The organism is Sphingobacterium humi (assembly GCF_009768885.1).
Classification (GTDB): domain Bacteria; phylum Bacteroidota; class Bacteroidia; order Sphingobacteriales; family Sphingobacteriaceae; genus Sphingobacterium; species Sphingobacterium humi.
This window is the reverse complement of sequence record NZ_WSQA01000004.1, coordinates 57672-408028: the sequence shown is the minus strand read 5'-3', so window position 1 is coordinate 408028 and position 350357 is coordinate 57672. Positions and strand designations below refer to the sequence as shown.

295 protein-coding genes, 6 tRNA genes and 1 other RNA gene (1 of these 302 only partly in view) are annotated in these 350357 nt (G+C 43.8%); 173 read left to right on the top strand and 129 right to left on the bottom strand.

The genetic code is table 11. The annotated features are described in order from the left end of the window. Positions 1-351 precede the first annotated feature (351 nt). Entirely contained in the window at positions 352-1365 is a 1014-nt protein-coding gene (locus tag GQF63_RS07785; protein WP_160368640.1) for a nucleoside hydrolase, read from the top strand. A 75-nt stretch (positions 1366-1440) separates the two neighbouring features. Here the strand turns inward: GQF63_RS07785 and GQF63_RS07780 are convergent, their stop codons facing one another. The 9 genes from GQF63_RS07780 to GQF63_RS07740 form a co-directional block, all read right to left on the bottom strand. Beyond that, positions 1441-2763 carry a DUF4302 domain-containing protein gene (locus tag GQF63_RS07780; RefSeq protein ID WP_160368639.1) on the bottom strand — a complete coding sequence of 441 codons (1323 nt, stop codon included), beginning with the start codon at positions 2761-2763 and terminating at the stop codon, positions 1441-1443. 20 nt (positions 2764-2783) lie between these two features. Further along, the gene (locus GQF63_RS07775) at positions 2784-4178 is read right to left on the bottom strand and encodes a substrate import-associated zinc metallohydrolase lipoprotein (RefSeq protein ID WP_160368638.1); all 1395 of its coding nucleotides are present in this window, start codon (positions 4176-4178) and stop codon (positions 2784-2786) included. A gap of 11 nt (positions 4179-4189) precedes the next feature. Continuing rightward, positions 4190-5674: a RagB/SusD family nutrient uptake outer membrane protein gene (locus GQF63_RS07770; protein ID WP_212592496.1), complete on the bottom strand. Its 1485-nt coding sequence runs from the start codon at positions 5672-5674 to the stop codon at positions 4190-4192. Positions 5675-5684: 10 nt separating this feature from the next. Next, positions 5685-9305: a SusC/RagA family TonB-linked outer membrane protein gene (locus GQF63_RS07765; RefSeq protein WP_212592495.1), complete on the bottom strand. Its 3621-nt coding sequence runs from the start codon at positions 9303-9305 to the stop codon at positions 5685-5687. 195 nt (positions 9306-9500) lie between these two features. Further along, entirely contained in the window at positions 9501-10637 is a 1137-nt protein-coding gene (locus GQF63_RS07760) for a FecR family protein (RefSeq protein WP_160368637.1), read from the bottom strand. Between the two features lie 61 nt (positions 10638-10698). Further along, a complete protein-coding gene (locus GQF63_RS07755; RefSeq protein ID WP_160368636.1) occupies positions 10699-11226 on the bottom strand; it encodes an RNA polymerase sigma factor in 528 nt (175 codons plus the stop codon). Between the two features lie 251 nt (positions 11227-11477). Further along, entirely contained in the window at positions 11478-12032 is a 555-nt protein-coding gene (locus GQF63_RS07750; RefSeq protein ID WP_160368635.1) for a hypothetical protein, read from the bottom strand. A gap of 10 nt (positions 12033-12042) precedes the next feature. Then, positions 12043-12471, bottom strand: a complete 429-nt coding sequence (locus GQF63_RS07745; RefSeq protein ID WP_160368634.1) for a DUF3592 domain-containing protein — start codon at positions 12469-12471, stop codon at positions 12043-12045. A gap of 45 nt (positions 12472-12516) precedes the next feature. Then, a complete protein-coding gene (locus GQF63_RS07740) occupies positions 12517-12843 on the bottom strand; it encodes a DUF4870 domain-containing protein (RefSeq protein WP_160368633.1) in 327 nt (108 codons plus the stop codon). A gap of 387 nt (positions 12844-13230) precedes the next feature. Here GQF63_RS07740 and GQF63_RS07735 point away from each other — a divergent pair, with 387 nt between their 5' ends. From GQF63_RS07735 to GQF63_RS07725, 3 genes are all read left to right on the top strand, one after another. Then, the gene (locus GQF63_RS07735; protein WP_160368632.1) at positions 13231-13494 is read left to right on the top strand and encodes a hypothetical protein; all 264 of its coding nucleotides are present in this window, start codon (positions 13231-13233) and stop codon (positions 13492-13494) included. 278 nt (positions 13495-13772) lie between these two features. After that, positions 13773-15593 carry a hypothetical protein gene (locus tag GQF63_RS07730; protein WP_160368631.1) on the top strand — a complete coding sequence of 607 codons (1821 nt, stop codon included), beginning with the start codon at positions 13773-13775 and terminating at the stop codon, positions 15591-15593. Next, positions 15590-16756: a YCF48-related protein gene (locus GQF63_RS07725; protein ID WP_160368630.1), complete on the top strand. Its 1167-nt coding sequence runs from the start codon at positions 15590-15592 to the stop codon at positions 16754-16756. The genes GQF63_RS07730 and GQF63_RS07725 overlap by 4 nt, the downstream gene beginning before the upstream one ends. Before the next feature lie 37 nt (positions 16757-16793). Here GQF63_RS07725 and GQF63_RS07720 read toward each other — a convergent pair whose 3' ends face one another. The 3 genes from GQF63_RS07720 to GQF63_RS07710 all read right to left on the bottom strand — a co-directional run bounded on the left by GQF63_RS07720 (position 16794) and on the right by GQF63_RS07710 (position 22896). Further along, positions 16794-18167, bottom strand: a complete 1374-nt coding sequence (locus GQF63_RS07720; protein ID WP_246163382.1) for a RagB/SusD family nutrient uptake outer membrane protein — start codon at positions 18165-18167, stop codon at positions 16794-16796. Between the two features lie 19 nt (positions 18168-18186). Next, a complete protein-coding gene (locus tag GQF63_RS07715; protein WP_160368629.1) occupies positions 18187-21618 on the bottom strand; it encodes a SusC/RagA family TonB-linked outer membrane protein in 3432 nt (1143 codons plus the stop codon). Between the two features lie 225 nt (positions 21619-21843). Next, the gene (locus GQF63_RS07710) at positions 21844-22896 is read right to left on the bottom strand and encodes a sugar phosphate isomerase/epimerase family protein (protein WP_160368628.1); all 1053 of its coding nucleotides are present in this window, start codon (positions 22894-22896) and stop codon (positions 21844-21846) included. Positions 22897-23046: 150 nt separating this feature from the next. On the opposite strand from GQF63_RS07710, the gene GQF63_RS07705 reads away from it, so the two are divergent. After that, positions 23047-23454, top strand: a complete 408-nt coding sequence (locus tag GQF63_RS07705) for a putative periplasmic lipoprotein (protein WP_160368627.1) — start codon at positions 23047-23049, stop codon at positions 23452-23454. A 72-nt stretch (positions 23455-23526) separates the two neighbouring features. On the opposite strand, the gene GQF63_RS07700 is transcribed toward GQF63_RS07705, so the two are convergent. Then, positions 23527-24744, bottom strand: a complete 1218-nt coding sequence (locus GQF63_RS07700; RefSeq protein ID WP_160368626.1) for a glycosyltransferase — start codon at positions 24742-24744, stop codon at positions 23527-23529. 78 nt (positions 24745-24822) lie between these two features. Between GQF63_RS07700 and GQF63_RS07695 the strand changes: the two genes are divergently transcribed. From GQF63_RS07695 to GQF63_RS07670, 6 genes are all read left to right on the top strand, one after another. Beyond that, positions 24823-25404, top strand: a complete 582-nt coding sequence (locus GQF63_RS07695; protein WP_160368625.1) for a MiaE family protein — start codon at positions 24823-24825, stop codon at positions 25402-25404. A 77-nt stretch (positions 25405-25481) separates the two neighbouring features. Then, positions 25482-26516: an LLM class flavin-dependent oxidoreductase gene (locus GQF63_RS07690; protein WP_160368624.1), complete on the top strand. Its 1035-nt coding sequence runs from the start codon at positions 25482-25484 to the stop codon at positions 26514-26516. 522 nt (positions 26517-27038) lie between these two features. Beyond that, the gene (locus tag GQF63_RS07685) at positions 27039-27893 is read left to right on the top strand and encodes a DUF4349 domain-containing protein (RefSeq protein ID WP_160368623.1); all 855 of its coding nucleotides are present in this window, start codon (positions 27039-27041) and stop codon (positions 27891-27893) included. 100 nt (positions 27894-27993) lie between these two features. After that, positions 27994-28512, top strand: a complete 519-nt coding sequence (locus tag GQF63_RS07680; RefSeq protein ID WP_160368622.1) for a hypothetical protein — start codon at positions 27994-27996, stop codon at positions 28510-28512. 260 nt (positions 28513-28772) lie between these two features. Further along, positions 28773-29840 (top strand): dual-specificity RNA methyltransferase RlmN, encoded by a 1068-nt coding sequence (gene rlmN, locus GQF63_RS07675; RefSeq protein ID WP_160368621.1) that lies wholly within the window; start codon positions 28773-28775, stop codon positions 29838-29840. Between the two features lie 53 nt (positions 29841-29893). Next, on the top strand, positions 29894-30592 hold the full coding sequence (locus GQF63_RS07670) for a ComF family protein (RefSeq protein ID WP_160368620.1): 699 nt from the start codon (positions 29894-29896) through the stop codon (positions 30590-30592). 115 nt (positions 30593-30707) lie between these two features. Here the strand turns inward: GQF63_RS07670 and GQF63_RS07665 are convergent, their stop codons facing one another. Then, the gene (locus GQF63_RS07665) at positions 30708-31094 is read right to left on the bottom strand and encodes a VanZ family protein (RefSeq protein ID WP_160368619.1); all 387 of its coding nucleotides are present in this window, start codon (positions 31092-31094) and stop codon (positions 30708-30710) included. A gap of 189 nt (positions 31095-31283) precedes the next feature. On the opposite strand from GQF63_RS07665, the gene GQF63_RS07660 reads away from it, so the two are divergent. The 4 genes from GQF63_RS07660 to GQF63_RS07645 all read left to right on the top strand — a co-directional run bounded on the left by GQF63_RS07660 (position 31284) and on the right by GQF63_RS07645 (position 36614). After that, positions 31284-31619 (top strand): PadR family transcriptional regulator, encoded by a 336-nt coding sequence (locus GQF63_RS07660; RefSeq protein ID WP_160368618.1) that lies wholly within the window; start codon positions 31284-31286, stop codon positions 31617-31619. Between the two features lie 24 nt (positions 31620-31643). Then, complete coding sequence (locus GQF63_RS07655) at positions 31644-33425, top strand: PspC domain-containing protein (protein ID WP_160368617.1); 1782 nt, start codon at positions 31644-31646, stop codon at positions 33423-33425. Between the two features lie 92 nt (positions 33426-33517). Continuing rightward, on the top strand, positions 33518-35935 hold the full coding sequence (locus GQF63_RS07650) for an outer membrane beta-barrel family protein (protein WP_160368616.1): 2418 nt from the start codon (positions 33518-33520) through the stop codon (positions 35933-35935). A 91-nt stretch (positions 35936-36026) separates the two neighbouring features. Then, positions 36027-36614, top strand: a complete 588-nt coding sequence (locus GQF63_RS07645; RefSeq protein WP_160368615.1) for an LOG family protein — start codon at positions 36027-36029, stop codon at positions 36612-36614. Positions 36615-36625: 11 nt separating this feature from the next. Here GQF63_RS07645 and uxaC read toward each other — a convergent pair whose 3' ends face one another. After that, the gene (gene uxaC / locus GQF63_RS07640) at positions 36626-38029 is read right to left on the bottom strand and encodes a glucuronate isomerase (RefSeq protein WP_160368614.1); all 1404 of its coding nucleotides are present in this window, start codon (positions 38027-38029) and stop codon (positions 36626-36628) included. A 132-nt stretch (positions 38030-38161) separates the two neighbouring features. Between uxaC and GQF63_RS07635 the strand changes: the two genes are divergently transcribed. After that, on the top strand, positions 38162-38983 hold the full coding sequence (locus tag GQF63_RS07635) for an SMP-30/gluconolactonase/LRE family protein (protein WP_160368613.1): 822 nt from the start codon (positions 38162-38164) through the stop codon (positions 38981-38983). 70 nt (positions 38984-39053) lie between these two features. Here GQF63_RS07635 and GQF63_RS07630 read toward each other — a convergent pair whose 3' ends face one another. Next, the gene (locus GQF63_RS07630; RefSeq protein WP_160368612.1) at positions 39054-39719 is read right to left on the bottom strand and encodes a peroxiredoxin family protein; all 666 of its coding nucleotides are present in this window, start codon (positions 39717-39719) and stop codon (positions 39054-39056) included. 253 nt (positions 39720-39972) lie between these two features. On the opposite strand from GQF63_RS07630, the gene nagB reads away from it, so the two are divergent. After that, complete coding sequence (gene nagB / locus GQF63_RS07625; RefSeq protein ID WP_160368611.1) at positions 39973-41898, top strand: glucosamine-6-phosphate deaminase; 1926 nt, start codon at positions 39973-39975, stop codon at positions 41896-41898. A 166-nt stretch (positions 41899-42064) separates the two neighbouring features. Next, on the top strand, positions 42065-44482 hold the full coding sequence (locus GQF63_RS07620; RefSeq protein WP_160368610.1) for a TonB-dependent receptor: 2418 nt from the start codon (positions 42065-42067) through the stop codon (positions 44480-44482). 52 nt (positions 44483-44534) lie between these two features. On the opposite strand, the gene GQF63_RS07615 is transcribed toward GQF63_RS07620, so the two are convergent. Next, positions 44535-45479 (bottom strand): helix-turn-helix transcriptional regulator, encoded by a 945-nt coding sequence (locus tag GQF63_RS07615; protein WP_160368609.1) that lies wholly within the window; start codon positions 45477-45479, stop codon positions 44535-44537. An 89-nt stretch (positions 45480-45568) separates the two neighbouring features. On the opposite strand from GQF63_RS07615, the gene GQF63_RS07610 reads away from it, so the two are divergent. The 3 genes from GQF63_RS07610 (at position 45569) to GQF63_RS07600 (ending at position 50703) form a co-directional block, all read left to right on the top strand. Then, positions 45569-47974, top strand: a complete 2406-nt coding sequence (locus GQF63_RS07610) for a TonB-dependent receptor (protein ID WP_160368608.1) — start codon at positions 45569-45571, stop codon at positions 47972-47974. Between the two features lie 6 nt (positions 47975-47980). Further along, a complete protein-coding gene (locus tag GQF63_RS07605; protein ID WP_160368607.1) occupies positions 47981-49258 on the top strand; it encodes a hypothetical protein in 1278 nt (425 codons plus the stop codon). 74 nt (positions 49259-49332) lie between these two features. Next, a complete protein-coding gene (locus tag GQF63_RS07600; protein WP_160368606.1) occupies positions 49333-50703 on the top strand; it encodes a PepSY-associated TM helix domain-containing protein in 1371 nt (456 codons plus the stop codon). Positions 50704-50799: 96 nt separating this feature from the next. Here the strand turns inward: GQF63_RS07600 and GQF63_RS07595 are convergent, their stop codons facing one another. Continuing rightward, positions 50800-51147 carry a phage holin family protein gene (locus GQF63_RS07595; protein ID WP_160368605.1) on the bottom strand — a complete coding sequence of 116 codons (348 nt, stop codon included), beginning with the start codon at positions 51145-51147 and terminating at the stop codon, positions 50800-50802. 149 nt (positions 51148-51296) lie between these two features. On the opposite strand from GQF63_RS07595, the gene GQF63_RS07590 reads away from it, so the two are divergent. From GQF63_RS07590 to GQF63_RS07575, 4 genes are all read left to right on the top strand, one after another. Then, positions 51297-51710 (top strand): DUF2147 domain-containing protein, encoded by a 414-nt coding sequence (locus tag GQF63_RS07590; RefSeq protein WP_160368604.1) that lies wholly within the window; start codon positions 51297-51299, stop codon positions 51708-51710. A gap of 132 nt (positions 51711-51842) precedes the next feature. Continuing rightward, positions 51843-53033, top strand: coding sequence for a glycine C-acetyltransferase (gene kbl, locus GQF63_RS07585; protein WP_160368603.1), 1191 nt, complete (start codon positions 51843-51845; stop codon positions 53031-53033). Between the two features lie 156 nt (positions 53034-53189). Next, entirely contained in the window at positions 53190-54995 is a 1806-nt protein-coding gene (typA, locus tag GQF63_RS07580) for a translational GTPase TypA (RefSeq protein ID WP_160368602.1), read from the top strand. A gap of 80 nt (positions 54996-55075) precedes the next feature. Next, positions 55076-55432, top strand: a complete 357-nt coding sequence (locus GQF63_RS07575) for a Rieske (2Fe-2S) protein (protein ID WP_160368601.1) — start codon at positions 55076-55078, stop codon at positions 55430-55432. Here GQF63_RS07575 and GQF63_RS07570 read toward each other — a convergent pair. The 3 genes from GQF63_RS07570 to GQF63_RS07560 form a co-directional block, all read right to left on the bottom strand. Next, positions 55429-56838 carry an aldehyde dehydrogenase family protein gene (locus GQF63_RS07570; RefSeq protein ID WP_160368600.1) on the bottom strand — a complete coding sequence of 470 codons (1410 nt, stop codon included), beginning with the start codon at positions 56836-56838 and terminating at the stop codon, positions 55429-55431. The two genes, GQF63_RS07575 and GQF63_RS07570, sit on opposite strands and share 4 nt — an antisense overlap. 344 nt (positions 56839-57182) lie before the next feature. Beyond that, positions 57183-57935 (bottom strand): aspartate/glutamate racemase family protein, encoded by a 753-nt coding sequence (locus GQF63_RS07565; RefSeq protein WP_160368599.1) that lies wholly within the window; start codon positions 57933-57935, stop codon positions 57183-57185. Positions 57936-58100: 165 nt separating this feature from the next. Beyond that, a complete protein-coding gene (locus GQF63_RS07560; RefSeq protein ID WP_160368598.1) occupies positions 58101-59189 on the bottom strand; it encodes a DUF4407 domain-containing protein in 1089 nt (362 codons plus the stop codon). Positions 59190-59443: 254 nt separating this feature from the next. Between GQF63_RS07560 and GQF63_RS07555 the strand changes: the two genes are divergently transcribed. Further along, positions 59444-61477, top strand: coding sequence for a M3 family metallopeptidase (locus GQF63_RS07555; protein WP_246163378.1), 2034 nt, complete (start codon positions 59444-59446; stop codon positions 61475-61477). Positions 61478-61554: 77 nt separating this feature from the next. On the opposite strand, the gene GQF63_RS07550 is transcribed toward GQF63_RS07555, so the two are convergent. From GQF63_RS07550 to truA, 3 genes are read right to left on the bottom strand one after another with little or no spacing between them, the layout of a single operon-like run. Then, on the bottom strand, positions 61555-62613 hold the full coding sequence (locus GQF63_RS07550; protein WP_212592493.1) for an endonuclease/exonuclease/phosphatase family protein: 1059 nt from the start codon (positions 62611-62613) through the stop codon (positions 61555-61557). A 15-nt stretch (positions 62614-62628) separates the two neighbouring features. Beyond that, positions 62629-64392 carry an ABC transporter ATP-binding protein gene (locus tag GQF63_RS07545; RefSeq protein WP_160368596.1) on the bottom strand — a complete coding sequence of 588 codons (1764 nt, stop codon included), beginning with the start codon at positions 64390-64392 and terminating at the stop codon, positions 62629-62631. Between the two features lie 10 nt (positions 64393-64402). Then, positions 64403-65161 carry a tRNA pseudouridine(38-40) synthase TruA gene (gene truA / locus GQF63_RS07540; protein ID WP_160368595.1) on the bottom strand — a complete coding sequence of 253 codons (759 nt, stop codon included), beginning with the start codon at positions 65159-65161 and terminating at the stop codon, positions 64403-64405. Positions 65162-65304: 143 nt separating this feature from the next. On the opposite strand from truA, the gene GQF63_RS07535 reads away from it, so the two are divergent. The 4 genes from GQF63_RS07535 to GQF63_RS07520 all read left to right on the top strand — a co-directional run bounded on the left by GQF63_RS07535 (position 65305) and on the right by GQF63_RS07520 (position 68843). Continuing rightward, positions 65305-65748: a hypothetical protein gene (locus GQF63_RS07535; RefSeq protein WP_160368594.1), complete on the top strand. Its 444-nt coding sequence runs from the start codon at positions 65305-65307 to the stop codon at positions 65746-65748. 76 nt (positions 65749-65824) lie between these two features. Further along, positions 65825-67816 (top strand): tetratricopeptide repeat-containing sensor histidine kinase, encoded by a 1992-nt coding sequence (locus GQF63_RS07530; RefSeq protein ID WP_160368593.1) that lies wholly within the window; start codon positions 65825-65827, stop codon positions 67814-67816. Between the two features lie 77 nt (positions 67817-67893). After that, the gene (locus tag GQF63_RS07525; RefSeq protein WP_160368592.1) at positions 67894-68367 is read left to right on the top strand and encodes a DUF4293 domain-containing protein; all 474 of its coding nucleotides are present in this window, start codon (positions 67894-67896) and stop codon (positions 68365-68367) included. An 11-nt stretch (positions 68368-68378) separates the two neighbouring features. After that, on the top strand, positions 68379-68843 hold the full coding sequence (locus GQF63_RS07520; protein WP_160368591.1) for a hypothetical protein: 465 nt from the start codon (positions 68379-68381) through the stop codon (positions 68841-68843). A gap of 610 nt (positions 68844-69453) precedes the next feature. On the opposite strand, the gene GQF63_RS07515 is transcribed toward GQF63_RS07520, so the two are convergent. Further along, a complete protein-coding gene (locus tag GQF63_RS07515; RefSeq protein WP_160368590.1) occupies positions 69454-69993 on the bottom strand; it encodes a tetratricopeptide repeat protein in 540 nt (179 codons plus the stop codon). 96 nt (positions 69994-70089) lie between these two features. On the opposite strand from GQF63_RS07515, the gene ung reads away from it, so the two are divergent. Next, positions 70090-70761: a uracil-DNA glycosylase gene (ung, locus tag GQF63_RS07510; RefSeq protein ID WP_160368589.1), complete on the top strand. Its 672-nt coding sequence runs from the start codon at positions 70090-70092 to the stop codon at positions 70759-70761. Here ung and GQF63_RS07505 read toward each other — a convergent pair. After that, positions 70758-71822, bottom strand: coding sequence for a DUF6695 family protein (locus GQF63_RS07505; protein ID WP_160368588.1), 1065 nt, complete (start codon positions 71820-71822; stop codon positions 70758-70760). The two genes, ung and GQF63_RS07505, sit on opposite strands and share 4 nt — an antisense overlap. Positions 71823-71829: 7 nt before the next feature. After that, positions 71830-72300 (bottom strand): Lrp/AsnC family transcriptional regulator, encoded by a 471-nt coding sequence (locus GQF63_RS07500; RefSeq protein ID WP_093101265.1) that lies wholly within the window; start codon positions 72298-72300, stop codon positions 71830-71832. A 331-nt stretch (positions 72301-72631) separates the two neighbouring features. Between GQF63_RS07500 and sufB the strand changes: the two genes are divergently transcribed. The 6 genes from sufB to GQF63_RS07470 all read left to right on the top strand — a co-directional run bounded on the left by sufB (position 72632) and on the right by GQF63_RS07470 (position 82563). Next, positions 72632-74083, top strand: coding sequence for a Fe-S cluster assembly protein SufB (gene sufB, locus GQF63_RS07495; RefSeq protein WP_160368587.1), 1452 nt, complete (start codon positions 72632-72634; stop codon positions 74081-74083). 56 nt (positions 74084-74139) lie between these two features. Continuing rightward, positions 74140-74898 carry a Fe-S cluster assembly ATPase SufC gene (gene sufC / locus GQF63_RS07490; RefSeq protein WP_160368586.1) on the top strand — a complete coding sequence of 253 codons (759 nt, stop codon included), beginning with the start codon at positions 74140-74142 and terminating at the stop codon, positions 74896-74898. 48 nt (positions 74899-74946) lie between these two features. Continuing rightward, positions 74947-76254, top strand: a complete 1308-nt coding sequence (sufD, locus tag GQF63_RS07485; RefSeq protein ID WP_160368585.1) for a Fe-S cluster assembly protein SufD — start codon at positions 74947-74949, stop codon at positions 76252-76254. A gap of 215 nt (positions 76255-76469) precedes the next feature. Further along, positions 76470-77708 carry an MFS transporter gene (locus GQF63_RS07480; protein ID WP_160368584.1) on the top strand — a complete coding sequence of 413 codons (1239 nt, stop codon included), beginning with the start codon at positions 76470-76472 and terminating at the stop codon, positions 77706-77708. A gap of 186 nt (positions 77709-77894) precedes the next feature. Next, a complete protein-coding gene (locus tag GQF63_RS07475) occupies positions 77895-80996 on the top strand; it encodes a SusC/RagA family TonB-linked outer membrane protein (protein ID WP_160368583.1) in 3102 nt (1033 codons plus the stop codon). Between the two features lie 4 nt (positions 80997-81000). Further along, positions 81001-82563, top strand: coding sequence for a SusD/RagB family nutrient-binding outer membrane lipoprotein (locus tag GQF63_RS07470; RefSeq protein ID WP_160368582.1), 1563 nt, complete (start codon positions 81001-81003; stop codon positions 82561-82563). A 28-nt stretch (positions 82564-82591) separates the two neighbouring features. On the opposite strand, the gene GQF63_RS07465 is transcribed toward GQF63_RS07470, so the two are convergent. The 3 genes from GQF63_RS07465 to GQF63_RS07455 form a co-directional block, all read right to left on the bottom strand. Beyond that, positions 82592-83059 carry a PH domain-containing protein gene (locus GQF63_RS07465; protein ID WP_212592492.1) on the bottom strand — a complete coding sequence of 156 codons (468 nt, stop codon included), beginning with the start codon at positions 83057-83059 and terminating at the stop codon, positions 82592-82594. 42 nt (positions 83060-83101) lie between these two features. Further along, positions 83102-83174: transfer RNA gene (locus tag GQF63_RS07460), tRNA-Gly, on the bottom strand. A gap of 86 nt (positions 83175-83260) precedes the next feature. After that, a complete protein-coding gene (locus tag GQF63_RS07455) occupies positions 83261-84802 on the bottom strand; it encodes an NAD(P)/FAD-dependent oxidoreductase (protein ID WP_160368581.1) in 1542 nt (513 codons plus the stop codon). Between the two features lie 152 nt (positions 84803-84954). Between GQF63_RS07455 and GQF63_RS07450 the strand changes: the two genes are divergently transcribed. The 4 genes from GQF63_RS07450 (at position 84955) to GQF63_RS07435 (ending at position 88062) form a co-directional block, all read left to right on the top strand. Next, entirely contained in the window at positions 84955-85533 is a 579-nt protein-coding gene (locus GQF63_RS07450) for a LemA family protein (RefSeq protein ID WP_160368580.1), read from the top strand. A gap of 84 nt (positions 85534-85617) precedes the next feature. Beyond that, positions 85618-86052 carry a TPM domain-containing protein gene (locus tag GQF63_RS07445; protein ID WP_160368579.1) on the top strand — a complete coding sequence of 145 codons (435 nt, stop codon included), beginning with the start codon at positions 85618-85620 and terminating at the stop codon, positions 86050-86052. A 5-nt stretch (positions 86053-86057) separates the two neighbouring features. Continuing rightward, entirely contained in the window at positions 86058-86888 is an 831-nt protein-coding gene (locus tag GQF63_RS07440; protein ID WP_160368578.1) for a TPM domain-containing protein, read from the top strand. Positions 86889-86934: 46 nt separating this feature from the next. Further along, positions 86935-88062, top strand: a complete 1128-nt coding sequence (locus GQF63_RS07435) for a TlpA disulfide reductase family protein (protein WP_160368577.1) — start codon at positions 86935-86937, stop codon at positions 88060-88062. 83 nt (positions 88063-88145) lie between these two features. Here GQF63_RS07435 and radA read toward each other — a convergent pair whose 3' ends face one another. Continuing rightward, a complete protein-coding gene (gene radA / locus GQF63_RS07430) occupies positions 88146-89534 on the bottom strand; it encodes a DNA repair protein RadA (RefSeq protein WP_160368576.1) in 1389 nt (462 codons plus the stop codon). Positions 89535-89603: 69 nt separating this feature from the next. Between radA and GQF63_RS07425 the strand changes: the two genes are divergently transcribed. Further along, positions 89604-90110: an RNA polymerase sigma factor gene (locus GQF63_RS07425; RefSeq protein WP_160368575.1), complete on the top strand. Its 507-nt coding sequence runs from the start codon at positions 89604-89606 to the stop codon at positions 90108-90110. Next, the gene (locus GQF63_RS07420; protein WP_160368574.1) at positions 90110-90742 is read left to right on the top strand and encodes a hypothetical protein; all 633 of its coding nucleotides are present in this window, start codon (positions 90110-90112) and stop codon (positions 90740-90742) included. Before GQF63_RS07425 ends, GQF63_RS07420 begins: the two co-directional genes overlap by 1 nt. On the opposite strand, the gene GQF63_RS07415 is transcribed toward GQF63_RS07420, so the two are convergent. Together GQF63_RS07415 and GQF63_RS07410 are read right to left on the bottom strand one after the other, a co-directional pair. Next, positions 90743-91900, bottom strand: a complete 1158-nt coding sequence (locus GQF63_RS07415; protein WP_160368573.1) for a dipeptidase — start codon at positions 91898-91900, stop codon at positions 90743-90745. 1 nt (position 91901) lies between these two features. Continuing rightward, the gene (locus GQF63_RS07410; protein ID WP_160368572.1) at positions 91902-93632 is read right to left on the bottom strand and encodes a serine hydrolase domain-containing protein; all 1731 of its coding nucleotides are present in this window, start codon (positions 93630-93632) and stop codon (positions 91902-91904) included. Between the two features lie 90 nt (positions 93633-93722). Here GQF63_RS07410 and xseA point away from each other — a divergent pair, with 90 nt between their 5' ends. From xseA to GQF63_RS07355, 11 genes are all read left to right on the top strand, one after another. Beyond that, positions 93723-94994 carry an exodeoxyribonuclease VII large subunit gene (gene xseA / locus GQF63_RS07405; protein ID WP_160368571.1) on the top strand — a complete coding sequence of 424 codons (1272 nt, stop codon included), beginning with the start codon at positions 93723-93725 and terminating at the stop codon, positions 94992-94994. After that, positions 94984-95196 (top strand): exodeoxyribonuclease VII small subunit, encoded by a 213-nt coding sequence (gene xseB / locus GQF63_RS07400; RefSeq protein ID WP_160368570.1) that lies wholly within the window; start codon positions 94984-94986, stop codon positions 95194-95196. The genes xseA and xseB overlap by 11 nt, the downstream gene beginning before the upstream one ends. A 62-nt stretch (positions 95197-95258) precedes the next feature. Beyond that, positions 95259-95810, top strand: a complete 552-nt coding sequence (locus tag GQF63_RS07395; RefSeq protein ID WP_160368569.1) for an RNA polymerase sigma factor — start codon at positions 95259-95261, stop codon at positions 95808-95810. 93 nt (positions 95811-95903) lie between these two features. Next, complete coding sequence (locus tag GQF63_RS07390; protein WP_160368568.1) at positions 95904-96932, top strand: FecR family protein; 1029 nt, start codon at positions 95904-95906, stop codon at positions 96930-96932. Positions 96933-97032: 100 nt separating this feature from the next. Continuing rightward, positions 97033-100587 carry a SusC/RagA family TonB-linked outer membrane protein gene (locus GQF63_RS07385; RefSeq protein WP_160368567.1) on the top strand — a complete coding sequence of 1185 codons (3555 nt, stop codon included), beginning with the start codon at positions 97033-97035 and terminating at the stop codon, positions 100585-100587. Between the two features lie 16 nt (positions 100588-100603). Continuing rightward, positions 100604-102073, top strand: a complete 1470-nt coding sequence (locus GQF63_RS07380; RefSeq protein WP_160368566.1) for a RagB/SusD family nutrient uptake outer membrane protein — start codon at positions 100604-100606, stop codon at positions 102071-102073. Positions 102074-102094: 21 nt separating this feature from the next. Further along, positions 102095-103255: a TlpA family protein disulfide reductase gene (locus GQF63_RS07375; RefSeq protein WP_160368565.1), complete on the top strand. Its 1161-nt coding sequence runs from the start codon at positions 102095-102097 to the stop codon at positions 103253-103255. Positions 103256-103260: 5 nt separating this feature from the next. After that, positions 103261-104784, top strand: coding sequence for a redoxin domain-containing protein (locus tag GQF63_RS07370; protein WP_160368564.1), 1524 nt, complete (start codon positions 103261-103263; stop codon positions 104782-104784). Positions 104785-104914: 130 nt separating this feature from the next. Then, positions 104915-107719 (top strand): excinuclease ABC subunit UvrA, encoded by a 2805-nt coding sequence (uvrA, locus tag GQF63_RS07365; protein ID WP_160368563.1) that lies wholly within the window; start codon positions 104915-104917, stop codon positions 107717-107719. Positions 107720-107730: 11 nt separating this feature from the next. Then, a complete protein-coding gene (pafA, locus tag GQF63_RS07360) occupies positions 107731-109374 on the top strand; it encodes an alkaline phosphatase PafA (RefSeq protein WP_160368562.1) in 1644 nt (547 codons plus the stop codon). 54 nt (positions 109375-109428) lie between these two features. Continuing rightward, positions 109429-109875: an RrF2 family transcriptional regulator gene (locus GQF63_RS07355; protein WP_160368561.1), complete on the top strand. Its 447-nt coding sequence runs from the start codon at positions 109429-109431 to the stop codon at positions 109873-109875. A gap of 3 nt (positions 109876-109878) precedes the next feature. Here GQF63_RS07355 and gloA2 read toward each other — a convergent pair whose 3' ends face one another. From gloA2 to GQF63_RS07325, 6 genes are all read right to left on the bottom strand, one after another. After that, entirely contained in the window at positions 109879-110268 is a 390-nt protein-coding gene (gene gloA2, locus GQF63_RS07350; protein ID WP_160368560.1) for an SMU1112c/YaeR family gloxylase I-like metalloprotein, read from the bottom strand. Continuing rightward, entirely contained in the window at positions 110268-111572 is a 1305-nt protein-coding gene (locus tag GQF63_RS07345) for a UDP-N-acetylmuramoyl-tripeptide--D-alanyl-D-alanine ligase (RefSeq protein WP_160368559.1), read from the bottom strand. The genes gloA2 and GQF63_RS07345 overlap by 1 nt, the downstream gene beginning before the upstream one ends. A 577-nt stretch (positions 111573-112149) precedes the next feature. Beyond that, positions 112150-113124: a 6-phosphofructokinase gene (pfkA, locus tag GQF63_RS07340; protein WP_160368558.1), complete on the bottom strand. Its 975-nt coding sequence runs from the start codon at positions 113122-113124 to the stop codon at positions 112150-112152. 36 nt (positions 113125-113160) lie between these two features. Then, positions 113161-114864: a protein-disulfide reductase DsbD family protein gene (locus GQF63_RS07335; RefSeq protein ID WP_160368557.1), complete on the bottom strand. Its 1704-nt coding sequence runs from the start codon at positions 114862-114864 to the stop codon at positions 113161-113163. A gap of 74 nt (positions 114865-114938) precedes the next feature. Continuing rightward, positions 114939-115391, bottom strand: a complete 453-nt coding sequence (locus tag GQF63_RS07330; protein WP_212592491.1) for a protein-disulfide reductase DsbD domain-containing protein — start codon at positions 115389-115391, stop codon at positions 114939-114941. Positions 115392-115482: 91 nt separating this feature from the next. Beyond that, on the bottom strand, positions 115483-116262 hold the full coding sequence (locus tag GQF63_RS07325; RefSeq protein ID WP_160368556.1) for a biotin--[acetyl-CoA-carboxylase] ligase: 780 nt from the start codon (positions 116260-116262) through the stop codon (positions 115483-115485). A gap of 50 nt (positions 116263-116312) precedes the next feature. On the opposite strand from GQF63_RS07325, the gene rsfS reads away from it, so the two are divergent. From rsfS to GQF63_RS07305, 4 genes are read left to right on the top strand one after another with little or no spacing between them, the layout of a single operon-like run. Continuing rightward, on the top strand, positions 116313-116687 hold the full coding sequence (gene rsfS, locus GQF63_RS07320; RefSeq protein ID WP_160368555.1) for a ribosome silencing factor: 375 nt from the start codon (positions 116313-116315) through the stop codon (positions 116685-116687). Positions 116688-116718: 31 nt separating this feature from the next. Continuing rightward, the gene (gene ftsH / locus GQF63_RS07315; protein WP_160368554.1) at positions 116719-118791 is read left to right on the top strand and encodes an ATP-dependent zinc metalloprotease FtsH; all 2073 of its coding nucleotides are present in this window, start codon (positions 116719-116721) and stop codon (positions 118789-118791) included. Positions 118792-118838: 47 nt separating this feature from the next. Continuing rightward, positions 118839-119486 carry a LutC/YkgG family protein gene (locus tag GQF63_RS07310; protein ID WP_160368553.1) on the top strand — a complete coding sequence of 216 codons (648 nt, stop codon included), beginning with the start codon at positions 118839-118841 and terminating at the stop codon, positions 119484-119486. Next, positions 119487-120116, top strand: a complete 630-nt coding sequence (locus GQF63_RS07305; protein ID WP_160368552.1) for a rhomboid family intramembrane serine protease — start codon at positions 119487-119489, stop codon at positions 120114-120116. Between the two features lie 10 nt (positions 120117-120126). Here GQF63_RS07305 and GQF63_RS07300 read toward each other — a convergent pair whose 3' ends face one another. After that, positions 120127-121665: a YifB family Mg chelatase-like AAA ATPase gene (locus GQF63_RS07300; protein WP_160368551.1), complete on the bottom strand. Its 1539-nt coding sequence runs from the start codon at positions 121663-121665 to the stop codon at positions 120127-120129. A 359-nt stretch (positions 121666-122024) separates the two neighbouring features. Here GQF63_RS07300 and GQF63_RS07295 point away from each other — a divergent pair, with 359 nt between their 5' ends. The 3 genes from GQF63_RS07295 (at position 122025) to GQF63_RS07285 (ending at position 123437) form a co-directional block, all read left to right on the top strand. Further along, on the top strand, positions 122025-122327 hold the full coding sequence (locus tag GQF63_RS07295; protein ID WP_425500384.1) for a YtxH domain-containing protein: 303 nt from the start codon (positions 122025-122027) through the stop codon (positions 122325-122327). An 87-nt stretch (positions 122328-122414) separates the two neighbouring features. Next, positions 122415-122879: a hypothetical protein gene (locus GQF63_RS07290; RefSeq protein ID WP_212592490.1), complete on the top strand. Its 465-nt coding sequence runs from the start codon at positions 122415-122417 to the stop codon at positions 122877-122879. 6 nt (positions 122880-122885) lie between these two features. Beyond that, on the top strand, positions 122886-123437 hold the full coding sequence (locus GQF63_RS07285) for a hypothetical protein (RefSeq protein ID WP_160368550.1): 552 nt from the start codon (positions 122886-122888) through the stop codon (positions 123435-123437). Positions 123438-123546: 109 nt separating this feature from the next. Here the strand turns inward: GQF63_RS07285 and fcl are convergent, their stop codons facing one another. Beyond that, positions 123547-124479, bottom strand: a complete 933-nt coding sequence (fcl, locus tag GQF63_RS07280) for a GDP-L-fucose synthase (protein WP_160368549.1) — start codon at positions 124477-124479, stop codon at positions 123547-123549. Positions 124480-124535: 56 nt separating this feature from the next. Between fcl and trmB the strand changes: the two genes are divergently transcribed. The 7 genes from trmB to GQF63_RS07245 all read left to right on the top strand — a co-directional run bounded on the left by trmB (position 124536) and on the right by GQF63_RS07245 (position 134698). After that, positions 124536-125195: a tRNA (guanosine(46)-N7)-methyltransferase TrmB gene (trmB, locus tag GQF63_RS07275; protein WP_160368548.1), complete on the top strand. Its 660-nt coding sequence runs from the start codon at positions 124536-124538 to the stop codon at positions 125193-125195. 309 nt (positions 125196-125504) lie between these two features. Next, the gene (locus tag GQF63_RS07270; RefSeq protein ID WP_160368547.1) at positions 125505-126104 is read left to right on the top strand and encodes an RNA polymerase sigma-70 factor; all 600 of its coding nucleotides are present in this window, start codon (positions 125505-125507) and stop codon (positions 126102-126104) included. Positions 126105-126176: 72 nt separating this feature from the next. Next, positions 126177-127529, top strand: coding sequence for a FecR family protein (locus tag GQF63_RS07265; RefSeq protein ID WP_160368546.1), 1353 nt, complete (start codon positions 126177-126179; stop codon positions 127527-127529). A 101-nt stretch (positions 127530-127630) separates the two neighbouring features. After that, positions 127631-130906 (top strand): SusC/RagA family TonB-linked outer membrane protein, encoded by a 3276-nt coding sequence (locus tag GQF63_RS07260; protein ID WP_212592489.1) that lies wholly within the window; start codon positions 127631-127633, stop codon positions 130904-130906. 10 nt (positions 130907-130916) lie between these two features. Continuing rightward, positions 130917-132431: a RagB/SusD family nutrient uptake outer membrane protein gene (locus GQF63_RS07255; protein ID WP_160368544.1), complete on the top strand. Its 1515-nt coding sequence runs from the start codon at positions 130917-130919 to the stop codon at positions 132429-132431. A gap of 23 nt (positions 132432-132454) precedes the next feature. Next, positions 132455-133777, top strand: coding sequence for a Gfo/Idh/MocA family protein (locus tag GQF63_RS07250; protein WP_160368543.1), 1323 nt, complete (start codon positions 132455-132457; stop codon positions 133775-133777). Between the two features lie 3 nt (positions 133778-133780). Next, positions 133781-134698, top strand: a complete 918-nt coding sequence (locus tag GQF63_RS07245; RefSeq protein ID WP_160368542.1) for a sugar phosphate isomerase/epimerase family protein — start codon at positions 133781-133783, stop codon at positions 134696-134698. Between the two features lie 459 nt (positions 134699-135157). On the opposite strand, the gene GQF63_RS07240 is transcribed toward GQF63_RS07245, so the two are convergent. The 7 genes from GQF63_RS07240 to GQF63_RS07210 form a co-directional block, all read right to left on the bottom strand. Further along, the gene (locus GQF63_RS07240; RefSeq protein WP_160368541.1) at positions 135158-135952 is read right to left on the bottom strand and encodes a M48 family metallopeptidase; all 795 of its coding nucleotides are present in this window, start codon (positions 135950-135952) and stop codon (positions 135158-135160) included. Continuing rightward, entirely contained in the window at positions 135936-136406 is a 471-nt protein-coding gene (locus GQF63_RS07235; protein WP_160368540.1) for a magnetosome magnetite crystal formation protein family, read from the bottom strand. The genes GQF63_RS07240 and GQF63_RS07235 overlap by 17 nt, the downstream gene beginning before the upstream one ends. Beyond that, entirely contained in the window at positions 136382-136789 is a 408-nt protein-coding gene (locus GQF63_RS07230) for a DUF2752 domain-containing protein (protein ID WP_160368539.1), read from the bottom strand. Before GQF63_RS07230 ends, GQF63_RS07235 begins: the two co-directional genes overlap by 25 nt. A 3-nt stretch (positions 136790-136792) precedes the next feature. Further along, positions 136793-137134: a TM2 domain-containing protein gene (locus GQF63_RS07225; protein ID WP_160368538.1), complete on the bottom strand. Its 342-nt coding sequence runs from the start codon at positions 137132-137134 to the stop codon at positions 136793-136795. A gap of 85 nt (positions 137135-137219) precedes the next feature. Beyond that, positions 137220-138191 carry an oxygen-dependent tRNA uridine(34) hydroxylase TrhO gene (trhO, locus tag GQF63_RS07220; RefSeq protein WP_160368537.1) on the bottom strand — a complete coding sequence of 324 codons (972 nt, stop codon included), beginning with the start codon at positions 138189-138191 and terminating at the stop codon, positions 137220-137222. A gap of 88 nt (positions 138192-138279) precedes the next feature. Then, a complete protein-coding gene (locus tag GQF63_RS07215) occupies positions 138280-138516 on the bottom strand; it encodes a DUF3820 family protein (RefSeq protein WP_160368536.1) in 237 nt (78 codons plus the stop codon). Then, the gene (locus GQF63_RS07210; RefSeq protein WP_160368535.1) at positions 138497-139261 is read right to left on the bottom strand and encodes a glycosyltransferase family 2 protein; all 765 of its coding nucleotides are present in this window, start codon (positions 139259-139261) and stop codon (positions 138497-138499) included. The genes GQF63_RS07215 and GQF63_RS07210 overlap by 20 nt, the downstream gene beginning before the upstream one ends. Positions 139262-139375: 114 nt before the next feature. Between GQF63_RS07210 and GQF63_RS07205 the strand changes: the two genes are divergently transcribed. Continuing rightward, on the top strand, positions 139376-140068 hold the full coding sequence (locus GQF63_RS07205; protein ID WP_170292228.1) for an FkbM family methyltransferase: 693 nt from the start codon (positions 139376-139378) through the stop codon (positions 140066-140068). On the opposite strand, the gene GQF63_RS07200 is transcribed toward GQF63_RS07205, so the two are convergent. Beyond that, positions 140065-140988 (bottom strand): glycosyltransferase family protein, encoded by a 924-nt coding sequence (locus GQF63_RS07200; protein ID WP_160368534.1) that lies wholly within the window; start codon positions 140986-140988, stop codon positions 140065-140067. The two genes, GQF63_RS07205 and GQF63_RS07200, sit on opposite strands and share 4 nt — an antisense overlap. A 121-nt stretch (positions 140989-141109) precedes the next feature. Here GQF63_RS07200 and GQF63_RS07195 point away from each other — a divergent pair, with 121 nt between their 5' ends. From GQF63_RS07195 to GQF63_RS07185, 3 genes are read left to right on the top strand one after another with little or no spacing between them, the layout of a single operon-like run. Then, positions 141110-142558, top strand: a complete 1449-nt coding sequence (locus GQF63_RS07195; RefSeq protein ID WP_160368533.1) for a lipopolysaccharide biosynthesis protein — start codon at positions 141110-141112, stop codon at positions 142556-142558. 5 nt (positions 142559-142563) lie between these two features. Further along, on the top strand, positions 142564-143940 hold the full coding sequence (locus GQF63_RS07190; protein WP_160368532.1) for an asparagine synthetase B family protein: 1377 nt from the start codon (positions 142564-142566) through the stop codon (positions 143938-143940). Further along, positions 143918-145042, top strand: coding sequence for a CapA family protein (locus GQF63_RS07185; protein WP_160368531.1), 1125 nt, complete (start codon positions 143918-143920; stop codon positions 145040-145042). The genes GQF63_RS07190 and GQF63_RS07185 overlap by 23 nt, the downstream gene beginning before the upstream one ends. Here the strand turns inward: GQF63_RS07185 and GQF63_RS07180 are convergent. The 4 genes from GQF63_RS07180 to GQF63_RS07165 form a co-directional block, all read right to left on the bottom strand. Next, positions 145039-145782 (bottom strand): DeoR/GlpR family DNA-binding transcription regulator, encoded by a 744-nt coding sequence (locus GQF63_RS07180; RefSeq protein ID WP_160368530.1) that lies wholly within the window; start codon positions 145780-145782, stop codon positions 145039-145041. The two genes, GQF63_RS07185 and GQF63_RS07180, sit on opposite strands and share 4 nt — an antisense overlap. Positions 145783-145833: 51 nt before the next feature. Continuing rightward, positions 145834-146730, bottom strand: a complete 897-nt coding sequence (locus GQF63_RS07175; RefSeq protein ID WP_160368529.1) for a hypothetical protein — start codon at positions 146728-146730, stop codon at positions 145834-145836. A 133-nt stretch (positions 146731-146863) separates the two neighbouring features. Then, positions 146864-147589: a YebC/PmpR family DNA-binding transcriptional regulator gene (locus tag GQF63_RS07170; protein WP_160368528.1), complete on the bottom strand. Its 726-nt coding sequence runs from the start codon at positions 147587-147589 to the stop codon at positions 146864-146866. 1 nt (position 147590) lies between these two features. Continuing rightward, a complete protein-coding gene (locus tag GQF63_RS07165; protein ID WP_160368527.1) occupies positions 147591-148541 on the bottom strand; it encodes an NAD-dependent epimerase/dehydratase family protein in 951 nt (316 codons plus the stop codon). Positions 148542-148975: 434 nt separating this feature from the next. On the opposite strand from GQF63_RS07165, the gene GQF63_RS07160 reads away from it, so the two are divergent. Next, on the top strand, positions 148976-149965 hold the full coding sequence (locus GQF63_RS07160) for an aspartate-semialdehyde dehydrogenase (RefSeq protein ID WP_160368526.1): 990 nt from the start codon (positions 148976-148978) through the stop codon (positions 149963-149965). 254 nt (positions 149966-150219) lie between these two features. Here GQF63_RS07160 and GQF63_RS07155 read toward each other — a convergent pair whose 3' ends face one another. Both GQF63_RS07155 and GQF63_RS07150 read right to left on the bottom strand, forming a co-directional pair. Then, entirely contained in the window at positions 150220-151212 is a 993-nt protein-coding gene (locus tag GQF63_RS07155) for a Kelch repeat-containing protein (RefSeq protein ID WP_160368525.1), read from the bottom strand. Positions 151213-151215: 3 nt separating this feature from the next. Continuing rightward, on the bottom strand, positions 151216-152493 hold the full coding sequence (locus tag GQF63_RS07150; RefSeq protein WP_160368524.1) for a DUF4270 family protein: 1278 nt from the start codon (positions 152491-152493) through the stop codon (positions 151216-151218). Positions 152494-152690: 197 nt separating this feature from the next. Between GQF63_RS07150 and GQF63_RS07145 the strand changes: the two genes are divergently transcribed. From GQF63_RS07145 to pncA, 3 genes are read left to right on the top strand one after another with little or no spacing between them, the layout of a single operon-like run. Next, positions 152691-154130 carry a sensor histidine kinase gene (locus GQF63_RS07145; protein ID WP_160368523.1) on the top strand — a complete coding sequence of 480 codons (1440 nt, stop codon included), beginning with the start codon at positions 152691-152693 and terminating at the stop codon, positions 154128-154130. Beyond that, positions 154127-154801 carry a response regulator transcription factor gene (locus GQF63_RS07140; RefSeq protein ID WP_160368522.1) on the top strand — a complete coding sequence of 225 codons (675 nt, stop codon included), beginning with the start codon at positions 154127-154129 and terminating at the stop codon, positions 154799-154801. The genes GQF63_RS07145 and GQF63_RS07140 overlap by 4 nt, the downstream gene beginning before the upstream one ends. A gap of 20 nt (positions 154802-154821) precedes the next feature. Further along, positions 154822-155412: a bifunctional nicotinamidase/pyrazinamidase gene (gene pncA, locus GQF63_RS07135; RefSeq protein WP_160368521.1), complete on the top strand. Its 591-nt coding sequence runs from the start codon at positions 154822-154824 to the stop codon at positions 155410-155412. Positions 155413-155427: 15 nt separating this feature from the next. On the opposite strand, the gene GQF63_RS07130 is transcribed toward pncA, so the two are convergent. Continuing rightward, positions 155428-158232 (bottom strand): TonB-dependent receptor, encoded by a 2805-nt coding sequence (locus tag GQF63_RS07130; RefSeq protein WP_160368520.1) that lies wholly within the window; start codon positions 158230-158232, stop codon positions 155428-155430. A 125-nt stretch (positions 158233-158357) separates the two neighbouring features. On the opposite strand from GQF63_RS07130, the gene GQF63_RS07125 reads away from it, so the two are divergent. The 11 genes from GQF63_RS07125 (at position 158358) to GQF63_RS07075 (ending at position 173983) form a co-directional block, all read left to right on the top strand. Continuing rightward, positions 158358-158900, top strand: a complete 543-nt coding sequence (locus tag GQF63_RS07125; RefSeq protein ID WP_160368519.1) for a TetR/AcrR family transcriptional regulator — start codon at positions 158358-158360, stop codon at positions 158898-158900. A 91-nt stretch (positions 158901-158991) separates the two neighbouring features. Beyond that, positions 158992-160698 (top strand): glycoside hydrolase family 3 protein, encoded by a 1707-nt coding sequence (locus GQF63_RS07120; RefSeq protein ID WP_160368658.1) that lies wholly within the window; start codon positions 158992-158994, stop codon positions 160696-160698. Positions 160699-161338: 640 nt separating this feature from the next. Continuing rightward, complete coding sequence (locus tag GQF63_RS07115; RefSeq protein WP_160368518.1) at positions 161339-162766, top strand: L-serine ammonia-lyase; 1428 nt, start codon at positions 161339-161341, stop codon at positions 162764-162766. A 53-nt stretch (positions 162767-162819) separates the two neighbouring features. Further along, positions 162820-163659, top strand: a complete 840-nt coding sequence (locus GQF63_RS07110; RefSeq protein WP_212592488.1) for an MBL fold metallo-hydrolase — start codon at positions 162820-162822, stop codon at positions 163657-163659. A gap of 91 nt (positions 163660-163750) precedes the next feature. Continuing rightward, the gene (locus GQF63_RS07105; protein ID WP_160368517.1) at positions 163751-164311 is read left to right on the top strand and encodes a sigma-70 family RNA polymerase sigma factor; all 561 of its coding nucleotides are present in this window, start codon (positions 163751-163753) and stop codon (positions 164309-164311) included. A 63-nt stretch (positions 164312-164374) separates the two neighbouring features. After that, a complete protein-coding gene (locus GQF63_RS07100; RefSeq protein ID WP_160368516.1) occupies positions 164375-165496 on the top strand; it encodes a FecR family protein in 1122 nt (373 codons plus the stop codon). A 211-nt stretch (positions 165497-165707) separates the two neighbouring features. Then, positions 165708-169100 carry a SusC/RagA family TonB-linked outer membrane protein gene (locus GQF63_RS07095; protein ID WP_160368515.1) on the top strand — a complete coding sequence of 1131 codons (3393 nt, stop codon included), beginning with the start codon at positions 165708-165710 and terminating at the stop codon, positions 169098-169100. Between the two features lie 3 nt (positions 169101-169103). Beyond that, a complete protein-coding gene (locus GQF63_RS07090) occupies positions 169104-170597 on the top strand; it encodes a RagB/SusD family nutrient uptake outer membrane protein (RefSeq protein ID WP_160368514.1) in 1494 nt (497 codons plus the stop codon). Positions 170598-170601: 4 nt separating this feature from the next. After that, positions 170602-171369 carry a DUF4843 domain-containing protein gene (locus GQF63_RS07085; RefSeq protein WP_160368513.1) on the top strand — a complete coding sequence of 256 codons (768 nt, stop codon included), beginning with the start codon at positions 170602-170604 and terminating at the stop codon, positions 171367-171369. A 10-nt stretch (positions 171370-171379) separates the two neighbouring features. Next, positions 171380-172849 carry a PKD-like family lipoprotein gene (locus GQF63_RS07080; protein ID WP_160368512.1) on the top strand — a complete coding sequence of 490 codons (1470 nt, stop codon included), beginning with the start codon at positions 171380-171382 and terminating at the stop codon, positions 172847-172849. Between the two features lie 15 nt (positions 172850-172864). After that, complete coding sequence (locus GQF63_RS07075) at positions 172865-173983, top strand: TlpA disulfide reductase family protein (protein WP_160368511.1); 1119 nt, start codon at positions 172865-172867, stop codon at positions 173981-173983. Positions 173984-174054: 71 nt separating this feature from the next. On the opposite strand, the gene lipB is transcribed toward GQF63_RS07075, so the two are convergent. The 5 genes from lipB to GQF63_RS07050 form a co-directional block, all read right to left on the bottom strand. Beyond that, complete coding sequence (gene lipB / locus GQF63_RS07070; RefSeq protein WP_160368510.1) at positions 174055-174756, bottom strand: lipoyl(octanoyl) transferase LipB; 702 nt, start codon at positions 174754-174756, stop codon at positions 174055-174057. A 27-nt stretch (positions 174757-174783) separates the two neighbouring features. Further along, the gene (gene hflX, locus GQF63_RS07065; RefSeq protein WP_160368509.1) at positions 174784-175974 is read right to left on the bottom strand and encodes a GTPase HflX; all 1191 of its coding nucleotides are present in this window, start codon (positions 175972-175974) and stop codon (positions 174784-174786) included. Between the two features lie 86 nt (positions 175975-176060). Then, entirely contained in the window at positions 176061-178166 is a 2106-nt protein-coding gene (recG, locus tag GQF63_RS07060) for an ATP-dependent DNA helicase RecG (RefSeq protein ID WP_160368508.1), read from the bottom strand. A gap of 160 nt (positions 178167-178326) precedes the next feature. After that, entirely contained in the window at positions 178327-179076 is a 750-nt protein-coding gene (locus tag GQF63_RS07055; protein WP_160368507.1) for an SDR family NAD(P)-dependent oxidoreductase, read from the bottom strand. A 232-nt stretch (positions 179077-179308) separates the two neighbouring features. After that, positions 179309-179695: a RidA family protein gene (locus GQF63_RS07050; RefSeq protein ID WP_160368506.1), complete on the bottom strand. Its 387-nt coding sequence runs from the start codon at positions 179693-179695 to the stop codon at positions 179309-179311. A gap of 111 nt (positions 179696-179806) precedes the next feature. Here GQF63_RS07050 and nagA point away from each other — a divergent pair, with 111 nt between their 5' ends. The 12 genes from nagA (at position 179807) to GQF63_RS06990 (ending at position 200443) form a co-directional block, all read left to right on the top strand. Then, the gene (gene nagA / locus GQF63_RS07045) at positions 179807-180916 is read left to right on the top strand and encodes an N-acetylglucosamine-6-phosphate deacetylase (RefSeq protein WP_160368505.1); all 1110 of its coding nucleotides are present in this window, start codon (positions 179807-179809) and stop codon (positions 180914-180916) included. A gap of 72 nt (positions 180917-180988) precedes the next feature. Further along, positions 180989-182641: a glycoside hydrolase family 10-like protein gene (locus GQF63_RS07040; RefSeq protein WP_160368504.1), complete on the top strand. Its 1653-nt coding sequence runs from the start codon at positions 180989-180991 to the stop codon at positions 182639-182641. Positions 182642-183235: 594 nt separating this feature from the next. Then, positions 183236-184468, top strand: a complete 1233-nt coding sequence (locus tag GQF63_RS07035; protein ID WP_160368503.1) for an exo-beta-N-acetylmuramidase NamZ family protein — start codon at positions 183236-183238, stop codon at positions 184466-184468. A 189-nt stretch (positions 184469-184657) separates the two neighbouring features. Beyond that, a complete protein-coding gene (locus GQF63_RS07030; RefSeq protein ID WP_160368502.1) occupies positions 184658-188116 on the top strand; it encodes a SusC/RagA family TonB-linked outer membrane protein in 3459 nt (1152 codons plus the stop codon). A gap of 20 nt (positions 188117-188136) precedes the next feature. Continuing rightward, positions 188137-189939 (top strand): RagB/SusD family nutrient uptake outer membrane protein, encoded by a 1803-nt coding sequence (locus tag GQF63_RS07025; protein WP_160368501.1) that lies wholly within the window; start codon positions 188137-188139, stop codon positions 189937-189939. A gap of 25 nt (positions 189940-189964) precedes the next feature. Then, complete coding sequence (locus GQF63_RS07020) at positions 189965-191392, top strand: DUF4623 domain-containing protein (RefSeq protein ID WP_160368500.1); 1428 nt, start codon at positions 189965-189967, stop codon at positions 191390-191392. Positions 191393-191485: 93 nt separating this feature from the next. Beyond that, complete coding sequence (locus tag GQF63_RS07015; RefSeq protein ID WP_160368499.1) at positions 191486-192925, top strand: glycoside hydrolase family 10-like protein; 1440 nt, start codon at positions 191486-191488, stop codon at positions 192923-192925. A gap of 58 nt (positions 192926-192983) precedes the next feature. After that, on the top strand, positions 192984-194831 hold the full coding sequence (locus GQF63_RS07010) for an outer membrane protein assembly factor BamB family protein (RefSeq protein WP_246163375.1): 1848 nt from the start codon (positions 192984-192986) through the stop codon (positions 194829-194831). 334 nt (positions 194832-195165) lie between these two features. Continuing rightward, the gene (murQ, locus tag GQF63_RS07005) at positions 195166-196002 is read left to right on the top strand and encodes an N-acetylmuramic acid 6-phosphate etherase (protein ID WP_281346838.1); all 837 of its coding nucleotides are present in this window, start codon (positions 195166-195168) and stop codon (positions 196000-196002) included. Positions 196003-196010: 8 nt separating this feature from the next. Further along, a complete protein-coding gene (locus tag GQF63_RS07000; RefSeq protein WP_160368497.1) occupies positions 196011-197522 on the top strand; it encodes a sodium:solute symporter in 1512 nt (503 codons plus the stop codon). 73 nt (positions 197523-197595) lie between these two features. After that, the gene (locus GQF63_RS06995) at positions 197596-198411 is read left to right on the top strand and encodes a purine-nucleoside phosphorylase (protein ID WP_160368496.1); all 816 of its coding nucleotides are present in this window, start codon (positions 197596-197598) and stop codon (positions 198409-198411) included. 49 nt (positions 198412-198460) lie between these two features. Then, the gene (locus GQF63_RS06990) at positions 198461-200443 is read left to right on the top strand and encodes a putative porin (protein ID WP_160368495.1); all 1983 of its coding nucleotides are present in this window, start codon (positions 198461-198463) and stop codon (positions 200441-200443) included. Between the two features lie 423 nt (positions 200444-200866). Here the strand turns inward: GQF63_RS06990 and GQF63_RS06985 are convergent. The 5 genes from GQF63_RS06985 to GQF63_RS06965 all read right to left on the bottom strand — a co-directional run bounded on the left by GQF63_RS06985 (position 200867) and on the right by GQF63_RS06965 (position 203137). Continuing rightward, positions 200867-200944, bottom strand: a tRNA-Val gene (locus GQF63_RS06985). A gap of 8 nt (positions 200945-200952) precedes the next feature. Beyond that, a tRNA-Val gene (locus tag GQF63_RS06980) sits at positions 200953-201030 on the bottom strand. A gap of 178 nt (positions 201031-201208) precedes the next feature. Continuing rightward, entirely contained in the window at positions 201209-201535 is a 327-nt protein-coding gene (locus GQF63_RS06975; protein ID WP_160368494.1) for a DUF6686 family protein, read from the bottom strand. A gap of 318 nt (positions 201536-201853) precedes the next feature. Then, positions 201854-202540 carry a 3-keto-disaccharide hydrolase gene (locus GQF63_RS06970; RefSeq protein ID WP_160368493.1) on the bottom strand — a complete coding sequence of 229 codons (687 nt, stop codon included), beginning with the start codon at positions 202538-202540 and terminating at the stop codon, positions 201854-201856. Between the two features lie 75 nt (positions 202541-202615). After that, complete coding sequence (locus GQF63_RS06965) at positions 202616-203137, bottom strand: NADPH-dependent FMN reductase (protein ID WP_160368492.1); 522 nt, start codon at positions 203135-203137, stop codon at positions 202616-202618. A 216-nt stretch (positions 203138-203353) separates the two neighbouring features. Here GQF63_RS06965 and GQF63_RS06960 point away from each other — a divergent pair, with 216 nt between their 5' ends. Genes GQF63_RS06960 through lepB form a run of 5 tightly spaced genes read left to right on the top strand, consistent with a single transcriptional unit; the run spans position 203354 to position 208045 of the window. Continuing rightward, positions 203354-204151, top strand: coding sequence for a ParA family protein (locus tag GQF63_RS06960; RefSeq protein ID WP_160368491.1), 798 nt, complete (start codon positions 203354-203356; stop codon positions 204149-204151). A 1-nt stretch (position 204152) separates the two neighbouring features. Continuing rightward, the gene (locus tag GQF63_RS06955) at positions 204153-205076 is read left to right on the top strand and encodes a ParB/RepB/Spo0J family partition protein (RefSeq protein WP_160368490.1); all 924 of its coding nucleotides are present in this window, start codon (positions 204153-204155) and stop codon (positions 205074-205076) included. Beyond that, positions 205076-205846, top strand: coding sequence for a DUF5683 domain-containing protein (locus GQF63_RS06950; RefSeq protein ID WP_160368489.1), 771 nt, complete (start codon positions 205076-205078; stop codon positions 205844-205846). The genes GQF63_RS06955 and GQF63_RS06950 overlap by 1 nt, the downstream gene beginning before the upstream one ends. 21 nt (positions 205847-205867) lie before the next feature. Then, the gene (gene dapB / locus GQF63_RS06945) at positions 205868-206611 is read left to right on the top strand and encodes a 4-hydroxy-tetrahydrodipicolinate reductase (RefSeq protein WP_160368488.1); all 744 of its coding nucleotides are present in this window, start codon (positions 205868-205870) and stop codon (positions 206609-206611) included. A gap of 3 nt (positions 206612-206614) precedes the next feature. Beyond that, positions 206615-208045 (top strand): signal peptidase I, encoded by a 1431-nt coding sequence (lepB, locus tag GQF63_RS06940; protein WP_160368487.1) that lies wholly within the window; start codon positions 206615-206617, stop codon positions 208043-208045. A gap of 59 nt (positions 208046-208104) precedes the next feature. Here lepB and GQF63_RS06935 read toward each other — a convergent pair whose 3' ends face one another. Beyond that, the gene (locus tag GQF63_RS06935) at positions 208105-208821 is read right to left on the bottom strand and encodes a pyridoxine 5'-phosphate synthase (protein ID WP_160368486.1); all 717 of its coding nucleotides are present in this window, start codon (positions 208819-208821) and stop codon (positions 208105-208107) included. 105 nt (positions 208822-208926) lie between these two features. Between GQF63_RS06935 and cdaA the strand changes: the two genes are divergently transcribed. The 3 genes from cdaA (at position 208927) to GQF63_RS06920 (ending at position 213656) form a co-directional block, all read left to right on the top strand. Further along, a complete protein-coding gene (gene cdaA, locus GQF63_RS06930) occupies positions 208927-209721 on the top strand; it encodes a diadenylate cyclase CdaA (protein ID WP_212592487.1) in 795 nt (264 codons plus the stop codon). A 104-nt stretch (positions 209722-209825) separates the two neighbouring features. Then, a complete protein-coding gene (locus tag GQF63_RS06925; protein ID WP_160368485.1) occupies positions 209826-210731 on the top strand; it encodes a DUF1338 domain-containing protein in 906 nt (301 codons plus the stop codon). Positions 210732-210734: 3 nt separating this feature from the next. After that, positions 210735-213656 (top strand): FAD-binding and (Fe-S)-binding domain-containing protein, encoded by a 2922-nt coding sequence (locus GQF63_RS06920; RefSeq protein ID WP_160368484.1) that lies wholly within the window; start codon positions 210735-210737, stop codon positions 213654-213656. Positions 213657-213714: 58 nt separating this feature from the next. Here GQF63_RS06920 and GQF63_RS06915 read toward each other — a convergent pair whose 3' ends face one another. From GQF63_RS06915 to GQF63_RS06895, 5 genes are all read right to left on the bottom strand, one after another. After that, positions 213715-214560 carry a DUF2911 domain-containing protein gene (locus GQF63_RS06915; RefSeq protein WP_160368483.1) on the bottom strand — a complete coding sequence of 282 codons (846 nt, stop codon included), beginning with the start codon at positions 214558-214560 and terminating at the stop codon, positions 213715-213717. A 92-nt stretch (positions 214561-214652) separates the two neighbouring features. Continuing rightward, positions 214653-215915, bottom strand: a complete 1263-nt coding sequence (locus GQF63_RS06910) for a sugar MFS transporter (protein ID WP_160368482.1) — start codon at positions 215913-215915, stop codon at positions 214653-214655. Positions 215916-216147: 232 nt separating this feature from the next. Next, positions 216148-216567, bottom strand: a complete 420-nt coding sequence (locus tag GQF63_RS06905; protein ID WP_160368481.1) for a hotdog fold thioesterase — start codon at positions 216565-216567, stop codon at positions 216148-216150. Beyond that, entirely contained in the window at positions 216557-217093 is a 537-nt protein-coding gene (locus tag GQF63_RS06900; protein ID WP_160368480.1) for a DinB family protein, read from the bottom strand. Before GQF63_RS06900 ends, GQF63_RS06905 begins: the two co-directional genes overlap by 11 nt. After that, the gene (locus GQF63_RS06895) at positions 217074-218306 is read right to left on the bottom strand and encodes a sensor histidine kinase (protein WP_160368479.1); all 1233 of its coding nucleotides are present in this window, start codon (positions 218304-218306) and stop codon (positions 217074-217076) included. Before GQF63_RS06895 ends, GQF63_RS06900 begins: the two co-directional genes overlap by 20 nt. An 80-nt stretch (positions 218307-218386) precedes the next feature. On the opposite strand from GQF63_RS06895, the gene gltX reads away from it, so the two are divergent. Both gltX and GQF63_RS06885 read left to right on the top strand, forming a co-directional pair. Beyond that, complete coding sequence (gene gltX / locus GQF63_RS06890) at positions 218387-219916, top strand: glutamate--tRNA ligase (RefSeq protein WP_160368478.1); 1530 nt, start codon at positions 218387-218389, stop codon at positions 219914-219916. Positions 219917-219938: 22 nt separating this feature from the next. Then, positions 219939-220808, top strand: a complete 870-nt coding sequence (locus tag GQF63_RS06885; protein ID WP_246163369.1) for a sugar phosphate isomerase/epimerase family protein — start codon at positions 219939-219941, stop codon at positions 220806-220808. 289 nt (positions 220809-221097) lie between these two features. On the opposite strand, the gene GQF63_RS06880 is transcribed toward GQF63_RS06885, so the two are convergent. Beyond that, complete coding sequence (locus GQF63_RS06880; RefSeq protein ID WP_160368477.1) at positions 221098-223977, bottom strand: DEAD/DEAH box helicase; 2880 nt, start codon at positions 223975-223977, stop codon at positions 221098-221100. 78 nt (positions 223978-224055) lie between these two features. Next, complete coding sequence (dapF, locus tag GQF63_RS06875) at positions 224056-224844, bottom strand: diaminopimelate epimerase (protein WP_160368476.1); 789 nt, start codon at positions 224842-224844, stop codon at positions 224056-224058. A 199-nt stretch (positions 224845-225043) separates the two neighbouring features. Between dapF and GQF63_RS06870 the strand changes: the two genes are divergently transcribed. The 8 genes from GQF63_RS06870 to GQF63_RS06835 all read left to right on the top strand — a co-directional run bounded on the left by GQF63_RS06870 (position 225044) and on the right by GQF63_RS06835 (position 231917). Continuing rightward, on the top strand, positions 225044-226594 hold the full coding sequence (locus GQF63_RS06870) for a Do family serine endopeptidase (protein ID WP_160368475.1): 1551 nt from the start codon (positions 225044-225046) through the stop codon (positions 226592-226594). A 122-nt stretch (positions 226595-226716) separates the two neighbouring features. Continuing rightward, positions 226717-227154 carry a low molecular weight protein-tyrosine-phosphatase gene (locus tag GQF63_RS06865; RefSeq protein ID WP_160368474.1) on the top strand — a complete coding sequence of 146 codons (438 nt, stop codon included), beginning with the start codon at positions 226717-226719 and terminating at the stop codon, positions 227152-227154. A gap of 15 nt (positions 227155-227169) precedes the next feature. Beyond that, a complete protein-coding gene (locus GQF63_RS06860) occupies positions 227170-227517 on the top strand; it encodes a hypothetical protein (protein ID WP_160368473.1) in 348 nt (115 codons plus the stop codon). A 5-nt stretch (positions 227518-227522) separates the two neighbouring features. Beyond that, a complete protein-coding gene (locus GQF63_RS06855; protein WP_160368472.1) occupies positions 227523-228284 on the top strand; it encodes a peptidylprolyl isomerase in 762 nt (253 codons plus the stop codon). A 2-nt stretch (positions 228285-228286) separates the two neighbouring features. Next, positions 228287-229051, top strand: coding sequence for an exodeoxyribonuclease III (locus GQF63_RS06850; RefSeq protein WP_160368471.1), 765 nt, complete (start codon positions 228287-228289; stop codon positions 229049-229051). A 184-nt stretch (positions 229052-229235) separates the two neighbouring features. Then, complete coding sequence (gene proB, locus GQF63_RS06845) at positions 229236-230267, top strand: glutamate 5-kinase (RefSeq protein ID WP_160368470.1); 1032 nt, start codon at positions 229236-229238, stop codon at positions 230265-230267. Between the two features lie 8 nt (positions 230268-230275). Further along, on the top strand, positions 230276-231526 hold the full coding sequence (locus GQF63_RS06840; RefSeq protein WP_160368469.1) for a glutamate-5-semialdehyde dehydrogenase: 1251 nt from the start codon (positions 230276-230278) through the stop codon (positions 231524-231526). A gap of 1 nt (position 231527) precedes the next feature. Next, positions 231528-231917: a hypothetical protein gene (locus GQF63_RS06835; protein WP_160368468.1), complete on the top strand. Its 390-nt coding sequence runs from the start codon at positions 231528-231530 to the stop codon at positions 231915-231917. Positions 231918-231994: 77 nt separating this feature from the next. On the opposite strand, the gene GQF63_RS06830 is transcribed toward GQF63_RS06835, so the two are convergent. After that, complete coding sequence (locus GQF63_RS06830) at positions 231995-233134, bottom strand: acyl-CoA dehydrogenase (RefSeq protein ID WP_160368467.1); 1140 nt, start codon at positions 233132-233134, stop codon at positions 231995-231997. A 260-nt stretch (positions 233135-233394) separates the two neighbouring features. Between GQF63_RS06830 and GQF63_RS06825 the strand changes: the two genes are divergently transcribed. Further along, the gene (locus tag GQF63_RS06825; RefSeq protein ID WP_160368466.1) at positions 233395-234030 is read left to right on the top strand and encodes a peroxiredoxin; all 636 of its coding nucleotides are present in this window, start codon (positions 233395-233397) and stop codon (positions 234028-234030) included. A 36-nt stretch (positions 234031-234066) separates the two neighbouring features. Here the strand turns inward: GQF63_RS06825 and GQF63_RS06820 are convergent, their stop codons facing one another. From GQF63_RS06820 to GQF63_RS06805, 4 genes are all read right to left on the bottom strand, one after another. Next, a complete protein-coding gene (locus tag GQF63_RS06820) occupies positions 234067-234276 on the bottom strand; it encodes a hypothetical protein (RefSeq protein ID WP_160368465.1) in 210 nt (69 codons plus the stop codon). A 158-nt stretch (positions 234277-234434) separates the two neighbouring features. Then, the gene (locus tag GQF63_RS06815; RefSeq protein WP_160368464.1) at positions 234435-235502 is read right to left on the bottom strand and encodes a S1C family serine protease; all 1068 of its coding nucleotides are present in this window, start codon (positions 235500-235502) and stop codon (positions 234435-234437) included. Between the two features lie 21 nt (positions 235503-235523). Further along, entirely contained in the window at positions 235524-236099 is a 576-nt protein-coding gene (locus tag GQF63_RS06810; RefSeq protein WP_343031034.1) for an RNA polymerase sigma factor, read from the bottom strand. Positions 236100-236284: 185 nt separating this feature from the next. Next, a complete protein-coding gene (locus tag GQF63_RS06805) occupies positions 236285-236665 on the bottom strand; it encodes a DUF4870 domain-containing protein (RefSeq protein WP_212592486.1) in 381 nt (126 codons plus the stop codon). 171 nt (positions 236666-236836) lie between these two features. On the opposite strand from GQF63_RS06805, the gene GQF63_RS19945 reads away from it, so the two are divergent. Then, positions 236837-237064, top strand: coding sequence for a (4Fe-4S)-binding protein (locus GQF63_RS19945; RefSeq protein ID WP_160368463.1), 228 nt, complete (start codon positions 236837-236839; stop codon positions 237062-237064). 421 nt (positions 237065-237485) lie between these two features. Here GQF63_RS19945 and GQF63_RS06795 read toward each other — a convergent pair. From GQF63_RS06795 to GQF63_RS06770, 6 genes are all read right to left on the bottom strand, one after another. Continuing rightward, positions 237486-237559 (bottom strand) — tRNA-Asp (locus tag GQF63_RS06795). 44 nt (positions 237560-237603) lie between these two features. Then, positions 237604-237680, bottom strand: a tRNA-Asp gene (locus GQF63_RS06790). Positions 237681-237767: 87 nt separating this feature from the next. Continuing rightward, a tRNA-Asp gene (locus GQF63_RS06785) sits at positions 237768-237841 on the bottom strand. Positions 237842-237914: 73 nt separating this feature from the next. Further along, positions 237915-238988, bottom strand: coding sequence for a peptide chain release factor 1 (gene prfA / locus GQF63_RS06780; RefSeq protein WP_160368462.1), 1074 nt, complete (start codon positions 238986-238988; stop codon positions 237915-237917). A 95-nt stretch (positions 238989-239083) separates the two neighbouring features. Further along, on the bottom strand, positions 239084-239413 hold the full coding sequence (locus GQF63_RS06775) for a DMT family transporter (RefSeq protein WP_160368461.1): 330 nt from the start codon (positions 239411-239413) through the stop codon (positions 239084-239086). A 17-nt stretch (positions 239414-239430) separates the two neighbouring features. Continuing rightward, a complete protein-coding gene (locus GQF63_RS06770; protein ID WP_246163366.1) occupies positions 239431-240204 on the bottom strand; it encodes a UDP-2,3-diacylglucosamine diphosphatase in 774 nt (257 codons plus the stop codon). A gap of 82 nt (positions 240205-240286) precedes the next feature. Here GQF63_RS06770 and GQF63_RS06765 point away from each other — a divergent pair, with 82 nt between their 5' ends. Further along, positions 240287-242437, top strand: coding sequence for a prolyl oligopeptidase family serine peptidase (locus tag GQF63_RS06765; RefSeq protein WP_160368460.1), 2151 nt, complete (start codon positions 240287-240289; stop codon positions 242435-242437). Between the two features lie 51 nt (positions 242438-242488). On the opposite strand, the gene GQF63_RS06760 is transcribed toward GQF63_RS06765, so the two are convergent. The 17 genes from GQF63_RS06760 to GQF63_RS06680 all read right to left on the bottom strand — a co-directional run bounded on the left by GQF63_RS06760 (position 242489) and on the right by GQF63_RS06680 (position 259131). After that, positions 242489-243733, bottom strand: a complete 1245-nt coding sequence (locus GQF63_RS06760; RefSeq protein ID WP_246163365.1) for a thioredoxin family protein — start codon at positions 243731-243733, stop codon at positions 242489-242491. 106 nt (positions 243734-243839) lie between these two features. Continuing rightward, positions 243840-245021: a C1 family peptidase gene (locus GQF63_RS06755; RefSeq protein WP_160368458.1), complete on the bottom strand. Its 1182-nt coding sequence runs from the start codon at positions 245019-245021 to the stop codon at positions 243840-243842. Between the two features lie 140 nt (positions 245022-245161). Next, positions 245162-246217: a TerC family protein gene (locus GQF63_RS06750; protein WP_160368457.1), complete on the bottom strand. Its 1056-nt coding sequence runs from the start codon at positions 246215-246217 to the stop codon at positions 245162-245164. 3 nt (positions 246218-246220) lie between these two features. Then, entirely contained in the window at positions 246221-247195 is a 975-nt protein-coding gene (locus GQF63_RS06745; RefSeq protein ID WP_160368456.1) for a polyprenyl synthetase family protein, read from the bottom strand. 54 nt (positions 247196-247249) lie between these two features. Continuing rightward, positions 247250-247816 carry a DUF3109 family protein gene (locus GQF63_RS06740; protein ID WP_160368455.1) on the bottom strand — a complete coding sequence of 189 codons (567 nt, stop codon included), beginning with the start codon at positions 247814-247816 and terminating at the stop codon, positions 247250-247252. 3 nt (positions 247817-247819) lie between these two features. Then, a complete protein-coding gene (locus GQF63_RS06735; protein WP_160368454.1) occupies positions 247820-248611 on the bottom strand; it encodes a DUF3108 domain-containing protein in 792 nt (263 codons plus the stop codon). 30 nt (positions 248612-248641) lie between these two features. Beyond that, positions 248642-249157, bottom strand: coding sequence for a DUF2480 family protein (locus tag GQF63_RS06730; RefSeq protein WP_160368453.1), 516 nt, complete (start codon positions 249155-249157; stop codon positions 248642-248644). 64 nt (positions 249158-249221) lie between these two features. Continuing rightward, positions 249222-251324 (bottom strand): peptidylprolyl isomerase, encoded by a 2103-nt coding sequence (locus GQF63_RS06725; protein ID WP_160368452.1) that lies wholly within the window; start codon positions 251322-251324, stop codon positions 249222-249224. Between the two features lie 153 nt (positions 251325-251477). Continuing rightward, positions 251478-252095, bottom strand: coding sequence for an LPS export ABC transporter periplasmic protein LptC (lptC, locus tag GQF63_RS06720; protein WP_160368451.1), 618 nt, complete (start codon positions 252093-252095; stop codon positions 251478-251480). Positions 252096-252100: 5 nt separating this feature from the next. Next, a complete protein-coding gene (gene bamG, locus GQF63_RS06715; protein WP_246163361.1) occupies positions 252101-253486 on the bottom strand; it encodes a BamG family beta-barrel-assembly machinery protein in 1386 nt (461 codons plus the stop codon). Between the two features lie 126 nt (positions 253487-253612). Beyond that, the gene (locus GQF63_RS06710) at positions 253613-254596 is read right to left on the bottom strand and encodes a DUF6427 family protein (RefSeq protein WP_160368450.1); all 984 of its coding nucleotides are present in this window, start codon (positions 254594-254596) and stop codon (positions 253613-253615) included. A gap of 11 nt (positions 254597-254607) precedes the next feature. Further along, complete coding sequence (locus GQF63_RS06705) at positions 254608-254814, bottom strand: CcmD family protein (protein ID WP_160368449.1); 207 nt, start codon at positions 254812-254814, stop codon at positions 254608-254610. 2 nt (positions 254815-254816) lie between these two features. Then, the gene (gene ccsA / locus GQF63_RS06700) at positions 254817-255479 is read right to left on the bottom strand and encodes a cytochrome c biogenesis protein (RefSeq protein ID WP_160368448.1); all 663 of its coding nucleotides are present in this window, start codon (positions 255477-255479) and stop codon (positions 254817-254819) included. Positions 255480-255492: 13 nt separating this feature from the next. Beyond that, positions 255493-256152, bottom strand: coding sequence for a heme exporter protein CcmB (locus GQF63_RS06695; protein WP_160368447.1), 660 nt, complete (start codon positions 256150-256152; stop codon positions 255493-255495). A gap of 52 nt (positions 256153-256204) precedes the next feature. Then, positions 256205-256579, bottom strand: coding sequence for a YtxH domain-containing protein (locus GQF63_RS06690; protein WP_160368446.1), 375 nt, complete (start codon positions 256577-256579; stop codon positions 256205-256207). Between the two features lie 100 nt (positions 256580-256679). Beyond that, positions 256680-258515 (bottom strand): ABC transporter ATP-binding protein, encoded by a 1836-nt coding sequence (locus GQF63_RS06685; protein WP_160368445.1) that lies wholly within the window; start codon positions 258513-258515, stop codon positions 256680-256682. Positions 258516-258570: 55 nt separating this feature from the next. Continuing rightward, positions 258571-259131, bottom strand: coding sequence for a hypothetical protein (locus tag GQF63_RS06680; protein ID WP_160368444.1), 561 nt, complete (start codon positions 259129-259131; stop codon positions 258571-258573). 362 nt (positions 259132-259493) lie between these two features. Here GQF63_RS06680 and GQF63_RS06675 point away from each other — a divergent pair, with 362 nt between their 5' ends. Together GQF63_RS06675 and GQF63_RS06670 are read left to right on the top strand one after the other, a co-directional pair. Beyond that, a complete protein-coding gene (locus GQF63_RS06675) occupies positions 259494-260732 on the top strand; it encodes an LVIVD repeat-containing protein (RefSeq protein ID WP_160368443.1) in 1239 nt (412 codons plus the stop codon). A 3-nt stretch (positions 260733-260735) separates the two neighbouring features. Then, on the top strand, positions 260736-261323 hold the full coding sequence (locus GQF63_RS06670; protein WP_160368442.1) for a hypothetical protein: 588 nt from the start codon (positions 260736-260738) through the stop codon (positions 261321-261323). Here GQF63_RS06670 and GQF63_RS06665 read toward each other — a convergent pair whose 3' ends face one another. Continuing rightward, the gene (locus GQF63_RS06665) at positions 261324-262112 is read right to left on the bottom strand and encodes an SAM hydrolase/SAM-dependent halogenase family protein (RefSeq protein WP_160368441.1); all 789 of its coding nucleotides are present in this window, start codon (positions 262110-262112) and stop codon (positions 261324-261326) included. It abuts the gene before it with no gap. Between the two features lie 256 nt (positions 262113-262368). On the opposite strand from GQF63_RS06665, the gene GQF63_RS06660 reads away from it, so the two are divergent. From GQF63_RS06660 to GQF63_RS06610, 11 genes are all read left to right on the top strand, one after another. Continuing rightward, positions 262369-263352, top strand: a complete 984-nt coding sequence (locus GQF63_RS06660) for a PhoH family protein (RefSeq protein WP_160368440.1) — start codon at positions 262369-262371, stop codon at positions 263350-263352. 33 nt (positions 263353-263385) lie between these two features. Continuing rightward, entirely contained in the window at positions 263386-264336 is a 951-nt protein-coding gene (locus GQF63_RS06655; protein WP_160368439.1) for a phosphoribosylaminoimidazolesuccinocarboxamide synthase, read from the top strand. Between the two features lie 14 nt (positions 264337-264350). Further along, positions 264351-264728, top strand: coding sequence for an STAS domain-containing protein (locus GQF63_RS06650; protein WP_160368438.1), 378 nt, complete (start codon positions 264351-264353; stop codon positions 264726-264728). A 4-nt stretch (positions 264729-264732) separates the two neighbouring features. Continuing rightward, positions 264733-265644, top strand: a complete 912-nt coding sequence (locus GQF63_RS06645) for a ribonuclease Z (RefSeq protein ID WP_160368649.1) — start codon at positions 264733-264735, stop codon at positions 265642-265644. A gap of 54 nt (positions 265645-265698) precedes the next feature. Continuing rightward, positions 265699-266757, top strand: coding sequence for a histidinol-phosphate transaminase (gene hisC / locus GQF63_RS06640; protein ID WP_160368437.1), 1059 nt, complete (start codon positions 265699-265701; stop codon positions 266755-266757). Then, on the top strand, positions 266757-267896 hold the full coding sequence (gene hisB, locus GQF63_RS06635) for a bifunctional histidinol-phosphatase/imidazoleglycerol-phosphate dehydratase HisB (RefSeq protein WP_160368436.1): 1140 nt from the start codon (positions 266757-266759) through the stop codon (positions 267894-267896). The genes hisC and hisB overlap by 1 nt, the downstream gene beginning before the upstream one ends. 33 nt (positions 267897-267929) lie before the next feature. Further along, positions 267930-268520, top strand: a complete 591-nt coding sequence (gene hisH, locus GQF63_RS06630; protein WP_160368435.1) for an imidazole glycerol phosphate synthase subunit HisH — start codon at positions 267930-267932, stop codon at positions 268518-268520. 15 nt (positions 268521-268535) lie between these two features. After that, positions 268536-269288: a 1-(5-phosphoribosyl)-5-[(5-phosphoribosylamino)methylideneamino]imidazole-4-carboxamide isomerase gene (locus tag GQF63_RS06625; protein WP_160368434.1), complete on the top strand. Its 753-nt coding sequence runs from the start codon at positions 268536-268538 to the stop codon at positions 269286-269288. Between the two features lies 1 nt (position 269289). Continuing rightward, the gene (gene hisF, locus GQF63_RS06620) at positions 269290-270045 is read left to right on the top strand and encodes an imidazole glycerol phosphate synthase subunit HisF (RefSeq protein WP_160368433.1); all 756 of its coding nucleotides are present in this window, start codon (positions 269290-269292) and stop codon (positions 270043-270045) included. A 12-nt stretch (positions 270046-270057) separates the two neighbouring features. Then, on the top strand, positions 270058-270645 hold the full coding sequence (gene hisIE, locus GQF63_RS06615) for a bifunctional phosphoribosyl-AMP cyclohydrolase/phosphoribosyl-ATP diphosphatase HisIE (RefSeq protein ID WP_160368432.1): 588 nt from the start codon (positions 270058-270060) through the stop codon (positions 270643-270645). 114 nt (positions 270646-270759) lie between these two features. After that, on the top strand, positions 270760-271680 hold the full coding sequence (locus GQF63_RS06610; RefSeq protein WP_160368431.1) for a WD40 repeat domain-containing protein: 921 nt from the start codon (positions 270760-270762) through the stop codon (positions 271678-271680). On the opposite strand, the gene GQF63_RS06605 is transcribed toward GQF63_RS06610, so the two are convergent. The 5 genes from GQF63_RS06605 to dacB all read right to left on the bottom strand — a co-directional run bounded on the left by GQF63_RS06605 (position 271646) and on the right by dacB (position 277441). Further along, on the bottom strand, positions 271646-272371 hold the full coding sequence (locus tag GQF63_RS06605) for a hypothetical protein (RefSeq protein WP_212592484.1): 726 nt from the start codon (positions 272369-272371) through the stop codon (positions 271646-271648). The genes GQF63_RS06610 and GQF63_RS06605 overlap by 35 nt on opposite strands. A 162-nt stretch (positions 272372-272533) precedes the next feature. After that, the gene (locus GQF63_RS06600) at positions 272534-273016 is read right to left on the bottom strand and encodes a GAF domain-containing protein (protein WP_160368429.1); all 483 of its coding nucleotides are present in this window, start codon (positions 273014-273016) and stop codon (positions 272534-272536) included. Positions 273017-273100: 84 nt separating this feature from the next. After that, a complete protein-coding gene (gene ruvA, locus GQF63_RS06595; RefSeq protein WP_160368428.1) occupies positions 273101-273685 on the bottom strand; it encodes a Holliday junction branch migration protein RuvA in 585 nt (194 codons plus the stop codon). A 10-nt stretch (positions 273686-273695) separates the two neighbouring features. Beyond that, entirely contained in the window at positions 273696-275975 is a 2280-nt protein-coding gene (locus tag GQF63_RS06590; RefSeq protein WP_160368427.1) for an NADP-dependent malic enzyme, read from the bottom strand. A gap of 32 nt (positions 275976-276007) precedes the next feature. Continuing rightward, entirely contained in the window at positions 276008-277441 is a 1434-nt protein-coding gene (gene dacB / locus GQF63_RS06585; protein WP_160368426.1) for a D-alanyl-D-alanine carboxypeptidase/D-alanyl-D-alanine endopeptidase, read from the bottom strand. 128 nt (positions 277442-277569) lie between these two features. On the opposite strand from dacB, the gene GQF63_RS06580 reads away from it, so the two are divergent. Then, positions 277570-279345 (top strand): aminopeptidase P family protein, encoded by a 1776-nt coding sequence (locus tag GQF63_RS06580; RefSeq protein ID WP_160368425.1) that lies wholly within the window; start codon positions 277570-277572, stop codon positions 279343-279345. 142 nt (positions 279346-279487) lie between these two features. Here GQF63_RS06580 and rpsO read toward each other — a convergent pair whose 3' ends face one another. Together rpsO and GQF63_RS06570 are read right to left on the bottom strand one after the other, a co-directional pair. Next, the gene (gene rpsO, locus GQF63_RS06575) at positions 279488-279766 is read right to left on the bottom strand and encodes a 30S ribosomal protein S15 (RefSeq protein WP_149527210.1); all 279 of its coding nucleotides are present in this window, start codon (positions 279764-279766) and stop codon (positions 279488-279490) included. A gap of 119 nt (positions 279767-279885) precedes the next feature. Beyond that, positions 279886-281097 (bottom strand): acyltransferase family protein, encoded by a 1212-nt coding sequence (locus GQF63_RS06570; protein WP_160368424.1) that lies wholly within the window; start codon positions 281095-281097, stop codon positions 279886-279888. Between the two features lie 210 nt (positions 281098-281307). Between GQF63_RS06570 and GQF63_RS06565 the strand changes: the two genes are divergently transcribed. The 6 genes from GQF63_RS06565 to GQF63_RS06540 all read left to right on the top strand — a co-directional run bounded on the left by GQF63_RS06565 (position 281308) and on the right by GQF63_RS06540 (position 293526). Continuing rightward, positions 281308-282492: an ROK family protein gene (locus tag GQF63_RS06565; RefSeq protein ID WP_160368423.1), complete on the top strand. Its 1185-nt coding sequence runs from the start codon at positions 281308-281310 to the stop codon at positions 282490-282492. A gap of 18 nt (positions 282493-282510) precedes the next feature. After that, entirely contained in the window at positions 282511-285597 is a 3087-nt protein-coding gene (locus GQF63_RS06560) for a SusC/RagA family TonB-linked outer membrane protein (RefSeq protein ID WP_160368422.1), read from the top strand. A gap of 19 nt (positions 285598-285616) precedes the next feature. Then, complete coding sequence (locus GQF63_RS06555) at positions 285617-287533, top strand: SusD/RagB family nutrient-binding outer membrane lipoprotein (protein ID WP_160368421.1); 1917 nt, start codon at positions 285617-285619, stop codon at positions 287531-287533. A gap of 149 nt (positions 287534-287682) precedes the next feature. Then, positions 287683-289521 (top strand): alpha-L-fucosidase, encoded by a 1839-nt coding sequence (locus GQF63_RS06550; RefSeq protein WP_160368420.1) that lies wholly within the window; start codon positions 287683-287685, stop codon positions 289519-289521. A 155-nt stretch (positions 289522-289676) separates the two neighbouring features. After that, on the top strand, positions 289677-291869 hold the full coding sequence (gene pnp / locus GQF63_RS06545) for a polyribonucleotide nucleotidyltransferase (protein WP_160368419.1): 2193 nt from the start codon (positions 289677-289679) through the stop codon (positions 291867-291869). Between the two features lie 775 nt (positions 291870-292644). Continuing rightward, complete coding sequence (locus GQF63_RS06540) at positions 292645-293526, top strand: hypothetical protein (RefSeq protein ID WP_160368418.1); 882 nt, start codon at positions 292645-292647, stop codon at positions 293524-293526. Between the two features lie 42 nt (positions 293527-293568). Here the strand turns inward: GQF63_RS06540 and GQF63_RS06535 are convergent, their stop codons facing one another. Further along, positions 293569-293898 carry a DUF493 domain-containing protein gene (locus GQF63_RS06535; protein WP_160368417.1) on the bottom strand — a complete coding sequence of 110 codons (330 nt, stop codon included), beginning with the start codon at positions 293896-293898 and terminating at the stop codon, positions 293569-293571. Positions 293899-293974: 76 nt separating this feature from the next. After that, positions 293975-296242 (bottom strand): GH92 family glycosyl hydrolase, encoded by a 2268-nt coding sequence (locus GQF63_RS06530; RefSeq protein WP_160368416.1) that lies wholly within the window; start codon positions 296240-296242, stop codon positions 293975-293977. Between the two features lie 156 nt (positions 296243-296398). On the opposite strand from GQF63_RS06530, the gene GQF63_RS06525 reads away from it, so the two are divergent. Then, positions 296399-297427 carry a LacI family DNA-binding transcriptional regulator gene (locus GQF63_RS06525; RefSeq protein ID WP_160368415.1) on the top strand — a complete coding sequence of 343 codons (1029 nt, stop codon included), beginning with the start codon at positions 296399-296401 and terminating at the stop codon, positions 297425-297427. Here GQF63_RS06525 and GQF63_RS06520 read toward each other — a convergent pair. Beyond that, positions 297393-297860, bottom strand: coding sequence for a methionine-R-sulfoxide reductase (locus GQF63_RS06520; protein ID WP_160368414.1), 468 nt, complete (start codon positions 297858-297860; stop codon positions 297393-297395). The genes GQF63_RS06525 and GQF63_RS06520 overlap by 35 nt on opposite strands. 238 nt (positions 297861-298098) lie before the next feature. Between GQF63_RS06520 and GQF63_RS06515 the strand changes: the two genes are divergently transcribed. The 16 genes from GQF63_RS06515 to GQF63_RS06440 all read left to right on the top strand — a co-directional run bounded on the left by GQF63_RS06515 (position 298099) and on the right by GQF63_RS06440 (position 315197). Further along, positions 298099-299379, top strand: a complete 1281-nt coding sequence (locus GQF63_RS06515; protein ID WP_160368413.1) for a cytochrome c3 family protein — start codon at positions 298099-298101, stop codon at positions 299377-299379. Between the two features lie 43 nt (positions 299380-299422). Next, a complete protein-coding gene (locus GQF63_RS06510) occupies positions 299423-302434 on the top strand; it encodes a TAT-variant-translocated molybdopterin oxidoreductase (RefSeq protein WP_160368412.1) in 3012 nt (1003 codons plus the stop codon). A 27-nt stretch (positions 302435-302461) separates the two neighbouring features. Further along, positions 302462-303943 carry an NrfD/PsrC family molybdoenzyme membrane anchor subunit gene (nrfD, locus tag GQF63_RS06505; protein WP_160368411.1) on the top strand — a complete coding sequence of 494 codons (1482 nt, stop codon included), beginning with the start codon at positions 302462-302464 and terminating at the stop codon, positions 303941-303943. 5 nt (positions 303944-303948) lie between these two features. Next, the gene (locus GQF63_RS06500; RefSeq protein WP_160368410.1) at positions 303949-304485 is read left to right on the top strand and encodes a DUF3341 domain-containing protein; all 537 of its coding nucleotides are present in this window, start codon (positions 303949-303951) and stop codon (positions 304483-304485) included. Beyond that, positions 304457-305107: a c-type cytochrome gene (locus tag GQF63_RS06495; RefSeq protein ID WP_160368409.1), complete on the top strand. Its 651-nt coding sequence runs from the start codon at positions 304457-304459 to the stop codon at positions 305105-305107. Before GQF63_RS06500 ends, GQF63_RS06495 begins: the two co-directional genes overlap by 29 nt. Before the next feature lie 19 nt (positions 305108-305126). After that, a complete protein-coding gene (locus GQF63_RS06490; RefSeq protein WP_160368408.1) occupies positions 305127-306362 on the top strand; it encodes a polysulfide reductase NrfD family protein in 1236 nt (411 codons plus the stop codon). Between the two features lie 41 nt (positions 306363-306403). Further along, the gene (locus GQF63_RS06485) at positions 306404-307741 is read left to right on the top strand and encodes a cytochrome c oxidase subunit II (protein WP_160368407.1); all 1338 of its coding nucleotides are present in this window, start codon (positions 306404-306406) and stop codon (positions 307739-307741) included. Positions 307742-307765: 24 nt separating this feature from the next. Then, positions 307766-309637, top strand: coding sequence for a cytochrome c oxidase subunit I (locus tag GQF63_RS06480; protein WP_160368406.1), 1872 nt, complete (start codon positions 307766-307768; stop codon positions 309635-309637). Between the two features lie 53 nt (positions 309638-309690). Further along, complete coding sequence (locus GQF63_RS06475; protein WP_160368405.1) at positions 309691-310755, top strand: COX15/CtaA family protein; 1065 nt, start codon at positions 309691-309693, stop codon at positions 310753-310755. A gap of 15 nt (positions 310756-310770) precedes the next feature. Beyond that, positions 310771-311676: a heme o synthase gene (cyoE, locus tag GQF63_RS06470; protein WP_160368404.1), complete on the top strand. Its 906-nt coding sequence runs from the start codon at positions 310771-310773 to the stop codon at positions 311674-311676. 6 nt (positions 311677-311682) lie between these two features. Then, complete coding sequence (locus tag GQF63_RS06465) at positions 311683-312285, top strand: cytochrome c oxidase subunit 3 (RefSeq protein WP_160368403.1); 603 nt, start codon at positions 311683-311685, stop codon at positions 312283-312285. Between the two features lie 9 nt (positions 312286-312294). Then, entirely contained in the window at positions 312295-313032 is a 738-nt protein-coding gene (locus GQF63_RS06460; RefSeq protein ID WP_160368402.1) for a cytochrome c oxidase subunit 3, read from the top strand. Between the two features lie 34 nt (positions 313033-313066). Next, positions 313067-313444 carry a cytochrome C oxidase subunit IV family protein gene (locus tag GQF63_RS06455; protein ID WP_160368401.1) on the top strand — a complete coding sequence of 126 codons (378 nt, stop codon included), beginning with the start codon at positions 313067-313069 and terminating at the stop codon, positions 313442-313444. 105 nt (positions 313445-313549) lie between these two features. Next, positions 313550-314176, top strand: coding sequence for an SCO family protein (locus GQF63_RS06450; RefSeq protein WP_246163359.1), 627 nt, complete (start codon positions 313550-313552; stop codon positions 314174-314176). A 1-nt stretch (position 314177) separates the two neighbouring features. Beyond that, positions 314178-314720, top strand: a complete 543-nt coding sequence (locus GQF63_RS06445) for a DUF420 domain-containing protein (protein WP_160368399.1) — start codon at positions 314178-314180, stop codon at positions 314718-314720. Positions 314721-314735: 15 nt separating this feature from the next. Continuing rightward, a complete protein-coding gene (locus GQF63_RS06440; protein WP_160368398.1) occupies positions 314736-315197 on the top strand; it encodes an ABC transporter ATPase in 462 nt (153 codons plus the stop codon). 56 nt (positions 315198-315253) lie between these two features. Here GQF63_RS06440 and GQF63_RS06435 read toward each other — a convergent pair whose 3' ends face one another. Then, the gene (locus GQF63_RS06435) at positions 315254-315649 is read right to left on the bottom strand and encodes a DoxX family protein (RefSeq protein ID WP_160368397.1); all 396 of its coding nucleotides are present in this window, start codon (positions 315647-315649) and stop codon (positions 315254-315256) included. 147 nt (positions 315650-315796) lie between these two features. Here GQF63_RS06435 and metG point away from each other — a divergent pair, with 147 nt between their 5' ends. Next, positions 315797-317863 carry a methionine--tRNA ligase gene (metG, locus tag GQF63_RS06430; RefSeq protein WP_160368396.1) on the top strand — a complete coding sequence of 689 codons (2067 nt, stop codon included), beginning with the start codon at positions 315797-315799 and terminating at the stop codon, positions 317861-317863. Positions 317864-318104: 241 nt separating this feature from the next. Here metG and brnQ read toward each other — a convergent pair whose 3' ends face one another. The 5 genes from brnQ to GQF63_RS06405 all read right to left on the bottom strand — a co-directional run bounded on the left by brnQ (position 318105) and on the right by GQF63_RS06405 (position 322217). Beyond that, entirely contained in the window at positions 318105-319397 is a 1293-nt protein-coding gene (gene brnQ, locus GQF63_RS06425; protein ID WP_212592483.1) for a branched-chain amino acid transport system II carrier protein, read from the bottom strand. Positions 319398-319410: 13 nt separating this feature from the next. Beyond that, positions 319411-320250 carry a dihydropteroate synthase gene (folP, locus tag GQF63_RS06420; protein ID WP_160368395.1) on the bottom strand — a complete coding sequence of 280 codons (840 nt, stop codon included), beginning with the start codon at positions 320248-320250 and terminating at the stop codon, positions 319411-319413. A gap of 67 nt (positions 320251-320317) precedes the next feature. Continuing rightward, a complete protein-coding gene (locus GQF63_RS06415; protein WP_160368394.1) occupies positions 320318-320797 on the bottom strand; it encodes a DUF4920 domain-containing protein in 480 nt (159 codons plus the stop codon). A gap of 1 nt (position 320798) precedes the next feature. Next, entirely contained in the window at positions 320799-321377 is a 579-nt protein-coding gene (locus GQF63_RS06410) for an L-threonylcarbamoyladenylate synthase (RefSeq protein ID WP_160368393.1), read from the bottom strand. Between the two features lie 15 nt (positions 321378-321392). Then, positions 321393-322217 (bottom strand): 2,3,4,5-tetrahydropyridine-2,6-dicarboxylate N-succinyltransferase, encoded by an 825-nt coding sequence (locus GQF63_RS06405; RefSeq protein WP_212592482.1) that lies wholly within the window; start codon positions 322215-322217, stop codon positions 321393-321395. Between the two features lie 102 nt (positions 322218-322319). On the opposite strand from GQF63_RS06405, the gene GQF63_RS06400 reads away from it, so the two are divergent. From GQF63_RS06400 to GQF63_RS06370, 7 genes are all read left to right on the top strand, one after another. After that, positions 322320-322727 carry an RNA-binding S4 domain-containing protein gene (locus tag GQF63_RS06400; protein ID WP_160368392.1) on the top strand — a complete coding sequence of 136 codons (408 nt, stop codon included), beginning with the start codon at positions 322320-322322 and terminating at the stop codon, positions 322725-322727. A 55-nt stretch (positions 322728-322782) separates the two neighbouring features. Next, positions 322783-324381, top strand: coding sequence for a DUF6377 domain-containing protein (locus GQF63_RS06395; RefSeq protein ID WP_160368391.1), 1599 nt, complete (start codon positions 322783-322785; stop codon positions 324379-324381). A gap of 198 nt (positions 324382-324579) precedes the next feature. After that, positions 324580-327552: a SusC/RagA family TonB-linked outer membrane protein gene (locus GQF63_RS06390; protein WP_160368390.1), complete on the top strand. Its 2973-nt coding sequence runs from the start codon at positions 324580-324582 to the stop codon at positions 327550-327552. Positions 327553-327570: 18 nt separating this feature from the next. Next, a complete protein-coding gene (locus GQF63_RS06385) occupies positions 327571-329091 on the top strand; it encodes a RagB/SusD family nutrient uptake outer membrane protein (protein WP_160368389.1) in 1521 nt (506 codons plus the stop codon). A gap of 11 nt (positions 329092-329102) precedes the next feature. After that, on the top strand, positions 329103-330593 hold the full coding sequence (locus GQF63_RS06380; protein ID WP_246163357.1) for an endo-1,6-beta-glucanase: 1491 nt from the start codon (positions 329103-329105) through the stop codon (positions 330591-330593). After that, positions 330590-331924, top strand: a complete 1335-nt coding sequence (locus tag GQF63_RS06375; RefSeq protein ID WP_160368388.1) for a DUF5125 domain-containing protein — start codon at positions 330590-330592, stop codon at positions 331922-331924. Before GQF63_RS06380 ends, GQF63_RS06375 begins: the two co-directional genes overlap by 4 nt. 429 nt (positions 331925-332353) lie before the next feature. Continuing rightward, positions 332354-333394 (top strand): isoaspartyl peptidase/L-asparaginase family protein, encoded by a 1041-nt coding sequence (locus GQF63_RS06370; protein ID WP_160368387.1) that lies wholly within the window; start codon positions 332354-332356, stop codon positions 333392-333394. A 20-nt stretch (positions 333395-333414) separates the two neighbouring features. On the opposite strand, the gene mtgA is transcribed toward GQF63_RS06370, so the two are convergent. Beyond that, the gene (mtgA, locus tag GQF63_RS06365; protein ID WP_160368645.1) at positions 333415-334158 is read right to left on the bottom strand and encodes a monofunctional biosynthetic peptidoglycan transglycosylase; all 744 of its coding nucleotides are present in this window, start codon (positions 334156-334158) and stop codon (positions 333415-333417) included. 198 nt (positions 334159-334356) lie between these two features. On the opposite strand from mtgA, the gene mutS reads away from it, so the two are divergent. The 3 genes from mutS to GQF63_RS06350 are packed head-to-tail and all read left to right on the top strand — an operon-like array spanning position 334357 to position 338172. Then, the gene (gene mutS, locus GQF63_RS06360) at positions 334357-336963 is read left to right on the top strand and encodes a DNA mismatch repair protein MutS (protein WP_160368386.1); all 2607 of its coding nucleotides are present in this window, start codon (positions 334357-334359) and stop codon (positions 336961-336963) included. Between the two features lie 8 nt (positions 336964-336971). Continuing rightward, the gene (locus tag GQF63_RS06355; RefSeq protein ID WP_160368385.1) at positions 336972-337679 is read left to right on the top strand and encodes a tRNA1(Val) (adenine(37)-N6)-methyltransferase; all 708 of its coding nucleotides are present in this window, start codon (positions 336972-336974) and stop codon (positions 337677-337679) included. A 1-nt stretch (position 337680) separates the two neighbouring features. Then, complete coding sequence (locus tag GQF63_RS06350) at positions 337681-338172, top strand: metallophosphoesterase family protein (protein ID WP_160368384.1); 492 nt, start codon at positions 337681-337683, stop codon at positions 338170-338172. Positions 338173-338175: 3 nt separating this feature from the next. Here GQF63_RS06350 and GQF63_RS06345 read toward each other — a convergent pair whose 3' ends face one another. After that, positions 338176-338511: a MerR family transcriptional regulator gene (locus tag GQF63_RS06345; protein ID WP_160368383.1), complete on the bottom strand. Its 336-nt coding sequence runs from the start codon at positions 338509-338511 to the stop codon at positions 338176-338178. Positions 338512-338615: 104 nt separating this feature from the next. Between GQF63_RS06345 and GQF63_RS06340 the strand changes: the two genes are divergently transcribed. Beyond that, complete coding sequence (locus GQF63_RS06340) at positions 338616-338969, top strand: hypothetical protein (protein WP_160368382.1); 354 nt, start codon at positions 338616-338618, stop codon at positions 338967-338969. A gap of 32 nt (positions 338970-339001) precedes the next feature. Here the strand turns inward: GQF63_RS06340 and GQF63_RS06335 are convergent, their stop codons facing one another. From GQF63_RS06335 to dprA, 6 genes are all read right to left on the bottom strand, one after another. Further along, the gene (locus GQF63_RS06335; RefSeq protein ID WP_246163356.1) at positions 339002-340402 is read right to left on the bottom strand and encodes a sialate O-acetylesterase; all 1401 of its coding nucleotides are present in this window, start codon (positions 340400-340402) and stop codon (positions 339002-339004) included. 542 nt (positions 340403-340944) lie between these two features. Further along, positions 340945-341787 (bottom strand): acetyl-CoA carboxylase, carboxyltransferase subunit beta, encoded by an 843-nt coding sequence (gene accD / locus GQF63_RS06330; protein WP_160368381.1) that lies wholly within the window; start codon positions 341785-341787, stop codon positions 340945-340947. Positions 341788-341885: 98 nt separating this feature from the next. Next, an RNA gene (gene ffs / locus GQF63_RS06325) (signal recognition particle sRNA small type) lies at positions 341886-341983 on the bottom strand. Positions 341984-342064: 81 nt separating this feature from the next. Further along, a complete protein-coding gene (locus GQF63_RS06320) occupies positions 342065-342292 on the bottom strand; it encodes a DUF6814 family protein (RefSeq protein WP_160368380.1) in 228 nt (75 codons plus the stop codon). 1 nt (position 342293) lies between these two features. After that, entirely contained in the window at positions 342294-343835 is a 1542-nt protein-coding gene (locus tag GQF63_RS06315) for an MFS transporter (protein WP_160368379.1), read from the bottom strand. 35 nt (positions 343836-343870) lie between these two features. Next, positions 343871-344968 (bottom strand): DNA-processing protein DprA, encoded by a 1098-nt coding sequence (dprA, locus tag GQF63_RS06310; RefSeq protein ID WP_160368378.1) that lies wholly within the window; start codon positions 344966-344968, stop codon positions 343871-343873. Positions 344969-345062: 94 nt separating this feature from the next. On the opposite strand from dprA, the gene GQF63_RS06305 reads away from it, so the two are divergent. Continuing rightward, a complete protein-coding gene (locus GQF63_RS06305) occupies positions 345063-345296 on the top strand; it encodes a hypothetical protein (protein WP_160368377.1) in 234 nt (77 codons plus the stop codon). A gap of 157 nt (positions 345297-345453) precedes the next feature. On the opposite strand, the gene rsmG is transcribed toward GQF63_RS06305, so the two are convergent. Continuing rightward, positions 345454-346089, bottom strand: coding sequence for a 16S rRNA (guanine(527)-N(7))-methyltransferase RsmG (rsmG, locus tag GQF63_RS06300; protein WP_160368376.1), 636 nt, complete (start codon positions 346087-346089; stop codon positions 345454-345456). A gap of 18 nt (positions 346090-346107) precedes the next feature. Further along, positions 346108-347250: a glycosyltransferase gene (locus GQF63_RS06295; RefSeq protein WP_160368375.1), complete on the bottom strand. Its 1143-nt coding sequence runs from the start codon at positions 347248-347250 to the stop codon at positions 346108-346110. 129 nt (positions 347251-347379) lie between these two features. Here GQF63_RS06295 and tgt point away from each other — a divergent pair, with 129 nt between their 5' ends. The 3 genes in view from tgt to GQF63_RS06280 are tightly spaced (at most 10 nt apart) and all read left to right on the top strand, a layout consistent with a single transcriptional unit that may run on beyond the window. Then, a complete protein-coding gene (tgt, locus tag GQF63_RS06290; RefSeq protein ID WP_160368643.1) occupies positions 347380-348510 on the top strand; it encodes a tRNA guanosine(34) transglycosylase Tgt in 1131 nt (376 codons plus the stop codon). Positions 348511-348517: 7 nt separating this feature from the next. Then, on the top strand, positions 348518-349600 hold the full coding sequence (locus GQF63_RS06285) for an LptF/LptG family permease (RefSeq protein ID WP_160368374.1): 1083 nt from the start codon (positions 348518-348520) through the stop codon (positions 349598-349600). A gap of 10 nt (positions 349601-349610) precedes the next feature. Next, positions 349611-350357, top strand: the 5' portion of a protein-coding gene (locus GQF63_RS06280) for a DMT family transporter (RefSeq protein WP_160368373.1). Its footprint extends 132 nt past the window's final position; the window shows 747 of its 879 coding nt (coding positions 1-747); the start codon lies at positions 349611-349613; the stop codon falls past the right edge of the window.

Below are 350357 nucleotides of genomic sequence, written 5' to 3'. Positions count from 1 at the left end.
ACCATCAGAAAAAAACAATGAAATCCAAAAACAAAAACAAAGACAACCCTATTTAGTATAAAAAATAAGGCGTAAACCTAATTTAGTAATCAGTTCGCTTTTTGTAAACCTATTTCAGTATAAGACAACGCCATACTAACTACTGCGACAAGCCCTTCTACTTCCCTTTCTCACCCCTTTCTCACCCGTATCAATCCCCTTTGCAAAGGCAGGAGCAAGGGAAGAGAAAGGAGATAGATAGGCTATGGTATAAACTTGCTTTTGTGTGTTTCTTGGCGCGATGCCTAAGGGCTTGTTATTTTCTTCTTATCTTTAAGTATTATCCAATCAAACTAAACACGCAAAATGCTTATGAATAGCTATTCGAAAATGCTAGCCCATGCCCTTCTTTTTTTTTCCTGCTTTGCTGCTCCGCAGTGCTTACTGGCCCAGCAGGCTACCAAACAACCCGTAAAGGTTATTTTTGATACCGATATGGGCCCCGATTATGATGATATTGGTGCCATTGCAATGTTGCATGCCCTGGCCGATCAAGGGGAGTTGGAAATTTTAGCCAGCCTAGCTAGTGATGCGCATGTGGATATTGCGCCTACCATCGATCTTTTTAACCGCTATTTTGGTCGCCCTGCTATTCCCATTGGCGAGGCCGATCGTGCTTTAGCGCCGAATTTTACCGCTAAAACCGACTGGGGCGATAAGCTGATCCGACAGTTTGAACCTAGCCTTAAAAACAAACGCTATACGCCGGCGCTGGATGTGTATCGTAAGGTGCTGGCGGCGCAACCCGATCAATCGGTTACTTTAATTACGGTAGGCTTTATGACGAATATTGCCCAGCTTATGGCTTCCGGTGCAGATGCCTATTCTGATCTTTCGGGGATGGAGCTGATCAATAAGAAGGTGAAGTTATGGGTATGTATGGCGGGAGGTTTCCCGCAAGGCAGGGAATTTAATGTGTTTAAGGACGAGAAATCTTCCTATGCTGTTTTTCCGCATTTCCCACGGCCTATTTTGTTTACGGGCGTTGAGTTGGGTAGGCATATTAAAACAGGAGGTAAGGTGGCCGCTACGAAAGATAGCAGTAACCCGGTTTCGGTAGGCTATCAAATCAATCTGCCGGTTTATTTGGATAAACCGGATACCGACCGTAGCTCTTGGGATCAAACCGCAGTGCTCATTGCGGCAAGAAATCCGGAGCAGTATTTTTATGTGAGTGGCCCGGGGAAATTTAAGGTGGAGAAAGATGGCTCGAATACCTGGGAGCCTACAGAAGAAGGTCAACATCGCTTTATTATGCATAAGTATCCGTATCAGGTGATCGCTGATGTGCTGGACGAGCTGATGCTGCATAGGCCTAAAAAATAAGAAAGAGGCCTATGGGAGGCCTCTTTCAAACTATGAATGTTAGGGAATAAATTTGCTTGTTTGTCTGGTTTCAGTTTATTGTAACTGAAGGGTCATCTCTACTTCAGGTTTGCTCACGCCTTTGATTTTTCCGTAGGCATTTCCAGATTCAAAATAATAATCTAAGCTAATCGGGCCGGATAATAAAAAGGCATCCATTTGATCCATAATAACCGCAGTATAGCCGCCCGTAGCTGCTGTTCTTTTCTTCAGCGTGTATTGCTTGGTTGCCGCATCAAAAGTATAGTCGTATACAATGGTAGTCGCCCAGCCTGAGGTTCCGCCATTCTGACTAGCAAAACCAGTTAAGGTTATGCGTTTATTGACCAAATCCCACTTCAAGTCTAAATAACCGTGGTTAAAGGTGTAGCCTGTCGCGCGGTTTGCTAAATTTTCATGGTATCTTTTTAAGATTGTTAAACCCGCGGCAGATGTACCAGGGAAGTAGGTTAAGTAAGGGCTACGGATACTTGGGAATTTTAAGCCGATTAAATCGGTTAATGGTACAATAGCACTCGTACTACTTTTAATTTCGAATTTTTCACCTTCTTTGGTTTGCGCGAATATTTTTTCGCCTTCAAAGGAGAAATTACGAAGGTTGGCAGGCCCTACCTTTAGGGTATCAGGCATTTCCATCCCTTTCAAGGTGAAGAAAAAAGGCGATACTTTACTAAACACAGGTTTTCCATCTTGCAAGCTTGCGGCGTCCAACACTTTACCGTTCATATTGATAAAGAATTGGTATTTCACATTGTTTATTTCAGCATAGGCCACCGGATTGCTTTTAAAGAACGCTTTTGTTTTTTCGATTTGAACGAGGTAGTCTCCTTTTTCGTAGCTTGCTTTTTCGGCAGCTGTTGCTGGTGTTAATACCAAGTCTGTGGCATATCTACGTCCTTTAAATACGATGGAATCGGCCGTTTTTTTCACCAGGTCAAATTCGATATCACTTTTCAATCCGTCGCCACGTACGCCACCCATGGTTCCCGGGTTGGGGTCATTTAGCAAGTGGATGTAATTATGGGTTTCGAAGCCCAGCATTGGCCCATTAACCATGCGAATGCGGTAGGCCGATTCTTTCATGTTAGCGGCACTATTTGTATTGATATCGGCTATCATTTTAACGCGGTTATTCGCATCGAACTGCATAAAGTAGCCGTAATTTCCGCGGGATAAGGTTTGGTTATACACCTTCCAACCGTTAGGTGCTTCGGTTAACTGTGCTAATACTTCTGCTTGTAATTTGCCCATGCGCTCGGCAGGCGTTTCATTGAATAGTAAATCCACCTCTTGTTTGGCACAACCGGTAAAAAGCAACAGTAGGCCCAAGATATATGTAAAGATATTTTTTAAAATCATGATGTTTCTTCTTTTAGGCACTATTTTACAACTCGGTTGAAATCAAAATTGATATAGCTATTGCGATCATCCAATTTATGGAAACCTCCAGATTCAAAGAAGCCTTCGTCTAAACGTGTTTTGGATGGGCTGGATAGCGACCAATCTAATTTAAAGGTGCCGGAGGTTAAATATTTACCGATGCTGTTCATAAATTCGTTCATAAATAAATCAGCATTCGCGTATGTTGTGGTTGTTCCTTGCGCTGTTTTCGTGAAACTGATGGTTTGCTTGGCCACATCATAGGTATAGCTGAAGTTATAATCGGCATTATAGAGGGTGGTGGTATTTGAACCAGCACTTCCTCTAAATGGCATTCGGATTACAATATTATTGTTCTTAGCCGTCATCATAAATATTAATCCTGAAGGCAAGGTGTACTTTGAGGTATATTTATCACTTACCCCTTTTTCCAACGCTTCATAAATGGTTTTAACGTCTGCCGATAGATTTTCTTTCAGCAAAATTGGGTTTGTAAATAAACCTTCTGTTAGCCACCAAGGGCCTAAGGCTTGGTATGCTTTATCGTTATACTGGGTATACATAATATTAGCCATTTCGCGTTGTAGCCTTCTAAAGTCTATATTATGCGAATCGCGGAAATAGGCTACCACAGATGCTTCCTTTTTCTTCAGTCGTTGATAGGTTAGGGCATTGTATTTTTTTGCTTGGTTATCATACCATAATTGCCCTTGCAATAAAAGGTGCGCCGATGTTTCCGCGAAATCCTCAAAGTATTGGGAGCGCGCGTAGCGAGATATAAAGCCCAAGCTATCGGATAAAGCTTGTGGATTGAGGGTGTTATTGGCCCAATCGTCGAAATAATCACCTTCGGAAATGCCTTCAAAATCTTTAGGCATGGCTTTGGTCTGTTGCAAGGTGTGGGTGAACTCGTGGTGAATGGTCCGCAAGCGTCTTCTTACCTGTTCAGCATTGGTGATATCTAAGTAGTTCACCTGGTATAGGGTAATATTGCGGCCACCTGCTGCTGTTCCCAATACCTCAGTGCCATCATTGTTATAGGATGTCGATCCGTATAATACCCACTCTTTCGGGGTGTAGGTTTTAATAAACTCCTTACCAGCAACCGTTTCATAGGGTTTTAGAAAGGCATTTAATACCACTTCCATTTGCGGCTGTACGCGGGATTCTTCTACCGGCGCCAGGTTTCTTTCAATATTCCCTTTGTAGCGGTCATATCGGTAAATTACCTCGATGTTGTAGGGCTCCAATAAGGTTTTTGTTAACCAGTTATCTAACTCGTTCGGAACGAAGGATTGACTATTATCGAATTGATAATCAATTTTATCTTCTTTCTTACAGCCAAATACGGCAATAAGTAGGAAGCTTGCTATATATAAATAAGATCTTTTCATGGGTTTCCTTTTTATCTAGGATTTGGTTCAAGGCCTGAATTTTTCACACTCTCCGGCAATTGGAAGACACGTCTGAGGTCGTCCTTTTTCAGCACCTCAAAAGTTTCTAAGCCAGTTTCATCAATATGGTTATGTTGAATTTCCAACTGATGTCTGTTGATGTCAAACCAACGCATCCCTTCGTGGAAGAATGCCCTTTGCTTAAAGTCTAACACGGTTTTAATTAAGCCTTCTTTCGGGTCGCTTGTTTCAAAAAACGCGGCTATTTTGTCCAGGGTTACCTGATGTGCATTGGCATCGTAGTTTTGGATACGTGGGTAGACAAAGTCGTTCAAATCTTTTAGCGCCAGGCTATTTTGACCGAGTTGTACATAGGCTTCAGCGCGGTTAATTAAGGCCTCATCTAAGGAAAATAAACATTGCAGGGTATAGTTGTACCCAATGTTTGAAAGCGGGTTGGTTACGAAGAAAAGACCTGGGTATTTAGTTACGGTCAACTTATCATCTCCATAGGATCCATAACGTTGGTAGAATTCCTTGCCAGCCGCTGTTTTACTGTTCAAGAAATCGCGACGGTTATTTCCTAAACCATAACGTCCATTCCCGGCAATACTGGCAAAAGAAGAATACACATTGGCCAATAAGAGGTTGTAAGGGCCTTCAGAACTCATGAATTCTAAAGGTACTACGGAAAACTCTGCTGTTCTAAGCCTATTGGCTACCGGGCGTAAATTATCACGGAAATTGTTATCCGGCATAATGGCTGTTGCAAATTGCACTACTTTTTGGTATTCCCCTTTATGCAAGTAAAAACGAGCAGCAAACGCATTAGCAGCTTGTGGGTTAAAGTGGTATTTGGTGACTTTAAAAGTGGCCCCATTGATCAGTTTCAATCCTTCGACTAAGTCTTTCTCAATGTTTTCATAAACGGAAGCCACGGTTCCACGTTCGTAGTCTTTAAATACCACGGTTTCAGGTTCCAATACGTAAGGAATACCTGGGGAGCTGTTGTCTCCACCGATTACATAAGCTTTGGCAAAAATGCTGACCAACATATGGTGCACATAAGCACGGGCTAATAGGGCTTCGCCACGTAATTGTTTTCCTCTTTCGCCGAAATCATTTTGTTCCAAAGCTTCTAGGGCTTGGTTGGAAGCCGCAATAGCAGAATAGGCCGCATTCCAATAGGTGTTTGGCGCATTGTTTCCGCTGGTTTGCATCACCTCTTTCCAGAAGTAGCTATCGAAAGCGATATCATTCTGATTTCCTACACCTGGGCCTTTATCTGTGGAGTTATCAGAGGCAAGTTCGGTAAATAATAAGTAATCATATTGCGGATAAGCGGTTACCAAAAGTTGGGCTACTTTCTCCGGGGTATTGATGTCAGTTCGCATATCGGGATTGACATCCAAGTATTTCGAGCAACTACTGGCAAACACCGTCATTGCAGCGATAGCCAAGGCTTTATAGATTGATTTTGTGTTTCTGATTTTCATGATGTCCATTTTAGAATCCCATTTTTAATGAAAATGTATACTGACGTGGAATTGGTAATGCCACCCCGCCGTTTCCGAAGAATTCCGGGTCGGCACCGTTTAATTTCTTATCGGAATATAATAGGGCCACATTGTTTCCAACTAAGGCTACCTCCATGTTTCTCATTTTTAGACGATCTGTAATGGATTGCGGAAGTCTGTAAGACAGGGAGATGTTCTTGAAGCGGATGAAGTCACCTTTCGCTACGCGTTGATCGGAATAGTTATAAGCGAAATACGAATAACGTGGATCATCGGCCATGAAGAATTCGGACACCAATGGGTCTAAGATGGTTGGGATGGTTGTTTTAGCTTCGTCACCAGGCATCATCCAACGGTTTACCATGTCTCTTGACATCACGACATCATCCGTTAAATACGGCGAGAAGGATGGTTGTAAGCGCACGTAGTTTCCGAATCCGAAAGTAAATAATACCGATAGGGTTAAGTTTTTATACGCAAATTGGTTATAGAAACCACCGGTGGTTACCGGATCTACCGGGCCATGGTATTTCAAGTAATCGATACTTGTACTTTGAAAATCGACACGGGTTGCGGTTTCATTTCCTGCTTGGTTTACAAAGCGTGGGAAACCATATTCAGGGTCTAATCCATTGAATTTAATCGAGAATAAACCACGTTGGTCATAATTTAATAAAGGACCACCTTCGGCACGAATTAATGTCCAAATGTTTGGATTTACTTCGAGTTCGGTAATTTTATTTTTGTTGATGGCGAAGTTGAAGGAAGTTCTCCAACGGAAATCATCGTTTTTGATTGGTGAGCCGCCGATGGTCGCTTCGATACCTTTTCCTGACATTTTACCGGCATTGGCTACCTTACGGAATTGCCCACCGATACCTGAGGTCGTTACGGTACTGATCAAATCGAAAATATCACGTTTGTATAAGTCTACCGTCAAGTCGATTTTATTATGGAATAAGGATAAATCGGCCCCTAGGTTTGTTTCATATAATTTCTCCCAGGTTAGTCCGGAGTTTGCTAAACTGGAGATTCCAATTAAGGTTTCTTTATCCAATTCTGTCGGACGGTAAGTTAAGCGGTTGTAGAATAAGGCATCAGAGTTACGTGCATTTCCTAAACTGGCCACTAAACCGTAGGTACCGCGGATACGGGCTCCGGAAATAATCGGATTATCAGCGTTAAAGAACGACTCCTGATCTAGATCCCAGGCACCGGAGATGTTCCAGGTTGGTAACCAACGTGCTGTTTTCGAGCTTCCCATTAAGTTTGATCCGTCGTAACGGGTGGTGAAGTTCATGCTATATTTGCCCGCATAGGCATAGGCAGCACGTAAGGCATAAGCCACGAAACGATCTTTGGTATAGCCCATCGAGAAATACGGGTTTACTAAGTATTGTGCTCTTTCGAAGTATTTGTAATCTGGGTTAACAATTCCGGAGTTCTCGTATTGGTATCCCACTCCGTCAAAGCTATCGTATTGTCTGTCGGTATAACGCAATTCCATAGATCCGAACACATTAACACGGTGATCGGTGTTGATGGTTGCATCATACTCCAAGTTATGTCTGAAGTAGTAGTTCACTAGGTCATTGCTGTTGGTGTTATAGAAACCACCTTCAGGAAGCACAACATAAGGCAGCTCGGTTGGAGCAAACGGACGCTCGAACAGAAAGCGGTTGTTATCCATGATATAAGGATCCATGCCATGGGCCTGGTATGCTTTTACCATGTTTGAGTTTTCTTTGATATAGTGTTTGCGGGTTGTTTTCGCGTAACGATAAGAACCATCGGCCGAATAGGTGAAATTCTTGATAAACTTGTACTTGAAACCTGCCTGCACTTTTAATTCGTTCATGCCCAATTCCAGGTAGTTATTCTCCAATTCGTTGATAATGTTGAAAGGGGCGAAGTTACGTTGGAAGTATTCCAGGTTGCCATTTTCATCATATGCAGTCATTAAACGGCTGGTGTTTAAGGAATACGAGAAGGGGTTAATATCGAAGTCGCGGGAATATTGACCGAATACCGGATCGGAGTTACGGGTCAATGTTCCTGGCGTGCGTTGATCACGGATGGAACCGTTTACTAAGATTTCCCCGGAGAACTTATCGCTCATTTTAAAGTTTGTGCGTAAGTTGGCGGTATATCTTTTTACTTTATCGCCCAGGGTTTGTCCACTGTCGTTGGTAAAACTGGTAGAGGCATACGTTTGTGCTTTGCTCGTACCCGAGTTAAAACTTAAGGAGTGTTCCTGCAATAAAGAGTTCTTAAACAAAAGATCGAACCAATCGGTATTGGCATCTGCATAGCGTTTTAAGAATGCGTTTTTCGAAGCTTCGTCGTTTTTAAGGCTGTAGGTATCTGTTTCCGCATTATAATCGTAAATCTGATTATACATTTTGTAAAAGATTCCTCCGTTCGGCATGTTTTTAGAAGCACCGTGCGAGAAAGCACCTTTGCGTTCCATCTCCATTAATACCGACATTTGTTCCCCAGAATTCATGATGTCGAATTGGTTATAATTCGGCTTCAGGTAGGTCGTAAGCGTCGAGTTTAAATTAATTTGTGGAGCACCGTCGGTTTGAACCCCTCTTTTTGTCGTTACGACAATTACCCCGTTCATGGCACGCGCACCATACATGGCGGTTGCGGCGGCATCTTTTAAGATGGTCATCGACTCAATGTCGTTCGGGTTTAATCCGGCAACAGAAGATCCGATTAGGGTATTGGCGTCACCCGTAGAAAGGGCTTCGTTGGAGATGTTTACAATATCTTCCAAGATAATTCCATCGACTACCCATAATGGCTTGTTATCACCTGATAGGGAAGTGGCACCACGAACACGAATTTTAGGGGCAGCACCGAAAGTACCCGATACGTTTTGTACCGATACACCGGCGGCCTGGCCTTCTAGCATACGTGAAATATCAGGTACACCCGCACGCTCGGCATCCTTCGCATTCACCTTGGTGGTAGCTCCGGTGAATAACTTGCGATCCAAGGTTTGGTAACCTGTTGCAACAACTTCAACAGCATCTAAGGCCTGATCTTGGCTATCTAAGATGATGTGAATACTGGTGCGACCATCAACAGCAACTTCTTTGCTTTTATACCCCACATAACGAACCACAAGGGTAGCGTTGGCTGGCGCATTTAAACTATAGGCACCAGTTTCGTTAGAGGTGGTTCCTGCCGTGCCGCCTTTGACCTCAATAGATGCATTGGCTAAAGCTTTGCCATCGCTGCCTTTCACGGTACCCGTAACCCGGTGTTGTTGTGCTCTGTAGCCAGTAACTACCACAGGTTTTGAATCTGTTTTGTAGTTGACCGTAATGGTGTTTGCAATAATTTTAAACGAGTAGTTCTTGTCATTTAATAGTTGGTCTAATACCTCCCGCAGCGGACTGTTACTCACATTTAAACTAACAGATGGTGCATATTTCAATACATCATCGCTATACAAAAACTTGTACTTTGTCTGCTTGCTGATTAACTGAAAAGCATGTTCGAGCTTGGCGTTTTTCAAGGCCAGCGACACGTTTTGTGCAGTTCCCTCAGCATACACACAGGACATAAAAACCAACAATAAGAATGTTGTAATTTTCATAATTCGGACAATTATGCCAAAAGGAGGGCCAAATAGCTTTTTGCTCCTTTTGCCAAATGAGATGTTATTCATACATTTGATGATTGAGTTAATTAATTAAGGTTTCTACTGATTTTTAACTTGAAAGCTGACAGGGGTGCTGCAACACTCCTGTTTTTTTTCGTTTTTTGGTTTGTGTAATCTTTATTTCATCGTTTATTTTTTGGTTATTTTCAATTTATTCTCCTCCAGACTAAAGTGTAAATCGCTGACAAATTCCAGCATGGTGATGACTTCAGACAGCTTCGCATCTCGACGGATTTCCCCTGAATAGGTTTCCGTAAGCGATACATTGCTGGCAAATGATATATCTAAATTGTACCACAGCTTAAGCTGGTTGGCAATGTCGACGATATTATCTCCCTTAAAGTAAAATTCATTGTTTTTCCACGCTAAGTCCTTCTGCAAGTTGGCCTTGCGAACGACAATAGCGTTGGCTCTAACCTCGGCACTTTGACCCGGGCTGATGAGTTGCTGTTGGGAATCGCTGGAAACTTCCACCGAACCCTCAGCAAGGGTTGTTTTGGCATTCCTGCCATAGGCCGACACATTGAAGTGAGTACCTAATACGCGGGTGCTGCTGTTTTCTGTAATGACGTAGAAAGGCTTATTGGTATTTTTGGCAACCTCAAAATAGGCTTCCCCTTTGAGGAATACCTTGCGCGAATCGCCCTCAAATTTGGTTGGGAACTTGAGTTCGCTCCCTGCATTTACCCATACAGAGGTTCCATCAGACAGGGTCAATTGGAAATGGTTCGCCGTTGGTACAACCAGGGTATTCAGCAAGGCTACCGTTGGGGTTGCGTCCTGCTGCGCGTTGGATGCTCTTGTGCTGTTTTGGAAAATGCTATCGTTGATGCTTAATTTCTCGTCCACCTGCTTTTCTTCACCATTGGCCATGATAATGCGCGCTCCTAATAAAGCTGGCGCAACATCCTGCTGTATAGCGATGCTGCTTAGGTTTGTTTCTGGGCTGGTTTCATGTTGCTGGCTCCATAGGTAATAGCCTATTCCACAAGTTAGTACAAGGCTGGCTGCCATACCCCAATAGCGTAGACCCCTTGATTTAGGTCGTTTTTTTTGAACTTTCTCCCAAGCGTCCTGTGTATCCAGGTTGGTTAACCAAGCTATTTCTTCTTGATCGGGCTTGCTGGACAATAGGTTCTCTTCGAAGGTACTGTGTCGAGGATTGGACTTACGCCAATGTTCCAGTTCCATTCGTTCTTGATCGGTAAGCTCATTGCGATAATTTTTGATCAATAATTGGGCTATTCGGATTGCGGTTATAATCATGGTTCATAAATAGAGAACCGCAAAGCCCGGAATGGGGTGACAAGAAAAATAAAAAAAATGATTATTGATTCAACATCAACAGAAATAGGGAGAAATATTCAGGCTTTAACACATTGCGCAAGGCCTTTAACCCTCTCTTTTTGTGGGTTTTAATAGTGTTTATGCTGATTTCCATTTCCTTTGCTATTTCTTCCGTGGTTAATCCATCGAAATAGCTAAGTTGGAATATTTTTTGGCAAGTTTCCGGTAATTGTTCCAAGGCAACATGAATTGCGAAGGTGAATTCGGATTGGATAATCTGTTGTTCGAAGTCGATGGAGTCAAATTCGGTATAGGGCGTTCTTTCCCAATATTTCTTTTCGGAAAGACCTTTTCGACTTTGGTTGAAGACTGCAAAACGAATGGATGAATATAAAAAGGCTTTGACAGCAGCCTCGTCAGGGGACACCTTCTCCTTGTTTAAGTAATAGGCAGCAAAGGCATCCTGGGCCAAATCTTCGGCCAGGTTTTTATCCTTCACCATCTTCCAGGCGAAATAACAGAGGAGCTTATAGTATTTATCAAATAATACCTTATCCGTGTTAATCATTGATATCCCTAACGTGTTTAATAGAAAGTGTGTGCATTGGAGCGAAACGTCCTTTCATAATTTATTCGGGATAAAAGTATAAAAAACAATAGAATATTAAAATAATATTAACAGAAGTTGTAATGACTTGATGTCAAATTTTAAAAAGTAGGCAAAAAAGGCTGTTTGGGTGCTTTTCTTTTGTAACGGAATGGAGTCGCAATTCCTAAACTCTTGCTGTTCTGGAATCTCCTTTTTCACTGGAGGAATCCCTAATCCGGGGTGTTGTAAGGATCCTGACCTTCGGCTAGTAAACTGTCTATTCTTGTTTTTATAATTTCGGCATCAGCATTGACTAATTCTGTCATGTGGTTGGTTAATTCGTAATAAGCTTCATGTGGGCGAAGGCGCAATTCCACCATAACGTCGGTGGATCCCCAAAAATAGTCGTAAACCAATGCTATTCCGTTTTCATCGCCTTGGAGATAGTCGGCAAGGCTGGCGCAGCAATTCAGCATGGGCAATATTTCTCGGTAGTTTTCACTAAACATGAGGCATAGGAAAGTCCATTCTTGCGATGCTTCATCATATTCTTCCATAGCTACGGCTCGCCTATCGGCTAAGAGTTCATCAAAAACCGCTCTGTTTGTCGCGGCTTGGATGAAAAGTCCTTGGGGTAAGTCCATCGGACTATACATTTTCCGGCTTTGCCACCAGGCTTCTTGGTTCTTGCTAGCGGTAGCTGTAGCAGGTCTTGCGGCAAAGAAGCTGTTTAAGTGAGACTGCTCAATCTTGACTTTTATGTATAAGCTACTTGGTTCTGACATGATTTAAGGGCTAAAGGAGTTGAAATTTAAATAGAAAATATCCGCCAGCGATCACCAACATCGGCAGGGCAAAGGCCATCAGGATGATGCTGGCTAAGTACAAACCCCAATAGGTTAATAGCCGTACATCCTGCGGATTCGTCGGGTTATAGGCAATGGCCACCTGCTCATCAATCTGATAGGCTGCCGGATTTGACTTGTAATTAGGACTAAACGTAAGGGTTTTATCGGATACTTGATATTTCATTACCGGTTGGTACATCATGCTGCTCTCTTTGGCATTGCCTGATTGTACCAATCGGTTCTCAATAACAGTTGCCTGACTTCTTACACTGGCGCCCAAAAACTGCTTGGTTTGTAGGAATTGCCATATCGATGCTACGAATAAGCCTATCCCGATAACTACGATGAGTCCTAATATAAAGTCGATCATTTTCATGTTGATTATTATGCTGTTAGCTGCATACCACTTGATACCTGGAGCTTATTGATTGAGAAAAGGGAATTGCTTTTCAAACATAGGGCCAACCAAGGGTAGTAGTTTCTTAACTTCATTTACAGCATGAATGATGCCTATTATCATGAAGATTAAAAATACAATGCCAAAGTAACTTAATAACATCGCGATGCTAGGCGAAATAAAGGTGATGATCGTAACGATGATATTATAGATAATTCCCAATATCAAGAGGCCTAATCCTTGTTTTAAATGGAATTTGCTTAAGTCATCACGTGTATCCTTACCCGCAAAGAATGCTACTAACCATAGGATTCCTAAATAGCTTAAAATAGATTGTGTTTTTCCGTTCATGATCTTTCGTTTTTTGTTTCCCTAAAGTTCCAGATTAAGAATTTAGGAATGAATATCAACAGCTTGACAAAGCATCTACAGGAATTTTAGAACTATATACAAACTATACACAAGAAGTTCCGGAAGGCTTATAGCGTGGATTTAGCACTGTTTTTTGTTACAATAGGCTTTACATGGAAAGATGGCTTTAGTATACAAAGGTTAGCGTTGTAGCTGATTTACTACATTTTAGGCTTTTTATTAAAATTCTCTAAGCTTGAAATGGGAAATATTCAGAGGGAGTTTTCTAATTAAATACTATGTTTATTGCGCTACGACGCACTGTTGTAAGCCTTGGCTTTGCATCGGAATAGCACATTGAACACAGTAAAGAAAGATATGAAGCACATGAAATTAACTGACTTAAGTTTTGAGGCGCTATTGAAGCTCCGCAGAAATACGTTTGTTTTTGTCATGATCTCCAGCATGGTCAGTCTATTCATGCTGTTAATAGTGGCTTTCTTATTGAACGATGTTCAATACATCCTGTTGCTGGTACTTGGTTTAGCCGCGATAACTAGTATCCTACCGGGTTTTATAAAGTTTATACAAATTAACCAAGAGTTGCGCCAGCGCGTGCGACAAGCAGTGAAAACTAATACTATTCACTAAGCCTTTCCGGCGATAGGCTTTTTATAAAACAGATCCGTTTTCAGGCTGTCCGGCTTGATTCCTTATCCCTTCTTCCTCGTTACTAGCTCTACCATACAGTAGATGGATTATATGATTCCGCTCAGCTGTTCTTCTCGGTTTTGTATATACATATCATCTACAGAACTGCTATTTCGCTTATTTTGAGCATGGTTTTTGGATGATACGATATGATTGTCCTTTATTGTATAGCGTGCAATACAAGGAATTTATAGATAGATTGCTGTATATAATCCACGATGATGCGAATAACCTTGACCTTCCTTTTCTTATGCATACAAGTCGTATATGCCCAAACACTCACCGATAGAACGGAGAAGTTTATCAAGCGTGTGGAGCAATTGTCCTTGGTAAATCAACAGTTTCTAGGAATAGATGAGGCTAATCAGCTGCTTGAAAACCCTAAAAATGGATCGGATGACTATACGTATCTGTATGCTTATCTGGGCGGTATCTACATCAGTATGGATAGCATTCAAAAGGCTAGGCAGGTGATAGGTCAAAGTATGGAATATGCCCAGCAGTCGGATAGCCCGGTTACCAAAGCCTTCGCCCTCCGCTTTAAAGCATTATTGAATAGCTATTTTAATTTACCCGATGAGGTTGTTAAAGATGCTATTCAAGGATTGAAGCTTGTGGAAGGCTTAAAAGATCAGGCTTATATCAAATATCATCTTAATTACTTGCTGTATGCTACTTATAGCGGATGGAAGGAAGAGCAAAAGATGATGGACTATATCTTGATTGCCAAGAAGTATGCAGAGGAACTAAACAAACCTAATTACCTAGCGAATGTAGCCAATGGCCTTTCCAGCATCTACCTTTTTAGGTATCGGGAAAGCCAGAAGAAGCAGGATCTGGATAGCAATCTGTATTATATGCATCAGGCCTATCAATTGTATCAGCAGCATCCAAAGGAGGTATCTGGAAATACCTTGGTGGTTATTGCGGTCAATTATGCGAATTACTTTTTAGAGCATGATAAGTCCGCTTTCGCCGAGCGGAAGAAGCAAGCCTATGCCTACTTAAGCATTGCGGAAGATGTATTGAATAAAAAGCAAGCGCAGTTTAAGCGCTGGGTGAATATCTATGGTATTAAAAGCGAATTTGCCCAACAAGAGGGTGATCTGGAATTGGCGGCTTCTTATCTTCAGGAAGCCCTAAGTAGAATCCGAGCCCAGCGCGATAATAGCCTATTGCGCTTGGAATACACGCTTTATAAAAGCTTAGCTTCCCTGAGTAAGAAGAAAAACGATATCCCGGCTGCATTGGCCTATCAGGAAAAGGCGGAAGAAGTGCTGAATAAGAACTTTGATCAAATTCAGCTGTTCAATGCGCAGAAACTGGAGATGCAATATGAGTCGGAGAAAAAGGATAGCCAGTTGAAGCTGCTTAGTGAATCGGCAGCCCTACGCCAGAAGATGAACTACCTCTACGGTGGAGTTGCCCTTCTAGCGATATTAGGACTGGCTTTTATGTTCAGGGCGTATCATTATAAGCTGCGCTATTCCATCCAACGGGAAAAGCAATTGGCCAAAGAGAAGGAGGATGCCGAACAGACAGCCGCTATGCAGATGCTTTTCGAAAAGGAAGAACAGGCCCGATTGAAAGCAGAGCAAGATCTTTTGGAGCTGAAGCATCAGCAGTTGCAGAAGGAGGCCTTGGCCAATTCCCTGCTCATCGATCATAAAAACGATATGCTCAAGCAAATCAAGCATAAAATCCAGGCCGGCGATGCTCAAGATATCAATAAGTTATTGAAGGATGAGGCCCTGTTGACCGCTGATTTTGAAGACATCAAATGGCAAATCCAGCAATTGCATCCTACCTTTTTTCAGCAATTAATGGAACGCGCCACACAAAAGCTAACAGCGCTCGATTTACGCTATTGTGCTTACCTGTATCTGCAAATGAGTACCAAACAAATTGCGCAGGTGCTGCATGTGGAGGCGCAGAGTGTCCGTATGTTTAAATACCGCCTCAAGCAGAAGTTCGGTTTGCCGAAGGAAAGTGATTTGGAGGAATTCCTGCAATCTGTTGATCCAAAGTCTAATGTATGAAACGACTTATCTTCCTCTGCCTCCACCTGACCCAGCTAGCCTATGGCCAAGCCCAGCAATCTAGCTGGATATCCATTGCGAATCTCCCAGACTTGTTCCTCGATGGGAAAATAGCGCGGGAAAAACTAGCTTTTCAATCCTGTGATATTCCTAACGCCGCTATGGGAAATACGGCCAAGGTACTGTTCAAGAGCCCGGAGGAGAATCCAGTTCGATTCACCGATGTGCTATTTCTAACGCCGCGGGAAGGTTATATCCTTGGTACGGGATTAAGTATATTCCATCGTCCTGATGCCGGTGCAAGCTGGAATCAGCTACAGTTTAGAAATCAGGGGGAAGCTTTTTTAAGCCTGGCTGAATCAAAGCAGCATGTGCTATTTGCTGGGGAGAGTCCCTATCTTTTCCGAACAAAAAAGCAGCGTCACAGCTGGGAAGCCTACGATTTGCGACAGCTCTTGCATCAAGATGAAAAGCAGCTGGAGTCGCCCGCCATTCGGATTGACAACATAAGAAACTATCAAGATAAGCTACTTATCGCCGTAGGAGCTATAAATGAAGACGCCTTCTTCATCTATTCTACCAACCAAGGGGATAGTTGGCAAAGGCTAGCCCTGCCCCCTCTGCTGCATCAAGGCCTTGCACTTCGTGATATCGCGCTTCTTTCGGAACAGCGTTGGGTATTGCTGTCGCATGGCATCGGACGCATCCTGATCACCGACGATGGCGGAAAACACTGGCAGGAGAAAACCCTGAAAATACAGACCGATAGCGATATGTCTTTTCATTGTTTGGCCCTTGCCGATGCAGGGGAAGTCTACATGGCCGGTACAGCTGCACTATATAAAAGCCAGGATGCCGGAAATACCTGGCAACGAATAGACCTCGCTAACCTGCTCGCTACCACCGGGGATATGGAAGACTGCTTGTTTACCGCCATGCAATGGCAGGATGGGAGATTGTACCTGAGTTCTCAAAACGACTATAGCGAAGATCGCAAGACCTTTGCCTATGTATATACGCCCGCCAGCGGGCAGTTCAGCGCCTTGCTAAGCCATCAGCAGGAACGGTTCCCGGGGCAAAGCCATGGAATATCGGCCATCGATAGCCAGCATATCTATTTACTCGATAGTTATACACTCTACCAAATAGAGCTGCAAAAATAAAGGCCAGACTGTTGTCTGACCTTTCTTATTGTTTAGCTTAATATCCAGGATTCTGTTTCAGCTTCTTACTTTGATTGATTTGCTCAATTGGAATAGGATACAAGAAGAAGTTCTCACTGGTTAAGCTGGGGTGCTTCTTCAGTGCATACTTGGTTCGGCATTGGTCAAACCAGGTTTCCCCCTCAAACATCAATTCTCTTTCTTTTTCATCCTGAATAGCCGTAATGTAGGCAGCCAGATTCGGATAGCTACTGATCGGCTTGGTTACACCGGCGCGATCCTGAACCATTTTCAAGGAAGCATAGGATGCCTGGCTCACACTATTATCCACGCGTGCTTTTGCTTCGGCATGAATCAAGTAAACCTCGGCTAAGCGAATCGCAGGAAAGTTCTGGCTAGCCGGGGAGAAGTTCGGGAATTTGCCCATGAATGCCCGACCGCTGGTCGCGTTCTTCTTCATGGTAAACTCCTTCCGCTTATCGTTGTCAGCATATACTTTCGCCACATTGGCTTCCTTCGCGTAGAACAGCACACTGGCATTATCGTTTGCTACGGCAGCTAGGGGGTTGGTTGCCTGGCCATCGAATTGGATCTCATAAATCGACTCTGAACTATTCTCGGTTACCCAGATATTGCTGAAGTTTGAAACCAAACTGTATTGGCCTGATTTTATGACTTCCTCCGCCATAGCAGCAGCCTGCTTATAATCATTGGTTATGGAACCTTGATACAGGTAAGCCTTCGCCAGCAAGGCTTTGGCAGCCCAGTGGGAGGCTCTCCCGCGGAAGGCATCACCCGACAGCGGGCTATTTGCCGGTAATAAGCTGGTTGCATCCGTAAGGTCTTTAATAATTTGTGTATAGATATCTGCAGGTTTAGATTGATCCATATCGTGCAGACCACTTTCCTGTGTTGCCGTTAGTGGCATAGGCACATTTCCATAGGCACGCACCAGAAAGAAGTAATTCATGGCGCGCACAAACTTAGCCTCACCCACAAACTGATTCTTCTTTTCAGCTGTAATGGTTCCTTCCGCCATCTTTGGCACCTCGTCGATAATATTATTCGCGGCATTGATGCTGCCATAAACGGCCTGCCACATATTCTGCATCCAAGGGTTGTTGGTTGTGATTTTATGGATCGCCATGACTTCGTATTCCTGGAATTTTGCCGAGTGTTCCACGTGGTCGGCGGAGAACTCCGGAATAATCACCAAGGATTGGCCGAAGGAAAAGGAGTTCATCATGGTACGATACATCCCCATCACGGCCGAGTTGGCATTGGTTTCCGAGTTAAAATAACCTTGGGCACCGATCTGTCCCAGGGGCTCGCGGTCTAAGAATTTGCTGCAGGAGCTAAGGGACATTCCTAATCCACAACAAAGGAGTAATCTGATTATATTCTTTTTCATGTGTAATTTGCGTTAGAGATTAGAAATTGACATTAAATCCAGTAGTAAACATGCGTGGCTGCGGATAGGATCCATAGTCGTAGCCATAAATCAAACCGGCATTCGCGCCGCCATGACTCGAACTTACTTCCGGGTCGAAGCCGCGGTAACTCGTAAATACATACGCATTTTGAACCGTGAAGTACCAACGCAGTTTCTTCATTTTAATCTTATTCGCTACAGCTTCCGGCAAGGTATAACCGAAGGTGATATTCCGCAGTCGGAAGAAAGAACCGTCCTGCACAAAGCGATTCGACACCTTTCCATTGTCCGAGTTTCTCGGTGTAGGTCTAGGCATATCGGTCACATCTCCCGGTTTTCTCCAGCGTCTTTCCCAATCCACAAAGGCATTGGAGCTCACGTTATAACCTTCCAGACCATTGGCCAAGCCATAGTTCAAGATATCATTGCCGTAGGTAAACTGGCCGAGAATACTTAAGTCGAAGTTCTTATAGCTAAAGTTATTGCTGATACCCCCGAAGAATTGCGGATTCGGATCCCCGATTTTGTAGATGTTATTATCTTTCGGCGGCCCAACGGTACCATCATGCGCCTGGTAGTCCACCATCCCGGTTTCAGTATTTACGCCCACCATTTTAAAGCCATAGAATACACCCAGCGGCTCACCAATACGGGCTCTGTTCACCCCTTCAATACCACCTTGCATTTCTGTTACGCCATCCGCCAGCTTTAATACTTTATTGCGGTTAAAGGTCATGTTTAGGGAGGTTGTCCATTTAAAATCACCAACTAGGTTTTTGCTCGTAATCTCAAACTCAAACCCTTTGTTTTCGATATCCCCGGCATTGGTAAAATACGAACCAAAACCCGAGCTTAACAGAATCGGCATCCCCAACAGCAGGTCGGTTGTTTTCTTATGGTAGTAATCGGCCAAAATGTTGATGCGGTTATTCAGCAGGCCAATATCGGCACCCACGTTCCATTGGTTTGTTGTTTCCCATTTCAGGCCACGGTCTCCCAATACATTGGGCACGAAGCCCGGAACACCCATATAGTTGTTTCCGGCCGAGTATAAGGAGCGGCTGGCGTAGTTGCCGATATTTTGGTTACCGGTAATCCCCCAGCTGGCACGAAGCTTCAGGTCGCTGAAGGTCTTGCTGTCTTTCAGGAAGTCTTCCTGATTGATGCGCCAGGCGGCGGCCACAGAGGGGAAGTAAGCCCAACGATTATCCGGACCAAAGCGGGAAGAACCATCGGCTCTGAAGTTGAGGTTCAAGATATATTTCTCCAGGTAATTATAGTTTAAGCGGGCAAATCCCGAAGCAATGGCCCATTCTTCCGGAAAGCTATTTGCATTGTCCACAATACCACCGGCTATTAACTGGTTGATGTCGTTGTTGGGGAAGTTCGAACGCTGGCCATGCACAAACTCCAAGCGCGATTCCTGCACCGAGAAACCACCCAGGGCATTCACATAATGATTGCCTATGGTTTTGTCGTAAGTTAAGGTCGTCTCGTTAATCCACAGTTGGTCTCTGGTATTTCTACGCGCACCAATACCACCTCTACTGGCGTATGAGCGGAGTCCGATTGGCGGCATAAAGAAAGTTTCATCAATAAAGCTCACATCCGTACCGAAGCTGGTTTTTAACAGCAATTCCGGCATAAAGTTGTACTCTGCACTGGCATTGGCCAATACCCGAAAGGTCTGCGCTTCATTGGTCGGCAATTCCAACATCGCTACCGGGTTCTCCCGAGTAATGGTAACCATGTCGTAGGCATACTTCCCGGTCGCATCGTACACCGGTACGTTCGGCGGCGAGAAGATCCCGTTCTTGGTTGGCCCTTCTTTAGAGTTCTCCTCCTGCACCCGCTGATTGATGGCACGCGTCAGGTTAATTGCTGTAGCGAAACGTAATTTATCGTTATGCTGATGGTTCAGGTTTAAACGACCACTCAGGCGGTTGAAATCCGATGTTAATAATACCCCGCCTTGCTTCATATAGCCTACGGAGGTATAATATTGTGTTTTCTCGCTACCACCGCTGGATGATAATTCATAGCTACGGGTAGCTGCGGTTCTGAAAATAGCATCCTGCCAATCCGTGTTTACATCCGGATTCGCAAATATCTGATCGGGTATTTTTGCATTCGGATCGTTCTCCAACACATATTTATACATGTCTTTCATGTAATCCTGATATTGCGTGGTATTCATCATATCATGATAGCGCTCGCGGGGAACCTGCGAAAAACCCTCGTACATATTAACGTTAAACTCCGATTGGCCTGCTTTTCCTTTCTTAGTGGTAATCAATACCACCCCATTGGCTGCTCGTGAACCATAAATGGATGAAGAAGCGGCATCTTTTAAGATTTCGATGGACTGTACGTCGGCCGGATTGATGGAGGCCAGGATGTTGATCCCCTGAGTACCACCACCGAAGTCAAAGCTCGAACCACCCGTGAAGTTCGTGGTGCTGTTTACCGGAATTCCATCAACAACGTATAAGGGATCCGAGCTAGCGTTGATGGAGGTAGTACCCCGAACGCGGATATTAATTCCCGAACCCGGAGATCCGGATTTCTGCGTCACCTGCACCCCACCTGCTTTTCCTTGAATCGCCTGGGTAATACTTGGCAACACTTCGTTTTCAATGTCTTTTGCACCAATACTCGACACGGCTGTAGGCAAGGTGGCCCTTTTCATGGTGCCATAGCCCACGGCCACAACCTGCACCGATTCAATGGTATTGGTTTCGGTTTGCATGGTTATCGCCAAGGTTTTATTGGCGCCCACCTGCTGGGAGGTTTGTTGATAGCCTACCGAATTAAAAACCAAGGTTTGATTCGGCTGGGCGGCAATCTGAAATTTCCCTTGTTCGTCGGTACTGGTGGAGATGCTGGTTCCACGCACCTGTACGGTAACCCCCGCCAAGGGACCTGAGGGGCCAGATACGGTGCCCGAAACCCCACCTTGAGTTGGCGTGTTTGTCGCTGTTACAGGGGTCTGCCCGGTCGCAACACTGCTATCTTGCACAGGCTGTTTGCTGCTATCCGGTTTTGCTGGCGGCACCGAATCCTGTACGGGTTCATCGTTGCCCGGTTCCAAGCTCACCTGTAGTGTCGTTTGGTTATTAACTGCGGTTTCTTTGGTTTTGAATCCTGATTTTAAAAACACCAAGGTACTACTGGCACCGGCGGAAATGCTAAAGTTGCCTTGGGCATCGCTAATAGCGGAGTTTGTGGTGTTTTTTTCCGTCACTACTACCCCTTCAATGGCACTGCCTTGCGGGTCGGTAATTTTCCCATTGATCTTAATGGAATCCAATGTAGAGCTGTAGGTTAATCGATTTAGTTCTAAGAGCTTAAGAACTTTGGCCTCGCTGCTTTGCCCATATAGAACAAGCGCAAAGAGGAGAAACATTGAATAATAGAGTTTCTGCATCATAAAGATTTTATACGTTTAATTGTTATATAGTTTTTCACGCTACAATTAACTTCCGGTTTAGGTTGAGGGAGCCACTGGTTAGGTGGTTATTTCGTATATCGGGATTGTTACATTGCAGTACGGCTATATTTTTAACGCATTTTAACAGCATTTGTTTTATCTGCGGCCTTCTTTTTTGCAGATTTCACAAAAAAAGAGGGAAATCATTGATTCCCCTCTGCTTGGTTATAAACCTAATATCTGTCGGTTAAATTGCTCATCAGTGCCTGTGGCGGCGAAGTCATCGAACGCTTTCTCGGTGACTCGGATAATATGCTGGTCGATAAATGGAGCGCCTTCCTTCGCGCCATCGACGCTGTTTTTAATGGCGCATTCCCATTCCAGCACGGCCCAACCGGCAAAATCATAGCCTGCCAATTTGCTGAAAATACCTTTGAAATCTACCTGCCCATCGCCTAAAGAGCGGAACCTTCCGGCGCGCTCCAACCAACTGCTGTAGCCGCCATAGACGCCTTGCTTGCCTGTGGGGTTAAATTCAGCATCTTTCACATGAAACATTTTGATGCGCTCATGGTAATGGTCTATATAAGAGAGGTAGTCCATGCCTTGCAGCAGGAGGTGCGAGGGGTCGTATAATAAACAGGCCCGCTCATGCATCTGGCAGGCTTCCAGAAAACGCTCATAACTAATGCCATCGTGCAGGTCTTCCCCCGGATGGATTTCATAGCAGAGGTCGACACCATGTCGGTCAAATTCATCTAAAATGGGAAGCCAGCGTTTGGCAAGTTCCTGAAAACCTGTTTCCACCAAACCGGCGGGCCGCTGTGGCCAAGGGTAAACCATATGCCATAACAAGGCTCCCGAAAAGGTGGCATGGGCTTTTAAGCCTAGGTTTGCCGACGCCTTCGCCGCAAATTTCAATTGCTCGGTAGCCCAGGCTGTCCGTGCTTGTGGATTATTGCGGACTGCAGCGGGTGCAAAACCATCAAATAATTGATCATAGGCTGGGTGTACCGCAATCAGTTGCCCTTGCAGGTGGGTCGATAGTTCAGTAATCTCCAAGCCAATGTCTTGCAGTTTTCCTTTCACCTCATCGGCATAGGTCTTGCTCTCTGCGGCTTGTTGCAAATTAAAAAATGAAGGATCGTTAGTCGGGATCTGAACCCCTTTAAATCCTAAGGATTGAACCCATTGGGCTATATTTTCTAAGTTATTGTAAGGTGCTTCATCGCCAATAAATTGCGCTAAAAAAATACCTGGACCTTTTATTGTCTTCATGCGGATTTAAGTTTTTCTAAAGATAAAGAATTTTGAGAAAGGCCAAATTTGTATTGTAACAAACGTTAATATCTGCGCTTTTAACAGGAATTGGCATAATGATTGGAATAGTCCATAAAAATAACAGCGTAAGCTTAGCATTTAAGGACTATGAAAAATGTATTAATATTATTGTTTGTTGCAATTGGCTTGGCTTCTTGTAGCAAAGATACCCTGGACAGTATCGAACGCGATACAGCACAGAATATCATCCGTTTAAATAAATGGTTTGATGTGGTAAAAACGGAAACAGAGAACGGAGAAACCCATACGGAGATCTTGGTGGGAAATGAACAAAACAGTTACATTGAATTTAGAGCAAACGGCAATGCTTATATCATGAAGAATGATCAATCATTCGCTGATCCAATTCCATACAGCATGCCCGATAACAAGGTCATGATTTTTGATGGCGTACGTTATGAAATTCAAGAAAATATCATTTCTACCATCACGAAGTTTACCTTAAAAAATGTTGAAGGCGACAAAACAACAACCATTCAATTCAAGAGACGTTAATATAAACTTGATATGAGAAGTAGAGGCTGTCTGAAAGGATGGCCTTTTTTTATGGGCTAATAGCTCCGCAGATTAGGCTTTGTTTTTCTGCTCAATCCAAAGCGACATATACTTGCGGGCATTGTATTGGTTGTTCCATAGCAATTGCCCCATGATGTTGTGCCGGCGATGCATCTCCAGGTTCTCTTGCAGCTTTGGAAGCAGGGTTAAAAAAGCAGCATAATGCGCTCGGGAGTCCAATTTTTCCCATAAGTGCTTTCCTCGCTGCTGCGCTTCTTGCCAGGCGGTTTCCGATTCATATAAGGCGATGCTTTCCTGAATAAAGGTTTCCCGATCATCGGTAATTAGCCCTTGCCATAGCCCATCCTGGCTTAAACCTTCCGCCCCGATGCTGCTGCTGATGGAAACTGTACCAGCACGTAGGGCATCAATAAATTTTCCTTTTAAACCCGCACCGAAAGGTATAGGTGCCAATAATAAGCGGTATTGTTCCATGCAGCTGATGGCTTCCTCCACTCGTCCCTTAATCAGGAATCCCGAAGCCGGATGATGCAGCTGCAAGACTTTCTGACTCGCATAGGCACCATAAATATGAAGCTCGGCCTTCGGCAATTGCTTGCGGATGCTTGGCCATAGTTCCTTCAATACCTGCACGGTTTTCCAATTCGGTTCATGGATGAAATTGCCAATAAACATAAAGTGCTGCCGTTGCTTGAAGCTGGGCGTTTGTCGTTCTTCCGGTTCCAAGTAAAAGGGAAGGTGGAACAACAGGCTAGGGTTAATGCGGAATACCCGATCTAAAAGGGCCATTTCCGTAGGGGATATGATCAAGGATAGGTCGCAACGCAAGATCGACGCTATTTCACGTAGACTATCGCCCTGCAGGTAATCGGCATCTTGAACTTGCCTTCCTATTTTATAAGCCGCTTGTCGGGCGGCACGTATGCCGTGTAAATCTTCCGTATCTAAGAGTAGTAAAGCCTGGGGGCAGGCTTCTTTTACGCGCCAACTGTATTGCTCTTCTACCATAAAGCGGTCAAAGAGTACAATGTCTGGATGCAGGTCTTTTACCCAGGCGTCGAAACCGCTGTCATTCAGTTGAATTTCATGCTCCTGCACCTGCCAGTCGGTTAAGGGAAAGGAGTGCGGCGATTTCGCTGCCGCACAGGCGAAATGCAGCTCATAATCTTGTGTGCGAAAGCTGCGGATCAGCTCCAGCATATGCCAGCCAGCGGCCGATGAAGTCGGTTCTGGCCATACCAAACCAATGATGAGCAGGCGTTTTCCCATAGCGCAAATTAACATAATAAAAGGGATTCCATCAGATGATTTTTGTTTTCGTACCTTTGCCCCATAAATCAACGCAACATGTTAGGATTAAAATTATTGACAGATCCCCGCTGGGCAAATATTGCCTCCTCGAATTTGGAAGAAATATTGACCGATCATGCTTGGTGTGAGCAAAAAGCCGCTTCCAATGCCATTTCTTTAATTACCCAAAACTCAGAACATGAGGATTTAGTGCATGAACTTACCGCCATTGCCATCGAAGAGATGGACCATTTTAAAATGGTGATCGATATTATCAAAGAGCGCGGCTATACCCTGGGTCGCGAGCGTAAAGACGATTACGTAGGGCAGTTGATGAAGTTTATGAAAAAAGATGGCTCCCGCAACCAATCCTTTATCGATCGCTTGCTGTTTGCCGCCATGATTGAAGCGCGTAGCTGCGAACGCTTCCGCGTGCTGTCAAAAAACATTAAGGACGAGGCCTTGGCCAAATTCTACCATGAGCTGATGGTGTCAGAAGCCAATCATTACACGACCTTTTTAAACTTCGCACGTAAATATACAGTTGATGTCGATGTGGACAAACGCTGGAAAGAATGGTTAGATTTTGAAGGGGAGTTGATTCAATCGTACGGAAAAAAAGAACATATCCACGGATAAGGTTCTTTCTTAACATATATCAATGGATAGCCTGTGTGAACAGGCTATTTTTGTATCAACAAATTAGGAGAATGAACATGGAACTAGGAATAGGAATGTTTGGCGATCTGCAAATAGATGCCCAAACAGGAAAAATACAAGATACACAAGTACGTTTAAGCGAGATCATCGAGGAAGTAAAACTCATGGATGAGGTAGGGGTGGATTTCTTCGGAATGGGAGAACACCATAGAGCTGATTATGCCGTCGCATCTCCAGAAATTATTCTAGCGGCCGCAGCATCGGTAACGAAAAATATAAAATTAGGAAGTGCCGTTTCTGTATTAAGCTCAGCCGATCCGGTGAAGCTGTATCAAGACTTTGCAACCGTCGATTTACTGTCAAACGGGAGAGCGGAAATTATGGCCGGACGTGGTTCTTTTATTGAATCTTTCCCGCTCTTTGGCTTCGACCTGAAAGATTACAGCGCCCTGTTTGAAGAAAAATTAAACCTCTTGCAACGGCTCAATAACGCGGAAACAATTACCTGGACCGGGAAATTCCGCCCGAGTATCATCAATCAAACGATCTACCCGCGTCCTGTAAAAGGTAAAATGCCAATTTGGGTAGCCGTAGGTGGAACCACCGAATCCGTAATCCGTGCCGCTAAATTAGGCCTGCCCGTTATGTTTGCTATTATTGGTGGATCACCGGTTAATTTCAAACCTTTGTTTGAAATCTATGAACAAGCCTTTGTAGATTCCGGGCATAAATTGGAAGATATGCAGGTAGGGGTGCATATGCATGCTTTCTTCGGTGAAGATAGCCAGGATATTGCCAAATGGTACTACCCTTATTATGCCGGACAAATGGATCGCATTGGCGCCTCCCGTGGCTGGCCAGCTTACCAACGCACGCAGTATGATTATGGCCGCTCAAAACACGGACACCTTATCGTCGGCGATGTGAATGAATCGGTAGATAAAATCTTGCAGATGCAAGAACTCTTCGGATTAACCCGCTTCTCTGCCCATATGGACGTCGGTAGCCCCGACCATGCAAAAATGATGAAAGCGATTGAGCTTTATGGAACGCAGATTATGCCGCAAGTAAAAAAAGCATTAGAAAAATAAGGAGATAGGGGAGGAAAGTACGGGCCAAGTTTAAACGCTTGGCCTTTTTTGTTTAAACTGCGGCCCGCTTTGTACTGCGTTTTGGCCCGTGCTGTCATCGTGAGCGGAGTCGAACGACTGGTACGTCAATGCAATCAATAACACATAACCCACTCACCAACAACGCTTTTTAAAATAGCGATAATCAATGATGATCGCATCGCTGATTGTAATGACGTACCAGTCGTTCGTGGTTCGACTCCGCTCACCATGACAAATTGATGACAAAACGCTAAAACTCCCCTAACTTTCTCCCATTCTTCTCCCCTTTCTCACCCCTTTCACACCCGTATCAAACCCCTTTGCTATAGGCTTAACAAAAGGCCTGCAAGGCCTTTGCAAAGCTCTTACAAAAGCACTACCTAAAACCCTTCGGGTTACTTTGTCTTAGGTTTCTGTATTCATAATTACACGGCGTAAAAAAAATAAACCACCTCGCTATGGAATTGTTAAAAAATATGCATCAGACAATAAAACGATAAAATGAAAAGGATATTTATAATTTCAACATTGAGCCTCAGCTTGCTGGCAGGCTGTCAGCAGAAGCAAGAAGACCAAGGGATGCGTGAAGCGGCAAGTTCTGAATTAGCTTTAGAAGAAATTGATGCTGCACCTGCGATGAAGCAAAGCGATCAAGCTGCAGAGCAAGCCATAGCGAGTCCTCAGGTACCAGTGGTTTCGCCAAAGAAAATCGTGCGTTCCGGAAACTTGTCCATTGAATCAAAAGATATCCACGCCAGCAAGAAGCATCTTGATGCTGTTCTTCAGAAATTTCAAGGCTATTATGAGCAGGAATCTACCAATAACAGTCAGCATGCTACCCAATATTCCTTGATCGTTCGCATTCCTTCCAAATCCTTTGATTCTTTTATGCAAAGCTTGGAAACCGGCAAGGACAAAATCACGGAAAAGAATATTCAATCTACCGATGTTTCTATACAGTACTATGATGTAGAATCGCGCTTAAAAAGCAAACGCACTTATTTAGAGAAATATCAACAGATGGTATCAAGTGCTAAATCGGTGAAAGATTTATTAGAAATTCAAGAGCAGATTCGTCAATTGCAGGAAGATATCGATGCGAATGAAAGCCAGTTGCGCAACTTAAGTGGACAGGTAGATTTTAGCACCTTGCATATCAATCTTTTTGAAGAGCAAGCCAACCTGCCGATGGGATCCAATTCTTTTTGGATGCGCGTGAAAGATTCATTAACCTTCGGTTGGCAAATGCTGGAAGGACTAGCCTTAGTGCTGATCGGTATTTGGCCTATCTTTATTTTAGGAGCAATCCTATTTGTAGGGATTCGGAAATGGCAAAAGCGTAGGAAGGTGAAATAACGAATAGATAGGAGGGGTTAACTGCTATAAATTAGACGAGGAATTGCCTAAAGCCCTTAAAAACTTATTTTAAGAGTCAATTTGATGTCCCTAATTATTTATGAAACAAACAGTGTTATTATTAGTGGTTTTCTTGCTCTCGATAGTTGTAGTTAGCGCGCAAGAATTAAAGGAAGGAACATATACCATAAATGGTCTTTCTTTTCAGATTTCTTATTCTGATTTCGATACTGGGGGAATTTTGATATCACCAACTAAAAGTATTCTACTTCCTTCCGGACCAGATGATATAGAAGGTTATGGATCATCCAGCATAGCTGCATCAGTAAAGTTTGACAAGCGACTGCTCGATCTTACTACTTTAAACACGTTATTATCGCAAGGTAGGGTAGCTCAACTTAAGGCAAATAATGAAGATTACATAGTAAGTGTCATTACCGACATATCAGGAAAAGTTTTGAGTTCGTCGTTGGATGTACCAAAGAACTCGCTTCTTACTAAGGAGGAACTGGTGAAAATATTGACTTATTTAAATAGCAGAAGTTATCAAGTGACGAGTTTCAGAGGCTTACATAAGCAACTAGGATGTATATTTAAAGACGAAATTTTTAGATTCTAAAATCGAAGAGACTAATCACATCTCTTACCTCAGATATTTAAGGTAAAGATACATTCCTATAACTATTCTCAGCAATCCTATTTGTAGGGATTCGGAAATGGCAAAAAGTGTAGGAAGGTGTAATTTTTGAAGCGTAAGGGGGAGCACAGCTATCTATTTTATCATCATATTTGAATCTTTTAGGGGGATATTCGAGCTTAAAGGCGCCTATATCTCCCTAAAATTTCACCTACCTGATAAAAAATAAATATCTTTGCACCGTGGAAAAAGCGATAAAATTGGTAGATATCAGAAGTTTGAGCCTGGCTCAGCTAAAGGACGCCCTTGTAGAAATGGGTGAGCAGGGGTTTCGAGCCAAACAGATTTATGAGTGGCTGTGGGTGAAATCGTGCACCGATTTTGATGAGATGAGTAACCTGAGCAAGTCTTTGCGGGAGAACCTTAAATCCCGTTTTGCAATCAATGCGGTGAAAGTGCGTCAGTCGCAAATTTCCAACGATAAAACCATTAAAAGTTCGTTTACCCTGTATGACGGTAATGTTATTGAGGGGGTATTAATTCCGGCTGATGATCGGATGACGGCCTGTGTCAGTTCGCAAGTAGGTTGTAGTTTAACCTGTAAGTTTTGTGCAACGGGCTATATGGATCGTAAGCGGAACTTAAATGCCGATGAAATCTACGATCAGGTGGTATTGATTGCCAAACAAGCTGAAGAACAGTATGGGCATCCGCTCTCCAATATTGTATATATGGGTATGGGCGAGCCTTTATTGAACTATAGCAACATGATAAAATCGGTAGAGCGCATTACTGCTCCTGATGGTTTGAATATGGCGGCAAAGCGTATTACGGTTTCCACAGCCGGCATTGCCAAGATGATCAAGAAATTGGGGGATGATGAAGTTCGTTTTAATTTGGCGTTATCCTTGCACGCGGCAAACGATACCAAGCGGAACGAGATTATGCCCATTAACGAGCAGAACTCCTTGAAAGCCTTGGCCGAAGCCTTGAAATACTTCTACGCGAAAACAAAGAACCCAATCACCTTTGAATATATTGTTTTCCATCATTTCAATGATGAATTGGAAGATGCGAAGGAGCTGGCCAAGTTCTGTAAGCACGTACCTTGCAAGGTGAATATCATTGAATATAATCCTATCGCGTTGGCAGATTTTGTAAATGCCGAGGCGGATAAAATTGAGGAATTTGCCACGTATTTACGTAGTCAAGGTATCACCACGAATGTTCGACGCAGTCGTGGGAAGGATATTGATGCGGCATGTGGACAATTAGCGATCAAAGAAAAGGCCGGGCAAGTAACCGACTAAATCAATTAATCTCTTCATAATATTTTAGTTATACGGGATGCCTATGTTTCAGCATGAAACTTAGGAATACGTATGGGAAGGCCTTATTGCATTTGGTTTACCCCCCTCAATGTGCAGGATGTAAGGATATTCTTTATTTCCAAGAGCACTTTATTTGCAGCAGCTGTCTTTATCATCTTCCCTTTACGGAAGATCATTATTGTCTGGAAAACGAAAGTTATAAGCAACTTCGTGGTAAGCTAGACATCCAACGGGTGGTATCGATGTGGTACTTCCGCCCGGCCACGCGTGTATCACGCATCATTCATCATATCAAATATGCGAATAAGCCGCATTTGGCAACCTATGTAGGGCGGCTCTATGCCCAAGAACTACGTGCGAGTGGGGTGTTTGAGGATGTGGATTTGTTAATTCCCTTGCCCTTACATCCTTGGCGAAAGTTAAAAAGAGGCTACAATCAGAGTGATTATTTTGGGCGTGGTCTGTCGGAAGGGTTAGAAAAACCATTAATGCGGAAGATTTTAGCCCGGGTAAAGCATAATCCTAGCCAAACGAATCAGGATCGGATCGATCGTTTTGATAATGTGCAGGAAATCTTCAAATGCCGGAAGGATATCGATTTAAATCATAAACACATCCTGTTGTTGGATGATGTATTGACCACCGGTGCGACCATTACCTCCGCTGGGCAAGCTATTCTAGCCTGTTTCCCCCACTGTCGGATTTCCGTAGCCACCATTGCCAAGGCTTAACGCCTTACTTTTCCGTTATGCACGGAAGGACAGTCGCATGACCTGAAGATGGAGCAAGAACTGAGGGCTGAGCTCAGCAACAAGAAAGCGAGGAATAGCAGTGTAATTCTTTTCATTATTGATATTGTGCGCGTCTGTTGTATAAGAGGAAATAACTAAATAAGGCCATACAAATACCTACCATATCGGCGAATACGTCCCACCAATCGGCATGGCGTGTATTGGTGAAATACATTTGTCCTAATTCGGTTAACACGATAAACAGGATAGACACTAAGAACACCACAAAAATGGTTTTAAATTTTCCTGCACGGCGTTTGGTGTCAATAATGCGCCCAAATAGCATCAGGGTAGTCAATAAGAAGAAGCTACCACAGTGAACCATTTTATCAAATCCGGCGAAAAACTCTACGGAAGGAAGGTCGTTTGCAGGCATAAGCATCAGGATACACATTACGATTGCCCAAATGATTGCCCATGCATAGTTTAATATCCAGTTCATTACGCTAAAAGTCGCTCTTTAAATCCATATTTAAAAGGATTAGCCTGTTTTTTTTCGGGAGCGAAGCGGTTTGAATCTTGCGTTAATAAAATTTAATCACTGATAATCAATGTGTTGTGATAATTTTTTGAAAAAATATAGTACTATGTATTGCAAAGTACCATCCAAAGGATATATCTTTGTATTGTTATGATAGCAGAAAACACACAAACCCAAATGAGGAAAGGAATACTGGAGTACTGTATTCTATCGATAATTTCTCGGGGAGAAATATACGCCTCAGACATAATCAGCGAGCTGAAGCAAGCTGAACTGTTGGTGGTTGAAGGTACGCTATACCCTTTGCTAACGCGATTGAAGAATAATGGCTTGTTGAGTTATAGTTGGCAAGAATCGACCTCCGGACCCCCACGAAAGTATTATCAGATTACAGCCGATGGCCTGCAGGTGTTGCAGAAATTGGATGTCACCTGGAAGGAACTGGTATTTGCTGTGCAAACAGCTATTGGAAACCGTGAAATTTAAACTAACTACTTAACTAATATAGTCATGAATAGAACCATTATCATCAATATAAACAGTATCGTTTTCCACATCGAGGAAGACGCCTACGAGATCTTACGATCCTATATGATCGAGATCAAGAAGCACTTTGGCAAAACTCCGGATAGCAAGGAGATTCTGGAAGATATCGAGAATAGAATTGCCGAGATGTTTACCGAGCGTATCCAAACCGGCCGTAAGGAGGTTATCAATCAGCAAGATGTCAATGAAGTAATCGCCCTGATGGGACGGGTTAGCGATTTTGAAAACGACTTTGTTGATGAGCTACGCGAAGAAGAAGGCACCGTAGAACCGGAGCAGACCAGAGCCGGGCTAGATGCCGAGCAAGAGCCCGCAAAAGAAAGCGCCAGCACTAGCGAGCCTAATTTTACCTTTACCGCTTCGAAAAAGTTAATGCGCGATATGGACGACCGTATTTTTGGTGGAGTTTGTTCCGGATTGGGGCATTACTTTAACCTGGAAGCGAAATGGATTCGTATCATTTTTGTGTTGTTTTTCTTATTTGGCGGATCCGGCGTACTTTTATACGTTGTGTTATGGGCGGTGATGCCTCAAGCCTTAAGCCGTTCGGATAAAATGGCGATGCGTGGGGAAGCGGCCAACCTACAGAATTTTAAAAAATCCTTCGAAGAGGAAATGAAGGGGCTATCGGAAAATTTTTCCGGGGCCGGCGAGCACTTTAACCGGGGCGCACGTACGGTAGGCGATATCTTAGGTCGCATTTTTTCCATCTTCGGTAAAATATTGGCCATCTTCTTTTTGATAGGTTTTGGCTGTATGCTGATCGGTTTATTTATCACCTTCGTGTTCAGTACCCTAAACCTATTGGGCTTTAAAAACGATATTATGTTGCCGCCATTGGAGGTGATGCAACCTACGGAAGCCTTTTTCGCCTTGTTGGCCGGGTTTATGGCTGTCGGTATTCCAACATTCGCCGTATTCTACCTGCTCTTGCGGGTGGTATTTAAAGTGCAGCGCATGAACAATTATTTGAGCATGACCTTATTTGCCACCTGGATCGTATCGATCGTGATGATCCTTTACTTTGTGGTAACTACCCAGCAACAATTCCGTGAGGAAAGTACCATCAGTGTGGAAAAACCACTAGACAAGAGCGATAGCTATGTGTTTAATGAGAACGATGTGCGGGTGATTAAGGCCTCTGACGAAGAGTTTAACAGCAAGAAATTCAATGTGAATGTGAAAGGGGAAAAGCTGGCCGATTTTCTACGTCAGGATATTTCGATTCGTTTTGAAATGTTGGATTCGTTAAAAGCACCTTACATTCAATACAATTACAGTGCGCGTGGAAATACTTACCAAGAGGCTTCAGATCGTGCCTCACGCATCGCCTATCAGGTGAAACAAGATAAGAACCTGGTTTCTTTCGATAGTCATTTTGCCATGAACCAGAAAGATGTATACCGCGATCAAAATGTACGCATGGTTGTTTACTTGCCGGTTGGCACTCGGGTGTCCTTAAGCAATAGCTTGATCTGGAAAACCCGCGATATTCAGGCCGATGCCTGCAGACAGGACGATAAGAAAACAACCGAATGGATAATGACCAATAAAGGGTTAAAATGCATTTGGCGCATGGAAGAAGAGAAATTGAAAGCCGAAGAGGAGAAATTGAAAGCCGAAGCGGAAAAGAAACAAGCAGAACTGGAACAGCTGCAAGAAGAAAAGGAAAAGGCTGTAGAAAAGCTGAAAGAAAAAATAGAAAAAGAAGCAGAAAAACAAACTGCTACTGCAACCAAAGCTTAACAACAAGCGTCAACTAATTAATTATTAACCAATCTAAGCGTTTTCTTAGGTTGGGCTGGAAAACTACATCTCAAACTGAAACAAAAAAAACAATGGGAAGAATAATTGTACTTCTTTTAGCAACCGTCTTGTTGCACGTTCAAGAAGCCTGGGCCAAATCGCAGGACGCCGATATTCGGGGTCGCGTGCTGAACCAAGATAACCAACCAATTGCTGCTGCATCGGTATACCTGATGTCTAGTGAAGCAAAGGTGTTAATAAAAACTGCCGTAACTGATGAGGAAGGGAATTATGCCATTCTAAAAGCCCCCAAAGGTACCTATTATATTGAGGTTTCTTCCGTAGGGCTTGCGACGAGCAAATCTGCCGTTTTTGAATTAAAAGACGCTGCTTTTCAGGTGCCGGATATAAAAATGGCCGCCGCTAGCCAGCAAATAGAAGCCGTAACGGTGCAAGGGCAGGTACCTATGGTGCAAAACAGAGACGGCAAGCTGGTGCTGAATGTAGAAAACTCAACCTTGGCGGCTGGAAATAATGCCTTGGAAGTGTTGAAACGCGCACCGGGGGTGAGTGTAGATAAGGATGAAAACCTACAGTTGATGGGGCAAAGTGGGGTGGCTGTCACCATCGATGGTCGGCAAACCTACATGACCGGGGAGCAGCTAGCGACCTTCTTAAAATCTACCGATGCCGGGCAGATAAAAAGTGTGGAAGTGACCACTACGCGCCAGGCTAAAGATGATGCTGAAGGGTCTGTAGGGACCATTAATATTGTGCTGAAAAAGAATAATACCGAAGGGTTTAATGGTTCTTTTGTGGCCAGTGCGGCACATGGGCAGCACCCCAGAGGAAACACTTCCCTGAACTTAAATTACAAAAAGAATAATACCACCTTATTTGGCTCCTATGCCTATACCAACAATACCCGGAATACGGAGTTAAACTTGGAGCGTATTATAGCCAATAACGGGAAAAGTACCCTATTCGATCAGCGTGCTAATTTAAAAGAGCAAGAAATAAATCATAATTACCGGGTTGGAATAGAGCAAAAGACTTCCGCCAAGAATACCATGATGTTGCAATTTACGGGCAATAATAATATTGAGGATGGGGAAAACCTGAGCGACTCGCATATTGGCCCATCCAAATCGGTTGCCGATTCGGTTATCAATGCGACTTCCTATAACATGACCAAGTTTAACCGTTATTCCATTAACTTCAATAATGAGTATAAATTGGATACCCTAGGAAGTAAGCTTACCCTGGATGGGGATTGGAGTATGTTCCGGACAAGCAATGATGTGAATTATTTTTACAAAACACTGCATCCAGATGGTAGTCTGGTGCGACCAGAGGAACAGGAGCGCAGCAATATGCCGGTGGATATTGATATTTATGTGGCCAAGTTAGATTACCTGAAACCTTTTAAGCAAGGGAAACTGGAGGCCGGCTTGAAATATAGCAATGTAAAATCGGACAATGATTTAGGCTTCGAGCATTTGATCAATGGGCAGTGGCAAGATTATGAAGGCCGTCCAAACCACTTTATCTATACCGAGCAGATTTCCGCGGGCTACGTAGATTATAGCCGTGCTTTTGGAAAATGGTCTACCAAGATTGGATTAAGAGCAGAATATACCATCTCCGATGGGAATTCTATCACCAAAAATAACCGGGTGAAGCGCGACTACTTGGACTTTTTTCCTTCGGCAAGCCTAGGCTATAACATCAGTGAAAACCATGTGCTGTCTTTAAGTTATGCGCGAAAAGTAACTCGTCCGAACTATCGGTTTTTGAATCCTTTCCGCTATTACATCGATAAGCTGACCTTTCAGGAGGGAAATCCTTACGTCAATCCAGCCTATACGCATGGCATCACCTTAAACTATACCTTGATGCAGATGTTCAACTTTACCTTCGGAACTGATATTACGCGGGATGCCATTGTGGAGAGTATGGGGCAAGATAAAGAAACCAATGAAACCTGGATTACGCGGGAGAACTTGGCCAATAACAGCACCACCTATATCAACATGAACATTCCTTTTCGGGTAGGAAAATTCTGGACCATGAATAATAATATTACCGGAATTTATATGCACTTCAAAGGGCCAATTGCAGGCTATCAGGCCGATTTAGGATCCTATTTTATTCAGGCCAACAGCATGCATACCTTTAAATTGAACAATCAATTTTCAGCCGAAGCAAATATTAATGGAAATACGCCGTTTATATATAATGTATACAAGATTCAAGAACGTATAAACGTAGACCTAGGCCTGAACTACAACTTCAAGAATCAGAAAAGCACGCTTAAATTAGCGGTTACTGATGTGTTCCGGTCCAATAGAAATAATATCGACACAAATTTTGAGGAGTTCAACTCCAAGATTAGACAATATAACGACAGCCAGACTGTCCGTTTGACCTATACCTATAAGTTCGGGAATTTAAAACAGCAGATTCGCAAACGCGATTCCAGCAACGAAGAAAAGGATAGAGCAAATTAAGAACGATTTTTGTTTCAATGTTTAGTTAAGTTAAAGGTCGCAGGCTCCCAACCTGTGGCCTTTTTTTGTGAATATTTCCTATTATTGTGTCATGAAATTAAAGCAGATTGTTGTGTTTTGTGCTTCAAGCCCGGGTTTTGGAACCCGTTTTATGGAAGCTGCGGAGGAGGTTGGGCAAGCTTTTGTAGCACGCCAAATTCAACTGGTTTATGGCGGTGGGCGTGTAGGCTTAATGGGCGCCGTTGCGGATAGCGTGATGAAGCATGGTGGACAGGTGGTAGGGGTTATTCCACAATTTTTAAACAGTAAAGAAATTGGGCATTCCGGCATTACCCAATTAATTGAGGTGGATACGATGCATGAACGGAAGGCCAAGATGAATGCCCTATGCGATGGAATTATCGCGCTTCCGGGCGGGTTTGGCACCATGGAAGAACTGTTTGAGATGGTGACCTGGGCACAATTGGGTTTGCATAAGAAGCCCGTAGGCTTATTGAATGTGGATGGCTTTTACGATCATTTGATTCGTTTCATCCAAGAAATGGTTGATACAGGTTTATTGAAAGAAGAAAACCAACAGATGATGTTGTTTTCTGACGATATCCATACCTTGATCGATAAGATGGAGCAGTATGAGGCGCCACCAGTGCCAAAATGGTTAAATATTGAAAAGTCGTAGTATTTCCCTTTTTACTTAAAAGGGAAATACGCTTTTGCATTATAATAGCAGATATCTTGAATGATTTTTCCTATCCATGGAAGGTCGTTTGGTAATTCACCTTTCACCACATCCTCTGCAAAGATATCACATAGCAGGCGCCGGAAATACTCATGGCGCGGGAAGGATAGAAAACTTCTGGAGTCGGTTAGCATGCCCACAAATCGGGAGATCAAGCCAATGTTAGACAGGGCATTGATTTGTTTGGTCATGCCGTCTTTTTGGTCATGGAACCACCAGGCAGAGCCATATTGCATCTTACCAATGGTTTTACCGTCGTTGAAGTTTCCGCCCATGGCAGCAAAGAGCTCATTGTCCATGGGGTTTAAGTTGTAGAGGATGGTTTTGCCGAGTTTATCTCGGCGGTCTAAATTGTTCAGAAACTTAACCAGGGCTTCTCCTTGTCGGTAGTCGCCAATGCTGTCAAATCCTGTATCGGCTCCCAAGGTTTGGATGGCTTTGGTATTGGTGTTACGGAAAGCCCCCACATGGAACTGCTGTACCCAGCCTTTTTCGTAATCCCATTCTGCAAATTGTTGGAGTAGCGCCGATTTGAAGGCGTTGATTTCTGTGTTGCTCAAGGCTTCGCGACGTAGGATTTTATCAAAAATGCTTTTCACCTGCGCCTCGGTAAAATCATCCGCATAGAGATGGCTTAGGCCATGATCGGAGATGCAACAGCCTTGTGCCGCAAAGAAGTCGTGCCTCGCTTTTAAGGCGTCCAAGTACTGCTGATAGGATTGGATTTCCATCCCGGTTATGGCTTGTAGCTTGTCGATATAGCTGAGGAAGGCATCACCCTGTTCGGGGCTCATGGCTTTATCCGGCCGGAAAGCCGGGAACATACGGATGTTTTTGCCTTGGGCCGCGTAGGCTTGGTGATGGGCCAGGTCGTCTGTTGGATCATCGGTGGTGCAAATAACTTCTACCTTCATTTTCTCCAATAAGCCGTAGACTGCATAATCGGGTTGCGCCAGCTTTGCATTGGCTTCCGCGTATATCGCATCGGCTGTTTTTTCACTTAGCAAGTCGTGGATACCAAAATAGCGTTGCAACTCTAAATGGGTCCAATGGTATAAAGGGTTGCGTAAGGTGTAGGGGACAGTTTTAGCCCAATGTTGGAATTTTTCTTGGTCGCTGGCTCCGCCGGTGATATACTGTTCATCAACCCCATTGGCGCGCATCGCCCGCCATTTATAATGATCGCCCTGCAGCCAAATGCTGGTTAGGTTTTCAAATTGCTTGTTTTCGGCCAGCTCTTGAGGGGGTAAATGGTTATGGTAATCGATGATGGGTAGGTCTTTGGCATAGTCATGATACAGCTCTTCTGCGATGCGGCTATTTAACAGAAAATTGTCGTCCAGGAAATTTTTCATACGCGTGCTATCGGGTTTATCGTTTGGATGTGTAGGTATTGAAAATACAGATTTCTAGGGTAATATCATTAAAAAACGAAGATAATTGCGTATTTTTATTTTCTAACTTGATATAAACTAACGATTTAATACATGAAAAAATATTTTTTATCCATAGCGCTAGGCTTTAGTTTATTGACAGGGTATAGCCAAAGTAAATTGACAACCCTATGGGAGTCTAAGGAACAATTGCCTGTACCTGAGTCGGTTTTGTATGTTGCTGATCGGTCGGAACTTTTTGTTTCGTTGATTGATGGCGAGGGAACCAAAAAGGATGGTAAGGGTGGTGTAGCCGTTTTAAACCTCGATGGAAGCATGAAAAATGCGACCTGGGTTGAAGGCTTGAATGCGCCCAAAGGCATGGCCCTGTATCAGGATCAATTGTATATTGCCGATATCAATGAGGTGGTTATTGTCGATGTGATCACCGGTAATGTGATCAATCAGATAGAAATCCCGGATGCGGTTTTCTTAAATGATGTAACCGTAGACCGTGCTGGCAAGGTGTATGTTTCAGATACCCGTGCAGGCAAGATCTATGTACTACAGAACAATAAACCACGTTTATTTATGAGTGACGTGCCGAATGTGAATGGTCTGCGTGTAATAGACGGGGTTTTATATGCGATGGCAGGTCCGGAATTGTGGAAGATTGATGCCAATGCGAATAAAACCGTTATTGCGAAAGGCTTGAAACTAGGCGGAGATGGCCTGGAGCCTGTTGGTGATGGCAGCTTCTTGGTTACCTGCTGGGGTGGTTTAATCTACCATATTTCTGCAACCGGGGAAGTGAAAGAATTATTGGATGTACAAGGTAAAATGAATACGGCCGATTTGGGCTATAATCAGCAAGACAAGATTTTGTATGTGCCTACGTTCAATAGTAATTCGGTGGTTGCCTATCAACTTAATTAGTAAGTCATAATCCCAAAATAAAAGCCGATGCGTTTCAATACGCATCGGCTTTGCTATTTTAGTCTGTTGATTATTGCAGTACTTCCGCCAGCTTGGCATTTAAAGCATCGCCGTGTAAGTTTCTGGCGATGATGATGCCCTGTGGGTCGATGAGGATATTCTGCGGAATAGCCTTCACGCCGTAGGTCTGTCCTGCGGAATTGTTCCAGCCCTGCAAGTCGGATACATGTTTCCAGGTGAGTTTATCGTCTTTTATTGCCTTATCCCAAGCCGCAAACTCCCGATCAAAGGAGACCCCAAGGATTTCGAAGTTCTTGTCTTTAAACTGTGCGTAGGTTTTAACCAGGTTCGGGTTTTCCTCTCGACAAGGCGGGCACCAGGAAGCCCAAAAGTCTACCAGTACATATTTACCTTTCAAATCAGAGAGGGCATAGGGCTCGCCCGCTAAGTTCAATTGGGTAATGCTGGGTGCTTTTTTGCCTACCTGCGTATTCTTTAAGGCATCTAAATAACGCTCGAAGATTTTCCCTTGGGTGCTTTTGCGTACTTTCTTATCCAGCTTTTTAAATAAGCCTTGTAATTCCTTGTATTCCGGGTTGTACACACCGATGCGCTGCAAGGTTTGTAGGGTTTCTATATTCTTGGGATTAGCCTTGACCTGTGCGATCAGTTCTTCTTTTTGCTGCGCAAAAAGCAAGCTCGGAAGTAAGGCCAATAGGCAAAGCAGTTTCTTCATATCATGGAGTTAAGACTCAAATATACTTAATATCGACTATGTAGGTCGAGATAAAAATGTAATAATTCAATAATTTTTAGCGCAGTATCTCAAAGATAACCGCTTTAAAACCACCCTATAGGCAGTTTTTAGAATTATTGTAGAACAATAAAACGAAGAAATGATAATTTTCTTGTTAAGAAATTGCAAATTTTGCGCTTGCAACCTAATTTATTAGTAAATTTGTTACTCACTAAGGTATTTTTCAATTTAAATGGCAAGATTAAATTTATTAGAGGAAACCCGTTTTGAGAAAGTTCCGGTTTCGGTTTACCCCTCTCAAGATGAAGCTTCTATTCAAGTTGCTCAACGTATTGCCGCTATCATCTTAGATAAGCAGGCAAAAGGGGAAAAGGCAGTGCTCGGATTAGCTACCGGGGCCACTCCTATTAAAGTCTACAAAGAGCTTGTACGCTTGCACAAAGAGGAAGGATTGAGTTTTAACAACGTAGTGACATTCAACTTGGATGAATACTACCCAATGCTTCCTAATGCGGAACAAAGCTATGTAGCTTTTATGAAAAAACACTTGTTCGACCAGATCGACATTCCTCAAGAGAATATTAATATTCCTGATGGAACGCTTGCTCCGGAAGAAGTACAGGCCTTCTGTATTGCTTACGAACAAAAAATCTCTAGCTACGGCGGATTAGATGTCCAAATCCTTGGTATTGGTCGTACAGGTCACATTGGTTTCAATGAGCCTGGGTCGGCACCAAACTCTGGAACGCGCTTGGTAACCTTAGATGACCTTACTCGTAGAGATGCTTCACGCGACTTCGGGGGTAAGGAAAATGTACCAACGAAAGCGATTACGATGGGTGTTGGAACCATCTTTAAAGCCAAAGAGATTGTGTTAATGGCGTGGAATGAGAAGAAAGCTGAAATTGTGAAAAAAGCAGTGGAAGGCGAAATCTCTTCGGAAATTCCAGCAACCTATTTACAGATGTCTGATAAAGTCGAGTTTGTTTTGGATACAGATGCGGCATCAGCATTGACCCGTTTTAACCTTCCTTGGTTAGCACACGATGTGGTCTGGGAAGATAAGTTGGTGAAAAAAGCAGTGGTATGGTTATCCCTGCATTTGAAAAAAGCCATCTTAAAATTAACGGATGATGACTATAACAACAATGGTATGGCTCAGTTGATTACCGAGCAAGGTACTGCGTATAGCATCAATATTCGTATTTTCAACGAATTACAACGCACCATTACAGGTTGGCCGGGAGGTAAACCAAATGTTGACGACTCGAACCGTCCGGAAAGAGCAGAACCTGCACGTAAAAATGCCATCTTGTTCTCGCCACACCCGGATGATGACGTTATTTCTATGGGTGGTACCTTTATTCGCTTGGCTGACCAAGGGCATAATGTGCATGTAGCCTACCAAACTTCCGGTAATACGGCTGTTTGGGATGATGATGTATTACGTTATTTAGAGTTTGTTCAAGATTTTGCTGTTGCGGTAGATGATGATAACGGGGTGACCCGTAATATTTACGAAGAAGCACGTGAATTCTTCAAGGTTAAAAAACCGAATCAGGTAGATCCGGAGATTATCCGTACCATTAAAGGGTTAATCCGTAAGGGGGAAGCCATCGCGGGTGCTCGCTTTGTGGGGGTTCCGGATGAGAATATCCATTTCCAAAACTTACCGTTCTACGATCGTGGGAAATTCACGAAAGAGGTAGATTTTGAAGATGATATTTTGCAAACCATGGAGCTATTGCGCCAAGTGAAGCCGCATCAGATTTTTGCTGCCGGCGATTTCGCAGATCCGCATGGTACGCATAAGGTTTGTTTCGACATCATCTTGGAAGCCATCTCACGCCTACGTAAAACCGATGAGTGGACGAAAGACTGCTGGTTATGGTTATACCGTGGTGCTTGGCATGAATATCCGATTCATGAAATCGAAATGGCCGTGCCTTTATCGCCGCAAGAGGTGAAACGCAAGCGCTTAGCGATCTTTAAACACCAATCACAAAAAGACCTTCCTGTATTCCCTGGGGATGACCCTAGAGAGTTCTGGGTAAGAGCGGAGGATCGCACCAGCGAAACTGCCGGTCTTTACCATGAGTTAGGCTTAGCCAACTATGAAGCCATCGAAGCTTTCGTACGTTGGAAGTTTAAAGACTAAGCTTTTTTAGCATAGCATATTAACAGGAGTTCATTCGAACTCCTGTTTCTTTTTAACCCTTCTGCCTTAAGTATTTCGGATTATTAAGTTTTTTGTCGGATTCTTTATTTTTTCATGCTAATGCAGGTTATACTTTTGTCTATTATTTAGAATTAGTATAATTAAAATGAAGAACATTAAACTTTTTACCTTTCTAATAGCCCTTTGTTCCATTCATAGCTTATCTGCACAGACTACTGTAAAAGGAGTAGTGGTGAATCCGAAAGGACAGGGATTAGCTGATGTAAATATTTCCAGTGCTGGCGTTTCAACTAAAACGAATGCGACTGGTGCCTTTGAGTTATATGTAGACCAAGCCGGTGATGTGGTTTTGCTGCTAAGTGCCGTTGGCTACGAATCGCGAAATGTGCAAGTGAAACCTACAGGCTTGCAAACGCAGGTTTCTGCCTTAATCTTAAACGATCAACAAGGACAGATTGATTCAGTGGATGTGACAGGTTATCATACCATTAACGATAAGAAAGTGGCTGTTGGTAAAGGTGGGATTTTAATTCGCGATTTGCCGCAATCGGTGCAGATTATCAATGCCCAGGTAATCCGTGATCAGCAAGTCAATCGCCTCAGCGATGTATTGAAGAATGCCAATGGTGTTGCTTTAGGAGCTAACCGTGGCGGCGTAAATGAGAATTTCTTCGCTCGTGGTTATAGTTTAGGGACGAATAATATCTTTAAAAATGGTGCCCGCACGAATAATGGAGGTTCCATTGAAGCGAGTACCCTAGAATCTGTAGAGATATTGAAGGGTAGTGCTGCTTTATTGTATGGTGGTGTTTCTGGTGGTGCCGTGGTAAACTTGGTTACCAAGAAGCCTAAATTTGAGTATGGCGGCGAAGTTTCAATGCGGGTTGGAAGTTATAATCAGTATAAGCCCATGGTTGATGTGTATGGCCCGCTCAGCGATAAAGTCGCTTTCCGGATTGTAGGAACAGGGGAATATGCGGAAAGCTATCGGGATCATGTGGAAAGCAAACGCTTTTATGTGAACCCTTCCTTATTATATAAGATATCGGATAAATCGAGCTTGAATGCGATGTTCGATTACCTGAAAAGCGATTATACTCCCGATTTTGGAATTGGATCGGTTGATGCTAAAATCGATAAGCGCGTTGGTAGAAGCACCTACCTGAATACGGTTTGGGCCTATAATAAAACAAACTCTAGCAATGGTCAATTGGCTTTTAGCCATGAATTTTCATCGGATTGGAAACTTGATGTTAATGCCAGCTACCAACAATATGATCGTGATTATTATGGTGCTGAGCGTATTCAGGCGAAAGCCGATGGTTCTTTACCAAGGGTCATCAATCGGATTCAATCGAACGAATTGACGTTTAATCAACAGGCTAACTTAAACGGAAGCTTTTATACGGGTGGAGTTAAACACCAGGTATTGCTAGGTGCGGATGTGGATGAATCACGTGCAAAAAACCATACTTTTAATATTTATGCCACCCCAGGTTCTGATAAACCGAGTACGGCCTATGATGTGATCAATGTGTTTGATCCCAATTCATATAAGTCGCGTGAGGATGAGCCACGTAATGAATTAAAACTAAGAACGACAACCGATATTTACCGTTATGGTGTATTTGCGCAGGACTTAGTAAGCCTAACAGATCAGTTTAAGGTGATGGTAGGCCTTCGCTATACTCGGCAAATCATGAAAGAAGCAGAGGCGTATGATTATGCAAAAGACTCTACCTACACCGTTCAAAACCTTACAGCCGATAAAAAGCCTTTAGGTGATAAGAAAGAAGGGGCCTGGTCGCCGAAGTTTGCATTGATTTATCAACCGATTAAATCGTCGACAATCTATGTTAGTTACGCCAATAACTTTGTTTCTAACAGTGGCTATGACCGTGATTTTGTGCCTATGGGACCTTCCATCATCAACCATTACGAAGCTGGCTTAAAGAATGAGTTTTTCGATGGTCGCTTAACGGCAAATGTAACCTGGTACCGTATCGTGAATGATCGTTTTGCGCAAGTAATTGTGGAGGATGATGGTACCGTGAAGGACCAAAACATGAAGGAATTCTCAGGGAAAACAGCCAGCGATGGTTTGGAAGTTGATATTACAGGAACCATTGTCGATGGACTTGAAATTATGGGTGGTTATGCTTATAACTTCTTCCGCTATTTGGAAACCAATGATAATGGTCCGGTAGAAGGTGTTCGTTCTGTGGGTACAACGGCTCATACAGCGAATGCTTCCCTGTTCTATACCTTTCAGCACGGGGGAGTAAAAGGCTTGAAGCTAGGTTTCTCAACCTATTATACCGGGAAAAGAAACGCGGGATGGAACAATACCAAAGTGAATGTGGCTGATGGGTTGAACCGTTTAATTCCGGTAGATCCATTTACTACGTTTGATTTCTCTGCAGGCTATGGCTACAAGAATTGGAGCATCCTTGGGAAAATCAGCAATATCGGTAATGCCTTTAACTACTATGTGCACGAGAATTACAGTGTGAATCCGATTCCACCACGAAGTTTTACAACGACATTAAGTTATAGATTCTAATGAAATGTGTGAGGAGCCGCCTGAAAAGGTGGCTTTTTTTATGCAGGAATATTTATAGGGTTTTTATTCCTTCCAGGATTTCGGGGAGCACCCTTAAGCCTTCATGAGCCACCAAAAAGGTATAGCGAAGGGAATTCGGGATAATACCGAAGTATTTCTTAAAGGCTGTGGTAAAATGGGTAGAATGCTTATAGCCTGTCATGCGTGCAACATCAGATACCCGATATTTACCGGCAAGAATTAAGGCCTTGGCATGTTCCATTTTCTTTTCGGTAATATAGTTTTGTACCGTTTTTCCGAAGAACTTCTTAAAATGCTGTTTTAAGTATTGTTCATTCGTACCTACAGCTTTGGCTAAGCTGCTAATACTATGGTTCTGGGAAAGATCTTCGTCGATCAGTTGACGCGCTAGCTGAATCTTATCATACAGCCCCTTGTTTTCAATAAGTTCTTTATGCTCATTCTCGGCATATAAGCCTTCAATTTGATGGATGATGATTTCCAGCAGGAGCGATTGAATGCGCAAGTGATTGATAAAGGAGTCGGCAGCATAGAGCTCGATGAGTTGGTTTGCGGCCAAGCTGATGCGTTGATCGGACTTCGTTAATAAGCCATGCTCAAAGCGCTCGGGTTGATCGGAATAAATCGTATGGAACGACTCCAGTTTCTGACTCGGTGTAAGCAATAGCAATACTTTGTTGTCAGGTGAAATGCTTTTGATATCGATGCTGTCTGCCTTTGCCAAAAGCTTTAGGAGGTTTTCCCCCGCATGTAAGACGTATGATTTTTGTTGGATTTGTAAGCTCACATTTGCAGCATCTTCAGCCACGAGGATGTTCAAGTAGCCCTCTACCGGCGATTGAAAACAGAAGCGTTGTCGACCTTGTAAAACGGTAAAATACATCTCCGTTCCCAAAGTGAGCAGACTGCTAGTGAGCTCTTTTTCAGGCAGATTTATTATTTCTGAATGTTTAACTTTTTTTTCCGATTGCGTCATTTTGCTATTTAGAATAATTCTACATTTGCAGCAACATTTATTTAGACTTGTTCTAAATGGTTACCAAAATTAAGTATTTATCTGTGATAATGAAATTTTTTTACGTTTGCGCCTTGTTTTTTCTATGTAGCTTCTCTTGCCTTGGACAATCGGCAAATATAAAGGGGATTGTTCACCTCTTAGATGGTACCCCGGTGAAGCAAGCAACTGTTCGTATACAAGGAACAAGCATCGTATCTGTGTCGGATGCTAAAGGCAGCTATTTCTTGCCTGATGTGCCTTATGGTAAGCAGGTTATCAGCGTGAGCTCCTTGGAAATTAAAGACAAGAAATTAAACCTAGACGTAAATAAACCGGAATACGATTTACATATACATATCGATCCCCGCGGGGAGGTAAGTTTGGATGAAATCCGTGTAACAGCCAATTCGGCAAAGCGCACGATTGAAACCAAAGGCTTTGCCGTTAATGTGATTGAAACCAAAGAAGCAGCCTTGCGGAACATACAAACCAACGAGCTGCTGGATAGAACAGCAGGGGTAAGGTTGCGTCAGAATGCCGGACTCGGCTCGCATGTGCACTATAATTTAAATGGCTTAAGCGGACGATCTGTAAAGATTATGATCGATGGAGTTCCTGCCAGCAATTATGGGGAGTCCTTTTCCTTAAATAGTATTCCTTCCGCTTTAATTGAACGGGTGGAAGTGTATAAAGGCGTCGTTCCTAGTGAAATTGCCGATGATGCATTAGGTGGGGTCATCAACGTGGTGCTGAAAAAGCAAATGGACAACTCTTTAATGACCTCCTATTCCACGGGATCCTTCGGCACGCATCAGTGGAACGTGAATGGGGCTTACATTCATCCAAAATCTCAGTTTACCGTGCGTGGATCGGGCTATTACAACTTCTCCAAAAACAATTATCGGGTTTGGGGAGATAAGGTGTATGTGACGAATCCGGAAACCCTAGCGGTAGAAAAAGTAGCAGGAGGCGCAAAACGTTTTCACGATGATTACCGTTCGTATGGAACCAAGATTGATTTTGGATTCGTGAAAAAGAAATGGGCCGATCAATTCCTATTGGGCATTCTTTACGGTAATATGTTTTCAGAGAATCAGACCGGAGCCACCATGGAAGTGGTGTATGGAAATCGGTTTTCGAAGCAACATTCCTTAGTCTACTCCATGCAGTATGAGAAGAAAAATCTACTCCTTGAGGGCTTGGATTTGCAAGTGAATCTAAACTATTCCGATTTGACGCGACAGGTTATTGATACCAGTGCGAATATCTTTAATTGGTTAGGTCAGATTAGCCAGCGTGGTCAGCATTTAACGGGAGCTGAAGGCGGAGCTAAGACCTTATTGTTCAATTATGAGGATAAAATCTCCAACCGTTCCTTATTATCCTATACCAAAAACAATCATCGTTTCATCGGGACTTTCCTATTCGATAATTTCAAGCGTAAGCCGGAGGATGAGCTCTGGGCAGATTATGTACGTCAGTTAACCGATACACGGAAACTGAATAAATATGTTGCCGGCTTTACCTATGAGCTTTCCGCATTCAATAAGCGCTTAAAATCGAATGTTTTCTATAAGTATTACAACCAATCGGTAAGCTTGACCGATCCTGTTGCAGTGCGTAATCCGGAGACGGGAAGAACCGAATATGTGGCCAAAGAAACCAACAATCATGCGAATGATCATGGCTATGGTCTGGCGCTATCTTATGCCCTATGGGATAAGATTATGGTATTGGGATCGGCAGAGAAGGCCGTTCGCTTACCATCTGAATCGGAATTGTTGGGCAATGAATCGGAGAATGAACTGTCTAATTATGGCTTAGTACCAGAGAAGAGTAATAACTATAACTTGGGATTGCGTTTAGGGCCATTCCCTATTCAGGAATTGCATTACCTTTCCCTACATACCAATCTGTTTGTGCGTGATGTTAAAGATATGATTCGCCGCTCGGTGCAGAATAATATCGGGGAATACTATTCCTATGAGAACCTGGAAAATGTGATGAGCAAGGGTTTCGACGTGGAGCTCCTTTATCGCTATAAACAATTGATGGTTGATGGAAACTTCTCCTTATTCAATGCCCGTAAAAACAACAAATACGACTATAACGGAAATATCGATACCTATTACAAAGCACGCTTGCGCAATGAGCCTTATATGACGGCGAACCTGAGCATTGCCTACGAATTAGGGGATGTTGCCAAAGCATTAAGCGGCACTTCCATCCGCTATAACTACGCTTATGTACATGAATTTCCAAGAGACTGGCCAATGTTCGGACAAGTTTCTTTAAAAGACATGATTCCTGTACAACAGGCACATGATATTGGATTGCTGTACCGCCTTCCAAACAATAAAATTATCCTGGGATTTGATGCCAAGAACATCTTGAATGCCCAATTATTTGACAACTGGATGTTGCAAAAACCAGGTCGATCTTTCTATGGGAAAATTACTTACATTCTAAAATAACTATATATGAAAACGCTCAGCAAATCATTATTATTAGCTGTCTCTACTCTATTATTTCATGCTTGTTCTTCCTCCGATGCGCCGCAGCCGCAGGAAATAAATGGTCAGCCATTTCACATTGCGTTCGCAGAAGATCCTGAAGGAAGTTCCAAAACCTATGTGCAGGGATTTGATGATATCATGTCTATTCCTCAAATTTCATTTGAAGGTGCCGGTTTCCCGATCCCTTCCACTAGAACTGCACGATTCTATGCCGTAAATGATGGTAAGAATATCGTGAATCTAGATTACGGCGGCGGAACGGTGCAGCTATTTGAATATAAAGGTGGAGCTCAATATGCTGAATTAAAAAGAATCGATATCTCGGAAGTGATGGGGACTAAAAACCCACGTTTCTCCAAAGTCAATAAAGACTATGGAATGTTGCATGCAACAGGTACGGTAGAACATGTGACTGAAAATGGTAAATATGTGAAATCACGGATGAAGTCGACCTTCGGTATTGTAAAATTCGATGGATTGGTATTAGAGAAAAGTATCGTTCATAATATTGAATTAGATGAAGCCGACAAAGGTTTGTACATCAGCCGTTACGATGCGCCAGTGGTTGTTGGCAATAAAGTTTTCTACGGATTTGCGGTTTCTAAATACGATCCGAATACGGCAGCAAATACAACGTATACCTACGATAAAGTACGTACGTTAGTTATGGATTTTCCATCCTTAACCAATCCTAAGGTTATTTCTACCAATGTTAATGGAGCAAAAGGATCTACCAATGGATACAGAACGCCTACGCAACACGTGGATGAGAAAGGTGACATCTACCAAATTGTAACGGTAGGAACGAAAGATCACCATACGTTTATCCTTCGAATCAAAAATGGAGAATACGATAATTCTTACTCTTTTGATTTCACCCAAAAGATCGGTACAAACACCAAAGCGGATGGCTGGTTCTACATCGAGAATGGTATTGGCTATGTTCCATATTTAGATTCAGATAAAGGAACTCAAGCCGAGGCCGATGGTGCTTATAGCTTGGCACGTATTGATTTATACAATCAAAAAGTAACTAAATATACAGGTTTACCTGAGAAGCTATGGTTCCGTCAATACCAATGGAGTGTAGCTAGAAACGGTAAGTTCTACATGGCATTATCGCCGAACTCTGGTGAAGGTAATATTTATGCATTCGATTATAAATCAGAGTCGCCAACAGCTTACGAAAAAGGAGCGAAAATCGTTGGTAAAGCGAATACAGCTTGGATTGGTATCTTCTAAACAACAGCTAAAAATATTGGAATCAGGTGGTTTTTGGGGCCACCTGATTTTTGCATTTCATTAAACATAATTCAATGGCATCTAAACAACGGAAAACAACGACCTGGATGAAGGTTCGGAAATTTATGAACGACATCCATTTATGGGGAGGACTGATTTCAGGACTTGTCGTTTTTATCGTCTGTCTTACAGGCACAATTTATACCTATAATACGGAAATACGTGCTTGGGCGCAGCCTCGTTATCATCACGTAAAAGTGGAAGGAGAGAAGCAAAGTCCCGATCAGCTTTTAGCAAAGGTAAAAACGGAAGTGAAGGGGAAAATTGTAGGTATTAAGGTTCCGTTTGCGGCAGATGTACCAACGAATATCCTGTATACCAAAAAGGAAGAGGGCAAACCAGAAGGGAAACCTACTGCTGCACGAGGAGAAGGGAAGCCTTCAGAATCGAAAGGAGTGAAGGAATCTGATCAAGCAAAACCAAAAGGAGGCAGCCCTGAAGTGGCCAAAGGCCCTGCAGGGAAACCTGGTCCTGCTGCCGGAGGTCCTGGCGGTGGGCGTGGCCCTCGCGCTAATCAATTAGCGGTCAATCCGTATTCCGGACAAGTGATCGGAGATCCTAGCGATGAGAAAACAAAGATAGCAGACTTTATGCAGAAGATGTTTGGTTTACACCGTTGGTTATTATTGAATGAAATTGAGGAGCCGATTTTTGAAGGGATTGAGAATCGTAAATTGGGATCCCTGATTACCGGCACCGCGACCCTCTTGTTTCTATTGGGCGTAATTACCGGCTTTGTCATCTGGTTTCCGAATAAAATGCGCTCTTGGAAGAATGGCTTAAACATCCGTTGGACAGCGAATTGGAAGCGTCTAAATCACGATTTACATAATACCTTAGGCTTCTATAGTTGCATTATCTTGTTCTTTATGTCTGTAACAGGGCCCTTCTGGTCTTTCGAGTGGTACCGTGCGGGCTGGCAGAAAACCTGGGGAACTTATAAGGCCCCTGATGCGCCGAAAGAAGAGAAAGCAAAACTGGAATCTATCGTTCCTGCCGGAGATGCAAAGCCCTTAACGGTGGAAGAGACGATCTTGGCGGTGAACAAGTTACTTCCGTATGATGGCGATATTACAATTAACTTTGCCAAGGATAGTACCGGAACCATTAGCGTTAGTAAGAACCGTGTTGGTTTCTTTGCACCATCAGCAGGGGATAAACTAACCTTGGATCAATACAGTGGCGAGCCCTTGGAAAAGGAGATCTTCCGCGAGAAACCCTTTAATGAGCGTGCATCCGCATCGATCAAGGCCTTGCATATCGGTGATATTTATGGCCCATTCAGCAAATTGCTTTATTTCATCTCCTGTTTGATTGCCACTTCCTTACCGGTTACCGGTGTGATGATCTGGATCAATAAGATGAAAAAAACAAATAAGAAGTAAGAATTTCAGACCTATATAGTTGTAAAGAGTACATAAAAAAGGACGCCCATGGCGTCCTTTTAAATTTTTTAAGTGCTTGCGTTTGCTATATGCATGTTACTTTTTATCGCTCATCATTTTTCCTAAAATCATCTCAATCACTGCAACGGCAATGGCGAAGAAGAAGGCAGGCCAGAATCCATCAACCTCAAATTTAGTACCCATGATTTTGTCTGATAACATAATCATAAGCACGGTAATGATGAAGGATACTAATCCAAATGTTAGCCAATTTAAAGGGAATGTGAATAAGCGCAGGATACCTCCAACTATAGCATTGACAAAACCAATAACCAAACCAGTTAATATTGCCCATCCGAATTCCGCAACACTTACTCCAGGAATTACCCATGAAGCAATAGCAACTACTAAACCTGTTACTAAAAGACTGATGATAAATCGCATAATGTAAATCTTTGAATCTTTAAAAACCCACCAAATTTAATGCCAATAAGCATTGTTTAAGCGATATCTATGAGGAGGTAACAAAAATAATATTATGCTAACATAGGATATTTTTCCTATATTCACCTTACAATTTTAAACAAGTGGTTATGAAAAGATTATTAACAACATTTTGTGCGGCTTTAATCAGTATGCTGGTTTTTGCGCAAAGTAATGATCCTATTCTGGGCAAATGGCAGAATCCGAGTGGCGAGGGAAGAATAGAAATCTATAAAAAAGGAGAAAAATACTACGGGAAGCTGTACTGGATTAAGGATGCAGCAAAGAAGGATACGAAGAATCCTGACGAGTCATTGCGCAAGCGCAATATTCAGGGGCTCGAGATCTTAACCAACTTCACGAAGAAAGGGAATACCTACGAAGGGGGAGAGATCTATGATCCTAAATCTGGAAAAACCTACAGCTGTAAGATGACCTTAAAGAACAATGATGCCTTAGACATTCGTGGTTACATCGGTATCAGTCTCTTAGGGCGATCGGAAACCTGGAAAAGAATTCAATAAATAACGAAGATGGCGGAGATTACACTCCGCCATTTTTTATGCCTGATGCGGTCTAATTGAAAATCAGACAATCGTTTTCATGAATAGAACCGTTAAAAAAAGGTTATCTTTATCGCAAATAAATTTAACGTTATGTACAAAACCTTAAAGCCCGCTTTAGAGAAGGAATTGGCGGCCATTAAAGAGGCCGGTTTATTTAAAGAAGAACGCATCATTGTAACCCCACAGGGCGCTGATATCAAGATTAGCACTGGTCAGGAAGTCATTAATTTTTGTGCAAATAACTATTTAGGCCTTTCTTCCCATCCGAAGGTTGTTGCTGCGGCAAAAGCGAGTGTCGACAGCCACGGCTACGGCATGTCATCGGTACGTTTTATCTGTGGTACTCAGGATATCCATAAGGAGTTGGAAGCTAAGATTGCCAAATTCTTAGGAACCGAGGATACCATTTTATATGCGGCGGCCTTTGATGCCAATGGTGGTGTTTTCGAGCCCTTATTTGGCGCAGAAGATGCGATTATTTCCGACGAGTTGAACCATGCCTCCATTATTGATGGTGTTCGCTTATGTAAGGCGCAACGCTTCCGCTATAAAAACTGCGACATGCAAGATCTTGAAGCGCAGCTACAAGCCGCTTCAGGCGCTCGCCATAAAATCATCGTAACGGATGGCGCGTTCTCCATGGATGGCTCGGTAGCTCCTTTGGATAAAATCTGCGATCTTGCCGATAAGTACGAGGCTTTAGTGATGATTGATGAATCGCACTGTTCTGGTTTTATTGGTAAAACAGGCCGCGGAACACATGAGTTATTCAATGTAATCGACCGTGTTGATATTATTACAGGAACCTTAGGGAAAGCCTTAGGTGGTGCTTCCGGTGGATTTACTTCGGGTAAGAAGGAAATCATTGAGATGTTGCGCCAGCGCTCTCGTCCTTATTTATTCTCCAATACCCTGGCACCAGCCATTGCCGGTGCTTCCATTGCGGTATTAGATATGTTGAGTGAGACCACAGAGCTACGAGATAAGTTGGAGAACAATACCAAATACTTCCGTGATAAAATGACCGAGGCCGGATTTGATATCAAGCCAGGTTTCCACCCTATTGTGCCGGTGATGCTTTACGACGCTAAATTAGCGCAGGAGTTTGCTGCCAAAATGTTGGATGAAGGCATCTATGTTATTGGCTTCTATTATCCGGTTGTTCCACAAGGAAAAGCACGTATTCGTGTTCAAATTTCCGCCGGACATGAGCTTGCACACTTAGACAAAGCCATTGCGGCCTTTACAAAAGTGGGTAAAGAATTAGGGGTTATTAAGTAAAAATAACCTTATGCGCTGTGTTTCAGCACTCAATTTTTTCATATTTAATGGAAATTAAATGTGAGGCTAATAAAATATTAATAAAAAATAATGAATATTGAGGTGCAAAATAGTTATCTTTGCACCTCTTATTTTTATATAACACATTATTGCTCAATGCAGAATATCAGAAACATCGCGATTATTGCGCACGTTGACCACGGTAAAACAACCTTAGTTGACAAAATCCTTCACTTCACCAATCAATTCAGAGATAGCGAAACAGCAGGAGAATTAATCCTGGACAACAATGACTTGGAGCGTGAGCGTGGGATCACAATCGTTTCCAAAAACGTATCTGTAAAATATAAAGACACCAAAATCAACATTATCGATACCCCAGGCCACGCCGACTTTGGTGGTGAGGTAGAGCGTGTATTGAAGATGGCTGACGGTGTTGTTTTATTAGTAGATGCTTTCGAGGGCCCAATGCCACAAACGCGTTTCGTTACTGGTAAAGCATTGGCATTAGGTATTAAACCGATTGTTGTTGTTAATAAAGTAGATAAAGAAAACTGTCGCCCAGAAGAAGTATACGAAAATGTATTCGATTTATTCTTCAACTTAGGCGCTACAGAAGACCAGTTAGACTTCCCGGTATTATACGGTTCTTCCAAACAAGGATGGATGTCTACCGACTGGAAACAACCAGCACAAGATTTTACAGAGCTTTTAGAAGCTATCATCTCTCATATCCCTGCGCCTAAGATTGCCGAAGGAACTTTACAAATGCAGGTAACTTCTTTAGATTACTCCACTTTCGTAGGACGTATCGCTATTGGTCGTGTTGCGCGTGGAACAATCAAAGAAAACCAACCGGTATCTTTAGTAAAACGCGATGGCAAAATCGTGAAATCACGTGTTAAAGAACTTCAATTATTCGAAGGTCTTGGCCGTGTGAAGGTTTCGGAAGTAACAGCTGGTGATATCGTTGCGGTAGTAGGTATCGAAGGTTTTGAAATTGGAGACACCATTGCAGACTTCGAAAACCCAGAGCAATTAGAAGTAATGCACATTGATGAGCCAACGATGAACATGTTGTTTACCATCAATAACTCCCCATTCTTCGGTAAAGAAGGTAAATTTGTGACATCACGCCACATCTACGACCGTTTACAAAAAGAATTAGAGAAAAACTTAGCCCTACGCGTTGTTCCTACAGATTCTCCAGATGCATGGTTAGTATATGGTCGTGGTATTCTTCACTTATCCGTATTAATCGAAACGATGCGTCGTGAAGGTTATGAATTACAGGTAGGTCAGCCGCAGGTAATTGTAAAAGAAATCAACGGCGTTAAATCAGAACCTATTGAAGAATTGGTAGTAGATGTTCCTGCTGAGGTTTCTGGTAAAGTAATTGAATTAGTAACGCAACGTAAAGGTGAGTTATTAGTGATGGAAACCAAAGGTGAAATGCAACACTTAGAATTCTCTATCCCTTCACGTGGTATTATCGGATTACGTAATAACGTATTAACGGCTACAGCGGGTGAAGCTGTGATGGCGCACCGTTTAAAAGGATACGAGCCTTGGAAAGGTACAATCCCTGGACGTATGGCCGGCGTATTGATCTCTTTGGATACAGGTAGCACAACAGCCTATTCTATCGATAAATTACAAGACCGTGGTCGCTTCTTCGTTGATCCAGGTGTTGATATCTATGAAGGACAGGTTCTTGGTGAGCACATCCGTGATAACGACTTAACCATCAACGTAACGAAAGGTAAGCAATTGACCAATATGCGTGCTTCCGGATCAGATGATAACGTACGTATTGCTCCAGCCATTAAATTCTCCCTAGAAGAGTGTATGGAATATATCCAAGCTGATGAGTACATCGAAGTTACGCCTCAAAGTATCCGTCTTCGTAAGATCTACTTAACAGAGAACGAGCGTAAAGTAAACTCCAAGAAATTCCAATAAGATTGGAACTTAAGCATACCGAAAGGCCATTCGAACAGAATGGCCTTTTTATTTTAGATAAAAAGCCTGAAATTTATAGGATGGAAGAATTTGAAGACGATGAATTGGTATGGCACAAGGTGCCGGTAAAGATTGATGAAAGTAGGAACTATGTAAAAGCCCTGCATGTTGCCGGAAAGAAGCTCTGCCTCATCCGGGAGAACAATGTATTATCTGTCACCAGTAGCCGTTGTCCACATGCCGGAGCTGATCTTACCCATGGTTGGTGCGAGGATGGTAAGCTGATCTGTCCCTTCCATCGCCATCGTTTCAATATAGAAACCGGGCAAGGTGATGAAAAACAACATAATTATATCCGTATCTATCCTTTGAAGAAGGAGGATAATGAGTTTTATGTGGGGATTAAGAAAAGCCTATGGAATAAGATCTTCGGTTAGATGAGTTTTTTCATCCAACGGAGGATTTTGAATGTCTTCTCGGTATAAGGGAACCAGAATACTTTAGATACCGGGAGAAGCTTCACGTCGGCAACGGCACGTTCATGCGAAAAGGCCTTAAAACCATACCAACCTGTAGACTGTCCCAAGCCCGAATTATTTACCCCGCCAAATGGAAGATTCGGATGCATAATCTGAATCATGGCGTCGTTAATGCAGGTCGACCCGGCACTGGTATGGCGCAGCACATGGTTACTAAACTTATCGTCCTTACTGAAAATATAGAGTGCTAATGGTTTTTCTTTTCCATTTACGAATTTGATCGCCTCGTTTATTTGGTTATAATACACAATGGGAAGAATAGGGCCAAATATTTCCTCCTGCATCAGGCTATTGTTCATGGCCACATTGCTCACTACGGTTGGCGCGATGTAGCATTCCTTGGCATCCATATCGCCTCCGGTCAGCACTTGGGTACCCAATGGCTTGGCTTCCTCCAAGGCTTGGCTCAAGCGCTTAAAATGCTTCTCATTAATGATGCGTGCGAAGTCAGGTGAGTGCTGTGGATTCTTGCCAAAAGCCTCTTCTATTTCTGTTTTAAAAGCTTGTTCCAATTGAAGTTTCAGTTGGCGAGGGGCAAGCACATAATCTGGCGCCACGCAGGTCTGGCCAGCATTCACAAATTTTGCCCAAATAATGTTCTTTACAGCGGTTTCCAAGGCTACATTCTTATCCAGAATGGCTGGCGATTTACCACCCAGTTCCAGGGTAATGTCGGTGAGGTGCTTGCTGGCAGCGGCCATTACAATTTTTCCGACCGCCGGTGAACCGGTAAAATGGATATGGTCAAAACGCTTATTCAGCAGATAACTGGTTTCTGCAACTTCTCCCTCTATCACGGCAACATGCGCGATAGGGAATACTTCCTGAATAATTTCCTTCACGACCTGATTGGTATGCACCGCTAATTCCGATAGCTTGAGCATCGTTACGTTGCCTGCGGCCACGCTAGCTGCCAGGTGAAACATAGGCAGTTGAAAGGGATAGTTCCAAGGTGTAATGATTAGCGCCTGGCCTTTGGCTTCAAAGTGTAAATAAGCGCGTACGTTAGGAAGCATCAACGAGCGGCCGGCAGAACGATTCTTCATCCACTTGCGTAAATGTTTAATGATGTGCTTGAGTTCAAATTCAACCGCGAATTGCTCGGTAATGGCCGTTTCCATGGCCGACTTGTGGAAATCTTGATAGAGCGCTTTCTGGATGGCATCCTCCTTCGCTTTAAGTGCTGCCAATAGCTGTTTTAATAGTTTTAAGCGCTGTGCTGCGGTACTGTGTTTTGCGCTGTCTTGATATTGTTGCTGCTGCTGATATATGGAATCAATTTCCTGAAAGGTCGTGTAAGCCATGTGTGTTCCTATTCTTATAAATATACAAAAAATCAAAGTTTAGGGCATAAAAAAACCTGAGCAAGCATACTTGTCCAGGTTTCATATGTGATTCATAGGATTTAATCACTTTATTCAGCTATTATGTATAGCCCATGCCAAATCAGTTGAATGCTGGCATTTTGTTTTTCCTTGCCTCATGATTTCCTTTAGTTTAGGTCTTCGCAAGTCAACTTGCAAAGGATTAAAAGGGAAATTATTGCTGCAAATAAATGGAAAACTTTTCTGTTTGTCACAAACTTTTTTAAAAAAATCAACAAACAACGGAATGCCTGTTGTCTTAGAAAAATATTTTTCCAAGTAATTTAATGATCGTCTGTTTTTAGTTTTTCCGGGCTAGTCGCTTGAATAAGGGCGCGTGCTAAAATCCTATTTGGATCCAGGACGGGTAGTCCATTGTACGATTTTTCTTTTAAGGCCATGGGGATGTCGGTACAGCCAAATACCCCCAATTGTGCCCCCTGATGTTTTAACTCTTGAATAGCTGCTACTAAGGCATCGTGGGCACGATTTGTAACAGGCGAGGAGACGTATTTAATGCCGTATGTTTTATCATAAATGGCTTCATGCACTTTGGTCTGCATGCTTTCAGATGGTTGCAAACATGCCATACCTAGCTTTTCAAAGGTGTTTTTATAGAGTCCGTTATTGCGGGTGCCATTCGTTGCCAACACACCTACAGTTTTATCGGGATGTTCTTGCTGAATATAGTGTGCCATTTCTTCAATCATGTGCAGGAAGCGCACTTGCGAACCCTGTTTGGCCAGTTCCGCTTGTATCAGGTCAAAAATAGGCGGGGTATGAGCCGTGTTACTCGGCATCCCGATGACCGTGGCGCCGGTTTTTTCCAGTTCCATACTTATTTCAGCAATGGCATGGCCGGGGTTGCGTGGTTCCACACCCATCAAGTATTCCAATCGATTCGGAATACGGTTAGGCTGTGATGATAATAAAACGGGAAGATGTTCTTGATCTGTATGTGCAAGAGTTTCCTCCATAATCTTTCTGGCGATATCTATACCTGCTAAAGGTCCTACGCCTCCAATAATTCCAATCATAACACTCCAATTTAAATCCAACCGCTCGGGCTATTGCCCGTAAGCAAGCCTAAGGTATTGTTCAAAAATAACGCCAATACCGCTTTTATATTTTATAGCAGGTATTGGCGTATGTGGTAACTAGCTTACAAAAAGCGGGTTAGTGTCTTTTGGAAGTCTGGCTTGTTAAGATTCTTCAAACTCAGCTTGAAGCTTGTCCATTCGTTTTTTTATAGATGCGTCTACGCGATAATCTTCAATTTTATCGATTGCTGTTTTTTCAACACGTACGCCGCTATCCGATTCGTAATCGTGAATTTCCCGTTGGTTTCTTAAGGCATTATCGTAGGCATCTTTGCCACTCATCAGCTTCACAAACACCGGTAGGCATTCAAAGAAGATAAACAACAAGGCAATAAATATGACGGCATTTTCCGTGCTTTTATTTACGGTACCATCGGGCTTTTTATGCAAATTACTCAAGGCCGCATTGCGGTCAGCAAATCCGGCCACATTGATGGCGCTATCCAAAGATTTATCCGAGAGGATGCGTTGATCCAATAGGCCCTCAGCGCCCTTTCGCTGCAATAAGGTCGATTCCTTTTGTTGTATTCTTCCGCGTAGGGTGTCGAGGTAGTTTTGTTGTTGATTCAGGGCGGACTCCTTCATTTTCGCGTAAGGGCCATAGCCCATTACGCCCGAGGTTTCATCGGTTTTGGTCCCGAAAATCTCATGATTTAACTGTTGGCGCGAAGTTTTAATACTCGCTTCTAAAGAGTCAGCCTGTGTTTTCAAGGTATTCAGTTGCCCATATTCCACGAGGTACTTGTTCTCGAAGGTTTTATTTAAGGTGTCTATTTTCGCATTTTGCTGCACCAGGTATTCCGTGCGTAAATATTCCCGAATCTCTTTGTCAAAAATCTTGAGCTCCAAAGGCCTGGAGATAATCAAACCAATTAATATGGCGAGTAAAATCCGGGGCAAGGCTTGCAGTAACTGCTTGGCGGCATTCCTGTTTTTGTCAATACTCAATACAATGTAGCGGTCGAGGTTGAAGATCGCCAATCCCCAAATCAGCCCGAAAATAAGGGCGTAGAAAATCGCGAAGGGGGAGCCGCTAAACACAAAATAAAGCGCATAACCACCTGCCAGGGCGGCGAATAATCCAGTAAAGAATATGGTTGCGCCAATACTGATGTATTTATTATGTTCCTCCGGGTATCGCTCCAAGGTTTCGCGGTGTACACCGGCGCACCACCAGAAAAATGATTTCATGCTTTTTAAATCTTTGTCTATTAGACGCTTAATTAGCGTAATTGTTACAGCAAATTACCGAAAAAATCTGCATATTATCACAAATCCCAGCAGATCGCAAATAGTTATAATTAGTTAAATTATATTACCTTTGCACAAAATTTGAATTAAAAGAACGAATAATGAACAAAAGAAGTTTTTTACCCTGCCTAGCTGTTGTGGCAAGCTTAATCGTAGGGTGTAACAACCAAAACAGTACACAAAAAACTGAAGATTTGAAAAACCCATTATTAACGGCATACGAAACCCCCTTTGAAGTTCCTCCATTCGATCAGATTAAGGATGAGCACTTTAGACCTGCTTTTGAGGAGGCCCTAGCCAAACATAATACCGAAGTAGATTCCATTCTGAACAACGATCAGGAGCCTTCCTTCGAGAATACCATTCTTGCTCTTGAAAAGGCAGGACAATTATTAAGTCGTGTATCTACCGTGTTTTATAACTTGAATTCTGCCAATACCAATGATTCGATTCAAGCCATAGCGAAAGATTTAGCCCCGGTTTTATCTGCGCACTCTGATGAGATTTCCTTAAATGCGAAATTGTTCGACCGTGTAAAAGCTGTATATGCGAATAAAGAAGGTTTAGGCCTTGATGCAGAAGATCAAAAACTATTAGAAGAAACCTATAAAGGTTTTGTGCGCGCAGGAGCTAACCTGAAAGACGCTGATAAAGAAAAATTAAAGAAAATCAATGCGGACCTTTCCGTTTTGACCACCCAATTTGGTCAAAACCTATTGGCCGAGATGAATGCTTTTGAATTGGTTGTCGATAAAGCGGAAGACCTTGCCGGCCTGCCGGAAGAATTGAAAACGGCAGCTGCCAATGAAGCCAAAGCAAGAAATAAAGAAGGTAAATGGGTATTTACATTGCAAAACCCTTCCATTATGCCATTCTTACAATATGCGGATAACCGTGAATTGCGCAAGCAAATTTGGGAAGCCTATCAGTTGAAAGGTAATCATGGCAATACCTTAGATAACAATGAAACCCTGGTTAAAATTGCCAACCTTCGTTTAGAGAAAGCTAAATTATTGGGCTATGACTCTCATGCAGCTTATGTATTGGAAGAGTCTATGGCTGAAAATCCAAGCAACGTAAATGCCTTATTGAATAAATTGTGGACGCCAGCTTTAGCAAAAGCCAAGTTAGAAGCGGCCGATATTCAAAAGGAAATCAACGCTGCTAAAGACACTTTCCAAGTAGCTCCTTACGATTGGCGCTATTACCAGGAGAAAATCCGTAAAGCGAGATATGCCTTAAACGAAGAGGAAATTAAGCCGTATTTCAGCTTACCAGCTGTTCGTGAAGGTGCTTTCGAAACGGCAAACAAACTGTGGGGAATCAGCTTTGTCGCTTTAAATAATGTGCCTGTATACCATCCGGAAGTGGAAGTATACGAAGTACGCGATAAAGATGGTTCACACTTAGGCTTGTTATATGCTGATTTCTTCCCACGTGAGTCAAAACGCTCAGGCGCTTGGATGACTTCTTACCGTGCGCAAAGCCGTAAGGATGGCAAACGTGTAGCTCCTGTTATTTCTATCGTATGTAACTTTACGAAACCGGTAGGAGATAACCCGGCTTTATTAACTTTTGATGAGGCCACAACCTTGTTCCACGAGTTCGGACATGCCCTACACGGCTTGTTCTCGAACGTAAAACACAGAAGCCTTGCCGGAACATCTGTACCACGTGATTTCGTGGAGTTGCCATCTCAGATTATGGAAAACTGGGCCGGCGATCCGGAAGTGTTAAAATCTTACGCCAAGCATTACCAAACAAAAGAAGCTATTCCAGATGCGTTGATTGAGAAAATGCAAAAAGCAGGAACCTTCGATCAAGGATTCGCTACTGTGGAATACCTTGCCGCTTCGATCTTAGATATGAATTACCATGCTGCAACAAAACCAGTAAGCGGTAAAGCCAATGATTTCGAGAAGGCTGCTATGAGCAAAATCGGATTAATCGACGCGATTATCCCGCGTTATAGAAGTACTTATTTCCAACATATCTTCTCAGGAGGCTATTCTGCAGGTTATTACAGCTATATCTGGTCTGAAGTATTGGATTCCGATGCCTTTGCTGCTTTCAAAGAAAAAGGCCTGTACGATCAAGCTACTGCCGCTTCTTTCCGTAGCAATATCCTTGAAAAAGGGGGAACCGGAAACCCGGCAGAAATGTACCGCAAATTCCGTGGTGCCGATCCAAATCCGGTATACTTAATGGAAAAAAGAGGCTTAAACTAAGCTAGAAATATCCTTCTTTCAAAGAAGGTTATACATAAAAAAAGCGGTTGTCCATCATGGACAACCGCTTTTTTTTATCACCAGCTGAAGATGGCGAGTAATCCTTTATGGTCTGTTGGCCAAATGGATTTTGGCGTCAGGAAAATATCCTTGCTATCCTTTGGGGCTATCTTACCATAGCGAATGGTCTCTACTGGCCCAACAATTTTAATGTCTTTTAACTTAACCTGTTTGTCAGGCTTATAATAAATATAATCAATTCTATCCCGATCATCGGCTAGGGGAGCCCAAGTTAGCTTTTTAAATTCAGCATCCTTATTGTAAGCGGGAAAGGTAAAGCCCGGATGGCTCACCGGGTTCGGGTACTGCTTACGGAAGGCATCGATAAATTTAGCTTCCTGCAGCATCACCGAGCAATCCCAAGGAACAATGGCTCCGTTATGATCGAACATATTTTGGGTAGCCTTGGTCCAATCCAAATGCGACGGTTCGTTAAAGTCGCCCGCAATGATGATGGTTTGCTCCTTCGACTCCCTGTTGCTGTCTGCAATAATATCACGAATGGCTTCATCGCGCATGCTTTTACGGTTTGCGGTCATTATCTCGTCCACATCGCTAATGATATGGTCCATGCGTTCCCAAGTCGCCCCATTATAGCCACGAGGTAAGTAACAGGCGTAATCCTTATAATCTAAATGCACCGAATAAAACAGAAAAGGCTTACCATGAACAATAATTTTTGTTTTTAATACGGCACCAATTTGCTCCTCGGGCTTATACAAAGGCATCTGCTCTTCAATAGGGTATTTAGCTAATACCGCTACATCTAGGGATGCATGGCTCGATTCGGCATAGAAGGTTAAACCGCGGGCTTTCAGGGAAGCCAGCAGGCGCTGCACCAAATCTTTCCCCTGATAATTTCTGACCTCACTCAGCAAGACCACATCCGGATCTTTGTCTACAATCTCCTCGATGATGCCCTCATAGCCACCAGGCACAATCGTGCCCTCCTGCCAAATATTAAGTTGAAATACGCGTAATTGTTTCGGCGGATTATTGGCCAGACAGCATCCGCAGGACAGCATCATCGCAGCCAAGATAAGTTGGCGGAAGAGATTTTTCACCTGTTTTTTCATAATTAGGGTTATTATTTATATCCCCGCCGAATTAAACTGCAGGTCATATAAACGCTTGTAATGCCCGTCCATGTCCAGCAGCTCATGGTGGCTTCCCATCTCCATAATCTCGCCCTTATCCAGCACAATAATTTTATCGGCTTTCTGAATCGTGGATAGGCGGTGGGCAATTACAATAGAGGTGCGTCCATCCATTAAATTATCGATGGCATGTTGAATCAATAACTCCGTTTCGGTATCAATGGATGATGTTGCCTCATCCAAGATCAGTATTTTAGGGTCGTGCACCAAGGCGCGAATAAAAGAGATCAATTGGGCCTGCCCGGCTGATAAAGTCGAGCCGCGTTCCTGCACCTGATAATCAAAATTACCCGGCAAACGCATGATAAAATCGTAGGCACCCACCTTTTTCGATGCATCCACAATGCTGTCCATGCTGATCTTCGGGTTGTTTAAGCGGATATTATTCAGCACGCTATCCGAAAATAAGAAAACATCCTGCAATACGGTGGCGATGGTTTGCCGCAGAAAGCTCAGGTCATATTCCCGAATATCCACGCCATCCAGCAAGATTTCCCCTTTCTGGATTTCGTAAAAACGACTCAAAATATTAATAATAGAGGATTTCCCCGCGCCCGTAGCACCCACCAAGGCCAAGGTCTCCCCCGGCTGAACGGTGAAACTAATGTCTTTCAGCACCCATTTCTCTTCGTTATAGGCGAACCATACATTTTTAAAGCTTATCGAGCCCGCAACATGTGCCGGCTTATAATCGCCATGATAAGGGGTAAATTCATCGGTATCTAACACATCAAAAATACGCTCTGCAGACACCATACCCATCTGTAGGGTGTTGAATTTATCGATCAGCTCGCGAATCGGGCGGAAGATCATATTGATATACATGATAAAGGCCACGACTACACCCGGCGAAATGGCATCCGCCAGAATTTGCTTCGAGCCATACCAAACTAACAATCCCGTAGCTATCGCTACAATAACCTCCAGCACCGGGAAGAAGATCGAGAAATACCAGTTCGCCCGGATATGGGCATTTCGATGCTCCGCATTAATTTCTTTAAACTTGCGCATCTCCTGTTCTTCGCGCGCAAAATATTGGATAACGGCCATACCGGTGATATGCTCCTGCAGAAAGGTGTTCAGGTTAGATACCCACAGGCGAACACTCTGAAAGGCCGATTTCATCGCTTCCTTAAAAATATAGGTCGCCGCAATCATCAAAGGCATCGGAATCAGCACCACTAAGGTCAGGCGCCAATCCGTATAGAACATCACCCCTAAAATCACCACCAGCTGCAGAAGGTCGCCGATAATCTGAATCAACCCTTCCGAAAAAATATTGGCAATCGTTTCCAAGTCAGAAATGGTACGGGTAATTAATCGGCCAATTGGGGTATTATCGAAGAATTTTAAGCGCAGGTTGGTAATATGGTTGAACACTTGAATCCGGATGTCCCGGATAACGGATTGCCCCAGGGTATTGGTCATTAAGGTGTGGAAATACCGAATCAAGGTCTGGGCAACCAATAGGGCAAGCATCAGCAACAGCATTTCCGTTAGGCCGGCGCTGTTACCCGAGAGGATGTATTTATCCAGGGTATATTCTACCAATAAGGGCAGGGCCGGTGCTACGGCGGCCAATAATATCGTTAAGACCACCGATACCCAGAAAATCGTTCGATAGGGGCGAATATACTTCGCCAAACGACTTAATAGGGTACTGTCATATGCTTTTCCAGAGATAGATTCTTTTTCCAAGTTCGCGGGTTTAAGTAATATAAGGATACGAAACTTTTGTTAAATATAGGCCACAGGCGGGCACGGAAGTCCCGGCTTTTGCACGATCCTGACTGGCGATCACCGATTTTACGTGGTCTACAGGTTTTTTCCCCAAGCCCACTTCTAGGAGGGTACCCACGATGGCACGAACCATATTACGGAGAAAACGATCGGCTGAAATATGAAATATCAAACGATCTTCTTCTATCAGCCATGCTGCGTGCGTTATGTGGCAGATATTGGTAAACACCTGCGTGTGTGATTTGCTAAAACAACTGAAATCCTGTTTGCCCAATAAATCCTTGGCCGCTTCATTCATGCGTGCTACATCCGGTCTATCGCGTAATTGCCAGGATTGATGTTGCAAAAAAGGATCTTTTTGAAAGTGGATGTGGTACTCATAGCTTCGTGCACTGGCATCAAAACGGGCATGCGCATCGCTAGCGACAGGAAGAAGCCGATACACCACAATGTCGTGAGGCAATAGGGCATTTAAAGAATGCACAAAGCGCTCTCCTTGTGCTAGGCTTGCTGCAGCACTGTCGAAATGCACATACAGTTGGCGGGCATGTACGCCCGTGTCGGTCCTGCCGGCACCCACCGTTTCTACAGGTGCTCGCAATAAAACCGCCAGGGCTTCATTTAATTTTTGCTGTACACTGATGGCGTTGTCTTGTACTTGCCAACCATGGTAAGCGGTGCCATTATAGGCTATTTCCAAAAAATATCGTGCTGCCTGTTCTTCCACTGTGCAAAGGTAAGTAAAACTGTGCGATGCTGAAATTCTTCTGTGCTTGTACAGGTTTTCAAGTACAAAAAATGACTGAAATCTGGGTATAGCTTCTCTTGTTTAGCCTCCCTACCTTCGTAATGAACTAATATTAATAAACCATGAAGAACGTAATGATTTGGGTCATCTGCCTGCTGTGCAGTACCCATAGCGTGAAAGCCCAGGGCTTTTTAGATAAATTGGACCGCACCTTAAATAAAGTAGAACGAACGGGTAATAAGGTGGAAAACAGCACGGAAAAGGCCGGCCGTATTGGTGGAACCCTAAGCAATCTATTAGGGAAAAAGGGGGAGGCTGCCCAGGTCATTACCGTATCCATTGAGGGTATTAAACTAGCCGATTTGAAAGCCTTAAGTACCAGCTTGGAAACCGAAAAACAAGTTGGCGAAGTGAAATTGAAATTTCAAACGAAGGTTTCCAGTATAGAAGTGCAGTACAAAGGGGAAAGCGACGCCCTTTTTGAATTGCTGAAAAAGGCCAACCCCAAAATAACCGATGAATCGGTGCAAGCTATTGAGGAGGATAGCATTAGCATCAAGCTATAATTTTTTTATCTTTATACTATAAATGTCTTAGGCAGTGGGGGCACTGCCTATTTTATTCTTTCTACCAACAATAACCATGAGGACCAAGTGCTACCTGCTCCTGCTGATGATCGGCATCTTATTACCTGCTAGGCTCCGGGCGGTACCGCAAATTCCTTATCAAAAAGAAATAGACTCCTTGAAGCGAGAAATCGACCGCAAGGAAAATAACCTCGAAAAGGCAGCACCCTTATTCGAGCTTTCCCTGTACTATTCCTATTCCGATTCTACGCAGGCGCATATCTACTTGGAAAAAGCCCTGGCCTACAGTGCCGGCAATGCCCTATGGTCGGCCATCGGACTGACCTACCAAGGTTTGTTTTTTATGGATTATGATACCGAAAAGGCCTTAGGTCTGTTTCGCAAAGCCGATCAGGCGCTAAAAGGCTTCTCCAACCCCATTGCCATCAAGATGCGGGCCCGCTCATTGGCAAACCTCGCCACCATTTACCAATGGCGCGATAATATCGTCATGATGATGGAGGTGCTGATGAAGGAAGCCCTGCCCGTTGCCCTATTGACGAAAGATTCCGTCGTTATCGGCTCCTTAAACTATAAAATAGGCCTAGGCTTTTGGAATAACCTACAATATGTGGAAGCCAGTAAATACCTGAACCAAGCAAGCAACCAATTGGAACAGGGACCCTACGACCCCTGGATATTGAATGAATGCTACAAAATGCTGTTCGTGTCAGAAGGCTATTTAAAACGCCTGCCCCAATTAGACTTGTTGAACCGCAATTACGAACGCTTTTACCGAAAACATCAGCAGGAAATTCCCCTCGCTGATTATTACTACAACAAAGGCGTCTATTACCGCTATAAGAAGGATTTTCCAGCCTCCATTAAGGCCTATCAGCAAAATATAAATGCCCTAAAAACCCAAAACCCAGCCGACAGGAAGGCCTTAACGGCTACGCAGTACCAATTGGCCCTCTTATATTGCGATCAAGGCGATTATAAACAGGCCTTAAAAACCATGTTGACCCATGATTCCCTTTACAAAGGGAATGCTTACCGCTTTTTCCAAGATAGCCTGAATACCGCTTCACGCTATCAGATTATCTATGAGAAGCTAGGCGATTATAAACAAGCGAATGCCTGGGGGAATAAATACCGACAATTGCGAGATACCCTCTTCAATCGGAAGATTAAGGAGTCTATGCTGGATTATAATGCGCGCTACAAAGCCCTGGAACGGGAAAGTGAAATCAAGATCCTCAAAGCCGATAAGGAAAAATCCGAACTGGCGGTTCGCAATACCCGTTTGGTGGTGTTTTTGGTCGCCTTCATCTTGTTGTTGGTCATCATCATGATTTTTAAGAATCAACAAAAAAATAAGCGACTCCTAGAACAGCAGGAGATTAATAACAAACAGAAATTGCTGGAAGAGCAGCAGAAACAGCAGTTACGCTCCATGGATGCCATGCTGCAGGGGGAGGAGAAAGAACGCAACCGACTATCCAGGGATCTCCACGACGGACTCGGATCGGTATTGGCCTCCATCAAATATAAAATGCTCGATTTGGCGCACGATCAGCCCAATTCCAAGATCAAATCGGTGTTGGGGGATATGGATGGAGCCATCGCCGAGATGCGCCGCATCTCGCATAACCTGATGCCCGAGGCCTTACGCCGTTTTGGTTTTGAGGTGTCCCTAGCAGACCTTTGCAACAGCCTTCAAAACAGCCAAACCAATATTGAGCTGCAATGCTATGGCGAGTTCCAAAGCCTCAGCAAGGAACAACAGACTCACCTGTACCGCATTATTCAAGAGCTACTGTACAATGCGTTGAAACATGCCGGTGCCAGCCAGATTCTGGTGCAGTGCAGTTTGGAAGATCGCGTGGTGCTGATTACCGTGGAGGACAACGGGCAGGGCTTTCGGACGGCACTTTTCGATGCCGATACAGATGCCGGCGCGGGGTTGAAGAATGTGCAAATGCGGGTGGATTATTTCCGTGGCAAGATGGATATCCACTCCGAAATCGGCAAAGGCACAAATATCGATATCGAAGTTTACGTTTAATACGGAATATCAGCCCGTAAACTAAAACCATTTTGACTTGTTTGTATTATATTTGTAGATATACTTAATCTTATACTATGATACAGCGCATTCAAACCGTATGGTTGTTATTGTCAAGTCTTGTTTTGTTGGGTCTTTTCATGTTTCCTTATGTGAATTATATTGATTTAGTAGGCCTGGGGAAAAATATTTACGTGACAGGCGTATACACCTCGGTAAACAATGTCACCAGCAAAGAGTCTAGTTTTTTATTGATGACAATTGCCACCGTGGTTTTAGCCCTGGTTCCTTTGTTTATAATCTTCAAGTATAAAAACCGCAAAATGCAGTTATCCTTAATTATGCTACAAGTGGTATTAATCTGCTTATTTGCAATTTGGATGTTCGTGGCAGCCAATAATATTCTCGATCTGATTAATCAAAGTATTGGTGCCAGCAATATCGGCATTGGATTTTTCCTATTGCCGGTGTCCATCATCTTTTTAGGCCTAGCGATCCGTGGTATCCGCAACGACGAGAAGCTGATTAAATCGGCAGAAAGACTCCGTTAATTGTAGTAGGTATGAAAGCAACTTTAGTCCTTATACTGCTGTTGGGCTTCCTAGGGGTAAGCCCCAAGGCCATGGCCCAAGAAACATCCGACCCATCCCTAACGATGGTCGATGAAATACAATTCGACCTGAAAAGCGTAAAATCGGTAGGCGACACCCTACAGATTGATCTATTCGCCATTTCCTACGAAAAGAATCCCCGCGAATTCCGGTTAAATGTATTTGCAAGTAACCTCATTGACGGCGATAGCAAGCCCCATATGTTTAGTTCAGTGCAAGTAGGGCGCGTCATCGTGCAATTGGCACAGCGCCAAAACTACCTCAATTACCTGATGCATCAAGATGTACCGGTACCCATTCAAGTAAAAATATTCCCCACATCAGAAGCCATTAAGAAAGCGAAAGAAGTAAAGCTGGTATTCTCCTCCTTTGAAGAAGAAGGCCGCTTCCTAGAAGCGGTAATCCCTTTGAAGTAAGGGAAAGTTTTTAAAGGTGAACTTCGGCAGATGTGGCCATCGTGGTCTACCATCGTGTTGTCATCGTATTGTCATCGTGAGCGGAGTCGAACGACTGGTACGTCAATGCAATCCGCCATATAAATACGGTTTATTATCAACGTGTTACAAAAACATCTCATTAACATCAATCAACTTGTTTACAACACAGCCTTTCTAAGACACATCTTTTGTCTAGTCCCTTTTTACTCCCCTTTCACTCCCCTTTCTCACCCGTATTAAACCCCTTTGAAAAGGGCGTTGCAAGGGTAGAAAAAAAGGAAAGAAAAGAAGTTTAAAAAAGCTTGTTCGGTAGGAAAGTTATACGTGATAAAAAAGAAACGGGCAAGTGTTAACACTTACCCGTTTTTAAATTTCTTTTTATAATATTCTGGAGGTAAATACCTGCTGTTATAGATGCTGTTGTAACAATCTGTTAATTAGCGCTATATGTTTGATCGCATTGACGTACCAGTCGTTCGACTCCGCTCACGATGACAATTCGCGCCGTAGCGTTTAAGTAAGCGTGCCGCAGTTTAAGTACAGCAAGCAAAGTTCTCACATCTCAAATCTCACATCTCAAATCTATTACCTACCTCGAATACCTAAACTGTTGTTTATCCATCATGCCCATCTGCGATTTCATCATCTTGATTTGCTCTTCCAACAATTTATTTTTATCTGCTTTTTTGGCTTCGGCCAGTAGTTTTTCGGCTTCACGTTTGTTGCGTTTTGCCATAGCGATGCCGGCAAGGCTTAACTTGGCTAGGGCCACGTTATGATCCATATGCAGGCCCATAGAAAGGGCTTTTTTGAAGTATTTCTCTGATTGTAGCGGTGCGCGTTGCGATTCGATCATGCCCAGCAACATATGGTAGTAACCATGCTGCGCGGTGATCAATTCCTTTTCATAGTTGTTGATTTTTTTCAACCACACTTCGGCTTTATCCATGCGTTCTTTACGTAAGAACCACTGGGCAATAAGCATTTTCTCGTTGAAAAATACCGTCACCCAAGCAAGGATGGTTATCAAAATGGCTAGAATTCCCCAACCCCATTGGCCTATCCAGAACAAAGCTACCGTTCCCACGACCAATAAACTACAAATTATAATTCGAACAATATTTGACATAATTATACATTAACCTGTAAGTTTGCAAATATCCGTTAATTTGCTGTCTCTTACAAATGTGGACGGTAAAAATTACTAATAATACAGAGAAATAGCATGTCTGAACGTTATGATGCCAGCTGGGAAGCCATCCTGAATCCCTTATTTGCAACAAGCCAAATGCAAGGTCTTTCTGCCTTTGTGCAGGCCGAGCGGCAGCAGCACCTGGTTTTTCCACCTGCGGACCTGGTTTTTAACGCTTTTAAGCTGACACCCCTGTCGGATGTGAAAGTGGTTATTCTGGGGCAAGATCCTTATCATAACGATGGGCAGGCACATGGCTTGTCCTTTTCAGTTCCTGCCGGCATAGCTATTCCGCCATCCTTAAGGAATATATACAGTGAATTGAAGAGCGATATTGCCGGTTTCGATGTGCCGACGCATGGCGATTTAACCAAATGGGCCCAGCAGGGCGTGCTCTTGTTGAATGCTACGCTCACGGTGCGTGCACATACGGCGGCCTCTCATCAAAAAAAAGGCTGGGAAGGGTTTACCGATGCGGTTATTGCAGCGATATCCAAAGAAAAGGAGCATGTGGTGTTTTTACTGTGGGGGAGTTATGCCATCAAGAAATCGGCTTTGATTGATGCGAATAAGCATTTGGTTTTAACGGCCGTTCACCCTTCGCCTTTGTCGGTTTATCGGGGATTCTACGGCTGTAAGCATTTCTCGCAAACGAATAGCTATTTGCAAGCCCATGGCTTGAAGCCTATTGATTGGCAGGTTTAGGCGTATCTTTCCTGGAGATTCTTAAAGCGGAAGTCGTCCAATGGAAGCTGGTTAAGATGCTTGATGCGTATTTTCTTGCCGTTTTGGATCACGTGGGTAAAGAGCAGATGGCTGTCGTAAGCAATTTCCCAAGGCTCGTGGAAGTTGAAGGCCTCGTTGCCTGCGCCTAATACTACATATTCCAGCTCGCCCGTGCTGCTGTAGCGACTGATTTCAATATCCCCATCATTTCTTTTGTTCAAAAAGTACCAGGCACCATCGCCAACACCGCCTAAATATTTGGCGAGTTTAGGCACGCTGATGGGCTTGGAGCCAAATTTCATGGCACCGATTATCAGGTCGGGGGGTAATTGTTCGGCTTTATTGCGGAAGACATTATCGCCAAGCTGTTTCAGCAGGAAGGCAAAAGATTGCCAGCGGTTCATGCGGAAGGTTTGCAAGCCGGTTTCTGGCGCATAACTGTAGACGATACGGTCTTTATTCGCATTGACCACATTACTGATGGGGCTTGCTTTAATGGTTTCGGGCAAGTTGATGCCATGCCAATAATGGTATTTACTGGATGCCTTCATCAGCATGCGGGTAATAAAGCGGGAGCAGTTATTGTTGTTTTTGGCGACAGCACCGTAAGGATAGGTGCCCTGTTCCACGCAATAATCGCCATAGGCTTTCGCCTGGTGGAAGTCAATATCTCGCACGATATTGAAGAACAAGCGCCCTTCGCCATACATGGCCGGCTTTATGGTTTCAAAATAACTGACGATTTGTTCTATATTCTTGATGCTTGTGCCTTCAATCTGGGCTTTCAGCTGGATGCTGAGTCTAGGGTCGGAGTCCTTAGAGCGGGCGCGGCCATAGCCACGTGGCGCAATATAGCGCCCGAAGTCATAGAATAGCATTTCGCCCGTATGGTGGTCCACGATGACCACCCCGGTATGTCCCACTTTAAAGTTTAAGTTTTTGACAATACCGATCTTTTTGAAAAACATCATCCATTTTTCATCCCCTCGGATAGTGGCATCGGGCCAAGTTAATATAATAGCAAAATCTGGGTACAGCATTCAAACATTAATATTCCAACGGAACGATCGGTTCTTTTTTACTGGTCGACATGATCATCATGGTTTGAAAGGTTTTCACGAAAGGGATTTTCGAGATTTTCTCCATGATAACAGCTTCATAGGCTTTGATGTCTTTCACATATACTTTAAGCATAAAATCGCAGTTTCCTGTAACGTGGTGGCATTCGGTAACTTCTGGGATTGCGCGAACCGCTTCCACAAATTCAGGAATAGCATTATGGGTATGGAAGTCGAGGGAGATTTGGATAAAGGATTTAATGCCCAGCCCTAATTTCTCTTCATCGACGAAAGCATGGTAACTCTTGATAAAGCCTGAGTTCTCCAACTTGCGCACACGTTCTAGGGTTGGCGCAGGAGACAGGCCAATATTGGTGGCAAGTTGCAGGTTGGTGATCCTGCCGTTTTCCTGTAAAAGTTTTAAAATCTTTAGATCTGTTTTATCTGGTTGGTACGACATAGGCTACGCAAATTTGTAATCGAAAGTTAAATGTACAAAATTATATTTGGTTTAATTCGGAATTTGTTTTTTTATCGATTTCAGGTCGGTTTACAATAGATTATATTTATATGTTAAACCATTAAATATCGAATTTAATTATATTAATCACGCCATTGTCATAATATTTTTGGTAAAATAGGCTTAGGAGCTGAATAAATGATATTTGTCATTTTTTTTCTGCAAAACTGCCTTACAGCGGTATAAAGATGACTGTTTTATCCTTTTTAAGTCGTAACTTTGCCATTCAAAACATGTAGGCAGCAATGCCTTGCTACTAAGTGAAAGAGATATGAGCACCAAAGACGACGATTTACTAAAAGAGTTAGAGCTCGAGGAATATAAATACGGGTTTACGACGGATATTGAAATGGACATTGCGCCCAAAGGGCTAAATGAAGATACCGTTCGTTTAATCTCCGCGAAAAAGAACGAGCCGGAGTGGCTATTGGAATGGCGATTGAAAGCATTTCGTCATTTCTTGACCATGAAGATGCCGACTTGGCAGAATTTTGAAAACCCGGAAGTAGACTTCCAGGACCTGTCTTACTATGCTGCCCCAAAGCCTAAGAAGCAATTGGAAAGCATGGACGAGGTAGACCCGGAGTTACTAGCCACCTTCGAGAAACTAGGCATCCCATTGGATGAACAGAAAATATTGGCCGGCGTAGTGGCGGTTGATGCGGTATTCGATTCCGTATCGGTAAAAACTACCTTCCGTGAAAAACTAAAAGAAAAGGGCGTGATCTTCTGTTCTTTTGGTGAGGCCGTTCAGGAACATCCTGACTTGGTAAAAGAATACCTAGGAACGGTGGTTCCGCAAACCGATAATATTTATGCGGCTTTGAACTCGGCGGTATTTTCCGATGGGTCCTTCGTGTATATTCCGAAAGGCGTGCATTGCCCGATGGAATTATCGACCTACTTCCGTATCAATGCGCAAAATACAGGGCAATTTGAGCGTACGCTGATTATTGCTGACGAAGATTCTTACGTTTCCTACTTGGAAGGCTGTACGGCACCAACGCGTGATGAGAATCAATTACACGCCGCCGTGGTAGAATTAGTGGCGATGCGGAATGCAGAGATCAAGTATTCTACTGTGCAGAACTGGTATCCGGGCGATAAAGACGGTATTGGCGGTATTTACAACTTTGTAACTAAACGTGGTATCTGTAAGGGCGATTACGCTAAGATTTCTTGGACACAGGTAGAAACCGGATCGGCCATTACCTGGAAATATCCAGGGGTTATCTTGAAAGGCGATCATTCGGTGGGTGAGTTTTACTCGGTTGCCATGACGCGTAATATGCAGGTTGCTGATACGGGTACAAAAATGATTCACCTAGGTAAGAATACCCGTTCGAAGATTATCTCTAAAGGTATTTCTGCGGGCAAAAGCCATAACAGCTACCGTGGATTGGTGAAAATTGGTCCGAATGCGGATAACTCCCGGAACTTCACCCAATGTGATAGTTTACTGATTGGCGACCGTTGTGGCGCGCATACCTTCCCTTATATCGAGAGTAAGAACAAAACCGCGAAGCTGGAGCATGAGGCGACGACTTCGAAGATTGGGGAAGATCAAGTATTCTACTTAAACCAACGTGGCATCGATTCGGAGAAAGCTGTAGGGCTTATCGTGAATGGTTATGCGAAGGAAGTGTTGAATCAATTGCCGATGGAATTTGCTGTGGAAGCACAGAAATTATTGGCCATTTCCTTGGAAGGTTCAGTAGGTTAATAAATTAGAGTACAGCTGGGGGCCTGGCTCCCTTCATAATACGCAATAGAAAGAATATGTTAAGCATTAAAAATTTGCATGCGTCTGTTGAAGACAAACAAATATTAAAAGGATTAAACTTAGAAATTAAAGCAGGTGAGGTACATGCCATCATGGGGCCGAATGGCGCCGGAAAGAGTACCTTAGGCAATGTGCTTGCCGGTCGTGACACCTACGAAGTGAGCGAAGGGGAAGTGCTGTTGGAAGGTAAAGATTTATTAGACCTGTCGCCGGAAGATCGTGCGCGTGAAGGGTTGTTCTTAGCCTTTCAATATCCTGTAGAAATTCCGGGGGTATCTAATATCAACTTCTTGAAGACTGCAGTAAACGATATTCGCGAGTATAAAGGTCTTCCTCCTTTGGAAGCCAAAGAATTCTTAACCATGGTGAAGGATAAGCAAAAGTTAGTGGAGTTTTCTGCAAACTTGGCCAATCGTTCTTTGAACGAAGGTTTCTCCGGTGGTGAGAAGAAAAGAAATGAGATTTTCCAATTGGCGATGTTGAATCCGAAATTGGCCATCTTAGATGAAACCGATTCAGGCTTGGATATCGATGCCTTGCGCATTGTTTCTCACGGTGTGAATCAGTTGCGTTCCAAAGACAATGCATTTGTGGTGATTACCCACTACCAACGTTTGTTGGATTATATCGTGCCTGACTTTGTACACGTATTATACGATGGACGTATCGTCAAATCGGGTCCAAAAGAATTGGCATTAGAATTAGAAGAAAAAGGTTACGACTGGTTAAAAGAATTAGATACGCAAAACGCCTAACCGGAAGGACATAAAAAAGAGGTAATGAGCGGATTGATAACAAATAACATGAGTACACTAGTAGCAAACTCCTTATTCCAGCAGTTGACAAGCAGCTTTCAGGAATTGGAAACGAGCCATGATGTGCCTGCTGTAAAAGCAATTAGGCAAGAAGCATTCGCACGTTTTCAGGAATTGGGTTTCCCAACCGTAAAGAATGAGGATTGGAAATATACGAACATCCACGGTTTAATCAATAAACCCTATGTATTGAACGAAGATGTCGATGTTGCCCATTTGAATTTCGATGTAGCTGAAATCCCTGGATTGGATGCCCATCGTATCGTATTGGTTAATGGACAATATGTGTTGGCTTTCTCTTCCCTAGAAGACGAGATTGGCTTGACGATAAAGTCTATTGAAGATGCCCAAGAGGAGCCCAATTTTCAGGCTCATTTTGCGCAGCATGCCGATAAAACGGGCAGCGCCATGGTTGCTTTGAATACAGCCTTGCATACCTCCGGTATTTACTTATCGGTAGCCAAGAATAAAGTGGTATCAAAACCTATTCACCTGGTGCATATTGCTACCGGCGGTCAAGATTTCTTCGCACAAACGAGAAACTTAATCGTTTTGGAGCAAAATGCGGAATTGGAGCTTGTGGAAAGCTTTATTACAGCAGATGGATCGGCGGATAACCTGAACAATAAAGTGACGGAGATTGTAGTAAAAGAGAATGCGAAGGTGCAACATTATTACTTGCAACTGGCAGCAACAACCGGTCATTACATCAACCATACGGAAGTATATCAGGAAAAACACAGTTTGTATAACAATTACAACTGTAACTTCCCGGGTCCGGCATTTGTGCGCAACGATATCAACGTGCGCTTGGATGCGGAGCAGGTGGAGTCGCATTTATACGGTATCAACTTGTTGAATGCGAAACAATTTGTTGATAATCACACCATCGTAGATCACATGAAACCACATTGTGAATCCTACGAATGGTATAAAAATATCCCTCAAGAAGAGGCTACAGCCGTATTTAACGGGAAAATCTTTGTGCGCGAGGATGCACAAAAGACCAATGCCTTCCAGCAAAACAACAATATGTTGATTGGTGAGAAGTCTACCGTTTATACCAAACCACAATTGGAGATTTTTGCTGACGACGTGAAATGTTCGCATGGTTGTACCATGGGTCAGTTTGACGATGAGGCCTTGTTCTACCTGAGAGCAAGAGGAATCGGCGAAGAGTCGGCACGTATTCTTTTGGTGCATGCCTTTGCATTCGATGTGACGTCGAAGTTTTCCAATGAGGCCATTAAGGCGTATGTGGAAGAGCTGGTAGCACGAGGATTGGAAAGTAATTAGTAGTGTAGTTTTAGTATAGAAAGCGTTTAGGAGAAATCTTAAACGCTTTTTTATTTTGAAAGTAACTGGAATAGTTTACTTTTGTGTATGACCTTATGTAATTATACAGCCATCAATTTCAAACCTTGGACCCTTTAATTAGGTTCTAAAGGAGAAAATATTGCACGCCGCTCTCCGCGATGGGAGCTGTATAATTTGTATTACATGATTATTTTATGGAAAAGAAAAATTGGTTTAAAACCTACCTATTTATATGGATTGGGCAGTTTATATCGCTATTGACGAGCTCGGCGGTAAACTTTGCCGTGATTATGTGGCTGAGCTTATCGTATAAATCTGCGGAAATATTAGCGTATGCTGCCATTGCAGGCTTGCTGCCACAGGCATTGATTGGCCCATTTGCGGGGGTGTATATTGACCGCTGGGATCGTAAGAAAGTGATGATCTTTGCCGATGCCTTTATTGCCAGTTGTACATTTGTCATGACTTTTATTTTAAAAGAGGGCGACATCAATTTGTACTTGTTGTATAGCATAATGGCCTTGCGTTCTATAGGCTCTGCTTTCCACAGCCCGGCCATGCAGGCCATTGCTCCTTTATTGGTGCCGGAAGACAAGTTGTTGCGCGTATCTGGGGTGAATCAAATGTTACAATCGATCAGTAGTATTGCCGGGCCGGCTTTAGGTGCCTTGGCCATTGCTGCCTTTCCGATTAATAAAGTGCTGTACCTGGATATCATCGGTGCCTGTTTGGCGATTTGCAGCTTATTGTTTGTGCAGATTCCTAATCCGAAACGTGAGCGGGTTTCGGGGTCTATTAAACAAGTTTGGCGCGATTTAAAGCTTGGCTTTTATGCCATCCATCAAAATAAAGGACTCAACCGCATGTTCCTCTATGCCATGCTGGCCACCGTCGCTATTATGCCTGTGGCCATTATGTTTCCGATCTTAACGATTGAACATTTTAAAGGCGCAGAGCTGGAAATGAGCATCGTGGAAAGCATTTGGGGAGTGGGGATGCTGCTGGGCGGCACCGTACTATCGGCCTTCAAGCTATCGTTTCGAAAGATTGTCTTGGTGAATGCGATGCATATCCTGTTGGGGCTGACCTTTGTGCTGTCGGGCCTCTTAAGCGCCGATGCTTTTTATCTTTTTGTGCTGGTCACTGGTCTTGGCGGTATGGGCATGTCGATCTTTTCGGCAGCCTTTATGACGATTATTCAGGAAGAGGTGGCACCGGAAATGTTGGGCCGTGTATTTTCGCTCTACTTTAGTTTTGCTATCCTGCCGAGTTTGGTCGGGCTCCTGTTTGCGGGAAATATTGCCGACAGCCTAGGGGTTGCAACGGCTTTTATTATTGCCGGTATTTTTATGGTGGGCATTGGTCTGCTGTCTTTTTTAACCCCTTCTTTAATGACTTTAGGAAACGGAGTAACGCAGAATCAGGAAGTATAACCATATTAACCGCTATTTTTTACTTATTAGCGATAAATTGTTCTATTTATCAAGGAAATTTACGCCTGTTTTAAAATGAAGTTGCATAAAACCGCAGAGTATTGATTTTTTTTTCGTAGAATTGCTGTGACTAAATTAATGATATTCTTATCGGTTTAAATCAAACCATTTTTAAAACAATCAAACATGAAAAGAAGATTTTTACTTACTTTTTTCGGGGTTTGCCTGTACGCAACTTGTTTGATGGCACAGCAAAAAGCGATTACTGGAAAAGTGACATCGCCTTCAGGAGAGGGGATGAGCAATGTGACGGTGATTGTGAAAGGCTCGAATCGCTCGGTTCAAACAAATCCGGACGGTTCCTTTACGATCCAAGCTGCGCCAGGGGAAACCTTACTCTTCAGAGCCATCGGCTCTACAGGGGTAGAACAAGTTATTGGCACCGGAAGTTTTTACAACGTTCAATTGCAGAGCTCCGAAGAATCCATTGACGAAGTTGTGGTAACGGCGTTAGGGATTAAAAGGGAAAAGAAAGCCCTTGGTTATGCCGTGCAAGACATTAAAGCGGATGAGTTGATGAAGAACAAAAACCCAAACATGATTAACTCCTTAAATGGAAAAATCGCGGGTTTAAATATCACCAACTCTGGCGGGGCACCTGGTGCTTCGGCATCCATCATTATTCGTGGGGGTACTTCCTTAGAACGGGATAATCAGCCATTATTTGTAATCGACGGTATGCCGATGGACAACTCCACAGGGATGGGCGATTTATCGCAATTTGATGGAAATACGAATATCGCGACAACCAATGGTAACCGGGCGATGGACGTCAATCCGGAGGATATTGAATCTATTTCCGTGCTGAAAGGTCCTACAGCAGCGGCCTTATACGGTATTCGTGCGGCAGCAGGGGCTATTGTGATCACCACAAAAAGAGGAAAAGAAGGCGCAATAACCGTGGGGGTCAATTCTCGCGTAGGATCCAACTGGGTAAATAAATTGCCGGAACTACAAACCAAGTTCAAGCAAGGAACAAACCTGGATGGAAAAGGCGTAGATACCAAAACGTATTTATCCTGGGGGGATCAGTTTGCTAGTGGCGAGTCTATCTATAACAATATGGAAGACTTTTTCCAAACGGGCTATACCTACGATAATAACTTTAACGTAAGTGGTGCCAATGCTAAAAGTAATTTCTACCTATCTGGCGCGCATTTAAAACAAACGGGAATTGTTCCGACGACAGATTATGGTCGTTATAACTTTAGATTTAATGGCGAGCAAAAACTAGGGATTTTTACTTTTGGCGCTAATGCAGCCTATTCCCAAAGTAAGACCACCAAAACCTTAACCGGTACGGGTCTTTGGGGTTCGGGTGGTAACGGCTACATGGAATCTATCATTGCTTGGCCACAGAATGCCAACATGAAAGATTACTTGAATGTGGATGGGTCTCAAAAGCTGTTGGTATCGATTGGTAACGATCAAGAGGAGATATTGCTTGGTGCCATTGATAACCCCTATTGGACCATCAATAGAAATCCGCAAAACGATAAAACCAACCGTTTCTTGGGAACATTCTATACCAATGCAAAATTGACCAATTGGTTAGATTTTACTTACCGCTTAGGGGTAGATAATTATACCTCTACCTTTATGTCAAAAATCCATGCAGGATCTGCGGTAATCCGCGATTACCAAAAAGGGATGCTATCTCAGAACATCAGACAATACAATTTCGTAACCAATAATTTCTTATTGAATGCGCATAAAACGTTTGATGAGGTATGGGATGTAAACCTTTTATTAGGTGCTGCCACCGAAGACATCAATTCCAAAGCAACCGGTATTAAAGCGCAACGTTTCGTTGTTCCTGGTTTTTATTCCTTTGGAAACGCTGCCTTATCCGATCGATTCTTGTTAGATAACATGACAGAAATCCGTCGTGTTGGCGTATTTGGTGATTTAAAAGTAGGCTATAAGAATTTTGCCTTTGTGGGTATGACCTTACGTAATGACTGGTCTTCTACCTTGCCTAAAAAGAACCAATCTTTCCGCTATCCATCATTTTCGGGAAGTTTGATCTTCTCGGAATTATTTGAAGCGAACGATATATTCAGCTACGGTAAATTAAGAGCTTCTTGGGCCGAAGTGGGTAAAGATGCCCCAGCCTACCAAACCAACTCGTACTTAGACCCTGTGGAAGGTACAATTGGTGGTGGTTATAAAAACTCTTGGACCTTGGGTAATCCGAATTTAGTGCCTGAGAAAACCCAGTCTTTTGAAGTGGGTACGGATTTAAAATTCTTCCGCAATAAATTTGGTGTTGAATTTACCTACTACAGCAATAAATCGGTGGATCAGATTCTTTCTCCACGTGTAGACAATGCCACAGGGGGTATCTTCCAATATGTGAACTCCGGTACCCTGGAAAATAAAGGGATAGAGTTAACATTGACAGGTGCTGTGATGAAGAAGACTGATTTCTCTTGGGACATGATGTTGAACTTATCGCATAATAAAGGGGTGGTGAAACAATTGCCGGGCGGCATTGCAATCTTATATGTAACGGATGTGCAAGTGGCTGATGGTAAAGCAGCATCCTATAACGACGGAGACTTTATGGGTATCAGTGGTAAAGAATGGACCAAAAATGAAGAAGGTAAATATATTCTAAACTGGGCTACAGGCTTACCTACTACCAACTCGAATGCAACTGTGCATGTTGGAAATAGAGAGCCTAAGTTTATCGGTGGTTTGAATAATAATTTCACCTATAAAAACTGGGGTTTATCTTTCCTTATAGACTTCCGTAAAGGCGGTGATATTTTCAATGGAACGGAAGTGTTATTAACTCAATATGGGCTTAGCAAGCAAACGGAAGATAGAGGTAAGAAAATTACCTTATCTGGTGTGGCCTTGAACCCGAACACCAATGCCTATGAAGATGTGACGCGCGAGATTGTTGCCGATCAAAACTTCTATACCCGTTATTATGTAAACCAGACCAGTAATTTCATTGAGGAAGTAAATTGGTTACGCCTGCGTTCCGTGAATTTATCCTATGATTTACCAGCGACTTTATTGGCGAAGACCAATGTGTTGAGAGGGGTATCTTTCAATTTAAATGCCACCAATCTATTCTTGCTGACGAATTATTCAGGAATGGATCCAGAGACAAGTGCTGCTGGTGCGGGGGTAATTGGTTCAGGATCTGTCGGTATTGACTATGCCGGGGTGCCGAACACAAAGAGTGTGACGTTTGGTGTTAATTTAAAATTCTAAATCCATGAAAAAGATTTTTTCACTATTAGCGATAGCGGGAGCCTTGATGTGCACATCTTGTGATAAATGGCTCGATATCAATGATAATCCGAATAATCCGAATACGCAAGTGCCAACGGTAGAATTAAGGCTACCATCTATTCTTGCTCGTTTTGCCGAAGCTTACGAAAGTGGTGGTACGCGTGCGGCCTTAATTTCCCAGCAAATTTCGGGAACAACGGCCAATAACTGGAACTTATCCCGTTGGAACATCTCCACTGCGGCGGTAAACTGGCCTTACCAACCTTGGTATATCTATACGGCGGTGAATATTCCGGATATGATTAAAAAAGGAGAAGCAACAGGTGCTTTCCATTATGTAGGTGCGGGTAAAGTTATCTGGGCCTGGGGCTTTGCCGCTTTTGTAGATATGTATGGGATGCTTCCTTATGAAGAGGCTTTCGTGGGCGGAAATATGACGCCGAAATACGATGAGGGAAGCTTAATTTATGAGCGTTGTTTAGCAGAACTAGACCAAGGTATAGAATTCTTGCAACGTACGCAGGACGCTTCTGCGCCTACCTTAGCCAAAGGCGATTACCTGTTTCAAGGGGATGCGCAGAAATGGATTAAATTGGCAAACGGTATCAAAGCGCGGATGTTGAATCACCTGTCGAAAACCAGCCAGTTTAAAGCTGCGGATTTGTTGGCAGCCTTAGAAAAAGCACCTAAGACAGCCGCGGAAAGTGCTTTGTATCAGTATCAGGACCGTGCAGTATCCAATAACTCCTTGACGGAGTCGTTGCAATTCCAAAACAACGCCTCCAACAGATTAACCAAGTTATATATTGATTATATCTTGAACAATTATACCGGAGCTCCTTCTGGCGCAACCAATATGGAAGACCCACGGGCTGACCTCCTGATCCCGCGCTTTACAGCAACAGGCCTGCGTACGCCGGGTGTGGATATGGCTGTTATTCCGGAGGCAGGCTTTGGATCAACGATTGCCAATTACGCGGCATTACGTCCAACAGCGAATGTTTCTTCAGGTTCCATCTATGCTGCTGCGGGTGCAAAAGGGTTATTGTTGACCAGCTCGGAAATGCACTTTATTAAAGCGGAGGTTTTATTTAACCAAAATAATAAACCAGGTGCTTTACAAGCCTATAAAGACGGTATTAAAGATCATATGGAAATATTAGGCGTTCCGGCAGCGAAGATATCCAGCTTTTTAGCGAGCTCTTCGGTGGTGCAAAACGCCAATAGCTTAACCCTAAGCCAGATTATGATCCAGAAATACATCGCCCTTTCGTATTCACCAGAGGTGTTTAACGATGTGCGTCGTTTGGAATTCTGTACCGATGCTTCCGGTAAATACAATGAAGCAAGCGGTATTTACAAAGGTTTGAAACGTCCAGGTGCTGTATTTGATGTGGCTTTGCCATCGGATGATATGTGGCCAAGACGCTTTACCATAGCCTCGTATAGTATCAACTACAATTACGATCAAGTGATTAAAGCGGATCCGGATGCTGCTGATGCTACTTATACGGCGAAGCGTATTTGGTGGGATGTAAAGAAATAAATTTTTAATTGTACCGGAAAGCCTGCAGCTATTGCAGGCTTTCTTTGTTTATGCCTTTTGGCTTCGGGTGATAGTGTACTTCTATCGCCGGATTGATGGCAAGTAAAGCAGCCACGAACGCAGCATTATCTTCCGGGGAGATATAAACTTCCTCATAGCGGTTGTAATGAATGATAATGCCTTTTTTGGCGGTAGCAGGCTTCATGCCTACATATAGTGTTTTGCCGACATCCAGTTTGTGGATTTTTGCTATGGCGATTTTGCCAAAGAATACCAAACTGCGGTAATGGAAGTTCCCGTCTTTTATTTTGTACCGGGTACTGATTTGAATGATGTAGAGTACCAGGGTCACTAATCCGTAATTGATGGCGGTGACTTTCAAGAAGACATCCCATGGTTCTCTATTGATAAGCATGATAAGCGGAATGGCCAATAGAAGAAGATAAACGAAGAGGAGGTTGCTGATAAGGCCGTTCTTTGGTTTGAAAGTCTGCATAGCCTAAAATAGAAAAAAGCTTCCGGATTGGGAAGCTTTTTGAGCGAAAGACGAGATTCGAACTCGCGACCCCAACCTTGGCAAGGTTGTGCTCTACCAACTGAGCTACTTTCGCTTGTGATGAAACAAAAGTACAATTTTATGTGATGTTTGTCAATACATGCCGTGAAATAATTGTTAAATCGCCTGTAGGCAAATCAATTAAATTTTTATCGCATCCACGCAATTAATGCCATCTATGGCCGCGGAGACAATACCGCCGGCATATCCAGCTCCTTCTGCACAAGGGTATAAGCCGGCCACCTGTGGGTGTTGAAAGCTGTCGCGATCTCTAGGGATGCGGACGGGCGAGGAGGTTCTGGATTCTATACCAACCAAAATGGCCTCATTGCTATAATAGCCTTTCATCTTCTGTCCGAAGATGGGCAAGGCGCCTTGTAAGGATCGGTAGACAAATTCAGGAAGTACTTCCCGAAGATCGACAGAACGCGTGCCGGGTTTGTAGGAGTTGATGGGAAGATCGTTGGACACCCTGTTTTCTACAAAATCGACCATCCGTTGTGCCGGTGCAACTAATTGACCGCCGCCCAATTGAAAGGCTTGCTGCTCAATGCGCCGTTGAAAGTCGAGGAGTGCAAATGGATTTGTGGCCGCCTCAGGCACATCTTCCAGGTTAATCTGGATGACCGTACCGGAGTTGGCATGCGGGTTATTGCGTTTGGAAGGCGACCAGCCATTGACTACAATCTCTTCATGATCGGTGGCACAAGGGGCAATAATACCACCGGGGCACATGCAGAAGGAAAAGACACCGCGGTTATGAACCTGCTCGACCAAGCTGTAATATGCGGGAGGCAAGTTTTCTGGTCGGCTGGAACAATGGTATTGGGCTTGGTCGATAATGGATTGGGGATGCTCAATGCGTACGCCCAAGGCAAAAGGTTTGGCTTCCAATAGCCAGTTTTTCTGCTGAAACAGCTCGTAGATATCACGGGCGGAATGTCCGGTTGCAACAATGACATGCTCGGCCTGGATAAATTGGCCGTCTGCAGTTTTTACACCTGTTACTTTTCCAAATTGTTCGCAAATATCGATGACCTTGCAGTCGAAATGAACCTCGCCGCCATACTCGATAATACGCTGCCGCATACTTTCGATAATATGGGGCAGTTTGTTGGTGCCAATATGCGGGCGCGCATCGACCATAATATCTTCCGGCGCACCATGCTCTACAAAAATGGAGAGAACCAATTGTACATCGCCGCGCTTATTGGAACGGGTATATAACTTTCCGTCGGAATAGGTGCCTGCGCCCCCCTCGCCAAAGCAATAATTGGATTCGGGATTCACCAGACCCTCTCGATTTATTTTGGCTAAATCGCGACGACGCTCCTGTACGGGCTTTCCACGTTCAATAACAATAGGCTTCAGTCCGCGTTCCAAGCAACGGTATGCCGCAAATAAGCCTGCAGGCCCAGCGCCAATAATAATAACGGGTTTGCCATCCTGCACGCGTTTTAAGGCGGTGTGATAATCGGGTTGTTGCACAGGCTCATCGATAAAATAGACCACGCGCATGCGGTATAACACCTGCTTGCCACGGGCATCGATAGAGCGTTTGCGGATATGGAATCCTTGGATACGTTTGAGGGATAGCCCTAATTTCTTACTTCCTTCCTGAAGGATCAATTGCTGATCGGTAATATGTTCGGGGCTGAGGGCAATCTCAATTTCTTTCTGCATAGCGATGTGTTGGGGTTTTATCCCAAAAGTGCTACAAAGATATTAAATCTGTCATTATTTCAGGCTACGCTATTCTTGGTATATGCTTTGTTGTTATGGAATTATTAAAAACAATTTCTTAATTTTAGAGGTATACAAGAAAAACATTACACATGAAAAGATTATTGATCGTATTTGTAGGCTTATTAGCTACTTTATCGTTTAGTTCTTGCGGCTATAACACCATGGTTTCTCAAGACGAGAATGTAAAAGGTAAATGGGCGCAAGTTGAAAATGCTTACCAGCGTCGTGCCGACCTGATTCCTAACTTAGTAAACACCGTAAAAGGAGCAGCAGAACACGAGAAAGGAACTTTAGAAGCGGTAGTAGAAGCCCGTGCAAAAGCGACTTCAGTAACCGTAGACCCTTCAAACTTAAGTGAAGAGGCTATCGCAAACTACCAACAGACGCAAGATGCCTTATCGCAATCTATCGGTCGTTTATTGGTGAGCGTAGAAGCATATCCGGACTTAAAAGCGAATTCGAACTTTCAGGAACTACAAGCACAGTTAGAAGGAACCGAAAACCGGATTTCTGTGGAACGTCGTGCCTATAACGAAGCCGTACAGGAGTATAACACTACTGTTCGTAGCTTCCCGAACAATATTATGGCAGGTATTTTTGGCTTCAAGCAAAAAGGTACCTTCAAAGCTGCTGAAGGCGCTGATAAAGCACCTACAGTATCCTTTTAATGCTTTTTATTGTTACTAAATAAGACGTAAAGATGAATGGGGGTACTTGTTACTGCGCATTCATCTTTTTTATTTTAACACGGAATGGAAATATTTAATCAAGAAGAGCAAGAGAAAATTGTACAAGCAATCAGCTTGGCGGAGAACCAGACTTCCGGCGAAATCCGATTGGTGGTAGAGCGTACCTCCAAAGGATCGGACGCCTATAGCGAGGCAAAGCGCTATTTTGAAAAGCTTGGCATGCATAAAACAACCCTAAGAAACGGGGTGCTGATTTACCTGGCAACAGAAGACCATCAGTTTGCGATTATTGGCGATGCGGGAATTCATGCCAAGGTGGGTGATGATTTTTGGGAAAGCACCAAAGAAAAAATGGTGTCCTTCTTTCGGAATGGGGATTTTATGAATGGATTAATTGAAGGGATTCATGAAGCAGGAACACAATTGGCAACGTTCTTCCCGCGCCGCGGCGACGATGTCAATGAACTGCCGAATGATATATATTTTGGTAAATCGTAAAGGATATGTATAAAAATATGCAGGTGCTGAAGCTGTCGAAAAAGCTGGGTTTTACATTCTTTCTAGGTTTACTGTTGAGCTTTTCGGCTTGGGCACAGGATTTTCCGGCCGCACCGAATAGACTGGTTACCGACTATACCAATACGCTGAGTTCGGGGCAACAGGCCGAATTAGAACAAAAGTTATTGGCTTTTGAAGATTCAACCTCAATTCAGATTGCCGTGGTGGTGATGAATACCACCGGTAATTATGATATTGCCGATTATGGCGACCGCTTGGCGCAGAAATGGGCCATCGGAAATAAAAAATATGATAACGGAATTTTGTTTCTGGTAGCCTTAGGCGACAGGGCCATGACCATCCGTACCGGCTATGGTATTGAAGGCTCGGTGCCCGATGTGATTGCCTACCGGATTATTGAAAATGAAGTGAAACCATCCTTTCGCCAAGGGAATTATTTTGGCGGAATTACCAATGGGGTGGATGCACTAATTTCCTATACCAAAGGAGAATATAAAGCAGATCCGAAGGATAGCTATTCCACGGAAGGTGGTGGCGGTATCCCGATTATCTTTATCATCATAGTTATTTTTGTTGTGTTGTCCTTAATTTCAAAATCAGGGGGCGGCGGCAAGAATGGCGGTGGTCGAGTGATGGGAGGACGCGGATCTTCAGATTTATTCTGGTGGACATTGTTGAACTCCTTAGGTCGTGGTGGTGATAATGACGGCGATGGAGGTGGTTTTGGCGGCGGCTTCGGCGGTGGCGGAGGCGGCGGATTTGGAGGCTTCGGCGGTGGTGGATTTGGTGGCGGTGGTGCCAGCGGTAGATGGTAGTTCCCAAAAAAATCCGTAGCTTTATAGTTAATAATATATGAGAAGAATGAAAAAAGGAATTTTATGCGTGTTAGGAGTTATTCCTAGCTTATTATTTGCGCAAGAGCAATTCTCTGTAAAAGGGAATTTAAAGAACGTGGATGCCCCAGCAAAGGTGTTTTTCCAGTATGCTAACGCTGGAGAGCGGGTGTTAGATTCAGCAAACGTAGTGAAAGGTGTGTTTACTTATAATGGAACAGTGGCAGAGCCAACACAAGCTCAACTCTTCCTTTCTCCAGAAGGAAAAGGACCTCGTACGTTAAGAAATCCAGACCGTACGACTATTTATTTAAGTAAAGGAGTCGTTAAAGTGGACGGTGAAACGTTAAAAAATGCTAAAGTTTCAGGCAATGCCATCAATGATGATTACGCGAAATACAAAGCTTTAATTGCAGCTTCTAACGACGAGTTCGATGTATTGAACAAAGAGTACGAAAGCGCAAGCGATGAACAAAAGCAAAACGAAGAGTTTGTAAAAGGATTGCAATCTCGTGCTTCCGCGATCTTTGCAAAACAAAACAAAATCGGTGAGCAGTTTGCCCTTGATAATCCAAACAGCTATGTGGCTTTAGGTCTTTTATCGGAAATGGTAACTGCGGATAACGTAAATACCGTAGGAAGCCCAGCTTATGATAAAATGGCACCTGCATTAAAGAATACCGAAAAAGGAAAAGCTTTAGCGAAGAAAATTGAAACCTTGAAAAAGGTTGCTATTGGTTCAGTAGCTCCTGAAATCGCTTTACCGGATACAGCAGGTAATGTAATTGCCTTATCATCTTTACGTGGTAAATACGTATTGATCGACTTCTGGGCAAGCTGGTGTGGTCCTTGTCGTATGGAGAATCCTAACGTGGTTGCTGCATTCAACAAGTTCAAAGACAAAAACTTCACTGTATATGGTGTTTCTTTAGACCGTGAAAACGGTAAAGACGCATGGATTAAAGCTATTCATGACGATAAATTAGAGCAATGGCCACATGTATCAGACTTGAAGTTCTGGAAATCTGATGTAGTAGCATTATACGGCATCCAAGGTATTCCTCAAAACTTCTTGATCGATCCTTCTGGTAAAATCATTGCTTCGAACCTTCGTGGTGAAGCTTTGGAAGCTAAATTGGCAGAATTGATTAAATAAGATCTTTCTAACAGATACAAAAGGCCGGATAATTCAAATTATCCGGCCTTTTTATGTTCTGGTATTAAAGTTATTATCTGAAATTAACCAAATAGCGCGCGGAAGACATCTTCCAAGGTGGCCATAGGCCTGATGGCGATATCATACTTCTTAGCGTCTAAACCCTTGGTATTATATTTCGATATGAAAATCTGGACGAAACCTAGCTTTTCAGCTTCCTGAATACGTTGTTCGATGCGATTGACGGCTCTGATTTCTCCCGATAAGCCAACTTCCCCGGCAAAGGTAATGTGTGGGCTCAAGGCGATATCTTGTTGGGAGGATATCAAGGCTGCAATAACGGCTAAATCAATTGCTGGGTCTTCTACCCGCAGGCCACCGGCAATATTCAAGAACACATCTTGTGCACTTAAGCGGAAACCGAAGCGCTTCTCCAAAACAGCCAATAACATATTGAGGCGCTTGGTATCAAAGCCTGTGGAACTGCGCTGCGGGGTACCGTATGCGGAGTTAGAGACTAAAGCCTGTACTTCGATCATAATGGGTCGCATGCCTTCGAGCATGGCGGCTACTGCTGTTCCGCTGACCTGCTCCTCGCGTTGTGAGAGCATGATCTCCGAAGGATTGGATACCTCCCGAAGGCCCGAGCCCTGCATTTCGTAGATGCCCAGCTCCGAGGAAGAACCAAACCTGTTCTTCACCGCTCGTAATATGCGGTATACATGATTGCGGTCGCCCTCAAATTGTAATACGGTGTCCACCATATGCTCTAGTACCTTCGGGCCAGCAATAGAGCCGTCCTTGGTGATATGACCCACAATAAAAACAGGAGTGTTGGTTTCCTTGGCGAAGCGCAAGAGTTCTGCGGTGCATTCGCGAACCTGCGATACAGATCCCGGCGCTGATTCTATCTGGGAAGAATGCAGCGTTTGGATAGAGTCAATCACCAGTAAGGTGGGTTGCACCTGATCGATCTGCTTGAAGATATGTTGCATGGATGTCTCCGTGAGGATATAGCAATCGGCTTTCGCCGTTTGCAAGAGGCGTTCGGCACGCATCTTAATCTGCTGCTCACTTTCCTCGCCAGAGATATACAAGGTTTTCACGTTCGGAACGGTCAGCGCCACTTGGAGCATCAAGGTAGATTTACCAATGCCCGGCTCGCCACCAATGAGTACCAAGGAGCCCGGAACAATGCCGCCACCCAATACGCGATTAAGCTCTTTATCCGCCGTAAGGATCCGTTGCTCTTCCGAATAGACAATTTCATGGATAATTGCCGCCTTGTTGGCACGTTTGGATTCCCCTTTCGTTGCTGCCGTGCTGCGCCATTCCGGAACACGGGAGGAGGCTTTCTCCACCACTTCTTCCACAAAGGTATTCCAACCTTTACAGGATGGACACTGTCCTAACCATTTTGGGGATTCATATCCGCAGGATTGACAGAAATATGCCGATTTCGTTTTTGCCATTGCCCTAAATTAAAAAAAGATGACCACATGTTGTAACAATATGCTACTATTGTCTACAAATAGGTATTCATGGATACGAAGTTGGAACAAGAATTTATCGTTTTACTGGAGGGGAATCAGAACATCCTCCATAAAATCTGTAAGCTCTATACGGTAGATCTGGCTTCCCATCAGGATTTATTTCAAGAGATGGTCATTCAGCTCTGGAAGTCGTATCCGAAGTTTAAAGGAGACTCAAAGTTCTCCACATGGGCCTATAGGGTTTCATTAAATACCGCCATTTCCCTCTATAGGACTAAGAAATCAAAGATTACAACGGTCGATTGGGACAATTCCTTGGCGAATATCCGCTATGAAGAATATAATTCCGAAGAGGAAGAACGCCTGAAGTTCCTTTATGATGCGGTTCGACAATTGAACGATATCGATAAGGCCTTGGTGTATATGTACCTGGAAGATAAAGACTATACGGAGATTGCGGAAACCCTGGGGATCTCTGAAGTGAATGCTCGGGTAAAAATGAACCGAATAAAGAATAAAATAAAGGAAATGGTAGCAAAGCAAAGTGTGGCATAATGGAAGATTTAGATTTTTTAAAACAACATTGGAAGAAGGATGATGATTTCCCGAAGGTAGATCGGGAAGAGATCCGTAGGATGTTACATCGGAGTTCTTCCTCTATTGTAAAGTGGATTTTCTTCATCAGTGTGTTGGAACTGTTGGCCGGGCTGGCTTTGAATTTCTTTTTGCCAGGGTCGGGGCATGAACCAGGTGATCCGGCGATCATGATTGTCTTAGAGGATATATTCTCGGTGGTATTTTACGTCGTCGTGATTTATTTTATCTACATGTTCTTTACCTCCTATACCAGAATTAAGAATACGAACAGCACCCGCGAGTTATTGGGCGATATCCTGAAAACCCGAAAGTACGTCGATCAATACATTAAGTTCAATGTCCTTTATATTTTAGGAACGGGAGTCGTGGTCACTTCATTTATCCTGTATCAGGAAAGTATCGAACGCAGTAAATCCGGTGATATGGTGTTCTTCCTTATTGCCATGATTATTTTTATGGCCTTGTTCATGTGGCTTCTCATCTTTGTTGTACGGATGTATTACAAAGTGCTGTACCGCCGCTTAGTGAAAAAACTCAATAAGAACTACGATGAGTTAGTGAAACTTGAAGAAGAAGAAATAGATTCCTAATTACCTTTCATTTTCCTGAAGAATACGGAGGAAGTTTTTGCCCATAATCTTGGCGACATCTTCTTTGCTATAGCCTTTTTCCAGCAGCGCTTTGGTCAGCATGGGGAACTTACTCACGTCTTCCAATCCTTGCGGAGGGGAAGTAATGCCGTCGAAATCAGAACCTATCGCCACATGGTCTATCCCTACCTTCGAAACCAGGTAATCTATATGTTTCAATACGGTCTCAAAGGGCGCATCGGCCTGCTTTTTTAGCTTTGCAGGCAGCTGATGATACATTTTATCTACCGATGGTTTTTCGGCAGCTTCATCCTTGAAGTGTGCTTTGTATAGTCGTTTTACACGTGATTTGTAGTTAGCGTCCAGGAATTCAGAGTAGAAGTTTACCCCGATAACTCCGCCGTTTTCCTTTAGGGCAGCGAGCTGCTTATCGTCTAAGTTGCGGTAATGCGGAGTTAATGCTGCTGCATTACTGTGCGATACAAGCACGGGTTTGCTGCTGATGGCCAATACATCGTAGAAGGTTTGCTTCCCGGAATGTGATAAGTCCACCATCATCCCCAATTCATTCATGCGTTTAATAATCGCTTTTCCCTGCTCGTTTAAGCCCTTGCCTTTCCTACCTTTGGTTTTTACCTCTATGGCAGCAGCACTGGCCCAAGGCAGGTTGTAATTCCAGGTCAGGGTCAGATAGCGTGCGCCACGCTCGTATAGCTTTTCCAGGTTAGCAATGCTGCCCTCAATCATATTGCCACCTTCAATGCCTATTAATGCCGCTATTTTACCTTCTTTTTGAATCCGGTTGATATCAGCACTACTTTTTGCCAAAGCAATGGCGTTCGGGTTGTTTTTAATCAAGGCTTCCAGCGCATCAATTTGATCATTGGCATGCTTAAAGGCATTTTTCTGCCATTTCTTATCGTCAGACCACACCGCAAACACCTGCACATCAACTCCTCCTTCTTGGAGGCGAGGGATATCCGTATGCCCCGTTTTAAGGCGTTTGCTGATATCCTTTCCTGGCAGGATGCTTTCAATGATCACATCGTTATGGCCATCAATCAACAAGAGTTCCTGGTGAATCTTTTTATAATCCTGGGCATAGCTGCTCCAACAGAGACAGGCCAGCACAGCTGTAATGATCGTTTGCTTGCGCATGTTATTTCGCATTATTTATGGTTTCATACATGACATCCTGAATTCTACTGCGGATATTTAAGTCAAGCAGCTTGCTGCTTACCTGCGGATGCACGCGGTTCGAAAGGAAGATGTAGATAAATTGGTTTCTTGGGTCTATCCATATGCAGGTACCGGTATACCCCGTATGGCCATAAACCGACTCATTAGCCAGCTTAGAAGGATAGTTTACTTTCGGATTCGGATCGTAGCGGTCAAAGCCTAAGCCTCTACGGCTCGTCTTCGACTGCTTGGAAGTGAATAGATCCACCGTTTCAGGTTTATAATACCGCACGCCACCATATTCACCTCTGTTCAAGAGCATCTGCCCATAAATGGCCAAATCATTTGCCGTGGCAAATAAGCCCGCATGTCCGGCAACACCTCCTGCCATCGCTGCACCCTCATCATGGACAAATCCTTGCAATAAACTCTTACGGAAGGCTGTATCCAATTGCGTAGGCACTATCCGATCCTTCGGAAAGCGATTTCTAGGTAAATAACCTGCTGTTTGCATCCCGATTTTCTTATATAGAATTTGCTGCACATAGTCTCCCATCGGCGTAGCAGTCTCATGTTCTGACACTTCCTTCATCACATACATGCTGATATCCGAATACACATAATTTCCAATAGGTTTTACGGGCGAGTGGAGCATCTCCGGCCACATCACATCCATGTAGTAATTATTCTTGAGGAAAGCATTGTCAGCCACTTGTACCTGATGGCTTGGCGACTTCGTCTGCTGCAAATCTCCGGGCTTCAAAGCCTTATAAAAGGGTATAAAAGGTGTAAATCCTGCCTCGTGCAAGAGGACGGTACGTAAGGTAATATTCGCTTTGTTCGTTTCTTTGGCTTGCCATAGGTAATGCCCCATGGTGCTATCCAGATTGATAATACCTTTTTCTTGAAGGTGCATCACCACCGGGGTAGTTCCAGCAATTTTACTTACGGAGGCCAGGTCGAAGATATCTGAAAGCTGGGTGGCTTTCCCCGATTGATAGGTATGATTGCCATAGGCTTTCTCAAAAATAACCTGCCCGTCTTTTACAGCCATCACCACCATACCAGGCGCCGCATGTTCACTTATAGCCTCTTTGGCAATGGCATCGATGCGTTGACCCATGCGCTTTAAATCCATATCTGATTTCGCCCCTCGGTTGTATTGCAGGCGACTTTGCTCCGTTTTAATCGCCCCTTCCGTAACGCCTAATCCCCCGAAGATAGACATGGCTGCATAGGCTTGCGCCTGAGCTGTTGTTTCCGAGTTTTTTAAAACACTGGCATAATGACGCAGCTGCTGGGGGCTAACACTTAAGTTGCTGTAGTTCTGCTCCTGCCCAAATTGGCAGAATACCACGTTTTTATTATTCACAGCCGATTGCACCAGCATGGCAAGTTGAGCCGGGCGAAATTCTGCTGCCGTACCGGCGACAATGATGGTATTGAAGTATTTTGTCTTCTCATCGAATTGGTTGAAGTCAACAACCTGCAGCTCAGCATAGCGCTCTAGCTGTTGAATAAAAGGCGCATATTTGTTGTTATCTGCCGTAACAACCGCAATCTTATACTGATCTAAGCTTTTAAAGGGTAAGATATTACGTTGATTGCTTTCAATAACCGTGTTGTTTTTTACCGTTTGTTTGTATTGTGCCTGAACAAAGCTGGCTTGAATTAAAATAGCGATAAAGGCGAGGCCAATCTTGCGTATCATATGAATTGAACTGGTTTATGTATGTAAATGTACTAATAAAACGCACAAACACGCATGCTTGACGGGTAATAAATCAGTATATTTGACCTTATGCCCGAGCTTGTCGCAGATAAAACCGTTTTTTCCTTGCTGGAGGTTTCCCGAAGCATCCAGAAAACCATTGCCGAACGCTATCAGCGTTTGTATTGGATAAAGGCGGAGATGAACAAGCTGAATCATTATACCCACTCGGGGCATTGCTATCCAGAGCTGTTAGAGAAAAAGGAGGGAAAGGTAGTTGCCGAGATGCGCTCCATCTTATGGAAGATGGATTACCAGCGGATCAACAGGCAGTTTATGGAAGTGCTGGGCGAGCCTTTACGCGAAGGTATTACCATCTTGATGCAGGCAGGCATCTCCTATGACCCCCTCTATGGCTTTAGCTTAAAAATAGTAGATATCGATCCTACCTTTGTACTGGGCGAGTTGGAACGCGAGAAGAAAGAAAGCATCCGTAAGTTGAAGGAAGAAGGACTATACGACGCCAATAAGCGACTTCCATTTCCGGTGGTTCCCAAGCGACTAGCCTTAATTTCTGTGGAAACCAGTAAAGGATTATCCGACTTTTTCAAGATTATTAACGGCAATCTCTGGGGCTATAAAATCGAAACTACGCTATTCCCGGCTTTACTCCAAGGCGATAAATCCATTGCCTCCATTATCAATCAACTAGCAACCATTGCTGGCAAGCTGGAGCAGTTTGATGGGGTTGCCATTATCCGGGGAGGTGGCGGAGAGGTCGGCTTAAGTTCTTATAACAATTACCAATTGGCGAAAGCCATAGCCATATTCCCCTTACCCGTGCTCACCGGTATTGGCCACTCTACGAACGAGACGGTCAGCGAAATGGTAGCCTATAAAAATGCCATCACGCCCAGTGAGTTAGCAGATTTCCTATTGCAGCGCTTTCATAACTTCGCAGTTCCTGTAGATCAGGCTCAGGAAAGGCTTTTACGTGCTGTCAAAGAACGCTTTCAACAAGAAGAGCAAGTACTGAAACAATGGGCGCAAGTGCTAACATGGCATAGCAAAACAGCTTTTCTACGCGAAACAAATAAACTGAATCAATTTAAAATGCAGTTAGCCGTGCAAAGCAAGCAATTGCTGAAAGAAGAAAATGCCAAACTACTGCATGTCACGCAGGTGCTAGGTTTGCTTAGCCCTATTCACATTTTGAAACGCGGTTTTAGTATCGTACGAAAGAATGGAAAAGCCATCCATCAGCTCGATCAGGTAGCAGCTGCTGATATCGTGGAAATAGAGGTTGAAGATGGCCGCCTACAGGCGCAAATCACTAATAAAGTTCATACCCATGGAAAATAACTATACCTATTTAGCGGCTTACGAAGAGTTGCAGCAAATTGTATCTGATATTGAAGACGGCGAGGTATCTATCGATGAGCTGACGGTTAAAATCGCCCGTGCATCGGAGTTATTGGCTGTTTGCAAGGCGAAGCTAACCGCTTCGGAAGCCGAAGTGGATAAGCTGTTGCAAAAGCTTGCTCAGGAAGGTGCCCCAGAATAAAATATGCTTATTCTCGAAAAAGAAATTTATATTTATCCAATCTAAATTTTTTTCCATCGCACATGACTAAAAAAAGGCCTTCTTCGGATCATCTACCGGCGCTCTTGCAGGCTATTGCTTTGGAAAGAGATCAACAGGCCTATCAAAAAATATTCTATCATTTCTATGCAGACCTCGTCCGCTATAGCCATTCCATCCTCGAGGACTTGAAAAGTGCCGAAGATGTGGTGTCTGAGGTCTTGCTAAGGCTGTGGCTCTTGGAAAAGAAAGCCTTGGCCATCCAAAACCTGTCGTTTTACCTCTATCGATCGGTTAAAAACAGCTCGCTCAATGAGCTGAAGAATTTGAAAAGAACCCAATCCTTACCATTAGATTTTGAAGTGCTGGATAGCCAGAGTCCGGAACGGCTATTGATCAGCAAGGAGAAAATAGCTTCCATAGAGGAGGCCATTCAAATGTTACCTCCTAAATGTAAAACAGTATTTAGCCTCTTGCGCGAACAGCAACTTTCCTATGTGGAAGTCGCTGAATTATTAGATATTTCTGTCAATACCGTAAGTCGCCATTTGCAGCTTGCGCTACAGAAATTAACGGACTTTTTAGCCAAAGAATAATTTTATAGCACTGTTAATCAGTTTGTTGTAAAATAGTTTACTTTCTAATTGACGAGTTTTCACCCTTATGTTGTCTTCTTATTAAAACCAGCTATGATGCAATCGGAGAAAGATTATTTTTTACTACTGCTAGATAAGTATTTACAAAATACGCTATCTGTCGACGAGCAGAATAAGCTGGAATCGCTATTGGCAGCTCATCCGGAATACCAGGCTTTGTTTGCTATGCTAAACAGCAAAGAACCGGCCATGGTGGATGTGGATGCGGCCTATCAAAAGCAGCTGAGCAAGATCAACGAATCCGATCAACCGAAAACGATCAACCTGTGGAATCGTTATTTAAAAATTGCCGCGAGCATCGTTTTGGTGGGTCTGCTAAGCTATTTCGCCATATATCAGTTTGGACGTTCTTCCGAGCAGATCTATAAAGCGGCAAATGGCAGCAAAGAATTTGTGAAGCTAGCCGATGGCACAGAGGTTTGGTTGAATGGGGGAAGTAGTTTGGCCGTATCCACAGATTTTAATGCAGAGGATCGTCGGGTAACTTTAATTGGAGAAGGCTATTTCCATGTAGCAAAAGATGCTGCCCGTCCTTTTTATGTACAAACACAGCAGGCACAGATTAAGGTATTAGGTACCAGTTTCAATGTGCGCTCTTATCCGGAAGAAGAGCAAACAGAAACCATCTTGGTAGAGGGGAAAGTGGAATTAAGCGCCGCAGGAACGGAACAAGCTTATGTAATGGCACCGGGTGATAAAATAGCCGTGCTCTCACAGGCTCGGTTGAAGGCGCAAGCAGGAGCAGATCAAGGGCGTATTGAAAACCAAGGTAATTTAGCCATCGTCTTTAGCAATAAAGAGTTGGGTAAGATTGACCAAGCGAAAGAAATACAATGGCGGAGCAACAAGTTAGCATTCGATAATGAACCTATGCCACTGGTTTTTTCAAAACTAGAGAAGTGGTATAATATCACGATAAAATCAAACAATAAACTATTAAATCAGAGTCGATTCTCTGGCTATTTTGATGATGTTCCGATTGAGGATGTCTTGAAGATGTTGAAAGAAACCGGTAATATTCAACAGTATTCCAAGACGGGTCAAACCTATATCATCGAATAAACCTAGCAAATATTCTTTCCTAACACTATTTGAGCTGCCTGTTTTACAGGTGGATGGGGAAAGCTTTGCCTTAAAATTTGAGCACTTATATACTAACCAAATGAAAATCAAATTATTTACCCTGTTGTTGTTCTCGCTGGTGTTAACCGGCTTCGGATCGCCGCTGCTTGCGCAGCAACGCGAGTCCATACAGTTTCAGCAACGCACGCCCTTAAAAACAGCCCTAAAGGAACTGGAACGGAAGTTTAAAGTGCACTTTAATTTTAATGATCAGATCATTGAAAAGCATCAGATAGGGCCTGTTTCTCTGGAGAGGGCAAGCTTAGAAGATTGCTTGGCCTTACTTTTAAGATCCACCAACCTTGCCTTTCGTAAGGTCGATACCCATACGTATTTGATTTATGAAAATAAAGGAACTACAAAACGCTATGTCCTGCGGGGTATGGTATTGGATGCTGCGGGGAGCCCTTTACGGAATGCGAGCATTCAAGAAATTGGACGCTCCGTAGGCACCAAGTCTGATGATGATGGCAAGTTTGAACTGGAGGTAGAGAGCGAGGTCAGTAAAATCCGCGTTAGCCATGTCAGTTTTGAAGCCAATGAAATTAATGTAAGCCCCGAAATTGCAGCGCAAGCAGCAGGAAATACCCAAGGCATGATTATCACTTTGGTGAATCGTGATCATGTTATCGACTCGGTGAGCGTGATGGTGAACTCCGGTTACCAACGACTTCCGAAAGAACGCAGTACCGGATCATTTACGACAGTAAAAGGAAACCAGATTGCGCAGAAAAGTGGGAGCATGAATGTGCTCGATCGCTTGGAAGGCTTGACGCCCGGCCTTGCGGTAAATTATGGCGAAGGAAACGATAAGATGTTGATGCGAGGAGTATCTTCCATCAACCTCAGCCGCAAACCCTTAGTGGTATTAGATGGGGTGCCGATGGCCGAATACAACGATATTGAATCCTTGGTAAATCCGCAAGATGTGGAAGATATCACCATGTTAAAGGATGCAACAGCAGCCTCGATCTGGGGAGCGCAGGCTGCCAATGGGGTCATCGTCATTACCACAAAAACGGGAAGCTTTAATAGTGAAAAGGTAAAGATCAATTACGATGGGTTTGTATCGGTGAAAGGGACACCTCAGTTTGATTACATGAATAAGATGTCATCCTCCGAATTTATTGCCAATACCCGCGAACTGATGGCTGATCCGGCCTACCTGCAGGCTTTCCCTTATTCCCAAATTATCAACAGCGGCTTTCCGAAAGTATATCCACATGAAAAATATTTCTACGATCTTGAAGCCGGAACAATCTCCGCAGAAGCCGCAAACCGTGGTTGGGATTCCTTGGCCAATTTATCCAATCGTTCACAAATCGATCAGTATTTCTACCAACCTTCCCTGCTGACTGCTCATAATTTGAACTTCTCCGGTGGAGGCAAGGTAAATCGCTTTTATTCTTCGGTAAGTTATACCCGAAACAATCAATATGATAAATCCACGCGCGATCGCTTTACGGTTTCTTTAAAAGAGGAATGGAACCTATCTGAGCGTTTCAACGTAGATATGACAGCCAATATGGCTTACGAGAACTACAAACAGAATGAAATGGAGTTCCCGATGGGCTTAACCGATTACTTGCCTTACGCGCTGTTTGCCGATGGACAAGGTAATGCTCTCGACCAGTCATACCTCTATTTAACGGATGCTGCGCGTGAGCAAGCCATCGCAAAAAGCCGCTTGCCCTTAGCCTATGTGCCTTTAAACGAGCAGCATGACTTATTGAACAGCAATAAGAATTTCGTGGGGCGCTTTAATGCGGGCTTTCGCTTAAAGCTACTGGAAGGGTTAAACTGGTCGAGTAGAGGACAGTTTCAAAAAGGATTTGATAAAGGCTATTCCTTCGAAGGAGAGAACCTTTACCGCACGCAGGTAGAAAAGATCCAGTTTACACAAGCAAGCACAACGCCGGGGGGCATGCCTACCTACTATTTACCAACCAAAGGCGGGAACTATTATACCCGTGATAATAAAAATACATCTTGGACATTTAGAACCCAGTTAGACTTTTCCAAACGTATTGCCGCAGATCATGAACTGACCACATTGGCCGGTTTTGAAAGCCGCAATACCATTTACGATATTCAGCGTACCAGCACCAAAGGCTATGATTTTCAGACGCAAGGCTATGGTAGTTTTGACCAAAAATTCCTCTCCTCCACCGGCGTTGCCAACCCAGTGCTTTCAAACGCCTTGCAAGGGGTAGGAAACAGCAAACTGAGCTACTATCCTTTAATCAATGCCGAAAGTGAATTACGCTTCGTGTCCTTATATTCTAATGTGGCCTATAGCTACAAAAGTCGCTATCATTTTAATGGTAGTTTGCGCTATGACCAATCCAATTTATTTGGAAAATCAAGCAGTAGCCAGAATAAACCCATCTGGAGTGCCGGCTTAAGCTGGAATGTACATCAGGAAAGTTTCTTCCAATCTGATGATCAGAAGAAGCTGACCCTGCGCTTAACCTACGGTATTGCGGGCAATTCCCCAAAACCAGGACTAGGAGGCCCTCATGATATCTTGTATGCCATTACCGACCAACGCTTTGATGGCTTGGGTACCGGGTATATCGTTATTAGCCCGGCCAATAATGCATTGGTGTGGGAGCAAACCAACTCCTTGAATATAGGTGCTGATTTTTCCCTTTGGAATAATCGCTTGAGTGGCTCGGTTGACTATTACGATCGGCAGACCAGCAACCTATTGGGCGAAAAACCAATCGACCCAACAACCGGTTGGAATTCTTCCTTCGGTAACTTAGGCGATCTATACAATAGAGGGCTTGAAATTTCATTAAACAGCCGGAATATCGTGCGGGAGGATTTCCAATGGACTACCAATTTCAATATCGCCTATAACAAAAGCAAAATTACCCTACTCAAGAATTACAATAGCCCTACAGCCTTAAACACGGTTAGTAAGCCATTTGTAGAAGGCTATTCGGCCTTTAGTTTATTTGCTTTCCAATATGCAGGCTTAAACAATGAAGGAAATCCACAAGTCGTGAAAGACAATGGTGAAACCATTTCCTTTACACGAGATCTAGCGCTGGAAGATATCAAATACCAAGGATCCACCCAACCCCTGTACTATGGTGGGATGACCAATAACTTTAACTATAAAAACTGGGGCCTATCCTTCCTTGTAATCTATAACCTAGGAAATGTGATGCGCCAGGATTTGAATACCGTATTTTATGGACGCGTATTGCAGAACCTCAGCAAAGAATTTGCTCAGCGCTGGAAAAAACCAGGGGATGAAAACCATACCATTATCCCTAAATACATTCCAAATCAGGCAACAAGTGATAGCGAGCGCGCGACTTCTTTTTACCGATACGCCGATGCCAATGTAAAAAGTGCTTCTTACTTCAGATTAAGAGACATCACCTTATCTTATGAACTACCTAAGGATTTAACCAATAGACTAAGCCTAGCAAAAGTAGGCCTCTATGCACAGGTAAATAATATTTTATTGTGGGCCAACAACGATCAGGATATTGATCCCGAATACTTTAACCTGACTTCCGGCTATCGTGTTCCTAAAATGCCGGCCTTTTACACCTTTGGACTGAACCTAGGCTTTTAATTATTCGAACATGGCTATGAAAAAATTAACGATACTACTGATTGCTTGTTTAGGATTGACCAGCGGATGTAAGAAATTCCTCGATGTCGAACCGAAAGGAAAAGCAATTCCTACAGATTATGCGCATTTCAATGGGCTCCTAAATAACCCCTACCTGGGGGGCTTGCAGCATTTGAAGTTTACAGCAACCTCAAATGCCGAAACCGGGGAAATATCCTATTCCTTTAGTATTCTGGGGGATGTGGAAGCGCCTTTTTATATGGCCGATGATGTACAGGCTAACCCAGCAACCTTCAATAACTTCTCCCGTGTACAGCAGAATTTTTATAAATGGGCAGACGATGTTTATTTACCAGAAGATAATGCACCCGAATGGGGGGCATTCTATAGCCAGAATTATGTATATAATTTAGTAATTCAAGGCACGATGGAGAGCCGCGGCGGTACCGACAGGGAAAAGAATATGTTAGTGGCAGAGGCTCGTGCGGTACGCGCCTACCTTCACTTTTATGCGGCTCAACTGTTTGCCGCGCCTTATCAAGAAGCTACGGCAGCCACAGACCTGGGCATTCCTTTGGTGCTGGAGGCTAATACCGAAGCGAAAGGCTTTACCCGTTCCAGCAACCAAGAGCTTTATAGCTTTATCGTCAATGAACTGGAAGAATCTATTCCTTTACTGAATGAACAAACCATCAACCGTAGCCGGCTTTCTCAATTAGGCGGGTATTATATGTTGGGGCAGGTTTATTTTCAAATGCAGAAGTACGACCTGGCCTTAAAGGCTTTTCAACAAGCCAATGGCTTAGTCGCAAAAAGCCAGATTGCCATCCATCTTTATGATTATAATGTGATGGTGAATCAATGGTATTTCCCATTTATGGCAAACATGGGCCTCGTGAATTTTCCGGATGTATATACCAATGAAGAGAACATCTTTGTGAAACAAACAGCCGTTCCAATCACCAGTGCTTTTGCTACGAAAATGCTCTTACGTCCGGAGGTTTATGCCTTGTTTAAGTCGAATGATGAACGCAAGAAAATCTATAGCAATAAGGGTTTGTTTTCGTCAGCCAGCTTGCCGGGCTTCCAGCGTGCTGGTCCTGGAACTTTCAACCTGGCCGCTTCCATGTCCAATCTTTTATTAATGAAAGCCGAGTGCGAAGCCCGTGCGGGAAATCTTGCTGCCGCACAAGCCGATTTGCTGATGCTGCGTAAAAACAGAATGCCTCTAAGCGATGCACAACAAAGCTTCAGTACAAAAGAAGAGCTGGTAAAAGCCATTTTAGACGAAAGGCTACGCGAGTTTGCCGCAACAGGCATACGCTGGTTAGATATGCGCCGATTGGCAAACGATAGCCAATTCAACAACTTACATACAACACGAAGCATCGACGGCAGCACCTATACCTTGAAAAAAGAACGGTTAACCTTACGTATTCCGGCTGGTATTCTTGCCCATAACCCATCGATGCAGAACAATCCCTAAACAGGAGGAAAAATGATATTTATGAAGAATTTACGATCAATTTTAAGTGCAGTAAGCCTAATCTTATCCGCAAGCAGTATCTATGCACAACAAGATTCCATGCTCCTTACCCTAAATACACAGCCGGCAAGCAAAGATCCGGTCATGCTGATGTACACAGATGAAGGGGAGAGCAAAACGCTGAATTTAACCGCAGATGCTCAGGGGACTTACCGTGCTAAGCTCCCTAAAAAAGAATACCTCTTAGTAAGTGTCATGGTGCAGAACGATAAGAACCTCTTGATCTCTTCTTCGGGGTTCACACCGAAACCCATGCCTGTTTTTCTTTTACAAGCAGGGCATCAAAATCAAATTCAACTAGTGACAGAGGATCATTTAGCCTCCTTTTTAAAAGAAGGAGGGCCGGAGTCCCGTCTATATGAACAAATTGGCAAGAAAGAGCGTGCCAGCATGCAAAAAAGTTGGGCTTTAATTCTACGTCGAGATTCCTTAGAAAAAGCTAAACAACCGACCACAGGTTGGGATAGTCCGCAAAAAGCATTACGCGAAGACATTTCTAATCAGAAGAAGGCCTTTGTAAAGCAGCATAAAGATCATTTTGCAGGCTTAGAAGTCTTTGCTTCCTATTACATGGGATTGCCGATTGACAGCGCGCTGCAAGAGTTTAACAGTTTTAATAAGCAGGTGCAAAACACCTCCCTAGGCAAAACCCTGCAGCAGAAATTAAATGCTGGAGAAAGCACCAGTTTGGGGCAGGTTATTCCAGCGTTTAAGGTTCAAATGAAGGACGGTGCCTGGTTTGATTCCGAGGCATTGCAAGGGAAATACTGGCTTATCGACTTCTGGGGAAGCTGGTGTGTGCCCTGTCGCAAAAGTCATCCCGAATTGTTGGCACTTTATAAAACCTACCAAGATAAAGGTTTTGATATTCTTGGAATTGCCTTTGAATCGGGTAAACTCGAAAATCAGTTGAAACAATGGGATCTTGCTATTCAAGAAGATGGCATCACCTGGCCGCAGGTTTTAAATAGCCCGGAAAACCAGTTGGTCAAAAAATTTGGTGTCACCTCTTTTCCTACAAAAATCCTCGTAGACCCGCAGGGGAAGATTATCTACCGTAGCTCCGGCGGCAATGCCGAGCATTTAGCAACAAAATTAAACGAACTATTGGGCGAAAAATAAAATCGATGAAACAACTACAGGTAATTACCCGATGGATGCTCATGCTGATGCTAATGACAGGCTTCAACTTGTCGGCACAAACCATTCGCATGGCTCAGGACAAACCAACAGGAACAAGCTTACGCGATGAGCTTAATCTGTTAATCAATCAGAATACCGAGGCCGCCAAGGCCAAGTTAACAGCAAAAACTGATAGCCTCTCGGGCAGCAAAAAGGAAGCTGATTTGATGTTGGCACGTGCCGTATTCAAAACCATGGAAGATAGCGATAAGTTGCAGGCAATGGATAAACGTATCCTAAAACAGTTTCCCAAAGGCCAGTTAGCACGCGATAATGCGTATGAGGTACAAATAGGGAGGCATTTGGAAACCTTGTCGGCCAAGGAGATAGACGCCCGCTTTCGGACTTGGTTAAAGAAATACCCCAAAGCGCAATACCCCATCGAACAACAGGGACAATACGATTTTGTGCGCATGATTCTCATTAAGCAACTGGTTAAATTAAAAGCCATTGACCTTTTGGAGACCTACCTACAAGAAATGCAAGACCCCAACTGGCGCACCATGTCTTATTTCTATGCCGCAGAGGGTGCTGTTGATGCGAAAGATAATGCGCGTGCCGATACCTACCTGGCGGAAGCGTTGCGCCTCAGTACAGCAGCTAAAAACGCCGATGATGCGAAGTTAAGAAATGGCTTTGCAGCGATGTTATATCCACAAATTGCCGACCTTTATGCAAAGAATAACATGCAATTAGGAAAGCCGGAACTGGCAGTAGAGATGCTGAAGCCAATATTAGAGGATAGCCATTATAAGCAGTTTCAAGGGGCTGCCTTAAGTCAAAGTTTGGCCAAGGCCTATCAGCAACTAAATAAACCGTTCCAGGGCTTTTTAGTCATGGATCGCTACCTGAACCAAAACAACCTGGATTCTACTTCCCTGCAGCTCGTGGAGGACTTGTATAACGCCAGTAACCAAGAAAAAGCAGGCTTCGATAGTTATCTGCAATTCCTACAGCACAAGAAGCAACAGGAACTGATGGCTCATTTATCCTCCAAGATGATCGAAAAACCTATGCCTGATTTTTCATTAATGGATATGGATGGAAATAAAGTGAATTTGGCAGACTATAAAGGAAAAATACTGGTGATTGATTTTTGGGCAACCTGGTGTGTGCCTTGCATTAAATCTTTTCCCGGCATGCAAGCCAGCATAGAAAAATATAAAGCCCAATCGGATGTGGCCTTTTTATTTGTGAATGTTTGGGAAAAAGGTGCCGATTTTAAAAAACGGGCTCAGGATTTTATCAACCAAAATCAGTATGACTTTAAGCTTGTCTTTGATGAAGCGAGTGCCAATAATACCTTGCTGGTTGATAAGTTGAATGTAAAAAGTATCCCTACAAAATTATTTGTCGATGGGCAAGGCGTCATTCGCTACATGGCTTCAGGCTCCGAAACAGGCAAGGAAGCCGTGCTGAATGAAGTGTCAGGCATCATCGAACTGATACGTTCTTCCAACACTAACTAATTTTATAAGCCGAGCGTCGTGGGGAATCCTTTCCCCGCTTCTCGGTTTTTGTAACTTCATTGTTCCATTTACTATTTTTATTGTTACCAATAGCAGGTGTTTTGTTTAGTTTTCCATAACTTTGATGGTTATGCAAGAACATGCAACTCATACACCCAAGTCTCATATTCAAATCAAAGGCGCTCGTGTAAATAACCTCAAGAATATCGATGTCGATATTCCTAAAAACCAATTGATTGTTATTACGGGCATGTCAGGTTCCGGGAAGTCTTCCTTAGCCTTCGACACTTTATATGCTGAGGGGCAACGCAGGTATGTAGAAAGCCTTTCTTCCTATGCCCGCCAGTTTATGGGCCGGATGAATAAGCCCGATGTAGACTATATCAAAGGCATTGCTCCAGCTATCGCCATTGAGCAGAAAGTAATCTCCAGTAACCCGCGGTCTACCGTGGGTACTTCCACCGAAATATACGACTACCTCAAGTTATTGTATGCCCGTATAGGCCGTACCATTTCTCCGGTTTCCGGAAAAGAGGTGAAAAAAGACTCCGTTTCTTCCATTGTCGATAAATTGTTGGCCTTTGAAGATGATACCACCATTACGATTTATAGTGATTTAATCCCAACCAATAACCGGAAGCTTAAAGAAGAACTCTCCTTGCTTTTACAAAAGGGATTTACGCGTATTAAATTCCAGGGCGCCATTAAAAAAATTGAAGCCATCATCGAGGATAAGGAAGTCAGCAACGCCAGCTTTAAAGAAGGCGATATCCTGATTGTTATTGACCGGGTTGTTTTAGACCATTCCGATGATACCATCAACCGCCTGGCCGATTCCATCCAAACCGCCTATTTCGAAGGAAAGGGTACTTGTACGGTAGAAGTAGGGGAGGAATCCTTCCATTTCTCGGATAAGTTTGAATTGGATGGCATCGAGTTCGAAGAGCCTACACCAAACTTCTTCAGTTTTAATAACCCCTACGGAGCCTGTAAGCGCTGCGAAGGCTATGGTAAAGTAATCGGTATCGACCCGGACTTGGTAATTCCAGATAAAAGCCGCTCGGTATTCGATGGTGCCATCGCTCCTTGGCGTGGCGAGAAAATGGGCGCCTGGTTAGATAAGCTCGTACGCTCGGCATTAAAATTTGATTTCCCCATCCACCGCGACTATGGCGAATTGACCAAGGCGCAACAAGAATTGTTATGGACAGGAAACAAATACTTCCGTGGACTGAATGACTTCTTCGCGGAACTCGAAGAACAAACTTATAAAATTCAATACCGGGTGATGCTGTCCCGCTACCGCGGAAAAACAGATTGCCCCGATTGTAAAGGAACGCGACTGCGCAAAGACGCCTCCTATGTTAAAATCAATGGCTATTCCATTACCGATATTGTTTTATTGCCACTAGACAAGGCTTTTGAACTCTTCAACAACCTGGAACTGTCGGAAAATGAAGCCATCATTGCCAAGCGTCTATTGGCAGAGATTGTAAATAGGCTTCAATTCCTATGCGATGTAGGATTAAGCTATTTAACCCTCAATCGCCTTAGCAACAGTTTGTCGGGGGGTGAATCTCAACGCATCAACTTGGCAACCTCCTTGGGAAGCTCGCTTGTCGGCTCCATTTATGTGCTGGATGAACCGAGTATCGGTTTGCACCCGCGGGATACGCAACGCCTGATTTCTGTGTTGAAGTCCTTGCGCGATGCTGGTAATACCGTTATTGTGGTCGAGCATGAGCAGGAAATGATGGAAGCCGCAGATTACTTGATCGATATTGGCCCCGAGGCCGGTATTCATGGTGGCGAGCTTGTTTTCGCAGGAACCTATAAACAGATTATTAAAGATAAAAATAGCCTCACAGGACAATACCTGAGTGGGGAATTGCAAATACCCGTACCCAAAAGACGCCGCAAATGGACGGATAGCATCCGCATTAAAGGTGCCCGGGAGAACAACCTGCAAGGTATTACCGTTGATTTTCCATTGCATGTCTTTACGGTGGTATCTGGCGTATCCGGATCCGGTAAAACCTCCTTGGTCAAACGCATCCTTTACCCTTCTTTACAAAAAGCCTTAGGCAGCTATTCGGGCGAACAGACCGGTCTATTCGATGGCATCGAAGGGGCTATTGACTTGGTAGAACAGATTGAATTGGTCGATCAAAACCCGATTGGCCGCTCCACGCGTTCTAACCCGGTGACCTATGTTAAAGCCTGGGATGAAGTGCGCGCCTTATATGCCAGCCTGCCGGCAGCAAAAGCCAACGGTTTAAAACCTTCGGCCTTTTCCTTTAATGTGGAAGGTGGCCGCTGTGAAATGTGCCAAGGCGAAGGCGTGGTGAAGATTGAAATGCAGTTTATGGCCGATATCGTCTTGCCATGTGAAGCCTGCGAAGGGAAACGATTTAAACAACACGTACTGGATGTAACCTATAAGGAGAAGTCCGTATCCGATATCCTAGACTTAAGCGTAGATGAGGCGATAATCTTCTTCGCCGATCAACCGAAGATTTTAAATAAGCTGATGCCCCTACAAGAAGTAGGCTTAGGCTATGTGAAATTGGGCCAATCCTCCAGCACCCTTTCCGGTGGGGAAGCGCAGCGAATTAAATTGGCTTCCTTCCTTATCAAAGGAAACAACCAAAAGAAAACCTTATTTATTTTCGATGAGCCGACAACAGGCCTTCATTTCCATGATATCGAAAAATTATTGAAAGCCTTTAATGCCTTGATTGAATTAGGAAATTCCGTATTGGTTATTGAACATAACCTAGATATGATCAAATCGGCCGACTGGGTCATTGATATTGGTCCGGAAGGCGGAAATCAAGGCGGGCAAGTGGTCTTTGCGGGAACCCCGGAAAACCTGGTGACATGCCAGGAGTCCTATACCGGGCAGTATTTAAAACGACACCTAAATTCTAATTAAATTATATTAACATGTTTAAAAAAGTATATTCAACATTACTGTTTTTAAGCCTATGCACGGTTTTAAGTGCACAGGTGGAAAGACCTAAACTTGTCGTCGGTCTTATGGTCGACCAAATGCGTTGGGATTACCTGTACCGCTTTGCCGATCGTTATGGCAATGATGGCTTTAAAAGGCTCCTGAAAGAAGGCTTTTCTTGCGAAAATGCCATGATAGATTATGTGCCTACCTTCACCGCCATCGGGCACAGCTCGGTATATACAGGTAGTGTGCCTTCCATCCACGGTATTGCCGGAAATAATTGGATAGATCAGCAAACAGGAAACTCTGTGTATTGTACCGAAGATGATGCGGTAACCGGCGTAGGAACAACAGAAAAGGAAGGACAACAATCCCCTCGTAATTTGCTGGCCTCTACGGTAACCGATCAGTTGAAATTAGCAACCAACTTTCATTCAAAGGTTGTCGGTATTGCCATCAAAGACCGCGGTGGTATTCTGCCTGCCGGACACTTTGCTGATGCAGCCTATTGGTTTGAAGCCAAATCTGGCGATTGGATTTCCAGCTCCTATTATATGAAAAACCTACCAGGCTGGGTGAGTGATTTTAACAAGGAAAAATGGGCAGATAAGTATTTAAAACAAGATTGGAATACGCTATATCCGATCGATACTTATACCAACAACAGTATCGATGATGATAATGTGTATGAAGGTAAATGGGCCGGTGAAGAAGCGCCAACCTTTCCGCGTAAAACCTCTTTGTTGATGAAAGATGCAGGCTATGAGTTGATTAAAACCACCCCTTACGGCAATACATTAACCCTTAACTTTGCGAAAGAAGCCATCAAGAATGAAAAGTTAGGTGCCAACCCAAAGAAAGCAACCGACTTTTTATGTGTTAGCTTATCCGCAACTGATTACGTGGGTCACCGTTATTCCCTGTCTTCCATTGAAATTGAAGATATCTATCTTCGTTTAGATCAGGAATTAGCCGCTTTCTTTAAATATTTAGATCAAACCGTAGGCAAAGGGAATTATACCTTTTTCTTAACGGCCGATCATGCTGCCTCTTATAACTCGCGTTATTTTATGGATATGCGCGGAAATGGTGGTTATTTCTTCGCCAGACAAATTATGCGAAATGCGAACGAGGAACTCAAAAAAGAATTTGGCGTGGATAAACTGATCCGCAGCATGTTGAACTACCAAGTGCATTTAGATTATACCCTGATTGACCAACATAAATTGGATGAGGAGAAGATTAAAAAATCAATCATCAAACAGTTAAAACATGAAGATGGGGTAGCCTATGTGCTGGATGTGGAAGGTGGAGAAAATATGTTGGTGCCTGCTGTCTTACGCGAGAAGATTATCAACGGCTATAACCGCAAAAGAAGTGGTGCTATACAGATTATTACCGAACCACAATGGTATGAAGGCAATCCACGTTCCACCGGGACGACCCACGGAACCTGGACCCCTTATGATTCTCATATTCCTTTGGTATTTATGGGTTGGGGTATTAAACCCGGCAAAACCAATAAGGTGGTACACGTAACAGATATTGCACCAACCCTTTCCTCCTTATTGCATGTAATGGAACCAAATGGCTCCATTGGCCAGCCAATTGTGGATGTATTAGGCCAGCGGTAATGTGCTTTAATTTTATTACATTTGAGGAACTGGGAATAGTTTACCTATATAAATATGCTTTCTAAGAAAACAAAATATGCTATTAAGGCCCTAATGGTATTGGGCAGGAACTTCGGAAAGGAACCTATGCAAATCGGCAAGATTGCCGAGGAAGAGCGCATACCTAAAAAGTTCCTGGAACAAATTCTGTTGGAGATGAGGAATGCCGGGATTTTGTATTCTAAGAAGGGTGCTGGTGGCGGTTATAGCCTCAATAAAGCTCCGGAAGATATTTACCTGTCGCAGGTGATGCGATTGATTGATGGCCCTATTGCCCTGTTGCCTTGTGTAAGCTTAAACTTCTACCGTTCTTGTGAAGAATGTGTGGAAGAACATGCCTGTGGTATTCGGGATGTCTTTGTAGAAGTGCGTAATGCCATGCTACAGATTTTGAACGACACCAGTATCTCGCATTTAATCAATAAAGAAAAGGAGTTGAACCTCGAGGTCGATTCCAACTAAATATTACAGCTCGTATAGTTCGATGGGCAAGCCATCGGGATCACTGAAAAAAGTAAATCTTTTTCCAGTGATCTCATCTATGCGAACAGCCTCTACGGCAATATCCATTGCTTTAAGCTTCTCCACTTCCCCTTCCATATCTTGTACGGCAAATGCCAAATGGCGTAAACCGCGTGCCTCCGGATAGCTCGGTCTTTCTGCAGATGCAGGAAAAGAAAATAATTCAATCAGGTAGCGACCCTGCAGGCCAAGGTCCAGCTTGTAGGAGTCCCGGGCTTCCCGATAATGCTCGTGCAAGATTTCCAAGCCTAAAACTTCCGTGTAAAATTGCTTCGAACGTTGGTAATCGCTGCAAATAATCGCAATATGGTGGATATCGGCCAGCGCTAACATTATAATAAATCGATTAGTTTTTCAAAAGCCATCCCTCTGGAGGCCTTCAGTAAAATCATATAGTTACGTAATGGATTTTGGCTTAGCGCCTGCATGGCATCGGCGGTGGTTTCATAGTATTCGGCGGCATCATCACGCAAGGCATAAAAGGCCTTACCCACAAAGATCAACCGATCTACACCCAGCGATTTCGCTTTCTCTACCACTTTTTGATGCTCTACTTCACTTTCAGCACCCATTTCAAACATATCGCCTAAAATGATCGCTTTTCGATCAGCTTGAATCACTTCCATATTGCCTAAGGCGGCAGCCATACTGCTGGCGTTGGCATTGTAATAATCGGCAATTAACGTATTGTGCGCCGTTTTCATAATCTGCGAACGGTTGTTTTGCGGCACATAGCTACTCAAGCCGGCATTGATTTCTTCCGGGCTGAGGTCGAAGTGTAAACCCAAGGCTATTGCAGCCAGCATATTCTCTGTATTATAGGCTCCTGTTAATTGGGTATGAACTTCATATTGCACATCCTTTCCGGCCTCACGCCAGAATATAGTCAACAAAGGATCTGCTTTTACCAATCCCCCTTGCACACTGTTGTCTTCGGAGAACCCGTACCAGATAATGTGTTTCAAGCCCCGCTTTTCGGCCATGGCCTTTAACTCCGGATTATCGCCTTGGATAAAGGCTAAGCCATGATGCGCCAGTAGGAAATCGTATAATTCCCCTTTTGTTTTCTTTACTCCTTCGAAAGAGCCAAATCCTTCCAGGTGAGCCTTGCCAACATTGGTAATAAAGCCATGCGTAGGCTTAGCAATGCCACAGAGAAACTCGATCTCTCCTTGATGGTTGGCGCCCATTTCGATGATGGCAATATCCAAGTCCTGCGGTAGCGATAGAATGGTTAAGGGCACCCCGATATGGTTATTGAGGTTTCCTTTGGTGGCAAAGGTTTTGTATTTCTGCGAAAGCACGCTATTTACCAGCTCCTTGCTGGTTGTTTTACCATTGGTGCCCGTAATGCCGATGAACGGAATATTCAACTGCTGACGGTGGTAAACCGCCAATTCCTGCAAACTGCGCAATACATCTTCCACCAAGAGATAGTTAGGCTCCTCCACATAATATTCCGGATCGTCGATCACCACATATTTAGCGCCTGCTTGCAAGGCTTGCGCCGCAAATTGGTTGCCGTTAAAGGTTTCCCCTTTCAGCGCAAAGAAAATACAGTCCTTGCTAATTTGACGAGTATCGGTACAGATATGCGGGTAATCTAGAAAATATTGGTATAGAGCTGCCGTTTGCATGGTGTAATTTTTTAACAAAGGTAAGCATGCCATAAAGGAATGCCAATAGCTAGGGGGATATAATTTTTGTGTTATTTATGGAGAGGTGATGGTAAGTGTTGTCATCGCGCTCTCATCGCTTTGGCACGCGCTGTCATCGTGAGCGGAGTCGAACGACTGGTACGTCAGTGCAATCAACCATGCCTAACGCGCTAATTAACGACATCTTGTGTAAAAGCTTCATTGATAGTGTAATCGTACCACAAATACGTAAGTACTTACAATCAACACCTTATACACTTATTACCAGTAATTTTTTTTTAAACATTTGACAATCAAGTGGATTGCATTGACGTACCAGTCGTTCGACTCCGCTCACGATGACAATACGATGACAGCAAGATGTCAATCAATAATCTCCCCTTTCTCCTCCCTTTCTCACCCCTTTCTCACCCGTATCAATCCCCTTTGCAAAGGGCTTTACAAAGGGGAAGCTACGCTATTACAAAGCCCTTGAAAATAGTCTATTCTACCTCAGTGCAGTGCATTAAAAAAGCCAGCTCGATTCGAGCTGGCTTTGCTATGGGTTAAACTTGCCTTAGAGTGATAGGATCTCTACAATGCGGGTCAAGTTGGTATTTACTTTATCAATGTGCTTAATGGCTTTGCTGAATGGCGTGAATTGTACATTCCCACACAGTAGGCCTGCCATTTCACCTTTTTTGCCTTCCAGTAGGCCTTCTACAGAGGCTACCCCTAGGCGGCTGGCCAATACCCGATCCATACAGGTTGGTTTTCCACCACGCTGGATATGGCCGAGAATGGAGACCCGAACATCGTAAGCTGGGAAGTTTTGTTTGATCTTCTCTGCCACGACTAGACCACCTTCTTTATCGCCTTCTGCCACGATAATAATACGGGAAGACTTATTCTTACGGGTTTTGTCTAAACGCTTCATAATGGCGTCGTAGTCTACTTCCAGTTCCGGGATTAGTACGGCTTCTGCACCTGTACTGATGCCGGAGCGTAAGGCAATCAGCCCCGAGTCACGGCCCATCACTTCCACAACAAACAGACGGTCATGCGATTCCGCGGTATCACGGATTTTATCGACAGCGTCTACCACCGTGTTGATGGCTGTGTCATAGCCGATGGTGAAGTCGGTACCGGCTAAATCGTTGTCGATGGTGCCTGGAATGCCGACAATAGGGACATTAAACTCTTCAATAAATTTAGAGGCTCCTGTAAAGGTTCCATCCCCACCAATCACTACTAGGGCATCGATGTTTAGCTTTTTTATGTTTTCGTAGGCTTGTTTTCTACCTTCTATGGTCCGAAATTCATCGCTACGAGCAGTTTTCAAGATTGTTCCACCACGTTGGATAATGTTGGCAACTGATTTTGCATCCATTGCCATGATATCACCATGCACCAATCCGTCGTACCCTCTGCGGATACCGAACATATTGACACCATGGTAAATTCCTGTTCTAATTACAGCACGGATGGCTGCATTCATACCTGGGGCATCCCCTCCAGAAGTTAATACGGCTATGTTTTTAATGTTGCTCATACGTCAAATATACCAATTCCTTAGATTTTGTCTATTTTATTTTGCTTTATAGGCATCGATGGCACTTTGCAGGTAAGCTGCATAGCTATCGATATCGTAGTTGGCACCGCTTGCAGGTACTAAAAGCTGCTCGTTATTGTCAACCAAGGCATATAATGGCTGTGAGTTGCTCTGGAAACGGGTGATCTGGAAGTCGGTATTTTTCTTACCTACCGTGTTGATCTTCTTCCCGGTTTCCTTGGAAACATATTGCTCCGCTTCCGGTAGCTTCAAGTCATGCTCATCCACATAGAGCTCTACCAAGATAAAGTTCTCGTTGATGAGGTTTCTAACTTTTGGATCAGACCATACGCTGGCTTCCATCTTACGACAGTTTACACAGGTCCAGCCTGTAAAGTCGATCATTAAGGGTTTATTCTGTGCTTTGGCTGCTGCCAAGGCTTCATCGTAATCGTAGTAAGGATCGAATCCTTTGATGGTGGCACGGCTATGGAAATGCGTGTAATGCTTTCTGCTGCTGGCATCGGCGGAACCTGCTGCCGGTGCGGCATGGCCTGCGGAGGCAAGGTCGAAGTCCTGTGTACCGATTGGCGGCAAGAAGGCAGCAATAGATTTTAAAGGGGCACCCCACATGCCGGGGATCATGTATACCACAAAAGAGAATACAATAATGGTGATCACCGTACGAGGTACCGATAAGTAAGGCAGGTCGCTATCGTGTGCAAACTTGATCTTGCCCAAGAGGTATAAGCCCATTAATCCGAAGATCACAATCCATAGTGCCAGGAAGATCTCCCGGTCTAGCAATTGCCAGTTGTAGGCTAAATCTACATTGGAAAGGAATTTCATGGCCAAGGCCAATTCCAAGAAACCCAATACCACTTTCACACTGTTTAACCAACCGCCTGATTTAGGCATCGACTTCAATAAAGAAGGGAACATGGCAAACAACACAAAAGGAATAGCTAGGGCTAAGGAGAATCCGAACATCCCTACGGCAGGGCCTAAGCGTTCGCCTTTGGTCGCCGCTTCAACCAGTAGCGTTCCGATGATAGGACCGGTACAAGAGAAAGAAACAACCGCTAAGCTGGCCGACATAAAGAATAGACCAATCAAGCCGCTCTTATCCGAGTTCGCGTCGATTTTATTGACAAAAGAACTTGGCAGGGTAATTTCGAAAGCACCAAAGAAAGAGGCAGCAAAGAACACCAACAACAGGAAGAACAAGAAGTTGAAGATTCCGTTGGTGGATAGGGCGTTCAGGGCCTCAGCACCGAAGGCAATGGTTATCAACATACCTAGGGCCACGTAAATAACGATAATAAACAAGCCATACAGGAAGGCCTGTGAAACGGCTTTACTGCGGCTACCGGATTTCTTGGTGAAGAAACTCACGGTAAGTGGCACCATCGGGAAGATACAAGGCATCAGGAAGGCTGCAAAACCACCGATAAGACCGGCGATAAAGATTCCCCATAGGGATTGTGATTCCTCGGGGGCTGCCGTTACTGCAGCACTGTTAGTTGCAGTACTGTCTTGGCTCAGGGTATCCTGGCCATCAGAAAATACCACATCCTCGGTATTCACGAGTAAGGAATCTTGCGTTGTTGTTTCTTGCCCTGAGCCAAAGTCTACATCTTCGTAATTGATGAGGCTGTCTTGGGCAATACTAAGTTGGGGGAATGAAATCGATACAACTAGCCAGGATAGGGCTAGGTATAGTAATTTTAATTTGCTCATAGTCGTAAATTAAACTGCAAAAATACAAAAAGGCAGGGGTTACCTGCCTTTTAATGATGTAAATCTTTAATTTTTTACTTTATGGTTACAGCAAATTCGTATTCATCTGGTGGAAGACAACGTTCTTTATCACAAGCCATGAAAGAAGCTACGCCTTTTACGATGGTTGGTTTGTTGTTTGCCAATTTAACTTTTTGTTGGAATACGACTTCACCATTGTAATACGGAACATTCATCTTAAATACGTCTTCGTATTTTGATTTTGGTTCCTTTGCAACGGTTTTACCTAACACTTTTGCTCCGTTAGCAGGAGTGAAGGTAAAGGTAGTTGACTCTGGGCCACCTGCCGGTACTGTCATACCGTAAATGTGCCATCCCTCTTCTACATTTGCTTTAATCAAAACTACGGCCTCGTTGTTGGCTAGTTTTTTAAAGCCTACTGTCCATTTCACCGGGTTATGCACCTGGGCCATAACGCCTGAAACGGCAAATACTAAAAACGCAATTAATAAATTTATTCTTTTCATGTAAATTACTTTTATTCATTGACTCGTTTGCGTCAATAAAGTTTAAATCAAAGTTATGATTTTATCATTAATTTAATTCTATGTAATCAATTTATTGCATAAGAAATTCTACTTCCTTGAAATAATAACTGCTTAATTTTTGGCCCTCAAGCAGATAGAGGCGTCCATCGGCCTCGACATGACTCAGGGTTGCTTCAAATATTTTCCCCTCGCTTTTGTAAAGGGCGGGTTTATTTTTTTGGAACAAGCGCTGGTTATAGTCGGCTAGCAATTGCGTTGGGGAAAGGCTGCCGGTACGGACTTGCTCTAGATAAGCACGTACATGCTGCTGTATAGCTTGGCAAGCCTCGGCAATGTTCGGAATAAGGTAGCCTGTTTCGCGGAATATGGAGCTTGCCTTTTGGGCAATACTGTCTGGGAACTCGGTCTGGTTGGCATTGATGCCAATGCCCACAATGGATTGTCGGATCGCCGCGCCTTTCACGCTGTTTTCAATCAAGATGCCGCATACCTTTTTCCCCTGAATCAGCAGGTCGTTGGGCCATTTTATTTCGGCTTCAACGCCTATGCTGTCCAGCCACTGAACCAAGGCCAGGCTGATGGCCATGTTTAACTGGAAGTGCTCGCTTATGCGCAGGTAATCAGGGAGCAATAGCATACTCATGGTGATGTTGACATGGGGCTGCGCAAGCCATTCATTCTGCCTTTGGCCCCTTCCTTTCGTCTGGTTTTTTGCCATAATGGCAGTGTACTCAGGAAATGGCTTGAAATTTGACAGTTTAGTCTTTAAATAATCGTTTGTGGAATCTACCTCGTCTAAAACAATTAATCTTAGGGGTAGTGAATCTCCCGAAAATGTGTTATTTTGCAAAGGATAATATAATTTAAAAAATCTATCAGTCAAAAGTATAATAAATCTTGATGAGTAAAAACAAAAAAACTTCGTTGTCTGAGAAGCTAGCCGATGTCATCATTCACGGCATGCAAGAAAAAAAAGGCAATGAAATCGTGAGGCTGGATATGCGCGGAGTGAATGCAACCCTATCTGATTATTTTGTTATCTGCCATGCCGACTCCAATGTTCAAGTAAATGCAATCGCCAAAAATGTGGAAGATGAAGTGTATAAAACCTTAGGCCAAGACCCTTGGCACAAGGAAGGACACGGAAATGGAGAATGGGTTCTGCTGGATTTCGTAGATGTGGTGGTGCATATTTTTAAAACTGATAAGAGACAGCATTACCGAATCGAAGATTTGTGGGGAGATGCGCAGGTAAGTACCTATCAAAGTGCATAGGTTAGAAGTGAAACGTAGTTTAAGTGTATAAATGAAGAAAGTTCCTAGTAAAAAAATTACGCCAATGCCACCAAAATTTAACATGATCTGGCTTTGGATTGCAATGATTGTAGGCTTCATTGGGCTGCAGTATCTGTTTAGCAGTGAATCGGCCAAGAAGATTACCTACAAGGAGTTCGAAACAAAGATGCTTGTCCCCGGAGATGTGGATAAGTTGGTCGCTTATAAAAGCAATGACCTTATAGATGTCGAAGTATATATTAAGAAAGATAAATTAGCTGATGAGAAGTATAAAGAAGTGGCGCCGAATCCGAATGCCCTTTCTTTATCGCCAAATGTAGGCCCGCAATACACGTTTACGGAGCCTTCAGCAGAGATCTTGGAAAGCAAATTAAAGGCTTCTCAAGATAGCTTGGCCGCAAATCAACCCAAAGTGGGAGTATCCTATGAGGATAGAACCAACCCTTGGGCTGGCTGGTTTATTTCGTTTATGCTTCCGTTATTAATTATTGTCGCGATCTGGATTCTGTTGATGCGCCGTATGAACGGTGGGGCAGGTGCAGGTGGTGGTGCCATCTTTAATATTGGAAAATCTAAAGCGCAATTATTCGACAAAGAATCGCAGATTAATATCACCTTTAATGATGTTGCGGGCTTGGAAGAAGCCAAACAGGAGGTGATGGAGATTGTTGATTTCTTGAAAAATCCGAAGAAATATACCGATTTAGGGGGTAAGATTCCGAAAGGAGCCTTATTAGTAGGTCCTCCGGGAACCGGTAAAACCTTATTGGCCAAAGCCGTTGCCGGCGAAGCTCAGGTTCCATTCTTCTCCTTATCGGGTTCTGATTTCGTGGAGATGTTCGTGGGTGTTGGTGCCTCTCGTGTTCGCGATTTGTTTAAACAAGCCAAAGAAAAAGCACCATGTATCATCTTTATCGATGAGATTGATGCCATTGGCCGTGCCCGTGGGAAGAACTCCATTATGGGGGGTAACGATGAGCGTGAAAACACATTGAACCAGTTATTGGTGGAGATGGATGGTTTCGGCACGAACGTAGGGGTTATTATCTTGGCGGCCACCAACCGTTTGGATGTATTAGACTCTGCTTTATTGCGTCCGGGACGTTTTGACCGTCAGATTTCTATCGATAAACCTGATTTAATCGGTCGTGAGCAAATCTTTAATGTGCACTTAAAGCCATTGAAATTAGCGGAGGAAGTGGATGCGAAGAAATTATCGGCACAAACCCCGGGTTTTGCAGGTGCTGAAATTGCCAACGTTTGTAATGAGGCAGCCCTGATTGCTGCGCGTAAGAATAAACGTGCTATCGATATGCAAGACTTCCAAGATGCCATTGACCGCGTGATCGGTGGTCTGGAGAAAAAGAATAAAATTATATCACCGGAGGAGAAGAAAATTGTGGCCTACCACGAAGCTGGACACGCTATTGCGGGTTGGTTCCTGGAACATGCCGATCCATTGGTGAAAGTATCCATCGTTCCACGTGGTGTGGCAGCCTTGGGTTATGCCCAATACCTGCCAAAAGAACAGTTTTTATACACAACGGAGCAATTGATTGACAGTATGTGTATGACAATGGGTGGACGTGTGGCTGAAGATATTACGTTCGGCCGAATCAGTACCGGTGCACAGAACGACTTGGAGCGCATTACCAAATTGGCCTATGCCATGACGGCCGTGTATGGTATGAATGATAAGGTGGGGAATGTATCCTTCCGCGATAGTGCCGGAGATAGCCAGTTCCAAAAACCTTATTCAGATCAGACCGCAGAATTGATTGATGACGAAGTGCGTATCTTGATTTCTGCCGTGTATGAGCGAACCAAACAGTTGCTATTAGAGAAACAAGAAGGCCTGATTAAGATTGCTGAGAAACTGTTAGAGAAGGAAATCCTTTTCCAACAAGACTTGGAAGAGATCTTAGGCAAGCGCCCATTCCAACATAAGACTACCTACGACGAGTTTGTAAATGGTGGTGCCGACGGGGGAGGCGTTCCTCAAACCGACCTGACCCTACCGTCAGGCGATCACGGCGACTTGCAAGAGAGCAAGCCTGAAACGCAGTCTAGTCAAGAAAATTAGCATAAAACTTACAGACATGGTTCCTAAACCATGTCTGTTCTTTATCTATGAATATTCGAAATACCACCGCCAAAGAAAAGATGCTGAAAAAGATTCGGCAAGCCTTACTTCAAAAAAGGGAAAACCCGCATCCTGCTTTTGAGGATAGCCCCCTATATAAAGATGAAGAAGAATCTTTGGATGTTACCTTCGCACGCGAGTTTACCAATGGGGCGGGTAAGTTTGTGTACTGCGACGGAGAAATAAACCTTATTGAAAATCTGATTATCTTGCTGGAGAAGATTAACCTCACCAAGTTATATGTGTGGGATAAAAATATACAGCAGCTACTGGATCAATATGGTTTTCCATACCATAAGAACCGTCGCGACTTCGAAGATATGGAAGTAGGGATTACGGGTTGTGAAGCTTTAATTGCGCGTAATGGCAGCATTTTGGTGAGCAATGCGGATGCCTCTGGCCGCCGCATGAGTGTGTACCCCCCGGTTCATATTGTCATTGCTAAAGCCTCGCAATTGGTTATGGATATCAGACATGGCATGGCCCTGGTTCGCGAGAAGTATGGACAGGACTTGCCAAGCATGGTCAGTGTCATCACTGGCCCGAGCCGTACCGCCGATATTGAGAAAATGCTGGTACTTGGTGCCCACGGACCTAAAGAATTATACCTGTTTTTATTAGAAGATCGTTTTTAGATGTTATTGAATTATTTGCTAAACCTTCCTGTAGCCTCGGTTATTTTTGCATTGACCATCGGGCTCAGTATTTATGTGTTTTCAAACCCGCAATGGTATGGCCGCTTAATGCTACACCCCTATTCGGTGTATCGGGACAAAAGCAAATGGTATTTGGTATTGACCAGTGGCTTAATCCATAAAGATTGGATGCATCTGCTGTTCAATATGATTACCTTCTATTATTTTGGATTCGGTCTGGAAGCTACTTTCGTGCAGATATCCGGTCCTTTGGGACACCTTTGGTTTGCCCTGCTCTATATCGTGGCCTTGGTGTTAAGTGATATAGCGACTATTATTCAAAATAAGGATAACTATGGTTACCATAGTTTAGGCGCTTCTGGTGCCATATCAGCCGTGCTGTTTAGCTATATTCTCTTTGATCCGAAGATGTTGCTGGGGATCTTTATGATCATCCCGATGCCTGCTTATATCTTTGCTGTATTATACTTGGGGTACTGTATCTGGGCTTCCAAGAATGCTAGCGATGGCATTAATCATGATGCGCACTTATTTGGGGCTTTAACAGGGATTCTCTTTACCCTGATTCTCTACCCTTGGATTTTTAAGCATTTTGTGAGTCAGTTTTAGGGAGAGTAAATTACCCACTCCAGTTCACGCGATCTAAACTTCGGAATTGGATCGCTTCAGCTAAATGTTCATTCTTAATTTGGTCAGATTGCGCGAGGTCAGCAATGGTGCGAGCTACTTTTAAAATGCGGTCGTAAGCACGAGCCGATAAGTTTAAGCGCTCCATCGCTAGCGTTAATAATTGTTTTCCACTTTCTTCGATAACACATAATTCCCGGATGTGCTTGGTTCGCATTTCGGCATTGCTGTGGATATGTTTCATGTGCTGGAACCTATCCTCTTGAATCTTCCTTGCATCAATAACGCGCTTGCGGATGTCTTCGCTGCGTTCAGCTTTGCGGGTTTCTACCAGTTCATCAAAATCTACCGGCGTAACTTCAATATGGATATCTATACGATCTAATAAAGGGCCGGAGATCTTACGCAGGTATTTTTGGACAATAGGGGTGCCACAGATGCAGGGGCGGTTTGGATGATTATAGTAGCCACAGGGGCAGGGATTCATGGCCGCTACCAGCATGAAACTGGCTGGATAGTCTACCGTGAACTGGGTCCTGGAAATCGTAATAGTGCGCGACTCCAAGGGTTGCCGCATTACCTCTAAAGCCGAGCGCTTAAATTCGGGTAACTCATCGAGAAACAGGACGCCATGGTGCGCCAGGGAGATCTCTCCGGGTTTGGGATTCTTACCGCCGCCGACCAAAGCTACATCGGAAATGGTATGATGCGGCGATCGGAAGGGACGCGCGGTTAATAGGGAGGAGGTGCTGGCAAGCAGGCCTGATACGGAATGTATTTTGGTGGTTTCTAAAGACTCATTTATGCTGAGCGGTGGCAGAATACTCGGGAGTCGCTTGGCCAGCATGGTCTTACCCGCGCCAGGAGGGCCAATCAGGATGACATTATGTCCTCCTGCAGCTGCAATTTCCAACGCCCTTTTGATGTTTTCCTGACCTTTTACTTCCGAGAAATCAACATCGTAATTGTTGATCTTCTTTTGGAATAACTCCTGTATCGATATTTGCACGCGTGGCAGACGTTTGGCATTCACCAAATGCTCAATCACCTGTTTGAGGTCAGATGCCGCATATATAATCAGATCTTCTATAATAGCCGCCTCTTCGGCATTCTCCCGCGGAAGGATAATCCCTTTAAAGCCATCTTTTTTCGCTTGAACAGCAATAGGCAATGCCCCACGGATGGGCTTTATTTTCCCGTCGAGGGATAACTCACCTAGGATAACGTAATGAGCTAATTCGCTGCTGTGGATTTGTTGGGAGGCGGTAAGAATGGCAATGCTTATTGCTAGATCGAAGGCAGAGCCTTCCTTGCGAATGTCTGCGGGGCCAAGGTTGACTACAATCTTTTGGCGCGGCATAAAGTGTCCGATGGATAAGATGGCACTTTCAATTCTTAGAATACTTTCTTTAACGGCGTTATCGGGGAGTCCGACAATGAAATAATGGGTGCCTGAGCTAATGTGAGTTTCAACGGAGATGCTGGTTGCATCAATGCCTTGGACAGCACTACTGAAGGTTTTTGCTATCATATATGATCTGAATTTCAATAAAAATAAATAATTTAATTTATAGTAAAAACACTATTAAGACCAAATTGATGGATGGAGGGAGAAAAGTGCAAAACCTAGCTGCCTATAACAACAAAAGCTGGACGGCAATTACAAAAGCTGACAGTCTATCATTGATACTTAGCTATCTGTTAAAATAATATCGAAAAAATCAAAATCCTGTCAAATTCTAAATAAAGGGCGGTCTTGGTATTAAGTTTGCTACTCTTTTTACTGAGAAACAATAAAGGGTTTCGGAGAAGATTCCCTAAAATGCTAGAAAGTTTGAATTAAGCAAAACGAAACGGGCATTTTTTTGTTATATTGAAAAAGAGAATATCATGAATTGTAAAACTACTAAAACACATAATAAAATGAATGATAATGGCAAAATTGTAACAGCCCTTTTGGCAGGATTGGCTGCAGGAGCTGTATTAGGGATCTTATTTGCACCAGACAAAGGCAGTGACACCCGTGAAAAAATCAACGAATCTTTAGCTGATTTAGGCGATGCAATTAAAGAGCGTGCCGAAGAGCAGTTTGACCAACTAAATGATTTTAAAGAAAAGATCGTCGCTGGCTTGAAAACAAAGTTGGGGAAAGCTGAAGCGGTAATTGACGAAGAGATCGAAGAACACGCTTAGTTGTTTACAAGCTTTTTGTAAACTCATTATATAATTAATAGAGCTACCTGAACCGTTATCGGTAGCTCTATTTAAGGTACCTACTGCATGGAAGAACAAAAGTTTTCATTTTCGGAGTCATTCGATAAATCAAAAGAATATTTAGAAACGCAGGTAGAGCTGTTAAAACTAAAAGCCCTATCGCGTATGTCGAGGATTGTGGGATCCCTAATCGTGGATGGCAGCAAGCTGCTGTTGACCCTATTGGTGGTTTTCTTTTGGTCGTTGGCCCTAGGGTTTTACTTAGGGGAAGTGTTGGGAAGTTATTCCTTGGGCTTTTTAGCCACCGGTGGCCTCTTTTTAGTGATTATTTTACTTATCCGCGCCTTTGAACCTAAGTTAGAAGCGAAGTTTATGGATTTTACAATCCGTAGGGTAGTTTCTAAATGGAAAGAGGAGGATGATAAGGATGAAGAAGCCATGCATGCGGCAGACATGTCGGAAGGCGGATCGCCAGTTGCCGATCCGGAACCCGTAGTTGAAACAGAACAAGAGGATAAAGAGCGAGTTTAACCTATCATGAGAAACAGAATTTCAAATATCACCGATTTGCAAGCAGAGATTGCTCGATTAAAAGTTCAGAAAAAAGAACAAGAGCAATTCCTTATTAATCAGTATCAACTTTTAAAGCATAAAGTGGAAACACCAGCACGTATTTTCAATATGGTGGCTTCCAATGTGCCGGGGGTAGATATGGTTAAGGGTATTTTCTCTACCATTGGCTCAAAGAATACGTCTGGAAAATCAGATTGGTTGACTAAGACTTTACAGCTGGGTTTACCTTTGGTGTTGAATAAAACCTTACTACGCAATGCGGGATGGCTGAAAAAAGGCTTAGTGTTATTGGCCTCTGAAACGGCAGCACGCGAAGTAAATCAAGCCTCGGTGAGTTCGGTCATTGATAAGATTACCGCCTTTATTAAGCCGAAGAAGAAAAAGAAAAAGGAAAAAGCCGAAGCTTTAGCTAAAGAAGCAGCTGCGGCACCTCCCAATCATCCACCCATGATTACTGCGGAGGAAAGTGTACAGGATAATATGTATGGCATTCCTAAAGATTCGGAGACTTTTTAATCCTCCTTTTCTTTTGCATTATTTTTCCATGTCTTCTGTATTAGAATGACCTCACCTTTGCATAAAGAATAGCCCTCCTTTGCAGGTTGATTTCCCTACTATTTTATTATTATTTCCCTTCTTTCGTCAGAAAGTCCTGATAGGCCAATTGGATTCCTTCTTTGAGATTGGTTTTATGCTTCCAACCCAGCGCATGAAGCTTACTAACATCCATCAGCTTTCGAGGCGTGCCATCAGGTTTGCTGCTGTCGAATTCCAGCTTCCCTTCATAGCCAACAATTTCCTTAATCAATAGTGCCAGATCTTTAATACTGATATCCTCTCCGACTCCGATATTCACGAACTGGAGTTCATCGTAATTTTCCATAAGGAATACGCAGGCGTCTGCTAAGTCATCTGCGAACATAAACTCGCGTAATGGCGATCCTGTTCCCCAAATGCTCACACTCGGACTTTCATTCACCTTCGCTTCGTGAAAACGACGGATCAAAGCCGGCAAGACATGGGAGTTTTCCGGATGGTAATTATCGTTAATGCCGTATAAGTTAGTCGGCATCACTGAGATATACTGATCACCGTATTGTAAACGATAGGACTCACACATTTTAATCCCCGCAATCTTAGCAATGGCATACGGCTCATTGGTATATTCTAAGGTGCCCGTGAGTAGGGAGTTTTCATTTAAGGGCTGTGGTGCCAGCTTAGGGTAAATGCAGCTGGAACCCAGAAACATCAGTTTCTTAACCTTGTTCTCATGGGCGAAATGGATCACATTGTTTTGAATAGCCAGGTTTTCGTAGATGAAGTCGGCTCGAAAGGTATTATTGGCTAGGATACCACCTACCTTTGCGGCGGCAAGAAAAACATAATCCGGTTTCTCAGTTTCGAAGAAGGTCTTCACCGCTTGCTGATCCCGTAAATCTAACTCTTTGGAGGTTCTACTGATGATATTGCTATAGCCTAAGGCTTGAAGCTTCCGATAAATAGCCGATCCCACCATACCACGATGGCCTGCAACGTAAATTTTCGCTTGTTTTTCCACGAGAATGTATTGAATAGTACAAATATAAGGTTATTTTTGCGACTTAATTGAATGCTATGGGTAAGGACAAACTAAGAAAATTCGCAGAAATCGCTACATTTCCTAATGTACTCCAAATGGAAGCCGGCAAGCCCTTTAAGGGTCAATGGGCAGCTACATTTTTTAAAAATGATAAGCCGCTTATATTGGAATTGGCTTGCGGAAAAGGCGAATATACAGTTAACTTGGCCAAATTATTTCCTGATAAGAACTTTATTGGCATCGATTATAAAGGGAACCGCATTTGGAGAGGCGCCAAGACGGCCATCGAAGAAGGCATTAGCAATGTAGGGTTCCTACGCATCCAAATAGAAACCATTCTGGAGTACTTTGATGCAGCAGAGGTTTCCGAAATCTGGATTACCTTCCCAGACCCGCAACCACAGGATAGCAGAGAGAAGAAAAGACTGACGAATCCGGCCTTTTTAGCGCGTTACAAGCACATTCTTAAGCCCGATGGTATGATGCACCTGAAAACAGATAATGATGGTTTCTACGCCTATACCTTAGCGCAAATCGAACTGCAACAACTGCCAAAGGAGAAGGAAACTACCGATTTGTATCATTCTGATTTAGTAGATGAGGTGCTATCGATTAAAACTTACTACGAGAAAAAGTACCTGGCAACCGATAAGAATATAAATTATGTGCAATGGAGGTTTAAGAAAGACGCTTAGAAAGCTGTTTTTTTGATTTGCGGTTAATTTATTTGATTTTTGCATCCTATTTTCTATTCTTTTTATAGGGTATACGTTTAAACGTATGGTTTTAAACTATATTTTATGGAATTAATCACCTGTTTTTTCTTATTCGCATAGTGATTATCCCTGAAAGGAATAATATTTCTTTTAAATAGTTTATTTGGGTTTATTATGGTGAATTTAGTTACCCCTTTATCATAGTAAAACAGTTGTATGAATGCTGGTTTTTTAATTATATTTGAATAAATAGCCTTTAACCAGCTAAAAAACAACAGTAGATGCCCTGTGAAAAGAGATGATTTAGATCCTGAGGAGAAATCTTTGCTTCTGCAATTGAAGCAAGGCGATTATTATGCTTTTACGCAGCTATATCACCGTTATAGCCTGCGCCTTTTGGGGCGCATTGTCCGTTTGGTGAAATCCGAGGAAGTAGCTGAGGAGCTGTTGCAGAATCTATTTGTCAAGATTTGGGAAAAAAGAGAACAGATTGATCCCGATAAGCTGTTGAAACCCTTTTTATTCACCATCGCCCATAACTTGGTTTATGATCATTTCCGGAAGTTAGCGCAGAATGAGCGCTTTCGTAATGAGTTTATTCAAAGCTATGCCGAGGGTTATAAGCACATCGAAGAAGAATTGGTCTACAAGCAAAGTGAAGAGAAAATTATGGATGCCATAAAATCTTTACCGCCGCAATGCCAACGGGTATTCGTCTTATTCAAAATTGAAGGGAAGAGCTATGCCGAAATCTGCGAACTGCTCAACATCAGTAAATCCACCGTCAATAACCATCTAACGAAGGCTAATGCCCTGTTAAAGCAAAACCTATCCCTTTTTCAGTATTATATTTTAATTGCTTTTCTCTTCCTCGCTGAATATTTTTAATTTTTTTCACCCTCGCGTAGGTACTTTTTCCAAGTTGTACGTAGTAGCTTATAAAACCATTATAAACCTGCTATGCTTAAACCTGCTTTCAACCTTGCTTTTGAAAAGTATTTAGCTGGATCTGCCGATGCGGAGGACTTGAAAACTATTCTTGATTATTTTCAGCACGCAAACCAGGAAGAGGCCGGCAGCTACTTGGCGGAAAAACTGCGTGATGATTCCGCCTACGAGACTTCCAGCGCTGAAGAACTAATCGTGAAGCGGGTGTTTTTTAACCTGCTGAAGGCGCGATTTCTAGAATTGGAAGCCAAAGCCCGAGCCAGCGAGTTAACGGAGAAAGAGCAGGAAGAATGGAAAGGCTATCAGCTGCATAGCGAACAATTAAGGGCTGCACTGGAAACCCCGGAATCTACATCCAAGCGTCGAAAATCCGCTACTTTAGGCACCTTTCCTTCTTTGAATCCAAAGGATGGGCAGCCTGGCAGCAGGCGCTTATTCCAACGGAAAAACTGGCCCTATCTCATCGCATTACTCTTCCTGACCTGTTTGAGTATTTGCGTTTGGCAGCTGGCAAGACATGAAACCGTAACTGCCTTAGTGCAAGCCGAAAATGAAATCAACCTACCCATTGAAAACGATGCGAGTCTCCTGTTAGCTGATGGTCGTCTTATTTCCATTCGGAAAGCCAGCAAAGCCTTTTTATTAAGCAAAGGCATTGAATTGGTTCGGAGTGCCAATCAGGAGATCATCTTTAAAATTGGAACCAGTCCCATTCAGAGCAACGAAAAACTAACCTTTATTTCGCCCAAAGGCATGCTCTCGCACCTTATCCTAGCCGATAACAGCCATGTATATTTAAACTCATCCAGTAGCATCACGTATCCTTCCTCCTTTACCGAAAAAGAAAGAACCGTCAGTTTGGACGGGGAAGCCTATTTCCATGTCACGCAAAACCTGAATCGTCCTTTTATCGTTCGGGCCAACGAAACGCAGATTAAAGTATTGGGCACTTCTTTCAATGTGGCCACCAACCTCATCAAAGATCGGGTGTTAACCACGCTGCAGCATGGTTCTGTCGAGGTCATCACCAAAAACAAGCAGGTCCGCATATCCCCGGGCATGCAGACCATTTCGCATAATGTTGATGGCGAAATCGATACTTCCCATGTAGATATCGCGAAGGAAGTAGCCTGGAAAGCCGGGATGTTTAAGTTCTCGGATGAGGATATCTATGGCGTCATGGAAAAGCTAAAAGCCTGGTATGATATTGAGGATATTGAAATCCATGGCCTCACGAGCGATCGTTTTTCGGGTACCGTTAAGCGCACCAGGCAGCTCTCCGAACTGTTACAAAACCTAGAGAAAATATCGAATTATACATTCCACATTAAAGACAGGAGGATTATCATAGAAAAAGCACCCTAACCGAAAAGATCATGCTGACACTAACTATTCGCCTTCATACGAACCTCTCAGCGCAGACATTCAAACAAGTTAAACTTAAATTTTTCATACCTAACTAACCAATGAATAAGATCAAATTTAACCACTGCTTCCTAAAGCGGCGCTCGCTTTTACGGGGCCTCATGACTGTAAAACTCATTATTTTTACGGTATGCATTATGCTTAGCCAGGCCTATGCAGCCAGTTATGCACAAAATGTATCCTTAAACTTTAAAAATGCCCACTTGCAAACGGTGTTGGAAGAAATTCAACAGCAAATCGGCATGGAGCTCTTGTACAATAATACGGTGTTGAATAAGCGGAATAAGAAAGTAACCATCAAAGTAAATGATGTGTATTACCAGAAGGTGCTGCAGCAGATTCTCGCCGAAACAGACCTCACTTTCGAAATTGCCAATAATACCTTGGTCATTAAAGAAGTGAACGTAGGACGCATGGCCGCTTCCCAACAACGGACCATTACCGGACGTATCATGGACGATCAGGGGAATCCATTATCGGGGGTTTCTGTGCTGGCCAAAGGAACTTCCATCGGTACATCGAGTAATGCCGACGGTCAGTATAGCATTGAGGTGCCACAATCGACACAAACTCTGGTGTTTTCGGCCATGGGCTATAACAGCCAGGAAGTAAGCATCAGCGCACAGCGGGAAATCAACGTGACCCTTTTGGCGCAGGTAGATAACCTAGATGAAGTGGTTGTAGTGGGCTATTCTACCCAGAAAGTACGCTATTTGTCCAGCTCCGTAAGTACGATCTCGGCAGAAAAGCTGAAAGATGTAACGGCGAATGACCTGCCAAGCATGCTGCAAGGGAAAGCGCCGGGTGTCGTGGTGTCTACCGCTTCCGGCGATCCTTCCAGCGCCCCACGCGTGCTTATTCGTGGTGCAGGAACCATTTCCGCCAGTACCTCCCCTTTAATCGTGGTGGATGGTAATATCGGCGGAACTTATAACCCTGCCGATATTGAAACGGTTTCTATTTTGAAAGACGTGGCAGCAACCGGTTTATACGGTTCTCGCGCCGCAAACGGGGTTATTATCATCAATACCAAAACAGGAAAACCGGGGGACACGAAGGTTGAGTTTAATAATTCCTATGGTTTTGGAAATCCAACCACCGGAAACTTCCGCTTAATGAACTCGCAGGAACTCTATGATTTTCAAAATACCTTCTACAATCGGGATGCGAAACTATTAGAAAACAATACCAATTGGTGGGATCTGGCCTATCGCACAGGCTATGTCAATAACCATAACCTCTCCATTTCCGGCGGTTCTGAAAAGGTGCAATATTATACTTCCGGTGTATTCTACCGCGAAAAGGGAACCCTAATGGGTACCGGCCATACCGGCTATAACTTCCGTAACAACTTAAATGTTCAACTGTCAGATCGGTTAAAAGCGGCAGTTTATGTCAATGGTTTGGTGAATAAAAACACCTTAGAAAACAGCAGTACTATGTACGATGCCTATGTGGGTCTTCCGTTCGACCCGGCATTTGATGCCGATGGCAACCCGATTGACGGGCGTTTCTATCCGGGCTGGACAGGACGTGAAAAGGAAAATTTCCTACACTCCCTGCAATACAACTATAATAAAGCCAATAACTGGGCGGTAAGTGGCGATATCAATTTAGATTATTCCCTAACGCCTAAGCTCACCCTATCTACTTATAACAGAACCCAATTTAGCAATGGAAATACCGCTACTTATTACGATCGCCGCACAAAACAAGGCGGTGCCAACATCGGAGAGCTTTACAATGGTAGCGACCAAGCCCGCCGCTTTTTAACCTCCAACAGGGTTCGCTATGCCGAGCAATTCGGTGCCCATAACTTGGTGTTATTAGGGGTAGCCGAAGTGGAAACCACCACCTCAGAATGGGCAAATGCCGCAGGAAAAGGATTGCCGGCCGGAAAAGATGTGATGTCGGTAGCCACCGGCGTATTGCGGAACCCGCAAGGCGCACGTGATCAGGTCGGCTTCCGTAAATATTTGGCCCAGGCCGATTACAGCTTTAACGACAAGTATTTCTTAATCGGATCTTTCGTGAATGAGTTTTCTTCCAAATTCGGAAAGAATAACTCGACCGCCAACTTCTACCAATTAGGCGGATCCTGGATTTTAAGCAACGAAGACTTCTTGAAAGGCAATGAGGTATTCACCTTCGCGAAACTTCGTGGTAGCTACGGAACCGTGGGTAATGCCGATGGTATTTCGAGCTTCGGTGCCCGCGGACTATACAGCATCACGCAAGAGGCCAGCTATTCCGGCCTACCGGGGGCTGCGCCTTTCCAAAAAGGAAACCCGAACCTCAGCTGGGAGAAAATCGAATCGGCCAATATTGGTGCCGACTTCTCCCTGTGGAACCGCGTATCCGTAACGGTGGATGTGTATGAGAAAAAAGCCAGTGAGCTCTTATATCGCAAACCTTTGGCCGCCACCACAGGCTATAGCTATGTATGGGTGAACGCTGGGTCGGTAAGAAACCGCGGTATCGAGTTTAATATCCTGTCGCAAAACATCAATAAGGAAAACTTTACCTGGGAAACCAGCTTTAACATGGCCTTTAACAAAAATAAGGTAATCGAGCTAAGCGATGGCGCCAAAGTATTTAATGCCGGCGCACGTCAGCCCATTGCCGTAGGCTATGATATGGATGCCTACAACTTCCCGATCTGGGTAGGGGTAAATCCAGAAAACGGCGATCCGCAATGGGAGAAAATTACCGTTGATGCCAATGGCAACCAAACCAAAACAACCACCAATAAATACAGTGAGGCCGCCACTTCAGATTCCCGTCAATTTACAGGAACATCGGCCGCGCCTAAGTTTACCGGTGGTATGAATAACTCCTTAACCTACGGAAACTTCAGCTTATCGGCTTTCTTCAACTTTGTTTATGGAAACTATGTGTATAACGACACGCGTGCTTATTTTGATAACGACGGTTTATACGAAGCCTTTAACTCCATGGTATTGCCAAAAGGATGGACCCGTTGGGAAAAACCGGGCGATCAAGCCACACACCCTAAACCTATTGTAGGGGGTAATAAGGAGTCGAACCAGCCTTCTTCTCGTTATTTGGAAGACGGAAGTTACCTGCGCTTGCGGAACATTAAATTGGGCTATAACCTACCAGAGCCTTTAATTTCAAAAATGAAGCTCGCTAAAGTGCACCTGTTTGTGAGTGCGGATAACGTATGGACATGGACGAATTTCTCAGGCCCAGATCCGGAAGTATCCCTGAGCCAGGTGGACCTAAGCTCAGGAACGTCCAGCTTCAAATACCCGATTACCAAGCGTTTACTTTTTGGTCTAAACTTAACCTTTTAAACTTAGCGAAATGAAATTATCATCTATATATCCTTCTTTGGTACTATTGCTGAGCATATTGTTCCTATTTTCCTGTGAGAAGTATTATGATCCTACGGAATATATTGACGAGGAATCAGCCCTAACCAATGAAGCCGATGTGGCCACGGCCACCATAGGTACCTATGCCCTGCTAAAAGCCGAAGCCTACATCCGAAGTGGTCACTTTTTAATGGAATACCCGGGGGATGCGGTTGCCCAAGGGCAGTCTTCCGGAGATGACTTAACCCGTGCTTATCGGTATACCCATATCAACACTTCCGGGCATGCCACCAACTTTTGGTCGCAGTCTTATAAAATCGTGGCCGCCGCCAATAAAGTCATTGAATTTGTTCCTGACAATGCCTCTGCGGGTTTATTGCAGTTAAAAGGCGAGAACCTCTTCTTAAGAGCCATGGTGCATTTCCACCTGGTTCGGGTTTTTGGCCGGCCATATCCGCAAGGTAAGGGCGCCAATCTTGGGGTTCCCATGCTGAAGGAAGGCCTAACCGAAGAGGAAACATCTGCCTTAAAACGCAGCTCGGTGAAAGAGGTTTATGATTTTGTGATCGCCGACTTGTTGAAAGCCGCCGATTTGATGACCGAGAATAAAAGCAATTCTTTCGCCAGCAAAGAAGTAGCCTATGCCCTTTTGTCGCGCATCTATTTATACATGGAAGATAACGCCAATGCCATTAAATATGCCAACCTGGTGATTAATTCCAATCGCTATAACCTTTTGCAGGGTGCCGAATATACCGGATTCTTCAAAGCCTCACCAGATAATAACCGCGAGACCATCTTTTGCGTACGCCATACCAAGGTAGAAGACCGCGGCATGAGTGCCATCAGTTCCATGTATTTCAGTGGCGATGTTGCCGGAAATCCGCTAGGACAAGGGGTTAGTGGCTGGGCCGAGATCTATGCCTCGGTGAAGTACTTTAACCTGCTGCAAAAATACCCTAACGATTTGCGTAATGGCTTTATTACCCCTTATTTAATTGATGGAAAGCTCCAATATAACCAGAAGTTGACGCCGGTAACTCCGATGTATTATGTCAATAAATACTCTTTACAAGAGGGGCAGATTAACTTAAGTTCCCCGGTATTTTTACGCTTGGGCGAGCTGTACCTGATTCGTGCGGAAGCACAAGCCAAGCTGAACAATAGCACAGCAGCATTAGCCGATCTGAACTTATTAAGACAACGCGCCGGATTAACAGGGGCTGCCATTTTAACCCAAGCGGGTCTACAGGCGGCCGACAGAACCATTATGGATGCGGTGATGGAAGAGCGTTTTTTAGAGCTAGCCTTTGAGGGGCATCGTGCTTATGACCTTTTCCGCAATAACCTGCCGATGGAACGTAATTACCCGGGAACACATTCCCTAAACAATACGCCGACAACAAATATTACACAAAAGGTGTTGCCAACAGATAATCGAGTTATTTTTTATATTCCTCAGGCAGAGATAAATAGAAATAGTAACTTAGTACAAAATCCTTAAATCTAAACTTAAACCCAACAATTATGACATTCTCTAGAAGAAAGTTTTTACAGTATGCAGGGCTCACCTCCGTGTCCGGACTGTTATTAAGTCAAAAAGCATTCGCCACAGACCGTGTATGGTCGCTCAACAGCAACACCCTCAAGGTGGGCTTAATTGGCTGTGGTGGGCGCGGTTCTGCCGCCGCAATGGAAGCCCTGAATGCCGATCCTAATGTTATTCTATATGCCATGGCCGATGCCTTCCCCGATCATTTAGAAGCTTCATACAATACCTTGAAGGAAAAAATGGGCGATAAGGTGCAAGTTAGCCAAGCCAATAAATTTGTTGGCTTAGATGCTTACCAAAAGCTCTTGGCTACCGATGTGGATGTTGTTTTATTGGCAGCCCCGCCGGCATTCCGTCCGAGCCACCTTGAAGCTTCCGTCAATGCCAAGAAGCATATCTTCTGCGAGAAGCCCTTTGCGGTTGATGCACCAGGCTTACGCCGTGTGATGGAAACCACAAAAAAGGCTAAAGCAAGTAACCTGGCCTTGGTTGCAGGGTTCTGCTGGCGTTACCACTTACCGAAAAGGGAAACCTTTAACCGCGTGCTCGACGGCCAAATAGGCCCTATTTTAGCCGCAGAATGTACGTATAATACCGGCGAATTATGGTATAAAGAAAGACAGGCCGGCTGGTCCGATTTCGAGTATCAGCTTCGCAACTGGTTATACTATAATTGGCTATCCGGCGATCATATTATCGAACAGGCCATCCACAGTATCGACATGATGCAATGGGGCTTGGGCGACAAACTACCGGTGCAAGTAACCGGATCAGGAGGTCGACAAAAAAGAACAGACCCTAAGTTTGGCAATATCTACGATCACTTTGCTTTGGTGTATGATTATGCCGATGGTTCCAAATCCTATTTCTCCTCCAGACAGCAGAATGATACCGCCCCATCCTATATGGTGGAACTGGTGGGTAGAGATGGCAAATGTTTGGTTGACTGTAGAACAGGGGAACATATTATCTCGGGCAAAAAACCATGGAAATATGCCGATGAAACCAAGTTTACGGATGAAAATGCCTATAAGAAGTCCAATTCGCGTAGCATGTATCAGCAAGAGCACGATGAGCTGTTTGCTTCCATCCGTAAGAATAAACCGAAGTTTGATGGCGATTGGATGGTAAAAGCCAATTTGGTGGCGATGGCCGGCCGTATGGCTGCCTACACCGGGCAAACCGTTAAGATTGAGGATGCCTTGGCGTCCAACGAAAAACTATTCCCGGAAAACGTATCCTGGGACTTAAAGTATGACGTGCCAATCGCGATTCCAGGACTAAAAAAGACCATATAAGCCATGGATAGAAAGAACTTTTTAATATCAGCCGCTCTATTGGCCGGATCAGCCATGGTAGCACCACATCTACAAGCAAAACAAGCTGCAGAAACGGCAGCATTCAAACCCGCGACAACCTTAAAAAAGGGTCTAGGATTCGATATGATCAAGGAAGAACTTTCCTTAACCGATAAATTTAAATTGGTGAAGGACCTGGGGTTTGATGGTATTGAATTTAATAGTCCGGTTGCACATAGCATTCAGGAAATCTTAAAAGCAAAAGCCGCATCGGGCATTGAATTGCCTAGCGTGGTGAACAAAGACCATTGGGCCAAGCCTATTTCCGACCCTGATCCTGCCGTACGTAAGTTTACCATCGATTCTGTTGCCAAATCGCTGCAGGAGGTAAAGGAACTCGGCGGCGATACAGTCTTGTTGGTGCCGGGGGTAGTAAACGATAAGGTATCCTACCAAACCGCCTACGATAATGCCTTAGATTCAGTGCGTAAGCTTATTCCCTACGTTGAAAAAACAGGCATGAAGCTGGGGTTGGAAAACGTATGGAATAACTTTTTCCTCAGCCCATTAGAGGCCAAGCAGTTTATCGATAAAATTAACCATCCTTTGATTGGTTGGTATTTCGACATCGGGAATGTGCTACGCTATGGCTGGCCAGAACATTGGCTGGAGGTGCTGAACAAACGGATCGTAAAACTCCATATCAAAGAGTTTAGCCGCGAGAAAATGAATAACGAAGGCCTGTGGAAAGGCTTTGATGTCGACTTAATGAAAGGCGATATCAACTGGCCAGAGGTGATGAAGAAAGTGCGCGAGATTCAGTATAAAGGCCAATGGATTACCGTAGAAGTAGCTGGCGGTGATCGCAATCGCTTAAAAACGCTTTCCGAGCAGATGGATAATATTATTAAACTGTATTAATCCATTTAGTTTAAGCTCATAAAAGCAGTACCATGGTTTTGGTACTGCTTTTTTTTGTGGCTTTATTGAGGCTTTTCTATCCCCTTATGTAGCCCTTTGCAAAGGGGATTGATACGGGTGAGAAAGGGGAGAGAAAGGGGTGAGAAAGGGGAGAGCAAGGGTTGTCATCGTGCTGTCATCGTGAGCGGAGTCGAACGACTGGTACGTCAGTGCAATCCACTTGATTGTCAAAAGTTTAAAAAAGGTGTTAGAAATAATTGTAATTTGGAGCTACTCCACAACAAATGATGTGTTTCTGTAATAAATTGTTAATAAGCGTTTTAGGTGTGATTAATTGCATTGGCGTACCAGTCGTTCGTGGTTCGACTCCGCTCACCATGACAAATTGGTGACAATGCTGTGGCAATGCTGTGACAAACAGATGCCAGCACGACGACAGCACGTGCCACAACGCAATACCTAATCCACCTCCCCGTCTTGCTTTTCTACATGTTCCTGAAACTTTTCCCATTGCTCCTGCGATAAGGAAGGCTTGGCAATATCCTCAACGGCTGTGTTGTTGATTTTTTGCTGCAAGTAGGCTTTCCGGTCTTTAGGCGCTGGGTGGGTGGATGCCCAGGTAAGGTCTAAATCGCCTGTGAGGTATAGGTCAAACAGTTCCATCACATGGATGAGGTTCTTGGGGTCGATGTCGGCTTTGGTTAAGTAATCTACGGCTTGCTCATCGGCTTCTTGTTCCAGCTTTCGGCTAAAGGCTTGGCCGGTCAGGAAATTGGTCACTTCGGAAGCGCCCGATCCGGAGAGCAATACATCCAATCCAAAGTTGGTAATCAAGGATTTCATGACGTGTTTTTTCTCGCAATGGGCCAGTTCATGCGCCAAAACTGCGGAAAGGTAATCTGCACTGTCTAGAAAGTTGATGATGCCGGAAGTGAGTACAATTTGGTTGTTGGGCAAGGCAAAAGCATTGACCTCGCTATCCTTAATCAGCATCAGTTTGTATTTTTTACGGGCTATGCCATTGGCCTCCAAGAGGGGGCTAAAAATGGAATCAAGCACCTGCTTACTGCTGTCATCATCAATAAAGCCATAGCTGGCCTTCAGTTCATCGTTTATTAATTTACCGAGCTTCTCTTCCAAGCGTTCTTGCTTTTCTTCCAGCTTAAACAGTTTCTCCCAATTTACTTGAAAAAGAATGAAATATACCGCGGCGATGGCAGCGAGTACAAATAAGAATTTACCGAGTGTTTTCATGGCCAAGGATTTGATCTGTCAGTTCAGCAAATAGGAACCAACGCACATGGATGCCCTTTCTGGTTTGAACGGCTGTGTAGATGGTGGAAACGATTTCGATGCCATTGATAAACAGCACCAACAAGATATAAGAGAAATAGCTGTTGAAGCTATAGTCGCTGGCAAAACGTTCCGGGAAAAACAGGTAGGTGATGGTCCACCAGAAGGCAACCGTATTGAAGAAGAAAATAAAAAGCTGCGAAATTAAGGCCTGCATGCAATGCCATTTCACAAAGGGGGTAGACTTGCGTTTGCCCAAATAGAAAATAACCGTGGCCATTAGATTAAAAATAGGGAGCGGAAGCCCAACAAACAGGGCAAATAATGACATTAAATAGCTGTTGGAGGCATATTCACGCTCGTCTTCCGTGATTTCGCGCGGCGAAAATGCTATAATCCTTTCTTGATGTTCCATATCCAGTTGAGAAGCAATAAAATGATAAGGGAAATACTGAGCCAACGCTTGCTTTGCAAGGTCTGCTCAATCCAACGATAGGCCCGGTAGAAGTAGTCTTTGCGAAAAATAAGATCTATACTCATCAACAGCAAGATGCCCACGGCCATGGCGGCGGCTACTAAGCCCAAGGGATTTATCCAGATGGCCTCTAGGAAATGCCTATGCAAAAGACTATGAATAGACCGCGTGGTACCACAGGAGGGGCAGGGATAGCCCGTGACCCGCTTGATGGGACATAGTGTTGTTTCTGTCGGATGCTGGTATTCTAAAAAAAGCCAGAGCAAACCGAAAAAACAAACTACGCCTGTAATCAGATATAGTTTGTTCTTCGCTGTTAGCAAGGTTTAATAGCTTAAGGCTGTCACCAGTTTTTCAAAGTTCTTACTTTTGGTGGCACCCATAATCAAGAAGTAATCGATGATGGCCCAGATACCAAAGCCCCCACAGGTAAGCAACTTACCAATGCCCAAGCCTGTATCGCCTATCATAAAGCGGTCGATACCTAAAGGACCGGCCAATAGGGATACGATCAATACCGTCGTTGGATCTTTATATTGTTGCACCTGTACATTTGTGAATTTGCTGTCGTCAGCTTTTAACAATAAATCCTTGATTTCCATTAAATGGTAGGATTCAAAAAATTTGTTGTTGGCCATTAAGAACATGTCTACCTTTTGGCTTTCCATAGCGGTGCAGTTTAAGAGGTTATTAAAAAAAAATCCATTTATGTTATTAAGATAAATGGATTTTTTGAAGAAAATAAAATTTTATTTAATTTTTAATCGTCTTTTTATGCTTGCGTTTACTGATTTTTTCAATATTCACAGGTTGCGGTACTTTTACATAATAGCCCGTTCCATCGTATTCGCGTTTGCGAGGGTGGGTTTTGCAGGCATCAGAACAACAGCCGTCCATTTCCCAGCCGCATTCATCACATTGCGTGAAATGCTCATTACATACCGGATTGGCACAATTGATCATCTTGGAGGTTGTTTTTCCACAGTTCTTACAGGTAGAAATCACTTCCGGGTTAATGGAATTTACATCCACTGTAACGCGGTTGTCAAATACGTAACATTTACCTTCAAAGTCTTTCCCGCCAGCTTCTTTTCCGTATTTAATAATACCGCCGTGTAATTGATAGACATCTTCAAAACCCTCTTTAAGTAACAAGGCCGATGCTTTCTCGCATTTGATGCCCCCAGTACAATAGGTTAATATTTTCTTGCCTTTAAATTGTTCCAACTCTTTCACCTTCTCCGGGAACTCGCGGAAATTCTCGATATCCAGGGTAATGGCGTTTTTAAAACGACCCACGGAGTGCTCGTAGTTTGAACGCACGTCTAAAATCACCACATCGGCATCGTCTTTCATGGCCATGAAGTCTTTGGGCTCCAAATGCTTCCCGGTTTGTTTATTTGGGTCGATAATTTTAGGGTCGCGCAAGCCGGAGTGTACAATCTCTGGTTTGTAACGGCAGTGCATTTTTATAAAAGAAGGCTCGGGTACTTCATCGATTTTAAACTCGGTTTTTGCGAAGCGCGGATCGGCATGTATGGCCTCCATATAGGCTTTACAAGATTCGGCGCTGCCCGATACGGTGCCGTTTAAACCCTCATCAGCAACGATAATACGTCCGACAAGATTTAAGGATTTACAAAAGTTTAAATGATCATCTGCAAATTGCTCTGCATGTTCGATAGGACTGTAGCAGTAGTACAGTAATGTTTGATAGTTTGCCATATATTCATTGATACCGCTGCAAACGGCGTTTAATGTTTAAAATTTAAGGCAAAGATACAGAAATTGAAGAATTAAAAATTGATGTGCATCACTTTTTGATGAGCGGTCTCAATAAATATTCCAAGCCATTGGCTTTAATTTCATAGAGGCTGGCCAATTGTATGCCGAGTTTTCCGGGCGGGAATCCTTGCTTTTTAAACCATACGAGGTAGGGCTCGGGCAGGTTGCATAAGAGGTAGCCTTGGTATTTTCCAAAGGGCATTTTGGTGTTTGCCAGCTCGATGAGCATCTCGGGGCGGAAAAAATCAGTCTCTTGTTTTGCCATGTTTGATGCGATGTTTTAATAAACGCAAGGCAATAATGCCGTGGTTTACCAGGTTCGGGATAAAGCCATAATACTTCTTGAAAATTTCATAGCGTTCCTGCAGGCTTTGCTTATGGCGCTGTTGCGACATGCCGCCCACCAAGTACTTGGCCACATAGGCCTTTACATTGACGATTTTCTGAGCTTTCTTTGCCGCACGAATCACCCAGTCTATATCGGCACTTAATTTATACTGCATATCATAGGGCTCGGCAATGGATCGCTTGACATAGATGGCCTGGTGGCAGATATTCATGCCGTATTTAAAGGACTTCCAATTGAATTCCTCCGGACAAGCATGGCGGCGGTCGCCAAGAATCTCGCGGTCTTCGTTTACCAGTTTGGTTTCGCCGTAATAGATATCCGCATCGGCTCCGGCCGCAAATACCTTGCTCAGGGTGTCCTTAGCAAATAGCTCGTCTCCTGAATTGAGAAATAACACATAATCGCCCGTGGCAAGCTTAAGGCCTTTATTCATTGCATCGTAAATGCCCTTGTCTTTTTCTGAAACCAATGTGCTGATATGCGATCGGTATTCCTGAATTACATCCATGGTGCCATCATTGGAAAGGCCATCCACCACGATGTACTCGATATTCGGGTAGTCCTGATTGGCCACCGAGGCTAAGGTAAAGCGAATGTCGCGAACATTATTATACACAATGGTGATAATGGATACCTTGGGTTTCAGCTCTTTTTCCTGCATGGATATATTCATAGAAAGCACAAAAATAGGCATTTTTATTTTCCTAATTATTTTATTTCCGCCATACTATTTGTAACTTATTGCGGTTAATAGCATTGTAAACTCATCGCAAAGATGCCCTCATTTAAAAAGACTGTATTAAAATATTTTCCCATCGATAAATTCCTCTTCAACCGATCCTATTCTCAGGAAGGTGAGGATATGTTAATCCGAAGTTTTTATGAAACCCGCAAGCGCTATAAAGGCTATTATATTGATGTAGGCGCGCATCATCCCTATCGTTTTTCCAATACCATGTATTTCTATAAGCAGGGCTGGAAGGGTATAAACATCGAACCATCACCGGATGCCATGAAATGGTTCAACTGGTTTAGGCGACGCGATGTAAACCTCAATATCGGCATTTCGGAAAGCCCGCAGGAACTGTTGTATTATTGTTTTAACGAACCTGCCTTAAATGGGTTTTCCAAGGAGATTTCGGAACAACGGGATGGTTTGAATGCGAAATACCATTTACAGAAAACCATTGTGGTGCCTACGCTGCCTTTGTCGGATGTGCTGGATAAGCACCTGCCCGCAGGTCAGGAAATTGACTTCCTCTCGATCGATGCGGAAGGGTTTGATTATATCGTGCTGCTATCCAATAATTGGGAAAAGTACCGTCCGATCTTCGTGCTGGTGGAAGAAGAGCTGAGCATTAAGGACTTGGGGCAATCGAAAGTATACCGTTTTCTGCATGAAAAAGGCTATGAGCTTGCGGGGAAATCAAAGCGCACCTTGGTATTCAAGCGTGCCGATACGCTTTAACGCAATCCTTTTTTGGCCTTTCGCTGGTTTAGCTTTTTCTCGATAAAGCGAGCCAAGCGTTCGAAGAACGTCCCTTTTCTATGCTTGTAGAAATGCTTGATGGCTGCTAACGCGATAGGATCTTCCTCAATTACCGCCGGATATTTGCGTACCGGTAATTTAGCCAAGGCTACTTTATAAACCTGATCTACATCGGAATGGGTGCCGGAACCATCGGTTCCTGTATTTTGGATATAGGAATGCCGTGGGTATAGCACTAGTCCGCCCTGTTTATAGACCGAGAGGTACCAGCGGATGGCCCAGGAGTTTATTTTTCCGGCCTTAAACTGCTTCACCTGCTTCCAGAAGTTCTCGGTATGGTCTACACTGAAAGCTTTGATGTCTTTGCGCTTGAAGCCATGGGTTAAGGCGTTGATGTCGGGGTTAAAATGTTTCCAGGCACGGTCCCAGGTGGCCCAACCCCAGCTGCTGGCTACGCGGAAGAAAAAGGTCTCCGGCAGGGTTTTAGGCTGCTCAACCGGATACATATAGCCCGCAACCTGCATCACCTTCTCCTGGTCTTCAAAATGATTTAAGGCATTGTTGAAGTAAGTTAATGCGAATTTGGAAGTCTCTAGGTCATCTTCCAGAACTATGATCTTTCCATGCTTTTGCACGACTTGGGTTACCCCATCGATGACCGAATTGGCCAGGCCTTTATTCTGACCACGCTCAATGATATAGATATGCTTGAATTTCCAGGGCTCCCGAATAATGGAACGTACTTTATTGACTTCATCGATATCCTCGGAGGTCTTGGCGGCATCGGAAAAGATATAGATATCCGACTGCTCGGCCAGCTTATTGGCTTCTAGGGCCAAAAGCGTTTTACGGGTATGGACAGGTCTGTTGTAAACAAAAAGTGCGATTGGTGCTAACATGAATAGGTATTGCTATCTATATTGTTCAAATATAGGGTTTAATCTCGTAATGCTTCCGTATATTGGCTTTTTTTATAGGCTGTACAAATATCTTTCCTAAATTTGATGAGTTTTAATTTGCATGAGCGATAATACGAAAAACATCACCATCAAAGGGCTCTTCTGGAATGCCTTAGACCGTTTTGGGAACCAGGCCATCGTGACGGTTGTGGGCATCATTACGGCGAGGGTAATCAGCTCGGAAGATTTTGGTGTTATTGGGGTCTTGATGATCTTCTCGACCATTGCGACCGCTTTTGTGGATAGTGGCTTGGCCACCTCGCTCGTGCGCACCAAACAGGTGAATGAACTGGACTATTCCAGCATGTTTGTCTTTAACCTTTGGGTTGCAGGCTTCTTGTACCTGATTCTGTTCTTTTCCGCCCCCTATATCGAGGAATATTATGCCATCCCGAACCTTACCCTCTATGCGCGTGTGCTGTTCCTGCAATTGCTCGTCCATTCCCTGGGTATTGTGCAATATGTTAAGATATTAAAGAATTTTCAGTTTAAAATAACCGCACGCATCAATGTGATTGCGATTTTTCTATCCGGTATTGTGGTGGTGCTGGTTGCTGTGTTAGGATTCGGCATCTGGGCGCTCCTCTTGCAACAGCTCTTGTACTCGTTCTTTCGGACGATTATGCTGTGGTATTGGGGCGATTGGAAGGTGAGCCTGAAGCTGTCCTATGCTTCCTTAAAGCAACATGTGGCCTTCTCGCTGTCTTTTATGGTTGCCAATATGTTGGGTAAAGTATTGTCGCCTTTCTATTATTCTTTCCTAGGGAAGCATTTCAGTATTCAAGATACCGGCTATTATTACCAGGGAAACAAATGGGGCGAGACGCCGAACCTGCTGATCTCTTCCATTATTCAAGGCACCACGCTGTCTACCCTGACGCCTATTCAGGATGATTATCCTCGGTTTTTAAATGCCTGCCGAAAGACGATGTCGACCCTGGCCTTTGTCCTCTTTCCGGTCAGTATATTGGCTATTGCTGTGGCTAAGCCTGGGTTTATTTACTTTCTGACGGATAAATGGCTGACTTCGGTGCTCTATTTCCAGCTCTTATGCTTCGCGGGTTTGTTCATTTCGCTGGCCGATATGAATGTGAACTTCTTGAATATTAAAGGGAAATCGCAATATGCGCTAGGTTTGGAAATCGCCAAGGTTTCCTTAGCCATTATTGCGCTGTTATTGACCTATACACACGGTATTATTTATATTATTTACGGGCAAATTGCTGTCCGTATCCTGGTTTACCTGGCTACAGCCTTAATGAGTGGCAAAATCTATGGCTATCACCTTTGGGCACAGCTTAAAGACCTCTTGCCTTCCTTCGGGATCAGCTTGTTCGCCGGCGTATTGGCCTATTTGCCGTTGTATTTTGAACTCATTTCCCATAATTTGCTGTTGGTAATCTGTCAAAGCCTTATCTTCGTAGCGGTTTATATCAGTATCAACCAGTTGATCAAACAGGTGATATGGATGGAGATACTGGGAATGCTGAAAAAGAAATTTGCTAAATAGTTTTCATGGAATTAGTTGCACAAGGAAATTGGGTGGGGTATCAAACTGTTTTTTATCATGAAAAAACAGGTGCTTTCGGAGAAGATATTCATGCGGTCATCGATTATTCCAATTTGGAAATCGATACGGAAGGCTTAGCGGCCTATCTGGATTTCGGCTATGCGGTATTTGGGCATACGGCCGTAAAGCATGTGAAATTCCTATTGCCCAACCAAGCTTTATATAGTGATGGCAAGCAATTGAAGGTGCTGGATCAAACAGATACCATCAGTCAGAAGCTTGCCCAGCGCAGTCATGAAGATGATGTGATGCAGCTTATTCAGCAAAGGGTGAATACCTGGGCGAATAGTTTTCCTGAGAACATCCTGATTCCGACTAGCGGTGGTTTCGACTCCCGTTTAATGAATGTGCTGCTTGACGATAAGTCGCGTATCCATGCCTATACCTATGGCACTTCCTTTAATCAGGGGGCATCTCGCGAATCGGTGTATGCCGGTTTATTGGCCGAGCGCTTGGGTACCACCTGGCAACGCATCCCTTTGGGTAAGTTTAATGGCTATATGGACGATTGGTTTGATCAATTCGGCCCGGCTGTGGGGGCATCCGGAACTTACCATATCGAGTTTTATGCAAAAATTAGAAATCTAGAGAACCAGGCGAAGTTAGGCTTGCTCAGTGGTATCATTGGGGATGCCTGGGCTGGTGCTGTCCACGTCCCGGAGATTCGCTCTGCACGTGAGTACCGCACGCTTGGTTATACGCATGGCATGAGGGCGGATTCGCAACGAGCCATGAATATTGATTATACCGGATTGGCCGAGCAGCAGTTCGACCGGATGAAGACGGATCTTCAACATCCTGAATTCCGCATTATTACAGCCATGCGCACGAAGATGATGCTGTTGCAATACCTTATTGCTGTGCCATCTAGGATGGGGTTCCCGGGTTATTCGCCCTTTGTGGAGGAGGACGTGGCCTTGGCCATGCTGAACCTGCCGCAGGATAGAAAGCAGGATAGGGCCTGGCAGCGAGATTTCTTCCGCAAGCAAGGGCTGCTGTTTGAAGAGGAAAAACATAATTATACTTACCAGAATTCCTTAAACTACTATTCGCTGTTGCATGAAGAGTTGGCGCCTTTGGATGTTAACTTATTGCGTGAAGTGATGCAGGTGGATTATCTGGAATGGATTAATCAAAAGATTCAACATATTGGCCGTAAAGAAAGGCTGTTTCAAACGCTGATGCATACGCCGAAGGTGAAGGGTGTTCTGAAGCTATTTGGCGCGAAGAATGAGCTGTTGGCTGCATATTTTGCGTATATTACCATTAAACCTATTGAAGCTTTATTGTTAAAGAGAAATGCAAGCATCACAAAAGCATAGATTCTTATTCGTTGGCGACGCAGTGTTGCAGTCGGAGCCGGAGATTTCGGAAGAACTGCGCGCGCAATTGTACGCGGCGGAAATACGCTCTTGCAATGTAGAAGCGCCTTTAAGAGGTTTCGGAGCGCCTATTAAGAAAACAGGCCCTTTAGTGGCACAGGATCCGAAAGCCGCTGACTGGCTGATTGCTGCAGGCTTTAACCTATTCCCGATGGCCAATAATCATATTTACGACTTTGGACCCATCGGCATGCTGGAAACCATGGAGGCTTTCCCGCAGGATGCCGTATTAGGGGTAGGAGAAGAGGAGCAGGCTTATGAGATGCTGGTCAAAACGTTCGATGATGTGAACTATGGCTTTTTAGCCTATGGTGAAAATGGCTATGGCGCTATCAATGGCGATCGGGGGATCGGGCATGCCTGGATCAACCATGCACGGGTTCCAGCGGATATCCGTCGCTTTAAAAGCCTGGTGGATGTGTTGATTGTGCAGGTGCATGCAGGCGTGGAGCTTTTGGATGTGCCTATTCCGGAATGGCGCGCTAAATATAGACAATTGATTGATCTGGGTGCCGATGTGGTTATTGCCCACCATCCGCACGTAATGCAGGGTATCGAAGAGTATAAAGGCAAATTAATCTGTTATAGTTTAGGGAACTTTTATTTTGACTACCCAAGCAATCATCCTCAATGGAATACCGGGGCGATGCTGACCTTGGATTTCCAACATAAGCAACGCGTAGGCTACGACTTCCAGGTCATTAAAAAGGATGGTCAGCAACTCAGCTTGGAGGAGGAGTCGGTTTCTGCGCTTTGGCTAAAGAATCTCAATGAGAAGTTAACGGCGGAGTCTTATATTGATTATGTGACCCAAGCGGCTGTGAAAGATTGGGAACAACACCATGCGGGCTACTATGCTAAGGCGTTCAATGGGGTATCTAGCTACAGTTTAAAAGCCTTATTGAAACATGGAAAGCGCTTGTTCTTTAATCGGGGGATAGATTACAATATGCTTTGGCATAATCAGTTTATAGAAAGCAACAAATGGCTCGTAGATAGAGCCATTCGGTATAAGTTTAAGCAGGAAAATCCCGAAGATTAGATCACGGTAATCTGGCTGCTGAATTCTTTTAAGCTAGGGTGTTTGGGGTCTAAATCGGTCACCAAGTAATTGATGTCCCGTAATGGGGCAACCCGCATCTTCTGGTTGGAGTTCAATTTCTCTACAATACTCAATACGCCTAGTTTCTTAGAGCATTTGATCATCGCCTTCTTGATCTGTACAACTTCCCAGTCGGAATCCGTAATCCCTTCCTCTACGGAAAGACTATTCGTACCTAACAGACAAAGATCCACACGTATTTCTGATAGGGCATTGATGACCTGCGATCCGGATACAATATTCGTATTACGCGATAGGTGTCCGCCTAATAGAATTACTTCCAGATTCTCCTTCTCCGCTAATTCCAGGGCTACTAAGGGGCTGATGGTGAAGAAGGTGCATTGGATATCCTTAGGCATCAAGCGCGCTAATTCGATCATACTGGTACCTCCGCCAACTAATACCGTCATTCCACTTTGAATCAGGGATATCGCTTTGCTGGCGATCTCTTTCTTGGCTTCTTTGGCATATACTTGATTATCCTGGAAGGGATAATGAAAAGATTTGGACAACGCGCCTCCATATACCTTTAGCACCTGACCACTTTCTGCCAGCTCATTTAAGTCGCGGCGGATGGTATCCTCTGATACGTTAAGTTGTACACTTAAGTCGGAGGAAAGCACCTTATTGTGGATATTGATTTGGTGAATGATATAAGCCTGTCTTTCTTCTTTTAACATAATTTATTTTTGATTAGGCTGTAAAAATATAAAATTAATAGGAACTAAAGACTAAGTCGGTGAATCTGTAGGAGATTCGCCCGATGATTGATCTTTTTTAGCTTCCTGTTCTTCAACTTTCTTCGGTAAATTACTTGCTTTAAAGCGTGGGGTAAATCCTTTCGGCTTTGCTGCTACTGGTGTTTCTGCGGTTTCCTCGCTAGCTTTTTCTTCGGCTATAGGCGAGGTGCTAGGTGCAGGTTCTTCCACTTTCTTTGGTAAGCTTCCTGCTTTGAAGCGGGGGGTAAATCCTTTCGGTTTTACTGCTATTGGTGTTTCTGCGGTTTCCTCGCTCGCTTTTTCTTCGGCTATAGGCGAGGTGCTAGTTGCAGGTTCTTCCACTTTCTTTGGTAAGCTTGCTGCTTTGAAGCGTGGGGTAAATCCTTTCGGCTTTGCTGCTATTGGTGTTTCTGCGGTTTCCTCACTCGCTTTTTCTTCGGCTATAGGCGTGGGGCTAGTTGCCGGTTCTTCGGCTTTCTTAGGTAGATTACTTGCTTTAAAGCGGGGTTTAAAACCTGCAGGTTTGCTGGCTGCTGGTTCTGAAGCCTCGGTTGTCGGGCTAGCGGAAGGGACTTCCTCTACAGGGGTACTTGCTGCTTTAAACCTTGGCTTAAAGCCTGTAGGCTTAGGTGCTGTTGATGGACTGCTTTCTTCGGCCTTCGCAACTGAAGGACTTGCCTTAGTTATTGCAGGGCTTGCTTTCGCAGCTACAGGGCTTGGTAGCTCCACTTCTACCAAATGATAGCTTTTGCGTAATTTGTTGAACCAGAACTTCTTGCTGTGGTCAAAACTCTTCTCGCCCATTAATGCATAATGGGATGCAAATTCATCGTACAATTGGGGCTCTGCTTTTTGTAAAGCGCTTAGATCAATTTTTTTCTTCGCAAAGAAATCAGCAAATGTCTGCATATACAAATGTACGTAATAGGCATTAAATTATTGCCATCGGAAAAAGCCTTTTCCTATTCCCATGATAGGCCTAACATAAAAGGGCTGCATCCATGGATACAGCCCTTTTATGTGATACTTTAGCTTCCTCAGCTTAGTCCATATTATGGTAAACAGCTTGCACATCATCGTCCTCTTCGATCTTATCGATCATTTTAAGGACGTCTGCGGCTTGTTCTTCCGATAGGGAAGTATGCGATAGGGCAATGCGTTCTAACTTCGCAGAGCTCACCTCAATACCCTTCTCTTCCAGCAAACGTTGCATGTTTCCAAAGTCTTCGAATGAAGTTTGTACTACCACTACATCGTTTCCTTCTTCGTCAGCCTCTACATAGAGTTCTTCCAAACCACCATCGATTAATTCCAGTTCCAATTCTTCCACATCCAATTCCTCACTTGCCGGGAAACGGAAAATAGATTTACGGTTGAAGATAAAGTCTAGGGAGCCTGTTTTTCCTAAGGAACCACCAGATTTGGTGAAATAGCTACGGATATTCCCTACAGTTCTATTGGTATTGTCTGTTGCGGTTTCAATCAATACAGGAACACCATGAGGGCCATAACCTTCATAAACATATTCCTCATAGCCTTTGGAGTCTTTTTCTGAGGCGCGTTTAATAGCGGCTTCCACGCGGTCTTTAGGCATATTTACGGCCTTCGCGTTTTGGATGGCAGTACGTAAGCGGGAGTTGTTTTCCGGGTGAGGACCGCCTTCTTTTACGGCCATGGCAATCTCTTTACCTAGGCGTGTGAACTGAACGGCCATTTTGGCCCAGCGTTTAAATTTTCTTTCTTTTCTAAATTCGAAAGCTCTACCCATGTTAATTTAATTTTGATTTCAGATTTGCTATCATGTCTGCACACATTGCTTTGAGATCAAAGGTTGGTTGCCAACCCCAATCTTTTCTTGCTACTTCATCATTAATGCTTTTAGGCCATGAATCAGCAATCGCTTGGCGCGGGTCATGCTCGGCATACGAGATTTCAAAATTAGGAAGAATTTTTTTAATTTCTTCGGCTATTTCTTTCGGTGTGAAGCTTATTCCGGCTAAATTATAGCTCGAACGGATGCTTAGGGCTTCGGCCGGCGCGTCCATCAGTTCGATAGTACCGCGGACAGCATCGTCCATATAGAGCATCGGTAGCTCGGTGTTTTCTGATAAGAAGCTGGTATATTTTCCTTGGCGAAGGGCTTCAAAGAAGATATGTACGGCGTAGTCGGTCGTGCCTCCTCCCGGTTCTGTGCGCCAGGAGATAATCCCCGGATAGCGAATACTACGGATATCTAAGCCATAGCGGTTATGGTAGTATTCCACCAAACGCTCGCCGGCCAGTTTACTGATACCATAGATGCTGTTCGGATCCATGATGCAATATTGGTCAGTGTTTTCTTTTGGCGAGTGCGGTCCAAAAACCGCAATAGAACTAGGCCAGAAGATTTTCTTAATCCCCATTTCTACGGCGAGATCCAATACGTTCAACAGGCCATTCATGTTCAGGTCCCAGGCTTTCTGCGGATACTGTTCTCCCGTTGCCGAGAGCATGGCGGCCAATAAGTATAGTTGAGTAGGTTTGTATTTTTCGATTAAGTGGCGAATCCCATCTTTATCTAAGACATTTAGGATTTCAAATTGTTCATCTTCGGCAATTTCGTGGGGAGCGCGGATGTCGGAGGTGATCACATTTTCTTTACCAAATTTAAGGCGTAAAGCGGCTGCTAATTCAGAGCCAATTTGTCCGTTGGCTCCAATCATCAAAATGCATTCTTTCATTGCTGCAAAGCTATTATTTCTTTCGTTTAATATATCGTAAACAGTTCCTGTTTTTCTTGGGGCGAAATTAGTAAATAATTGCCTGCTAATTACTAGGAACCATGATTTTACGCAATCGAATGTGTTGCAAAAAAGGCCCTAAAGCCCTGTTTTTACCGTACATTTTCTCCGAAAAATCAATTTCTCAACGAAAGTACACATTCAGATCCTTTTCCATCTCTTGCTGATTTTGATATATTGTCAATGAACTCCTGCAAATACTGAATAAATTTCACCGATATTTTGATCCTGTTGAATAATATTTTGCAGACTGCCGGAATGCTTAGGAATTGCTAAAATTAATTGTAAACATTCCCTTTTATTTAGTATGTTTGCTTCCTTAGATAAATTAATTAGAATCTATATTAACTAAAATTTAAAGCAAAATTTAAACTATGAAAGTTGCAGTAGTAGGCGCAACAGGACTTGTTGGGTCAGAAATGTTGACAGTATTAGCGGAACGTAATTTCCCGGTTTCAGAGTTAATCCCCGTAGCTTCCGAAAGAAGTAAGGGTAAGGAAATTGACTTTAAGGGAAAGAAGTATAAGGTTGTGACGCCTACTGAAGCTATTGCACTGAAGCCAGATGTTGCTTTATTCTCTGCAGGCGGTAGCACTTCTACCGAATTTGCACCCTTATTTGCTGAAGCTGGTATTACGGTAATCGATAATTCATCGGCTTGGCGTATGGACCCGAGCAAGAAGTTAATCGTGCCTGAAGTCAATGGCGATGTATTGGAAGCCAGTGATAAGATCATTGCGAATCCAAACTGTTCTACCATTCAAATGGTGGTTGTAATGAAGCCTTTGCACGAAAAATATAAAATCAAACGCGTCGTAGTTTCTACCTATCAGTCGGTAACAGGTACAGGTGTAAAAGCCGTTGACCAGTTAATGGATGAGCGTGCGGGTAAGGATGGTGAAAAAGCCTATCCATACCAAATCGATTTAAACGTGATTCCACATATCGATGTGTTCCAAGATAATGGTTACACGAAAGAGGAAATGAAAATGATCCAGGAAACCAACAAGATCATGGGCGATGACTCGATTAAAGTAACGGCGACTACAGTACGTATCCCGGTTATGGGTGGACACTCGGAATCAGTAAACATTGAATTTGAAAATGAATTCGATCTTGCTGAATTGAGAGCAGCTTTGGAAGCGCAGGAAGGTGTAATTGTGGTAGATAACCCAGCAAAACTGGAATACCCGATGCCGAAAGATGCACACGGAAAGGATGAGGTTTTTGTAGGCCGTATCCGTCGTGATGAGTCTCAACCGAAAACTGTGAACCTTTGGGTTGTAGCAGATAACTTGCGTAAAGGTGCTGCTACGAATGCCGTACAGGTTGCTGAATTATTACAGAAAAAAGGATTAATCTAAGCAAGTATACTTGATAGGAAAAGGCTGCTCCATGAGCGGCCTTTTTTTGTGTACAAGCTTTAGGCGCCTTAAAATGGGAAGCCTTCCGACTGTCTATAAGTCAAACGGGTCTAAGCCAGCGGCCAAGCCATACTTGCAATACCAGCCATAAAGCCGGCCACTGTAACCCTCAAAAACCTGTTCCAATACCTAGTCAACAAAAAAGCGCGAAGATCATCTCTTCGCGCTTTTTTATATTGCTTATGCTTGCCTGCTTATCTTACAGGAACAAACTTCCAGTTGTCATATAAGTATCCACCGCTGCTGTTGCTACCTGTAGTGATATAGCCTGTTTTGTCTAAGGCAAATCCTACGCCTTGCTCGCGCGCCACTTCAAGAGATTGGTGTTTGTCAGTCCAAGTATCGTCAACAGGGTTATATTTCCATACACCCCCTACAACGCCTGAAGTTGAACGACCGCTTACTACATAACCAAAGTTATCGATAGCGAAAGCGCTAGCTCTAGAGCGTCTGATATCTTGAGTATCCGATTTGATGTCTTTTAATTGCTTCCATTCGGTACCGTCGAATGACCAGAATTCTTCAGGCACATTTCCTGTTCCACCACCTACGTATGCTTTACCATTGATTACGAAAGAGAAGGCATATGCTTTCTTATCTGTAAATTGAGGCGCACGTGAACCTGTAAGGGCAGTCCATTTTTTAGTCGTACCATCAAACTCGTAGAAATCACTTAATAAGGTTTCGTTACGTGTAGATCCTAAACCAACATAAGCTTTATTGCCGATGCTGAAGGCTACTGCACCGTAGCGAGCTTGACCTGGGAAATCGTCGATTTTAGTCCACTGATTTGTTGTAGCGTCGAATTCGTAGAAATCTTTTAACGCATCTGAACCGTTTGATCCTAAACCGTAATAACCTTTATTATTGATAGCGAAACCAACAGCACTGTGTCTTGCTTCACCTTCAAAATCCTTTTTCTTGGTCCAGCCTTTGCCATCAAAAGCGTAGATATCGCTGATTGTTTCACCTGGTTTTACCCATCCACCAACTACGTAGGCTACATTGTTTAGGGTAAAAGTCGATGCGCCAATGCGTGGAGCACCTGAAAATACCGTAGCTCTTGTCCATTCTGTAGGCCCATTATCTATTTTATTATCGGTATCCTCGTCTTTTTTACATGAATTGAAGGATGTAATTGCAATAACGCCGACTAAAAGTAATACAAGCCAGTTTCTCTTGTTCATAAATTATTTAAATTTTGTATATACGATGTTTAATTTCACTAAAGGTTGATTGTTCTCCGTAGCTAGAATACTGGTATTCCCGCTGCGAAGCAACTCTGATGGCGACAAAGATAAAAATAAAGATTTATCTTGGGCACCTTCGTCATTCGCACTGCGAATATATTGAATCATATTGAACACATAGCGTCCTCTACGACCCGTATTGTTTCCTGGGATATAACCACCCGTTTGGTAGCTGTTACCAAATGGAGTCATCACATAATTTACCGGGATATTGTTGTTCGCAATAAATAAGATCGGGGTTTGTGCTGGAATGTAATGCCCGAAATGGGACGATTCAAGCTCAATTATTAATTCGGCCTTATTGATGGCGAAGCCTGGCGTACGCATAAATTGCGCTAAACCCGGGAAAGAAATCTTCGTGGCAATACCTGCTCCACCTTGCACGAAGGAAACCCCTTGTGTTTGGGAAACCGGCTTCGGACGGTTAGCTTTTAGATCGGCGAACATAGTGCCCGAACGATCGGCGTCCATTTGGTTATATTGCACCGAGCGATCGCCCATCTGGAACGATTTTACGCCTGTCTTTTTCAAACCATCGGTACCCATGTACGAGTAATTTACATTCACTTGCAGGGTATCTGAGAAACCAACGATCGACTTGCTATTGGCATCTGGTACCAATACCATACCTTTAAAGTAGTCGTTGAAGTTGGCGGCTGAATTTAAAACGTAGTCTGCGGTTTTAATTTTCTGGAACAATTCAGCACCTAAGGCATCACTTAAGCGAATTTGAACCGAGTCGCGCTTGTGCATGTAAGGTAAAAACGATACAGAACCCAATGCATTCGCATCGTAGGCAAAATTCTGATGTCCAAAGATGGAAGCACCGGAAATATAAACTGGATTCGGAAAACCTGGCATGCTACTGTTAATTGTTGTAGTCTCTAACGCTTTTGTTAAGCGATGTGCTACAATGGTCATGCTTTTGGTGGTGTCACCAAAGCTATAGCGGCCGTATGAAGGGCGTAATATCAAGTTAATGGAGTCGAATTTCGCGGAGTTCGGAAGCTCACCCGAAAGGTTATAAGGAAGAATCCGGAAATAGGAGGATGCTGTTAAGCTGCCAATCGGACCTTGCTGCACTTTCCCTACCAATAGTCTTCCTGTTCCTGAAGTTGGAATGTTCGGCATCAAAACAGTCGCTACCTCGGCAGTTAATGTATCTGAGGAGGATAGGTTTAAGTTCTCGATGTTCTCATTATTTAATGAGATGGACATGTCTTTATCGCAGCTCGCGAAGAAAAAACATACGCTCAAACTTAGGGTAACAATGGAAGTTAATCGTAAATATTTAATCATAAAATCAGCAATCATGCAAAAGTAATGAAAGGGAACTGTTAATCAGTGTTATATTTTGTTAAAACTGCCCCTGAACCTATGCCGTGCAAATCTACTAATTTAAATTTGTTTTAATTATGTTAAAAAAGTATAAAATATTGATACTGGCCATTATCCTAACAGCCGGTGGAATTACCCTGGTATTAAGTATTTGGTTGTATGGAAGCTATCAAAACCGGAAAATGTATTTCCTGGGAACGGCCGATCATTTGCTTTTTGATGTGATTCAAGACTTCTATCAAGAAAACGAAGAAGCCTTGTTAAAGCGCGATCAGGTACAGCCTATGGACCGTATCGATTCCTTGGCCAGTGCCCTGCAAGCGCGCTATCCGCAATTGAACAAAGATAGCCTGAGCCAATTATTGGCACAGAATGGCGTGCAAAAGGATCCCCTGGCGGAAGCCTTGGCTGCCAGTAAGCGTGGCAAGTTCTCCGGCAGAAGACTTTCTAAACACCTGATCTCCACGATGGCCATCCGCAACATCAATTGGGATGCCCAAACCTTAGACACCTTAAGCAACCGCCTGCGCTTGGCCTTGCAGGCTCGGAAACTCTATAGTCCGTTTGCTTTAAAAATGGTAACCCTAACAGGCCTAGACTCCGCCGATCGTGATCAGCTGTATAAGGAACGGTATCGGGCTTTTAAAACCCGCCCCATTTCCATCGACCCGCAGGAAGATCGCTATTTGGAGATCGATTTTAAAGACCCTCGATTCTTCCTGATCTTTTCTATCGGCTGGCAATTGTCCATTTCCATTTGCCTAGTGTTTGCCCTCATCGGCACCTTCTTTTACCTCTTGGCCACCATTAAAAAGCAAAATCAATTGGCCATGTTGCGCAAGGCCTTCGTAAATAACATGACCCATGAGCTGAAAACACCGGTATCCACCGTGATGGCCGCTGTGGAATCTATTCAGCGCTATGGTGCGATGGAGGATAAGGAACGCATGAACCGCTACCTCAACATTTCCAAGCATGAGCTGGAGCATCTCTCCAACATGATCGAGCGCGTGTTACAAGTGGATATCGCAGAAACCAATGGCATAAAACTAAATAAAACAAATTTCAACCTCGTTATGCTCATCGAGGAGTGCATGGAAAATGCGCGTCTATTTTCCAAAAAACCGGTAGACTTCCATTTGCAGTTGCAAACCAAGGAAACGCAGCTCTTTGCCGATCAGGCCCACTTGAAGAATGTCTTGTCCAATTTATTCGACAATGCCGTAAAATATGCTGGGGAGACCGTTAAAATTGATGTAATTTTGAGTGAAGAAGCTGGTAACTATAAGCTCCAGATTCGTGATAATGGCCAAGGCATCCCGAAAGCATATGTAAAAGATATCTTTGATCTCTTCTTCCGGGTACCCTCTGGAGATATCCACGACGTGAAAGGCTTTGGCTTGGGATTAGCCTATGTAAAACAGGTAATCAACCAGCATCATGGCCATATTGCGGTGGAAAGTGAACTGGGGGTTGGCAGTAATTTTGTAATTAGCATAGCAAAAGAAGGGGCATGACGAATATCCTGTATGTTGAAGATGAAGAGAGTTTAGCCATGATTGTTTCCGATAGTTTGGAATCGCATGGTTTTATGGTTAGGCATGTGCCCAATGGGCAACAGGCCCTCTTGTTTCACAGCAAATACAGACCCGACATTATTGTGCTGGATGTGATGATGCCCTTAATGGATGGCTTTACCGTGGCCAAGGAAATCCGAAAAACAGACCTGCATACCCCCATTATTTTCTTAACCGCCCTGACGCAAACCGAGGATGTGGTGAAAGGCTTTAAAATTGGCGGCAATGATTATGTCCGCAAGCCGTTTAAAATTGAAGAACTCATTGTACGGATTGAGGCGGCTTTAAAGAAAACAGGGCAAGGCATGTCTAGCAGTAAATTCGTGATCGGTGATTACACCTTGGACGCAACGAAAAATATCTTATATTACGGGGAACAGACCGAAAAACTTTCCTATCGGGAAGCCGAGCTGTTGAAACGGCTTATTGAAAGCAAGGATAAGGTATTGCCTCGCGATGAAATTATTCGCACCTATTGGAGCAATGACACCTATTTTACCGGACGTAGCTTGGATGTTTTCATCAGCCGCATCCGAAAGTACCTGGCCGCCGATGAGCGCATCAAAATCACCAATATCAGAGGGGTAGGCTATATGCTTTCCCTCGAGTAATTGCAAAAAAGGAATAGGATATGAAAGCACTAATTATCGTTGATGTACAATATGATTTTCTACCAAACGGCACGCTCGCCGTGCCCAAGGGCGATGAAATTATCCCCATCATCAACAACCTCCAAAAAGAATATGATCTAGTGGTGGCCACCCAAGATTGGCATCCCGCCAACCATAAGAGCTTTGCCAGCCAGCATGCAGGGCAAATTCCCTTTGAAGTAATTGATTTGAATGGCTTGCCCCAGGTGCTATGGCCCGACCATTGTGTGCAGGGCTCCTTTGGTGCCGAGCTTGCCGAAGACTTAGAGGCCCATGCCATTGAAGCTATCTTCCGCAAAGGCATGGATCCGGAGATTGATAGCTATAGCGGTTTCTACGACAATGGTCGCCGAAAACAAACCGGACTCGCGGGTTACTTAAAAGATCGTGGAGTCAGCGAGGTGCATGTCTGCGGCTTGGCCGCCGATTATTGTGTGTTCTTCACGGCCATGGACGCCATAGACGAGGGTTTCAAAACCAGCATTATTTCCAAAGCCACCAAGGCCATTGATAAGGGCGCCTTTATGGAAAAGAAAAACGAATTTATACAAAAAGGAGGGGCTTTAATTTAGCCCCTCCCTTGTTTATTAACGTGGTCTGCGTCCGCCCCGTGGCCGATCGCCCCGTGGCCGATCGCCCCGCCGGCCTTCCGCCCCGCCGCCATCAAACATCATCTTACCCCCAAAATTCCGAAGGTTGTACGTGAAACTTAAGAGAAAATAACGATTCAGTGTGTTCGATGTCGTGCTGGAAACCGCCGTTTCCGATACGTTCCTATTCACGTTGGAGGCATTGTTTAAAATATCGAAAGCCTTAATGCCCAACTCTGCATTCTTCTGCTTAAAGAGCTTATAGCCCAAGGAGGCATTCCATACGCTGGCCGAAATCCCTTTACTATCGCCCACACCCGAATTATAGAGGTAGGCAAAGTTCGAATTGAAAACCATGCGTTTTAAAAATTCGATGTTCAGGCTATTGCTTAAACGATGGGTATACTGCATAAAATGTGTGGTGCGGGAGGTCGGGTTATCCGTGAAATTCACATTTGCCCCGTAGTTTAAACCGATGATGATTTCACGACTAAAGTTCGTGAAGATCCCGATATCCTGGTTAAAGCCGTAGCGATAATTCGGAATCAACTGGTCGTTCTGGTAAACATAATTCCGATTGTAGAATAAGCGGTTGTTCGCATTCAGGTTAATTCCCAATTTCTTAATCTGTAGGCCATAGCTATTGGATGCGCGTATGGAGAAAACTCCGTCCACATTCACGGGTACCGTATATTGCCCCCCGGCTCCCAAAATCACATCGTCAAAAAGCTGCACCGTGGTATCTGTAATGAATACCGAATTCACAATCTTATCGTTGGTGTAATTAAAGTCCAAGTTGCTATTAAAGCTTCGGCCGTTCTGTCTATTGATGTCCCGGTATTGCAGGCGGAAGGTATGGTTGTATTCCTGGTTCAAGTTCGGGTTACCATTGCGAATGTTCAACTCATTGGATACATCCACAAAATCTTGAAGCTGGTTAATGTCGGGGGTATTGGTTGCCGTATTATAGTTAAATTCAATACTGCGCTCGCGGGTGAAATAATAGGCGGCGGTTAGCTCGGGCAAGAAACTGCTGAAATCGGCCTTGGTTTTCTGGTTAATCGGAAAGGTACGGTCATTGATGCGTATGCCATGTTGGTAGTTCATGCCCAGCTGTATACGTAGGGTATCGCGCTTATTATAGCCAATGGAGGCCCCTACATTATGGAAGTTGAAATCGTTTTGAAACTCATTTGACAGGCGCTCATTCAGTTCATCATATTGGCCGGTTTCCGCTAAAAATTCCATGGTCTTGCGGTCTGAGTAATTACGTGTATTGCGGAAGTTATAGTTTGTTTGCAAGCGGGTATATTTAGCGAGCCTATGGGTATAGCTAAGGCGGGTATTAAAGCCTGAGCCGTAGCCATTGGTTAAGCTCTCGCGGTTGTTGGTGTCTCTGCGGGCTAAAACGGCATCTTCATAATACTCGTTAAAGGCCAAGGTTTTGCCAAAAGCATCGTTACTGCTCTTATTGCCGTTGAAATTGATGGAGATCGTTTGTCCCGGATGGCTTAGGCGACGCATGTACGTGAGGTTACCGCCAAAGCTTACACTGCTGTTGTCGCTGCTGTTATTCCGATCCGATTTATTCAAAGGGTCTGTTTGCCCAATCGTGCGGGAACTGAGGCTGCTGTTGATATTGCTGTTACTGGTATAGCTGATGTTCGGATTAATATCCAGTTGATTTAAACTGTCTATTTTCCACTTGATGCGCGAGGCAAAGCTATGGGAAATGAGTCCACGGTTCGATTCCTGTGTCTGGTTTTGGAATTGATTAGCTCGCTCGGTCAACAGGTATTCAATATCCGAGATGGAGTTGACCCGGGTATCCGACTTGCGGAAAGAGTAATCGCTGTTAAACTCCATTTTATCCCCCAGCCAGGTATTGCCATAATTGATAGCGCCGGCATAGGTGTCAGAAAGTCCACGGTCGGTATTGTTATTTCCGCGGCGCATGCCGCCCATGCCTTGTTCGGCGAAGTTGGTTTCATTGATGTTGTTGCCCATGAAATTGACGCCGAGCCGTTGATTGCCGTTAAAGGCATTCATGTTGGTGCTCAGGGCGAATTTATCCGAATCGCCTTTTCCTCCATTGGCTCGGCCAAAATAGCCTTTACGCTTGTCGGGCTTGGTCACGATATTGATGATTTTATTGCGTTTCCCATCGTCAAAACCCGAGAAGCGAGCCTGCTCGCTTTTTTCATCAATAATCTGTAATTTATCTATGATATCGGCGGGCAAGGTCTTTAGGGCCACCTTTGGGTCGGTGCTGAAGAATTCCTTGCCGTCTACCAGAATCCGTTTCACGGGTTCGCCATGGGCTTGCACATTGCCTTCTTCATCAATGATTACCCCCGGCACCTGGGCCACCATTTCATTGGCATCGGCATATTCGCGGGTGGCAAAGTTGCGGGCATTAAATTCCACGGTATCCCCTTTCACGGCTGCCAGTGGCGGCGCGGTCACTTCAATTTCTTCCAATTGAATTTCGCTGGGTTCTAATTCCACATCATAGCGAATAGGTTCATTTCCGATTTGGATGGATTTGGCCGTCGATTTAAAACCTAACAAGCTACTGCTGATGCGGAACTGCCCTTGCGGTGCTTTGTCTATACTGAATTTTCCCTCACTATTGGTCTTGGCCTGCATCAGCACGGAGTCTTTGCGGTTCAATAGCTGAATCGTTACGTTGCGCAAGGGGTTGTTGTTGGTTTTATCGACAATGCTGCCGGTAATTTTCTGCTGTGCTTGTGCTGAAAACGCAAGAATTAGGCTTAAGAATAAGACAAGAGGGAGTCTCATAAACTGGTCTTTATATTTTTCAAAGCGCCAATATCAAGAGATTTTTTGATATGTGTTTAGCCATAACGAAAAAGATACATTTAGGCACTGTGCATAGAAATGGGTATATTTGCCTTCAAGTCTAAATGAAAGAGTCAACCATCAGCAGAAAAGAACGTATTTTGCAAACCGCCATGCAGCTGTTTGCCGATAAAGGATACTTAGATACCTCCACCAAAGAAATTGCCGCCAGTGCCGGTGTTTCCGAGGCCTTGATATTTAAGCATTTCGGCAATAAAGATGCCCTGCTGTCGCATATCGTAAAATCAGGCTACCGCAAGGTGCTGATGCATCATAAGGGGATGATGACCTATAAAAATGCGAAGGACTTCTTACGCCATATGGTTATTCTGCCAAGTGAATTGGTGGCCGACGATCCACTCTTCTGGAAATTACAAGAACGCCTTTCGCATCATGCCTTTTCCAAAACCCAGCACGAGCTCTTTATTAAGCCGGTACAGCCTATTGTACTCAAGGCGTTTAAGGAGTTAGGCTATGCCCAACCGGAATTGGAAACCCAATTTTTATTGCTAATTATCGACATGCTGTGGAAGAAAGAAGCCTGCGGTGATATTGCCAATGCCCATGAATTGGCCATGCTGATTGAAGAAAAATACCAGCTTCGCTAACTGCGTGTTTATGCATGTTTCAATATAAATATGCATAACTATTTCGTTTTCTACCATAAAATCCCGTATTTCGTAAGAAATTACCTTGATGATGTTAAAACGTATAGTAGCTTGTGGACTATTGACTTGTCTTTTTTCGGCAGGTGCATTTGCACAAAAAAGACCTGATTTTGTTCCATTTATCAATCAGAAACACGCATGGGTAGACTCGGTATTTAATACCTTGAGTCCGAAAGAGAAAATTGGACAGTTGTTCCTCGTGCGGGCCCATACCAATTTGGGTGAGAAATATATTGACTCCGTTGCGAAAGTAATCCAAAAAGAACAGTTAGGTGGCTTGGTGGTGTTCCAAGGGGGACCCGTGCGCCATGTAAACATGTTCAATAATTACCAGAAAGTAAGCAAAGTGCCTTTGCTTATCACCTTTGATGGCGAATGGGGATTAGGCATGCGCATGGCCGATTCAACCATTTCCTATCCGTATCAAATGACCCTAGGCGCCATTCAAAATAACAGCCTGATCTATGATATGGGTCGCCAAATTGCGAAAGATTTTCTACGCCTGGGCATGCACTTCAACTTTGCACCCGTTGTAGACATTAATAACAACCCAAAGAACCCGGTAATCAACTTCCGCTCTTTCGGGGATGATAAACAAAATGTAACCAATAAGGCCAAAGCCTATATGGATGGCATGGTGGCAGGTGGCATTCTAGCCTCCCTAAAACACTTCCCGGGACATGGCGATACCGATGTGGATAGCCATTATGATTTACCCCAATTAAACTTTGATAAAAAACGCCTCGAAGAATTGGAAATGTTCCCTTTCCGCGAGCTGATAAAAGCTGGTGTACCATCGGTGATGGTTGCCCATATGAATATTCCGGCTTTGGATGCTACTCCGAATATCCCTTCGTCTATTTCTAAGAAAGTGGTGACCGATGTGTTGCGCAATGAATTAGGCTTCAAAGGATTGACCGTGACTGATGCGATGGACATGAAAGGCGTGAAGAAACACTTCCCGAACGGCGAAGCGGATGTGATGGCTATTGTTGCCGGGCATGACTTGCTGGAGGTTTCTGAAAATAGCGCTCGCGCCATCGATTTAATTGAGAAGGCCATAAAAAGCGGCCGAATTAGTCAGGCGGATCTGGATGCGCGGGTGAAAAAAGTATTGGCCTCCAAACTTTGGTTAGGCTTAAATAAATACCAAGCGACTTCTACCAAGCAATTGTATAACGATTTGAATTCAGCAAGTTCCAAATCTTTGGTGCAACGCTTGGCCGATGCTGCGGTGACGGTTGTAAAATCAGACCGTGCTTTACGTCGCTTCGATGCCAAACGCAAAACGGTAATCGTGAGTGTAGGTATCGATAAAGCACAGGCTTTTGAAACGGGTATGGCTAGCCAATTAAGCGATTTCGATCAGCTATTTATTCAAGGCAAAGAAACCGAAGAAGAATTGGATAGCTTATTGAAGATTGCGCGTGACCACCGTCAAATCATCTTAGCCATTCATGATAACCGTTCCAGACCACGCAGCGAGCTGGAAGTAACCGAGCCTGTGAAAAACTTTATCGATAAATTGGCGGGCCGTCGTACCATATCGGTGATGTTCACTAACCCTTATGCCATGAACAGTGTAGACGTCATGCGCAGCGGATCGGTTATTTTAACCTTTCAGAACGATGATTTTATGCAGCGCGCAGCCATTAAGTTGTTCACCAAACAGCTGAAAGCAAGCGGCAAATTGCCTGTTACCATCAGCAAGCAGCTGAAATTTGGTGCCGGGTTATAGGTAAGAATTTAATATGCAGTTTTAGTAAATAGTAGAGGCCTTTGTTCGGGTCTCGAAATGGAAAGCCTTCGTTGAATATAACGGAGGCTTTCGTTTTTTAAGGGAATACAGGTAGACCCTTTAGAAACAGGTAAGGAAAGGCTTTTGACCTCTTTATTTGTATTGCTTTTTTATTCCCTTTTTATCTCCCTTTCACTTCCCTTATCAAAGGGGATTGATACGGGTGAGAAAGGGATGTGAAAGGGGTGAGAAAGGGGTGGGTCTGAGCGGATAGCTATGAGATGTGAGATTTGAGATAGGAGAGCTTGGCGCTAAATCTTTCGTGCCATCTTGCTGCTTTGGCCTCCTTCGTATGTAGACGCTTTTATGAGGCAAAAAGGAAAGGATGATTTAGGGCTATGGGGATAAATAAAACGGGGAAGCTGCTGCTTTTTATTGATAAATAAGGGACAGCCTAGCGCATCTGGATTTTTAAATTCATTTGAAATCAGGATTGTAAAAGTAATCCTTTAAAGAAAAGACGGGTTAATTTACGAATGCAGCTCGAAAAGCGGTTTATTCTTTAAAAAGTCATATAAATGAAGCTTCATTTTTTATTGCTAAAAGAAAGATTAATTTTGCTTTCCATAGATCAATTATAATGGCACAGGAGCAGATTTCTATTTTTGACATGTTTAAAATCGGGATTGGACCATCCAGTTCCCATACCCTTGGCCCGTGGCGTGCGGCACAACGTTTTGTGCAGGTATTGAAAGACCAAGGGGTATTAGCGCAGGTGGAGCAAGTGAATATCTTGCTGTATGGCTCGTTGGCAAAAACCGGCGTTGGCCACGGTACAGATATCGCGGTTTTATTGGGGCTTTCGGGAGATGATCCGGTGACTTTTGATGTGCATGATGTGATGCCGAAGGTGGAGCGCATAAAAACACAGAAAAAGCTAAACCTCGGTGCGGAACAAAACATCGATTTCTGCTATACAGAAAACCTGTTGTTTTTATTTGATCAAAGTTTACCTTTTCACCCCAATGCGGTGACTTTCCAAGCCTTCCTAAACGATGGAAAGGCCATCAGCGAAACCTATTACTCCATTGGGGGTGGTTTTGTGGTGCAGGAGAATGATTCGGAAAGTGTGCTTTCCGAGGTGGATTTAACCTTCCCGATTGATACCGCCCAAGAGCTTATGGTGGCATGTATGCGTACCGGCTTGAAGATTTCCGAATTGGTGATGGAAAATGAAACCGCTTGGCGCCCTGAACAGGAAACCCGCCAAGGGGTATGGAAGATTTTTGAAACCATTCGCGATTGTATCTACAAAGGATGCCATACCGAAGGGGTATTGCCCGGCGGACTACATGTGGAAAGACGTGCCGCCAAGCTGAACAAGCGCATGCTGAAAGGCCGTAGCTATAGCGACTTCGATAGCTGGGTGGAAGCAACGCGTGCGGGTGGTCGAGACTTCGGTTATATCCTGGATTGTGTGAGTTGCTTTGCCCTGGCCGTGAATGAGGAAAACGCCTCCTTCGGTCGTGTGGTGACGGCGCCTACCAATGGTGCAGCGGGTGTTATTCCGGCCGTATTGCAATATTATATCGTGTTCCACGATTGTTATAACGAAGATAAAATTATTCAATTTATAGCCACCGCCTCCGAAATAGGCTCTATTTTTAAAAAAGGAGCCACCATTTCCGCAGCAATGGGCGGCTGCCAGGCCGAAATTGGCGTCTCCTCGGCGATGGCCGCCGGCGCCCTGACCGAATGCTTGGGCGGATCGCAAAGACAGGTGCTGATGGCGGCAGAAATTGCCATGGAACATCACTTGGGCTTAACCTGTGACCCTATTGGCGGCTTGGTGCAGATTCCTTGCATCGAACGCAATACCATGGGGGCTATTAAAGCCATTACGGCGGCACAGCTGGCCTTACAATCGAATCCGGACAAGGCGAAAGTAAGTTTAGACGCCGTGGTGAGCACCATGTGGGAAACCGCACAGGATATGAACGTGAAATACAAAGAAACCGCCGATGGTGGCTTAGCGATTAAAGTGTCGTTGAGTTTGCCGGAGTGTTAGTCTTTTCTGGAAAATAACCTTTTCCAAGACTTACTTTTTATATCTTTGTGCCTATGATTCAGTATTGTGCACTAGCTTCCGGGAGTAATGGGAATTGTTATTATGTAGCGAAAGAAGATACCGCCATTTTAGTGGATGCCGGTATCAATAACAAACATATTCACCTGCGCATGGCAAGCCTGGGCATTATGCCGAGCTTGATAAAAGCTATTTTCATTACCCACGAACATACCGATCATATTCAAGGGCTTTCTGTTTTTGCCAAGAAATACCAAATCCCCGTATTTATTACCGAAGGGAGCTTGAAAGGCTCGCGCTTAAATCTGCCCGATCATTTAGTTCGCCTTATCCTTCCGCATGAGGTGGTGCAAATCGGACCCCTAACCATCTATGGCATCCCAAAATACCACGACGCCAAAGAGCCCTGCAGCTTTATGGTATCTGATGGAGAGGTAAATATTGCGGTATTGACCGACCTTGGGCGGGTATGCGATAATGTAAAAGTAGCCATTCGTCATGCCGATGTGCTGATGCTGGAATCGAATTACGACGAGGAGATGCTTCAAAACGGGCGCTATTCCTATTACCTTAAAAATAGAATCCGCAGCGGTTGGGGCCATATTTCTAACGCCATGTCTTTGGCGGCTTTTTTAGAAAACCGCAGTCAACGCTTGAAGCATTTAATATTGGGACACCTTTCAGGCGAGAATAACCGCATTGAACTGGTGCATGAAACCTTTGCCCCGCATTGCGAGGGCATTAAACTATCCATTGCCAATCGTTATGAACATACGCCTATGTATACTTTGCAAAGCCAACAAGCAAGCGTAGCGCAGGTTTTTGTATACGAGGAGCTTACCTATGAAGCAAGTATTGTCTTGAAATCTTCGTAAGGTTTTCGATATATAAATCAAAAGTATAATCACTTTTACTTTCTTTTTGAAATATTTCTGAATAGTCTATATTTGCAGGTAATATTCCTAAATGGCTGACGCTGTACATATTACTGATGATGCACTTGTCGCCCTGATTCATCAGGATCAATTGCAGGCCTTTCATACCCTTTATGAGCGGTATAAAGCTGCTATGCTGGTTTTTGCGGCCCAACGGGTAGACAAAGTGATTGCGGAGGATTTGGTGCAGGATGTGTTTTTAGGGATATGGAAGAATAGAAACCAATTAACCATTGCCGAAGAAATATCGGGTTATTTATTTAAAGCCTTGCGTAGCCGTATTATCGACCACATGTCTAGAGATAGCCATGCGAAGAAATACCTGGATTCTCTGGATGCTTTTTCCTATCAGTTTACCTCGGCCGATGCCAAAATTCGGGAGGAGCATTTTATGCAAAAATTGGAGGAATTGCTGACCCGCTATGGGCCGCAGTATCAGAAGATCTTGAAAATGCGGATGGAGGGCTATTCTAACCAGGAAATTGCGGATGCTTTAGGCCTTTCTGAAAAGACCATACGAAACCAGACCTGGTCTTTAATGAAGTTTTTGCGCTCAAAACTATCCAACGCGCTTCTTATTTTATTTTTTTAGGGACAATTACGAAGGATAACCGTTTAATGGTTGAGCAGGTAAACTGCATAGAAATATAGATTTATGAACTTAGATAAAACGATTCTACAACGATATGCCCAAGGTAATTGTACGCCTGAAGAACAAGGTTTGGTGGAATCGTGGTTCGATGGATACAAACCCCATGAAGAGCTGAGTCCGCAGGAGCTGCTAAGCCTATTGGACTCCTTGGATAAGAAAGTGCGGCAAGAGCCGAAGGTACGTCGCTGGAACTGGAAGCCTATGCTTGCTGCGGCGAGTATATTGCTTTTGGGGGCATTTGCATTTTATTTCTTCAGCCAACAACAAAGCAGCGAGGAGGTGTTGAATCAATTGGCCAAATACGAGGCGCCCACTTCCAGCAACGCAATCTTGGTCCTGGAAAATCAGCAGGAATATAACCTAGACAGCTTGAAGCAGGGCGATACCTTGCAAACCACGCAATACTTGATTACGAAATTGCCAGGTGGTGAGCTGAAATATGTGCTGCGTGAGGGAGAAACGCAGGTGGTTTACAATACCGTGCGCACCAAGCAAGGCGGAACGGCAAGCCTAGTGCTATCTGACGGTACTAAAGTGTGGTTAAATGTAAACTCTGAAATTACCTATCCGGTTCAGTTTGCTGCGGATTCTAGAGAGATTGCCCTGAAGGGGGAAGGCTATTTTGAAGTGGAGCAACAGCGCAGGAATGGCGCGCGGGTACCTTTTTATGTGCGTGGCGAGCAGGAGACCATTAGCGTGTTAGGAACAAAATTCAACGCCAACTATGCCAAGCAAGGGGAAACCGCCTTGCTGGAAGGCAAGGTGGCTATAGCCCGAGGCAGCCGCGAGCAGGCCTTGGAAGCCCTTGATTTTAAGGTGCAACTGGCACCCAATCAGGTGTATGCCAGCGGCAAGCTGCAGGTGTCTGAAGATATTACGCAATACATCGATTGGAAAGAGGGCTATTTTTACTTGAATGAACAGCGCCTGGATCGTATTGCTGAAAAACTGTCGTCTTGGTATGGGGTGGATATTGAAGTGGATCCTGCTATTCAAGGGAGCCTGCTCTTTGGCCGCATCAGCCGACAAAAAAGTCTGAAGGAGGTGCTGGAAGTAATTTCCGCCGTTATACCTATGGAATTTGAATTTCAGGAGGAAAAACTAGCCCTCAAAAAAATAATTTAAAATTTTAAAGGACATTCCGATCCTTCAGCCGTTTACCCTGTAAAGCTTTTCCGCTGAAGGATATTTTTCTGACTCTTTGTGAGCAAACTGCCAATGGATAACCCTGATCACGTTATAATCCCATGGCGTAGATTAGGAGAGTTTGGAATCGATAGATTTCTAAGGAATAGCTATACCTAAGAACCATTAATTACTAACAAAAATTAAATTTATGAAAGGTAAAAAACGCCTGAATGGATCATTCAAGTTTCGTGGCTCCTGTGTCTCGAAACTACGGAGGTATTCCATGCTGTTTTTCAATTGCTTCGTACTTTCTTTTGTTTCTTTTTCTGCTTTTGCACAGGCTGTAAGCCTGTCGGAATCCAACGCTAAAATGAGCGTGGTATTGGAGAAATTAAGAAAACAAACGCAAAGTGATTTGGTCGGGGAACTCGCCTTGCTGCAGCGAACAACACCCGTTACGATTAAAGTGAATAATAAAGACATTAACGAGGTATTGCAGGAATTGTCGAGAAACCAACCTATTTATTTTATTTTTCGAAACAATACCATCATTGTGCAACCTAAGGCTCGTGAAAGAGCAGGGCAACGCACGATTCATGCAACGGCGAATCAATCGCAAGAGACCTACCCCCTGCGCGGTATAATTACCGATGAGCAAGGGAAGGGGATTGCTGGTGTAAATATTCAAAATGTGGAGAATGGCCGTTCGCTGGGATATTCGCAAGCAAACGGAACCTTCATGGTGGAAGTAACAGCACAGCAAGCACTGCGTATTTCCATGGTAGGCTATGAATCGCAAACGATCGATGTAGCAGGCCGCCGGGAAATCCGCGTCGCCTTAAAAGCAACCAAGACGGAAATTGAAGAAACGGTGGTAACTGGCTATACCAGCACCCGTCGGGAGAACTTTACCGGAGCGGCAACCACCGTAACCCGTAAGGAATTGGAGAAGTTCAACACTGGAAATATTTTCTCTTTACTGCAAGCATTAGATCCTTCTTTTAAAGTAGATGAACGCGTAAATGCGGGTTCCAATCCAAATGCGATGCCCGAAATTAATATTCGTGGGGTATCCAGCGTTGGAGCTTATGCCGTGAATGCGCCTTTGGTTATTTTAGATGGTTTTGAAGTAGGCCTGTCGACCTTATATGACCTAGATGTAAACCGCGTAGAGACTATTTCCATCTTAAAAGATGCCAGCTCAACCAGTTTGTATGGTTCTCGTGGCGGGAATGGGGTAATCGTTATTGAAACGCGCTTGCCTAAGGACGGGAAATTTACCGTGACCTACGATATAAGACCTTCCAGCTCTATTGTGGATTTGTCGGATTATAACCTCATGAATGCTGCTGAAAAGCTAGAATACGAGCAGTTGGCAGGGATTTACAAAGCGGATGCAAGTACCCCAGAATGGGAAAATATGGAGCAGGAATTTTATGATAACCTGTATAACCACCGCTTAAAGAATGTGCTTTCGGGCGTGGATACCTATTGGTTAAAGCAACCTGTGCGGAATACTTTCTCCGTTGGACATAGTATCCGGATGGAAGGGGGAGGAAACGATGTGCGGTATAGTTTAGAAGGGAATTACTCGGACTTCAAAGGGGTGATGAAAGAATCTGGTAGAACACGTGGTGGAGCTTCTTTTAATTTAATCTACCGCATTCCGAATGTGATTACTTTTCGTAATGTGGCCACATATCAATATACAAAAGCTTATAACAGCCCCTATGGCAATTTTTCTACCTATACGAACCTAAACCCTTATGAACGTATTTTCGATGATAACGGAAATTATGTGATTCGATTTTCTGAATTAGGTCCCTTTTATACCTTTGGCGATGTTCTTTTTAATCCCTTGTATAATGCGCAATTGGGACATAAGGATGAAAATAAAACCCATTATATCGCCAATAATATTTCCTTAGAGTGGTTTGTGAATCCGAATTTTACTGTTCGGGCAAAAGCAGCCATCTCGAGGACGATCGATAATTTCGATACCTATACATCGCCTTTTAATACCAAGTTTTATAATCAAACCGATCCTTTGAAACGGGGGTCTTATGCTTTGGGCGATTCAACCCGCTCGGCTTATGAAGGCCGTCTGGAATTACAGTATAGTAAGCAATTGGGAAAACACCAGTTCAATGCCAGCGGTATTGGAGAAATGCGTTCTTCTAATATTCTCGGTAATTCCCATATGCTGACCGGTTATATTGATGATCGGTTTATGACGCCGCAAATGGCGCTTTCCTATCAGCAAAACTCCTTGCCGGAGTCCAAATCTATTCCTGTTCGGGAACTGGGCTTAATCGGAAACTTTTACTATACCTACGATAACCGCTATAACCTTAGTGTGACAGGAAGAACAGATGGGGCTTCCATCTATGGACCGGAGAATCGATTTGCCTCCTTCTGGAGTACCGGTTTATCCTACAATATTCATAATGAAAAATGGTTTAATACCGAATATATCAATCGCTTACGCTTGTTTGCCAACGTGGGAACCAGCAGTACCGTAAGTAATTTTAATGCCGGCATGGTGAATTCGGCTTTCGAGTTTCTCAGTGGTATCTATTACAATAATCAATATGCGGCACTTATGGTAAGCCAGGGAAATCCGGCCGTGCGTTGGCCCGAGCAAAAGCAATGGAGTTATGGTGCCGACTTTTCCTTGTTTCAAAACCTGATTAATCTAAACTTATCTTATTACAATCGGGTAACCAATCGTATGATCTCCAGCATTACCGTAGCGCCTTCTTTTGGTTTTCCGAAGAACTCCTTCTTCGCCAACCTGGGGAAAGCAAGTAACAAGGGCTTCGAGGCCATGGCGAATATTCGGATGATGGAAAGAACGGAAGATCAGATGTCCTGGTACCTGACTTTGGGAGCCGTGCAAAACCGTAGTAAACTCTTATCTATATCGAATGAATTACGCGAGTTAAATGAGTCCTTGATTTCTACAGATGCCAATGGTAATGTCATTAAGCCTTCAACCTATTATGAGGAAGGGCAGTCGCTGAATATTATTCGTGCGGTTCCTTCGTTGGGGATCGATCCGGCAACGGGAAAAGAAATGTATAGAACCCTAAACGGCGATGTGACCTATTCTTGGAACGCCAATGATCAGGTTGTGGTGGGAAATAGGGAGGCCAGGCTATATGGTAATTTAGGAACCTCTTTTAACTATAAGGGCTTTTCGGTTCAAGTAATTGGTAACTATTCTTTAGGTGGCGATCAGTTCAATGAGACCCTTATGAATAAGATTGAGAATAATAACCCTTATTTCAATGCCGATAAGCGTATTCTGGAAGAGCGCTGGCGCCAACCGGGAGACATTGCCGAGTATAAATCGATTGCCGATAGAACGACAACCCAGATATCAAGTCGCTTTATTCAACGGGAGAACTACTTAAGGCTCTCGGCCATCAATTTAAACTACAACTTCGGCATGAAGACGCTGGAAAGACTGCGCTTGCAACGCTTAAAGCTGAACTTCTCTATGAATGATGCCCTGCGATTGAGTAATGTGGCCATGGAAAGAGGGATTTCGTATCCCTATGCCCGCGAATATAATTTAGGTGTAATGATTCAATTCTAAGTCATGAAAAAATTAGTATTAAGTATAATAACCGTGTTGTTGCTTTCGGGATGTGAGAAATTCCTGAATGTGAACCCCGTAAATAAAGCCTACGAATCTGAATTGTTTAACGATCGATCTGGATTCGAATCTGCCCTGGCAGGAATTTATGCAGGATTAAATACCGAACCAATGTATGGAAAGGATTTGAAATATGGGTTTTTAGAAACGATGGTCGGCTCTTACAATAGCTTGAGTTCCTCTCACTATTATTACCGGTCTTTTCGCCATGAATTTGGTTATCAAAACCCGATTTTAGCATCCAATAACATATGGTATGCCTCTTATCAGATTATCAATCAAGGGAATATTATGATGAGTCATGTGGATAATCTTCCTAAAAATCTCGACTATAAGCTGATAAAAGGGGAGATTCTAGGGATACGGGCCTTCGTTCACCTGCAACTTTTAAAGCTGTTCGGTCCTGTCATCTCCCAAGAAGGAGGAGGGGCTTTAGCTATTCCTTATCGCAATAAGATTGATTTTAAAGCAACGAAGTTCGGAACTGCCGATGAGGTCATTCAACTTATTCAGACTGATTTGGCAGAGGCTAGAGCATTATTGGAAGAAGATCCAATCCGCACGCAACCTCGTTCGATTAATCAAAACCAATATGCTTACGAGAAGTACAATAGCTTAATTGATAATCGGGGAGTGCGCATGAATTATTATACCATTCTTGCATTACAAGCATTAACAGCGCAATGGGGTGGAGATATGCCGAAAGCACGTGCTTTTGCTGAAGAGCTTATTCAAGAGTTAGAGGGGAGAACAAATTCAATCCATTTGGCTACACCGGCAGAATTGGCGTCCGATTTGAACAAACGCATGCCTATGGAATCGTTGTTTTCCTTACTGAATCAAAACTTATTGACTTACAATCAATCTGTGAATGCGCCGGTGGAAGATACACGATCTTCTTCTACATCGCCCTTATTGTTTGTAAACTATAATTACCTATTGAACAATCTTTATAATGTTGCTGGTCAAGGCTCCTTAAACGATTACAGGTTGGTCAACTGGTTCTCCCGCTCTGCCAACTCTCAAACCGTATGGAAGCTGGTTAAATATCACTTTAACTCGACCTACTTGTTCACTAATCCATCCTTCAAAGTTTATTTTGAGAACAAGATTCTTGGGCTCCATCAGATTTACATGGTTGCCGCTGAAGAGTATGCCGATAGTAATCCGCAAAAAGCAATCGATTATTTGAATAAGGTGCGGAACTCCAGAAATATATCGACCAATATTATCTATGATGCCAATAAAACTAGCCAGGTTATTAAGGACCTTGTCTTCGATGAAATCCGGAAGGAAAATATCGGGGAAGGGATGTTGATTTCAGAATATAAAAGGCTTTTTAAACCTATTCATCGCTCCACTGCGGTACAGCCTAAGGTAGAGATCTTTAAACTTCCGATACCTACAGATGAGCAATTGTACAACCCTCAAAATTAAGAAAATGAAAAGACTGTTATTACTTACCATCAGCTTTCTTATGCTAGCGGGCTGTAAACAAAATGACTTGATAGACTTTAATGTCGAGGATGCTTACATCAGCTTTGCATTACCCGACAAGTCCAATAGACCCAAAGAGCCCTTTTTAGACAGTACCTACTATAGTTTTGCTACCGATACGGCCATTGGTATTCAATCGAAGGTATTAGCCATTCCTATGCATGTAGGAGGGGTCGCCAGCAATCAGGCTAGAACGTATTCCGTGGAAATTGATCCGAGTTCCGATTACAATCCGGCCTTGGTATCCCTTTCGGAGCCTGTTATTCGTGCTGACCATTATGCTGATACCTTATTCCTGACCATTAAGCGTGGCGAGGAATTATTGACCAAAGAGATGACCTTGCTCCTTAAGTTGAAAGAAAATGAAAACTTTAAGGTGGGACATAGCTACAATAGGGAATTGAAAATTGTGTTTAGCGATGTGTTGGTGGAGCCGGTTTGGTGGGCCACGTGGCAACGGTATTTAGGCCCATATTATAAGGAAGTGCTGCAGCAATGGATGCAGGTATATTACTTCGGTGCCGATATGTCGCCAGATTTATATACCGGAGCCCCAGGGCCTATTTACTATTGGAATAATATGCCTGGCTCAGCAACAGCTTCTTGGTACCCGATTACCTTTATGTATATCGGTGTGTTGAAAAAATATTTTGAAGATCATGTAGTTTATCCGAACGGAGATGCCTCCGAGGAAAGAATCCTACTTCCTTAATGCCTAACAAATGAAAACATTAAAATATATTCTATTTATCCTCATCATCGGATTGCTAAGTGCCTGTTCCAAGGACCTCGGTAATTACGATTATAAAGATGTCAATGAGATCATCATCGGCGGATTAAAAGAAGGTGACCATAATACCGATCGGATTTATGACTTAGCCTTTAGAGATACGTTAATCTTGAACCCTACCTTTCATGCAACCATTGAAGGGGCAGATATAAGCGATTTGACCTATAGCTGGAAAGTAAAAGGTGAGGTGGTGTCTGAGAAAAAGGACTTCTTCTATATCGCGAACAAAGATTATGGAAGATTAAACGCAGAGTTTGTTGTAACGAATCAAAAAACAGGGTTAAAATCAAACTACAACTTCTTTGTGAATGTGATTAATCCTTATAAGCTGGGCTATTATGTACTGGCGAAAGATGCGAGTAATAATTCCTTGTTGTATTGTAAGTCGAGTATCCGTGTAAAGCCTCAATTTGAGGAAGTGAAATTGCCGAATATTGACTTAGGGAAGAATCCTGTGAATATTGGAGGCACCAGGCAATATGGAAGTTCGTCTACCGATTACTTTAATAACTTGGTTATTGGGGTGCAACATGCAGAGTATCCGGTCATCATGATTGATTCTCGGGAGTTTATTCCAAGTCTGCTTTACAATTCGAAAAGTTTTGTTGGCGATCAGACGAACTTTGCATTCGAACCTACTGATGTTATTATGGATAAGTATTCCACCGTTATTTATACGGTAAGTGGCGGCAAGATGTATGTGTTGCAAGATGGTGCAATTGGGCTACCTGCCTTATACAACGATGCGAAAGACTACCAAATCCCTAAAGGAGGCCTAGGAGGAAATAACAATAACTCCCGTTATTTCTTCAGCTTCTATGATGCAAAGAATAAGCAGATTAGGTTAATCGATATTGGCGCGCTTTCCAATGTGCCGTATAATTTTACGGTGTCTAATGATCAATTAACAGACCCTGCAAAGTATCCAAACCAGACGTTTGTAGCTTCGCAATTAGCTAGTATTTCTTCTGCTATCAAATTTGTATACCTCATGCGCGAAGGGAATAACTTATTTGCCTATATGTCGGGCTACAGTTCCGATTATAAGGCTAATTCTTTCGATCGTATTGCGACAGGAACTATCCCGGGTGATGGCACGATCGGGTTTGCTTACTTCGAAACCGGCGATAATTTCTGGTACCTAGCAAATGAGAAAACGGTATATCGGGCTTCTTACTTAGGATTGGAATTCCAGAAGTACTTCAGCCTGCCGAGTGATGCTCCAGGTCACATCACCAAGTACAAGAAAGCAAATGGAAAGCTGATGGTTGCTACCTATGACCCTTCCTTCGCTGGAGCGAAAAAAGGATCGGTATACATTTTTAATGAAGCAACCATGCAGTTAGAACAAGCTCTTCCCCACAGTGTAGAGGAGGTTGTGGATATCCATGTTGGAAACTAAGACAGTTATAAGGTTATGAATATTAGAAAAATAACATTTTTAGGGCTGATGGTCTTTCCTTTTGCCAGTATGGCGCAAAGCCAGCCCACCTTTGAATTACAAGGGAAAAATATAAAGAATACAAAAAAGGTATATGTTATGCACTATTCCTATGCGGATGGTTCGCAGGTAGTCGATTCTGCGAACGTAGTGAATGGCAGTTTTACCCTAAAGAAGGAATTTGGCGGCCCGGCTTATGCCGGTATATTACTGCGTGAGAATTTGCGCCAAGGCAGTCGAGGTGATTTCTGGTTTTTTCTGAATCCGGGTAAAACAGTTGTCGATTTTAAGGATAGTCCGAAAGTGGTGGATGGCGATGCTGCTACTAAGCAGTACATGGCCTATCAGGAAGAAATGGATAAAAGTAGGTCGGTATTCCGGTCTGAGGAATACAGGGCGAAGCGTAAAGAGATTGATAGCTTGAGTGCTAAGGTCAAAGCTTTACAGACCTCCTTGCTAGAAACCTATGGAAACCCGATGGAAGGTAGCCGGAAGGTAAAATTAGACTTCATCCAGAATCATCCAGATAATGGCTTAAGCCTAGTATTCTTAGAAGACATGGCCGGTTCCAAACCCGACGTAGACGTCATTGCCCCGCTATTGCATAGCCTTTCTCCAGCGATACAAGATTCTTATCGTGGCAAGCGCTTAGCCAATCTCCTCAAGGGGATGGGCCTTGTAGAGGGTGCTAAGGCGATAGATTTTACGCAGGCGGATACCCAAGGGAAGCCGATTAAGCTATCCGATTTCCGGGGGAAATATGTCTTGATTGATTTCTGGGCATCCTGGTGTGTGCCTTGTCGGCAAGAGAATCCTAATCTGGTAAAAGCCTATGCGGCATACAAGTCCAAGAACTTCGAAATCCTGGCTGTGTCCTTAGATAATAAGAAGGAAAACTGGTTGAAAGCTATTGAAGATGATAAGCTAAGCTGGGTACATGTCTCCGATTTAAAAGGTTGGGATAATACCGTGGCCGGGGCTTATGCTATCCGTGCGGTGCCCAATAACTACCTCATCGATCCAAACGGTATTATTATCGCCAGGAATCTACGTGGGGAGGCCTTGGAAGCTGCCTTGGCGAAGTATTTAAACTAACGAATTTCTTTGTTTGTTGTTTAGTTTTATAGCTAAGCAAAAGCCCGGCATTTTGCCGGGCTTTTTAATTTTTAATCTGCTATTTCCATGGCGAACAAGCTGGCCAAATGCGCTTTAAGCTTGTTTTTTACCTCTGTGATATCCACGGGATGGCCGAGTTCGCGCTCCATGGAGGTCACGTCTTTATCGTCGATGCCACAAGGCACAATATTCCCGAAGTAGTTTAAATCGGCATTCACGTTAAAGGCAAAACCATGCATGGTTACCCATCGGGATGCTCGTACGCCCATGGCGCAAATCTTACGTGCTTTATCATTATCCGCATCAAGCCATACCCCGGTAAATCCCGGATAGCGACCGGCCTCAATGCCATAGTCTGCTAGGGTTAAGATAATCGCTTCTTCCAACGTGCGCAGGTATAAATGGATGTCGGTAAAGAAGTTATCCAGATCTAAAATCGGATAGCCTACAATTTGTCCTGGCCCGTGGTAGGTGATATCTCCACCGCGGTTAATTTTATAGAACGTGGCATTTTTCTCCTTTAAGCCAGCTTCATCCAGCAGGAGGTATTCCATGTGTCCGCTTTTCCCCAGGGTATATACATGGGGGTGTTCGGTAAAAATAAGGTAGTTAGGGGTTTCCGTTGTTGTCTGGTTTACCCGATTATCATGCTTTATGGCGAGGGTTTTCGCAAAGATAGACTCCTGTCTGTCCCAGGCTTCCTGATAGTCTACCAGGCCCCAATCCATAAACTGCACTTTTTTATTCTGCATGTTATTCGCTTCGAACTCCTGATTCGATTAATATAAAAGATTGTTATACGGATAGCGTGCGTTATGCATCTTAACGACGATTTCGTATACCTTTTGTTTAAATTCTTCGACGTTTGTTTTGTTTGTCGCGGAGATAAAGATGGCCGGATCGGCATTTTTCGCCATCCATGAATTCCGGAAATCATTTAATGTCACTTTTACTTCCTCGCCATCCTCATCCACTTCCACCGGCGCTTTATATGCGTCAATTTTGTTGAATACGGTAATGGTCGGTTTATCGACGGCGCCAATATCCTTCAATGTTTCATTCACTGCGCGGATATGATCTTCAAAATAAGGGTGCGAAATATCCACCACATGAATCAGCACATCGGCTTCGCGAACCTCATCGAGTGTCGATTTAAAACACTCCACCAAGTGATGCGGTAGTTTTCGGATAAACCCTACCGTATCGGAAAGTAGAAAGGGTAGATTATCGATTACGACTTTGCGTACCGTGGTATCCAAGGTTGCGAAAAGCTTGTTTTCGATCAATACATCCGACTTGGAGATCATATTCATGATGGTCGATTTCCCCACGTTAGTATAGCCCACCAAGGCCACGCGGATCATCTCGCCGCGGTTCTTGCGTTGGGTTTCATTCTGTTTGTCGATGTTTTTCAAGCGATCTTTCAACAAGGAGATTTTATTTAAAATCATCCGTCTATCGCTCTCAATCTGGCTTTCCCCAGGACCACGCATCCCGATACCCCCACGCTGCCGTTCCAAGTGAGTCCACATGCGTGTCAGGCGCGGTAATAGGTATTGCAATTGCGCCAGTTCCACCTGTGTTTTAGCTTGCGCAGTTTTTGCGTGCTTTGCAAAGATGTCCAAAATCAAGTTGGAGCGGTCCAGTACTTTTATTTCGAAGTATTTCTCGATATTCCTTAATTGCGATGGGGAGAGTTCATCATCGAAGACCACCATATCGATCTCTTCGGCTTTGATATACTCTTTAATCTCATCGAGTTTACCGCTTCCCACGAAGGTTGCTCGATCTGGGAAGTGCAGTTTCTGTGTAAAAATTCCTTTGGTTATCCCACCTGCCGTGCTTACCAAAAACTCCAACTCTTCCAAGTATTCTTTTGCAGTTTGGTCGGACACGTCCGGGGTAATGACACTGACCAAAACGGCAGTCTCAGGTTTTAATGCTGTATCGTATATTTTTGTTCTCGCCATGTATGTTTTTCTTGTATGATGTGCGGCTTCATCTGCGCCGCAGCCATCCTTGTTATTTATAGAACAAGGATACAAAGGTAAGGTTTTTAAGATATTTTGTCCCAAGAAATCGCTGCGCCTCTTTGGTTTAGGAACTGAACCAACAGGTGGTTTTCCGGACTGGCCAAATTCGGGTCTTCCTGGAAGATCTGGATTACCCGTTGTCGGGCCTCACTGAGTAGCGCCTGATCCTTAGCCAAGTCGGCGATTTTCATCTCCAGAATCCCCGATTGCTGGGTTCCAGACAGGTCGCCCGGCCCGCGCAATTGCAGGTCTACCTCTGCAATTTCAAAGCCATCGTTCGTTTGCACCATGGTTTCTAATCGGGTTCGGCCTTCCTTGCTGAGTTTATTGCTCGACATCAGGATACAATAGGACTGCTCGGCACCCCGGCCCACACGGCCCCGCAGCTGGTGCAGTTGCGATAATCCGAAGCGTTCGGCATTCTCAATCACCATCACCGAAGCATTCGGCACATTCACGCCCACCTCAATTACCGTGGTGGCCACCATAATTTGCGTTTGCCCTTTCACGAAGCGTTGCATTTCGAAATCCTTGTCTTTTACGCTCATTTTGCCATGCACAATACTGATGTGGTATTGCGGCATAGGGAATTCGCGTAACAAGCCTTCCAGCCCGGCCTCCAGGTACAAGAGGTCCATTTTCTCCGACTCCTTAATTAAGGGATACACGATATAGATCTGGCGTCCTTTGGCAATCTCCTCGCGCATAAAGCCAAACACCCGCAGGCGTTTATTTTCGAAGAAGTGCACGGTTTTAATCGGTTTACGGCCGGCCGGCAACTCATCGATTACCGAAATATCCAGGTCGCCATACATGGTCATGGCTAGCGTCCTTGGAATAGGCGTGGCCGTCATCACCAGCATATGCGGAGGTATCAGGTTTTTACGCCAAAGCTTCGCGCGTTGTTCCACACCAAAGCGGTGCTGCTCATCAATCACCACAAAGCCAATGTTTTTAAACTTTACTTTATCCTCAATAAGCGCATGTGTGCCTATCAATATATCGAGGCTGCCGTCTTCCAATTCCTGATGAATGATGCGGCGCGCTTTTGCAGGCGTCGATCCTGTCAATAATTTTACGCTACAGATAGCATCGCCCAGTAATTCTTTTAGCCCATTATAATGTTGGGTCGCCAGAATTTCGGTCGGCGCCATCATGCAGGCTTGGTAGCCGTTGTCAATCGCCAAAAGCATGCTCATCAAGGCTACCACTGTTTTTCCAGAGCCTACATCGCCCTGCACCAAACGGTTCATTTGGGCACCGGTATTGGTGTCCAGCCTAATTTCTTTAATCACGCGTTTCTGCGCGTTGGTTAAGGGGAAGGGCAGGCGTTGCGTAAAGAATTTATTGAATTTCTCGCCCACCTCGCCAAAGCGATGGCCTTTATATTTCTTGGTATTGAGTTGTTTGTTCCGAAGGAGTCGCAGTTGGATAAAGAACAGCTCTTCAAATTTGAAGCGCCGGATAGCAGCCTGCATCAATTGTTCATTTTCCGGGAAATGAATCGATACCAATGCTTGGGCAAAGGGCATTAATTCATGTGCCTGCAAGATATAAGGCGGCAGCGGATCGTTTAACGTACGGTAAACGGTAGCAATGGCGACTTCCTGTAATTTTTGTAAGCCTTTGCTATCCAGATTAAACTTCTTCAGCTTCTCAGTGGATGAATAAACCGGCTGCATGCGCATATTTCCGATGCGTTTTTCTGCTTTTTGGTAAAGCTCCATTTCCGGATGGGTAATAGATAGGATGCCATTAAATTCGCTGGGCTTCCCGTAAATAATATAGGGGGCACCCACCGTCAGGCTTTTTTTTAGCCAGCTTAAGCTTTGAAACCACACCAGCTCCATGCTGCCTGTGTCATCTTTAAATTGACCGACCAGACGTTTTCCCTTTTTTTCGCCTACTTCTTTTAGGCTGATCAATCGGCCCAATACCTGTGCCCCATGCATATCGGGATGCAATTGACGAATCTTAAGAAATTGGGTTTTATCGATATACCGAAAGGGGTAATGCTGCAGCAGGTCGCCGATTGTAAAAATCTGCAACTCCTTCTGGAGCAGGTCGGCCTTTTGTGGGCCAACCCCTTTTAAATAAGCGATTGGGGTTACGAGGGATAATTCTACCATGCCTGAACGTTACTAAATTACTAAAAAACCCGCATGGCAACAAAAAAGAAAAAAAGCTATCCATACTCTGAAATGAATAGCTTTTTGAATGTAGTCTCAACAATTATGCTGCGCTATAGGGCTATAGGCAGACTTTTATAGTATAAAAATGGGGTCAAATTTATTGTATGGTGGTCCCGCCGTCTACGGCCAGGTTCACACCAGAGATGTAGCGCGCTTCATCGGAGGCCAAAAACAAGGCTGCCTGCGCAATATCCATCGCTGTTCCATAATCTTGCAGGGGAATAATACCCTTAAAGTGGGCTAGCACCTGCGGATTGTTTAAATGGGTTTCGCTCATGGGGGTCATAATATAGCCCGGATTAATGGCGTTTACCCGAATCTTCATCTTCCCGAATTCTACCGCGGCGGCCCGTGTAATGGCCGAAACGCCACCTTTAGAAGCCGTGTAGGCGCCAGGGCCGGCCATGCCGGTCAATGCTGCAATGGAAGAGATATTTACGATGCTACCGCCTTTTTCTTGCATCGCTTGCAGCACACTCTGCATGCCTAGCATCACGCTATTGATATTGATATCGAAGGCTTTTTTCCAATGTTGTTCGGTTTGCTCTTCAAAGGGTGTAGGCAAAGATATTCCCGCATTATTAATCAGGATATCAATCCCACCGAAAGCCGCTAAGGTTTGTGGAACAACCTCGTTAAACCAAGTTTCACGACTGGAAACATCGTGCTGTATTGCTATCGCTTCGCCACCCGTTTGTTTAATGCCGTCGATCAAGTGGTTCAGTTTCTCCACCTGAATGTCGGTTGCCACCACTTTTGCTCCTTCTTGGGCAAAAAGCTTGGCCATGGCTTCTCCCATTCCGGAAGCCGCTCCTGTGATAATAGCTACTTTGTTTTTTAATCTCATGGTTTTCAAGGTATAGATGCTTGTTCCTTTTAGCTAAAGCAAAGTTCCACGTAAAACCCCGCTTAAAAAATGATAGTGGTTACCTTAAGAAAGGATAGATTTCATTTTTCATGGGGCTTTCGGCTTTGCCTCTAACTAAACAACAGAATGGCCTTCAGGTTTTTAAAGGCCATAAAATTTCATAAAAAAAGCGGCGTAAATGCACGCCGCTTCCCTAGTTTTTTATCAATACTTAGGCTTTCCAAGCGATAACCGATATCTCTACATTCACCTCTTTCGGTAATGTTTTAACCGCAACACACTCACGTGCGGGTTGATTATCTTTGAAATAGCTGGCATAAACCTCATTTACGGTTGCGAAGTAATCCATGCTGCTTAAGAAGATGCTTGTTTTTACGACATCTTCAAAACCGTAACCTGCATTTTTTAAAATGGCCTCCACATTTTTCAAAACTTGATGGGCCTCATCAGCAACGCCTGTGGTAATCAATTCCATGGTTTCAGGAATCAATGGAATCTGTCCGGAAACATATAAGGTTTTATCGGCTTTAATGGCTTGATTATACGGTCCAATGGCTGCTGGCGCCTTATCGGTATTGAGGATTTCTTTTTGTGACATGATTTTTTATGTATTGGGTATATGAATAATAATATGTTGCATATAGCAAGACTAAGATACAATTCGACGTTTGTATTTTCAATAAAAATTGAACAATGCCTATATTGCAACATGAACGGAAACCTAGCCTTAACCAATGGCCGCATTTTCACCGAATATGATTCCTGGGACGATCGTGCGCTATTAATTGCAGATGGATTTATTGTGGATGTAGTACCCGCTGATGCGATACCCGAGGGGTATACGCAGGTAAACGCACAGGGGGGAACTATTTGTCCCGGCTTAATTGATTTGCAGATTTACGGGTCAGGTGATGATCTTTTTTCTGCCGAGTTGAGCAAAGAATCCCTGCATCGTATCGATCAACGGTTATTAAAACAGGGCTGTACGTCCTGGATGCCTACTTTAGCGACCAATACCCCTGCAGTATTTAAAGAAGCCATTGCGGTTTTTCAGGATGCACAATCGCCCGTCGCCTTGGGTTTGCACCTGGAAGGTCCCTTTTTGAACCCCGCAAAGCGAGGTGCCCATCCTGCCGAATTGATTATTCAAGCAGATGTAGAACTCTTGACTGATTTATTAGCCGAGCAAGATGTGGTTAAAATCATGACCATTGCACCAGAGCTTATGCAGGCAGATTGTATTGCCTATTTATTGGAAAAAGGGATAAAACTTACTGCAGGGCATAGTACGGCGACGTTTGCGGAGGCCAACCGAGCATTTGATCAGGGTGTAACTATGGTTACGCATCTTTGGAATGCGATGTCGGCTTTTCATCACCGTGAAGTGGGGCTTCCGGGTGCGGCTATGTTACACGATAAAGCCAGCGCCTCCATCATTGTTGATGGTATTCATGTCGATTATGAGGCGGTGAAAGTTTCTAAGGAAATGATGGCTGAGCGTTTGTTTCTGATTACGGATGCGGTGGCTTCTTGTCAAAAAGGAATCTACCAACATATCCTCAACCAAGATCATTATACCCTACCTGATGGAACCCTTTCCGGCTCGGCCCTCAGCTTATTGCAGGCGGTGAAAAACTGTGTGCAGCAGGTGGGCATAGACCTGGCTGAGGCCTTGCGCATGGCCACGCTGTATCCTGCACGTTTGATCGATCGCCAAGATATCGGGAACCTACGCCCGGGCAGTCGTGCCAATGTGTTGGTTTTTAATGAAGACTTTGAAGTGCAACAGGTTGTTTTTCAGGGCGAACTGCTGGATTAATGCATAACGAATAGGTTACAATTTGAATTAACGCATATAAAAACCTTAATTTTGTACGTTAAGATTGCGAATATGATGAGAAGATTTTTAAGTCTTTGTGTGGTTTCCATGCTTGTTTTTACGGTTTTATCCTGCGGTTCGAAGAATAAACGCAGTAAGGCGATGAAGCAAGCGCAGACGGAAATATCCGCAGAGTCGCAGGTGGCCAATCCTGCAACGGAGGCTGCGCCTGTAGAAACAGTGCCGGCCAAGAAGGTGGAACAAAAAGCCCAGAAGGTTGCGGAAAAAGAAAAACCAAAACCTGTTTTTAAAGCGAATTTGCCGCAAGTTCCACGTGAATTTCGTGCCGCTTGGGTAGCAACAGTTGCCAATATCAACTGGCCTTCCAAAAACAACCTGAGTACAGAACAACAGAAACAAGAAGCCATTAAGTTGTTGGATATGTTGAAGGATAACAATTTTAATGCTGTTATTTTTCAGGTACGTCCATCCGCCGATGCGCTTTATAATTCGCCTTACGAGCCCTGGTCGTATTTCCTGACCGGCGAAATCGGCAAGGCGCCTTCCCCCTATTACGATCCTTTGGAGTTTTGGGTAGCCGAAGCACATAAAAGAGGCTTAGAGCTGCACGTTTGGTTGAACCCTTACCGTGCACATCATTCCAATGGTGGTACCGTAACTTCGGCCTCCATGGTTAGAAAGGAAGCGGATAATGTGGTGCGCCTTCGCAACGGGATGTATTGGTTCGACCCTTCCAGTCAGCAAACCCAAGATCATGCTGCCAATGTGGTCCGCGATATTGTGAAACGCTATGACATTGATGGGGTACACTTCGATGATTATTTCTACCCTTATGCCACTTATAACGGTGGTGCCGATTTCCCGGACGATAAAACCTGGAATGCTTACCGGAAGGAAGGTGGAAACTTAAGCCGTGGCGACTGGCGTAGAGCTAATGTGAACAAATTTATTAAACGTGTTTACACTGAAATCAAAGCAGAAAAACCGTTTGTAAAATTTGGTTTAAGTCCATTTGGTATCTGGAAGCCGGGTTATCCGGCAGGAATTACCGGTTCTTCGCAGTATGATGAATTATATGCAGATGCGAAGCTCTGGTTGAACGAAGGTTGGATAGATTATTTTACGCCACAATTGTATTGGCCAATCGATCCGCCAAAACAAAGCTTCACCACTTTATTGAAATGGTGGCAATCGGAAAACAAGCATAACCGCCATTTATGGCCTGGCTTGAATACCGTTGAAGTGCGCTCGCCTAACAGAGTTGAAGAAATCAAACGTCAGATTGCGGTAACCCGTGAGGTAACCCCGAACAGTGTTGGTGCGGTACACTGGAGTATCGCCGGATTGACCAAGAACCCGGGTATGCTACGTTCCTTATTAGAAGGGCCGTATAGCCAACCGGCTTTGGTGCCTGCTTCTCCTTGGTTAGCCTCCAATCATTTGTTGAAACCTACCCTGTTGTTGACTAAACAGCCGAGCAGCATTTTTGCAAAATGGTTAACCAAACAGCCGGAACAAGTGTTTAAATGGGTGGCTTATGCACGTTATGGCGATCATTGGGATGTGAAAATCCTTGATGGCCCACAAACCGAAATCAGTTTCCCGAAAACAAAAGAAGGGCAAAAGTTAAATGCAATTGCCGTAAAACCAATTGACCGTCTTGGAAATGAAGGCGACTATATTGGTGAAAACATTGAAGAATAGGTAGCTCTGCTACGTTGCTATAACCTCGGCCATAAACGGCCGAGGTTTTTTTATGCCTCATGCTGAGCCGCTTCCGAACATCCATAGGTCTGTCCATTTTCCTTTCTCTTTCCTTGTCCTTGCTCTCCCCATGCATAGCTCTTTTGTATGGGGCTTGATACGGGTTTGATACGGGGTTGAAAGGGGAGTGAAAGGGATCTGAACGGTCGAAATACTGAATAGATTTGGTAGGAATAACCAATGATTATTCCGTTATGCTTCCATTTGCCCGAAGGAAGTTTGTTAAAGAATTTTACAAAGATGATTACGAATGTTACAAAGTAACGCCTTTGTTACAATAAGGTGTACAATATACACTAACCTGGACCGGGTTTTTCGGGTAAAATTCCCTCATTTCGATACTAAGGCTCGATTTTAAGGAATTATTCCCTTCGGTCTTTGACTTATTAATTTCTGCTTTATGCATGTTTCATTTTACATTTTGCTAAAAGTGACGCGTATTACGCTAACGTTTGCTTGAAAATGCATTATTTCTTTTATTTTTACAGGGTTAAACATCGAAACATCTACTTAATAGCGTCAAATCACTTATTAATGAAACAATTCTTGCTACATACGGCACTTCTTGGTGTTCTATTGACAAATAGCTGCGGTACTACGTCGAAAGCTCCTGCTAAACAGGAAGTGACGGAGGAGAAACCGCAGAACCCTGCAAATCTTATTGTGCCCGGTGCAGATCAATTAGCGAGCTACTTGCCCCTGCTAAAAGGGAAGAAAGTAGGCATTATGGGTAACCAAACTTCCGTAGTAGGCCCCGAGAACGAGCATTTATTGGATGTACTGTTGCGTGAAAAAGTGGATTTAAGATTTGGGTTTGCGCCCGAGCATGGCTTTCGCGGCAATATCGAGCGTGGCGAGAAGGTGAGCAACGATGTGGATGCGAAAACCGGATTGCCATTATTTACCTTATATGGCGGAAATGAAAAGCAGGATTCTATTGTTAAATCGGTAGATGTGATGCTTTTTGACCTGCAGGATGTGGGTGCCCGTTTCTATACTTACATTACTTCCTTGCACCGTGTGATGGAATTATGTGCCAAGCACAATAAAGAGCTGATCGTATTGGATCGTCCGAACCCATGTGGCGATCAGGTGGATGGGCCGGTCCGCAAGGATGATAAATTTAAATCGAACGTTTCTTACCATAAAATCGCTATGGTGCACGGGTTGACTGTGGGCGAATTGGCGAAAATGATTAACGGTGAAAAATGGTTGGAAGATGGTAAGCAATGCAAGCTAACCGTGGTGCCGGTTCAAAATTGGGATCATGGCAAGATGTATGAGTTGCCGGTAATTCCTTCACCAAGCTTGCCGAACCACCTTTCAGTGCGTCTATATGCGTCTTTATGTCTTTTTGAAGGCACGGAGATTTCCGTAGGTCGCGGAACCGATTGGCCTTTCCAAGTGGTAGGCTATAACAATCCTGTTTATGGCGATTTTACCTATACCCCGGGCGAGAAAGCCGGTATGGTAAAACATGTGGAAGGAAAAGGCGAGCAGCTGTATGGTTTAGACCTTCGGGAGCTGGATGCAGACAAACAACAATTTACCTTAAAATATATTCTTCATTTCTACAATAAAATGCCGGATAAATCGAAATTCTTCACCCGTGCGGAGTTTTTTGATAAGCTAGCTGGAACCGACCAATTGCGTAAACAAATTATCGCCGGAAAAAGCGAAGATGAAATTCGTAAGAGTTGGGCGCCAGAATTGAAAGCATACAAAGAAATGCGTAAAAAATATTTAATCTACCCTGATTTCAAGTGAAAAACAGGCAAATGGCTCAAATTCTAGTTTGAGCCTTATTGCTTTAATTATGCATCAAAAACAATTAAAAACGCATAATCAATTATTATATCAGGTAATTATAGTTAATTTAGCGTCGGTTTCTTCATGTTTATACTTGAGTATGCCGGATTATGATAAATCAAATTATTAATTTTTAATCGATAAGCAATGCGAAGACTTCTACTCTTTTCTCTCGCTCTAGGCTTAACCATGCCGTCATATGCCTCTTTCAATAAAGGCAATACTGCAGGTAACCTACGAAAACAGGCAAGCTGGACGAATGCTTCCTCAGTTCTTCAAAATACGGTACAGGGAACCGTTAGAGGAACAGATGGAACAATCGCTGGTGCCACTGTAACGGTAATCGGTACGACAACCACGACGGTTACAGATTCTAATGGTAAGTTTACCATCAATGCGCCCGTGGGTGCTAAATTACGGATCTCCTTTGTGGGCTACGATTCCAAAGAGGTTGCCGTAACGGGAAGTACCGTGAATGTGACCTTGGATGAAACAAGCGATCAGCTGGACGAAGTGGTAGTCGTAGGATATGGTACCCAGAAGAAAGAACACTTAACCGGTGCGGTTTCTTCGGTGAATGTTGAAAAAGTAATGGGTAGCCGCCCTATTCCTGACGCAGGTCGTGGATTGCAGGGTGCTGTTCCCGGATTATCCGTGGTTATTCCTTCCGGTGAGGTAGGTTCTGACCCGATTATGAAAATCCGTGGTCAGGTGGCCTCGATTCAAGGAAGCTCAACGCCGCTAATTTTGGTGGATAACGTGGAGATCCCCAGCATCAACATGGTGAACCCGAACGATATTGAAACCATTTCGGTATTAAAAGATGCGGCTTCATCCTCTATTTATGGTGCCAAAGCGGCATTCGGCGTGGTGTTGATTACCACTAAAAAAGGAGCGAAGACCGATTCACATACCATTACCTATTCCAATAACCTGTCTTTACAGTCGCCATTTAAACCGGTAGATGTTGCCGGTATCGATGGTTTGGAATATACCCTAGAAGCCCACGAAAACATGAAGGCTTCCGGTCCTGCCGGTGGTTTCTGGCGTGTTGACCGCGAAAGCTTTGAGAAAATTAAAGAGTGGCAACAGAAATGGGGTGGCGTTGTAGGTAACCAAGATCCTGTTTTATACGGTCGTGACTGGTATTACAAAGGGAACGAGAAATTTGGTTTACGTATTTACGACCCTGCCGACCTGATGGTGAAGGATAATGCCTTTTCGCACCTGCATAACTTAAGCTTAAACGGTAAGACAGGGAACACGACTTACAATATCGGAGCTGGTTATTTAGGACAACAAGGGATGATGAAACCCGCCAAGCATGACGATTTTACGCGTTATAATGCGACGGTTAGTGTGTCGACCAAATTAAATGATTTCTTAACGGTTCGTGGAGGGGCGATGTACTCCGATGGTACGAAGCGTTATGCCAACTCGGCAACCGGATTCGGGGCTGACCCTTGGTTATACCTATACCGCTGGTCGCGTTTATTCCCGATTGGAGTAACCGAGCAAGGTCAGGAATTCCGTGACCCGTATACCGATACGAAAAAAGCACATACCGGTTATAAAACCGAGCGCTATACCAACTTGAACTTAGGAACCACCATCGATATTATGGATGGTTGGGATATCAAGGCGGATTATGCGTATAGTACAGAAAATAATAGCCGTAAATCATCTTTACCAACCATGACCGGTAGAACACACTGGTACCAACCTGTTGTTTGGAACGATGAAAACGGAAATCGCGTGTATGTAGATGAAAATGGTATTCCTACCGATAACGGTGGAATGGAAGGTTGGGAATTTCCGGAAGAAAATTATATCAAAAAGGAAACTTCTAACGTATACCGTTACAACTTATTCTCTAAGCGCCATACCTTCAATGCTTTTACAACCTATAATACCAAATTAGAAGGTGGGCATGATTTGAAATTTATGGCCGGTACTAACGTTGTCGCATTTTTATGGGAAAACGAGTCCTTGCGTAGAACAAACTTAATCAACAACGATAACCCGCAGTTTAATTATGCAACGGGTGTTCAGGAGAACAGTGCAGATACCAACTGGGATTCACAAGCTGGTTTCTTCGGTAGAGCGAACTACGCCTATAAAGATAAATACTTATTTGAAGCTAACTTACGTTACGATGGAACCTCGAAATTCCCTTCTAACCTAAGATGGAGATGGTATCCTTCGGTTTCTGCAGGATGGGTAGTGAGCAATGAAAGCTTTATGCAAGACATTTCCAATGTCTTAAGTTTCGCCAAATTACGCGGTTCATGGGGTAGCATTGGTGACCAATCGGTGCCAAATAGCTTATACGTTCCAACGATGGATCTTGACCGTTATTCTTGGTTAGATGGTTCTGGCCTTCCTTTCTATGAATTAGGAACCCCAGGCAACGTTCGTCCGGATATTTCATGGCAAGATATTGAACACTTAAACGTAGGTGCCGACTTCCGTTTCTTTAATAAAGTAGGTTTAGTGGTGGAATGGTTTGAACGTAAAACCAACCACATGATTATTCCGGGTGAAGCCCTTCCAAATACGGCAGGCGCGAGTGCTGCTCAAGGAAACTTCGGTAACTTAAGAACCCGTGGATGGGAGATTAACTTGGATTATCAACACCGTTTCGACAATGGTTTAGGCCTTACGGTAAATGCGAACTTAGCGGATGCGGTAACCATGATTACCAAAGGTACCGATTGGAATACCGCTTGGGATGATCGTCGTTTATCTACTTCCTATTCTACAGGTAGAAGATACGGTGATATCTATGGCTATGTAACCGATCGTTTGTACCAGAAAGATGATTTCGTATATGATGCAAGTGGTAACCACGAAAAAGTAACCATCATTCACGAAGGAAATGCAAAAGTAACCAATAAGTTGGCGGGTGATAACCCTGTTTACCAAACCTTCTTTGAAGATGGTAATGGCATTATGATCATGAGCCCGGGTGATGTGAAGTTTGTGGATGTGAATGGCGATGGTTATATCACTTCTGGAAATAGCACCAACGGCGATCCGGGTGACCGTGTTGTAATCGGTAACTCAACGCCACGTTATGAATATGGTTTCCGTTTGGGTGCCGACTGGAAAGGCATCGATGTAGGCGTGTTCTTACAAGGTGTTGGTAAGCGTGAAATTTGGGGTGCTGGTCAGCTAGCGATTCCTGGTTTCCACGTAAAAGACGGTGCAATGCCACAAGCAATTGCGGGTGACTTCTGGAAAGAAGATCGTACTGATGCTTTCTACCCACGTGCTTGGAACTTAGGTGGAGCAAATGAGGGCTATGTGATGCGTCCGCAGACACGTTATCTCCTAGATATGTCGTACTTCAAAATCAAGAACATTACCGTGGGGTATAAACTTCCGGAAAATGCCTTGCGTTCGGTGTATTTGAAAAATGCGAGAATCTACGTTTCCTTAGAGAACTTCTTCACCTTCGACAACTTGAGAGGCTTGCCGATCGATCCGGAGACGATTTCTGGAAGTAATGCCACCCTTACTAGCGGTAACTATAACTTAGGCCGTACAGGTACTGGTGTTCCATCTTTCAAATCTGCATCCTTAGGTATCCAAATCGGGTTATAATTTAATACAGGAGAATTATTATGAAAATCATATATAGCATAGTCGCAGCAGCAGCTTTAACCTTAACCAGCTGTTCCGATTTTTTAGACAGACCTATTCTGACTAAACCAAATGATGAAAACGCATGGACGACAGAAGAGAATGTACGTTTATATGCAAATCATTTTTATAGCGATTTATTCCCGGGCTATGGCCAAGGGTTCAATACCGATGGTGCTTCCTTAGCGGGCTATACTTTTAGCGATGATGTGGTATGGCAAGGAAATCAATCGAATTTTACCAGAGCAGTACCGGTAAGTCAAATCTGGAGTTATTCAACCGTGCGTTCAATTAATATTATGATCGACCGTATCCAAAACCGCATGACGGGTATTATGGATGAGGCTGCAACGAACCATTGGTTGGGCGTTGGTCGCTTTTTCCGTGCCTACCGTTATTGGGAATTGGTATATGCCTATGGCGATGTTCCTTATTATGATCGCCCGGTGGCCGATACGGAGCTGGATGAATTGTATAAAAAGAGAACGCCACGCAATGAGGTGATGGATAAGGTGTTTGAAGACATGGAATTCGCGCTTGCGAACGTACGGGTGAATGATGGCCCACAGGTAGTAAACCAAGCGATTGTGGCTGGATTTATTTCCCGTATTGCCTTAGCAGAAGGGGGATGGCAGAAATACTACTACAAAAATAACGACCGCGCGAAGAAGTTTTTCGAATTGGCGGTGAAAGCAGGTGATGTGGTTCGTGCCAGTGGTCGTTATGATATTGTAACGGACTATCGTTCTCAATTTACTTCCGAGAATTTGGCGGGTGTAAAAGATGTGATGTTCTACAGACAATATGATGCTGCCATGGCAGTAAAACACTCCATCTTGTCTATTCATAACATGTCGGAAAACGTAACATATGGCCCAACGGCAGACTTAGTGAAATCTTACATCTGTAACGATGGTCAAGTATGGCAGAACTCTGATGTGGAAGCAGCAACTGATTTTACCACAGCAGAATTGGTAAAAACACGTGATTCCCGTTTTGAAGCTTCTTTCCACGATAAGCCGAACAGCCGCAACAGAGGTTCCTTCCTTTACATCACGAAGTTTTTACCACGTGATGTGGAAGCCCGCGTATCTGCTGGGGGAACTCCTGGAACGGATTTTATGGGAGCAAATAACACCACGGATGCACCTATTTTACGTTATGCTGAAGTATTGTTAAACTGGGTGGAAGCGAAAGCAGAATTGGCAACCCTAGGCGGTGCTGCTGTTTCGCAAACCGATATCGATAATTCCATTAACAAAATCAGAGCAAGACCGCTCGCGAAAGCCGCAGTGGATAAAGGTGTGGAGAAAACTGCCGCCTTGAATATTGGTGCATTGCCAGTAGATCCGGAGCGTGATATTACGGTAAGCCCATTGTTATGGGAAATCAGAAGAGAACGCCGCATGGAAATGATTTTCGAGTACTCACGTTTAGCCGATTTGAAACGTTGGTCTAAACTACAGTATATGGATACCGAGCGTAATCCTGATTTATTAGCTGGCGGTTGGGTTAATTTCCCGAAAGAATTGCCTGGCGATATTAAAACTGGGGTTTCCGTAATGAAATTGAACGGGCAGATCGAAGTGTACAACCCAACAGATCCGGATAGCCAAGCTAAAATGGTAGGATTCTATCGTTATGCAGAGAATAAAGATCGTTTACCTTTCTACAATCAGCCAAATATCAATCCATATTTGTCGCCGGTAGGAAGAACACAAATTAACGATTATGAGGCGATGGGTTATGTGTTGGATCAAACGCAAGGCTGGCCTCAAAATTAATGTTGAATTCATAATGATTAACCATATGAAAATGAAATTAAACCGTCCTTTTGCTGCTTTAGTAGTTGCATTAATAGGCTTCGTAGGGTTTACTTCCTGTTCAGACGATTTCCCGAGCAATGTGGAATCGGATAAATTTGCGGATCTGAAAGCGATTCGTATCGTCAATGCAGGTGCTAGTGGAACTGAGGTGGTAGAAGGTACCATCGACGAAAATAAAAAAACAATCTCTTTCCCTCGTTTGGATACGCTTACAAATTTTGCGGAGTTAAAATTTGAAGTAGAAACGTCCGATGGATCACACTTAGAAAAGGATGTATACAATGTACCTTACGCTAGTGGGGATGAAAAGAAGGAAATATTCTTGAAAATTTTAAACGAGCCTCGTTTTAAAGAATATATGGCCGTTATTCGCTTTAAAGTGCCAGTGTATGGTGCTGACTTTAGCAAACCTGCTGTTTTCGACTATTCGAGTAACCCTGCAGGAAACCCGGTATATGCTGGTTTCGGTGGACAAGCTACACGTGGTACCGGTTTTGACGGCAAGCACGTGTTAATCGTAAGCCGTGGAGCAACAAGTATTCACTTGTTAGCCGTGGAAGACTTGAAAGCCAATCGTATTGCGCCGATCAATCTGGATAAAACAGGTGTTACCGGTGGAACCTTTACCCATAATATGGGTGCACAAATCAACGGACATACCTATGTAGCCAACTTATCAACCTCGGCTGCTTCACCGTTGAAAATTTACCATTGGGCAACACCGACTTCACAACCTGAGGTTATTGCCAATATTAATGTAGGTTCGATTGCCGGTTCGGGAACACGTCATGGCGATAACTTCTCGATGAATTTGGATGCAGACGGAAATGGCTATGCTTTCTTTATTTCTATGGGTGTGCAGGTAATGCGCGTGAAAATTGAAAACTATAATAAGGTAACTGAAACTATTTCTTTTGATACCCGTACAACTTATGGACAATGGTCGGCCTATAACCGCATTGTGGGTACTGATAATTATTTAGTAACGGGCCACGATAAGCCTATTGCGGTGATGAATAATGCTGGTGGTGTTGCTTATACCATGGCTGCAGGTTCCATTCCGGTTCACTCCGGCGATCCGCGCGTCATCAACTTCAATGGCAAACGCTATTTATTAGTGGTAACCGTTCCGCGTGCCGCAGGTACTGCCCCTGATGGCGTATTGCGTTTGTATGATATTAGCAGCGGTGCGAATATCGTAGATGCATTAACGGCTTTTGAACAAGGCGATAAAAAGGAGGTTTATTCATTTACAATTTCTGCAGATCCAAATTCTGCACCTGGTACACAATCTGGTTACCATGTGGTAAAAGATGCCGATGGCAAAGATCAGAAATTAATGGTTTACGGTGCGACAACCGATGCCGGATTTACCATTGTTGAATTCCCTGTAAATGTTGCTGTAGATTAATAGCATATCACATAATTTGATGAAAGGACATCCTGCGCTTAGCTTTAGCAACAAGTGTTTTGGATGTCCTTTCTTACTAATAACCAATTATACATGAAAAGACTTTCGATTTATTTTTGCCTCTTTGTTGGTTTGGCAGTCCTGCTGAACAGTTGTAGTAAAAGCGATGGCCCGGGTGGAAGCGGTTCGGAACCTGACCCGCCGGCAACGGACTTAAAATTCCCGAAGAAAGAAATGCGGGCAGCCTGGTTTGCCACCGTATGGGAATTGGATTGGCCAGGTGTACGTGGTGAAGCTGCACAAAAACAAAAGTATCGCGAGATGCTAGATCGCTTAAAAGCCTTAAAATTCAATGCGGTATTTTTTCAGGTTAAAGGAATGGGCGATGCCTTTTATAATTCCCCTTACGAACCTTGGTCGGCAGCCATCTCTGGAACACGGGGGGTAGATCCTGGTTATGATGTGCTTCAGTTTTTAATCGATGAAACCCATGCCCGTGGCATGGAATTTCATGCATGGATGAATCCTTACCGGATTTCAACGCGTGCGTCATCGGCGACCGCTTTTCCGGCTTTGCATGCTTCCGTGGATCCTAGCTGGATTAAAGATTACGAAACCATCCGTATTTATAACCCTGCAATTCCAGAAGTACGTCAGCGACTGAATGATATCGTGAAAGATTTAATTAGCAAGTTTAATGTGGATGGTATTCATTTCGACGATTATTTCTACCCTTCCGGTCAGACGCATCAAGATGATGCTGATTTTGAAAAGTATGGAGCTGAATATAGTAAAAAGGAAGACTTTAGACGTGCTAATGTAGATAAAGCCATTGAAGGTGTTTTCAACACCATTAAAGCAACAAAACAAGAGGTTGTTTTCTCGGTGTCGCCTGCGCCGAACAAAACAGATAACTTCAATAACCTGTATGCCGATGTGGCCAAATGGACTTCCTCTGGCTGGGTGGATATCTTAATTCCGCAGTTGTACCAAGAGATTGGGAATTCTTACAATCCATTTGAAGGAAATCTTACCACTTGGACTCAATTTAGAGGTAAAGCCGGCTTGGTAATTGGCCATGGATTTTATAAATTTGGCGCCAGCGACGGTGGTGCTGCATTTCAAAATGTAGATCAGTTAGCTCGCCAGTTCGATTTGGTTCGTAAGAACAAGTATGCGGTAGGAAGTGCGATGTATAGTGCACGGGATGTAATCGCGAATCGAATTGGAATTACCAATAAATTAGCAGAATTATATGCGAATGATGTGCTGATGCCTTTCTTCGGTAGAGAGGTGGCAGCAAAACCAATTACGCCGACTAATGTAAAAATTACCGGCAATGAATTAACCTGGACTGTCAGTGGAAATGTAAAATCTGCAGTTTACTATTTTTCAACCTTAACGGCTGAAGGGGAACTGCTCGCCCTTACAGAAGCAACTAAATTAACTATTTCAAAGGCTGGTTATTATTGTGTGACTGCTGTTAATATCGATCATGTAGAAAGTAAAGAGTCTGCAGTGATTAAGAAATAATAAAACCGACACCCTAGCTTAACAGTAGGGTGTTAGTTTTAGTTTATCAGAATATCTAATGAGGAAAAGAATGTATTTGCCGAAACTATTAACACTTGTATTTTGCTTATTGGGCTCTGTTTTATGTGCCCAGAACTTCCGGTTTGCCCAAGTGACAGATACCCACGTGGGTGGTGCCACGGGAGCTGATGATTTGCGCCGAACGGTTAAAGACCTCAACACGATGAAGGATATCGATTTTGTAATCCTATCGGGGGATGTTACGGAGTTTGGCTCCGATCTAGAGCTTGCTTTGGCAAAACAGATTCTGGATTCCTTACAGCTGCCGCTTTATGTGGTGCCTGGAAATCACGATAGTAACTGGTCGGAAAGCGGTGCCAATAGTTTTAGAAAAGTATTTGGAGCAGAAACTTTCTTTTTTAGCCATAAAGGTTTTCAATTTATCGGGACAACTTCAGGTCCGAATATGCGGATGAGTCCGGGGCAGATTCCGCGTGAGAATCTGGTTTGGATGGATTCTGTCTTTCTGGCAAATCCCGATGCAAACACACCGTTGATTGCGATTAACCATTATCCCTTAGACGAATCCCTGAACAATTGGTATGCTTCCATCGATCGTTTGAAAGCGAGGAACGTGCAGCTTGCCCTTTGTGGGCATGGGCACCAAAACCATTTGTATAATTGGGAGGGCATCCCTGGGGTGATGAGCCGGTCGAACCTCCGCGCAAAAGAAGAAGTCGGTGGTTATAACATTATTCATATCAAAGGAGATTCGGCTATATTTCAGGTCAGACGTCCTTTGGTGCATACCGAGCAGCCTTGGTTAAAGCTGCCGCTTAAAAAGTTAACGGCTGATGGATCGACCTACCCTCGTCCTGACTTCGCTGTAAATAAAGATTCGAAAGCCAAGCTGGTTTGGGAGTATGAAGATCATGGTGATATTGGTGCGGGAATCAGCAGCGATGGAAAGGCATTATTTACAGCCAATACGGTAGGTGAAGTCTTTGCCTTGGATTTGAAGACCGGTAAAAAGCTTTGGGCCTACAAAACAGGTGGTAAAGTGTATGCAACACCTGCCTACCATAAAGGAACCATCGTAGTAGGGTCTTCGGATCATTTTATCTACGGATTGGACGCCAAGTCTGGGAAGTTAAAATGGAAATTGGAAGCTGACAAAGCAGTTTTGGGATCGGCAGCGGTATCCAAAGGGAAAGCATTCGTTGGGGCATCTGATGGCAAATTCCGTTGTATTCGGGTAGCTGATGGTAAGCTCTTATGGACGTTCGATCAGGTGAAGGGCTATGTTTCCACCTTGCCTAGTCTGGCGGATGGAAAAGTAATCTTCGGCTCTTGGTCCAATGGCTTCTATGCCTTAGATCAGGAATCCGGAGCATTAGTTTGGGAGTGGGATAACGGCCATAGCAATCGCATGTTCTCCGCAGCAGCTTGCTATCCGGTTATTGCTGCTAATAAGGTGTTTATTGTGGCCCCGGATCGTTATATGACGGCTATTGATTTGAAGACAGGGAAGACGTTATGGCGCGAGAAAAAGGACTCCGCCCGCGTACGTGAATCGATGGGCTTATCGTTTGATAAAAAGAGAGTCTATGCGAAAACCATGGATGGTGAATTAATAGGCGTGCCTGTTACAGCCGATGCCATGGATATTTCCTGGAAAGCACAATTGCAATTGCCGTATGAGCTGGCACCTACAGCCATTTATTCCGATAAAAAGCAGGTGTTTGTGCCAAGTGATAAAGGCTTGCTATCCGCAGTGGATCCAGTGTCGGGTGCTGTAAATTGGCAATATAAAATTTCCAATGGCATGATTAATCCGCCATTGCTGTTAAAAAATAAAATAGTAGTAAGTGCCATGGATGGCAAAATTGTAATGCTGAGTTATTAAAGATAGACCAGTGTACAGTTTTAATCTGAGCTTGCGCGCTCCTGCCGATTGATATGGTTAAGCAATTGCTGCACTAGATAGGGTTTTAGATGCTGATATCTAATATTTGATAACTTTTTAAGAAATCTTTTGATTGAATAATAATATCGTTTTAATTCATGTTGTAACCGGTACAATGAGGGAAGATAAATTATTTAATCGGTTAGGCAAGAAAGTTTATTTATTGAAAAAGAAAAATTATAAATTCGTCTCCCTAAAGGAGAAATAAAATAGTAATGCGTGTTTTTGCGTTTTTTAATAAAAAGTCGCATATTTACGGAAAGTTAAAGAAGTATTGCAAATGCAAATGGGTATGATCAACACAACGGAAAAGGATTCAAATTATCAGAACCTGGACAAAATGTCGGTTCATGAGATACTCTCAAATATCAATCAGGAGGATAAAACCGTTCCTTTGGCGGTAGAGCAGGAGATTCCTCGCATTGAGGCCTTGGTGAAAGTGATAGTAACGCGGATGAAAAAGGGTGGCCGCTTATTTTATATTGGTGCTGGTACCAGTGGTCGTTTAGGTATTCTAGACGCATCAGAGTGTCCTCCAACGTATGGTGTTCCTTTTGACTGGGTGATTGGTTTAATTGCAGGAGGTGATACTGCGATTCGTAAAGCTGTTGAGTTTGCTGAAGACGATGAAGAGCAAGCCTGGAAAGATCTAGAAGAGTACGCGATCAATGCCAATGATGTTGTTATTGGTATTGCTGCTTCTGGAACCACTCCTTATGTAATTGGCGGTTTAAATAAGGCCAACGAAATGGGAATTGCAACAGGCTGTATTGTTTGTAATGGGAACTCACCAATTGCTGCAATTGCTCAATATCCGGTAGAAGTTATTGTGGGTCCGGAGTTTGTTACAGGGTCTACCCGTATGAAAGCCGGTACTGCGCAGAAACTAGCATTAAATATGATCAGCACGGCTGTTATGATCCAATTGGGACGTGTAAAAGGAAATAAAATGGTCGATATGCAACTGTCTAACCATAAATTGGTAGGACGTGGCGTGCGTATGGTGATGGCAGAGACAGGAACCGATGAGGAAACTGCAACAGCTTTGATAGAGAAATTCGGGAATGTGCGTAAAGCGATCGACAATTATAACCTTCAAAAGAACAGCTAAATTCATATATGTCTCCAATAATATTATTATCCTTTCTGGTAGTTTATTTCGGAATCTTATTGGCCGTATCCTATTTTACGTCTAAAAATTCTTCAGATAATTCTACGTTCTTCGTTGCCAACCGGAATGCCAAGTGGTATATGGTTGCCTTCGGAATGATAGGTACTGCCTTATCGGGAGTTACCTTTATCTCCGTTCCGGGAGATGTGGGAAATACCCCTGCTGGGCTCACCGATGCCAATAACTTCAGTTATTTCCAGTTTGTATTAGGTAACGCCATTGGCTTTGTCATCATAGCCTACGTGTTGTTGCCGTTATACTATCGCATGCACCTCACTTCCATTTATACCTATTTGGAAGAGCGTTTAGGGCATAAGAGCTACAAATCGGGTGCTATGATCTTTTTGGTTTCCAGAACCATCGGGTCCGCATTCAGGTTATACCTGGTAGCCATTGTATTGCAACGTTATATATTTGATGCCTGGAATGTGCCGTTTATACTTACGGTGGCAGTCTGTTTACTCCTAATCTGGTTGTATACGAATAAGGGTGGGTTAAAAACCATCATTATTACTGATACCTTGCAGACTATGTTCTTGTTATTAGCGGTTATCTTGTCCATTTACTTTATGGCCGACGGACTTGGTATCAGCGTATTTGAAGCATTTGAGAAAGTAAAAGAGAGTTCCTACTCGAAGATTTTTGTTTGGGAGAACCTGTTAGGCGATACGCGTCATTTCTTGAAACATGTGATCGGTGGTATCTTTGTGACCATTGCGATGACCGGTTTAGATCAGGATTTAATGCAGAAGAACCTTAGTATGAAAACTATTGGTGAGGCCCAAAAAAACATGATGACCTTCACTGGTGTTTTCGTTGTCATCAACCTATTCTTCTTAGCTGTAGGTGCTTTGTTGTACTTCTACGCAGATGCGAACGGTATCAGTTTAGCAGATTTAGGAAAATCAGATTATTTATATCCAGAAATTGCCCTTCGTCATTTATCCTTGTTGCCGGGTATCATCTTTATGATGGGTTTAACCGCTGCAACTTTTGCAACAACAGACTCCGCTTTGACAGCCTTAACTACTTCCTATTGTGTAGATTTCTTAAACTTCAATAAGAAAGAAAATCCGAATGATCCGAAATTGGTTAAGCAGCGTAATTACGTCCATTTAGCCTTTTCTGTGGTGATGCTATTGGTGATCTTGTTGTTCCATTGGATTAACGATGAGTCGGTGGTATCGGCCATCTTTAAAATTGCAGGCTATACCTACGGGCCATTATTAGGTTTATTCTCTTTTGGTATCTTAACCAAGCGTCGTGTTAACGATAATTTGGTGCCTTATATTTGTGTGATTTCACCATTGATTATCTTTTTGTTAACGCAATACGTTCTACCGCACACCAATTATAAGATTGGTTTCGAGCTTATTGTGTACAATGGTTTAATTACTTACCTTCTTTTGTTATTGACCTCTCCGGGCAAGGTAGAAGGAAAATTAGTCGGCAGACAATAATTGCCGCTAAGGATGATTTGTGGGTGCGAAAAAAATGCAGTAAGTTTGACTTAAACGTATTTTTTTCGCACCTATGTATCGTCAAATAGAAGAATCTATTCAAGCTATACGTCGTAAAATCGGCGAGTTTTCCCCAGAATTTGGTATTATTTTAGGCACAGGTCTAGGCAAATTGGTTGATGAAATCGAGGTTGCCCATCAGATGATGTATGCCAACATCCCGAACTTCCCTATTTCTACGGTTGAATTTCATACCGGAAAATTGATTTTCGGCACCTTAAATGGCCGAAAGGTTGTGGCGATGCAAGGGCGCCTGCATTATTACGAGGGCTATTCGATGCAAGAAATTACCTTCCCCGTGCGGGTGATGAAAGCCTTGGGCATCCAAAAGCTATTCGTATCCAATGCCTCGGGATCTTTGAATCCGGAGATTAAGAAGGGCGATATCGGCATTATTGAAGATCATATCAACCTGTTGCCCGACAATCCATTGCGGGGCAGCAATAATGAGAATTTGGGGCCACGTTTCCCGGATATGAGCCAACCTTATGATAAGGGCATGATACAGCAAGGAATGGAAATAGCCGAACGATTAGGCGTAAAAGCGCATGAGGTAGTGTACGTGTCGACTCCGGGTCCGAATTTAGAAACCCGAGCAGAATATCGTTACATGCGTATTATCGGTGGCGATATTGTCGGCATGAGTACCGTTCCTGAAGTGATTGTTGCAAACCACATGAGTCTGCCTGTTTTTGCTATTTCCGTGATTACCGATGAAGGATTTCATCCGGATTTAAAGCCGGTTTCCTTACAAGAGATCGTTGAAGTAGCGGCAGCTGCCGAACCGAAGATGACAAGCATATTAAAAGAATTGATTGCATTGCAATAATCTTGGATTTTTGCCCTATTTTTGAGGGCGTTTATTTATAGATTCTTACATGAGTATACTGAACAGGTTGTTATTGATATTGGTTTTGTTTGTGCTGACTCCGAAGCTTTATGCCCAAGAGGAAGAAGAATTCAGTTCCGCACTCGATTCAGCAAGGGCAAAAGAAGATAACAAAAAGGATTCTGTTGTATTTACGGCCAAGTATGTGCGCTATACCAACCTAGCGACCATGAAGCGCCTGACCAAAACGTATCAGATTGATACCTCTCATGTCAATTTCCAATATTACAATAAGCAAAACCTGCCGTGGAACCCCAGCATCAACTTAGGTTCCTATGGCCTTGCAACGCGCGACCTCCTGTTTAACCCCTCCAAAAAGATCGGCTTTCAGTTAGGTTACCATGCCTTAGAGCGCTATATCCTGCATCCCGATTCCGTTGAGTATTTTCGTGCCCGAGCGCGGTTTTCCGAATTGTATGCCGTGGGCTTCTTTTTTGATGACCAAGTCTTTCGTGCGCGTCTAGCCCAGAATATTAATCCCAACTTAAATATCGGAGCAGAATACCATGCCAGCAATACCGACGGGTACTATAAAAACCAGCAATATAGCGATCGGAAAGGGGCTGTGTTTGCCTGGTACGAGTCGCCCAGCAAGCGTTATAACCTTTTAAGCAACTTCACCTTCAATACAGTAGATGCTACCGAAAACGGATCCGTGTTGAACGATACTCTTTTTCGGGATACCTCCAGCAATAACTCGCCAACCAGTTATTTGGTGCGCTTAAACGGCCAACAAGCCAATCGCCCATTCAATAAATGGAAAGACATTGGGTTGTTCCTACGCCAGTCCTATTACATGGGGCGCATAGATACAGTAAACAAGGGGATGCCCGATGCGGAAATCCACCCCACGAATGTCATCGCGCACAATTCGAGTATTCGACAGCAGAAGTATATCTTTTTCAAAAATGAGGGCGATTTAAACAATGCCTTTCCAGCAAGGAATTTTGTTCGGGTAGATGATACCACGAAAATTACTACCATTAGCAACGATTTTTCCTATAGTTTCTATCTGCGAGGGAAGAGTATGAAGAACGAGGCTAAGGTGGAACTGGGGTTTCAGAACGATTTAATCTGGTATGCCGATAGTACCATGAGCGAGCTCTATCAGAACAGCATGGTGAAAGGGGCTATTGGGTATAAATTCAGTGATAAGGTTGATGTTAACTTTACGGCCAATCAAATTGTTGTTGGTCGAAATTTTGGCGACTTCCTGTATGAAGCCTATGCCGATATCCACCTGAATGATGCCATTGGTGCCTTACGCGTGGGGGCTTATTCGCAGAATAGTTCGCCGGAAATGATTTATGAAACGGCCAATTTAACCTACCATTCCTGGAAGGATTTGAATTTAAACAAAATTAAAACTCAAAACCTGAACTTCGCTTACGGGAATAAGAAAATCGGGTTTCATGGTAAACTGGAGTACTTCCTGATCAATAATTATACGTATTTCAAAGAGAGTGCCGATCCGGAAACCGGGGAAGTGATTCCTAGGGAGATTACGCCTACCCAAGCTGGGAACTTAAACCTATTGAAACTTACCGTAGGGCAGAATTTTAAATTCCGCAAGATGCATTTGGACAACCTGGTGGTTTACCAAAAATCAGACGCCATGGATGTGTTGGCAACGCCGGAATTGTATACCTTCCACAGCCTTTATTACGCCGATATTTTATATAAGGTGATGGATTTCCGATTGGGTATGGATGTGCGTTTCAATACGCCGTTTAATACGCCATCTTACGCCATCAATGCCGGGCAGTTCTATAACAACCAGAAAGGCCTCGAATTCTCCACTTATCCAATCGTCGATTTTTGGTTAACAGCCAATATCGATCGTGTTAATCTATTTTTAAGTTATAATTTCGCAAACCAGCATGTGTCACCTCGCGGCTATTACACCGTACGTAGGTACCCCATGAACCCGGCCTTCTTGCGCTTCGGGGTTTCTTGGAAGTTTTACGATTAATCTTTTCATACCTTCGTTTTCTTTGCTATTAGCCTAATATCCGAGGCTAAGGAATCAGCTATGGCATGTACATTCCATTTTTCTACCGTTGAAAACCTTGGGTAACCTATCCAAGCGACCTTGCACCGATCATCTTTTTTGTAGTCCCCTTTCACTCCCCTTTCAAACTCTTCTCTCACCCCTTTCAAACCCCTTTCAAGCCCCTTTGGAATGGGCTTTATAAAAGCCTTAAAAAGGGATTGATTCGATTGGTATACGAAGCTGTTCTAAAGTTGTTTTAAGCGCTTCTAAGCGTTGTTTGGCGGGTTGTTGGGGATTGTTATTGCGGATGGGGCTAGCGTTGCTGCAGTGTTTGCTGCGCCGGCGGGAATTTTGCCCTGGCTAGAAACGAAAAAAGCATCAATTTCTTGATGCTTTTTCTGTTGGTGGAGGCTACTGGATTCGAACCAGTGACCCTCTGCTTGTAAGGCAGATGCTCTGAACCAGCTGAGCTAAGCCTCCGTTTTTGTTGGTGGAGAATACTGGATTCGAACCAGTGACCCTCTGCTTGTAAGGCAGATGCTCTGAACCAGCTGAGCTAATTCTCCTTTTCCCTGTTGCGGTGTGCAAATATAGGGCTAAAAATTGATTTGCAAAATTATTTTGAAATTATTTTCGGAAAAATAAGGCAATTAATTCAAAGCCAAATAGATAAAATAAGGTGCCCCAACGCTAGCTGGGGATGGAATTAAGGCCATGTTGCTGAAAGGCTGGAAAAAGCAGCGCCTACTCGTTCATGTAGGAATAAATGATGCGCATATAATAGGCTTCATCCAGTACCGTGACCAGCTGGTTCAGCTCAATTTTATTAAAAGAAAAGTTTAGGCCTTCGTAGGGCGTGTTCAGGAGTACCCGTAGGGTGCCATCGGGAAAGGGGATGCGGCAATCTTCGTAAACCAGGTCTTTCACAATGTTGCGAAAGGCAAGGAATTCGTTAATGCTAAAGTTGATATGTAGATTATTGAAGCACAAATGGATGAGTTTGTTGCCGTTCGGCATGCTAATAAAACCCAGTTCGTTTCGGCTAAGTATGGTTGGTCTGTTGCAGGCCATAGTATTTCCGTAATTTATCAAGAAGGTGAAAACTTGCGCCTGGTTTACCCGCTGGCCTATCCCTAGCGGGTAAACAGGACTTTGTATGAAAATGAAGTTGTTCTTTCTTCGTGCCGATAAATATACGGCTTATTTAGAATGATTATAAACAAAATGAAAAACGGGTAGTTTTTTGACATTTTTATTATAAATTTTCCTTAGCCTATCATGCTCCTTCGCTATAATAACGAGGGTAGATGGCAGATAGTATCTGTTTTATTTTTTTAACGAACCTTAACAATTGTAGGCTGTGCCCTGCCCGAGGTTTCCTGGGATAACTTAGAGTTTTTTGATGCGAATGTTTCGGAAGCCCACCGAATCGGTATGGTTTTGAAAGGCAATTTTACCCTTTTTGAAGCTGTTGAAAGCCGGGTAATTTTTCATATTGCTATGGGCAACCTTTTCCAGAAAGGCGGGGCTGTTGATATCGGCTTTAAAGGTAAGCTTATCGTTTAAGTAAAAGCTAACGATGCCTTTATCTTGAATGATGCGTGCGATGTTCCATTGGCCATGGGGTTCGGGTCTGGAATTGCTGGATAGGCAATCTACGGAGTAGAGGCAGCCTGCCCAATGGGTGGAATCAACCTGGTGGCGCTCTTCGGCATTTGCATTGTCTAGCAGCTGCATTTCCAGTCCGGTAGCGAAAGTTGCCGCATAGCTGCTGTCTTCTTTTACATTGATGAAAATGCCGCTATTGCCTCCTTTTTTCACCATCCAATCAAATTCAAGCTCGAAATTTTCATATTCCTGATCGGTAATCAGGTCGCCAAAAATGCCGTCTGAACTTGGGTCGCAAAGCAAGGTCATGTTTACTACCTTCCATTTTGAAGGCACCTTACCATGATTGTAAATGTGAAAACCATCGAGATTATTGCCATTGAACAAGGGGAACCATTTGCGTTCTTTCTGGTAGTTGCAGGCATTGCAGAGCAGAAGGGCAAGTAAACAAGCGAAAAATTTATACATGGGGCTAGCGTTGATGTGTTTATGAAGCTAAAATAAGCATTTCCATCAACAAGCCCTGCGCCAGCGTCTTAAAAATTAATAGCGTGCTATTTCGTCTATTTGTTCCATCACGAACTTTAAGGTTAGCGGGTCTGTCACATCACCTTCGCTGTTGAGTTCGTTTTGAATTAAAGGAATATGGATTTTTAAGGGCAACACATGCATGCGTAAATAGTTGCAAACCCCTGTAAAATGGTCTATGCCTCGAATATTGCCATACTTACCCGTAGAAAGCCCTACCAAAGCTGCTTTTTTATGGTAAAAAGAAGCCGGAAAGGAACAAGCATCAACAAAGAGTTTCAAAATACCGGGGTAGCTACCGTTGTATTCGGGGATAATAAAGATGAACTTTTTTGCGGCAGATACTTTCTCCTGAATGGGGGCGAAGGCCTCGCTGCGTTGGCCGTATAAGTCTGTTACAGAAAGGGTATCCGGCAAGTCTTCCAAGGATAATATGTCGAACGCTTCTCCTTTTTTTGCCAGTTCTTGCTGGTAGAACTTCGCAACCCGTAAGGAGTTGGAGCGGTTTCGGTTTGTGCCAGATATAATTAAATTCATTGTTTATATGTTACTTATAAAAAGCATGTTAGATGGGTGTCGATACCTAAATCAATTTTTCGTATCTTAGCATCCTGAATAGTCTGTTTGAGAATAGCTCCAAAATTAAGAAATTTAACATCATTTAAGTAGCGAATATCGTAAAGCTATGTTAATTTGCATTTTTATTAGAGCAGGACAGACAGAAGTAGTAGTTTCAAAATCTGAGGAATCATCATGGGAAAAATTATTGCCATAGCCAATCAAAAAGGAGGAGTAGGAAAAACCACTACTTCCATTAACCTTGCAGCTAGCTTATCCATATTAGAATATAAAACCTTGCTTGTCGATGCCGATCCGCAAGCAAACTCCACCTCAGGTATTGGTTTCGATCCACGTGCTATTAAAGCCAGTATTTATGAGTGTTTAGTAAACGATTTGGACCCACGGGAAGCCATTCAACATACCGATACACCCAATTTAGACCTGTTGCCAGCACATATTGACCTGGTAGGTGCCGAAATTGAAATGATTAACCTGGAAGAGCGGGAGTTTAAGATGAAGCGCATCTTGGATACCGTGAAAGACGATTATGACTTCGTGATTATCGACTGTTCGCCGTCTTTAGGCCTGATTACCATCAACGCCTTAACCGCTTCCAACTCGGTGATTATACCGGTTCAATGTGAATACTTCGCCTTAGAGGGGCTAGGAAAGCTTTTAAATACCATTAAAATTGTACAAAACCGCTTGAATACCGCGTTAGAGATTGAGGGTATTCTATTGACGATGTACGATGTGCGTTTGCGACTTTCAAACCAAGTGGTGGAAGAAGTGAGAACCCACTTCCACGATTTAGTGTTCGATACAATTATCCAGCGGAATACCCGCTTAAGCGAGGCACCAAGCTTCGGTATATCGGTTATCATGCACGATGCTTCTTGCAAAGGAGCCATCAACTACCTGAACCTTGCGCGCGAGATTCTGGAGAAAAATGGATTGTTAAAAGAAAATACCCAAACAGTAACAGTATAGTATGGCAGCACAACAGCGAAAAACGGGATTGGGTAAGGGATTAGGTGCTTTATTACAGCAAGAAAATATTGGCGTTTCCAATAGTCCTTCCAGCAGTACCCCTGCTCCAAAGACCCCGAGCTCTCCAGCAGGGAGCATAAACTTCATACAAGTAGCACAAATTGCAATAAATCCGTTTCAGCCACGTACGGACTTTGACGAGCAAGCCTTGCGCGAACTCGCCGAGTCTATTGAAGTACAAGGCTTGATTCAGCCAATAACCGTTCGCCAGATTGGCAAGAACGAATACCAGTTAATTTCAGGTGAGCGTCGTTTAAGAGCCTCAAAAATTGCCGGCATTACCGAAATTCCGGCTTATGTGCGCACGGCGAATGACCAACAGATGCTGGAAATGGCCTTGATCGAGAATATTCAACGTGAAAACTTGAATGCGATCGAAATTGCAGTCAGCTTTCAGCGCATGATTGAGGAATGTAATTTGAAACAAGAGGAATTGGGCGATCGAGTAAGTAAAAACAGATCGACAGTAACCAATTACCTGCGTTTATTAAAGCTTCCTCCTGTTATTCAGGCGGCCATTCGTGATGGCGACCTGACCATGGGGCATGCACGTGCCTTAATTAATGTTGGTGAGGTGGATAAACAGCTGTTTATTTTCCAGGAAATCTTGGAAAAAGGCTTATCCGTACGTAAAACAGAACAATTAGTGCGTGAGGTGCAGCAAGCCGATGAGAAAAGACGTCGTAAGCCGAAGCGCACCGATCAGTTAGATTTTCAATACCAGAAAATTGAGGATGATTTGGCATCCAAATTTGCTACCCGCGTAAAACTAGACTTAAAAGCCACTAAAGGAAAAGGATCTATCGTGATTCCTTTCACCTCGGAGGATGATTTAAGTCGCATCTTAGAACTCCTAGATTGGTAATGATAAAATTTGCTTGGCTTCTGGGCTTATTATTGTCCTTTACTGTGGTTTCTGCACAGGTGAAGGATACGATTCCTGAAAAGGGTAAAACCAGCAAGCTGCAGGATAGTACTGCTTTGAAAGCTGTCGCCGATTCCGCTAAGCTGAAAGTGGCACAAGACAGCAGTAAAAAGGAAACCCGTGCAGAACGTAAGGCCCGTGAGAAGGCCGAAAAGGAACGCGAGAAATTCTATTACAAAGATATTTTAAAAGACTCTGCCCGTTTAGAAATCGAGCGTCTTTCCCGGGTTGCTTGGAAACGCTCGCTCATTCTTCCAGGATGGGGTCAGTATACCAATAAAGGCCTGTGGTGGATCAAAGTTCCGGTTATTTACGGCGGCTTTGTTACCTCCTACTTGGTGTTCGATTATTGGCAATGGTATTATAATATGTTTCTGGACGAGCTGCAGTATAGACAGGAATTTGGCACCGGCTCTGACGGTGTTTTGGGACGTTGGGATGAAGCAGGCTTGATAAAACAGAAAGATTATGCACGTAGAAATCGTGATTTAACTATATTAGCAACTGTAGGCTGGTATGGATTGAATATCGTCGAGGCTTACGTGGATTCTATCTTGAAAAACCGATGGAATGTCAGCAATGACTTGAGTATGAAAGTTTCACCTACCTTTCTGCCTACCTACGCCAGCGCTGGGGGCATGCAAGCGGCGGGCTTTTCAACGAGAAACCTGCTTTCACCAGGCATCAAGATGACTTTTACTTTAAAATAGATATTAACCAATTAACTGAATATGAAAATTGTTTTATTGGGATACGGCAAAATGGGGCAGTTGATCGAACGCTTTGCGATGAAACGCGGGCATGAAGTCGTGCTGATTGTCGATGAAAATAATAGAAACAGCATAGAGCCGGAAGATCTAGAACATGCCGATATGGCGATTGATTTTAGCACACCGCATGCCGCATTAGATAACATCAGCCTCTGTTTTGAGGCTAATTTGCCTTTAGTGGTAGGCACTACAGGCTGGTATGAGCACCTTGATGAGGTGCGGGAAACCTGCCTGGAAGCCGATCAGGCGCTATTATACGGTTCCAACTTCAGCATCGGTGTCAATATCTTTTTCCACATCAACAAACTGTTGGCTGCGGCCATCAATCCGTATAAACAATACGATGTGCAGGTAGAAGAAATTCACCATATCCATAAATTGGATGCCCCTAGCGGCACGGCCATCACCATTGCGGAAGGGATTCTGGAAAATACAGATAGCAAGAAAAGCTGGGTAAACTCGGTGGAAGGTGCTGGGGAAGAGGTGATTCCGAAGCCGGATGAATTATTGATCGAAAGCCTGCGTATTGAAGAAGTGCCCGGTACACATACGGTACTTTACAGCTCGGAGGTCGATCAGATCGAGTTTAAGCATACGGCACATAGCCGTGAAGGCTTCGCTTTAGGCGCAGTTATTGCTGCGGAATGGCTCCTGGGTAAACAAGGGTTCTTCCAGGTTACAGAAATGTTTGATTTTAATAAATAATATATGTGGTATATCATTTTTGCCATACTAACGATTGCCTCGCTTTACGGCTTATATTTATTGTATAGAAAAGCCGGAAAACAAGGCTGGGAAGCTGTAGTTCCGTTTTATGGCCAATATGTCATGGCACAACTTGTCGGTCGGCCAACCTGGTGGATCGTGTGGTTGTTGGTGCCAATCGTGAATATCTTTATCTTTTACGACTTCTTTTTAAACTTCATCAAGTCCTTTGGGAAAACACGTTTCTGGGAAAATGCCGCAGCGGTATTGGTTCCATTTATTGTGTTACCGATGTGGGGAAGAGATCCGCAGGTGAAGTATCTGGGACAATCGACAACCGAAGAATTCAAAAAGAAATATCCGTATAAGAAGTCGGTAGGCCGAGAGTGGGCAGATGCCATCATCTTCGCTACTGTGGCGGCTTCTTTAATCCGTGGCTTCTTGATTGAGGCTTATATGATTCCAACCGGATCGATGGAGCGTAGCTTATTGGTTGGCGACTTTCTATTTGTGAGTAAGCTTAACTATGGGCCACGTATCCCGATGACGCCATTGGCATTTCCATTTGCGCATCATACCATGCCGGTTACGGGGGGTAAAGCCTATTCGGAACTGATTAAAGTGCCTTATAAACGTTTACCGGGCTTCCAAGACATCAAACGTTATGATGTAGTGGTGTTTAACTTCCCGGAAGAGACGGAAAGACCTATCGATAAACGCGAGAACTACATTAAGCGTTGTGTGGGCTTACCGGGAGATGTGGTGTCGATGGAGCGTGCTAAATTGTTTGTGAACAATGAGCCTGCTTTTACCGACCCTGATTTCCAAACGAATTACATCGTGTTGACTGATCCTTATGGATTGGATATGAAACGCCTTTTAGATATGCGTATCGAGGTAGATCACACCAATACGAACCCTTCACAAGGGGTGTATGTGATGCACATGACCAAGGAGGAAGCGGAAACTGTGAAGGCCTGGAGCAATATCAAACAGTTTACAGAGCAGATTTTTGAGCCTGGAGATGCGAATCCTGCAGCGGCGGCTTTCCCATTCTATGAAAGCGGACCGGTTTGGAATTACGACAACTTTGGCCCGATTACCGTGCCTGCAAAAGGATGGACCGTGAAATTGGATAGCTTAACCATGCCTTTATATCAGCGTGCTATACAGATTTATGAAGGCAATACCTTGGAAACAAAAGCCGATGGGTATTACATCAATGGCGCCAAGGCTGATTCCTATACTTTTAAAATGAACTACTACTGGATGATGGGTGATAACCGCCACAATTCCTTAGACTCGCGTGGTTGGGGTTTTGTGCCGGAAGATCATATTGTAGGGAAAGCCTTATTTACCTGGATGAGCTGGGATAAGGACGGTTCCTTCTTATCGAAAATCCGTTGGAATAGAATTTTCCGAGGTATTGAATAATACGCGGTGAAAGGATATTAAAAAGGGGGACTGCATGGCAATCCCCTTTTTCTAATGTTTTATTTTAAGGCGGCTAAATAGCGCTTGATGGTTTCCTCCAAGCCGAGGTAAAGGGCATCGGCAATTAAGGCGTGGCCGATACTAACCTCTAGCAATCCGGGGATATGCTGGTTGAAATAGGCCAGGTTGTTTAAGTCGAGGTCATGGCCGGCGTTTAAGCCTAATCCTACTTCTCTAGCTTTCAATGCGGCCTTGAAATAAGGGGCAATGGCTTCTTCCTTATTGAATCCGAACTCCGCCGCATAGGCTTCGGTATAGAGTTCAATGCGATCAGTTCCGGTTTCCGCAGCGGCTTCAACCATATCTTCCACAGGATCGACAAAGATGGAAACACGAATGCCTTCATTCTTAAACAGCTTCACCATTTCTTTGAGGTAATCTTTGTGCTTGATGGTATCCCAGCCATGGTTGGAGGTGATTTGTCCTAAGGCATCAGGTACCAAGGTCACTTGGGTAGGGGTGTTGGCCAATACCAAGTCGATAAATTTTTGCTCCTGGCAATTTCCTTCAATATTAAATTCAGTTTGGATGTTCGCTTTCAGGTTGTAGACATCCTGATAACGGATATGACGTTCGTCAGGACGTGGATGGACGGTAATGCCTTCTGCACCAAAGCGCTCGCAGGCTAAAGCCGCCGACAAAACATTAGGAACATTTCCACCACGTGAATTCCGTAGCGTCGCAATCTTATTAATATTTACGGATAGTTTAGTCATAATAGTTGTCTTTTTACAAATTTACAATTTAAGGCATCATCTTCGGTCATTTAATAAATTATTATGCCGGTTTCAATGGATAAAATTTTTTAAATTGCATGCTATATGGATGGACTGGATTTCAATCTTTTAAGTGGCTTTCGCCTGCTAGACTTTATCGATATCATTCTTGTTGCGATCATTATCTACTATGTGTATAGTTTGATCAAGGGAACTATTGCGGTAAATATCCTGATTGGGGTTGGTTTGTTCTATGGTATCTACCTGGTGGTGAAGCAGATGGAAATGCGCCTGCTAACCGAGATATTCGGTGGGTTTATATCCGTAGGGTCCATCGCGTTGATCGTGGTTTTCCAGCAGGAAATCCGTCGATTTTTGTTGCATATCGGGAAGAACATCTCCTTGCGACGCAAGAAATTCTTCTGGTCGGTGTTCGGGACGAAGAAGGCCAGCCATGCCGATAACTCCGAGTATATCCGCCCGATCGTGGAAGCCTGTAAAAGTATGTCGAGTTCCAAAACCGGCGCCTTACTGGTCTTTTCGCGGTACTTTGATGAGGAGTATTACCAAACAAGTGGCACCACGATAGATGCTCCGGTATCCAAACGCCTTTTAGAAACCATCTTCTTCAAGAACTCGCCTCTGCATGATGGGGCCGTAATTATTGTCGATAACCGCATTATGACCGCCAGTTCGGTATTACCTCTCTCCGATAGTGAAGACCTTCCTCCGCAATTCGGACTCCGCCATCGTGCCGCCATCGGCGTTACAGAGGTATCGGAAGCGGTGGCTGTCATTGTATCCGAAGAAACCGGCGAAATCTCCTTTGCCAAAGACGGGAACATCAATATGAACCTGAACGCGCAGGAATTGGAGAAGATTCTGATGGAAGAACTGTAGTTTGCTGAATTATATTTTTTGTTACGCAATAATTACTGAACAATTGTTTTTGTTTGCTGATTTTTCGATAACTTTATTCAAAATATAAATCTAAATAGAGTGCTATGTACTTCGAGGAAAACAACCCCATTGATGTGGTCTTAAACGACCTTTTCGAACATTATCGCGCTAATGTTGCTGATGTTGATAAAATTACCAAAGCCTTATTGGAACGTGCGGTGGTGAAACAGCAAACAGATATCGTAAATGACCATATTGCCTTCCGCACCTTGGGCGTACCTCATCTGGGTGTCCAATCGTTCGAGAAAATATTCCTTTCCTTCGGCTATAAAAAAATGGATTACTACTATTTCGAAGGGAAAAAATTGGATGCCTATTGGTATGCACCGCCAAGTCCTGAATACCCGCGAATCTTTGTTTCGGAACTGCGTGTAGCCGAATTGAGCCAAGATGCGCAGGATATTATCACCAAATATACCAAGCATATCACTGCCGATCCGGTAGATGCGCTGGATTTAAATAACGGGAAAGAACTCGCGGCATTTCTGCAAAAACCATTATGGGACTTACCTACTTCCAAGGAGTATGAAACCCTATTGGCTGAAAGTGAATATGCGGCTTGGGTGATTTACAACCGCTATTACCTGAACCATTACACCATAAGTATCCACGAGTTGAAGGATGGATACAATACTTTGGAAGAGTTCAATGCCTTCTTGGAAAGTATCGGGATTAAGTTGAATACTTCCGGAGGAAAGATCAAGACCAGTGCCGATGGCCTCTTGCGCCAGAGCAGTACGGTTTCTGCTTTATATGATGCTAGCTTTTCCGATGGTCAGGTATTGAAAATTGCCGGTAGTTATGTCGAGTTTGCAGAGCGTTCTGTATTGCCCGAATATAAAGAGCTACCAGCTGATCAAATAACATCCAAACACCGTCGTGATGGTTTCGAAACCAATAATGCCGACAAAATCTTTGAAAGTACATATACCACTCAAATAAAACAATAATCCATGGAAGAGGCGTTAGCAGGGCTTGCTCCTCAATTGCATGGGGAGTTGTTCTGGGATAAGCAGATGCGCCTGTTGTATGCAACAGATGCCTCTGCTTATCGGGAGCTCCCTTTGGCGGTAGCTTATCCCAAGGACAAACATGATCTCCTCCTGCTGATTCAATTTGCAAATGATCATCAGACTTCCCTGATTCCGCGCACGGCCGGTACTTCCCTTGCCGGACAGGTAGTGGGAGCAGGGATTGTAGTAGATGTTTCCAAGTACTTTACCGAGATTCTGGAGGTTAATCCTGAGAAATCCTGGGTGAGGGTACAGCCCGGCGTTATCCGCGATGAGTTGAATATGTTCCTGAAACCCTATCAGCTTTACTTCGGTCCGGAAACTTCCACAGCTAATCGTGCCATGATTGGCGGGATGGTCGGGAATAACTCCTGCGGATCGAACTCCTTGATATACGGGAGTGCCCGCGAGCATACCATGGCCGTAAAAGTCTTGCTAAGCGATGGAACGGAGGTCGAGTTTAAAGCCTTATCCTTTGATGCTTTCAGTGAGAAATGTGCTTTAGACACACTGGAAGGGCAGCTATATAGGCAAATCCGGAGCTTATTAGGGAATTACAATAACCAACAAGAGATCCGTCAGCATTTTCCGAAGGCTTCCATCCAGCGAAGGAATACCGGGTATGCTATTGATTTGTTATTAGCTAGCGATCCTTTTACGGCAGATACAGAGCCATTTAACTTCTGTAAGCTTATCTGCGGGTCGGAAGGAACCTTAGCTTTCATCACCGAGATTACCCTGCATGTAAACCTATTGAACAGCAATCCTACGGGCTTGTTGTGTGTGCACTTCGCGAGTTTGCAGGATGCTTTACACGGTAATTTAATCGCCTTGCAGCATCATCCCTTAGTGAGCGAGCTGATGGATAGTTACATTTTGGAATGTACGAAAAGCAATCTAGAGCAATCCAAAAACAGATTCTTCGTAGATGGGGATCCTGCGGCTATTCTGATTGTAGAATACGATGGGGTAGACGAGGTCGCTATTGCACAGAAAGTGGCCGCAGTAGAAGCCGATATGCGGGCCGCAGGATTAGGCTATCACTTCCCGGTTGTTTATGGATCGGATAAAAAGCGGGTTTGGGATCTGCGTAAAGCAGGCTTAGGACTCCTGAGTAATGTGCCGGGCGATGAGAAACCCGTGGCGGTTATTGAAGATACCGCTGTTGATGTAGCAGATTTACCCGCCTATATTGCCGACTTTAATACCATCCTTGAAAAATATAAGCTCTATGCGGTGCACTATGCGCATGCGGCAACGGGCGAATTGCACTTAAGGCCGATTATCAACCTTAAAACTACCAAAGGAAACCAGCTTTTCCGGGATATTGCGCTGGAAATAGCACATTTGGTGAAGAAATATCAAGGTTCTTTAAGTGGCGAGCATGGGGATGGTCGTTTGCGAGGGGAGTTTATCCCCTTGATGATCGGTGACCATAATTACCAGCTGCTGAAGGATATCAAACAGACTTGGGATCCTAAGGGTATCTTCAATCCGGGGAAAATTGTGGATACACCTTCCATGAATAGCTTTCTACGCTATGAACCAGGGCAGGAGAATAAAGCCATTAAAACGGTATTCCGGTATCCGAATCAAACTTACCTGCAGCATGTCGAGCAGTGTAATGGCTCGGGAGATTGCCGGAAATCACATCTTTCCGGAGGGACGATGTGTCCTTCCTATATGGCGAGTAAAAACGAAAAAGATACCACGCGTGCGCGAGCGAATATGCTTCGCGAGATGCTGACCCATAGTGATAAAGCCAATCCTTTCGATCAGCCCGAGGTGAAGGAAATCCTAGACCTTTGCTTAAGCTGTAAAGCCTGTAAGTCGGAATGTCCATCCAGTGTAGATATGGCCAAGTTGAAGGCCGAGTTTATGCAGGGCTATTACGATAGCCATGGGGTGCCACTGCGCTCCAGGATGATAGGCCATGTCGATAGTTTAACCCAACTCATGCAGCCTATTGCCGGCATCTACAATGTGTTGGTTCGCAATAAGTTCAGTGGCGGGCTGTTTAAACGCATGTTAGGCTTTGCGCCACAAAGGCAGCTGCCTACTATTGCTTCAAAAACCCTGCGCCAATGGTATAAGACAAAAGATAAGCTGTACAGTGGCGTAAAAGAGCCTATAAAGTCTGTTTACTTCTTTTTCGATGAGTTCACCAACTTTAACGAGGTGGAACTCGGCAAGCAAGCTATCCTATTCTTAGAAAAATTGGGCTATCAGGTATTGATGATACCGCATGCCTTTTCGGGCAGAGCCCTCTTATCGAAAGGCTTATTACGCGAGGCGCGCAAGCTGGCCAACAAGAATGTGCAGATCTTTGCAGACCGTTTAAACGCCGATTGTAAGCTTGTTGCGGTCGAGCCCTCCACGATCCTGACCTTCCGCGATGAATACGTCGATTTGGTCGATGAGCCGTATATCGAGGCTGCTGCTCGCATTGCGCCGCATGCCTTAACCATAGAAGAATTCATTTGGGCTGAATATCAAGCCGGCAATATTTCAGCGTCTCAGTTTACCACTGAGCCGAAGGAAGTGCTATTGCATGGGCATTGTCAGCAGAAAGCCTGGGGTTTATTGCCACAGGTGAGCCAAGTATTGGCTATTCCCAGCAATTATACCGTAAAGAATATCCCTTCCGGCTGTTGTGGAATGGCCGGATCGTTCGGTTATGAAAAAGAGCATTACGACTTATCCATGCAGATCGGGGAGCTGGTACTCTTCCCTGCGGTAAGGAACAAACAGCCAGATACCTTGTTAGCGGCTCCGGGCTCCAGCTGTCGCCATCAAATTCAGGATGGTACCCAACAAACCGCCCTACATCCCGTCGAAATACTGTATCAAGCCCTCAAATAAGGCCCTAAAAAAGCCTTTATGTTATGCATAAAGGCTTTTTTAGGATTTAGCAGGAAGCCTATTTCTTAGCCGCTTCCAATGCTTGCGTATTCAACTTGATATACTCGGTATTCTTTTGCGATTTCGCCATTTTTAAGCCTTCTTCTGCAGCTTTTATGGCACCCGCTTTATCGCCGGCTTTCGCAAGCACTAAAGATTTCCAATATTTAATATGCGGCGCTTTGTTGTTGCCTTTGTCGGCCTCAACCATCCAGGCAGCAGCTTTCTTGATGTCTAAGTTATGGTTGAAATAATACTGGGCAGCCTGGAAATAAGGTTTCTTCTCGCCTTGCATCGCTTCATCAATGCTGGCCATAATCTCAGCCTTTTGATCAACCGTGATATTGAACCCAACGCGGGTTTTTTCCCAAGCCAGGTAAATTTCCATCTCTTGGTCGTTCACCTTGTCAAAGCCAATGGTGAAGGATTCCACGTTATTTCTCAACTGTTCAGGTTTCACCTTGATGCGTAGCACATCATCCTTCTTATCGTAGGTATAGGCGCCCCATTGTTTTGCATTTTTGTTAAAAATAATCGTCCACTCGTTTTCAGTAGGCAAAGTAAACAAGGCGTAGGTACCCGCCTCTAAGGCCTGGCCATTAATGCTGACATCGCTCTGAAAGGTAATGTTAGTCGCATTATTCGCACCGGTACGCCAGATTTGATTATAAGGAACTAGATCACCAAAGATTTTCCGCCCCTTCATGTTCGGACGTTGGTAGATCACGCTTACCTGACTGATGCCCAAATCCTGAATGATAAACTGAGTACTACTCGCCGGTGGTAATTTTAGCTGTGCGTCAGCCTGTTGTGCGCTAAGCATTAAGCCGCTAGCTAAAAGAAAAGTTAATGCAATTTTTTTCATATTCTCAAAACTTGAATTCTCGAATATACGAAGCCTAGCTTAAAAAACAAACGGAGATAGTTGCCTATCTCCGTTTAAATATGTTGAAACGTTTATTTCCTTACTTTATGCCCTGCCATAGCATAGTATAAAATGAAGAGGTAACAAGGTAAAGCGATCCAATAAGCCTGGTGCGAGCCAATGGAATGTGCCAACTGACCGTAAAGCAATGGAATAACAGCACCACCGGCGATACCCATAACCAGAATGCCGGATGCTGCACTGGTAAATTTACCCACACCTTTTAAAGCCAAAGGCCAAATGGCTGGCCATACTAATGAGTTGGCTAAACCTAACAAACCTACCAAGGTTAAGGAAACCATACCATCTGTAAATACGATACCTACCGTTAAGATAATCCCTAAAATAGCACATAGCTTCAAGGCCGTTTCTTGCGAAAGGTATTTAGGAATGGTAGCAATACCGATGATATAACCCACCACCATAGAAACCATGGTGAAGGAAGTAAAGAATTTTGCTGTATCTAATGGAATGCCTAAGTAAGTTCCGTAAGCAATAATGGTGTCTCCGGCCAATACCTCCACCCCAACATAGGAGAATAGGGCAATAAAGCCTAAAATTACGTGTGGAAAATCAAAAATACTGTGCTTTGTTTCCGACGCATTGTGGTGTGATGCATCTTCTTCCTCATCACCTTTCACTTCAGGAAGGTTAGCTTTAGAAATCCAGAACGCTAAAATCAATAATACAACTACGATACCGATGTAAGGATTCACCACCTGTAGGGCAATTTTATCCAAAGCCGCTGCCGACTCTTCCGGACTCATCGTTGCCAATTGCTGTTTTACTTTATCGGCCTCGCTTAGGTTCAAGAAATAACCCAAGATGATTGGCGCCAAAGCTCCAGCAAATTTATTACAGATCCCCATGATACTGATCCGTTTGGCGGCAGTTTCTACAGGGCCTAAGATCGTGATGTAGGGGTTAGAAGCTGTTTGAAGAATCGCTAAACCACCACCCATGACGAATAAACCGGTTAAAAACAGTAAATACGTACGTGAGTAGGCAGCAGGAATAAACAATAGGGCACCTACGGCCATAATGCCTAAGGAAATGGCCATACCGTTTTTAAAGCCAAAGCGGTTTAATACCCAGGTTGAAACCGGTGCCATCACCAAGTAGGCAATATAGAAGGCAAAGGTTACAAAATATGACTGTACTTCGCTAAGCTCACAAGCAATACGCAAATACGGAATCAATAGGGAGTTTAACCAGGTTGCGAAGCCAAAGATGAAAAATAGGGAACCTATTATGATCATCGGCCCGACGGTAGATTGATTATTTTGATTGTTCATAAGATTGATTAAATCGATTGTTGAGTTTTAAGTTAGTCACAAGGCTAATAAAATTTATCGACATTTAAAAGCAGAATTTCTTATGCAACCGATTGCAGGGAAGTTAAAAATAAAGAGACATCGAATGGGCGATGTCTCTCTAAAAACCTAAACCGTATCATAAAACCAAAAAATGGTAGTATAAAGGCTGAACAAACAATTTTTTGCTTTGTTTGCGGTATGTGTAATTTTTTTATGGTTTTTTTATAATAGCCATGGTCAGGCGTGAAATACACACCAGTTTCTCTCGTTCATCGGTAATCCGAATATCCCATACATGCGTTGTTTTACCGATATGCAAGGGCTTGCAGGTCGCAAACACCTTCCCTTTGGTTACCGGGCGAATGTGGTTGGCATTAATGTCTAAACCTACGGCGGCATATTTGTCCATATCCACGATTAAGCCGGAGGCAATGCTGCCTACCGATTCGGCCAACACCACAGATGCGCCACCGTGTAAGATGCCGAAGGGCTGCTTTACCTTATCGGTAATGGGCATTTCGGCCACTAAGCTGTCGGCATGAATTTCGGTTGCCTTAATATCCAAAAAGCCGGTCATGTTCAAGGCGAAATAACCGTTGATTTCCTCAATTGTATAATCCCTAAACCACATCGTTTCCTAAGTTTTGATTTTTTAAGTAGCGTGCTTTTAAAATAATAACATGGTGGTTTAGGTGGCCGGCGATAACGTATAATAAGGCCCGAACGCTGATTAAGCGATCGGAGGCCATGCCTTTTCTTGTCAATTCGTTTTCGTCAAACGCACGGAACAAAAATAGATTGGCTTTGCGTAAATGGGTGAATTCCTCGGCAATATCGGCCAGCTTACGGTCGTTATGGCGGCCAAAGTGTACAAACTCATCCTGTTCAAAAGGCGAAAGGGCCGTCATATCGTTACGGCCGAAACGCAAGGCTCTATAGGCCATAATACGTTCACAATCGAGGATATGGCAAAGCACCTCTTTAATAGTCCATTTATCTTCCGCATAAGTATAGGTGCCCATCTCTTCCGGAATGCTGGCAATAAATTCAGGGAAACTGTTCACCTGCTGGGTAAGTTCTTCCATCACATCCCCGGTGACTGTTTCGATGTAATCATTGAAAATCGCTGGATATTCGTCAGATTTGAGTGGGTTCATAGCGTAAATTACTTTTTAAGATAATTCTAAATGTGGTACCTTTTCCTATTTCAGATTCTTTGACAAAAATTTGTCCTTGGTGGTAATACACCATGCGTTTGGTTAAACTTAGCCCTAAGCCCCAGCCTCGTTTTCGCGTGGTATATCCCGGTTGGAAAATCGTCTCCCAGTTTGCACGGGGTATCCCTTTTCCAGTATCGCTAATGTCTATAAAAATTTCTTCTTTTGCAATGTTTTCCGAAATGTTAATACTGATCTTTCCTTCGGCTTCAATCGCGTTAACTGCGTTTTTCAGTAAATTTTCAATGATCCAGTCGAATACCTGCACATTCAGCTTGGCCTCCACCTGCTGGTCGCCCTGCAGTTCAAATGTAATACGCTGGCTGGTTCTGATTTTGAAATAATTCACATAATCTTCCACAATCTTATACACCACATGGTTGGAGAGGGAAGGGGTCGATCCGATTTTAGAAAAACGATCGGCCACAATTTCCAGCCGATTCACATCGCGTTCCATCTCGTTGAAAACGCTATCATCCTCTGCATTGTAGGTTACCCTGGCCAGCTCCAGCCAGCCCATAAGCGAGGAAATGGGCGTGCCCAATTGGTGGGCCGCTTCTTTAGCCATACCTACCCACACTAAGTTTTGCTCCGAATCGCGGATTGAATTAAATACCGTGTAGGCTATAACTAAAAAGATGGCAATAAGCGATAGCTGCAAATAAGGAAAGATGCGTAGCTGCGATAAGGCCTCCGAGTCGCGGTAATACACGCGCCACTCCTCACCGGTATCTAGGGAAATATGAATGGGCGGGTGCGCCTTTTTCATCTTATTCAGCTGCTTTTGAAAATAATCCGGGTCGTATTGTAAGGTCGAGTTGGAGTCGAGAGCCGAGGGGTGGATGTTGGTTTTGGTACTATCCAAGTCGCGCCAGGTAATGATGTTTTCTTCCTTATCGGTAATAATGGCCGGTAAGCTTAAGCTATCGCGCACGGCATAGATAAAACTGATAAACTGATCGTCCACATCCGGCATGGTCACAATGCTTTTGGTGGTCATGGCCCATACTTCAGCTTTGGTACGCTCCGAAATCGAGAGGTTTTTCACCAGGTAGTTGCTATACAAAAGGGAAGCCGTAGCAATCATCGCGGCAAACAGGAAGAGGTAAAACTTCCATTGTTGCTTGTTATATCGATAGGGATGTTGCTTCATAACTACTTTTAATGTCAGCAAATTAATGATTTTCCCATAGCTTCAACAAACAAAAGTAAGAAATGCTTAATTTTGTCGCTATGAGTTCACAAAAGAAAGTAAGGGTTCGTTTTGCGCCAAGTCCTACCGGCGGATTACATTTAGGCGGTGTCCGTACCGCATTGTTCAATTACCTGTTCGCCAAACATCATCAAGGCGATTTTATCTTACGAATTGAAGATACCGACCAGACACGTTTTGTGCCGGGTGCGGAAGAATATATTAAAGAATGCCTCCAATGGTGTGGCTTAAACCCCGACGAGAGCCCTTGGAACGAAGGTGCCTTTGGCCCTTATCGACAAAGTGAGCGGAAGCCCTCTTACCGCCAATATGCGGAAGATTTGGTGAAAAAGGGGTACGCCTATTACGCATTCGATACCTCGGCCGAGTTGGAAGAGCAGCGTAAATTACAGCCGAATTTCCGCTATGCGCACGATAACCGAATGCAATTGCGTAACTCCTTGAGCTTAGGCGCCGAAGAAACCGCCAAGCTGTTGGAAAGTGGCGCGCCGCACACCATCCGCATCAAAATGCCGGAAGATGAAGTGATTTCTTTTGAAGATATGATCCGCGGCCGGGTAAGTTTTGAAACCAAATTGGTAGACGATAAAGTATTATTAAAAGCCGATGGCATGCCAACCTACCATTTAGCGGTGGTTGTTGACGATAAAGCCATGCAGATTTCCCATGTTTTCCGTGGTGAAGAATGGTTGCCTTCTGCTCCTGTGCACTTGTTGTTATGGGAATATTTAGGCTGGAAAGACGATATGCCGGAGTGGGCACATTTACCATTGATTTTAAAACCCGATGGAAACGGCAAGCTCAGCAAACGTGATGGCGACCGCTTAGGCTTCCCTGTTTACGCGATGAACTGGGCCGATCCGAAAACCGGCGACCTGACAACAGGCTTCCGTGAGCGTGGATTCCTGCCGGAGGCCTTCGTGAATATGCTAGGGGTATTGGGTTGGAACGACGGTACCGAGCAAGAATTGTTCAGCATGGACGAGTTGATTTCCAAATTCTCGGTGGAGCGTATTTCCAAAGCCGGAGCGAAATTCGATTTCGAAAAAGCCAAATGGTTCAACCAAGAATGGATAAAAAGAACCGAAAATGCCGATTTGATGCCACAGGTGAAGGCTATTCTCAGCAAGAACAACGTGGATCTCGGTATTTTTTCTGATACTTTCATTGCATCTATTCTTGATTTAGTGAAAGAAAGATTAACTTACATTGAAGATTTTTGGGAGCAAGCTTCCTTTTTCTTTCAAAAGCCAGCGCAGTATGATGTTGATGCCGTAAAACCGAAGTGGAATGCAGATAAAACAGCCTTCTTCCAAGCGGTTAGCAACGAATTTGCGGGGCAATCTACCTGGGATGCTAGCACCTTAGAACCTTTATTTAAGGGTAAAATCGCAGAATCGGGCATGAAAATAGGTGAACTTATGATGCCTTTCCGCATTATGTTGGTAGGTGGAAAGTTCGGTCCGGATGTATTCAAGATTGCAGAGCTGTTAGGAAAAGAAGAAGTGCTGGAACGCATCGCACTGGCATTGCCTCAATTTGACGCGTAAACAATCAACTAAACGTATACAGATGAATTTATTTAAGAAGCTTTTTCTAGGATGCGCTGCATCCGCCATGTTGCTGGGCACTGCCTGCTCTACCGCGAGCAAAGCGCCGCAAACCGTAAACCAAACCAATTATCCGGAGGAGAAATTGGGCTGGAAGTTGGGCGCACAGGCCTACACCTTCCGCTTGTTTACCTTTGCCGAGGCACTAGATAAGATTGATGCTGCCGGCCTTCGCTTTGTGGAAGCTTTCCCGGGTCAGAAAATTGGCGCAGGGAGCGAGGAGAAGATGACCTACGAACTTTCCAAAGAAGGACGTGAACTGGTGAAAAAGCTCTTAAAAGATAAAAAGATTACCCTGCATGCTTATGGTGTGGTAGGTGCAAAAAGCGCCGAAGAGTGGGATAAGGTTTTTGCCTTCGCTAAGGATATGGGCGTAAAGGTGATTAACTGCGAGCCCGAAGAAAACATGCTGGATGTGGTATCGACCTTGGCCGATAAGTATGATATGCTGGTAGGGATTCATAACCACCCTACACCATCGCGCTATTGGAACCCGGACGTGGTGCTTGAGGCCTTAAAAGGGCGCAGCAAACGCATGGGCGCAACGGCCGACGTGGGACATTGGATGCGCTCTGGATTAGACCCGATTACTTGCCTGAAAAAATTGGAAGGTAAAATTATCCACCTACACTTTAAAGACCTGAATGAATTTGGTAACAAAAAGGCGCACGATGTGCCTTGGGGTACCGGCAAATTGGGTTTGAAAGAAGTGCAGGCCGAATTGAAACGCCAGAAATTTAAAGGCATGTTCTCCGCAGAATATGAGTACAATTGGGAAAATAGCTTACCGGAAGTTACGCAAAGTGCCCAAAACTTCAGAAACGCCCTTTAAGCAAGGAAAATAAAAAATAGGAAGGCTCCCGAATTTGTTCGGGAGCCTTTTTTAATGGCTTTTACTCCCTTTGTTTTCAAGGGCTATTTTCACCTATTTCTTACCCTTTATATTTCCCTTTGCAAAGGGGCTTGATACGGGTTTGAAAGGGGAGTGAAAGGGGAGTAAAAAGGGTTTAGAAAAGCGGAGGTCGGAGGAAGCTATATACATGCTTGCCCCTTCTGCTTCAGCAGGGCCTGTAAAAAATGAAATAGCAGGTTTAGCCTTACGGCTGATGAATACGAGCCGCTTAGTTGAACAATTCGCTGATGTCTTCCTTACTCAAGGCTTTCACAAAGCTTTCTTCGGTGGTAATTAAAGAACTGGCCAAGGATTTTTTCATGCCTTGCAGCGCCAATATCTTCTCTTCGATACTGTCTTTGGAGATGAATTTATAGATAAATACGTTTTTCACCTGGCCAATACGGTGGCTGCGGTCAATAGCTTGTTGCTCTACGGCTGGGTTCCACCATGGGTCCAGAATAAACACATAATCGGCCTCGGTCAGGTTCAGACCTACTCCGCCGGCTTTAATAGAGATTAAAAAGACTTGAATATCCTGCCGTTCTTTAAAGGATTTCACGGCGAGGTCACGGTCTGTGGTCGATCCGTCTAAGTATGCGTAAGGGATTTTATGCTGGTCGAAATGACTGCGGAAGATTTCCAGGTGTTTCACAAATTGGGAAAAGATCAACAGCTTATTGCCTTCTTTGATAATCGATTCCATCAGCTCAATAGCCGCATCGAACTTGCCTGAGCCGCCATGGTAGTCTTTATCGACCATTTGGGGGTGGTTGGCCAATTGGCGAAGTTTGGTAAGGCCTTGCAATAGGGCAATCTGGGAGGCTTTGCCGCTAAAGGCTCCGTCGAGCAGGGCATTTCTGTATTCAGATTTGATGCGTTCGTAGTATTCCAACTGCTCTTCCGACATGCTGCAATAGAAAATCTGCTCGGATTTTGGCGGCAATTCCGTGGCTACCTGCGATTTTGTACGTCGCAATACGAAAGGTTTGATGATCGCTTGCAGGCGTCGTGCCTTCTCTTCATCTTTCTTTTTTTCAATGGTCTGCACAAATTCCTTTTGGAAATAGGTGTAAGAACCTAATAAGCCAGGATTGGCAAAGTGCATTTGCGACCAGATATCGGCCACGCTGTTCTCAATAGGCGTACCACTTAAGGCCAGTTTATGCTTGCTTTTCAGCTGTTTGATGGCGCTAAACGATTTGGAACGCGGGTTTTTGATGTTCTGGCTCTCGTCCAAAATAATGTAATTGAAGAAATAGGAAGATAGCAGCTCGTCATCAATCCGGGCGATACCATAGGTGGTAATCACCAGGTCGAAGTGGCTGAACGCAAAATTATCCTTGCTGCGGTTTCCGCCGGTATGCAGGTGTACACGCAGATTGGGAACGAACTTTTCGGCTTCCTTTTGCCAGTTGAAGATTAAGGAAGTCGGCACAATCAGAAGCGAGGTTTTCGCGTCCTGTGGTCCTAAAGATTCCTTTTGCTCTTGCAACAGGGCCAGAGTTTGCACCGTCTTTCCTAAACCCATATCATCGGCCAACAAGCCACCAAAGCGGTATTGTTGCAAAAAGTGAAACCAGTTGTAACCGGCCTGCTGATAAGGGCGCAAAGAGCCTTTAAACTTATCGGGAGGGGCAATCTCTTGAATTTCGTCAAACTCGCCCAGTTTATTCAGTTTGCGCTGAATGGTTAAGGAGGTATGTTCGCTTACATCGTTCAATAAGCCGATGTGCAACTTGCTCAGACGGATTTCATCCTTCTTGGAAGAGAATTGAAATAAATGCTCGTATTGCGAGAACCATTCCTGCGGAATAATGGCGATTTCGCCATTGGGCAGTTCAAATTCTTGTTGCTTATGGATGATGTGTTGGCGCAGTGCAGTGAATGGGAACTCGTAGGGGCCAAAGCGCACGATGGCTTTAACATCAAACCAGTCGTTCTGTTCGGCAATTTCCAGGGTAATGCTGGTTTTGCCGATCAGGAATTTTTTATCCTTATGGCTTTGGGTAATGTGAAAGCCTTGGGTTTCCAGTTCGGCCAGGTGCTCGTTTACCCATTCAATGGCCGAGGGGCGAAAGCCCATGGCGTTTTCTTTGGGCACAAAGGTGCTGAACAGGGCATCTGCCTTCTTCAAACCTAAGCTTTGCAGGTGCACTTCTTTTTTCTCCTCCCATTGGCTGGCGCGTTTTATGCGGTAGAATTGATGGACATCCCCATCCTCATTATATACATATTTTACGGTTACCGCCTGTTGTCCGCCAGCAGGGAAACTATAATCGCCATACTGAAAATAGAGTTGAAGTTGTGCCTCCCCATCGGGGCTGTATATTATGCGCAACTCCGGACTGGCCTGTTCCCGGTAATTGATGATATCAAGGCCCTCAGCATACACATGGTGCTTTTCTATTAAGCCGGTAACGAAGGTTTCAAAGTATTTTTTCTCGGTATTGCGCAGAATGGATATGTAGCGTTTATTTAAAAACGGGCTTAATTTCTTGCCTTCCAGCTCTTCATCGAAATGATAAAGCACATTATCCAGCAGGAGCCAAGCTTGTTGATTCACGATAACTTCAGCATCCTTATACATAAACTCCATACGGTGCCCTTCGTATTTCAGGGTAGGGAAATATCGCGTTTCGGTTTCGTTTCGGCGGAAGTGAAAGAGAATGGAGGTTTTGGAAGGGGCAATATGCAGTTCTTGTTCTGCGGGGTAGCCATCCTTACTCATCATGAACAGAGGCTTGTCGCCCACCTTATTCAGGAAGGTCAGCATGCGTTGTTCTATTTTTGGGCGTACATAATCGTAAATCTTCGCATCGAATACCTTACTGAAATAATCGGCCGGTCGGATAGGTTTCTTATGAAAGCGCTTAATGATATGCGTTTGCTCGATTTCATCCAGCAGCTTGATTAGTTCATAGTCCAAATCATCCAAAGCCGGGGCAAATTCATCAACGGTATTACTAAATACTCGCTTGTAGGATAGGGAATAAGAGCCGTTTTGATTTAAATGGACAATGTGAGGCTCAATAAGATAGCCTAGGTAAGGGTGACGTCCTAAAGAATAAACTAATCGGTATGGCAATGAAGTGATTCCCTGCTGCATTATAGATGTTGTACGCTAGAAAAAGCTACTAATATACGGTAAATAATGCCTTTTTGAGAACGCAGCAGGGTTAATTTATTATGAAATATCGATTGTTCCTTCAAATACACGTAGCGCCGGGCCTTTCAAATACACCTCCGTGAAGTTGTTGCCTTCTCGGTTAAAGGATACCTGCAACTGACCGCCCAAGACGCGGATAGGGATTTCAACGTTTCCAAATAGTTCTTCCTTGATGGCAACGCTCATGGCCGATGCCACAGCCCCGGTGCCGCAGGCATAGGTCTCGTCTTCTACGCCTCGCTCAAAAGTGCGCACAAAGTAACCCAGGCCTTCCTGCTCGATAAAGTTTACATTGATGCCCGCCTGTGCATAGCGCTCATTGTTGCGAATGGCATGGCCTGCCTGGTAAACATCCAGTTGTTGCAGGTCTTGCACAAATTGTACATAATGCGGCGAACCGGTGTTTAACACAAAGGCTTCCCCATCGCGTTGGATGCTGGAAACTGGAATCATCCCTAAATTCACCTCGTTGTCATGAATTTCAGCATCGTGTCGACCGTCTACTGCCAAAAAGGCAGTTTGCTGCTTAATGATGCCTAAATCGCGGGCAAAGGCTACCAAACAGCGGCCTCCGTTGCCACACATTGTGCCCTCACGCCCGTCGGCATTAAAATAAAGCATCTCGAAGTCGAAATTTTTCGTACCTTGAAGCAGCATCAAGCCATCGCCCCCAATGCCAAAGCGACGATCGCACAAGCGTTCGATTAAAACCTCATCCTTGGCGTCAAACGCTAAGTTTCGGTTATCAATTAAAACAAAATCATTCCCTGCTCCCTGGTATTTATAAAATGTGATGGTATGGCTCATGTGCGTTGTAATTATGGCGTAAAATTAATATTCTTGTTACAATTCGGCGGACTTTTGTTAAAAGCTGTTAAAAATGGCAATAAAGCCCCTTTTGTTAACATTTTTTAACTGACAAAACTCGAATGTTAAAATCGAATGGTATTACATTTGACTATAGCATTATGAAACATGAATTTTTTAGATTATTCAGAGTAAATATATGAAAAAGATAGGAGCAACATTATTAACGGCCATCATTGGAGGAGCAATCGCTGTAGGAGGGTACAAGCTCTTTGAAAATAAACAGATGGACAACATGACGTTTGAAGAACGTCAAAAAGTGTATTACGCAAACAACCCGGGTGAGGAAGTATTATTGTCTTCAACAGGCAATCCTGACTTTACCCAAGCTGCAGCGGCGGTGACCCCTGGTGTAGTGCATATTAACGTAACGATGAGCGGACGTGCTGCACGTGGCGGGCAAGGCGCACCTTTCGACCTGTTCGAAGAGTTCTTCGGCGTGCCTCAACAAAGACGTGGACAATCTCGTCCGGCTACCGCTTCCGGATCGGGAGTGATTATTTCCCCAGATGGTTATATTGTAACGAATAACCACGTGGTGGAAGATGCCGATAAAATTGAAGTGGTATTAACCGATAAAAAGACCTACGAAGCCAAAGTAATCGGTCGCGATGCCAACTTCGACTTGGCCTTGATTAAGGTGAATGCTACGAATTTGCCAATTGTGAAGTTAGGAAATTCTGACAATGTGCAAATTGGTGAATGGGTATTGGCGGTAGGTTACCCTTTAGGCTTACAATCAACTGTTACAGCGGGTATTATCTCCGCTAAAGGACGCCAGATCGGTATTCTTGGCGAATCGCAGCAACAACAGCAACGTGGCTATGGTTACGGCCCGGAAGAGCAAGTAATCAATACCGCGGTAGAGTCATTCTTGCAAACGGATGCGGTAATCAATAAAGGAAACAGTGGTGGTGCCTTGGTGAATGCACGTGGCGAGCTAATCGGTATTAACTCGGCTATTGCATCCCCAACAGGAACCTATGCAGGTTACGGTTTTGCCATCCCAATTAACTTGGCGAAGAAAATTGTAGACGACTTTAAAGAGTTCGGTAGTGTGAAACGTGGGTATGTAGGTGTAACCTTCGCTGAAATTAACGATGCCTTACGTAAAGAGGTGGGCATTACCGATGTGAATGGTTTATATGTGCGTGATGTGGTAAAAGGTGGTGCAGCGGAAGCCGCAGGCATTAAACCTGGTGATATTATAACCAAAATTGAAGGTCGTACCATTTACGGTTCCCCAGATTTACAGGAACACGTAGCAAGATTACGTCCGGGTGATAAGGTGAAATTGACCTACAAACGTGCAGGGAAAGAAAAAGACGTAAATATTACCTTGAAAGGCGAAGAGAGCAAATCGAAAGCCGATGAAGGTGGCGAATCTAGCGCATCTGCAACGGAGATATTCAATAAATTAGGTGCAAGCTTTGTGCCTGCAACCGATGCGAAGAAAAAAGAATTGGGCGTAAGCTCTGGTGTGGTCGTATCGCAAGTACACCGTGGTGGTGTTTTCGAATACTTCGGCGTAGAAAGAGGATTGGTGATTACCAAAATTAATGGTAAACCAGTGAATTCAGTAGACGATGTGGAATCTGCATTAGGCGGAACCCGTAGAAACATTGTACGCGTGACTGGTGTGCCGGAAAGAGGTAGTACCGTTGAGTTTAACGTACCTTTACAATATTAAGGCTAGCATACCTAGCGGAAAGAAAAGGGGATGGTTTTTGAAAGAACCATCCCCTTTTTTTGACGATTCTTTGATGGCTAGTGAACCTCGGTAATGCTGCAAATAATGTTATATTTGAAACCATGAAAATATTGATGGTGTGTTTAGGGAATATCTGCCGTTCGCCACTGGCGCATGGTATCATGGAGCACATGGCCAAAGATGCTGGCTTAGATTGGGAAATTGACTCGGCCGGAACTGGAGATTGGCACGTAGGACAAGCCCCCGATAAGCGGTCGATTGCCATTGCAAAAACAAATGGGATCGATATATCTAGCCAACGTGCGCAGCATTTCGTGCTGGACCTTTTCGATCGTTACGACCGTATTCTGGTAATGGATCGGAATAATTACCAAGATGTGCTGGCCTTAACGAAGGATGAGGCGCATAAAGCGAAAGTGAGCCTGTTTTTGGACGATGATATTGTGCCGGATCCTTACTACGATAACGCGCTTTTCGAGCCGGTATTCCGAATGATTCAAGAACGTTGCAAGCTGTTGATACAGGATTGGAACACGTAAAAAACTGAAAGAAAAATGCAAGCTGCAGAAATAAATAAGAAATGGGCGAATTTGCAACAAGTTATTGCCCAACAATTTGATACCGATATTCCGGATATCAAAGTGATGCTCTTCCTGATAGGTGTTCAGGAATTGGGGAAAGGCCCACAGGAATTCTCCAAACGCGAGAAAGAAGAACTGATGCACATTGCTACCTGTCGCCTTTTTAGTAGCCTCGGCTTTTACGAGCTGAATGGCTTGGACGAACAGGGCTGGCCGCATTGGGAATTGGTAAAACCTATCCCGAATTATACCCTAATGGAGCAGGAAATGATTATCAAATCCTTGATAATCGATTATTTTGAAGAAGTAAACATGATTTAATACCTATGAAGAAACTGAGTGTACTCTTTGCTTTTATGCTGGGCTTTATGCTGTTGCATGCGCAAACACCCAAGCATTATTACGTAAAGATAACGACCAATAAAGGGGAAAGTGTTTTAAAACTCTATAACGAAACGCGAAAACATCGGGATAATTTCGTGAAACTGGTGGCTGAAGGCTATTACGATTCCCTGCTGTTCCATCGGGTGATTCATAATTTTATGATTCAGGGTGGTGATCCGGATTCGCGCTATGCTGGAAGTCGACAAGAGCTTGGTAATGGTGGTCCTGACTACAAGGTTCCTGCAGAAATACAAGCGGATATTATCCATAAAAAGGGCGCTATCGGTGCTGCCAGAGATGATAATCCGGCGAAGGAATCTTCAGCATCGCAGTTTTATCTGGTGCAGGGTAGGGTGTTCACACCAGCAGCCTTGGATTCCCTAGAGCAATTCCGCTTGAAAGGCAAGAAATTAACGCCCTTACAGCGCGAAACCTATACGACTATTGGAGGAACACCTCACCTGGATGGAAACTATACCGTTTTCGGGGAGTTGCTAAAGGGAATAGAAGTAGTGGATGCCATTGCTGGCGTGAAAACCGATGAACGCGACAGACCTATGACCGACGAGCGTTTCAGCATGCACTTGCTAACTCGTGTGGAAGCCCGTGATTTTGAACGCGAGCTGCAAGGGCTAAAGCCTAAAAAAGGAATCTTCACCAAGTTGTTCGATTCGATGAAGTCTAGAACCTATAAATTGCCGTAATCATGAAAATTATAACTTATAATGTGAATGGAATTCGGGCAGCCTTAAAAAAAGGTTGGATAGATTGGCTGAAAGTGGCCAATCCGGATGTAATCTGTTTGCAGGAAATCAAAGCTAACCTGGAACAGGTTCCGGAAATCGTATTAATTGAAGATTTGGGCTATGAGCATTACTGGTATCCGGCACAGAAAAAAGGATACAGCGGCACGGCCATCTTTACCAAGAAAACGCCTAAACATGTGGAATATGGCTGTGGAATGGAAGATTATGATTTCGAAGGTCGCGCCATTCGCTTAGACTTCGATGAGGCTTCCGTCATGAGTGTGTATTTCCCTTCAGGAACAACTGGCGATGTGCGTCAGGACTTTAAATACAAATTCCTGGATGATTTTCAGCAATACAGTAATGAGCTGTTGAAAGAAAAGGATAAACTTGTGGTATGTGGCGACTTTAACATCTGCCATCGTGCCATCGATATTCATAATCCGAAATCCAATGCTAACAGCTCGGGATTCCTTCCTGCGGAGCGCGAATGGATGGAGAATTTCATCAATTCAGGCTACACGGATTCCTTCCGACACTTAAACGCCGATCCGCACCATTATACTTGGTGGAGTTATCGCGCGGGTGCCAGAGCCAGAAACTTAGGCTGGCGTATCGACTATAACATGGTTTCAAACGCCTTAAAGGATCATATTAAAAGTGCAAAGATTTGGACAGATGCGGTACACTCTGACCATTGCCCCGTGGAATTAATCTTGGATTAAGACCTGGCTATTTGCATCATCATATTGAAAAAAGCAGACTGGGTTCTGCTTTTTCTGTTTTTATAGCCTGTAGCTTTTTTGTGAATTAACGCTTAGAAAGCTATATTGTTTAAAATATTATAATTAGATTTGGGTTCCATTGAAAAAATCTAATCTAATTATAAGGATTGTTACTATTGTTTAAATGAAAAAGCCCGTACTTGTCATTAAGTTTGGTTCTGCTTCCATCACCACCAATGGGGAGATAGATGAGCAGATTGTATTGGAAATTGCCAGACAATGTGCGCAGCTTCAACCCCGGTATAATATCGTGTTGGTATCCTCTGGTGCTGTTGCAGCTGGGAAACGCTTTATACCAAAATATACGGGAACCCTGGCCCAACGGAAGGCTGCTGCGGCCATCGGGAATCCCATGTTGGTAAGAACCTATGGCACTTATTTCCGACCCTTTAAAATAGCCCTGGCCCAAAGTCTTTGCGAAAGGCAGCATTTCGCTAATAGAAGTCAGTTTCTGCAACTTAAGAGTACCTATGAAACGCTTTGGAAGAACAACGTTATCCCCATTGCGAATGAGAATGATGTGGTTAGTAATAAGGAGCTTAAGTTTTCTGATAACGATGAGCTGGCAACCTTGATTGCTGTTGGATTTGGCGCGGAGCAAATCCTGTTTAGTACGTCGGTTCCTGGAGTTTTAGACGCCAAGGGAAAAGTGATTCCGGAGATTCAGGTAATTGATAAAGAGGCTTTATCCCTAGCCCGTAAGGATAAATCCTCCGTAGGGCTTGGCGGGATGACTTCGAAGCTAAATTTTGCTCGCTTGGCCAATCAGATGGGTATAAAGGCCGTTATCTTTAGTATGCAAACCGATAATGCCATTTTAAAGGCTGTGGAAGGTAAAACCGGAACGGTATGCTTTGCGCAGAAGAAGAAAGTATCCTCGCGCAATAAATGGTTGGCTAGTGGAAGTTTGATTGCCGGTATGTTGCAGGTGGATAAAGGGGCGCTTCAGGCGTTGGCCAATCGCAAAAGTTTATTGGCCGTAGGGGTGCAGCAAGTGCTACAGGATTTTGAAGTAGGTGAAGTCTTTCAGATTGCAGACGAGGATGGAGTAATACATGCGGTCGCTAAATCTAAAATTGACTCTGTTAGTTTAAAGTCTGCAGATAAAAAGAAGAATTTGGAAATTGCACATGCCAATGATATTGTGCTGTTATAAGAATAACCATGAAAGGAACGATACAACCTCAATTAATTGCCGCTAGAAATGCTAAACTTGCCCTTGCAAAGGTAGATGCTGAAACGAAAAAGGATTTGTTGACAGGTATTGCAAATGCCTTGCGTAAGCATGTGGACGAAATAATCCAGGAGAATAGCAAAGATTTGAGTCGCATGGATCCGAAAGATTCAAAATACGATCGTCTTTTGCTTACTGCAGATCGCATTGAAGGCTTGGCCAAGAGTGTGTTGGAGGTTGCTGAATTGGAAGATCCAACCGGTAAGCTAATTAGTGCTAAAGCGCTCGAAAACGGCTTGTATATTGAGAAAAAGACAGTTGCATTAGGTGTTGTTGGAGTAATTTATGAAGCTCGACCAAATGTGACGATCGATGTGGCTAGTCTTTGTTTGCAATCTGGCAATGTATGTCTGTTGCGTGGAGGCTCAGATGCTTGGAATACTAATTCGTATTTAGTTAGCTTAATTCAAGAAGAGCTGAAGCAGAGAAAGTTGGATGAACACATGGTGCAGTTGTTGCCAACCGACCGCGAGTTGGTGGAAGAGCTTTTGCAAGCCACCGCTTTTGTCGATATTATTATCCCGAGAGGCTCTCAATCTTTAATTGATTTTGTTAGGGACAATGCTAAAGTGCCGGTGATTGAAACGGGAGCTGGCGTTTGCCATACTTACGTAGATAAATCTGCCGACCTCGATATGGCCGCTAAAATTGTGGCGAATGCCAAGATATCCAGACCTTCAGTATGCAATTCCTTAGATACGGTGGTGCTTGATAAAAATATCGTGCCTGCCTTCTTAAGAAAGTTAGTGCCTTATTTTATTGAGTATAAAGTGCAGGTATTCGCCGATAATGAAAGTTATAACGAGCTATACGATTTAGGCTATCCTTACCTAGAGCAAGCAAAAGATGCGGATTTCGGTCGGGAGTTTTTAGATCTTATCTGTTCGATAAAGGTAGTAGATTCTTTGGATGAAGCGCTTGCGCATATTGCTAATTACTCGTCCAAACATTCTGAGTGTATTGTTTCTCAAAATCAACAAAATATAACGAACTTTATGGAGTCGGTAGACGCTGCTGCAGTATATGCAAACGCTTCAACGCGATTTACCGATGGCGGAGAGTTCGGATTAGGTGCTGAAATTGGAATTTCAACCCAGAAATTGCACGCACGTGGACCCTTTGCCCTCGAAAAGTTAGTTACAGAGAAATGGTTCGTCACAGGATCAGGGCAAATTAGATAGTATGGGTATCAGATATGAAAAGGATACAATCCTGAATTGGATTAATGAAATGGGTAAATTTCTACGCCTCATCGTAGATAAATATGAAGCTTTTGAACCCTTAGACCAGCAAGTCCTTGATAAGGATGGTTATAAGCACTTCTTTGGCAAGTCTAGAGAAGACTTTCATAACCTGTCGGATACGGAGCTTAATTTATTTCTAAGTACGCTAGAACCTGAGCAAATAAGACCCCTTGCTCAATTGTATATGTACGATGGCCTGCAATCTCAAGACAAGGCCTTATTGACCACGGCTAAATTCCTGTTTAATTTTCATATGCAACAAAGCGGAAGTTTCGCTTTTGAGGATTTTACCTTGCTGGATAAAATTGATAAGGCTTTATCGGAATAATTTCCCCCTTTCCCTTCCCCCAAAACCTAAAAAAGCCGAAGTTTCCTCCGGCCATTCTTGTTTATTAATTATTAATACTAGTCTTTTAGCACCTCCCTGGCAATCACCAGGCGTTGAATTTCTGAGGTTCCCTCATAAATTTGCGTAATCTTGGCGTCGCGCATCATACGTTCTACGTGATACTCCTTCACATAGCCATAGCCGCCATGAATCTGAACGGCTTCTACAGTATGCTGCATGGCCACTTCCGAAGTCTTCAGCTTCGCCATGGCTGCGATTTTACCATAGGGAAGACCTTGATCTTTCGTCCAGGCCGCTTTGTAGGTCAGGAGGCGCGCTGCTTCAATATCCACTTCCATATCGGCCAGTTTAAATTGAATAGCCTGATGGGCAGAAATCGGTTTTCCGAAGGTTTTGCGCTCCTTGGAGTAGGCTAAAGCCAAGTCGTAGGCACCTGCAGCAATCCCCAACGCTTGGGCGGCGATACCAATACGGCCACCATCCAAGGTTTTCATCCCGAATTTAAAGCCAAAGCCATCCACACCGATTCTATTCTCTTTCGGCACCTTCACATCCGTGAACATGAGCGAATGCGTATCCGAGCTACGGATACCTAATTTATTTTCTTTCGGACCAATGATAAAGCCCGGCATACCCTTTTCCACAATCAGCACATTAATCCCTTTATGGCCTAATTCTGGGTGCGTCTGCGCAATAACCAAGTAAATATCAGCATTGCCGCCGTTGGTAATCCAGTTCTTCGTGCCGTTCAGCATGTAATGGTCGCCCATATCTTCGGCCAGGGTATGTTGAGAAGAGGCATCAGATCCTGCTTCGGGCTCCGAGAGGGCGAAGGCGCCCAATTTTTCGCCTTTAGCTAAAGGAACCAAATACTTTTGTTTCTGTTCTTCCGTGCCAAATTCGTTTAATCCATATAACACCAAGGAGTTATGCGCCGACATGATGACCGCGGCAGAGGCGTCAATCTTCGCGATTTCCTCCAAAGCCAACACATAGGCCAGCGTGTCCATTCCGGCACCCCCGTAGGCTTCCGGCACCATAATGCCCATAAAGCCCAAATCACCCATTTGCTTCACAAATTCCGTGGGGAACTTGGCCTGCTCATCGCGCTCGATGGCGCCAGCTTTTAGCTCCTGGGCAAATTCCCGAGCCGCCTGCTGAATCATTTGATGTTCTTCCGATAATCCGAATTGCATGTCTTTGTCTATATGGTTTATCCAAATATAAGTAAAATATACTATGCAAGCATAATAAAAATATAATTTTTATTTCTCTTTTTTTGCCTCTTTTTAAAAATCAAAACCATATCCCTTGCCAAGTGTTTTTATTAAAGATGTATAAATGTCGGTTGATTATCAGATTAATAACATATTTTACGGCTATACATTGTATTTTTGTTAAAAATCTACTATATTGGTAGAGTATTATTTAATTGTTCATTATAAACGGCAAACATATGAGTTTAAGACTAGGTGATGTAGCACCAAATTTTCAAGCAAAAACTACAGTAGGCGATATAGATTTTTACGAGTATATTGATGGCGCGTGGGCGGTATTGTATTCCCACCCATCCGATTATACCCCGGTTTGTACCACGGAACTAGGCCGCACGGCGAAATTAAAATCCGAATTCGATAAACGTAATGTGAAGGTATTGGCTTTAAGTGTGGATTCTGTAGACGAGCATTTAGGCTGGATAAACGATATCAACGATACCCAAAACACAGAAGTTAACTTCCCGATTATTGCCGATGAGGATAAGAAGGTTGCTGAATTATACGATATGATTCACCCGAATGCTTCCGCAACGGCTACTGTACGTTCTGTATTCGTTATCGGGCCAGATAAAAAGGTGAAATTAACCCTTACTTACCCGGCATCTACAGGACGTAACTTCAACGAGATTTTACGCGTAATCGATTCTTTGCAATTAACCGACGAATACCAAGTGGCTACGCCGGCAGATTGGAACGATGGGGAAGACGTTATTGTGGTTCCGGCAATCAAAACCGAAGATATTCCAGCCAAGTTCCCGAAAGGCTATACGGAAATCCGTCCGTATTTAAGAACGACGCCACAGCCAAATAAATAAAAATTGACATATAACCCAAGAAAAAAGCCAACTGCATTAGTTGGCTTTTTCTTTTTTAAACGTATGTTTTTTCTTTCCGCGGTCTAGGTAGGAGGTGATGACAGCAATAATAAATACCAAGCCCAATTGCTTCACAAAACTGGCGAACGTAAATTCCGCACTCGAGGTGGAGGTGAAGTAGCCGAAGGCTTGAATGGCAATTACCAAACTTAGGAAAATGCCAAAGAATGTCCAGAATGTCCGCATGGGTATATTGTTCTTACCTTAAAGCTAGTAATAAAACTTTAATAATCAATAAGATAGTTTATTGAGGATGAGTGCTATGCCTGAACAATGAACTTTATGCAAAGAAAAAGGTGTTACAAAATGTAACACCTCATCTCATACAAAAGTCCAATGTATTTTTAAAATACCTTAACCATATAGATGTAATCTTGCAGTTTCTTAATCTGCTCGGTTCTCGGTAAGTTTGATAGGCTGTTTTTGCTGCTCAGCACGATATTGCCGCGCAGTGATTCTTCAGGAATACGGTTTAGGGTTTCAATTAAAGCCTTCGTTTTAATGGCAAAGGCCGCCCCATCGATTCCTTTTTGCTTACCGGAAATAATCCCGATAATATTACCAAACTTGTCTAATACCGGTCCGCCACTGTTCCCCGGGTTCACCGGAACAGAAATCTGGTAGGCCGTGGTATCGCCGCTATAACCGGTAGACGAGCTTAAATAGCCCTCGCCGTATACGGCTTCATCGCGCGGATAACCAATGGTATAGATGCCTTCACCTAAGTCCAAATTCTGGCGCTTAAACGTATAAGGAATCACGTTTGGTTTCGTAAAGGTACTGTCTGAAATATGTAAGATGGCAATATCCTTTTCCGGGTCGGTATGGATAACCGCTGCACGGAAAGATTCACCCTTATAATTTTGCAAATGAATGGAGTCTGCACCGTTCACTACGTGATAGTTCGTCACCACGTAACCATCCTTCGTTAACATAAAGCCTGTAGCGCCGTATTGCAGGGTCGCTTGGTTAATGTTTTCCTTGTTGATGTTACGGATGGCATTATGATGCGCATTGACGTTACGCTTCACATTATTCACCTCTCTACGTAAGGCCGAATACTCGGAGGTGGTTTTGCGTAAGGTCGAGAAATAGCCGGTGAGGTATAAGGTCGCCAATGAGGATAATACGGCCACCACGGCTGCCGCAACGGCATTAATCTTCAGTTTCTTCCACATCCGATAGATTACAGCCTCTCTTGGTTGCTGTTTTACCGTTTCGGCAAGCTGATTCCTAAACGCCATACGCGCTGCCTGTTGCTTCATGGTATGCACAAAGGTCTTATGCGACTGGAATAAAGCCGTCAACGAGGCATCAGCTTTATACAGTGCTTCAAATTCCTGCTTTTCCAGGGCAGTCATTTCGCCACTTAAATAGCGGTCCGCTTGTTCTATAAATTCCTGTTCTTTCATTATTATTGCACGCTTTCGCGCTTATTGATCAAAGAATAGTTTCTTTAATCGCTGTAAACATTTATACTTTTGATTTTTTGCGTTATCAGCATTCGTATAGCCTAGTTTATTGCAGATTTCCTGCATCGATTTGTTGTGGATATAAAACTCCTTTAGAATCGTGCTACAGGGCTCGCCAAGAGCCTCCAGTGCCGTGTCCATTTTGTCAAACTGCTGCTCCAGCTCCATATGCTGCTGAATCTCATTATCCACATCCGGAATTTCCAACTCTTCGTTGTCGTTCATGCGTAGGTTTTGCCCCTTTTTATTCAGGCTTTTTAACCATAAGCGCTTACAAACGGCGTATAAGAACGTGCTTAACTTGCTGCTTAATGCAAAATCATCTTGAGTAATCTTGTCGTATAAGACCATGACACCTTCCTGAAAAATATCTTGGGCTTCCTCGCTGGTGCCGTTATTGTTGAGGATAAGATGGGCTACCGAGGGGTAGCACGACTGGTATATGTAAGATATAGCGTCGTGATCACCTTTTCGCATCCCTTCTAGCAAATCCCGATCATCCTGCGATTTTGGTATTATCTTTCTAATTTTACTCACTTATTAATACGCTAATTCTCAAATAGTAACCCAGTGTGATGAAAAATATTTTGATTATCATCCAAATTCAAACGTAATAGAATTTTTATGAAAAATCAATAATTTTTCAATCTAATGCTTGTGAAAATCAAAAAAAAGGGGGCCTCCCCGTGGGAAGCCCCTTTGGATGAATTACATAAACATTTTTAAATACCTGCAAATAGCTCGCTAAAGCGCTCGCCTACTACCGGAACTGGTTTTTTATTGCCGTTTACCGCATTCATAATGCCCATAATCCACAGGATGACCCCGAAGATAAAACCGGCAATGGCAATAATGCCACCAATGTAGGGGAGGTAAGAAACAATAGAAACCGCAAACATCATCAGCATAATCCCCAACGATTGCCGGATGTGAAAGCTGGCAAAGTCATTCTTCTTTTCATTGTTCAATACAAAGGCAATAATTAACCCGATAATGGTTAAGTATGCAATAATCGCAATGTTCTTCCCATCGTTAATGCTGTTCTGCGGTGGGTTTTCCATAGGTGGCTGTGGGCTCCCCATTGGGTTTTGAGGTGTTTCCATAGTTTTTTAGGTTTTCGTGTCTTTAAATTTACTATAAATATTTGAAAATGATACCCGTAGGGATTCTCCTTTTTCGGAAACCTGTTGTAGTTTCTTGGCAACAGAACAATTCCTATACCATTATGAACAATTGGGAGCGTTTTCTGTTTTATCCTTAAACATCAGCAGGCCATGAAAGAGAAGCTTATCAAGTATCCACATCCCAATGGGGAAGTCACCGTGCTGTGGCGACCCGAAAAATGCCAACACTCGGGCATATGTGTTCGTATGTTGCCTGAAGTGTACGACCCGAAGGCACGGCCCTGGCTGCGCCCGGAAAACGCAACAACAGCCCAACTTATTGAACAGATTAATAACTGCCCCTCCGGGGCCCTACAATACGAACTAAACAATTCGTAAAAAATAAAAGAGAAAATAGGAGCGAAGGATAGAGGGGGGAACTTATCCGGCCGCAGCTCACCGGCCTACCTCTCCAGCTCCTATCTTCTTCCGTCTAGATCCCTTTCACTCCCCTTTCAAACCCTTTTCACGCCCCTTTCAAGCCCCATGGCAAAGGGCAATGAAACGCTAGTGATTGGGCGGAAATTAGAGGTTGAGTTAAGGATTCATGAAAGCCTTTTCGGATGGTTGGAAGGTCGGGCCTCCGTTTGTTTGCTTTTTGTTGGATTCTTGTATGCTTTATGTTGGATTCTTGTATGCTTTATGTATGCTTCTTGTATGCATTATGTATGCTCTATGTATGCTCGGTTGGCAGAGGAAGGCTATGGAAAAATAGGGCAAAAAAAAAGGTGTCAAACTTGCGTTTAACACCTTTTTTTAGCGGTCTGGACGGGACTCGAACCCGCGACCCCATGCGTGACAGGCATGTATTCTAACCAGCTGAACTACCAGACCTAACGTTTAAAAAGATTTTGACAGATCCCTTGTGAAGGGAAATTTGGCGGTCTGGACGGGACTCGAACCCGCGACCCCATGCGTGACAGGCATGTATTCTAACCAGCTGAACTACCAGACCTAAAATCTTCTTAATTGTTGTTAAAGAACGTTGCGAAGGATTGCCCTTCATGGGAGGGAGTGAACTTGCTTCACTCGCTTGTTTTAGCGGTCTGGACGGGACTCGAACCCGCGACCCCATGCGTGACAGGCATGTATTCTAACCAGCTGAACTACCAGACCTTTTTCCTTCTTTTGAGAAGGTGTGCAAATATAGTGTTTATTTCTATATCTGCTAATAAAATTTTGAAAAATCTTACTCTACAGCGCCTTCTTTCATCTTTTCAGCATTCTCGGCAAACTGCAAGGCATCGATAATCTCCTGAATATCACCGTCCATAATGTTCGGTAAGTTGTACATCGTTAAGCCGATACGGTGCTCGGTCACACGACCTTGCGGGTAGTTATACGTTCTGATTTTTGCCGAACGGTCTCCGGTTGATACCATGGTCTTCCGTTTGGCTGCAATATCCCCGTGTTTTTTCTGCACTTCAAGCTCGTAAAGTTTATTACGTAACATCTCCATGGCTAACTCACGGTTGGCTAATTGAGAACGCTCTACTTGACATACCACAACAATGCCCGAAGGTTTGTGGGTTAACTGTACCTTGGTTTCTACCTTGTTCACGTTCTGACCACCAGCACCACCGGAACGCGAGGTTTGCATTTCAATATCGCCCGGGTTAATTTCTACGTCCACTTCTTCGGCTTCAGGCAATACCGCTACAGAGGCTGCGGAAGTGTGTACACGACCTTGGGTTTCTGTATCGGGCACACGCTGCACGCGGTGAACACCAGATTCATATTTTAATTGTCCGTAAACATCGTCGCCGATTACTTTCAGAATCACCTCTTTATAACCGCCAGACGTACCTTCTGTTACGTCCATTACTTCATTGCGCCAGCCTTTGGTTTCGAAGAAACGGGTATACATCCGGTAAAGGTCGCCGGCAAATAAGGCCGCCTCATCACCACCAGTACCGCCACGAATCTCAATAATTGCGTTTTTGGCATCCTCAGGGTCCTTCGGAATCAGCATCAAGCGGATCTCTTCTTCTTTTTCCTCCCGTTGGGTATATAGAATATCGAGTTCTTCTTTGGCCATTTCACGCAGTTCCTGGTCCTTTTCGTTGGCAAGGATGTCTTTATTGGTTTCCATGTTGCTCACCATATTCTTGTAAATATGGTATTGCTCCACAATTTTCGAAAGATCTTTGTATTCCTTGTTTAGTTTAGCGAAACGATTCATGTCGCTGATGGTATCTGGGTTGCTCAATTCGGCTTCCACCTCTTCCCAACGCTCTTTTATCGCTTGTAGTTTATCTAACATATGTGTGTAATTCTATGTATATAGTATGGCCTAATCGACTGATTAGGCTAACCAATCGACAAAAATAACTATTTTTTATGTTTTTTTAGGAATTTCTAATGCGAAGAAACGGCTTTTAATCCAACAATGGAGGCAATGAGGGTGAAAATAAAAAACAAGCGCCAGAAGTCGGTAGGCTCTTTGAAAAACAGAATGCCCATTATAACGGTTCCTACGGCACCTATGCCCGACCATACGGCGTAGGCCGTGCCCAAGGGGAGGGTGCTGGTGGCTTTAATTAATAAGCCCATACTAATTGTTACAGAAACTAAGAAGCCCAAATACCAGAGCCACTTCTCGGTGCCAACGGCATCATTAGCCTTACCGATGCAAAAGGTGAACATCACCTCGAATAATCCCCCAATAATGAGTAATATCCAGTTCATAAAAAGTTAATTATAATTTATTCTCCTGCTTCCCATTTCCGTAAGGTCAGCGCTTGGCCATCCCATACGGCATAGGTAAAGTAATTGATCCACTCGCCAAGGTTCACGATGTGGGCGCCATTCGCTAAGGGCAAATCGTAAGGCAGGTGCCGATGGCCAAAGATCAAATAATCGTAATGTTGTTGTTTTAGCAATTCTTTGGCATACACAATGAGCCATTCTTGGTCTTCGCCCAGGAATTTTTCCTCGGTAGCACTGGCAATGCGGCTATGTTTAGACCAACGTTGGGCTATACCGATGCCCAAATTGGGGTGTAGGCGTGCAAATAACCATTGGCAAGCCGGGCTGCGGAATATCTTTTTTAAGATTTTGTATTTCCCGTCGCCAGGGCCTAAACCATCGCCATGGTGAATGTAGAAGCGTTTTCCATCTAAGGTCACTTCCAATTCGTTGGAAATAATTTGAGCATTCAATTCCTGCTCGAAATAACCAAACATCCACATGTCGTGGTTGCCTTTAAAGAGCTTTATTTCTACGCCTAAATCAGCTAATTCGGCCAGTTTGCCCAAGAAACGGATGTAGCCGCGGGGCACCACCGTGCTGTATTCAAACCAGAAATCGAAGATATCGCCAACCAGGTATAAGGCCTTGGCATCGGCTTTAATGGCATCTAGCCAGGCGACAATTTTGCGTTCCCGCGAAATACTAGCTTCCTTGGGGTAGGATCCCAAGTGAAAATCTGAAGCGAAGTATGTTTTATCGCGCGTGCTCATGAACGCCAAAACTAGCATAATTAATACTTAATCGCAAGAATTACAGTTTTTGAAGAGTGAAATAATTGATTAGTTTTGTTAGGAACTAATTCAGATGATTATGAAAAAAATCTTAAGTTTTGGCTTATTGGTATTGACGGTCACGGCCTGTCAGCAGCAAAAAGCCATAGAATCTAAAACTGATATCACAGTGAAACCCTATCCCCAAAGCCAGAAAGGCAGCACACAAGACACGTATTTTGGAACCCTCGTTGACGACCCGTACCGCTGGTTGGAGGACGATTTATCAGCTGAAACCAAGAATTGGGTGAAGGCAGAAAATGAGGTGACCGAAGATTACCTGAGCCAGATTCCTTATCGCGAACAGATCCGGAAGCGCCTGGAAACCCTTTGGAACTATGAAAAAGTAACCGCGCCCTCTGTAGAAGGCAATTATGTTTACTTTTTCAAAAACGATGGGTTGCAAAATCAGCATGTATTATACCGCAAAAAAGGGGAAGACGGGAAAGAGGAGGTCTTCTTAGATCCGAATAAATTCTCAACGGATGGTACCACCTCCCTGGCGGATGTTGCTTTTAGTAAAGATGGCTCGCTGGTGGCCTACCAAATCTCTGAAGGAGGTTCCGATTGGACCAAGGTGATTGTGTTGAATGCGGAAGATAAAACCGTGGTAGGCGATACCTTGCAAGATGTGAAGTTTAGCGGATTGGCCTGGAAAGGCAACGAGGGCTTGTTTTACAGTTCTTACGATAAACCGAAAGAGGGCTCGGCCTTATCGGCCATGACCGATCAGCATAAATTATATTACCATGCCTTGAATACGCCGCAGGCGAACGATGAACTGATCTTTGGTGGCGCTAAAACGCCGCGTCGTTATGTTGGCGGTTATTTAACCGAAGATGAGCGTTATTTGGTGGTGACGGCTGCTAATGCAACTTCTGGAAATGAGTTGTATATTAAAGACCTGAGTGTGCCTAACGCCCCGTTTGTAACGGTGGTGGATAATATGGAGAAAAACCACAACATCATTAATAACGATGGTTCTAGGCTGCTTATCTATACCGAGCTAAACGCGCCAAATGGCCGCATCGTGCAAACCGAAGTGGCTAATCCGGTACCGGCAAACTGGCACGACCTTATTCCAGAGAATGAATACGTATTAAGTCCTTCTACAGCAGGAGGGAAGCTGTTTGCTACCTACCTCAAAGATGCCACCTCCTTGGTAAAGCAATTTGATTTGCAGGGAAAAATGGAGCGTGAAATTGAACTGCCGGGCGTTGGAACGGCATCAGGGTTCTCCGGTAAAAAAGAAGATAAGCACCTGTACTATTCTTTTACGAATTATGTAAATCCGGGAACTATCTATAAATACGATATCGGGGGGGGAAAATCGGAAGAATACCGTAAACCTGCGCTCAAATTTGATTTGGCAAACTATGAATCTAAACAGGTGTTTTACACTTCGAAAGACGGTACCAAGGTGCCGATGATTATTACCTATAAAAAAGGCCTGAAATTGGATGGTACCAACCCGACCTTATTGTATGGTTATGGTGGCTTTAACATCAGCTTGACACCTAGTTTTAGCACCAGCAACCTGATTCTTTTGGAACAAGGGGGCGTGTTTGCGGTGGCCAATTTACGTGGCGGTGGCGAGTATGGTGAAAACTGGCACCTGGCAGGTACGAAAATGAAGAAACAAAACGTGTTTGACGACTTTATGGCGGCTGCCGATTATCTGATCGCCGAGAAATATACTTCCTCCGAGCGCTTGGGTATTGCTGGTGGTTCGAATGGTGGACTATTAGTTGCAGCCTGCATGACGCAGCGTCCCGACTTGTTTAAAGTGGCTTTCCCGGCAGTAGGTGTATTGGATATGTTGCGCTATCATAAGTTTACGGCTGGCGCAGGATGGGCCTTTGATTACGGTACGGCAGACGATAGTGCGGAGATGTTTAAGTATTTATTTAACTATTCGCCATACCATGCCTTAAAACCAAATACAGCCTATCCGGCAACAATGGTAACCACGGCCGATCATGACGACCGCGTTGTGCCTGCACACTCCTTTAAGTTTGCAGCACGGTTGCAGGAGTATAATACTGGAACCAACCCGGTACTGATTCGTATCGATACCAAAGCAGGCCACGGCGCTGGGAAATCTACCGCCATGGTTATTGCCGAGCAAACCGATAAATGGGCCTTTATGTTCCAGAACATGGGGCTTCCCTATACCGAGTTTACGAAATAAAGAAAGGCAGCCAATGGCTGCCTTCTTTGTTATAATGAATTGATTCGCATGTTATCCTTCATTGATCCAGGTAGGTTCTCCCTTTTTCATTTTATCAAGGTTCTTCTGGAATTCAGCTTTGGCATCATCGTCAACCTTCGCTATGGCTTTTTCTTGCCATACGATGGCTTCTTTTGTTTTACCGGCTTTGTGCAATAGGTTAGCGTAGGTATCCATCATCATCGGATCTTCGTTCGATCCTTCTACCGATTGTTTACTCCATGCTAAAGCGGCTTCTACGCAAGCAGCATCGTCGCAGTTCTCGAAAATAGACCAGGCAAAGCTGTTTAATTCTCTTGGACTAACTTTCCCGTCGTTTTTAGCAATGTAGGCTTGTACGGCCTCTTTGAAGGCTGGGTAGTTTTTCTTTTTCAAATAATACTGCAATTTGAAGCTGGTCAATCCTTCGGTTAAATCGATATCCGGATAGGCTTTTTGTACCGCTTCCACCTCTTTGTTTAACGGATCGCCTTCGGCATTCCATACCTTCTGGGCAATCTCACGACGTACCAAGGTGGTCGCTAAAATGCTATTGGCTTTGCCAGCGCCTAATTCAGCATCTACTTTTTCCTTGTTTTCGCGGATTAGCGCAAATGCTTTGGAAGCTGGATCCTGTGCGCTCTTCGCTAAGAAGCCTAAGTTTTCTTTGGTTAAAAGCTCTTCTTTGCTCGAGTTTTCGATGAATGCAGCTTGTGCGCGTGCGGCTACTTCCTCATCATACGCTTTCTCTGCAGATTCAGCCGTTGCTTTAGCAATCGCTTTATCTTTTGGGTTTGCTTCGAATTTCTTTACTAGCGTAACGTATTGCGTTGCTGGGTTTAATCCCTCTTGCGCCTTCGCGATAAAAGGATCAGCCTCACCACCACCAACAATACGGTGTACCAATTCGCCGTCAGGGTTGAAGATTAAAAAGGTAGGATACGCTCTGATTTGGTAATCTTTGGTAAAGCGTTTGGCCTCTTCATACCAAGATTTTACATCCTCGCTGTCGTTTTTAGTCTGGTCCATTTGGATCTTCAAGTTCACAAACTTCTCGTTGAAGAAGGTTCCAACTTTCTCCTGAGGGAAAATCTCTTGCGCCATGTATTTACACGGACCACACCAAGTGGTAAAGGCATCCACAAAGATGTACTTGTTCTCTGCCTTTGCTTTCGCTTTTACTTTGGCCCAATCGGTGTTGTGCTCAAATTTAATGCCTTTGTCCTGGGCCGTACCCAACAAAGGAATTAAGAATAGGAATAATACTAATTTTTTCATAATCAACGTTTATACTAATATTTTGTAGTGCGGGTAAAGTTACTTATTCCAAATGAAAAAGCCCTTGAGGGTTCAAGGACTTTTGTAATAAAATTGTTAATATTAATTAAATTCCTAGTTGCTTTTGGATACCCTTTGTTAAAGCTTTTTTATGTAATAACAAGGAGATCGTTTTGTAGCGAACGTATTCTTTCGTAGCATACATATAGCCCTTGTAATCGTTTGATACACCCCAAGAGTTTTTAACGATGTAGTATTCCTTGCCTGTTTGGTCTTTTACCAAACCTACAATGTGCATACCGTGGTCATCGGTTGTGCTGTAATCATCAAATGCTTCCTGTCTTTGCGCTGGCGTAATCTGCGGTTCAGCTTTCGGGCCATTGAACAATTGCTCTACTTCCTCACGGCTCATCTGCTCGATAGGTTTCTCCGGAACAAAAGCCAATCCGTTTTTCCAGCTAAAGCTTTTCTCCGATACGTCGGTTGCCCATGCTACGGTATAGCCTTTTTCTAAGGCGTTATCGATGATGTCGGTCAAATCGTTGATCTTCACATTGTAGAAGCTTTCAAACGACCAGTTGTCTGGAATCAATAATACGAATGGTTTGTAGTATGCATGCTCATCGAAAGAAGAGATGCCTACATAATCATCCGGGTTGATACCAATTACCTGATCGGCAAAGGTTCTCGGCGTATAGGTTTTACCTTCGTATTGGAAAGATTCAGGCACTTCGCCTAAATAAGAATCCATAGCCGCTGTAAAGGCTTTTAACCAGTCTTTGCTCGGTTTTTTGCTCTTCGCTACATTCTCAGTAATGCTTTGCAATAAAGGGCTCATTTCGCCGAAGTTATTGCGTGTTTGTCCATCGGGTAAACCGGTGTAAACCTCGCGAGGAACAGCACCATACTTTTTGAAAATAGTCAATACGTCGTGCAATTGACCACCGTCGCCCTGCGCCTGATCACCGTGCAAACGAACAAAGTTCTTTGCTTTCTCGATGTAGGTGTTGCGTGCTGTAAAGATTTGTGAAATCTCAACCGGCTTCTTGCCCATACGGATCATCTCCGACTCTAAGAAGGAGTTTCCGGAATAGGACCAGCAGGTTCCTGAAGAGCCTTGATCTTTGATGGAGGTGTTCCCTAGGTTAATAACTTCCGTAAAGCGGAATCCTTCTTTACTGTTGTCACTGGCGTTGCCTTTTAGGGCATTTATTAAATTGTCTTGAGCTTGTGTTTGTGTAACAGCGAATAAGGCTGCCGCAAATAGAATAGATCTATTCCAATTCATGTGTATGTGATTTTATAAAATTTTACGAATATATCAAAATATGAAGATTGTGATGCTTCTATTTTGTAAAATTGTTAGCACAATAACGAGATTCTTTTATTAAAAAGCAAAAGTAAAGGGCTCCGTCAGAGCCCTTTAAATTATGAGTTTTTGAATTCCTTCTTTTTTGGAAAAAGTAAGGAAGCGACAATGCTTAATGTGAGGATACCTAAAATCACGATGAGTGAGTGCACCGTTGTGAAGCCCCAGCCGCTTAGCCAGTTGTGTAGCAACATCTTTAATCCGATAAAGATTAATAAGAAGGCTAAGCCTACTTTCAGGTAGTGGAACTTATGGATGATGTTGATCAATAAGAAGAACATCGAACGTAAGCCTAGGATAGCAAAGATATTCGAGAAGAATACAATGTAAGGATCCTTGGTTACGGAGAAGATCGCCGGAATGGAATCTACCGCGAAGATTAAGTCGGTGAATTCAATAACCACTAACACCAGGAAGAGCGGTGTCATATATTTTACACCATTCTCTACATGGAAGAATTTTCCTTGGTCTAGCTTATGGGTCACCTTGAAACGCTTCGACATAAACTTCACCACCGGGTGATTCTCGGGGTCTACTTCCTCTTCTTTGTTGCGGTTCAAGTACATGTTTAATCCCGTGTAAACCAGGAATGCCCCAAATACATACAGGATCCAACCAAACTTGGTAATCAAGGCTGCTCCCACGAAGATAAAGATACAACGCATGATAATAGCACCAAGAATACCCCAAACCAATACTTTATGGTAATATTTCTCTGGAATACCAAAGGAACTGAACAGCAACACCATCACGAAGATATTATCCACCGATAGGGCATACTCCACCACATAACCGGTCAAATACTCCAGGGTGAGGTTCTTGTTGTAGGCTTGAATACTGCCTACCAAGTCGTTTTCGTTGATGCTGATATTGTGCAGGTGTTTTGCGACCACCTCCTTCAGGCGGGCCATATCATGTACATTGTGCAATTCATTCCCCCAATAATACAGCAATAAACCAAATAGGAGTGCAAAGGTAACCCAAATAGCACTCATAATGGCCGCCACTTTTAAGGATACGGGTTTGTCGCTCTTGGAGAACAATCCTAAATCTATTGCTAACATCAGAATTATAAAAACTATAAATCCGACCATAAATAATGCTTCGTGGCTCATATGTTATTTTTTTCTTTCCGTGGTAAATTTTACTAGTTGTTCTAATCCGGTTTTAAACTCGCCCCCGTTTGGTAGGCTGTCTAAAATCTCGAAGGCTTCCTGTTGATATTGCAACATCCGTTGGGTGGCATATTCCATACCGCCATTGGATTTCACAAAGTCTATAACCTCACTCACCTTCGCCGGATCTTCGTTATGGTTTTTTACTAAATTAATAATCTTCCTGCGCTGTCCTTTATCGACGCTGTTCAAGGCGTGGATAAGCGGCAGGGTCATTTTCTTTTCCTTGATATCGTTGCCGACAGGCTTGCCAACATCATCTAATCCAAAATCAAACAGATCATCTTTGATTTGGAAGGCAATGCCAACCTTCTCGCCAAAGAGACGTAGCTTTTCTACTGTTTCTTCGTCAGCACCGGCCGATGAAGCACCGCAAGCACAGCAAGAAGCTATTAAGGACGCGGTCTTTTTCCGGATAATCTCATAATAGATCGACTCTTCGATATCCAGATGACGAGCCTTCTCAATTTGTAGGAGTTCGCCTTCGCTCATATGCTCTACAGCCTCCGATACAATCCGCAAGAGCTCAAATTCCTTATGCTTTACCGATAGTAGTAAGCCCTTGGAAAGCAAGAAGTCGCCAACCAATACCGCTACTTTATTCTTCCAAAGCGCATTAATCGAGAAAAATCCCCGACGCTCATTGGAATTATCGACTACATCATCGTGAACCAAGGAAGCTGTGTGCAGTAATTCTACTAATGCAGCACCATGATAGGTAGATTCTGTAATTCCGCCGCTAATACCTGCCGAGAAGAAAACAAACATCGGACGCATCTGTTTTCCCTTTTGCTTAATCAGGTAGCCGGTAATACGATCTAATAGAGGAGCTGAACTTTGCATCGACGCTTTGAAAGTCTTTTCAAAGCGTTTGAGGTGTTCTTGTATAGGGAGTTGTATTTCGTCTAATGTTAACATGAAAATGGTTTAATACCATCAGTAATCACTGAAATGACCATAAAAATAGTAAATTTATGATTTAGAAGCTAACGTATTTTCAAGCTCTTTATACCATTCTTCACCATATTCCCGAATTAACGGGTCTTTCAAGAATTTATAGACAGGGATTTTCAGTTCTTGACCAAAGGTACAGGCGTCTTTACAGATATACCAGCGGTCATAATGCAACACATCAAAGGAAGGATAGTGGGTAGCCCGGATAGGGTATAAGTGGCAGGATATTGGTTTCTTCCAGCTCACCTCACCTAGTTCATAGGCTTTTTCAATAGCACATTTGGTAATGCCATTTTCCCAGGTAACATAGGCACATTCTTTATTGCCATCGACGCAGGTCGTGGTCAGGTCGCCATCGGCATCTACCACGTGGGTGCCTTGCTGCTCAATGGCTTGAATGCCTTTTTCTGTTAAATAAGGTTTTACGGTAGGGTAGATGTCGGCAAGGATTTTAGTTTCTGCTTCTGTTAATGGAGCCCCGGCATCACCTTCTATACAACATATTCCCTTACATTTGCTGAGGTTGCAAACAAAATCATTGTTCACGATATCCTCGTGAACAAGTACATTACCTACTTCTATCATTTTTTATTTTGAATAACTTACGCGTTTTCCCAAAGGATATTTTAAGCCTTCGGCACTCACCAAATCCATCGTAACAGAACCGATCAGGATATCCACTTGGGCTTTTACCGGGATTCTGTTTCCATCATTGGTGACCCAAAGATACAAACGACTGTTCTTTTTAAAAATTCTTCCTGGAGAAATTTCAGGAGATAGCTTAATACATTCCAATTCGCCCAGTACGGATTTCACTTTTTCTACCCCAACATATTCTACACCTAGCTGCGCCACTTCATCGTTCAGGAAGTAGGTGATCTTGAATTTATCACCTTTTTTAAGGCCTGCGAAGTCGAGGTTTCTGGAGAAATAATAAGCCGATACCAAGTCAAAGGTCTGCGTGGTGGGGCTGCTGAAAGTTCCCTTTTTTCCTTTCACCTTTTTGGTGTCATGGTCGAAGGTGGCATACTCCACACGGCGGTAATTGTTCTCCCGGATGTTCTCTGTATAGAGGATGGGGAGGAAATTATCTTGATTAATATAGGAGTCGTATTGATTTTTCACAGTATAGAAGGCAGAGAATGCCCCTGATGTTTGCCCGAAGGCATGCAGGTGAATCGGGTCTTCTACGCCGAAGTTGTATTTAGATTTCTGTACAGACAGGGTTCCTGTGGCTGCAGACATAATGCCATAGCGAAGCTTGTATTTCAATACTTCGCCAGGTTGAAAAGTCGGAGAAGATAAATACGGCAAAGACTGCGCGATAGTTGTTGTTCCTATAAGGACAAACAGGGTTAGAAGCGTAAAAATTCTTTTCATATAATTATGACGGCGTTAAAGTTCGAAAGTTTAAGCTTTCCGCTTAAACACAGGGACGGTAGAGCAGGGCTCACCATACATAATGCTTTTGACACGGCTGCTCAGGGCAGTCGTAAAGCTTACGAATGCAGACTCCGGAATGGCGATATCACCACAACCTTTTACCACGACACGTTGATCCTGGTACTGCTCGTAATCGATGTTGCTTAATGCTTTCTCAAACAGGAAGTTTCGCACGGCATCCTCATCACCGAAGTGAATGGATAGGGCATGGTCTACCAATTTGGTGCTCAATAGCATATAGGCCCAGGTAGGGACAATGGCATCGGTGGAACAGATGATGCCGATATGCTTGCCCGCATATTGCGACCAGTCGTGTTCCTTGATGAATTCACGGAAGTCTTTTTCTTTCAGGATAAGACCGTGGAAGAGGTTATCCTTAATATCGTAAATAACAATAGGCTCTTTGGGTGCATAATTTGCCAAATCCACCGTAATTAACCCACTTTGTGCAACCTTGTTGACTATGTTTTCTTGAATATCCATTTCCTAAAAATAAAAAAAGCTGGATAACATATTGCTATCCAGCTACAAATTTAACTATTCTTTGTTAATAGAATTTAATACGATTGTCAACAATCTTCGCGTTGTCCTGCAAAGCTTTGAAGATTACACCCCAAGAGCGTTGTGCTTTTGCTGAAGTAATCTGTTTTTGTTGAGTCGCCAATTCCTCAGCAGCGATGGCTTTTGGATTTACGAATCCGCTTACTTGTACCGCATATACCCCTTGTTTTCCTTCAATAGCTTTCGAAGGTTTGTTAGGTTGTAATCCGAATACCGTACCTACCACTGCGTTTTCTACAGCAACTCCAGGAATAACTGGATTTGCCAATACAATATTTTCTACGGTCAACGCGTTTTTGCCTAATTTCTGCGCCACTTGATCGATGGAGTTAGCACCGTTCAGGGCGTTGTTCATTTTTTCTTTCAGCATTCTCGCTTTCACCAAGTTTTTCACTACTGGTTCAATTAAGCTTTTCACAGCAGCCATTGGCTGTTGCCCTTTCGGCTGAACGGCTTTTAAGCGTGCTACGATGAAGTTATCTTCTGTTTCGTATACTTTATCAGAAACATCGCCAACTTTCGCTTCGTAGGCCCAACGCACAAGCTCACGCGGAACTTCTACGCCACCCAGCATGTTGTCCATAGCCAAGGTGCGCTCGTTTTGTTGAATCGATGCATTTTGTTGTTTCGCGATATCTTCGAAATTATCTTTATTGATGGCCGAGAAGAAGCTGTTTGCTTTCGCATAAGCCGCATCTGTTGTTTCTTTTCCAGCAATAATGGTTTTATCAACGATTGCTAATTTCGCAATCTTCGAGTTTCCGATTTGTTTTTCGATTTTCAAGATGTGAACACCATAGTTCGAGTTCACGACTTTGATCTCACCTGGCGCACCACTGAAGGCAGCTTCTTCAAACTCAGGAATCATTCTTCCACGGGTGAAAGTTCCTAAGTCACCACCGTTGTTCTTGCTACCTGTATCTTCACTGAATTCTACAGCTAAAGCGGCCATGCTTGCACCGTTTGCTAATAAGGTTTTAATAGAGTCTGCTTTTTTCAAGGCTTTATCTACACCACCTTCGGTCGCTGGGTTCAATAAGATATGGCTGGCTTTTACCGAGTCAGGGCTGAATTTCGTTTCAATAACTTTCGCAATCTCGTAAACGCCTTGTGTTAAGTAAGGGCCTACGGTTGTTCCTGATGCCGCATTGAATACCACAGAGTCTAAAGCAGGGCTTAATTGACCTTTGCTGTAATATTTAACCGGGTATTTATTATCCGAGTTGATGGATACGAAGGAAGAATCGTTTGTTGCCGCCTGTAAGTCCGTTTTCAACTTTTGGATGTTTCCTAAAATAGTTGCTGTATCTGCAGCATTCGGGCTTGCATTGAACAATACATACTCTACGTTACGGGTTTCTTCTTCGTTACGGAATGCTTTTTTATTCTTCTCGTAATATTCGTTGTAATCCGCATCTGTCAATTTCACCTCTGCATCGTTTACAGAAGCGTAATCCAACATCACGTATTTGAAGTTCGCCAATTTATTACGCGAGTTATAATCGTACTCCGCTTCTAGGGAGGTGGTGTAAATACTGTTGTTGATTAAGTTGGTGTACTTTTGGTTCAAACGCTCGTTTCTCACGCTCTCCAACAAACCTTCCCATTGTTGTTTCACTTCCGGGTTTGTTTTTGCCTGCTCGCGAACGGCGGTAATATAGGCTTTGTCTAATTGACCGGTCTGCGGATTCGCAAAAGCTTGCATAATCTGCATAGAAGGGTTGTCTCCAAAAATTAAGCTATTTAACTCATCTTTGCCTACATCGATGCCGATTTTCTCAATCTCTTGTTTCAATAATTCTTGTGAAATAAACTGATTCCATACCTGTTGTACGGCAAATCCACGCATTTGAGGAGTCACATTGCCTCCCATTTGTTGTTGATACATGGCGTTAGCTTGATCTACCTGCGCATTGAATGCGAGGTGGTTTACACTTTCACCATTAATACTTCCAACCTCACTCTGGCTACTACGCCAAAATGGAGTCCCCATATTGATGATGTCTCCCAGTAAAAACGCAACAATTGCTAAACCGATCACGAAAATGACTAAGCCGGCACGGTTTCGCAAATAGCTCATTAATCCCATAACTGTATTCTAAATTTTATTAAATGCTTAATTTTTTTACTTAATTGTGTTTTGTTAAAACAAGGCGCAAGATACAATTTTTATGAAAAAAACTGTAAAAATTTATTAATCGCTCCCGGCTAATTTTTATTCTGTCAAATGCTTCACTACCTGTTAGTTCCCAAAGCCTGGAATCTTCTTGTTGGCGTCGAAGTAATAGAGCCCTGTAGATTCGGTGAAATCTACCCGGTTGAAGTCTAGATCCGAAGTGAAGGAAGTGCCCGATAAGTGGCCGCGACCCTCGGTGAACTCAATGGTAATTGGCTGGGTATTATAATATTTAGCGCCCTTTTCATCGTAGAAGAGTTCCTCGGTTCTTACGATAGATCCGTTGGCCATGGTTAGAATAACGTTTTGGCGAAACTCGATCAAGCCTGTTTCTGCATATTGCTTGGCATACTTGGAAGTGATGCGCTGCGATTCCTTGGCTTGTTCATCAAAGAAAATAATCTTCACCCCTTTTTTAAACTCATAATCCCCTTGTGTTCGGTTGGTGGTATCGTGATACACCCGCATTTCAGGGGCGGTCAGCTCTGCTTTTACACGAGCCGAATCACTGTACACCACAATCACGTCCTTCGAGATATCAACCGCCTCTTCTTGCTGAATATTGGCCATACGGTCAATATCCTTCATGTCATTTTCACAGGCACTTGACAAGATTGCCCCTAGCAATAGTATTGATAGGGGCAAAATTGAAGATATCTTGTATTTTCTCTTTGTTGAAAACATGGGTATTAATCGTAACTACGTCTGATAAACCAAGCGTCGTTAATGGTAAAACCAATATTAAAGTTAATATAACGCTCTCTGATCAGGTTATTTTTCATGGTGCCGTGTTGTCCGAATTCGGCCGACACGTTAATGCTCGAGAAGGTTCTTCCGAAGTTCGTCTCCGACAGCGGGAAGCCCATCCCTACGGTAACTGCCATGTCCGTTAAACGTTGTTTGTCCACCGTGATATGGCTTTTATTATAGCGGAAGCCTAATCTATAATCCACTACATTTAAATATTTCAGGGAAGTCGCATCTGGTTTAAACTGACCACCAATGGCCACACCGATGTTTTTTCCTAATTTCTCTTCCCCTTCGCGGGTTTGGAATTTCGACCAGTCGGCATATTTAAAGTCCGCACCAACCATCCAGTTTACCCCTTTAGATACGGTAAAGCCTACATTATGGCGTAATGGTAAGTTAACATCGCGATTGGAAACCAAATTAAAGGCCGTGGTGTCAATGGCTACTTGCTCGCCATCCGACATATTCGGGTTGGTTTGCGTCAAAGTAACCATGGAAGTCGTTTTATTGCGGATAGCATTATCCAAGGATCCGGAATAACCTATGGTAAAGTTTAACCGATTCCCCAATGCCTTGAAGTATTGTGCACCATAATCGATGGAAGCGCCACGAATTTCACGTGTTGAGGTTTGTACGGTATTGTAAAAGCCGGCCGCCTGAGGGAATTCGATCATCGCTTTATCATAGAGGTTTCCGAATAGGAAGCCTACGTTTGCACCGATACTGAATCCTTTAATAGGGGAAACGCCATAGCCTAAATAAGCTTTATTAACCCCACCTTCGCCCACTAAGCTCGATTTATAGGGGGTATTTTCGAATTGACGAATCACGGATGCGTTGTACCCCACATCCGAGAAAGGCATTAAGCCGAAAGAAACGCCACCAGCCTTACCAAAGGGTATCGCAATGGTGATATGACTGAATGCGAAGTCAGCCGTATGGTCTTTAGCACTATTTTTCTCGAGTTGGGTAATGTTGCCGTATAAGCCGGCGTCAAGAATAGTCCGCGATAAAGCGGCATAACTTGCCGGGTTGGCAATATTTAGGGTTGGCAAGCCGCCAACGTAACGCACCCCTGTTGAAATGCCGCCCATGGCCCGGGTTTGAGGCAATAAATCTTCGCGGATTTGACCTAAACCAAATTGTGAGTAGGGAGAATGGGAAGTAGAGGACTGTGCAAAACCGCGCGTACTGGTGAGTAATAAGGAGCTAACGCCCAGGACCATCAGTAGTCGCGAATATGAGAAAAATGGTTTCAATTGTTTCAACATTTTTATTTGATACATCGATTTGAAGAACACGGTTTCTGAAATCAGATGGTCCAAAACGATGAGGTTAAATCTTCTGTTATGGCTGTATTCTCTTGAATTTTTGCTACAAAACTATCTATTTTTTAAATAGCAGCTAAGTTTTTGTTGTTAAAAAAGGTTAAACAACTACTATACAGTTGGTTAGAAAAACTGAAAATAGAGAATCGTGAGTAAGATTACCAAATACAGGCTCTCATAGAACCATTTCCGCTTGGCATGGGTAAAAAAGTAAGCCAAGTAAATGGAAATTGCTGGCACGCAAAGTAAAAAGTGGTTTACCGAGCGCTCCGGATTTAGGTAAAACGATCCTACAATCAACAACAGCATAAAAAACAACAGCTGAAAACTCTTCCGCACCTGCACCACACTCTTAAAGAAATTGTCTTTTAAGATCAGTAGAAATCCAATCAAGGCAACCACAATAGGAATCAAGACAAAATAGTCATACACTTCCATGTTTAAGCGGGTAGGGAAGGGATAGGTAAAGGGGATGAAAATCTGATAAAACTCAGGCATCCGCTCAAACCAGTAATAGGCCACCGCCAACAGGAAGTAGACCACGATAACCCCCATTAAGGGCGTTATCCATTCGCGCCAGGAAAAGGGGCGGAATATAATTAAGCTGATCCAAATCAGGGGCAGCATCACAATAAAGGGGAAGTAAATCAAACTGCCCAGGGCCACCAACATCCCCAAATCAAACATAATTCCCTTCACATCGGCCTGCTTATAAATATTAAATAATTTATACAGCATCCAAATGGTAATGAAATTACAGATGAGTGTAGGCGATAACACCAGGAAAGGAATGAACAAGCTGACCAAGGTCATGAACATCAAGGCCGTCAGGAAGTTCGGTTTCCCCAATAAGTTAAAGTGGTTAACCACCCTGTTTAGGTTAAAGGCCTGCAAGATGGTGAGGACCAGGGTAATAATAACGTTGATTTGGGGCGACAGGGATTTCCCCATGTCTGCGCCAAAGAGATTGCCGATTGCCGGTTCATACAATACCGGCGTCAAGCGATCCGGAAGATGCAGATAGACACCTAAACATAAGATGGTACCAACTAAGGATACGAGGAAAATGTTCAGGCCAGAGAGGGTCCGGTGTTGGTTAATCAGCATGGAAAAGCTGTTTAATTATCTTTCTCCAACTTTTTTACCTTACGGTCTAAGGTGAACAGGTAAACCGCCACGGCCGCAAAAATCACCAATAAAACCAGTACTACGACATAAATTTTTCCCTCAGAACGTAATCCACTGGCCATATCCACTTGGTTTTGTGCGAATACAGCAGGCATAAAGGCGATCAGCCCCAAAAAGAGCAGGCTCAATTTTTTCATGATTATAAAGAATTCTTTTTGTCTTCAATTAAACGTACGCGATAGCGCAGGGTGGTAATCCAAACGCCAATCAAAATCCAACCGACCACCGCGGTGTAAAAAACCGGACGCATGTAATTGTCCATGTCCAAGTCGCCAAACGTCGAGTTGCCTCCGCTACCGGGATGCAAGGAATCGTTCAGTTTCGGCAAGATATAAATTAATACGAACATGATCGGGAAGGCGAAAATATTATAGATCGCCGAGATCTTCGCTCGTTTTTGTTCTTCTTCCAAGGCATTGCGCAATACCAAATACGCCAAATACATCAAGGTCGCAATGGCCGAACCGTTTAATTTCGGATCGTTTGGCCAAGGTGCACCCCAAGTAATGTTAGCCCATAGCATACCCGTCATTAATCCACAGGCGCAAAATAAAATCCCGGTGTTTACGGCTTCCACGGCCATCAGGTCGTAAGCACGCTTGCCCGTGTTCAAATATTTTACACTGTAGATGACGGAAATCAGGTATAAAGAAATCATGGTAAACCACATGGGTACATGGAAATACACGTTTCTTATGGTTTCATGCAGGATTGGAAGTACGGGAACAGGTCCTAAAAAGCCGGCAACAATAGAGCTTGCTACCAAGATAAGCGCTAGGATTTTCCACCAATTTTTTCTCATTGCAAATTAAATATCAATCTCGCCAAAGGTAAGGAAATAACAGCAAAGAAATGGCAATTGTAACGACATTAATTGCCAATAAAACGCTAATATCCTTCCAACTGGCTTCGAAATTTCCACCAATCACACCTTGTTGCGAAAGGTTGATTAACACGATCAATAAGGGGATGATAACCGGGAAACTTAATATCGCCATAATGGTGCTGTTGTTGCCCGCTTTGGCACTGATGCCAGCCACCATGGTGAACACCGTGGCAAAGCTGATGCTGCCTAGTAAGATGCTTAACATATAGATGCCCCAATGCCCCACCTCATTGCTGAATATGAGGTTGTATACCAGAAATGCCGTGCTAGAAAGCAGCAGCATGATGAAGGAATTGTAGCATATTTTAGCCAAGATAATGGCTTGTGGCGATACGATGCTGAAGTAGTACAGCTGTCGGGAACCTGTTTCCTGCAAGAAACTACGGCTTAAGGCATTGATGGCCGCAAAGAGTAGAATAATCCAGAACAGGGTGTTCCAAATAGGAGAATCCACGGATTTGAAAGATTGATAACAAACAAATACCGTGGATACTACATACAATAAGATGCTATTGATTGCGTATTTAGAACGCCATTCTAATAAAACATCTTTATATATTAATGTTTTGACTTGAGTAAACAGATTCATGTTCTACAAAGATACAAATCAATCTGTTGCGCCCATGCCTTACGCTTAGAAATTACGCGTTTTTAATTTCTGATTTTGCACGATCGGCCACTTGCTCTGCACGATCAGCCATGCCATGTGCGGCATCGGATGCTTTATTCGCCCATTCGTTCGCTTTGGAAGAAGCCTTGTCTAAAGCGCTTTTTCCCGCTTCTTTGGCGCGATCTTTTAAGTTTTCTAAATCTTCTTTTGCTGTTTTTGCAAATTTTGAAGCACGTTTTGCTTCTTTCTTGGAAAGATCTTTAATGGATTTGGTCAAACTTTTGATCCCATCGTTTGCCCGATCCAATTGTTTCTTACCGTCTTCTGTTCCTAATAAATAGTATGCGGCAGTTCCTACTGCTAAACCTAATAGGGCAAATGCCACTAGTCCATTTCTGTTTTCCATGATTCTATTAATTAATATCCTATTTTTTCTAATTTACTTATTTATAATCTTAAACAAGCAAGAAGCCAAAATGTTTAGGGTTTTCAGAAATTAACAAAAATTAACTTTCAATCGCTTGTAAGGATTGCAGGTGGTATAAATGCTGATAAAGGCCCGAGCCTTTGGTCATCAATTCCTGATGCGTACCAGCATCTGAAATAATACCGTTTTCCACCACAATAATGCAGTCGGCATCCCGAATGGTGGATAGGCGATGCGCAATAATCACGGATGTTCTGTTACGCATCAATTCCTCCAAGGCCAATTGCACCATGCGTTCCGATTCAGAATCCAGGGAAGAGGTAGCCTCATCCAAGATTAAAATGGCCGGGTCTTTCAATAAAGCACGCGCAATGGCAATACGCTGGCGTTGGCCCCCGGAAAGTTTAACCCCGCGTTCCCCCACCATGGTATCATAGCCGTCGGGGAATCCCATAATAAACTGATGGGCATTGGCGCGTTGTGCAGCGGCAATAATATCGTTGCCATCGGCATGCAGGTTGCCATAGCTTATGTTCTCGCGAATGGTACCGCCGAAAAGCAACACATCTTGCGGAACAACAGCCACCTGATTTCGAATATCCGTTAGGGATAAGCTGTTCGCCGGGATACCATCGTAACGAATAATGCCCGATGATGGTTGGTAGAATTGTAAAATCAGGGAAGCAATGGTCGATTTCCCCGTGCCGCTAGGGCCGACGATGGCGAGTTTCTTGCCCGATTTCACGTGAAAAGAAATGTCTTTTAGAATCTGGATATCCGGACGCGTAGGATAGGCGAAGCTGATGTGCTCGAAGGAGATGTCACCGGTTAACCGTTGTTGAATTTCCTTATCGCTTTCCGCCACCTGAATATCTTCGGGTTGTTCGTTTAAAATTTCCAATACGCGTTCACTGGCACCCAGCGAGCGTTGAATGCTGGCATAAAGCTCGGGGAAGCTGCCCATAGAGCCTGCCACAAACATGGAGTATAGGATGTAGGTCGTTAAGTCGCCCACGGATATTTCGCCTCTGGAAACCAATGACGCGCCATACCAAATCACTAAAATAACCGCACCGAAGATGCAGAAAATAATAAAGGAGGCAAAGATGCCGCGGAAGGTAGCCCCCCGCACGGCTAAACTCACCGCTTTATTTAGTTTTTGACCATAACGGTTCGCTTCGTAATATTCGTTTACAAAGGCCTTCACATTCGAAATGCCCAATAAGGTTTCCTGCACAATGGAATTAGAATCTGCCAATTGATCTTGCGACTGCTTGGAGAGGTTGCGGATAAAACGTCCGAAAATTAAGGCCGCCACAATAATAACCGGTAGAATACTCAAGTTCATTAAGGCCAATTTTGGCGATACCCATACCAAGAGCACCACGCCAAAGCCTAAGCTGATGGTCTGCCGTAATATTTCGGCCAGTGTCGTGGTCATAGTATCCTGAATTTGCGATAAATCTGCCGATAGGCGGCTGTTTAACTCGCCCACACGCCGATTGGCAAAGAAATCAATAGGCAGGGTAATAAGCTTATGGTAAGTGTCTTTCCGGATATTGGACAGTGCTTTTTCTGCAATCTCTACAAATAAACGAATTCGAAAAAAGGAAATAATCGATTGGATGGACAGAATAATAATTGCCACAGAGCCGATGTACATCACGTCAGCAGGTAGCCAGGGAAAGGTTTGCCGGCCTTGGGCCGCATCAATCATAGCCCCAAGCAATGCCGGAAAGGTAAGCATGGTTAAGCTGGATAAAATCAAGAAGACCATCCCTATGATAAATTTCCACTTAAAGGGCTTTATATAAGAAAAAATCTTAATCGCTTTTCGCAGGATTTCCTTGTTTAACTTCGGTTTAGGTAGTTCCTCCGAATGCGAATCTCCACTATTCAATCTCGGTCTGGCCATTAATTTTAATTTACGCTTTGCGCAAAAGTAAGTATATAATAAGGTCTTCTTATCACTATTCCGTCACTTTTTGGCCTTTTTGCTTTTTATAAGCCGATAGTAAGAGGAAAAGCAAGACGATAATGACGAAAATGGCCACATAAAGCATTATACCGCTGCTTTTGCCGCCATCTTCCTGTTGATTCAGTTGGGCGCGCAGGCTCTCGTTTTCATTTTGTAACTTGGTAATGGTGCGCATATAGGCAGTTACCTGACTGTCGTACTCCGATGCCAACTGTTGGTAGCGGATGGACTGGGAGTCCTTTAGTTCCAGCAGCTTACGCGTTTCAATAAAGATGTTGTTATCGTTCAGCACCAAGGCCCGCAAAATATCAATCGACTTTTGCATATCCTTCTTGGTTTTGAACAAACCGAAAATGCCTGTTTTCTTTTCCAAGGAAGCCGAATATTCGCCAAAACGACGACTACGGTCGTCCAATAGTTTATTCACCCGTTGCCTTTGCGACTCATAACTCAAAGAATCCGCCTTGTGCATGGTGCTATCCTGATTGGCCATCGCCACAGGCAGTAGCCCTAGAAAAAAGAAAATACTCGCTAAAAAAGTGTAAAACTTCATGCAGATGATTTAAAATGTTTAAACGCCTAGGCGCCTCATTTGGTATATGCTTACCCAATTTAATAAAATTTAAACAGGAATGGAAAGCGAGCAGCAAAGTCTTATTGCTTTAAACCGACCAAACATCTAACTACTAACTACTCAATACTAACTACTAAGCTCCTCCCTTTCACCCCCCTTTCACTCCCCTTTCACACCCGTATCAATCCCCTTTGCAAAGGCTTATGAAAGGGGCCTGATTGGGAAAAGATAACAGCCTGCAAAAGTAAAGATCAACCGCATTCAATTTTAAATCCGTTCGCTTGTAGCATTGTATGTTGATTGCATCGTTTAAGAGGCAGAACTAATTATTACCAATGATTATGAAAAAATTAAATCCTATTTTTTTCGTGTTATGCTGCTTCAGTTTCTTATTCCTTAGTTGCGATAAGATTGAAGAGAATAGCACCTACCGTATTAGTACACCCATTTATAAAAGCTTAGGGGAAGTCCGTAAGCAAGAGATCAAGATGGAAAGTCCGGTCGCCTTTGGTCGGGTAGGCAAAATATATAGCTATAAAGATTATGTGCTCATCAATGAGTTGGAAAAGGGAATACATTTTTACGATAACAGTAATCCGGCAAAACCCACAGCGATTGGTTTTCTTCCGATTTTGGGGAATGTGGATATGGCGGTCAAGGATGATGTGCTTTATGCCGATAGCTATATAGACTTGCTGGTATTTGATATCAAGCAGATTCAACAGCCCAAATTGTTAGAGCGGGATGAGAATAGGTTTAGCACCTACCTAAACCAACGCATTGATGTAAGCCTCAATGAGCAGATTCGGGTACCCGTTGATTATAAGGATACTATTGTCCACGAATCCTACCTGCGCACCTATAATCCCTGGATCAAATATGAAACTCTATATTTAGATTCCAATTCTTCTGGCAGCGGGCAGGGCGGTTCCTTGGCGCGTTTCAGCATTGCCAAGGAGCATTTGTATGCCATTGATATCAAGGATCTATTTATCTACAATGTGAAGGAGGCGGCTAAGCCCCGTTTTGTGAAAAATATGACCTTGTTTAACGGTATTGAGACGCTTTTTCCCTATAAAGATAAGCTGTTTGTAGGCTCGACTACCGGGATGGTCATCTTTGACATCCGTACGCCGGAAGCGCCGCAGCAGTTAAGTGTATATAGCCATATTCGGGCCTGTGACCCGGTGGTGGTGGATGATAAGTATGCCTATGTGACCCTGCGTGCGGGTTCGTTCTGTGGCGGTAGCAATGTGCTGGAGGTGATCGATATACAAGATCCTCGGGCACCAAAATTACAGACCCGTTACCCCATGGCAAACCCTTATGGTTTAGCAAAGGTAGATTCCTACCTCTACGTATGCGATGGTGTGCAAGGCTTAAAAACATTTGATGCTCGGGATGTGATGAAGATTTCCGATAACCTCTTGGAACGCATGGAATTACCGATGGTATACGACCTTATTCCGGGGCCAAAATCTTTACTTGTGGTGCATCAAAAAGGGCTTTCCCAATACGATTATACCAATCGTGCGAAGTTGAAATTAATTAGCGAAATCAGCATCCCTAAAATCAGATAAGCCATGAAGAAAATGTTTTTAACCTTGCTGATGTTAGGCTTTTGCTTTGGGCTGTACGCACAACATCGCTATATCAATGTAAATGAGGTTGGTGTTCTTGTTTATGGCACCGGGTCGGAGGAGGCGGGTTTTACCGCCCTTACCGCACATGGCTTTAGGTATAAGGCGGGAATTGAATTTCTCGGTACTACCGGGGCAGAAAAGTATCAATTCGATCGGGTAAACACGGTTTGGATGTTGCCGATTAGCCTAGGTGGAAATTACGTGCTGAAACCAGCGCAACGAAGTTCTTTCTTCGCTGGCCTACAACTGGGTTATGGCTTTGCCTTTTTGCCGAAAACGGAAAGTAACTGGACCGCTTCCGGAGGCTTGAAGGTAAATCCGCAGGTAGGCTGGCGTTGGAAGTTGGGCAGGCGTAGCCTGTTGCAAACTGCAATTGGCTATCAAACCCAACGTGTGGAACTCAAGCAGAAAGGTGCGCAGCAGCTGCAAATGGACTCCTATATCCCGGGTTTTGGGAGTGAGGTCGTAGCCTGGGAAAGAAACGTGCTGATGGAACGGCTTAGCCTACGGTTGGGCTTCGGGTTTTAATTAACGCGGGTCGATAAATTCGATCAGAATCGTTTCATCTTGATGAAGACCCAACAATTGGCTGGCATGCCCTTTATTAATGGCGATTTCCAGGAAGTTACTGATGCCGAATAGGCATAGTTTCTCGCCTTCGGCAACCTCATTATAGTGCCAGCTCATTTTTGAAATCGTTTCATTCCGCTTGAAGCGCAAGATAAAGTCGCGACCGTTTTGCAATTTATTGAAAAGCTCCTTGCTGATGTTGCTAATAACGTTCCCAAAGGAATCGATATAGCTCACATGGCCTTTGATGCTGTTCTGATTATACACGGGTTGGAAGGTTACTTTCTGCACCTGATTATTGATCGGCATGCCGATGCCCGAAAGGCGTCCGCCGTTGGCAATATGGCAAGCGGCCTTGGTCAGGATGTCGGCCAATGGAAAGTGTAAGTAGCGCAGGTCCTGCATGATATTAATTTCGACCATTTCATCGGGGCGATCTTCGCCCAATATAATGCTGAAAATACCATTGTCGGCGCCTACAAAAAACTGACCTTTATAGGCCATGGCTAAATATCTTGCTCCTTCTTGAAAGACCGTATCGATACCGATGAGGTGCACGGTTCTTTTGGGGAAATAGGGGTACGCATTGTTGATGACAAAAGCGGCATGCTGAATGCTGAATGAGGGTATATCATGCGAAATATCCACAATGCGCACATCCGGCAATTGCGAAATAATACTGCCCTTCAGCGCAGCTTGATAAAAATCGCGATGTCCCAAATCTGTGGTTAACGTAATTACTCCCATTTGTTTTTCAGTGCCCCTGAAGAGAAAAGTACTAGTTTTTGTTTGATAAATGAAATACAAAAATAGGAAAAGTAACTAGATTGCTAAATGCTAATTGAATTTAAGCATGCAATTGCTTTTAATTCTGCACAATTAGTTTGTATTTTTGGTTTAGAAATGAAAGAAATATCCAAGAAATTTCGAAAATATTCTATCTTTATCGAGGCAAACTAGTGCGGTTAATGAATTTATTCTTAGAAATTAATAACGATAAAATTTGAGCGAATTAGAAATCAATTTAGATGCTGTCAATTTAGTGACACTCTGGGGGGCGCAGAATGAGAATTTTGAGTTTATTAAAAAAGTTTTTCCCAAGTTGCGACTCGTCGCCCGGGGCGATAGCCTCAAAGTGTTGGGAGAAGAACATGAACGGAATAAATTTCAAAAAGTCTTCGCGAATATTCAAGCCCACGTCAATCAGTTTCAATCCCTTTCTTTACTCGACTTAGAAGGCCTATTAGGGGCGGTTTCTGATGTGCATGTACCTGCAGCAACGGCTGTGGCGTCGGAAAATGGAACGGATAAACCGGCAACCGCTTTCAAGGGCGAACCGATTGTGTATGGTCCGAACGGTATTATCGTACGGGCAAGAACACCCAACCAACGCAGGATGGTCGATAGCATTAACAAGAATGATATTTTGTTTGCTATTGGTCCGGCAGGAACCGGAAAAACCTATACGGCGGTGGCTTTGGCGGTTCGTGCACTGCGGAACAAAGAAATCAAACGGATTATTCTAACCCGCCCGGCGGTAGAAGCGGGGGAAAACCTGGGTTTCTTGCCCGGGGATTTGAAAGAAAAGGTAGACCCTTACTTACGACCACTTTACGATGCCTTGGATGATATGATTCCGGCGGAGAAGTTGAAGGGTTATCTGGAAAACAGAACCATTGAAGTGGCACCATTGGCCTTTATGCGCGGCCGTACCTTAGACAATTGTTTTGTGATTTTGGACGAGGCGCAGAATGCTACCGATATGCAGCTGAAAATGTTCCTGACCCGGATGGGGCCCACGGCGAAGTTTATTGTAACGGGCGACATGACCCAGGTAGACTTACCCAAGAAAACCCAGTCGGGCTTAATAAATGCCGTGAAGATATTGGATAATATTGAAGGCATCGATATGATCTATTTAAGTGGCTCCGATGTCGTTCGACATAAACTCGTGAAACGCATATTAGAGGCGTACGGAGATATTTAAATCGCAGATTAGCAGCGTGCGAACGCAAATTATATGAATACAATAAAAGAAACAAATTTCAATTTTGACAAGCAAACCGCCTTTTACCGCGGCAAAGTTAGGGACGTATACAGCATAGCAGAAGACTATTTAGTGATGATCGCTTCGGATCGGATTTCGGCATTTGATGTGGTGTTACCCCGTGCCATTCCTTACAAAGGGCAGGTGCTGAACCAGATTGCGTCGAAATTTCTGAAAGCAACCAGCGATATCATCCCCAATTGGGTGGTCGCCGTGCCGGATGAAAACGTGACGATTGGTCGCAAATGCGAACCTTATAAAGTTGAAATGGTTATCCGAGGTTATGCTTCAGGGCATTTATGGCGTACTTACCGCGATGGTGGTCGTGTATTATGCGGGGAAACCCTACCTGAGGGTCTTCGTGAGCATGATAAATTGCCGGAGCCTATCATTACCCCAACCACCAAAGCGGCAGTGGGGCATGATATGGATATTTCCAGAGCGGAGATTATTGCGCAGGGCATTGTGAGTGAAGCAGAATACAGCCAATTGGAGCAGTATGCCAAAGCCTTATACCAACGTGGTTGTGAAATTGCGAAGGAGCGCGGTTTGATTTTAGTGGATACCAAGTATGAGTTTGGGAAGCGTGATGGACAGATCTATCTGATCGATGAGATCCATACGCCGGATTCCTCCCGTTATTTTTATGCCGATGGCTACGAAGAACGTCAGGAAAAAGGGGAAGCCCAAAAGCAGCTTTCCAAAGAATTCGTTCGCCAATGGTTAATTGAGAACGGATTTCAAGGGAAAGAGGGGCAACAGGTTCCGGAAATGACGGATGAAATTGTAAAATCCATTTCAGAACGTTATATTGAGCTTTTTGAACATATTACGGGCGAAGCTTTTGTATATCCGGATGCCGAGCAGGTATTGGAGCGCGTAGAGCGGAATGTGAGCCAGGCTTTAAAAACCTTGACATACTAACTTTTTAATATATTATGAAATTTACGGTAGATAAGCATGAACGCTATGTGGTTATTGAACCACTACAGGAGAAACTTGATGGGAATGCTGCCGCAAGTTTAAAAGGAGAATTTATGCTGCGCAATACGGGCGGACAGCGTAATATTGTTTTAGACATGAACCAGGTGATTGAGACCGATGAAGCAGGTATCCGTACCGGCTTATTGGCTCGCCGATTATGTAAGTCGCTGGGTGGCTTGTTTATCTTAACCAACTTGAATGATGGCGTTAAACATTTCATTACATCCCTGGGTTTAGACAAGTATTTTATTATTACCCCAAATGTGGAGAAGGCAAAGGATCTGATCTTTGGAAATGAAATCCGATTAGATTTGAAGCAGGAGCAAAATTAACATGATTCGTTTTGAGGTTTTTATACTAGGCAATAGCTCAGCTACGCCCATTTATGAACGGCACCCGACCTCGCAGGTGGTCAATTACAACGAGCAGTTGTTTTTAATTGACTGCGGTGAAGGGACGCAGATGCAGCTTAGCCGTTATGGTATAAAAAGCAACCGAATTGGCCATGTGTTTATTAGTCACTTGCATGGCGACCATTATTTAGGCCTGATCGGACTCTTATCGTCCATGCACCTGGTTGGGCGTAAGTCTGATTTGCATTTGTATGGCCCTGCTCCTTTAGAGGAGATCTTGGAGCTGCATTTTAAGCATTCGGAGACCCAAATCAGGTATAAAATTATTTTTCATCCCACCAATGCCTTGCAGGAAGAAGTAATCTATGAATCGCGCATGCTTCAGGTTACTTCTTTCCCCTTGGTGCACCGCATTCCCTGCACGGGCTTTCGGTTTCAGGAGGGCAAGCGTAATGCGACCTTAATTCCCGAACGATTGGAAGCGCTGAATATTCCCAAGCCTTATTTTTCAGCCATTAAACGCGGCATTGATTATGTGGATGCGGAAGGCAATTTAATTCCGGCGGCAGAGCTTACTTATCCGGCACCGGCATCACGGGCCTATGCCTATTGTTCGGATACGGTGCGTTCGCCTATTTACCTGAAAGCCATTGAAGGGGTCGATTTGCTTTACCATGAATCCACCTTTTTGCATGAAATGCTAGATCGGGCCAAGGAAACCTTCCATACCACCTGTTTGGAGGCTGCAGAAATAGCGCGCGAAGTGCAAGCCAAGAAATTACTGTTGGGCCATTATTCGGCTCGTTATAAAATCCTTAGCCCCCTTTTGGAGGAGGCACAGGCTATTTTTCCTGATACAGCACTCTCTGTGGAGGGGAAATGGTTTTTAGTTTAGCGATTTAAGTAATTTTTCCCCATATTTACAGCTCTAATTTTTATAAACAACAACATGTCGTTCAACTTAAACGCACTGCTTAGGGACAATATTAAGAAATTGGTTCCCTATTCATCTGCTAGAGATGAGTTTAAAGGAGAAGCCTCGGTATGGCTCGATGCAAATGAAAACGCCTTTGGATCGCCCTTATCCCATGATTACAACCGATACCCTGACCCCCTACAACATCAACTCAAACATAAACTCGCTTCCATTAAAGGTGTGCCTGCCGAAAACATGTTTTTGGGCAACGGCTCGGATGAGGCAATTGATATCTTATACCGCGCATTCTGTACCCCGCAGGTAGATAACGTGATTTTGGTGCCACCTACTTATGGCATGTATGAGGTATCGGCCAATATTAACGATGTAGCCGTTAAAAAGGTGAATTTAACCGCGAACTATCAGTTGGACCTGGACGGCATTGCGGAAGCTATAGACCCGTTTACCAAGCTTATTTTTATCTGTTCACCCAATAATCCGACCGGAAATAGCATTCATGCTCAGGATATCGAAACGATATTGGTAAACTTCCCTGGGATTGTGGTGCTTGATGAAGCTTATATCAATTATTCCAAGCATAAATCGTTTACCAAGGCTTTGGCGGAATTTCCAAACCTGGTTATTTTGCAAACCCTTTCTAAGGCTTGGGGCCTAGCTGCTTTACGCTTGGGATTGGCCTTTGCCAGCACCGAGATCATTGAGGTGTTCAATAAAATTAAACCACCCTATAACATCAATCAGGCCACCCAAGACTTGGTGTTGGAAGCCTTAGATGGTGTAGACATTATTAATGAGTGGATTAAAGCCACCGTTGCCGAGCGCGAAGTATTGGTGGCTGAACTGGCGATGCTGGAGCAGGTGGAGCATATTACCCCATCGGATGCGAACTTTGTTTTAGTGAAGTTGGCCAATCCAAAGGGATTGTACGACTACCTGGCCGGGCAAGGTGTGGTGGTGCGCGATCGTTCTAAAGTAACCCTATGTGAGGGTTGCCTGCGCATAACGGTAGGTACAAAAACTGAAAATAAACACTTAATAAAATCAATCAAAACCTTTTATTCGAATTTATAATGGCCGATCAATTAAAACGTGTATTGTTCATTGACAGAGACGGGACCTTAATCCTGGAGCCTGAAGACGAGCAGATCGATTCCTTTTCCAAGTTGAAATTCTACCCTGGTGCCTTGCAATACTTACCCCGCATTGCCCAAGAGCTAGACTTCGAGCTTATCCTGGTGTCTAATCAAGATGGCTTGGGGACAGATTCCCATCCGGAAGAAAACTTCTGGCCGGTGCATCAATTGGTAATCGACACGTTTAAAGGTGAAGGCGTTGTTTTTGCGAAAGAGCATATCGATAAAACCTTTCCGCATGAAAATGCAGCTACCCGGAAACCGGGAATCGGCATGTTGGGCGATTATTTTGATACGGCACGTTACGATTTGGCGAACTCTTTTGTGATCGGCGATCGGGTAAATGACGTGAAATTGGCACAAAACCTAGGCGCGAAAGCGATATGGTTGCGCAATAACGATGACTTGGGCAAATTAGAAAACCATGCGATTGATAGTGCTGCGGTAGCCTTGGAAACCAAAGACTGGAAATCGATCTATGAGTTCCTGAAATTGGGCAGCCGTGTGGCCGAGCATCACCGTAAAACCAATGAAACGGATATTTATATTCAATTGAACTTGGATGGTTCCGGGAAATCGGATATCAGCACAGGATTGCCGTTTTTTGATCATATGTTGGATCAATTGGCGCGTCATGGCGGTTTAGACTTGACGATAAAGGCCAAAGGTGACTTGCATATCGATGAGCATCATACCATTGAAGACACAGGTATTGCCTTGGGCGAGATATTCCTGAAAACATTAGGCGATAAGCGCGGTATTGAACGTTATGCTTATACTTTGCCGATGGATGATTGCCTGGCGCAGGTGGCCTTGGATTTTGGAGGTAGAAACTGGATTGTATGGGACGCCACCTTCAAGCGCGAGAAAATTGGCGATATGCCAACGGAAATGTTCTTCCATTTCTTTAAATCTTTCTCGGATGCTTCTAAATCGAACTTGAATATTCAGGCTAGCGGTGACAATGAGCACCATAAGATTGAAGCTATATTTAAGGCTTTGGCGAAAACCATTAAAAAAGCCGTTCGTAGAGATGCAGAGCATATGGAACTGCCAAGTACGAAAGGACTGTTATAAGATTTTGAACCCTATTTGAATAGCGCTGGATTTATGATTGGGATAGTAAATTACGAAGCTGGGAATATTTTTTCGATTACCGCTGCACTGAAAAGGTTGCAGATTCCTTACGGCATGGTGAATACGCCGGCCGAGCTGGAACAATACGATAAGATTATTATTCCTGGGGTGGGGCATGCGGGTGCGGCGATGCAGAAATTGCAGAATAGAGGGCTAGTGGAGCCGATCAAACAGCTAAAAAAGCCTGTGTTAGGCATATGTGTAGGCATGCAATTGCTGACTAGCTTCTCGGAAGAGGGCAATGCCGATCTCGTGGATATTTTCCCTTTGAAGACGTTACACTTTGATAAGCGTGTTGGGGAAAAAGTGCCGCATATGGGCTGGAACCGGTTGCAGTTTGACCCTAGCTGTCCGCTATTTGCGGGCATTCCGGCCAATTCCTATTTTTATTTTGTGCATTCTTACTTTATTGAGTATAATGCAGCTTATACCATTGCTTCCTGCGATTATGGTTTGCAGTTTTCTGCAGCCATTGCCAAAGATAACTTCTGGGCGGTGCAGTTTCACCCGGAAAAATCAGGTGCGGTAGGCGAGCAACTTTTACTTAACTTTGCAAAGTTTTAACCGAAATTAACGAATATGTATATTATACCTGCAATTGACGTATTGGACAAAAAGGTAGTCCGCTTAAGAGAGGGGAATTACGACGATGTAACAACCTATCCGATATCTTTAGAAGAACAAATTCAAAAGTACCATGCGAATGGAACCGAGATTGTTCATATCATCGACTTAAACGGCGCCAAAGGCGACTTCTCTAATCAGGAATACTTGTTCGAAATCATCAAAAGAACCGATATGAAGGTGCAGTATGGTGGTGGCGTACGTAGTATTGAGAAGGTAAAAGAATTAGTAGACGCTGGTGTTTATCGTGTCATTGTGGGTACCCAAGCCATTACTAACCCGACCTTCTTGGAAGAGTTGAGTAAACTGAACGAAGGCCGAGTGAAATATGCAGAACATATTGTTATTGCTATCGACGTATTGGATGAAGTCATTAAATACTCGGGCTGGTTGGAAAGCTCACCGATTAAACTCATTGAATATATCGACAAATGCTTAAGCCTTGGCTTCTTCCGTTTCTTATGTACAGATATCAGTAAAGACGGAAAACTAGGTGGTGCAGGCGTTGAATTGTATAAGAAATTATTAGACCACTCGCCGATTATTAAATTGATTGGTTCGGGTGGTATCAGCTCCATGGAAGATATCGAGGCTTTAAATAAGCTGGGTAAAATGGAGTCAGTTGTTGTCGGTAAGGCGATCTATGAAAACCGAATCAGCATTGAAGAGATTAAAGAGTGGAATTTAAAAGCATTAATTAGGTTCTAAGATGCTGGCAAAACGGATTATTCCTTGTTTGGATGTGAAGGATGGCAGAACCGTAAAAGGGGTAAACTTCGTCGACCTTCGCGATGCCGGTGATCCGGTGGAACTGGCTTGGCAATATTCGCAGCAAGGTGCCGATGAGTTGGTGTTCCTGGATATTACAGCGACCCACGAGCGTCGCAAAACAACCGTAGACCTGGTGAAAGCGGTTGCTTCGCAAATTAATATTCCCTTTACCATTGGTGGTGGAATTAATGAGCTGGCCGATGCCGACGTGTTATTGAACGCGGGTGCCGATAAGATTTCCATCAACTCGGCAGCAGTTCGTAATCCGAAGCTTATTGATGAGCTGGCCCGTACTTTCGGGGTGCAGTTTGTGGTTGTTGCGGTGGATACGCGCTTGGTTGAGGGGAAGAACTATGTACACCTCCGCGGTGGCCGGGATCAAACTGACATTCAAACCGAGGATTGGATTAAGGAAGCGGAAAGCAGAGGGGCCGGCGAGATCTTATTGACATCGATGGATCATGATGGCACAAAACAGGGCTTTGATATCCATTTGTTGGATAAAATAAACCAACAGATCCGTATTCCATTAATAGCTTCTGGAGGCGCAGGCAATGCGCAGCATTTCGTTGATGTGTTTCAGCAAGCGCATGTAGATGCTGCCTTGGCGGCATCCGTATTTCACTATGGTGAGATACTTATACCCGAATTAAAACAAACCTTGCAGCAACAGCAGGTGCCTGTAAGGTTATAGATAAAAAAGAGGATGACAATTGACTTTAGTAAAGGCGAGGGATTAGTGCCTGTAGTAATTCAGGATACAGAGACATTGGAGGTACTGATGTTGGGCTATATGAATGAAGAGGCCTGGGAAAAAACACAAGCCGAGGGGAAAGTAACTTTTTTTTCCAGAAGCAAGAATAGGCTATGGACCAAAGGTGAAGAAAGTGGAAACTTCTTATTCCTGGATACGGCGCATATCGACTGCGATCAGGATACCTTGTTAATTAAAGTCCATCCCGTAGGGCCTACCTGTCATACCGGCACGAGAAGCTGCTTCAATACAGATTACAACCAGAACTTTATTCATCGCTTAGAGGGGATTGTGAAGCATCGTTTTGACTTCCCTTCCGAAGAGTCCTATGTGAATCGCTTGCGGACGCGTGGCTTGAATAAAATTGCGCAGAAGGTTGGAGAAGAAGCCGTAGAAACGGTGATTGCTGCCTTGGCAGAGACCGAGAAAGATTTTATTAACGAGTCTTCGGACTTGCTATTTCACCTCATTGTGCTGCTACGCGCAAAAGGATTGAGCTTAAAAGATATTGCTGCTAACCTGGAAAGTAGACACCAGTAGAGCAGCATAAAGCATCAGAAAAGGGATCTCAAAGCATGGGATCCCTTTTTTATTGACATCCAGCCGATATTCGGGGTTGGCATGGTATAGCTATTCTAGGTATCTTTGTGAGACATGCATACAAACAACCTTGACATCAGCCTCGAAGGAACCTTAACCGGCCACCAGAACCCTATATTTGCCCTTAGCTTGGGCAGTGATCCGAATGTGTTATACACCGCCGGCAATGACAAAGGCATTGTCGCCTGGGATTTAAAGGAGATGCGCTTTCAGCAATTGCTATGTAAGGTGGGTGCTTCGGTGTATGTGTTGAAGATGATTCCCGGTACGCCTTATTTGGCGGCAGGTTTGCGCTCGGGCCAGCTCTTGGTCATCGATCCTGCTGCGCAGGCCTTGCATGCTAATCTGAAAACAGAAGCCGGAGCGATCTTCGCCATCGCTTTCTTGCCCCAGAAGAAGGAGATGATTGCCATTGGGGAGGAAGGCTATGCTTATGTATGGAGTTTGGAGAACTTCGAATTACTGTATCGTTTTAAAGTATCGGATACCACCGTGCGCACCATTGCAGTGGCTCCCGATGAACAGCACCTCGCCCTAGGTGATAAGAATGGCTTTATCCATTTGTTTCAAGCCGGCGATTATCAGGAAATCATGAAAAGACAGGTGCATAGCCTGCCGGTGACCAGCTTGCTGTATAGCAATGGGCATTTGCTTTCCGGTGGTCGTGATGCACAGCTTTTCCAACTAAACCCAAAGAACTTAGGCATCAATAAGCAGATTACCCCGCATATGTTTACCGTGTATGGTATTGATAAGTCGGATTATCCGGGATTAATAGCTACTGCCAGCCGGGACAAAAGCTTTAAGATTTGGAAAGAAGAAGATATGAGCTTGTTGAAGAATGTTTCACGTGACAAGGGCTACGATTCGCATCTGCTTTCCATCAATGCCATGTTGTGGGAAGCCGACCGTATCTTCACTGTGAGTGACGATAAAACCGTTAAGGTATGGAAGTTGAATTCCGTGGCTCCATAACTTTTCCCGGTACTCGCTTGATATTGCAACGATAGAAAATATATCCGGATGCCAAGAGGCCTACAGCAAATAGGACAATCAAAGGAACTAGGATAGGGTAATTGTCGTAAGCGGGTTGTTGCCAGTTTTGGTAAAGAATTCCAAACAAGCCCCAAGAGAAACTCATGGATACCGTAGGGAGCAACTTGATGACGGAATAATACATCGCGAAGGCAAATGTTAAGCAGATAACCCCTAAATCTACTATGTATTGCTCCAATTCCGATTCAATCACACCGTTTTTCACGAAGATGGTGACGAAATTAAAGGCAAATACACACAATAACCAGCCTGTATACAAACCAAAGGATAAGCGAATAAAGTATTTTGTGAAGGAATTGGAAGTTAATTTGTGAATTTCTAACCGCTGATTGATTATTAACAGCGTAATTAAGCAGAGGACGGAAAAGAATACCGACACGATATGGTATTCATTTAGCTTCATCACCATACTCATGCCGCAGAACAATTGGTTTAAGATCAGGAGGTAATCTATCTTTTTAACCTTCATGATCATTCTGGGATTGCGCTGCTGTCCGCCGGTTTCCCGATACATTAACCAAGAGACGAACATCATGCTGAAGCCTACCATAAGCCAGATTTTAAAGGTAAAATCGGCTGGTGTTAAATGCGTAGGGTATAAAGAAAACATCCGGTAAAGTGAATTACCAAACAGGGCCTTAGAATCTATGTATAAAATCCACGTGAAGTTGATACATACAATAAGAAGATTAAGAAGGGCTAATTTGCGCGTTTCCATTCATGGTAGGTAATTTAAGTTAATCCGTTTGTCTAGTTAGTGAAACAAATATACTCAAATAATGTTCTCCACGAAATTATTTATTATTTGTAGAAGATATTTTACATCAACCTCATCAAAGCTGTTTAAATCAGCACTATCCACATCCAGCACGCCGATACACTTGCCATCTTTTAGGATAGGAACAACAATCTCCGATTTGGATAAGGAACTGCAGGCAATATGGCCGGGGAATTCATCGACATTGGGAACCACGAGGGTTTCTTCCTTTGCCCATGCGCTGCCACATACGCCACGGTTATAGGCAATGCGGGTGCAGGCAACGGGGCCTTGAAAGGGGCCTAAGACCAACTCATTCCCTTCGACCAGGTAAAAGCCGACCCAAAAGAAATCAAACTGCTGCTTCAGGGCAGCACAGATATTGGCCATGTTGGCGACTTGATTGGTTTCGTGACTGATAAGTCCTTTGATTTGAGGAAGGAGGGAGCTGTATTGTTCTTCTTTGCTGCCTTGGATTAAGGCTAAATCTTCTGCCATAGCGGGGTATATTATTATTCGAGTACAAAAATACAAAAAAGCATAGGGATATAAAAAAGGGGAAGCTGCTGCTTCCCCGTTGTATTAAAGCCTTTTTAAGGCTGCTTTGATCAGTTGTTCGACCGAGAGATCCGGTTCGGCAAGTAAGATGGCATGGAGTGCCTTTTCTGCCTGTGCCTTCGGGAATCCTAGCATCACCAAGGCGGTTAATGCTTCTTCGGAAGAAGAAGGTTTCGACACCGGTAAAGGGATTAATGCATCTGGTCCTTGTTTTTTCAACTTATCCTGCAGCTCCAGGATAACGCGTTGTGCGGTCTTCGGGCCTATGCCCTTAATCTTTTGGATAACAGCAACCTGACCCATGATAATGGCCTGTTGGATTTCCTCCGGGGTAATGGAGGATAACATCATCCGTCCGGTATTCGGGCCAATCCCTGATACCGAGATTAAGTGACCAAAGAGGTGGCGTTCTGCTTCGGTCGCAAAGCCATACAGCGTATGGGCATCCTCGCGAACCTGGAAGGAGATAAAGAGCTTACATTCTTCCTGATCTTTGATCTGACTATAGGTGGTTAAGGAAATATGCACATAGTAGCCAATGCCTGCTACCTCGATAATAACGTGGGTAGGGGCTTTAAATACTAGTTTTCCTTTGAAGTATTCGTACATGTTAATGCGTTTATTGAGGGTTGTTTTGGTGTTCAATCACATCGACAACCGCAATGGTTACCATATTTACGATTTCACGAACCGAGCTGTCTAATTGTAACACATGCACCGGTTTGTTCATGCCTAATAAGATTGGCCCTACTGCTTCCGCATTGCCTACGGATTGCAATAGTTTATAAGCAATGTTTCCAGACTCTAAGTTCGGGAATACCAAGGTATTTGCTGGTTCGCCGTTCAAGGTCGAGAACGGGAAGTTATCGGCCAACATCTCTTTGTTTAAGGCAAAGTTGGCTTGTACTTCACCATCTGCAACGATTTCCGGATGCGATTGGTGTAAAATCTTAACAGCATCACGTACCTTATCGGAAGTTACCCCATCATTGGAACCGAAGTTAGAATAGGAGAGCATCGCTATGCGTGGTTTGATGTTAAAGCGTTTTACGGCAGCATCTAATAGGACGGCAATCTCAGCAAGTTCTTGTGCACCTGGGTTTTCATTTACGGTGGTATCCCCAAAGAATAATGGCCCTTTTGGAGTCATCATGATGTACATACCGGCAACTCTGGATCCTGGTTTCGCACCGATAACCTGCAAGGCCGGGCGGATAGTAGAAGCATAGTTGCGTGTTAAGCCGGAGATAAGGGTATCTGCGTCGCCAAACTCCACCATACTTGCCGCAAAGTAGTTGCGGTTGGTCATCAGCTTGCGCGAGTCTAGCTTATTAACGCCACGACGCTGTCTTTTCTGATACAGGTGCTCGGCATAACGCTCGAAACGCTCTGATTTGATTTCTGCTTGCGGATCGATAATCTCTACACCATCCAATTCGAAAGCAAACTCGTGGATTAAATTCTCGATTTTCTGCTTATTACCCAATAGAATCGGGAAAGCAATACCTTCTTCTTTGACGATCTGCGCCGCACGAAGGGTTTTATAGTTATCCGCTTCCGCAAAGACAACACGTTTCGGATTGTTCTTCGCTTTCGCTGTAATGTTACGGATTAAACGTTCTTCCTTGCCGAGGCGCTTGTGCAATTCTTCGCGATAAGCATCCCAGTCTTCAATCACCTTCCGCGCAATACCAGACTCGATTGCTGCCTTCGCAACAGCGATAGAAACTTCGGTAATCAAGCGTGGGTCAGTTGGTTTTGGAATAACGTATTCTGTACCGAAACGTAGATTATTGGCGTTGTAGGCGATGTTTACTTCTTCCGGTACGGGTTGTTTAGCCAAATCGGCAATTGCTTTAACGGCGGCAATTTTCATTTCCTCGTTAATGGCCGTTGCGCGTACGTCTAGGGCACCACGGAAAATATAAGGGAAGCCCAATACGTTGTTTACTTGGTTTGGATAGTCTGAGCGTCCTGTACCCATAATGATGTCATTACGTGTATCCATGGCTAACTCGTAGGCAATCTCCGGGTTCGGGTTGGCCATCGCCAATACAATCGGCTTAGGCGCCATGGAGTTCAACATTTCCGGTGTAAGCACATCCGCTTTGGAAAGTCCGATAAAGACATCGCTATCTTTTACAGCATCGGCTAAGGTATGGATATCACGATCGGTTGCCCATTCGGCTTTTGTTGCATCTAAGTTATCCCGATCAGTACGGATAACGCCTTTGCTATCCAACATCACGATGTTTTCTTTCTTCGCGCCTACAGCTACATACATGGCCGTACAGGAAATAGCAGCAGCACCAGCACCATTAACAACAATCTTCACCTGGGCGATGTCTTTACCTTGCAATTCGCAGGCATTGATTAGGGCAGCACCAGAAATAATCGCTGTTCCGTGTTGGTCATCGTGCATCACAGGGATATTCATCTCGGCTTTCAGGCGGCGTTCGATTTCGAAACACTCCGGCGCTTTGATGTCTTCCAGGTTAATACCTCCGAATGTAGGCTCTAAGGCTTTCACGATGTTGACAAACTCATCGACATTTTTGGTGTCTAGCTCGATGTCGAAAACATCGATATCGGCGAAGATCTTAAATAATAAGCCTTTGCCTTCCATCACTGGTTTTCCCGCTTGGGCACCGATATCACCTAATCCCAATACGGCAGTACCGTTAGAAATTACGGCAACCAGGTTTCCTTTTGCGGTATATTTATAAGCGTCTTCCGGGTTATCAGCGATAGCTAAACAGGGTTCAGCAACCCCTGGGGAATACGCTAGTGTTAAATCTCGTTGTGAACTGTGTGGTTTTGTTGGTACGACAGCAATTTTACCCGGGCGACCCATGGCGTGGTACTGAAGTGCATCTTTCTTTCTGTTGTTATTGCTCATAACTTTGTTGATTTCGTCCTGCTTAGGGACTGCTATTTTAATACATCTAATAATTTAAACATCTGTTGACGCATGCGTCCAGCTCCTCCGTGGTAGTTGTTGATCAGCAGGGAGAAGGTGTATTCTTGTCCATCGGCGGCTTTCTGATAGCCGGTATAGCCGAGGGTTCCGCCAATGGTGCCGCTTTTCATGCTGGTGCCATTGATGGTAGGTAAGCTTTTCAGGAAGCCTTGGTACCAAGGGCGTCCTTTGGCATATTGCATAATGCGGGCCAGGGCATTGCTGGTCACGCGGTTCTGCGGGGATAATCCCGATCCATCGTAGGTCTTAATCTCACCGACAGGAATCTTCAATTTGTTTTCCCAATATTTAGCTACTAAGGAGGCCGCTTCTTCGGTCTCGAATTTATTGGCAGAAATACCGCCAATAACCTTTAATAGCGCCTCTCCATACAGGTTGATGCTCTTCTGATTGAACCAATGTACGATATCGATCAGCTTAGGCGATTGTACGGTTAAAAGCTTTTGTTTTCCTTGATTCCAGGTCTGGGGTTCGCCCTGAATCTTTAATAGGCTCGCCGTGCTGATTAAGGAGTCAGCGACGATAATAGAATCTGTCAGTAAGGCTTTGGATAAATCGTAAGCCAAAACTAGGGCAGGGTCGGGGCTAGATAGCTCAATGGTTTTCTTGAGGTCAGCGCCATATGTTCCACGTAGGTAAATGATGTCTGAGTAAGGGGCGGCATAGCCATACACATTGTCCCCCGATTGGTTTGCACCGGTGCTCACCTCATTTACCAATTGGTAAAATGGCGGAACATTATGCGATGCCAGTTGGGTCATGCTGCCGGGGCGGCCAGGCGTAAATTGCACCTCCAATTTATTCTCCTTCCAGTTTAGGGAAGAAATGCCGGCGCCATAGTAATTGCCCATATCGGTCCACATCCAGGTGCCCGGAACTTGGTTCCCTTTGTATTTGGAATCGTCGGCAATAATACGGCCTTCAATTTGTTTCACTCCCAGTTCCACAATTGCCGTACGCCATTTATTCAACAGGGTTTCGGCATTATGCTCCGCATAGCGGTCGCTACCTAGGGTCGGGTCGCCCGATCCTTCGATAATGATATCGCCATGTAAGGTTCCGATGGAATCAATCGTGCCGGTGTAGTACAGGCTGGTGGGGAAGGTGTAATCCGGTCCCAGGAGGTCTAAGGCAGTAATGGAGGTCATCACCTTGAGGGTGGAGGCCGTTGGAAGACCTACTTTGCTGTTGTCCTCGAACACAATTTCGCCGGTTTTCGCATTGATAACCGTTAAGGAGGCCTGGCCATTGGTCATAGCGGAAGCACCCTTAAATTGCTGGTAAGCATTTTGGATTTTTGTCTTTGCCGTTTGTGCTACAGTCGTTTCAATTCCTCCGACAAGTAAAAAAGCAGAAAGGCACAGACAAGAAAAAATTCTTCTCATAGGTAGCAAATATCGCATTATACCGCACATCTCGTACATAATTATTGTAAAATTTCAATTCTATGATGAAGTAAAACCATTAATTACTATAGTTTTTATAACTTGCAAGGATAATTAAAAATAACATAATGAAATACATCGAGAAATTAGCTTCCATCCGTCAAGGGATGAAAGAAAAGGGTGTAGATGCCTATATTATTCCCTCCTCGGACCCGCACATCAGCGAATACCTTCCAGACCGTTTTAAATGCATTGCTTGGACTTCAGGCTTTACCGGATCGGCCGGAACCTTGGTAATTACGCAGGATTTCGCAGGCCTATGGACGGACTCCCGTTACTTTGTACAAGCAACGGAGCAATTAGCCGGTACGGGCTTTGAGCTGGTTAAGCTTCAGGTGCAAGGGAAAGCAGAGTATGCGACCTGGTTGGCCAATCAATTAAGTAAAGGACAGGTGGTAGGATTCGATGGCAACCTCGCTGCCGTTGCAGTAGCACAAGCCGTACAGGACGAATTATTGCCTTTAGGCATCCAAGTCGATGGCCATGTTGATCTATTATCAGCCGTATGGCAAGACCGTCCGGCTTTACCTGCAGCACCTGCCTACCTCTTAGATGTAGAAACCACAGGACAGTCCACAGCCGATAAGCTGGCTGCCATTCGCGCTAAGTTGGCTGCAAAACGTGTACAATCGCATTTTGTATCCTCCCTTGATGACCTTGCCTGGATATTAAATATCCGCGGTAATGATGTAAAATGTAATCCTGTAGTCTTAGGATTCCTTTATTTAGATGCGGAGCAATGTACCTTATATATTCAATCGGGTAAATTAGACGAGGCTGCCATCAGCAGCTTAAAAGCAGCAGGCGTTTCGGTAGCCCCTTATGAAGAGGCTTTCACCGCTATCCGCAACGTCGCCACAGCGAACATTCTTTTGGATCCGAAACGTACTTGTTTCGCGATTTTCGATGCCGTGCCTGACGCTGTAACTATTGTTGAAGATATTAACCCTTCCACGCAGTTGAAGGCCGTTAAAAATAAAACCGAGCTTGCCCATACGCGTAATGCCATGCGCAAAGACGGAGTTGCCCTGACCAAGTTCTTTAAATGGTTGGAGGAAAATGTAGCTTCCGGAACCTTGAGCGAAATGTCCATCGCCGATAAATTGCAAGGCTTCCGTGCAGCGCAAGAAGATTTTGTGGATATTTCTTTTGATACCATTGCCGGTTATCTGGAGCATGGGGCATTGCCACATTATAAAGCAACCGAGGAAAGCAATGCTACTCTGAAGGCATCAGGCTTATTGTTGGTGGATTCCGGAGGTCAATACCGCGATGGAACGACCGATATTACCCGTGTTGTTTCCTTAGGAAACATCAAAGCCGAAGAGCAAGTAGATTATACCTTGGTGTTGAAAGGAACGATTGAAGGCTCGACGACTGTTTTCCCGAAAGGAACCCGTGGCTATCAAATCGATGCCATGACCCGTCGTCCGCTTTGGGATATGTTCCGTAATTACGGACATGGTACCGGACATGGTGTTGGCTTCTTCCTGAACGTGCATGAAGGACCGCATGTTTTCAACCCCTCGGCCATAGATATTCCGGTTGAGGAAGGGATGATTACCTCGATTGAGCCGGGTTTATACCGCGAAGGAAAATACGGTATCCGTATCGAGAACCTGGTACACAGCAAAACCATCGAGAAGAACTACTTCGGAGAGTTTATGGATTTCGAAACCCTAACGATTTGTTATATCGCCACAGATCTAGTGGATAAATCATTATTAGATGCCAAGCATATCGATTGGTTGAATAACTACAATGCTTGGGTATTCGAGCAATTGAGCCCTAGTTTAGACGAAGCCGAGACCGCTTGGTTAGCCGAGAAAACAAAAGCAATCTAAGGATCAACATCCTTCACTGATACCGATTAAAAAATGCGAAGTCATGCCGACTTCGCATTTTTTATGGGAAGACCTGGGGTCTAGGCCATAAAAAAAACCGACATGCAAAGATGTCGGTTTTAAAAAACTTTTTCCTAAAAGCTTACTTGATAATATCACGTAAACCTAATGCTTTGATAATAGCACGGTATCTTTCGATATCTTTTTTGTACAGATAAGCTAATAATGAACGACGCTTACCTACTAATTTTTGTAGAGAACGTTGTGTGTTAAAATCTTTTCTGTTGTTTTTTAAGTGCCCAGTTAAGTGAGCAATTCTTTTAGTGAATAAAGCTACTTGTCCTTCTGCAGAACCTGTGTTTGCTGCTGCACCTGCAAATTCTGCGAAGATATCAGCTTTGTATTCTTTACTTAAATACATCTCTTGAATAATATTAAAGCGTTAAAAAATTTATTAATTGGCTGCAAAGATACATGCATTTCCTTTATTTCTCAAATTTATTTGCTAGAAAAACTTAAAAAACAAGGAATTAGCCATCCTTACACCTTAATGTATATTTTCTTTTGGTCTAACCAATACCCGATTACCCACATCACAGCGATGAAACATAGCGCGTAAGCCAGGGAGCCTATCTCAGGAATACCCGGAATCTGGGCACATACATTCTTGTAGAACCAAGGCAATGGGCTTGTAAAAATAGCCTCACCAGCTTCGTTAGTCCCTGCAGGAATCCGGATAAGGGCTAAAGCTTTCGGCAATAGTCCGCTTAACACAAAGATGAACAGTGGATTTTTCCCGAAGACATCAAAGAACTGCGTGAATTTATTCTTGACCCCTTGCACTTCGATATACCAAATCATGCTGCCGATGGTCATAATGCCCAAGGCGGTGGTATACAGCACGTAGGAGCTCGTCCAGATCTTCTTGTTGATTGGGAAGCCTAAAGACCAGGCCCAAGCCAATACAAGTAAGATAAAGCCGGTTACAAACAAACCGGATAATAATTTGAAGTGCGGTTCTTTGCTGGCCGGAACTTTCGTCCACAACCAATCCACTTGCCCCTGATTTTTAATATATACACCCACTAAATAACCGAATACTACTTGAATAATAGACGGCAGGGTACTCATAATTCCTTCCGGATCGAAAGGAACACCTTCGCCTTTATACATGTGCGCTACACCTAAGATCGCTTTATCGTAATCTGTACCAAACCAGGTTTCTAACGAATACGGATCGCCGGTGCCCAAGAAGGCGCACATTCCCCAATAGACAAATAGAATAAGTGCCGACACATAGATTAATGCCCGAGGCTTAATGTAATACACCAGGATGGAGGCAAAGAAATAAGCCAAGGCGATACGTTGGAGAACCCCTAAAATGCGGACACCTTTCTCCGGATCGACAGAACTTACCCATTCCCGAAACTGGAAACCGGCATCGGTCCATTGAACAAATGGAAACCAGTTTAGGCCCAGTCCGATCAGGAAAATCAGTACCGTTCTTTTAATCACTTTTTTCCAAAATACGGCAGGCCCTGCTTCCTGCAAGCGAGGAATCACGAAGGACATCGCATTTCCCACGGCAAAGAGGAAAAACGGAAAAACTAAATCTGTAGGAGTAACACCATGCCATGGAGCATGTTTCAAGGGGGCGAACGCATACGACCAGCTACCTGGGTTGTTCACCATGATCATCAAGGCGACCGTAGCACCCCGAAAGACATCTAATGAGTAATAACGCTGTTTCATGTTAATAATTAAACGAAGATACAAAAATCTAAGGCTTACGGCGGGGGAAGCTAAAATCTTAGCAAACTTGGAAAATATATTCCATTTTTTTTAGCAAGTAGAAGCTAGATTTTAAGGAACTTACGCTCACTTATTAAATATTTTAAAAAGTATTTGGAAGTTATTATTAAATTAATTTAACTTTACCCCAATATTACCAATTAGACAATTGTGGAAAAGCTTAAATTATCGATAATCAAGCGTTTATACTTTGCGAAAGCGCAGTCGATTGCAGAACTCAGTACGGCATTAGGAAAAAGTGTGCCTAACATTACCAGTTCGGTAAATAAGCTTATTGTGGAGAAAATTGTGCTCCCCGATGGATTAGCACCATCTACAGGTGGAAGAAGAGCAACCAACTTCGCCTTAAATGCCAACAACCTGCCCCTACTTCTTTGTGTAGCGATGGACCAGTATTATACTTCGGTCGTGGTAATGGACTTCGATAACAAGACTAAAAGCAGCATAGAAACCGAGTTTATCCCATTACAGCAAGAAAATGCGTACGAGCTTTTATGTAGTCTAATTGCTAAAACCTTAAAGCAGATTGCTAATGCGCGTGTCTATGCCATTGGGCTAACAGTGCCGGGCTTTGTAGACAGTGTGACAGGAGTTAATAATTCATTCCCATCAACTTCCCCTTTGTTTGCCATTCAGGAAAACCTGCAGCAGGAATTTAAGCTGCCTGTTTTTGTTGAAAACGATTCAACGGCCATTGCCATTGCCGAGCATAACTTCGGTAAGGGCAAGGACGAAAAGAACGTTATGGTGGTGAACCTGAACTGGGGCGTAGGGCTAGGGATGATTATCGATAATGATTTGTACCGCGGTCATAGCGGTTATGCAGGTGAATTCAGCCATATCCCCTTGTCAAACCTATCCAAACTTTGCTCTTGTGGCAAGCGGGGCTGTTTAGAAGTGGAGGCTTCGCTGATTGCAGCGCGCGAAAATGCCAAGGAAATGTTGGAGGCCGGCGAGGAATCGCAATTGCAAGCGACCTTCAGTAAAAATGGGTATATCACTGGCGATCAGCTCTTAGAAGCCGGCAATGCGGGCGATCCCTTAGCCATCAAAGCGCTGCGTCGCATTGGTTATATGCTGGGTAAAGGGATTGCGACCCTCATCCACATCATTAATCCGGCCATGGTGGTCATCTCGGGTCGTGGTGCCAAGGCGAAGCATGTCTTGCTTCCGGAAATCCAGCGCTCCTTATTGGAGTTCAGTATTCCCCGGCTTTCGGCCAATACCAAGATTGAATTTTCAGCTACCGAACATATACAATTATTAGGAACCGCCTGTGTGGCCGTTGCTAATGCCGATAAGAACTTTTTAAAACAACAATTAACAGAATTATAAATCAAAAATTACGCTAACATGAGCAATTTTTACTTGAAATGTTGCAGTTTATCGCTGATTATGTTGCTAAGCATAAGCACGATTTTCGCACAACAATCTGTTACAGGGAGAGTAACGGATGGTAGTACAGGAGTTGCCGGTGTCAGTGTGACTGTCGTTGGAACAACCCGCGGCGCACAAACTGATGCCAATGGTAACTACACTGTAGAAGCCTCAAATGGAGAAAAATTACGTTTTTCAATCATTGGCTATACAACACAGGTAATCACGGTTTCATCGAGAACCCATAATGTTACCCTTCAAGCAGATGAAAGCACGATTGATGAGGTCGTGGTAACAGCGATGGGGATTAAAAGAGAGAAAAAATCATTAGGATATTCTTTTCAAGATGTGAAAGGCGATCAATTAACCGATGCGAAGGAAACCAACGTAGCGAATGCCCTAGTAGGTAAAGTTGCAGGTCTACAAGTAATCAAAGGATCTGCCGGCCCTGCCTCGTCAACAAAAATTACCTTACGTGGTAATAACTCCTTAACAGGTGATAACCAACCTTTAATCATTGTGGATGGTGTTCCGATGAACAACTTCTTAGGTGCGAAAGGTAGCAATGGCCAGGTGAATAACGACTTCTGGAACCCAGGTACAGATATGGGTAACGGTTTAGGCGATATCAACCCGGAAGATATTGAAAGCATGTCGGTATTAAAATCCGGTGCTGCTTCTGCATTATACGGATCACGCGCTGGAAACGGTGCCATTATCATTACCACCAAGTCGGGTAAAGCCCAAAAAGGAACAGGAATTACCTATTCTTCAACTTTAGGATTGGAAACCTTATTTACCCTACCGAAGTTACAGAACTCCTTTGCCCAAGGTTCTGACGGTACCTTTAATCAGTTAGGATTAACCAGCTGGGGGCCTGCCATCGATGGTAGCACTTACCAAGCTTACGATAACGTGGGTAACTTCTTTAAAACAGGGGTAAACCATACCCAAAACGTATCTTTCCAACAGCAATTCAACAATACCAGCATTTACTCTTCAGCTACGTATTTGAACGATCAGAGCAAGATTCCTGGATCTAGCTTAGAGCGTTTGAACTTAATGACGAAGGTGACTTCAAACTTTGGGGAAAACAAACGTTGGACCACAGATGTGAAAGTACAATACATGAACAACGATGCGGTAAACCGTCCGACAGCAGGTCAGAATAACGGTAATGCCTATGCTACCTTGTTCGTTATGCCACGTTCCTTAAACATCTTAGATTATAAGGATGCGGTAACCAATACTGGTCAAATGTTATGGTACGGAACAACCAACAGTATGAACCCTTACTGGTTGGCGAATTACCAAATCAATAACGATATCCGTAATCGTTATTTAATGAATGCGAGCGTAAAATATAAATTAACAGATTGGTTAGATGTTGAAGGACGTGCCGGAATGGATTCCTACACTACTCGTTATGACAACCGTACCTACGGTGGTAGCCCAATGGGTAAAAACGGTAGATATTCTAACGGAAAATCAGACTTCTCTGAGCGTAACTACACGTTAGCTTTACATGCACATCAAGATGCCATTGGCGGAAGCAAATGGGGATTGAACGGTTCCTTATTCGGACAGATTATGCAGTCTAACGAGTCTATGTTAAGTGTAAATGCAGGCGAATTGGAAGTGCCAAACTTCTTCTCGATCAACAATAGCGTAGGTACGCCTACGGTAGATCAATTACGTTTAGATAAACAGATTAACTCCCTATACGGAACAGCCGAGTTAAATTACGATGGCTACTGGTTCTTAAACGTTACAGCACGTGAAGACTGGTCCTCTACCCTAAACGATCCTTATTTTTACCCAGCAGTAAGTACTTCCTTGGTTATCTCTGATATGGTGACCAAAAACGGAGGTAGCATGCCAAACTTTGTGAACTTCTTAAAAGTTAGAGCATCTTACGGTCAAGCAGGTAATGATACAAAACCATACAGCTTAATCAATAGCTATACCGTTGGAAAGGACCCGAACCAAAACGCAACAGCCTATTACGATGATGTTAAAGCTTTATACAGCTTAGTAAACGAATTGATTAAAACGGTAGAGTTTGGTTTCGATACCCGTTTATTCAACAGTCGTTTAGGATTAGATTTCTCTTGGTACAAAAACAACGCAACCAACCAGATCTTAGACATTCCGATGGATCCAATGAGTGGTTTCCGTGCGCAGAAAATCAACGCCGGTAATATCCAGAACACGGGTTTTGAAATTGCCTTAGATGGTCAGATCTTAAAATCAGACAACGGCTTAAACTGGAACTCCAGTGTGAACTTCTCGAAGAACACCAATAAAATCATCAAATTGACCGATGATATCAAAACCTATGGCTTAGGCAACTTCGATAACTTAAATATCCGTGCCAATGCTGGCGAGTTATACGGTAATATCTACGGTACGAAATACCTTCGCGTAGATGATGTAAACAGCGATATGCACGGTAAATTATTGTTGAACGGCGATGGTTTGCCACAAGCTACAGGTGAAGTGTTATTGGGTAACCAAGCGCCAAAAGCATTAGTAGGCTGGATCAACAACTTCGCTTACAAAAACATCGGTTTATCCTTCCAGGTTGACGGACGCTTTGGTGGCGAGTTCTTCTCCGGTACCAACTTGAACTTACAACGTAACGGTGCGGCAGACATGACGGCGCCAAATGGAGCTCGCGAGAGCTTCGTGGTAGACGGTGTAGTGAAAGACGGTGCTGGTTACAAAGCAAACACGGCATCCGTAACCCCACAACAATATTGGAATCAAGTAACCAACCAAGGAAACTTAGGTATCGGTGAGGAAAATATCTATGACGCGACCAACATCCGTTTAAGAAACATCACCTTAAGCTATAACCTACCATCCTCCATCTTAAAAAGCAATGTGCTACAACGTGCGAAGATTGCCTTCACCGTGAACAATGCTTGGATGATTAAGAGTTATGCAAATGGTATCGATCCGGAGTCTGTATTCTCTATCAATACAAACGCGACAGGTTTTGAGAACTTCTCTACACCGACATCCAGATCATACTTTATCAATCTAACCCTAGGTTTCTAATCAGTAGGAGAGCAAACAAATGAAAAATATTATATCAAAAGCAGGGTTGTTTTTTGCACTGGCAGCAAGCATGTCATCATGTTCGAAATTCGAAGATATGAATGTCAACCCATTGAAAGTAAATGAGTCTCAGGTACAGGTTGAGTATTTGTTCAACGATGCCCTAATCGGTGCCCAACAAGACCCGAATATCGCCGAGCGTATCTTCGTATTGTATTGGAAAAATGCTTCCAGACAGCACTTGGCGAACGGGATTGCCGTAAATACCCATAACGATGGTTGGTCTAATGAATATTGGAGCAGAAACTACGGCGCAAAATGGTTAACCTCCGCTTCGAAGGCCATTAAAATTGGACAAGAGCGTATCGCCGCGAATACGGCAGAGCCTTATATCAATAACATGGTACAGATCAGTAGAATCTGGCGCGCTTATTTATTAAGTGAAATGGCCGATAACTTCGGGCCTATGCCAATCGCTGGTTTTGATGGGGAAAACCCAAAATACAATTCCGTGCAAGAGGTTTACAATTTCCTTTTAGCGGAATTAAAAGATGCGGTTTCTAAGTTAGATGCTGATGTGGCGGTTCCAAACGAAAAGAAAAAGTTTGATAATGCTTACGGTTTCTCGGTAGAGAAATGGACGAAATATGCCAACTCAATGCGTATGCGTTTAGCGATGCGTATTGCAGAAGTAGATGCCGGCAAAGCGAAAACAGAATTTGAAAGTGCTGCAGCAGGTGGTAACTACATCAAAACGGCCGATGATATGTTCCTCATTCAGGAAAAACCAGGATGGGATCCATTGTCGGGAGTAATGAGCCGCGAGTGGAACGGTCAGGTATTATCGGCCACGTTAAATAACCTGTATGTAGGGTTAGGCGGGGTGAAAACCGAAAACCAATTGGCCAGCTCTTTCCACAGCAGCATCAAACCTGCAAATTACATCGGAAAACGCTTGTTAAAGCATTATTCTACCTTAACAAACGATCCTGCCGCAGGTTATTTCTTCGATGGCCTTCCAAATACCATCGACCCTCGTGCCTATAAAACCTTCTACATCCCTGGTGATGTAACGAGCAGCACCTGGTCTAACTATCCTTCTTGGACAGATGATGCAAAAACCACGAAAGTGAAAATGCCGATTGCCCCTGGCGATACCTTATTCTTAGATACTAAAAATACCTGGAGTACCACTGCTATTGGCGACTTCGGTGCCAAAGGTACTGCTAACGGCATCCGTTCCGTGCAGGTAGGTAAAATCCCCGGTCTATCTCAGGCTTTCCGTGGAAGCACCGCAAAACGCGTGTTCTTCGCGGGCTGGGAATCTTATTTCTTGCTTGCTGAAGCGGCCTTGAAAGGATGGTCTGTAGGAATTACGGCGAAAGATGCGTACGAAGCCGGTATTAAATCGAATTTCGAATATTGGGGCGTATCGCAGCATTTAACCACTTACTTGGCATCTACAAGCTATAACAACGTAGGTACTTCTGTAAGCTTTACCCATACCACAGAACCGGGCAATTCGCATAACATGAACTATGTAGATGGCTATACAGGAACGGCAGGTACAGCTAGCATTGCTTACCCGGCCAATACCATCTATAAAAATGGTGCCGTGCGTAATGATGCCTTAACAAAAATTATTACCCAAAAATACATTGCTAACATGCCTTGGTTGCCTTTGGAAGCATGGAACGATCATCGTCGCTTAGGATTACCATTCTTTGAGAATCCTGCCGTTGAAAATCCATTGCCGAATATGCCAGATTTAACCAAGACCAATTACATGACAAACAGCGTGAAATTCTTCCCGCAACGTATCCCTTATCCATCATCCTTCCGCGCATCATCGCAAGAAGGTTATAACGAAGCTGTATCAGCTTTAGGTGGTGAAGATAAAGTGTCAACCCCATTATGGTGGGCAAAGAAAAACTAGCACTAGTAATTTGATACAAAACGATTCCTATAGGGCTTTTGCCCTATAGGTTTTTTTGTTTTACATCGGGCAGGCTTGGTCAAGTGTCGAGCAAGATGCCTTAGAAATTTTTAAATTTATACCGATCCGTAACGATAATCCTTAGAAAAATGATGAGAAAAATAAGCCTGTTCCTATTATGCTGTTTGTTCCTTTTGCAAACCCAAGCACAAACGAAAGCCCAATGGCTGGAAGATGCCCGATTTGGCATGTTCATCCATTGGGGGCTCTACAGTGCCAGTGAAGGGTTGTGGAAGGGCGAACGCCTACGCCATCCGAATAATTATGCCGAGTGGATCCAATACCGAAACCGCATTCCTTTAGCCGAATATGGGCAATTGGCCAAACGCTTCGAGTGGGAACATATCAATCCCGAAGAATGGGTGCTATTGGCGAAGAAAGCCGGCATGAAATACATCATCATGACGGCGAAGCATCACGATGGTGTGGCCATTTGGGATACCCAAGTGGGCGATTATTCCTTGCCGAAGCTCTCGCATAGTGGTCGGGATGTCATCAAAGAATTAGCGGAAGCCTGCCGAAAGCATGGTATGAAACTGGGTTTTTATTATTCGCATTGGATCGATTGGGAACATCCCTATGGATGGAACCATAACCAAGAAGTAACAGGAAGGGTAACAGACGCCCAATACAATGAATACTGGCAGCAGAAGGTCATTCCACAGGTTCGCGAACTGCTCACTAATTATGGCGATGTAGCCTTGATGTGGTTTGATATGTGGATTCCTTATCAACAGAGTATCATCAAGAAAGAACAGTTGCTGCAGCTGGCCAACTTAATCCATAGTCTACAACCCAATTGCCTGATCAACTCGCGCCTGGGCTTACCGATGGAAAGTAAGGTGGTTGATTTTGAAACGCTGGGCGATAATGTATTTGGTGAAGCCTATGTAGACCATGTGTGGGAAACGCCGGGAACCATTGCGCACTCCTGGGGATACAATGCCCTGGAAAATGAGTGGAAATCCACCAATCAGCTTTTTCAGTCCCTCATCAATAATGTCAGCTTAAACGGTTCGTATACCCTTAATATCGGTCCGCGTGCCGATGGTTCGGTGCCTTTTGAAGGCGTTGAACGCTTAACGAGCATGGGGAAATGGCTGCAGCAGTATGGCGAAGCGCTCTACGAAAACAAAGGCGTAAAATTACGGAGCAGTCAGCACGACTGGGGAAAGATTACGGCCTCCAAAGATGGTAAATCCCTCTACCTACATGTGTATAATTGGCCTTTAGATCAGGTATTGCGTGTTTCGGGCATCTTGGAAAAACCGAGCTCGGCAAGCTTGCTAATCCCTGCCGGAAAACAGGCCTTGCAAATTCAGCAACAAGGCCCTATGCTGCATCTTGCTTTGCCCAAACAGGCCCCAGATCCGTATGTCTCTGTGATCCAATTAACTTTTAATCAGCTGCATTTGGATGAGCAGCTTGTTGCCGAATCAACCTTCGGCGGTTATGCCTTAACGGCGAAAAACAGTATCACTGCGGGGTTAAGTGTCAAGGCTTTCGATGGAACCAAACCCGATCATATCGCGTTACAGGCCGGACAGCAAGCGACCTGGAAACTATATCTTGCCGAAGCCGGTCGGTATACTTTATCCTGCAATGTGCATCAAGGCAAAGCAAACCCGGCAAACCTTAGCATCCAAGTGCAAAGATTGTCTCCGGCGGCAGCAGCCCCAAGCGGCACAAAATCGAAGAAAAAACAAGCATCGAATGTCTTAAATCAGCGTAATCCAAGTGTTCACTACCAGCTTCAGGCCCCCCAAAATGGCAAAGTTACGGTCGAGCCAAACGAGAACTGGTATGTAGAGGAGTTTTTGGATTTACCGGTAGGGGAAATTCAAGTGGAAAGCCCTGGCTATGTGGAAGTGCATTTCCAGAGCGATAAGCCTCTTTTATTCAATCGGATTTGGATCGCCAAGCCTTAGTAACCTTCGGATGGTAACAGCACATCGGCAACGATGAAAAATTGCGTGGGAATTACGTTTACGGAGGAAATTTATTTACCTTTGTGCGATTAAAAAGGTCAATATTAAATTGATGCATTCCTAAACAGACGCAAATGCATCACAATGAAAACACAATGAGTTATAACGAAAAGAAAGTAACGATTGAAATGGGTGGCGGATTGGCCCCTATTGAATTGTCGACTGGAAAGTTAGCAAAGCAGGCTGACGGGTCAGTTGTATTGAAACAAGGAAAAACCATGCTTTTAGCTACGGTTGTTTCTTCCAAAGAACCGAAAGCTGGTGCTGATTTCTTGCCCCTTTCTGTGGATTACCAAGAAAAATATGCAGCAACAGGACGTATCCCAGGTGGATTCTTACGTCGTGAAGCTAGACTTTCAGATTATGAAGTCTTAATTTCCCGTTTAATTGATAGAGCATTACGTCCTTTATTCCCGGATACCTACCACGCAGATACCCAAGTGATGGTAAGTTTAATCTCTGCGGATAAAGAAATTATGCCGGATGCCTTAGCAGGTTTAGCGGCTTCAGCAGCAATCGCTGTTTCTGATATTCCATTCAATGGTCCGATTTCTGAAGTTCGCGTAGCGAAAATTGATGGCGAATTGCAAATTAACCCTACAGCTACGGCATTAGCATCAGCAAGCTTAGAGTTTCTTGTTGCAGGTTCTGCTCAAGATATCGTGATGGTAGAAGGGGAAGCGAAAGAAATTTCGGAAAGCGAAATGGTAGAAGCCATTGCTTTTGCACATGAGGCCATCAAAAAACAAGTAGCCGCTCAAGTAGAGTTAGCCAAATTGGTAGGTTCAGAAGTAAAACGCGAGTTTGTTCACGAGCCTAGCAACGAAGAGTTGAAAGAGGCGGTTTATGCAGCGACATACGATCAGGTTTATGCTGTTGCAAAATCAGGATCGACCAAGCACGAGCGTACCGAGAAATTCGCGGAAATTGGTCAGGCTTTCTTTGAAACCTTAGGCGAAGAGATCGATGAGGATACACAATTCTTATTGAAAAAATACTACCACGATGTGCAATACGATGCGGTACGTAATTTAGTATTAGACGAAGGAATTCGTTTAGACGGTCGTGATGTTCGCACTGTTCGTCCTATCTGGACGGAGGTCGATTATTTACCAGCAGCACACGGTTCTGCCGTATTTACGCGTGGTGAAACCCAATCATTAACATCGGTAACTTTAGGTTCTAAAGACGATGAGCAAATGATTGATGGTGCTTTTATCAATGGCTACAATAAATTTCTGTTGCACTATAACTTCCCAGGTTTCTCTACCGGTGAAGTAAGACCAAACAGAGGTCCTGGTCGTCGTGAAGTAGGACACGGTAACTTGGCGATGCGTTCCTTGAAGCAAGTATTGCCTTCAGGCGAGCAAAACCCGTATACCATTCGTATTGTTTCGGATATCTTAGAATCTAACGGTTCTTCTTCAATGGCTACTGTTTGTGCTGGTACTTTAGCATTAATGGATGCAGGGGTGCAAATTGCAGCACCTGTTTCAGGTATTGCCATGGGATTGATTACCGACGAAAAAACTGGTAAATACGCCATCCTTTCCGATATCTTAGGTGATGAAGACCACTTAGGAGATATGGACTTCAAAGTAACTGGTACATCCAAAGGTATCGTGGGTTGTCAAATGGACTTAAAAATCAACGGGTTGAAATGGGAAGTGTTAACACAAGCCCTAGACCAAGCGAAAGAAGCTCGTTTACACATCTTAGGTGAAATGGCGAAAACCATTCAAGCTCCTCGTGAAGACTACAAACCACATGCGCCACGTATTATCCAGATTTCTATCGATAAAGAATTTATCGGTGCGGTAATCGGCCCTGGAGGTAAAGTAATCCAAGAGATCCAACGTGAGTCAGGTGCTACCATCTCTATTGAAGAAGTGGATAACAAAGGTATCGTTCAGTTCTTTGCAGAAAACAAAGATTCTATCGATGCTGCTATGGCACGCGTGAAAGCCATCGTTACAAAACCTGAAATTGGTGAAGTATATGAAGGTAAAGTGAAATCTATCATGCCATTTGGTGCATTCGTGGAAATCCTTCCAGGAAAAGACGGTTTATTACATATCTCAGAAATCGATTGGAAACGTCTAGAAACAATGGACGGTGTATTCAACGAAGGCGATATGGTAACTGTTAAATTATTAGATATCGATAAGCAAGGTAAAATGAAACTTTCTCGTAAAGTGTTATTGCCTCGCCCTCCAAAAGAAGATAAGCCTAGACAAGAGCAAAAACCAGCGTCGGATAACCCGGCTACGGATGCTCCACAAGCTTAAACTTTATACAACACATCAGATTAAGGTCAACTTCGGTTGGCCTTTTTTTATGCCCTAAATTCTAAGGTAAGTGCTTCCTGTTTTTCAATTTTTTGGCTTTTTGCTGCAACGTTTCTCTCGCCTTGTTTAGCCCATTGTAAAGGGGATTGATACGGGTGAGAAAGGGGAGTGAAAGGGGTGAGAATAGTATTTAGTATGGAGTATTTAGTAGTTAGATGTAGGGTGGGCAGTAATTAGCGTGTTTGTCATCGTGCTGCCCTCGCTTTGTCATCGTGCTGTCGTCGTGAGGGGGTAAAATGTTTGCAAAATTTATTGGAAGGTGATGACATGAAGTGGCATTGCTTGTTAAGCATTGCTTACAAACTACGGCACGCTATACTGGTAAACTGCGGCCCGCTTTGTGTCGCGTTGTGGCCAGGGTTGTCATGGTGAGCGGAGTCGAACCATTGGTACGTCAATGCAATCAGCAATGCATAATAAGTTGTTAATAAGTGTTTTAGGTTTGATTGATTACACTGACGTACCAATCGTTCGTCCTTCGACTTCGCTCAGGATGACAGCTCACGATGACAAAGCGAGGACAGCACGATGACAACCACCCTACATCTAAATACTAACTACTCCATACTAAATACTACTCCAAACCTTTTCCCTCATTAAACCCTTGTTTCCACGCATTAACCCTCCTTGCTCACTCATCATGGAAAATTAACGCGGAATTATCATCTAGTTTAGCCTTCGAAATCATAAAAACTGGAAAAAAACTTATATAACTATGAAAACAAAATTTATAATACTGCTGCTGGGAATAGCGCTTCTTGGGAGTAGTTCCTGTAAAAAGGGAGAAGCAGGGCCAACCGGTCCCGAAGGAAAGCAAGGTATTCAGGGAATTCAAGGGGTTACCGGCGTGAAGGGGGCAGATGGGGCTTCCATTTTTTCGGGAACTGTCGTACCTACAGCAGAAGTAGGGAAAAATGGCGATTATTATTTCAGAACCAGTACGGGGGTATTGTATGGTCCTAAAGTCGCGGCGGGATGGGGAGCAGGGGTGAACCTCAAGGGCGCTAATGGCACCAACGGAACCAACGGCACCAACGGAAAAAATGGCTCCCAGTTTTTATCGGGCACCACAATGCCTGCAGCGAATTTGGGCGCGGTAGGCGACTTTTATTTCAATTCTACGCAGATGATATTATATGGTCCTAAAATGGCAACAGGCTGGGGTATAGGTACGAATTTAAAGGCAGAAGCTAGGGTGATGTATTCGGGATGGAGGTCGCTTGTGCGTATGGTAGATTCCTCTTTCGATAATACTAGAATTCGGGCTGCACATATCTATGAGCCTCAACTCACGACTGAGGTGTTGAAAAATGCGGCCATACTCGTTTACTTGGATTATGGACAAGGCTTATATCCTTTACCTTTTACAAGTAATGCCATAGGTCGGATGTCTACCATTAATTTTCATGCCAAGCCTCGGGAGCTGGTCATCATGCGATTTGTCTATGATGGTGGACCGGTAGTAAGTATAAGTCCCTATATTTTTTTTAGGTATGTTATTATCCCGGGGAATTATTATCTCGCGTTTAAAGAGCGTAAAATAAACTTGAAGGATCCCGCGGCGGTGGAACGGGCAATTAAAGAGATGGAGCACTAAAGGCCCATAAAAAAAGGGTGCCATTTTGGCACCCCTTAGGTTTTACAACATCATGACTCCGGGTATTTCTGCTACTTTTTTATAGTAGGCTATGACTTCATCGGCGTTGTTTACAAAGTTCTCGACGGATATGGACGTGTACTTCCCTCCGGAGGAGCTTTTCTCTGAAAACTTAGCGGAAGCATGGTCGAATAAGGCTTTTACTTGTTCGCCCTGATCGCTATCTGTTTTAACGATAAACTTGAAGGTATAGATGGATGGGAATTGTTCTACTTCAATCAGTTTTTCGCGGAAGTTTTTGTAGAAATCCTGGTCGTTATTATTGCTGTTGTCTTGAATATCTTTGATATTAATGTTATTAAAATCACTCATATTATCTTCTCCTTTCCTGTAGTTAAACAAAATGCATACCTAAGGCTAAAACATGACAAAATGCGTTTTGTTTCCTTTAGTTTTCCATGGATGTAGGCTGGTCTTTTCGTGCAGTTCCGAATTTCTTATTCGGTTTGGCCGACATCTCAAAGATCAACTCGCCGCCTTTCAGCATATCCTGATGTGTGATGTAGCTTTTCGTATATTTCTTACCATTTAAACGTATAGACTTAATGTACAGCTGCTTAGGGCCGTTGTTGCGGGCGGTAATACGGAATGTTTTTCCATTCGGCATTTGAATATCCGCTTGATCGAGCACGGGGCTTCCGAATACATACTCACCGTTTACGGGGGATGCCGGGTATAAGCCCATCATTGACCATACAGCCCAAGCGCTCATTTGTCCGGCATCCTCATTGCCGGCATAGCCATCTGGCCGATCATGGTACATGGAATCGATAATGGTGCGAACTTTTTCTTGTGTTTTCCAGGGTTTTCCGATGTAAGCATACATGTAGGCAATATGGTGACTCGGTTCATTGCCATGGGCATATTGTCCGATAAATCCGCTGGCATCCGGCGATTGGTTCTCACCGGTCATGATGGAAGGTGCTTTGAATAAGGTGTCCAACATCTGCTCCAAGCCGTCTTTTTTAGGGAATAGATTGGCTAGGCCACGCACATCATGAGGCACAAAGAAGGAGTGTTGCCAGGCATTTCCTTCAATGTATTGGCTTTTGTCGAAATCATGCTCCGAATAGAAAGGGTCAAAAGGTTCCATAAATTGGCCGTTTTTCAGCTTGGCACGCATAAAACCGCTCTGCGGATCGAAATGATTGACATAGCTTTTCGCACGTTGGCTGTATTTGAGGTAATCGGCTTTTTTACGAAGCTTGAGCGCCACTAAGGCGATGCAATAATCATCAAAGGCGTATTCTAGGGTTTTCGTTACGGAACCGCCGTTTACATCTTGGGGCACATAGCCATATTCGATATAAGCGGGCACTTCGCGAATGGATTGGTTGGCACTGGCCAGCATGGCTTGGTAGGCATGTTCTGCATCAAGCCCGGGCCAATCTTTTAGAATGGCATCGGCCAATACCGGGATGGCGTGGTAGCCCGTCATGGTATTGGTTTCGAAGGTGCTTAGGTCCCAAACTGGTAGTAGCCCATTTTCATCATAGAAGGCCAGCATGCTGTTTAAAATATCGGTATAGCGTTCGGGTTGGGTAATGCTGAATAAAGGCTTCAGCGCACGGAAAGTGTCCCATAAAGAGAATAGGGTATAGCGTTGTCCGCCATTGGGCATTTGCTTCAGTTGGCCTTTGTAGTTTTTATACTGGCCGTCTTGGTCGGAGTATAAGGTAGGGGATACCGCCGTATGGTATAAAGCAGAATAAAAAACACGCAGGAGCTTTTCGTTGGCCGCTTTAACCTTGATTTTGCCCAGCTCTTTCTCCCATTTATTTTCGGCATCTTGTTTCACCGCCTGAAAGGACCAGGACGGGATTTCGGTTAAGGCCTGCAAGGCCTTCTGCTCATTTGTGGTTGATAAGGCTACTTTTAATTCGACCTGTCGTTGTCCGGGGAAGATAAGCTGTGCATTCACGGCTGGTTCGCCCTTGTTGTTTTTGTTATTCTGGATGCGCAGCTTCTTGTTGCTGTTGGCTTTCCCGTTCAATAAGAAGCGCTTAAATGGCGTCGAAAAACGAACAGCAAAATAAATATGTTGCTGGTTTGCCCAGCCGTAGGAATAGCGTTTTCCGATGAGGGTACTGTCGTTTAACACCTGAATTTCGGTATCAGTAGGTTTGTCCCAATTGTAGGCATGGTTCAGGTCGATGCGGATGGTTGGTTCGCTGTTCGCCGGGAACTGGTACTGATGATAACCTACCCGTTCTGTGCTGGTAAGTTTGGCCTGAATCTTATTTTGCAGGGTTACGGCATAATAACCCGGGCTTGCTTGTTCATCGTTATGTGAAAAGGCGACTCTGGTATCGATTTGATAGCGTGCCTGTGGTTGCAGGAGGGGCATCACGGCAATATCTAGCCAATCGCCGATGCCTGTTCCGCTGAGGTGCATATGGCTGAATCCGGCGATAGAATCTGCGGAGATGTGGTAGCCGCTAACCCAATCCCAACCGTTTTTACCGTTGTCTGGTGACAATTGCACCATGGCAAAGGGCAGGGTTGCTCCGGGGAAAGTATGGCCATGGCCACCTGTTCCGATAAAGGGATCGACGTAGCTACTTAGTTTTTGGGCATAGGCATTTCCGAGGGAAAAGAGGAGAATACCGCCTAAAACAAGAAATTTGTATGCTTTGCTACAATGATTTTTGCTCATAATCGTTATCATAATGTGTTCTACACAAAAATAGTTTTATTTCTGTAATAAATCCTTTTAGCATGATATTTAGCATTTTATTTAGCAAATACTTGCTAAACTTTAGCTGAAATTATATATTTGATAAAATAAACAAGAATCAACCACCGACCTAGTATGAGAAAACGTATTTTAATTAGTGATATTGCAAAAAGTCTGGGGATTTCCGTCACCACGGTATCTTTTATTCTGAATGGTAAAGCCAAGGAAAAACGCATTAGCGAAGGGCTAACCAAGCGGGTGCTAGACTATGTGAAAAAAGTAGGGTATAAACCCAATCAATTGGCGCAAAGTTTACGAACAGGACAGTCGAAAATTTTGGGTTTGATTGTGGAAGATATTTCCAACCCTTTCTTTTCCAACGTAGCGAAGGATATCGAGAAGATTGCCTATGACAATGGTTACCATATTATTTACTGTAGTATGGATAACGACGCCACGAAAGCCAAGGAGCTGATCCAGCTGTTTTACGATCGGCAGGTGGATGGTTATATCATTACCCCGCCCGAAGGCCTGGAGGACACCTTGAGCAACCTGAACAAGAACAATGTGCCATTGGTGTTGTTTGACCGCTATATTCCGACCTTGGAAACCCATTATGTGGTGCTCGATAATTTTAAAGGCGCCTTTGAGGCCACCAGCCACCTTTTGGCGAATCCGCAGAATAAGAAGGTGGGTTATGTGTCGTTGTATTCCAATCAGACCCAGATGCGCGATCGGCTGGAAGGCTATATGAAGGCCATAGATGACCATCAGCAACAAGCTTATATCAAGAAGATCAAAATTGATGAGGAGGAAGGGGAGGCTATTGAGCAGCTGCATGCTTTTATGCACGATAACCGCTTAGATGCTGTTTTGTTTGCGACGAACTACCTGGCTATTGATGGCTTAAAAGCCGTGAAGCAGTATGGTATGAACTTGCCCCATATGGTTGCCTTCGATGATCATACCCTATTCAAATTGCACGAACCGGCTATCTCTGTGGTAACGCAGGATACCAGTGCCATTGCCAATGAATTGATCCATACCCTATTGAATGAAATCAAGGGAAAAAATAAGGAATTACAAAAGATTGTAATTCCTTGTGAGTTGCAAGTTCGCGGCTCTTCTGTTATTTCGCAGGAGACGCTGGAACAAACTTCATAGAAATAGAATTTACACAGTGCCTGGTGTTTTTGGCGGTGAATCCTTCACCCTCAAAAACATGGCCCAGGTGTCCGCCACATTTAGCACATAGAATCTCGGTTCTTCGACCATCTGCATCCGTTTCTCGATGTACAGCCCCCGGAATTTCATCATCAAAGCTAGGCCAACCACAATGCGACTCGAATTTATCCTTGGATAAATAAAGCGGGGCATTGCAACGGCGGCACACATAGGTGCCTTCGGCTTTATTGTTTAATAATTCGCCCGTAAAGGGGCGCTCGGTGCCTTTGTGAAGAATGACATATTCCTCCTCCGGACTTAAGCTATTGTATTTCGATTCGTTGTTCATAGTCGTATTTGTTTGTTGTGACTGCGATTGGGCACAAGCACTGCATAATAAATACAGAAAAAAGAAATTTATCCATTTTATCATGTTCCTAAGTTACCGAATTATTTACGGATTAAAATCACATTAATGTTATATTAGAGGGCGTTTATGGCGTTTCTATGACAACTATTTAGAATGATTATAAATTGATAAATTACGTCATCAAATTGTCAGGGATTGCTTAATAAGTTATACTTTTGTGCATTGTTTTGTACGCTTTAGTGTACATACTCTGAATGTCAACAATTAATTATTACACATAAAATAGTATAAAGTGCTAAATATGAGAAATATCTCATCCGTTTTGGGAAGACTTGCGAAGTCAATATCGATCAGTTTGGTATTGTTATTTGCCGTTACAACAACCTCGCAAGCACAGGATGCCGCGAATGGTGGTGCGCTCTTCAAATCGAACGCCTGTAACTCTTGTCACGCTGTAGGTAAGAAAATTACAGGTCCGGATTTGGCTGGATTGTCCGAGCGCCGTGAAGAAGCTTGGATTGTTAAATGGATTCATAACCCGCAAGGGATGGTGGATTCTGGCGATGAGCAAGCCGTTGCATTGAAGGCTGAATATCCGACAATGATGGCTCCTTATGCTCACTTATCAGAAGGTGATATCAAAGATATCATTGCCTACTTACAAGCTGAGGAAGTAAAATTAGCAGAGAAAAAAGCCGCTGCTCCTGCTGGGGGTGCTGCAGCAAGCTCGGATGCGAGCCCGATGATGATCGTTGGGTTGGTAGCCTTGTTAGTTGTTGCTATTGCGGTGATCTTTGCGTTAAACCGTGTTACAAAAACTTTAGAGAAAGTGATTGCCAACAACCAGGCGAGCATTGCTGAAGCACAAGCGAAGCATGAAGAGGCTGGTGAAAGCAGTGCTGCGAAATTTGCGCAGGCTTTCTTGAAGAATAAGAAACTAGTATTCTTCGTGGTGTTGATGGTTGTCGGTTTATTGGGTGTTGCTGGTTGGAAGGCGATGTGGAACGTAGGTGTGCATGAGGGTTACAAGCCTGTGCAGCCGATTAAGTTCTCACACCAAATTCACGCTGGTGTTAACCAAATCGAATGTCAATACTGTCATGGTGGTGCGTTTAAATCGAAAAATGCATCTATTCCATCGGCCAACGTATGTATGAACTGTCACAACACCGTAACAGGTTCGGATCATTACGATGGTGAGATTTCCCCTGAGATCTTGAAAATCTACCGCGCTGTAGACTTTGATCCGGAGACTAAAACCTACGGTAATAACCCACGTCCTATTGAATGGGTTCGGATTCACAACTTACCTGACTTTGCTTACTTCAACCACTCACAGCACGTAACTGTAGCAGGTGTTGAATGTCAAACTTGTCACGGTCCGATCCAGGATATGGAAGAGGTTTACCAATACTCGCCACTAACGATGAAATGGTGTGTTGATTGTCACAAAGAGACTACGGTTAATACCGATAACGCGTACTACGATCAATTGATTGAAGCACACGAGAAGTTGAAAAAAGGTGAGAAGATGACTGCTGCGATGATCGGTGGATTAGAGTGTGGTAAATGTCACTATTAATAGAATTAATTTAGAAATACGGAATCTTATATATATAGCTTAAATGGAAAGCAATAAAAAATATTGGAAAGGTTTAGAAGAGTTAAATCAGACTCCAGCTTTTGTAGAAGGAAGCAAGAGTGAGTTTGCTGAGCCTATTCCCGTAGAAGATGTGTTAAATGAAGCAGGGTTAAGTACAAAAACGCCACGTCGTGACTTCTTGAAGGCATTAGGATTTGGCTTAGGTGCTGTAACATTGGCTGCATGTAACCGTACGCCAATTCATAAGGCTGTACCTTATGTTATCAAACCGGAAGAAGTTACCCCGGGTATCCCTAACTTTTACGCGTCTTCGTTCAACGGACAGAGTGTTATTGTAAGAACACGTGAAGGACGTCCTATTTCCTTGGAAGCTAACCCGAATGCTGTAGGGTTGAACCAAGGTACAGATGCCCAAACTGCCGCTTCTGTTCTTGACTTATACGATATGTCCAAACTACAGAACCCTCAAATCGGAGGTAAAGATGTAGAATGGTCGCAACTAGATAAAGCCGTAGTTGATGCTTTAACGAAAGCGCAAGCTGCCGGCAAGCAAATTACGATTGTAGCGAATACCGTGAATAGCCCGACTACCTTAGCAGCGATTGCAGCCTTGGCAGCGAAATTCCCGGCAACGAATTTAGTACAAGTAGATGCTGTTTCTTACAGCGGTATTATTGAAGCGAATAAAGCAGCTTTCGGAAAAGCGGTTATTCCTTCATACCATTTTGACAAGGCACAGGTTGTTGTTTCAGTAGCAGCAGACTTCCTTGGCTCGTGGGTAGCTGGTGAAGAACATACACAAGATTATATTAAAAACCGTGACCATAAATCGCTAAAAGGCGGTAAAATGTCACGTCATATTCAATTTGAATCAGGTCTTTCCATGACGGGTTCAAATGCTGATGCACGTGTTGCCATCAAACCTTCTGAAGAAGGCGCGGTATTAGTTTCCTTATACAATGAAATTACCGGTCAGGCTTTAGCAGGTGGTACCAACAATGCGAAAGCGAAGAAAGTAATCAGCCTTGCAGCGAAAGAATTAGTAGCAGCAAAAGGTTCAGCCTTAGTGGTTGCCGGATCAAACGATACCAACGTTCAATTGTTGGTAAACGCGATTAACAGTGCATTGGGTGCTTACGGTGCAATTATCGACTTAGATAACTACTCGAAGCAACACCAAGGTTCAGATGCAGCATTCCAACAATTCTTAACAGCGGCAAAAGCTGGACAGGTTGGGGTAGCCTTCTTCTTGAACAGCAACCCGGTTTATGATTACTTTAAAGCAGATGACATTAAAGCAGCGCTTGCGAAGATCGATTATACGGTATCTTTCGCAGACCGAGCTGACGAAACTGCTTCTGAATTAAAAGCCATTGCGCCAAATTGTACATTCTTAGAAGCATGGGGCGATTCTTCATCGAAAGAAGGCTTGTTTACTATCATTCAGCCTACCATCAACCCTGTTTTCAATACACGTCAAGTAGAACAATCTTTATTAGTTTGGGCAGGCGTGAACAAACCAATCCACGATTTCGTAAAAGAATACTGGGAAGCCAACATCTTAGCAGGTACTGGAAAGGCTTGGAAAGATGTATTGCAACAAGGTTTTGTATTTAAAGGATCGGCTACAGGCTCATCGTACAGCGCAGCTGTGGATGTGAATGCAGCAGCAGCGGCGATTGCCAACGATAGCAAACGTTTAGCAGGCGGGGTAGAGTTGAAATTGTACGAATCGACTACCTTAAGAGATGGTCGTTACGCGAACAACGCCTACTTACAAGAACTTCCTGATCCAGTTTCCAAAGTAACTTGGGATAACTATGCTGCCATCAACCCACAAGATGCTGCCGAGTTAGGGGTTAAAGAAACCGGAAAAGTTACGGTAGAAGCCAACGGTTACAAAGTTGATTTACCAGTGGTATTACAGCCAGGACAAGCTAGAGGAACGGTTTCTGTAGCGGTAGGTTATGGTCGTACGAAAGTAGGTAAAGCAGGTAACAATGTAGGGGTAAATGCGTATCCATTTGCAAGCTTAGTAAACGGCACAGTTCAGTTTACAGCGAAAGCATCGGTTAGCAAAGCTTCTGGCATCTACGAATTAGCACAAACACAAACACACCACACGATTGAAGGTCGTAATATTATTCGCGAGACTTCTTTCGCGAAATACTTAAAAGATCCGAATTCAGAGTCTGGTCGTTTTTCAGATTCACACCAAACTTATGACTTATGGAATAAGTTTGAGCAACCAGGTCACCGTTGGGTTATGGCGATTGACTTGAACGCTTGTACAGGTTGTGGATCATGTATCGTAGCCTGTAACGTAGAGAATAACATTCCTGTGGTAGGTCGTGACGAGGTTCGTCGTCGTCGTGAGATGCACTGGTTGCGTATTGACCGTTACTACACCATCAATTCAGGTGATGCTAAATTGACGAAAGAGAATGATATCGCTGACGCGGAAGGTCTTGATTACGAAGACATCACCGTGGTTCACCAGCCGATGTTATGTCAGCACTGTGAGCACGCACCATGTGAGACGGTATGTCCGGTATTAGCGACGGTTCACTCGTCTGAAGGCTTAAACCATATGGCTTACAACCGTTGTTTCGGTACGCGTTACTGTGCGAACAACTGTCCATATAAAGTACGTCGTTTCAACTGGTTCAACTACTGGAATGATTCACGTTTTGACAACTACTTGAACAACGAGTTTACACAATTAGTATTGAATCCAGATGTAACTACGCGTTCTCGCGGGGTTATGGAGAAATGTTCGATGTGTATCCAACGTATCCAAGCTGGTAAGTTGAAGGCAAAAATCGAAAATCGTAAAGTAAAAGATGGCGATATCCAAATGGCATGTCAAGCGGCATGTTCGGCCAACGCCATTATCTTTGGTGATGCTAATGATCCAGAATCTGAGGTTTCAAAAGCGTTACGTAACGAACGTGTATACTACGTATTAGAGGAAATCAACGTGCAACCAAACATTGGTTACATGACGAAAGTTAGAAACACCTTTGAAGCGTAATTTATTCCATACTGAAATAAAATAACTATGTCATCGCATAACGAATCAATATTAAGAGAACCATTAGTAACCGGCAAGAACATCACGTATGCAAAAGTTACAGATGATATCTTGCTACCGGTTGAAAATAAACCGAACAAGGCTTGGTGGATTGGCTTTACAGTAGCTGTCCTTGGCGCCATGTTATGGGTAGTGAGTGTTGGATACACTTTTTGGACAGGTATCGGCGCCTGGGGTTTGAACAAAACCGTAGGTTGGGCTTGGGATATCACCGACTTCGTATGGTGGGTGGGTATTGGTCACGCCGGAACCCTGATTTCCGCAGTATTATTATTATTCCGTCAGAACTGGCGGAACTCCATTAACCGCTCGGCAGAGGCGATGACAATCTTTGCCGTAATCTGTGCGGCAACCTACGTTGTTGCTCACATGGGTCGTCCGTGGTTAGCTTATTGGATTTTCCCTTTACCAAACCAGTTTGGTTCCCTATGGGTAAACTTTAACTCGCCTTTGGTATGGGATGCCTTCGCGATCTCTACGTACTTCACGGTATCCTTAGTATTCTGGTACTGTGGTTTATTACCGGATATCGCTTCTGTTCGCGACCGTGCAACAGGCTTAAAACGTAGAATCTATTCGATCTTATCTTTTGGTTGGAACGGATCGGTTAAAACTTGGCAACGTTTTGAAATCGTTTCTTTGATTTTAGCTGGTATCTCTACCCCATTAGTACTTTCGGTACACACCATCGTATCCATGGACTTTGCTACCTCGGTAATTCCAGGATGGCACACCACGATCTTCCCTCCATACTTCGTTGCTGGAGCGATCTTCTCGGGTTTCGCGATGGTACAAACCCTATTATTGATCCTTCGTAAAGTAATGAACTTTGAAGACTACATCACGATGTTCCACATCGAGTCGATGAACAAGATCATTATGACCACAGGTTCTATCGTAGGTATCGCTTATTTAACGGAGTTATTTATTGCATGGTACTCAGGTTCAGAGTACGAGATGTATGCGTTCGCCAACCGTGTTGCTGGACCGTATGCATGGGCGTACTGGGCGATGATGACCTGTAACGTAATTTCGCCACAGTTATTCTGGTTCAAGAAAATCAGAACCAGTATTCCAATCTCTTGGGTATTATCTATTGTGGTAAACATCGGGATGTGGTTTGAGCGTTTTGTAATTATCGTTACTTCCTTACACCGTGACTACTTACCATCATCATGGGCGATGTTCTATCCAACATGGGTGGATGTAGGTATCTTCGTAGGATCTATTGGTTTATTCTTTACCCTATTCTTATTGTTCATCCGTTTCTTACCAGGTATTGCAATTGCAGAGGTGAAATTATTGTTGAAGAGCGCGAGCTTACAACAGAAAACGAAATTGGTTCAAGAAGGTGCATTCCCTGAGGATCAAGTGGAGTTCTTCAGAAATTCTTTGGAGAAATACGATTCAGTAACAGAAGAGGATATTAAAGCATTAAAGAAAAAATAATAGCAATGAGCAATACAAAATATATACTAGGAAGTTTTGCGGATCCTGATGAAATGATGCACGGGATTGACAAGTTGCAAGCAAATAACATTAGCATTTTCGATTGTTTCACACCTATGCCTATCCACGGCATCGAGGCTAAGTTAGGTGTAAAGCCATCTCGTTTACCCATTGCTGCTTTTATTTTTGGCGCATTGGGTACCACCTTGGGATTTGCCTTGTTGTTCTATACGATGGCTTACGATTGGCCGATGAATATTGGGGGTAAACCTTCTTTACCATTGCCTAACTTTGTTCCAGTAACCTTCGAGGTGACGATCTTGTTATGTGCATTGGGTATGGTTGCTACCTTCTTTTACCGGAACCACTTATTCCCAGGCCGTGCTCCACGGGTGATGGACTTACGTGCGACCGATGATCGTTTTATTATCGCAATTGATGCTCGTGAAAATACTGACCATGCGTTAATCGATACGCTATTGAAAGAAGCAGGTGCAGTAGAAGTTAAATACAATGAAAGAAAATATGTTAGCTATGAATAAGAAGAATTTTCTTGGAACTGTATGTGTAGCTGCTGCTTTAGCGGCGGTAGTTTCTGCCTGCGGAGATGGAACGACACGCAGTACAGGTTTAGAATTCTCGCGAAATATGTATGATCCGATTGCTTTTAACCCGGATCAGCCAAATGATAATTTTAAGGATAAAAAAACTGCGCAACTTCCGCCAGCTGGCACTACCCCACTCGGATTTGAGCGTTTCGAATATGCCAATACGGTGGAAGATTACGAGCGTGCAGGTGTTGAAGTTAAAAATCCATTAATCGTTGACAAGGCGAATTTGGCGCATGGAGAAACTTTATTCTTGACCTACTGTGCAGTATGTCATGGTAAAGATGGAGCAGGTGATGGGCCGATTACGAAAGACCGTTCTGTAACGGATTCTCGTGGCACCAGAGCTTTAGAAAACTTCCCTCCGCCGCCATCTTATCACCAATCTGCGGGTGTACCGTCATCCCGTGGTGGTAAAATGTCTGAGTTAACCGATGGAAAAATTTACCATACCATCACTTACGGATATAACTCGATGGGAGCACATGCTTCCCAGTTGACTCCGGAAGAGCGTTGGCAAGTGGTAATGTACGTTCATGAATTACAAAAAAAATAATCTAACATCGATATTATAAATGGGAACTCACAATCATCATCACAATTATAATTTCAGCGAGCAATTTCAATTTGCCGGCATCGCGAAGGTGTTGAGCTTGGTTGCTATCGTTGTCGGAATTGCCGCAATTGCAATGGGCTTACTTTCCAGTGACCATATTATGGTTGAGCGTACATATGCCAATTTATTATTGATGGGGTATTATTTCACCTGTGTATGTGCTGCCGGAGCCTTCTTCGTCGCCTTACAGATGGTTACTCAATCGGGTTGGTCTGCTGGTTTACTACGTATTCCACAGGCTATGGCTAGCGTATTGCCGATTGCTTCAATTTTATTATTAGTTATTGTAGGCTTAGGATTAACCACACACAATCTGTACCATCACTGGCATGCAGATGGGTTAACTGATCCGAACAGCCCGAATTACGATGCTTTAGTTGCTGGAAAAGCAGCCTTCTTAAATGTACCAGGATTTTTGATCCGTCAGATCTTGTTCATGGGAAGCTACAGTATCTTTGCGTTCATCTTAGCTAAATTATCGTACAATGAAGATTTAGCAGGTGGCTTAACCTCTTACAAAAAGAGCTTTAAATTATCCGCTATATTCTTAGTAATCTTCGGATTTACCACACCAATTTGGTCATTCGATACCATCATGTCTCTTGAGGCACACTGGTTCTCGACCATGTTCGGCTGGTACAACTTTGCAGCCATGTGGGTTTCTGGTCTTTCGGCTATCGCGATCATCTTGATCTTGGTGAAGAAAGCTGGTTATATGGCTTGGGTTAATGAAAACCACTTACACGACTTAGGAAAGTTAATGTTTGGTTTCTCGATCTTCTGGGCTTACGTTTGGTTTGCACAGTTTATGTTGATTTGGTATTCAAACATTCCGGAAGAAACGGTTTATTTCTACAAACGTTGGGAACCTGAATACAAGCCTTGGTTTTGGTTAAGCATTATTATTAACTTTGTAGCGCCTCTATTATTATTAGTTGACAGAGATGCGAAACGTAAGAACGGCATGATGTTATTTGTTGCTATCTTATTGTTATTAGGACACTGGTTAGATTACTACATCATGATTATGCCAGGAACCGTTGAATCTCACCGTGGATTCGGATATATTGAGATCTGTACGGCTATTGGATTTGTGGGCTTGTTTACCTTCTTGGTGATGTCGAAATTAAGTAAGCATCCGTTAGCTGCGAAACACCATCCATTCCTTGATGAAAGTTTACATCATCAAATATAATAGAGATTAAGTCGAAATTACGTTCAAACGTCTTATAAGAAATGAAGTTCAAATTAAATAACAGATTCAAGTCCTTATTTGGAGGCTTATTAGCGATCAACCTGATGTTGGCCATGCCTGCATTGGCCTCCATGCAGGATACGGTAGCTGACAGCACACAAGTTGAGCAAACGGCTGCTGCACCAGCAGACTCGGCTGCTGCCGCTGTGGATTCTGCCGCTGCTCCTGCAGCAGATTCGGCAACAGTAGCTGCTGCATCAAGCAGTTCATCTACAGCAAGCACTGTAGCTGCCGCTCCGAAAGAAGAAAAGAAAATTGATCCACAGGTATACAAAAACCTGTTGTATTATATCCTTGTATTACTGGTTATCTGTACGGTTGTTGCCGTTATTGGTAAAGTACATTCCATCTACGCCTTAACTAAGCGCGTAAGTGGTAAATACAATCCATTAGCAAACAACACGCTACAAGCGGCCTTATTATTTGTGTTCTTAATTGCTTTCTTAGCCTTTACTTATTACTCATACGCGGTATGGGGAGCATGGTCATGGCGCCCGGCAGCAACAGAACACGGTAAAGATATTGACCGCATGTTTATCATTACGACGATTATTATCACCATCGTATTGGTATTGGTACATATTCTATTGTTAACTTTCAGTTTCATCTATAGAATGCGTGCGAAGCGTACAGCTTATTACTACCCACACAATGACGCTATCGAGCGTTTGTGGACCATCGTTCCAGCTGTTGTATTAACGATCTTGGTATTATTCGGTTTCTTCACTTGGAGATCCATTACGAATATTCCTGAGGATTTGAAAAAATCAGCTCTACAGATTGAAGTATTAGGCGAGCAGTTCCAATGGACTATTCGTTACCCAGGAACTGATGGCGTAATTGGTAAACGTAATTACAAATTGACGACGCCGACCAACTCTTATGGTATCGATTTTAATGATAAATCTGCATGGGATGATATTAAAGGTGATGAGATCGTAATTCCGGTAAACAAATCGGTACGTTTCCACATCATGTCAAAAGATATTATTCACTCTTTCTATATTCCTGATTTCCGTGTTCAAATTAACGCGGTACCAGGTATGACCAACTATTTCCAATTCACACCTACGGTAACTACAGAAGAAATGCGCGACCGTCAAAACGACCCTGCTTATGACTTCTATATGCTATGTGCGAAAATCTGTGGAAGTAGCCACTATAACATGAAGAAGAAAGTTATCGTTGTTACTGAAGCTGAATACAAAGAATGGTTAAGCAAACAAGCGAAATTCTTTACCGAAGATTTGCAGAAAGAGTTCGCTCAGAACGCGGATAATACCGTTAAAGAAACACGTATTGCAGCTTCATTAAATTAATTGAACAGAGAATTATAATAGAATATGTCAACTACAGTTATATCGCACGACGCAGCTCATCACGGTCATGATCACCATCATGAAACGTTCCTGACGAAGTATGTCTTCAGCCAGGATCACAAGATGATTGCTAAGCAATTTTTGATCACAGGTATTGTGATGGCAGTTTTTGCCATGCTTTTGTCGATCTTATTCCGTATTCAACTTGCATGGCCTGATGCTGAATTTCCAATCTTGGAGGTTTTCTTAGGCAAGTGGGCTGAAGGCGGTCGTATCCGACCAGACTTTTTCTTATCCTTGGTAACTATCCACGGTACGATGATGGTATTCTTCGTATTAACGGCTGGTTTATCAGGTACATTCAGTAACTTATTAATCCCTTACCAATTAGGAGCACGTGATATGGCATCGCCATTGATGAACATGCTTTCTTACTGGTTCTTCTTTACTGCTTGTGTGATTATGGTTGCTTCTTTCTTCGTAGAAAGTGGACCAGCATCAGCAGGATGGACAATCTACCCTCCATTATCCGCTGTACCGACGGCAATTCCAGGTTCTGGATTAGGAATGACCTTATGGTTGATCTCCATGGCCTTGTTTATTGCTTCGCAGGTATTAGGTGGTGTGAACTACATCAGTACCGTATTAAACATGCGTACGAAAGGTATGGAGCTTTGGAAAATGCCATTAACAATTTGGGCGTTCTTCTTAACGGCTATCGTAGGTCTATTATCATTCCCGGTATTAGTATCTGCTGTTGTATTATTATTCTTTGACCGTTCTGTAGGTACATCCTTCTATTTATCAGATCTAGTTGTTGGTGGTACAATCCTTCCTAACGAAGGTGGTTCTCCAATCTTATTCCAACACTTATTCTGGTTCTTAGGTCACCCAGAGGTATACATCGTAGTAATGCCAGCTTTAGGTTTAACATCGGAGGTTATCTCTACGAACTCTCGTAAACCTATCTTCGGTTACCACGCGATGGTTTACTCTTTAGTAGGTATTACGGTATTGTCTTTCATCGTTTGGGGTCACCACATGTTCGTAACGGGTATGAGTCCTTTCTTAGGAGGGGTGTTCATGATTACGACCTTGATTATTGCGGTTCCATCAGCGGTAAAAGCCTTTAACTATATTGCTACCTTATGGCGCGGTAACATCCGTTTCACGCCAGCGATGATGTTTGCCATTGGTATGGTTTCCTTCTTCGTATCAGGTGGTTTAACTGGATTATACTTAGGTAATGCTGCCTTAGACATCAACTTACACGATACCTACTTCGTTGTTGCTCACTTCCACTTGGTAATGGGTTCGGCGTCTATCTTTGGTATGCTTAGTGGGGTTTACCACTGGTATCCGAAAATGTTCGGTCGTATGATGGATGAGCGTTTGGGTTACTTCCACTTCTGGTTAACTTTCATCGGCGCTTACTTGGTATTCTTCCCAATGCACTTTATGGGTATTGATGGGGTGCCACGTCGTTACTACGCATTCACGGAATTCCCTTTCATGGAGAAATGGGTTTCTGTAAATATTCTAGTTACTTGGGCTGCAATTGTTTCGGCTGTAGGTCAGATCGCTTTCTTGTGGAACTTCTTCGCATCTATTTGGTGTGGAAAACGTGCGCCACAAAACCCTTGGAACTCCAACACGTTAGAATGGACTACACCTGTAGAACATATCCACGGAAACTGGCCAGGAGAAATTCCTTCGGTTTACCGTTGGCCATATGACTACAGTAAGCCAGGTCATGACGCTGACTTTATTCCTCAAACCGTGCCGCACTCGCAAACCATGAGTTCAAACTTGATTCATGACTGGGAAGGCAATGAATACGGAATTGCTGCTCAACGTGTTTATGACAAAGAGCATAATAGAGAAACAGAAGGGTAGGGTCAAACCTACCTCTCTTTTATACGATATGTTTAGTAAAGGGAGGGATATTGATGTTCCCATCAGCTGAAAAGCGATTTATTCGCATTAACAAGATTACGATCTTCGTTCTTTTCTTAGTGATTACTGCAGGCGGTGTAGTACGGAGTACAGGCTCAGGAATGGGCTGCCCGGACTGGCCGAAATGCTTTAACCGTATCATTCCACCTACGGATGCGTCTCAATTGCCCGAGGGCTATGAGAAACTCTATGTGGAAGGACGCGTGAAAAAGAACATGCGCTTTGCCAATATGATTGAATTCTTTGGTTATAGCCATTTAGCAGATCAAATTCGTCATGATGAGACCATTCTCGAGCATGAAGAATTTAATGCCGCGAAGACCTGGACAGAATATGTAAACCGTTTATTCGGGGTATTGTCTGGATTCTGTTTATTGTTTTCAGCGATCTATTCTTTAACCTATTGGAAAAAGAAAAAAGCCATAGCAATATGGAGCGTTCTTAATCTTATTGTCGTAGTTATACAAGCCTGGTTAGGCTCTATTGTGGTATCGACGAATCTGACACCATGGGTGATCACCATCCATATGTTGTTAGCCATCGTGATTGTATGTATCAGTATTCATACGTATTTCATGGCTGTAACCTATCGGGATAAATCTATATTAAAGAGCAATAGTTCAGATCGTAGCATATTTGTGCTTTCGGTTATTTCTATTGTGCTGCTGGTTATTCAGGTGGTTTATGGTACAGAGGTTCGGGAAGCAATAGATCATTTAAATGCATTAGGAACGGAAAGGAATACCTGGATTGATGCTGTCGGATTGAATTATCACATTCACCGTATCTTAGCTTATATCACTTTTGCACTTACCGCTTATCTTTTCGTGAAGACCAAGTCGGTTTATGTAAAAGCTTCGCAGCAGTACCGCTTCGCCTTAATCGCCTTTGCTTTGGTTTGTATACAGATGTTGTCAGGGATTATATTAGCAAGGTTTCATGTTCCCGCCGTTGCACAAACGGTTCATTTAGTGGTAGCGACATTATTCTTTGGTGCCCAGTATTACTTGATGTTACTGGTGACAAAACCTAAGGAGACATTAGCCCCCGCTGTTTAGGGAAATATTTTGATTATGAAGGAATTTATTTCAGATTTTAACAAACTTGTCAAGTTAAGACTTACATTAACTGTAGTTTTTTCAGCCTCCATTTCTTTTTTAATTGGTGCGACCCAACAAGGAGATATTATCTGGTTTAATTGGGCTTTGTTAACCCTAGGAGGTTTTCTGGTGACAGGTGCCGCGAATGGATTTAACGAAATCATTGAACGTGATTTGGATAAATTGATGGAGCGCACGAAAGACCGACCACTTCCTGCTGGAAGAATGACAAATGGACAAGCCTTGGTATTAAGTGTTTTTATGGGTATTGCCGGGACCTTGGTATTGGTGAACTTAAATTTTATTGCCGGTTTAATTTCGGTGTTCTCCATTTTCCTTTATGCCTTCGTGTATACGCCATTAAAGCAGAAATCGCCTATTGCCGTTTGGGTAGGAGCGATTCCAGGAGCCTTGCCACCACTGATTGGTTATTATGCGGCCTTTGAATCGGCTGGATTCGGATTGGCCTATGCCGCAGTGAGTGAGAAAGCCATTGTCATCACCCCTTTGGTGTTGTTTGCCATTCAGTTTTTCTGGCAGTTTCCACACTTCTGGGCCATCGCATGGGTTGCTGATGATGACTACAAGCGCGCAGGCTTTCGCTTGTTGCCAACAACAAGAAGAGATAAACTATCGGCGTGGATGTTATTTATCTCTGCCGTATTGATGATCCCAGTAGGGTTTTTGCCAATGTATTATGGATTTGGCGGATGGATCTTTACCGGAGTATCTTTAATCGGTGCGTTGATGTTTGCCTGGTATGGCTACCAACATTTACAAAAAATGGAAATTAGTACCGCGAAGAAAATAATGTTTACTTCCTTCGCTTATTTGCCAATCACGCAATTGGTTTTATTATTAGATTTTAAACCTTTTTAAATATAAATGGAGTTAAAATTAACCATGAATAATGCAGAGCTAAGAAACGAGGATGAACTAAAATCAAGAAAAGCCAAGAAGTTTAACTTGTGGCTAGGCATGATCGGTATGTTCATGATGTTTGCTGCGCTATCAAGTGGTTTTATTGTATATACGGCTAGTGGAGTTGATAAAGGAATAAAAACTATCCTTCCCTATGCGTTTATCTATAGTACCGCGGCTATCGTGTTAAGTAGTATTACGATGCACCTAGCCTATAACGCTGTGAAGGCGAATCAGACTGGAAAACAAAAGATGTTCCTGCTGATTACCATTGTATTGGGCGTTGTGTTTTTCTTTTTACAAGTGAATGCCTGGTCGGTATTGTTTGAAAGAGGAATTACCTTCGTGAATTCAAACGCTTCACAATCGTTTATCTATGTGTTTACAGGCTTACACCTGGCACATATTATTGCCGGCGTATTGGTTTTAGTGCGTTGTTTTATCGGGGCAGCCCGCAACATCGCACCTAGCGACAACCTATTCCGGATGGAAATTGCCGCCATTTTCTGGCATTTTCTAGATCTATTATGGATTTATATTTATGTTTTCTTACTTTTGAATCAATAACACTAAACAATGAGTACAACAGTATCGCAATTGGATAAGGTAAAAGACGGACCTTGGGGCGGAGGAAAATCTCCTTGGAACTTAGAGTACGGAAAGATCATGATGTGGTTTTTCTTGGTATCAGATGCATTTACATTCTCTGCATTCTTGATTTATTATGGTGCTCAGAAATTTGCGCAGCCATCATGGATTGATGCCGATAAAGTATTCCAATCTATCCCTGGAATTGCAGAATCCGGTCAGCCTTTGGTTTTCGTAGGTATCATGACTTTCATCTTAATCATGTCATCCGTAACGATGGTATTAGCCGTAGAAGCAGGTCATCGAAACTCGAAACATGAGGTCGTGAAATGGATGCTATGGACCATCTTAGGAGGTTTATGTTTCATCGGCTGTCAGGCTATCGAGTGGAGCCACTTGCACCACCAAGGCTTCTGGTTCGGTCGTAACCCAGCAACGGGATTAACAGATACCGACGCCATTGTCAATGCACTACAACCGTATTTTACGAAAGAGATTTCTTATACTGCGGCATTACAATTCTCTAACTTGTTCTTTACCATTACGGGTTTCCACGGATTCCACGTATCCATCGGTATCTTATTGAACATTATTGTATTGTCGATGACCTTGAACAATACCTTCGAAAGAAGAGGAACATACTTAATGGTTGAAAAAGTAGGTCTTTACTGGCACTTTGTTGACTTGGTATGGGTATTCGTATTTACCTTCTTCTATTTAATCTAATTTTTTGGTCTAAACTATTTATCACGAGAAAATAATGAGCAATCACGATCATATCGCAGCACATGATGCCCACGCACATGGCGAAGGAATGGATAAAAAACGTATCTGGTCTGTATTCTTTGTCTTATTGGCATTAACAGCACTAGAGTTCTTAATCGCATTAGGATTTGTGCATCACTGGGGTATCTTGCAAAAAGGAACATTAGTTAATGTAATCTATATTATTTTAACCCTAGTAAAAGCATTCTACATCGTTGCTTTCTTCATGCACTTGAAATTTGAGAAATCTAGTTTTATAGTATGTTGTAGCGTTGTATTCCTATTCATCATTTACTTTATCATTCTATTATTAGTAGAAGGTGACTTTTTACACGGAGCAATGACTCACCAACCTTTGTTCCCTCATAAATAAGATTTTGTAATGAGTAAACATACTCGTTCGAAGAACATATCAAAATTAATAATCCTGGCACTTGTACTTTTTGTGCCAGGATTTTTATATATACTGGTTAACAACATGGGCTCAAACGAATATGTGCGTTTGCCTGTGTTCGGCGAAAAGAGCCTCTCCGGTAAAATGAACCGTGTTATGGGGCGCGAAATACCCGATACGGTTTTCCATCTGGTAGAACCTTTAGGCCTTGTGGACCGAAAAGGGGAGCAGGTTCCCTTTTTGCAATCAGATACCGTCGTGTCTGTTGTTCATTTGTTCTATTCGCGCGATTCTGCCCTTTCCAGACAGCTGATTCATGATTTAAGCAGCATAGCTGAACGCTTTAAGGAAAATCCGAAAGTGAGGCTGTATTCCATCAGTGTTGATCCTACAGACAAGTCTGCACAATTGGATCAGGTGATGGAGCCTTATGCTAAACTTGGAAATCCTAATTGGTTTATCTGTGAAAAACCGGCCGTAGACATTTTGGACTATGCACGCAAGCAATTGTTGATTGAAGGCATGGAAGATGCAAACGACTCCAGTAAGTATATTATCGGAAGTAACTTCGTCTTGTTGGATTCTAAACGCCGTATCCGGGGGATTTATGATATCAGTTTAAAAACGGAAACGGGTAGACTGGAAGATGAAATTAAAGTACAACTTGTAGAAGAAATTAGAAACAGACCCTTAAAAGTAGAGAAGAAGTAATATGGGAATGACTGAAGAAGAAAAGAAGTATAAAGGAATAATCTGGACCCTATCTATTATTATTCCGATTGCAGTTGCTGCTTTATTTGGTATCAACTTGAAACGTATGGGGTTTGATGTGGAGCCTTTAGGCTTTTTACCACCCATCTATGCGACCATCAATGGGCTTACGGCCGTGTTGCTAGTTGTTGCTGTAGCGGCCATAAAACGTGGTAATGCAAAACTGCACGAGAATTTGATTAAGCTGTGCATGGTTTGTTCCAGCTTGTTTCTTGTGATGTATGTGGCCTACCACATGACTTCTGAATCGACCTCCTATGGTGGTGAAGGGATGATCCGTACGGTTTATTTCTTTATTCTAATCACTCATATCATTTTATCGGTGATTATTATCCCTTTTGTATTGTTTACCTTTGTGAGAGGAATTGCAGGAGCCTATGAACGCCATAAAAAACTAGCCCGCATAACTTACCCTATGTGGTTGTATGTGGCAGTTACAGGGGTTATTGTTTACCTGATGATTTCACCTTATTATACCCATTAATAGAAAGGGATACACATGAAAAAGATTTGGATATACCAAGCTGACCGCTTTTTTACTCAACCGGAGCTGCAACAGGCGCAGGAACGCTTGAAAAGCTTTATTGCCGAATGGACTGCTCATGGTAGCCAGTTGGCCGGTACGGCAGAGATAAAACATAACCTCTTTGTTGTGTTAACCGTTGATGAATCGTTAGCACAAGCTACAGGTTGCTCTATTGATAAATCCGTTCACCTGTTAAAGCAGCTAGAAGCTGACTTGCAGATTGATTTATTCAATCGCATGCTTATTGCTTACCGCGATGCTGAAGGCAATATTCAATTGGTTTCCCGGGATGTATTCGATGCTCTGTATAAAGAAGGGGAGATCGATGAAAATACCATCGTATTCAATAACTTGATTCAATCTGCCGATGAGCTAAGCTCGAAATGGGAAGTGCCATTGAAAGACAGCTGGCACGCTTCGGTGTTTAAGAAATAATATACGCTATTTAAGAAATAAAAGAAGATCCGCATCATATCGATGCGGATCTTCTTTTATTTCTTGTCTACGCTTAAGCGCCCCGGCCCCATTAAAGCAAATGCAATGTAAATGGCCATCAACTCGATGGCATGAGATGCCCCGGATAGTCCATCCCCTTTGCTCAGGTGCATAATCATAGCGATTAGCATGGTGAAAGCCAATAGCCAAGAGGCAGGCCGACTCCATAAGCCGATTATCAATAAGAAGGAAGCTACTGTTTCTGTAAATCCAGCCGAGAAGCCCCATACCGCGGGAAGAAAGTTAATCCCGATATTTTGCATTGATTTCCCAATGGCCGTCCAGCCCTCAACACCGCCCATCAGCTTGGGAATACCATGAAAAGCAATCATAGTTATACCAACCACCACTCGAATAAGAAGGAGGCCGATATCAGTTTTTGAATTTCGCATGTTTTCGTTTGTGTTCTGGTTAATGTGATTTCCAATATAGGAAAATTTTGTGAGGTATTCCGTAGTATTAGTATTAGAATAGTACATTTTGCTGTATCTTTGTGCCTTACATACGAGTTTAGTTTTCATCTTAATTGTCGAATCAAATTGGATATTTTTAGTAAACAACGCTATACCATTACTTCGGCCTTGCCTTATGCCAATGGCCCTTTACATATTGGGCACCTTGCAGGTGCTTATATTCCCGGCGATATCTTCGTACGCTTCCTACGCTTAAATAATAAGGATGTAGTTTATGTATGTGGCTCTGATGAACATGGTGCTGCCATTACCATTAAAGCCAAGAAAGAAGGCGTAACGCCAAAGGAAATCATCGATAAATACAACAAGCAAATCAAAGAGAGTTTCGAGGACTTCGGTATATCCTTTAATATTTACCACCGTACCTCGGAGCCTATCCATCATGAGCTGTCGCAAGAATTCTTCTTGAACCTATATGAAAAGGGAGAGTTTATCGAGCGCTTTTCAGAACAATATTACGACGAGGAATATCATCAATTCCTTGCCGACCGTTATATCGTAGGTACTTGTCCGCATTGTCAAAATGAAGGCGCCTATGGCGATCAGTGTGAGAAATGTGGTACTTCCTTAAACCCAACGGATTTAATCAATCCAAAGTCTACCTTAAGTGGTAAAACTCCGGTTTTGAAGGAAACCAAACACTGGTACCTGCCTTTGGATAAATACCAACCTTGGTTAGAGCAATGGTTAATCGAAGGCAAGAAGAATGTATTGAAATCTAACGTATTCGGGCAGTGTCAATCTTGGTTGAAATCAGGATTACAGCCACGTTCTATGACCCGCGATTTAGATTGGGGCGTAGATGTGCCACTTGCCGAAGCTGAAGGTAAAAAACTATATGTATGGCTAGATGCGCCTATTGGTTATATTTCTGCAACCAAGCAATGGGCCATCGATGAAGGAAAGAACTGGGAAAGCTACTGGAAAAAGCAGGCGAATCCGGAAGACGATGCTACGCTGATCCATTTTATCGGAAAAGACAATATCGTATTCCACTGCATTATCTTCCCGGCGATTTTGCATGCCCATGGAGAATATATTCTTCCTGAAAACGTGCCGGCCAATGAGTTCTTGAATTTAGAAGGCGATAAATTATCTACTTCCAGAAACCATGCGGTTTGGTTGCATGAATACTTACAGGAATTCCCAGGTAAACAAGACGAATTGCGCTATATGTTGACTTCCATCTTGCCGGAAACTTCCGATAGTGAGTTTACTTGGAAGGATTTCCAAGCTCGTGTAAATAATGAATTGGTCGCTATCCTTGGTAACTTTATTAACCGGGTGATGGTATTATCCCATAAATACTTCGATGGGCAGGTGTTGTTAGGATCTCCTTTAACGGATGCCGATCAGGAAGTGTTAAAAGAACTAGCTGGATTCCCGGACTTAATCAAACAATCTTTATCGCAGTACCGCTTCCGTGAGGCATTAGCACATTTTATGAATGCCGCCCGCTTAGGAAATAAATACTTAGCCGATGAGGAGCCTTGGAAAGTCATCAAAACGGATGAAGAACGCGTGAAAACCGTTCTTTTCGTAGCTTCGCAAATCGTGGCTAACCTAGCTGTAATGGGACAACCTTTCTTACCATTTACCAGCCGTAAGATCTTCGAAATGCTAAACTTCGCACAAACAGATTGGGCAAGTGCTGGCAGCGCAGATCTTTTAGCATCAGGCCATACCTTAGGCGAGACACAATTGTTATTTGAAAAAATAACCGATGAGCAAGTGGAATTCCAATTGAATAAATTGGTTCAAGCGAAAGCAGCAAATGCCTTGGCTGCGCCGAAACCTGAGCAAAAGGCTAACGTAAGCTTCGATGACTTTGTGAAAATGGATATCCGCGTAGGAAGAATCTTAACGGCAGAAAAGGTAGCCAAAACGAAAAAACTATTAAAGCTAACCATTGATACAGGCATCGATAAACGTACCGTTGTATCTGGTATTGCAGAATACTTTACTCCAGAGGAAATCGTAGGAAAACAAGTGTCGATCTTGGTGAACTTAGAACCTCGTGAAATCAAAGGAATCCAATCGCAAGGGATGATCTTGATGGCAGAAGATGCTGACGGTCGATTAGACTTCGTGAGACCTGACAGCGATATTTCTGTAGGCAGTGGTATTCGCTAAGCTTTAACTAAGAACCATACAAAAACGGGGTAATCGATAAGATTGCCCCGTTTTTTTGTAAAATGCCGTAAACTTCTGTTAAAATTTGTTAATTCCAAATCCTGCTGACACGAAAGGCATATGAATTGCGTTTAGTATATAAAGCAAAAGTAATAAGAGTAAAAATTTCATAATTTAGGTTAATAATTGGTTTGGTAAAATCCTGAAGCTCCCCGCTTCAGGATTTTTTTATGAAATACGATTAGCTCTTTTTCTCCAGCGCTTTATCGATTGCTAGGAATATCAAAAAGAAAATAAAGGAGGGAACCACCCAGCCAAGCTCGTAAGCGAAGAAAGGAATCTTGTTCAAAATCGCTAAGCTATCGGCATGCAAGACACCTAAATATTTGCAGAGGTTCAAACCAGCAATAATGCTAGATGCAATGAGTGCTCCCACATAAGGCAGTTTATGTTTTACGAAGGCTCCGAAAAGCACAATGTAAAGGACTAATGTGATGACAATAGGGTATACAAAAATCAAAATTGGATAGGCAAAGCTGATGATATTATCTACACCCGTAATCGAGAGTAAACAAGATACCACGCAACAGGCTGTCACTAATACTTGATACGAGAGCTTTTGCTTGGTCAACTGCGAGAAGAATGTCCCTACGGCAGAAGTTAAGGCAATGGCCGTCGTTAAACAGGCCAGCGCGATACTTAAGGCGATAGCAATCATGCCATAATGCCCGAGGATAGCTTTCGAAATGTGGATCAATAATTCCGATCGTTTGATTGCGAGATCATGGATTCCTGATGTCGCTCCTAATTGTATTAAGCCGCCGTAGATTAAAAACAAACAGATGGCCGCGAGTAGACCTGCAGCAATGACGACCTGATTCTTCGCTTTCATGGTACTGTAGCCTTTTGTTCGGGCCGCAGCGATAATTATACCGGCAAAGATTACAGAAGCCAATACATCCAGGGTTTGGTAGCCCTCTGTAAAGCCTAGCGTAAAGGACTCTCCTGCATTTAAGGACTCTCCACTATAATCGGCAATCGGGTTAAAAATACCGATTCCTATCAAGCCCAATAGCAGGACTAGCAATACCGGTGTCAGGACATTACCAATAATATCCACCACTTTGGATGGCGATATCGTCAATAGCCAAGTCAGGCCAAAGAAAGCGATGGAAGTCCATACCGGATTAGAACCTGGGAAATTCGGTAAGATACCGACCTCAAAGGTGGTTGCTGCTGTTCGGGGAATGGCGATCATGGGGCCAATGCAAAGCATGATGACACTGCCTAAAACAGGAGCAATGGTTTTATTCACCCGGCTTCCCAAATCATTGAAGCTGTCGCCAGAGTTGACTATGGATAAAATACCAAAGAAGGGGAGCATAATGCCGGTAAGCCCGAAAGCCAGGATGGTAACCCATACATGGTCTCCTACTTGTAATCCGATAAAGGGTGGTAAAAGGAGGTTGCCGGCCCCAAAAAACATAGCGAATAATGCAAATCCAATGGTAATAATATCTCTTGTCTTCTTCAAAATATGGGTTATGTTAATAAAATAAATCCACCAATTGCCTCGCTTCTTTCACATCATGCACGCGCAATAGTTGCACGCCACGTTCCAAAAGTAAGGTGTTTAAGGCGGTTGTTCCTGCTAATACTTGGTCCGGACTGCTATGAATCTTTTTATAAATCATTGACTTCCGGGAAATGCCCCCTAAGATAGGGAATCCCAGATAATGTAGTTCATTTACCCGTAATAATAATTCGTAATTCTGCTCGATGGTTTTTGCAAAACCATAGCCAGGGTCCAGAATAATATCTTTAACGCCTAGGCTTCGAAGCTGCGCAATACGCTCGCCCAAGAAATAGGCAACATCATTGACTAGGTCTTCATAGTCGGTCAGGCTTTGCATGGTCTTGGGGGTGCCCCGCATATGCATCAGAATATAGGGAACTTGTAAATCTGCGACAGTTTCAAACATCAGCGAATCTAAGGTGCCGCCGGATACATCATTTATCATATGAGCACCAGCCTGAATACAAGCTGCAGCAACCTCTGCACGGAATGTATCAATTGACAGTATCGCCTCGGGAAATTCTTGACGGATCGCTTCAATTAAAGGTACTGCTCGACGAATTTCCTCTTGGGCATCAATCTCCTGTGCCCCCGGACGGGTAGAGTAGGCGCCGATATCAATAATATCTGCACCATCGGATAAGAGCTGCGCTGCATGTGCTATTGCAGCCCCTTGGTCGGTATATTTTCCACCATCAAAAAAGCTGTCGGGCGTCAAGTTTAGAATGCCCATGATCCTGGGTTTCTCAAAACTCATCAACTTACCCTTTAAGTTGATGCTTTGGGTAGGGTTCGTTTTAAAAACAGACATAGCAGCGTTATTTAGAATAAAATAAGGCTGCAAATGTTATTTACAGCCTTATTTTAGCATTGTTCTTTTATTTTACAACAAGAACCCCGTCGGCTACGACGGATATCTCTTGCTTGGGCTTATTGATTTTAGCAATTTCTTCCTTGCTTTTGCCCCTATCTTCGGCATAATGCTTCTGCCATTCTACCGTCGTTTCTTTTACCTTGGCTTTCCCTTCTACAACGACTGTCTTTCCAACAAGGTCTTGCGGTACGAAATAGGCATAGTCTGTAAAGCGAACCATAATAGGATCCTGCTCACCTTCTCTTTTCAAGAGTAAGAAACAGCCTTTTTTCTTACACACTTCGATTACTTCACCTTCAATCTTTCCATTGAAGGCTTTATTATTATCAAAGGAAGAGGCTAGTTTTTGAACAGAAACAGCACCTGTTTTATTTATTTTCTTGCCGTAATTTACTCCGGCCTTTGCAGGAGCAATCGGACTCTGTGCCTGGCTTACCGTGAAGCAGGCAAATAGAGCTACTAATAATGTGATTAAATGCTTCATCTTATTTTCTAATAAATTCAAACTTTCCACTGGGGTCAAGTTTCATAATGCTAGATGCCTGATGCTTTCCAACATCATCTTGACCATATTGTACAACATAATCTACAGCTTCCTTTATGGCCTCGCTCACTTCAGCGAAGTTTTGTGCCGTCGCTTCTCCGGAGATGTTCGCCGAAGTAGAAACAATAGGTTTCCGAAAACGCTTGATCAACTCCTCACAGAACGGATGTTTTACAATCCGGATCCCGATACTACCATCCTCTGCAACCACATTCGCCGCCAAGTTTTTCGCTTGCGAATAGATAATCGTCAGGGGCTTATCTGCTACTTCAATCAGTTGGTAAGCCACTTCGGGTACTTCCTGCACATAGCCTTCCAATTGGTAGTCGTTTTCCAATAATACAATTAAGCTCTTGCCCTTATCGCGTCCCTTAATGGCATAAATCTTCTCCACAGCTTCCGGATTGGTGGCATCACAGCCTAATCCCCAAATGGTATCCGTCGGATAGAGGATCACCCCACCCGCTTTCAGCGTGTCTAGGGCTTGTTTAAGATCTTCCTTATCGTAATACGCTTTCATGTCTTTAATAAACCGCTATACAGCAACGTTATGCTCACGTAAAGCATCATTTAAAGACGTTTTCTTGTCTGTTGAGGCCTTGCGTTGACCGATGATCAAGGCACAAGGTACTTGATATTCCCCTGCTGGGAATTTCTTGGTATAAGAACCTGGAATAACCACCGAGCGCGCAGGAACATAACCTTTGTATTCTTTAGGCTCAGGACCTGATACATCAATAATTTTTGTCGAAGCCGTCAATACCACGTTTGCACCCAATACTGCCTCTTCTTCTACGCGAATTCCTTCTACGACAATTGCACGAGAACCCACGAATACGTTGTCTTCGATAATAACCGGAGCCGCTTGAACAGGTTCAAGTACACCTCCAATACCAACACCACCGCTTAAGTGCACATTTTTACCAATTTGCGCACATGATCCTACTGTTGCCCAAGTATCGACCATGGTACCTTCATCTACATAAGCACCGATGTTTACATAGGAGGGCATCATAATAACCCCTTTGGCTAAGAAAGCACCGTAACGAGCGGAAGCACCAGGAACAACACGAACGCCTAATTCTTTGTAATTGGTTTTAAGCTTCATCTTATCATGATACACGAAAGGCTCGTTTTTGATTACCTCCATGTTACGGATTGGGAAGTAAAGAATAACGGCTTTCTTAATCCAGTCATTCACAAACCAGGTTTCACCCATCGGTTCAGCCACACGAAGCTCTCCTTTATCCAGGTGTTGAATGGTAAATTCAACCGCTTCGTAATATTCTTTATATTCTAATAATTGTCTGTTTTCCCAAGCTTCTTCAACAAGTTTTTTAAGAATGCTGCAGTCTATCATAAGTTCTATACACTAAATTTTTAAATCACAAATATGGAAAATTTTGTTGATAACTAGGTCACTAAAGGGCTAAAATTAAGAAGATATCCATATTTTTGTGGCATGGCAGAAGCAGAAAAACTGAGGATTGACAAGTACTTATGGGCTATTCGCATTTTTAAGACCCGTAGTTTGGCAACAGAAGCCTGTAAAGCAGGTCGTGTGAAGCTCAATGGGCAAAATGTAAAACCTTCTTATGTCGTGAAAGTTGGTGAAACATTTACCGTGCAAAAAGGGATTGAACGGAAGGTTATTTTCGTGACCGGCCTCTTGGAACGCCGTGTTGATGCTAAAACAGCCGTGCAGTTTTATGAAGATCAAACACCGGTGGAAGAAACCTATGGCTTTAAATCCGCCTTCCATGCACCTATTTTAAAGCGTGATCGAGGAACAGGACGCCCAACGAAGAAGGATCGCCGGGAAATCGATGACCTCAAAACGGATTGGTGGGATACAGAAAATGAAGAGTAACAAACTTGCCTTCGCATTTTTTATCTTATGTACCCTTATGTGCATGGGCATAGCTATGCCTACATGCCAAGCCCAATCTCAAACCAACAACCTCAAGCATAGAGTAGATTCCATCGAGCGTGAGCTGTATAAAACGCTGAGTCACAAACTGACCTACGAAAAGGAAAAAGTAAGTCGTATAAATCGCTTAAAAGTACAATTACAGCACGCACATAGCCCCCAAGAAACCTACCAGATTCAAAAAGCCTTGTTTAAGGCTTTCGAAACCTATCAAATCGATTCGGCTATACGCTACATTACATTAAATCAGCAAATTGCCCAGCAGTTGAATGACAAGCCGCTGATCCTGGAATCCTCCATCTTACTTGCCGGATTGTATTCTTATGCCGGGAGGTTTATCGAGTCTAATGATATGCTGAAGTCCATTCCTCGATCGGAATTGAATAATCAGCAGCTGATAGATTATTACCAAAGTTATTCCGACTTCTATTCCCATTACGGGCAAAGCTCCAATTATGCGGCGTACTTCGGCCTGAGCGAACATTACCGCGATTCCTTGATTCAGGTGTTACCAAAAGAGTCCTTGGCCTACCGCATCAACATCGCCACAAAAAAGCTCTTCCGCAATCAGGAAGAAGAAGCCGAAAAGGAACTGAAACAATTGCTGGGGGAGTTGAAAGAAAATCAACGCGAACGTGCTGTTGTCGCCTATTTAATAGGCTTGATCTATAAGCAACGAAACGACCTGGATAATCAGATATACTATTTCGGAATATCAGCAATCACCGATATCAAAAACAGCATTCGGGAAAATGCCTCCCTGCAAAGTCTGGCGCTGGCCTATTTTGAAAAGGACAATATCGATATGGCTTATATCTTTATCCAAAAGGCCATGGAGGATGCGATATTCTGTAATGTTCGCTTCAGAACAGTGGAAAACTCCTCCTTTTATCCTATTATCAATTCCGCCTTTCAGGAAAAGGAGTCGCAACGGAAAAACGAACTCAAAACCTATCTCTACGTCATCTCGGTCTTAAGCCTTTTGCTATTGATTGTTTTTATCATTGTTTACCAACAAATGAAGCGGCTTAAAGTGGTGCGAAAAGACCTGAAAACGGTCAATGAGACCCTGTATAGCTTGAATGATGAATTGCTGACGACTAATAAAGACCTGCAAGAGGCCAATCACATTAAGGAGGAGTATATGGCGCAATTCTTCGAAATCTGTTCTTCTTATATTGATAAGTTGGACTCCAGTCGAAAAGGCATCCTCAAGAAATTGGCAAACAAACACTATGATGAGTTAAACCGGGAACTAAAATCCCAAGATTATATTAAAACGGAACTGGAAGATCTCTATCATCACTTCGATATCATCTTCCTCAATCTATATCCTACTTTCATCCAAGACTTCAATAAGTTGTTGAAAGAAGAAGAAAGGATAGTCCTCAAACCAGATGAATTACTCAATTCCGAGCTTCGTATTTTTGCGCTGATTCGCTTGGGTATTTCCGACTCCACAAAAATTGCGCGCTTCCTGCGCTACTCCCTCCGTACGGTGTATAACTACCGCGTTAAGGTTCGTAATAAAGTAGTAGGATCCAAAGACAACTTTGAAGAAAACATAAAAAGTATCGGAAATCTGCATGTTTAACCCTGAAAAAGGGTTACTTTTATTGATGCTGAAATATGCTTAAATCGCTGTGTGATAGCGGTATTTATGCTTGTTGAAGTTACTTTTTTGCCTTAACACACTAAAAACCGGATAAACTCCATTCAAGGCTAAGTAAATTTGTATTGGAGGGAACTCTACCTAAGTTATTTTATTCACCTATAAACTATGATAAATCGTATGAAGCTTTTTACAAAAGTCACATTAGGTCTATGCCTATTCTTGTTTTCTTTGTTGAGCTTGGCTTATGGTCAAGCAAACATGCGGATTCAAGGGAAGGTGTTAGATGCTGCTACGCATGAGGGCATAGCAGGTGCCACGGTTTCCGTTATCGGTGCTGAAGCCAAAGCTTCCACTGATACCCAAGGACAATTCGTCCTGGCCGATGTGCCGGCAAACGCTAGACTGCGGGTATCCTACTTGGGATACAACAGTACAGAGGTCATCGCCCAATCTGGTGAGATGATTATCAACCTCAGCTCCGCCACCAATGCACTGGAGGATGTCGTGGTTATCGGGTATGGATCCGTTAAACGCAAGGATGTCACAACCGCCATCTCCTCGGTATCCCTGGATGATTTGAATGAACGCCCTATTGTCAATGCTGCCCAAGCCATGCAAGGCCGTGCAGCCGGGGTAACCGTAATGCAGCCAAGTGGTTCCCCGGGGGGAGGGACAGCCATTCGTATCCGTGGAACAACTTCGTTCAACGGCAGTAACGACCCACTGTATGTGGTGGATGGTATTCCTGTAGACAATATCAACTTCTTAGCACCATCGGATATTACCGACATGCAAGTGCTAAAAGATGCTTCCTCGGCCGCTATTTACGGTTCTAGAGCTGCCAATGGTGTAGTGCTCATCACCACCAAGCAGGGGATGGCTGGCAATGCTAAAGTCACCTTCAATATGTTGGCTACCCAAAACCGCGTGACCAACAGCATTGAACCCCTAAATACCGCGCAATACATCGATCTACAGAAAGAAATAGGCTTGGTTGAGCTTCCCGATAACCTGACTGATCAAACCAATTGGTTCGATGAAACGTTCCGCAACGGTGTAACCCAATCTTACCAGGCTTCGGTATCTGACGGGACAGAGAAGTTGAAGTATTACCTGTCCGGCGGCTATATGAACGAAAAAGGGGTCATCAACACGGCCTTCTTCAAACGCTATAACTTCCGCGCAAACATCGATAACAAGGTGCGCGATTGGTTGAAAATCAATGCGAATATTTCCTATTCCGACAACAATAGAAATGGTGTGACCGAAGGATTAGGCTCCAACCGGGGCGGTGTGGTCTTATCGACCATCAATACCCCAACCTATGCGCCAATTTGGGATCCCTTCGAGCCTGAACACTATTACAATAACTTCTACGGTATCAACAATGTCACCAGCCCGCTGGAAAACATGGCCCGTAGCAAAAACAATAAAGACCGCGAAAGCCGTATTCTTGCTGCAGGAAGTGCAACCATTTTCTTCTTGCCCGAGTTAAACTTCAAAACAACCTTCGCTTTAGACCGTAGAAACGGGTTCAATTCTCAATTCTTAGACCCTATTTCTACCTCATGGGGACGTCAGAATTTTGGGATGGCCTACGATGCCCGAAACACCAATACCGTGTTAACCTTCGATAATGTATTAAACTATAACAAATCGGTAGGTTTACACAATTTCGAAGCCATGCTAGGTTCTTCTTGGACAGGCTCGAAGTATGAAAACAACTACATCAATGCCTCCCACTTCCGCAACGACTTGATTCAAACCTTGAATGCCGCCAATAAAATCTCCTGGAATGGTACAGGCTCAGGAGCATCCGATTGGGCTATCATGTCATATTTTGGCCGTTTAGCCTATAATTTCGATAGCAAATACTTAGTGACGGCGAATCTTCGTGCCGATGGCTCTTCTAAATTGAGCCCTGAAAACCGCTGGTCTATGTTTCCATCCATCTCGGCAGCTTGGCGTTTATCGTCTGAGGAGTTCCTGAGCGATGTTCCATGGCTGAACGACTTGAAAATCCGTGGAGGTTGGGGTAAAACAGGAAACCAATCCGGAATCGGGGATTATTCCTACTTACAGCTGTATAATATCCGTCGGATTGAATGGTTCCAAAACAACCAGGACAATGCCCTGCCGGTTGTTTCTGCCGGAAACTTACGGACCAAAGATTTGAAATGGGAAACCACCACGCAAACGAACGTAGGGGTCGATTTTACAGGCTTCAATCAACGCTTGACGGTAAACTTAGACTATTACTATAAATACACCAAAGACATGTTGATGTATGTGTCATTACCTGAAGGCGCGGCACAGGCTTCCTCTATTCGTCGGAATGAAGGCGAAATGAGTAACCGAGGTTTCGAAGTCAATGTGAATAGCAAAAACTTAGTCAACGACTTTAAATGGAGTACCACCTTCAACATCTCTTTCAACAAAAACCGCTTGGAGCACCTGGACATGCAACAGATCTATGATGCCGGAAAAACGGTAGACTTTGTCAATGCGAATGTGGTAAGGAATACACCTGGCCGTCCAATGGGTAGCTTCTTTGGCTATATCAGTGATGGGGTAAATCCAGAAACGGGCGAGCTGATGTATCGCGATAGCAATGAAGATGGGGTACTTTCCACGTCCGACCGTACCTTCATTGGCGATCCGAATCCTAAGTTTACCTACGGGATGACCAATGACCTGTCATACCAAGGCTTTAACTTAAGCGTCTTTATCCAAGGTTCGCAAGGCAATGATATCTTCAACGCCTCCCGGATGGAAACCGAAGGGATGTATAATGGGATGAACCAATCCACCCGCGTATTGCAACGCTGGAGAGTGCCCGGACAACATACCGAAGTGCCAAAAGCAAACTTCGATATGAAGAACTCCACCTATTTTGTGGAAGATGGCTCTTACCTGCGCCTGAAGAATATTTCCCTTTCCTATAATATCAAAGGCAATATCCTCAGCAAATGGGGCGTGAATCGTCTGCAACCCTTTATCTCAGCAACAAACTTATTGACCTTGACGAAATACAAGGGATTTGACCCGGAAGTGAACCAATATGGTAACAGTGGGGAATTGCAAGGCATTGACTGGGGTACCTATCCACAGACTAAATCCTTCGTGTTGGGTATAAATCTTGAGTTTTAATTTTTAAAAGGCAGAAAAATGAAAAGAAAATACATATATACCGCATTGATCCTTTTGAATTTAGGCGTCTTTTCTAGCTGTTCTTTGGATAAGGATCCCTTGGATACCTATTCCGATGTGACTGAAGGCGTCAATGAAGAAGGTGAAAAAGTCGTATTTAAAGATAAAGCCGCAGTAGATGGTCATATGACGACCCTCTACAATCAAATGCGCGATCGCCAGGAACACTGGTACATGGACTTATTGCTGATTGCCGAATCGCATGCCGACAATGCCTACGCAGGAACAACCGGGGCAGAAGTCGTTCCATTTGAAAACAATTCCATTGAGGGGTCCAACTCCGTTATTGAACGCGACTGGAGACGCTATATGGAAGATATAGGCCGTGCAAACCTCCTGATCGTCAATATCGATGGGGTGCAAGATCCAGCACTGACAACAGCGCTGAAAAATCGCTATAAAGCGGAAGCTAAGATTTTCCGCGCCATGATTTTATTTGATATGGTGCGCCTTTGGGGCGATATTCCCGTGATAACAACCGTTGCAGGCGATATTACCGAGGAAACCTTGGAAGAAGTGTATCCGCAGTATTTCCCGGAGCAAAAAACAGAGAAGGAAGCCTATCAGCAAATTGAAAAAGATTTGTTAGAAGCCATTCCAGATGCACCGGCAAATAACAACAACGATAAAACCAAATTCTCCAAATCGGTAGCCAAGGCCTTATTGGCCAAGGTATATGCCGAAAAACCCCTGCGCGATTACAACAAAGTTATCCAATATGCAGATGATGTGGCAGCCGATGGTTTTAGCCTGGAGCCTGATTTCACCAATCTATTTGGCGTACAGGAAGGATCTGCCGATGCCAAAATGAGAAATACACGCGAATCCATTTTAGAATCACAATTCTTCGTGGGTGCCGGCAACTGGGTGACCTGGATGTTCGGTCGCGACCTGTCCAACTATAACAGCAACTTTACTTGGGCAAAATGGGTTACCCCATCACGCGATTTAATTAAAACCTTCCAAACCGAAGGCGATCAAATCCGATTCAGCGAGTCTGTGGTCTATTATCAAACCACCTGGAGTAATTATTACCCATCCAATAATTACCCCTTTATGTACAAAACCCGCTCAGCCTACAGTAGCATCATCAAATTCCGTTATGCAGATATCCTTTTGTTAAAAGCGGAAGCCTTAATCAATGGGCCAACGCCAAACCTAACGGCTGCAGCAGCGATTATCGATCAGGTAAGACAACGTGTGAAGCTGCCTAAGCTAAGCTCAGCGGTGAAAGCCAGTAAAGAAGCGATGTTGGAAGCCCTGCTAAAAGAAAGAAGATTGGAGCTCGCTTTCGAAGGACATCGCTGGTTTGATCTGGTGCGCCTGAATAAGGTAGAATCGGTGATGAATGCCGTATATGGCAAAGACGAAGGCCGAAAAGCTCAAGTATATCCATTTTCCGTGAATTCTTACCGCTTGCCAATTCCGCAGGCCATTATCGACCAGAATTCTAAAATCAAACAAAACCTAGGTTATTAATTTGCCCTATTATGATGAATTTAAAGAAACTTATCCTTTTTGGAACCATATTTAGCTCTGTATTTACTGCTTGCGGTAATGATGCGGTGAATGTCACGCCTGAGCAACCCAACGAGCCTACTTCAGGCGACGTAAAGATTTACACCACCACAGCCTCCCTGTCCAGGGATTTCAAGAAATCCTTTATCGACTTTAGCAAGACATCCAACATGTCGCCAAAGACGATAAAACTCGATGAAACGACGAAATTCCAAACCATGGATGGCTTCGGTTCGGCCATAACAGGCTCTGCGGCTTATAATTTATTGAAAATGACAAGCCAGGATCGTGCGAAATTTCTCAAGGAAACTTTCTCGCCAACCGAAGGCATGGGGCAAAGCTATATCCGCATTGCCATTGGATGTTCCGACTTTTCCTTGAGCGAGTATACCCTGAACGATGAACCGGGTATAGCCAATTTCGCCCTGCAAGAGGAGGAGATAAAATATGTCATCCCTGTATTAAAGGAAATATTGGCCATCAATCCTTCCTTAAAAATTATGGGCTCCCCATGGACGGCACCCCTTTGGATGAAGGTGAACAACCTGGCCAGCCTAGGCGCGCATAACTCCTGGACGGGCGGACACTTAAACCCTAAATATTACCAAGATTACGGGACCTACTTCGTGAAATGGATTCAGGCTCTGCAAAAAGAAGGAATCAATATCTATTCCATCACCCCGCAGAATGAGCCATTGAACGATAAAAACTCCGCATCTATGGTAATGCACTGGCAAGAGCAGTTGGCCTTTGTAAAAACAGCACTCGGGCCAAAGCTTAAGGCTGCAGGCTTAACGACTAAAATATATGCCTTCGACCATAACTACAATTATGATGATATGGCCGATCAGGAAGATTATCCCGTAAAGATTTATGAGGATGCGGTTGCTGCGGCTTTCTTCGCTGGAGCAGCCTATCATAATTATGGCGGCGATAAAGCCGAATTACTCGATATTCATCAAAAGGCACCCAACAAAGACCTCATCTTTACCGAAACATCCATCGGAACCTGGAATGATGGCAATAACTTGGGTAAACGCTTAATTGAGGACATGCGCGAAGTAGCTTTAGGTACCGTAAATAATTGGGCCAAAGGTGTTATCGTGTGGAATCTGATGTTAGATTCCGATAGAGGTCCAAACCGAGAAGGTGGCTGCCAAACCTGTTATGGCGCCGTCGATATCAGTAAGAATGATTATAAAACCATACGCAAAAATTCACACTACTATATTATCGGGCATCTGTCATCAGTTGTAAAACCCGGAGCTGTCCGCATTGGCACTTCAGGCTATGTAGCAAATGGCTTGCAATACGCTGCATTTAAAAATACTGATGGCAGTTATGCCTTTGTCTTGTTGAATGAATCCGGAGAAACGAGCAGAATTACCCTCGATGATGGTAAAAACCATTTCTCCTATGAAGTTCCTGCAGCATCCGTTGTCTCTTATACTTGGAAAAAATGAGAAGATTAATCAATTATGCCGCCCTAGGACTCATCTTTGCCGTGTTGTTCGGCTGTAAAGAGGAGTTTATCGTTCCTGTAGGTGGGGGAAAGCCTACAGTAGAAATCGTCACAAAACCTAATGCCGCCTTTTTTGGCGATAGCATAGTCTATAAAGTTAAAGTCGCCGATCAAGGTAAAGAACTATCGACCTTAAAAGCAGAATTGCTCTTCAGCGAAGAGGTTGTAGCCAGTCAAACCATCCGTACCAATGCCTATGGCGAGTATGAGGGCAAGTTGTTTGTACCTTTCTTAAAGCAAGTGCCAAACGGAACGGCGACCCTACGCTTTACCGCGCAAAATGTGGAGCTCGTGAAAACAGAATTGCTGGCCGATCTGCCTTTATCGCGTCCGGAGTTCCCTTTCCTGAACCTGATTACCGAAGGAAAGACCTATAAGCTTTTACGAAAAGCAGCAAACCAATACGAGCTTACGGAAAACCTGCCGTTTAAAGTAAATGGCTATATCGAAGCACCGGCTTTTGGAGCACAGGGTAATAAAATCCTCTTCGGCTGGAACGGTGAAGCCGTTACGGAAGGGTCTACCACGAATATCCCCTTCTCTAATTCGGTGTCGGGGCAGTATACCATCGCCTTCAATACCTTTAGCTACGAAGCCAGTCCGTTTATCATTGGCTATGCCATCAATGGCAACGGCATGCGCTTGCAAGGGGAGAACCTGTATAGCGTGGACTTGAACCTGGCCATGAACGAAGAAATGGTTATCGATGGCATCGAAGGCTTAAGTAATTGGTGGATCGATAGTGATTTTATCCGCAAAGAAGGCGATCAGTACTTCTTTAATGCCATGACTGGCAAATACCGCATTACGGCAGACTTCGATAAGGAGTACTTTAAAGTGGAAGCCATGTCGGGCAATAACCTGGCCAGCTTAAATGCGGACGGCACGGGTGCCATTTGGATTATCGGTGAAGGCATTGGTAAACCGAAAGTGGCCAGCAATGAAGTCGGCTGGAACCCGGATAAAGCATTGTGCTTAGCACCAATCGGTGGTAAAAAATATCGCGTAACAGTGGTCGCAGGCACAACCGTAAAAGCCGATAACATCAACTTCAAGTTCTTCCACCAAAAGAATTGGGGCGGTGAATTTAAACATACCGACCTCAGCAGCAACAGCGACATCGTCTTTGTAGGGGATGGAACCAACGGCCGAGACTCCGGAAACTTAGGCTTAGTCGCCGGAAAACAACTGGAAGCCGGCAAAACTTATGTCTTTACGGTAGACCTATCGCCAGGAAATAACGCCGCAAAGTTGGAGGTGGTGAGGAAGTAGATGGGAGTATTAGTATTTAGTAGTTAGTATTAAGTATTTAGTATATAGTAGTTAGACCGCTTTGTCATCATTTTGTTACCACTTTGTCATGGTGAGCGGAGTCGAACCACGAACCACGAACGACTGGTACGTCAGTGCAATCAAAGACTACCTTTTTATAATTAATTAAGATTAAAGCGGACTAGGAATTTTTCCTAGTCCGCTTTTTATTGCGATGGGAAAAAGATAATCGAAATTTGCATTTATGTACCAATAGTATTGTTAATAAGCGTGTTAGGTATTGCTGATTGTATTGACGTACCAGTCGTTCGACTCCGCTCACGATGACAGCACGATCGCAGTACGATGACAGCAAGGCTAAAACGGATGTCATCTCCCCTCTCATATCTCAACAAATTTCTGTTAATTTGAACAATAACACCATTTATTATGAAAATTCGTTCCTTATTAGCTGTTTTATCAATTGTAGGAATTATGATGCTACCTCAAGACAGTGCTGCCCAGCAGAAAAAAAACACCAAGTATGTATTGGTTATTCATGGTGGTGCGGGTACTATTTTAAAGAAAAATATGACTGACTCCCTCGAGAAGGCCTATATTTCTGTATTGACGCAATCCTTAGAAGCGGGCTATGCACAATTAAAGGCCGGGAAAGCGAGCTTAGATGCCGTAGAGGCTGCCATTCATGTTATGGAAGATTCGCCGCTGTTTAATGCGGGGAAGGGGGCTGTCTTCACCCATGATGGGAAGAATGAGCTGGATGCTTCCATTATGGACGGGAAAACGCTGAAGGCGGGTGCTGTTGCCGGCATTGGCACCATCAAAAACCCGATTTCTGCCGCACGTGCCGTCATGGATCAATCCGAGCATGTGATGATGGTAGGCAAGGGAGCTGAGGATTTTGCGCAACGCGTCGGACTAACGGTTGTCGATCCGTCTTACTTCTGGACGCAATTCCGTTGGGATGCCTTGCAGCGACTTCTAAAAGAAGATTCCGAGAAAACACAACTGGATCATTCCGGCAAGCAAACCTCCATTGCGCCTTTTGTGAAAGATGATAAGTTTGGAACCGTAGGTTGTGTGGCCTTAGATAAGCAAGGAAACCTCGCTGCTGGAACCTCGACGGGCGGTATGACCAATAAGAAATTCGGTAGGGTAGGCGATTCCCCGATTATTGGAGCCGGCACCTATGCCGACAATACGAATGTCGCCATCTCCTGCACCGGTTGGGGCGAGTTCTTTATCCGTGCCAATGCGGCATACGATGTTGCTGCACGCATGAAATACGGTAAAACACCCTTGAAAAAAGCCGCAGCACAGGTGATTGAGCGCATCGGTGAAATGGGCGGTGATGGTGGCTTAATTGCCTTGGATAAAAATGGACAGGTAGCCATGCCCTTCAATACCGAAGGGATGTACCGCGGAACAGTCACCGAAGACGGGAAGATAAAAGTGGAAATCTATAAGTAAAAAAAGAATCCCTGAGTAGCCTACTCAGGGATTTTATAATAATTTAAATACCGTACAATGGCGTTGGCCCGGCGGTTGATATAAGCTGAAGGTCGTCGTGCATCCCATTTCTGCGGACTCGGGAGAATCGCAATAATCAAGGCGGCTTCCTTTTTGGTTAGGCTACGCCCCGATTTATGGAAATAATATTGTGAGGCTGCCTCTGCACCATAAACCCCTTGCCCCATCTCTATCACATTCAAGTAGACTTCCAGAATACGCTTTTTCGACCAAAATACCTCAATCAGCACCGTAAAGTAAGTCTCCAAGCCTTTCCGAAACCAGGAACGTCCCGGCCAAAGGAATACATTTTTAGCGGTTTGCTGACTAATTGTACTCCCGCCCCGTAAGGTTCTGCCTTCCTTATTGCGCTCCATCGCTTGCTTAATAGCGTCGGTATCAAAGCCATGATGCGTCATAAAATGCGCATCTTCACCCGCCAAGGCGGCACGCTTCAGGTTATCCGACATATCCGAATAAGCAAGCCACTGCCGTTCTATTTTCCATTCCTTCCCTGCAGCTTTACGCTCAAAAGCTCGCTGTAGCATCAAATGCGTAATCGGAGGATTGATAAAACGAAGCACAATCACCCACAAGATGCTAATGATGAAAAAGGCAGCGAAGGCTCTTAAGGTCCAGGGCAGGATTATACGTTTAAAAACCGACCCTTTGCTTGCCTTGCTTACTTTCTTTTTATTCGTTTTTGTAGAACGCTTAATGGCCATTAATGCAAAATTTTGATGCAAAGCTAAAGGTATTTTTTTAGTTATAACACATATTGGCGCATCAAAAAATAGGGAAGGCGTATAATTGCTTGGCCTTTGCCAGTAGGGTACGAGCGAATCGCATAAGTATGGGCCACATCGTTTGGCAAATCGCCACAATTCTGCTATTTTTACAACTCATTCAAAAAAGATAATACCTTGGCAAAAGAGAAGAAGCAAACCCCTTTAATGCAGCAATATAACAGCATTAAGGCCAAATACCCTGGCACCTTATTGTTGTTTCGAGTGGGTGATTTTTATGAAACATTTGGGGAGGACGCAGTAAAGGCCGCAAAAATTCTAGGTATTGTACTTACCAAACGGGGCAATGGCTCGGAGTCCGAAACCGCATTGGCCGGATTTCCACACCATTCCTTGGAAACCTACCTACCCAAGTTGGTACGTGCCGGACAGCGCGTCGCCATCTGCGATCAGCTGGAAGATCCAAAGCAAACCAAGACCATCGTCAAACGCGGTGTAACCGAATTGGTGACCCCCGGTGTATCCTACAACGAGAACATCGTTCAGCAAAAATCAAACAATTACCTGGCTTCCCTCTTTTTTGATAAACAAACCCTCGGTATTTCCTTCTTAGATATTTCAACCGGCGAATTCTTGGTCGCCCAAGGCAATGTCGCTTATATCGATAAGCTTTTGCAAGGCTTTAAGCCTACCGAGGTCATCTTGCCGAAAAAACAATATAAAGAGTTTGTGGAGGAATTTGGATCCTCCTATTATACCTATACCCTGGATGAATGGCCCTATACCGGCGATTATGCCTCGGAAAACCTGTTGAAGCATTTCGAGGTCAACTCCATGAAAGGCTTTGGTATCGATCGCATGCCGGTAGGAATTATTGCGGCGGGCGTCGCTTTGCATTACCTGAATGAAACAGAGCATCGCAACCTGCAACACATCTCCAACATCTCCCGGATTGAAGAAGATCGCTACATGTGGTTAGATCGCTTTACCATCCGCAACCTCGAATTAATAGGCTCCAACAATGAAAATGCAACTACCCTGTCGGATGTGCTCGATGAAACAGCCTCCCCGATGGGGGCACGCTTGTTGAAACGTTGGATCGTGATGCCCCTGAAAGAAGAGAAAAGCATTAACGAACGCCTGCAGGTGGTGGATTATTTCTATAAGAATAAAGCCCTGCGTGAAGAGTTGATTCAGGAAATTAGACAGGTAGGTGACCTGGAGCGCTTAATCTCTAAGATTGGTTTGCAAAAAGCCAATCCACGGGAAATTGCCCAATTAAAACGGGCTTTATACGCCATCGAGAAGCTGAAGGAAATGACAAATGCTGCCGAAAGCAACTCCTTACGCGTCATTTCAGAACAGCTAAATCCTTGCCTGCTGATACGGGAAGAGATTGAACGCAGCTTACAAGCCGAGCCTCCCGTGGCCTTGAATAAAGGGAATGTAATTGCCGATGGGGTAGATGCCGACCTGGATAAACTCCGCAAAGTAGCCTTCGGGGGAAAAGATTACCTTTTAGAAATTCAGAAACGCGAATCCGAAGCAACGGGAATCCCTTCGTTAAAAATAGCCTTCAACAATGTGTTTGGCTATTATTTAGAAGTAACCAATACCCATAAAGATAAGGTGCCGGAAGGCTGGATCCGGAAGCAGACCCTCGTTAATGCAGAACGGTACATCACCGAGGAGCTTAAAGAATACGAAGAACAGATTTTAGGAGCCGAAGAGAAGATCCAACAGATCGAAAATAGACTCTATGCCGAACTGCTGATCGCTATTTCAGCCTATATCAAGCCTATCCAGTTAAACGCCCAACTAATCGCCAAACTGGATGTACTGCTTAACTTTGCGAGCATTGCCGAGAAAAACTTCTATGTGAAGCCTGAGGTGAACCAAGGTAAGATTATCGATATCAAAGGCGGGCGACACCCCGTTATCGAGAAGAACCTGCCAATCGGGCAAGACTACATTACCAACGATACCTACCTCGACCCGGAAGCCCAGCAGATTATTATTATCACCGGGCCTAACATGGCCGGTAAGTCGGCCATCTTACGCCAAACCGGACTGATCGTCCTGATGGCGCAAATCGGTTCCTTTGTACCCGTTAAAGAAGCCTACCTGGGTGTGGTCGATAAGATCTTTACCCGCGTGGGGGCCTCAGATAACCTGTCTTCGGGCGAATCGACCTTTATGGTGGAAATGAACGAGACGGCCAGTATCATGAATAACCTCTCGGATCGAAGCTTGATCTTATTGGATGAAATTGGACGCGGAACCAGTACTTACGATGGTATTTCCATCGCCTGGGCCATCGCCGAGTTCCTGCATAGCCATCCGGCGGCCCGTGCAAAAACCCTCTTTGCCACCCACTACCACGAATTAAATGAACTCTGTAACTCCATGCCACGCATTAAAAACTACAATGTCAGTGTGAAGGAGCTCAACAATAAAGTCATCTTCCTGCGGAAGCTAGTTCCCGGCGGTTCCGAACATAGCTTCGGTATCCACGTAGCCAAGCTCGCCGGTATGCCACCAAAACTGATTGGACGTGCCGGAGAAATCTTGAAACGCCTGGAACAGGAGCGCACCGGTGGCGAGAAGATTAAGGACAGCATGCGTAAAATTCAAAAACAGGCCTATCAATTGCAGATGTTTGCCATTGACGACCCAGTGTTGGAAAAAATTAGAGACATGCTGAATAACCTGGACGTCAATACCCTGACACCAGTCGAGGCCTTGATGAAGTTGGATGAAATCCAGCGCCTACTGAAAAACTAACATAAACCATGGGTTCTATCTTTCAGTTTAAAGGATTTGAAGTCGATCAGGCCAACTGCCCGATGCGCATCAATACCGATGGCGTGTTATTGGGGGCCTATGCCTTCAGCGAGCAGGCCCGCCACATCCTAGACATTGGCACCGGAACGGGTGTCATAGCCCTGATGTTGGCCCAACGTTTTGAGCAGGCGCAGGTATGGGGGGTAGAAATCGATCAGCTGGCTGCGGAAACAGCCCAGCAGAACTTCCAAAAATCACCCTTTAAGGAGCGCTTACATATAGCCCATACCGATATTTTCCACTGGAAGGTGCCGGTAAACTTTGATCTGATTGTTTCCAATCCGCCATTTTACATCAACTCCCTGCATAACCCGGATGCCCGGAAAAAAACAGCCAAACATACCGATGAAGCTTTTTTTAAGGGCTTATTGGCTTTTGCAGCCGCTCAGCTCAACCCGAATGGGGAATTGCAGCTGATTGTTCCGGCTGAACTGCGCAATTTTTTACAGATCGAAGCCGAGAAACAGGGCTTATACCTGCAGCAGATCCTGCATATCCGTTCCTTTGCCAACAGCGAGGTCATTCGTTATATCCTCAGCTTTTCCCGACAACAGGGGAGCCAGCTGCAAGAAGAGGACTTGCAGATCTATGCCGATCGCGCCGTCTATACAGCGGCCTATAAACAGTTATTACGCAACTTTTTCTTAGCTTTTTAATATGAAAATTGGATTGCTGTCAGACACCCACAGTTATTTAGATAAAGCAGTATTCACCTACTTTAAAGATTGTGATGAAATCTGGCATGCCGGCGATTTCGGCAACATGGAACTGATTGAAGAGCTTGCCGCTTTTAAGCCTTTACGTGGCGTATATGGTAACATCGATGGCAAGGATATCCGTTTACAATATCCCGAGCACCTACGCTTTACCTGTGAAGGTCTGGATGTGTGGATGACCCATATTGGTGGCTATCCCGGAAAATACAGCCCCTTGGTGAAACCTGAAATCAGCAAGAATCCCCCCAAACTATTTATCTGCGGGCATTCCCATATCCTGAAGGTACAATACGATCCGAAATTGGAATTGTTACATTTGAACCCCGGTGCGGCCGGAAAACACGGCTGGCATCAAGTTAGAACCTTAATGCGTTTCGATATAAACGGGGGTAAAATAGAAAATCTGGAAGTTATTGAGTTGAATCCACGCTAAAACCTACAGGTTATCGCGTACATCTAATAAGAAACTCTTCAATTTCTCTAACGAGTCGATTACCCGTTGATTCTCCTTAGCTTCGTTTTTATTACTGCGCAAGAAGTCACGAGCACCTTGAAGAGTGTACCCTTTGTCTTTTACTAAGTTGAAGATAATCTTTAAGTTAGCGATATCGTTCTGGGTAAACAGGCGATTCCCTTTTTTATTTTTCTTGGGTTGCAGGATGTCAAATTCACGCTCATAAAATCGAATCTGCGAAGCATTCACACTGAACATTTCAGTGACTTCCCCCATTGTATAATACAATTTGTTTATTTCCCGATCTTTGTAAGGCATGTAATTTTCCTGTTGATGATTAAAACAAATATACAATCTATGTTTGAAAATCAAAAAATACAGCAGCTTAATAAAGTTTGCCGCTATTTTGTAAATTTAGTCCCATGAAAGGAAAGGTTATTGTCAGTCGGTTTTGGACCCGGTTTTTCTCCTTCGGGAAAGCACAGGCCATTACCATATTTCCCTTTATTTTCTTGCGCTATCGCCGCGATAAGACCGATCAGGTGCTCCTAAACCACGAACGCATACACATCATCCAGGCATTAGAGCTGCTTATCCTGCCGTTTTACATCTGGTACCTCACGGAGTTCCTGCTGCGCTATCTGCAATACAAAGATTTTCAAAAAGCTTACTACCACATCTCCTTTGAGCGGGAAGCCTATACTCATCAACGGGATTTAAGCTACCTCAAAAAAAGAAAACTATACAGCTTTATGGCCTTTTTAGGAACAAAATAAAAGGCCTGCAAATGAATTACAGGCCTTTTTTATTACTTGTCGGTGCGGAACGGCGACACCGGTAATCCTTTGCTGTTAAACAGGTTCGGCATGGCGGTTTCGGTAAATCCAAACCGCACGGCCACTGGATTTTTAACTTCTTTAGCACTCACCAGGAGCTTGTTGCCTTGGATGCTGCCTTGAGCAGGGTGAAACTGCATATCTTCACCGGCAATAAATAGCTCGCTGATCGGACCCTTTGCTTTTAAACCATCCTCTACATAGTAAAAGGAGACCTCAATCTGGTTGCCTTTAACGACATGCGATTTATAAATCGGTGATTTATATTCCTTGATCGGACGATCGTAAACCTCCGCAAGGGTCATATCCGATAAGCGTTTAGCAACAGCTTTCTTCTGTACCGGGTGTATATCTTTAATATTGTCTACCAGGTCGGTTATCACCACCATGCCTGTTTTTGGCATTTCTACCGCCGTCTTCGCTTGCAATTCGCGCAGGTAGGCGGCTTTCGGGCCATCCTTGGAATTGTAGGCAAAAGGCGCGATCTGGACAAAGTAGAACGGGAATTCCTGATTCCAGGCAGCACGCCAAGAGCCTATTAAGGTTTTCATGAGCTTATCATAGCTCGGGTAGTAGCCTACATTGCTTTCTCCTTGGTACCAATAGGCTGCGGTGAGGTTATATCCTGCGTAGGGATGCACCATGCTGTTCCACAATACACCGCCTTCATAAGGGCGGTAATTATTGATGTCCTGCATTTTGGCATATTTCAATAAGAACGGATCGTTTACAATTAAATGGTTCGGCGTCCATACCTCCGCGCCGGTTCCGCCCCAGCTCGCATTGATAACGCCAATAGGCACATTGATTTCTTTATTGATTTCCTTAGCAATGAAATAACCAATAGCCGAAAAAGGCTTTAAGGTTTCAGCGCTTAAGGTCGTCCAGCTGTTCGGCAGGTTTTCTTGCGGATTGCTCGCCGCCACGCGGCTGGCCTGCAAGAAACGGATTTGCGGATTATTGGCACTTGGCAATTCATCCATTATTTCTTTCAGGTTCTGGTTGCCACCCCATTCCATATTCGACTGCCCCGAGCATAGGAACACATCGCCCAAGAGGATATCGGATAATTCCAGGGTTTCCGTTTCATTGGAAATCACCTTCAAGGTATAAGGGCCACCTGCTTTTCCGGCAGGTAATTTTACCGCCCATTTACCATTATAATCCACTCTAGTTTTCACGGTATCTTGAAACCAAGAGCCAATCACCTTAATTTGTCGGTTTGCGCCACCCCAACCCCAGAAATTGAGCTCGGTATTGCGCTGCAAGACCATATGGTCCGAGAAAAAGTTAGGAAGACGCAATTGCGCCATAGCGGTATGAATAACCACAAAAAAGCTGAGCAGGCAAAGCCCCAAATGTTTAATAGTCATGTTGTAGATTAGGTTCGTTTCTCGAATTTACGAAATCGCAAGGGAAATCCATCCTGTACTTTCTGTTTTTGCGATAAAGGGGGAGGGGAGCTGGGCATGGTTTGTTATTACGTTTTTTTGTCCTTGTGAACTGTGATCACGTTTGTCATCGCATTGTCATCGCATTGTCATCGTGAGCGGAGTCGAACGACTGGTACGTCAGTACAATCAATCATACATAAAGAGCTTAATAATAACACTTTAATACACGTGTTGTAGGTTAAAAACACTACCAGCCTTAGTTTACGACCTGTACTGACGTACCAGTCGTTCGACTCCGCTCACGATGACAGCACGATGACAGCCAGTTCACTTCCTTTTCTCCCCCCTTTCTCCCCCCTTTCTCCCCCCTTTCAAACCCCTTTGCAATAAGCTTTCATACGCTTCACAAAAGCCACTACAAAGCCGCAAAAAAGCTTAGTGCTAAAAGCAGCTTAAACCCCTTATAAACCAAAACGCCTCGCATACATCTATGCGAGGCGTTTTAAAAATTTATTCGAAGCTTATCCGACCAATTTCAGGAAGGTAGCTACTTTTTCTTTCAGTTGTCTTCTATCCACAATAAAGTCTAAGAAGCCGTGCTCAAGCACGAATTCGGAGGTTTGGAATCCTTTTGGTAAATCTTTTTTAATGGTTTCTTTAATTACCCGAGGGCCAGCGAAACCGATAAGGGCGCCGGGTTCCGCGATATTAATATCACCTAGCATGGCATAAGATGCTGTTACCCCACCAGTAGTTGGGTCTGTAAGTAAACAGATATACGGCAACTTCGCTTGGCTTAACAAGGCTAATTTTGCGGATGTTTTCGCCATCTGCATTAAGGAGAAGGCTGCTTCCATCATGCGGGCACCACCAGATTTGGAGATCAGCATAAATGGTAATTTATGTTCGATACAATAATCGATGGAACGGGCGATTTTCTCCCCAACAACAGAACCCATAGATCCGCCAATAAAGGAGAAGTCCATACAAGCCACCACCAACTCTTGTCCATTTAACTTGCCTACCGCGGAACGTAAGGCATCGTTTAAGCCTGTTTTGGCTTGACTATCTACCAAACGCTCTTTGTAAGGTTTTGAATCGACGAAATTTAGGGGGTCACCTGCTTTCAGGTTAGGGAATAATTCGGTGTATTCGTTATTATCAAATAAAATCGAGAAATAAGCCGTAGAACCGATGCGGATATGGTAATCGCAATAATGGCAAACGTATTTGTTTTCTACTTGCTCTACATTTAATAAAGGCTTCTTACAGTTGGGACACTTGTTCCACATACCATCAGGAGCCTCTTTTTTATTCTCAGTCGCAGTATGAATTCCTGCTTTGTTTCTTTTAAACCAACTCATAGACTAACGTTAATCGGATTACAAATAAACAAAAAATATCTAACATGTGGTGGAGGAAATCAAAATGATGATGCAACAGGGGAGGGTACCAAATAAAAAATGGGTAAGCTCCCTCTATCGCACCGCTCAACTAAATACCCTTGCTTTGTTCCCAACCTGGGGGAGTCAATAGGAGCTGGTCGTAGAGGACTTACCCACGGCAAAAGTAACAAAAAATTAATGTTTCGGAAAACTTAATTGTAATGTTTCAGTATACCGCTGATTGTCAGTGAAAAAATTACATCTTTTCTTTATGATACTCGCCGGTAAGGGCGTAAAATCCGAAAAATGCAAGCCCACAGGAGATAATCGGCGTCAGGATAAAGAGGATAATAATCCCGAAGACGACATCTTCTTGGTGGCCGGAAAGGATTTTCGGCAGGCCAAATTTCGCAATACAGAAATAAGCCGCTAATAGGGCCAGGATAATCCAAACGATACCTAATATTTTCTTTAATGATTCCATGTTAGTTTAAGTCTTTAGCTACCATATTCTTGTTAATATACAACGCACCGATAATAAAACATACCGCTGAGATAATAATCGGATACCATAAGCCTTCTAAGTAGAAGCTTGGATCCTGCGCCATCTTAGCATTACTGGCCAGGTAGGTGGATACGGCCGGCAGCAATCCTCCGAAAATACCGTTTCCGATATGGTAGGGTAGCGACATGGAGGTGTAGCGTATTTTTACCGGGAATATTTCTACCAAGAAGGCTGCAATAGGGCCATACACCAAAGTGATGTAAATAACCTGTATAAAAATTAAAAAGATCAGGTATACATAATTCCCTCCGGAGATATGGACGGTGTTTTTAACCAGCGTATTCTTTCCTTCGCTATTATTTTTCGGGCTACCATCGATGAGGTAATGTGCGGTTGTTGTCGTTTTTAGACTCGTGCCGTCGCTATAGGTCTTTTCAATATGGCTGACTTCATCATAGCCCTCGGCGGTTTCTACACGTTGGGAAACATCGGCTGCGCTGCTGCTGACTTCCTGCTTATTGCTGAGGTTGGTGACTTGGTACATCGCCTCGTAGATAGGGCGATAGGTTAACACAGCCAGGAGCATGCCTGTTAGCATCACCCATTTGCGGCCAACCCGGTCGGAGAGCTTCCCGAACACCACAAAGAACGGCGTGGCGAATAGGAGGGCTATCCCCAGAATCATATCCGCCTGATCGGAGTCCAGATTCATCACGGTCTTCATAAAACTCATGGAATAGAACTGACCCGTATACCAAACGACACCTTGACCCATAGCAGCACCAAAGAGCGCCAAGAGCACAAATTTTAAATTATACTTATTGCCGAAACTTTCTTGTAGTGGGTTTTTCGAGGTTTTACCTTCTTTTTTCGCCTTGGTAAATTCCGGCGATTCATCCATGTTTTTACGAATCAAATAGGACACATAAACCATTAAAATGGAGAGAAGGAAGGGCACACGCCAGCCCCATAAGTCAAATTGAGCCTCGGAAAGGAAAAAACGGGTAACCAAAATAACGACTAAGGAAATAAACAAACCGAAGGTGGCCGTCGTTTGAATCCAGGACGTCCAATAACCGCGTTCTCCTTGTGGGGCATGTTCAGCAACGTAAGTGGCGGCACCGCCATATTCGCCGCCCAAGGCCAAGCCTTGTAACAAGCGGAGTATCAACACAATGGCTGGCGCAAAATAGCCTATGCTTTCGTAACTGGGTATACAACCGATGAGGAAGGTGGCCCCACCCATGAGGAGCAAAGTAACCATAAAGGTATATTTGCGGCCAATCAGGTCGCCCAGACGGCCAAAGAATAAGGCGCCGAAAGGTCGTACCACGAAACCGGCGGCAAAGGTGGCGAGGGTAGAAAGGAAGGCGGCCGTCGGATTGTCGGAAGGGAAGAATTTGGTGGAAATGACAATCGACAAACTGCCGAAGATAAAAAAGTCGTACCACTCGATTAGGGTACCTAAGGAGGAAGCGCCGATGACCTTCCAAATTCCTTTTTTACTAACTTGTTCTTGCATATGAAGTTCTAGGTTTATGATGGTAATATAATTGTTTACAGGTTTTTATAGGTTTTTCCCGGTAGGGCGTGGAGGAGGCCTTGCAATTCCATTTCGAGGAGGGTGGCGGCCATTTTGCTGGCGGGCCAATCCAAGTGGGCGGCAAGGCTGTCGATGCCGGTTTCCCCATGGTCGCGCAAGTATTGGTAAACGGCGAGTTGTTCGCTATTCATGCTGGGAATAAGCGATAGCTGCACCGCTTTGGGTGAGGCTGCTGTTCGGTTTTGCCAGGACATCAGCTCGATTAAATCTTCAGCATGGCGGATTAAATGCGCTTGGTTATCCTTGATTAATTGATTGCATCCCGCAGAATAAGGCTGATCGATGCCGCCAGGATAGGCGCATACATCCCGGTTATAATCATTGGCATAGGATGCGGTAATTAAGGCACCGCCTTTATTGCCTGCTTCCACAACCACTGTCACATCGCTCATGCCGGCAATAATGCGATTGCGCATCGGAAAGTTGCATTTCTCGGGCAGGGCGCGGTAATTGAATTCAGTCAGTAGGCTTCCGTTTGCCATAATATCGCCCACATAGCGTCGGTTGCTATCCGGATATATAGTGCCTAAGCCATGGCCTAAAACCGCGACATTGGGCACCTCCTGCTTTATGCAGGCTTGGTGAGCCAGGATATCAATGCCTAAGGCTAAGCCACTGACCACATAGGCGCCAATTTCTTTGAGCCCTGCTAAGAGCTCATCGACAATCTTTTTGCCATAATAGGTAGCATTGCGGGTGCCAACGATACTCACCATTTTTGGGCCGTTAAAATTCATGTGCCCATAGCTGTATAACAGCAAGGGGGCATCTTCACAATGCCGTAAGCGATTGGGATAGGCCTCATCTTCAAACCAGATGGCTTGAATTTGATGTTGCGCAATGAGGTTGGCCTCCTGTTCGGCGGCCTTAAAAGTAGCACTGCAGCGAATATGTTGAATGAGTTGATGACTGATGCCAGGAACAGCACGCAGCTCTTTTTCAGGGCAGCTAAAAAGGTTTTCCACAGAGCCAAAATAAGCCAGGAGTTGCCGGCTTAACTTCGGGCCAATGCCCTTAATCTTGGTTAATGCAATTTTTTCGATGAAACTCATGCTGTTTAGGTTCAATAAAGATAATGTTTCGAAGGGCCTTCTGCAAGGCTCGATTGGAATTTATTGATTAACTTTGTCCTTAAACGAATAAAGAATGGAATTACAAGAACCCTTTGATATTGAGATTGCCGGTATAACCTATTCCGTATTTCCGGATGAAAAGGATACTTATACCGTGTTTAAAGATGGACAGGAATATGTGCAGATTATCAAAGATACCGATACGACATGGTTGAAATTACACCCGGAGACGGGTTTACCCATGTTCGGAATGGATGAGGAAATTAATAGCATAGGACAAGAGATTAAAAAGTTTACAGAACAATAGTGTCTTGATTTAATCGTATTTACGTTAGCTAAATATAGGCATTGATTACGGAAATAATTAATGCCTATGTATAAAATTTAACTTACGTGAAATATAGCTTGTCTATAATTTGCCGCTCGGGCGAATGGAAGGGAGGTGCTACGCTGGGGCTTATGGCCTACATAGGCACATAAACCACATATTTAGTATCGAAGAATTCATCTTTAAAGTAGCTGGATAGGGGATGGAGTTCCGCTTTCACCTTGGCTTCTTTAATTTCTTCGCGTAAGTCGCCACCTTTTAAATAGAGGATGCCGTTCGGAATCCCGTTTCTGTCTTTCTTCTCGAATTTATTGCGGATCCAGGGAATAAAATCGCCTAAACGTGTAACAGCACGCGATACCACAAAGTCGTATTTATAATCCAGCTGCTCGGCACGGATATGATCGGCTTCCACATTATTAAGCCCTAAACCTGCCGCCACTTCACGCACCACCTTAATTTTCTTGCCGATGGAGTCGACCAGGTGAAACTTCACCTCAGGGAACATAATGGCCAAAGGAATACCTGGGAATCCACCACCGGTACCTACATCCAGGATGCGTGTATTGGGAGCAAACTCCGTGATAAACTTCGCAATGCCCAAGGAATGCAGCACATGCTTTAAATAAAGACTCTCGATGTCTTTGCGGGAAACCACATTAATCTGATCGTTCCAGAAGGGATATAACTCAGCTAGTTTGGCAAACTGTTCTTTCTGCAGGTCCGTTAACTTCGGAAAATGTTCGTATATAATATCGACTGTTGGATTCACGGGTATTGGTTTTGGGGATTATTTCCAAGCAACTTGCTTCTTTGATCGATTGAACAAGCCGTTGAAACAGATATAAAAATAATAATATAAATCTAAAATAGGGAGCCATACGAGGAGGTCGGATACGGCTAATTTCTTATAAATCGGCCGAAAGACCAGCAATTGGCAGATCAGGCGAAGGAAATAGGCGCCAACTGGCAGGTACCACAGGCTCGGAAACAGGGCCAGACAAACAATTAGGCACATATAAAACAGCAATGCCGTAATCAATTGGGTGCCCAGCATGCGCTGGTGGCGCTTTTTATAGATAACCGATGCGCCGGAATGTCTGGCTTTCTGCTTGTAATAGCTTTTCCAGGTCAGCTTCGGCATGGAATATACATGCGCATCCGGATGGATGGATATACGCACATTCTGCTTGGTCGCGTTTTGGTTAACAAACAGGTCATCATCGCCAGATTTGATGTGCATATGCGCATTGAATCCTTTGCCTTTGAAAAATAAGGCCTTGCTATAGGCCAGGTTGCGGCCTACACCCATATAGGCGTCGCGCTTTAAGGCATAAGAGAGGTAGCTCATGGCGGTATGGGTGGTTTCAAACCGGATAAGCCGATTTAAAAAGCCTTTGAATTTAAAATAGGGCGAATAGCCTAAAACCAATTCTGTTGGCGACTCAAGGCCGCCTGTCATTTCCTTGATCCAATGTTCGCTATTCGGCTCGCAGTCGGCATCGCAAAGGAGTAGGCTTTCATGCTTTGCCCCCTTAATCCCCATGGTTAAGGCGAATTTTTTACTGTGCTTCAGTTGGATATGCTCTTTGATTTCCACCACGCGAAGCCGCGGGTAAAGGGCGCACATATCCTGCAAGATCCATTTTGTGTCGTCTTCAGAACAGTCGTTGACCACAATAACTTCAAAGTCGGGATAGTCTTGATTCAGGATGCTTGGCAAATAGGCTTTCAGGTTTTCCTGCTCGTTATGGGCACAGATTATAACCGATACCGGCGGGAAATCAGGGCGATCTGAAACCGATTGAACCCGATAACGGGCCAACTTGCTGTATACAAACAGGATGTAATACAGTTGAAATAACAACAGGAAGGCCAAAATCCCAAGCGGGAAATAGACCATTTTGAGGTGAATATTAATTGCTACATCCATACAACAGGCACAAAGATAAGGCTTATCCGAGGAATTCTGTCGGCAGGATGTTAATAAATGCGAATTAACCGTGGGAAATGCGCCACGCTCAGATTTTTATAGTATTTTTGCGCTGGATTAAAAATGAGTATGAAATTTACGCTGCAAGCACAAGATAAAGGATCAAGAGCCCGGGCCGGAGAAATCGAAACCGCCCATGGAACCATAAAAACACCGATTTTCATGCCGGTAGGTACCGCCGGAACGGTGAAAGCCGTGCACCAGCACGAGTTAGTGAATGATATTCAAGCGCAAATTATTCTCGGAAATACCTACCACCTGTACCTGCGCCCCGGATTGGAGGTGTTGAACAAAGCAGGTGGTCTGCATAAATTCAATAATTGGGATAAGCCGATTTTGACAGACTCGGGAGGTTACCAAGTGTATTCCTTAACCGAAGTGCGTAAGATTCGCGAAGAAGGGGTAACCTTCCGCTCGCATATCGACGGGTCGAAACACTTGTTTACGCCAGAGAATGTTATGGATACCCAACGCATCATCGGTGCCGATATTATTATGGCATTCGATGAGTGTACTCCTTATCCTTGTGATTATAAATACGCGCGCCGCTCCTTAGATATGACCCATCGTTGGTTAAAGCGTTGCTGCGATCGTTTTGATCAAACCGAGCCTTTATATGGTTATGATCAGACTTTATTCCCGATTGTACAGGGGTCGGTATACAAAGACCTGCGCGAGAAATCCGCAGAAACCATCGCTTCCTTTAACCGGGAAGGAAATGCTATCGGTGGTTTATCTGTTGGGGAACCCGCAGAAGAGATGTACGCGATGACCGAGGTAGTGACCAATATTCTTCCTCAGGACAAACCGCGCTATTTGATGGGGGTAGGAACGCCTGTGAATATTCTGGAAAATATTGCCCTGGGTATTGATATGTTCGACTGTGTGATGCCCACGCGGAACGCTCGGAACGGCATGTTGTTTACCCAAAACGGGATTATTAATATCAAGAACGAGAAATGGAAAGATGACTTCAGCCCTATTGAAGCGGAAAGTGATCTTTTGGTGGATCAGGTGCATACAAAAGCTTATCTACGCCACTTAATCCGTTCGCAAGAAATTTTAGGTGCACAAATTGCCTCTTTACATAATCTACATTTTTATCTTTGGTTAGTGGAACAGGCGCGTGAGAAAATCATCGAAGGCACCTTCTATGATTGGAAAAATAAAATGGTTAAAATTTTAGGCCAACGCTTATAATTGCAGCATGAATATCATCGATCGTTATATCATCAAGAAATACCTTTCTACCTTCGCATTCACGGTGGCTATCTTCTGTGTGGTGATTGTTATTTTCGATGTGTCGGAAAAGATCGATGACTTCAATAAGTACAAAGCGCCAATGTCGAAAGTGTTCCTGGAGTATTATGCTTTGGGAAGTTTGCCTTTCTTCATCAATATGCTGACCCCCTTATTTAACTTTATTGCCGTAATTTTCTTTACCTCCAAGATGGCCGATCAGACCGAGATTGTGCCGATTTTGAGTGGTGGGATGAGCTTTAATCGCTTGTTGCGGCCTTATATGATTTGTGCCGGTATCATCTTCGCCATGACCCTGGTGTCTAATATCTACATCATTCCTTTTACCAATAAAATCAAGGTGAACTTCGAGAATGTGTATGTGAAGCCCGATAAGGTATCGACCTCCTCCTCTTCCACACACATGCAAATCGATTCGAATACCTATGTGTATATGGGGTCCTTCGATACGCAATCTAAGGTGGGCTATAATTTTGCCCTGGAGAAATTTGACGGCGATAAGATGGTGGAGAAATTGATGGCCGATCGCATTACCTGGGATTCCGTAGCCAATAAATGGAGTATTCACGCCTATACAAACCGTACCATTAATGGCCTGAAGGAAAAAATGGAAAGCGGGGAGAAGCGCGATACCACCCTCGATATGCGTCCGCAGGATTTCGAGGTCTATGAAAATGTGTTTACCACCATGGACCAAATCGACCTGGAGAACCGGATTGCTAAGGAGGAAACCCGCGGAACCGGGATGATGAACGACCTGCTGCTGGAAAAATACAAACGCTTGATTAATCCATTCTCGGCTTTTATCCTGACCCTGATCGGGGTGTCGCTCTCCTCAAAGAAGGTGCGCGGCGGTATCGGGTTGAGTTTAGGGCTAGGGATTGGCTTAAGCTGTATATACATCGTGCTGGAGCGTTTCTCCAGTATGTTCTCGCTGAAAGGAGGACTGGATCCCTTGATCTCCGTGCTGATACCAAACGTGATCTTCCTCTTGCTGAGTTTTTACCTGTTAAAGAAGGCTCCAAAATAATTCTTCTTCCATGGCTAAGCTAACTATTAACCGCAATATCATCATATTGCATTTTACCGTGTTGATTTGGGGATTCACCGGTGTTTTAGGCGAACTGATTTCTATTCCTGCCATGCCTTTGGTTTGGTATCGGGTGTTCATTGCTGCCATCTCCATCTATGTGTACTATGTCTTTACCAAACGTTCCTTAAAGGTTACCAAGCAGCAGCTGTGGCAATACTTGGGAGTTGGGATGCTAGTGGGCTTGCACTGGGTGCTATTCTTCCATGCCATTAAGATTTCCACCGTGTCGGTGACCTTAGTGACTCTTTCCTCTTTGACGCTGTTCACCGCCATTTTAGAGCCGATTATCAACCGGAAGTCGATTTCCGTCTCGGATATCTTGGTTGGCTTGCTGATTATCTTCGGGATTTACCTCATCTTTAAGTTTGAGTTTCAATACTTCTGGGGTATTACCTTTGGCCTGCTCTGTGCTTTCGTGGCCAGCATATTCTCTATTTTTAACGCCCGTATGGTGAAAAAAGGAGATGCCGCCGCCATTACCTTCTATGAAATGCTGGGGGCCTGGGTAGGGGTATCTGTGGTGATGTTGCTGGGTGGGCAATTCGATGAACACCTATTCCTCAATACGAAGGACCTGTTTTTCCTACTGGTTTTAGGAGTAGGCTGTACGGCGATTGCTTATGTGCTGGGGGTAGCGGTGATGAAAGAGCTGTCGGCCTTTACCGTGGCTTTAACGACGAACCTCGAACCAATC

Excerpts from the sequence above, each read along its gene's own strand:
- GQF63_RS07720 (WP_246163382.1), bottom strand. The coding sequence starts at position 18,167 with ATGAAAAAGAATATAATCAGATTACTCCTTTGTTGTGGATTAGGAATG.
- GQF63_RS07700 (WP_160368626.1), bottom strand. The coding sequence starts at position 24,744 with ATGGGAAAACGCCTGCTCATCATTGGTTTGGTATGGCCAGAACCGACT.
- uxaC (WP_160368614.1), bottom strand. The coding sequence starts at position 38,029 with ATGAAAAATTTCCTGGACGACAATTTTCTGTTAAATAGCCGCATCGCA.
- GQF63_RS07035 (WP_160368503.1), top strand. The coding sequence starts at position 183,236 with ATGAAACAATTCTTGCTACATACGGCACTTCTTGGTGTTCTATTGACA.
- GQF63_RS07420 (WP_160368574.1), top strand. The coding sequence starts at position 90,110 with ATGGAAGATTTAGATTTTTTAAAACAACATTGGAAGAAGGATGATGAT.
- GQF63_RS06970 (WP_160368493.1), bottom strand. The coding sequence starts at position 202,540 with ATGTATAAATTTTTCGCTTGTTTACTTGCCCTTCTGCTCTGCAATGCC.
- GQF63_RS06880 (WP_160368477.1), bottom strand. The coding sequence starts at position 223,977 with ATGCAGCAGGGAATCACTTCATTGCCATACCGATTAGTTTATTCTTTA.
- GQF63_RS07245 (WP_160368542.1), top strand. The coding sequence starts at position 133,781 with ATGGATAGAAAGAACTTTTTAATATCAGCCGCTCTATTGGCCGGATCA.
- GQF63_RS07655 (WP_160368617.1), top strand. The coding sequence starts at position 31,644 with ATGAATAGAACCATTATCATCAATATAAACAGTATCGTTTTCCACATC.
- GQF63_RS07370 (WP_160368564.1), top strand. The coding sequence starts at position 103,261 with ATGAAACAACTACAGGTAATTACCCGATGGATGCTCATGCTGATGCTA.
- GQF63_RS07480 (WP_160368584.1), top strand. The coding sequence starts at position 76,470 with ATGGAAAAGAAAAATTGGTTTAAAACCTACCTATTTATATGGATTGGG.
- GQF63_RS07165 (WP_160368527.1), bottom strand. The coding sequence starts at position 148,541 with ATGAAAGAATGCATTTTGATGATTGGAGCCAACGGACAAATTGGCTCT.
- GQF63_RS06480 (WP_160368406.1), top strand. The coding sequence starts at position 307,766 with ATGTCAACTACAGTTATATCGCACGACGCAGCTCATCACGGTCATGAT.
- GQF63_RS06530 (WP_160368416.1), bottom strand. The coding sequence starts at position 296,242 with ATGAGCAAAAATCATTGTAGCAAAGCATACAAATTTCTTGTTTTAGGC.
- GQF63_RS07710 (WP_160368628.1), bottom strand. The coding sequence starts at position 22,896 with ATGAAGACAATAAAAGGTCCAGGTATTTTTTTAGCGCAATTTATTGGC.
- sufD (WP_160368585.1), top strand. The coding sequence starts at position 74,947 with ATGAGTACACTAGTAGCAAACTCCTTATTCCAGCAGTTGACAAGCAGC.
- GQF63_RS07730 (WP_160368631.1), top strand. The coding sequence starts at position 13,773 with ATGATGCGAATAACCTTGACCTTCCTTTTCTTATGCATACAAGTCGTA.
- GQF63_RS07425 (WP_160368575.1), top strand. The coding sequence starts at position 89,604 with ATGGATACGAAGTTGGAACAAGAATTTATCGTTTTACTGGAGGGGAAT.
- dprA (WP_160368378.1), bottom strand. The coding sequence starts at position 344,968 with ATGAGTTTCATCGAAAAAATTGCATTAACCAAGATTAAGGGCATTGGC.
- GQF63_RS07380 (WP_160368566.1), top strand. The coding sequence starts at position 100,604 with ATGAAAAAATTAACGATACTACTGATTGCTTGTTTAGGATTGACCAGC.
- GQF63_RS06840 (WP_160368469.1), top strand. The coding sequence starts at position 230,276 with ATGAAAGGAACGATACAACCTCAATTAATTGCCGCTAGAAATGCTAAA.
- pafA (WP_160368562.1), top strand. The coding sequence starts at position 107,731 with ATGTTTAAAAAAGTATATTCAACATTACTGTTTTTAAGCCTATGCACG.
- GQF63_RS07605 (WP_160368607.1), top strand. The coding sequence starts at position 47,981 with ATGAAAACGCTCAGCAAATCATTATTATTAGCTGTCTCTACTCTATTA.
- GQF63_RS06820 (WP_160368465.1), bottom strand. The coding sequence starts at position 234,276 with ATGCGGACATTCTGGACATTCTTTGGCATTTTCCTAAGTTTGGTAATT.
- GQF63_RS06885 (WP_246163369.1), top strand. The coding sequence starts at position 219,939 with ATGAATTTATTTAAGAAGCTTTTTCTAGGATGCGCTGCATCCGCCATG.
- hisIE (WP_160368432.1), top strand. The coding sequence starts at position 270,058 with ATGACAATTGACTTTAGTAAAGGCGAGGGATTAGTGCCTGTAGTAATT.
- GQF63_RS06435 (WP_160368397.1), bottom strand. The coding sequence starts at position 315,649 with ATGCGAAATTCAAAAACTGATATCGGCCTCCTTCTTATTCGAGTGGTG.
- GQF63_RS07685 (WP_160368623.1), top strand. The coding sequence starts at position 27,039 with ATGAAAAGGATATTTATAATTTCAACATTGAGCCTCAGCTTGCTGGCA.
- GQF63_RS06705 (WP_160368449.1), bottom strand. The coding sequence starts at position 254,814 with ATGAAAAAATTGAGCCTGCTCTTTTTGGGGCTGATCGCCTTTATGCCT.
- GQF63_RS07465 (WP_212592492.1), bottom strand. The coding sequence starts at position 83,059 with ATGCAGACTTTCAAACCAAAGAACGGCCTTATCAGCAACCTCCTCTTC.
- GQF63_RS06735 (WP_160368454.1), bottom strand. The coding sequence starts at position 248,611 with ATGAAAAGAATTTTTACGCTTCTAACCCTGTTTGTCCTTATAGGAACA.
- gloA2 (WP_160368560.1), bottom strand. The coding sequence starts at position 110,268 with ATGTTAGCGCTGGCCGATATCCACCATATTGCGATTATTTGCAGCGAT.
- GQF63_RS07690 (WP_160368624.1), top strand. The coding sequence starts at position 25,482 with ATGGAACTAGGAATAGGAATGTTTGGCGATCTGCAAATAGATGCCCAA.
- GQF63_RS06670 (WP_160368442.1), top strand. The coding sequence starts at position 260,736 with ATGAAGAAAATGTTTTTAACCTTGCTGATGTTAGGCTTTTGCTTTGGG.
- GQF63_RS06625 (WP_160368434.1), top strand. The coding sequence starts at position 268,536 with ATGTATATTATACCTGCAATTGACGTATTGGACAAAAAGGTAGTCCGC.
- GQF63_RS06895 (WP_160368479.1), bottom strand. The coding sequence starts at position 218,306 with ATGAAGCAACATCCCTATCGATATAACAAGCAACAATGGAAGTTTTAC.
- GQF63_RS07250 (WP_160368543.1), top strand. The coding sequence starts at position 132,455 with ATGACATTCTCTAGAAGAAAGTTTTTACAGTATGCAGGGCTCACCTCC.
- GQF63_RS06905 (WP_160368481.1), bottom strand. The coding sequence starts at position 216,567 with ATGTGGTTTAGGGATTATACAATTGAGGAAATCAACGGTTATTTCGCC.
- GQF63_RS07125 (WP_160368519.1), top strand. The coding sequence starts at position 158,358 with ATGAAAGAGTCAACCATCAGCAGAAAAGAACGTATTTTGCAAACCGCC.
- GQF63_RS06815 (WP_160368464.1), bottom strand. The coding sequence starts at position 235,502 with ATGAAAGAACAGGAATTTATAGAACAAGCGGACCGCTATTTAAGTGGC.
- trmB (WP_160368548.1), top strand. The coding sequence starts at position 124,536 with ATGGGTAAGGACAAACTAAGAAAATTCGCAGAAATCGCTACATTTCCT.
- GQF63_RS06855 (WP_160368472.1), top strand. The coding sequence starts at position 227,523 with ATGAAGAAACTGAGTGTACTCTTTGCTTTTATGCTGGGCTTTATGCTG.
- GQF63_RS07015 (WP_160368499.1), top strand. The coding sequence starts at position 191,486 with ATGAAAAGACTTTCGATTTATTTTTGCCTCTTTGTTGGTTTGGCAGTC.
- GQF63_RS06710 (WP_160368450.1), bottom strand. The coding sequence starts at position 254,596 with ATGCTGATTAACCAACACCGGACCCTCTCTGGCCTGAACATTTTCCTC.
- GQF63_RS06665 (WP_160368441.1), bottom strand. The coding sequence starts at position 262,112 with ATGGGAGTAATTACGTTAACCACAGATTTGGGACATCGCGATTTTTAT.
- GQF63_RS07115 (WP_160368518.1), top strand. The coding sequence starts at position 161,339 with ATGGCACAGGAGCAGATTTCTATTTTTGACATGTTTAAAATCGGGATT.
- GQF63_RS06485 (WP_160368407.1), top strand. The coding sequence starts at position 306,404 with ATGAAGTTCAAATTAAATAACAGATTCAAGTCCTTATTTGGAGGCTTA.
- GQF63_RS06315 (WP_160368379.1), bottom strand. The coding sequence starts at position 343,835 with ATGCAAGAACAAGTTAGTAAAAAAGGAATTTGGAAGGTCATCGGCGCT.
- GQF63_RS06955 (WP_160368490.1), top strand. The coding sequence starts at position 204,153 with ATGGCAGCACAACAGCGAAAAACGGGATTGGGTAAGGGATTAGGTGCT.
- GQF63_RS06600 (WP_160368429.1), bottom strand. The coding sequence starts at position 273,016 with ATGGCAGAAGATTTAGCCTTAATCCAAGGCAGCAAAGAAGAACAATAC.
- ccsA (WP_160368448.1), bottom strand. The coding sequence starts at position 255,479 with ATGAGAAAAAATTGGTGGAAAATCCTAGCGCTTATCTTGGTAGCAAGC.
- GQF63_RS07770 (WP_212592496.1), bottom strand. The coding sequence starts at position 5,674 with ATGAAAATCAGAAACACAAAATCAATCTATAAAGCCTTGGCTATCGCT.
- GQF63_RS07020 (WP_160368500.1), top strand. The coding sequence starts at position 189,965 with ATGAAAATGAAATTAAACCGTCCTTTTGCTGCTTTAGTAGTTGCATTA.
- GQF63_RS07745 (WP_160368634.1), bottom strand. The coding sequence starts at position 12,471 with ATGAAAATGATCGACTTTATATTAGGACTCATCGTAGTTATCGGGATA.
- folP (WP_160368395.1), bottom strand. The coding sequence starts at position 320,250 with ATGTCTGTTTTTAAAACGAACCCTACCCAAAGCATCAACTTAAAGGGT.
- GQF63_RS07155 (WP_160368525.1), bottom strand. The coding sequence starts at position 151,212 with ATGAACAAGAGAAACTGGCTTGTATTACTTTTAGTCGGCGTTATTGCA.
- GQF63_RS07520 (WP_160368591.1), top strand. The coding sequence starts at position 68,379 with ATGAAAGCAACTTTAGTCCTTATACTGCTGTTGGGCTTCCTAGGGGTA.
- GQF63_RS07565 (WP_160368599.1), bottom strand. The coding sequence starts at position 57,935 with ATGATTGGAATTATTGGAGGCGTAGGACCTTTAGCAGGTATAGATATC.
- GQF63_RS06860 (WP_160368473.1), top strand. The coding sequence starts at position 227,170 with ATGCAAGCTGCAGAAATAAATAAGAAATGGGCGAATTTGCAACAAGTT.
- GQF63_RS07030 (WP_160368502.1), top strand. The coding sequence starts at position 184,658 with ATGCGAAGACTTCTACTCTTTTCTCTCGCTCTAGGCTTAACCATGCCG.
- GQF63_RS07110 (WP_212592488.1), top strand. The coding sequence starts at position 162,820 with ATGATTCAGTATTGTGCACTAGCTTCCGGGAGTAATGGGAATTGTTAT.
- GQF63_RS07595 (WP_160368605.1), bottom strand. The coding sequence starts at position 51,147 with ATGCGATTTATCATCAGTCTTTTAGTAACAGGTTTAGTAGTTGCTATT.
- GQF63_RS06395 (WP_160368391.1), top strand. The coding sequence starts at position 322,783 with ATGCCTACATGCCAAGCCCAATCTCAAACCAACAACCTCAAGCATAGA.
- GQF63_RS07260 (WP_212592489.1), top strand. The coding sequence starts at position 127,631 with ATGAATAAGATCAAATTTAACCACTGCTTCCTAAAGCGGCGCTCGCTT.
- GQF63_RS07440 (WP_160368578.1), top strand. The coding sequence starts at position 86,058 with ATGTATAAAAATATGCAGGTGCTGAAGCTGTCGAAAAAGCTGGGTTTT.
- GQF63_RS06725 (WP_160368452.1), bottom strand. The coding sequence starts at position 251,324 with ATGGGATTAATGAGCTATTTGCGAAACCGTGCCGGCTTAGTCATTTTC.
- GQF63_RS07145 (WP_160368523.1), top strand. The coding sequence starts at position 152,691 with ATGTTAAAAAAGTATAAAATATTGATACTGGCCATTATCCTAACAGCC.
- GQF63_RS07530 (WP_160368593.1), top strand. The coding sequence starts at position 65,825 with ATGAGGACCAAGTGCTACCTGCTCCTGCTGATGATCGGCATCTTATTA.
- GQF63_RS07180 (WP_160368530.1), bottom strand. The coding sequence starts at position 145,782 with ATGTTAAAAGAAGAAAGACAGGCTTATATCATTCACCAAATCAATATC.
- GQF63_RS07650 (WP_160368616.1), top strand. The coding sequence starts at position 33,518 with ATGGGAAGAATAATTGTACTTCTTTTAGCAACCGTCTTGTTGCACGTT.
- recG (WP_160368508.1), bottom strand. The coding sequence starts at position 178,166 with ATGGTAGAATTATCCCTCGTAACCCCAATCGCTTATTTAAAAGGGGTT.
- GQF63_RS06400 (WP_160368392.1), top strand. The coding sequence starts at position 322,320 with ATGGCAGAAGCAGAAAAACTGAGGATTGACAAGTACTTATGGGCTATT.
- GQF63_RS06285 (WP_160368374.1), top strand. The coding sequence starts at position 348,518 with ATGAATATCATCGATCGTTATATCATCAAGAAATACCTTTCTACCTTC.
- hisH (WP_160368435.1), top strand. The coding sequence starts at position 267,930 with ATGATTGGGATAGTAAATTACGAAGCTGGGAATATTTTTTCGATTACC.
- dapF (WP_160368476.1), bottom strand. The coding sequence starts at position 224,844 with ATGAGCCATACCATCACATTTTATAAATACCAGGGAGCAGGGAATGAT.
- GQF63_RS07055 (WP_160368507.1), bottom strand. The coding sequence starts at position 179,076 with ATGAGATTAAAAAACAAAGTAGCTATTATCACAGGAGCGGCTTCCGGA.
- GQF63_RS07285 (WP_160368550.1), top strand. The coding sequence starts at position 122,886 with ATGAGAAACAGAATTTCAAATATCACCGATTTGCAAGCAGAGATTGCT.
- pnp (WP_160368419.1), top strand. The coding sequence starts at position 289,677 with ATGAGTTATAACGAAAAGAAAGTAACGATTGAAATGGGTGGCGGATTG.
- GQF63_RS06390 (WP_160368390.1), top strand. The coding sequence starts at position 324,580 with ATGAAGCTTTTTACAAAAGTCACATTAGGTCTATGCCTATTCTTGTTT.
- GQF63_RS07680 (WP_160368622.1), top strand. The coding sequence starts at position 27,994 with ATGAAACAAACAGTGTTATTATTAGTGGTTTTCTTGCTCTCGATAGTT.
- GQF63_RS06900 (WP_160368480.1), bottom strand. The coding sequence starts at position 217,093 with ATGAACCCACTCAAATCTGACGAATATCCAGCGATTTTCAATGATTAC.
- GQF63_RS06960 (WP_160368491.1), top strand. The coding sequence starts at position 203,354 with ATGGGAAAAATTATTGCCATAGCCAATCAAAAAGGAGGAGTAGGAAAA.
- GQF63_RS06935 (WP_160368486.1), bottom strand. The coding sequence starts at position 208,821 with ATGACTAAACTATCCGTAAATATTAATAAGATTGCGACGCTACGGAAT.
- GQF63_RS06730 (WP_160368453.1), bottom strand. The coding sequence starts at position 249,157 with ATGGATATTCAAGAAAACATAGTCAACAAGGTTGCACAAAGTGGGTTA.
- nagA (WP_160368505.1), top strand. The coding sequence starts at position 179,807 with ATGAACGGAAACCTAGCCTTAACCAATGGCCGCATTTTCACCGAATAT.
- GQF63_RS06765 (WP_160368460.1), top strand. The coding sequence starts at position 240,287 with ATGAAAAAAATCTTAAGTTTTGGCTTATTGGTATTGACGGTCACGGCC.
- GQF63_RS19945 (WP_160368463.1), top strand. The coding sequence starts at position 236,837 with ATGAAAGAGAAGCTTATCAAGTATCCACATCCCAATGGGGAAGTCACC.
- GQF63_RS06490 (WP_160368408.1), top strand. The coding sequence starts at position 305,127 with ATGGGAACTCACAATCATCATCACAATTATAATTTCAGCGAGCAATTT.
- GQF63_RS07085 (WP_160368513.1), top strand. The coding sequence starts at position 170,602 with ATGAAAAGACTGTTATTACTTACCATCAGCTTTCTTATGCTAGCGGGC.
- GQF63_RS07295 (WP_425500384.1), top strand. The coding sequence starts at position 122,025 with ATGAATTGTAAAACTACTAAAACACATAATAAAATGAATGATAATGGC.
- GQF63_RS07505 (WP_160368588.1), bottom strand. The coding sequence starts at position 71,822 with ATGCTGTACCCAGATTTTGCTATTATATTAACTTGGCCCGATGCCACT.
- GQF63_RS07725 (WP_160368630.1), top strand. The coding sequence starts at position 15,590 with ATGAAACGACTTATCTTCCTCTGCCTCCACCTGACCCAGCTAGCCTAT.
- ruvA (WP_160368428.1), bottom strand. The coding sequence starts at position 273,685 with ATGTACGAATACTTCAAAGGAAAACTAGTATTTAAAGCCCCTACCCAC.
- GQF63_RS06295 (WP_160368375.1), bottom strand. The coding sequence starts at position 347,250 with ATGGATGTAGCAATTAATATTCACCTCAAAATGGTCTATTTCCCGCTT.
- GQF63_RS07575 (WP_160368601.1), top strand. The coding sequence starts at position 55,076 with ATGGAAGAATTTGAAGACGATGAATTGGTATGGCACAAGGTGCCGGTA.
- GQF63_RS07570 (WP_160368600.1), bottom strand. The coding sequence starts at position 56,838 with ATGGCTTACACGACCTTTCAGGAAATTGATTCCATATATCAGCAGCAG.
- radA (WP_160368576.1), bottom strand. The coding sequence starts at position 89,534 with ATGGCAAAAACGAAATCGGCATATTTCTGTCAATCCTGCGGATATGAA.
- GQF63_RS07760 (WP_160368637.1), bottom strand. The coding sequence starts at position 10,637 with ATGATTATAACCGCAATCCGAATAGCCCAATTATTGATCAAAAATTAT.
- accD (WP_160368381.1), bottom strand. The coding sequence starts at position 341,787 with ATGAGTTGGTTTAAAAGAAACAAAGCAGGAATTCATACTGCGACTGAG.
- GQF63_RS07190 (WP_160368532.1), top strand. The coding sequence starts at position 142,564 with ATGGAATTAGTTGCACAAGGAAATTGGGTGGGGTATCAAACTGTTTTT.
- GQF63_RS07050 (WP_160368506.1), bottom strand. The coding sequence starts at position 179,695 with ATGTCACAAAAAGAAATCCTCAATACCGATAAGGCGCCAGCAGCCATT.
- lipB (WP_160368510.1), bottom strand. The coding sequence starts at position 174,756 with ATGCAGAATAAAAAAGTGCAGTTTATGGATTGGGGCCTGGTAGACTAT.
- nrfD (WP_160368411.1), top strand. The coding sequence starts at position 302,462 with ATGTCATCGCATAACGAATCAATATTAAGAGAACCATTAGTAACCGGC.
- GQF63_RS06870 (WP_160368475.1), top strand. The coding sequence starts at position 225,044 with ATGAAAAAGATAGGAGCAACATTATTAACGGCCATCATTGGAGGAGCA.
- GQF63_RS07140 (WP_160368522.1), top strand. The coding sequence starts at position 154,127 with ATGACGAATATCCTGTATGTTGAAGATGAAGAGAGTTTAGCCATGATT.
- xseB (WP_160368570.1), top strand. The coding sequence starts at position 94,984 with ATGGAAAATAACTATACCTATTTAGCGGCTTACGAAGAGTTGCAGCAA.
- GQF63_RS07345 (WP_160368559.1), bottom strand. The coding sequence starts at position 111,572 with ATGCAAACGGCAGCTCTATACCAATATTTTCTAGATTACCCGCATATC.
- GQF63_RS07300 (WP_160368551.1), bottom strand. The coding sequence starts at position 121,665 with ATGATAGCAAAAACCTTCAGTAGTGCTGTCCAAGGCATTGATGCAACC.
- GQF63_RS06995 (WP_160368496.1), top strand. The coding sequence starts at position 197,596 with ATGTATCGTCAAATAGAAGAATCTATTCAAGCTATACGTCGTAAAATC.
- GQF63_RS06375 (WP_160368388.1), top strand. The coding sequence starts at position 330,590 with ATGAGAAGATTAATCAATTATGCCGCCCTAGGACTCATCTTTGCCGTG.
- mtgA (WP_160368645.1), bottom strand. The coding sequence starts at position 334,158 with ATGGCCATTAAGCGTTCTACAAAAACGAATAAAAAGAAAGTAAGCAAG.
- GQF63_RS07740 (WP_160368633.1), bottom strand. The coding sequence starts at position 12,843 with ATGAACGGAAAAACACAATCTATTTTAAGCTATTTAGGAATCCTATGG.
- GQF63_RS07665 (WP_160368619.1), bottom strand. The coding sequence starts at position 31,094 with ATGAACTGGATATTAAACTATGCATGGGCAATCATTTGGGCAATCGTA.
- GQF63_RS07455 (WP_160368581.1), bottom strand. The coding sequence starts at position 84,802 with ATGCAGAAAGAAATTGAGATTGCCCTCAGCCCCGAACATATTACCGAT.
- GQF63_RS07170 (WP_160368528.1), bottom strand. The coding sequence starts at position 147,589 with ATGGGTAGAGCTTTCGAATTTAGAAAAGAAAGAAAATTTAAACGCTGG.
- GQF63_RS06580 (WP_160368425.1), top strand. The coding sequence starts at position 277,570 with ATGAAATACATCGAGAAATTAGCTTCCATCCGTCAAGGGATGAAAGAA.
- GQF63_RS07240 (WP_160368541.1), bottom strand. The coding sequence starts at position 135,952 with ATGAAAACACTCGGTAAATTCTTATTTGTACTCGCTGCCATCGCCGCG.
- GQF63_RS07600 (WP_160368606.1), top strand. The coding sequence starts at position 49,333 with ATGGCATCTAAACAACGGAAAACAACGACCTGGATGAAGGTTCGGAAA.
- GQF63_RS07385 (WP_160368567.1), top strand. The coding sequence starts at position 97,033 with ATGAAAATCAAATTATTTACCCTGTTGTTGTTCTCGCTGGTGTTAACC.
- GQF63_RS06355 (WP_160368385.1), top strand. The coding sequence starts at position 336,972 with ATGGGTTCTATCTTTCAGTTTAAAGGATTTGAAGTCGATCAGGCCAAC.
- GQF63_RS07525 (WP_160368592.1), top strand. The coding sequence starts at position 67,894 with ATGATACAGCGCATTCAAACCGTATGGTTGTTATTGTCAAGTCTTGTT.
- GQF63_RS06350 (WP_160368384.1), top strand. The coding sequence starts at position 337,681 with ATGAAAATTGGATTGCTGTCAGACACCCACAGTTATTTAGATAAAGCA.
- GQF63_RS07090 (WP_160368514.1), top strand. The coding sequence starts at position 169,104 with ATGAAAAAATTAGTATTAAGTATAATAACCGTGTTGTTGCTTTCGGGA.
- GQF63_RS07075 (WP_160368511.1), top strand. The coding sequence starts at position 172,865 with ATGAATATTAGAAAAATAACATTTTTAGGGCTGATGGTCTTTCCTTTT.
- GQF63_RS06835 (WP_160368468.1), top strand. The coding sequence starts at position 231,528 with ATGGGTATCAGATATGAAAAGGATACAATCCTGAATTGGATTAATGAA.
- xseA (WP_160368571.1), top strand. The coding sequence starts at position 93,723 with ATGCCCGAGCTTGTCGCAGATAAAACCGTTTTTTCCTTGCTGGAGGTT.
- pfkA (WP_160368558.1), bottom strand. The coding sequence starts at position 113,124 with ATGAGCAACATTAAAAACATAGCCGTATTAACTTCTGGAGGGGATGCC.
- GQF63_RS06915 (WP_160368483.1), bottom strand. The coding sequence starts at position 214,560 with ATGAAAAAAATTGCATTAACTTTTCTTTTAGCTAGCGGCTTAATGCTT.
- ftsH (WP_160368554.1), top strand. The coding sequence starts at position 116,719 with ATGAAGAAAGTTCCTAGTAAAAAAATTACGCCAATGCCACCAAAATTT.
- GQF63_RS06320 (WP_160368380.1), bottom strand. The coding sequence starts at position 342,292 with ATGGAATCATTAAAGAAAATATTAGGTATCGTTTGGATTATCCTGGCC.
- GQF63_RS06695 (WP_160368447.1), bottom strand. The coding sequence starts at position 256,152 with ATGAATCTGTTTACTCAAGTCAAAACATTAATATATAAAGATGTTTTA.
- GQF63_RS07470 (WP_160368582.1), top strand. The coding sequence starts at position 81,001 with ATGAAAAAGATTTTTTCACTATTAGCGATAGCGGGAGCCTTGATGTGC.
- GQF63_RS06865 (WP_160368474.1), top strand. The coding sequence starts at position 226,717 with ATGAAAATATTGATGGTGTGTTTAGGGAATATCTGCCGTTCGCCACTG.
- GQF63_RS07775 (WP_160368638.1), bottom strand. The coding sequence starts at position 4,178 with ATGAAAAGATCTTATTTATATATAGCAAGCTTCCTACTTATTGCCGTA.
- GQF63_RS07195 (WP_160368533.1), top strand. The coding sequence starts at position 141,110 with ATGAGCGATAATACGAAAAACATCACCATCAAAGGGCTCTTCTGGAAT.
- GQF63_RS07630 (WP_160368612.1), bottom strand. The coding sequence starts at position 39,719 with ATGAAGAAACTGCTTTGCCTATTGGCCTTACTTCCGAGCTTGCTTTTT.
- GQF63_RS07450 (WP_160368580.1), top strand. The coding sequence starts at position 84,955 with ATGAAAAGATTATTGATCGTATTTGTAGGCTTATTAGCTACTTTATCG.
- GQF63_RS07210 (WP_160368535.1), bottom strand. The coding sequence starts at position 139,261 with ATGCAGGAAAAAGAGCTGAAACCCAAGGTATCCATTATCACCATTGTG.
- GQF63_RS07735 (WP_160368632.1), top strand. The coding sequence starts at position 13,231 with ATGAAATTAACTGACTTAAGTTTTGAGGCGCTATTGAAGCTCCGCAGA.
- GQF63_RS07410 (WP_160368572.1), bottom strand. The coding sequence starts at position 93,632 with ATGATACGCAAGATTGGCCTCGCCTTTATCGCTATTTTAATTCAAGCC.
- GQF63_RS06305 (WP_160368377.1), top strand. The coding sequence starts at position 345,063 with ATGGAATTACAAGAACCCTTTGATATTGAGATTGCCGGTATAACCTAT.
- GQF63_RS06555 (WP_160368421.1), top strand. The coding sequence starts at position 285,617 with ATGAAAAATATTATATCAAAAGCAGGGTTGTTTTTTGCACTGGCAGCA.
- GQF63_RS07500 (WP_093101265.1), bottom strand. The coding sequence starts at position 72,300 with ATGTCGTACCAACCAGATAAAACAGATCTAAAGATTTTAAAACTTTTA.
- GQF63_RS07185 (WP_160368531.1), top strand. The coding sequence starts at position 143,918 with ATGCAAGCATCACAAAAGCATAGATTCTTATTCGTTGGCGACGCAGTG.
- GQF63_RS06540 (WP_160368418.1), top strand. The coding sequence starts at position 292,645 with ATGAAAACAAAATTTATAATACTGCTGCTGGGAATAGCGCTTCTTGGG.
- GQF63_RS07610 (WP_160368608.1), top strand. The coding sequence starts at position 45,569 with ATGAAATTTTTTTACGTTTGCGCCTTGTTTTTTCTATGTAGCTTCTCT.
- GQF63_RS06590 (WP_160368427.1), bottom strand. The coding sequence starts at position 275,975 with ATGAGCAATAACAACAGAAAGAAAGATGCACTTCAGTACCACGCCATG.
- GQF63_RS06405 (WP_212592482.1), bottom strand. The coding sequence starts at position 322,217 with ATGATAGACTGCAGCATTCTTAAAAAACTTGTTGAAGAAGCTTGGGAA.
- GQF63_RS06410 (WP_160368393.1), bottom strand. The coding sequence starts at position 321,377 with ATGAAAGCGTATTACGATAAGGAAGATCTTAAACAAGCCCTAGACACG.
- GQF63_RS07105 (WP_160368517.1), top strand. The coding sequence starts at position 163,751 with ATGGCTGACGCTGTACATATTACTGATGATGCACTTGTCGCCCTGATT.
- GQF63_RS06570 (WP_160368424.1), bottom strand. The coding sequence starts at position 281,097 with ATGAAACAGCGTTATTACTCATTAGATGTCTTTCGGGGTGCTACGGTC.
- GQF63_RS06445 (WP_160368399.1), top strand. The coding sequence starts at position 314,178 with ATGGGAATGACTGAAGAAGAAAAGAAGTATAAAGGAATAATCTGGACC.
- GQF63_RS06830 (WP_160368467.1), bottom strand. The coding sequence starts at position 233,134 with ATGCAATTCGGATTATCGGAAGAACATCAAATGATTCAGCAGGCGGCT.
- GQF63_RS07200 (WP_160368534.1), bottom strand. The coding sequence starts at position 140,988 with ATGTTAGCACCAATCGCACTTTTTGTTTACAACAGACCTGTCCATACC.
- GQF63_RS07265 (WP_160368546.1), top strand. The coding sequence starts at position 126,177 with ATGCTTAAACCTGCTTTCAACCTTGCTTTTGAAAAGTATTTAGCTGGA.
- GQF63_RS06335 (WP_246163356.1), bottom strand. The coding sequence starts at position 340,402 with ATGACTATTAAACATTTGGGGCTTTGCCTGCTCAGCTTTTTTGTGGTT.
- GQF63_RS07235 (WP_160368540.1), bottom strand. The coding sequence starts at position 136,406 with ATGGAACATCAAGAAAGGATTATAGCATTTTCGCCGCGCGAAATCACG.
- pncA (WP_160368521.1), top strand. The coding sequence starts at position 154,822 with ATGAAAGCACTAATTATCGTTGATGTACAATATGATTTTCTACCAAAC.
- GQF63_RS06775 (WP_160368461.1), bottom strand. The coding sequence starts at position 239,413 with ATGAACTGGATATTACTCATTATTGGGGGATTATTCGAGGTGATGTTC.
- GQF63_RS06745 (WP_160368456.1), bottom strand. The coding sequence starts at position 247,195 with ATGTTAACATTAGACGAAATACAACTCCCTATACAAGAACACCTCAAA.
- GQF63_RS06910 (WP_160368482.1), bottom strand. The coding sequence starts at position 215,915 with ATGAACAATCAAAATAATCAATCTACCGTCGGGCCGATGATCATAATA.
- GQF63_RS06455 (WP_160368401.1), top strand. The coding sequence starts at position 313,067 with ATGAGCAATCACGATCATATCGCAGCACATGATGCCCACGCACATGGC.
- GQF63_RS07415 (WP_160368573.1), bottom strand. The coding sequence starts at position 91,900 with ATGCGCAAGCAAACGATCATTACAGCTGTGCTGGCCTGTCTCTGTTGG.
- GQF63_RS07305 (WP_160368552.1), top strand. The coding sequence starts at position 119,487 with ATGTTATTGAATTATTTGCTAAACCTTCCTGTAGCCTCGGTTATTTTT.
- GQF63_RS07560 (WP_160368598.1), bottom strand. The coding sequence starts at position 59,189 with ATGAAATCATTTTTCTGGTGGTGCGCCGGTGTACACCGCGAAACCTTG.
- GQF63_RS07435 (WP_160368577.1), top strand. The coding sequence starts at position 86,935 with ATGAAAAAAGGAATTTTATGCGTGTTAGGAGTTATTCCTAGCTTATTA.
- GQF63_RS07100 (WP_160368516.1), top strand. The coding sequence starts at position 164,375 with ATGAACTTAGATAAAACGATTCTACAACGATATGCCCAAGGTAATTGT.
- GQF63_RS07645 (WP_160368615.1), top strand. The coding sequence starts at position 36,027 with ATGAAATTAAAGCAGATTGTTGTGTTTTGTGCTTCAAGCCCGGGTTTT.
- GQF63_RS07130 (WP_160368520.1), bottom strand. The coding sequence starts at position 158,232 with ATGAGACTCCCTCTTGTCTTATTCTTAAGCCTAATTCTTGCGTTTTCA.
- GQF63_RS06465 (WP_160368403.1), top strand. The coding sequence starts at position 311,683 with ATGGAGTTAAAATTAACCATGAATAATGCAGAGCTAAGAAACGAGGAT.
- GQF63_RS06500 (WP_160368410.1), top strand. The coding sequence starts at position 303,949 with ATGAGCAATACAAAATATATACTAGGAAGTTTTGCGGATCCTGATGAA.
- GQF63_RS06650 (WP_160368438.1), top strand. The coding sequence starts at position 264,351 with ATGAAATTTACGGTAGATAAGCATGAACGCTATGTGGTTATTGAACCA.
- GQF63_RS06655 (WP_160368439.1), top strand. The coding sequence starts at position 263,386 with ATGAATACAATAAAAGAAACAAATTTCAATTTTGACAAGCAAACCGCC.
- GQF63_RS06740 (WP_160368455.1), bottom strand. The coding sequence starts at position 247,816 with ATGATAGAAGTAGGTAATGTACTTGTTCACGAGGATATCGTGAACAAT.
- GQF63_RS07515 (WP_160368590.1), bottom strand. The coding sequence starts at position 69,993 with ATGTCAAATATTGTTCGAATTATAATTTGTAGTTTATTGGTCGTGGGA.
- GQF63_RS07355 (WP_160368561.1), top strand. The coding sequence starts at position 109,429 with ATGCTTTCTAAGAAAACAAAATATGCTATTAAGGCCCTAATGGTATTG.
- uvrA (WP_160368563.1), top strand. The coding sequence starts at position 104,915 with ATGCAAGAACATGCAACTCATACACCCAAGTCTCATATTCAAATCAAA.
- GQF63_RS07000 (WP_160368497.1), top strand. The coding sequence starts at position 196,011 with ATGTCTCCAATAATATTATTATCCTTTCTGGTAGTTTATTTCGGAATC.
- GQF63_RS07750 (WP_160368635.1), bottom strand. The coding sequence starts at position 12,032 with ATGTCAGAACCAAGTAGCTTATACATAAAAGTCAAGATTGAGCAGTCT.
- GQF63_RS06460 (WP_160368402.1), top strand. The coding sequence starts at position 312,295 with ATGAGTACAACAGTATCGCAATTGGATAAGGTAAAAGACGGACCTTGG.
- GQF63_RS06515 (WP_160368413.1), top strand. The coding sequence starts at position 298,099 with ATGAGAAATATCTCATCCGTTTTGGGAAGACTTGCGAAGTCAATATCG.
- GQF63_RS06510 (WP_160368412.1), top strand. The coding sequence starts at position 299,423 with ATGGAAAGCAATAAAAAATATTGGAAAGGTTTAGAAGAGTTAAATCAG.
- GQF63_RS06825 (WP_160368466.1), top strand. The coding sequence starts at position 233,395 with ATGAGTTTAAGACTAGGTGATGTAGCACCAAATTTTCAAGCAAAAACT.
- GQF63_RS07535 (WP_160368594.1), top strand. The coding sequence starts at position 65,305 with ATGAAGAACGTAATGATTTGGGTCATCTGCCTGCTGTGCAGTACCCAT.
- gltX (WP_160368478.1), top strand. The coding sequence starts at position 218,387 with ATGAGTTCACAAAAGAAAGTAAGGGTTCGTTTTGCGCCAAGTCCTACC.
- GQF63_RS07335 (WP_160368557.1), bottom strand. The coding sequence starts at position 114,864 with ATGAGCAAATTAAAATTACTATACCTAGCCCTATCCTGGCTAGTTGTA.
- GQF63_RS06965 (WP_160368492.1), bottom strand. The coding sequence starts at position 203,137 with ATGAATTTAATTATATCTGGCACAAACCGAAACCGCTCCAACTCCTTA.
- GQF63_RS06750 (WP_160368457.1), bottom strand. The coding sequence starts at position 246,217 with ATGAGCCACGAAGCATTATTTATGGTCGGATTTATAGTTTTTATAATT.
- typA (WP_160368602.1), top strand. The coding sequence starts at position 53,190 with ATGCAGAATATCAGAAACATCGCGATTATTGCGCACGTTGACCACGGT.
- GQF63_RS06560 (WP_160368422.1), top strand. The coding sequence starts at position 282,511 with ATGAGCAATTTTTACTTGAAATGTTGCAGTTTATCGCTGATTATGTTG.
- tgt (WP_160368643.1), top strand. The coding sequence starts at position 347,380 with ATGAAATTTACGCTGCAAGCACAAGATAAAGGATCAAGAGCCCGGGCC.
- GQF63_RS07445 (WP_160368579.1), top strand. The coding sequence starts at position 85,618 with ATGGAAATATTTAATCAAGAAGAGCAAGAGAAAATTGTACAAGCAATC.
- GQF63_RS06990 (WP_160368495.1), top strand. The coding sequence starts at position 198,461 with ATGAGTATACTGAACAGGTTGTTATTGATATTGGTTTTGTTTGTGCTG.
- sufB (WP_160368587.1), top strand. The coding sequence starts at position 72,632 with ATGAGCACCAAAGACGACGATTTACTAAAAGAGTTAGAGCTCGAGGAA.
- proB (WP_160368470.1), top strand. The coding sequence starts at position 229,236 with ATGAAAAAGCCCGTACTTGTCATTAAGTTTGGTTCTGCTTCCATCACC.
- GQF63_RS07095 (WP_160368515.1), top strand. The coding sequence starts at position 165,708 with ATGAAAGGTAAAAAACGCCTGAATGGATCATTCAAGTTTCGTGGCTCC.
- rsfS (WP_160368555.1), top strand. The coding sequence starts at position 116,313 with ATGAGTAAAAACAAAAAAACTTCGTTGTCTGAGAAGCTAGCCGATGTC.
- cyoE (WP_160368404.1), top strand. The coding sequence starts at position 310,771 with ATGAAGGAATTTATTTCAGATTTTAACAAACTTGTCAAGTTAAGACTT.
- GQF63_RS07620 (WP_160368610.1), top strand. The coding sequence starts at position 42,065 with ATGAAGAACATTAAACTTTTTACCTTTCTAATAGCCCTTTGTTCCATT.
- sufC (WP_160368586.1), top strand. The coding sequence starts at position 74,140 with ATGTTAAGCATTAAAAATTTGCATGCGTCTGTTGAAGACAAACAAATA.
- GQF63_RS06520 (WP_160368414.1), bottom strand. The coding sequence starts at position 297,860 with ATGATAAAATGGATAAATTTCTTTTTTCTGTATTTATTATGCAGTGCT.
- GQF63_RS06920 (WP_160368484.1), top strand. The coding sequence starts at position 210,735 with ATGGAAGAGGCGTTAGCAGGGCTTGCTCCTCAATTGCATGGGGAGTTG.
- GQF63_RS06535 (WP_160368417.1), bottom strand. The coding sequence starts at position 293,898 with ATGAGTGATTTTAATAACATTAATATCAAAGATATTCAAGACAACAGC.
- hflX (WP_160368509.1), bottom strand. The coding sequence starts at position 175,974 with ATGGCGAGAACAAAAATATACGATACAGCATTAAAACCTGAGACTGCC.
- rpsO (WP_149527210.1), bottom strand. The coding sequence starts at position 279,766 with ATGTATTTAAGTAAAGAATACAAAGCTGATATCTTCGCAGAATTTGCA.
- GQF63_RS06680 (WP_160368444.1), bottom strand. The coding sequence starts at position 259,131 with ATGAAGTTTTACACTTTTTTAGCGAGTATTTTCTTTTTTCTAGGGCTA.
- GQF63_RS06495 (WP_160368409.1), top strand. The coding sequence starts at position 304,457 with ATGAAAGAAAATATGTTAGCTATGAATAAGAAGAATTTTCTTGGAACT.
- cdaA (WP_212592487.1), top strand. The coding sequence starts at position 208,927 with ATGGATGGACTGGATTTCAATCTTTTAAGTGGCTTTCGCCTGCTAGAC.
- GQF63_RS06950 (WP_160368489.1), top strand. The coding sequence starts at position 205,076 with ATGATAAAATTTGCTTGGCTTCTGGGCTTATTATTGTCCTTTACTGTG.
- GQF63_RS07225 (WP_160368538.1), bottom strand. The coding sequence starts at position 137,134 with ATGGAAAGCCAAAAGGTAGACATGTTCTTAATGGCCAACAACAAATTT.
- hisC (WP_160368437.1), top strand. The coding sequence starts at position 265,699 with ATGTCGTTCAACTTAAACGCACTGCTTAGGGACAATATTAAGAAATTG.
- GQF63_RS06755 (WP_160368458.1), bottom strand. The coding sequence starts at position 245,021 with ATGAATTGGAATAGATCTATTCTATTTGCGGCAGCCTTATTCGCTGTT.
- GQF63_RS06975 (WP_160368494.1), bottom strand. The coding sequence starts at position 201,535 with ATGGCCTGCAACAGACCAACCATACTTAGCCGAAACGAACTGGGTTTT.
- GQF63_RS07160 (WP_160368526.1), top strand. The coding sequence starts at position 148,976 with ATGAAAGTTGCAGTAGTAGGCGCAACAGGACTTGTTGGGTCAGAAATG.
- GQF63_RS06550 (WP_160368420.1), top strand. The coding sequence starts at position 287,683 with ATGATGAGAAAAATAAGCCTGTTCCTATTATGCTGTTTGTTCCTTTTG.
- GQF63_RS07615 (WP_160368609.1), bottom strand. The coding sequence starts at position 45,479 with ATGACGCAATCGGAAAAAAAAGTTAAACATTCAGAAATAATAAATCTG.
- trhO (WP_160368537.1), bottom strand. The coding sequence starts at position 138,191 with ATGGCAAACTATCAAACATTACTGTACTACTGCTACAGTCCTATCGAA.
- GQF63_RS06690 (WP_160368446.1), bottom strand. The coding sequence starts at position 256,579 with ATGGAAAACAGAAATGGACTAGTGGCATTTGCCCTATTAGGTTTAGCA.
- dapB (WP_160368488.1), top strand. The coding sequence starts at position 205,868 with ATGAAAATTGTTTTATTGGGATACGGCAAAATGGGGCAGTTGATCGAA.
- hisF (WP_160368433.1), top strand. The coding sequence starts at position 269,290 with ATGCTGGCAAAACGGATTATTCCTTGTTTGGATGTGAAGGATGGCAGA.
- GQF63_RS07550 (WP_212592493.1), bottom strand. The coding sequence starts at position 62,613 with ATGAAAAAACAGGTGAAAAATCTCTTCCGCCAACTTATCTTGGCTGCG.
- GQF63_RS07025 (WP_160368501.1), top strand. The coding sequence starts at position 188,137 with ATGAAAATCATATATAGCATAGTCGCAGCAGCAGCTTTAACCTTAACC.
- GQF63_RS06525 (WP_160368415.1), top strand. The coding sequence starts at position 296,399 with ATGAGAAAACGTATTTTAATTAGTGATATTGCAAAAAGTCTGGGGATT.
- GQF63_RS07705 (WP_160368627.1), top strand. The coding sequence starts at position 23,047 with ATGAAAAATGTATTAATATTATTGTTTGTTGCAATTGGCTTGGCTTCT.
- GQF63_RS07695 (WP_160368625.1), top strand. The coding sequence starts at position 24,823 with ATGTTAGGATTAAAATTATTGACAGATCCCCGCTGGGCAAATATTGCC.
- GQF63_RS07330 (WP_212592491.1), bottom strand. The coding sequence starts at position 115,391 with ATGAAAAGAATAAATTTATTAATTGCGTTTTTAGTATTTGCCGTTTCA.
- GQF63_RS06925 (WP_160368485.1), top strand. The coding sequence starts at position 209,826 with ATGTACTTCGAGGAAAACAACCCCATTGATGTGGTCTTAAACGACCTT.
- GQF63_RS07215 (WP_160368536.1), bottom strand. The coding sequence starts at position 138,516 with ATGGCAAAACAAGAGACTGATTTTTTCCGCCCCGAGATGCTCATCGAG.
- GQF63_RS06850 (WP_160368471.1), top strand. The coding sequence starts at position 228,287 with ATGAAAATTATAACTTATAATGTGAATGGAATTCGGGCAGCCTTAAAA.
- GQF63_RS06415 (WP_160368394.1), bottom strand. The coding sequence starts at position 320,797 with ATGAAGCATTTAATCACATTATTAGTAGCTCTATTTGCCTGCTTCACG.
- GQF63_RS06685 (WP_160368445.1), bottom strand. The coding sequence starts at position 258,515 with ATGGCCAGACCGAGATTGAATAGTGGAGATTCGCATTCGGAGGAACTA.
- GQF63_RS07670 (WP_160368620.1), top strand. The coding sequence starts at position 29,894 with ATGAAACTTAGGAATACGTATGGGAAGGCCTTATTGCATTTGGTTTAC.
- GQF63_RS07040 (WP_160368504.1), top strand. The coding sequence starts at position 180,989 with ATGATGAGAAGATTTTTAAGTCTTTGTGTGGTTTCCATGCTTGTTTTT.
- GQF63_RS06675 (WP_160368443.1), top strand. The coding sequence starts at position 259,494 with ATGAAAAAATTAAATCCTATTTTTTTCGTGTTATGCTGCTTCAGTTTC.
- kbl (WP_160368603.1), top strand. The coding sequence starts at position 51,843 with ATGTACAAAACCTTAAAGCCCGCTTTAGAGAAGGAATTGGCGGCCATT.
- GQF63_RS07590 (WP_160368604.1), top strand. The coding sequence starts at position 51,297 with ATGAAAAGATTATTAACAACATTTTGTGCGGCTTTAATCAGTATGCTG.
- GQF63_RS07785 (WP_160368640.1), top strand. The coding sequence starts at position 352 with ATGAATAGCTATTCGAAAATGCTAGCCCATGCCCTTCTTTTTTTTTCC.
- GQF63_RS07255 (WP_160368544.1), top strand. The coding sequence starts at position 130,917 with ATGAAATTATCATCTATATATCCTTCTTTGGTACTATTGCTGAGCATA.
- ung (WP_160368589.1), top strand. The coding sequence starts at position 70,090 with ATGTCTGAACGTTATGATGCCAGCTGGGAAGCCATCCTGAATCCCTTA.
- GQF63_RS06370 (WP_160368387.1), top strand. The coding sequence starts at position 332,354 with ATGAAAATTCGTTCCTTATTAGCTGTTTTATCAATTGTAGGAATTATG.
- GQF63_RS07475 (WP_160368583.1), top strand. The coding sequence starts at position 77,895 with ATGAAAAGAAGATTTTTACTTACTTTTTTCGGGGTTTGCCTGTACGCA.
- GQF63_RS07175 (WP_160368529.1), bottom strand. The coding sequence starts at position 146,730 with ATGCAGACATTTGCTGATTTCTTTGCGAAGAAAAAAATTGATCTAAGC.
- GQF63_RS06380 (WP_246163357.1), top strand. The coding sequence starts at position 329,103 with ATGATGAATTTAAAGAAACTTATCCTTTTTGGAACCATATTTAGCTCT.
- GQF63_RS07310 (WP_160368553.1), top strand. The coding sequence starts at position 118,839 with ATGAATATTCGAAATACCACCGCCAAAGAAAAGATGCTGAAAAAGATT.
- GQF63_RS06605 (WP_212592484.1), bottom strand. The coding sequence starts at position 272,371 with ATGTTTTCTTTATACCCTACGCATTTAACACCAGCCGATTTTACCTTT.
- GQF63_RS07205 (WP_170292228.1), top strand. The coding sequence starts at position 139,376 with ATGCCCTCATTTAAAAAGACTGTATTAAAATATTTTCCCATCGATAAA.
- GQF63_RS06440 (WP_160368398.1), top strand. The coding sequence starts at position 314,736 with ATGAAAAAGATTTGGATATACCAAGCTGACCGCTTTTTTACTCAACCG.
- GQF63_RS07010 (WP_246163375.1), top strand. The coding sequence starts at position 192,984 with ATGAGGAAAAGAATGTATTTGCCGAAACTATTAACACTTGTATTTTGC.
- GQF63_RS07755 (WP_160368636.1), bottom strand. The coding sequence starts at position 11,226 with ATGATTAACACGGATAAGGTATTATTTGATAAATACTATAAGCTCCTC.
- GQF63_RS07715 (WP_160368629.1), bottom strand. The coding sequence starts at position 21,618 with ATGATGCAGAAACTCTATTATTCAATGTTTCTCCTCTTTGCGCTTGTT.
- GQF63_RS07150 (WP_160368524.1), bottom strand. The coding sequence starts at position 152,493 with ATGTCCATCTCATTAAATAATGAGAACATCGAGAACTTAAACCTATCC.
- GQF63_RS06450 (WP_246163359.1), top strand. The coding sequence starts at position 313,550 with ATGGGCTCAAACGAATATGTGCGTTTGCCTGTGTTCGGCGAAAAGAGC.
- GQF63_RS07660 (WP_160368618.1), top strand. The coding sequence starts at position 31,284 with ATGATAGCAGAAAACACACAAACCCAAATGAGGAAAGGAATACTGGAG.
- GQF63_RS06610 (WP_160368431.1), top strand. The coding sequence starts at position 270,760 with ATGCATACAAACAACCTTGACATCAGCCTCGAAGGAACCTTAACCGGC.
- prfA (WP_160368462.1), bottom strand. The coding sequence starts at position 238,988 with ATGTTAGATAAACTACAAGCGATAAAAGAGCGTTGGGAAGAGGTGGAA.
- GQF63_RS07635 (WP_160368613.1), top strand. The coding sequence starts at position 38,162 with ATGAAAAAATATTTTTTATCCATAGCGCTAGGCTTTAGTTTATTGACA.
- nagB (WP_160368611.1), top strand. The coding sequence starts at position 39,973 with ATGGCAAGATTAAATTTATTAGAGGAAACCCGTTTTGAGAAAGTTCCG.
- hisB (WP_160368436.1), top strand. The coding sequence starts at position 266,757 with ATGGCCGATCAATTAAAACGTGTATTGTTCATTGACAGAGACGGGACC.
- GQF63_RS06385 (WP_160368389.1), top strand. The coding sequence starts at position 327,571 with ATGAAAAGAAAATACATATATACCGCATTGATCCTTTTGAATTTAGGC.
- GQF63_RS07765 (WP_212592495.1), bottom strand. The coding sequence starts at position 9,305 with ATGAAAATTACAACATTCTTATTGTTGGTTTTTATGTCCTGTGTGTAT.
- GQF63_RS07395 (WP_160368569.1), top strand. The coding sequence starts at position 95,259 with ATGACTAAAAAAAGGCCTTCTTCGGATCATCTACCGGCGCTCTTGCAG.
- GQF63_RS06340 (WP_160368382.1), top strand. The coding sequence starts at position 338,616 with ATGAAAGGAAAGGTTATTGTCAGTCGGTTTTGGACCCGGTTTTTCTCC.
- dacB (WP_160368426.1), bottom strand. The coding sequence starts at position 277,441 with ATGAGAAGAATTTTTTCTTGTCTGTGCCTTTCTGCTTTTTTACTTGTC.
- GQF63_RS07290 (WP_212592490.1), top strand. The coding sequence starts at position 122,415 with ATGGAAGAACAAAAGTTTTCATTTTCGGAGTCATTCGATAAATCAAAA.
- GQF63_RS07120 (WP_160368658.1), top strand. The coding sequence starts at position 158,992 with ATGTTAAAACGTATAGTAGCTTGTGGACTATTGACTTGTCTTTTTTCG.
- GQF63_RS07780 (WP_160368639.1), bottom strand. The coding sequence starts at position 2,763 with ATGATTTTAAAAAATATCTTTACATATATCTTGGGCCTACTGTTGCTT.
- GQF63_RS06805 (WP_212592486.1), bottom strand. The coding sequence starts at position 236,665 with ATGGAAACACCTCAAAACCCAATGGGGAGCCCACAGCCACCTATGGAA.
- GQF63_RS06760 (WP_246163365.1), bottom strand. The coding sequence starts at position 243,733 with ATGAAAAAATTAGTATTATTCCTATTCTTAATTCCTTTGTTGGGTACG.
- GQF63_RS06475 (WP_160368405.1), top strand. The coding sequence starts at position 309,691 with ATGTTCCCATCAGCTGAAAAGCGATTTATTCGCATTAACAAGATTACG.
- lptC (WP_160368451.1), bottom strand. The coding sequence starts at position 252,095 with ATGTTTTCAACAAAGAGAAAATACAAGATATCTTCAATTTTGCCCCTA.
- lepB (WP_160368487.1), top strand. The coding sequence starts at position 206,615 with ATGTGGTATATCATTTTTGCCATACTAACGATTGCCTCGCTTTACGGC.
- GQF63_RS06345 (WP_160368383.1), bottom strand. The coding sequence starts at position 338,511 with ATGCCTTACAAAGATCGGGAAATAAACAAATTGTATTATACAATGGGG.
- GQF63_RS07390 (WP_160368568.1), top strand. The coding sequence starts at position 95,904 with ATGATGCAATCGGAGAAAGATTATTTTTTACTACTGCTAGATAAGTAT.
- GQF63_RS07080 (WP_160368512.1), top strand. The coding sequence starts at position 171,380 with ATGAAAACATTAAAATATATTCTATTTATCCTCATCATCGGATTGCTA.
- GQF63_RS07375 (WP_160368565.1), top strand. The coding sequence starts at position 102,095 with ATGAAGAATTTACGATCAATTTTAAGTGCAGTAAGCCTAATCTTATCC.
- GQF63_RS06770 (WP_246163366.1), bottom strand. The coding sequence starts at position 240,204 with ATGCTAGTTTTGGCGTTCATGAGCACGCGCGATAAAACATACTTCGCT.